The sequence below is a fragment of the Mitsuaria sp. 7 genome, assembly GCF_001653795.1.
Lineage (GTDB): Bacteria > Pseudomonadota > Gammaproteobacteria > Burkholderiales > Burkholderiaceae_C > Roseateles.
The window spans coordinates 2719253-3180625 of record NZ_CP011514.1; the positions used below are offsets into that span (position 1 = coordinate 2719253).

General features: G+C 68.6%; 379 protein-coding genes, 3 tRNA genes, 1 other RNA gene, 1 pseudogene and 1 riboswitch (2 of these 385 only partly in view). Of the genes and pseudogenes, 175 read left to right on the forward strand and 209 right to left on the reverse strand.

The features are described from left to right. Together ABE85_RS12040 and ABE85_RS12045 are read left to right on the forward strand one after the other, a co-directional pair. Positions 1-325, forward strand: partial view of a M14 family metallopeptidase gene (locus ABE85_RS12040; protein ID WP_067274505.1) — the final stretch only. Its footprint begins 812 nt before the window's first position; only the last 325 of its 1137 coding nucleotides appear in the window; its start codon lies beyond the left edge, outside the window; its stop codon occupies positions 323-325. Further along, complete coding sequence (locus ABE85_RS12045) at positions 325-1095, forward strand: ABC transporter ATP-binding protein (RefSeq protein WP_067274509.1); 771 nt, start codon at positions 325-327, stop codon at positions 1093-1095. The genes ABE85_RS12040 and ABE85_RS12045 overlap by 1 nt, the downstream gene beginning before the upstream one ends. Before the next feature lie 54 nt (positions 1096-1149). Here ABE85_RS12045 and ABE85_RS12050 read toward each other — a convergent pair whose 3' ends face one another. From ABE85_RS12050 to orn, 12 genes are all read right to left on the reverse strand, one after another. Beyond that, positions 1150-1470, reverse strand: a complete 321-nt coding sequence (locus ABE85_RS12050; protein WP_157522260.1) for a DNA-binding transcriptional regulator — start codon at positions 1468-1470, stop codon at positions 1150-1152. After that, entirely contained in the window at positions 1463-1759 is a 297-nt protein-coding gene (locus tag ABE85_RS12055) for a type II toxin-antitoxin system RelE/ParE family toxin (RefSeq protein WP_231993289.1), read from the reverse strand. The genes ABE85_RS12050 and ABE85_RS12055 overlap by 8 nt, the downstream gene beginning before the upstream one ends. 259 nt (positions 1760-2018) lie before the next feature. Then, positions 2019-2420: a hypothetical protein gene (locus tag ABE85_RS12060; protein ID WP_067274516.1), complete on the reverse strand. Its 402-nt coding sequence runs from the start codon at positions 2418-2420 to the stop codon at positions 2019-2021. 196 nt (positions 2421-2616) lie between these two features. After that, positions 2617-5436, reverse strand: a complete 2820-nt coding sequence (locus ABE85_RS12065) for an ATP-binding protein (RefSeq protein ID WP_067274519.1) — start codon at positions 5434-5436, stop codon at positions 2617-2619. Then, entirely contained in the window at positions 5436-6149 is a 714-nt protein-coding gene (locus tag ABE85_RS12070; RefSeq protein ID WP_067274522.1) for a hypothetical protein, read from the reverse strand. Before ABE85_RS12070 ends, ABE85_RS12065 begins: the two co-directional genes overlap by 1 nt. Further along, a complete protein-coding gene (locus tag ABE85_RS12075; RefSeq protein ID WP_067274526.1) occupies positions 6146-7660 on the reverse strand; it encodes a hypothetical protein in 1515 nt (504 codons plus the stop codon). The genes ABE85_RS12070 and ABE85_RS12075 overlap by 4 nt, the downstream gene beginning before the upstream one ends. Before the next feature lie 43 nt (positions 7661-7703). Next, entirely contained in the window at positions 7704-8222 is a 519-nt protein-coding gene (locus ABE85_RS12080; protein WP_067274530.1) for a GNAT family N-acetyltransferase, read from the reverse strand. Beyond that, complete coding sequence (locus tag ABE85_RS12085) at positions 8222-8977, reverse strand: cold shock and DUF1294 domain-containing protein (RefSeq protein WP_067274534.1); 756 nt, start codon at positions 8975-8977, stop codon at positions 8222-8224. Before ABE85_RS12085 ends, ABE85_RS12080 begins: the two co-directional genes overlap by 1 nt. Before the next feature lie 33 nt (positions 8978-9010). Then, entirely contained in the window at positions 9011-11002 is a 1992-nt protein-coding gene (locus ABE85_RS12090) for a DEAD/DEAH box helicase (RefSeq protein ID WP_067274537.1), read from the reverse strand. A 512-nt stretch (positions 11003-11514) separates the two neighbouring features. After that, the gene (locus tag ABE85_RS12095; protein WP_067274539.1) at positions 11515-13863 is read right to left on the reverse strand and encodes a hypothetical protein; all 2349 of its coding nucleotides are present in this window, start codon (positions 13861-13863) and stop codon (positions 11515-11517) included. Further along, positions 13808-15742, reverse strand: coding sequence for a chorismate-binding protein (locus tag ABE85_RS12100; RefSeq protein WP_067274542.1), 1935 nt, complete (start codon positions 15740-15742; stop codon positions 13808-13810). Before ABE85_RS12100 ends, ABE85_RS12095 begins: the two co-directional genes overlap by 56 nt. A gap of 10 nt (positions 15743-15752) precedes the next feature. Next, positions 15753-16355, reverse strand: a complete 603-nt coding sequence (gene orn / locus ABE85_RS12105; protein ID WP_067274546.1) for an oligoribonuclease — start codon at positions 16353-16355, stop codon at positions 15753-15755. Between the two features lie 127 nt (positions 16356-16482). Between orn and ABE85_RS12110 the strand changes: the two genes are divergently transcribed. Together ABE85_RS12110 and rsgA are read left to right on the forward strand one after the other, a co-directional pair. Next, on the forward strand, positions 16483-17784 hold the full coding sequence (locus ABE85_RS12110) for a M48 family metallopeptidase (RefSeq protein ID WP_409072586.1): 1302 nt from the start codon (positions 16483-16485) through the stop codon (positions 17782-17784). Continuing rightward, entirely contained in the window at positions 17781-18686 is a 906-nt protein-coding gene (gene rsgA / locus ABE85_RS12115; RefSeq protein ID WP_067274549.1) for a ribosome small subunit-dependent GTPase A, read from the forward strand. Before ABE85_RS12110 ends, rsgA begins: the two co-directional genes overlap by 4 nt. A gap of 2 nt (positions 18687-18688) precedes the next feature. Here rsgA and ABE85_RS12120 read toward each other — a convergent pair whose 3' ends face one another. The 4 genes from ABE85_RS12120 to ABE85_RS12135 all read right to left on the reverse strand — a co-directional run bounded on the left by ABE85_RS12120 (position 18689) and on the right by ABE85_RS12135 (position 23060). Continuing rightward, entirely contained in the window at positions 18689-18997 is a 309-nt protein-coding gene (locus tag ABE85_RS12120) for a hypothetical protein (protein WP_067274553.1), read from the reverse strand. Between the two features lie 56 nt (positions 18998-19053). After that, positions 19054-19803 carry an SDR family oxidoreductase gene (locus ABE85_RS12125; protein WP_067282557.1) on the reverse strand — a complete coding sequence of 250 codons (750 nt, stop codon included), beginning with the start codon at positions 19801-19803 and terminating at the stop codon, positions 19054-19056. A gap of 514 nt (positions 19804-20317) precedes the next feature. After that, complete coding sequence (locus ABE85_RS12130; protein WP_067274556.1) at positions 20318-22369, reverse strand: M3 family metallopeptidase; 2052 nt, start codon at positions 22367-22369, stop codon at positions 20318-20320. Positions 22370-22388: 19 nt separating this feature from the next. Continuing rightward, a complete protein-coding gene (locus tag ABE85_RS12135) occupies positions 22389-23060 on the reverse strand; it encodes a hypothetical protein (RefSeq protein ID WP_067274558.1) in 672 nt (223 codons plus the stop codon). Between the two features lie 199 nt (positions 23061-23259). Between ABE85_RS12135 and ABE85_RS12140 the strand changes: the two genes are divergently transcribed. The 3 genes from ABE85_RS12140 to ABE85_RS12150 all read left to right on the forward strand — a co-directional run bounded on the left by ABE85_RS12140 (position 23260) and on the right by ABE85_RS12150 (position 26899). Next, positions 23260-23820 carry a YaeQ family protein gene (locus ABE85_RS12140; RefSeq protein WP_067274560.1) on the forward strand — a complete coding sequence of 187 codons (561 nt, stop codon included), beginning with the start codon at positions 23260-23262 and terminating at the stop codon, positions 23818-23820. Between the two features lie 95 nt (positions 23821-23915). Further along, on the forward strand, positions 23916-26054 hold the full coding sequence (locus tag ABE85_RS12145) for a prolyl oligopeptidase family protein (RefSeq protein WP_157522263.1): 2139 nt from the start codon (positions 23916-23918) through the stop codon (positions 26052-26054). After that, complete coding sequence (locus tag ABE85_RS12150) at positions 26051-26899, forward strand: DUF924 family protein (RefSeq protein WP_197507306.1); 849 nt, start codon at positions 26051-26053, stop codon at positions 26897-26899. The genes ABE85_RS12145 and ABE85_RS12150 overlap by 4 nt, the downstream gene beginning before the upstream one ends. A gap of 193 nt (positions 26900-27092) precedes the next feature. On the opposite strand, the gene ABE85_RS12155 is transcribed toward ABE85_RS12150, so the two are convergent. Then, entirely contained in the window at positions 27093-28805 is a 1713-nt protein-coding gene (locus ABE85_RS12155; RefSeq protein ID WP_067274563.1) for a long-chain fatty acid--CoA ligase, read from the reverse strand. 341 nt (positions 28806-29146) lie between these two features. Between ABE85_RS12155 and ABE85_RS12160 the strand changes: the two genes are divergently transcribed. The 4 genes from ABE85_RS12160 to ABE85_RS12175 all read left to right on the forward strand — a co-directional run bounded on the left by ABE85_RS12160 (position 29147) and on the right by ABE85_RS12175 (position 33997). Beyond that, positions 29147-29692, forward strand: a complete 546-nt coding sequence (locus ABE85_RS12160) for a hypothetical protein (protein ID WP_231993290.1) — start codon at positions 29147-29149, stop codon at positions 29690-29692. Between the two features lie 2 nt (positions 29693-29694). After that, complete coding sequence (locus tag ABE85_RS12165) at positions 29695-31641, forward strand: ATP-binding protein (protein ID WP_067274566.1); 1947 nt, start codon at positions 29695-29697, stop codon at positions 31639-31641. A gap of 95 nt (positions 31642-31736) precedes the next feature. Next, a complete protein-coding gene (locus ABE85_RS12170; protein WP_067274567.1) occupies positions 31737-33158 on the forward strand; it encodes an AAA family ATPase in 1422 nt (473 codons plus the stop codon). Further along, positions 33155-33997, forward strand: a complete 843-nt coding sequence (locus ABE85_RS12175) for a hypothetical protein (protein ID WP_067274568.1) — start codon at positions 33155-33157, stop codon at positions 33995-33997. The genes ABE85_RS12170 and ABE85_RS12175 overlap by 4 nt, the downstream gene beginning before the upstream one ends. 6 nt (positions 33998-34003) lie before the next feature. Here ABE85_RS12175 and murB read toward each other — a convergent pair whose 3' ends face one another. Continuing rightward, positions 34004-35074, reverse strand: a complete 1071-nt coding sequence (gene murB, locus ABE85_RS12180; protein WP_067274569.1) for a UDP-N-acetylmuramate dehydrogenase — start codon at positions 35072-35074, stop codon at positions 34004-34006. 91 nt (positions 35075-35165) lie between these two features. On the opposite strand from murB, the gene ABE85_RS12185 reads away from it, so the two are divergent. From ABE85_RS12185 to xdp1, 3 genes are all read left to right on the forward strand, one after another. Next, positions 35166-35660 (forward strand): YajQ family cyclic di-GMP-binding protein, encoded by a 495-nt coding sequence (locus ABE85_RS12185; RefSeq protein ID WP_067274572.1) that lies wholly within the window; start codon positions 35166-35168, stop codon positions 35658-35660. Positions 35661-35671: 11 nt separating this feature from the next. Then, a complete protein-coding gene (gene prsT / locus ABE85_RS12190; protein ID WP_157522269.1) occupies positions 35672-38503 on the forward strand; it encodes an XrtA/PEP-CTERM system TPR-repeat protein PrsT in 2832 nt (943 codons plus the stop codon). Between the two features lie 190 nt (positions 38504-38693). Continuing rightward, positions 38694-39527: an exosortase-dependent surface protein XDP1 gene (xdp1, locus tag ABE85_RS12195; protein ID WP_082938561.1), complete on the forward strand. Its 834-nt coding sequence runs from the start codon at positions 38694-38696 to the stop codon at positions 39525-39527. Between the two features lie 239 nt (positions 39528-39766). On the opposite strand, the gene typA is transcribed toward xdp1, so the two are convergent. From typA to rimP, 6 genes are all read right to left on the reverse strand, one after another. Beyond that, entirely contained in the window at positions 39767-41590 is a 1824-nt protein-coding gene (gene typA, locus ABE85_RS12200) for a translational GTPase TypA (RefSeq protein WP_067274577.1), read from the reverse strand. Positions 41591-41675: 85 nt separating this feature from the next. After that, the gene (gene truB / locus ABE85_RS12205) at positions 41676-42635 is read right to left on the reverse strand and encodes a tRNA pseudouridine(55) synthase TruB (RefSeq protein WP_067274581.1); all 960 of its coding nucleotides are present in this window, start codon (positions 42633-42635) and stop codon (positions 41676-41678) included. Between the two features lie 49 nt (positions 42636-42684). Continuing rightward, positions 42685-43065, reverse strand: a complete 381-nt coding sequence (rbfA, locus tag ABE85_RS12210; RefSeq protein ID WP_067274584.1) for a 30S ribosome-binding factor RbfA — start codon at positions 43063-43065, stop codon at positions 42685-42687. Positions 43066-43140: 75 nt separating this feature from the next. Beyond that, entirely contained in the window at positions 43141-46104 is a 2964-nt protein-coding gene (gene infB / locus ABE85_RS12215) for a translation initiation factor IF-2 (RefSeq protein ID WP_067274587.1), read from the reverse strand. An 81-nt stretch (positions 46105-46185) separates the two neighbouring features. Continuing rightward, positions 46186-47664, reverse strand: a complete 1479-nt coding sequence (gene nusA, locus ABE85_RS12220) for a transcription termination factor NusA (RefSeq protein ID WP_067274591.1) — start codon at positions 47662-47664, stop codon at positions 46186-46188. Then, positions 47661-48425: a ribosome maturation factor RimP gene (gene rimP / locus ABE85_RS12225; RefSeq protein ID WP_310732606.1), complete on the reverse strand. Its 765-nt coding sequence runs from the start codon at positions 48423-48425 to the stop codon at positions 47661-47663. The genes nusA and rimP overlap by 4 nt, the downstream gene beginning before the upstream one ends. A gap of 128 nt (positions 48426-48553) precedes the next feature. On the opposite strand from rimP, the gene fabI reads away from it, so the two are divergent. Then, positions 48554-49336, forward strand: a complete 783-nt coding sequence (gene fabI / locus ABE85_RS12230) for an enoyl-ACP reductase FabI (protein ID WP_067274597.1) — start codon at positions 48554-48556, stop codon at positions 49334-49336. Between the two features lie 51 nt (positions 49337-49387). Here fabI and ABE85_RS12235 read toward each other — a convergent pair whose 3' ends face one another. Beyond that, the gene (locus tag ABE85_RS12235) at positions 49388-51667 is read right to left on the reverse strand and encodes an arginine/lysine/ornithine decarboxylase (RefSeq protein WP_067274599.1); all 2280 of its coding nucleotides are present in this window, start codon (positions 51665-51667) and stop codon (positions 49388-49390) included. Positions 51668-51945: 278 nt separating this feature from the next. Here ABE85_RS12235 and ABE85_RS12240 point away from each other — a divergent pair, with 278 nt between their 5' ends. The 5 genes from ABE85_RS12240 to sodC all read left to right on the forward strand — a co-directional run bounded on the left by ABE85_RS12240 (position 51946) and on the right by sodC (position 54908). After that, positions 51946-52377: an NfeD family protein gene (locus ABE85_RS12240; RefSeq protein ID WP_067274603.1), complete on the forward strand. Its 432-nt coding sequence runs from the start codon at positions 51946-51948 to the stop codon at positions 52375-52377. A gap of 47 nt (positions 52378-52424) precedes the next feature. Continuing rightward, positions 52425-53351, forward strand: coding sequence for an SPFH domain-containing protein (locus ABE85_RS12245; protein ID WP_067274606.1), 927 nt, complete (start codon positions 52425-52427; stop codon positions 53349-53351). Positions 53352-53454: 103 nt separating this feature from the next. Continuing rightward, positions 53455-53545 (forward strand) — tRNA-Ser (locus tag ABE85_RS12250). A gap of 95 nt (positions 53546-53640) precedes the next feature. After that, positions 53641-54267: a LysE family translocator gene (locus tag ABE85_RS12255; protein WP_067274607.1), complete on the forward strand. Its 627-nt coding sequence runs from the start codon at positions 53641-53643 to the stop codon at positions 54265-54267. Between the two features lie 113 nt (positions 54268-54380). Further along, the gene (gene sodC, locus ABE85_RS12260; RefSeq protein ID WP_067274610.1) at positions 54381-54908 is read left to right on the forward strand and encodes a superoxide dismutase family protein; all 528 of its coding nucleotides are present in this window, start codon (positions 54381-54383) and stop codon (positions 54906-54908) included. Between the two features lie 72 nt (positions 54909-54980). On the opposite strand, the gene ABE85_RS12265 is transcribed toward sodC, so the two are convergent. The 4 genes from ABE85_RS12265 to ABE85_RS12280 form a co-directional block, all read right to left on the reverse strand. Continuing rightward, positions 54981-56066 carry a MauE/DoxX family redox-associated membrane protein gene (locus ABE85_RS12265; protein ID WP_067274612.1) on the reverse strand — a complete coding sequence of 362 codons (1086 nt, stop codon included), beginning with the start codon at positions 56064-56066 and terminating at the stop codon, positions 54981-54983. 100 nt (positions 56067-56166) lie between these two features. Then, positions 56167-57234 (reverse strand): hypothetical protein, encoded by a 1068-nt coding sequence (locus ABE85_RS12270; RefSeq protein ID WP_067274617.1) that lies wholly within the window; start codon positions 57232-57234, stop codon positions 56167-56169. Between the two features lie 23 nt (positions 57235-57257). Next, positions 57258-58001 (reverse strand): hypothetical protein, encoded by a 744-nt coding sequence (locus ABE85_RS12275; protein WP_067274619.1) that lies wholly within the window; start codon positions 57999-58001, stop codon positions 57258-57260. 152 nt (positions 58002-58153) lie between these two features. Continuing rightward, a complete protein-coding gene (locus ABE85_RS12280) occupies positions 58154-58756 on the reverse strand; it encodes a hypothetical protein (RefSeq protein ID WP_157522272.1) in 603 nt (200 codons plus the stop codon). A gap of 495 nt (positions 58757-59251) precedes the next feature. Between ABE85_RS12280 and ABE85_RS12285 the strand changes: the two genes are divergently transcribed. The 3 genes from ABE85_RS12285 to ABE85_RS12295 all read left to right on the forward strand — a co-directional run bounded on the left by ABE85_RS12285 (position 59252) and on the right by ABE85_RS12295 (position 69116). Beyond that, entirely contained in the window at positions 59252-59491 is a 240-nt protein-coding gene (locus tag ABE85_RS12285) for a hypothetical protein (protein ID WP_067274627.1), read from the forward strand. 137 nt (positions 59492-59628) lie between these two features. Continuing rightward, positions 59629-68403: a GH36-type glycosyl hydrolase domain-containing protein gene (locus tag ABE85_RS12290; protein ID WP_157522275.1), complete on the forward strand. Its 8775-nt coding sequence runs from the start codon at positions 59629-59631 to the stop codon at positions 68401-68403. Between the two features lie 134 nt (positions 68404-68537). Continuing rightward, a complete protein-coding gene (locus tag ABE85_RS12295) occupies positions 68538-69116 on the forward strand; it encodes a nucleotidyltransferase family protein (RefSeq protein ID WP_082938563.1) in 579 nt (192 codons plus the stop codon). A gap of 31 nt (positions 69117-69147) precedes the next feature. Here the strand turns inward: ABE85_RS12295 and ABE85_RS12300 are convergent, their stop codons facing one another. From ABE85_RS12300 to ABE85_RS12325, 6 genes are all read right to left on the reverse strand, one after another. After that, positions 69148-69804, reverse strand: a complete 657-nt coding sequence (locus ABE85_RS12300; RefSeq protein WP_067274633.1) for a GAF domain-containing protein — start codon at positions 69802-69804, stop codon at positions 69148-69150. 140 nt (positions 69805-69944) lie between these two features. Further along, a complete protein-coding gene (locus ABE85_RS12305; RefSeq protein ID WP_157522278.1) occupies positions 69945-71750 on the reverse strand; it encodes a retroviral-like aspartic protease family protein in 1806 nt (601 codons plus the stop codon). Positions 71751-71950: 200 nt separating this feature from the next. Beyond that, positions 71951-72838 carry a sialate O-acetylesterase gene (locus ABE85_RS12310; RefSeq protein WP_067274639.1) on the reverse strand — a complete coding sequence of 296 codons (888 nt, stop codon included), beginning with the start codon at positions 72836-72838 and terminating at the stop codon, positions 71951-71953. A 51-nt stretch (positions 72839-72889) separates the two neighbouring features. Continuing rightward, a complete protein-coding gene (locus ABE85_RS12315; RefSeq protein WP_067274642.1) occupies positions 72890-73924 on the reverse strand; it encodes an acyltransferase in 1035 nt (344 codons plus the stop codon). Then, a complete protein-coding gene (locus tag ABE85_RS12320; RefSeq protein ID WP_067282581.1) occupies positions 73921-75126 on the reverse strand; it encodes a pyridoxal-dependent decarboxylase, exosortase A system-associated in 1206 nt (401 codons plus the stop codon). Before ABE85_RS12320 ends, ABE85_RS12315 begins: the two co-directional genes overlap by 4 nt. 141 nt (positions 75127-75267) lie before the next feature. Further along, a complete protein-coding gene (locus ABE85_RS12325) occupies positions 75268-76872 on the reverse strand; it encodes an acyl-CoA ligase (AMP-forming), exosortase A system-associated (protein WP_067274645.1) in 1605 nt (534 codons plus the stop codon). A gap of 129 nt (positions 76873-77001) precedes the next feature. Here ABE85_RS12325 and ABE85_RS12330 point away from each other — a divergent pair, with 129 nt between their 5' ends. Genes ABE85_RS12330 through ABE85_RS12370 form a run of 9 tightly spaced genes read left to right on the forward strand, consistent with a single transcriptional unit; the run spans position 77002 to position 86545 of the window. Beyond that, positions 77002-77253 (forward strand): acyl carrier protein, encoded by a 252-nt coding sequence (locus ABE85_RS12330; protein ID WP_067274648.1) that lies wholly within the window; start codon positions 77002-77004, stop codon positions 77251-77253. 40 nt (positions 77254-77293) lie between these two features. Then, a complete protein-coding gene (locus ABE85_RS12335; RefSeq protein WP_082938564.1) occupies positions 77294-78244 on the forward strand; it encodes a hydrolase 2, exosortase A system-associated in 951 nt (316 codons plus the stop codon). Continuing rightward, the gene (locus tag ABE85_RS12340; RefSeq protein ID WP_231993291.1) at positions 78241-79215 is read left to right on the forward strand and encodes a hydrolase 1, exosortase A system-associated; all 975 of its coding nucleotides are present in this window, start codon (positions 78241-78243) and stop codon (positions 79213-79215) included. The genes ABE85_RS12335 and ABE85_RS12340 overlap by 4 nt, the downstream gene beginning before the upstream one ends. Positions 79216-79254: 39 nt before the next feature. Beyond that, entirely contained in the window at positions 79255-80055 is an 801-nt protein-coding gene (locus ABE85_RS12345; protein WP_067274651.1) for a hypothetical protein, read from the forward strand. A 16-nt stretch (positions 80056-80071) separates the two neighbouring features. Next, positions 80072-81301 carry a DegT/DnrJ/EryC1/StrS family aminotransferase gene (locus tag ABE85_RS12350; RefSeq protein WP_157522281.1) on the forward strand — a complete coding sequence of 410 codons (1230 nt, stop codon included), beginning with the start codon at positions 80072-80074 and terminating at the stop codon, positions 81299-81301. Positions 81302-81311: 10 nt separating this feature from the next. Then, on the forward strand, positions 81312-82601 hold the full coding sequence (locus ABE85_RS12355) for a glycosyltransferase (protein ID WP_067274656.1): 1290 nt from the start codon (positions 81312-81314) through the stop codon (positions 82599-82601). After that, positions 82598-83758 (forward strand): GNAT family N-acetyltransferase, encoded by a 1161-nt coding sequence (locus ABE85_RS12360; RefSeq protein WP_231993292.1) that lies wholly within the window; start codon positions 82598-82600, stop codon positions 83756-83758. The genes ABE85_RS12355 and ABE85_RS12360 overlap by 4 nt, the downstream gene beginning before the upstream one ends. Continuing rightward, a complete protein-coding gene (locus ABE85_RS12365; RefSeq protein ID WP_067274660.1) occupies positions 83755-85209 on the forward strand; it encodes a lipopolysaccharide biosynthesis protein in 1455 nt (484 codons plus the stop codon). The genes ABE85_RS12360 and ABE85_RS12365 overlap by 4 nt, the downstream gene beginning before the upstream one ends. Beyond that, a complete protein-coding gene (locus tag ABE85_RS12370; protein WP_067274662.1) occupies positions 85202-86545 on the forward strand; it encodes a 3-deoxy-D-manno-octulosonic acid transferase in 1344 nt (447 codons plus the stop codon). Before ABE85_RS12365 ends, ABE85_RS12370 begins: the two co-directional genes overlap by 8 nt. A 124-nt stretch (positions 86546-86669) precedes the next feature. On the opposite strand, the gene ABE85_RS12375 is transcribed toward ABE85_RS12370, so the two are convergent. Both ABE85_RS12375 and ABE85_RS12380 read right to left on the reverse strand, forming a co-directional pair. Beyond that, positions 86670-87893 carry a glycoside hydrolase family 99-like domain-containing protein gene (locus ABE85_RS12375; RefSeq protein WP_082938566.1) on the reverse strand — a complete coding sequence of 408 codons (1224 nt, stop codon included), beginning with the start codon at positions 87891-87893 and terminating at the stop codon, positions 86670-86672. After that, a complete protein-coding gene (locus ABE85_RS12380) occupies positions 87890-89002 on the reverse strand; it encodes a hypothetical protein (protein WP_067274665.1) in 1113 nt (370 codons plus the stop codon). The genes ABE85_RS12375 and ABE85_RS12380 overlap by 4 nt, the downstream gene beginning before the upstream one ends. 225 nt (positions 89003-89227) lie before the next feature. On the opposite strand from ABE85_RS12380, the gene ABE85_RS12385 reads away from it, so the two are divergent. Beyond that, positions 89228-90892 (forward strand): asparagine synthetase B, encoded by a 1665-nt coding sequence (locus ABE85_RS12385; RefSeq protein ID WP_082938567.1) that lies wholly within the window; start codon positions 89228-89230, stop codon positions 90890-90892. 7 nt (positions 90893-90899) lie between these two features. Here the strand turns inward: ABE85_RS12385 and ABE85_RS12390 are convergent, their stop codons facing one another. From ABE85_RS12390 to ABE85_RS12475, 18 genes are all read right to left on the reverse strand, one after another. Then, positions 90900-91985 (reverse strand): hypothetical protein, encoded by a 1086-nt coding sequence (locus ABE85_RS12390; RefSeq protein WP_157522284.1) that lies wholly within the window; start codon positions 91983-91985, stop codon positions 90900-90902. Between the two features lie 196 nt (positions 91986-92181). Next, positions 92182-93447, reverse strand: a complete 1266-nt coding sequence (locus ABE85_RS12395; protein WP_157522287.1) for a hypothetical protein — start codon at positions 93445-93447, stop codon at positions 92182-92184. A 249-nt stretch (positions 93448-93696) separates the two neighbouring features. Beyond that, the gene (locus ABE85_RS12400; RefSeq protein WP_197507307.1) at positions 93697-94659 is read right to left on the reverse strand and encodes a polysaccharide deacetylase family protein; all 963 of its coding nucleotides are present in this window, start codon (positions 94657-94659) and stop codon (positions 93697-93699) included. Beyond that, positions 94659-95975 carry a putative O-glycosylation ligase, exosortase A system-associated gene (locus ABE85_RS12405; RefSeq protein ID WP_067274674.1) on the reverse strand — a complete coding sequence of 439 codons (1317 nt, stop codon included), beginning with the start codon at positions 95973-95975 and terminating at the stop codon, positions 94659-94661. The genes ABE85_RS12400 and ABE85_RS12405 overlap by 1 nt, the downstream gene beginning before the upstream one ends. Continuing rightward, on the reverse strand, positions 95968-97170 hold the full coding sequence (locus ABE85_RS12410; RefSeq protein WP_067282592.1) for a glycosyltransferase family 4 protein: 1203 nt from the start codon (positions 97168-97170) through the stop codon (positions 95968-95970). The genes ABE85_RS12405 and ABE85_RS12410 overlap by 8 nt, the downstream gene beginning before the upstream one ends. 6 nt (positions 97171-97176) lie before the next feature. Continuing rightward, positions 97177-98463 (reverse strand): glycosyltransferase family 4 protein, encoded by a 1287-nt coding sequence (locus ABE85_RS12415; protein WP_067274678.1) that lies wholly within the window; start codon positions 98461-98463, stop codon positions 97177-97179. Between the two features lie 7 nt (positions 98464-98470). After that, entirely contained in the window at positions 98471-100387 is a 1917-nt protein-coding gene (locus tag ABE85_RS12420; protein ID WP_067274681.1) for an XrtA/PEP-CTERM system amidotransferase, read from the reverse strand. 24 nt (positions 100388-100411) lie between these two features. After that, positions 100412-101605, reverse strand: a complete 1194-nt coding sequence (locus tag ABE85_RS12425; protein ID WP_067274685.1) for a TIGR03088 family PEP-CTERM/XrtA system glycosyltransferase — start codon at positions 101603-101605, stop codon at positions 100412-100414. Continuing rightward, complete coding sequence (xrtA, locus tag ABE85_RS12430; RefSeq protein ID WP_067274688.1) at positions 101602-103257, reverse strand: exosortase A; 1656 nt, start codon at positions 103255-103257, stop codon at positions 101602-101604. Before xrtA ends, ABE85_RS12425 begins: the two co-directional genes overlap by 4 nt. Continuing rightward, the gene (locus tag ABE85_RS12435; protein ID WP_067274692.1) at positions 103254-104525 is read right to left on the reverse strand and encodes a TIGR03087 family PEP-CTERM/XrtA system glycosyltransferase; all 1272 of its coding nucleotides are present in this window, start codon (positions 104523-104525) and stop codon (positions 103254-103256) included. The genes xrtA and ABE85_RS12435 overlap by 4 nt, the downstream gene beginning before the upstream one ends. A 10-nt stretch (positions 104526-104535) precedes the next feature. Further along, positions 104536-105594, reverse strand: a complete 1059-nt coding sequence (locus tag ABE85_RS12440) for a FemAB family XrtA/PEP-CTERM system-associated protein (RefSeq protein WP_067274695.1) — start codon at positions 105592-105594, stop codon at positions 104536-104538. Between the two features lie 79 nt (positions 105595-105673). Continuing rightward, entirely contained in the window at positions 105674-106531 is an 858-nt protein-coding gene (locus ABE85_RS12445) for an XrtA system polysaccharide deacetylase (protein ID WP_067274698.1), read from the reverse strand. Continuing rightward, on the reverse strand, positions 106528-107616 hold the full coding sequence (locus ABE85_RS12450; RefSeq protein ID WP_067274701.1) for an XrtA/PEP-CTERM system-associated ATPase: 1089 nt from the start codon (positions 107614-107616) through the stop codon (positions 106528-106530). Before ABE85_RS12450 ends, ABE85_RS12445 begins: the two co-directional genes overlap by 4 nt. 12 nt (positions 107617-107628) lie before the next feature. Continuing rightward, a complete protein-coding gene (locus tag ABE85_RS12455; RefSeq protein ID WP_067274705.1) occupies positions 107629-109236 on the reverse strand; it encodes a TIGR03016 family PEP-CTERM system-associated outer membrane protein in 1608 nt (535 codons plus the stop codon). A gap of 4 nt (positions 109237-109240) precedes the next feature. Then, a complete protein-coding gene (locus ABE85_RS12460; protein WP_067274708.1) occupies positions 109241-110284 on the reverse strand; it encodes an XrtA-associated tyrosine autokinase in 1044 nt (347 codons plus the stop codon). Between the two features lie 13 nt (positions 110285-110297). Then, positions 110298-111890, reverse strand: a complete 1593-nt coding sequence (locus tag ABE85_RS12465) for an XrtA system polysaccharide chain length determinant (RefSeq protein ID WP_067274712.1) — start codon at positions 111888-111890, stop codon at positions 110298-110300. 160 nt (positions 111891-112050) lie between these two features. After that, positions 112051-112689, reverse strand: a complete 639-nt coding sequence (locus ABE85_RS12470; protein WP_067274715.1) for an XrtA/PEP-CTERM system exopolysaccharide export protein — start codon at positions 112687-112689, stop codon at positions 112051-112053. A 242-nt stretch (positions 112690-112931) separates the two neighbouring features. Next, positions 112932-113813 (reverse strand): ThiF family adenylyltransferase, encoded by an 882-nt coding sequence (locus ABE85_RS12475; protein WP_067274719.1) that lies wholly within the window; start codon positions 113811-113813, stop codon positions 112932-112934. 381 nt (positions 113814-114194) lie between these two features. Here ABE85_RS12475 and ABE85_RS12480 point away from each other — a divergent pair, with 381 nt between their 5' ends. Then, positions 114195-115151, forward strand: a complete 957-nt coding sequence (locus ABE85_RS12480; protein WP_067274722.1) for a PEP-CTERM sorting domain-containing protein — start codon at positions 114195-114197, stop codon at positions 115149-115151. Positions 115152-115248: 97 nt separating this feature from the next. Here ABE85_RS12480 and ABE85_RS12485 read toward each other — a convergent pair whose 3' ends face one another. From ABE85_RS12485 to ABE85_RS12500, 4 genes are all read right to left on the reverse strand, one after another. Beyond that, complete coding sequence (locus tag ABE85_RS12485; protein ID WP_067274725.1) at positions 115249-116667, reverse strand: TolC family protein; 1419 nt, start codon at positions 116665-116667, stop codon at positions 115249-115251. Between the two features lie 166 nt (positions 116668-116833). Then, positions 116834-118042, reverse strand: a complete 1209-nt coding sequence (locus ABE85_RS12490) for an HlyD family type I secretion periplasmic adaptor subunit (protein WP_067274728.1) — start codon at positions 118040-118042, stop codon at positions 116834-116836. Positions 118043-118073: 31 nt separating this feature from the next. After that, positions 118074-120461: a type I secretion system permease/ATPase gene (locus ABE85_RS12495; protein ID WP_067274731.1), complete on the reverse strand. Its 2388-nt coding sequence runs from the start codon at positions 120459-120461 to the stop codon at positions 118074-118076. Between the two features lie 19 nt (positions 120462-120480). After that, complete coding sequence (locus ABE85_RS12500) at positions 120481-122337, reverse strand: acetylglucosamine transferase (protein WP_231993294.1); 1857 nt, start codon at positions 122335-122337, stop codon at positions 120481-120483. 438 nt (positions 122338-122775) lie between these two features. Between ABE85_RS12500 and ABE85_RS12510 the strand changes: the two genes are divergently transcribed. Continuing rightward, positions 122776-123297 carry a hypothetical protein gene (locus ABE85_RS12510; RefSeq protein ID WP_067274738.1) on the forward strand — a complete coding sequence of 174 codons (522 nt, stop codon included), beginning with the start codon at positions 122776-122778 and terminating at the stop codon, positions 123295-123297. Here ABE85_RS12510 and ABE85_RS12515 read toward each other — a convergent pair whose 3' ends face one another. After that, positions 123298-123804: a DUF1993 family protein gene (locus ABE85_RS12515; protein WP_231993295.1), complete on the reverse strand. Its 507-nt coding sequence runs from the start codon at positions 123802-123804 to the stop codon at positions 123298-123300. Between the two features lie 135 nt (positions 123805-123939). On the opposite strand from ABE85_RS12515, the gene ABE85_RS12520 reads away from it, so the two are divergent. The 3 genes from ABE85_RS12520 (at position 123940) to ABE85_RS12530 (ending at position 126220) form a co-directional block, all read left to right on the forward strand. Next, positions 123940-124947: a D-2-hydroxyacid dehydrogenase family protein gene (locus ABE85_RS12520; RefSeq protein ID WP_067274741.1), complete on the forward strand. Its 1008-nt coding sequence runs from the start codon at positions 123940-123942 to the stop codon at positions 124945-124947. 65 nt (positions 124948-125012) lie between these two features. Next, on the forward strand, positions 125013-125612 hold the full coding sequence (locus ABE85_RS12525) for a chromate transporter (protein WP_067282599.1): 600 nt from the start codon (positions 125013-125015) through the stop codon (positions 125610-125612). Further along, a complete protein-coding gene (locus tag ABE85_RS12530) occupies positions 125609-126220 on the forward strand; it encodes a chromate transporter (protein ID WP_310732607.1) in 612 nt (203 codons plus the stop codon). Before ABE85_RS12525 ends, ABE85_RS12530 begins: the two co-directional genes overlap by 4 nt. A 17-nt stretch (positions 126221-126237) precedes the next feature. Here the strand turns inward: ABE85_RS12530 and ABE85_RS12535 are convergent, their stop codons facing one another. Then, the gene (locus ABE85_RS12535) at positions 126238-127797 is read right to left on the reverse strand and encodes a hypothetical protein (protein WP_067274744.1); all 1560 of its coding nucleotides are present in this window, start codon (positions 127795-127797) and stop codon (positions 126238-126240) included. 130 nt (positions 127798-127927) lie between these two features. Between ABE85_RS12535 and ABE85_RS12540 the strand changes: the two genes are divergently transcribed. The 3 genes from ABE85_RS12540 to ABE85_RS12550 are packed head-to-tail and all read left to right on the forward strand — an operon-like array spanning position 127928 to position 129467. After that, positions 127928-128410 carry a GreA/GreB family elongation factor gene (locus tag ABE85_RS12540; RefSeq protein WP_067274748.1) on the forward strand — a complete coding sequence of 161 codons (483 nt, stop codon included), beginning with the start codon at positions 127928-127930 and terminating at the stop codon, positions 128408-128410. Beyond that, a complete protein-coding gene (locus tag ABE85_RS12545) occupies positions 128398-129051 on the forward strand; it encodes a glutathione S-transferase (RefSeq protein ID WP_082938570.1) in 654 nt (217 codons plus the stop codon). Before ABE85_RS12540 ends, ABE85_RS12545 begins: the two co-directional genes overlap by 13 nt. 47 nt (positions 129052-129098) lie before the next feature. Beyond that, entirely contained in the window at positions 129099-129467 is a 369-nt protein-coding gene (locus tag ABE85_RS12550) for a hypothetical protein (RefSeq protein ID WP_157522293.1), read from the forward strand. A 101-nt stretch (positions 129468-129568) separates the two neighbouring features. On the opposite strand, the gene ABE85_RS12555 is transcribed toward ABE85_RS12550, so the two are convergent. The 8 genes from ABE85_RS12555 to ABE85_RS12590 all read right to left on the reverse strand — a co-directional run bounded on the left by ABE85_RS12555 (position 129569) and on the right by ABE85_RS12590 (position 135690). Further along, positions 129569-130009 (reverse strand): hypothetical protein, encoded by a 441-nt coding sequence (locus tag ABE85_RS12555; RefSeq protein WP_067274752.1) that lies wholly within the window; start codon positions 130007-130009, stop codon positions 129569-129571. A gap of 140 nt (positions 130010-130149) precedes the next feature. Then, a complete protein-coding gene (locus ABE85_RS12560; RefSeq protein WP_067274756.1) occupies positions 130150-131313 on the reverse strand; it encodes a GGDEF domain-containing protein in 1164 nt (387 codons plus the stop codon). Between the two features lie 359 nt (positions 131314-131672). Continuing rightward, on the reverse strand, positions 131673-132062 hold the full coding sequence (locus ABE85_RS27545) for a hypothetical protein (protein WP_157522296.1): 390 nt from the start codon (positions 132060-132062) through the stop codon (positions 131673-131675). A 121-nt stretch (positions 132063-132183) separates the two neighbouring features. Then, entirely contained in the window at positions 132184-132660 is a 477-nt protein-coding gene (locus tag ABE85_RS12570; protein WP_157522299.1) for a hypothetical protein, read from the reverse strand. Positions 132661-132698: 38 nt separating this feature from the next. Next, the gene (locus ABE85_RS12575; RefSeq protein ID WP_157522302.1) at positions 132699-133280 is read right to left on the reverse strand and encodes a hypothetical protein; all 582 of its coding nucleotides are present in this window, start codon (positions 133278-133280) and stop codon (positions 132699-132701) included. Between the two features lie 43 nt (positions 133281-133323). After that, complete coding sequence (upp, locus tag ABE85_RS12580; protein WP_067274770.1) at positions 133324-133956, reverse strand: uracil phosphoribosyltransferase; 633 nt, start codon at positions 133954-133956, stop codon at positions 133324-133326. 121 nt (positions 133957-134077) lie between these two features. Continuing rightward, positions 134078-134839, reverse strand: coding sequence for a 23S rRNA (guanosine(2251)-2'-O)-methyltransferase RlmB (rlmB, locus tag ABE85_RS12585; RefSeq protein ID WP_067274774.1), 762 nt, complete (start codon positions 134837-134839; stop codon positions 134078-134080). Positions 134840-134904: 65 nt separating this feature from the next. Then, complete coding sequence (locus ABE85_RS12590) at positions 134905-135690, reverse strand: DUF1624 domain-containing protein (RefSeq protein ID WP_082938571.1); 786 nt, start codon at positions 135688-135690, stop codon at positions 134905-134907. Positions 135691-135913: 223 nt separating this feature from the next. Between ABE85_RS12590 and ABE85_RS12595 the strand changes: the two genes are divergently transcribed. Continuing rightward, complete coding sequence (locus ABE85_RS12595; RefSeq protein ID WP_067274777.1) at positions 135914-137569, forward strand: hypothetical protein; 1656 nt, start codon at positions 135914-135916, stop codon at positions 137567-137569. Between the two features lie 104 nt (positions 137570-137673). On the opposite strand, the gene ABE85_RS12600 is transcribed toward ABE85_RS12595, so the two are convergent. The 3 genes from ABE85_RS12600 to tauA are packed head-to-tail and all read right to left on the reverse strand — an operon-like array spanning position 137674 to position 140410. After that, entirely contained in the window at positions 137674-138552 is an 879-nt protein-coding gene (locus ABE85_RS12600) for an ABC transporter permease subunit (protein WP_082938572.1), read from the reverse strand. Further along, positions 138549-139340: a taurine ABC transporter ATP-binding protein gene (locus tag ABE85_RS12605; RefSeq protein ID WP_067274780.1), complete on the reverse strand. Its 792-nt coding sequence runs from the start codon at positions 139338-139340 to the stop codon at positions 138549-138551. The genes ABE85_RS12600 and ABE85_RS12605 overlap by 4 nt, the downstream gene beginning before the upstream one ends. Positions 139341-139384: 44 nt before the next feature. Then, a complete protein-coding gene (tauA, locus tag ABE85_RS12610; protein ID WP_067274784.1) occupies positions 139385-140410 on the reverse strand; it encodes a taurine ABC transporter substrate-binding protein in 1026 nt (341 codons plus the stop codon). Between the two features lie 268 nt (positions 140411-140678). On the opposite strand from tauA, the gene betC reads away from it, so the two are divergent. Both betC and ABE85_RS12620 read left to right on the forward strand, forming a co-directional pair. Beyond that, positions 140679-142280 carry a choline-sulfatase gene (gene betC / locus ABE85_RS12615; protein ID WP_231993296.1) on the forward strand — a complete coding sequence of 534 codons (1602 nt, stop codon included), beginning with the start codon at positions 140679-140681 and terminating at the stop codon, positions 142278-142280. A gap of 93 nt (positions 142281-142373) precedes the next feature. Next, positions 142374-144641, forward strand: a complete 2268-nt coding sequence (locus tag ABE85_RS12620; RefSeq protein ID WP_067274790.1) for a TonB-dependent receptor — start codon at positions 142374-142376, stop codon at positions 144639-144641. Here the strand turns inward: ABE85_RS12620 and ABE85_RS12625 are convergent. Both ABE85_RS12625 and ABE85_RS27550 read right to left on the reverse strand, forming a co-directional pair. Continuing rightward, positions 144619-145590, reverse strand: a complete 972-nt coding sequence (locus ABE85_RS12625) for a LysR substrate-binding domain-containing protein (protein WP_067274793.1) — start codon at positions 145588-145590, stop codon at positions 144619-144621. The two genes, ABE85_RS12620 and ABE85_RS12625, sit on opposite strands and share 23 nt — an antisense overlap. A gap of 110 nt (positions 145591-145700) precedes the next feature. Further along, complete coding sequence (locus ABE85_RS27550) at positions 145701-145895, reverse strand: hypothetical protein (protein ID WP_157522305.1); 195 nt, start codon at positions 145893-145895, stop codon at positions 145701-145703. 285 nt (positions 145896-146180) lie between these two features. On the opposite strand from ABE85_RS27550, the gene ABE85_RS12630 reads away from it, so the two are divergent. Continuing rightward, positions 146181-147827: a DUF4832 domain-containing protein gene (locus ABE85_RS12630; RefSeq protein ID WP_067274796.1), complete on the forward strand. Its 1647-nt coding sequence runs from the start codon at positions 146181-146183 to the stop codon at positions 147825-147827. 33 nt (positions 147828-147860) lie between these two features. Here ABE85_RS12630 and ABE85_RS12635 read toward each other — a convergent pair whose 3' ends face one another. The 5 genes from ABE85_RS12635 to ABE85_RS12650 form a co-directional block, all read right to left on the reverse strand. Continuing rightward, entirely contained in the window at positions 147861-149258 is a 1398-nt protein-coding gene (locus ABE85_RS12635; protein ID WP_157522308.1) for a DUF6895 family protein, read from the reverse strand. A 4-nt stretch (positions 149259-149262) separates the two neighbouring features. Further along, complete coding sequence (locus ABE85_RS12640) at positions 149263-149493, reverse strand: hypothetical protein (RefSeq protein ID WP_067274802.1); 231 nt, start codon at positions 149491-149493, stop codon at positions 149263-149265. A gap of 195 nt (positions 149494-149688) precedes the next feature. Further along, positions 149689-150150, reverse strand: a complete 462-nt coding sequence (locus ABE85_RS27555; RefSeq protein WP_157522311.1) for a hypothetical protein — start codon at positions 150148-150150, stop codon at positions 149689-149691. Further along, positions 150140-152536, reverse strand: coding sequence for an RHS repeat domain-containing protein (locus ABE85_RS12645; protein WP_157522314.1), 2397 nt, complete (start codon positions 152534-152536; stop codon positions 150140-150142). Before ABE85_RS12645 ends, ABE85_RS27555 begins: the two co-directional genes overlap by 11 nt. After that, the gene (locus tag ABE85_RS12650) at positions 152533-155187 is read right to left on the reverse strand and encodes an RHS repeat domain-containing protein (RefSeq protein ID WP_082938573.1); all 2655 of its coding nucleotides are present in this window, start codon (positions 155185-155187) and stop codon (positions 152533-152535) included. The genes ABE85_RS12645 and ABE85_RS12650 overlap by 4 nt, the downstream gene beginning before the upstream one ends. 426 nt (positions 155188-155613) lie before the next feature. On the opposite strand from ABE85_RS12650, the gene ABE85_RS12655 reads away from it, so the two are divergent. After that, complete coding sequence (locus tag ABE85_RS12655; RefSeq protein WP_067274812.1) at positions 155614-156969, forward strand: MFS transporter; 1356 nt, start codon at positions 155614-155616, stop codon at positions 156967-156969. Between the two features lie 87 nt (positions 156970-157056). Then, complete coding sequence (gene garD / locus ABE85_RS12660; RefSeq protein ID WP_197507308.1) at positions 157057-158625, forward strand: galactarate dehydratase; 1569 nt, start codon at positions 157057-157059, stop codon at positions 158623-158625. A gap of 25 nt (positions 158626-158650) precedes the next feature. On the opposite strand, the gene ABE85_RS12665 is transcribed toward garD, so the two are convergent. After that, positions 158651-159415 (reverse strand): hypothetical protein, encoded by a 765-nt coding sequence (locus ABE85_RS12665; protein ID WP_157522317.1) that lies wholly within the window; start codon positions 159413-159415, stop codon positions 158651-158653. Between the two features lie 227 nt (positions 159416-159642). Here ABE85_RS12665 and ABE85_RS12670 point away from each other — a divergent pair, with 227 nt between their 5' ends. Beyond that, positions 159643-160209: a hypothetical protein gene (locus ABE85_RS12670; RefSeq protein WP_067274818.1), complete on the forward strand. Its 567-nt coding sequence runs from the start codon at positions 159643-159645 to the stop codon at positions 160207-160209. A 57-nt stretch (positions 160210-160266) separates the two neighbouring features. Here the strand turns inward: ABE85_RS12670 and ABE85_RS12675 are convergent, their stop codons facing one another. From ABE85_RS12675 to ABE85_RS12685, 3 genes are all read right to left on the reverse strand, one after another. Continuing rightward, positions 160267-160800, reverse strand: a complete 534-nt coding sequence (locus ABE85_RS12675) for a DUF3592 domain-containing protein (RefSeq protein WP_067274820.1) — start codon at positions 160798-160800, stop codon at positions 160267-160269. 6 nt (positions 160801-160806) lie between these two features. Continuing rightward, positions 160807-161394 (reverse strand): PAS domain-containing protein, encoded by a 588-nt coding sequence (locus ABE85_RS12680; protein WP_067274823.1) that lies wholly within the window; start codon positions 161392-161394, stop codon positions 160807-160809. 281 nt (positions 161395-161675) lie between these two features. Then, entirely contained in the window at positions 161676-163016 is a 1341-nt protein-coding gene (locus ABE85_RS12685; protein ID WP_231993297.1) for a class I SAM-dependent methyltransferase, read from the reverse strand. A gap of 365 nt (positions 163017-163381) precedes the next feature. On the opposite strand from ABE85_RS12685, the gene acnA reads away from it, so the two are divergent. Both acnA and ABE85_RS12695 read left to right on the forward strand, forming a co-directional pair. Continuing rightward, on the forward strand, positions 163382-166120 hold the full coding sequence (gene acnA / locus ABE85_RS12690; protein ID WP_067274827.1) for an aconitate hydratase AcnA: 2739 nt from the start codon (positions 163382-163384) through the stop codon (positions 166118-166120). 174 nt (positions 166121-166294) lie between these two features. Then, positions 166295-166717, forward strand: coding sequence for a YciI family protein (locus tag ABE85_RS12695; RefSeq protein WP_067274829.1), 423 nt, complete (start codon positions 166295-166297; stop codon positions 166715-166717). A gap of 176 nt (positions 166718-166893) precedes the next feature. Here the strand turns inward: ABE85_RS12695 and ABE85_RS12700 are convergent, their stop codons facing one another. The 4 genes from ABE85_RS12700 to ABE85_RS12715 all read right to left on the reverse strand — a co-directional run bounded on the left by ABE85_RS12700 (position 166894) and on the right by ABE85_RS12715 (position 169893). Further along, positions 166894-167853 carry a CsgG/HfaB family protein gene (locus tag ABE85_RS12700; protein WP_067274832.1) on the reverse strand — a complete coding sequence of 320 codons (960 nt, stop codon included), beginning with the start codon at positions 167851-167853 and terminating at the stop codon, positions 166894-166896. Between the two features lie 132 nt (positions 167854-167985). Continuing rightward, positions 167986-168372 (reverse strand): hypothetical protein, encoded by a 387-nt coding sequence (locus ABE85_RS12705; RefSeq protein ID WP_157522320.1) that lies wholly within the window; start codon positions 168370-168372, stop codon positions 167986-167988. Positions 168373-168800: 428 nt separating this feature from the next. Beyond that, on the reverse strand, positions 168801-169487 hold the full coding sequence (locus tag ABE85_RS12710) for a riboflavin synthase (protein WP_067274841.1): 687 nt from the start codon (positions 169485-169487) through the stop codon (positions 168801-168803). A 13-nt stretch (positions 169488-169500) separates the two neighbouring features. Further along, the gene (locus ABE85_RS12715; protein ID WP_067274844.1) at positions 169501-169893 is read right to left on the reverse strand and encodes an ArsC family reductase; all 393 of its coding nucleotides are present in this window, start codon (positions 169891-169893) and stop codon (positions 169501-169503) included. Between the two features lie 58 nt (positions 169894-169951). Between ABE85_RS12715 and aat the strand changes: the two genes are divergently transcribed. From aat to ABE85_RS12740, 5 genes are all read left to right on the forward strand, one after another. Beyond that, positions 169952-170734, forward strand: a complete 783-nt coding sequence (gene aat, locus ABE85_RS12720) for a leucyl/phenylalanyl-tRNA--protein transferase (RefSeq protein ID WP_067282615.1) — start codon at positions 169952-169954, stop codon at positions 170732-170734. Between the two features lie 25 nt (positions 170735-170759). Further along, positions 170760-171485: an arginyltransferase gene (locus tag ABE85_RS12725; protein WP_067274847.1), complete on the forward strand. Its 726-nt coding sequence runs from the start codon at positions 170760-170762 to the stop codon at positions 171483-171485. 667 nt (positions 171486-172152) lie between these two features. Continuing rightward, complete coding sequence (locus tag ABE85_RS12730; protein WP_197507310.1) at positions 172153-174786, forward strand: chitinase C-terminal domain-containing protein; 2634 nt, start codon at positions 172153-172155, stop codon at positions 174784-174786. Positions 174787-174833: 47 nt separating this feature from the next. Then, entirely contained in the window at positions 174834-176894 is a 2061-nt protein-coding gene (locus ABE85_RS26960) for a glycosyl hydrolase family 18 protein (RefSeq protein WP_197507312.1), read from the forward strand. A gap of 250 nt (positions 176895-177144) precedes the next feature. After that, positions 177145-177621 (forward strand): hypothetical protein, encoded by a 477-nt coding sequence (locus ABE85_RS12740; RefSeq protein ID WP_157522323.1) that lies wholly within the window; start codon positions 177145-177147, stop codon positions 177619-177621. On the opposite strand, the gene ABE85_RS12745 is transcribed toward ABE85_RS12740, so the two are convergent. From ABE85_RS12745 to ABE85_RS12775, 7 genes are all read right to left on the reverse strand, one after another. Beyond that, complete coding sequence (locus tag ABE85_RS12745) at positions 177618-178019, reverse strand: VOC family protein (RefSeq protein WP_067274855.1); 402 nt, start codon at positions 178017-178019, stop codon at positions 177618-177620. The two genes, ABE85_RS12740 and ABE85_RS12745, sit on opposite strands and share 4 nt — an antisense overlap. Beyond that, complete coding sequence (locus ABE85_RS12750; protein WP_067274858.1) at positions 177976-178938, reverse strand: hypothetical protein; 963 nt, start codon at positions 178936-178938, stop codon at positions 177976-177978. The genes ABE85_RS12745 and ABE85_RS12750 overlap by 44 nt, the downstream gene beginning before the upstream one ends. A 134-nt stretch (positions 178939-179072) precedes the next feature. Continuing rightward, positions 179073-180275: a cation:proton antiporter gene (locus ABE85_RS12755; RefSeq protein ID WP_067274861.1), complete on the reverse strand. Its 1203-nt coding sequence runs from the start codon at positions 180273-180275 to the stop codon at positions 179073-179075. Positions 180276-180431: 156 nt separating this feature from the next. Then, entirely contained in the window at positions 180432-181955 is a 1524-nt protein-coding gene (gene malQ / locus ABE85_RS12760) for a 4-alpha-glucanotransferase (RefSeq protein WP_067274865.1), read from the reverse strand. A gap of 55 nt (positions 181956-182010) precedes the next feature. Then, the gene (gene glgX, locus ABE85_RS12765; protein ID WP_067274867.1) at positions 182011-184188 is read right to left on the reverse strand and encodes a glycogen debranching protein GlgX; all 2178 of its coding nucleotides are present in this window, start codon (positions 184186-184188) and stop codon (positions 182011-182013) included. 40 nt (positions 184189-184228) lie between these two features. Then, positions 184229-186181 (reverse strand): 1,4-alpha-glucan branching protein GlgB, encoded by a 1953-nt coding sequence (glgB, locus tag ABE85_RS12770; protein WP_067274872.1) that lies wholly within the window; start codon positions 186179-186181, stop codon positions 184229-184231. 36 nt (positions 186182-186217) lie between these two features. Then, complete coding sequence (locus ABE85_RS12775) at positions 186218-188719, reverse strand: glycogen/starch/alpha-glucan phosphorylase (protein WP_067274875.1); 2502 nt, start codon at positions 188717-188719, stop codon at positions 186218-186220. Positions 188720-188893: 174 nt separating this feature from the next. On the opposite strand from ABE85_RS12775, the gene ABE85_RS12780 reads away from it, so the two are divergent. The 4 genes from ABE85_RS12780 to malG all read left to right on the forward strand — a co-directional run bounded on the left by ABE85_RS12780 (position 188894) and on the right by malG (position 193863). Further along, the gene (locus ABE85_RS12780; protein WP_067274878.1) at positions 188894-189994 is read left to right on the forward strand and encodes an ABC transporter ATP-binding protein; all 1101 of its coding nucleotides are present in this window, start codon (positions 188894-188896) and stop codon (positions 189992-189994) included. Continuing rightward, positions 189991-191181: a maltose/maltodextrin ABC transporter substrate-binding protein MalE gene (gene malE / locus ABE85_RS12785; RefSeq protein WP_067274881.1), complete on the forward strand. Its 1191-nt coding sequence runs from the start codon at positions 189991-189993 to the stop codon at positions 191179-191181. Before ABE85_RS12780 ends, malE begins: the two co-directional genes overlap by 4 nt. Beyond that, complete coding sequence (gene malF, locus ABE85_RS12790; protein ID WP_082938574.1) at positions 191178-192839, forward strand: maltose ABC transporter permease MalF; 1662 nt, start codon at positions 191178-191180, stop codon at positions 192837-192839. The genes malE and malF overlap by 4 nt, the downstream gene beginning before the upstream one ends. A gap of 133 nt (positions 192840-192972) precedes the next feature. Next, the gene (gene malG, locus ABE85_RS12795) at positions 192973-193863 is read left to right on the forward strand and encodes a maltose ABC transporter permease MalG (protein WP_067274883.1); all 891 of its coding nucleotides are present in this window, start codon (positions 192973-192975) and stop codon (positions 193861-193863) included. Positions 193864-193890: 27 nt separating this feature from the next. Here the strand turns inward: malG and ABE85_RS12800 are convergent, their stop codons facing one another. The 3 genes from ABE85_RS12800 to ABE85_RS12810 are packed head-to-tail and all read right to left on the reverse strand — an operon-like array spanning position 193891 to position 199346. After that, positions 193891-194346, reverse strand: coding sequence for a hypothetical protein (locus ABE85_RS12800; protein WP_067274886.1), 456 nt, complete (start codon positions 194344-194346; stop codon positions 193891-193893). Continuing rightward, a complete protein-coding gene (locus ABE85_RS12805; RefSeq protein WP_067274889.1) occupies positions 194343-196682 on the reverse strand; it encodes an RHS repeat domain-containing protein in 2340 nt (779 codons plus the stop codon). The genes ABE85_RS12800 and ABE85_RS12805 overlap by 4 nt, the downstream gene beginning before the upstream one ends. Before the next feature lie 3 nt (positions 196683-196685). Further along, entirely contained in the window at positions 196686-199346 is a 2661-nt protein-coding gene (locus ABE85_RS12810) for an RHS repeat domain-containing protein (protein WP_067274892.1), read from the reverse strand. A gap of 450 nt (positions 199347-199796) precedes the next feature. Here ABE85_RS12810 and ABE85_RS12815 point away from each other — a divergent pair, with 450 nt between their 5' ends. The 4 genes from ABE85_RS12815 to ABE85_RS12830 are packed head-to-tail and all read left to right on the forward strand — an operon-like array spanning position 199797 to position 205078. After that, positions 199797-202091, forward strand: coding sequence for a phosphoesterase (locus ABE85_RS12815; protein WP_067274896.1), 2295 nt, complete (start codon positions 199797-199799; stop codon positions 202089-202091). After that, positions 202088-203455, forward strand: a complete 1368-nt coding sequence (locus tag ABE85_RS12820) for a cytochrome-c peroxidase (protein ID WP_231993084.1) — start codon at positions 202088-202090, stop codon at positions 203453-203455. The genes ABE85_RS12815 and ABE85_RS12820 overlap by 4 nt, the downstream gene beginning before the upstream one ends. A gap of 20 nt (positions 203456-203475) precedes the next feature. Beyond that, positions 203476-204180, forward strand: a complete 705-nt coding sequence (locus tag ABE85_RS12825) for a hypothetical protein (RefSeq protein ID WP_157522326.1) — start codon at positions 203476-203478, stop codon at positions 204178-204180. A gap of 13 nt (positions 204181-204193) precedes the next feature. After that, positions 204194-205078, forward strand: a complete 885-nt coding sequence (locus ABE85_RS12830) for a 2OG-Fe(II) oxygenase (RefSeq protein WP_067274899.1) — start codon at positions 204194-204196, stop codon at positions 205076-205078. A 21-nt stretch (positions 205079-205099) separates the two neighbouring features. Here the strand turns inward: ABE85_RS12830 and ABE85_RS12835 are convergent, their stop codons facing one another. The 3 genes from ABE85_RS12835 to ABE85_RS12845 form a co-directional block, all read right to left on the reverse strand. Further along, complete coding sequence (locus ABE85_RS12835) at positions 205100-205564, reverse strand: hypothetical protein (RefSeq protein WP_157522329.1); 465 nt, start codon at positions 205562-205564, stop codon at positions 205100-205102. 78 nt (positions 205565-205642) lie between these two features. Then, entirely contained in the window at positions 205643-208027 is a 2385-nt protein-coding gene (locus tag ABE85_RS12840) for an RHS repeat domain-containing protein (RefSeq protein WP_067274905.1), read from the reverse strand. Positions 208028-208030: 3 nt separating this feature from the next. Then, a complete protein-coding gene (locus ABE85_RS12845; RefSeq protein ID WP_067274909.1) occupies positions 208031-210172 on the reverse strand; it encodes an RHS repeat domain-containing protein in 2142 nt (713 codons plus the stop codon). On the opposite strand from ABE85_RS12845, the gene ABE85_RS27560 reads away from it, so the two are divergent. Then, complete coding sequence (locus ABE85_RS27560) at positions 210171-210440, forward strand: hypothetical protein (protein ID WP_067274912.1); 270 nt, start codon at positions 210171-210173, stop codon at positions 210438-210440. The genes ABE85_RS12845 and ABE85_RS27560 overlap by 2 nt on opposite strands. 377 nt (positions 210441-210817) lie before the next feature. Here ABE85_RS27560 and ABE85_RS12855 read toward each other — a convergent pair whose 3' ends face one another. The 4 genes from ABE85_RS12855 to ABE85_RS12870 all read right to left on the reverse strand — a co-directional run bounded on the left by ABE85_RS12855 (position 210818) and on the right by ABE85_RS12870 (position 212911). Beyond that, positions 210818-211561, reverse strand: coding sequence for a hypothetical protein (locus tag ABE85_RS12855; protein WP_067274916.1), 744 nt, complete (start codon positions 211559-211561; stop codon positions 210818-210820). Positions 211562-211660: 99 nt separating this feature from the next. Continuing rightward, a complete protein-coding gene (locus ABE85_RS12860) occupies positions 211661-211852 on the reverse strand; it encodes a hypothetical protein (RefSeq protein WP_067274919.1) in 192 nt (63 codons plus the stop codon). Positions 211853-211981: 129 nt separating this feature from the next. Beyond that, complete coding sequence (locus tag ABE85_RS12865; RefSeq protein ID WP_067274923.1) at positions 211982-212308, reverse strand: hypothetical protein; 327 nt, start codon at positions 212306-212308, stop codon at positions 211982-211984. Between the two features lie 81 nt (positions 212309-212389). After that, positions 212390-212911 (reverse strand): deaminase, encoded by a 522-nt coding sequence (locus ABE85_RS12870; RefSeq protein WP_067274926.1) that lies wholly within the window; start codon positions 212909-212911, stop codon positions 212390-212392. Between the two features lie 188 nt (positions 212912-213099). Between ABE85_RS12870 and ABE85_RS12875 the strand changes: the two genes are divergently transcribed. The 4 genes from ABE85_RS12875 (at position 213100) to ABE85_RS12890 (ending at position 216641) form a co-directional block, all read left to right on the forward strand. Continuing rightward, a complete protein-coding gene (locus ABE85_RS12875; protein ID WP_082938578.1) occupies positions 213100-214287 on the forward strand; it encodes an epoxide hydrolase family protein in 1188 nt (395 codons plus the stop codon). Further along, positions 214268-214960, forward strand: coding sequence for a helix-turn-helix domain-containing protein (locus ABE85_RS12880; protein ID WP_067274929.1), 693 nt, complete (start codon positions 214268-214270; stop codon positions 214958-214960). The genes ABE85_RS12875 and ABE85_RS12880 overlap by 20 nt, the downstream gene beginning before the upstream one ends. Before the next feature lie 176 nt (positions 214961-215136). Continuing rightward, on the forward strand, positions 215137-215793 hold the full coding sequence (locus ABE85_RS12885; RefSeq protein ID WP_231993085.1) for a type IV toxin-antitoxin system AbiEi family antitoxin domain-containing protein: 657 nt from the start codon (positions 215137-215139) through the stop codon (positions 215791-215793). Continuing rightward, positions 215790-216641, forward strand: a complete 852-nt coding sequence (locus ABE85_RS12890) for a nucleotidyl transferase AbiEii/AbiGii toxin family protein (protein ID WP_067274935.1) — start codon at positions 215790-215792, stop codon at positions 216639-216641. The genes ABE85_RS12885 and ABE85_RS12890 overlap by 4 nt, the downstream gene beginning before the upstream one ends. 29 nt (positions 216642-216670) lie before the next feature. Here the strand turns inward: ABE85_RS12890 and rnhA are convergent, their stop codons facing one another. Together rnhA and ABE85_RS12900 are read right to left on the reverse strand one after the other, a co-directional pair. Then, positions 216671-217159 (reverse strand): ribonuclease HI, encoded by a 489-nt coding sequence (gene rnhA / locus ABE85_RS12895; protein ID WP_067274938.1) that lies wholly within the window; start codon positions 217157-217159, stop codon positions 216671-216673. A 115-nt stretch (positions 217160-217274) separates the two neighbouring features. Continuing rightward, positions 217275-218225: a class I SAM-dependent methyltransferase gene (locus ABE85_RS12900; RefSeq protein ID WP_082938579.1), complete on the reverse strand. Its 951-nt coding sequence runs from the start codon at positions 218223-218225 to the stop codon at positions 217275-217277. A 26-nt stretch (positions 218226-218251) separates the two neighbouring features. Between ABE85_RS12900 and gloB the strand changes: the two genes are divergently transcribed. Together gloB and ABE85_RS12910 are read left to right on the forward strand one after the other, a co-directional pair. Then, the gene (gloB, locus tag ABE85_RS12905) at positions 218252-219037 is read left to right on the forward strand and encodes a hydroxyacylglutathione hydrolase (RefSeq protein ID WP_067274941.1); all 786 of its coding nucleotides are present in this window, start codon (positions 218252-218254) and stop codon (positions 219035-219037) included. A gap of 7 nt (positions 219038-219044) precedes the next feature. Then, positions 219045-220820: a transglycosylase SLT domain-containing protein gene (locus tag ABE85_RS12910; RefSeq protein ID WP_082938580.1), complete on the forward strand. Its 1776-nt coding sequence runs from the start codon at positions 219045-219047 to the stop codon at positions 220818-220820. Positions 220821-220893: 73 nt separating this feature from the next. On the opposite strand, the gene ABE85_RS12915 is transcribed toward ABE85_RS12910, so the two are convergent. From ABE85_RS12915 to dnaX, 4 genes are all read right to left on the reverse strand, one after another. Then, positions 220894-221283, reverse strand: a complete 390-nt coding sequence (locus ABE85_RS12915) for an MAPEG family protein (RefSeq protein WP_067274944.1) — start codon at positions 221281-221283, stop codon at positions 220894-220896. Positions 221284-221338: 55 nt separating this feature from the next. Then, the gene (gene recR, locus ABE85_RS12920; RefSeq protein WP_067274947.1) at positions 221339-221926 is read right to left on the reverse strand and encodes a recombination mediator RecR; all 588 of its coding nucleotides are present in this window, start codon (positions 221924-221926) and stop codon (positions 221339-221341) included. A 34-nt stretch (positions 221927-221960) separates the two neighbouring features. Further along, the gene (locus ABE85_RS12925) at positions 221961-222287 is read right to left on the reverse strand and encodes a YbaB/EbfC family nucleoid-associated protein (protein ID WP_067274950.1); all 327 of its coding nucleotides are present in this window, start codon (positions 222285-222287) and stop codon (positions 221961-221963) included. Between the two features lie 197 nt (positions 222288-222484). Next, positions 222485-224713, reverse strand: coding sequence for a DNA polymerase III subunit gamma/tau (gene dnaX / locus ABE85_RS12930; protein ID WP_067274954.1), 2229 nt, complete (start codon positions 224711-224713; stop codon positions 222485-222487). A gap of 119 nt (positions 224714-224832) precedes the next feature. On the opposite strand from dnaX, the gene ABE85_RS12935 reads away from it, so the two are divergent. Next, positions 224833-225957, forward strand: a complete 1125-nt coding sequence (locus ABE85_RS12935; RefSeq protein WP_067274957.1) for an AIR synthase-related protein — start codon at positions 224833-224835, stop codon at positions 225955-225957. A 267-nt stretch (positions 225958-226224) separates the two neighbouring features. On the opposite strand, the gene ABE85_RS12940 is transcribed toward ABE85_RS12935, so the two are convergent. Further along, positions 226225-226752, reverse strand: a complete 528-nt coding sequence (locus tag ABE85_RS12940; protein ID WP_067274960.1) for a hypothetical protein — start codon at positions 226750-226752, stop codon at positions 226225-226227. A gap of 220 nt (positions 226753-226972) precedes the next feature. Here ABE85_RS12940 and ABE85_RS12945 point away from each other — a divergent pair, with 220 nt between their 5' ends. Beyond that, positions 226973-227350, forward strand: coding sequence for a SirB2 family protein (locus tag ABE85_RS12945; RefSeq protein ID WP_067274963.1), 378 nt, complete (start codon positions 226973-226975; stop codon positions 227348-227350). A gap of 78 nt (positions 227351-227428) precedes the next feature. Then, positions 227429-228214 carry a class I SAM-dependent methyltransferase gene (locus ABE85_RS12950; RefSeq protein WP_067274970.1) on the forward strand — a complete coding sequence of 262 codons (786 nt, stop codon included), beginning with the start codon at positions 227429-227431 and terminating at the stop codon, positions 228212-228214. Here the strand turns inward: ABE85_RS12950 and ABE85_RS12955 are convergent. Beyond that, on the reverse strand, positions 228204-229082 hold the full coding sequence (locus ABE85_RS12955; protein ID WP_231993086.1) for an alpha/beta hydrolase: 879 nt from the start codon (positions 229080-229082) through the stop codon (positions 228204-228206). The genes ABE85_RS12950 and ABE85_RS12955 overlap by 11 nt on opposite strands. A gap of 37 nt (positions 229083-229119) precedes the next feature. Beyond that, the gene (locus tag ABE85_RS12960) at positions 229120-229551 is read right to left on the reverse strand and encodes a hypothetical protein (protein ID WP_067274976.1); all 432 of its coding nucleotides are present in this window, start codon (positions 229549-229551) and stop codon (positions 229120-229122) included. A gap of 291 nt (positions 229552-229842) precedes the next feature. Here ABE85_RS12960 and ffs point away from each other — a divergent pair. Then, an RNA gene (gene ffs, locus ABE85_RS12965) (signal recognition particle sRNA small type) lies at positions 229843-229940 on the forward strand. Positions 229941-230058: 118 nt separating this feature from the next. Continuing rightward, positions 230059-231324, forward strand: coding sequence for a site-specific integrase (locus ABE85_RS12970; RefSeq protein WP_197507001.1), 1266 nt, complete (start codon positions 230059-230061; stop codon positions 231322-231324). 98 nt (positions 231325-231422) lie between these two features. Here the strand turns inward: ABE85_RS12970 and ABE85_RS12975 are convergent, their stop codons facing one another. After that, a complete protein-coding gene (locus tag ABE85_RS12975; protein ID WP_067282637.1) occupies positions 231423-234404 on the reverse strand; it encodes a TrlF family AAA-like ATPase in 2982 nt (993 codons plus the stop codon). A gap of 278 nt (positions 234405-234682) precedes the next feature. Here ABE85_RS12975 and ABE85_RS12980 point away from each other — a divergent pair, with 278 nt between their 5' ends. Then, the gene (locus ABE85_RS12980; protein ID WP_067274983.1) at positions 234683-235279 is read left to right on the forward strand and encodes a hypothetical protein; all 597 of its coding nucleotides are present in this window, start codon (positions 234683-234685) and stop codon (positions 235277-235279) included. Between the two features lie 13 nt (positions 235280-235292). On the opposite strand, the gene ABE85_RS12985 is transcribed toward ABE85_RS12980, so the two are convergent. Then, a complete protein-coding gene (locus tag ABE85_RS12985) occupies positions 235293-235598 on the reverse strand; it encodes a hypothetical protein (RefSeq protein ID WP_157522338.1) in 306 nt (101 codons plus the stop codon). A gap of 254 nt (positions 235599-235852) precedes the next feature. Between ABE85_RS12985 and ABE85_RS12990 the strand changes: the two genes are divergently transcribed. The 8 genes and pseudogenes from ABE85_RS12990 to ABE85_RS13025 all read left to right on the forward strand — a co-directional run bounded on the left by ABE85_RS12990 (position 235853) and on the right by ABE85_RS13025 (position 242268). After that, a complete protein-coding gene (locus tag ABE85_RS12990) occupies positions 235853-236098 on the forward strand; it encodes an AlpA family transcriptional regulator (RefSeq protein ID WP_067282640.1) in 246 nt (81 codons plus the stop codon). Next, positions 236095-237675 carry a hypothetical protein gene (locus ABE85_RS12995; protein WP_067274989.1) on the forward strand — a complete coding sequence of 527 codons (1581 nt, stop codon included), beginning with the start codon at positions 236095-236097 and terminating at the stop codon, positions 237673-237675. Before ABE85_RS12990 ends, ABE85_RS12995 begins: the two co-directional genes overlap by 4 nt. Positions 237676-237804: 129 nt before the next feature. Next, positions 237805-238131, forward strand: coding sequence for a helix-turn-helix transcriptional regulator (locus ABE85_RS13000; RefSeq protein WP_067274992.1), 327 nt, complete (start codon positions 237805-237807; stop codon positions 238129-238131). A 9-nt stretch (positions 238132-238140) separates the two neighbouring features. Next, positions 238141-238635 (forward strand): arsenate reductase ArsC, encoded by a 495-nt coding sequence (locus ABE85_RS13005; protein ID WP_067274994.1) that lies wholly within the window; start codon positions 238141-238143, stop codon positions 238633-238635. 4 nt (positions 238636-238639) lie between these two features. Beyond that, entirely contained in the window at positions 238640-239128 is a 489-nt protein-coding gene (locus tag ABE85_RS13010; protein WP_067274997.1) for an arsenate reductase ArsC, read from the forward strand. Further along, positions 239128-240213, forward strand: a complete 1086-nt coding sequence (gene arsB / locus ABE85_RS13015) for an ACR3 family arsenite efflux transporter (protein ID WP_067282642.1) — start codon at positions 239128-239130, stop codon at positions 240211-240213. The genes ABE85_RS13010 and arsB overlap by 1 nt, the downstream gene beginning before the upstream one ends. Continuing rightward, positions 240206-240895, forward strand: a pseudogene (gene arsH, locus ABE85_RS13020) (arsenical resistance protein ArsH); the annotation flags it as partial. The gene arsB and the pseudogene arsH, both read left to right, overlap by 8 nt. Positions 240896-241071: 176 nt before the next feature. Beyond that, positions 241072-242268: an MFS transporter gene (locus ABE85_RS13025; RefSeq protein ID WP_067274999.1), complete on the forward strand. Its 1197-nt coding sequence runs from the start codon at positions 241072-241074 to the stop codon at positions 242266-242268. A 51-nt stretch (positions 242269-242319) separates the two neighbouring features. Here the strand turns inward: ABE85_RS13025 and ABE85_RS13030 are convergent, their stop codons facing one another. Next, positions 242320-242562: a helix-turn-helix domain-containing protein gene (locus ABE85_RS13030; protein ID WP_067275001.1), complete on the reverse strand. Its 243-nt coding sequence runs from the start codon at positions 242560-242562 to the stop codon at positions 242320-242322. A 194-nt stretch (positions 242563-242756) separates the two neighbouring features. Between ABE85_RS13030 and ABE85_RS27960 the strand changes: the two genes are divergently transcribed. The 3 genes from ABE85_RS27960 (at position 242757) to ABE85_RS13040 (ending at position 244791) form a co-directional block, all read left to right on the forward strand. Then, positions 242757-243284, forward strand: coding sequence for a hypothetical protein (locus ABE85_RS27960; protein WP_067275004.1), 528 nt, complete (start codon positions 242757-242759; stop codon positions 243282-243284). Beyond that, the gene (locus ABE85_RS27965; RefSeq protein WP_197507002.1) at positions 243281-243589 is read left to right on the forward strand and encodes a helix-turn-helix domain-containing protein; all 309 of its coding nucleotides are present in this window, start codon (positions 243281-243283) and stop codon (positions 243587-243589) included. The genes ABE85_RS27960 and ABE85_RS27965 overlap by 4 nt, the downstream gene beginning before the upstream one ends. Positions 243590-243684: 95 nt before the next feature. Beyond that, complete coding sequence (locus ABE85_RS13040) at positions 243685-244791, forward strand: hypothetical protein (RefSeq protein ID WP_067275007.1); 1107 nt, start codon at positions 243685-243687, stop codon at positions 244789-244791. Positions 244792-245357: 566 nt separating this feature from the next. Here ABE85_RS13040 and ABE85_RS26965 read toward each other — a convergent pair. Beyond that, complete coding sequence (locus tag ABE85_RS26965; RefSeq protein ID WP_082938582.1) at positions 245358-245528, reverse strand: DUF1508 domain-containing protein; 171 nt, start codon at positions 245526-245528, stop codon at positions 245358-245360. 848 nt (positions 245529-246376) lie between these two features. Between ABE85_RS26965 and ABE85_RS13045 the strand changes: the two genes are divergently transcribed. The 4 genes from ABE85_RS13045 to ABE85_RS13060 all read left to right on the forward strand — a co-directional run bounded on the left by ABE85_RS13045 (position 246377) and on the right by ABE85_RS13060 (position 249133). After that, positions 246377-246799, forward strand: coding sequence for a DUF1810 domain-containing protein (locus ABE85_RS13045; protein ID WP_067275010.1), 423 nt, complete (start codon positions 246377-246379; stop codon positions 246797-246799). Positions 246800-246835: 36 nt separating this feature from the next. Further along, entirely contained in the window at positions 246836-247540 is a 705-nt protein-coding gene (locus ABE85_RS13050; RefSeq protein ID WP_067275012.1) for an SH3 domain-containing protein, read from the forward strand. 50 nt (positions 247541-247590) lie between these two features. Beyond that, positions 247591-248397 carry an AraC family transcriptional regulator gene (locus tag ABE85_RS13055; RefSeq protein WP_067275015.1) on the forward strand — a complete coding sequence of 269 codons (807 nt, stop codon included), beginning with the start codon at positions 247591-247593 and terminating at the stop codon, positions 248395-248397. Between the two features lie 106 nt (positions 248398-248503). Then, positions 248504-249133: a LysE family translocator gene (locus tag ABE85_RS13060; RefSeq protein WP_067275017.1), complete on the forward strand. Its 630-nt coding sequence runs from the start codon at positions 248504-248506 to the stop codon at positions 249131-249133. Positions 249134-249181: 48 nt separating this feature from the next. Here ABE85_RS13060 and ABE85_RS13065 read toward each other — a convergent pair whose 3' ends face one another. After that, positions 249182-249685: a helix-turn-helix domain-containing protein gene (locus tag ABE85_RS13065; RefSeq protein WP_067275020.1), complete on the reverse strand. Its 504-nt coding sequence runs from the start codon at positions 249683-249685 to the stop codon at positions 249182-249184. A 210-nt stretch (positions 249686-249895) separates the two neighbouring features. On the opposite strand from ABE85_RS13065, the gene ABE85_RS13070 reads away from it, so the two are divergent. The 4 genes from ABE85_RS13070 to ABE85_RS13085 are packed head-to-tail and all read left to right on the forward strand — an operon-like array spanning position 249896 to position 255241. Next, on the forward strand, positions 249896-251047 hold the full coding sequence (locus ABE85_RS13070; protein WP_067275022.1) for an HlyD family secretion protein: 1152 nt from the start codon (positions 249896-249898) through the stop codon (positions 251045-251047). Continuing rightward, entirely contained in the window at positions 251044-252687 is a 1644-nt protein-coding gene (locus ABE85_RS13075; RefSeq protein ID WP_082938583.1) for a DHA2 family efflux MFS transporter permease subunit, read from the forward strand. Before ABE85_RS13070 ends, ABE85_RS13075 begins: the two co-directional genes overlap by 4 nt. A 45-nt stretch (positions 252688-252732) precedes the next feature. Beyond that, positions 252733-254277: a TolC family protein gene (locus ABE85_RS13080; RefSeq protein ID WP_067275027.1), complete on the forward strand. Its 1545-nt coding sequence runs from the start codon at positions 252733-252735 to the stop codon at positions 254275-254277. A gap of 40 nt (positions 254278-254317) precedes the next feature. After that, positions 254318-255241 carry a DMT family transporter gene (locus tag ABE85_RS13085; RefSeq protein WP_067275030.1) on the forward strand — a complete coding sequence of 308 codons (924 nt, stop codon included), beginning with the start codon at positions 254318-254320 and terminating at the stop codon, positions 255239-255241. A gap of 48 nt (positions 255242-255289) precedes the next feature. Here ABE85_RS13085 and ABE85_RS13090 read toward each other — a convergent pair whose 3' ends face one another. The 4 genes from ABE85_RS13090 to ABE85_RS13105 all read right to left on the reverse strand — a co-directional run bounded on the left by ABE85_RS13090 (position 255290) and on the right by ABE85_RS13105 (position 258506). Next, positions 255290-255718 carry a hypothetical protein gene (locus ABE85_RS13090; RefSeq protein ID WP_067275032.1) on the reverse strand — a complete coding sequence of 143 codons (429 nt, stop codon included), beginning with the start codon at positions 255716-255718 and terminating at the stop codon, positions 255290-255292. A gap of 142 nt (positions 255719-255860) precedes the next feature. Continuing rightward, positions 255861-256688, reverse strand: coding sequence for a glycosyltransferase (locus ABE85_RS13095; RefSeq protein ID WP_067275035.1), 828 nt, complete (start codon positions 256686-256688; stop codon positions 255861-255863). A gap of 104 nt (positions 256689-256792) precedes the next feature. After that, on the reverse strand, positions 256793-258190 hold the full coding sequence (locus ABE85_RS13100) for an FAD-containing oxidoreductase (RefSeq protein ID WP_067275038.1): 1398 nt from the start codon (positions 258188-258190) through the stop codon (positions 256793-256795). 64 nt (positions 258191-258254) lie between these two features. After that, positions 258255-258506 (reverse strand): hypothetical protein, encoded by a 252-nt coding sequence (locus ABE85_RS13105; protein WP_067275041.1) that lies wholly within the window; start codon positions 258504-258506, stop codon positions 258255-258257. A gap of 87 nt (positions 258507-258593) precedes the next feature. On the opposite strand from ABE85_RS13105, the gene ABE85_RS13110 reads away from it, so the two are divergent. Then, the gene (locus ABE85_RS13110) at positions 258594-259406 is read left to right on the forward strand and encodes a helix-turn-helix domain-containing protein (protein WP_082938584.1); all 813 of its coding nucleotides are present in this window, start codon (positions 258594-258596) and stop codon (positions 259404-259406) included. 30 nt (positions 259407-259436) lie between these two features. Here ABE85_RS13110 and ABE85_RS13115 read toward each other — a convergent pair whose 3' ends face one another. Next, a complete protein-coding gene (locus tag ABE85_RS13115; RefSeq protein ID WP_197507003.1) occupies positions 259437-260246 on the reverse strand; it encodes an ABC transporter substrate-binding protein in 810 nt (269 codons plus the stop codon). 204 nt (positions 260247-260450) lie between these two features. Here ABE85_RS13115 and ABE85_RS13120 point away from each other — a divergent pair, with 204 nt between their 5' ends. Further along, positions 260451-260864 (forward strand): response regulator transcription factor, encoded by a 414-nt coding sequence (locus ABE85_RS13120; protein ID WP_067275045.1) that lies wholly within the window; start codon positions 260451-260453, stop codon positions 260862-260864. A gap of 171 nt (positions 260865-261035) precedes the next feature. On the opposite strand, the gene ABE85_RS13125 is transcribed toward ABE85_RS13120, so the two are convergent. From ABE85_RS13125 to ABE85_RS13140, 4 genes are all read right to left on the reverse strand, one after another. Further along, positions 261036-261123: transfer RNA gene (locus ABE85_RS13125), tRNA-Ser, on the reverse strand. Positions 261124-261270: 147 nt separating this feature from the next. After that, complete coding sequence (gene serS / locus ABE85_RS13130; protein ID WP_067275050.1) at positions 261271-262566, reverse strand: serine--tRNA ligase; 1296 nt, start codon at positions 262564-262566, stop codon at positions 261271-261273. Between the two features lie 107 nt (positions 262567-262673). After that, entirely contained in the window at positions 262674-263645 is a 972-nt protein-coding gene (ispH, locus tag ABE85_RS13135; RefSeq protein WP_067282648.1) for a 4-hydroxy-3-methylbut-2-enyl diphosphate reductase, read from the reverse strand. 8 nt (positions 263646-263653) lie between these two features. Further along, a complete protein-coding gene (locus tag ABE85_RS13140) occupies positions 263654-264100 on the reverse strand; it encodes a peptidylprolyl isomerase (protein ID WP_067275053.1) in 447 nt (148 codons plus the stop codon). A 73-nt stretch (positions 264101-264173) separates the two neighbouring features. Between ABE85_RS13140 and radC the strand changes: the two genes are divergently transcribed. The 3 genes from radC (at position 264174) to ABE85_RS13155 (ending at position 266316) form a co-directional block, all read left to right on the forward strand. Then, on the forward strand, positions 264174-264848 hold the full coding sequence (radC, locus tag ABE85_RS13145) for a RadC family protein (protein WP_067275055.1): 675 nt from the start codon (positions 264174-264176) through the stop codon (positions 264846-264848). Then, positions 264845-265483 (forward strand): Smr/MutS family protein, encoded by a 639-nt coding sequence (locus ABE85_RS13150; protein WP_067275063.1) that lies wholly within the window; start codon positions 264845-264847, stop codon positions 265481-265483. Before radC ends, ABE85_RS13150 begins: the two co-directional genes overlap by 4 nt. A gap of 194 nt (positions 265484-265677) precedes the next feature. After that, on the forward strand, positions 265678-266316 hold the full coding sequence (locus ABE85_RS13155) for a hypothetical protein (protein ID WP_067275066.1): 639 nt from the start codon (positions 265678-265680) through the stop codon (positions 266314-266316). A 111-nt stretch (positions 266317-266427) separates the two neighbouring features. On the opposite strand, the gene ABE85_RS13160 is transcribed toward ABE85_RS13155, so the two are convergent. The 4 genes from ABE85_RS13160 to ABE85_RS13175 form a co-directional block, all read right to left on the reverse strand. Further along, positions 266428-266811, reverse strand: coding sequence for a hypothetical protein (locus ABE85_RS13160; protein WP_067275068.1), 384 nt, complete (start codon positions 266809-266811; stop codon positions 266428-266430). 152 nt (positions 266812-266963) lie between these two features. Then, on the reverse strand, positions 266964-267392 hold the full coding sequence (locus tag ABE85_RS13165; protein ID WP_067275070.1) for a group II truncated hemoglobin: 429 nt from the start codon (positions 267390-267392) through the stop codon (positions 266964-266966). Positions 267393-267426: 34 nt separating this feature from the next. Beyond that, positions 267427-268239 (reverse strand): MinD/ParA family protein, encoded by an 813-nt coding sequence (locus ABE85_RS13170; RefSeq protein WP_067275072.1) that lies wholly within the window; start codon positions 268237-268239, stop codon positions 267427-267429. Continuing rightward, entirely contained in the window at positions 268236-268955 is a 720-nt protein-coding gene (locus ABE85_RS13175) for a GGDEF domain-containing protein (protein WP_067275074.1), read from the reverse strand. The genes ABE85_RS13170 and ABE85_RS13175 overlap by 4 nt, the downstream gene beginning before the upstream one ends. Positions 268956-269138: 183 nt before the next feature. On the opposite strand from ABE85_RS13175, the gene ABE85_RS13180 reads away from it, so the two are divergent. The 4 genes from ABE85_RS13180 to ABE85_RS13195 all read left to right on the forward strand — a co-directional run bounded on the left by ABE85_RS13180 (position 269139) and on the right by ABE85_RS13195 (position 273620). Continuing rightward, on the forward strand, positions 269139-270008 hold the full coding sequence (locus ABE85_RS13180; RefSeq protein WP_067275076.1) for a CheR family methyltransferase: 870 nt from the start codon (positions 269139-269141) through the stop codon (positions 270006-270008). Between the two features lie 57 nt (positions 270009-270065). Continuing rightward, positions 270066-270737 (forward strand): chemoreceptor glutamine deamidase CheD, encoded by a 672-nt coding sequence (gene cheD / locus ABE85_RS13185; RefSeq protein ID WP_082938586.1) that lies wholly within the window; start codon positions 270066-270068, stop codon positions 270735-270737. Positions 270738-270809: 72 nt separating this feature from the next. Beyond that, the gene (locus ABE85_RS13190) at positions 270810-271925 is read left to right on the forward strand and encodes a chemotaxis response regulator protein-glutamate methylesterase (RefSeq protein WP_067275080.1); all 1116 of its coding nucleotides are present in this window, start codon (positions 270810-270812) and stop codon (positions 271923-271925) included. 192 nt (positions 271926-272117) lie between these two features. Then, positions 272118-273620 carry an ATP-dependent endonuclease gene (locus ABE85_RS13195; RefSeq protein ID WP_067275089.1) on the forward strand — a complete coding sequence of 501 codons (1503 nt, stop codon included), beginning with the start codon at positions 272118-272120 and terminating at the stop codon, positions 273618-273620. On the opposite strand, the gene ABE85_RS13200 is transcribed toward ABE85_RS13195, so the two are convergent. After that, the gene (locus ABE85_RS13200) at positions 273617-274048 is read right to left on the reverse strand and encodes a nuclear transport factor 2 family protein (RefSeq protein WP_197507004.1); all 432 of its coding nucleotides are present in this window, start codon (positions 274046-274048) and stop codon (positions 273617-273619) included. The two genes, ABE85_RS13195 and ABE85_RS13200, sit on opposite strands and share 4 nt — an antisense overlap. Beyond that, complete coding sequence (locus tag ABE85_RS13205; RefSeq protein WP_157522344.1) at positions 274045-274410, reverse strand: hypothetical protein; 366 nt, start codon at positions 274408-274410, stop codon at positions 274045-274047. Before ABE85_RS13205 ends, ABE85_RS13200 begins: the two co-directional genes overlap by 4 nt. Before the next feature lie 155 nt (positions 274411-274565). On the opposite strand from ABE85_RS13205, the gene ABE85_RS13210 reads away from it, so the two are divergent. Beyond that, positions 274566-275528 (forward strand): LysR substrate-binding domain-containing protein, encoded by a 963-nt coding sequence (locus ABE85_RS13210; RefSeq protein ID WP_067275095.1) that lies wholly within the window; start codon positions 274566-274568, stop codon positions 275526-275528. A gap of 29 nt (positions 275529-275557) precedes the next feature. On the opposite strand, the gene hemW is transcribed toward ABE85_RS13210, so the two are convergent. The 5 genes from hemW to ABE85_RS13235 all read right to left on the reverse strand — a co-directional run bounded on the left by hemW (position 275558) and on the right by ABE85_RS13235 (position 280043). Further along, entirely contained in the window at positions 275558-276742 is a 1185-nt protein-coding gene (gene hemW / locus ABE85_RS13215) for a radical SAM family heme chaperone HemW (RefSeq protein ID WP_082939030.1), read from the reverse strand. Positions 276743-276752: 10 nt separating this feature from the next. Next, positions 276753-277358, reverse strand: a complete 606-nt coding sequence (gene rdgB, locus ABE85_RS13220; RefSeq protein WP_067275101.1) for an RdgB/HAM1 family non-canonical purine NTP pyrophosphatase — start codon at positions 277356-277358, stop codon at positions 276753-276755. A gap of 65 nt (positions 277359-277423) precedes the next feature. Further along, positions 277424-278158: a ribonuclease PH gene (gene rph / locus ABE85_RS13225; RefSeq protein WP_067275104.1), complete on the reverse strand. Its 735-nt coding sequence runs from the start codon at positions 278156-278158 to the stop codon at positions 277424-277426. 20 nt (positions 278159-278178) lie between these two features. Beyond that, on the reverse strand, positions 278179-279078 hold the full coding sequence (locus ABE85_RS13230) for a PP2C family serine/threonine-protein phosphatase (RefSeq protein WP_067275106.1): 900 nt from the start codon (positions 279076-279078) through the stop codon (positions 278179-278181). After that, on the reverse strand, positions 279075-280043 hold the full coding sequence (locus ABE85_RS13235) for a serine/threonine-protein kinase (protein WP_058936168.1): 969 nt from the start codon (positions 280041-280043) through the stop codon (positions 279075-279077). Before ABE85_RS13235 ends, ABE85_RS13230 begins: the two co-directional genes overlap by 4 nt. A gap of 31 nt (positions 280044-280074) precedes the next feature. Between ABE85_RS13235 and ABE85_RS13240 the strand changes: the two genes are divergently transcribed. Continuing rightward, the gene (locus ABE85_RS13240; protein WP_067275108.1) at positions 280075-280992 is read left to right on the forward strand and encodes a YicC/YloC family endoribonuclease; all 918 of its coding nucleotides are present in this window, start codon (positions 280075-280077) and stop codon (positions 280990-280992) included. 12 nt (positions 280993-281004) lie between these two features. Here ABE85_RS13240 and ABE85_RS27570 read toward each other — a convergent pair whose 3' ends face one another. Genes ABE85_RS27570 through ABE85_RS27575 form a run of 3 tightly spaced genes read right to left on the reverse strand, consistent with a single transcriptional unit; the run spans position 281005 to position 281924 of the window. Next, the gene (locus ABE85_RS27570) at positions 281005-281154 is read right to left on the reverse strand and encodes a hypothetical protein (protein ID WP_197507005.1); all 150 of its coding nucleotides are present in this window, start codon (positions 281152-281154) and stop codon (positions 281005-281007) included. Between the two features lie 51 nt (positions 281155-281205). Beyond that, positions 281206-281775: a 3'-5' exoribonuclease domain-containing protein gene (locus tag ABE85_RS13245; protein WP_067275110.1), complete on the reverse strand. Its 570-nt coding sequence runs from the start codon at positions 281773-281775 to the stop codon at positions 281206-281208. Then, the gene (locus ABE85_RS27575) at positions 281772-281924 is read right to left on the reverse strand and encodes a hypothetical protein (protein WP_157522350.1); all 153 of its coding nucleotides are present in this window, start codon (positions 281922-281924) and stop codon (positions 281772-281774) included. Before ABE85_RS27575 ends, ABE85_RS13245 begins: the two co-directional genes overlap by 4 nt. A 274-nt stretch (positions 281925-282198) precedes the next feature. Here ABE85_RS27575 and ABE85_RS13250 point away from each other — a divergent pair, with 274 nt between their 5' ends. The 29 genes from ABE85_RS13250 to rpoZ all read left to right on the forward strand — a co-directional run bounded on the left by ABE85_RS13250 (position 282199) and on the right by rpoZ (position 322322). Then, positions 282199-283203: a sigma 54-interacting transcriptional regulator gene (locus ABE85_RS13250; RefSeq protein ID WP_067275111.1), complete on the forward strand. Its 1005-nt coding sequence runs from the start codon at positions 282199-282201 to the stop codon at positions 283201-283203. 240 nt (positions 283204-283443) lie between these two features. Next, entirely contained in the window at positions 283444-283695 is a 252-nt protein-coding gene (locus ABE85_RS13255; RefSeq protein ID WP_067275113.1) for a hypothetical protein, read from the forward strand. A 109-nt stretch (positions 283696-283804) separates the two neighbouring features. Continuing rightward, positions 283805-284428: a DUF4255 domain-containing protein gene (locus ABE85_RS13260; RefSeq protein ID WP_067275115.1), complete on the forward strand. Its 624-nt coding sequence runs from the start codon at positions 283805-283807 to the stop codon at positions 284426-284428. Beyond that, positions 284425-285267, forward strand: coding sequence for a hypothetical protein (locus ABE85_RS13265; protein ID WP_067275121.1), 843 nt, complete (start codon positions 284425-284427; stop codon positions 285265-285267). Before ABE85_RS13260 ends, ABE85_RS13265 begins: the two co-directional genes overlap by 4 nt. Before the next feature lie 92 nt (positions 285268-285359). Then, positions 285360-287156 carry a phage tail sheath subtilisin-like domain-containing protein gene (locus tag ABE85_RS13270; protein ID WP_067275123.1) on the forward strand — a complete coding sequence of 599 codons (1797 nt, stop codon included), beginning with the start codon at positions 285360-285362 and terminating at the stop codon, positions 287154-287156. An 82-nt stretch (positions 287157-287238) separates the two neighbouring features. Further along, positions 287239-287682 carry a phage tail protein gene (locus ABE85_RS13275; RefSeq protein WP_067275125.1) on the forward strand — a complete coding sequence of 148 codons (444 nt, stop codon included), beginning with the start codon at positions 287239-287241 and terminating at the stop codon, positions 287680-287682. Between the two features lie 172 nt (positions 287683-287854). Further along, a complete protein-coding gene (locus ABE85_RS13280) occupies positions 287855-289495 on the forward strand; it encodes a phage tail protein (RefSeq protein ID WP_067275127.1) in 1641 nt (546 codons plus the stop codon). Next, a complete protein-coding gene (locus ABE85_RS13285) occupies positions 289492-289971 on the forward strand; it encodes a phage tail protein (protein ID WP_067275128.1) in 480 nt (159 codons plus the stop codon). Before ABE85_RS13280 ends, ABE85_RS13285 begins: the two co-directional genes overlap by 4 nt. Next, on the forward strand, positions 289971-291122 hold the full coding sequence (locus ABE85_RS13290; protein WP_067275131.1) for an MGMT family protein: 1152 nt from the start codon (positions 289971-289973) through the stop codon (positions 291120-291122). Before ABE85_RS13285 ends, ABE85_RS13290 begins: the two co-directional genes overlap by 1 nt. Before the next feature lie 6 nt (positions 291123-291128). Next, the gene (locus ABE85_RS27580; RefSeq protein ID WP_157522353.1) at positions 291129-291296 is read left to right on the forward strand and encodes a hypothetical protein; all 168 of its coding nucleotides are present in this window, start codon (positions 291129-291131) and stop codon (positions 291294-291296) included. 43 nt (positions 291297-291339) lie between these two features. Continuing rightward, a complete protein-coding gene (locus ABE85_RS13295) occupies positions 291340-292425 on the forward strand; it encodes a phage late control D family protein (protein WP_067275134.1) in 1086 nt (361 codons plus the stop codon). Between the two features lie 50 nt (positions 292426-292475). Next, positions 292476-293177, forward strand: coding sequence for a phage baseplate assembly protein V (locus tag ABE85_RS13300; RefSeq protein ID WP_231993087.1), 702 nt, complete (start codon positions 292476-292478; stop codon positions 293175-293177). A gap of 11 nt (positions 293178-293188) precedes the next feature. Next, complete coding sequence (locus ABE85_RS13305; protein ID WP_067275135.1) at positions 293189-294793, forward strand: hypothetical protein; 1605 nt, start codon at positions 293189-293191, stop codon at positions 294791-294793. Positions 294794-294797: 4 nt separating this feature from the next. Beyond that, positions 294798-295181 carry a GPW/gp25 family protein gene (locus tag ABE85_RS13310; protein ID WP_067275137.1) on the forward strand — a complete coding sequence of 128 codons (384 nt, stop codon included), beginning with the start codon at positions 294798-294800 and terminating at the stop codon, positions 295179-295181. Between the two features lie 4 nt (positions 295182-295185). Further along, positions 295186-297540: a putative baseplate assembly protein gene (locus ABE85_RS13315; RefSeq protein WP_067275140.1), complete on the forward strand. Its 2355-nt coding sequence runs from the start codon at positions 295186-295188 to the stop codon at positions 297538-297540. After that, a complete protein-coding gene (locus tag ABE85_RS13320; protein WP_067275143.1) occupies positions 297540-300368 on the forward strand; it encodes a phage tail protein in 2829 nt (942 codons plus the stop codon). The genes ABE85_RS13315 and ABE85_RS13320 overlap by 1 nt, the downstream gene beginning before the upstream one ends. An 18-nt stretch (positions 300369-300386) precedes the next feature. Further along, a complete protein-coding gene (locus tag ABE85_RS13325) occupies positions 300387-300701 on the forward strand; it encodes a hypothetical protein (protein ID WP_067275145.1) in 315 nt (104 codons plus the stop codon). Between the two features lie 13 nt (positions 300702-300714). Beyond that, positions 300715-301161 (forward strand): hypothetical protein, encoded by a 447-nt coding sequence (locus tag ABE85_RS13330; protein WP_067275147.1) that lies wholly within the window; start codon positions 300715-300717, stop codon positions 301159-301161. Continuing rightward, on the forward strand, positions 301158-302066 hold the full coding sequence (locus ABE85_RS13335; protein ID WP_067275154.1) for a hypothetical protein: 909 nt from the start codon (positions 301158-301160) through the stop codon (positions 302064-302066). Before ABE85_RS13330 ends, ABE85_RS13335 begins: the two co-directional genes overlap by 4 nt. Before the next feature lie 14 nt (positions 302067-302080). Beyond that, on the forward strand, positions 302081-304177 hold the full coding sequence (locus ABE85_RS13340; protein WP_067275160.1) for a hypothetical protein: 2097 nt from the start codon (positions 302081-302083) through the stop codon (positions 304175-304177). Positions 304178-304201: 24 nt separating this feature from the next. Next, the gene (locus ABE85_RS13345; RefSeq protein WP_067275162.1) at positions 304202-309301 is read left to right on the forward strand and encodes a hypothetical protein; all 5100 of its coding nucleotides are present in this window, start codon (positions 304202-304204) and stop codon (positions 309299-309301) included. 4 nt (positions 309302-309305) lie between these two features. Further along, complete coding sequence (locus ABE85_RS13350) at positions 309306-310904, forward strand: hypothetical protein (RefSeq protein ID WP_067275163.1); 1599 nt, start codon at positions 309306-309308, stop codon at positions 310902-310904. Further along, positions 310901-312895, forward strand: coding sequence for an ATP-binding protein (locus ABE85_RS13355; protein WP_067275166.1), 1995 nt, complete (start codon positions 310901-310903; stop codon positions 312893-312895). Before ABE85_RS13350 ends, ABE85_RS13355 begins: the two co-directional genes overlap by 4 nt. Beyond that, positions 312895-317904 (forward strand): hypothetical protein, encoded by a 5010-nt coding sequence (locus ABE85_RS13360; protein ID WP_067275169.1) that lies wholly within the window; start codon positions 312895-312897, stop codon positions 317902-317904. Before ABE85_RS13355 ends, ABE85_RS13360 begins: the two co-directional genes overlap by 1 nt. Positions 317905-317907: 3 nt before the next feature. After that, positions 317908-318960 (forward strand): hypothetical protein, encoded by a 1053-nt coding sequence (locus tag ABE85_RS13365; RefSeq protein WP_067275173.1) that lies wholly within the window; start codon positions 317908-317910, stop codon positions 318958-318960. Between the two features lie 15 nt (positions 318961-318975). Next, positions 318976-320769 (forward strand): DUF4157 domain-containing protein, encoded by a 1794-nt coding sequence (locus ABE85_RS13370; RefSeq protein ID WP_082938587.1) that lies wholly within the window; start codon positions 318976-318978, stop codon positions 320767-320769. Between the two features lies 1 nt (position 320770). After that, a complete protein-coding gene (locus ABE85_RS13375) occupies positions 320771-321388 on the forward strand; it encodes a HEAT repeat domain-containing protein (protein WP_067275177.1) in 618 nt (205 codons plus the stop codon). 73 nt (positions 321389-321461) lie between these two features. After that, a complete protein-coding gene (gmk, locus tag ABE85_RS13380) occupies positions 321462-322097 on the forward strand; it encodes a guanylate kinase (protein ID WP_067275179.1) in 636 nt (211 codons plus the stop codon). 21 nt (positions 322098-322118) lie between these two features. Further along, positions 322119-322322, forward strand: a complete 204-nt coding sequence (gene rpoZ / locus ABE85_RS13385) for a DNA-directed RNA polymerase subunit omega (protein WP_058936171.1) — start codon at positions 322119-322121, stop codon at positions 322320-322322. Positions 322323-322404: 82 nt separating this feature from the next. Here the strand turns inward: rpoZ and ABE85_RS13390 are convergent, their stop codons facing one another. Further along, positions 322405-324333, reverse strand: coding sequence for a DEAD/DEAH box helicase (locus ABE85_RS13390; RefSeq protein ID WP_067275187.1), 1929 nt, complete (start codon positions 324331-324333; stop codon positions 322405-322407). Between the two features lie 67 nt (positions 324334-324400). After that, positions 324401-325507, reverse strand: coding sequence for a peptidoglycan-binding protein (locus ABE85_RS13395; RefSeq protein WP_067275190.1), 1107 nt, complete (start codon positions 325505-325507; stop codon positions 324401-324403). Between the two features lie 115 nt (positions 325508-325622). On the opposite strand from ABE85_RS13395, the gene ABE85_RS13400 reads away from it, so the two are divergent. From ABE85_RS13400 to ABE85_RS13410, 3 genes are all read left to right on the forward strand, one after another. Next, positions 325623-326939, forward strand: a complete 1317-nt coding sequence (locus ABE85_RS13400; protein ID WP_067275194.1) for an Nramp family divalent metal transporter — start codon at positions 325623-325625, stop codon at positions 326937-326939. Between the two features lie 114 nt (positions 326940-327053). Next, on the forward strand, positions 327054-327266 hold the full coding sequence (locus ABE85_RS13405; protein ID WP_067275196.1) for a DUF4287 domain-containing protein: 213 nt from the start codon (positions 327054-327056) through the stop codon (positions 327264-327266). Positions 327267-327358: 92 nt separating this feature from the next. After that, on the forward strand, positions 327359-327571 hold the full coding sequence (locus tag ABE85_RS13410) for a type II toxin-antitoxin system HicB family antitoxin (protein WP_067275199.1): 213 nt from the start codon (positions 327359-327361) through the stop codon (positions 327569-327571). A gap of 6 nt (positions 327572-327577) precedes the next feature. On the opposite strand, the gene ABE85_RS13415 is transcribed toward ABE85_RS13410, so the two are convergent. The 8 genes from ABE85_RS13415 to ABE85_RS13440 all read right to left on the reverse strand — a co-directional run bounded on the left by ABE85_RS13415 (position 327578) and on the right by ABE85_RS13440 (position 347862). Continuing rightward, a complete protein-coding gene (locus ABE85_RS13415) occupies positions 327578-328255 on the reverse strand; it encodes a glutathione S-transferase family protein (protein WP_067275203.1) in 678 nt (225 codons plus the stop codon). A gap of 255 nt (positions 328256-328510) precedes the next feature. Then, on the reverse strand, positions 328511-328945 hold the full coding sequence (gene imm45 / locus ABE85_RS27585; RefSeq protein WP_197507006.1) for an Imm45 family immunity protein: 435 nt from the start codon (positions 328943-328945) through the stop codon (positions 328511-328513). Positions 328946-328952: 7 nt separating this feature from the next. Then, a complete protein-coding gene (gene imm45 / locus ABE85_RS13420) occupies positions 328953-329333 on the reverse strand; it encodes an Imm45 family immunity protein (protein WP_082938588.1) in 381 nt (126 codons plus the stop codon). Positions 329334-329477: 144 nt separating this feature from the next. Beyond that, a complete protein-coding gene (locus ABE85_RS27590) occupies positions 329478-329933 on the reverse strand; it encodes a DUF6911 family protein (RefSeq protein ID WP_157522359.1) in 456 nt (151 codons plus the stop codon). Next, a complete protein-coding gene (locus ABE85_RS13425) occupies positions 329930-344737 on the reverse strand; it encodes a hemagglutinin repeat-containing protein (protein ID WP_067275214.1) in 14808 nt (4935 codons plus the stop codon). The genes ABE85_RS27590 and ABE85_RS13425 overlap by 4 nt, the downstream gene beginning before the upstream one ends. Before the next feature lie 81 nt (positions 344738-344818). Then, positions 344819-346609: a ShlB/FhaC/HecB family hemolysin secretion/activation protein gene (locus ABE85_RS13430; RefSeq protein ID WP_197507007.1), complete on the reverse strand. Its 1791-nt coding sequence runs from the start codon at positions 346607-346609 to the stop codon at positions 344819-344821. A 104-nt stretch (positions 346610-346713) separates the two neighbouring features. After that, positions 346714-346815, reverse strand: a riboswitch (cyclic di-GMP riboswitch). 163 nt (positions 346816-346978) lie between these two features. Then, positions 346979-347446, reverse strand: coding sequence for a hypothetical protein (locus ABE85_RS13435; RefSeq protein ID WP_067275217.1), 468 nt, complete (start codon positions 347444-347446; stop codon positions 346979-346981). 47 nt (positions 347447-347493) lie between these two features. Beyond that, positions 347494-347862 carry a hypothetical protein gene (locus tag ABE85_RS13440; protein ID WP_067282662.1) on the reverse strand — a complete coding sequence of 123 codons (369 nt, stop codon included), beginning with the start codon at positions 347860-347862 and terminating at the stop codon, positions 347494-347496. Between the two features lie 720 nt (positions 347863-348582). Between ABE85_RS13440 and ABE85_RS13445 the strand changes: the two genes are divergently transcribed. Next, positions 348583-349185, forward strand: a complete 603-nt coding sequence (locus tag ABE85_RS13445; RefSeq protein ID WP_067275222.1) for a 2-hydroxychromene-2-carboxylate isomerase — start codon at positions 348583-348585, stop codon at positions 349183-349185. A 115-nt stretch (positions 349186-349300) separates the two neighbouring features. After that, on the forward strand, positions 349301-349558 hold the full coding sequence (locus ABE85_RS13450; protein ID WP_067275224.1) for a hypothetical protein: 258 nt from the start codon (positions 349301-349303) through the stop codon (positions 349556-349558). A 120-nt stretch (positions 349559-349678) separates the two neighbouring features. Here the strand turns inward: ABE85_RS13450 and ABE85_RS13455 are convergent, their stop codons facing one another. The 6 genes from ABE85_RS13455 to ABE85_RS13480 all read right to left on the reverse strand — a co-directional run bounded on the left by ABE85_RS13455 (position 349679) and on the right by ABE85_RS13480 (position 361492). Then, positions 349679-350584 (reverse strand): hypothetical protein, encoded by a 906-nt coding sequence (locus ABE85_RS13455; protein WP_067275227.1) that lies wholly within the window; start codon positions 350582-350584, stop codon positions 349679-349681. A 242-nt stretch (positions 350585-350826) separates the two neighbouring features. Beyond that, a complete protein-coding gene (locus tag ABE85_RS13460; protein WP_067275234.1) occupies positions 350827-352338 on the reverse strand; it encodes a S41 family peptidase in 1512 nt (503 codons plus the stop codon). After that, a complete protein-coding gene (locus tag ABE85_RS13465; protein WP_231993088.1) occupies positions 352335-354752 on the reverse strand; it encodes a serine/threonine protein kinase in 2418 nt (805 codons plus the stop codon). Before ABE85_RS13465 ends, ABE85_RS13460 begins: the two co-directional genes overlap by 4 nt. Further along, positions 354749-356680 (reverse strand): HDOD domain-containing protein, encoded by a 1932-nt coding sequence (locus ABE85_RS13470; protein ID WP_157522362.1) that lies wholly within the window; start codon positions 356678-356680, stop codon positions 354749-354751. Before ABE85_RS13470 ends, ABE85_RS13465 begins: the two co-directional genes overlap by 4 nt. A 105-nt stretch (positions 356681-356785) precedes the next feature. After that, on the reverse strand, positions 356786-360877 hold the full coding sequence (hrpA, locus tag ABE85_RS13475; protein ID WP_082938591.1) for an ATP-dependent RNA helicase HrpA: 4092 nt from the start codon (positions 360875-360877) through the stop codon (positions 356786-356788). 201 nt (positions 360878-361078) lie between these two features. Next, positions 361079-361492: a VOC family protein gene (locus ABE85_RS13480; RefSeq protein WP_067275245.1), complete on the reverse strand. Its 414-nt coding sequence runs from the start codon at positions 361490-361492 to the stop codon at positions 361079-361081. Between the two features lie 110 nt (positions 361493-361602). Here ABE85_RS13480 and argA point away from each other — a divergent pair, with 110 nt between their 5' ends. The 8 genes from argA to hemH all read left to right on the forward strand — a co-directional run bounded on the left by argA (position 361603) and on the right by hemH (position 373846). Continuing rightward, positions 361603-362943 carry an amino-acid N-acetyltransferase gene (gene argA / locus ABE85_RS13485; RefSeq protein WP_067275247.1) on the forward strand — a complete coding sequence of 447 codons (1341 nt, stop codon included), beginning with the start codon at positions 361603-361605 and terminating at the stop codon, positions 362941-362943. Between the two features lie 103 nt (positions 362944-363046). Next, positions 363047-363319, forward strand: coding sequence for an oxidative damage protection protein (locus ABE85_RS13490; RefSeq protein ID WP_067275250.1), 273 nt, complete (start codon positions 363047-363049; stop codon positions 363317-363319). 234 nt (positions 363320-363553) lie between these two features. After that, complete coding sequence (locus tag ABE85_RS13495) at positions 363554-363856, forward strand: H-NS family nucleoid-associated regulatory protein (RefSeq protein ID WP_067275254.1); 303 nt, start codon at positions 363554-363556, stop codon at positions 363854-363856. A 312-nt stretch (positions 363857-364168) separates the two neighbouring features. Then, positions 364169-366682 (forward strand): bifunctional diguanylate cyclase/phosphodiesterase, encoded by a 2514-nt coding sequence (locus ABE85_RS13500; RefSeq protein WP_067275260.1) that lies wholly within the window; start codon positions 364169-364171, stop codon positions 366680-366682. Positions 366683-366691: 9 nt separating this feature from the next. Further along, on the forward strand, positions 366692-368758 hold the full coding sequence (dnaG, locus tag ABE85_RS13505; protein ID WP_067275263.1) for a DNA primase: 2067 nt from the start codon (positions 366692-366694) through the stop codon (positions 368756-368758). 469 nt (positions 368759-369227) lie between these two features. Then, positions 369228-371468 (forward strand): RNA polymerase sigma factor RpoD, encoded by a 2241-nt coding sequence (gene rpoD, locus ABE85_RS13510; RefSeq protein ID WP_067275279.1) that lies wholly within the window; start codon positions 369228-369230, stop codon positions 371466-371468. 292 nt (positions 371469-371760) lie between these two features. Then, positions 371761-372699 (forward strand): adenylate/guanylate cyclase domain-containing protein, encoded by a 939-nt coding sequence (locus ABE85_RS13515; RefSeq protein WP_067275282.1) that lies wholly within the window; start codon positions 371761-371763, stop codon positions 372697-372699. Between the two features lie 46 nt (positions 372700-372745). Then, the gene (gene hemH, locus ABE85_RS13520; RefSeq protein WP_067275285.1) at positions 372746-373846 is read left to right on the forward strand and encodes a ferrochelatase; all 1101 of its coding nucleotides are present in this window, start codon (positions 372746-372748) and stop codon (positions 373844-373846) included. Positions 373847-373924: 78 nt separating this feature from the next. On the opposite strand, the gene ABE85_RS13525 is transcribed toward hemH, so the two are convergent. From ABE85_RS13525 to ABE85_RS13535, 3 genes are read right to left on the reverse strand one after another with little or no spacing between them, the layout of a single operon-like run. Beyond that, positions 373925-375442: a tripartite tricarboxylate transporter permease gene (locus ABE85_RS13525; RefSeq protein ID WP_067275289.1), complete on the reverse strand. Its 1518-nt coding sequence runs from the start codon at positions 375440-375442 to the stop codon at positions 373925-373927. A gap of 19 nt (positions 375443-375461) precedes the next feature. Continuing rightward, complete coding sequence (locus ABE85_RS13530) at positions 375462-376064, reverse strand: tripartite tricarboxylate transporter TctB family protein (RefSeq protein WP_067275292.1); 603 nt, start codon at positions 376062-376064, stop codon at positions 375462-375464. Positions 376065-376079: 15 nt separating this feature from the next. After that, positions 376080-377051: a tripartite tricarboxylate transporter substrate binding protein gene (locus ABE85_RS13535; RefSeq protein WP_067275294.1), complete on the reverse strand. Its 972-nt coding sequence runs from the start codon at positions 377049-377051 to the stop codon at positions 376080-376082. Between the two features lie 161 nt (positions 377052-377212). On the opposite strand from ABE85_RS13535, the gene ABE85_RS13540 reads away from it, so the two are divergent. The 9 genes from ABE85_RS13540 to ABE85_RS13580 all read left to right on the forward strand — a co-directional run bounded on the left by ABE85_RS13540 (position 377213) and on the right by ABE85_RS13580 (position 389126). Beyond that, the gene (locus ABE85_RS13540) at positions 377213-377905 is read left to right on the forward strand and encodes a response regulator transcription factor (protein WP_067275300.1); all 693 of its coding nucleotides are present in this window, start codon (positions 377213-377215) and stop codon (positions 377903-377905) included. A gap of 9 nt (positions 377906-377914) precedes the next feature. Continuing rightward, positions 377915-379378: a sensor histidine kinase gene (locus ABE85_RS13545; RefSeq protein WP_067282671.1), complete on the forward strand. Its 1464-nt coding sequence runs from the start codon at positions 377915-377917 to the stop codon at positions 379376-379378. Between the two features lie 14 nt (positions 379379-379392). Next, entirely contained in the window at positions 379393-379839 is a 447-nt protein-coding gene (locus tag ABE85_RS13550; protein ID WP_067275302.1) for an RNA-binding S4 domain-containing protein, read from the forward strand. 93 nt (positions 379840-379932) lie between these two features. Next, positions 379933-381330: a hypothetical protein gene (locus ABE85_RS13555; protein WP_157522365.1), complete on the forward strand. Its 1398-nt coding sequence runs from the start codon at positions 379933-379935 to the stop codon at positions 381328-381330. 159 nt (positions 381331-381489) lie between these two features. Further along, positions 381490-382032 (forward strand): nucleotide exchange factor GrpE, encoded by a 543-nt coding sequence (gene grpE / locus ABE85_RS13560; protein ID WP_067275311.1) that lies wholly within the window; start codon positions 381490-381492, stop codon positions 382030-382032. Between the two features lie 189 nt (positions 382033-382221). Then, positions 382222-384204 (forward strand): molecular chaperone DnaK, encoded by a 1983-nt coding sequence (dnaK, locus tag ABE85_RS13565; RefSeq protein WP_067275313.1) that lies wholly within the window; start codon positions 382222-382224, stop codon positions 384202-384204. Between the two features lie 143 nt (positions 384205-384347). Next, on the forward strand, positions 384348-385496 hold the full coding sequence (gene dnaJ, locus ABE85_RS13570) for a molecular chaperone DnaJ (RefSeq protein WP_067275322.1): 1149 nt from the start codon (positions 384348-384350) through the stop codon (positions 385494-385496). 207 nt (positions 385497-385703) lie between these two features. Beyond that, the gene (locus ABE85_RS13575) at positions 385704-387317 is read left to right on the forward strand and encodes a response regulator (protein ID WP_067275336.1); all 1614 of its coding nucleotides are present in this window, start codon (positions 385704-385706) and stop codon (positions 387315-387317) included. A 108-nt stretch (positions 387318-387425) separates the two neighbouring features. Next, positions 387426-389126: a phosphoethanolamine transferase gene (locus tag ABE85_RS13580; protein WP_067275339.1), complete on the forward strand. Its 1701-nt coding sequence runs from the start codon at positions 387426-387428 to the stop codon at positions 389124-389126. A gap of 437 nt (positions 389127-389563) precedes the next feature. Here the strand turns inward: ABE85_RS13580 and ABE85_RS13590 are convergent, their stop codons facing one another. From ABE85_RS13590 to ABE85_RS13605, 4 genes are all read right to left on the reverse strand, one after another. Then, positions 389564-390061, reverse strand: a complete 498-nt coding sequence (locus ABE85_RS13590) for a hypothetical protein (protein WP_157522368.1) — start codon at positions 390059-390061, stop codon at positions 389564-389566. A gap of 199 nt (positions 390062-390260) precedes the next feature. Beyond that, positions 390261-391379 carry a PA0069 family radical SAM protein gene (locus tag ABE85_RS13595; protein WP_067275346.1) on the reverse strand — a complete coding sequence of 373 codons (1119 nt, stop codon included), beginning with the start codon at positions 391377-391379 and terminating at the stop codon, positions 390261-390263. A gap of 128 nt (positions 391380-391507) precedes the next feature. Further along, a complete protein-coding gene (locus ABE85_RS13600) occupies positions 391508-392764 on the reverse strand; it encodes an arabinose transporter (protein WP_067275351.1) in 1257 nt (418 codons plus the stop codon). After that, entirely contained in the window at positions 392761-394086 is a 1326-nt protein-coding gene (locus ABE85_RS13605) for an amidohydrolase family protein (protein ID WP_067275357.1), read from the reverse strand. The genes ABE85_RS13600 and ABE85_RS13605 overlap by 4 nt, the downstream gene beginning before the upstream one ends. Positions 394087-394252: 166 nt before the next feature. Between ABE85_RS13605 and ABE85_RS13610 the strand changes: the two genes are divergently transcribed. Together ABE85_RS13610 and ABE85_RS13615 are read left to right on the forward strand one after the other, a co-directional pair. Next, positions 394253-395167: a LysR family transcriptional regulator gene (locus ABE85_RS13610; protein WP_067275358.1), complete on the forward strand. Its 915-nt coding sequence runs from the start codon at positions 394253-394255 to the stop codon at positions 395165-395167. Between the two features lie 33 nt (positions 395168-395200). After that, the gene (locus ABE85_RS13615) at positions 395201-396895 is read left to right on the forward strand and encodes a hypothetical protein (protein WP_067275361.1); all 1695 of its coding nucleotides are present in this window, start codon (positions 395201-395203) and stop codon (positions 396893-396895) included. A gap of 11 nt (positions 396896-396906) precedes the next feature. Here the strand turns inward: ABE85_RS13615 and ABE85_RS13620 are convergent, their stop codons facing one another. From ABE85_RS13620 to ABE85_RS13635, 4 genes are read right to left on the reverse strand one after another with little or no spacing between them, the layout of a single operon-like run. After that, positions 396907-397671: an anti-sigma factor gene (locus ABE85_RS13620; protein WP_067275365.1), complete on the reverse strand. Its 765-nt coding sequence runs from the start codon at positions 397669-397671 to the stop codon at positions 396907-396909. 57 nt (positions 397672-397728) lie between these two features. Next, positions 397729-398292: an RNA polymerase sigma factor gene (locus tag ABE85_RS13625; protein ID WP_082938593.1), complete on the reverse strand. Its 564-nt coding sequence runs from the start codon at positions 398290-398292 to the stop codon at positions 397729-397731. A gap of 14 nt (positions 398293-398306) precedes the next feature. Next, a complete protein-coding gene (locus ABE85_RS13630; protein ID WP_067275375.1) occupies positions 398307-399827 on the reverse strand; it encodes a YncE family protein in 1521 nt (506 codons plus the stop codon). An 8-nt stretch (positions 399828-399835) separates the two neighbouring features. Next, on the reverse strand, positions 399836-400300 hold the full coding sequence (locus ABE85_RS13635; protein ID WP_082938594.1) for a DUF305 domain-containing protein: 465 nt from the start codon (positions 400298-400300) through the stop codon (positions 399836-399838). A gap of 231 nt (positions 400301-400531) precedes the next feature. Here ABE85_RS13635 and ABE85_RS13640 point away from each other — a divergent pair, with 231 nt between their 5' ends. Continuing rightward, positions 400532-401440 carry a class II glutamine amidotransferase gene (locus tag ABE85_RS13640; RefSeq protein ID WP_082938595.1) on the forward strand — a complete coding sequence of 303 codons (909 nt, stop codon included), beginning with the start codon at positions 400532-400534 and terminating at the stop codon, positions 401438-401440. 123 nt (positions 401441-401563) lie between these two features. Further along, positions 401564-405736, forward strand: a complete 4173-nt coding sequence (locus ABE85_RS13650; protein ID WP_157522371.1) for a hypothetical protein — start codon at positions 401564-401566, stop codon at positions 405734-405736. A 19-nt stretch (positions 405737-405755) separates the two neighbouring features. Here ABE85_RS13650 and ABE85_RS13655 read toward each other — a convergent pair whose 3' ends face one another. The 3 genes from ABE85_RS13655 to ABE85_RS13665 all read right to left on the reverse strand — a co-directional run bounded on the left by ABE85_RS13655 (position 405756) and on the right by ABE85_RS13665 (position 407475). Next, positions 405756-406343 (reverse strand): TetR/AcrR family transcriptional regulator, encoded by a 588-nt coding sequence (locus ABE85_RS13655; protein ID WP_067275385.1) that lies wholly within the window; start codon positions 406341-406343, stop codon positions 405756-405758. A gap of 10 nt (positions 406344-406353) precedes the next feature. Further along, entirely contained in the window at positions 406354-406932 is a 579-nt protein-coding gene (locus tag ABE85_RS13660; RefSeq protein ID WP_067275387.1) for a DUF308 domain-containing protein, read from the reverse strand. A gap of 135 nt (positions 406933-407067) precedes the next feature. Then, positions 407068-407475, reverse strand: coding sequence for a Fur family transcriptional regulator (locus tag ABE85_RS13665; protein ID WP_067275390.1), 408 nt, complete (start codon positions 407473-407475; stop codon positions 407068-407070). A 140-nt stretch (positions 407476-407615) separates the two neighbouring features. Here ABE85_RS13665 and ABE85_RS13670 point away from each other — a divergent pair, with 140 nt between their 5' ends. Genes ABE85_RS13670 through ABE85_RS13695 form a run of 6 tightly spaced genes read left to right on the forward strand, consistent with a single transcriptional unit; the run spans position 407616 to position 412594 of the window. Further along, positions 407616-408767 (forward strand): GTP-binding protein, encoded by a 1152-nt coding sequence (locus tag ABE85_RS13670; RefSeq protein WP_067275395.1) that lies wholly within the window; start codon positions 407616-407618, stop codon positions 408765-408767. Position 408768: 1 nt separating this feature from the next. Beyond that, on the forward strand, positions 408769-409356 hold the full coding sequence (locus ABE85_RS13675; protein ID WP_082938596.1) for a DUF2796 domain-containing protein: 588 nt from the start codon (positions 408769-408771) through the stop codon (positions 409354-409356). A gap of 2 nt (positions 409357-409358) precedes the next feature. Further along, positions 409359-410066, forward strand: a complete 708-nt coding sequence (locus ABE85_RS13680; protein WP_067282681.1) for an ABC transporter ATP-binding protein — start codon at positions 409359-409361, stop codon at positions 410064-410066. Continuing rightward, entirely contained in the window at positions 410063-411379 is a 1317-nt protein-coding gene (locus ABE85_RS13685; RefSeq protein ID WP_067275399.1) for an ABC transporter permease, read from the forward strand. Before ABE85_RS13680 ends, ABE85_RS13685 begins: the two co-directional genes overlap by 4 nt. 1 nt (position 411380) lies before the next feature. Beyond that, positions 411381-411962, forward strand: a complete 582-nt coding sequence (locus ABE85_RS13690; protein ID WP_067275407.1) for a DUF3299 domain-containing protein — start codon at positions 411381-411383, stop codon at positions 411960-411962. Between the two features lie 11 nt (positions 411963-411973). Further along, positions 411974-412594 (forward strand): DUF3299 domain-containing protein, encoded by a 621-nt coding sequence (locus tag ABE85_RS13695; RefSeq protein WP_067275418.1) that lies wholly within the window; start codon positions 411974-411976, stop codon positions 412592-412594. A gap of 31 nt (positions 412595-412625) precedes the next feature. Here ABE85_RS13695 and ABE85_RS13700 read toward each other — a convergent pair whose 3' ends face one another. Beyond that, on the reverse strand, positions 412626-413516 hold the full coding sequence (locus ABE85_RS13700) for an AraC family transcriptional regulator (protein WP_067275420.1): 891 nt from the start codon (positions 413514-413516) through the stop codon (positions 412626-412628). Between the two features lie 247 nt (positions 413517-413763). On the opposite strand from ABE85_RS13700, the gene ABE85_RS13705 reads away from it, so the two are divergent. Continuing rightward, a complete protein-coding gene (locus tag ABE85_RS13705; RefSeq protein ID WP_197507008.1) occupies positions 413764-414600 on the forward strand; it encodes a type 1 glutamine amidotransferase domain-containing protein in 837 nt (278 codons plus the stop codon). 85 nt (positions 414601-414685) lie between these two features. Further along, on the forward strand, positions 414686-415441 hold the full coding sequence (locus ABE85_RS13710) for an SDR family NAD(P)-dependent oxidoreductase (protein WP_067275423.1): 756 nt from the start codon (positions 414686-414688) through the stop codon (positions 415439-415441). A 66-nt stretch (positions 415442-415507) separates the two neighbouring features. On the opposite strand, the gene dnaB is transcribed toward ABE85_RS13710, so the two are convergent. The 7 genes from dnaB to ppsA form a co-directional block, all read right to left on the reverse strand. Further along, positions 415508-416929 (reverse strand): replicative DNA helicase, encoded by a 1422-nt coding sequence (gene dnaB / locus ABE85_RS13715; protein ID WP_067275424.1) that lies wholly within the window; start codon positions 416927-416929, stop codon positions 415508-415510. A gap of 199 nt (positions 416930-417128) precedes the next feature. Then, positions 417129-417581 carry a 50S ribosomal protein L9 gene (rplI, locus tag ABE85_RS13720; protein ID WP_067275428.1) on the reverse strand — a complete coding sequence of 151 codons (453 nt, stop codon included), beginning with the start codon at positions 417579-417581 and terminating at the stop codon, positions 417129-417131. A gap of 11 nt (positions 417582-417592) precedes the next feature. After that, on the reverse strand, positions 417593-417883 hold the full coding sequence (rpsR, locus tag ABE85_RS13725) for a 30S ribosomal protein S18 (protein WP_067275431.1): 291 nt from the start codon (positions 417881-417883) through the stop codon (positions 417593-417595). A 57-nt stretch (positions 417884-417940) separates the two neighbouring features. After that, on the reverse strand, positions 417941-418225 hold the full coding sequence (priB, locus tag ABE85_RS13730; RefSeq protein ID WP_067275440.1) for a primosomal replication protein N: 285 nt from the start codon (positions 418223-418225) through the stop codon (positions 417941-417943). 68 nt (positions 418226-418293) lie between these two features. Then, complete coding sequence (rpsF, locus tag ABE85_RS13735; RefSeq protein ID WP_067275442.1) at positions 418294-418656, reverse strand: 30S ribosomal protein S6; 363 nt, start codon at positions 418654-418656, stop codon at positions 418294-418296. A gap of 161 nt (positions 418657-418817) precedes the next feature. After that, positions 418818-420896 carry a sodium:solute symporter family protein gene (locus ABE85_RS13740; protein WP_067275444.1) on the reverse strand — a complete coding sequence of 693 codons (2079 nt, stop codon included), beginning with the start codon at positions 420894-420896 and terminating at the stop codon, positions 418818-418820. Between the two features lie 242 nt (positions 420897-421138). Then, positions 421139-423550 (reverse strand): phosphoenolpyruvate synthase, encoded by a 2412-nt coding sequence (gene ppsA / locus ABE85_RS13745; RefSeq protein ID WP_067275446.1) that lies wholly within the window; start codon positions 423548-423550, stop codon positions 421139-421141. A 344-nt stretch (positions 423551-423894) separates the two neighbouring features. On the opposite strand from ppsA, the gene ABE85_RS13750 reads away from it, so the two are divergent. Then, positions 423895-424716 (forward strand): pyruvate, water dikinase regulatory protein, encoded by an 822-nt coding sequence (locus ABE85_RS13750; protein WP_067275451.1) that lies wholly within the window; start codon positions 423895-423897, stop codon positions 424714-424716. 15 nt (positions 424717-424731) lie between these two features. Continuing rightward, entirely contained in the window at positions 424732-425622 is an 891-nt protein-coding gene (locus tag ABE85_RS13755; protein WP_067275454.1) for a DMT family transporter, read from the forward strand. A gap of 46 nt (positions 425623-425668) precedes the next feature. Here the strand turns inward: ABE85_RS13755 and ABE85_RS13760 are convergent, their stop codons facing one another. From ABE85_RS13760 to rpsB, 16 genes are all read right to left on the reverse strand, one after another. After that, positions 425669-426442: an RNA methyltransferase gene (locus ABE85_RS13760; RefSeq protein ID WP_067275461.1), complete on the reverse strand. Its 774-nt coding sequence runs from the start codon at positions 426440-426442 to the stop codon at positions 425669-425671. Then, entirely contained in the window at positions 426439-427083 is a 645-nt protein-coding gene (rnhB, locus tag ABE85_RS13765; protein WP_067275467.1) for a ribonuclease HII, read from the reverse strand. The genes ABE85_RS13760 and rnhB overlap by 4 nt, the downstream gene beginning before the upstream one ends. After that, positions 427055-428200, reverse strand: a complete 1146-nt coding sequence (gene lpxB / locus ABE85_RS13770; protein ID WP_067275480.1) for a lipid-A-disaccharide synthase — start codon at positions 428198-428200, stop codon at positions 427055-427057. Before lpxB ends, rnhB begins: the two co-directional genes overlap by 29 nt. Positions 428201-428218: 18 nt before the next feature. Beyond that, positions 428219-429010 (reverse strand): acyl-ACP--UDP-N-acetylglucosamine O-acyltransferase, encoded by a 792-nt coding sequence (gene lpxA / locus ABE85_RS13775; RefSeq protein ID WP_067275484.1) that lies wholly within the window; start codon positions 429008-429010, stop codon positions 428219-428221. A 62-nt stretch (positions 429011-429072) separates the two neighbouring features. Continuing rightward, a complete protein-coding gene (gene fabZ, locus ABE85_RS13780; protein WP_067275486.1) occupies positions 429073-429528 on the reverse strand; it encodes a 3-hydroxyacyl-ACP dehydratase FabZ in 456 nt (151 codons plus the stop codon). After that, positions 429525-430601 (reverse strand): UDP-3-O-(3-hydroxymyristoyl)glucosamine N-acyltransferase, encoded by a 1077-nt coding sequence (lpxD, locus tag ABE85_RS13785; RefSeq protein WP_067275488.1) that lies wholly within the window; start codon positions 430599-430601, stop codon positions 429525-429527. Before lpxD ends, fabZ begins: the two co-directional genes overlap by 4 nt. A gap of 19 nt (positions 430602-430620) precedes the next feature. Next, a complete protein-coding gene (locus tag ABE85_RS13790) occupies positions 430621-431130 on the reverse strand; it encodes an OmpH family outer membrane protein (RefSeq protein WP_067275490.1) in 510 nt (169 codons plus the stop codon). After that, a complete protein-coding gene (gene bamA, locus ABE85_RS13795) occupies positions 431130-433433 on the reverse strand; it encodes an outer membrane protein assembly factor BamA (RefSeq protein ID WP_157522377.1) in 2304 nt (767 codons plus the stop codon). Before bamA ends, ABE85_RS13790 begins: the two co-directional genes overlap by 1 nt. A 9-nt stretch (positions 433434-433442) precedes the next feature. Continuing rightward, entirely contained in the window at positions 433443-434813 is a 1371-nt protein-coding gene (rseP, locus tag ABE85_RS13800; RefSeq protein ID WP_067275492.1) for an RIP metalloprotease RseP, read from the reverse strand. Positions 434814-434864: 51 nt separating this feature from the next. After that, entirely contained in the window at positions 434865-436073 is a 1209-nt protein-coding gene (gene ispC, locus ABE85_RS13805; protein ID WP_067275495.1) for a 1-deoxy-D-xylulose-5-phosphate reductoisomerase, read from the reverse strand. A 53-nt stretch (positions 436074-436126) separates the two neighbouring features. Further along, the gene (locus tag ABE85_RS13810) at positions 436127-436960 is read right to left on the reverse strand and encodes a phosphatidate cytidylyltransferase (RefSeq protein WP_067275500.1); all 834 of its coding nucleotides are present in this window, start codon (positions 436958-436960) and stop codon (positions 436127-436129) included. 1 nt (position 436961) lies between these two features. Then, the gene (gene uppS, locus ABE85_RS13815) at positions 436962-437693 is read right to left on the reverse strand and encodes a polyprenyl diphosphate synthase (protein WP_255362421.1); all 732 of its coding nucleotides are present in this window, start codon (positions 437691-437693) and stop codon (positions 436962-436964) included. A gap of 13 nt (positions 437694-437706) precedes the next feature. Beyond that, positions 437707-438267 carry a ribosome recycling factor gene (frr, locus tag ABE85_RS13820; RefSeq protein ID WP_067275502.1) on the reverse strand — a complete coding sequence of 187 codons (561 nt, stop codon included), beginning with the start codon at positions 438265-438267 and terminating at the stop codon, positions 437707-437709. A gap of 50 nt (positions 438268-438317) precedes the next feature. Further along, positions 438318-439028 (reverse strand): UMP kinase, encoded by a 711-nt coding sequence (gene pyrH / locus ABE85_RS13825; RefSeq protein ID WP_067275503.1) that lies wholly within the window; start codon positions 439026-439028, stop codon positions 438318-438320. Positions 439029-439135: 107 nt separating this feature from the next. Continuing rightward, on the reverse strand, positions 439136-440032 hold the full coding sequence (gene tsf, locus ABE85_RS13830) for a translation elongation factor Ts (RefSeq protein WP_067275506.1): 897 nt from the start codon (positions 440030-440032) through the stop codon (positions 439136-439138). 129 nt (positions 440033-440161) lie between these two features. After that, positions 440162-440908, reverse strand: coding sequence for a 30S ribosomal protein S2 (rpsB, locus tag ABE85_RS13835; RefSeq protein WP_067275508.1), 747 nt, complete (start codon positions 440906-440908; stop codon positions 440162-440164). 214 nt (positions 440909-441122) lie between these two features. On the opposite strand from rpsB, the gene ABE85_RS13840 reads away from it, so the two are divergent. The 3 genes from ABE85_RS13840 to ABE85_RS13850 all read left to right on the forward strand — a co-directional run bounded on the left by ABE85_RS13840 (position 441123) and on the right by ABE85_RS13850 (position 445280). Further along, positions 441123-442478 carry an amidase gene (locus ABE85_RS13840; protein WP_067275510.1) on the forward strand — a complete coding sequence of 452 codons (1356 nt, stop codon included), beginning with the start codon at positions 441123-441125 and terminating at the stop codon, positions 442476-442478. A gap of 1 nt (position 442479) precedes the next feature. Then, positions 442480-443685 carry an FAD-dependent oxidoreductase gene (locus ABE85_RS13845; protein ID WP_067275514.1) on the forward strand — a complete coding sequence of 402 codons (1206 nt, stop codon included), beginning with the start codon at positions 442480-442482 and terminating at the stop codon, positions 443683-443685. 80 nt (positions 443686-443765) lie between these two features. Then, complete coding sequence (locus ABE85_RS13850; RefSeq protein ID WP_067275516.1) at positions 443766-445280, forward strand: bifunctional ADP-dependent NAD(P)H-hydrate dehydratase/NAD(P)H-hydrate epimerase; 1515 nt, start codon at positions 443766-443768, stop codon at positions 445278-445280. 133 nt (positions 445281-445413) lie between these two features. Here the strand turns inward: ABE85_RS13850 and rnr are convergent, their stop codons facing one another. After that, positions 445414-447822, reverse strand: coding sequence for a ribonuclease R (rnr, locus tag ABE85_RS13860; protein WP_157522380.1), 2409 nt, complete (start codon positions 447820-447822; stop codon positions 445414-445416). A 171-nt stretch (positions 447823-447993) separates the two neighbouring features. On the opposite strand from rnr, the gene ABE85_RS13865 reads away from it, so the two are divergent. Further along, positions 447994-448078: transfer RNA gene (locus ABE85_RS13865), tRNA-Leu, on the forward strand. 206 nt (positions 448079-448284) lie between these two features. Here the strand turns inward: ABE85_RS13865 and ABE85_RS13870 are convergent. From ABE85_RS13870 to ispG, 13 genes are all read right to left on the reverse strand, one after another. Beyond that, a complete protein-coding gene (locus ABE85_RS13870) occupies positions 448285-448806 on the reverse strand; it encodes a phosphoribosyltransferase (protein ID WP_067275520.1) in 522 nt (173 codons plus the stop codon). A gap of 72 nt (positions 448807-448878) precedes the next feature. Next, positions 448879-450216 carry an adenylosuccinate synthase gene (locus ABE85_RS13875; protein ID WP_067282692.1) on the reverse strand — a complete coding sequence of 446 codons (1338 nt, stop codon included), beginning with the start codon at positions 450214-450216 and terminating at the stop codon, positions 448879-448881. A gap of 52 nt (positions 450217-450268) precedes the next feature. Further along, positions 450269-451432 (reverse strand): ATP phosphoribosyltransferase regulatory subunit, encoded by a 1164-nt coding sequence (locus ABE85_RS13880; RefSeq protein WP_067275522.1) that lies wholly within the window; start codon positions 451430-451432, stop codon positions 450269-450271. Positions 451433-451598: 166 nt separating this feature from the next. Further along, on the reverse strand, positions 451599-451784 hold the full coding sequence (locus ABE85_RS13885; protein WP_067275525.1) for a DUF2065 domain-containing protein: 186 nt from the start codon (positions 451782-451784) through the stop codon (positions 451599-451601). A 92-nt stretch (positions 451785-451876) separates the two neighbouring features. Continuing rightward, positions 451877-452776 carry a protease modulator HflC gene (gene hflC, locus ABE85_RS13890; protein WP_067275528.1) on the reverse strand — a complete coding sequence of 300 codons (900 nt, stop codon included), beginning with the start codon at positions 452774-452776 and terminating at the stop codon, positions 451877-451879. Between the two features lie 19 nt (positions 452777-452795). Beyond that, complete coding sequence (hflK, locus tag ABE85_RS13895; protein WP_255362423.1) at positions 452796-454073, reverse strand: FtsH protease activity modulator HflK; 1278 nt, start codon at positions 454071-454073, stop codon at positions 452796-452798. Between the two features lie 53 nt (positions 454074-454126). After that, entirely contained in the window at positions 454127-455452 is a 1326-nt protein-coding gene (gene hflX, locus ABE85_RS13900) for a GTPase HflX (protein WP_082938597.1), read from the reverse strand. 6 nt (positions 455453-455458) lie between these two features. Then, complete coding sequence (gene hfq, locus ABE85_RS13905) at positions 455459-455701, reverse strand: RNA chaperone Hfq (RefSeq protein WP_067275532.1); 243 nt, start codon at positions 455699-455701, stop codon at positions 455459-455461. Positions 455702-455780: 79 nt separating this feature from the next. Beyond that, on the reverse strand, positions 455781-457127 hold the full coding sequence (der, locus tag ABE85_RS13910) for a ribosome biogenesis GTPase Der (protein ID WP_067275535.1): 1347 nt from the start codon (positions 457125-457127) through the stop codon (positions 455781-455783). Between the two features lies 1 nt (position 457128). Beyond that, positions 457129-458274: an outer membrane protein assembly factor BamB gene (bamB, locus tag ABE85_RS13915; RefSeq protein ID WP_067275539.1), complete on the reverse strand. Its 1146-nt coding sequence runs from the start codon at positions 458272-458274 to the stop codon at positions 457129-457131. Then, on the reverse strand, positions 458271-458945 hold the full coding sequence (locus ABE85_RS13920) for a tetratricopeptide repeat protein (RefSeq protein ID WP_067275542.1): 675 nt from the start codon (positions 458943-458945) through the stop codon (positions 458271-458273). Before ABE85_RS13920 ends, bamB begins: the two co-directional genes overlap by 4 nt. A 38-nt stretch (positions 458946-458983) precedes the next feature. Further along, positions 458984-460291, reverse strand: a complete 1308-nt coding sequence (hisS, locus tag ABE85_RS13925; RefSeq protein WP_067275545.1) for a histidine--tRNA ligase — start codon at positions 460289-460291, stop codon at positions 458984-458986. After that, on the reverse strand, positions 460288-461373 hold the 3' portion of the coding sequence (gene ispG / locus ABE85_RS13930; protein WP_067275549.1) for a flavodoxin-dependent (E)-4-hydroxy-3-methylbut-2-enyl-diphosphate synthase. It continues 219 nt past the right edge of the window; only the last 1086 of its 1305 coding nucleotides appear in the window; its start codon lies off the right edge, out of view — the gene reads right to left on this strand; the stop codon is at positions 460288-460290. Before ispG ends, hisS begins: the two co-directional genes overlap by 4 nt.

Consider the following 461373-nt stretch of genomic DNA (forward strand, 5'->3'; position numbering starts at 1 on the left):
CGCCTCCGATGCCCCGGACGGCGCGACGCCGCCGGTGCCGGCGCCGGTCGGCGATGCGCGTCCGCTGGCGGGCTCGATCCCGGTCCCCTCGCCGGTCGGCGGCGTGCTGACCTTCCTGCGCGAGGTCGGCGAGACGGTGAGCGAAGGCGACGTCATCGCCCAGGTCATCGATCCGATCAGCGGATCGGTGACCGACCTGAAGAGCCCCACCGACGGGCTGCTGTTTGCACGCGACACGCTGCGCCTGGTCACGGCCGGGGCGCGGGTCGCGAAAGTCGCGGGGCGCGAAGCGACCCGCACCGGAAAACTCCTGGGAGCCCGTTGATGTCCGCGGCCAGTCTTGTTGTCGACAACCTCCACAAACGCTACGGCGACCGCGAAGTGCTCAAGGGCGTGTCCCTGGCCGCGAAGCCGGGCGACGTGATCACGCTGATCGGGTCCAGCGGCTCGGGCAAGAGCACCTTCCTGCGCTGCATCAACCTGCTGGAGCAGCCTTTCGAAGGCACGCTGAAGCTGGGCACGGAGGAACTCAAGCTCGTCCGCGACCGCGACGGCAGCCTCAAGTCCGCCGACGCGGCGCAGCTGCAGCGCTGGCGCGCACGGCTGGCGATGGTGTTCCAGAACTTCAACCTGTGGGGCCACCGCACGGTGCTGGAGAACGTCATCGAGGCGCCCATCCACGTGCTGAAGCAGCCACGCGCGCAGGCCATCGAGAAGGCCGAGGCGCTGCTGGCCCGCGTGGGCGTGTCTCACCGCAAGGACGTCTATCCGGCGCAGCTCTCGGGCGGCGAGGCGCAACGCGTGGCGATCGCGCGCGCGCTGGCGGTGGATCCCGAGGTGATGCTCTTCGACGAGCCGACATCGGCGCTGGATCCGGAACTGGTCGGCGAAGTGCTGAAGGTGATGCGCGACCTGGCGGCGGAAGGTCGCACGATGATCGTCGTGACCCACGAGATGGGCTTCGCGCGCGAGGTGTCGTCGCACACGATGTTCCTGCATCAGGGGCGAGTCGAAGAACAAGGCGATCCGCGCGAAGTGCTGGCGAAGCCGCAGAGCGAGCGGCTCAAGGCGTTTCTGAGCGGCGGGCTGAAGTAGCGCGCTCTCACACGCGGCTTCACGCGACAGGCCCGGGCACGCCCGGGCCTTCGTTCATGGGAAGACGGCTTCGAGCCCGCGGTCGCGCACCATCCGGAGCAGTCGCAACTCAGGGCCTTGCGGCCCCTTGCCCAGCCCCTGCTCCCACCGTCGGAACTGGCGCGCCGACGTATTCAGAATGCGCGCCAGCGTGTACACGCTGTACGTGGACTGCTCGCGAATGGCGCGGAAATCCTCCGTCTTGAGGGGATGAGGCGGGTCCATGCCCACGCGTTCCATGGCACTCAGATCTTCATCGTTGAATGTCCCGCAGCCATGAAGCTCACGACTCAAGCGCAGCAGTCGTTCAATCGTTTCGGACTTCCGTTTACGCATCACACTTCAACTCCTTCAGATTGTTCCTCTCGACCGAATCGGACAGCTCACGGGCGGACTTTCGAGTCAAGGCTGACGCCAGTTCACGGCACGCGTCCATGGTCTCCGCGTCGACCGTCTCCCGTTTGTTCTTGGCGTAGCCCTCGATGAAGAACCAAGGTCCTCCAGGTCGGCTTGCGACGATCACGCGATAGCCGGCGCGCTTTCCGGCACCGGATCGTCCGATCCGCTTCTTGAAGAGTCCACTACCGAGATTTGCATCGATGAGGCCGCGTTCCATTTCAGCCACAGCGCGGCACAGGTCGCTGTCTTTCCAACGCCTGCTTGCGCATCCAGCGTTGAAAGCCTTCGATCAGATAGACGGCATTCGACACGCGCCAACCCTCGCATCGTGATCACACGCCCTGAGTGCCAGTCTTTGCCTGATCGCGTCTCGTCCTGAAGGCGGCCCTCCGATGGGGGTGTCAACGGCCCGGCGACCGCAAAAGAAAAGCCGCGCTATCGCGCGGCTTTGGTGGCGTCCATGGATCTACGGATAGCGCCGGGAATCAGCGCGGGGGATCCCGCTGGAACTGCAGGATCCGTGTGTCCTGGGGCTGAACGGTCCCGCCCGGACCACGGACGAACAAAATGGCACCGCGGGCTAGACGAACGCCGTACACGGCTTCTCGAGGCGACCATTCGACGTTCAAACGCTCGTTCGGGGGCAGCCGCTCGTCCATGGCCCTGGCCATGCTCTCCGTCAGGCCGTAGGCAGCGAGTGCCACCTTGCCGAGCGCCGGCACATCGTGGACGTTCAAGTGCTGGTACTGCCGCCTGAAACCCCTCAGGTCCTCGTCCTCCAGTCTGAAGCCCAATTGGGATGCGCGCTGCCATTCGTGCTGCATGTCCTCCATGTGGCGCAACAGGAGGACAGCTGGAAGTTCCCCCTGCTCAGGCAGGGCGCTCATGTCTTTCAGTCGGCGAGCCTGATCGCGTACCAGGGCACGGTAAGCGGGATCTGCGAATCGGCCTGTCGTCGACGGGCCGACGGCACCGGTGTTCGACGATTGGATCGGTGGGGGAAACATGAGAACTCCAGAAGTGGCGAGGGCGAGTGAGTCGCCTCACCCGCCCTGGAGTTCTCGGTACGGATGTCAGTCGACCTCAGTCGTAGACCGACTTCTCCGGCCGCCGCGCCAGCACCGCGATCGGCGGCGCCCAGCGTTCGCCGCGCGGCTTCTTGCTGGTGACCAGCGTGATCTCCGAGGGCTCGAACACCTCGACGTTGTGCGTGATCGGCGTCGTCAGCAGGTACTGCGCCCGCGTGCTCTTCAGGAAGTGGCCGACCAGCTGGATGTTGCGCACGTCCAGGTGGGCGAAGGGCTCGTCGATGAAGACGAAGCCGCCGGGCGCGTCGTCGTCCTTCATCAGTCCGACCAGCAGGATCAGGCTCTTGAGCACCTGCTGTCCGCCTGAGGCCTCGCCGTCGTTCATGCCGACCTCGCCCTTGCCGTCGAAGTTGAACTTCACATGCAACCCAGCCTGCGCCAGCACCGTGTCGTCGTTGTCCAGGTGCGGCAGCTCGGCCTGCGCATGCACGCCGGCGAGCTCGCCCAGCTCCTGCACGTTCTTGCGGTAGCGCCGCACCGTCGCGCGCAGCACGTCGATGTAGCGCTCGCGCGCGTTGAACGCGGCGATGCGCGCCATCTCGTTGCTCGCGCGGCGGTCGTCGAGCTGCGTGGTCTGCTCCAGCACCGCCATCTGCATCCGCGCATGGCGGTCCTGCACGCCGGGATCGGTCTCCCACACGCCGGTGTCGAGCTCCTGCTGCACGTGGCGCGAGGCGATCTCCGCCTGCTTGGCGTTCTCGAATTCATCGCGCAATGCGCTCAGGCGCATCGGATGCACCCAGGCCGCGGGGAACTTCGCCCGGGCCTCGCGCGAGGCCTTCGCCGTGGCGATCAGATCGTTGCGCCGGGTCGCCCAGTCGCGCTCGGCGCGCGACACGTTGTCCTCGCTGGCCTTCAGGCTGGCCTGCGCGCCTTCGTAGTCGCGCTCGGTGCGCGACGCCGCCGCCACCGTGCGGTCGTGCTCCTGGTCGAGCGCGCCCATGCGCGTCGCCGCCTCGATCCGCGACTGGCGCAGGCCCGGCAGGCGCGCTCGCGCCTCGGCGAATTCCTCGGAGCGTTCCACCAGTTCCTGCGCCGCCTTGTGGCCCTGCGCCGCGCGCTGCGCGTCCTTGAGCTGGCGCTCGATCTCGAGCTGCTCCTTGGCGAGCTTGGACAGCTCCAGGTCGTAGCGCGTCAGCTCCTTGTCGAGCGAGGCACGGCGCGTGTCCAGCGCGGAGTCGCCGAACTGGTACTCGCGCGGCTCGACCCACAGGCTGCGGCCGCCGCGGCCGTCTCGGTAGTAGGCCTCCGGCGTGATCCATTCGCCGCCGGACTGCGCGCCCTTGTCGGTGTCCGCGACGCAGCGGATGGACGCCAGCTGCCGAAGCAGCCAGGCCGGCGCCTTCGCGTTGAACTTGAGCACGGACATCAGGCTGTCCTTCGGGCTCACCGTCGGCGCGAACTCGCCGTCGGCCACGACGTAGTGCCGGTAGCGCTCGCGGGATGCCAGGCGGTAGGCCTGGCCCTCGTCGCTCGAATGCGCGAGCACCACGACCCAGCGCGACGGCCGCAGGAAGCCCTCGGCCGCGGCGCGCCACTGGTCGTCGGCGATGTCGATCGCGTCGGCCAGCACGTGATGCGCGATGCCCGCCTCGTCCAGCGCCTTGCGGAAGCGCGTGACCTCGACCGGCGGCGGCGGCAGCCGCTGTCCGGTCAGCTCGTCCATCGCCGCCTGCGCCTTGCGCTGCTGGTCGTTCTGGCGCGTGAAGCTCTCGCGAAGCTGGTGCTGGCGCGTGCCGAGCTCCTCCAGCTTCGCGGTCAGCGCCGCGCCGTCGGTCTCGACCGCGGCGAGCGCCTTCAGGTCCTCCTCGCGCTTGGCGAGCTGCTCCATCGGCCGCTCGCCGTCACGCGCCGCCTCGAAGGCCTGGCGTGCTTCCTTTCGCTGCGTCTCCAGATCGGACAGCTTGTCCCTGGCCGCTTCCTGCGCCTTGAACAGCGCCAGCAGATGCGCGCGCTTGTCGCTGATGCCGCGTTCGTCGGAACGCGCGAAGAGCCGCTGCCGGTGCAGCTCGCGCAGCTGCTGCGCGGTGCGCTGGCGCTGCTCGCTCCACTGCATCACGGGCACGACCTCGGTCGAGAGCCGTTCGCGCTCCTTCACGCGCAGCTGGACCTGCTGGTAGCTGTTGACGCGGTTGGCCAGGTCCGACAGCTGCGCCTGCGCGTGCGACAGCTCATGCGTCGACTGGTCGACTTCCTTGAGCAGCTGCTGCTGGTGGTTGCGCGCGAGCTCGTAGCGGTCCAGCACCTCCTGGTCGCCGAAGACCTCGAACACCAGGCGCAGCAGCTCCTTGGGCGACAGTTCGCAGAGCCGGTCCGTCTGCCCCTGCTCCAGCGCCAGCACGCGGCCGATCGCGCGCGTCAGGCCGGCGGCTTCCAGGCGCTTCTTCCAGGCCTCGATGCCCAGCCAGTCCTTGTCGGTCTTGGTGTCGAGCTCCTCGATCTCCTGCACGCCGTCGACCAGCGTGTAGCGGCGCACCCAGTCGCCGCCCTGGCGCGAGATGCGGCAGGCCAGCGTCACCTGGTCCGAATACAGCAGCGAGCTCGCGAACGGCCGGCTGCTGTTCTGGCGGTTGCGCGGACGGTTGTCCACCAGCGCGCGCAGCCAGGCGTGCTCGGCGTTGGCGTGACGGGCGTAGGTCTTGTAGGTCCGGCCGCCGGAGCACTCCAGGCCCAGCAGCGTGCGCATCGCGTCGAGCAGCGTCGTCTTGCCCGAGCCGTTGGGCCCGGCGATGGTGATGATGTTGCCGTCCAGCGGCATCGACACGCGGCGGCAGTAGTCCCAGTGCAGCAGTTCCAGGGATTGCAGGTGAAACATCAGGCGTCGCTCAGATCGGATTCTTCGTTGTGGCGGGCGGCCAGGATGGCGGTGAGCATCGGGCCGGCTTCGCCGTCGGTGCTGCGCGCGAGCACGTCGGCCAGCGCCCCGTCCAGGATGCGCGGGGCCAGCGTGTCGTAGTCGAGCAGCAGGTCCAGCAGCGGGCCTTCGCAGATGTCCTCGCCCTTGCGGGTGATGAAGCCCTGGCGCTCGAGCAGCTTGAGGTTGGAATCCAGGCGCATCTTCTTGCCCAGCTGGTTGCCGAAGTCGGCCAGCAGGCTGCGGTAGGACAGCGTGGGCGCGCTGCTCGCGGCGCTGGGCAGCGGCTTGTCCTTGGAGAACATCTCGCCCTGCCCTTCCGCGGCCTCCTCGGCGCGCGCGAGCTGGCGCTGGCGCTTGGGCAGCACGATCAGCGACCACACCACCACCAGCAGCGCCACGCCGTCGCGCGGCAGGTCGAGGTTGTTGTTGGACGCCAGGCCGGTCTCGCCGAACACGGCGACCTCGGCCGGGCGCAGCATCGCCAGCGTGATGTGGTCCGCGTAGACGTTGTCCACGACGCGCAGGCCGACGGCGGCCACGCGCTCGTTGACCGCGCGCCAGAGTTCCTGGTCGATCAGCGCGCGGCGCACCAGCGGCTGGTTGCGCGGCAGCCAGCGGCGCGCCAGCAGTTGAGCCGCCAGCTGGGCGGCGTCGTCGAGTTGATTGCTCATGCCTGGGAAGCCTGGGAAGGCGTGTCGGCATCGATCGCCGCCGGGCTCTGCGCGTCCGGAGACGGCGTCGCGTCGGCGATCGATGCGGGAGATTCGGAGGAATCGGGAGCGGCCACGGCCTTGCGGCGACCGCGCTTGGGCTCGGCCGGCTCGGGCGGGCGCCACTTGGGTTCAGGCTCGGGCTCGACCGGCGGCTCGACCCCGGTCGAGTGCAGCACGCCCTGGCTCATCCAGCGGACGTACTCGTCGTCGATCTCGCCCTGCTGCGCGGACCAGCGCACGCGCCACGGCTGGCGCGCCATGTCGCCGGTCGCGCCGGCCAGATGCTGCGCCTGCACGTCGCCGAGCAGCGGCAGCAGCTGCGCGCGGTAGGCCGCACGGGCGTAGCTGCCGCCGAGCACCGCCGGCCGCAGGTCGTTCGTCTGCACGCTGTCGCCAGTCCACAGGCCCAGCAGCGCCTGCAGCTGGTTCATCTCGGGCGGCAGGCTCATCACGGCGAGCTCGCCCTCGGGCGCGGCCAGGCCGCTGGGCAGCGGCTCGGGCGTCGGCGGCACCGGACGGTCGCGTTCGAACTCGGCCTCGCAGCCGTCCAGCAGCTCATGCTGCGCGACGAAGACCGGATGCACCGGCCGCGACAGCGCGCCCAGCGCGAGGTTTTCCAGGAAGGGGACATCCTGCAGCCAGCGCCGCACGTCCGTCGTCGTGATGCCGGTGGAACCCAGCGTGACGCGCTGGCGGTCGGCCTGCTGCAGCGCGCGGTTGAACTGGCTCGCCATCGCGAGCAGCCGCGCCTGCGCCAGGCCGAGCTCGCGCGCGAGCCGCTCCAGACGCGCGTTCCCGTCGTCCTCCGCCTGGCGGATGATCGCGGAGAGCGCCTCGCTGGCGCGCTCGACCAGCTTGAGCGCGCGCTCGAAGCGCATGCGCGCGCGGCGCAGGTGGAACTCGGAGCCGGACGCGATCGCGTCGGCGAACTCGTTGTAGAGCCGCGAGAGCTGCGCCAGCAGATGCTGCAGCTGCGCCGGCTCCAGCGTGCCGAGTTGCTGCGCGCCGGCCACGTTGGCCAGCAGGCCGGCCAGGTCGCCGTCCTCGTCCGCGGCCTGCCCTTGCGTCAGCGGCGACACCATCGCCATCAACTGCTGCGCGAGCGGCGTCACGCCGTACTGCTGGTTGGACGCATCCCAGGCCAGCAGCTGCGCGTCGCGCAGGCGCTTGAGCACGAGCTCCAGCGCCTCGTCGCGCAGCACGTGGAAGTGGCGGTTCAGGTCGTCGCGGGAAAGCCGCGACTGCGGCAGGCTCATCAGCTCGATGAACACCCACACGCGCAGCCGCACCAGCGTGGCCGGGCCGTGGAACAGCGCGCGCTGCGCGCTCAGCAGGGCCTCGTTGCGGTCCAGCTGCCACCACAGGAGCGAGTCCTGCGGGAGCTGACCTTCGCGGAAATGGTCTTCGAAAGAGGGGTCGGGGAGATCGTCGCGCAGAGCGTCGTCCACGCCTCCCGGGGTCACTGTCATGAAGGGGATTATCGCCCCTCGAAGACCCCTTCCCGGCCCGCCGTCACACGGGTGTCAGGGACCTGCGCATCAGGGTTGCCCCGGAGCCGAAGCTGGCGAGTTTCTCGATGAGCGCGGCGCTCAGCGGCGCCTCGGACGCCGCGAAGCCATGGCGCTCCCAGTACGCCCGCGAGCCCTGCACCGCGACCAGCGCGACCTGCGTCAGGCCCATGTCCTGGGCGCGATGCACCACCTGCTGCACCAGCTTGTGGCCCAGGCGCTTCGCCCGCCCCGCCGGTGAGACCGCGAGGTCATGCAGGTACAGCGTGCGAGGGGCGCGCGCCGGTGCGATCGACGGCGCGTCGAGCGCCGGCAACTGCCCGTCGTCGACCGGCAGGCTGACGACGTAGGCCAGCGGCTCGCCGGCCTCGACGGCCAGATAGGAACAGTGGAGATGGCGCGCCGCGTTCAGCTTGGCCACGAAGGCCTCGGCGCTTTCCAGGAACTCGGGCCCGTAGCACTGGGCCTGCAACGCGAGGACGTGCGGGACGTCCTCCGTGCCAATCACTTTCAACTGCAGCATCAGACGGATGAGCCGGCCGATCGCGCGTTCCAGTGGTCGGAGAAACCCGAGAAGAACGGCGTCAGCAGCGGCGTAAAGAGACAGACGAAGGCCAGGATGTTGAGCGCGACGCTCAACCAGAACACCCGCCGGAAAGCCGGCTTGGCGCTCTTGTGCCGCAGCAAGTGCTGTGCCAGCAAGGCGCCGGGCCAGCCGCACAGCAGCGCCAGGACATGCAGCGTCGATTCCTTGACGCGCCACTGGCCCAGTCGCGCCGCGCGCTTGTCCAGCGCGTAGACGATGAAGGTCGCGAAGCTCATCGCGACATAGACGCCCCACAAGCCCCGCGGCAACGGCCACGCGAGATGCGTCAACAGCACCAGCGAGGCAAAACCTGGCACCAGCCACAACGAAGCGCCGGTGTCGGCCGAAGAAGTCTTGGGGGAGGAAGAAGCGGAAGCGCCGCGCGCGGACGGCGCGGGCTTGGATCGCGTACCGGAGCGGGCCGCGTCGGCAGCACCGGACGACGGACCGCGCCGGGGCGCGGGGCCGGCGGGCGCCGGCTTGGGCTCGAGGCTCCGGACCTTCAGCGCGCGGGCTTTGCCCTGCGCATCGGTTCCGGGCTCGTAGTCGACGCGCTCGCCGACGAAGGGTCGGCGGGCGCGCAGGCCGAAGGCGCTGATGTGCGCGAAGCGTTTCGGTCCGCCGTCGGACGGCGCGATGAAGCCGTAGCCCTTCGCGTCATCCCACTGGACGATCCGACCCTCGACGCGCATCCCTCAGCGCCCCTCGTCCACCGAGCCAGAGGCTCAGAACTTGCGCGGGCCCTTGCGCGGCACGAAACCACCGCGGTCGCCGCGGTCGTCGCCGCCTTGCGGACGCGGGCCCTTGCTGAACGCCGGCTTGGCCGGACGGCCTTCGAAACGGTTGTCGTCGCCCTTGTTGAAGGCCGGACGCTCGGCACGCGGTGCGTAGCGGTCGTTGTTGTCGGCCGAACGGTCGAAACGCGGATCCGGACGACGCTGGTCGAAACCACCGCCGTTGCCGCCATGACCACCGTCGCGCGGCGCGTTGAAGTCGCGCTGCGGACGATCGCCGTAGCTGCGCGGTGCGCCGCCGAAGCCTTGACCGCCTTGCGGACGATCACCGAAACGCGGACGGTCGCCTTGCGGACGGTCGCCGAACGGACGGTCGCCTTGCGGGCGCTCGTTGCGATGCTCGAAGCGCTGGCCGCCACCGAAACCGCCGGGGCCGCCCTGACCGCCTTCACGGCGCTCGCCGAACGGGGGACGGCCTTGGCCTTCCGGACGCTCGAAGCGGGCGCTGTTGTCGAAGCGGTTGTCGTTGCCACGGTAGCCGCCGCCTTGCGGACGGTTGCCGCCGAAGCCGCCACGGTTGCCACCGTAGCCGCCGCGATTGCCGCCGAAGCCGCCACGGTCACCGCCGCGATCGCCGCGGTCGAAACCGGGACGCGACGGGTAGATCTTCGGCTCTTCGTTGCGCGGCTCCAGGCCTTCGATGCGCGAGACCGGGATCGGCTGCGTCGTGAACTGCTGGATGCGCTTGATCATCGAGATGTCGCCACGCTCGGCCAGCGTCACCGCGATGCCGGAGCGGCCGGCACGGCCGGTGCGGCCGATGCGGTGGACATAGTCCTCCGCCTTCATCGGCAGGCCGAAGTTGATGACGTGCGAGATCGTCGGCACGTCGATGCCGCGGGCGGCCACGTCGGTGGCGACCAGCACGCGCAGGTCGCGACGGCGCAGGGCCATCAGCGTGCGGGTGCGCTTGCCTTGCGGCATGCCGCCGTGCAGCGCGGCGACGCGGTGGCCGATGGCCTCCAGCTGTTCGGCCAGCCACTCGGTGTCCTGCTGGGTGCTGGTGAAGACCACGGCCTGGTCGACGTCACGCAGACCCAGGATGTGTTCCAGCAGCTTGCGCTTGTGCTGGCCGTTGTCGGCCCAGTGCAGGCGCTGCTCGATGTTCTCGTGCGAGTCGGTGTGGCCCGACACGTCGATGCGCTGCGGGTCGCGCATCAGCTGCGAGGCCAGGCGGCCGGTGTTGCCGGCGAAGGTCGCGCTGTACATCAGCGTCTGGCGCTCGGCCGGGATCTGCTGGGCGACGAAGTTGATGTCGTCGATGAAGCCCATGTCCAGCATGCGGTCGGCTTCGTCCAGGACGAACATCGTCACGTTGTCCAGCTTGCAGCGGCCGCTGTTTATGTGGTCCAGCAGGCGACCCGGGGTCGCGATCAGGACGTCCAGCGGGCCGCTCAGCGCGCGCAGCTGCTGCGCGTAGGGCATGCCGCCCAGCACGGTGGCGACGCGCAGGCCCTGGATGTGACGGCCGTAGGTCATCGCGGACTTGGCGACCTGCATCGCCAGTTCACGGGTCGGGGCCAGCACCAGCACGCGCGGGCCGACGGTCCGGGTCTTGTTGTTGGCGGCGGTGCGCTCGGCACGCGCGTTCAGCACCTGCTGCAGCGCCGGCAGGATGAACGAGGCGGTCTTGCCCGAACCGGTGCGCGACGAGACCATCAGGTCCTTGCCGTCGAGCGCCGGCGGGATCGCCTGCGCCTGCACTTCGGTGGTGTTCTCGTAGCCGGAGTCCTTGACGGCGCGCAGCAGCGCGTCGTGCAGGCCCAGGGCCGAGAACGGGGTGCCCGTGGTCGGCGCGTCGGCGCCGAGTTCGCCGGCCTCGATGGCCAGGTCGAGTTCGCCGTTCAGCGTCTCGTTGGTCTCGTTGGTCTCGTTGGTGTCCAGGGTCTGGGCGTCGGCGTTCTTGTCGTGGTCGAAACTCATCTGTCTTTGCATTCCAAAGGTGCACAGCCGGGCCGACGCCGTCGAAACGGAGTCCGCGCCGGAGCGCCTGGTCGCCGCGCAGGATCGATGTGATCGCGGCTGAACCGTGATGTCGCTGGGAGAAAGCTCGCGTCGATCACCAGGAAAGAAAGACACATGCACGGCGCGGTTGCAGAACAACCGCCGTGGTCGGCATGAAGGGCCTGGTGAGGCGCCGGGGAACAGTCAAAGCGACGGCATCGCCGCCGACCGAACCCGAGGGCATGCAGTGCGCGCTCCCCGTGGCGGGAAACAGCTTCGGCGGAGAGCCGGAGCCTGCGTGGGAGTCCGTTCGGATGCCCGGCGCAGCGGTCTGCAAGAGGTCAGAGGAGACGTACGAAGCACCGCCAGAAGCGGTGAAGCCCACGACTATAACAGCGTTCGGGGTTTTCACCTAGCAGATCATTGCAGCGCGCGCTGGAGAGGCGGCGACGGCCGTCGCCGCCGAGGTCGAGATCGAGGTCGAACGACCTTTACAGCCCTTCGAGCAGCGTCGGAAGCACCGCCATCAACGCGTCGAGTTGAGCGACGTCCAACCAGGCGGGCGCGCTGTCCAGCCAATCCGGGAACACCACCCCATCGCGCTGCGCGCGCAGCACGGCCGTGTCGAGCGAGTCCTCTATCAGCAGCAGCGCCGACGGCACGCCGCAGGCGTCGCCGCCGCAGGTCGCCTCGACGCGTCGCGCCAGGACGGCGGGCTGCCACGGCAGGTCCGCATGGACGAGGGCGAGGCGATCACCCGCGAGCTCGCCTTCGTCCAGGCTGCCGAGCGCGTCATCGCTGGCCAGCAGCACGCCGGCCTCGGCGCCACGCCAGGCCGACAGCACCGCCTCGCGGACCGCGCCCGTATCACCGGCGCGCAGCCGCTGCGGCGGCAGGCGACGCAGCTGCGGGGACATCGCCAGGCTGTCCAGCAGCGTCTCCGAGCGCGCGCAGATCACCAGGCGCGCGGCGGCCGGCACGGTGGCCTGGATCCACTCGCGACGCAGCGCGAGCACCGCCTCCGCCTTCGCGGCCAGCGCCTGGCGCGAGGTGGGGGGCAGCAGCGCGAGGGCCTCCAGCAACTGCTGCTGGTCGGCGCTCGACAGGAAACGCAGCGCCGTCCAGCGTTCGACCAGTTGGCGGAGCTGCTTCAGCGGTGCGGCCGGCAGGCTGCTGCCGCTCGAGCCCGCGCCGTCCAGCCACAGCGGCGTCAGCAGCGCCGCGGGCATCTGCTCCTCCAGCTCGCGCTTGCGACGCGACAGCAGCACCGGCTCCAGCGCATCGCGCCTGACCTTCTTGCCGGCGTCGTCGGGCAGCACCCTCAGATCGGACAGCGGGCCGCGACGCATGTCGTCGAGCCAGTCGACCCATTCGCCCAGACGGGCGTCACCGAGCGGTTCCTCGTGCGCGATCAGCAGCAGCTGGGCGGCCGGCAGCGCGCGCAGCGCGGCCAGGCGATCCGCGCCCATCAATTCGATGCCGTCGACGATCAGCAGCGCGGGCTGCGGCTTCGCCGGCGGCGTCGCCGTCACGGTCACGGACTTCGCGTCGTCGCCGAGCCAGCGCTTCAGATCGCGCTGCCAGGCGGCATGCGCCGCCTCGGGCGCGATGACGACGGCGGGCTTCACGCCGAAGAGCGTCGCCCAGAGCTGGATCGCGGCGATGGCGGCGCCGCGCTGGCCGAGCCCGAGGTCGTCCGAGATCAATGCGCGGCCGGCGCAGACGGCAAACAGCGCGGCCTCCCAGGCATGGCTCGGCAGCTCATCCCGCAGCAGCGCGCGCATCGCGGCGCCGTCGGCCATCAGCGTTTCGAGGCGCGACACGCGCGCCTGCGCATCCCGTCCGCAGGCCAGCTGCGGCCACACCGGCGCATCGACGCGCATCACGACGCCCAGCGCGCGGGCGTCGCTCAAGACCTGTTGCAGCCACGCGTGGCCGCCCTCGGCGCGGCGGCGTCGTTGATCGTCCAGACCCGCCTGATCGCGCAGACGCTGCGGCACCTCGCGGCCGCAGACCCACTGCAGCTCGCGTTCATCGCCGGGCACGAGCCAGACCTCGGCTTCGCGCGCCGGCCAGCCGGCATCGAGCGCCGCGTGCTGGTGCCCGTCGAACAGCGACAGCAACTCGCCGCCGTGCTCGCACGCGCCTTGATCGCGATAGTCCGCGCAGTCGCAGCGCCAGGTCTTGCGTCCCAGCAGGCGGACGTGGAAGGTGCCGCCGGTCTCGCCGTCGCGCAGCTCGTAGTCGCCGAACACGCCGTCGTCCTCGCGCGGGCCGAGCGTGAAACGCGGCGGCTCGGGCGGCACTTCCTCGACGACCGGCTCGGGCTTGGGGTTGCGGCGCCCCTTGCGGGCGGGCACGGAGTCGACGGAGTCCTCGTCGACCGCGATCACGGACTCCGCCGGAGGCACGGGGGCCTCCGCAAACTCGTCGACCTCGACGAGGTCCACCGCGGCCTCGGTCGCTTCGACGACCGCCGCCTTGGGCGCGGCGCCGCGTTTGCGCGACGACCGCTTCTTCGCCGGTGCGTCGGCGTCAGCTTCGATAACGATGGCGGCGGCGATGGCGGTGGCGGTGGCAGCGTCGTCGCCGGCGGGCGCATCGGCGACCGCCGTGGGCTCGACAGGGGCCGCGGCCTCAGGCGCAACGTCAGTCGCCTTGGCACGGGGGGTGCGCTTTCGCGCGGGCCTCGGTGCCGCGTCCGTCGGGGCAGCTGCAGCGTCGGCCACCGGCTCGATCACCGGGTCCACGACCACGTCGGTCGCGGCCGGCACGGCCGTGGCATCACCCGCCTTGGTCTTGCGCGCCGCGGGGCGGCGTCGTTGGGAAGTCGTCGTCATGGGAGTCCTCGTGTCGCAGCCGCACTTCACGCCAGCCGCGGACACCGTTGAAGATGGCGAGCGCATGCGCCCGCCGCAGATCGTCCAGGGTCAGCCGCGCCTCGCGCAGCCGACCCTGTTCCAGCAATTCCTCGCGCAGCGTGCCGGGCAGCAGGCCGGCCTCGGCGCGCGGCGTCAGCCACGGCCCGTCCGGCGCCCGTTGCAGCGCGAGATTGGTCAGGCAGCCCTCCGTGAGCTCCCCGTCCCGGTTGAACAGCAGCACGTCGAAACAGTCCGCCGGCTTGGCGTCCAGGAAGGCCTGGTACACCTCGCGGCGCGTCGTCTTGTGCTGGATGAATTCCGCCGCCGGACCGCGCGTGTCGATGGGCGTCCGGGCCAGGGCCACGGTCAGCGGCTCCGGCCTGTCGGTCGGTGCCGGCAGGGCCTGCACCATGTCGTTGAAGGTGCCGTCGCGGGCCAGGGTGAGCCGGACCCGCCACGCGCCCTGCGGATGGCGCCGCGCGATGTCGACGAGGCGCGCCTTCGCCGCGTCCGCCGACCACGTGAGCCCGAAGTGCCGCGCCGTGCGCTGCATGCGCGTCAGATGCCGGCCGTCCCGGGCGAACTCCCCGTCCTCCAGCCGCATCGTCTCCAGGGCCTCGACGGGCGCCAGCGCGCGTGTCAGGAAGCGGACCTTCGCGCGCCATTCATCGATCTCGTCGCGCGGCTGCGAGTCCAGGGTGATGCCGCTGCCCACGCCGCATCGCAGCGCACGCCCCGTCTGTTCGACGGTGCGGATCGGCACGTTGAAGGTCACCGCCCCGCCCGGCTGCAGCAGCCCGAGCGCGCCGCAGTACCACCCGCGCGGCCCCGGCTCCAACTCGTCGACCACTTCCATCGCGCGCTTCTTCGGCGCGCCGGTGATGGAGCCGCAGGGGAACAGCGCCGTCATCACGTCGTCCAGCGCGAGCCCGCCGCGCGTGACCGCGCCTATCGTCGACGTCATCTGCCAGACCGTCGGCAGCGCGTGCAGCTCGAACAGCCGCGGCACGCGCACCGAGCCCGGCACCGCGACGCGCGACAGGTCGTTGCGCAGCAGGTCCACGATCATGAGGTTCTCGGCGCGCTCCTTGGCGCTGGTGCGCAGGTGGGCCTGCGCGGCCTCGTCGCCGGCGCGGTCGCGGCCGCGCGGCGCCGTGCCCTTCATCGGCTGCGCCGACAGCAGCCAGGTGTGACTGGCCTGCGGCGTCTCCGGCAGCGGGCGCCAGTCGAAGAAGAGCTCCGGCGAGACACTGGCCACGGCGCTACGGGCGATGTCATCGCCGCTGCCGTCTCCGGTCCGCAGGAACATCGAGAACCCGCCCGGCTGCGACGCGTGCAACGCGAAGAAATAGGCCACCTCGTCGAAGCCGTCGAGGGCCTCGGCGCCCAGCCGCGTCGTGAGGTTGACCTGGTAGCAATCGCCCTGGCGGATGTACTCGCGGATGCGCTCGACCTGCGCCTGCTCATCGGACTCGTCCTGCGTGTCGCGCCACGCCGTCATCGGATGAGCGCGCGACGCGCCCTGCGCGGCGAGCGCTTCCGGCCACGCCTCGGGCGCGTCGTGCCAGACGTGGAATTCCGCCAGCGGCGCCTCGCCCGCCGGCCGCGTACGCAGCACCGCATCGAGCGCCCCCGCCGCCTCGTAGCGCAGGCCGCCCAGCACCCAGGCGCCCGCGCGGGCGGCGGCATGCGCCAGCCGCAGCACGGCGCGCAGGCGATCGGGATCGCGCGCGATCAGGCGCTCGGCCGGCGGCGCGAAGAAGGCGCCACGCAGACGTTCACCGTCCTCGCGCGCCAGCGGATGGCGCGGAAAGTCGAAAGCCGCCCACAGGTCCTGGGGGCGGCGCGGGGCGGTCATCGGGCCAGGCTCAATCCAGCTTCAGGAAATGCTCGCGGTAATGGAGCAGTTCATCGATGGACTCGTGGATGTCGGCCATGGCCGTGTGCTTCTGGGCCTTCTTGAAGCCCTCCATCGCGGCGGGCTTCCAGCGGCGCGCCAGTTCCTTGAGCGTGGACACGTCCAGGTTGCGGTAGTGGAAGAAGTCTTCCAGCTTGGGCATGTAGTTGGCCAGGAAGCGGCGGTCCTGGCAGATCGAGTTGCCGCACATTGGCGACTTGCCCGCCGGGATGTAGGCCTTCAGGAAATCGATGACCTGCTGTTCGGCGTCGGCTTCGGCGATGGTCGACGCCTTGACGCGGTCGATCAGGCCGCTCTTGCCGTGCGTGCCCTTGTTCCAGGCGTCCATGCCGTCGAGCATCGCGTCGGACTGGTGGACCGCGAAGACCGGGCCCTCGACGCGCACCGTCAACTGCGCGTCGGTGACGACGACGGCGATCTCGATGATGCGGTCCTTGTCCGGATACAGGCCGGTCATTTCGAGGTCGATCCAGATCAGGTTCTGGTCGTTGAGCGGCAGCACAGGATTGGCGCCGGCGCCAGCGGCTGGGGCGGCGGTGGTGTCGGTGGTCATGGGGTTGTCCTTCAGGTTGGGCGCGATTGTCGCCGAGTCGGGCCCCTCTACACTCCCGTCCATGCAGATCTCTCCCGCGGCGTTCGCCGCCGCTCCAGCGCCTTCGGTGCTGAGCCACTCCCCGTTGATGCTGACCGCGGCCTTCGTCGCCGCGGTGATGCTGTCCTTCCTGGTCCGGCTGTGGCTGTCGTCGCGGCAGATGCGCCATGTGGCGCGGCATCGCGGCGCGGTGCCGACCGCGTTCGCCGGGACGGTGCCCCTGTCGGCGCATCAGAAGGCGGCCGACTACACCGTCGCCCGCGGCCGCTTCGGCACGCTGCACCTGGCCTGGGACACCGCGCTGCTGATCGGCTGGACGCTGCTCGGCGGACTGGACCTGCTCAACCAGTGGATGCTGTCGTGGCGCCCCGTGCTCGGCGACATGGGCTACCAGCTCGGCCTGCTGGCCGCGTTCTCCCTGCTGGCCCGCGTGCTGGACCTGCCCTGGACGATCTACAACACCTTCCGGCTGGAAGAGCGCTTCGGCTTCAACCGCACGACGCTGAAGCTCTTCCTGGTCGACGGGGTGAAGGGACTGGCGGTCGGCGCGCTGCTGGGCCTGCCGATCGCGGCGCTGATCCTGTGGCTGATGGCCCAGGCCGGCAGCCTCTGGTGGCTGTGGGGCTGGGGCGCGTGGATGGGCTTCAACCTGCTGATGCTGGTGATCTATCCCACCGTCATCGCGCCGCTGTTCAACAAGTTCAAGCCGCTGGAGGACCCCGTGCTCCGCGAGCGCGTCCAGACGCTGATGGCGCGCTGCGGCTTCGCGGCCAAGGGTCTATTCGTGATGGACGGCAGCCGGCGCTCGGCGCACGGCAACGCGTACTTCACCGGCCTGGGCGCGGCCAAGCGCGTCGTCTTCTTCGACACGCTGCTGGAACGCCTGAACCCGCCGGAAGTCGAGGCCGTGCTCGCGCACGAGCTGGGCCACTTCAAGCGCCGCCACGTGACGCAGCGCCTGGTGCTGATGTTCGCGCTGAGCCTCGCCGGCTTCGCGCTGCTGGGCTGGCTCAGTGCGCAGACCGGCTTCTACCTGGGTCTGGGCGTGCGGCCCAGCCTGGAAGCGCCGAACGACGCGCTGGCGTTGCTGCTCATCATGCTGGCGCTGCCGCCGTTCGCGTTCTTCCTCACGCCGCTGATGTCGCTGTGGTCGCGCAAGCACGAGTTCGAGGCCGATGCCTACGCCTGCGCGCAGGCCAGCGGTGCCGACCTGTCCAACGCGCTGCTGAAGCTGCACGAGGACAACGCCGGCACGCTGACGCCGGACCCGGTGTTCGCACGCTTCTACTACTCGCATCCACCGGCCAGCGAGCGGCTGGCGGCGATCGCGTCGCTCGCGAGGCAGGCGATGCCGCACGCGGCGTCGACGCCGACGGGGCACGCGGCATGAGCAAGGACATCCAGACCGGTCTGGTGGTGCGCGGTCACGGGCGCCACTACGTCATCGAGGACGGCGAGGGCCAGCGCATCCACTGCCTGACCCGCGGCAAGAAGAGCGACTGCGTGGTCGGCGACCGCGTGCGCTGGCAGCGCAGCAGCGACCACGAGGGCGTCATCGAGAAGGTGGAGCCGCGCCGCAACCTGCTGTTCCGCCAGGACGAGTGGAAGACCAAGAGCTTCGCGGCCAACCTGGACCGGCTGCTGATCCTGGTGGCGGTGGACCCGCAGTTCTCCGAGTCGCAGCTCACGCGCGCGCTGATCGCGGCGCGCAGCGCCGGCATCACCGCCGACATCGTGCTGAACAAGACCGACCTGCCCGGCGCGGACGCGGCGCGCGAACGCCTCGCGCCCTACAAGGCGATGGGGCAGAACGTGCTGGAGCTCAGCTTCAAGGGCCGTCCCGAGGAGGCGAGCGACACGCTGCGGCCGATGCTGAACGGTCAGGCGACGCTGGTGCTGGGCCCCAGCGGCACCGGCAAGAGCACCCTGATCAACCTGCTGGTGCCGGATGCGAAGGCGCAGGTGGGCGAGATCTCGGTGGCGCTGAACTCGGGGCGCCACACGACGACCACGACGCAGTGGTACTGGATGGATGCAGAGCGCCAGAACGCGCTGATCGACTCACCGGGCTTCCAGGAATTCGGCCTGCGTCAGATCGTCGCGGCCGAACTCGCGAGCTACATGCCCGATTTCCAGCCGTATCTGGGCGAGTGCCGCTTCCACAACTGCAGCCACCGGCACGAGCCGGGCTGCGCGGTGCTGGTCGCCGTCGAGGCGGGGAAGATCAGCCCGTCGCGCTACCGCATCTACGACGAGCTCTGGGACGAGCTCAGCGCGCCGCCGAAGTATTAACTTCAGCGTTCCAGACGCGGATCCGCGTTGGGGACTTCGCGGACTTCCGCGTCGATCACTTCACCCTGCGGCGCACGGCCGCCCTGCATGCTGCCCATTCCGCCCGGCCGGAAGGCTTGCGAGCGGAACTGCGCCGCGCGCTGGAACGTGGCCGTGTGCAGCGTCGGTTTGCGACCGCGGATCAGACTCCACAGCAGCACGACGCCGAAGATCACCAGCCCGGCGGCGAGCACCACCAGGAACAGCAGGATGGAAGCCGCCGCCAGCACGAGGCGGGCAGCGATCGAGAAGAGCGTGGAGAGAGCGTTCATCGGTCCTTCAGATCGGGGCGATCGCGCGGTTTCAAGTGCGCGCGACACCCCGGTTATCAGCCTCGTCCAATGTAGGGCATCTTGGTGGCCATGACCGTCAGGAACGGCACGTTGGCCGACAGCGGCAATTCCGCCATGTAGCGCAGCGCGCTGGCGGCGTGGGCGACATCCATCCGTGGTTCGACCATCGTCTCCCCGTGCGCCTGCGGCACGCCGTGCACGAAGCGCTCGGTCAGGTCGGTCGCGGCGTTGCCGATGTCGAGCTGGCCGGCGGCGATGTCGTGCTTGCGGCCGTCCAGCGCCAGCGTCTTCGTGAGGCCGGTGATGGCGTGTTTGGTCGCGGTGTAGGCGATCGACCCCGGCCGCGGCGCGTGCGCCGAGATCGAGCCGTTGTTGACGATGCGTCCGCCGCGCGGCGACTGCCGCTTCATCAGCCCGAAGGCCGCGCGGGCGCACAGGAAGCTGCCCGTCAGGTTGATGTCGACGACGGCACGCCAGGTCTCGATGCTGAGCTCGTCGATGTCCGACGCGGGCGCGCCGCGACCGGCGTTGTTGAACAGGAAATCGAGCCGGCCCCAGCGGCGCTCGATCGCGTCGAAGGCGGCGGCGACCTGCGCCTCGTCGGCGACGTCGGTGGGCAGCACCAGTGCGCGCTCGGGCGCGAAGGCGGCGGTCTCGCGCAGCATGTCGTCGCGACGGCCGAGCAGCGCGACCTGCCAGCCGGACTGCATCAGCGCCTGCGCGGCGGCACGGCCGATGCCCGAGCCGGCGCCGGTCACGGCAGCGAATCGCAGCGTGGAGGGCATCGCCGTGGCGAGCGGGACGACCTCGGGCGAGGCGGTCACGTCGGCAGCGACGGTATCGAGGGCGGCGTGGGCAGAGTCCATCCCCGCATCATAGGGAGCACCGGCAGAGTCGGCTGATGCGGGGCTGAAGCCGCGGCGCGCTCTGCGCCCGCGGTCGCTGCACGCCTCGCCGCCTGGAGCGGCGTCGGCCACGACAGGCGGATGCCCGATTGGATGTCGAGCTCGCTCATCGCGCGAGCAGCCCGAGGGCGATGCCGGCCGCGACACCGACCAGCACCGCGAGGCGCTTGACGTGCGTATACCGGTCGTAGCAGCGAATGGTGTTCATCTCGTTCTCCGGGGCCGCGGGTGGCTCTTGCGGCGCGGAACGAATGATTCCCGGGGTAGCCCCTGGAAAAAAGCCGGCTGCGACCAACCCGTGCCGTGCCGCGACGAACTGCGGCGGAGCGCGATGAATGACATCCACCGGAAGGGTTAACCCCAAGAACCAGGGGCCCCTTCCGGAACCCCGGCCTCAGGCAGGGATCAGTCCCCTGCCCTTCAGCATCGGCTCCACGCTCGCATCGCGGCCACGGAAGGCGCGGTAGGTCGCGCCCGGCTCGCGGCTGTCGCCGACCGACAGGATGTTGGCCAGCACCGATTGCGCGGTCGCGGCGTCGAACGGGTCGCCCGCTTCGACGAAGGCCTCGAAGGCATCGCAGTCCAGCACTTCCGCCCACAGGTAGACGTAGTAGCCGGACGCGTAATAGCTGCCCGAGAACAGATGCTGGAAGTGCGTCAGCCGGTGGTTCATGCCGATCGCCGGCGGCAGGCCCAGGCGCTCCAGCGTTTCGCGCTCGAAGGCGACCGGGTCCGGCACCTCGGCCTGCTCCTGGCCGTGCAGCGCCAGGTCCACCAGCGCCGACGCGCAGTAGCGCACCGTCTCGTAACCCTGGTTGAAGGTCGCGGCCGCCTTCAGGCGGTCGAGCAGCGCGTCCGGCAGCGGCTCGCCGGTCTTGTAGTGGCGCGCGTGCTGCTTGAGCACCGCGGGCTCGGCCATCCAGTGCTCCATCAGCTGCGACGGGAGCTCGACGAAATCGCGCAGCACCTGCGTGCCCGACAGGCGCTCGAACGACACGTCCGACAGCAGGCCGTGCAGGCCGTGGCCGAACTCGTGGAACAGCGTGCGCACGTCGTCGAAGGACAGCAGCGTGGGCTCGCCCGGCGCGCCCTTGGCGAAGTTGTTGTTGTTCAGGATGATCGGCAGCGCGTCGATCCCGTTGCGGGCCTGCCAGCGCAGCGCGTTCATCCAGGCGCCGCTGCGCTTGGTCGGACGCGCGAAGTTGTCCTGGACGAAGATCCCGCGCAGCGAGCCGTCGGGCCGCTGCACCTCGTAGACCTTCACGTCCGGGTGATAACCGGCGACCTGCGGCTGCGCGACGAAGCGCAGGCCGTAGAGGCGGGACGCGCAGTCGAACATCGCCTGCACCATCGCGTCCAGCGGGAAGTAGGGCTTGACCTCGGCCTCGTCGAGCTGGAAGCGCTGCTGGCGGACCTTCTCCGCGTACCAGCGCCAGTCCCAGGCCTCGATCGTCAGCTCGTGGCCGAGCTGCGCGCGGACCTCGTCGAGCATCGCCCGCTCACGCGCGGCCGCGGCCTTGGCCGGTTCCCAGACCTGGTCGAGCAGCCCCTGCACGGCGGACTGCCGGCCGGCCATCGTGTCGGCGAGCGCGTAGTCCGCGAAGCTGCGATGACCGTGCAGCGCGGCCTGCTCGTGGCGCAACGCCAGCAACTCCCGCACCAGCGCGCGGTTGTCGGTCTCGCCGGCGATCTCGCCGCGGCCGACCCAGGCGCGCCAGGCCTGCTCGCGCAGGTCACGGCGTTCGCTGAAGGTCAGGAAGGGCACGATCAGCGAGCGCGACAGCGTCACGACGTGCACGCCCTCCTCCGTCTGCCCGCGGTCCAGCGCGGCCTGTCGAGCGGAGGCGCGGACGAAGTCCGGCAGGCCGACCAGCTCGGCCTCGCCGCGCAGCACCAGTTGATAGCTGCTTTCGTCCGCGAGCACGTTCTGCGCGAAGCGGGTGTTGAGCTCGGCCTGGCGCTCCATGATCGCGGCATAACGCGCGCGGGCCTCGCCCTGCAGTCGCGCGCCGGCACGGACGAAGTCCAGGTGCACGCGTTCGAGCAGGCGCAGCGACTCGGCCGGCAGGCCCAGCAACGCGCGCTGCTCATGCAGCCGCTCGACGCGCTCGAACAGCGCGGCGTTCAGGTAGATCGCATTCGTGTGCGCCGCCAGCGGCGCGGCCATGCGGCGTTGCACGGCCTGCAGCTCGGGCGAGCTGGCCGAGGCGCTCAGCGTCGAGAACAGGTGTTCCAGCGCGGTCAGCGCGCGGCCCGCGCGATCGAGCGCGGCCAGCGTGTTGTCGAAGTCCGGCGCCTGGGCCGACGACGCGATCGCGTCGAGCTCGGCGCGATGCGCGGCGAGCGCGGCCTCGAAGGCAGGTTCGAAATGCTCGGCGCGGATCGCGTCGAACGGGGGCAGTCCGTACGGACCGGTCCAGGCGGACAGCAGCGGATTGGCGTTCATCGGATCTGCCCCTTCCTCATCACTTCTTGTTCTGTTCCTTCTTGATCGCGATCTCGTCGGCCTCGTCGTACGAGCGGTTGCCGCACTTGAACTTCCAGTCGTTGCGCTTGTCGTTCAGGTCCTCGACGGCTTCGTTGAAGTCGTCGGCCATCTTCTGATGCGCCTCGATGCGGACGTTGAAGGCCTTGTTGCCTTCGACGCGGTCGTTGCGGGCCTTGTTGAAGGCGTCGATCTTGGGCTGCAGCGCGTTGGCGCGGGCCTGGTACTCGTCCTGCTTGGCCTTCAGCTCCGCCTTCTCCATCTTGGCGGCGCCGGCCTCGATCTCCGCGCCGAAGGCCTTCACGCCGTCGATCTCGGCCTTCAGGGCCGTGCTCTGCGCCTGCATGTCGGACTCGAACTTGTCGGACTCCGCCTTGGCGGCGCGCAGCTCGTCGCGCTCCTTCAGGACCTCGGCCTTCTTCTTGTCCAGCTCGGCGGCGGTGGCTTCGTTCTGCTGGTTGGTGTTCATGCAGGTGCGCAGCTCGTCGCGGGTCATCAGCTTGCCCTTGCCACCCTTGGTGGTCGTGGCGGCGGCCGGTGCGGCGGACGTGGCAGGCTTGGCGGCGGGCTTGGCCGGCGTGCTCGTCTGGGCGGAGGCCAGACCGCAGGCCAGCAGTGCCGCGACGGCGAGGGAGGTGCGAAGAATGTTCATGTCGTCTCTCAAGTCATTGCGCCGGATGGGCGCTGTCTCGTCGGTACGGACCGTCCGGCTCGCGACCGGTCCGCTCTGCGGGTCGGCATGATGCCACGACCCGGATAATGCGCCGCTTCAGATCGTTTCCGGCCCGCGTGCAGCCCGCACGGCGGGCCGTCCACCCCGAACACGACCGCTCCCCAGGCGGCACCCCACCATGGCGCTCAAGGCCACCATCCACAAAGCCCAGCTGCAGCTCTCCGACATGGATCGCCATGTCTACGGCGAGCACTCCCTGACCGTCGCCCGCCACCCGTCGGAAACCGACGAGCGGATGATGATGCGCATCCTCGCCTACGCGCTGAACGTGCCGGCCGACGACCTGCACGGCAGGCTGGAATTCAGCAAGGGCCTGTCCGACGTGGAGGAGCCGCCGCTGTGGCAGCTCGACCTCACCGGCCAGGTCGTGCATTGGATCGAGCTCGGTCAGCCGGACGAACGCCGCCTGCGTCAGGCGCACGGCAGAGCGGACCGCGTCACCGTCATCGGGTACGCGTCCAGCACGCCGGTCTGGTGGGCCGGCATCCAGAACAAGCTGCAGCGCACGCCCAAGCTGGCGGTGTGGCAGGTGCCGGCGGAGCAGGCCCAGGCGCTGGCCGCGCTGGCGGAACGCGGCATGCAGTGGCAGGTCAGCATCCAGGACGGGACGGCGTACGTCAGCACCGAGAAGGGCGCGGTGGAGATCACACCGAGCTTGCTGAAGGAACGCGAGGAGTAAGACCTGGAGTAAGGTGAGGTGCGGCGACCGCAGCCCTCACCCCCACCCTCTCCCGCCAGCGGGAGAGGGAGCAAGACATCGATCAGGAGTTCGTTGTGCCTCAATCCGTGCCCTCCGTTTCCACCGACTCGACCGCCGCCACGGACGATCCGTTCCTGTGGCTCGAGGCGCTCGAGGGCGACGAGGGCGAACGCGCGCTGCAGTGGGTGCGCGAGCGCAACGAGGGCACCCTCGCCGTCCTGAAGGCCGAACCCGAGTTCGAGCCGGTGCGCGAGGAACTGCTGCAGATCCTCAACGCCCGCGACCGCATCCCGCACGTCGCGCGACGCGGCGACTGGTTCTACAACCTGTGGCAGGACGAGGCCCATCCGCGCGGCCTGTGGCGGCGCTGCACGCTGGAGGAATACCAGCTCGCCGAGCCGCCCTGGCGTCTGGTGCTGGACCTGGACGCGCTCGGCCGCGACGAGGGCCGCAGCTGGGTCTTCCACGGCGCGACCTCGCTGGCGCCTGAGTACCGCCGTTGTCTGGTGTCGCTGTCCGACGGCGGCGCCGATGCGCACGAGCTGCGCGAATTCGATCTGGAGACGCTGCGCTTCATCGCCCCGGCCGACGGCGGCTTCTTCGTGCCCGAGGCCAAGAGCGACGTCGAGTGGCTGGACGCCGACACGCTGCTGGTCGGCAGCGACTTCGGCCCGGACTCGCTGACGGAGTCGGGCTATCCGCGGCAGGTCCGGCGCTGGGCGCGCGGCACGCCGCTGGACGTGGCGCCGGTGATCTTCGAAGGCGAGAAGGCGGACGTGTCCGTGTCCGCCTCGGTGGACCGCACGCCGGGTTACGAGCGGGTCGTGTTCAGCCGCGCGCTGGACTTCTACAACGAGTCGCGTTTCCTCTGGAAGGACGGCGCGTTCGTTCCCATCGACCTGCCCAGCGACATGAGCGTCCATCTGGAAGGCCCGTGGATGCTGCTGCGTCCGCGCACCGACTGGGCCATCCCGCACGGGCCGACCTATCCGTCGGGCTCGCTGCTGCTGATGGAGGAAGCCTCGTTCTGGAAGAACGAACGCCACGACAAGCACATCCGGGTGATGTTCTCGCCGACGGCGGGACGCTCGCTCGAGGACTACACGCTCACGCAGCACCACCTGCTGATCAACGTCAGCGAGCACGTCGCGAGCCGGCTCGAGGAGTGGGACCTCTCCCACCGCCCGCCGACGCTTCGCCAGGTCAAGGCGCCCTTCCCCGGCACGCTGAGCGTGCAGAGCCTGCATGACCCCGAGCTGCCCGGGGACACGCTGGGCGACGCCTACCTGCTGCACTACTGCGATTTCCTGACCCCGGACATCGTCTGCCTCGCGCGGGCCGGCGTCGACGCGCGGGAGACGCTGAAGCAGCGCGGTGCGCAGTTCGACGCGCACGGCATGACGGTCGAACAGCGCTTCGCCACGAGCGCCGACGGCGAGACCGTGCCCTACTTCGTCATCGGCAGACGCGGCCGCGACGCCCAGGCGCAGAAGGAGACGCCGACGCTGCTCTACGGCTACGGCGGCTTCGAGGTCTCACTGCAGCCGTGGTACTCGGGCGGCAATGGCCGCGCGTGGCTGGCACGCGGCGGGCAATTGGTCGTCGCCAACATCCGCGGCGGTGGCGAGTACGGCCCGCGCTGGCACCAGGCGGCGACGCTCGAGCACAAACAGCGCAGCTTCGACGACTTCATCGCCGTGGCCGAGGATCTGATCGCCCACGGCCTGACGCGGCCTGAACGGTTGGGCATCATGGGCGGCAGCAACGGCGGACTGCTGGTCGGCGCCTGCATGGTGCAGCGGCCGGAGCTGTTCGGCGCGGTCGTGTGCCAGGTGCCGCTGCTCGACATGAAGCGGTATCACCTGCTGCTGGCGGGCGCGTCGTGGATGGCCGAGTACGGCGACCCGGACGACGCCGACGACTGGGCGCACATCGCCGCGTACAGCCCGTACCAGCAGTTGAAAGCCGGCGTGAAGTATCCGAGGGCGCTGTTCGCCACCTCGACGCGCGACGACCGCGTGCATCCGGGCCACGCGAGGAAAATGGCGGCTCGCATGCTTGCGTTGGGGCAGGCCTGCTTCTACTTCGAAAACATCGAGGGCGGCCACGGCGGCGCTGCGGACAACCAGCAGCGGGCGTTGTTGCAAGCCCTCGAGTTCGCCTACTTGTGGCGCCAGCTCGGCAGGGAGGCCATTCGTGGAGACGCATCTTGAATTTCGTCATCCAGCATCATCCTGACGCGAGATGCTTCCTTGCGCAGCCGCAACCCGGGCTGCAATGCCGGCTCGACTACGAGCGTCATGGCGAACAGCTGATCATCACGCACACCGGCGTGCCGGCGCAGCTGACGGGACAAGGTCTTGCCGCCGCGCTGGTGGAGGCCGCGGCGCGCTGGCTGGCGGAGTTTCCGCTGCAACTGGTGCCCGGTTGCAGCTACGTGCGGCACTGGCTGCTGCGGCACCCGCGCTGGCAGCGGCTGCTGACGCCGGCGCCGGCGCAGCGCGTGCTCAACGAGTGGTTCGGCCTGCCCGGCGGCGAGCAGGACGGCCAGGTCCAGATGAAGTGGTTCAAGAAGGATGCCGCCTTTGATGCGGCGTTGCGCGAGCGCTTCGGGCCTGTCATCGATCAGGCGCTGCGTGGCGGGCTGCGGGAGTGGGATTCCACGGCCTGGGGCGCGCTGGCGCGGATCCTGGTGCTGGACCAGTTCACGCGCAACGTCCACCGCGACACGCCGACGTCCTTCGCGGGCGATGTGCTGGCGCTGGAAGCTTCACTGGCGCTGCTGCCGCGCGCTCAGGACCTGGGCACGCTGGAGCGCTGGTTCGTCGCGATGCCGCTGGAGCACGCCGAGGATCTGGCGATGCAGGATCGCAGCGTCGCCACATTCGAGGCGCTGGCTGCTGAAGATTCGCGTCTCAAGGACGCACTCGACTACGCGCACAAGCATCGCGACGTCATCGTGCGTTTCGGTCGTTTCCCGCATCGCAACGAGATCCTGGGGCGCCAGAGCACGCCCGAGGAACTGGAGTTCCTGAGCCGGCCTGGTTCGCGGTTCTGACTGCCCTCGGGCAGGGCCGGGGCAGGCGACGAAGTCGTGCCGTCAAGAACTGACCAGGCGCGTTCTGTCTGACCGCAGCGAGCCGAAGGCGAGCGAAGGGAGTTGAGCGSCCKAGGCWCGACGGKWSTCGCCTGCCCCGGCCCTGCCCGAGGGTGGTCGGCGAAGTTCTCTAAGCCTCTACGCCTCTACGCCTCTACGTCGGTTCCTTCTCCTGCAGCAGCCGCCACATGACCTTACCCGAGCCTGACTTGGGCAGCGCGTCGACGAACTCCACGATGCGAGGCGCCTTGTAGGCCGCCATGTGTTCATGGGCCCAGTCGATGATGTCCTTGTCGGTGGTCTTGCCCTTGGCGTCGGCGCGCAGCACCACGACGGCCTTCACTGTCTCGCCGCGGTACGCGTCCTTGGCCGCGATGATGCAGGCTTCCTGCACGGCGGGGTGGCGGTACAGCAGCATCTCGACTTCTGAAGGCCAGACCTTGTAGCCACTGGCGTTGATCATCCGCTTGAGGCGATCGGTGATGAAGAAGTAGCCTTCGTCGTCCATGCGTCCGAGGTCGCCGGTGCGGAAGAAGCGTTTGCCGTCGAGTTCGACGAAGGCCGCGTCGGTCGCTTCCGGTTGCCGCCAGTAGCCCTGGAACACCATGGGGCCGTTCGTGATGATCTCGCCAACTTCGCCGACCGGCAGTTCCTCGAGCGTGGTCGGATCCACGATGCGTGAATCGACGCCGAAGATCGGGATGCCCAGGCACTGCAGCTTCGCGCGTTCCGGCGGATTGCCATGGCTGGGCGCGGCGGTCTCGGTCAGGCCGTAGCCTTCCGCGAAGGTCAGGCCGAATTCCTCCTGCAGCCGCTCCGCCACTGCCTTGGGCATGGCCGCGCCGCCGCCGCTCAGGTAGCGCAGGCTGCGCAGGTCGAAGGACTTGTAGTTCGGGCTTGCGAACAGGTCGATGATCATCGTCGGGATGCAGGTCCAGTGCGTGACCTGGTAGCGCGAGATCAGGCGCCCGCACAGCTCGCGGTCCCAGCGCGGCATGATCACCAGGGTCATGCCGATGAACACCGGCCCCAGCACGCCGTAGAGCGTGCCGGTGATGTGGAACATCGGCACCACCGCCAGCCCCACCGACTCCGCGCTCGCGTAGCCCCATTGGCAACCGCCGCAGCTGTTGGACATCAGCGTCGCGTTGGTGTGCACGCAGCCCTTGGGCAGTCCGGTGGTGCCCGAGGTGTAGGGCAGCATCGCGAGGTCGTCCGGTCCCGCGGTGTGCGGCCCCGGCACGAGTCCGGCGGCGATCGCTTCGCGCCAGTCGGTCGCGCCGTGCGGGAGCTCGTGCACCGCGGTCAGCCAGGCACGCATCGCCTCGGGCGCATCGCAGGCGGGATCGGGGCCGGCGGGCGGCAGCATCTGCCAGTACTGCGTCACCAGCACTGCGCGCGGACGCTGCGACTCGGGCAGCTTCGCGGAGGCCTTCGCCACGATGCCGGCGAGCTCGCCGCTGCAGATCACGACCTTGGTCTCGGGGTCGGTCAGGTAATGGCCGAACTCGTCCTCGCGGTTCATCGGATTCACCGGCACCACGACCGCGTCGGCGCGGTTGATCGCATAGAACGCGATCAGGTACTGCGGGCAGTTCTGGAGGAACAGCGCCACGCGGTCGCCCTTGCCAACGCCCTGCGCGCGCAGCCAGCCGGCAAGCGCCTCGGCCTGGCGGCGCATCTCGCGGAAGCTCAGCGTGGCGCCGAGGAACTGCGTCGCGGCCTTGTCCGGATAGCGGTTCGCGGCGACCTCGAGGTTGAACCACAGCGAGGTCCGCGGGATCGCCAGCCGCCGCGGCAGCCGGGCCGGCCAGTGGCTGTACTGCACGTCGGCGTTCTCGGGACGGGGGGTGACCACGCGCGTCATCGGTGCTGTCTCCTGTCTATTGTTCGGACCGATCTTCAGTCCGGCTCCAGGCATCCCTTGTCACTGCAGCGACATCACCGCGACCGTCGCGGCCCCGATGTGGGATGCACCGCTAGGCGCAAACCGCAGCCATAGCCCAGCTATGGCGAGGATTTGCAACGACGCGGTGCGCCCACAGCGGGGCCGCGGCGGTCGCGGTGTGGCGGAAACCCGACTGGTCCCCGGCATTGGGGTGCTCCCGTAGATGCTCCCCCTGGGCCCCCCGCGTAGCATGCGGGCTTTCACCAATGCCCCGTACGGCATCCGCTTCCGATCCGGCAGCGTCGATGCGAGGCCGGGCCGTGCCTCCGTCCATGCTGATCGCGCGCCGTTCCGCCCTGCTGGGGCTGCTGACCTGTGTCCTCGGATCCTCCACCGCAACCACGGCGTGGGCGATCCCCGCCGAGCAGCCGCTGGACCTGCCCGCCGGCCCGGTCGTGCTGACCGTCGGCGGTGCGCTGCGCAACGCCAACCGCGACGGCCGTGCGGCCTTCGACATGGCCATGCTCGAAAAGCTGCCGCAGGTCAGCTTCAGCACGCAGACCCCCTGGTACCCGAGCCCCCGCAAGTTCACCGGCCCGCTGCTGCGCGACGTGCTCGCCGCCGCCGGCGCGCAGGGTCGCACGATCGAGGCGCGGGCGCTCAACGACTACCGCGTCAACATCCCCGTCGACGACAGCGCGCGCTACGACGTCATCGTCGCGCGGCTGATCGACGACAAGCCGATGGCCGTGCGCGACAAGGGCCCGCTGTTCCTGATCTATCCCTTCGATCGTGCGCCCGAGCTGCGCAACAGCATCTTCTACGGGCGCTCGGCGTGGCAGCTCAACCACCTGGAGCTGCGTTGACCATGCCGCGCGACGCCGCCCGTCTCGTCGCCGCCAAGCAGCGTCGCTGGCGCATCGCCGTCTCCGCGATGGGCCTGCTGCTGGTGCTCGCGCTCGCGGGCGTCGCCTGGCTGCAGGCGCGCCAGTACGAGGCGCTCAACGGCACGCGGCGCTACCAGGACGATTACCTCGTCTGGAGCCTGTTCCAGTTCGAGACCGAGTACCTGAAGCTGCGCCTGGCGCTCGAGCAGGCCGCGGGGCCGAGCGTGGCGGTCGATCCCGATCAGGTCGCGCAGCGCTACGAGATCTTCGTCAGCCGCCTGAACCTGGTGGAAAGCGAGCATGCCGCGCTCGTGCTCGCGCATCACCCGGACTACCAGCGCACGCTCACGCGCACGCAGGACTTCGTCCGCTGGGCCGACGCGCTGCCGCTGAACGGCGCGCTGATCCGCGAGCATCCGGAGCGGATCCCCGAGATCATCGACCGGCTGGACCCGCTGGCCGATCCCATCCGCGACCTCTCGCTGACCTCGACCCACCACGTCGCCGAGGACGTCACCCAGCGCAATGAGATCGTGCGCAACCAGAGCCGCGTGAGCCTGGGCCTGACGGCGGCGCTGTCGGCGATGGCGCTGCTGTTCGCGGCCATCATCTACCGCCAGTTCCGCGGCCTGGAGCGCTACGGCGACAAGCAGAAGGCTCTGGCCGCGCGCCTCATCGACGCGCAGCGCGAGGCCGACGCGGCCAACCGCGCCAAGACGGTCTTCCTCGCCAACATGAGTCACGAGCTGCGCACGCCGCTGCAGGGGCTGCTGGGCATGCTGGGCCTGATCCGGGAAGCGCCGCTGACGACCGCGCAGCAGGACCAGTTGAAGGCCGCGAACGACTGCGCGCGGCATCTGCTGGCGGTGCTGGGCGACATCCTGGACGTGACGCGCATGGAGGCCGGCGGCCTGTCCATCGCGCCGGAGCCGCTGCAGCCAGGCGCGCTGATGAAGGAACTCGAGGCGCTGAGCCGGCCGCAGGCCGCGGCGAAGCGCCTGTCGCTGCATTTCGGTGTCGACGACGACGTTCCCGGCTGGGTGCTGGCCGATCCGACGCGGCTGCGACAGATCCTGCTGAACCTGCTGAGCAACGCGTTGAAGTTCTGCGATCGCGGTCACGTCGGCTGCCAGATGCGACGCGGCGTCGGCGCGCTGGGTGAGGACCTGCTGATGGTGGAAGTCAGCGACACCGGACCCGGCATCGACGTGGAGACGCAGGCCCGGCTGTTCCAGCGCTTCAGCCAGGGCGACGCGAGCACCTCGCGGCGCCATGGGGGCGCGGGGCTGGGGCTGGAGATCTCCCGCCGGCTGGCGCGCGCGATGGGCGGCGACATCCACGTGCAGAGCGCCGTCGGCCAGGGCGCGCGCTTCACGCTCGCGCTGCCGCTGCGCGCCGGCGCGGACCTGCCGCCGGGACGCATGGTGCCAGGTGTTGCGGAGGCCTCGAACGCCTCCCACGCCTCCAACAGCTCCCACATCTCCCCTGCCTCTCACGCGGCGCAGACCGCGGCCGCTGGTGCCCAGCCGGTGACCGGCCTGCGCGTGCTCGTCAGCGAGGACAACCCGACCAACCGTATCGTCATCGAGGCGATGCTGGAGCGGCTCGGCCACCATCCCACCTTGTGCGAGAACGGCCTGCAGGCGCTGCACGCGTTGCGCCAGCAGCCGTTCGACATCGTGCTGATGGACCTGCACACGCCGCAGATGGACGGCTTCGAGGCGACGCGGCTGATGCGCGAACTGCCGGCGCCGCGCGGCCGGCTGCCGATCATCGCGTTCTCCGCGGACGCGTTCGAGGAGTCGCGCCAGAAGGCCGACGATGCGGGCATCAGCGCCTTCCTCGCCAAGCCGGTCGAGCTGGAGACGCTGCGCGTGTGCCTGCAGTCGCTGGCGCCGTCGTCGCCGGCGCGGCCTGAAGCAGCCTGAAGCGGCCCGACATCGACGACGGCCAGGCCGGTCGTCTTCGTCGAAGGACGCCTTCGGTCTCTTATAGTTCCTCTCCATCACGGAGAGCCCCGCCCATGTACCTGTCCCGCATCGCGCTGACCAATGTGCGCTCGATGGCGTCGCTGGCGATCGACTTCGGCGCCGGCCCGGACGCGCCCGCGGGCACCAACCGGCGCTGGACGCTGCTGCTCGGCGAGAACGGCTGCGGCAAGAGCACCGTGCTGCGCGCGATCGGCCTGCTGCTGGCGGGCAGCGAGGCGCTGCCGGAGCTGCTCGGCGACACGGACTCGTGGATACGCAATGGCGCGGCGAAGTGTCGCATCGAAGGCACGCTCGTGACGGCGAAGGGCGAGCCGCGCGAGATCGCGCTGGAGCTCCATCGCGGCGACGGCCTGCGCGAGATCTTCGAGCGCAATGCGAAGACGCTGGAGGCGCTGGACGCGGCGATCCGCCACGCCGACCGCAACTACTTCGTGCTGGGCTACGGCGTCTCGCGCCGCCCGCCCGAGGGCGGCAAACGCGTGAGCGGTCCGCTGGACGATTCGGCGCGTTCGTCGCGGGCGCGTGCGCTGGCCTCGATGTTCTCGCCGGACGCCTCGCTGGTGTCGCTGCAGCGCTGGGCCATGGACCTCGACTACCGGCGCGGCGATGCCGCATTAGCCCCGATCCGGGCAGCGCTCAACCAGTTGATGCGAGGCATGAACTTCTCGCGCATCGACAAGGAGTCGGGCCAGCTGATGTTCAAGACGGTCGACGGCGAAGTGCCGTTGAACCAGCTGTCCGACGGCTACCAGAACATGGCCGCGTGGTGCGGCGACCTGCTCTTCCGCATCACCGAGGCGTTTCCCGATCGCAAGGATCCGCTGGCCACGCGCGGCGTGCTGCTGATCGACGAGCTCGACCTGCATCTGCACCCGGTGTGGCGGCGGCAACTGGTGGACTTCCTGTCGACCTTGCTGCCGCATTTCCAGTTCATCGCGACGACGCACTCCGCGCTGACCGCGCAGCAGAGCGGCGAAGGCGAGCTTTTCGTCATCCGCCGCGAAGGTCCCAAGCAGCAGCCGACACTGGTGCCCTTCGTCGGCGAGCCGCGCCTGATGATGCTGCATCAGCTGCTGATGAGTCCGATGTTCGGGCTGGAGTCCATGGACTCGGTGGCGGTCGAAACCGCACGCAACACGGCGCGCAAGCTGCACACGAAGACCAAGACGCAAGGCAAGGCGCTGACCTCGCGCGAACGCACGCAGCTGCAACGCAGCACCGAGGTCCTTCGTGTCGCGCCCGAATGGGATGCGGTGCCGGACTACGCGCGTCAGCAATCGGCGCTGCTGAAGGAACTCAAGGCGACGATCGCGAAGCAGGCGGCGAAGTCCGCACCCGCGAAGAGGTCCGCGCCCGGCAAGGCAGCGGCGAAGAAGTCCGCGCCGGCACCAGCACCGGCGCTGTCGCCGACCAAGCTGAGGGCGGCGGTGAAACGGGTGGAGCGTTCGAAGTGATCCGCCTGCGGCGCGGCCGGGACGCCGCGACCTTGGGCGCGTTCACCGGCGCGAAGCTGCAGCAGCGCTTGCTCAAGCTCGAAGGCTACTTCTACGAGGATGGGGGCAAGGTCGACTTCAAGCCCAAGGCGCGGCAGATCTGGTCGACCGCCAAGACCGCGCTCAAGCTCGACTCCTCCGGCAAGTGCGCGTACTGCGAAGCCGACACGGCCGTCGTCGCGCATGGCGACGTCGAGCACTTCCGTCCCAAGGACCTGTACTGGTGGCTCGCGTACTGCGTCGACAACTACACCTTCAGCTGCCAGGTCTGCAACCAGGTCTACAAGGGCAACACCTTCCCCGTCACCGGCGCACGGTTGAAGCCGCCAAGCATGCCCGCCACGCAGCCCACCGATGCGACCAAGGCGGCAGCGCTCGCTGCAACCTTCTGCCTGGATCCGTCCAGCGCCACGGACACCTCGCTGAAGCGCTTTTTCGCGGGCGAGCAGCCGCACCTGCCCGATCCCTACCTCGTCGATCCCGAGAAGCTGTTGTCGTGGAACGCGATCGAGGCCACGCAGGAGGTCTGGCTCATCCCGCGCGGCCGTTCAGCGAAAGCCAAGGCGGCCGCGAAGGCCGCTGAAGAAGTGCTCGGTCTCAACCGCACGGAACTGCTTCGGCTGCGCTGGAATCACTACGACCTGCTACGCACCCTGGCGCTCGCGTTTCAGGAAATGGACCCGGCGTCACCGAACGCCGCGAAGGTCCTCGCCGGCATCCGCCGTCGCGCCGATGGCAATCAGCCGTTCGCGGCGATGACGCGGCATTTCCTGCGGGCGTGGGGCTTGATCTCGCCCTGACCTCGATCAGACGACCACCGGCTCCGGCTCCAGCCGGATGCCGAAGCGGCCGTAGACGCTTTCCTGGATCGCACGCGCCAGCGTGACGACCTCGGCGCCGCGGGCCTCGCCGCGGTTCACCAGTACCAGCGCCTGCTTCTCGTAGACCGCCGCGCCACCCACGCTCTTGCCCTTCCATCCGCAGGCATCGATCAGCCAGCCCGCGGCCAGCTTGAAGCTGCCGTCGGCCATCGGGTAATGCACGATGTGCGGGTCGCGGGCGATGATGTCGCGGCACTGCTCCGCGCTGACCACCGGGTTCTTGAAGAAGCTGCCCGAGTTGCCGATGCGCGCCGGATCCGGCAGCTTGGCGCGGCGGATGTCGCAGATCCAGTCGAACACCTGGCGCGCGTCGGGCGCCGTGATGCCGGTCTCGGCCATCTTGCGTTCGATGTCGAGGTAGCCCAGTTGCGGCTGCCACGGCTTCGGGCAGCGCAGGCGCACCTTGGTGATCACGCTCTTGCCCGCCAGGCCACCGTAGCCGGTCTGCTTGAACACGCTGTCGCGGTAGCCGAAGCGGCACACCGCCGCGGGCAGCGTCACGCGGCGGCCCGTGGTCAGGTCGACGACGTCCACGTTCTCGAGGCGGTCCTTCAGTTCGACGCCGTAAGCGCCGATGTTCTGCACCGGCGCGGCCCCGACGGTGCCGGGAATCAGCGCCAGGTTCTCCAGCCCGGGCACGCCCTGCGCCAGCGAGAACGCCACCGCTTCGTGCCAGGGCACGCCGGCGCCGGCCTCGACGATCCAGCAGTCCCCGCGCTCCTCGACGGCCAGGCCCATGATCTCCATCTTCAGCACCACCGCGTCGAGGTCCCGCGTCAGCACCAGGTTCGATCCGCCGCCCAGCACGAACTTCGGCGCGCGGCCCAGTTCGGGGTGGTCGACGACACGTCTCACGTCCAGTTCCTCGCGGATGCGCACCAGCCGGTGGGCCGTCGCGGGCAGGCCGAAGGTGTTGTAGGGCTTGAGGTTGACGTCGTGCTCGATCACGACGCCGTCGCGTCGCTCGGTCGAGGGGGGGTTGGCGGGAGACTGCATGGCTAGAATTCTCGCCCATATCCTCGAAGATCCCCTCGGAGGCCGCCCCGACAATCGGTCGCTGTCCTCCTCCTCTGAAAGAGCCGACCACATGCCCAGCTTTGACACCGTCCTCGAACCCGACATGGTGAAGGTCCGCAACAGCGTGGACGCCAGCGCCAAGGAAATCGCCACCCGCTTCGACTTCAAGGGCACCAGCGCCGCCATCGAGTGGAAGGACAAAGAGAAGGAAGTCCACGCCACCGGCGACGCCGAGTTCCAGCTCGAGCAGATCGAGGCCGTGCTCTATTCGAAGCTGACCAAGCAGGGCGTCGTGCTCGGCTTCGTCGACAAGCAGGAGAAGATCGAGAAGCTCGGCGGCGACCGCGTCAAGCAGGTCTACAAGATCAAGAACGGCCTGGAGGCCCCCGAGGCCAAGAAGGTCGTCGCCGCGATCAAGGAAAGCAAGCTCAAGGTCCAGGCGCAGATCGAAGGCGACATCGTGCGCATCACCGGCAAGTCGCTGGACGACCTGCAAGGCGCGCAGGCCGCGCTGCGCAAGGCGCTGCCCGACCTGCCGCTGAGCTTCGACAACTACCGCAAGTGATCCTCGACGCGATGCGCATTCCTCGCAAGTCCGGCTGGCGACGTCCCGCCGCGGCGACATTGACGGCGCTGCTGACGCTGCTGGCCCTGGGCTCTTCGACCGCGCACGCGGACAGCGTCAAGGCCGCGCGCTACTACGAGGATGCGCTCAAGCGCTTCGAGCGCCAGGACATCGACGGCGCCGTCATCCAGCTCAAGAACGCGCTGCAGCAGGACGCCCGGATGCTCACGGTGCACGTGCTGCTGGGCAAGGCCCTGCTGATGCGCAGCGAGGCCGCGGCCGCCGAGATCGAGTTCAACGAAGCGCTGTCGCAGGGCATCAACCGCGCCGAAGTCGCCGTCCCGCTGGCGCAGGCGCTGGTCGCGCAGGGCAAGCAGGCGGAGGTGTTCAAGCTGCCGGCGCTGGTGCCGGACGGTCTTCCCGACAACATCCGCAAGCCGCTGCTGCTGGTGCGCGCGGCCGCCGCATCGGACCTCGGCGATCCGACGCGGGCGCAGGCCCAGATCGGGCTGGCGCGCGCCATTCCTCCGGACAACGCCGACACCTGGCTGGCCGAGGTGCCGTTGCGCCTGCGCGCGCGCCAGTTCGAGCAGGCCACCGCCGCCGCCGACCAGGCGCTGCGGCTGGCGCCGGGCAACGGTGAGGCGCTCTACCAGCGCGCCACCGTGCCGCATGTGCAGGGCAGGCTCGATGAGGCGCTCAAGGGCTACGAGCGCGCGATCGCGTCCGATCCTCGCCACATCGAAGCGCAACTGGCGCGCGCCGGTCTGCTGATCGACCTGAACCGCGACGCCGATGCGCTGGCACAGGTCCAGTCCGCCTTGAAGCTGGCGCCCAGCGAGCCCCGCGCGCTGTACCTGAGCGCGGTGCTCGCCGAGCGCCGCAACGACGCCCCCGCAGCCAAGGCCGCGCTGAAGGCCGTCACCACCGAACTGGATCCGGTGCCGATCGAGTTCATCCGCTTCCGTCCCCAGGCGCTGATGCTCAACGGCCTGGCGCATTACGGCCTGGGCGAGATGGAGAAGGCCAAGCCCTACCTCGAATACGCCCAGCGCCAGACGCCCAACAGCCCCCTGTCCAAGCTGCTGGCGCAGGTCTACGTCGCGGAGCCCAACCTCGACCGCGCCGCCGAGGTGCTGGAGTCCTACCTCAAGGCCTACCCCGGCGACGGGCAGGCGCTGGTGATGCTGGCCACGCTGCAGATGGCGCAAGGCCGCCACGCGCGCGCCGCCACGCTGATGCAGGAAGCGCTGAAGACCCGGGACGCGCCGGAGTTCCGCACCGCGCTCGGTCTGTCGCTGCTGCGCGGCGGCCAGTCCGGCGACGCCGTCGGCGAGCTGGAGAAGGCCTTCCAGCGCGACCCGCGCCAGGTCTACGCGGGCATGGCGCTGGTCTCGCTCTACCTGCGCGGCGGGCAGACGGCCAAGGCCGTCGGCATCGCGGACAAGCTGGTCAAGCAGGACCCGAACAACCCGACGGCGTGGATCCAGCTCGGCGTGGCGCGCCGCGCGGCCAACAACGCGGCCGGCGCGCGCGAGGCCTATCAGAAGGCCAGCCAGCTCGACCCCAGCCTGATCGAGGCCCAGCTCGGGCTGGCGCGCGTGGATATCACCGAACGCCAGTTCGATGCGGCCCAGACGCGGCTGACGGCGATGCTGAAGGCGGACGAGAAGAACGTCGACGCGCTCTACGAAATGGCATTGCTGAGCGAGGCTCGCGGCCAGACGGCCGAGGTGCCGCGCTGGCTGTCCAAGGCCACCGACGTCAGCACCTCGCGCAACACGCGGGCCGATCAGGCGCTGGTCGCCTGGCTGCTGAAGCAGGAACAGCCCGCACCGGCGCTGGAAGCGGCCAGGAAGCTGCTCGGCAAGGCGCCGGACGATCCGCAGACGCTGATCACCTACGCCCGCGCGCAGCTCGCGAATCGCGACATCAAGGGCGCCACGGCGACGCTGACCAACGCGGCGCGCCGGTCGGGATTCGGCGCGGATCCGCTCGCGCAGATCGCCGGCCTCCAGTTGGATGCGCGCGACCTGGTCGGCGCCGCCTACAGCCTGGACAAGGCGCTGCAGACCGCGCCGCAGCATGTCGGCGCCCTGGCCCTGTCCTCGACGGTCGCGATGCAGCAGGGCAATCTGGCGCTGGCCGAGAAGCAGGCCAGGCAGGTCGTGCAGCTCCGGCCGCAACTGGCGCTGGGCTACTCCTTGCTGGCCGACGTGGCGCAGGCGCGCAAACAGCCCGCCCAGGCGCTGGAATCTCTGCGCAAGGCCCATGAGGTCCAGCCCACCAGCGGCAGCCTCCTGGCGCTGATGCGGGCCTTGAGCCGGCAGGACGCGGGCAACAAGGCCGCCCAGGACCTGGCGGATCGCTGGTTGAAGACCCATCCGGCCGACCTCGCCGCCTGGAAGGCCCTGGGCGACGCCCAGGCGCGCGCCGGCGCGTTCCCCGCGGCCCGGCGCAGCTACGAGGCGGCGCTGAAGCTCAGACCCAACGACGTCGAGGCGCTCAACAACCTGGCGAGCACGATGATCCGCCAGGGCGAAGCGGCGGCCGCGGTGGCGGTGGCCGAGAAGGCCCTGGCGCTGGATCCCCGCAACCCCGCCGTCATCGACACCACCGGCTGGGCGTACCACCTGTCGGGCAACGGCGACCGCGCGCTGCAGCTGCTCCGCGATGCGCGCCTGCGCGAGCCCAACAGTCCGGACATCCGTTACCACCTGGCGGCGGCGCTGGCCAAGGCCGGACGCAATGCCGAGGCGCGCGAGGAACTGGACGCCGCGTTGCGCAGCACCGCGTTCGAAAGTCACAAGGAAGCGCTCGCCTTGGGCCAGACGCTGCGCTGACAGGCGCAAAGCCCCTCCGGTGAGGGGTTCCAGCGCTTGTCGGAAGAACTTACAGTCCTGTTCCAGAGACGGACACAGGCAACGGCAAGTGCTTGTGCCGCAAGGAATTCAAGACGTTGGCCCGGGCCTTGCTAAATGAAGGGCTAGCGAATCAGACACTCCGAGCACATCGGGGCACCGAGGGGAAACCATGCAAAAAGTTCAACAACGACTGATCGGAATGGCTGCCGTGGCGCTCGCGTCACTGCTGCCGTTCAGCGCGCATGCGCTTTCCACCTGGACTGCGGGCAGCTGCGTCAGCAACTGCAGCGAGACCGGCGATGCGGCGCCCAACGTCAGCTACTCGGCCTACTCGGCGGCGATCAACACGACTGCCACCGGCGCCTACTCCAGCACCGCCGGCTTCGCGCAGAGCACGCTGGCGTACTACAGCGGCAGCGGTTTCGGCGTCACGGCGCCGGGCGGTGACTCGCAGTCGCCCAACCATGCGCTGGACAACTACGGCTACCAGGACCTGATCCTGCTGAAGTTCGACTCCGCCGTGAACCTGACCCAGGTCAAGCTCGGCTGGTGGCAGTACGACAGCGACATCACCGTGCTGGCCTACACCGGTTCCACCTCCGGCGACGTCGCCAGCACGATCAACGGCAAGACCGCGTCGACGCTGAAGTCGGCCAACGGCTGGTCGCTGGTCAACAGCTACGCCGACGTCGGCAACAACGCCAACTCGACGGTCAACCTGAACACGAGCCTGACCTCGAGCTGGTGGATCATCACCGCCTACAACTCGCAGCTGGGTGGCAGCCCGACGGGTGCCGACGGCTCGGCCAGCGGCCTGACCCGCGGCCTGGGCAGCAGCTACACGGGCTACGACTTCATCAAGCTCTTCTCCGTCTCGGGCAACAAGCCTTCCGGCGGTGGCAGCAACAACGGCAACGTGCCGGAACCGGCCTCGCTGGCCCTGGCCTCCATCGCGCTGCTGGGCCTGGTCGGCGTGCGTCGCCGCAAGCAATCCCAAAGCTGAGCCTCCCTGCTCCGCGGAAAGCGACCTACGGGTCGCTTTTCTTTTTGCCCAAAAGAAAACGCCCGGTGCAACGAATGCACCGGGCGTTTTTTCATTTCACCGGGTCCCCGGTCGCAAAACCGTTGAAGGACGGTGATGGTTGAGGGCGGTGAGGCGTGAGGTTTCGGAGCTTGACTCCGGGGCCTCATGCCTCGGCGACCAACGCCCGGACCTCAGCAGTAGTCCAGGCGCCTGTCGAATCAGCTCCGCAGCGCGCGCTTGCGCTCGTTTTCCGACAGATGGCGCTTACGCAGCCGCACCGACTTCGGCGTGATCTCGACCAGCTCGTCGTCCTCGATGAACTCGACGCCGTATTCGAGCGTCAGGTCGATAGGCGGCGTCACCTTGATGGCGTCTTCCTTGCCGCTGACGCGGAAGTTGGTCAGCTGCTTGGTGCGTGTCGCGTTGACGATCAGGTCGTTGTCGCGGTTGTGGATGCCGACGATCATGCCTTCGTAGACGGGGTCGTTCGGCTTCACGAACATGCGGCCGCGGTCGTCCAGCTTGCCCAGGGCGTAGGTGAAGATTTCACCCGCGTCCATGGAGATCAGCACGCCGTTCTTGCGGCCGGCGATGTCGCCCTTGTGGGGTTCGTAGCCGTCGAAGATGTTGGAGATCAGGCCCGAGCCGCGCGTCAGGTTCAGGAACTCGTTCGAGAAGCCGATCAGGCCACGGGCAGGGATGCGGTACTCGAGGCGCACGCGGCCACGGCCGTCCGGCTCCATGTTCACGAGTTCGCCCTTGCGCTCGCCCAGGGCTTGCATGACGCCGCCCTGGTGGGTTTCTTCCACGTCGGCGGTGACCAGCTCGATCGGCTCGCACTTCTCGCCGTTGATGTCCTGGAAGACCACGCGCGGCTTCGACACGGCCAGCTCGTAGCCTTCGCGGCGCATGTTTTCCAGCAGGATGGTCAGGTGCAGTTCGCCGCGACCCATCACTTCGAAGATGCCGTCTTCGTCGGTCTCGCTGACGCGCAGCGCGACGTTGGCTTGCAGTTCCTTCTGCAGGCGGTCCCAGATCTGGCGGCTGGTGACGAACTTGCCTTCACGGCCGGCCAGCGGCGAGGTGTTGACGCAGAAGTTCATCGTCAGCGTCGGCTCGTCGACCTTCAGCATCGGCAGCGGGGCCGGGTTGCTCGGGCTGGTGACGGTGACGCCGATGCCGATCTCCTCGATGCCGTTGATCAGCACGATGTCGCCGGGGCCGGCTTCGGTGGCCTGCACGCGGTCCAGACCCTGGAAGGTCAGCACCTGGTTGATGCGGCCCTTCACGGACTTGCCGTCCGGACCTTCCATGACGACCACGTCCATCGACGGCTTGATCGTGCCCTGGCTGATGCGGCCCACGCCGATGCGGCCGACGAAGGTCGAGAAGTCCAGCGCCGAGATCTGCAGCTGCAGCGGCGCTTCCGGATCACCCTTCTGGGCCGGCACGTGCTTGAGCACGGTGTTGAACAGGGCGGACATGTCCTCGCCCCACTTCTCGCCCGGCGCGCCTTCTTCCAGCGACGACCAGCCGTTGATGCCCGAGGCGTACACGACCGGGAAGTCCAGCTGCTCGTCGGTGGCGCCCAGCTTGTCGAACAGGTCGAACGCTGCGTTGATGACGGCGTCCGGCTTCGCGCCCGGCTTGTCGACCTTGTTCACCACGACGATGGGCTTCAGACCCAGCGCCAGCGCCTTCTTGGTCACGAAGCGCGTCTGCGGCATCGGGCCTTCCTGGGCGTCGATCAGCAGCACCACGCCGTCGACCATCGACAGCGCGCGCTCGACTTCACCGCCGAAGTCCGCGTGTCCCGGGGTGTCGACGATGTTGATGTGCGTGCCTTCCCAGCTGACCGCGCAGTTCTTGGCCAGGATGGTGATGCCCCGCTCGCGTTCGATGGCGTTGTTGTCCATCACGGTGTCGACGACCTTCTCGTGCTCGGCGAAGGTGCCGCTCTGGCGAAGGAGCTGGTCCACCATGGTGGTCTTGCCATGGTCGACGTGGGCGATGATGGCGATGTTGCGGATTTGCTTGCTCATGGGGCGGCTTTCGCTAGGGGCTTTCTCTGGATTCGGAGGAAGTCGGGAACTCGGGGATGTCTCGGATCTTTTTGGCGATGTTGGCTCAGGCGGCCTGCATCAGCATGGAAGCGATTTCGGTCGGGCTCAGCAGACGGTCGGCGATCAGCTCGCCGCCGGCCACGTGCGCACTGCCCAGGAAGGCGCGGGGCGCCTGGCCGTAGACGCGCACCTGCGGCATGTCGGTCAGGGTCACGCGGCGGCGCATGCCGGACAGGAAACGGCCGGCCTCGTCGTTGCTCAGTTCCACCTCGGGCCATTCGCCCAGCAGGCTGTCCGGCGCGGTCAGCAGGGACAGGCGGGCATCTTCGTCCAGCGCCTCGATCTGGTCGAGCGTCACCGCCCGCTCGATCGACACCGGACCGCTCGCGGTCCGGCGCAGGCCGGCCAAGTGCGCACCGCAGCCGAGTGTGGCGCCGATGTCCTCGCCCAGCGTGCGGATGTAGGTGCCCTTGGTGCAGCGCACGTCGATCACGAGCAGCAGCTCCGAAGGGTGCCACTCGACGATGTCCAGCGCATGAATCGTCACATTGCGCGGCTGGCGCTCGACGGTCACGCCTTCGCGGGCGAGCTCGTACAGCGCGCGCCCCTGGTGCTTCAGCGCCGAGTACATGGGCGGCATCTGCGAGATCGGGCCGCGGAAGCCCTCGCAGGCGGCGCGGATCGCGTCCGGATCCAGCGACTTCGCGACCTCGTCGCGCTGCTCGAGGATCTCGCCTTCGCCGTCGCCGGTCGTGGTCGTGATGCCCAGGCGCAGCGTGGCGCGATAGCCCTTGTCGGCCTCCAGCGAGACCTGGCTGAACTTGGTCGCCGCGCCGAAGGTCAGCGGCAGCAGCCCGGTGGCCAAGGGATCCAGCGTGCCGGTATGGCCGGCCTTCTCCGCACGCAGCAGGCGCTTGACCTTCTGCAATGCGTCATTGCTGGTCAGGCCAATCGGCTTGTCCAGCATCAGCACGCCGTGCACGGCGCGCTTCACGATCTTGGGGCGGGGGGCTACTGCGCTCATCACTACGCGGCGGCCCTCTCGGGACGCCGTCTTTCTGGCTCGGAGGACCTCAGTCCTCGGTGGTCTCGTCGTCCTGGGATCGGGACAGGTTCGCTTTGCTGATCAGCGCGCTCATCTCGGCGGCGCGCTCGATCGTGCGGTCGAAATGAAAATGCAGGCTGGGCACGGTGTGGATCTGCAGCCGCTTGAACAGCCCGTTGCGCAGGAATCCCGCCGCCTCGTTCAACGCCGCGCCGGTCGCTTCCGGATCCCCGACCAGCAGCGAGAAGTAGACCTTCGCGTGCGCGTAGTCGGGCGTGACCTCCACCGCATTGATCGTCACCATGCCGACACGCGGGTCCTTGAGGTCCCGGATCAGCTCGGCCAGGTCGCGCTGGATCTGGTCCGCCACGCGCAGACCGCGGTTGGGGATAGATCGCTTGTGACGCATGGCTCTTTCCTCACTCTCTCAAACAACAAAGCCCGGCGGTGCGAACCGCCGGGCATGAAGCTGCGGCAGGCTGGTTTACAGCGTGCGCGCCACTTCCTTGATTTCGAAGACTTCCAGCTGGTCGCCTTCCTTGATATCGCTGTAGTTCTTCAGCTTGATACCGCACTCGAAGCCTTCGCGGACTTCCTTGACGTCGTCCTTCAGGCGCTTGATCGACTCGATCTCGCCGGTGTAGACCACGACGTTGTCGCGCAGCAGGCGGAAGCGCGCGTTGCGCGTCACGTGACCGCTGGTGATCATCGAACCGGCGATGGTGCCGATCTTGGTCGCCACGAACACGGTGCGGATCTCGGCGGTGCCGATGATCTCCTCGCGCTGCTCCGGAGCCAGCATGCCGGCCATCGCCGCCTTCACCTCATCCACGGCGTCGTAGATGATGTTGTAGTAGCGCAGGTCGACGTCGTTGTGCTCGGCCACCTTGCGCGCGCCGGCATCGGCACGCACGTTGAAGCCGATCACGACAGCCTTGGAGGCGATCGCCAGGTTGATGTCGGACTCGCTGATGGCACCCACCGCGGCGTGCACGATCTGCACCTTGACCTCGTCGGTCGACAGCTTGAGCAGCGAGGACGCCAGCGCTTCCTGCGAGCCTTGCACGTCGGCCTTGATGATCAGCGGCAGCGTCTGCACGTCGCCGGCGGTCATGTCGGAGAACAGGTTCTCCAGCTTGGAGGCCTGCTGGCGGGCCAGCTTGACGTCACGGTACTTGCCGGCGCGGAAGGTCGCGATCTCACGGGCGCGGCGTTCGTCGCTCAGCACCATGAACTCGTCACCGGCGCGCGGCACTTCCGTCAGACCCTGGATTTCCACCGGGATCGACGGGCCGGCTTCGGACGCAGCCTTGCCGTCCTCGTCCAGCATGGCGCGGACACGACCGTAGGTCGAGCCGGCCAGCACCACGTCGCCGCGCTTGAGCGTGCCGGACTGCACCAGCACCGTCGCGACCGGGCCGCGGCCCTTGTCCAGCTTGGCTTCGATGACCAGACCCTTGGCCATCGAATCCTTCGCGGCCTTCAGTTCCAGCACTTCGGCCTGCAGCAGCACCTGCTCCAGCAGCGCGTCGATGCCCTGGCCGGTCTTGGCCGACACCGGGACGAACGGCGATTCACCGCCGAACTCTTCCGGCACGACCTGCTCGGCCACCAGCTCGCTCTTCACGCGCTCGGCGTTGGCATCGGGCTTGTCGATCTTGTTCATCGCGACCACGATCGGCACACCGGCGGCCTTCGCGTGGTGGATGGCTTCCTTGGTCTGCGGCATCACGCCGTCATCGGCGGCCACGACCAGGATGACGATGTCCGTCGCCTGCGCACCGCGGGCACGCATGGCCGTGAAGGCCTCGTGACCCGGGGTGTCGAGGAAGGTGATCATGCCGCGCGGCGTGTCGACGTGATAAGCGCCGATGTGCTGCGTGATGCCGCCGGCTTCGCCCGCCGCCACGCGGGCGCGGCGGATGCTGTCCAGCAGCGAGGTCTTGCCGTGGTCGACGTGACCCATGACGGTGACGACCGGCGCGCGGGGCAGCAGCTCGTGCTGGCCTTCGGCGGCGGCGCCCTCTTCCTCGAGGAACGCGTCCGGATCATCCAGCTTGGCGGCGAACGCCTTGTGGCCCATTTCCTCGACCAGGATCATGGCCGTCTCTTGGTCCAGCTGCTGGTTGATGGTGACCATCTGACCCAGCTTCATCAGCTGCTTGATGACTTCGGAAGCCTTCACCGACATCTTGTGCGCCAGATCGGCGACCGAGATGGTTTCGGGGACGTGGACTTCCTGGCTCACCGGCTCGTTCGGAGCCTGGAAATTCGACTGCGAGGCGCCGCGGTCATCGCGACCGCCACGGCGGCCGCCTGCGCCGCCACGGCCCGGCGCGCGCCAGCTCGTACCGCCGCCCGGACGAGCCGGACCATCGGTGCGGCCGCCACCGGGCTTGCCGGCGACGCCACGCTTCTTGGCGTCATCGGCCCAGCTGGACGACAGCTTCTCGGACTTGACCGACTTCTTGTCGCCGGGCTTCGCGCCCGCGGCAGCCGTCGTGCCGGCGGCGCCAGGAGCACCGCCCGGCTTCTTGTGGATGGTGCCTTTGATGCCGGCGGCCGGCGTGGCCTCGGGCTTGGGTTCTTCCTTCTTCGCGACGAGCACCTTCTTGGGCGCGTTCATCATCGCGCGGATGGCGGCAGCCTCGGCCTCGGCGGCCTTGCGGCGACGCTCCAGCTCACCCTGGCGAGCCTTCTCGTCGGCAGCGACGTCCGCAGCCTTCACCACGCGAAGCACGGGCTTGGCGGGTTCGACCGGAGCCGGTGCCGGCGCCGGAGCGGCGACCACCGGAGCCGGTGCGGGCGCAGCGGCGGCCGCAGCCTTCTCGGCGGCCTTGTCGGCAGCCTTCTCGGCCTTGGTCTTGGCGGCGTCGGCGATCTTGCGCGCTTCCGCATCGGCGGCAGCCTTGGCTGCGGCTTCGGCGGCGGCCAGTTCAGCCGCTTCACGCGCGGCGCGCTCTTCCTCGCGGCGCTTCTCGTCGGCTTCACGCGCGGCGCGCTCGGCGTCCTCGCGCTCACGCACCTTGCGGGCGAGTTCTTCTTCCTGCTGACGCAGCGCCTCGGCCTGCGCCTGGGCTTCTTCCTCGCGGCGCTTCAGCTCGGCTTCCTCGGCGGCGGCGGCGGTGGCGTCATCGACACCATCCTCGCGCTTGACGAAGACGCGCTTCTTGCGCACCTCGACCTGGATCGTGCGGGCCTTGCCCGAAGCATCGGCCTGCTTGATCTCGCTGGTGGACTTGCGGGTCAGCGTGATCTTCTTGCGCTCGGCGCCGCCGGCGGTCCCGTGCGCGGTGCGCAGGTGATCCAGCAGACGTTCCTTGTCGCTTTCGTTCAAGGTGTCCTCGGCGGACGCCTTCTTGACGCCCGCAGCTTGGAGCTGCTCCAGCAACGTGGTCGCAGGCCTGTTGAGCTCTGCGGCCAGCTGGGCGACGGTGGTCACGGCCATTGTTGAAATCCTTAAATCTTGTGTGGGGCGGAGCGGTCTGGTTTCGCTTGAAATCGCTTCAGAGCGTGTCTTGCTCGGGCGTTATGCGTTGAACCAGTGCTCGCGCGCCTTCATGATCAAAGCGCGTGCCGCTGCCTCGTCCAGGGACGAAATCTCGACCAATTCGTCAACGGCCAGGTCTGCCAGGTCGTCACGGGTATGGATGTCGCCGGCCGCCAGCTTGGCGATCAGCTCGGGGGTGACGCCGTCCAGGTCGCGCAGGTCCTGGGAGACCTCCTCGACCTTTTCCTCGCGGGCGATTTCCATCGTCAGCAGGGCGTCCTTGGCGCGGGTGCGCAGCTCGTTCACGGTCTCCTCGTCGAAGGACTCGATCTCGAGCATTTCCTGCATCGGAACGTAGGCGACTTCTTCCAGCGAAGCAAAACCTTCGGCGATCAGGATGTCGGCGACTTCCTCATCGACGTCCAGCTTCTCGACGAACAGCTTGCGCACCCCGTCGGATTCCTCGGCCTGCTTGGCCTGGGATTCCTCGGCGGTCATGATGTTGATCTTCCAGCCGGTCAGCTCGGACGCCAGACGCACGTTCTGGCCGCCGCGACCGATCGCGATCGCGAGGTTCTCCTCGTCGACGACGACGTCCATCGCATGGCGCTCCTCGTCCACGACGATGGACTGCACGTTCGCCGGCGCCAGCGCGCCGATGACGAACTGCGCCGGATCTTCCGACCACAGCACGATGTCCACGCGTTCGCCGGCCAGCTCGTTGGTCACGCCGTTGACGCGCGAACCCCGCACGCCGACGCAGGTGCCGATCGGGTCGACGCGCTTGTCGTACGAGACGACGGCGATCTTGGCGCGGCTGCCGGCATCACGGGCGGCGCTCTTGATCTCGAGCAGGCCCTGTTCGATCTCCGGCACTTCCTGCGCGAAGAGTTCCTTCATGAACTCGCCGGAGGAGCGCGACAGCATGATCTGCGGACCGCGCTGCGTCGGGTCGATGCCCAGGATCACCGCGCGGACGCGGTCGCCGGTGCGCAGGTTCTCCTTCGGGATCATCTCGTTGCGCTTGAGGCGGCCCTCGACGCGGCCCGACTCGGCAATGATGTCGCCCTTGTCCAGGCGCTTGACCGTGCCGACGAAGATGCGTTCGCCGCGCGACATGAAGTCGTTCAGCAGCTGTTCGCGCTCCGCATCGCGGATCTTCTGCAGGATGACCTGCTTGGCGGCCTGGGCACCGATCCGGCCGATGGGCACGGACTCGACGCCTTCCTCGATGTGGTCGTCGACTTCGATGTCGGCGATCTGCTCCTGCGCTTCGAACAGCAGGATCTCGGAATCGGCGTTCTGCAGGCCGGCCTCGTTGGGCACGACGTGCCAGCGACGGAAGGTCTCATACTCGCCGGTATCGCGATCGATGGCCACGCGGATATCGACCTCGCCGCCATACAACTTCTTGGTGGCCGAAGCCAGTGCCGCCTCAACGGCGCCGAACACCACATCGCGCTCCACGCTCTTCTCGCGCGAGATGGCGTCCACCAGCATCAACAGTTCGCGGTTCATTGATCGAGACCTCCGTCAACCTTGTCATCCGTCTGCCGGGACTTGGCATTGCTCTTCTTCTTCGACGCCTTGGGCTTCGCAGCCGCTCCGTCAGCAGATTCCGATCCGGGCGCCAAGCCCGTGTTCTTTTTCGCCGCGGTTTCCGCGGCAGCGTCGCCCGTCGACATCGACGCGCGACCCTTGAAAACGATCTCCGGCACCAGCTTGGCCGAGCGCACTTCGTCGAGCGCGAAGTCCAGCACCTGCTCGGTCTTGCCGTCCATGAAGATCACGCGCCAGGCGGTGTTCTGCGCCAGCGCGTTCCAGTCGTCCTGCGCCACGCCTTCGGCCGCGACCAGGACACCCCGGTACTTCTTGCGACCCTGGAAAGCCTCGCGCAATGTGATTTCCACTTCGTGACCGCTGAAGCGGGCGTAGTCGCCGGCATTGTTCAGCGGACGGTCCAGACCGGGGGTCGACACTTCCAGGCGCGTGTAGTCGACGGCTTCGACTTCCATCACGTAGCGCAGCTGGCGCGTGACGCGCTCGCAGTCCTCGACGTTCACCGGCGTCTCCGGTTCCTGGCCATCCACGAGCGGCTTGTCGATGTACACGCGCAGCAAGCCCCCGGCGCTGCGTTCGCAGCCCACCACCTCGTAACCGAGCCCGGTCACGGTTTTTTCAACAACGGCTTGCCAGCTCAAATTCATCGACGAAAGTATTTGCCCTGTAACAGGCTCGTAGGAACAGCCAAAAAAAATGGGCTGGATGAATCCGCCCACCGTTCACTTTTTCAGCGAAGCTAGAAGTGTACTATGCAAACAGCGTGCCGACAAGGCTGCGTCATCCGTCACGGCATGGCGTGCGAGAATCCTGGCCTTCCTCGAATCTATGAATACCAGGAGCAGACATGGGATTTCTCGCCGGCAAGCGACTGCTGATCACGGGCGTGCTGTCCAACCGTTCGATCGCCTATGGCATCGCCAAGGCCTGCCACCGCGAAGGCGCTGAACTGGCCTTCAGCTATCAAGGCGAACGGTTCAAGGATCGCATCACCGAATTCGCCGCTGAATTCGGTTCCCAACTGGTATTCGACTGCGACGTGAGCGACGACGCCCAGATCGATCGCCTGTTCGCGGACCTCGGCCAGCACTGGCCCGAATTCGACGGTTTCGTCCATTCGATCGGCTTCGCGCCGCGCGAGGCGATCGCCGGTGAATTCCTGGACGGCATGACGCGCGAGAACTTCCGCATCGCGCACGACATTTCGGCGTACAGCTTCCCGGCCATGGCCAAGGCCGCCCAGCCTCGCCTGCGCGCCGGCTCGGCGCTGCTCACCTTGTCCTATCTGGGGGCGGACCGCTTCGTTCCCAACTACAACACCATGGGTCTGGCCAAGGCCTCGCTGGAAGCCAGCGTGCGTTACCTCGCCTACGGCCTGGGCGGCAAGGGCATCCGGGTGAACGGCATCTCCGCCGGCCCGATCAAGACGCTGGCGGCCTCCGGCATCAAGGACTTCGGCAAGCTGCTCAAGCAGTTCGCCGACAGCGCCGCCATCAAGCGCAATGTCACGATCGAGGACGTCGGCAACACCGCCGCCTTCCTGCTGTCGGATCTGGCGGGCGGCATCAGCTCGGAAATCGTCTACGTGGACGGCGGCTTCAGCCACGGCGCGATGGCCGGGACGGAGTGAATCCCCCCGCCCCATGAAATCAGGCCCCGAGGGGCCTGATTTTCTTGATGCTTACTTCTTCGCGTCGATCACGCAATCCACGTAGTAACGCGTGACGCCGTCCTCGCCCTTCTCCGCCACCAGTCCGTGGACGTCGGTCGCGAAGCCCGGGAACTTGGCGTTGAAGTCTCTGGTGAACTTCAGGTAGTCGACGATGCGCTTGTTGAAGCGCTCGCCCGGGATCAGCAACGGGATGCCCGGGGGATACGGCGTCAGCAACGCGGTCGTGACGCGGCCTTCGAGCTTGTCGATCTCGACGCGCTCCGTCTTGCGATGCGCGATGTGCGCATACGCATCCGACGGCTTCATCGCCGGCTCCAGCTCGGACAGGTAGACCTCGGTCGTCAGGCGCGCGATGTCGCCCGACGCATAGGCCTCGTGCACGCTCTGGCTCAGGTCGCGCAGCCCCATGCGCTCATAGCGGGGGAAGGCCGCGACGAAGTCCGGCAGGATGCGCCAGATCGGCGCGTTGCGGTCGTAGTCGTCCTTGAACTGCTGCAGCGCGGTCAACAGCGTGTTCCAACGGCCCTTGGTGATGCCGATGGTGAACATGATGAAGAACGAGTACAGGCCCGTCTTCTCCACGACCACGCCGTGCTCGGCCAGGAACTTGGTGACGATGCTCGCCGGGATGCCGGTCTTGGCGAACTTGCCGCTCATGTCCAGCCCCGGCGTGATCACCGTGGACTTGATCGGATCCAGCATGTTGAAGCCGGCCTCGATCGGGCCGAAGCCGTGCCACTTCTCGTTGGCCTTGAGCATCCAGTCGGCGGCCTTGCCGATGCCGTCGGTGGCCAGCTTGTCCGGGCCCCAGACCTTGAACCACCAGTCCTTGCCGTAGTCCTTCTCGACCTTGCGCATCGCGCGGCGGAAGTCCAGCGCCTCGCTGATGGACTCCTCCACCAGCGCCGTGCCGCCCGGGGGCTCCATCATCGCGGCCGCGACGTCGCAGCTGGCGATGATCGAGTACTGCGGGCTGGTCGAGGTGTGCATCAGGTACGCCTCGTTGAACAGGTGCTTGTCCAGCTTCACGTTCTGCGAGTCCTGCACCAGCACCTGCGAGGCCTGCGAGATGCCCGCAAGCAGCTTGTGCGTCGACTGCGTGGCGTAGACCATCGCCGTCTTCGGACGCGGGCGGTGCTTGCCCATCGCGTGGTACGAGCCGTAGAAGTTGTGGAACGCCGCGTGCGGCAGCCACGCCTCGTCGAAGTGCAGCGTGTCGATCCAGCCGTCCAGCTTGCCCTTGATGGTCTCGGTGTTGTAGAGCACGCCGTCGTAGGTGCTCTGCGTCAGCGTCATGATCCGCGGCTTGGCCTTCTTCGCGTCCACACCCTTGAGCAGCGGGTTCTTCGCGATCTTCTTGCGGATGGTGTCGGCGGAGAACTCGCTCTCCGGGATCGGGCCGATGATGCCGTAGTGGTTGCGCGTGGGCGTCATGAAGACCGGCACCGCGCCGGTCATGATGATGCTGTGCAGGATGGACTTGTGGCAGTTGCGGTCCACGACCACGATGTCGCCCGGCGCCACCGTGTGGTGCCAGACCATCTTGTTGGACGTCGACGTGCCGTTGGTGACGAAGAAGCAGTGGTCCGCATTGAAGATGCGGGCGGCGTTCTTCTCGCTCTCGGCGACCGGGCCGGTGTGGTCCAGCAGTTGGCCGAGCTCTTCCACGGCGTTGCAGACGTCGGCGCGCAGCATGTTCTCGCCGAAGAACTGGTGGAACATCTGGCCGACCGGGCTCTTCAGGAAGGCCACGCCGCCGGAGTGCCCCGGGCAGTGCCACGAGTACGACCCGTCCTGCGCGTAGGCCATCAGCGCCTTGAAGAAAGGCGGCGCCAGGCCGTCGAGGTAGCTCCTCGACTCACGGATGATGTGACGCGCCACGAATTCCGGCGTGTCCTCGAACATGTGGATGAAGCCGTGCAGCTCGCGCAGGACGTCATTGGGCAGATGCTGCGAGGTGCGCGTCTCCCCATACACGTAGATGGGGATGTCCGCATTCTTGAAGCGGATCTCCTGGATGAACTTGCGCAGGTTCAGGACCGCCGGGTCCAGCTCCGCGCCGTCGCCGTTGCCGGAGAACTCCTCGTCGTCGATGGACAGGATGAAGGCGCTGGCGCGGCTCTGCTGCTGCGCGAACTGGCTCAGGTCGCCGTAGCTCGTGACGCCCAGGACTTCGAAGCCCTCTTTCTGTATGGCCTCCGCGAGCGCGCGGATGCCCAAACCCGAGGTGTTCTCGGAGCGATAGTCCTCGTCGATGATGACGATGGGAAAGCGGAAACGCGGCGTCATGAAGGCCTCCGGATCGGGGCAGGTCAAACAAGAAAGGCGCGAAGTGTAGGGCTAGAGCCGTGTCACGCAAGTGTTGATCGGGGGTTGTCGCAGAAACAGAACGGCCATGCCGCCCAAGCCCCGCCCACGCGGGCTCCTCCACGGATCGCCAGCCCGGAAAAGCGGAAGGCAAGCCCCCTTCGGAGCGCCCTGGCAAGCACCGACCCCGCGCGTACACTGAACGGACTCGAAGGACCGGGCGAATCACGGATCGCCCGGCAATCAGCTAGGAGGAATCGATGGACTGGAGTCTCGCCACCTGGTGGTGGGTGATCTGCGGCGTGCTGGTGGCGGCGGAGCTCGCGACCGGCACGACGTTCTATCTCTTGATGCTGGCGCTGGGTGCCGCCGCGGCGGCACTGACCGCCCATGCCGGCGGGCCGTTCTGGGTGCAGCTGGTCATCGCCGCACTCATCGGCGGCGGCGCGGTGACCTGGTGGCACCTGCGGCTGCGTCGCCATCCCAGACTGCCGGCCGCGGAGAACCCGAACGTGAACCTCGACATCGGCCAGAGCCTGGACGTCGCGCACTGGCGCGCCGACGGCACGGCCGAAGTCCGGTATCGCGGCGCCGCCTGGCAGGCGCGTTTCGTCGGCACGGGCACGCCCGCCATCGGCCGCCACGTCATCCGTGCGGTCGAGGGCAGCTGCCTGCTCGTCGAACCCGCCTGATCCGCCCGCATCCGTTTCAATTTCAATCCCGGAGGAGAGTCCCGCTCATGGAAATCATCGCCCTGGTCATCTTGATCGTCGCCATCGTCTTCGTCATCCAGTCGGTGAAGGTGGTCCCCCAGCAGAACGCCTGGGTCGTGGAACGCCTGGGCAAGTACCACGGCACGCTGACACCCGGCCTGAACATCCTGGTGCCCTTCGTGGACCGCCTGGCCTACAAGCATTCGCTCAAGGAGATCCCGCTGGACGTGCCCAGCCAGGTCTGCATCACGCGCGACAACACCCAGCTGACGGTGGACGGCATCCTGTACTTCCAGGTGACCGACGCGATGCGCGCCAGCTACGGCTCGAGCAACTACATCATCGCGATCACGCAGCTGGCGCAGACGACGCTGCGCTCGGTGATCGGCCGCATGGAGCTGGACCGGACCTTCGAGGAACGCGACGTGATCAACAGCTCCGTCGTCCAGGCGCTGGACGAGGCCGCGCTGAACTGGGGCGTGAAGGTGCTGCGCTACGAGATCAAGGACCTGACGCCGCCGGCGGAGATCCTGCGCTCGATGCAGGCGCAGATCACGGCGGAGCGCGAGAAGCGCGCGCTGATCGCGGCCTCGGAAGGCCGCCGCCAGGAGCAGATCAACATCGCGACCGGCGAGCGGGAGGCGGCGATCGCCCGCTCCGAGGGTGAGAAGCAGGCCGAGATCAACAAGGCGCAGGGCGAGGCCGCGGCCATCCTGTCGGTGGCGGAGGCCAGCGCCGAGGCGATCCGCAAGGTTGCCGCGGCGATCCAGCAGCCGGGCGGCAGCGACGCGGTGCAGCTGAAGGTCGCGGAGAAGGCGGTCGAGGCCTTCTCGCAACTGGCCCAGAAGAACAACACGATGATCGTGCCGGCCAACATGAGCGAGGTCTCGGGCCTGATCGGCACCGCGATGGCGCTGATCAAGAGCGACAAGGTGATCCAGCCCGGCCGCTGAGGGCCAGACCTGACCCTTGCCCCCTCGCCTCTGCCGGACTTCGACACGGAGTTCCCGCAAGTTTGATTTCGGACAGGAAATCTGCGCTATGATGGCGGGCTTCGGAGAGATGGATGAGCGGTTTAAGTCGCACGCCTGGAAAGCGTGTGTAGGTTAATAGCCTACCGAGGGTTCGAATCCCTCTCTCTCCGCCAGACATCCAGTACAACGGGCCTCGAGTGATCGAGGCCCGTTTGCTTTTCAGGGCCGTCTCCAGGGTCGTCCAGGGCGCGATCTATCATCCCGCCCCATGCTGACCTTCGAACAACTCTTCGGCTTCCTGCTCGCCGCCATGCTGATCACGGCGTCGCCGGGTCCTGACAACCTGATGGTGCTCGGGATGGGCGTGTCGAAGGGCCGTCGCCACGGCATGGTCTTCGGCCTCGGCTGCGCGCTCGGGTGCCTGAGCCACACGCTGCTGGCGGCGATCGGCGTCAGCGCGCTGATCGCGGCGTCGCCGGTGGCCTTCACCACGTTGAAGGTCTGCGGCGGGTTGTACCTGATCTGGCTGGGCATCAAGGCCCTGCGCAGCCGCGGCGGCGCGACGGTCGGCGATGCGTCGCAGGTCGAGGACTCGCTCTGGCGCCTGTTCTTCAAGGGTGTCCTCGCCAACGCGATCAACCCGAAGGTCGTGCTCTTCTTCCTGTCCTTCCTGCCGCAGTTCGTCGTGCCGGCACAAGGGCATGTGGCCGCGCAGACAGCGCTGCTGGGGCTGACCTTCACGCTGCAGGCGGCGGTGCTGTTCGGCCTGCTCGGCTACTTCGCCGGCGCGATCGGCCAATGGCTGCAACGCAAGCCGCGCGCCGCGCTGTGGCTGGACCGGATCGCCGGCGCGGTGTTCGTCGCGCTGGGCCTGCGGCTGATCGTCTCGCGCTGAGCCCTCCTCCCCGAGGGAATCGGATCGCGGTCGCGGTGCACTTCCGCCACGATCGCCCCGGTGCGGCGGCACACGGATTGCCGTCCGTCACCATCCCCTCTCAGGAGACTCGCATGACCCTTCGCCCCTTGCTGGCCGCCGCCCTGGTGGCCTGCCTGCCCGTGACCGCCGCGCTCGCCGCCGAAGCCACCGTGACCTTGAAGGTCGCCACCCCGCAGGGGGAAGGCGGACCGGTCGGCACCGTCGCGATGGAGGACACGAAGTACGGCCTCGTCTTCACGCCCAAGCTCACCGGCCTGCCGCCGGGGCTGCACGGCTTCCACGTGCACGCGAATCCGTCCTGCGCCGCGGCGGACAAGGACGGCAAGCCCTCCCCCGCCGAAGCGGCCGGCGGCCATTTCGATCCGAAGAAGTCCGGCAAGCACGGCGAGCCCTGGGGCGACGGCCACCTGGGCGACCTGCCCCCGATGTTCGTCAACGGGGAAGGCGAAGCCAGCCAGCCCGTGCTCGCGCCGCGCCTGAAGCTGGCGGACGTCAAGGGACATGCGCTGATGGTCCACGCGGGCGGCGACAACCATGCCGACCACCCTGCCCCGCTCGGCGGCGGCGGAGCGCGCATCGCGTGCGGCGTGATCCAGTGAGCCGGCGATCCGCCGATCAGCGGATCCTCGTGAGTTGAAGGAAGCGCCCCGGCATGTGCCGGGGCGCGCCGTTCAAGCGGAAGCCAAGGGCAGCGCGTGCCCGTCGCCGTGCGACAGCACCGGCGCGTCATACAGCGCGCGGATCGCGTCGCGTCCCACCGCCACGGTGCTCAGGATGCGGCCGTCGGCCCCCACCCACAACGCGCTCGGCGTGGCGATCACGCCGAAGAGCTGGTTGATGTCCTGCCCCGACTGCAGCACCACGCGATCCGGCGCGAGGTTGTTGAAGATCGTGCGGTTCGACTCGGCGCTGCCGCTGCTGATGGTCAGCCAGTGCACGGGTTCATTGTCCTGACGGCGCCAGGATGCCATCTCCTTCATGACCTCGTGGCATGGCGCGCACTGCGGTCCGACGAAGACCAGCAGCTGCGAGCCCGACTGCGCCACGTAGTCCGCCAGCGTGCGCGTGTTGCCCGCCACCGTCGGCGCGGCGAAGGCCGGCGCCGCCTGGCCGACGTGCAGCACCTGGTTGGACATCAACGTCTCGAGGCTGGGCACGCCGCCCGCGGGCTCGACGCCCAGCGCCTGCAGCCGCAGTTCCAGGTGGTCGATCTTCAGCAGCAGGCGGCCCTGCTGGCGCGCCAGATGCAGCACCAGCCAGCCCAGCAGACCCACCGCCAGCACCAGCACCGTCGACAGCAAGACCTGACCCCGGCCGCCGGACACCAGCGTGCCGGTCAACGATGCGGCACCTTCGACCGCCAAGGCGCTGGACAGCAGCCAGGCCGCGAGCGCGACCAGCAGGCCGTTGCGAACCACGCTGGCCCACGAGATCGGCTGCGAACGCGTCTGCCCGAAGCAGTTGCACGAGGGCTTGTTGCCCTGCGCCAGCTGCACCGCCATCGCCGCGGCGAAGACGGCCAGCAGACCCGCCGCCAGCGCGATGCCCAGCGCCGGCGCCCACGGCAGCACGACCAGCAGCGCGACCGCGAATTCCAGCAGCGGCAGCAGCCACGCGCCGGAACGCGCCAGCGTCGACGGCACGCCGAAGCTGCGCAGCGCCTGCGCGGTCGCATCCGGCTCCGCGAGCTTGGACCACGCCGCCAAGGCGAACACGCCCGCCAGGAACCAGCCCCCCAACACGATCAGGATGTCCACGATGCGTCTCCCTTCCCGTTCCGTTCCGTTCAGTTCGTCCGGTGTCGCCACCAATGGTCGCGCCCGGCCGAACGGCCGGGCGACGTGAAAGCGCGCTGCGTTACTTCGCCCGCATCTCGCCCGAGCCCTGCGCCGGACCCGCGGTCGTCATGCCGAAGCTGGGCACCGAGGCCGAGCGGCTGGCCAGACTCGACCCGACCACGAAGCAAGGTCGGATGCAGATCGGCGTCGAGCCGCAGCAGGTCACGCTGACGCAGGCCCATCCGGACGGGCAACCCGCGGACGACGAGCAGGTCGGCAATCCCGCGCACGACTGCGGCAGGTGGCAGAAGCCGCGACCTTCGATGGTCTGGAAGCAGACGCAACCGGGGTCCTGGCAACTCGGCAGCGCGCCGCAGGTGCCGCCCGGGCAGGTCGGGCAAGGCTGCGTGCCGCAGCAATCGCAACCGGCCTGCTGCGCGGCAGTGAAGGCATCGCCACCGGCCTGGTTGACCGCCTGGTAGTAGGCGCCCGCGGCCGCCTTGCAGGCGCCGCGCTTGATCTTGTTGCTGTCCACCGAGATCGGTCCGACCTGCACCATGTTGACGGGATAGGCCGCGTCGCAGGAACTGGTCATGCAGCTGTAGAAGGTGTTGTCGCAGCCGGCCTTGGCCTGGTTGCACTCGCCGTAGCAGCAGTCGTGGCCGTTGCAGCAACCCAGGAAGCTGGCCGCGCCGTATTGCGACGGGTACTGCGTGCCGCCCGCCGCGCCGCAGCCGTTGGGCGTGCAGCTGTAGCCGGGGTGGGCCACCTTGTTCGGGCAGGCCGCGAGGTCCGCCACCGGATGCTTGGGAGCGACGGCGCCGCTGGGCAGGCAGCACTGCAGCGCCGGGTCGTAGAGCTGGCGACCGCACAGGCAGTCCGCCGCCGCCTGCGCCGTCCGCGGCAGCAGGCCGCCGGCCAGCGTGGAGAACATGCCCAGCACCGACACCTTCAGCACGTCGCGGCGCGAGCCCTGGCTGCCCAGCGAGCGGGTGAAGTTGTCGAAGGCGTTGTCCGCCAGATGGCCCTGCAGATCGATGGCGTCATCCGATCGCAAGGCGGGCGAATCGCTGGCGGAGAACCCGCCCATGCCGCGCCGCAAGAGCGCGGCGACGCGTTGCCCGAAACCGAAGGTGCGTTCTGTCATGGATCACTCCTTGCTGGCGGCGCTCAGGCGCGCGACGGCGTCAGCGTGTAGTCGGCGGACACCTTGCCGGCGTCGTCGGCCGCGTGGTCCCAGGCGACCAGGCTGGCGCCGGTCGATTCGGAGCTCGTGCGCGGGCTCATCAGCTGGAAGCCGGACAGGGTCGCCCCCGGCGCCACGTGGTTCGGATACGGCGGCACCAGGTCGGAGGCGACCCAGGTCACGTAGGTCGAGCCGTCCGTGTCCGCTTCCCAGCCCGGCGGCGTGCCGGTCACCGTCACCGGCGCGTTGACCGACAGCGACAGCGTCGCGATGTACTGGCCGCTGCCCGCCGACTCGTTGTTGGTCAGCGCGTAGCTCCAGTAGTTGGGCGTGGTCGTGACCGCGAGCGAGGCGCGCAGCTCGTCGGCCGGGAAGCTCCCTGCCGCCGGCACCCGCACGTAGCGGCTCACCGTGAGGCCATAAGCCACGCCGGCGACCACGTAGGACCCGCGCACCGTCAGCAGCAGGTTGGCGTTGTCGACCAGCCCGGCGTCGGAGAAGCGACCGGCGAAGGTCGTCGACGACGAGGCCCCGAGCGTGCCCAGCACGATGGGCGCGTTGGGCGGACTCTGTCGCGTCGCGCTGCCGTAGGTGATGCTGGTGATCTGCACGCCCTGGAGCGCCGATTCACCGATGTTCATCAACGGGATGTTCAACCTCACCTGACCGGCGAAGCGCTGGATGAATGGCGCGCCGAGGGTCACGCGCGCGGAGACGACTGTGGCCATGCCTGCCCCTTGTGATGTCTCGAAGAGAGTCGATGAGGACCCGTCGTGCCGGGCGCGTCCGTGGATGCCTGAAGGCCGGTCGCTGCGGGGGGACGGGAGACGGGAGAGGAGGAAAGCGGGGGCCGGCGGCGTGATCCGCCGGCCGTCCGTGCTCAGGTGCCGGCGAGCAGCGTCGCGGACGGACCGGCGGCGCCGGACCGGCGGTGGGCCCGTCGCACGACCAGCGGCACCAGCGCGATCAGCGCCAGGGCCAGCGTGCCGGGTTCCGGCACGTCGCTGGCCGCCGCGGCGCGCACGGTCACCGCCACGGACACCTCGTCGGCGAAGTTGCCGTTGATGTCCGACAGCAGGAGGAAGAGGTTGAAGTTCAGGTCCGCGAGGAGGTCCGGCAGCGTCGCGATCATCAGCAGGTCCAGCACCGGGCTGATGGTGCGGTCCGGGATCACCACCTCGGGATCGCCCAGCAGCGGCGTCACGTCCACGAAGGGGAACGGGTAGCCGCTGAGGGACAGGAAGAAGTCGGTGGTCAGCAGCGGGCCGCCGCTGACGTTGGTGATCTGGCCGGTGATGACGAAGCTGTCGCCGGCGTCCAGCACCACGGAGGTCTGGGTGGTGCTGAGCGTGATCGGCGCGGCCGCGGCGGGTGCCGCGGCAAGACCGAGCAGGCCCGCCACGGAGGCTGCGAGGAGGGCCCCTCTTGCCAAGAGCCGGGCACCGAAGTGTCCACTTCTCTGGAACCAGCTTGTCGCGAGCATGATCACCCTCCTGTGCGCCGACGGCGCCCCTGTTGCGATGCGATTGCTGCGAAGTCTAGGAGTCGGTGGGCGGCCCGCGCACCCCCTATCCCGTAAGCGGGGACAGCCCCCCTCATTCGAGGCAGCCTGCCGTTGAAGCCCCTGTTCATCGGGCTTCCGACGCATCGCTTCTCCTCTGACGACCACCCCGCGCGCCCTCTGAAGCGCTCCCTCCGAGGCCAGTCAGGCGCGCGGGGGAAGGGACAGGGCGCGAACACCGCCTCGGTGACAGTCAAGGGACAGTCAAGGGACAGTCGACGTCCCTGGGAGGGACAAGTCAGGGACATGAAGGGTCTTCCCGCGCGATTGACATCGCGCTCGAATTCATGCCTTGGCATGGGTATGTGGATGGCCACGAAAGCGGCGCCCGACGCGATGCTTGCGCAGGCATGGTGCTTGCCGAGTTGATACGTCCGGTTTCAGACCGCTTCATCCACTTGCAGAGAGGTTCCCACCATGAACAGCCCAGTCGGCCCGCTCCGTCCGATCATCCAGGTCGGCCCGGTCGGCACCGCCGTCCCGCACCTCTACGACCAGGCGCTCCAGCGTCATCTGCTGCAGTGCGCGAAGGCCCGAGGGCGATGGTTCGGCCTCGCGTTGTTCGCTGAACGTGCGCGTTGTCTGGTGTTGCCGCGACTCGCCACCACCGCCGCCCTGAGCGCCCTCACCTTCGGTCTGTTCGCCCATTGGCTATGACAGACATCCGGAGCGCGAACGACCCCCGACCTCCGGCCGCCTCGTCGGACACGCCGTCGGACCGCTCTACCGGTCCGGGGCCGGAACGCTCCCCGGAAATTGCGGAAGAACTTGCGTTGCTGGACCCGGCGCTCGGCATGATCGAGCCGCCGGTCCGGTCGGTGCTGTTCGGCCAGGCCCGTTTCGAACAGCACGGGCGCAGCCTCGCGCAGGCGCAGGCGGTCCAGGGCACGGCCGGCGCCGGCCAGTTCTTCCCGCGGCTCGACGACAACGTCGCGATGCTGCAGCAGACGCGGCGCCTGATCGAGAAGCGCCATCGCGACTTCCGCCATCTCGGCGCCGCCGGCAAATGGCTGCTGGACAACGCCGCGCTCATCGACGAGCAGATGCACCAGGTGCGTCGCGGCCTGCCGCGCAGCTTCTTCCGGTTGCTGCCGCGCCTGCGCGACGAGCCGCTGGCCGGCCTGCCGCGCATCTACGGCGTCGCGTGGGCCTGGGTGGCGCACACCGACGGCGGCTTCGACACCGACCTGCTGGCGGCCTACCTGCGCGCCTACCAGGAGGAACGCGCGCTGTCGCTGGCGGAGCTGTGGGCCTTGCCGACCACGCTGCGCGTGGTGCTGGTCGAGAACCTGCGCCGCCTGGCCGAGCGCTTCGCGACGCTGCAGGCCGCGCGCGACGTCGTCCACCACTGGTACGACGGCCGGCCCACGGAGGTCGGCATCGACGCGATCACGCGCCTCGAGCCGCGCATGAAGGAACGCGGCGTCCTCGAAGCCTTCTGGCTGCAGCTCGATCATCGCCTCGAGGAATTGCCGCAGCCGCTGATGGGCGAACTCGCCGCCTGGCTCAGCACGCGGCTGCCCGCCCCCGCCCAGGCGCTGGTGCGACAGCAGGACGAATCGATCCGCGACCTGCAGAGCATCCGCAACGCGATCACCGCGCTGCGGCGCATCGACCAGACGGACTGGCGCCGCCTGATCCAGACCGTGAGTCCGGTGATGCAGACGCTGGGTCGATCGCCGGTGTTCGCCGCCGAGGCCGCGGACACGCAAGACATGACCCTGCACGAGATCGAGCGGCTCGCGCGCAAGTGCGAGAAGAGCGAGCTCGACATCGCCCGCCAGCTGCTGGAGCTCACGCAACGCGCCGGCCCGCCGCAGGACGGCGAGCCCGACCGTCGCAGCGCGCCGGTCTACTGGTGGCGCGGCGCCGGCCGCCCGACCCTGCTCGCGGCGATCGGCGTGCAGGAGCGCCGCTGGCCGCCGCACGACACCGCGCCCGGACAACGCTGGGCGGCGGTCGCGTATCTCGGCGGCCTCGCGCTGCTGGGACTGCTCGGCCTGTACTGGCTGATGAGCCAGGCCCGCCCCGGCGCGGCGACCTGGCTGCTGTGGACCGCCGCCGTGCTGGCCGCCGGCCCGATCAGCGAGGCCGTGGTGGCCTTGACGAACCGCTGGATCAGCGAGCTCGCCCGCCCCGCGCGCCTGCCGCGGCTGGACTTCTCCGCCGGCCTGCCCGACGCGGAACGCACCCTGGTCGTGATGCCCGTGCTGCTGCCCAACGAGGACGCCATCGCCCCGCTGATCGCGCAGCTGGAGCAGCACCACCTCGCGAATCCCGAGCGCCTGGTGCAGTTCGCGCTGCTCAGCGATCACGCCGATGCCTACGAGGAACACCATCCCGGCGACACGATGATCGTCGTGACCGCCGCGGACGCGATCTCGGCGCTGAACGAGCGCCACGGACCGCTGGCCGACGGCCAGCCGCGTTTCCTGCTGCTGCATCGCCAGCGCGAGTGGTCCTCGACCGAGCGCCGCTGGATCGGCTGGGAACGCAAGCGCGGCAAGCTCGAACTGCTGCTGCGCACGCTGGCGACGCCGGCCTTCAGCTCGCCCTTCGTGGACTTCGGCGCCCTGTCGCGGCCCGCCGACGGTGTGCGCCACCTGATCACGCTGGACGCGGACACCGACATGCCGCCCGGCCGCCTGCGCGCGCTCGTCGGCACCGCGGCCCACCCGATGAACCGTCCCCGCGTGGACGCGGCGACGCGCCGCGTCGTCGAGGGCTACGCCATCCTGCAACCGCGCGTGCTCGCGCCCATGCCCGACGACAAGGAGAGCACGCCGTACCACCGCCTGTTCGTCGGCCAGTTCGGCATCGACCCGTACAGCGCGGTCAGCTCGGAGATCTTCCAGGACCTGTTCGGCGAAGGCAGCTTCACCGGCAAGGGCCTGCTGGACGTGCACGCCTGCCATGCGGTGCTCGACGCGCGCCTGCCCGAGGGTCAGGTCTTGAGCCACGACCTGCTGGAAGGCAGCATCGCGCGCTGCGCCGGCGTCTCCGACATCACGCTGGTCGAGGACTCGCCGATGCATGCGGACGTCGCGCACGCGCGGCTGCATCGCTGGACGCGCGGCGACTGGCAGCTGCTGCCCTTCATCGCCCGCGCCGGTCGTTATGGCATTCCGCCGATCAACCGCTGGAAGCTGATCGACAACCTGCGCCGCTCGCTGGTCGCGCCCATGTCGCTGGGGCTGATGCTGCTGGTGCTGGGCTCCGACGTGCTGCCGTTCGGGCTGACGCTGGCGGTCGTCGCCGGCGCGTTCGCGGTCGGGCCGCTGGTGGGCGCGCTGGCCGGGCTGGTGCCCAGCCGCGACGGCCTGGCGCGGCGGCACTTCTACCGCGAGACCGCGCTGGACCTGCGGCGCGCGCTGGGCCTCGCGGCCTGGCATGTCGCGCTGCTGCTGCACCTGTCGCTGCTGTACCTCGACGCGATCGGCCGGGCGCTGTGGCGCCAGACCGTGTCCGGACGCCACCTCCTCGAATGGACGACGGCCGCCGCCGCGCAGGCCGCCGCGCGGCGTGAACTGCCGGCGCTCGTCCGTCAGCACCTGCGCGTGCCCATCGCCGCCGCGGTGCTCGGCGGCGTGCTGGCCGCCGCCGCCCTGTCCGGCGCGCCGGTCGACGGCACGGCGACGCTCCTGCTGCTGATCGTCTGGGCGCTCTCCCCGGTGTGGATCTGGTGGACCAGCGCGCCGCGGGCGCCGCTGCTCAACCGCGAAGCCGAACTCGACCCGCAGGGCCGGACCTACCTCTGGCAGCTCGCGCGCGACACCTGGCGCTTCTACGACACCTACGTCGGCGCCGCCGACAACCACCTGCCGCCGGACAACGTGCAGCTGACGCCGCACCTGCTCGTCGCGCACCGGACCTCGCCGACCAACATCGGCCTGTACCTGCTGGCCGTCGCCTGCGCCCGCGAGATGGGCTTCATCGGCGTCGTGACGATGACGGAGCGCCTGTCCGCGACGCTGGACACGCTCGAACGCCTGCCCCGCTGGCGCGGCCATTTCTACAACTGGTACGACACGGAGTCGCTGGTCGTGCTGGCGCCGGGCTACGTGTCGGCGGTGGACAGCGGCAACTGCTCGGCGCATCTGCTGACCGTCGCACGCGCCTGCGAACTGGCCGCGGAGATGACGCCGGACCAGCTCGCCGCCGCGCCGCGCGACGCGCTGGCGAAGACGTTGCATCGGCTGCGCGTGATGCAGCCGCCGCTGGCCAACGACGGCGTGCTGGGCGCGGGCGCCTCGCTGGTGGCCGCGCTGATCGCTCCCGAGAACGCCGACGCTGGCGCGGAGGAGCAGCAGGCCGTGCTGCGCGCGCAGGTCGCGGCAGCCCGCGCGGAACTCGACGGCCTCGCCACGGCGGAGCACTACGAGGCGACCGCGGCGCATTGGCTGCTGCGCGACCTCATCGCGCAGCTGGAATCCTTCTGGCGCGATCACGGCGCCGGCTTCGCCGAGTCGCGCCTGCGGCTGCGCGAACTGGCCCAGCGCGCGCGGCGCCTCGGCCTGGAGGCCGACTACCGCCCGCTGTTCGACCCCGAGCGCCGCCTGCTGCGCATCGGCTGGCGCGGCGACGCGCAACAGCTCGACGACAACCACTACGACCTGCTCGCCAGCGAGGCGCGGCTCACCAGCCTGATCGCGATCGCCAAGGGCGACCTGCCGCCGGAGCACTGGCGCTCGCTGGGCCGGCCGTTCTTCTCGCGCGAAGGCGCCGGCGACTCGCTGGGCCTGAAGTCGTGGACCGGCTCCATGTTCGAGTACCTCATGCCCTCGCTCGTGCTGCGCGAGCCGGCCAACAGCGCGCTGGGCCGCGCGATCCGCACGGCGGTGGCCGAGCAGCGCTTCGAGGCCGGCACCAAGGGCACGCCGTGGGGCATCTCCGAGTCGGCGATCGCCGGACAGGACCACACCCTCGCCTACCAGTACGGCCCGCAGGGCGTGCAGACGCTGGCGCTGGCGCGGCTGGCCGTCGACGAACGCGTGCTGGCGCCGTACGCGGCCGTGATGGCCGCGATCGTGGCGCCGGTGCGGGTCGTGGCCAACCTGCAGGACTTCGAGCGGCTGGGCGCGCGCGGCGCGTTCGGCTTCATCGAGGCGGTCGACTACACGCCGCAGCGGCAGACCGCCGGCGCGGGCTTCACGCTGGTGCAGACCTACATGGCGCATCACCAGGCGATGGGCTTCGTCGCCTTGACCAACCTGCTGGCCGACGACGCGCCGCGGCGCTGGCTGATGAGCGATCCGCATGTGAAGGCCGTGGCCACGCTGCTGCACGAACGCGCGCCGCGCGAGGTGGCCCCGCTCTCCGCCGACATCACGGATCCGACGCCGCGCTCGCGGCAGGTCCGCAAGACGCGGATGGTGCGCGAGAGCGCGCCGCTGGAGGAAACGCTGCCGCTGACGCACATGCTGACCAACGGGCGCTACTCGGTGGTGCTGCGCAGCCACGGCGGCGGCTACAGCAACTGGGACGGCGTCGCGGTGACGCGCTGGCGCGACGACCTGCTGCGCGACCAGCACGGCAGCTTCACGATGCTGCGCCGCGCCGGCGAGGACGACTGGTTCAGCAACACCGCCCGCCCGGCGCCCGATCCGCGCGCCCGCTACGAGGCCCGCATGCAGGCCGAACGCGTGCTCTTCGAAGCCGCCTGGCCCGATCTGCAGAGCACCACCACCGTGTGGGTGAGTCCCGAGGACGACTGCGAGCTGCGTCAGGTCGAGCTCACCAACCGCGGCACCCAGCCGCTGGCGCTGGACCTGGTGTCCGCCTTCGAGGCCACGCTCGCGCCGCAACGCGGGGACGAGGCCCACCCCGCCTTCTCCAACCTGTTCATCCAGGCCCGCTGGGACGAGGCGGAACACGCGCTGCACCTGCGTCGCCGGCCGCGGCTGTTCGACGAGGCCGCGATGCGCGCGGTGTTCTTCCTGGCCGGCGTCGACGGTGGTGCGGCGTCCGGCAAGGCGGCGCGCCGTGACGGCGCGCGAAGGATCGACGGAGTCGGTGCGCACGGCCAGCAGGACGGCCAGAAGGAAGGCCTCAACGCGCGCATGGACGGCACCGGGGAACAGACCGGGGAAGAGGTCCGCCCCGATGGCTACACGCTGCGCGAGGTGCTGCCGATCGCCGATCGCGGACGCTGGCTGGGTCGCTACGGCAGCACCACGCGACCCGTCGGCGATGCGCGGCCGGAGTTCGTCGACGACGAGGCCGACGTCACCGCCGCCGGCGAGCCAGGCAGCCTGCTCGACACCGGCCTGGATCCGATCGCCGGCCTGCGGGTCGGGCTGGACCTGGCGCCGGGCGCGACCGTGCGGTTGACCTTCTGCACGGCCGCCGCGCGCGACGGCGACCTGCTGCGCGCGCTGGTCGACAAATACCGGCAGCCGGCGCACGTGGAGCGTTCCGCGTCGATGTCGCACACGATGGGCGGCATCCGGCTGCGCGAGCTGCAGTTCGACACCGCCACCTGGGGCGCCCTGCTGCAGCTCAACACGCTGGTCACCGGCCAGGCCGTGCGCGAGCCCGCGCACGTCCGCGAGCCCCGCGGCCGCTGCGATCGTCGCGCGCTGTACCGCTTCGGCATCTCCGGGGACCGGCCGATCATCATGGTCACCGTCACCGGCGAGGAAGGCATCGACCTGATCCGCTCGCTGAAGAAGGCGCTGCGCATGTGGACCACGCACGCGGTCGGCATCGACCTGGTCGTGCTGAACGAGGAGCCCTCCTCCTACAACGCGCCGGTGCAGCAGGCGCTGCACGCCTTGCAGGCGCGACTGCAGGGCCAGGCGCAGGGTCGGCCGGGGCACCTGTGCTCGTCCCTGCACGTGTTGCGCGACAGCGACCTGCAACCCGACGAGCGCTTCACGCTGCAGACGCTGACGCGCCTGCGGCTGCAGGCCGACGGCCGTCCGCTCTCGCAGCAGCTCGAACGCTGGATCGAGGACACCGCACCGACGAACGAATCCGAGCGGCTGCCGGTGGCCCATGCGCTGGCGGAGCGTCCGCGGCCGGAGGCGACCCCGCGTCCGCCGGAAGGCCGATTCGATCCGGACCACGGCGGCTTCTCCTTCGAGGTCTCGCCGGACCGGCATCCGTCCAAGCCCTGGGTCAACGTGCTGGCGAACCGCGACTTCGGCTGCCAGGTCACCGAGATCGCGGCGGGCTATACCTGGGCCGGCAACAGCCGGATGCACCAGGTCACGCCGTGGTCCAACGATCCGCTGATCGACCCCCCCGGCGAGTGGCTGCTGCTGCACGACCTGGACAACGACCGCGTCTGGCCGCTGGGCCGGCAGCTGCGTCGCGAGGCGCCGCTGTCGATCGAGCACGGCATCGGCTACTCGCGCAGCCGGCAGCGGCTGGACGATCTCCAGGTGGAGCTGTGCTGGTGCGTCGATCGCGACGCGTCGGTGAAGCAGGTGCAGGTGCGCATCGATTCCGGCGCCCGATCACGCCGGCGACTGCGTCTGGTCGCGCTGGCCGAATGGCAACTCGGCAGCGCGCGCAGCGAGCGCCTGTCGGTGACGACTCACAACGATTGGCTCACGGTGGGAGAGCTAGGCGCCGGACTGCCGCAGCCCGAACGTGCGCTCGCGCTGCAGGCGACGCAGCTGGACCACCTCGGCGGATTCGGCGACGCGACGGCGGCGCTGTGCATCCGTCCGCGGCAGCCGGGCGACGGCGGTGCCCCCGCGCGGGGAAGCGCCGAGGTCGGCGCCGTGCGCGTGCGGCTGGACCAGCAGGACTGGACCTGCGACCGCCGGGAATTCTTCGACAGCGCCGGCCGCATGGTGCTGCCGAAGACGCTGAGCCGTCGCGCCGGCGGCGGTCTCGACGCCTGCGCCGCGTTGTCGGCGCGGCTGGAACTCGACGCCTCGCAACCGGCCGAGCTGACCGTGTTGCTCGGCCACGCGCCGTCGCCCGATGCCGCGCATGCGCTGATGGAATCCGCCTGGCAGGTCGATCCGGCCACGCGGCTGGACCGCCAGCGGCGGCAATGGCCGGAGCTGCTCGGCGGCCTGCAGGTGTCGACGCCGGACCCGCGCTTCGACGCGCTCACCAACCACTGGCTGCCGTACCAGACGCTGGTCTGCCGCATGTGGGCACGGGCCGGCTTCTACCAGGCCGGCGGCGCGTTCGGCTACCGCGACCAGTTGCAGGATGCGATGGCGCTGACGGACGTCGCGCCGCAGCTGCTGGCCGACCAGATCCGGCGCAGCGCGGCGCGCCAGTTTCCCGAGGGCGACGTGCAGCACTGGTGGCACGAACCCGGCGGCGCCGGCGTGCGCACGCATTTCTCGGACGACCGGCTGTGGCTGCCGTATGCGCTGGCGCACTACCTGGTCCGGACCGGCGACCTGACGCTGATGGAGGACATGGTGCCCTTCCTCAACGGGCAGCAGGTGCCCGAGGGCGCCGAGGACATCTACGAGAGCCCGCGCACCGACGGCCCCTTGGCCTCGGTCTACGAGCACGCGGCCCGCGCGATCGACCGCAGCCTGGACAGCGGGCAGCACGGCCTGCCGCTGTTCGGGACCGGCGACTGGAACGACGGCATGAACCGCGTCGGCCACGAGGGCAAGGGCGAATCGGTGTGGATGGCGTGGTTCCTGGCGCAGGTGATCGAGGACTTCATGCCGGTCGCCACCGCGCGCGGCGAGCACGAGCGCGTGCAACGCTGGAAGGCGGCGCGCGACGGCTGGATCGCGGCGCTGGACGGTCCGGGCTGGGACGGCCAGTGGTACCGGCGCGGCTTCTTCGACGACGGCTCGCCGCTGGGCTCGTCGGAGAACGCGGAGTGCAAGATCGACCTGATCGCGCAGAGCTGGGCGGTGCTGACCGCGGCGGCCGATCCGGCGCATGCGCGGCAGGCGATGGCGAGCGCCTGCGCGCACCTGCTGGATCCGGTGGCGAAGCTGGCGCGGCTGCTGCATCCGCCGCTGGCGATGGCGCAGCCGAGCGCGGGCTACATCCAGTCCTACGCCCCGGGCGTGCGCGAGAACGGCGGCCAGTACAACCACGCGGCCGTGTGGTCGCTGATGGCGCTGGCGCGGCTGGGACAGCGCGACACGATGTGGCAGGTCTACACGGGGTTGAGCCCGGCGCACCGCTGGGCCGATCCGCGGCTGGGTCCGACCTACGCGATCGAACCCTACGTGATGGCCGGCGACATCTACTCGCACGCGCCCTGGGTCGGGCGCGGCGGATGGAGCTGGTACAGCGGCTCGGCGGGCTGGTTGCTGCGGGCGTCGCTGGAGTCGATCTGCGGCGTCGTGGTCGAGCAGGGCCGGCTGCGTGTCACCGCCTGCCTGCCGGTGCACTGGGATCAGGCGGAGGTGCGCATCCGTCACCAGGACCGCTGGCTGCGCGTGATCGTCTGCGCCAACGAGACGGCCTGCCGCGCCGCGCAGACGCGCGAGCCCGGCGCCCGGCGCGAGAACGCGGGCGAGTCGATCGAGCTGTCCTCGCTGTCGCCGGACCAGGCGCTGGTGGTCGTCAGCGTGCCGGAGACGGTCCGCTTGCCGGAGGCGGATGCGCTTCGCACGACGGGACGTTGACGCGCAAGAGGGTTTCAGCATTTCCACGGCTGCTGGCCCTCACCCCCACCCTCTCCCGCAAGCGGGAGAGGGAGTCCGCCAGAGAGGGATTCCACTGACCGGAGCACCTCGGGCGGTCGGGCCAGAATGACACGATGTCCTTCGAACCCCAGTCGCTGAACCTGCAGGACCGCTTCGTTGCGGACCTGCTGACCAACCCCAACAACCGCGCGATCCTGGACCGCTGGGCGGCGCTCGCGCTGCCCGATGGCTGGCTGGTCGCCGGCTGCCTGTTCCAGACCGTCTGGAACCTGCGTGACGGCAAGCCGCCGGCGTCCGACATCAAGGACTACGACCTCTTCTACTTCGATCCGGACGACCTGAGCGCGCAAGCCGAGCGACGCGTCCAGGCCCGCGCGGACGAGTTGCTGGGCGACCTCGGCATCACGATCGAGGTGGCCAACCAGGCGCGTGTGCACCTCTGGTACGAGGAAGATTTCGGAGAGCCATACGAGCCTCTGCGCAGCTCGCGCGCAGGCATCGAGCGTTTCCTCGTGCCGTCGACCTGCGTCGGCGTGCGACCCGGCGAGGTCTATGCGCCCTACGGCCTGGCAGGTCTGTACCAGGGCCTGCTCGCGATGAACCCGCTGGTGCCGCATCGCAAGCTCTTCGAACGCAAGGCCGCGTCGTACCAGCGGCGCTGGCCGTGGCTGACGATCCAATCGCCGACGTAACGCCGTTCGGCCCCACCAGACAGCTAGACCGCTAGACCGCTTGACCTGCCTGGCCTGACTGGACTGGCTGCGCGAGCTGAGCCAGACGCTGGTGGTTCTCCAGATCATCGGCGCTGAAGCCGAGCGCTTCCAGCGCCCTCGCCTCGCCGAGGCCTGAACGCGCCATCGCATCGAGCAGACGGCGCGCGGAGGACTTGAGCTCGGCATGCCGGGCCTCGGAGCGCTCGACCTCGGTGCAGGCGCGGAGATCGTCCTCGATGGCGTCGCGCATCAGCGTGACCAGCATGCGCACGCCGGACGAGGTCTCGCGCGGACGCTCGTCCATCACGCAGACCGTGCCGACGACGGTGCCTTCGGCATCGCGGATCGGCTCGCCGTAGTAGTGGACCAGGCCGAGCGCCGCGGTCGGGTTGCGATCGCTGATGGCGGGCAGGCGACGGACGTCGCCGACGAGCAGGTGCTCGCCGCGGCGGATCACGTTGGCGCAGTAGCTGTTGACGGCGAGCTCGAGGCGCCCGTTGCGCGGGAAACGCTGCTGCTCGTCGCGTACGCCGAAGAAGACGAGGTCGCTGCCGTCGACCAGGTTGATCATCGCCACCGGCATGTCGAGCTGCTGCGCCAGGACTTCCAGCATGCGTTGCCAGCGGCCGTACAGGCGTTCCGAATCGGCAAGGCAATGGGTGGGCATTCAGTCCTCCGGCGCGCCGTCGCGCACGCATGAGCACCCATGATCGCGCGATCCCGAGAACCGGGCCAGCCCCCAGGACGAAGGGCGGCGTTGCAGGACGCCGACGGACCTCGCCGATCAGCGCCGGACGTGTCCGCTCATCACTCCGACCTGGTCACCGCGTCCGCGCCGACCAACGCATCGAACCCCGCCTTCTTCACCGCCTCATCGATGGTCGGCATCAGCTTGCGCGCGGCCTCCAGGTCCTGCCGGCCCTTCTCCGTCTCGTTGAGCCTGAGCTGCGCCAGCCCGCGGCCGTAAAGCGGCCAGGCCCAGGATCTCAGTTCTATCGTCTTGTCGAAGGCCTTCTTCGCGCGGGCGGCGTCGCCCAGGCGCAGGTAGGTCCAGCCCAGGCTGTCGCGATACGCCGGCGTGTCACCGTCCAGGTCAACCGCCTCCTTGCAGTCGTCCAGCCCCAGCGGCACCTCGACGTTCATCCGCGCCCGCAGCCAGCACCGGCCGTTGTAGGCCTCGGCCAGCCGCAGGTCGTTCCGGTGGCTCTTGATCCAGAGGTCGAACTGCTTCAGCGCCTCGGGCACCTGGTTGAAGCGGGCGTGGTACTCGGCCATCGTCATGCGCAGGTTCGAAGGCGGCGGCAAGGCCGCATCGAGCGCCGTCAGGTCCGCCTTCGCACCGTCGCGATCGCCCGCGGCCACGCGCAGCGGCACGCGGCGCAAACGCGCCTCGGCCAGCGAGGGATCCAGCGTCAGCGCCGTGTCCAGGTCCGCCAGCGCCAGCTTGGGTTGCTTCATCGCCTGATGCACGCGGGAACGCGCATCGAAGCAGCCCGCCACTTCGGGCTTGAGTTCGCAGGCGCGGTTCAGGTCCTCCAGCGCCCGCTTCGGGTCGCCCGCCGTCAGCGCCGCCGCGCCGCGCCGCATCAACCCATCGGCATCGTCGGCCGCGATCTCCTCGGCCTTCGCCGCATAGCGCTGGTCGTAGTTGCTCGCGTCGGCGGGGCGGCCCTGCGCGAAGATCGGCCCGCCGTTCCAGGTCGCGTACACCTTGCCCTGCAGCCGCGACACGTACACCCGGTGCGACAGGAAGTAGTCCAGCCCCAGCAGCATCCCGTGGTCATAGGTGTCCACGTCGCTGATCGGCAGCCGGTTCCGCGTGATCTTCTCGCCGGCCAGCTCGAAGGTCTCGATGTCGGCGATCCAGCGTTCGGCGTAACCGCTGCCGATCCCGCTCGTCCGGCCGAAAGGCTTCATGTCCGCGTCCTTGATCCCGGCGCGCCGCGCCGCCTTCAGCGACAGCGAGGTGCCCGGCGCCCCCGTGTCCATCAGCGCCGTGACGCGCTCGCCGTTGATCTTCGTGAGGACGCGCACCGCCGTGTCGTTGCGGCGCCCGTTGGTCTCGATGGGCACTTCGATCACCGGCGCGTCGCCGGCCCAGTAGGCCAGGTTCGCCTTCTCGCAGTCGCCCTTGGGAAAGACCAGCCGCAGCATGCCGTGCGCGAGGTCGTATTCGGTGTCCGCCGCGGACAGGAAGTTGCGGCCCAGGATGCCCATGATCCCGGCGTTGAGCTCGTTGCCGCCGACGAAGAAGTCCACCTTCTTCAGCGTCGCCAGTTGCAGGCCGACCTCGTCCACCGTCGCGACCCTCAGCGATTCGACCGAGCCCGCCTGTCCGTGGATCGTGAAGTTGGGCGGCGGGCGCCGCAGCTTCAGGTTCAGCTGCGCCGCCGTGGCCGCGCTCATCATGCTGTAGAAGGCGCCGCTGTCGACCAGCATGGGCACCTCGACCCCGTTCAACTGCACGGTGGCGACCGGCCGGTGCTCGACCAGCCGCACCGGGATGTTCATCGTCTCGATGCCGCAGCGGGCCTTGCCCGGTTCGTCCGCGGCGGCAGCCCCCGTGGCCACCAGGATCAGCGCCAGCATTGGCGCAAGTCGGCGTGAGCTCAATCGTTCCTCCCTGGAATATTGGAGGCTGACGATACCCGTCCCAAGCGTCGGAAACGCCCCTACCGAAGGGGGAATCGACGTCCCCGCGACACGATCGCCGCAGGCTCAACGATTTCCCAACGTTGCCTGCACGGGATCGCGACAACCCCTGTCGTGATCCTTGCTCGCCGTCCTACTTTCGCCGTCTTTCTTTCGCCGTCTTATTGCCCCGTCGCCGCCGGCTTCAGCGCCTGCGCCCACAACGCCGCCGCGCGCGCCGTGCCGTCCACCGTGAAGTGGCAGCCGTTGCGCAGCGGCTGGCCGAGCGTGTCCGTGTCCGGCCCCGCGCGGAAGCCGCTGTCGGGAATGACGAGCAGCTCGCGCACGGCCTCGCGCACCTGGCCGCCGTCGTGCGGCGGGCAGTAGGTCGACCGCGCGATCCACCACGGCGCGTCGACGCCCCGCAGGGCCACGCCGGCGCGCAAGGCCGCGAGCGCGTCGCGGTAGTCGGCCATCGCCGTGCGGTCGCGCGCGTCGGCTTCGCCCTGCTGCCACAGCACCGCGGCCACCGGCCAGCGCGTGCCCTTGATGCGGTCCATCTGCGTCTGCCAGTAGCTGCGCAGCGCGCTGTCGGGATCGGTCCATTCGGCGATCGTGCTGCGGTCCACCGCCACCACCGCCCACACGATCGGGTGCCCCTGCCAGCGTCCGCCCAATGCCTGGTTCACCGCAGGCCAGAGGCTGCCGCCCGTGCCGGTGGCACCCGGCACCGGCGAGCTCGCCAGACCGCATCCGCCCAGGTGCAGCACCGGCATCGGCGGCACCGGCGCGGCGGCCGGCGGGATCGGATCGGCGTGGTTGGCCGCGTTGGACTGCCCCATCACGACGATCACCACGGGCTGTTCGTTCTTGAACACCGTGCCGCAGTCGGGCGCCGTCACCGGCATGTCGTGGATGGCGGTGATCCGCTGCGCGAGGTCATCCGCGGGGGTCGACGCCTTGCCGTTGCGCAGCATCGCCACGCCCGCCGCGATCATGCCGCCGCAGGACAGCAGCGCCACCGCGACGATCGCCAGCGGGATCAGGGGATTCTTCCGTTCTTCGGTCATCAGGGAGCGTCGTCAACAGCAGGGGAAGCGCGCATTGTCTCCGCCCCGCGATCAGCCTCCGGCTGGTGCTGCCTTCGACGCGGGCGAACGCGCGCGATAGCGGTCGCGGAGCCAGCGCATCCCCGGCTGTTCCACCCAGGTCGTCAGGCCGTGCGCCAGCGCCGCCGACAGGGCCATCGTCAGCGCGATGGCGACGTGCACCTCCACGCCCCAGGCCTCGAACCGGCGCAGCACGGCCCAGCCGATGTTCTCGTGCAGCAGGTACAGCGTGTACGAGATCGCCCCCAGCCACAGCAGCACCGGATGCTCCAGCCAGGTCCAGCGTCCGCGCGCCGCGCCGAAGAGGACCGCATAGAACACCGCCGCGAGGGCCGCGAGGCCCCAGTCCTCGACGAGCCCGATCACCAGCATCGCGGCCGCCGCCAACGCCCAGTCCCAGGCGGACGCGCTGTCCTTGCGGCTCAACCGGTAGACCGTGACGCCGAGCGCGAACCAGCAGATGTAGGGCAGCAGCAGCCAGCGCTGGCCCATCCACGGCAGGTCGACGCCCCAGAAGCTCTTCGCCGCCGCATAGACCAGCCGCAGCGCCAGGCACGCGAAGAGGAAGTTCCGCAGCCCCGCCGCGCCGCCGAAGCGGAAGCTCAACAGCGCCCAGGCATAGAACAGCAGCTCCACTTCCAGCGTCCAGTACACGCCGTCGACATGCGCCACGCCGAAGAAGCCCTGCACCATCGTCACGTTGACCAGCAGCACGTCCCAGCCCACCGTCTTGCCGGGCAGGCCGATCGCGTGGGTCAGCGCGAAGGTCAGCAGGATCGCGCCCCAGTACGCCGGGTAGAGCCGGCTGAAGCGCGAGACGACGAAGTCCATCGGTCGCGCGGTCCGCTCCAGCGTCATGAAGATGACGAAGCCGCTGATCATGAAGAACAGGTTGACGCCGAGGTACCCGTACGGGAACGAAACCGCCGGCGGCTGCGCGTGACCGAAGAGCTGGTCGTAGCGCGTCGTGTAGTGGAACAGCACCACCGCCAGCGCCGCGACGCCGCGCAGGGCATCGAGCTGCGCCAGGCGCGGGGCGGAGCTCACACCAGGACCTCCGCGGCCCCCGGATGGCTCAGGAAGCCCTGCGGGCTGGCCGTGATGCCATAGGCGCCGGACTGGAAGACGACCACCAGATCGCCCGGCTCCGCGTGCGACAGCGTCATGCGCTCGCCCAGCAGGTCCAGCGGCGTGCACAGCGGCCCGACCACGGACACGCCCGCCTCCGGCTCGCCGCCGATGCGGTTGCCGATCGCGACCGGGTAGTTCTTGCGGATCACCTGGCCGAAGTTGCCCGAGGCCGCCAGGTGGTGGTGCAGACCGCCGTCGGTCACGAGAAAGACCTGACCCCGCGAGACCTTGCGGTCCACGACGCGGCACACGTAGACGCCGGCTTCGCCGACCAGGTAGCGGCCGAGCTCCACGACCAGCTTGGCCTGCGGCAGCTCGACCGCGGCGCGCTCGATCAGCGCGGCGAGGTTGGCGCCGATGGTGGTCAGATCCAGGCTTTGCTCGCCGGGGAAGTACGGGATGCCGAAGCCGCCGCCGAGGTTGAGCACCTTCACCGGCGCCGGCGCGTCCTTGGCCAGGCGCAGCGCGAGCTCGAAGCTCTTGAGCTGCGCCTCGACGATCGCTTCCGGCTTCAGGTTCTGCGAGCCGGCGAAGAGGTGGAAGCCCTCGAAACCGAGACCCGCCTCGCCGATGCGCGCCAGCAGTTCCGGCACCTGCTCGGCGTCGACGCCGAACTGCTTGGGACCGCCGCCCATCTTCATGCCCGAGGACTTCAGCTCGAAGTCCGGATTGACGCGCACCGCGACGCGCGCCGCGTAGCCGGTCTCCGCGCACAGCGTGCGCAGCAGTTCGACCTCGCGGAAGGATTCGAGGTTGATCAGGATGCCGGCGGCCAGCGCCTGCTTGAGCTCCAGCACGCTCTTGCCGGGACCGGCGAAGCTGATCTCGCGCGGATCGGCGCCGGCGTCCAGCGCGACCTGCAGCTCGCCGGCCGAAGCGACGTCGATGCCGTCCACCAGCGTCGCGAGATGCGCGACCAGCGCCGGCATCGGGTTGGCCTTCATCGCGAAGTGCAGCTCCAGCTTCGCGGGCATCGCGGCGCGGAGTTCCTCGACACGCCGCGTCAGCAGCGCGCGGTCATACGCGTAGAACGGCGTGCGGCCCACGCGGTCCGCGAGCCGCGTCAGCGGCTGGCCGCCGATCTGCAGCACGCCGTCGCGCGCGACGAACTGGTCCATGGGCGCATGTTGCGGCGCGGCCTTGGCGGGCGCGGCGGCGGGCGTCTTGATGTCGTCGTTGCTCACGGAGTCTTTACCAGTTCGTCTGCAGGGTCGCCGGGCGGGTCGTCGGCAAGGTGGTCAGCGGGTTCGCGAGCAGGATCACTGCGCTTCCTGCTTCGCCACCCACTCGGTGCTCAGCAGCTTGCGATCGATCTTGCCGTTGGGGTTGCGCGGCAGCGGGCCGGCCTTCTCCTCGATGCCGGCGGGAATCATGTACGCCGGCATGCGGGCCTTGCACAGCGCCAGCAGCGCGGCGCTGTCCAGCGCGTCGGCGCCGGCCGGCGGCGTCGCGATCACCTGGATGGTCTGGCCCAGCGTCGCGTGGTCCACGCCGAAGGCCACGCATTCGCCGACCAGCTGCGTCGCGTACAGGATCTCCTCGACTTCGGTCGGGCTCACGCGATAGCCGGAGGTCTTGATCATCTCGTCGCGGCGGCCGATGAAGTAGAGGAACCCTTCAGCGTCCCTGCGCACGTTGTCGCCGGAGAACACCGCGTACTCGGGCAGTTGAAGCCCGGCCTCGCGGCCCGCCACGCCGGGCGGCAGCAGCTTGTAGCGCTCGGCCGTCTTCTCGGCGTCGTTCCAGTAGCCCAGGCCGACCAGCGCGCCGCGGTGCACCAGCTCGCCCGGCTCATCGGGCGCGCAGGGCGTGCCGTCCTCGCGCAGCACCAGGATCTCGGCGTTGGGGATCGCCTTGCCGATCGAATCGGGCCGGCGGTCGACCTCCTCCGGCGGCAGGTAGGTCGAGCGGAAGGCCTCCGTCAGGCCGTACATCAGGAAAGGCTGCGCCGACGGCACGCGCTGGCGCAGCAGGTTCAGCGTCTCGCGCGGCATGCGCCCGCCGGTGTTGGCGAAGTAGCGCAGTTGAGCGTCGATGGCCGCCGGCCATTCCAGTTGCGCCAGCTGGATGTACAGCGGCGGCACCGCCGTCAGGCCGGTGATGCGATCGCGCTCCAGCGCCTTGAGCACGTCGCGCGGCATCAGGTAGTTGAGCAGCGACACCGACGCGCCCGCATGGAAGGCCGTCGTCAGCTGGCTGAAGCCGGCATCGAAGGACAGCGGCAGCGCGGCGAGCAGGCGGTCCTCGGGACGGTTGCCGAGGTAGCTCGCGACGCTCTTCGCCCCGGCCACCATGTTGCGGTGCGACAGCACCACGCCCTTGGGCCGGCCCGTGGAGCCGGAGGTGTAGAGGATGGCCACCATGTCGGTGTCGATGACGCGGTGCGCGGTCTGCGCCGGTGCGTCCAGCAGGTCGCTGTAGCGGACCCAGCCGTCGGGTGCCGCGTCGGGAGCGGGATCGACCACCACGACGTGCCGCACTGAGGGGCACTCCGCCAGCACGGTCCGCAGCGACGCGAAACGGTCACGAGAGGTGATCAGCACGCGAACATCGCAGTCGCGCACGATGAAGCCGACCTGCTCGGGCTTGAGGATGGGGTTGACCGGCACGAACACGCCGCCCGCGGCCGGCGCGGCGAAACTGGCGACCACCGTCTCCAGCCGCTTGTCCAGGTAGATGCCGACGCGCTCCGCCCGCTGCAGGCCCAGCGACAGCAGGCCGTTGGCCAGCGCGCGCACCTGCGCGGCCAGTTCGGCGTAGTCCAGCGCGCGGGCGCCGTCGCGCAGCGCCGGGGCCGCCGGATCACGCTCGGCGCTGTGCCAGATCAGGTGCGGAAGCAGGTGGCTGTCGATGGCGGCGGTCATCAAAAAAGTATCTCACGCGGCCCCCTGGCAATCCTGCACGAAGCCCGGCGGATCCCTCCGGATCCCCTTGGGATGAGGGGGCGCCCCAGGGGTTCCCCCAGAGGGCGACAGTTAAGATCCTCCCCGACCATGAACAGCCAACAACACCTGCTCGCCATCCTCGACGACGTCCTCAGCCTGGAAGGCCGCGCCAAGGACTTCACCGTCGACACCGCGCTGCTGGGCGCGATCCCGGAGCTCGACTCCATGGCGGTCGTCAGCCTGATCACCGCGCTCGAGGAACAGTTCGGCATCGTCGTCGACGACGACGAGATCGACGGCGCCACCTTCGCCACCGTCGGCGCGCTGCTCGACTTCGTGAACGGCAAGCTCGCCGCCTGACGGCGCCCGGGCCGCCACGATCGCCGCGCCACCTCCGCTCATGGCCGCCGCCACGACGCCTCCCCCCTCATCCACGCCGTTCTTCCTGGATGACGGCGTCGGCGGACAGCGGCTGTGCGTCCACTATCCCGCCGGGGTGCCGGCGGCTTCCGCCACGTCGGCCGCCGCATCGACCGCCGCGGTCTCCACCGCGCCTCCTCGCGGCCAGATCCTGCTCCTGCCGCCCTTCGCGGAGGAGATGAACAAGTCCCGCCGCATGACCGCCCTCGCCGCGCGTGCGTTCGCCGCCGCCGGTTTCGAGGTGCTGACGATGGACCTGCTCGGCTGCGGCGACAGCAGCGGCGACTTCGGCGACGCCTCCTGGGCGCGCTGGCAGGACGACGTGCGTCTGGCGGCCGATTGGCTGGACGCCCGCGCCCTGCCCGGCCCGGACGGCGTGAAGGCGCCGTTCTGGCTGTGGGGCCTGCGTGCCGGCGCGCTGCTCGCGCCCGCGGCCTTCGAGACACTGAATGACCGGCCGCTGCATCTGCTGCTCTGGCAACCGATGACGGCCGGCAAGCTCCAGCTCCAACAATTCATGCGCCTGCGTGTCGCGGCCGATCTCATCGGCGGCCAGGCCAAGGGTGCCGTCCAGGCCATGCGCGACCAGCTCGCGCGCGGCGAAGCCGTGGAGATCGCCGGCTACCTGCTCGCGCCCGCACTGGCCGAAGGCCTGGAATCCGCCCAGCTGAAGCCGTCGGCGCGCGTGCGCCGCGTCGCGTGGCTGGAACTCTCGCCGCGCGAGGACGCGACGCTCACGCCCGCCGCGTCGATGGCCGTCGACGCGTGGACCGCGCAAGGCGTCGACGTGCGCGCCGCCGTCAGCCAGGGCCCGTCGTTCTGGGCCGCCACCGAGATCGAGGAAGCGCCGCGCCTGATCGAGGCCAGCCTCGCCGCGCTGACCGCAGGCGCCGACTTCGCGACCCGACCGGTCGAGGCGGTGACCGCATGAACGCGATGCCCACGCCCGCGCACCGCGACAGCGTGCTGCGCATCGACTGCGACGGCCAGGCGCTGGTCGGGCTGTTGAGCGAGCCGGTCGCGGCCGCTTACGCGGGCCCCTCGGCCTCCGCATCCGCATCCGCATCCGCAGCAGCAGCCGACGTCATGGCAAGACCTGCCCCCGACACCGGCGTGCTGCTGATCGTCGGCGGCCCGCAGTACCGCGTGGGCAGCCATCGCCAGTTCACGTTGCTGGGCCGCGCGCTCGCCGGCGCCGGCGTGCCCTGCCTGCGGCTGGACTACCGCGGCATGGGCGATGCGCAAGGCGATCAGCGCGACTTCGAGCAGGTCGACGCCGACATCGCCGCCGCGATCGACGCCTGGCAGCGCGAACACCCGTCGCTCAAGCGCGTGGTGCTCTGGGGCCTGTGCGACGCCGCGTCCGCCGCGCTGCTCTACGTGCACCGCCGCCGCGACCCGCGCGTCGCGGGCCTGTGCCTGGCCAATCCCTGGGTCCGCACCGCGACCAGCCTGGCCCGCGCGCAGGTCAAGCACTACTACCTCGACCGGCTGCGCCAGCCGGCGTTCTGGCGCAAGCTGCTGAGCGGCCGCGTGGGCCTGGGTGCCGTGCGCGAGCTGCTGGGCAAGCTCGCGACCAGCCGCGCGTCGGCCGCCTCGGAGCACTCTTCGCGCCCGGCCGGCCCCGCCGACACCCGCCACTACACCGAGCAGATGGCCGACGGCCTGCGCGCCTTCGGCGGTCCGGTGCTGCTGATCCTGTCGGGCGACGACGTCTGCGCCAATGAATTCCTGGACCGCTGCCGCGACGGCGGCCCCGCCTGGCAGGGCTTGCTGAACCGGCCCGGCCTGCGCCGCGAGGACCTGCCCGACGCGGACCACACCTTCTCGACCGCCGCCTGGCGCGCCCACGTCGAACGGCTCACCGCCGCCTTCGTCCGCGGCGTGCCCGCCGCCACCTGACCGCCTGACCGGTACACCCGGCCCCACCGGAGCCCCGCCATGTCCGTTCCCGCACTCCCCCGCGCCCGCTGGCGCACCCTCGCGCTGGCGCTGGCCGGCGCCGTCGCCGCCCACGCCGCCGTCGCGCAGGGGATCGGCTGCGGCGGACTGGCCAACAACTACGGTCCGTACGACTACCGCCATTACAAGGACATGCCGGAGATCGATCCGGTGACCAAGCAGATGTCGCCGCTGCAGATGGTCGAGGGCGCCCACTTCATCGACACCTGCGAGGCGCTGGTCAAGTGCAAGCGCGGCAGCATCGGCAGCGACATCGACTACACGCTGCGCGCCTTCCCGAACCACCACCGTGCGCTGATCGCGATGATGCTTTACGGCGAGCGCACCAAGCGCGACCAGCCGCCCGAGGCGCTGTTCACCGTCGACTGCTACTTCAAGCGCGCGCTGACCTGGAAGTCGGATGACATCATCGTGCGCCTGATCTACGCCGGGTTCCTGAACGGCAAGGGCAAGGCCGCCGCCGCCAAGGAGCAGCTGGAGGCCGCGAACAAGCTGGCCGCGGCCGGCGACAACCCGTTCTCGGTCTACAACGTCGGCATGGTCGCGATGGACCTCAATGAAGTCGACGTGGCCGTCGACGCCGCGCGCCGCGCCTACGGCGCCGGCATGACGCACCCGATCCTGCGCCAGCGCCTGATGGCGATCAACCGCTGGCCCGCCGACATCCGGATGCCCGGCGAGGCCGCGTCGGCGCCGGAGGGGTCGCCCGCGCCGGGTCCCGCCGGCTCGGCCGCCTCCGCCTCCGCCCCGGAATCCGCGGCGCCGGCGACGGCCCGCTGACCCGAAGGCCGCCGACTTGAGCCCGCCGCCCACCATGCTCGCACCGCGACTGCCGGTCATCGGCTGGCGCACCTTCGCGGGCGCCGCGCACATCGACCAGCACAGCCTGCTCGACCATCCGCGCCACCTGCCGACCACCAGCGGCCGCGCGGCGATCCTGCTCGCGCTGGAGTGCCTGCACGTCGGTCCCGGCGACCTGGTGCTGCTGCCGACGTATCACTGCCCGACGATGGTCTCGCCGGTGAAGACGCTGGGCGCGGACGCGGCCTTCTATCCGATCGACGAGCACGGCGCGCCGCGGCTGGACTGGCTCTCTGCCCACGTGCCGGCCGCCACCAAGGCGCTGCTGGTGCCGCACTACTTCGGGCTACCGCAGCCGATGGAAGCGGTGCGCGCCTGGTGCGACGCGCGCGGCATCGCGCTGATCGAAGACTGCGCGCACGCGATGTTCGGTCGCGCCGGATCGCGGCCGATCGGCTCGTGGGGCGACGTCGCCATCGCCAGCCTGACCAAGTTCTTCCCGACGCCCGAGGGCGGCATCCTCGCGCTCAACCGCGCCGACCTCACGATGCCCGCGCTGACGCCGGCCTCGCGGATCGACCAGATCAAGGCGGGCTCCGACATCCTCCACATGGGCGCCGCGCACGACCGCCTGACCGGCCTGAACCGGCTGATCCGCGGCGCGTTCGCGCTCAAGAGCGCGCTGCGCCAGCTCGTGCGCGGAGGCGCCGGACAACAAGGCGGCGCTGCGATCGCGCCCAGCCGCCACGGCGAGCTCGACGAGGCCGGGGAGATCGACGCCAACATGGCGCTGATCGACCTGCCGCTGTCGCACCGCGCGCTGACGCATGCCTGCGGATGGATCTCGCGGCGCGTGCCGCGGCGTCGCATCGTCGAGGCGCGCCGGCACCACTACGCGTTCTTCACGGAGGCCTTCTCGGGCCGCGACGGCGTGCATCCGCTGCTGCCCACGCTGCCGCCGGATTGCGCGCCCTACGTGTTCCCACTGTGGGTGCGCACGCCCGATCCCGGCTACGCCGAGATGCGCAAGCTCGGCGTGCCGGTGTCGCGCTGGGACCGGCTCTGGCCCGGCGTGCCCGCGCTGCCGGGCGACGCCGGCAAGTCGTGGTCGCACCACGTACTGCAACTCGCCTGCCACCAGGATCTCAGCGATGCGGACCTGCGCCGCATCGTCGAGCAGGTCGAGCGCCTGTTCATCACCCCCGCCGCCGCGCCGCCGCGCTGAGGGTCAGGTCATGCGGCGCGTGCTCATGGTCTCCTTCCAGTTCCCGCCGATGGCGGGGACCAGCGGCGTGCAGCGCGCGCTGCGCTTCGCGCAGCAGCTGCCCGCGTCGGGCTGGACGCCGAGCCTGCTGACCGCGCATCCCCGCGTGCATGCGCAGACCGGGACGGACCTCGTCGAGGAGATCCCGGAGGACCTGATCGTGCGCCGTGCCTTCGCGCTGGACGCCGCGCGGCACCTGTCGATCGCGGGCCGCTATCCCGGTTTCCTGGCGCGCCCGGATCGCTGGCACAGCTGGCTGCTCGGCGCCGTGCCGGCCGGTCTGAAGCTGATCCGCGAGACCCGCCCCGACGCGATCTGGAGCACCTATCCGATCCCGACCGCGCACCTGATCGGCTACTGGCTGTCGAAACTCAGCGGCCTGCCCTGGGTGGCGGACTTCCGCGATCCGATGGCGCATGACGGCTACCCTGCCGATCCGGTGCTGTGGCGGAGCTTCGCCGCGGTCGAGCGCAAGGTCTTCGCACGCGCGTCGCGATTCACCTTCACGACACCCGGCGCGGCGCGACTCTATGCGAAGCGATTCCCCGCCGCCGCCGACCGCATCCGCGTGATCGAGAACGGCTACAGCGAGGACGCGTTCCGACAAGCCGAACGCTCAGTTCAGATCGACAACGAGCGCAGCGGCGCAGAGGCGCGCCGCACCGGCCCGCGCCTGCTGCTGCACAGCGGCGTCGTCTATCCCGACTGGCGCAGCCCGGTGCGGCTGTTCGAGGCGCTCGCCGCCGCGAAAGCCGCGGGCCGCATCGATGCATCGCGACTGCGGCTGCGGCTGCGCGCGACCGCGCACGACGACTTCGTCCGCGAGCTCGCGCTGCGCCTGGGCGTGGCCGACCTGGTCGAACTCGCACCGCCGGTTCCCTACGCCGACGCGCTGGCCGAGATGCTGCGCGCCGACGGCCTGCTGCTGCTGCAGTCCAACGACTGCAACGACCAGATTCCCGCCAAGGCCTACGAGTACCTGCGCGCGCGCCGGCCGGTACTGACGCTGGCCGATCCGGCCGGCGACACCGCGCAGCTGATGCGCCGCGCCGGCCTGCCGCACAACGCGGCGCTGGAGGACGGTCCCGGCGTCGCCGCCGTGCTCGACCGTTTCCTCGACGACCTGTTCCACGACCGTGCCGCGCTGCCCGCGCCGCCGGCCATCGCCGCCGCCTCGCGCGAGTCCCGCACCGGCGAACTCGCCCGCGTGCTCGACGAGGCCTGCGCCCCCCAGATGCCTACCGCCGAGGCCCGCCCATGACCCCGACGACCCCGACGACCCCGACGCCCCAGAAGCCCTTGCCTACCGTGACCTCCTCGACTTCCCTGCGTTGGACCCTGATTCCGCTGCCCGACGCGGCCGCCTTCGCGCCGCATGCCGCCGCGTGGGACGCGCTGCAGGCGCGCGTCGCCGGCCTGCCCTTCCTGGAGAGCGCCTTTCTCGCGCCGCTGCTGGGCGTCTTCGGCACCGGCCGCGAGCGGCTCGCACTGCTCGGCGATCCGAAGGCCCCTCACGCCGCGGCGATCGTGACGCCCGCCGGCACCGCGCAATGGACGACCTTCCAACCGTCGCAGCTGCCGCTGGGCGCCTGGTTGAGCGCCGGCGGCGAAGCGCTCGAGCCGCTGGCCGACGGCCTGCTGCGCGCGTTGCCCCTGCCCGCGCTCGCGCTGGGCCTGACGCAGATCGACAGCCTGTTCCATCCGCGTGCCGCCGACAACACGCGCTGGCGCGGCCAGGACTACATCGACACGGCCTGGGTCGACCTGACCGGCGACTTCGAGACCTACTGGGAGACGCGCGGCAAGAACCTGCGCACCAACCTGAAGAAGCAGCAGAAGAAGCTGGACACCGCCGGCACCGTCACGCGGCTGGAATGCCTGACGCGGCCCGAGGACGTCGCGCCCGCGCTGACGGACTACGGCCGGCTGGAAGCGAGCGGCTGGAAGGGCTCCGAAGGCACGGCGATCGCGCCGGGCCATCCGCAGTACGAGTTCTATCGCGCGATGCTGGAAGCGTTCGCGCGCGCCGGCCGCGTCCGGCTGTACCAGTACTGGTTCGACGACGCCGTCGTCGCGATGGACCTGTGCATCGAGTCGGGCGGCAAGATCGTGATCCTCAAGACCGCCTACGACGAGGCGCACAAGGCCGTGTCGCCGTCGACGCTGATGCGGCAGCTGCAGTTCCAGCAGCTGTTCGACGCGGCCGCCGCGGGCGGGCCGATCCGCCGCATCGAGTTCTACGGCAAGGTCATGGAATGGCACACGCGCTGGACCGCCGAGGCGCGTCCGGTCTATCACGCCACGCTCTACCGCTGGCGCTGGGTGCCGGCGCTCAAGCGCCTGCTGCGCCGGGGCGAAGCGGAGCCGGCCGCGAAGACCGAAGAGGCTCCGGCCAAGACGGAAGAAGCCCCGGCATGAGCAAGAGCCCGTCCGTGCGAGGCGCGCTGGCCTGGTCCTTCGCCGAGCGCTATCTGAGCCTGCTGATCACCGTGCCGACCACGATGATCCTGGCCCGGCTGCTGACGCCGACGCAGGTGGGCGTCTATTCACTGTGCGCGGTGGTCACCAACCTGGCGTCCATCCTGCGGGACTTCGGCGTCAGCGAGTACCTCATCCAGGAGCGCGAGCTCGACCGCGAGAAGCTGCGCAGCGCCTTCACCATCACGCTGATGATGGCGTGGAGCATCGCGCTGGTGATCCTGGTCGGCCGCTTCCTGCTGGCCGACTGGTACCACGAGCCGCTGCTGGCGGACCTGCTGCTGGTGCTGAGCCTCAACTTCGTGATGCTGCCGCTGGCCTCGCCGTCCTTCGCGCTGCTCAACCGCGAGATGGCCTTCCACAAGGTCTTCGTCGTGCAGGTCAGCGCCAACGCGGCCAACTCCGCCACCAGCATCGCGCTGGCCTGGAGCGGCCATGGCGCGATGAGCCTGGCCTGGGGGCCGGTGGCCGGCATCGCCGTGCAGGTGCTCATCCTCGTCTGGCTGCGGCCGCGCGACGCGCTGCTGATGCCGCGCCTGCGCGGCGCGGGCCGGCAGCTGCGTTTCGGCGCGATGTTCACCGGCTCGCGGATGGTGGAATCGGGCTCGCGCAACGGCCACGAACTGATCATCGGCAAGGTCTTCGGCTTCACGTCGCTGGGCCTGTTCAGCCGCGCGACGGGGCTGATCGACCTGCTGGGACAGACGGTGAGCTCGGCCATCCTGCGCGTCGCGACGCCCGCGCTCGCGGCGGACCATCGCGCCGGGCACAGCCTGGTCGGACCGTACGCGAAAGGCACGGCGATCTTCACCGGCATCGCCTGGCCCTTCATGGGCGGCGTGGCGCTGATGTCGGGCGACATCATCGCGCTGCTCTTCGGTCCGCAGTGGCACGAGGCCGCGCCGCTGGCCACGCTGCTCGCACTGGCCGGCCTGCCCTACGCGCTGACGATGCTCGCGCCCAATGCGCTGGCGGCGACCGGACAGATCCGCCGCCGGTTGTCGGTGGCGCTCTGGTACGGACCGACCCACCTCGCCTGCGTCGGCATCGCCGCGTTCTGGAACCTGCACGCGGTGGCGGCGGTCTTCGTCATCGGCAACCTGGTGCAGGTCGCGATGTACACGCGCCATCTGACCGAGGTGCTGAAGGCCACGCCGCGCGAGCTGTTCGCGCCCAGCTGGGTCAGCGTGCAGCTGACGGTCGGCTGTTGCGCCGGCCTCGGGCTGGCGCAGCTCGTCAGCTACGAATTGAGCCTGCCGCTGATCCCGCGCATCGCCTTGTGCGTGGTCGCGGGCGCCGGCGCGTGGCTGGCCTGCGCCGCGCTGCTGCGGCATCCGGCGATGACCGAGGTCCGCCGCGCCCTGACCCATCTGCGGAGCCGCCATGCCTGAGCTGACCCCGTCCCTGGCCGTGCCCGCCACCCCCGCGCCGATCCGCCCCGGCGAGACGCTGCGTTGGGCGATGTTCCGCGCGCTGGAGCGTCTCAGCGACCTGCGCGGCAACAACACGCTGGGCGCGTTCTCGGTGACGCCGGCGGACGCGTCGGGGCCTGCGCTGTGGTTCTACGTGACCACGATCGGCGAGCTGAACGCGGTCGCGCCGATGATCGAATGGCTGATCGCGCAACGGCCCGACCTGCGGCCCGTGCTGATCACCGAGCACCCGCATTACCGCGACGCCTACCTCGCGCGGCTGCCGCAGGCGGTGGTCTGCACCAGCCGCGGCCACAGCGCCGACGCGCTGCGGCTCGCCCGCCTGCTGCCGCCGGCGATGCTGGCGGTGGCGGAGATCCCCTGCCTGCCGTCGGAGGCGCCCTGCCGCTTCTCCTACGCCTTCCTGCGAGAGGCGCGCCGGCACAACGCCGCCACGCTGATGCTCAACGGCTGGCTGTACCACTACGACCCGCCGGCCCGGCTCGACCAGATGGAGCGACGGCTGCTGGAACGGGACTTCCTGAACGCCTTCGACGTGCTGTGCGTGCAGGATGCCGAGACCGCGCGGCAGCTCGAGGCGCGTGGCGCGCCGCGCGAGCGGCTGCAGGTGACGGGCAACATGAAGTTCGACGCGATGCGCCGCGCCGACTGGGGCGTGGAGCAGGCGACGCGAAGCCCGCGCCTGCTCGGGCACCTGCTCGCGTCGGCCCGGCCCATCGTGGTCGGCGGCTGCGTCACCGAGCTGCCCGAGCAGCAGCAGGTGCTGACGGCGTTCGCGCAGTTGCGGCGCACGCATCCCGATGCGCTGCTGATCCTGGCGCCGCGGCATCCGGAGAACCTCGAGCGCATGGGCCAGTTGCTGGGCCAGCTCGGCGAGGCGGGACTGCGCGTCACACGGCGCTCGCAGATCGAGGACGCGCCGCTCGCGGCCGACGTGCAATGCCTGGTGCTGGACACCGTCGGCGAGCTGCGGGATTTCTACGCGGCGGCGACGGTCGCGCATGTGGGCGTGGACCACAACGTGCTGGAGCCGCTGGGGTTGAACAAGCCGCTGACCATCCGCAGTGGGTGGGACACGACCTATCCCTCGTATCCGGTCTACCGGCTGCTGCGCGATCGCGGCGTGCTGCATGAGTGCGACGACGCGGGCTCGATGTGCGACTACTGGTTGGCTGCGATCGAGCACGCGCCGCGCATCGCCGACGACCTGCGGCGCACCGAAGATGCGCTGGCGTCGATGCGAGGATCGGTAGCGCGGCACCAGGCCGCCTGCGCGCCTCGGATCGGGCGCTAACTGGTCAGGTCCCTCGACTGCCAACAGCGGCGCGCTTGGCCGCCAAGGCGCAAGGCCCCGGCGTCAAGCGCCGAAACCTCGCGCCTTGCCGTCCCTGACCCACCGAGGACGTCGGGCCTGGGGGTCAGTCCTTGTGCTTCAACGCCTCACGCGTCGCTTCCAGCAGCGTGCGGCCGTTCACCGCATCAGGCTCGAGGTGGTTGCCCTCGGCCCACTCATTCCACGCGTTGATGAACACGACCTGACGCTTCGGCGGCTGGTGCTTGCGCGTCCACGCGAGCGCGGCCTCCAGCCAGCGGCGATAGCGCTGCGGCGTGCTGTTCATCAGGATCGTCGCACCGCCGGACGAGCGCCGCGCGCTGTTGTCGAAGCCGGGGCTGACGCAGCGCAGGAACGGGTAGTCCGGCACCGGCTTGGCCAGCACGCCGTCGACCATGCGGTCGTAGTCGAAGAAGTTGTGCTCGCCGTAGGCCTTGGGCAGGAAGCCCAGCTTCATCGCCAGGCGCGACTTCCAGCCGGTGAAGTGCTTGCCGCCCAGCCGCCGCCAGTCCGGCGCGAACTCGATCGACAGGTCCAGACCGACCTTGCGCGGATCGGCGCCGGAGCCGGTGCCGCTCCATTCGAACTGGGCCAGCGTCAGTTCGCCGACGCCCTCCTCGCGCGCGATGCGGCGCCACGTCGCCAGCGTGCGCTGCGGATCGGGCAGGTGGTCGACCTTGTAGACGATGAACAGCGGCTTGCCGTCGATGCGGATGTAGCGCGGATCGCGGAAGTGCGGCAGCAGCGTGCGGATGTGCGCCTCGTCGTCCTCGTCCGAATAGCGCTGCTCGATCAGCATCTCCCGGTCCTTGCCGTTCCAGGCGCGGGTCCAGTTCTCGTTGGCCCAGGCCAGGCAGTACGGGAAGTCGGGCTCGCCGCTGGCGCGGATCTCCTCGATCGGGCGCTCCATCAGGCGCTCGCCGGTGAACCAGTAGTGGTAGTAGCAGAAGCCGCCGATGCCGTGCTCGCGGGCCAGCTCGGCCTGCGCGGCGCGGGCCTCGGGCAGGCGCAGGTCGTAGAAGCCGAGCTCGCCCGGCAGGCGCGGCTGGTAGTGGCCCTCGTACAGCGGCTTGGCCTTGGCGACGTTGCGCCACTCGGTGAAGCCCTTGCCCCACCATTCGTCGTTCTGGCGGAAGGGATGGAACTGCGGCAGCACGATGGCGATGGCCAGCGGGTTCTCGGGCGAGGAGGCCGGCGTCGACGACGCTTGCGCGTGATCGTCGGCATGTTCGGCGGCTTGTCCGCCGGCGTGTTCTTCCGCCTGTGCGCCGGCCGGCGGGGCGAGGGAGTCGGGCGTCGTGCGGTTCATCGGGAAGATCGGGAAGATCGGGGATCGGGGGCTTGCAGCGCCTCGCGCCATTGGGCGGCGATGGCGCGCGTGGAGTAGTCGCGCTCGATGGCCGGCATCGCGGCGCGCGCGCGGGCGGCCAGCGGGGCCGGATCGGCGATGTGATCGGCGAGGTGCTGCCAGTCGTCCAGCGCGCAGTGCGCGCGCCAGGGCTGGTAGTCGGGCAAGGGATCGGCCATCACCGGCACGCCTTGCGCGAGCGCCAGCAGCATGCGGTTGTTGCTCTTGGCCATCGTGAAGGCGGTCATGCGGGTGGGCAGCAGCACGAGGTCCTGCTCGCCGAGCAGCGACAGGAAATGCAGCCGGTCCCAGGGCCGGTAGCGATGCGGGAAGGCGGCGCGGCCGAGCAGTTCGCGATAGCGCTGCTCGGAGTTGCTGACCACCGTCAGCCGCAGCGGATGGCGTCGCGAGGCGGCCTCCAGCAGCGGGAGCAGCGGCTCGAGTTCGGCCATGCCGCCGGTCGCGTAGGCACTGCCGTGATTGCCGAACCACACCAGTTGCCGGGCGACCCGGCGCTGGGCGCGGTGCTCACGCAACTCGCGCCAGGCACGCCAGTGCCCGCCCCATCGACCGGGATGCATGCGGTGCGGCCACGATTCGAAGTCCCGCGCGGCGGCCGGCGTCTCGACCGGATCGCCGACGACCCGCACCGGCGCGGCTTCGCGCAGGTCGGGCGCAAGCTCCGCTTCGAGCAAGGGCTTCAGACCCGGCGAGGACACGGTGAACAACGCGAACAGCGGCAGCGCCTCGCGGTAGGCGATCAGCAGCTCCGCACGGGCTGCATCGCCGGACTCGTTCAGGAAGTAGTTGTCGAAGCTGTCCAGCACCAGCCGGACGCCTCGATCGCGGGCCTCGGCCAGTCGTCTGGCGCGGTCTCGCAGGGCGGCGGGCGACCCGGCGTCGAGCAGCCATTTCGCCTGGACCACGAGCACGCCCTCGCCGGGCAGCGGCTGTGCGTCCGAGGCCGGATCCAGCACGCGCGACACCAGCCCCGAGCGGCGCAGTTCGCGGCTCGGCATCAGGCAGCGCAGGCGCACGCCGGCGTAGGCCGGGTTCAGCGCGTGAGGCATCCAGTGAATCTGCAAACCGGCTCCAGCGCCCGCCTCCGACAGCGGGCAGGCCGCGATTGTGCGGCATGGTCGGAGACCTCCCCCCGAAGGGCGGCCCTCCAAGTGGGTGGGGTCGGGGACGGGCGTGCCGACTCAATTCCACGCCAGAATCCGCCGGGGGAGTTCCGCGCCGCGGGGCCTCGCCTTTCCTTGCCTCTTGGCCGCATCGCCGGTCCGACCACAACGATGACGACGAGCACCGCCCCTTTCCTTTCCACCGGTCGACCGGTGCTGCCGGGTCTCCCCGCCGATGCGCCCGACGCGCAACGCGACGCCGCGTGGCAGACGCTGCTGTCGGCGACCGATCCGGCCCCGGCGCTGGCGCAGATCGGCGGGCGGTTCTCGGTGGCCTGGCGGCAGCCCGGCGGACGCACGCTGCTGGCGACGGACCGCTTCGGCATCGAGCCGCTGTGCTACCGCATCGTCGGCCATGAACTGCAGTTCGCGACCCGCGCGGACGACCTGGCCGGCGACGACGTCGACCTCGATCCGCAGGCGCTGTTCGACTACCTCTACTTCCATGTGATCCCGTCGCCGCGGACCGTGTTCCGCAACATCTTCCGGCTGCCGCCGGGGCACGTGGCGGTCTTCGAGCGCGGCGAGCTGCGCGTGACGCCGTACTGGACGCCGACCTTCCGCGCCGATCCGGCACCGAGGTTCGAGGACCTGAAGGTCGAGTTCAAGGAGATCCTGGAGCGCTCCGTGCAGCGCGCGATGCACGCGCCGGACGCGGCCTGCTTCCTGAGCGGCGGCACGGACAGCTCGACGGTGGCGGGCATGATGAGCCGCGTCGCGGGACGGCCGGTGGACACCTACTCGATCGGCTTCGAGGCCGAGGGCTACGACGAGATGGCCTTCGCGCGCATCGCGGCCAAACACTTCGGCGCCCGGCATCACGAGTACTACGTGACGCCCAAGGATCTGGTGGACGGCATCGCGAAGGTCGCGACGCACTACGACCAGCCGTTCGGCAACAGCTCGGCGCTGCCGGCCTACTACTGCGCCCGCCGGGCCTACGACAACGGCGTGCGGCACCTGCTGGCCGGCGACGGCGGGGACGAGCTCTTCGGCGGCAACACGCGCTATGCGAAGCAGACGGTGTTCTCCTGGTACGGCAACGTGCCGGGGCCGCTGCGGGACTTCGTGCTGCAGCCGGTGTTCGGCTCGCCGATCGGCAAGCTGCCGCTGCTGAAGAAGGGCGCGAGCTACATCGACCAGGCGCGCGTGCCGATGCCGGACCGGCTGCAGAGCTACAACCTGCTCACGAGACTGGGCATGGCCGACGTGCTGGAGACGGACTTCCTGCGACGCGTGGATCCGCTGGGCCCGCAGAAGCAGCAGCGTCAGGTGTGGAACGGGTTGAAGACCGGCAAGCTGGTCGACCGCATGCTGGCCTTCGACTGGCGCTACACGCTGGCGGACACCGACCTGCCCAAGGTCGTGGGCACGACACGGTTGGCAGGGACCTCGGTCGGTTTCCCGATGCTGGACGACGAGCTGCTGGCTTTCTCCGAGCGCCTGCCGGCGGACTACAAGCTCAAGGGGCTGCAGCTGCGCTGGTTCTTCAAGGAGGCGCTGCGCGGCTTCCTGCCCGACGAGATCATCGTCAAGAAGAAGCAGGGCTTCGGCCTGCCCTTCGGCGTCTGGGCGACGCGAGACGCCAACCTGCGCGCGCTGGCGGAGGACTCGCTGGGCAGCCTGTCCACGCGCGGCATCGTCCGCCCGGAGTTCATCCGCAGCCTGCTCAAGGAACGGCTGCCGGAGCACCCCGGGTACTACGGCGAGATGGTGTGGATCCTGATGATGCTGGAGCAGTGGCTGCGGGGGCGGCGGCCGAATTACCGCGTGTGAGCGCGCTTCAGGAGAGCAGCACGGGCACGGTCAGACCGGGTCTTTCACCCGGCATCGCCGAGGACTCGTCGAACTCCACCTGGAAGTCGGTCGCGGGATTCATCGCGAGGATCCATGGTGCATAGCGCTGTTCCTCGAACGCGAAACCCAGGCCGCGCCAGATGATCTCCTTGTTGGCCAGCCCGTCCAGCGCGACATCGATCTCCGCCGTGGACGGAGGGCTGCCCGGCGGCACGCCCTGCATCACCTCGATCAACGCGGCCGTCCTCTGCTTGCACCACATCAGGTGGGGTGCGAATCGAGGCCCGGTTTCCGCCATCACGCGCACCAGGGCCAGTTCCAGCGCGGACAGCGTTCGCATCCTGGCGATGAGCTGTTCTCGCCCTTCCGTCGCCCGTTCATCGACGAGCAACTGGTAGACCTGATCCGCGGCGGACTGCGAGCGCGCGCCGGTATCGCGCAAGGCATCGCAGACATCCATCAGTTCCAGCGGTCGATGCAGCAGGGTATCGAAGCCCCGCACCATGAGGTCCGCATCCGGGCGGCAACGCGGCGCCAGTCGTGTCCGCACCCAGTCGACGAAGTCATCCCCGAGACGGGGCAAGGCACGGACGTGGGCGCTGTAAAACGCCTCCTGCTTGTTGGCTACGAGCTTGCGCAGCTTGTGCGCATGCGATCCGGTCGCCAGGACGCGGACGACAAGGCCGTCCCGATTCAACCGGACGGCGCTCCGCGTCAGCGACGCCAGCGCGCGACGCGCCGGGTCGCTCTGCTGGCAGAGCTGCACTTCGTCCAGCACGATCACCAACGGGCGCTTGCACGCCCGCGCCAGGGTCTGGAGCAATCCGAAAGTGCGCTTCGAGTACGTGGACTGCGCCTGTTCCACCGCCATCTCCAGCCCTCCGAGCCGGATGTTGGTCAGTCCCAACCCGCGGGCCACGCGCATGACGAACCCGTCGAACACCCGGACCTCGTCGCGCAACGCCAAGGGGATAGACACGGAAGGATCCACTTCCAGGTCGACCGCGAGGTCGATGTAGACGACATGGGCGTCATGCACTTCTTCCAGGACCGGGATGAGGTCCCATTGCACGAAGGTGCTCTTTCCAATCTGACGCGGCCCGCTGAGGAGCATGCCCTTTCGGCCGACGGCGGACATCAGGGTGTCGGCGAACGACAGTGCGAGCTCGCGTCGGTGGAACAGATCGGCAGGCGCCTTGGCGCCGACACGAGCGCAAGCATGGACTCGTCGGGGTTGAGCGGCAAGCAGTGGCGACACAACTTCCTCCCTACGCGGCCTCTGCCGCCGGCCCTTGCAGCAACACCTTCGCCGGCACTGGCGCAAGGACGACCGGATCGCGTTCGAGCAACCAGTCTGCAAATTGACTCTCTTCAAGCACGTAGGGACCGTCCCCTCGCCATATCAGCTTGGCGTCGCAGAGTCGGTCCAGCGCCATCCGGATGGTGGCGTCGGAGACTTCCGGGCGGCTCTCGCCCTCCAGTACCGCCAGCATCGCGTTCAGCCGCCGCTTCGCCGGCGGAAAGAACGGCGTGAATTTCTCCCCGTCTTCGGCCAGCAGTCGCAACACGGCTTGCTCGATGGGTTCCAACGATTGAAGCCGGACGAAAAGCTGACGCTTCTCGACGTCGACCCGGCCGCGCGCGAAGCGGATCAGCGCCTCATCATCGGTCTCCTCCGCGTAGCGACCTGCAGTCACGACACCACGGCAGACCTTGTGAAAGTCCGCCGGTCGGCGCAGGCAGATCTCGAAAACCTGGGCCATGGCTGGCAGGGAGGGTTGGAAGATCGGGCCGTGCAACGCACGCTCCCAGCGGAGATAGCCCTCTTCACCCAATGTCGGCATCGTTTCCATGTTCGCGCCGAGAAAGGCCTGGTGCTTGTCCAGCACGAGTCCGACGATCTTTTCATGGTGTGAGCCCGTGGCGAGCAAACGGAACTTCAGCTTGTCACAGCCGTTCAAGTGATCCCGCGCCGACTTGAGCATGTAGAGCACATCGCGGCCCAGACTCGTCGACTGCGTCTGCTGAACTTCATCGATGATGAGCACGACCGTCTGCTTGGCCAGATCGGACAGGCGCTCCAGCGACTCGCAGAGCGATGGATCACGCACGCCCTGCTCACCTTTGAATTCCCATTCGAAACCCGGCACCTTCAGACGCGAGAGGCTGAGGCGATCGAACATTCGTCGAGCCTGATCTTCATGTGACTTCACGGCCTGGTTGATCAACTCCACGATCACCGTTCCAGGATCCTCGCTCCGTCGCCTCCAGAGATCCGCATAGAGCACCAGTGCGCCATGCTCGCGTTCGAGCGCGGGAGTGAGGTCGCGCTGGATGAACGTGGACTTTCCCGTACGACGAGGCGCCGTAAGGAAAAGTCCGGATGCATGGTCGTGGGACATCAGCGCGGACGCCATCCGGCTGGCCAGTTCCGGACGACGAAAGATCGCCGGATCTGACAGGACGTCGAAACGTGAATCGGGACGAGAGACACCGCGAAAGCGGTCGAGAACACGATCAAGCAGTTGCAGCATGGATGACACCTCCAGACCACAAATTCTTAGCCCGTCCGAACACGTCGAATTTCAACGGGGGCGGCGAAACGGGGTCAGTCGTTGCGTCGCGCCCACGAACCGGCGGCAATCTTTTGGGGGTGTTTGTCGACCGACAACCGAAGTTCCATCCCTAGAACTTTTGCGTCCGGATAGCGGCGATCCCCAGCGGCACTTCACGGCGGCATGTGCAGGCGCAACTCGCTGCGCCGCTCAAGAGCGCCGAGCGGCTCAGACCACTGCTGCCGGACCGCCCATGCGCGCGTTGCGCATCATCCGCGCCGCAAACATCGCGGTGGAGTTCCCCCACGGCGTGTAGCGCGGCAACTGGAACAGGTCGGCGCCAGGCAGCGCCACACCCGGCGACGTGCTGACCGCCGCCTCGAAGCCGAGGTCCCGCAGCATCGCTGCGTGGCCCGCGTCATAGTCGCGCACCGGACGGCCGTTCGGATACGCGAAGCTGCGCACCGGACGGCCCAGCAGCGCGGCGAGGTGATCGCGTCCCGCCTGCACCTGAGCGCGCGCGCCTTCGAGCGGCAAGGTCGTCAACACCGTGTGATCCACCGTGTGGCCGCCGATCTCATGGCCCGCGTCGGCGAGTTGCTTCAGCTGCGAGTCCGTGAGCATCAGGTCGTCCGGCATCGAACCGACCGGCTGCGCCACCAGCATCCGACGCACCTGGGCATCGCGTTCTTCGGGTGCCAGGTACTTCAGCTGCACCTGCAGCGCCGTGACGGCCTTCAGCCGTTCCTCCGTCGTCGCCACCGGATGCACGCCCATGCCCACCGCCGACAGGTCCAGCACCGGTCCCGGCACCAGGCGCACGAACTCGACCACCGTGTCGCTGAACATGCGGCCGCCGTTCAGATAGCCGGTCGCGATGAACACCGTGGCGCGGGCGCCGTGCCGTTCCAGGATCGGATGCGCCACCGTCCAGTTGTCCGCGTAGCCGTCGTCGAAGGTGATGCACGCCGCGCGTTTCGGCAGACGGCCCTCGCGCAGCGCGAGCGCCGCGTCGGTCACCGTCATCAGCGTGAAGTGCTGCGCCAGGAAGGCCACCTGCGCCTCGAAACGCGCCGCATCGATCTCGCCCGGACGCATCGCGTCGGGCTCGGGCAGCACGCGGTGGTAGATCAGGATGCTCAGCGCGGGCTCGCCGCGCGGCCAGCCGAGCAGGCTCAGCGACGCCAGCATCAGGTGCCTCCCCAGTACGGCGAGTGCACGTCTCGCGGCACCTGCCCCGCCGCGACGGCGGCGTTCCTGCGCCCCGCGACCTCCCCGGCCACGACGCGGTTCACCACCACCACGATCAGCACGAGGTAGTACGGCAGGTCGAAGTACACCAGGCTCAGGAACGCCCCGCCGGTCGCATACCCGATCAGCCCCACCTGGCACATCGCCGACAGGTCCCGCGCCCACTGCAGCTCGGGCAGGTCCTTGGCGGCGCGGATGGTCGCGCTGGCCAGCCGCCAGGTCGTGGCGAAGATGCCCACGAAGATCGCCAGTCCCAGGAAGCCGTGCTCGCCCATCGCCTGGAAGTAGATGCTGTGCGCCGTCAGCGGCACCGACGGATCGGGCGCGTACTTCGCGAACACCGCCGGCCCCGCGACCGTGAACCCCCCGCCGAACGGGAACAGGTCGATCGCCAGCCGCCACGCCATCTGCCACGCGTTGATCCGCCCCATCGCCGACGAATCCTGGTCGTAGGTCTTGATGGTCTCCATCCGGTTGGTCCAGCTGTCGGGCATGAACACGAAGATCAGCGGCAGGGCCACCAGCACCACCAGCGCCAGCGGCAGCTTGTTGCGGCTCTTCATCCACATGAAGAAGGACATGGTCACGATCGCCAGGAAGGCGCCGCGCGACTGCGAGCCCACCGCCGACGCCATGCACAGCAGCATGGCCGCGGTCGCCAGGTGGCGCTGCCAGCGCTTGGTGGCCTGCAGCTGCAGGTAGCGGATCAGCGGCACCGTCATGATGGTCGCCAGCGCCAGCGAGTTGTTGTCCTCGATGAACGAGCCCTCCGGCCCCCACACCCGCGCCGAGCCGCCCGACAGCACCGTGAACACGCCGCCCTTGATGCCGTAGTAGCCGATCGAGATCACCAGCACCAGCACCAGCCAGTCCAGGTCGCGACGCCGCTTCACCACCAGCAGCGACACCAGCACCATCAGCAGCACCTTGAAGGCGCGCGACCAGAAGTTCATCTCCTTGTCCGGATAGAAGGAGAACAGCAGCGGCGACACGCCGATCCACAGGATCCAGATCGCCAGCAGGATGGTCACCGCGTTGACCGGGAACTTCACCAGCTTGTCCCGGTGCACGATCAGGCTCGCGAACAGCGCCAGCGCGATCACCATGGACCACGGCGCGTCGTGCGCGAAACCGTAGGCCAGGCGGTGCGGGTTCATCACCCCCATCCACACCCAGCCCAGCACGCCCCACATCGGGTCCTTGAAGGTCTTGTAGATCAGGGCCATGAACAGGCCCAGCATCAGCAGGTCACGCATGGCGCAGCTCCGGCGACCGCCGCGCGGTCAGGATGCGGTGGAACAGGTCGAGCTGGCCCTGCGTCGTCGCGTCCCAGCTGAAACGCTCGGCGTAGCGCCGCGTCGCCGCGCGGTCGCGGGGCGACGCGCGCAGGCGGCGCACCGCCTCGGCCACGCCGGACGCGGTGCGCCCGGGCATCAGCTCGCCGGCCTCGGGGCTGGCCACGACCTCGGGCGTGCCCCACACGTTGGACGCCGCCACCGGCGTGCCGCAGGCCATCGCCTCCAGCAGCACGTTGGCCCAGCCTTCGCGGCTCGACGCCAGCACCAGCGCGTCGACACCGGCATAGACCGCGCGCAGCCGCGCCTGCGGCAGCGCGCCCAGGAAACGCACCCGCGACGTCACGCCCAGCGACTCGGCCAGGCGGCGCAGCGCGCCCTCCTCCGGGCCGGTGCCGGCGATGAGCAGGTCGACGTCGGGCAGTTCGGCCAGCGCGCCTATGACCAGCTCATGGCCCTTGCGCTCGATCAGGTGGCCGACCGAGGCCAGCGTGAAACGACCCGCGGCCAGGCCGAGCGTCGCGCGTGCCTCGTCGCGGCCGGCCGGATGGAAGAGCGTCAGGTCCACGCCGTTGCGCAGCGCGGTCACCTTGGCGGAATCCGCGCCGAGCACGACCAGCTCGTCCTTGAGCGCCTCGCACACGGTGATCATCGCGTCAGCCTGGTCGGCCGCGCGCAGGATCAGCTTGCGCGGGAAGGCGTGCTGGGGAATCAGGTTGATGTCGGTGCCGCGCGCAGTGATCACCACCGGCTTGTTCAGCGCCTTCGCCACCATCACCGCGGCCACGCCGTCGGGATAGAAGTAGTGCGCGTCGATCAGGTCGAAGTCGTAGCCCGTCGCCTGCAGCCGTCGCGCCGCGCGCAGGAAGGTCCAGGCCAGCATGTAGGGCGCGCTGCTCATGCCGACCTTGGGCAGCCGCACGAAGCGCGGATGCGTGATGTCCAGGCCGTGGCGCGACTCGCGCGCCGGCGTCGCGGCGAACTTGCCGTACTCGCCGAAGCGCTCGCCCTTGAGCGGGAACCACGGCACCGGCGCGATGACGCGCGACTCGGCCTGTCCCGAGGCGATCAGGTGACGCAGCCGGGTCTCCACGAAGATGCCGTGGCTGGGCATCACCGCGCTCGGGTACAGCGTCGAGAAGGTCAGCAGCTTCAGCATGGCTCAGGCCTTCGCGTCCCCGGCGCGGGGCGGCACCACCGGTGCGCGGTCGACCGCAGGCGCGCCAGCGCCAGCGCCGGGCGCGACGGCCGCATGAGCGGCCTGCTGCGCCGCGCGAGCGCCCTGCCCGCTCTTCAATGCCCGGCCCAGCGCGACCACGCGCGCGGCGTTGCCGTGCCAGGTCAACTGCAAGCGGCCGATCGTGGCGCGAGCGCCTTCGCCCAGGCGGCGGCGCAGCGCGTCGTCCGACGCCAGCTTCGCCAGCAGCGCTTCCAGCGCACCGGCCTGCGCCGGGTCGAAGAGCAGCGCATTGAGGTCGTCGTCCAGGACTTCCTCGATGTTGGGCTGGTTCGGCGCGACGATGGCCTTGCCGAGCGCCAGGTATTCGAAGAGCTTCAGCGGCGACGCGTACGCGACCACCGCCGGCTGCAGCGCGATGTCGAAGGCGGCCACGTAGGCCGGCACCGCGTCGCGCGAGACCACGCCGGTGAAGCGCACGCGCTCGCCGAGTTTCAACTCGCCGGCCAAGGCTTCGAGGTCGGCCCGCGCCGGCCCGTCGCCGACCAGCAGCAGTCGCGCATTGGCGGGCGCCGCGCCGGTCGCCATCCAGCGGATCACGCGGTCCATGCCGTGCCAGTCGCGCACGAAGCCGGTGAAGCCCAGCACCAGCGCGCCCTCCCAGCCGAGCGTGCGCTTGGCCTCGTCGGGCGACGGTGCCGCGTCGAAGTGTTCCTCGTTGATGCCGTTCGGGATCACGACGAGGTGATCCTGCGGCACGCCGCGCGCGCCCACCATCGCGCCGAGCACCTTCGTCACGGGCAGCACCGCGTCGGCGCCGCGCCAGACGGTGTCTTCGGCCCAGCGCGCGATGCGCGGCAGCGCCAGGCCGCCGAACTTCGCGCGCTCGTCGACCAGCGGCGCATTCACCTCCAGCAGCAGCGGCACGCGCAGGCGCCGCTTGAGCATCAGCCCGCTCAGCAGGAAGAGGTTGTAGCGTTCGTAGATCAGGTCGGGCTGGAAGTCCTTGGCCGCGGCCGCGAGGCGGCGGTAGGCCACCAGCGAGTACGCCAGCTCCAGCAGCTCGTAGACGAACTTGGGCAGCTTCGCGCGCAGGCGGTGCACCCAGCCGGTGTCGTCGCCCATCTTGGCCTTGTCCTCGGGCGCCGACTCGCCGCCGGGCGCGACCACGCGCACCTCGTGGCCGAGCGCGCGCAGCGAGCCGATCATCTCCTCGATGTGGACCGCCTGGCCGTCCTTGGACGCGGTGCGATGGTGGTAGAGGATCTTCATTCGGAACTCAGGCGGCCTCGCGCATCGAGGTCGCGCCCATCACGTTGCGCAGGAACGCGTCGTACATCAGCAGCGTCCAAAGCGGCGTGCTGTGATCGCGGCTGCCGTTCTCATGCTGCTCGACCATCTGGCCGACGGTCTTGAGGTCGAACATGCCCGAATCGGCGAGTGGCCCGCCCAGCAGCGAGTTGCGCACGCGCTGGCGCAGCGGTCCGCGGAACCAGCGCGACAGCGGCACGGCGAAGCCCATCTTGGGCCGGTACAGCACGTCGTTGGGCAGATGCGGTTCGAGCGTCTTCTTGAACAGGTACTTGCCCTCGCCGCCGCGCAGCTTCAGGTGGGACGGCAGCGTGGCCAGCCACTCGACCAGCGGGTGGTCCATCAGCGGCTCGCGCACTTCCAGCGAATGCGCCATCGACGCGCGGTCGACCTTGGTGTTGATGTCGCCGACCAGGTAGGTGTGCGTGTCGATGTACTGGATCATCGCCAGCGGATCGTCGGTGTTGGCGCGCTCCGCGTGCTTCAGGAACAGGTCGCGCGCGTTGTAGCCGCCCAGCTCCGACTTGAAGCGCGCGCTGTACAGCGGCATGCGCTCGTTGTCGCGGATCACGGACATGGTGTGGAAGTAGGCCTCGACCGAGTTGCGCGCCAGCGCCTGGAAGGTCGTCTTCGCGCGGAACACGCGCGGCGCCCAGTCCGCCTTCGGATAGAGCCGGCCCAGCGTGCCGAACAGCGGCTTGCGCAGGCCCAGCGGCAGGCTGGCGCGCATGCGCTCCTCCATCATGTGCAGCTTGTAGCGGCGATAGCCGCCGAAGCTCTCGTCGCCGCCGTCGCCCGACAGCGCCACCGTCACGTGCTTGCGCGCGAGCTGGCAGACGCGATAGGTCGGGATCGCGGAGCTGTCGGCGTAGGGCTCGTCGTAGAGCCGCGCCAGCGTGTCGATCAGGTCGAAGTCGTCGCTCTGGACGGTCTCGACGTGGTGCTCGGTCTGGTAGCGGTCGGCCACCATCTGCGCGAACTCGGACTCGTTGTACTGCGGGTCGTCGAAGCCGATCGAGCAGGTCTTCACCGGCCCGTTTGTCTCGCCGGCCATCATCGCGACGACCGCGCTCGAGTCCACGCCGCCCGACAGGAAGGCGCCCAGCGGCACTTCGGAGATCAGCCGCAGCTTGACCGCCTCGCGCAGGCGGCGGGTCAGTTCTTCCTGCGCCTGGACCTCGTCGATCTTGCTGTCGGTCGTGAAGCTCACGTCCCAGTAGCGGCGCGGCTGGCCCAGCGGCTCGCCGCGCTTGATGACCAGCGTGTGCCCCGGCGGCAGCTTCAGCGCCTGGCGGAAGATGGTGCGCGGCTCGGCGACGTAGCCCAGCGCGAAGTACTCCTCCACCGCCTGCGGGACGATCTCGCGCTTCATGCCCGGATGCGCGAGCAGCGCCTTCAGTTCGGAGCCGAAGACCAGCGTGCCGTCGTCCAGCAGGCCGTAGAACATCGGCTTCACGCCGAGCCGGTCGCGCGCCATGAAGAGCTGGTCGCGCGCCTTGTCCCAGATGACGAACGCGAACATGCCGCGCAGCTTCTGGACGCAGTCCTCGCCCCAGGCGGACCAGGCGTGCACGATGGCCTCGGTGTCGCTCTTGGTCTGGAACTGGTAGCCCAGCGCGGTGAGCTCGGCGGTCAGCTCGCGGTAGTTGTAGATCTCGCCGTTGAAGACGATGCCCACCGAGTGGTCCGCGTTGAACAGCGGCTGCTGGCCGGTCGCGATGTCGATGATGGACAGCCGGCGGTGGCCGAAGGCCAGGCCGGGCTGCAGGTGGATGGAGCCTTCATCGGGGCCGCGGTGGTGCAACGAGTCGTTGATGCGATGCATCAGCGCGCCGTCGAAGTCGCGCCGCCCCCGGGTATCGAAAAGTCCGCTGATTCCGCACATGGTCCTACCCCGCGTCCGTCCGTGTCAGTTCTTGTGGCTGGCGGCATTGTGGCCGCGCAGCGTGTCATACAGCCCCTGGTACCGAGCGACCATGGCGCGCATGCTGAAATCCTGCTCCACCCGGGCCCGGCCGGCTTCGCCCATCGCGGCGGCCCGCGCCGGATCGCGCGCCAGTCGCAGCAGCGCCGCGGCCATCGCGGTCGGATCCGCGGCGGGCACCAGCAGGCCGCTCACGTCGCGCGTGACCAGGTCCGCGTTGCCGCCGACCTCGGTCGCGACCACCGGCAACCCGCTGGCCATCGCCTCGAGGATGGTGTTGGAGATGCCCTCGGCCAGCGAGGGCAGCGCGAAGACGTGCAGTCCGCGCATCACCGCCGGCACGTCGGTGCGCTCGCCCGGGAGCCAGGCGATGTCGTCCAGGCCGGCCTCGTCGAGCAAGGCCTGGCACTGCGCCCGCAACGGACCGTCGCCGATCAGCACGAGCCGGGCGCGTTCCCGGAGGTCCGGCGCCTGGCCGATCAGCGCGATGAAGGCGCGCGTCAGCATCAGCTGGTCCTTCACCGGCGCCATGCGGCCGACGGTGCCGATCAGCCAGTGCGTGGCGGGATCGAAGGGGCAGCCCGGGATGGTCTCGACCTGCTGGCGCTGGAAGCGCAGCGTGTCGACGCCGTTGACGAACTGGCTCACGCGCGCCGGCGGCACGCCCACCGGACCGGTGAGGTAGTCGCCGAGATCACGCGACAGCGCGATGTAGTGCGAGACGAAGGGCTTGTAGAAGCGGCGCACGCGCTGGTAGGCGCGGTTGCGGCCGTCGAGGTCGCCGACGTCGCGGCCGTGCTCGCCGTGGATGCGCACCGGCACGCGCGCGGCCCAGGCCGGCAACTGCACTTCCAGCGCCGCCAGGTTGCGGCTGTGCACGATGGCGGGCTTGAGCGCGCGGAACAGCTTGTAGAGCTTGGGATAGAGCCAGAAGCCCTGCCCCGGCGGCTTGTCGAGCGCGAAACACTCGACGTCGTCGCGCTGCAGCCGCTTGCGGAAATCGGTGACCTCGGTCAACGCGACGATCGCATGCCGGTAGCGGTCCGCCGGCATGTGGTTGATCAGGTTCACCACGCCGTTCTCGAGACCGCCCGTGTCGAAGCGGTACATCACGTGCAGCACCAGGGGCCGCTCGTCGGCGGCCGCGATGGCTCGCTCGGCGCTCAGGTCGGCGCTCATGTCGGCGCCCCTGGCGATGAGGATGATGCGGGTGATGCGGGCGTCAGGGTCGTCGCAGGCGTGGCACGCCCGCCGCCGTCACGCACGCGGCGGAGCTCGGCGTCGATCGTGCCCCAGTGCTGGCGCAGGAAGAGGTCGAGCCGCTGCGGGGCGAGCTCGTCGGCCTCGGTATAGACGAGCACCAGCGCCGCATCGTCGCCGCGGCCCTGGAGCCGCCCCAGCGCGCCTTGCACTCGCGCCTGCAAGGCGCTCGTCATCGGCTGGCCGTTGATCCAGTACACATGCCACACCAGCATCCGCGGCGCGGTCACCGCGTCCAGCGACGAGGCACGGACCTGCGTGGTCAGCACGGGAACCGGCGCGCCCGGGCTGCCGGTGACCGGCGCGAACGTCGCCTGGCCGCGGCCGGTGACGGCCCAGTGCTTGTCCTCCGCGGACACGACGGCGTTGCTGGAACTGACCAGCTTGCGCTCGTAGTCCTGGTCGCGGAAGTACTGCAGATGCAGCCCGACGCGCGACGTTGCGGCGCCGACCTGGGCCGGGCCGGTGAACTCCTGGTGCAGCGCGGCATTGGCGCCTTCGAAGTCGGGAATCCAGGCATCCGACGGCACGGTCTGGTCCACCCAGCCCGGCTCCACGGACACCGCGGGCAATGCGGCGATCGGAGCCGAGTGCCCCTGGCGCAGCAGGACGCCAGCGGTGACCGGCAGCGAGATCGCGAGCAGCACCGCCACGGTGGCCGCCCAGCCGGCACCGGCGCCCGCCGCGACCGGATCGCGCGGCGGCGGCACCAGCGGCAGCTCGGGCTGCGCCCAGCGCGCGCCGATCAGGAACATCGCCAGCATCACGATGCCGAAGAACAGCCAGCCGTAGATCAGGTGGTCGACGCCGACCGCGAGCGTGTTGCCCGACAGGTGGCCGATCATCACGATCAGGTAGGCGCGCGCCCAGTTCGCCACCAGCGGCAGCGCCAGCGCGAAGGCGATGAAGCCCAGCCGACGGCGCGTCGAGTGGTAGCTGAGGTAGGCGTACAGGGTGCCCACCATCGCCGACGCGATCAGGTAGCGCACGCCGGAGCAGGCCTCGACGACGGACCACTGGCCGCTCGGGATGATGAACTGCAGGCCTTCCTGATAGACCGGCAGGCCGCTGAGCCGCAGCGCGACGACGGTGAACTTCGCGGTCCAGTCCATCAGCTGCGGTAGCAGGAACTCGCCGACCGGCACGCAGAAGAAGAGAAAGCCCAGCGGGAAGACCATCTCGCGCGCGACGCGCCAGCCCAGCACCGCGGGCACCAGCAGCACCAGCATCGCGACCAGCGTGAACTGCGTGACCGCGTTGATCGCGGCGAAGTCGGCGAACAGCCAGACCGCGCCCAGCGCCACGATGGGCAGCGCCAGCCACGGCACCGGCCGGGGCGTCAGCGGCGCCACCATGACGCGGCGGTGCCAGGCGAGCCACAGCACGATAGGCGGCACCAGGAAGGCATGGGTGAAGGTGCCGGAGCGCCACCAGATCGTCACCATGCCGAGCGCCGTCTGCCGGTACAGCAGCAGCAAGGCGACGACGAGCAGCACCAGCATCGCCAGCGGGCGGCGCCAGGCGTCGGGAATGCCGCGCTGCTGGAGCGCGGAGGGCGTGGTGGCACTCATGCCGCTTGTCCTTGCACTTGCCCTGGCAGGCTCCCCGGCACGCTTCTCTGCGAGGTCCCTTGCGGCAGGTAGCCGTCCAGCTTGGCCAGGTGGGCCTGCCAACTGAAATGGCGCAGCACGCGTTCGCGCGCCTGCTGGCCGATCGCCTGCGCGCGGGTCGGCGCGCTCAGCAAGGCGTGGACCAGTTCGAGGTAGTCGGCCGCGCTGTCGGCCGACAGCAGGTCCTGGCCGGCGATCACGCCGTCGGCGCCCAACGCCTCGACGCAGCTGCGCGCCGCCACGACCGGACGGCCCACGGCCATCGCCTCGAGGATCTTGTTCTGCACGCCGCGCGCCAGGCGCAGCGGCGCGACGACGGCCGCCGCGTGCTGCAGGTAGGGCCGCACATCCGGCACCGTGCCGGTCACACGCACGGCGTCGCCGGCCAGCGCCAGCACCGCGGGCGTGGGCGCGCGGCCGACGATGGTGAAGCGCAGCGTCGGCCAGCGCTCGCGCAGCTGCGGCAGCACCTCGGCGGCAAACCACTGCACGGCATCCACGTTCGGCCAGTAGTCCATGGCGCCGGTGAAGACCAGCGGCAGTTCATCGGCCGCGAAGGGACTCGCCTGCAGCGGCAGCGGGGCGAAATAGCCGCTGTCGACGCCGTTGCCCAGCGCCTCGACCGGCGCGCCGGTGGACGACAGGCGCTGGAACAGCGCCTTCTCGCCCTCGGTGACGAAGAACGAGCAGCGCGCCTGCTCGGCGACGCGGCGCTCGTAGGCCAGCAGTTCGCGGCCCTCGCGGCGGTAGAGCCAGGACATCGGCCAGCGGTTGGCCTTGGCGTAGTCGGTCCACTTGGCCGAGTCCACGTCGACGAAGTCGACCAGCATCGGCACCGGGCCGGCGATGGCACGCAGCTGCTCGGCGTACTGCGCCATCGTCGAGGAGAACACGACGATCGCGTCGAAGCGCTGCGTCTTGGCGATGCGCGCGATCCAGTCGCGCATCGCGCGGTGGCGGTAGTACGGCAGGCTCAAGGCCTCGCCGGTGGCCAGGCCGCGCAGGCTGGCCACGCGCGCCAGCAGCGGGTTCAGGTCGGCGGCGAAGAGCTGCTCGCACTGCGCCTGCAGCGCGGGCACGTGCGCCCAGTCCTCGGCGTCGTCGACGAAGGTGCCCAGCCAGACCTTGTGATGCGCGGTCAGGTGCTTGAGCAGGTGGTAGGACCGCAGCTTGTCGCCCTTGTTGGGCGGGTACGGCAGCCGGTGGACCAGGTAGAGGATGTTGGCCATCGCGCCGTCCTCAGCCCAGGCTGCGCACGATGTGCGGGCCCAGCCAGTTGGCGACGGAGATCGGCAGCTTGCGCCAGGCCTTGATCATGAGCTGGTACTTGGCGTTGCTGGGATTGTTCTGCGGCACGGCCTCGCGCTTGTAGAGGCAGTACTCGTAGTTCAGCGGCGTGGGCTCGAAGCCCCAGTTCTTCTTGAACGCATAGCTGCCGGTGTCCTGCTTGCTGCGGCCGTAGTCGAAGACCTTGAGCCCGCGGCCGCAGGCGCGGCGCATCAGTTCCCAGTACTTGAAGTCGTTGGCGGCCAGGTCGCGCGCGGCGACCGCGTCGCCGGCGTAGTACGGCAGCACCTCGTCGCGGAAGTAGAAGCTCAGCACGCCCGACAGCGGCTCGCCCTGCGGGCTGCTGACGATCAGCACTTCGGCCGCGTCGCCGAACTCGTCCAGCAGCGCCTGGAAGTAGCGCCTGGGCATCGCCGGCGTGCCGTGACGATGGACGTTGTCCGCGTACAGCGCGAAGAAGCGCGACACGTCGCGATCGATTTCCGCCTTCAGCTCGTTCTTGATGCCCTTGCGCACCATCGCGCGCTGCTTGCGCGGGATGGCCAGCATGTTGGCCTCCTCGTCCTCGAGGATCTCCTTGCGGAAGGTCACGTAGAGGTCCTGGTGCGGCCAGTCGAGGTGACGGCGCTCGACGTTGCGCAGCTCCAGGTGCTCGACGCCGAGCTGGCGAGCGAGCGCCTGCGCCTCGTCCTCGAGCGCGCGGGCCGCTTCGTCGCTGGTCGCGGCGACGCCGCCGTAGACCGCGAACGGCAGGCCGACCAGCGCATGACCGAAGAGCCGGCTCTTGTTCTCGGCCAGCGGCAGCACGCCCTCGATGACGCCGTCGCGTTCCGCGTAGAGGAAGTAGCCCGCATGGCCGAACTGCTTGCGGATGATCCGCTGCCAGGCCGCCAGGTGGAAGAAGCTGGCCGACGGACAGGCCTGCACGAACGCGTCCCAGCGCTTCGCGCCCTCCGCGTCCTTCAGCGCCAGGCGCTTGACCTGGACCGCCGACGTCGAGGTGAGGGTCATGCCTGCCCCTCGTCTGCGGCAAGCCGCAGCCGGTCCCCCAAGGGGACGCGAGCTGGCTTGGGACGGCCCTGCGCTGCGCTCATGCCGCCAACCGCTCGGCGCCTTCGGGCGCGAGGAAGATCTCGTCCATCCGCGCCCACGCGAAGTCGCCGAGCAACTGCTCGATGCGCGATTCGGTGCGGCCGATGTTGACGTAGTGGCGGAAGCGCGTCTTCGCGTCGATGCCGGGAATGCGCGGCTGTTCCGGATCGATCTCCCACGGGTGGAAGTAGAAGACCGCGCTGCGGCCCTCGACGCGGTTGAAGCGTTCGATCATCCAGCGCGACACGCCGTAGGGCAGCAGACGGAACCAGCCGCCGCCGCTGCTCGGATAGTTCTTGCCGCGCCAGCGCAGCGTCGTCACCGGCACTTCGATCAGGCCCGGACGGACTTCGTAGGCGAAGCGCGGCGAATCCGGCATGCCGTAATGGTCGTGCTGGATCGGGTAGACGCTGGAGCTGTAGCGGTAGCCGCATTCGGCCAGCACGTCGAAGGCCCAGAGGTTGTCCTTGCCGATCGAGAAGCTAGGCGCGCGGTAACCCTTGACCTCGACGCCGCCCAGGTCCTCCAGCAGCGCCTTGGCGTCGCCGACGTCCTTCAGGAACGAGAGGCGGTCCAGGTCGCTGGCGCGTTCGTGTCCGAAGCCGTGGCTGGCGAGTTCGTGACCGCGCGAGACGATCTCGCGGACGATCTGCGGATAGCGCTGCGCGATCCAGCCCAGCGTGAAGAAGGTGGCCTTGACGCCCTTCGCGTCGAGCAGATCCAGGATGCGGGCGATGTTGCGCTCGACGCGGCATTCGCGCGCGTCCCAGTCGCCGCGGGCGATGTAGGGCGCGAAGGCGGACACCTGGAAGTAGTCCTCGACGTCGATGCTCATCGCGTTGCGGATCTTGTTCATCGCATCGCTCCCACGAGTTTCTGCAGCAGCGCCAGCGTCTGCTGATTGATCCGTTCCAGACGCGTCAGGCTGTCCTCGATGCGCTGCAGGCGCGCATCCTGGTCGCTCAGGTTCAGGCCCGCGAGGCCGTCGGCCAGCGCGCCCAGTTCCCCGTTCAGTCCCCCGCCCGCCACGCGCGAGCGCAGCCGCGTCAGGTCCAGGTCGACCGCGAGGTCGCCCTCCGACGCATCGCCGTTGATCGCCAGGCCATGCACCGCCGGTGCCGGCGCGGACGCCGACTCGGCGGCCAGGTCCTGCACGACCTCTTCCACGTCGGCCGCGGTCAGGTGCGGGTTCTCGTGCATGAAGCCCAGCAGCAGCAGGCGGTCGCACAGCGTGTTGATGCGGCGCGGGATGCCGTGGCTGGCGCGGTGCAGCGCAGTGAAGGCGTCGGCATCGAAGCTGGGCTTGCCGCCCGCCCCGGCGCACTTGAGCCGGTGCTCGATGTAGCGCTGGGTGTCCTCCTCGTCGAGCGGACCGATGTGGCAGCTCGCCGCGATGCGCTGGCGGAACTGCTCCATCTCGGGCCGCTGCAGGATGCCGCGGAACTCCGGCTGCCCGACCAGGAAGGTCTGCACCAGCGACTGGTTGCCGAACTGGAAGTTGGACAGCATGCGCAGTTCCTCGACCGCGCGCGCGCTCAGGTTCTGCGCCTCGTCGACGATCAGCAGGCAGCGCTTGCCGCGGCTGGCCTCGCTGACGAAGAAGGCCTCCAGCGCCATCAGCACTTCGCTCTTGGGCAGGTCCTTGACCCGCACGCCGAAGGCGGCGCCGACCAGGCGCAGCGTGTCCTCGGCGTCCAGCTGCGTCGTGACGATGTTGCCGATGACGACGTTGCTGCGGTTCAGGCTGTCCAGCAGCCCGCGCACCAGCGTCGTCTTGCCGGCGCCGATCTCGCCCGTGATGACGATGAAACCGTCGCTGCGCAGGACCCCGTAGTCGAGGTAGGCCTTGGCACGGCGGTGCTGCTTGCTGCCGAAGTAGAAGCTGGGGTCGGGACTGAGCTGGAACGGCTTGCTGGCCAGCCCGTAGAAGGCCTCGTACATGTCGGTGACTGCTTAAAAACGCTGGGTCAGCGATGCGTAGATCGCGTTTTCCTGATAGCTGGTGGCGAACAGGCTGGTGTCGTCGAACTTGGTCTGGCGCAGGCCGAAGGCCGCGTCGGTGCGGGGGCCCAGGCGGTAGGTGGCGTTGGCCGTCAGCGTGCGCATGTCGTTGCCGCCCACGCCGCCGTCGCCGCGGGAGTTCTGCCGCGAGTAGCTCACGTTGGCGTTGGCCAGCGGCGTGAGCCGGTAGCCGACCGACACCGTCGCGCCGCGCTGGCGCACGCGGTCCGTCAGCGCCAGGTCGCCGCTGCCCACGCCAGTCGGGGAGTTGATGAGGCGGCGGCTGTTGTTGTCGTTGCCGCTGAGCGTGACCGTCACCCGCGGGCCGGTCCAGATCAGCGACAGGTCGCTGCGACGTTGCAGCGACGCGGTGTTGCTCAGGAAGCCGGTACCGCTGAACGAATTCGGATCGAGGCCCAGCGCGGCCAGCAGCCCGCGCACGAACGCATCGCGCTTGACCGGATCGGGCTCCAGGCTGCCGAACTGCAGGTCGAGCAGCTGGTAGTTGGTCGCGGCCGTCGGCGTCTCGCCGGTGCTGACGCTCTGGCTGCTGTTGGCCCGCATCGAGAACTGCGCCATGCGGTGCTCGAAGCTCAGGTTGTGGCTGTTGCCGTAGCTGTGGTGCTGCCACTCGGCGGAGAACTTGGTCCGCGGGCCGGGCGACCAGCGCAGGTTGGCGCCGTAGACGGACGTGGCCTCGGGACCGAAGTAGTCGCTGCGTTCGCGGCCGCCGGTGAGGCCGAGGCCCCAGTCGACGTCGGGCACCCAGTTCAGCGACCCGATCACGCTGGTGGTGCGGTAGTCGATGCCGGTCTGCTCGAAGTGCATGCGCGACGTGGACGTGTTCAAGCCCCAGTTGAGTTCGCGGCCGGCGGGACCGAAGAGGTTCAGCGACAGCGAGCCTTCCTTGGTGTTGCCGCTGCCGCTGGTCGCCCCGGCGCCGCCCTCGCTGGAATTGCGCATCTGGCCCATCGCCCGCAGCTCGAAGCCCGCGAAGCTGCCCAGCCGGCCGCGCCAGTACGGCGAGACCTGCAGCGTGCGCGTCTCCGTGCGGTTGGGGCTGTCCAGCTTGCCGTCCGGCGACTGCTGGCCGAAGGCCGAGATCGACTGCTGGCTGATGTTGCCGGTCACGTCGATGAACAGCGCCGACTGCACCAGTTCCGCCGTGAGGCGGGTGCTCAGCTGGTTCTGGAGCCGCGCGTCGCGGTCGCTCTTCGTGTAGACGATGCCGTCGAGCGTGTAGTCGAAACTGCCGCGTATCGCGCCGGTGTTGCTGGAGATCGTCAGGCCCGGCGACACCGTCGTGATGAAGGCACGGTCGCGCGAGTTGTCGGGCGACAGCGCGAGGTTGTCGGTCCAGGTCTCGGAGACGCTGACCCGCGGCGTGAAGACGATGCCCTTGCGCGAGCCCGCGGCGGCGGTGCCGTCATCCTGGGCGGCGGCCGGCGTCTGCGCCAGGGCCGCGGCCAGACCCAGCGCCACGAGACAGGCGGCGCGGACCGGGGAGCCCGGAGCGCCGCAGGGAAGCGGCCGGCGGCGGAGGACGTTGGCCCGCATCATCGTGTCAGGCCCGGTCCGGGCTGGCGGCCGGGTTGGACGCGGCGTCCGGCGCATGGCCCTGCCCGTCCGCGGCGCCGTAGCCGTAGCCATACCCGTAGCCATACCCGTAGCCGTAGCCGTAGCCGCTGCTGCGCTTGTTGCTGGCCTGGTTGAGCAGCAGCATCTTCAGCGGGCAGTGCTCGATCGCGGCGACCGCCTGCTGCACCGCGCTCTGCGGCGTGCGTTCGGCCTGCACGACGATGACGATCTGGCCCATGTGCGTGGCCAGCACCCGGGACTCGGTGGTCAGCAGCAGCGGCGGGCTGTCGAAGATGATGATCCGGTCCGGATAGCGCTTGGCCATGTCGTCCAGCAGCGCGGTCATCGCATCGCTGGCCAGCAGTTCGGTGGCGCGCGCGTGGGGACGGCCGCTGGGCAGCAGCGTCAGCTTGTCGACGTTGGTCTTGAGCAGGACGCTGGCCATGTCGGCCTCCTTCTCCAGCACGTCGAGCAGGCCGGGACCGGGCGGCAGGCCCAGCATGCGCAGCATCGACGGGCGGGCGACGTCGGCGTCCACCAGCATCACGGTGCTGTCGAACTCGGCCGCGATCGACATGGCCAGGTTCAAGGAGGTGAAGCTCTTGCCCTCGCCGGGCAGCGCGCTGGTCACCATGATCAGGTTGGCGTGATTGAGCGACGCGGCGCCCCGGTTCATCGCGTTGCGGATCAGCGGGCGCTTGATGTTGCGGTACTGGTCCGCCATCACGGTGCGCGGCGCGTTGGGCGTCAGGAAGCCCTGCGCGGCCAGCGCCTCGAGGTCCAGGTCCACGCGCTTGGAGGTCGCGTCGCCGGGGGAGCGGAACACCGCCGGCGCCGCCACCGGGACCGGCTGGACCGACGGTGCGACCGTCGCCGCCAAGGCGGGTGCCGCGGGTGCCGCGGGTGCTGCGGGTGCGGCAGTCGCCGCCGGCGCGGTCACCGGCGCGGCGGCCGTGGCCGGGCCGACGTCGACGCCGGCCTGTTTCAGTTGTTCCAGCCGCGCGGCGGCTTGTTCGATCAGGCTCGTCATGTGAAAGCTCCCCTCACCCGGCCTGGCGGCTGATCCAGATGGCCATGCCGATCAGGCCGACCGCATACAGGCTCACCAGGCTTCCCGATGCGACGCCGAAGCGCAGCAGGTCCACCTTCTGGCGACGGCGGTCCTCGCGCGTCTCCTGGCGCGACACGGCGCCCAGGATCGGCAGTTCCAGACGGTGGCGCAGTTCGTTGAGGTCGTGGAAGACCGGGCGGATCTGGCTCGCGGCGAAGGCCGTGACCAGACCGGCCAGCACCGCCACGACGAGGCCGCCGGCCAGCAGCATCAGCCGGTTCGGCGACACCGGCTTGGGCGACGCGCGCGGCGGGTCGATGATGCGGAAATCGGCGACGCCCGAGGTGTTGTCCAGGTCGGTCGACAGCGAGGCCGACTCGCGGCGCTCGACCATCTCCTGGTAGTTCTTCTTGATGATGTCGTAGTCGCGGTTCAGCTGCGCGAACTCGGCCTCGAGCTGCGGCGCCAGCTTGATCGCGCCTTGCGCGGAGGTGTAGCGCGAGCTGTACTCGTCGACGCGGGCGCGGATCTGCGCGACCTCGACTTCCTTGCCCGCCAGGATGCGGGCCAGTTCCTGGTTGGCCAGGCTGTCGTTGGGGCCGCCGGTCGGCGACGGATTGGCCAGCGCGGCCTTCTGGAGCTCGGCGACTTCCTTGCGGCGCTGGTCTTCCAGGTCGCGGATCTGGCGCTTCACGTTGACGATGTCCGGGTGCGCGTCGGTGTAGCGCTGCTGCATCTGGTCCAGGTTGCGCTTGAGCTCGACGATGCGGTTGTCCAGCTCCGGCGTCGCGAACTTCTGCGCGCTCTCCTGCATCAGGCTCTGCAGGCTGGTACCGGGCTGGTTGCGCTTGCGTTCGGCCTCGATCTGCTGACGTGCGGCGTCGCGGGCGTTGACGGCCTCGCGCAGCTGCAGGCGGGCGGCTTCGAGCTGGTTGCTCGCCTCGGCCAGGCGCGCGGCGGCGTCCTTGCCGTCGGCCTGCGTCAGCTGCAGGTTGCGCAGGCGGAATTCCTTGCGGCGTCCCTCGGCCTCCTCGAGCTTGGTCTCGTAGGTCTTGATCTGCTCGTTCAGGAAAGTCGCGGCGGTGGTGCTGTCCTTGCGGCTGGCGCCCAGGCTGGACTCCATGAAGATCGACAGCAGCGAGGCCACGACCTTCTTGGAGATCTCCGGCGACGAGTCGCGGTAGGACAGCAGGTACAGGTTGTTGGCCGTGTTGCCGGCGGTCTGGATCGACAGGTTGCGGGTGACGCGGTCGATCAGCGCTTCCTGGTCCGACTTGCTGGTGGCCTTCAGGTCCAGGTCGGCCATGCGCACCAGCTTCTCGACGTTGGGCCGGCTGATCAACGTGCGGCTGAGCATGTTGACCTGCTGCTCGGTGTTGGAGAGCACGGCCATGCCCGACATCAGCGGCTTGAGGATGGACTGCGTGTCGACGTACACGCGCGCGCTGGCCTCATAGCGGTCGGGCACGACGAACACGACGATGGCCGCGCCGATGGCGGCCAGCCAGGATGCGATCAGCCCCGGCCAGCGGTAGCGCCACATCCGCTTGAACACGGCCATCAGTTGCGCGATGAGGGAATCCATGCGGCGATCTCGGTTGCACCGGCTGTAGCGCCGGCGGGGCCCGGTTCGGGACGGGCCTGTACTGCTGGAAATGCTGGAAGCGCGGGGGACGATCCGGGGTAGGCCCTCCGGCCGCCCCCGCCGACCCGCAGGTCCGCGCGCGCGGCCGTCCGGGCGCCGGTCAGAAGAAGCTCTGCGGAATGATCAGGATGTCGCCCGGGCGCATCTCGACGTTAGCGGACACGTCGCCGCGACGGATCAGGTCCTTGAGGCGCACCGAGTACTGCTTGTTGCCTTCCGCGGTCCGCAGGATGGAGGCCGAGTTGCCGGCCGCGAAGTCGGTCAGGCCGCCCACGGCGATCATCACGTCCAGCAGCGTCATCTTCTGCTTGTAGGGCAGGAACATCGGCTTGGCGGCTTCGCCGACGACGCGGATCTGCTCGCTGTACGGGCCCACGAAGCTGGTCACGATCACGGTCACCACCGGATCGCGCACGTACTTGCCGAGCTGCTTTTCGATGTCGCGGGCGACCTCGACGGAGTTCTTGCCCTGCACCGGCAGCTCGTCGATCAGCGGGGCGGCGATCTTGCCGTCGGGGCGGACCGGCACCGTCAGCGACAGCTCCGGATTGCGCCAGACGATGATGTTGAGCTGGTCGCCGGCACCGACGACGTAGCTGTAGTCCGCCTGCGAGGCGGCGACCGGCGCGGGCGGCAGACCGCCCGTGGTCGAGCAGCCGGCGAGCGCCGCGGCGACGGCCAGCAACGCAGCGTGTGCCGCCTTGACGGAAACGATCTTCAATCCAGTGTTCTTCACCATATCCACCCCTCTGGAAGCTGACCGGATTGCACCTCAGCGCGCACGGGTGTGGAACCCCCTGGACTGAGGGCGATCCCTCCCTGGCGTGACGTGTTTCCGTGCTAGCGGACCCGCCCCGGGAACCGTCCGGATACAACCCCGAAACAACTCGGCATCCGCCCGGTTCAAAAACCTCGCGGAAAACCTCGTCAAACATCACGGCAAAGCCTCGTGGAAAACCCGCGAACCGGCGACGCCGCCGTCTATTTTCCGCGCAGCACCGGCTTGATCAGCGCAATCAGGAGGCGCTGCAGCGGATGGGCATTTCCCCAGGGCCGCCAGGTGTGCTTGAGACGGCCGCGATAGGCGTCGAAATGCATGCCCCACGGTGCCGCGCGCAACGCGCCGCGATTCAGCAGCAGCTTCAGCACGCTGGTGCCCATGAGACCCGCGCACAACTCGCAGGCCATTCCCGTCGAGGGGCCACGCTTTTCCTTGAAGTTCACCGCCTCGGGCGCGACCAGATACTGGCGACTGAGCATCGCCGGAGATACCCCGGCGATGAAGCGCGCATACTGCTCCTCGTGGTCGCGGCCATCGACCTGGAAATAGTCTTCAAACGTCATCCCGATCGGGCTGAAGTACAGGAAGGCCGTGCCCATTCCCAGAGGAGCGGCCGTCATCGCCGGGATGCCCAGCTCGCGGCAGCGGCGGAAAACCTTGCGGCGCACCTCGAGGACGAAGAAGTCGAGGCTGTCGACATACACGTCGACGCCCTTCAGGAACTCGTCGAGGTTGGCGTCGGTCACGCCCTCGCGGAAAAGGCGGATGTCGCTTTCCGGGTTGATGTCGCGGGCCATTTCCGAGACCACGTCGATCTTGGGGCGGCCCATCGACGACATGAATGCCGCCGCCTGGCGATTCATGTTGTGGACATCGAACTCATCGAAGTCGGCGATATTGAAGTTGGAGATTCCCAGGCGCGACAGGGTCAGCACGTGCGCGCCACCGACGCCGCCCAATCCGGCCACCGCCACGCGGGCCCGGCGCAGGCGCTGCTGCTCGTCCTTCGTGACCCAGCCGATATTGCGCGAGAACGCGCGGTCGTAATCGAAGACAAAACCGGAAGGGGTGTCTCGCGTCATGGGCTCTCCCTTTATTCGAATCGCGCCGCCGCCGGATCGCGTGGAACCGATCCCGCAGCGCAGGCGGCGAGTATGCGCCGACGGCATGACGGCAAACGATGGAAAAGCCGGGCGAGACCCCCTTGAGGGTGATGCGGCGCGAGCAGTGAAGACCCCGTCGCCAACCCCTCACCCCCTCAACACCCCCCCTGATATGCGGGCCGGACCGCTGTCGAAAAACTTGACAGGACCCGTCGAAGATTCCCGCATCTGAATGTTAAGTCATTGATTTTCAATGAGGAAAGTATGCTGGCACGGTACTCGCTTTGGTGTCCGCCAAGAAGCCGGCACGTGCCGCTTCCTAACGTGCTTCTGGCAAGACGCATCCTCAAGGAGAGACACATGTTCAAGCAAGCAAAGCTCGCAATGGCCGCGATGACGCTGGCCGCCGCGACGTTGCCGGCGATGGCAGCACCGCTGTACATCAACACCGGGCAAGACTTCGTTCCCGAACCCAACGGTTCGACGAACACCACGACGTTCGACCAACTGGGTTACAGCGGCACGCTGGCGACCTCGATCTACCTGGGCTCGCCGGCTACGCCCGGCACCACGGTGATCGACACCAACATCCCGTCGGTGATGAACTTCTACGGCTTCTCGGCCGGCACCCACACCACGCTGTCGGGCGGTTCCGCTTCGTTCAACTACCCGAACGCGCCGGCACAGACCAACATCGACTCGCTGAACAACCCGACCAACCCGTCCGATCTGAACGGTTTCGTCGGCGGCGTGGGCTTCCCGGCCTACGGCTTCGGCAACGTCGGCGGCCTGGGCGGCGCCTGGGGCCTGACCTACTCGTACCAGATCGTCGGCAAGACCGTTGACTCCAACGGCGACGGCGTGTCCGACTACGTGGCGTACAACAGCGGCGTGTTCAGCGTGTTCTACCAGAGCGCTGCGACCGATCCGAACAACGGCAAGGAAGTCCTGCGCCTGATCGTCACGGGTTCGGAAATCGAGCTGACCAACCTGAACGTCAAGGGCTACGTCGACTACAGCTACGCTGGCGGCGACACCTTCGTCCAGAACTTCTTCAACTCCGGTGACGGCCTGGGCTCGCTGTACAGCAACTGGCTGAACAACAACATCTCGGTCAGCTGGGTGCTCGACACCAACGTCGATCCTCCGATCCCGACCGCGAACCAGCTGTACAACGCCGGTGGCGGCCTGATCCGTCAGTCGACCCTGGACGGCTCGCTGGTGATCAACGTGCCGGAACCTGGCACGCTGGCTCTGGTCGGCCTGGCCCTGGCCGGTGTGGGCTTCGCCCAACGCCGCCGCGCCCTGCGCAAGTAATTCGGTTCTCCCGAATGCAGAAGCCGCCCCTCGGGGCGGCTTTTCTCATTGTTCAACGGGTTTCTGCGAAGCGCAGGGGACCCGCTCCCGGCGGCTCTCAGCGTAGCGGCGTCACTACGCCGCGTCCTTGCGACCAGATGATCGCCACGACCTGCTGGGCGTCGTAGAGCGCGTTCACATGCGCGATGCGGTTCGAGTAGTAGTCGCTCTCCGCGCCCATCACGTCGAAGAGCGACCGCTTGCCGAGTTGCTGCCACTGCTGCAGCGTGAAGCCGCGGACGCGCTCGCTGCTGCGCAGGATGTCGACCAGCCGGCGCGAACGGTCGAGCGACGAGGACGCCGCCTCGTACATCTCCTGCACGCGATAGCGCTTGGCTTCGATCGTTTCATCGCGCTGCAGCGACGCTGCCTGCGCGCGTCGCCGCGCCGAGGTCAGCGCGGAGTCGGCCCCCGGCTGCACGATCGGGATATTGACCGTCACGCCGCCTATCCAGTCGGTCTGCCGTGCCTGGCCGATCGTCGAATTGCCGCTGACCAGCAGGCTCACGCTGGGCTGCTGCCCGGCGCGCACGGATTCCGCATAACTGCGCTGCGCCTGCGCCTGCGCGGCGGCGGCCGACACGTCGGGCGAGACCATGACGTCGGCCAGCATTTCGTTGAGGTCCGGCAGGCGCGCGAGGACGGAACTCATCGCCGCGCCGCGCGGCAGCTCGTCGCCGACGAAGCGCTTCAGGCGCACCTCGGTCTGGCGCAGCGCCGAGGTCGTCTGCTCGTATGACAGGTCGGCCTGCTGCAGGCTCTTCTGCGCCTGCACCAGCTCGCTGGCGCGGCCGCGGTCGGCCTTGGTGATGATCTCCAGGGCTTCGACCAGGCACGACATCTTGCGCACGTACTGGCTGTAGACCTGCGCCTGCAATTGATAACGGCCGCGATCGAGCGCCAGCGACACGGTCTGGAGCGCCACCTGCTCCTCGGCGCTCGACTGTCCGTAACGCGCGGCCTCGAGCAGCTGGGAACGCCATTCGGTGAGCTTGGTGATGCGGCCGGAGTCGTAGATCGGCGCGGTCACGCTCAGCGAGCCGCGCCCCTGCAGGCCGCTGGAATTGTCGATCGAGCCGTTGCCCGGCACGACGGTGCCGGTGTGACCGGCCGTGATGCCCATGGTCACCGTCGGCAGACGCTGCGACTTGGCTTCCTCGAAGTCCGCCTCCGCCGCCTGTGTGAGCAGCCGCGTCGCGCCCAGCGCCTTGCTGCGGGCAAGCGAGCGGTTGATCAGCTCCTGCAGTTGCGAGCGCGGATCTGAGTCGCCCACGTCCAGCAGCGCGGTGTCCCTGGCGGATAGCTGCGCGGGGGGCAGCGTGCGCTCATCGGAACAGCGGCTCGGCGGCGGATCCTGCGCCCAGGCGGACGCGCTGAACGCGCAGAGCGCGGTCAGGACGACGGTCGCGCCAGCGGTCAGTCGGAAGGAGGAGAGGGAGGCGCGCCGCAGGCTGCGGCGCCGGGAGGTGTCGGTCATGGTCACGCGTACTGCAAGCAATTTCCCATGCCTCTACTGGACCATTCCAGCGGGAAAGCGAAGCGCCGATAAGCGGCGCACAACCGGACTGTTCGTGACCTCAAGACGGGGCTTACAAATGAAACCGCCCGCGCAGGGCGGGCGGCGGCATGGACGCGATGCGGACTCAACGCTCGCGCAGCGCTTCCTTGGACTTCAGCATCGGACGCAGCAGGTAGCTCAGCACGGAGCGCTCGCCGGTACGGATGTCCACCATCGCCGTCATGCCGGGGATGACCGGCAGCGGCTCGCCCTTGGCGCGCAGCGTGTTGCGCTCGGCCGTGATCAGGACGCGGTAGTAGGTGCCTTCGTTGTTCTTCTCGGTCTCGCCGAGCGCGTCGGGACTCACGTACTCGATCTTGCCGTGCAGGCCGCCGTTGACGTTGAAGTCGTAGCCGTTGAGCTTGACGACGGCCGTCTGACCCACCTGGATGTAGCCGATCTCCTTGGGCTTGATGCGCGCCTCGATCAGGATGCGCGGGCCGATGGGGACGATCTCCATGATCGGCGTGCCCGAGGTGATGACACCGCCGACGGTGTTCATCTTGATGTTCTTCACCAGGCCCTTGACCGGCGACTTCAGCACCGAGCGCGTAACCGCGTCGCGGCGTACGACGAGCTGTTCATCCAGCTGCGCGAGGTCGGTCTGCGCCTTCGACAGCTCGGTGCTCGAGTCCTGGCGGAAGCGGCTGATGCGCTCGTTGCGCTGCTGCTGCAGTTCGTTGACCTGGCGCGTGACGCGCATCACCTCGACGTTGGACATCAAGCCCTTCGACGCCATGTCCTGCGCCATCTTCTGCTCGGTGGCGAGCAGGCCGATGCTGCGGTTGATGCTGGCCGTGGCCTCTTCCAGGACGCGGCGACGGGTCTCGAAGACCTCGGTCTCGCTGTCGACCAGGCGTTGCACGCCCTTGACCTCGTCGGCGAACTTCAGCGGCACGCCCAGCGCCTCGGCGCGCAACCGGGAGACCTGCGCCATCAGGCCCAGGCGCTTGGCCTGGCTTTCGTTCTCGGCGGCCTCGGCGCGGGTCGGATCCAGCTCGGCCAGCGCCTCGCCGGCCTCCACTTCCTCGCCTTCATGGACCAGCAGCTTGCCCAGCGTGCCGGACTCCAGGCTGGCGATGACCTGCTCCTTGCCGTCCGGCACGATGCGCGCATCGCTGCGGGTGACCTCGTCGACCGTGGCGATCGACGACCAGGCCAACCCGACGAGCAACACCGCCGCCATCAGGTAGAGCGCCCAGACGGCGCGCGGCAACGGCTCGTCGATCAGCGCCGACTGGACGCTGCCGACGAACAGGCCTTCTTCGCGGCTGAGGGTGCGGGACTGCGACATGGGGGAGTTCAGAAGGGATATCGGACGGCCATCACACCGACGCGGCGCGATTCACCGCCTGAGCGGCCGGATGGACGTGGACCGGCGCGGCTTGCGGCTGCTGGCCCGGTTGAGGCTGCTGCTGTTGCGGCTGGCCGGGCGGGCGGGCGCCGGAGAGCGCTGCCAGGACCTGGTCGCGGGGACCGTCCATGACGAGGCGTCCGGTGTCGACGACGACGATGCGCGACACCAGCTCGAGCACCGCCGGACGGTGCGTGACCATGATCAGCGTGCACGCGCCGGCGGCGTCGCGGAGCTGACGGAGGAAGGCGATCTCGGACTGCGCGTCCATCGAGCTGGTCGGCTCGTCCATCAACAGGATCTGCGGCTTGGTGACCAGACTGCGCGCGAGCGCGACCAGTTGACGCTGGCCGCCGGACAGCAGCGATCCCATTTCACCCACCGGCAGGTCCCAGCCCATCGGATGACCGGCGACGACGCGGTCCAGGCCGGTGAGCTTGGCAACCTCGACGAGCCGCTGCGCATCGACGTGGCGCCCCATCAGGACGTTGTCGCGCAGCGTGCCATGGAACAGCCGCGGCTCCTGCGACACGAAACCGACCTTGCTGCGGAACTCCGCCGGGTCGACCTGGCGCAGATCGATGCCGTCGATCTCGACGTGGCCCTCGGTCGGCTGATACAGGCCGGCCAGCATGCGCAGCACCGTCGACTTGCCGCTGCCGATGCGGCCCAGGATCGCGAGGCGTTCGCCCGGTTGCACGCGCATGGTCACATTGCGCAGCACCTTCGGCGACTGCGCGTCACCTTGCGCCGGGTACGAGAACCCGATGTCGTTCAGGCCGATGCGGCCGGTGATCTGGTTCAGCGGGACGTAGTTGCGGGCGGAGTCGCGCTCCACCGGCGCGCTCATCACCGAGTTCAGCGACAGCATCGCCGCCCGCGCGCCCTGGTAGCGGGTCGCCAGACTCACCAGGCTGTTCAGCGGCACCGTGGCGCGGCCGGCGAACATGACCGCGCCGATCAGCGCGCCGGCGCTGATCACGCTCTCGTTGATCAGGTAGACGCCCCAGACCAGCATCACCAGGTTGATCGCCTGCTGCATGGTCATCGAGATGTTCATGCTCCAGCTGGCCATCGTGCGGGCCTTGAGGGCGGACTCGGCGACGATGGCGGTGCTGTGTTCGTAGCGGCGCAGGAAGCGGCCTTCGGCGCCGGTGGTCTTGAGGTCCTCGAGGCCTTCCAGCGCCTCGACCAGCGTGCCGTGCAGGTCGGCCGCCTCGGTCATGTTGGTGCGCATCGCGCGGCGCAGGTAGCCCTGGATGCCGAAGCTCATCAGCAGCATCAGCGGGATCGCCGCCATCAGCACCCAGCCCAGCGGGCCGCCGATGATGAAGGTCATCGCGACGAAGAGCACCACGAACGGCAGGTCCGTCAGCACCGACATCGTGGCCGAGGTGAAGAAGTCGCGCACGACCTCCACCTGCGCGAGGTAATGCGCATAGGAGCCCGCCGATGCGGGCCGATGTTCCATCCGCACGCCCAGCGTCTGGCGGAACAGCTTGGCGCCGACGATCAGGTCGGTCTTGCGGCCGGCGAGATCGATCAAGTGCGCCCGCAGTTGCCGCGCGAAGAGGTCGAAGATCAGCGCCAGACCGGCGCCGACGGCCAGCGTCCACAGCGTGACGAAGGCCTGGTGCGGGATGACCTTGTCGTAGATGACCGAGGTCACCAGGCCGGACACCATCATGAGCACGTTGCTCAGCAGCGCGGCGAGCATCGCCGAGCGGTAGTACGGGATGAAGCGCTTCAGCGTGCCGAACAGCCAGTGCGAGTCGGCCTGCAGCAGCGGCGTGTCGTCCTTCGCGCCGGCGATCGGCTTGGCCTGCGAGACCTCCTGCGGCGCGATCGCAAGGATGAAGCCGCTGTACTCCTGGTCCAGCTCGGAGGCGGGGGCGACGCAGCTCGCGGCCTCGGGGCCGGGGAACACGACCTCGTAGCGCACGGCGCCCGAGCCGTCGTCGTCCAGGCGGCGCACCAGCACGCAGGCGTCGCCGCCGTTGAGCAGCAGCACCGCCGGCAGCAGCAGCTGATTGATCTCTTCGATGCCCTTGCGCAGCAGGCCGGCGTTGTAGCCGGCTTCGCGCATCAGGCGGATGGCCTGATCCGGGCTGAGCGCGCCTTCGACGGGCGCGCCGGCGCGCAGCGATTCCACCGAGCGGGCGCGGCCATGATGCTGCGTCAGCCAGGACAGGCATTGCAGCAGCGGATCGACCGCCGGCTGCTGCGCCAGATCCGCGAGCGGATCATGCGGCGCGTCGGGGATACCGGGCGCACGCTGGCCGTCTTCCGCGGCCAGGCGCAGGCCAGGGCCGCGGGCGCGCTGGTCACCGTCGAAGAAGGGGTCGTGCGGCCGGTTCATTTATCGGATGTTGTCAAGTTCAGTCGCGATGGGCGAGTGCCAATTGCTCGAATTCGCGCTCGATGTCACGAACGATGGCCGGCATGTCGAAAAGTGCGCTGTTGCGCCCTTCGTCCCGCAGATAGCGCTTGTAGGACTTCGCCCGGCCAGGATTCAGCCCGATCTGGATGGCGCGCTGAACGTATTCCTCGACCGAGAAGGTGATCAGGTCCGGCAGGCCGACGGCCGTCAGCAGGCTGCCGCACATGCGGGAGATATAGCTGCGGCCAGAGCGGGTGAGGATGGGCGTGCCCATCCAGAGACAGTCGCTGGCGGTCGTGCCGGCGTTGTAGGGGAAGGTATCCAGCACGAGGTCCGGCAGCTGGAAGCGCGCCAGGTAGTCCGGCGGCGCCACACGCGGGGCGAAGATCAGCCGCGACGCATCGATGCCTGCGGCCTCGGCCTCGCGCCGGAGGTTGGTCTTGGCCCACTCGTTGTCCGCCAGCAGCCACAGCACCGAGTTCGGCACCCCCTGCAGGATGCGCATCCAGGCGCCGAACATCTCGGCGTTCATCTTGTGGTTGTTGTTGAACGAACAGAAGACGAAGGCGTCCTCGGGAAGCTCGTACTGGGCTCGCGTCGGATCGGCGCCGATCTCGCGCTTGCGATCGCTGACCTGATAGCAATGCGGCAGGAAAATGGGCTTTTCGCTGCAGTACGGCAGGTATTCGGGCGGCATCGTGAAGTGATCCGCCAGGATCCAATCCACGCCGGGCAGCAACGAAGTCGCCGGCAAGCCCAGGTAACTGACCTGCACCGGTGCCGGCCGATGGGCCAGGATGTTCGGGCGGGCGCCGCTGGTCAGCCCCTGCAGGTCGACCAGCACGTCGATCCCCGCCTGCGCGATCAGCTTGGCGGCGGTGGCGTCGTCCATCGCGCCCAGTCGCCAGACCTTGTCCATCGACATCAGGATCCGCTTGCGCAGTGCCGTGCCGTCCTCGCGGCTCCAGTCGAAGGCGTGGATCTCGAATTTTTCGCGATCGTGCAGCTCGTACAGCTCGGCGGTCAGCAGACCGACGGCATGCATGCACAGGTCACCGGACAGGTAGCCGATCTTGATCTTGCCGCCCTGCTGGCGCGCCGCCACAGAGACCGGGTGGCGCCAGAGCGCCTCCTTCTGCTTCGTCACCTTCTCGTGGACGAAGCGCTGCGCGGCGCCCATCTGAAGCGCAGGATCATCGGTGGCGCTCAGCGTTGCCAGCAATGAGGTGGCAATGAGCAGCTTGTTGTGCGTAACTTCTCCGAACGCCTCGTAAACCGGCCACTTGCACTGCTTCTGGCGGATGTGCACGTAATGCTGCATCACGTCCGTCTGCTCGGGATTGAGCGTGAGGCTGCGCACCATCAGCGCTTCCGACTCGTCGTAACGACGCTGCAGTTCCAGCAGCCGCGCGGCGTTGTTGAACGCATGGGTACGCAGACCGGTCTGATCGGCGCCGAGGGCCTCCATCGGCCCCGACCCTTCATAGACCTCGCGCCAGGCGACGAGCGCCTCGTCGATCCGCTTCAGATGCTCCAGCTGATGACCGAGATTCAGACGCGCCTGGGCAAAGCTGGGGCTGATCGCCAGCGCCTGCAGGTAGACCTGCTCGGCGCGCTCGTGCTGCTGGATGTTGCCCAGCACGGTGCCCCAGTTGTAGAGCGCCACCAGACGCGCGGCGGGCGGCTGCCCCACCTGCGAGAGCCACGTCTCATACAGATGGGCGGCGGCATCGCCGAGATTCTGGCCTTGGAAGAAATTGCCCCGGTCCATCAGCTCCGGCAACGGGAGCGAGCCCTCGCGGGCGCGGGTCAGCAGTTGCTCCCATTCCTGGGCCAGCGGGGCGGGAACGCTCAAGTTCGGCATGCTGGGGCGGGCGATGTCCATGTGGTCGGGCTTTCGGGGCACGGTGGAGCGGTCCGGCGGGCACGGCCGGACGAGCCGGCTCAGGCCCATGGGCCGCCTGTACGGGATTGTGTCCGTGCGTTCCCGGAGGCATCCCGGCAAATGGACGGTGCCAACCGCCTATTTCCCTGCCTGGAATCTCCGCCCTGGGCGTGCCGCGGACACCGGCGACCCGCCCATTCAGCCCGTTATCGGCCGCCGGAGCGAGAACTTGAGCACGAATTGAGGCCGCCGTCACCGCCTTATCCGAGCATCTTGTTACAAGGCCGACTTCCACAATCGTCTCGCGATCCAGGCCTCCGAGAGCCCGGACGCCGCGCGATAGAGCAAGCCCGCAAAGGGACGTCGAGGGACGCGCGTTCATCAACCAGGACAAGAAGAACGCAGCCCATGAAAGCGATTCCAGGTCTGTCCCGATGGGATGAGATCGTCGAAGCGGCCGAAGCGGTGGAAGCCCTCGAGCCAGACGATTTCGAAACGCGCGCGGTGGACACCCAGTCCTGGGTGGAACCGGCAGGCCGCCTCGGCAGTGCCGGCGGCGCGGCGATGAACGATGCGCCGACGCGGCGGCGCAGCGGGGATTCCATCTTCCAGAGCCTGATGCGGCTGTGGCCCGGCGAAGGTCGCCGGCCGCAGGCGAGCGCCCGCACGATGGCGAGACTGCGGGCGGCGTTCCGCGCCAGCGTCGCCGACCTGGCCGTCGACGCGGGCGCCGACACGCAGGAGCGCGTCACCGCCCTGCTCCGCCACATCGTCCATGCGCGGCATCCGCAGGACCTGTGGCACCTGCGGACGGCGATCTACACGGAAGTGGCCCGGAGCTTCGACCAGGCGGAAGCAGAAGCCCGCCTGATCGCGCTCAACCGGCAGCTCGAGCAGGGCAAGAGCCTGCTGCGTCGCCTGCTCGGCTGATTACTTGGGCTGGCCCAGGAAATCCATCTTGCCCAGCGGCACGCCGGCGTTGCGCAGCAGCGCATACAGCGTGGTGGCGTGGAAGAAGAAGTTGGGCAGGTTGTAGAACCGGGCGAAGTCCTGGCCTTCGAACTTCAGCGGCTCCTTGTCGCGGCGCGGCACGCTGACCGCACGGGTTTCGGAGCCGTTGATCTGCTCGGGCGTGACCGTCTTGATGAAGTCGCGGGTCTTCTGGATGCGCTGGATCAGCTCTTCCAGGCTCGCTTCGCTGTCGGGCCAGCTCGGCACCTCGATGCTGGCCAGGCGCGCGGTGCCGCTCTTGGCGGCATCGCTGGCGATCTGCACCTGGCGCGGCAGCGGCAGCATGTCCGGCGCCAGGCGCAGCGTCAGGTAGACCGATTCGTCGAAGCCCTTGGCGATGGCGTGATCGCGCGCGGTGCGGATCCAGGTCTGCATGTTGCTTAGCATGCGGTCGAACACCGGCACGGTGGCGGCGTACATGTCCATGGGGATCTCCTTGTCTGGGATTGGGGGATGCGATGCGGGCGCGATGCTAGTGCCTGTTCCGATCTGTTGCACGCCGCTCGCCCAATGGCCTTGGGGTGACCGATCCAGGCGAGTAGGATCGGAGCCCGCACGCCTATGAACATCATCATCCTCGACGACTACCAGGACGCCGTGCGCAAGCTGCCTTGCGCCGCCAAGCTGGACGCGCTGAACGCCAAGGTCTTCACCAACACCGTCAAGGGCATCGGACAGCTGTCGGTCCGGCTGCGTGACGCCGAAGTGCTGGTGACGATCCGCGAACGCACCCACTTCCCCCGCCAACTGCTGGAGAAGCTGCCCAAGCTCAAACTGATCTCGCAGACCGGACGCGTCGGCAAGCACATCGATGTCGACGCCTGCACCCGGCTCGGGATCGCCGTGGCCGAGGGTGGAGGTTCGCCGATCGCCCCCGCGGAGCTGACCTGGGCGCTGATCATGGCCGCGATGCGGCGGCTGCCGCAGTACATCTCGACGCTCAAGCACGGCGTGTGGCAGCAGTCGGGCCTGAAGTCCGGCTCGATGCCGCCGAACTTCGGCCTGGGCATGGTGCTGCGCGGCAAGACGCTGGGCATCTGGGGCTACGGCAAGATCGGCCAGCTGATCGCCGGCTACGGCAAGGCCTTCGGCATGCAGGTGCTGGTCTGGGGCAGCGAGGCCTCGCGGCTGCGCGCGCAGGCCGACGGCCACCAGGCCGCGGACACCCGCGAAGCCTTCTTCGAGCAGTCGGACGTGCTGACCCTGCACCTGCGGCTGTCGGACGAGACCACCGGCATCGTGAGCCCCGAGGACCTGGCGCGGATGAAACCGACCTCGCTCTTCGTGAACACCTCGCGCGCCGAACTGGTCGCCGACGGCGCGCTGGTCTCCGGCCTGAACCGCGGCAGACCCGGCATGGCGGCGGTGGACGTGTTCGAGTCCGAGCCCATCCTCCAGGGCCATCCGCTGCTGCGCCTCGAGAACGCCGTGTGCACGCCGCACATCGGCTACGTCGAGCAGGACAGCTACCAGATGTACTTCGACGCGGCGTTCGACAACGTCCTCAACTACATGGCCGGCAAGCCGTCCAACATCGTCAATCCGGATGTGCTGAAGGGACAACGGTGAGCGCGGAGGCCTCCTCCGGACCGCCCTCCTCCCCTGAAGGCGCCGAGCCGGGCGCCGCGCCAGTCCTGCCCGACCCTGCGCCCGCACCCGCGCTCGCGCAACCCGAGTCCCTCTCCCAGCTGTTCTGGGCTTTCACCTGGCTGGCGCTGCAGGGCTTCGGCGGCGTGCTGGCGGTGGCGCAGCGGGAACTGGTCGAGCGTCTGAACTGGATGACGCGCGAGGAGTTCGTCGAGACGCTCGCCGTCGCGCAGGTGCTGCCCGGGCCGAACATCGTGAACATCTCGCTGATGATCGGCGACCGCTTCTTCGGTCTGCGCGGCGCGCTGGTCGCGCTGGCCGGGATGATGCTGTTCCCCGCCGTGATCGTGCTGATCCTGGCGGCCTTGTCGACGACCTGGCTGGCTTCGCCGCGCATGACCGGCGCGCTGCGCGGCATGGGTGCGGTGTCGGCCGGGCTGATCCTGGCGACGGGCTTCAAGCTGCTGCCCTCGCTGAAGAAGAACCCCATCGGCCTGGCGCCCGGACTGGCGCTCGCGGCGCTGGTGTTCGGCGCGACGGTCTGGCTCAAGCTGCCCCTGTTCTGGATCGTGCTGAGCGTGGGAGGCCAGGGCATGACGCTGGCGCTGATCGCGCTCAAGCGCAGCCGCGCGGGAGTCCGCCCATGAGCGCCGCCGCGCAGGTCGGCGCGCAGGTCGGTGCTCACGCCGGATGGACCCAGATGCTGGTCGGCACGCTGAGCTGGCCCGAACTCGGCGCGCTGATGCTGCATTTCCTGATGCTGTCGCTGCTGTCGATCGGCGGCGCGATCACGACGGCGCCGGACATGCACCGCTACCTGGTCGACGAACGCCACTGGCTGACGGACCAGAGCTTCACCAGTTCGATCGCGCTGGCGCAGGCGGCGCCGGGCCCGAACATCCTCTTCGTCGCGGTGCTGGGCTTCAACGTGTCGGGGCTGCTGGGCGCGGCCGCGGCGATGGCCGGCATCCTGCTGCCGTCGACCACGCTGGTCGTGGCGGCGACGCGATGGGCGCGCAACAACCGCGAGCACCTCGGGGTGCGTGCGTTCACCGTCGGCATGGCCCCGCTGACGCTCGGCCTGATGATCGCGACGGGCTGGTTGCTGGCGGCTCCTTACCTCGTCGATCCCGGTCACCGCTGGGCGACGCTCGCGATGATCGTCGCGACCGTGGTGCTCACGATGCGGACCAAGATCGGCATCGTCTGGATGGTGCTGGCGGGTGGCGTGCTGGGGGCGCTAGGCGTGGTGTGAGCCGCGGGCGCGGATCCTCAGCCCGAGAACAGCACCCGCAGGCCCCGTCCCCGCTCCGCCAGCGGGATGTCGCCCAGTCCCTTGAAGAACACCAGCGTCGCGCCGCACACCGCCGCCGGGCTCGCCTTCGCGCGGGACGTCTCGTCGGCGAAGATGTCCCGCTGCTGATCGGTCATCTTCCTCGCCGCGCGTCCCGCCACCAGGGCCAGTTCCGACTGGGCCGGCCGCTTCACCCGCTTCGGATCCGCCTCCCGGATCACCTGGGCCAGGAGCCGCAGTTCCTCCGCCACCATCTCCTTGGGCAACAGGCTCATGAGGTTGACCGGCTTGCCCGTCGGGAAGGCCGCTTCCACGCACACCGCCGGATCCTTCTCCAGCAGCACCTCGAACTCCTTGACCAGCAGCTGGTGATACGCGATGAGCGTGGCATCGCTGGTCTGCGGCAGCAGTCGGGAGACGATCGGCGTCACCTGCGCGCGCGCCGCCATGCTCACTTCCGTGTCCGTCGCCCCCGCCTGCGCCTTCGCCCAGGCGGCATCCAGGATGCGCGCGAAGTCCTGGGGCGCCCGCTCCTCCAGCGCGGCGAACGCTTCGGTCTGCTTCAGCGTCGCGGCCCAGGCCTCCCGGGACTTGAACGCCGTGGCCATCGCCGCCGTTTCTCCGCCGATGCTGCGGCGCGTGAGCACCTTCGCGGCCAGCATCTCGTCCACCGTCGGGAACCACATGCCCTCGTACGGCGTGCTCAGGACCCGGGTGACGAAGGCCCCTTCCACGCCGGCTCTCCGGTAGACCGCCCGCAGCTCGTCGGCGTCGCGCGCGGACGCCGAAGGACCGCCGCCGCCCACGCGCCGGCCGGCATGGAAGCCGATGCGGGCATTGGGCGCCGCGGCGCGGTCCTTCCCTGCCAGGAACGCGATCGTGCACGCCGACGCGCACCCGCCTTCGACGTAGGTGTTCAGCCCGCGGCTGCGGACGACGTCGGCCAGGCGCTCGCCCTCGCGGATCCAGCCTCCGGGCGAGGAGAACACGACCGTGCGCACGCCCGGGTTCGCGCGCAGGGCCGCCTCCAGCTGCTCGGCGCTGCCTTCATGGATGCCGCCCGCCAACAGCAGCGACTGGCCGCCGGCCCGCAGCTCGATCCTCGCGTTCGAGCCGAACACCTCACCGGTGGCGATCTGCCAATGCTCCTTCATCTGGGGCCACAGCTGGCGCACGTCGACGGCGGCCTTCACCAGCCCGAGGCAGAGCATCACCTGGGCCGTGATGGCCCAGCCGCGATGACCGCCTCGCGAGGTGTGCTTGGACGCGGACATCCAGGTGCCGCGCATGGCCCAGAGCGAGCAGGTGTAGGCCAGGACCATCGTCGCCATGATGGCGATCGAGGAGTAGCGGTACTGCGCGCGGTCGGACAGCCAGCGCACGACCATCAAGCCCAGGAGCACCGCGCCCAGCGACAGGAGGACGTTGTTGACCCAGTACGAGCGTCCGAGCGGGTAGTCGCCGTTCCAATGGCGTCGGAAAAAGGCGAACGGACCGGTGTACGCCGGCGCCGGGAGCGATTGCTCGATCGAATCCATGTTTATCCTCCCTCTGTCGATGTTGTTGCCGGCGCGTCGAGGCGTCCGACGGCCGGCAGCATAGAGGGCTTGCACGCCCGGCCTTCACAATCGAGGCGAGTCCGCCCGTTCGAAATGCCAAACTTTCATCATGGATAAATTCTTGCTGCAGCAGCAGGTGCTGGCACGGCTCGCCGAAGACCTGCTGCAAGTCGAACAGGCCGCGCGCGCGGCGCATGAAACGGCGACTCACGAAGAGAACATCGCCGAGAACAAGTACGACACCCTGGGTCTGGAAGCCGCCTACCTGGCCACCGGCCAGGCTCGTCGCGCCGAAGCCATCCACCAGGCGATGACCCATTGGCGCCAGTTCCGCCCGCGCCCCTACGACACCAGCAAAGGCATACAGCTCGGCGCGCTGGTCTGCCTGGTCGATGCCGACGACAGGCAGCAACAGCTCTTTCTCGGCCCGGACGGGGGCAGCATGCAACTGGTGAACGGCGCTCAACTCGTCCAGGTCATCAGCGGCGAAGCCCCGTTGGGCAGGGCCCTGCTGGGCAAATGCGAAGGCGATGAGGTGTCGATACAGGTCGCTTCCATCCGACAGCAGTTCGAGGTCCTGTGGGTGCGTTGAGCCCGTTGCCGCGGCTCTACACCTTCCGCCGCTGCCCCTACGCGATGCGCGCGCGGATGGCACTGCTGCAAGCCGGGCGGGACTTCGACGCGGTGGAGGTCAGCCTGCGCGACAAGCCGGCCAGCTTGCTGGCCTTGTCGCCCAAGGCGACGGTACCGGTGCTGCAGCTGCCCGATGGCAGCGTGATCGAGGAGAGCTGGGACATCATGCGCTGGGCGCTGGCTGAGCCCGATACGCAGGGCTGGTGGGCGCGGGCGCAGTCGCCTGCGAACCTTGACCTGCTGCAGCGCAATGACGGCGACTTCAAGCATCACCTGGACCGCTGGAAGTACCCCCAGCGCTACGCGGGTGAGACCCTCGCGCCGGACGCACACCGCGACCAGGCAGTGGATGTGCTGCTGCGACAGCTGGAGGCACGACTGCGCGACGCGCGCTGCCTCGGCGGCGCAACGTCATGCGCCACCGATCTGGCAGTGATGCCCTTCGTCCGCCAGTTCGCCTCGGTGGACCCGGAATGGTTTGCAACGCTGGACGTCCCGTCCGTGCGGACATGGCTGAACGGCTGGCTCGTCCATCCGCTGTTCACGGCTTGCATGCACAAGCTGCCCGCAGAGGGTGTGAATCGCTTTCCACCGGTCTGACCCCGTTCGCTCCGTTATTCTCCTCGCCTCAATTTGGGAGGAACCAGATGAAACGTTCGAAGCTCGGCGCCATGTGCGCTGCGGCCGGTCTGCTGACCGCCATGTCCACCCTGCCTGCTCATGCGGCCGAAGAGACGATCGAAGGGTTGAAGATCGCCAAGATCCGGTCCGTCGGCAACTACTCCAACGATCTCTACGACAACACCGTTGAACTCTGGTTCACGACGCCGCTGAACGTCCCCAGCAACCTGACATGCCGAGAAACACAGCGCGTCATCATCGATGCCAAGTTCAAGCATCTCATTGCTGCAGCGCACGCCGCTCTCGCCTCCGGAAGGCTCGTCAATGTCCATATTGACGACACGCTCCCGCAGCGGGCCGGCAGCTGTGAGGTCTCCTGGATGGACATCCTCTGATTCCATTGCGGAAGCAGCACGGGACGCCTCGGCGTCCCGTTTTTCATTCCACGCGAGACGATCTCGGCGGCTGCGTCGTACTCAGGTCGACGACGTCATGCTCAGACCTTGGCAAGGAAAGCCGCCGCATCGCCTGCTTCGCACTTCCAGTCCGCGAAGACCCCGACCAGGTTGCATTCCACGCAGTGGCAGGCGATGTAGTACCAGCGCACGTCATGGGTGCCTTCGTACACGGAGACGCCGGACACCAGCTCGAACACCTCGTTCTCGCACACGCACTCGTGCGTCTCAGGCGCGGCTTCTTCGACGTGGTCCGCACTGTCGCCCATCAGGTGTTCCAGCCCGCAGTCGGTGCAGGTGCGGATGGCCACGCCGGCCTCTTCATCCGTCTGCAGCGCGAAGGTCCGGCATCCGCAATCGCATTTGGACGTGGCAAACCTGGTGGCCTCATGGCGATTCGCCACGCTGTAGCTGCGCAGTTCGGCCTGGGTATCGCCGGATGTGGTCCCGTACCAGAACTCGCCCTTCTTCGTCAGTGCCATTGATGCTGCTCCATTCCTCAAGAGGCGCTTCCCGGCAGGCCTGACGCCGGCCTCGCCCCGTACGTCCGGATTCTGCCTGTTGTCCGGATGACTTCTTCTGGGGGCCAGGTCTTGCTTGTCGCCGGCATCGACCAGGCAGGTCAGCGCGGCGGTCCGGGCACGAACGGGATCAGTTCCATCCGGTCGCGTCCCTTGCGCTTGGAGGCGTAGAGGGCCTCGTCCGCCTGCTTGAGCCAGTGCGAGAGTTCCGCGTCGGGCTGGCCGGACAAGGTCGCGCCTATGCTCAGCGACACCGGTTCCGGCGTCACGAACATCTCGCGCGCCTGCCGCGAGAACGTTTCGCGCAAGTCCTGGCCCAACGCCTGCGCGGCGACGTCGGAGACGCCTCGCAGCAGGATCACGAATTCGTCCCCGCCCAGCCGGGCCGCGATCGCGTCCGGGGGCAGTGCGCCGCGGATGAGGTCGCTCAGCGTCATCAGCAAACGATCCCCGGCGGCGTGGCCGTGAAGGTCGTTGACCTGCTTGAAGTGGTCGATGTCGATGAGCAGCAGGGCGCAGGGGCTAGCCGGGGATGCCTGCCCCAGCAGCGCCGGGGCGCGCAGATAGAGCGCGCGCCGGTTGTCCAGATTGGTCAGCGGGTCGCGTGCGGCGATCTCCGCGATGCGTTCCTCGCGGCGATGCCGCTCGGTGCCGGTCATGGACATCGCGAGCAGCATGATCGCCATCGCGCCTTCCACCAGGGACACGAGGATCACCGTGCCGCGGAAACCGGCGAGGTTGACGACAGCCTCCGGCGCCAGGGTCGTGGCGGCCTTGGCGAGGTAGAACAGGCCGTGGGCCACCAGGACGAAGCGCAGCTGCGCCGCGCCCGGGCTCAACACGCCGCCGTGAGGACGCAGCAGCAGACCGGCGCGCAGGGTGATGACGGCGATCATCAGGGACTGGATGCCCAGCATCGCCTTGGACCACCAGGGCCTGTCGGGAAGCAGCAGCATGGCGAGCCACACGACGACCAGCAGCCACCAGGCGCGTGGCAGCCGCGTGCGCGTGAATCGCGCGACGCCGGCCAGGAACATCCAGTGGGCGCCGATCAGCAGGCCATTGGGAAACCAGATGCCGAACAGCACATGCCCGCTGGAACGCAGCAGGGCCAGCACGCTGCCCACGGCGATGATGGCGAAGCCCGTGCTCCAGAGCAGCAGCGACCGTTCGCGCACGCTGCCCCATTCCGCGGCCAGGTACAGCGCCGAGGCCGCGGCCATGGCCGCGGTGAGGACGAGCAAGGTGAAGGGGTCGAGAACCATGGAGACGGATGAGCGGGTGCGTGCAGACGCCCATTGTTGGCCATGGGACGCAGCGTTGGACTTCAGCCTGAAGCAGACAACACCCCCTCTCGATGTCGGCGCCTCGGTCAGTGCTGCCTCATTTCCGGGCAATCGAAGCGGATGCCATAGGAATCAACGCGTTGCAGTGCTCGCCCTAGGTCTGCCAACAGAGTTGTCCACAGAGGCCGGGGAAAGAAGAAGGGGCCTCGTGCGGACGTTGCAAGCTGTAGTAGCAAGAACGGTCAGGACAACGCATCGTTCCACGGCAGTGATGCTCACATGGAGCAGCGCTCCGCGCGGTCGGTCACATGGATCCGAGGCGCGGCGCTTCGAGCGTTTCATTGCACCTTTTGATTGAAGACGCGCTCGAATACACAGGCCTGATAAAAGTCATGCAATGGCCCTGCATCCGGCGAGTTCAGCCGCTCGGCGCCAGTCGGGCCTACAGCCAGCAAATGCAGTTCAGCTCTCGTCGGACTGTCTTCGACAGCACGCACGCCATCCAGCACGCATAAGGTGCCAAAGAGCGCGGAATGGACTGCCAATTCGATGACCTGGGTCAAACGCAATTGATCCGCCTCAGACAGGCCCTTAAACCATTCGCTGAGTTCGGTCACACGCACCGCAGGTCGCCGTCCGCTCGGTGATCTGAGCGTCGCGACTACTCCTGCGATGCTGGATTCGTGGACGCTTCGGACGAGACCTTGAACGAATTCTTTGGAGTTCATGGGAAGAGCTTGGTGTGCTGCATGCGGACCGTGGCCGATTCGTGTCCCAACATTTCCTGAAGCAGAAGCTGGCTGTGCAGCGGAAGCGGAAATATCCCTACGGTCACGTTCCGGACTCTGCTCAACTGGCCTTGGCCGTTTCGAGTAGTCGCAGTAGCCGCGCACCGATGGCCTCCGCAGACTGAAGCGGATTGAAAGAGGTCGACAGCTCGACTTCAGACTTGCGCGCGTGCGGCGTACTCGCACGAACAATGGCATTGCCTGGATTGAGGCTGTAGCAGCTGACAGGGCGGAATTCGTCCTCAAACTGCTTGACCGAGCGCGCGCCCGAAGCCTTGAACGCCGGCCAGTCGGACCTCTTCGCACCACGGAGGTCAGCATCCACCATCGAGAAGCTTTGGAAGGCGGACTGAAAGGCCCGACCCAGCTCGTGCGCCGACGGGACGCCAGCCAATCGAACCGTCGCGTCCGCTTGCTCGAAGTAGATGCCTTCGAGATTTCGATGCATTGCAGCCACGATGACAGCCGCATCAGAAAAGTAGAGATGCACTGCGCTCGCAGCTACGGGCGCTGCAGGCTTTCGAGCAAGGCCGAACATTCAAATTCACCTGACCTGTTGTGTGCCTCAATTCTTACCTAGGCGTCGATCGCCTCATACCCCACCACGCTCATCCCGAGCGTGCCTCGATACCCCATGTCCGTGAGCCCAGTGACCCGCGCCACCGCTGTTCGAACTGCCTCTGCCTCTTCCGTTTCAGCGGGTATCGGCGCGTGCCAGAAGGACTTGGTTCTATACCCGCCGCTGCCGTTCAGCAGCACCAACGAGCGCAGACCGGTCGTGACCAGGGACACCCGGCACCTCAGCGAGCGACCGGCACTGGCCGAATGCGATTCGACGGCGGCGAAGTCTGACAGCGCATACCTGCGCTGCTTCGCGGGGAGCCCGAACCAAGGCAGGCGCTCGATCAGCACCAGATCGCGCGCCCGATCGATGGTCGTGACGGAGATGCGCGCATCGATGAACTCCAGCGCTGCGCCCATCAGTGCCAGCGAGGGAAACAGCAGGAGCCAGAGCGCCTTCCAGCTGACCTCGTAGAAGCCGAACTTCCAGAACATCCAGCTCAAGGCGGTCGCGAAGGCGAACGCCCACAACGGCATCATCGACGGCGTGGGCCGGATGACGACGGTGGTGTCGGTGACTTCGAGGGAACGGGACATGACCGCGACTGAGACCCCGCCGCTCATCTGGCGGGCAGGAAGCTCAGACGTCCTTCGTCCCGAAGATCTTGTCCCCGGCGTCGCCCAGGCCCGGGATGATGTAGCCGTTCTCGTTGAGGTGCGAATCGATCGCCGCGGTCCAGCAGCGGATGTCCGGATGCGCCTTGTTCAGCGCCGCCACGCCTTCCGGCGCCGCCACCAGCACCAGCGCGCGGATGTCCTTGCAGCCGCGCTGCTTCAACAGGTCCACCGTCGCGATCATCGAGCCCGCCGTCGCCAGCATCGGATCGACGATCAGCGCGGTGCGCTCGTCCAGCTTGCCGACGAACTTCTCGAAGTAGTTCACCGGCTGCAGCGTCTCGTGGTCGCGCGCCAGGCCCACCACGCTCACCTTGGCGTTGGGCATCATGTCCAGCACGCCGTCCAGCATGCCCAGGCCCGCGCGCAGGATGGGCACCACCGTGACCTTGCGGCCGGCGATCTGGTCGATCTCGACCTGGCCGCACCAGCCCTCGATCGTCGTCTTCTCGAGCGGGAAGTCCGCCGTCGCCTCGTAGGCCAGCAGCCGCGCGACCTCGCCGGTCAGCTCGCGGAACTTCTTGGTGGACATGTCGCCCTCCCGCATCAGGCCGATCTTGTGCTTGACGAGGGGATGCGTGACTTCGATGACTGGCATGGCGATACCCGGGGGATGGGGGAATGGGAGGCGGAGTTTGGAACGGCGCCTCGTGGGCGCCGGAATGGGCGCGATTATCTCGCGTCGCTGTTCAGGCCTTCTCAGGCCCTTTCAGGCCCTTTCAAGCCTTCTTCTGACGCTGACGCAGCGCCTCGTACAGGCACACGCCGGCCGCGACCGAGACGTTCAGGCTCTCCACCGCGCCCTGCATCGGGATGCGCACGAGCTCGTCGCAGGTCTTCGCCGTCAGCTGGCGCATGCCGTCGCCTTCCGCGCCGAGCACCAGCGCCACCGGCCCCGTCAGGTCCAGGTCGTACAGGGTCTTCTCCGCCTGGTCCGAGGTGCCGATCACCCAGATGTCGCGCTCCTTGAGCTCATTGAGCGAGCGCGCCAGGTTGGTGACCATCAGGTAGGGCACGGTCTCCGCGGCGCCGCTGGCGACCTTGGCCACCGTCGCGTTGAGCCCCACCGCATGGTCCTTGGGCGCAACCACCGCATGCGCGCCGGCCCCGTCGGCCACGCGCAGGCAGGCGCCCAGGTTGTGCGGATCGGTCACGCCGTCCAGCACCAGCACCAGCGGCGGGCCCTCGACCTGCTCCAGCACCTCGTCCAGCGAATGCGACTGCGCCACCGCCTTCACCCGCGCCACCACGCCCTGGTGGCGGTGCGTGCCGCACAGCGCCTTGAGGCGGTCGTCGTCGCTCTCGACGAGCTTCGCACCCGCCGCCTCGGCCTTCTCGAGGAAGCCGCGCATGCGCTGGTCCTTGCGCGTGGCGTCGAACAGGATCTCCTGCACCGAGGCAGGCGCCGTCTTCAGCCGCACGGTGACGGCGTGGAAGCCGAACAGGATCTGGGTCTTGGAGGAGGAAGGGGAGGAACTCATGGACGCGATTGTCGCGCACCCTCGACCGCCTGCCGCCCTACGGCCGCCCCGTCAGAGCCGGCCCCTCACAACCAGCCCAGCTTCCGAGCCGCCATCAGGGCGCCGATCATCACCGGCTGGTGGAGCATGTAGTACGACAGCGACCACCGCCCCATCACCGCCAGCGGACGCACCGCCGGCAGCAGCGGGCGCTGCATCCACGTGCGCACCGCCCCGACGCGCATCAGCGCGCAGCCCCACAGCATCGGGCCCAGCCACGGCAGGATGGGGACGAAGTCCTCGGTCAGCGGCTTGCGCGTGACCAGGCCGACCCAGTTGGTGGTGCGGGTGTCGAAGAAGGGATCGGCGACGAGGAACGGCAGCGCGACCGCGACCACGCCCAGCAGCCACAGCGCGGCCGTGGGCAGTCTGGAGAAGCCGAAGCGCACCAGGATCAGCATCAGCGCCATGCCGTGCAGCACGCCGAAGCTGATGAAGGAGCGCGGGAACATCCACCACGAGCCGATCGACACCAGCAGCGCGCAGGCCATGACCTGACCCCAGCGGCGCCAGAAGCGGTCGGCCGTCTGGCCCTGCGCCAGCGCCACCGCCTGGCCCATGCCCGCGCACAGCAGGAACAGGCTGACGATGCCGCTGCGCTGCCAGGTCCAGAACGGGTCGCGGTAGAAGTCCTCGACCACGACCTTGAAGTAGCTCAGGTCGAAGCAGAAGTGGAAGACGGTCATCCAGACCATGGCCAGCCCCCGCAACGCGTCGAGGCGGTCGAAGCGCGGGGTCGTCGGGAGGTCGCGGGACGCGGCGTCGAGGCCGGGGTCAGGCGTTGCGATCGGGAAGCGGGCCGGCGGATTCATCGGAGAAGCAGTCTACATAAGCCGCCGCGCGCCGCGATGACGCGCGGCCGGCAATCGATCACCGGCCCCGTGCACCCCCTCATTCGAGTGGGTCAACCCTCTTGATGAGCCGGTCGGACTCGCCTCGTTCCTCCCATGCGCCGCATTGAGCCGGAGCAGCCGCGCATCGACGATCCCTGCTTCGACTCACGCCCCCTCCCCGCCCACGCCCGCCCCCACTGCCATGCGCTTCTCCCCGCCGTCACCCCCCTCCCTGTTCACCGCGCTCAGCCTGTCCCTCCTGCTCGCCGCCTGCGGCGGCAACAAGGGCGACCCGGGCGGCAAGAGCCCGGACATCGTCGCGCCCGCCTGCAAGGTCCTGCGCGTCACCCCGGAAGCCTCCGTCACGGCCGGCTTCCTCGATCCGCTGATGACCATCGACTACACCGCCGCCACCCCGGGCGCGTGCGACGACTTCAAGCTGGTCGACAAGGCACGGGCCACGGTGCCGACCGGCGTCGTCGCCGCCAGCGAGTGGGCGAACCCGAACGGCGGCATCGCCGGCTCGCGCACGATCGAGCCCTTGCTGACGCTGCTGCCCGACACGCCTTACGGCCTCCAGTTGAACGGCACGGCCGTTTCCTCCTTCAACACCGGCCAGCAACGCCGCGGGGCGCTGGACGGTGAGGTCACGGACCTCCCGGTGGAGTTCGGGGAACTGAAGGGCGCCTCGCGGATCGCCAGCGCGCAGATCAACGGCTTGATCGATGTGCTCGCGCACGACTATGCCGGCGGAAACCCCATTGCAACAGGCGCGCTCAAGCTGTTGCTTCGCCATGAACTGCCCCACCTCGCCTCGCCCAACGCCAGCTTCGACGCCCAGGTCAAGCGGGTGCGCTACCGCAGCCTCGACGCGTCCGGCGCACCGATCACGCTCAGCGGCCTGCTCGTCTATCCGGTGCAGGCGCCGGGCGGTCCCGCCGTCGACTACAACGGCAAGCCGCTGGTGATCGGCCAGCGCGGCGCCGAGTCCAACGACGCCGATGCACCGTCGTCCGGCAGGAACGCCATGGTGCTGATCGGGCTCGCCGCGGCCGGCAAGGGGCATGTCTACTTCACGCCCGACCTGATCGGCCGGGGCGACACGGCCGCCTCGCCGCAGGCCTTCCTGATCGCGGCCGACACCGCCGCGCAGACCGTCGACATGCTGACCGCCGTCAACGCGTACTTCGTGCAGAACCATCAGGCGCAGCTCGGCAAGGATCTGCGCATGCTCGGTCCGTCGCAGGGCGCGTTCTCGGCGATGGCGTCGGTGCCGCACCTGGCGCGCCACACGACGATCCGGCTCGTCTCGACCGGCGACGGTCCCTTCGACAACCGCCACACGACGGACTCGGTGCTGCGCGCCGCCGCCGGTGCGCCGCTCGACGAGTATTCCGACAAGGCCGACTTCAGCCGCATCCCCGACTACCTGGGCCGCGTGCTGGCCGCGCTGCGCGACTACCAGCACCTGGACTACGACCCGAAGGACGTCTTCGACGCGGGGGGTCAGGTGCTGCCCTCGTTCCTCGCGGACTACCGGGCCGGCAAGCATGACGACATGACGCCTCACCTGCTGGTGAACAGCCCCGCCTCGGGATCCCAGCGCTACGACCTGCCGCTGGCCGAGTTCAGGATGTTCCATTACAGCGACGACACGCTGGTCCCGGCGCGCAACACCGTGGACATGATGGCGCGGCTGCAGACGGCGGGGCAGCGCGTCGCCAGCGTCACGCGCGGCGACTGCCGCGAGAAGTCGCTGCTGGTCAAGACGCTGCGCGAGTTCAGCCACAGCAAGTCGCTGCCGCACACGATCTGCCTGCCCTTCCAGATCGACGACTTCGTCGGACGACTGCCCTGAGCGGCAGGATCGTCGCGCATTGGGACGTCGTGCAGGACGTGCCCGAGAAAGCGGCGAACAAGAACACGATGTTCTGACTCGCCGTTCGCTCCGAGCGCTGCGCGCTACTGCCGCCCCTTCCACGGCACCAGCCGGCGTTCCACCGCCCGCATGGCTGCCGAGAAGGCGAAGGCGCACAGCGCGATGACGCCGATGCCGAAGAACACGGCGTCCGTCGACAGGAAGTGCGAGGCCGACATCACCATGAACCCGATCCCGCGCGTGGCGGCGATCAGCTCGGCCGCCATCAAGGTGCCCCAGCCCACGCCGAGCGCGATGCGGATGCCCGTCAGGATCTCGGGCAGCGCCGACGGCAGCACGATGTCCTTGAAGAGCTGCCAGCGCGTCGCGCCCAGCGACAGCGCCGCGTTCACGCGCTCCTGCGACAGGGAGCGCACCCCCGCCTGCGCCGACATCACGACCGGCGCGAACATCGCCAGCGTGAGCAGCGCGATCTTCGAGGTCTCGCCGATGCCCAGCCAGATGATCATCAGCGGCAGGTAGGCCAGCGGCGGCAGCGGCCAGTAGAACTCGATCGGGGCGTCCAGGATGCCCTTGCCCCAGCGGTTCATGCCCATGGCCAGACCCGCGGGAATGCCCAGCACGATCGCGATGAGGGCGGCCGCGAGGATGCGGCCCAGGCTGGCCGAGACATGCGCCCACAGCGACGCGTTGGCGTAGCCCTCCGCCACGATGCTGCGCGCGGCTTCCAGTACTTCGCCCGGCGGGGGCAGGAACAGCGGCTCGACCCAGCCGGCCCGCGTCACCACATACCAGGCGAGCAGGATCGCGGCGCCGGTGCCAAGACTGATGGGCACGGTCGACCGCTCGCCGATGCCGAAGCTTCGCGACTTGACGAGGCGCGGCGCGGCGCGGGGCACGATCGCGACGGCCGGCTGAATCGGCGGCGCCCGGGACACCAGCCCTGGATCGATCGCGCTCATGCCGGGGCCTCCGCGCGCTCATCGCTGCGATGGACGATGGCGCGGATCTCTTCGCGCAGCGCGGCGAAGCGCGGCAGCGTCTTGACCGCGCGGGCGTCGCGATCCCGCGCGAACTGGTGGACGAAGTCGAGCTCGTAGCGCGCCACGATGCGGCCCGGCCGCGGAGACATCACGATCAGCGTGGTGCCCAGGAACAGCGCCTCCTCGATCGAGTGCGTGATGAAGAAGACCTGCTTGCGCGTGCGCGCCCAGACGTCCACCAGCAGCTCCTGCATCTGCTCGCGCGTCATGCTGTCCAGCGCGGCGAAGGGCTCGTCCATCAGCAGGAGATCGGGATCGGTCGCGAGCGCGCGTGCCAGACCCACGCGCTGGCGCATGCCGCCTGACAGCTCGTGCGGCGCGGCCTTGGCGAAGTCCTGCAAGCCGACAAGACGCAGGAGCGCCCGCGCCCGGTCGTGACGCTCCGATCGCGCGACACCGGCGAACTTCAGGCCCAGCGCCACGTTGTCCACCACGTTCGCCCAGGGCAGCAGCGTGTCCTTCTGGAACACCACGCCCCGATCAGCGCCGGGGCCGTCCACGGGCCGGCCGTTGAGCGTGATGTGCCCTTCCGACAGCGGCAGGAAGCCAGCCATCGCGTTGAGCAAGGTCGACTTGCCGCAGCCCGAGGTGCCGAGCGCGACGACGAAGCCGGCCTCGGGGATGTCGAGCGAGACACGGTCGAGGGCGTGGATGGGCTGGCCGTCGCGGCCCTCGAACCACACGCTGGCCTGGTCGACGCGAAGCATGCCGGATCTCCCTGCGCTTGCTGTGTCTGCGGCGCCTACTGCGCTCACGGATTCAGGCCAGCCACGACGGTCGGCGTGACGAAGGACGCGTAGCTCGGCAGCACGCGCGGGATCTTGCGCTGCGACTGGAGGAACACCGCCGTCTCTTTCAGGATGCGCGCCACGCCGGACTTCTCCCCACCGGCCAGCCAGGCATCGGTGGCCTGCGTCTGCGCCGGCAGCAAGGACAGGTTGCGCAACGCCGACGCCTGCGTGGCGGGCGTGCCGCCGAGCAGCTTCGCCAGCGCGCGCGCGTTGTCGCTGTCCGGACCCCAGGCCGCCGGGTCCTTCAGGAACGAGCCCGTGTACTTGTCGGCGGTGGCCGCGAAGGCCTTCAGGAAGGCGGGATTCGCCTTGGCGAACGAGGCGGACGCGACCCACGCCGAGAAGGTCGGCGCACCCTTGTCGGCGACGTCCTTCGAGGTCACGAGCACCTTGCCGTTCTTCTTCAGCTCCGTCAGCGCGGGATCCCACACGAAGCCGCCGTCGAGGTCGCCGCGGTTGAAGCCGGCCACGATCTCGGGCTGCGGGATGGCGAAGACCTGCACGTCCTTCTCGCTGAGCCCCTGGCTCTTGATCAGCGCAAGCAACTGGTAGTGGTCGGTCGAGACCGGCGCGGCCGCGAGCCGCTTGCCCTTGAGGTCGGCGACGGTGTTGATGCCTGAGCCGTTGCGCACGACGAGCGCCTCGTCGATGCCCGAGATCGAGGCGAGGTAGAACGCCTTGACGTCGAGTCCGCGCGAGACGGCCGCAGCGTACGGGCTGGAGCCGACGTAGCCGACCTGGACGTCGCCGGAGGCGATGGCGGCGAAGACATCGGCGCCGGAGTCGAATCGGCGGAAGTCGATCTTCACGCCGGTCGCCCGCGCGAATTCACCGTTCGCGATCGCCACCGAAGACGGCAGCGCATCGGTCTGATAACCGACGACGACCGCCGGCGCGTCGGCCGCGATGGCGTGCCCCGCCTGCAGCAGCAGCGCGGAAGCGATGAGGACCGCAGCGCGGCGGTTGATGGCGTCGAGGAATGTCATGGGTCGGAGTCCTTGTGGATCAGACGGGCCGCATGCCGGGCCGGCAGCGACTCTGCTTTCTTCATGCTAGCCAGCGCGGGGTCGGCGGGCTTAGCCGCATTCCGACTAAGCTCATGCGCGATCGCGGATCCGTGTCGCTGTCAGAGGAGAAAACGGCCTGGCATAAGGAGCGCTGATCGCTGCATCAGCCGGCGACGCCTTCACGGTAGGAAGAGCGCGTGCAGACAATCGTTCGTCCCATTCGATCGTCTGCTCCGCGACGCCACCCGTGCCTCAATCCGTGCCCCACCTCGCGTCTCAACGCGCTCCCAACTTCCTGCTGCTCATCGCCGATCAGCTCACGCCCGGCGCCCTCCCCGCCTACGGCAATCGCATCGTGCAGGCGCCGCGTCTGCGGCAGCTCGCGGAAGAAGGCGTCGTGTTCGATTCGGCCTACTGCGCCAGTCCGCTGTGCGCGCCCGCGCGTCACGGCCTGCTGACGGGCCGACTGCCCTCTTCCTTCGGTGCCTTCGACAACGCGAGCGAGCTGCCGTCCGAGGTACCCACCATCGCGCATCACCTGCGCCGGCGGGGCTACCTGAGCATCCTCGCGGGGAAGATGCACTTCACCGGCGCGGACCAGCTCCACGGCTACGAGGAGCGCCTGACCACCGACATCTACCCGGCCGACTTCGGCTGGACGCCGGACTGGAGCCGGCCCGGCGAGCGCCTGCCCTGGTATCACAACATGGACTCGGTGCTGCAGGCCGGACGCTGCGTGCGCAGCAACCAGCTGGACTTCGACGACGAGGTCGTGTTCGCGGCGCAGCGCCGGCTGTTCGACTTGGCGCGGCAGCCCGACGGGCGGCCCTTCTTCATGACGGTGTCGCTGACCCATCCGCATGATCCCTACGCCATCGCCGACCCGTGGTGGAGCCGGCACCGCGAGGAAGACATCGACCTGCCCCTCCTGCGCGCCGCGGACGTGCGGGACGATCCGCACACGGCGCGGCTGCGGCGCGCTAGCCTGGCCGACGTGCAGCCGGCGAGCGAGGCCCAGGTGCGCAACGCGCGTCGCGGCTACTACGGCGCCATCTCCTATGTCGACGATCAGTTCGGCCGGTTGCTGGACACGCTGGAGGCGACCGGTCAGCGCGAGGACACCATCGTCGTGGTCATCAGCGACCACGGCGACATGCTCGGTGAGCGGGGCCTCTGGTACAAGATGTCGTTCTTCGAGCAGAGCGCGCGGGTGCCGCTGATCGTGCACGCGCCGCGTCGCTTCCGCGCGGGGCGCGTCGCCCACAGCGTGTCGCTCGTCGATCTGCTGCCGACGCTGCTCGATCTGGCCGATGGCGGCGCAGACGACGCAAGAGGCGCAGACGGCGCAAACGGCGCAGTAGGCGCGCCGACGCCGGACATCCAGGGATGCTCGCTGCTGCCGCATCTGCTGCGCCGCGGCGGCCACGACGAGGCCTTCGCCGAATACCTCGGCGAGATCGCGCTGGCGCCCATCGTCATGATCCGGCGCGGCGGCCGCAAGTTCATCCACTCGCCGGCCGATCCCGACCAGCTCTACGACCTGGTCGCTGATCCGCAGGAGCTGCACAACCTCGCCGACATCCCCGCGCACGCGGACGAGGTGCGAGCCTTCCGCGACGAGGCCGCACGTCGCTGGGACCTGCCGGCGCTCGACGAGCAGGTGCGTCGCAGCCAACGTCAGCGGCGCTTCGTGTTCGAGGCCGACGGCCACGGACGCCGTCCCGCCTGGGACTTCCAGCCCCGCGTCGACGCGAGCCGGCAGTACGTGCGCAGCCACCTCACGCTCGACCAGATCGAGGCGATGGCGCGCTTCCCCGCGCCGCCGCCCGTCGCCGCCACGCTCGCCTGACGACGCGCCGCGCCACGTCTCCTCACGCCACGCCCCGCCACGTCCTCCCCTCCAGTCCCGCTTCACGTCTCACGACGCCTTCAGCCACACGCCATGACTCGTTCCTTCAAGCGCACGCCCCTCTGCCTGGTCCTTGCCGCATTGCCATGGGCCGCGCTCGCCCAGGACAAGGCGGCGCCACCCTCGCCCGCCGCATCCGCATCCGCATCCGCATCCGCATCCGCATCCACGATCGACGCGGTGACCGTGTTCGGCAGCGGTCAGTCGCGCCAGGTCAACTCGCTGCGGGCGAGCGACCTGAGCGAGGCCATCCCCGGCAGCAGCCCGCTGGCGGTGCTGAACAAGCTGCCCGGCGTGAACTTCCAATCTGCCGACGCATTCGGCGCCTACGAGTGGTCGACCAAGCTCACCATCCGCGGCTTCGGCCAGAACCAGCTGGGCTACACGCTGGACGACGTGCCGCTGGGCGACATGAGCTACCGCAACCACAACGGCCTGCACATCAGCCGCGCCATCGCCTCTGAAAACATCGGCAACGTACTGGTGTCGCAGGGCGCGGGTTCGCTGCAGACGGCGTCCAGCAGCAACCTGGGCGGCACGATCGAGTTCCGCTCGCTCGATCCGTCGGCGCAGCGCGGCGCCCACGCCGAGACGACGCTGGGCGAGAACGCCTTGCGCCGCACGTTCATCCGGCTGGAATCGGGCGCGTTCGCGGGCGACACGCGCCTGGCGATCAGCGTGGTCGACCAGAGCTCGGACAAGTGGAAAGGCGACGGGCAGCAGCGCCAGAAGCAGTTCAACGGCAAGCTAGTGAGCACGCTCGGCGACGTGAAGCTGAGCGCGTTCCTGAACTACTCGCGCCGCGAGGAGGTCGACTACCAGGACCTGTCCAAGGAGATGATCGGCCGGCTCGGCACGCGCTGGGACAACTACTACCGGGACTGGAACGCGGCGCTGCAGTCCGCCCGCGGCCAGTGGTCGCGCGGCGAGACCTCGATCGACGATGCGTACTACGCGGGCTCGGGCCAGCGCCGGGACGTGCTCAGCGGCGCGACGCTGGACTGGAGCATCACCGACAGGATCGGCCTGAAGACGACGGTCTACCACCACCGCGACGAAGGTCCGAGCCTGTGGTTCACGCCCTACGCGCCATCCTCCGACACGGTGCCGGTGTCGCTGCGCACGGTGGAGTACGGCATCCGTCGCTCCGGCGTGCTGTCCACGCTGGAGGTGTCGGCGGGCGCGCATGACTTGCGCGCGGGGTTCTGGTTCGAGGACAACCAGTTCGACCAGGCCATGCGCTTCTACTCCCAGGCGGGGGGACCGAACTCGCCGTACGACGCTCCCAGGAATCCGACGTCCACGCGCTGGGACTACCGATTCGACACGCGGACCCTGCAGCTCCACGTCGCGGATTCGATCCGCCTGTCGTCGCAGCTGCGGGCCGATGTCGGCTTCAAGTCGCTCGTCAGCTCCGACAGCGTGCACACGCGCTCGGGCCCCACGAAGACCGGCAGCATCGATGCACGCGGCCGCTTCCTCCCGCAGTTGGGCTTGAACTGGAAGCTCGACGCGGCGCAGGAGCTGTTCGGCTCGGCCTCGCGCAACCTGCGCGCCTACAAGGCCGCGGCGATGGAGGACTCGCCGTTCGCGTCGACCGACGCTGGCTTCCAGGCCACGCGGGGTCAGCTCCGCCCCGAGGGCTCGACGACCTTCGAAGGCGGCTGGCGTTATCGCGCTCTCGGAAGCGCCGCGCTCGAGGCCTCCGTCACCGCGTACCACGTCGATTTCAAGAACCGCCTGCTCGCGATCCAGCAAGGCGCCGCCATCGAAGGCAACCCGTCGGTGCTGGCCAACGTCGGCCGCGTGCGGACGAACGGCGTCGAGGCGGGTCTGTCCTGGTCGCCGCTCAAGCACTGGCGCTGGTGGAACACCGTGAGCTTCAACGACGCCGAGTACCGCGACGACTTCGTCGACAACGGCAACACCGTCGCCACGAAGGGCAAGCAGGTGGTGGACGCGCCGCGCTGGCTCGCCAACACCAGCCTGCGATACGACGACGGCCAGTGGTTCGGCCAGCTCGGGGCGCACTATGCGAGCCGGCGTTACTACACCTACCTCAACGACAACAGCGTCTCGGGCGCCGCGCGATGGGACCTGAGCGCCGGCGTGAAGCGCCCGGGTGGCGGCTTCGTCAAGACCTGGCGCCTGCAGGTGAGCGTGAGCAACCTGTTCGACAAGGAGAGCGTCGCGGCCATCGGCACCAACGGCTTCGTGACGAGCGATCCGAACGGGACGGCGCAGACGCTGTTGATGGCGGCGCCGCGCACCGCGGCGATCACTGTGGCTGGAGACTTCTGATCGCCCGAGGCAGCAATGCCTCGCGGGCGGCGGTGGTGCGCGCGCATTCGGCGACCAGCCAATCGCAGAACCGGCCTTGCAGGCCGTGCGACTGCCAGGGTCGCAAGGTCGACAGGAAGTAGCCGCGTGACGTGCGCAGCGGCTGCCCATCGCCATCGGCGGGCACGAGCTCGCCGCTCGCCAGCAGGTCGTCGACCAGCGGCGCCCAGCCGAGCGCCACACCCAGGCCGGAGACAGCGGCCTGAACGACCAGCGAGTAATCGTTGAACGTGATCGCGTTCGACGCGGCCGGCGCGCGCAGACCGCGATCGCGGAACCAGTCGGTCCAGTTCATCCATCGGGCCGTCTGCCCATGCTGCTCAAGCTGGAGCAGTGGGAGTGTCGACAGCTCGCGCGGCGTGGGGCGGCTGTTGCGCAGCAATGCGGGACTGCACACCGGCACCACGGATTCGACGAACAGCAGTCGGCTCGACGCGGTATCCGGCCGCTCGCCGAAGATCACGCTGAGGTCGGGCACGCCTTCGCGGGCATCGGGTTCGCTCTGTGAGGTCCGGATCCGCAGCTGCAGCTCGGGGATGGCCTCGCGCAATGCCGCCATCCGCGGCAGCAGCCACAGCCTGGCGAAACCGAAGTCCGTGGACAGCGTCAAGGTGCGGCGCGACTGCTGCGTCCGCATGTCGGCGGTGACCAGGCGCAGCGCTTCCAGCGTCTGCTGTACCGTCTCGAACAGTCGTTCGCCTTCGTGGGTCAGGCGCACGCCGCGATGCAGGCGGTCGAACAGCGGCAGGCCCAGCTCGTCTTCCAGCTTGCGGATGCGCAGGCTGACGGCGGGCTGCGTCGCCCCGAGTTCCTCGGCCGCCGAGGTGAAGTTGAGATGCCTCGCGGCGGATTCGAAATGGATCAGCGACTGCAGCGCGGGCAGCTGCTGCGGCAAGGCCTTGTGGGACATCGAGGGCTCCGGGAGGGGTTCCCCAATGCAGGAAACGCCAGGAAGCTAACAGCCGACGGGGTGGCGGCCAAATGACTTTGGCGGATATGCATATCGCATCCTGATCCGCTTCAACGGGTCGGGTCTTTGCGCGCCGCGTCGGCTTTCTCGCGCTCGACCTCTTCTATGGTCTCTCGGAACAAGGCCTCGATCTCCGGGTCGATGTCACCGAACTCCCGAAATCCGTGTTTCTCCGCCGACAGTCGAAGTGCTTCCTCGGTCGACATCGGTCGACACACACGTGCGGCAATCTCCCAGGGTTTCATGACGTCACCTCAATGTTTGGCCTGTTCAAGGAGGAGAGTCTGCGACTGCAGGTTTCTCGGAAGAACGAGTGAAAGCGTTTTGGTGAACTCGCTTTGACCAAACACAGATGACAACCCACCTTCGGGTGTGCCGGCACTCGGTCGCCGTCATCGCGCTTTCGCCCCTTGAAACCTCGAAAGACTTTTTCCAACGGTCGCCCGCGAAGCACTCTGTTGCGCGGTGCAACGGAGATTGCCGCTTCTGCAGAAATACATTGGCAACAAATCCGTCAATGAGCCGCATCCATGCAGAAGCAACGCCTCCTCCGCCGTCCGTTCATGGGCATGCGCCCGATCGCCGCGATGTTCTCGCTGGCGGTCCTCACGGCCTGCGGGGGCGGATCGGGATCGAGCGAAGCGTCGCCGCCGCCGGTGGCAACCACTCCGCCACCAACCGGCGCGAGTTCGCCCACCACGCCGACGACGCCGACGACGCCGGAAACTCCCACCACAACTCCGACGACGCCCACGACACCGACGACACCGACCACGCCGCAGAATCCGGAGACGCCGACGACAACGCCGACGCCCACGCCCGCGCCGGTCCCGCCCTCCGGGACTGACGAGCCCCAGACGGTCGCCACCTTCACCGCGACCGATGTCGAACTCCCCAACCCCGAGCGCGGCTTCTACCGCTGGACCTGGGCCAACCTCGACACCTTCACGCGCGCGGATGCCGACGACGCGTACAAGGCCGGCTATCGCCTGCTCTTCTCGAAACTGGATCTGTCGGCCTACCGCGGTTCAGACCTGACCCCTACGCTGCTCGCGCAAGTGGAGACGGCGTTCGGTCACGCGCGCGCCGCCGGCGTGAAGCTCGTGATCCGCGTCGTCTACAACTATCCGGAATCGGAAGTCGACTACCAGAACGCCAAGGACGCGCCGCTGTCCCGCGTGCTCGCCCACATCACGCAGTTCAAGCCGGTCCTGCAGCGCAACGCCGATGTCATCGCCTTCATGCAGGCGGGCTTCATCGGCGCGTGGGGCGAGTGGCACACCTCCTCCAACAACCTGACCGCCACGGCCAGCCGCAACCAGATCCGCGACGCCCTGCTCGCCGCGCTGCCGACGAGCCGGTTCATCCAGCTGCGTTATCCGCCCTACGTGATGGACGGGACGCCGACGCTGCCGGCCTTGAGCGCCGTGCTTGCCGGCGGGCTGCGCGTCGGGGTGCACAACGACTGCTTCCTCGCCAGCAAGACCGACGTCGGTACCTATGACGACAACACGACCACCGCGACGAAGCAGCGCGACTACGTCGACCGGCTCGGCGATCTCGCGCCGTTCGGCGGCGAGACCTGCAATCCCGCCGACGAAGCCGGCGCCGTGCCGCGCTCGCAATGCGCGGACATCCTCGCCGAGGGCGCCCGCTACAACCTGACCTACCTCAACGACGAGTACTACCGCACCGCCTTCCACGACAAGTGGGTGCAAGGCGGCTGCATGGCCGAAGTGCGCCGGAAGATGGGCTATCGACTGGCGCTGGTGAAGGCGTCTCACGCGACGTCGATCGCTCGGGGTCAGGCCTTGACCGTGCGACTGGACCTGCGCAACGACGGCTGGGCGCGGGTGTTCAATCCTCGCGGCGTGCAGCTCGTGCTCAAGAACGCCACGACCGGCGAGGTGCGCCGTATCGCGGCCTCCGGCGCAGACCCGCGCACCTGGCTGCCCGGCAGCACCGATCAAGCCGCGACGCTCACCGCGTCCGTGCCCTCCGATCTGCCGATCGGCCAGTATCAGGTCAGCGTGGCCTTGCCCGACGGCGAGGCCAGTCTGGCCGGCGACGCACGCTTCTCCGTCCGTTGGGCCAATGCGGACAACGCCGCGTCGGGTCAGCGATGGGATGCGACGCTGGGTGCGTTCTCGCTCGGCACCGTGGTCGATGTGAAGTGACGGGATCCTGTTGACTGCCGAGTCCGCTGGCCCTCACCCCTGCCCTCTCCCGCAAGCGGGAGAGGGAGCCATGCAGCGCGAAGCCATCGTCTCCGCCTGCAGACGACCGATGGCCGTGATGCGCTGAAGACGTCGCAACGCCTGATGCGCCGACGGCCCGTCGCTGTCGTCGTGTTCGAGCGTGGCGGCCAGGGCGTCGCGCAGTCGCGCGATGTCGTTGGCCGCCGCCGCCCTGCGGAACCAGACGCTGAAGCACAAGGACGACAACGCCGCGCGCTCGCGTGCCTCTAGCACCAGGAGGTCCCGCTGCCAGCGCGGCACGAGCGCCCGGGGCGGCAAGCGGTCGAGCAGGTCGACACCGGCGCCATGCCCCATGGAATGGGGCCGCGCCGCCAACGGCAGCGCCGAGGGCAACGCCATGCCCGACTGCAGCGCCACAGCGCACAACATGCCCATCACGAGCGTCGCGTGATACGAGGTGCGCATCACCACGTCCTCATGTGCGAGGCCATGCCCGACCTGTTCCGCCCACTGCGCGTAGTCCGGACCCGGCAGGAACGCCTGCTCGTCCTGCACCCTCGCCAGCACGTCGAAGGCGAAGGCCGCCACAGGACTCCAAGGCTGTCTCAACATCGGCCAGGTCCACAGCAGTTCCGCCGCGAGGTCGAAGTTGTCCGCGTCGAGCGCCGCGGCCAATCCCGCCTCCGCTTCGGCCAGGATCTCCGCCACCGGACGCGGCAGGTGCACCGGTCGACGCCCCATGTCCGAGGCGTACATCACCACGTGCGTGAACAGGTAGAGGTCCAGCGTCGAGCACCCCAGCACGTCGAGCGGCCAGGCGATGCAGGTGCTCATCAGCAGTTCCTCGTCGATGGGTTCGACGTCGACACGACCGCGCCGGATCTGGTCGAGCCAGGCGCATTCGAGCTGATGATTCGGCAGCCGCTCGGGCCCGCAGGCCTCGTTGCCATCGAGGAACTCGCGGAGCAGTCGATCGAACGCCCCGTCCGGATACCCCGCATCGCCGAGGAACAGATGCGCCGACGCATGCTCCAGCGCGCAACCCGCGTCGTTGCAGAGGCGCTCCCGCACCCTCGGCCCCCGCGCCTGCGCCACGAGCTGCACCGCGAGCAGACGCGCCTCGACATCGAGCGTCTCGTCCTCCCCTCGCAAGGGGGCGGTCGTGCGCAGCAGCATGGCGGCCTCGCCCACGACCTTGCCCAGCACGAGCGCGGCCGGTCGATCCGGACCGTTCGTCGCGGATCTCTCCTCTGCGGACTCCTCCTCCGCGGCCACGGCCGCCTTCAAGCTCCGCCGGGTCAGGCGCACCGCGAGGTGCACACGGCCCAGCAGGTCGTCCCGACGCCGGGCCGCGACCGACCGCCTGCCCACCATCGGCCGGACTGCCGGCATCGGGACCACCGCGTTCACGACGTCACTCGCGCAGCTGGGCGGCGTTGCGCAGGATGTCCAGCTCCGGGCCTGGCCAGCCGCAGTTCCAGATGGCGTGGCGGTTGATGATGGTCACCAGCGGCTCGCCCTGCAGCAGGGCGCGCTCGCCGAACTTGGCGAAGGTCGCGCCGACCGCGTCGATGTTGATGGCCTTGCTCTCGACGAGCGCTTCGATGACTTGCTGCTGGAACGCGGTTCTGGCTTCGGATCTCATGGCTGACTCCTTTGAGGGATTCGCGTCGGAGATGAAGCGGACTGCCTACCCCGCGATCGCCTACCGGTTGTAGATGTCGCTCCCGCGATGAACTACCCCTAGGTCGATCGGTTCCTACTTCAAGGGGAAGGATCCCTCTTTAAGGGGAGACCCCCCTTTTGGAGGCCTCCCCGTCCCTGAAGGGGAATGGCACGCCTATAGATATTGCTGACCGCAATATTTCACCTTATGAAGGCCATTGAAGATCAATGGCTTCGCATCTGCACCGAGCAAGTCGACCCTCAAACGGCATTCATTGACATCGAACTCAATTTCGATATAGCCACCCGTCACTCCCCCCGGGGGAACAACATGTTCATTAACTGAAAACTGCAGAATATCCTCAGCCCGAACCATCAATCCACCCTTGGGAATCAGAAAACTATATCTGTCAGAGTTTCCGCCATGAATATTTCCATGCAACACAGTTTTTGGCATATAAATATTCAACTGCAACCGATCGCCCATCGGTATCACGCTGAACTCAGCCGCACGAGATACGCCGGCACAGGCCACGATTGCAAGGCCGAGCAGTCCAATCGTGCCAAAACGAAAAGCTGCGTCTAAAAATGCCGATGGGCGGCGAGAAACAGACGCATTACCGCTGTTACTGAGCACAAGTGCAGTCCTTTCCTGTCATGCGCGTCCACCGCGCCCGAGTTTGCGCCACCGCGTCCGCGAGTCGCGCTGCATTCTTGGGATTGAGCAGATCAGAAAGTGTTTCACCATGCAATGGAGAATCACCATGGAATGGCGCATTCCAAGGCGTTGGCCACACATAGGGCTTCCCCTGATCACTCATGTGTTCGGGGCTCGTTGAATCCTGGGAGGTGTGCGCGGCGCGAGCAAAGAAAATGGCATAGGCGTCGTCACCATTTGAATAGGCAAACTGAGCAACAGTCACCTGCGAATCAATGAATCTATCGCGGCCGGCCAAAGCGTTGTCGATACTTTGAAACGGCTTCGTCATCGAATGGAGATTGGCACCAGAGATACCCAATCCAGTCCTACGATCGAAGACATCGCTCTCGTGTTGCATGGCGGATATATCCGCCGCACTTGCCCCGCATGGTCCTAGAGCTGTTTGAAAAATGTAGTCGTGAGCAGCCTTTGCCCAGAGCCCAAGGGCATCGGTTGCGGAAACCGGATTTCCTTCGACGTAGGCGTAAGTGTTGACACCCGCCCCCAGGCCAACGGGGTCACTTTGCGCGTATCGCCCCGTCGTCCCGTCATAGTCCCGGAAGTAGTTGTAGTTCAGCCCGGACTCGCTGTCGAAATACTGACCCGGCAACCGCAGGTTGAACGTGATCGGCGAGAGCCCCGTCGGCGCCTGCTCCGGCTGCGTCGTGCCGAAGGGCTCGCTGATCCAGCGCCAGCGCACAGCCTCGGTCTTGTCGATGAGCACGCGCGGCGCGTTCAGGTGATCGGCGTAGGCGAGCAGAGGCAACGGCGATGCGACTGATCCCACGATCACTGCCACCGGCATGTCGCCCAACCATACGAACTCCTGCACGACACCGGACGCGTTGTACTCGCCAAGCAGGCGCCCTTGTTTGTCGTAGGCGAAGTCTCGCAGCCCTGCGCTGTGTTCCTTGTGCACTCGCTGACCGCCAGCGTCGTACTGGTAGGTCGTCGTCAGGCTGTTCTTGGTGAGCGTGCCCAGCCGGTTATCCAGTCGAATCGTCGTCGTGTACGCGAGACCGGTGTCGCTCAGCGTGTTGCCTGCTGCGTCGTAACCGAAATTGCGCGTGGGATTGGCGACGGTCGTGAGCCGATTGCTGGTGCTTGCCGTTGTATAGGCCCGCGTCGTGGCATTGAGCTTGACGCTGGTGCGGTTGCCATTGGCGTCGTAGCCGATGGTCCAGGTATTGGCCGGCGTGACGATGCTGGTCAGGCGACCCACCTCGTCATAGCCGAAGCTCTGGTTCATCGCCTGCGCGGCTGCGGTGGTTTCGCCCGTGATCGCATCGAGGTGCGTGTAGCTGACGATGCGATCGGCTGCGTCATAGGTGATGTCGCGGACGATTGCGCCCAGCGGATAACGGACCACACGGCCGTAGATGTCGTACACCCGCTCCTGCAGTTTCGTCCCGCTGTTCATCTGCATCTGCCAGCTGCGGACGCCACCGACGGGCTCGAACTGGATATCGCTGATCAACAGCTGCGCGGCGCTCGAGGCGTCCTTGGCCAGGCTCATGCTGACCGGCAGGCCGGCGTTGTACTGGATGGTCAGCACGCGGCCCGATGGATACGTGATGCGCGTGACGTGACCTGCAAGGTCGTATCCGTAGCGCGTGGTGAGGACCGCAGTACCCACCGTCTGGATGGCCGTCGTCAGTCGTCCTAACGCGTCGTACCCGTACTTCGTGTTTCCTGAGGGGTTCGTGGCCGTCGTGAGCCGACCGATGCCGTTGGTGAACTCCCCGCCTGCCTGGTCATAAGTCCAAGCGTAGTTCTGCGTCGTCTGACCACTTTGCGTGTAGATCGCCGAAGTCATCCGGTTGAGCGCGTCGTAGGCATGGGTGGTCAGCACGCCCCGACTGTCCAGGCGCGTGAGCTGATTGCCGATGCCGTCGTAGGTGTTGGCGGCGACACCCGTGTCCGGACTCACCCGTTGAATGAGGTCGCCCAACCCATTGCGCTGATAGCTCGTCACCAGATTGCGGGGATCAATCACCTGCTTCAGTTGATCGATGCCGTCGTAGCCGAGCTGGATCACGCCATTGCGGGCGTCCGTGTTGGTCTTGACCCGGTCCAGAGGGTCGTACGCGTTCGTGGTCGTGAAGCCGAAGCCGCTCACGCCCTTTGCCTTGATGACCTTGGTCGGATTGCCTTTGGCGTCGTGCTCGTAGTCGGTGACTGGTGCCGGTGACACCGGTGGAGGCGGCAGCGTCGCCGCATGAGCAATCGCCCCACGGTGCCGATCACGCCGATGAACACGGCCACCGCGGACGCGATCGAGTTCCAGCGTTTCGCGCGCTTGTTGATTCCAGTCATGGCTCACTCCCTCCCCGTTGTCTGTTGCGCGCGCCCCAGCGCGTCGAACGCGCGGCTCATCGTCCGCTTGAGCGCTCCCTGCGGATCCTTCGCGTCTTCCCTGGTCCGTTTTCCTTCCGCGTCGAGCGTGTACTCGACCCGGTTGCCGCGCGAATCCGCCACCGCGGTCAGCCGCCGCGCGTCGTCGTACTCGTAGTTCACGGTGCTGCCGTCGGCTTGCGAGGTGCGCTTGAGTTCCCCGGTCGGCCAGTAGTCGAACGTCGTGGTCGAGCCGGCCGTCGTCGTCGTCTTCACGCGCTGACGCGCGTCGTAGGTGTAGATCGTGCTGGCCGCATTCGCATCCACGACCTCGAGCGGCTGCCCATACGCGTTGTAGCGAAGGAAGCTCGTCTTGTGCCCGACCGCGTTGGTCGTCGACTTCAGATCGTTCTTCGTGTAGTCCGCAGTCGTCGTCGCGTAGTACTCGTTGGTGACTGTCGTCGTGCCGAGCGGGCCTTTCTCTGTCAACACCTGACCCGTCGGCGTGTAGGTCCAGCTCCACGTGCGCGTGGCCACACCGGCCTGCAGCGTCGCGTTGAAGCCCTGCTCACCGGTCGAGTCCGTCGTCGCCTGCTCGACGCGCTTGCACAGCAGCACCAGCCGGCTGCCATCGGGCAGCGTCATGCCGGAGGCTTCGCAATTCGCCACCGCATTGCCGTTGAACGGATCGGGCTGGCCGTTGTAGACCAGCGTCGTGAGACGCGCCGGTTCAGCGGTCTTCGTTGCAAGACGCCAGACCGGATGCCACTGCGTGCTCACCTTGCGCGAGCCGGCAGGCAGCGCGCCGGACGACACCGTCGTGCAATCGACCGACGTGTTCAGGCCTTCGACCCGCGTCGACTCCAGACTGCGCGCAGCCTCGTAATTCATGCAGCTGCGATTGCCGTTGTAGTCGTCCAGCCGCGTGACGTTGCTGCGGCTGTCGAATTGCCGAGTGGTGGTCGCGACGGGTGATCCGGCGCCCGACTGCTGGGTCTTGCTCGACCATTGCACCGCATCCAGCGTCGAGGTCGCGTTGATGACTTCAGTGCGTCCGTTCGGATATGTCACCACCGCGCCCACCGCCGGCAACAGCTGATGCAGCCTGAGGATCTTGCCGGTGGCAGGGTCGTAGACCTCGGTCCAGGACCACTTCGCCGGCTGCGTCCACGTGACCGTATAAGCGTCGAGTCCGCCCGCGCGCGCCGTGGAGATGGCCCGGCCCATTGCGTCGTAGCCATAAGTGCCCGCGCGCACGGCGTTCTCGTTCCGGTAGCCCGTCAGCGCCCAGGGGGAGACCGGGTCCTCGTAGAGCAGTTGCGTCGATGTGGTATCGCTGTTGACGATTTCGGCGGGCCGCGGACTGACAGCGGGGTAACGCAACTCCGTGACGCCACCGGCCGGATCGATGACCTGCGACAGCACCGGGGCGCCGTTGGCATCCGGTCGCAGATACCTCAGCTTCACGACACGCCCGTCCTGATCGGTCAACTCGATCGGCAGACCCGGTTGTGGCGCAATCGCCGGCGCCGTGTTGCTGTCGCTGCGCAGGATGGACATCGTCTTTCCGCCGATCTGCGTCTGCGATTGCAGAACCCCGTCGAAGTCGTAGACCTCCAGCACGCCCGCCACGGTGTCGCGATAGAACCAGCCCCCAAAGGGTTTAGCCCAGATCGCATCGTTGGACTGCGGCTGCATCGACGAAAAGATGGACACGTTCCATTTGAAGACCGCGGAGAAGCCGTCGCCCCGCGAGGCCGTCATCCGCTCGAACATGACGTCCGGATTGCTGCGCGTCACCCGCTTGTCGAGGTTGGTCGTCCAGGCGCCGCCCAAGGTCGTGGGGTCTGCCGCCGCCATCGAAGGGGCCAGGTCGGGGTCGTAAGGAATCCTGCGGATCGAGTTGAAGGTGGCACGCATGCCATACCAGGGCTGCCAGCCGAGCGGGAACTGCTGCACCTTCGCGCCGATCGCCGGGTAGATCGGATTACCGACGCAGGTGTCGCACTTCGGGATCGACAGCACGTCCTTGGTCTCGACGCATCGCCCTTGCTCTGGGGCGAAGAGCCGACCCTGGCCGCAATAGCACTGGCGGGTGTCCGCGTCGAAAAGCCCATAGGAATCGGCCGCCTGACAGCGTTTGGTGGCCGTGATCGCACGGTTCTCACCCCAAGGCTGCTCCTTCTCCAGCGCACCGCACCCCGCCCCCTCGATCTTGTAGGTGCTCAGCGTCACGTCGATCGGACACGAGACGCTGCCTGAGCTCGTCCCGCCCCCGCTGACCCGGCAGGCCCCCGTGCTGCGCCAGTCCTTGAGCTCCTGGCAGGCACCGACGCCGTTGCCTCGACCCACGCAATACGAGCCGGCGTAGCCCAGCAAATTCGCCTGCGCCGTCTCGGGGAACGAATAGCTGCGATTTCCCCCGGACGTCTCCTGGAAGAAGTTCTTCGTCGGCATGTAGCCGCTGTCGCAGCGAGACGGCGTCAGCCACGCGCCGGCGTCATCCCAAAAGTCCTTGGTGATCCATTTGTCGTAAGCCGCCGCCGGCCCCGACAACCCCAGCCACAGCAACATCACAGCGACTAAGGCGGACCAGATCCGCCGCCACGGCGACGCGATCGAACGATGAGAACCTGACATGGCGCGAGCGCTCCCTGAAAGCCATCAGGAAGCCGCGCGCACCCCCGCGGTCCGCGCTGCGTCGCCCTGCCCGTCGGGCGTCTGTGCGCCCGGTCGCCGGTCAGTTCTCTCTCCCTGATTGACAGCGCGCGATTCTCTACAGTCCCCTCTCCAGAAGCCAGCGATGTGACCGACGGATACGAACGCAGACCGCCCGCCGACCGCCCTGCCGACGCGCGATCCATGGTTAGGTGATTACCCTCGGAATCGCGACATCACGCTTGAACCGACCTGCCCCGCTCGTTACCATCCGGTGAAAATGGTACCGGTACCAATCCGAGTGCCTGGAGGGCTGCAGACGGTGAGGGCCGTCGGCGTCCAGACATCCCACACGACCCCGACAGGCCAGCCGGCGCAGACCGGCCCTCGACACGATCCGGAGACAACATGCAGTTATCCCTCTCCTCCTCGGCCACGAGCGGCATCGGCCGCGCGCGCTTCGGCGTGCTGGCGATGATCTTCGCCGTGACCGTCCTGAACTACGCGGACCGCGCCACCGTCGGCGTCGCCGGCCCCGTCCTGTCCAAGGAACTGGGCATCGACGCCGTCCAGATGGGCTTCATCTTCTCGGCCTTCAGCTGGTCCTACGTGCTGGGCCAACTGCCCGGCGGCTGGCTGCTCGACAAGTTCGGCGCCAAGCAGGTCTACGCGTGGAGCATCCTGCTCTGGTCGCTGTTCACCATGCTCCAGGGCAGCGTGCATCACATGGGCATGGACTCGATGCTCTTCGGCCTGCCGCTGGCGGTGTCGGCGCTGTTCCTGATGCGCCTCATGGTCGGCCTGGCGGAGTCGCCCTCCTTCCCCGCCAACGGCCGCATGGTCGCCGCCTGGTTCCCGGTGAAGGAACGCGGCACCGCGTCGGCGATCTTCAACTCCGCGCAGTACTTCGCCACCGTGCTGTTCGCGCCCATCATGGCGTGGATCGTGCACGCGATCGGCTGGTCCGAGGTCTTCTACTTCATGGGCGCGCTGGGCATCGTGATGAGCGTCGTGTGGATGCGCACCATGCACAACAGCCCGGCCGACCACCCGACCATCACGGCCGCGGAGCGCGAGCACATCGAGTCCGGCGGCGCGCTGCTGTCGGGCGACGGCAAGGCCAAGGCCGCGTCAGGCCCCAAGCTCGGCTACCTGAAGCAGCTGCTGGGCAACCGCATGCTGATGGGCGTCTACATCGCGCAGTACTGCGTGAACGTGCTGACCTATTTCTTCCTGACCTGGTTCCCGATCTATCTGGTCAAGGAACGCGGCATGTCGCTGCTCAACGCCGGCATCGTCGCGGCGCTGCCCGCGATCTGCGGCTTCGCCGGCGGTGTGCTGGGCGGCGTGATCTCGGACTGGCTGCTGCGCCGCGGGCACTCGCTGACCTTCGCGCGCAAGGTGCCGATCGTGGTCGGCATGCTGCTGTCGACGTCGATGATCGCCTGCAACTACGTGGGCATCGAGGCCGTCGTCGTCGGCATCATGGCGCTGGCTTTCTTCGGCAAGGGCCTGGGCGCGCTGGGATGGGCCGTGGTGTCGGACACCTCGCCCAAGGAGATCGCCGGCCTGTCAGGCGCGCTCTTCAACACCTTCGGCAACGTCGCCGGCATCGTGACGCCGATCGTGATCGGCTACATCGTGCAGACGACGAAGTCCTTCAACGGCGCGCTGGTGTTCGTCGGCGCGCATGCACTGATCGCGGTGGCGAGCTACCTGCTCATCGTCGGCGAGATCAAGCGCGTCGAGTTGAAGCCGGTCTGAGCGGCCCGACCCGTCGTCGACGCGCAGCCCCACGTTCCGATTTCCGAATTTCGATTCCCCCAGGTTGACCCGACCCAGGAACTCGCCATGATCACCTCCCCGCTGACCATCCAGATCCACGAGGCCGACAACGTCGCCATCGTCGCCAACGACGGCGGACTGCCCGAGGGCACGGTGCTGTCCTCCGGGCTGGTGCTGCGCAACGCCGTGCCGCAGGGCCACAAGGTCGCGCTGGTCGACCTGCCCGCCGACACGGCGGTGCTGCGCTACAACGTGCCGATCGGCTACGCGCTGCAGGACATCCCGGCCGGCAGCTGGGTGCACGAGCGCCTGCTGCGCATGCCGCCCGCGCGCGAGCTCGAAGGCCTGCCGATGGCCACGGTGAAGGCGCCCGCTCAAGAGCCGCTCGAGGGCTACACCTTCGAGGGCTACCGCAACGCGGACGGCTCGGTGGGCACGCGCAACATCCTGGCGATCACGCAGACGGTGCAATGCGTGTCGGGGGTGGTCGAGTTCGCGGTGGAGCGCATCAAGCGCGAGCTGCTGCCGAGCTTCCCCAACGTCGACGACGTCGTCGGGCTGGAGCACACCTACGGCTGCGGCGTCGCGATCGATGCGCCGGACGCGGTGATTCCCATCCGCACGGTGCGCAACATCAGCCTCAACCCGAATTTCGGCGGCGAGGTGATGGTCGTCAGCCTGGGCTGCGAGAAGCTGCAGCCCGAGCGGCTGATGCCGCCGGGCGTGATCCCGATCGCGGATCAGCGTGGGGAGTCTGTCGCGCCGGAAGCGCTCGACGTTGTCTGCCTGCAGGACGCGAAGCACGTCGGCTTCATGTCGATGATCGATTCGGTGATGACGCAGGCGGCCTTCCACCTGGAGCGCCTCAACAGGCGCCGCCGCGTGACGGTGCCGGCGTCGGAGCTGGTGGTCGGCGTGCAATGCGGCGGCAGCGACGCGTTCTCGGGCGTGACCGCGAATCCGACGGTGGGCTTCTGCGCCGACCTGCTGGTGCGCGCGGGCGCGACGGTGATGTTCAGCGAGAACACCGAGGTCCGCGACGGCATCGCGCAGCTGACCTCGCGCGCGAGCTCGCCCGAAGTGGCCGAGGCGATGGTGCGCGAGATGGCCTGGTACGACGCGTACCTCGAGCGCGGCAGCGTCGACCGCAGCGCCAACACGACGCCGGGCAACAAGAAGGGCGGGCTGTCCAACATCGTCGAGAAGGCGATGGGCTCGATCGTGAAGAGCGGCAGCTCGGCGATCTCGGGCGTGCTGTCGCCGGGCAACAAGCTCGCGCGCGAGCAGCGCGGCCTGATCTACGCGGCCACGCCGGCCAGCGACTTCATCTGCGGCACGCTGCAGTTGGCCGCGGGCATGAACCTGCACGTCTTCACGACGGGCCGCGGCACGCCTTACGGTCTCGCGGAATGCCCGGTGATCAAGGTCGCGACGCGCAGCGATCTGGCGCGCCGCTGGCACGACCTGATGGACATCAACGCCGGGCAGATCGCCGATGGCGAGAAGTCCATCCAGGAGATGGGCTGGGAGATGTTCCGGCTGATGCTCGACGTGGCCTCGGGCCGCAAGACCTGGGCGGAACACCACAAGCTGCACAACGCGCTGGTGCTGTTCAATCCGGCGCCGGTGACTTGAGAGGCCGGTTCAGCGGCCCCTCGGCTCAACGGCTCGTCGGCGTCTCTGCATCGGACGGGGGATCGGTCCACTGCACCGGCACATCGCGGATCTCGGTGTCGTTGTAGACGGTGACCATCGCCCAATACGTCGACTTCCCGCCGACGTGGTTCATTGCGACTCGGGTGGTCTGGTAGCGATAGGTGTCACCGAAGCGCTCACGGGCCACCTGCTCCGCATGCTGCGCCGACTCACCGTTCAGGCCCGATGCGACGCCGCCAGCCAGCACCGCGCAGAACAGCACGCCGATGACGGCAGGCACACGCATGTCGCGTCGTTTCAATCCCGCCGAATCGCGAGCCGCCAGCACTTCCGGCCGCCCCAGGCGCGACCCGACCCAGGCCAGCAGGACCAGCCCCGCGACAGTGAAAGCCGCCTGACTCAGCATCGTCGACCAAGGCGTCAGCCTGATCTTCACGCGCGTGAGGTCCCATGGCGTGATACAGGGCATCACCAGCGTCGCGGCGAGCACGGCACTCAAGCCCAGGACGGCGATCCACCGCACGATGCCCGCCGTCTTGAGGCTCCCCTTCATCAGGAACCAGCCGGCCACGACGGCGAAGACGTTCACCGATGACGAGTAGGCCGTGCCCATCACGATGCAGGCCACCATCACCGCGATGTCGAGCAGACCCACGATGAACAGCACGCGCCCCGACTTGAAAAGGATGTCGCGCCAGGCTTGATCGCCGTCGTCTGCCGGCGTGTTGCCGTTGGCGGCCATCGCGGGGCCGCCCGTCGTCGTATCCATCTCTCGCTCCCTCACCCCTCTGCCGGGGGCGGCGAAACGATATCACCGGTGAGAGGGTCGACCGCCACCGGCATGGCCGCGAGGACCTCCGGGTCCTCTCTTCCTTGTCATGGCTACACTTCAGCTCCGCTGTTGGAAGGCCGGGTGCATCTCGGCTTTCCAGGAACGGACAACCTTAATGGCAGGCGATGGGACTCGAAAATCATCAACCAAGTTAAGGCGTTTTCATGAAGAAGATCATTTCGCTGTTCCAGCGCAATTACGAAGGCAACCGCAAGGTCCGCGACGAAGTCACGCCGGGCGCCCAGTGGGTGCTCGACGGTGAAGGCCTGGCCACCCGCAAGTGGGACGGCCTGGCCGTGATGGTCAAGGACGGAGCGGTGTTCAAGCGGTACGACGCCAAGACCGGTCGCACGCCGCCCGCGGGGTTCATCCCGGCGCAGCCGGATCCGGACCCGGTGAGCGGCCACTGGCCGGGCTGGGTGGCCGCCGAGGGACCGGACTCACGCTACATCCACGAGGCGGTGCAGGCGGCTGCCGCGCGATACCCGCAAGGCATTCCGGACGGCACCTACGAGGTCTGCGGACCGCGCATCGGCACCCGCCACGGCGCGAATCCGGAGAACCTCACCGAGCACGTGCTCATACCGCACGGCGAGGATGTGCTGGCGGACGCGCCGCGGACCTTTGCCGGTCTGATGGCGTACCTGCGAGACAAGCCGATCGAAGGCATCGTGTGGCATCACGACGATGGCCGGAGGGTGAAGATCAAGAAGGCGGACTTCCCCTTCTGATCCCGTCCTGATCGTGTGTTCAAGGAGGAGCTTTGGCTCCTCCTTTTTTATGGCGGGTCATCGCGGCTTGTCGAGGCGGCGGCCGAGCCGCTTTCTGCTTCTCGTCAAATACGCGCCGATCATTCCGACAAGCGTCAGTCCCCACAGTGTCAGCACGCCGATCCAACCCGGCCACCCACCGCTGCTGGCGTCGTCGAGTTCCACCTTGGCGCGCGACGGGTCGTAGGGCAGATACCTCACGGTGACCGCGGAACCCACCGGCAGGCGTTTGACCGTGGCACCGATGCCAGACACCAGGATGAGCCTCGTACGCCCGTTCGCGTCATAGCGAATGATCGCTTCGAATCGATCCGAGGAGCCGCGGCGGCTCTGACGGTGCGACTCGACCGTCCCCCGGGTGTCGAGTCCGATGCGCGCGAGCTTGTTCTGCTCCATGGCGTCCATCACCATCACCGGCGACCACAGGAGCGAAGCGGGCAGCCCCCCTACCCACAGAAAGGTGCATATCGCGCGAATGCCCTCCAACTTCGAGTCGCCGGTCAGCGGGGTCCGCGTGCCTCTGGGCAAGGAATACCTGTCAAGTTCCGTCATCGTCTTTCATGGCACCGCCGTCGCTTGCTTGAACGACGCCGCGAGTATCTCCGCGAGCTGATCGAGCAGTTTCCCCGTGTCATCGTCCGGCAACGATTCATCGGCCTGCACCTCCGCGCGGCTCAACCCGAGCAGCGCATGGAACGGCGTGCATCCCAGCGAGCCGATCGGATGATGTCCCCCCATGAATCGATCCTGGTACGGCGTCGCCGGCCGGACCGTCAGATCCACCATCGTGCCCAGCATCCGCTGCACATCACCGCGATGGTCGCGCTGCACGACCCGCCCCCGCGACAGCACGTTGCGGTAGCCGGAGCCGTTGCTGCGCAGGCGGAAACGCTGCTCGTAGGTGTCGGTGAAGCCGTCGAAGTGCGCACGCAGCGTGAGCATCATCGTGTCGAGGTCCGCGGGATGGACGCGGCAGCGCCAGAACGCGGTGCTGTCGGGCTGGTCCGGATGCGGAAAGCCCAGATGCTCCTTCCAGCGCGGCGAGTAATGCACCAGCTCCAGCGGCGGATTCAAGTCCCAGACGCCGAAGGCGCCCTGCTCGACCGCTGTCCGCCAGCTCCTGACTTCGTCATGACGGATCCCCATGAAGAGGTATCTTGCGCGCCGCCCCGGAGGCGGTCAACGCGCGTTCCCCCTGAGGACGGGTAAAGCAGCCGAGGCGCCACACCTCCCCACCGCCCCCACCTCCCATAAGAGGTGTTCTGGGGAGTTAAATCGGCTCTGGAAAAAACTTCGGATGGCCTGGCGCGGGGACTCCACGGGGCATGGGGCACCCCTCCTGAAGTGACCCCAAGCCCCATTCCGGCCCCACAAGCGCCCGCTGACCTCGGGCCTTGGGAATGCGATTGGCGGTTAGCGGTCAGCGGTCAGCGGGCGTCGTACATGTAGCGGCGCGTGAGCGGCACCGGGGCGGGACCGCCATCCCGCTTGCTGGCGAGGATCTGGTACAGGCCCAGTTCGCCGGTCTCGAACTCCAGCGCGGAGGCCGCCATGTACAGGCGCCAGATCCGGTAATGCGCTTCGTCCACGTACTGCAGCGCCTGGTCGTGGCCCTCCTCCAGCTTCGCGACCCAGGCGCGCAGCGTCTTGGCGTAATGCATGCGCAAGGCCTCGACGTCATGGAGCTCGAACTGCTCCTGCTCCATCACCCGCATCACGTTGCTCGCCCGGTCCAGCTCACCGTCCGGAAACACGTAACGGTTGATGAACTTCGAGGACAAGGCCTGCCCCCATCCGTCCTCCTCATGGGTGATGCCATGGTTGAGGAACAGCCCCGCCGGCTTGAGCAGCCGGTTCACGCTCGCGAAATAGGTGGGCAGGTTCCTGAGCCCGACATGCTCGAACATGCCGACGCTGGAGATCTTGTCGAACTGGCCCGTCATGTCCCGGTAGTCGCACAGCCGGACTTCCACCTGTCCCTGCAGCCCGGCCGCGGCGATGCGCTCCTGGGCGAGCGCCAGCTGGCGCTCGGACAGCGTGATGCCGGTGGCCTTCACGCCGTAGTGACGCGCCGCATGCATCACCAGCGCGCCCCAGCCGCAACCGATGTCCAGCAGTTCCTCGCCCGGCTGCAGCCGCAGCTTGCGGCAGATGTGGTCCAGCTTGGACCACTGGGCCTGGGTCAGCGTCGTGTCGTCGGTCTCGTAGTAGGCGCAGGAATAGACCATCGCCGGATCCAGCCACAGCGCGTAGAAGTCGTTGGACAGGTCGTAATGGAACGCGATCGCCGCCTTGTTCTCGGCGCGCGTGTGGCGGCGCACGCCGCCGGCGCGCAGCTCCGCATCCGTCGCGGGCGGCACGGGCGCCAGCAGCCGCACGGCCAGGCGCAGCCGGTCGCTCCAGGAGAGCGTCAGCGCCGGCAGATGGTCCTTGAGCTGCAGCGCGGCGAAGAAGTCCCCCTCGACGTCGATCTGGCCGGTGAAGTAGGCCTCGGCGAAACGCAGCGGGTCGCGGCCGAGCAGCAGGCGCCGCAGCGCCGTGGGGTCGTTCAGCACCAGGGTGAATTCGGCCGGCTGGTGCGCCTGCCGGCCCAGCCGCGTGGCCCAGTGCCCGAGCCGCAGTCCCATGCTGCCGGGATAGGCGGAGAACAGCCGCTGCAGCAGCGTGAGCCCGGCGGGGGGCAGCGGCGGCGCGCCGGCGGCCTCTGGGGTCACCTCGGCCGCGCGGGGAGCGGCACTCGACGTGGGCGACAACAGTTCCTGATCCATGGATTCCTCGTCCAAGAAGCTACGAAAGAATATTGGTCGGAAGCGCCCGAGGGTCAGTTCTTGTCGGCCCCGGGTGCTGGCGGCCTGGAAGTCGTCCAGGAATATTAGCGATTGCCTCCACGCCTCGCCCGGACTGGGGACATTGCTGCAAACCGCGTGCCCGTCGCCCCTCCGGAAGGGGGGTCCCCGAACGCGGAACGGGGTCCCGTTGCGCCCTCGCACACGCTCGCCCGAAGGAGTCATCACAAGCCCGCCGCCCGAGGCCACAATCAGCCCCAGTCGCCTTCAGATACCCCGAAGAGAAACCGTCCGGCCTCCGCGTTTCGCCAGGAGCGCCCCAGGACCCCAAAGCCAAGGAGTCAGCCATGCCCCATGCATTCGCCAACACCGTCGCCAGCTTCAAGACTGCGTCCGGCAGGAACGGCAAGTACTACTCGCTGCCCAAGCTGGCCGAGCGCTTCCCCAACGTGAGCCAGCTGCCGGTCTCGATCCGGCTGGTGCTGGAATCGGTGCTGCGCAACTGCGACGGCAAGCGCGTGACCGCGGAGCATGTCGAGCAGCTCGCCAACTGGCAGCCCAATGCGCCCCGCAACGAGGAGATCCCCTTCGTGGTCGCCCGCGTGGTGCTGCAGGACTTCACCGGCGTGCCGCTGCTGGCCGACCTGGCCGCGATGCGCAACGTCGCCGAGGCCCAGGGCAAGGATCCCAAGACGATCGAGCCGCTGGTGCCGGTCGACCTGGTCGTCGACCACTCGATCATGATCGACCACTTCGGCAGCCCCAAGGCGCTGGACCTGAACATGAAGCTCGAGTTCGAGCGCAACCGTGAACGCTACGAGTTCATGAAGTGGGGCATGCAGGCCTTCGACACCTTCGGCGTCGTCCCGCCCGGCTTCGGCATCGTCCACCAGGTCAACCTCGAATACCTGGCGCGCGGCGTCCACAAGACCGCCGGAAAGACCGCCGACAAGGACACCGTCTACTACCCCGACACCCTGGTCGGCACCGACAGCCACACGACCATGATCAACGGCGTGGGCGTGGTGGGCTGGGGTGTCGGCGGCATCGAGGCCGAGGCCGGCATGCTCGGCCAGCCGGTCTACTTCCTGACGCCGGACGTGGTGGGCTTCGAGCTGAGCGGCCGCCTGCGCGAGGGCGTCACCGCCACCGACCTGGTGCTGACCGTCACCGAGATCCTGCGCAAGGCCAAGGTGGTCGGCAAGTTCGTGGAGTTCTTCGGCGAAGGCACGGCCTCGCTGAGCGTCCCGGACCGCGCCACCATCGGCAACATGGCGCCCGAGTACGGCGCGACCATGGGCTTCTTCCCCGTCGACGAGCGCACCATCGACTACTTCAAGGGCACCGGCCGCACCACCGACGAGATCGAGGCCTTCGAGGCCTACTTCCGCGCCCAGGGCCTGTTCGGCGTCCCCAAGGCGGGTGACATCCGCTTCAGCCAGGTGGTCTCGCTGGACCTGGGCACGGTCGTGCCCTCGCTGGCCGGCCCGAAGCGCCCGCAGGACCGCATCGTCATCACCGACCTGGCCAAGACCTTCGCCTCGCTGTACACCAAGCCGGTCGCGGAGAACGGCTTCAATCAGCCCGTCGAGAAGCTGCCGAAGTCCTTCCCGCTAGGCGGCACCCAGAAGGGCCTGGACATCTTCAACGGCGACGTGCTGATCGCGGCCATCACGTCCTGCACCAACACGTCCAACCCGAGCGTGATGCTCGCCGCCGGCCTGCTGGCCAAGAAGGCGGTCGAGGCGGGGCTGAAGGTCCAGCCGCACATCAAGACCTCGCTGGCGCCGGGCTCGCGCATCGTCACCGAGTACCTGCAGAACGCCGGCCTGCTGCCCTACCTGGAGAAGCTGGGCTTCTCCGTCGCCGCCTACGGCTGCACGACCTGCATCGGCAACGCCGGCGACCTGACCCCGGAGATCAACGAGGCCATCACCGCCAACGACCTGGTCTGCGCCGCGGTGCTCTCGGGCAACCGCAACTTCGAGGCGCGCATCCACCCCAACATCAAGGCCAACTTCCTGGCCAGCCCGCCGCTGGTGGTCGCGTATGCCATCGCCGGCAACGTGACGCGCGACCTGATGACCGAGCCGGTCGGCCTGGGCACGGGCGGCAAGCCGGTGTACCTGGGCGACATCTGGCCGACCAGCGACGAGATCCACGCGCTGCTCAAGCTGGCGCTCAACCCCGACGCGTTCCGCGCCAACTACGGCAAGGTCAAGGCCGAGCCCGGCAAGCTGTGGGAGAAGATCAAGGGCGGCACCGGCCAGGTCTACGGCTGGCCCAAGAGCACCTACATCGCGCAGCCGCCCTTCTTCGGCAACTTCACGCAGATCCCCGAGGCGCAGGAAGCCGGCGTCAAGGGCGCGCGCATCATGGCGCTGTTCGGCGACTCGATCACCACCGACCACATCTCCCCGGCCGGCGCCATCAAGGAGGTCTCGCCCGCCGGCGCCTACCTCAAGGACAAGGGCGTGCTCAAGGCCGACTTCAACAGCTACGGCTCGCGCCGCGGCAACCATGAAGTGATGATGCGCGGCACCTTCGCCAACGTCCGGATCAAGAACCTGATGATCCCGGCCAAGCCCGACGGCGCGCGCGAGGAAGGCGGCCTGACGCTGTTCCAGCCGGGCGGCGAGAAGCTCTTCATCTACGACGCCGCGATGCGCTACATCGCCGCCGGCACGCCGACGGTGATCTTCGCCGGCGAGGAGTACGGCACCGGCTCCAGCCGCGACTGGGCGGCCAAGGGCACGCAGCTGCTGGGAATCGGCGCGGTCGTGGCCAAGAGCTTCGAGCGCATCCACCGCTCCAACCTGGTCGGCATGGGCGTGCTGCCGCTGCAGTTCCGTCCGGGCGACTCGTGGGAGTCGCTGGGCCTGAAGGGCGACGAGGTCATCGACATCCAACTCGGCGACGAGATCAAGCCGCAGTCCGAGGCGACGCTGGTGATCCGCGCGGCCGACGGCGTCGCGCCGGAACGCCGTGTCCCGCTGATCCTGCGCATCGACACGCCGATCGAGGTCGAGTACTACCGCCACGGCGGCATCCTGCCTTACGTGCTGCGCCAGCTGCTGGCCGCGTGATCGGAGCCTGCTGATCGGAGCTTGCTGATCGGCGTCTGGGAAAAGCTGACGCCGCTGTCGAAAGCGGAGATCGCTGAACGTCATGAGGGTGAGACGAGCCCATCGTCGATTCGTCGAATCGTCGGATGGGTCGTCCACCCTCTTCCATTTTCAGGACTGCATCAGGAGACCGACATGCGATTCATGGTCATCGTCAAGGCGGACGAGCACAGCGAAGCGGGCGAGATGCCCGGCACCGAACTGCTCGCCGCCATGGGCGCGTACAACGAGGAACTGGTGAAGGCTGGCGTGATGCTGGCCGGTGAAGGACTGCATCCGACGAGCAAGGGCGCACGGGTGCGCTTCTCCGGCAAGGATCGCAAGCTCATCGACGGCCCTTTCGCCGAAACGAAGGAGCTGATCGCCGGTTTCTGGATCTGGCAGTGCGCCTCGCTGCAGGAGGCGGTCGAATGGGTCAAGAAGTGCCCCAACCCGCAGATGACCGACTCCGACATCGAGATCCGTCAGATCTTTGAAGCCGAGGATTTCGGAGAGGCGTTCACGCCCGAACTGCGCGAGCAGGAAGAGCGTCTGCGCGCACAGATCGAGAAGCCATAAAGCAGAGGCCCCACCCCGCCCACCACGACCTCAAAACCGAGGCCGTCAGCAGCTGCGAGTGGGGCCGGAATGGGGCTGGGGGTTCGCGGACGCGATGCCCCCTGCCCCGTGGAGAGCCCGCGCTTGGCGAAGCGCAGTTGGGCGGTCTCCCGACACGCCCCCTCTCCCTCACCGCATCACTTCGTCGTCGGCGGCGTCGTGTTGGTGGTCGTGGCGGGCTTCTTCGCCGCCGGCTTCGCGGCCGCCTTCGGTGCTGCCTTGGCCGGCGCGGCGGCCTGGTCGACTTCCTTGGACGCTGCGGTCGAACCACCGGACACGCCCAGACGGCCGCCGGCCCCCAGACCGCCCTTCACCTGCTGCGCCTTGTAGTTGCGCAGCGCCTTGACCATCTGGTTGTACGAGTCCGCGAACGCGGTGACGATCACCTTGCCCGCGGGCGTCTTGCCGTACGCACCGCCGGCGATCGCCGCGTTGCCGAAGAAGCTTGCGCCGCCGAAGCCGAAGTCGAAGTTCTTGGCCGTGCCTTCCGCGGCCGAGATCTGCACGCCGGAGCGGTTGTCCACCAGCAGCAGCGTCGTGGCTGCCTCGTTCTGGTTGATGTTGGCTGCCACCGCGGTCAGCAGGCCGATCGCGCCGGTCCCGATGCCGCCGCCGCCGCCGCCGGTCTTGCCGGAGAACTGGATCTCGGGGCTCATGGTGTAGTCGGCCGCGACCATCTGGCCCTGGCCGAAATTGCTGCCCGCACGGGTTTCGCCGGACTGCATCAGCGCGCGTTCACGCTCCATGTTGGCGAAGGCGCGGCCGCGTTCCACGATCACGAAGCAGTTGGACTGCTGGACCATCAGGCGCAGCACCGGCGTGGTCGAACCCAGCTGGCGGTCGCGCAGCTGCGACCACCACGGAGCGTTCGTGTCTTCGAAGATGGTCAGCGTGCCCAGCGTCTCGTCGCAATGCTCGAGCTTGCTGTTCTGGTTCTCGGCGGTCGCGCCGCCGGCGGCGCCGGAGACGGTGCCCTTGTTCTCGCCCATCGTCGGCGCGGTGGCCAGGCAGCCGGCCAGCAGCAGCGGCGACAGGATCAGGGCGGACTTCAGCACGAGGCTGGACGACGACGAAACAAGGCGAGAAGTGGCAAGCATGGGAATCCTCCAGGTTTTCTAACGACGTCTCGACGACGTCTCACAACGAGCGACTACGGGGACGCGGGCAACGAGCGCAACGAGCGCAATGCCCCGGCCGGACCCGACCGGACGGAGCCGGGAACTCAAGGGTCAATCGAGGGGCGTGGCCGGCGCGACGCCGTAATAACCGCCGACCGGCTGGCCGTGCGGATTGCCGACCCAGATGCTGGTGCCGAACACGTCGCTGCACCCGCCCCAGGCGATCTCGAACCCGCGCGGTTCTTCATTGCGCGTCTGCGCATAGACCGACACGGTGCTGTCCGACGGGCCTATCGTGTAGCAGACCCGCGCCCACACGGGACGCGGCGAGGACGAGACCACCGAGGCCGCGCCTTCGGCGTTGCCGTCGGAGGCCTTGGCCACCCACTTCGTGCCCCGGGTCGGACCCGGGTTGTAGCTGAACACGTAAGGCACCTGGGCGACCGCCGCGAGCGAGGCGGCAAGCAATCCGGCGACCATCAGGCCTCTGGCCAACATTCGTTTCCCCTTGCGAGAGTGTTCCGAAATCAAACGATTTCAAAAGGAATGTCGCGGATTGTTAGGCGCCTCCCGGCGAAAAAGCGAGGCCCCCATCGTGGTGGTACGGGAAGCTCCCACGTTGATGGGATGGCGGATTGCGCAATCCGCCACGCCGGCGTTCCACACGTCGCACGGGCCGCTGTCGACGGACAGCGCACGGCAAGGCCTGCCCCCGGCAGAACGAGCAACGGCGCGGGTTGGCGGGGAGCGGCGCGAGGGCCGATGGCTACGGGGGAAAGTCGACGGCGTCCGTCGCGCGGACCGCAGCACGTGCGCCGCCGGGGGGCTCACGGGGACTTTCGATCCCCCCTCGCGCGGGCGCTCAGCGCCACGCGCATGACTTAGGTCATCTGGTGTTGTAGGGATGGCGAATGCGGGGGCTTGGACTATGCGTCGAGGTCCAGGCCCCGCTCCTGCGCGAACAGCTTCAGCGCCGGCATCAGCGCGCCGATCTTCTCGGCCACGGCCTCGCGGACGGTGTCCACCATCACCTGGGTCTGGCGTTCGATCTCGATGTGCAACGGCGCGCCCTCGCCCTTGTCGGCGAAGGTGGTCATGCGCAGCGTTTCGGGGATGAGCCAGACCTCGAACCAGCCCGAGCCGTCGACGTTGCGGCCGGCTTCGGCCACCGTCAGGCTGGCGCCGTTCACCGCGATGTAGCCCTTGGCGAAGATGTAGCGCATCCACGGCGCCGGCACCGCGATGCGGATCACGTGGTTGTTGGCCGGGCGGCGGATAGCTTCGACCTTCGCCATGAAGTCGACGTGACCCGACAGCGGATGGCCGCCGATCTCGGCGCCCTCCTTCGCGGCCCGCTCGACGTTGAGCCGGCCGCCGACGCCGAGCTGCCCCAGCGCCGTGAGGTTCAGGCTCTGGAGCATCACGTCGAAGTCCGCTTCGTGATCCCCCTTCAGCGCGGTGACCGTCAGGCAGACGCCGTCGCAGGCGACGGACGCGCCGATCTCCAGTTCTTCGCAGAAGCCCTCGGGGAAGTCCAGCGTGAAGCTGCGCAGGCCTTCCTTGTCGGTGATGGCCGCGACCTTCGCGATGCCTTGAACGATGCCGGTGAACATGGCGGGGCTCCGGTCAGCGCTTGGCCGACTGAGCGGCGTTGGCGACATTGGCGGCGTTGGCGGCATGCGCCGCGAACAGCTCGGGCGAGAAACCCAGGCTCAGCGTGCCGTCATCCCACTCGACGACGGGGCGCTTGATCACGCTCGGCTGCTCGACCATCAGCGCCGCGGCGCTGGCCGCGTCGGTCACGCCGGCCTTGGCGCCGTCGTCCAGCTTGCGCCAGGTCGTGCCGGCGCGGTTCAGTACCTTGTCCCAGCCGAGTTCCTTCATCCACCGCGGCAGTTCCGCCGCCGGCACGCCCTGCTTCTTGTAGTCGTGGAACTGGTACGCGAGGCCCTGTCCGTCGAGCCAGACGCGGGCGCGCTTGACGGTGTCGCAGTTGGGGATGCCGTAGAGGGTGATCATGGAAACGAGGGGGTCGCCGGCGGGCGTTGAACGAAGGCGGCACGCTACCATGAAGCGGATGATCCCCTGGCTCGACGATGACTCTCTGGACTTCCCGCCGACCCGCCGCGCGCTGGGGCCGCGCAGCGATGCGCCGGGGCTGCTCGCGGCCGGCGGCGACCTGAGACCCGCCCGCCTCCGGGCGGCCTACGCGCGGGGGATCTTCCCCTGGTACGGGGAAGGCCAGCCCATCCTCTGGTGGACCACCGACCCGCGCATGGTCCTGCGGACGGCGGACTTCAAGCTCTCCCGTTCGCTGCGCAAGACGGTGGCGAAATTCATCCGCAGGCCGGGCTGCGAGATCCGCGTCGACCACGCCGCCGAGACCGTGCTCAAGGCCTGCGCCAGCACCTCGCGCGACGGCCAGGACGGTACCTGGATCGTGCCGGAGATGCAGCAGGCCTACCTGCGGCTGGCGCGCGAGGGCACGGTGCATTCGGTCGAGACCTGGGTGGACGGGGAACTCGCCGGCGGGCTGTACGGCGTCAACCTCGGCCGGATGTTCTTCGGCGAGTCCATGTTCATGCGCAGGACCGACGCGTCCAAGATCGCGCTGGCCGCGCTGGTCTGCCTGTGCCGGGAGTTCGACATCCCCTGGATCGACTGCCAGCAGCAGACCTCGCACCTGGCCTCGCTGGGAGCGGCTCCTGTCGACCGCGAGGTGTTCGAGGCGCATCTCGCCGCGCACACCGGCCTGCCTCCGCCCGGCGATTGGTCCTATCATCCGCGGCTGTGGGCCCACCTGGGCCTGAATGACGCCCTGAATGACGCCCTGAGCGATTCCCAGAACGACCCGCCCTGAGCCCGTGAGCCGCTGAGCCCCGCCCGTGACGCACCCCAAGGAACTCCCGCTGGCCGAGCTGCAGTTCTATGCGACTGCGCCCTACCCCTGCAGCTACCTGAGCGACCGCCAGGCGCGCTCGCAGGTCGCCACGCCCAGCCATCTGATCCACGCCGACGCGTATTCGAGCCTGGTCGCCGCCGGCTTCCGTCGCAGCGGCATGTTCACTTACCGCCCCTACTGCGACGGCTGCAAGGCCTGCGTGCCGATGCGCATCCCGGTGGCGGACTTCCATCCCAACCGCAGCCAGCGCCGCGCCTGGACGCAGCATCAGGCGCTGCAGGCGCGCGTCATGCGGCTGGGCTACAGCGACGAGCACTACCAGCTCTACCTGCGCTACCAGGCCGGCAGACACAGCGGCGGCGGCATGGACCACGACAGCGTCGACCAGTACACGCAGTTCCTGCTGCAGAGCCGCGTGAACTCGCGGCTGGTGGAGTTCCGCGAGCCCGACGGCGCGCTGAAGATGGTCTCCATCCTGGACATCCTGGGCGACGGGCTGTCGGCGGTCTACACCTTCTACGAGCCCGAGGCCAACGTCAGCTACGGCACCTACAACGTGCTGTGGCAGCTGCGCCAGACGCGTGACCTGAGCCTGCCGCATCTCTACCTCGGCTACTGGATCGCCCAGAGCGACAAGATGGCCTACAAGGCCCGCTTCCTCCCGCACGAGCTGCTGCGGGACGGGCAGTGGTCGCGCGTCCAGCGCTGATCCAGCGTCCGCCCCTCTCGCCCCTGCCCTGTCCTGCCATTGACGCCCGGTCGGGAGACCGCGCGCGGCAAGAATTGGTCCCACACTGGTTTTTACGCAACCGCTCACCGGTCGTACCGGTTTTCCCTTCCCTTTGCATCAATTGACGTCCATACACGTCATTGACGACATCATTACGACACGTTACCCACTCCCTGAGGGTTAACCTGAATGATATGGACGCTAGTGGTATCTACATTGCATACCACTATGAGATCAGCAGCGGTATTGGTCTCCTAGACGCCGCGGTTGCAAACCGCACGCCGTCCGCCGGGCACCCGCCCGCGGGCCGCACGTCGACAAGCAAGGGAGTGACTGCCATGTCTGCACGCGCCTTTCTCCGTACCGCTGACCGCGTCGCCGGGCCCATTGCGGCCCCGACGCCCCTGATCCGCCCGGCTGCGCCCGAGTGGCCGGCATGACCCGGGTCTCCGGTGGCCGTGCCCGAGCGGCCACCCCCTTCGCCGGTTGAACGACCGGCGCTTTTTCTGCCCGAGCCCTGACCGTTCCCGCCGCGCTGCTTCCGCAGTCGCCCGGCGCGGCGGCGCTCATCCCGAAGTTCTCCGAAGTTCTCCGAAGTTTTCCGAAGTTTTCCGACGACAACGACAACACGTTCAGGAGCCCCCCGATGAGACATCGTCCCTGCGCCCGTCCCCACCCGATGCTGCCGTGGCTGATGCCGATGGTGCTGGCCTTCGCCGGCAGCTCGGCGATGGCCTACGACTGCACCGGCGTCGCCGACTGGAATGCCGCCACCGCGTACAACGGCAATGCGATCGTGAAGCAGACCAGCACCGCCTACCAGGCGAAGTGGTGGACGCAGAACAACCCGCCGGCGACGAACTCGGGGCAATGGGACGTGTGGAAGGTGCTGGGCGCCTGCGACGGCGGCGGCGGAGGCGGCGGCACGAACAAGCCGCCGACGGTCGCGCTGAGCGCGCCCACCGCGGGCACCTCGCCCACCGCGGGCGACACGGTGACGCTGGCCGCGACGGCCGCGGACAGCGACGGCACCGTCGCCAAGGTCGGCTTCTACGTCAACGGCGCGCTGGTCGCCGAGGACACCACCGCGCCGTTCAGCGTGAGCTGGACCGCGCGCGCCGGCGTCGCCGACATCACCGCCCGCGCCACCGACGACAAGGGGGCGACGACTGACACCACCGCCCTGCGCATCACCGTGCGGGGACAGGTCACCGGCGACGAGCGCTGCCGGCCTGAAGGCCTGGCCACCACCGCCGGCACCGCGCCCGCCTACTGCAAGGTCTACGACGACCAGGGCCGCGAGAAGATGGGCGCCGACAAGCCGCGCCGCATCATCGGCTACTTCACCAGCTGGCGCACCGGCAAGACCGGCCAGCCCGCGTTCCTCGCGCACCAGATCCCGTGGGGTCAGGTCACGCACATCAACTACGCGTTCGCGCATGTGGACGCGGCCAACAAGCTCTCGGTCGGCAACACCGCCGACGCGACCAACCCCGCCACCGGCCTGACCTGGCCCGGCATCGCGGGCGCGGAGATGGACCCCGCGTATGCGTACAAGGGCCACTTCAACCTGCTCAACAAGTTCAAGAAGCAGTACCCCAACGTCAAGACGCTGATCTCGGTCGGCGGCTGGGCCGAGACGGGCGGCTTCTACACGATGACCACGAACGCGGACGGCTCGACCAACACGGCCGGCATCAACGCGTTCGCGGACTCGGCGGTGGTCTTCCTGCGGCAGTACGGGTTCGACGGCGTCGACATCGACTACGAGTACCCCACCAGCATGAACAACGCCGGCAACCCGGTGGACTTCGCCATCAGCAACGCCCGCCGCGGCGCGTTGATGAAGAACTACGTCGTGCTGATGCGCACCCTGCGCGCCAAGCTCGACGCGGCGAGCCAGTCCGACGCCCGCCACTACATGCTCACGATCGCGGCGCCCTCCTCCGCCTACCTGCTGCGCGGGATGGAAGCCTTCCAGGTCACGCAGTACCTGGACTACGTGAACATCATGAGCTACGACCTGCACGGGGCGTGGAACCAGTTCGTCGGCCCGAACGCGGCGCTGTACGACGACGGCAAGGACGGCGAGCTCACCGCGTGGAGCTACTACACCGCCACGCAGTACGCGCGCATCGGCTACCTCAACACCGACTGGGCGTACCACTACTTCCGCGGCGCGATGCCGGCGGGCCGCATCAACATCGGCGTGCCGTACTACACCCGCGGCTGGCAGGGCGTGACGGGCGGCACCAACGGCCTGTGGGGCCAGGCGGCGCTGCCCGACCAGAGCAAGTGCCCGGCCGGCACCGGCGGCGGCACCGTGCAGAAGTGCGGCAACGGCGCGGTCGGCATCGACAACCTCTGGCACGACCTCGACGTCTCCGACAAGGAAGTGCCGGCGGGCTCCAACCCGATGTGGCACGCGATGAACCTGGCCTCGGGCCGCGCGGGCAGCTACCTCGCCGCCTACGGCCTGAATCCGGCGACCAACCCGGCTGATCAACTGACCGGCACCTACGTCCGCAACTACGACGCGACGCTGGTGGCGCCGTGGCTGTGGAACGCGCAGAAGAAGGTCTTCATCAGCACCGAGGACGAGCAGTCGCTGGGCGTGAAGGCGCAGTACGTGGCCGACCGCGGCATCGGCGGCGTGATGTTCTGGGAGTTCGCCGGCGACTACGCCTTCGACACCACGCGCAACGAGTACTTCATCGGCAACACGCTGACGAACACGCTCTACAACAAGCTGAAGACGGCGCCCGCCTACGGCAACCGCCTGACCTCGGCGGCGCTGCCGGCGGAGACGCTGGACATCGGGTACGCGCTCGGCGGCTTCGCGCTGGGCGACAGCAACTACCCGATCACGCCCAAGCTCACGCTGACCAACAACAGCACGACCACGCTGCCCGGCGGCACGGAGTTCCAGTTCGACGTCCCCACCGCGATCCCCTCGACGGTGACGGACCAGAGCGGCTTCGGGCTGACGGTGATCAGCAACGGCTCGAACCCGGCGGGCAACAACGTCGGCGGGCTGAAGAACGACTTCCACCGCGCCAGCTTCAAGCTGCCGTCGTGGCAAAGCCTGGCCCCCGGCGCCAGCGTGACGCTGACGATCAACTATTTCCTGCCGTCGACGATGCCCAGCAACTGGACGGTCACCGTCAACGGCCGCAGTTACGCCTTGGCACAGGAAGCACGCCGCGGCGCCGTGCCCGCCGCCGCCGTGAGCGCCACCAAAGCCATCCCATCCAGCGCGACAACCGCCGTTCGCCAGTGATCCCGTTTACCTCCCCACCCACCCAACCTCGAACACAGGAGCTCGACATGAAGAATCGACTGGTCCGCATGGGCCGATTCGGCAGCCTCAGCGGCATCGCGATGGCTGCGGCCATGGCCGCCGGCAGCGCCCACGCCTACGACTGCACGAACGTGCCCGAATGGACGTCCGCCGGCATCTACACCGGCACCTCCAACAGCTTCGCCAAGCAGGGCAACGTCGCCTACCAGGCCAAGTGGTGGACGCAGAACGAAGCGCCCGCCACCCACTCCGGCCAGTGGGACGTGTGGAAGTCGCTGGGCGCCTGCACCGGCGGCGGCACCGACACCACGCCGCCCACCGTGCCGTCGGGCCTGACCTCCAGCGGCAACACCAGCAGCAGCATCTCGCTGAGCTGGGGCGCCTCCACCGACGCCGGCAGCGGCGTCAACAACTACGAGCTGCTGCGCGGCGGCTCGCTGATCGCATCGCCCACGGCGACCAGCTACACGGACTCCGGCCTGTCGGCGGGGACCTCCTACAGCTACCAGGTCCGCGCGAAGGACAAGGCGGGCAACGTCTCCGGCCTGAGCAGCACGCTGCTGACCAGCACCGCCAGCAACGGCACCTGCGCCGCGGCGCCGGCCACGCCCTCGGGCCTGAGCTCGCCGTCCAAGAGCGCCACCAGCGTCAACCTGGCCTGGAACGCCGTCGCCGCCGGCCCGAACTGCACGGTGCAGTACCGCGTGAACCAGGGCGCGACGCAGGTCGCGCAGGGCGCGGCCACCAGCGCCAGCGTCACCAACCTGACGGCCAACACGAACTACACGTTCACGGTCTCGGCCTTCAACCAGGCCGGCTCGTCGCAGCCGTCGGCGCCTATCACGGTGAAGACCGACACGCAGTCCACCGGCGACAAGGTCGTGCTGGGCTACTTCGCGCAGTGGGGCATCTACGGCCGCAACTACCACGTGAAGAACATCGACACCAGCGGCTCGGCGGCCAACCTGACGCACATCAACTATGCGTTCGGCAACCTCCGCAACAACGTCTGCGAAGTCGGCAAGATCATCCCGAGCAACGAGTCCACCGGTGAAGGCGGCGACGCCTTCGCCGACTACGGCAAGTCCTACGGCGCCGACCTCAGCGTCGACGGCGTGGCCGACACCTGGGACCAGCCGCTGCGCGGCAGCTGGAACCAGCTGAAGAAGCTCAAGGCCAAGTACCCGAAGCTCAAGGTGCTGATCTCGCTGGGCGGCTGGACCTGGTCGCGCAACTTCTCCAGCGCGGCGCGTCCGGAGAACCGCGTCAACTTCGTCAAGAGCTGCGTGGACGCCTACATCAAGGGCAACGTGCCGGTGACGGACGGCGCGGGCGGCGCGGGCGCGGCGGCGGGCGTGTTCGACGGCATCGACATCGACTGGGAGTACCCGAACGCCTGCGGCCTGGCCTGCGGCACGGCCGAGGACCGCGCGAACTTCACCGGCCTGCTGGCCGAGTTCCGCAAGCAGCTGGACGCGGTGAAGCCGGGCCTGCTGCTGTCGATCGCCTCGGGCGCGGGCGTGGACAAGGTGCGGGCCTATGACCCGGACCAGGTCCATCCGTACCTGAACTTCATCAACGTGATGACGTACGACTTCCACGGCGGCTGGGACACGATCACCGGGTTCCACTCGCCGCTGTACGCGCCGGCGAACGACCCGTCCACGGGTGACGTGAAGAAGTACAACACCAACGACGCGATGCAGGCCTTCCTGGACAAGGGCGTCCCGGCCTCCAAGCTGAACGTGGGCATCGGCTTCTACGGCCGCGGCTGGACCAACGTCCCCAACGTCAACAACGGCCTGTTCCAGAGCGGCACGCCGGCGCCGGGCACCTACGAGGCGGGCAACGAGGACTACAAGGTCCTGAAGAACCTGCAGGGGTACACCAGCCGGACCGACGACGTCAGCAAGGCGCAGTGGATCTACAACGGCTCGACCTTCTGGAGCTTCGATACGCCGGCCACGATCGCCGTGAAGATGGCCTACGTGAAGTCCAAGGGCTTCGGCGGCGCGTTCTTCTGGGAGTTCTCGGGTGACGATGCGACCGCCTCGCTGTCCAAGGCGATCGGCGCCGGCCTGAAGTAAGTCAGCACGACCTGACACCCCTCCCGGAGCCGCTTCGGCCGTTCCCCCGGAAGGGTGCCCAGAGCCCCCGCGCGGTCCACCGCGCGGGGGCTTTTTCCATGCGGCATCCCCTCCTGCCAGCGCGTGGCAGCTACCCCCAGGATCGCGATTGAATACTGTACGTTCATCCAGTATTCTCATCTTCCCATTCAGTCGCCGAGCCACCGAGGAACCCGTCATGCGCCGCTATGAAGTCATCCTGGAACGAGTCATGGTCCCCTACCACCAGCGCGAGCTGGCCTGCGTCATCGCCATGCAGGTGCTCGACGCCCGCCTGGGCGGTCCCGCGGGCGTGGTGGACGCGTTCAACGCCGCGAGCGCGGTGACGGGCGGCGACACGCGCTGGGCGGTCCCGGAGTCCGCGTCACGCGCCGACGTCGCCGCGGTGAAGCGCTGGCGCCGGGCCACGGAGGCGGCGCTCGATGCCATCGAGCAGGGCTTCGCGCATGTGTTCGTGGGCATGTCGGCGCAAGAGATCGAACTCGCCCGCGCGGACGAATCGCTGAGCATCGTCCCCCACCTGATGGAGGTGCCGGCCCGCCTGCTGTCCGAGGCCCGCGTCGGGCTGCCGTGGTCGGCGACGGCCGCGGTGGTCGTCAGCGCCGCGGCGCAGGCCGCGATGGTGCCGCCGACCTCGATGCTGTCGCACATGCCGACGCTGGCGCACGCGGCGATGCTGGCGCGCTAGGACGCTGGCGCGAGTTCCGAGATCTCGATGAGATTGAGGTCGGGATCCCGCACGTAGACCGAGCGGATCTTCCCGGTCGCACCGGTGCGCATCACCGGTCCCTCGATGATGGACACCTGCTGCGCAGCCAGGCGGTCGATCACCTGCTCAAGCGGCACGGACGCGATGAAGCAGAGGTCCAGCGCGCCGGGCACCGGCGTATGCGCCTTGGGCTCGAACTCCCGGCCCTTCACATGCAGGTTGATCTTCTGCTGGCCGAATAGGAAGGCCTGACGCGTGACCGGCGGCGTGCCGCCCACGAAACTTTCCAGCCGCATGCCCAGCACCTCGGTGTAGAAGCGGATGCAGGCCGCCTCATCGGCGGTGGTCAGGACCAGGTGGTCGAGGTGATCGATCAAGGCAGCTCCCGTCAGTCGACAACGCCGCGATTCTGCGCGATCGTCCGGACAGTTCGCCCAGCATCGCCGCCAGGCGATCGGACATGGCCGCCAGGCGATCGGACATGGCCGTGAACGACAGCGTCGGACGGGCCGGCGGCGGCCAGTGCGGCCGCTGTCGCAGGTCCTTGCACAGCTGGACGAAGCGCTCCTGCTTCTCCCATCGCCTGCGCGAACCCCAGTGCGAGCGCCAATGCACCACCTGGCCGCGATCCGGCAGCAGACGCTCGTCGTCCAGCCGGCCGATGGCGTAGACCGCGCCGTCGGCGACGCCCTCTCCCACGCCGTCGCCGATCAGCAGTCCCAGGAAGCTGGTGTACTTGGCCCTCATCCCCGTCGGACTGTCGAGCGTGAGCAGCGCCTCGATCAACGCGGCCCGCCCAACCGCATGGCTGAACTCCGTCAGCAGCTCGCACATCGCCACCGACAGAGGAAGGTCGTGCACGGCCGCTGACGCCAGACGCAGCAGGAACGGCGCGCGGCCGCCGTGGTGCGTCGTCAACGCCGTCAACACCTCCTGGGAGCTCCTGAATCCCTGGGACAGTACATGGGTGAACAACAGCACCACATCGCAGCCGATGCGGGGGCTGCGCTCATGGCCTTCGCTCCACGTCAGCGGGCACTGTGCGTCGTGCCGGCTCTCCAGCAGGTCGCCCAGGTGGGCGAGCATGTCCGGCGCGAAGAGCCGGCCGGGCGAGGCCATGGAGGGACGTGTCGCCAACGTCTCGACGATGTCGCTCAAGAGGTGCAGCGCCTCCCTCCGCGTCAACGCGCCCCCGGTGTTGTCCGGACGTGCGCCGTCGGCGTGGGCGTGGGCGTGGGCGTGGGAGCGCCCGCTGAACGTTTCGCCCAGATGAAGCGAACCAAGGAAGGAGAGCATGGCGGGCGACCTCATGACGCATCGCGACACCGTGCCGCGCGCGCCGCCCTAGTCGACGCGCGACCTTCCCCCTGCCTTCGGTCCTTCCGGCTCCGCCGACAGGACCTCCCGGCCCGGACGACGTGAACCGCCGATCAACTCGCGCGGAACACCAGCTCCTTGATCCGCGCCAGGCGCGGCGCCACCACGGGCACCGTCAGCATCGTCGAGCCCACCGCCATCAGCAGCAGCGCGGTGAAGGTCTCGTGGGTGATGATCTGTTTGTCCAGCAGCACGTTGGCGAAGATGATCATGATCAGCGCCTTGGTCTGCAGCAGCCAGCCGATGATGCCGGCCTCGCCGGGCGCCCATCGCAGGATGCGACCGGCCAGGTGGGTGCCCAGCAGCTTGCCGCTGACCGAGGCCGCCAGCAGCAGCGCCGCCGCGGCGAACACCACGCCGCCCTCCAGCCCCCATTGCGTGCGCAGGCCCGTGCTGAGGAAGAAGACCGGCATGACCACCAGCAGCACGTGATGGCGCAGCGCGTCCATCTGCTGCTGCTCGAACCACTCGGCATCCATCACGACCCCGGCCAGGAAAGCACCGACCATGTAATGCAGTCCCGACCAGTCCGCGCCGAACGCGATGACCGCGAGCCAGATCAGGCCCACGTACCAGCGATCCCGCGCCGGGATGGCGCGCATCAGCCGCCGGAACAGCACCGTCGCCACAGCGAACGCGGCCAGGAACAGCACCTGCTTGCCGACGCGCGACCAGTCCATCAGGATCACCGCCAGCACGCCCCAGATCAGGATGTCGTCCAGGCTGGCGTAGCGCAGGATGCGCTGGCCGATCGGCTGGCGCAGGATCTCCAGCTTTTCCATCAGCAGGATCAGGATGGGCAGCGCCGTCACCGCGCAGGCCATGCCGACGCCGACGACGAACTGCCAGGTGTGCGCCTGCGGCCCCATCCATTGCGATCCCATGCCCAGCAGCACCACCGCCGCGGCCGAGCCGAACACCATGGGCACGCCCAAGGCCAGTCCCGCCGTGATGCCGCTCTCGACGCGATGCGCCCAGGCCTTCTTCAGGTCAAGCTCGATGCCAGCGATCCACACGAAGATCATCACCGCCCACCAGGCCACGCCGTTGAGCGACTGCACGACCGCCGGGTTGAAGACGAACTGGTAGTAGTCGGGGAAGGCCCGGCCGAGCACGCCGGGACCGAGCAGGATGCCGGTGATGATCTGCACCACGACCAGCGGGGCGAAGTAGTCCGTGCCCCCCAGCCGCCACACCAGGTAGGGGACGGTGAAGATGATCGCCATGGCGATCAGGAAGATCTCGGTCGTGCTCATGGTCGGCTCCTCTGCGTTGTCCGCCTTCCGGTGCGCAAGCGCGCCCGGCCGATCGATGACAACGTTGTCTCTTTGGAATCTCATTGTGGGGGGCGAGCCCCCGCAAGCACCGCTCTCGCTTTCCCTAGGCAGTCATGAAAGCGGTTTCAGAGCATTTCACTCCGGCAGTCCGGCTCCGGCAATAGGGGCTCTCCCGCTGGTAGCGGCGATCAGGCCGAGCACGCGACCCGGCTCGGCGCCGACCATGTCCCAGGTGAAGCGCCATTCCCAGTTGCCGCCGAGCACGCCGGGGATGTTCATCCGGTGCTCGCTGCCCAGCCCGAGCACGTCCTGCAGCGGATAGACCGCGACGTTGGCCACCGAGTTCGCGCAGGCGCGGATCATGGCCCAGTGGATGTCGTGGTCGCCGGCGGGCAGATAGGCGGCGGCGTAGGCGCGCTCATGGGCGCTGGCCTGGTTCCACCAGCCGCGCACCGTGTCGTTGTCGTGCGTGCCGGTGTAGCAGACCGCTGCGCGCGGCCAGTTGTGCGGCAGGAACTCGTGTCCGCCGTCACCGCCGAAGCCGAACTGCAGGATCTTCATGCCGGGGTAGTCCAGCGCGTTGCGCAGCTCGTGGACGTCGGGCGTGATGAAGCCCAGGTCCTCCGCCACGATGGGCAGCGTGCCCAGCGACTTCGCGATCGCATCGAACAGCGACTTGCCCGGACCGGTCTTCCAGACGCCGCGGGTGGCGTCGGGGCTGTCGGCGGGGATCTCGTAGTAGGCCGCGAAGCCGCGGAAGTGGTCGATGCGGAACACGTCGGCCGAGCTGAGCATGCGCTTCACGCGCGCGGTCCACCACGCGAAGTGCTCGTGGGCCATCTTGTCCCAGCGGTACATCGGGTTGCCCCAGCGCTGGCCGGTGGCGGCCATCGCGTCGGGCGGCACGCCGGCGACGACCGTGGTCTGGAAGTTCTCGTCGAACTCGTACAGGTCGGGGCGCGCCCAGCAGTCGGCGCTGTCGTGCGCGACGAAGATCGGCAGGTCGCCCATGATGTGCACGCCGCGCGCGTTCGCGTAGGTCTTCAGCGCGCCGACCTGGACGTCGAAGCTCCACTGCACGAACTGCCAGAAGGCGACCTCGTCGGCGTACTGCTCGCGGGCGGTGTCCAGCGCGCGCGGTTCACGCGACGCCAGATCGCGCGGCCATTCCCACCACGCCTGCCCGTTGCGCGACGAGCGGACCGCCATGAAGAGCGCGTAGTCCTGCAGCCAGTCGCGCTGGGACTCGCACCAGAGTTCGTAGCTGGCGCGGTCCGTCGCCGAGGCCTTCGCGAAGAAGCCGGCCGCGGCGGCGCGCAGCTGCTGCTCGCGCCACGGGAGGACCTTCGCGTACTCGACGCGCTTCGCATCGAAACCGCCTTGCGGCAGCGCGGGCAGCGCGAGCCAGCCCTTCTCCACCAGCGGCTCGAAGGCCACCATCCACGGGTTGCCCGCGAAGGCCGACACGCCTTGATAGGGGCTCTCGCCGGGGCCGATCGGCGTGCTCGGCAGCCATTGCCAGATCGCCTGGCCGGCCGACTGCAGCCAGTCGACGAAATGGAAGGCCTCGGGGCCGAAGTCGCCGGCGCCGTTGGGGCCGGGCAGCGAGGTGATGTGCAGCAGCACGCCGGATTGGCGCTTGTTGAGATCGATCGTCATGGTGTCGCTCGAGGGGTCGGTATTGGGGTCGGTGTTGGGGTCGGTGTTCGAAGTATCAGGAAAGAGAGGACGGCGCGGCGCACAGCAGCAGCGAACGCGCCGGCGCGATGAGCGCATCGTCGCTCAATGGCATCGGGGTGAGTTCACCGCTGCTGTCGATCAGCAACCGCCAGGGCGGAGCGCCCTCGCCCCTGCCCTCGCCCGCCGCGGGCAAGGCGAAGCGCACGGCCTGCGCATCGGGATTGGCGAGCAGCAGCAGGCGCTCGCGGCCGTCGCCCAGCAGCGCGGCCACGGTGGATTGGCAGCCGTCGTTCCACTCGTGCTCGCGCATCTCATGGCCATCGGGATGGAACCATCGCAAGGTAGCGGCGCCCTGCGCAGGAGGAGGTTCGGGAACGCAGCCCGGCGCTGTAAACCACTGGGCATGACGCAGCAGCGGATGCGCGCGTCGCAGCCGCGTCAGTTCGGCGGTGAAGGCGATCAGCGCCTCGTCGGCCTGCGGCCAGTCGAGCCAGCCGATCTCGTTGTCCTGGCAGTACGCGTTGTTGTTGCCGCCCTGCCCGTTGCCGAACTCGTCGCCCGAGTACAGCATCGGCGTGCCCTGCGACAGCAGCAGCGTCGCGAGCATCCCGCGGCGGGCGCGCTCGCGGGCCTCGCGGATGGCGGGGTCGTCGGTCGGCCCCTCGACGCCGAAGTTGCCGCAGAGCTCGCCGTCGCGGCCGTCGCGGTTGTCCTCGCCGTTGGCCTCGTTGTGCTTGCGGCTGTAGCTGACGAGGTCGTTCAGCGTGTAGCCGTCGTGCACGGCCAGGAAGTTGACCGCCGCGAGCGGCGAGCGCTGCCGCCACTCGTCGCCCCGCCCTTGCGGATGGAAGACGTCGCTCGAGGCGGTGAAGCGCCGCGCGAACTCACCGCGGGTGACCGCCTGGCCGTCCGGACCGTGACCGAGCCAGAAGCCGCGCGCCGCATCGCGGAACTTGTCGTTCCACTCCATGAAGCGGCCCGGGAAGCGCCCGAGCTGATAGCCGTCCGGACCGGCGTCCCAGGGCTCGGCGATCAGGTGGACCTGCGAGAGCAGCGGGTCCTGCCGCAGCGCCGTGTAGAACGCCGCCTGCGGATCGTGTCCCGCGGCCGTGCGCCCGAGCACCGGCGCGAGGTCGAAGCGGAAGCCGTCGACGCCCATCTCGCCGACCCAGAAGCGCAGCGAGTCCAGCACCAGCTGCGCCACGCGCGGATGCTCGACGTTGACGGTGTTGCCGCAGGCGGTGAGGTTCTCCATCCGCGAGGGATCGTCGGCCTGCAGCCGGTAGTAGCTCTTCTGGTCGAGCCCGCGCAGCGAGAGCGTCGGGCCCCATTCGTTGCCTTCGGGGGTGTGGTTGTAGACGACGTCGAGCACCACTTCGAGCTCGGCCTCGTGCAGCGCCTGGACCATCGCGCGGAACTCGGCGACGACGGCGGTGGGGTCGTGGCGCACCGCGGCGGAGGCCAGCCGCGGATCGGGCGCGAAGAAGCCCAGCGTGTTGTAGCCCCAGTAGTTGCGCAGGCCGGTGCCGAAGAGATGCGGCTCGTCGACGGCAAACTGCACCGGCAGCAGCGACAGCGTGGTCACGCCGAGCCGCTTGAAATGCGCGATCGCGGCCGGATGCGCGAGCGCGGCGTAGCTCCCGCGCAGCGCCTCCGGGATCTCCGGATGGCGCATCGAGAAGCCCTTCACGTGGACTTCGTAGAGCACGACGTCCTGCGGCGCATGACGCGGCGCACTCGCACGCGGGCTCGGGCCGGCGAGCGGCGCGGCGACACGCGCCTTCAGCGCGGTCGCGCCGTTGTCGCGCTCGTCCAGCGCGAAAGGGCCGTCGGCGTGACCGAAGGGATAACCGTGGTCTTCGGGCAGGTTGCGGAACTCGCCGACGATCTCGCGCGCATACGGATCCAGCAGCAACTTGCCGGCATTGAAGCGATGGCCCTCGCGCGGCGCGTGCGGGCCGTACGCGCGCAGGCCATAGCGCTGACCTGCCTGCACGCCCGAGAGGAAGCCGGTCCACACGCCGTCGACCGGACCGTGCAGCGCATGGCGCGCCAGTTCTGTCGTGCCGGCTTCGTCGTAGAGGCACACCTCGACGCGCGACGCATGCGCGGAGAACACGGCGAAGTTGACTCCGCCGTCGCGGACGGTGGCGCCCAGCGGTTCATGGCGGCCAGGCGCCGGCGATGCGGACAGGACGGAAGGAGCGCTCATTCGAAACGTCGCGGGAAGAGGTGGAGAGGTCGTCGCCGGCTCAGGCCGGCACCAGGAAGATCGTCGCCAGCGGCGGCAGCGTCAAGGTGATGGTGGGGTCGTCGTCTGGCGCGGTGAACGGATGCGACGGATCCGTTGCGCCGACGGTGCCGTCGACGGCGGCATCGCTGCCGCCATAGATCGCCGCATCGGTGTTCAGCACCACGCGCCAGCGGCCGCCGTGCGGCAATGGCAGCCGGTAGTCGACGCGCGTGATCGGCGTGAAGTGGCTGACTGCGACGACGCCGGCCCGTTCCGCTCCCTCGCCGCCGCGCCGGACCCACGCAAAGACCGAATGCTGCAGATCGTCCTTGACCAACCACTCGAAGCCATCGCGCTCGCCGTCGAGGCGATGCAGCGCGGGCCAGTCGCGATAGAGCCGGTTGAGGTCCCCGATCAGCCGCTGCACGCCGGCATGGCGCGGATCGCCGAGCAGGTCCCAGGGCAACGCGCGTTCGAAGTTCCACTCGTCGCGCTGCGCGAACTCCTGGCCCATGAACAGCAGCTTCTTGCCGGGGTGCGCCCACATGAAGCCGAAGTACGCACGCAGCTGTGCGAAGCGCTGCGCGTCGGCGTGGACGGCGGGATCGCCGCCCTCGCCCGGCATCTTGCACAGCAGCGATCCCTTCCCATGCACCACCTCGTCGTGAGACAGCGGCAGCTGGAAGTTCTCGCTGAACGCGTAGACCAGGCCGAAGCTCATCTTCTCGTGATGCCACGAGCGGTGGATGGGCTGCTCGCGCATGTAGTGCAGCGTGTCGTTCATCCAGCCCATGTTCCACTTGTAGTGGAAGCCCAGGCCGCCGACCGAGGTCGGCGCGGACACGAGCGGGAACGCGGTCGACTCCTCGGCGATCGTGATCACGCCGGGCGCCTCGCGGCCGAGCACCTCGTTGAGGCGCTTGAACAGCGCGATGGCCTCGAGGTTCTCCGTGCCGCCGTGGATGTTGGGGATCCACTCGCCCTGAGGGCGCGAGTAGTCGCGGTACAGCATCGACGCGACCGCGTCGACGCGCAGGCCGTCGACGCCGTAGCGCTCGGCCCAGAACAGCGCGGCGCCGCACAGGAACTGCTGCACCTGCGGCTTGCCGAAGTCGTAGATCAGCGTGTGCCAGTCGCGGTGCCAGCCCTCGCGCGGGTCGGCGTATTCGTAGAGCGGCGTGCCGTCGAACTTCGCCAGGCCGTGCGGGTCCTCGGGGAAATGCGCCGGGACGAAATCGAGCAGTACGCCGAGTCCGGCCGCATGGCAGGCGTCGACGAAGCGGTGCAGGCCGTCGGGTGCGCCCAGCCGCGCGGTCGGCGCATGCAGGCCCAGCGTCTGGTAGCCCCATGAGCCGTCGAAAGGGAACTCGGTGATCGGCATCAGCTCCACATGCGTGAAGCCGAGCCCGGCCACGTACGGCGGGAGCTCGCGCGCAAGGAAGTCCCAATCAGGAAACGCGCCATTGCCGCCATCGCCTGCGCCCTCGCGGAGGTCGTCCCGACGCCACGACATCGCGTGGACCTCGTACACGCTCACCGGCGCGTCGCGACGATTGAGCGCGGCGCGCCCTGGCGGCAACGGATGCGCCGCGGGCAGTCCTTCGATGATGCTCGCGTTGTCCGGCCTCAGCTGCGCGCGGAACGCGTAGGGATCGGCCTTCAGCGGCAGCACGGTGCCGTCCGGCCCGGTGATCTCGTACTTGTAGAACTGGCCCTGCGATGCGGCCGGCACGAAGACTTCCCAGATGCCGGCGTCATGCTCATCGCGACGGCGCATCGGATGCGCGGCGCCCGACCAGCCGTTGAAGTCGCCGACGACGGCGACGCGCGACGCCCGCGGCGCCCACACGGCGAAACGCACGCCGGACTCGCCCGCCACGACGACGGGATGCGCGCCCAGCCACAGCCAGGGACGCGGATGCCCGCCGCGCGCGAGCAGCGCGAGATCGGCGTCGGGCAGCAGCGTCGTCATCGAAGGCGGCCTCTCGTTCGTGGTTCAGTCCAGGCCTCAGCCCAGCCTCTTCACCGACCAGACGCGATCGACGTACTCCTCGATCGTGCGGTCCGACGAGAACATCCCCATGCCGGCGATGTTCAGCGCCACGCGCTGGTGCCAGGCCGCCGGGTCGCGGAACAGCGCGTCGACCTCACGCTGCGCGCGCAGGTAGTCGGCGAAGTCCGCCATCAGCAGGTACTGGTCTTCGCCGAGCAGCTTGTCGATCAGCGTGCGGTAGCGGCCGGGATCGCCTTGCGAGAACTCGCCGCGCGCGATCGCGTCGATGACGTCGAACAGCGCGGGGTTCTGCTCGACGACGCGGCGCGGCTCGTAGCCCGCGCGCTTGAGCGCCTCGACCTTCTCCGTCTTCAGGCCGAAGGTGAACATGTTGCGCTCGCCGAAAGCCTGCGCCATCTCGATGTTGGCGCCGTCCCAGGTGCCTATCGTCAGCGCGCCGTTGAGCGCGAACTTCATGTTCCCCGTGCCCGACGCCTCGGTGCCGGCGGTGGAGATCTGCTCGGACAGGTCGGCGGCGGGGATGATGACCTCGGCCAGCGACACGCCGTAGTTGGGCAGGAAGACCAGCTTGAGCTTGTCACCCACGCGAGGATCGTTGTCGATGACGCGCGCGACGTCATGCGCCAGCTCGATGATGGCCTTCGCCGTCACGTAGGCCGACGCGGCCTTGCCCGCGATCACCACGGTGCGCGGCACCCAGTCCGCCGTCGGGTTGGCGACGATCGCCTGATAGCGGCTGATCACGTGGAGCAGGTTCAGCAGCTGGCGCTTGTACTCGTGGATGCGCTTGATCTGGACGTCGAACAGGCTGTCGACGTTGATCGTCACACCGAGTTCGCGCTGGACGCGTGCGGCCAGGCGCTGCTTGTTGACGCGCTTGACGGCGAGCAGCGCCTCGCCGAGCCCGACGTCGGCGGCCAGCGGACGGAGCTGTTCCAGCTCGTCCAGGCGCCGGCGCCAGCCGGTGCCGATGCGCTCGTCCAGCAGCGCCGACAGGCCCGGGTTCGCCTGCTGCAGCCAGCGGCGCGGCGTCACGCCGTTGGTGACGTTGTGGAAGCGGCCCGGGAAGAGGCGCGCGTAGTCCGCGAAGATGGTCTTGACCATCAGGTCCGAATGCAGCGCGGCCACGCCGTTCACGCGGTGCGAGGCGACGATGCTCAGCGCGGCCATGCGCACGCGGCGCTCGTTGCCGCGGTCGTCGCCCTCGTCGATCAGCGAGACGCGGCGCAGCAGGTCGACGTCGCCGGGGAAGCGCGCCTTCACGGTCTCCAGGAAGCGGTGGTTGATCTCGTAGACGATCTCGAGGTGGCGCGGCAGCAGCTGCTCGAACAGGCGGACCGGCCAGGTCTCCAGCGCCTCCGGCATCAGCGTGTGGTTGGTGTAGCTGACCGCCTCGCGCGTGATGACCCAGGCCTCGTCCCAGCCCAGGCCGTGGTCGTCCAGCAGCAGCCGCATCAGCTCCGCCGGCGCGAGCGCCGGGTGCGTGTCGTTCAGGTGGATCGCGTTGGCGCGTCCCAGGCCCGCGAGCGTGCCGGTCTCGCGCAGGTGGCGCGCGATCAGGTCCTGCATGGAAGCGCTCACCAGGAAGAACTCCTGCTTCAGGCGCAGTCGGCGGCCGGCCTCGGTGCTGTCGTCGGGATAGAGCACCCAGTTGAGCGAATCCGCCGCGACCCGATGCGCGGCCGCGCCGTGGTGGTCGCCGCGGCAGAAGGCGGCGAAGTCGATGGGGGCCGCGGCCTGCGCGTGCCATTGGCGCAGCGTCGACACGCGCTCGCTGTGGTGCGCCGGCACGATGAAGTCGTAGGCCTGCGCGATCAGGTGCTCGGTCGGCCACCAGCGGCGAGCGCCGCTGGGGTCGACCTCGACATGGCCGCCGAAGCCCACCGGATAGCGGCACTCGGGACGCGGCACTTCCCAGGGATTGCCCAGCGCCATCCAGTCGTCGGGCGACTCGACCTGGCGGCCGTCCCGGATGCCCTGCGCGAACATCCCGTATTGATACCGCAGCCCGTAGCCGAAGGACGGCAGGCCCAGTTCCGCGAAGGAATCGAGGAAGCAGGCCGCCAACCGGCCCAGCCCGCCGTTGCCCAGCGCGGCATCGCTCTCGCGCTCCAGCACGTCGGGCAAGGACTGACCCTCGCCGGCTTGCGCGGAGAATGCCGCACGCACGGGCTCCTCCAGCTTCAGCGCCGCGAGCGCGTTGCCGAGCGCGCGCCCCATCAGGAATTCCATCGACAGGTAGTGGACGCGGCGCACCTCGGCTGTCGCGCCGCGCGCGGCGTCGGCGGCCTGGGTCGACGCCCAGCGCCGGTCCAGCAACTCGCGGCAGGCGCCGGCGGCGGCGCGCATCATCGCGTGCAGGTCGGCACCCGTGGCGCCCACGGACGCGACGGCGGCGACCGCAGCGGCCGCCACAGCGGCGGGACTGGCCAGGGGGGATTCGCGTCGCAGCGCCTGCTCGAAGGCGGCGACCCGGTCAGGGGAGTCGGTGGTCATGGCGCCAAGTATCCATCAAGCCCTCAAAAATCCTGTAGTTTCACTACATCGGGTTATCCCGAATTTGATTGCAAGTCGTTGATTCAACGAGATTCACTGCATTCAGATCGGGTGTAGCCGCGTTGTGGATCGACGACCTGCCATGTATATTCTCTACAAACAAGGAGACATCCAGTGGCGGACGTGAAGCTGCAAGCCGTGGCCAAGGCCTATGGCGAGACCAAGATCCTGCATGGCATCGACCTGGAGATCCGGGACGGTGAATTCATGGTCTTCGTGGGCCCGTCGGGCTGCGGCAAGTCGACGCTGCTGCGCACGATCGCGGGGCTGGAAGACATCACCGGCGGCGAGCTGCGCATCGGCGGCCGGCTGGTCAACGACGTGCCGCCGGCCGAGCGCGGCATCGCGATGGTGTTCCAGAGCTATGCGCTCTACCCCCACATGAACCTGTACGACAACATGGCGTTCGGGTTGAAGCTGGCGAAGGTGCCCAAGGACGAGATCGACCGCTCGGTGCGCTACGCCGCGCGCATCCTGCACATCGAGCATCTGCTGGAGCGCAAGCCCAAGGACCTGTCGGGCGGGCAGCGCCAGCGCGTGGCGATCGGCCGCGCGATCGTGCGCAAGCCCGAGGTCTTCCTCTTCGACGAGCCGCTGTCCAACCTGGACGCCGCGCTGCGCGTGCGCATGCGCTACGAGTTCGCGAAGCTGCACGAGGACCTCAAGACCACGATGGTCTACGTCACCCACGACCAGGTCGAGGCGATGACGCTGGCGGACCGCATCGTCGTGCTGAGCGCCGGCACGATCGAACAGGTCGGCACGCCGCTGGAGCTGTACGAGCATCCGGACAACCTCTTCGTGGCCGGCTTCATCGGCAGCCCGAAGATGAACTTCATCGAGGCCGAGGTCGTGAGCGCCGGCGCTGATCACGCGACGCTGCGGCTGAGCGACGGCGCGACGATCCGCACGCGGGTCGATGCCTCGCGCGCCAAGGCCGGCGACAAGGTGACGCTGGGCGTGCGACCGGAGCACTTCGAGGTCGGCGGCGACGCCAACCTGATCGCCAGCACGGTGACCTTCGTCGAATCGCTGGGCGGCGTGACGCATGCGTACTGCGCCTACCCCGGCGTCGAGGACGCGCTGACCTGCGAATTCGACGGCAGGACGCGCGTGCGCGCCGGCGACACGCTGCAGCTGCATCTGCCGCCCGACCTCTGCTATCTCTTCGACGCCCAGGGCCTGGCATTCAAGCGGCTCGGAGCGGCGGCATGACGCGCAGCGCACTCGCCATCCTGGCGGCGATCGCGCTGCTGGTCGGCTGCGAGAAGGTCGCGGCGCAGGCGCAGCCCAAGCTGCTCGTCTGGATCAACGGCGACAAGGCCTACAACGGGCTGCAGAAGGTCGGCGACGCGTTCGAGCGCGAGTCCGGCGTGAAGGTCGTCGTCGAGCATCCGGTCGACGCGCCCGAGAAGTACACGCAGGCCGCCGGCGCCGGCAAGGGACCGGACGTCTTCTGCTGGCCGCACGACCGCGTCGGCGAATGGGCCAAGGCCGGACTGCTGACGCCGGTGCAGCCGCGCAAGGCGCTCTACGACGAGGTCGAGCCCGCCGCGTGGCAGGCCTTCCGCTACCAGGGCCGCCTCTGGGGCTACCCGATCGCGATCGAGACCACGGGCCTGATCTACAACAAGGCGCTGGTGAGCAAGCCGCCCGCGACCTGGGACGAGGTGATCGCCGTCGACAAGCAGCTGCGCCAGCGCGGCAAGCACGCGATCCTGTGGGACTACAACAAGAGCTTCTTCACCTGGCCGATGTTCGCGGGCGCCGGGGGCGTGATCTTCGGACGTGACGCGCAGGGCGAGTTCGACGCGCGGCAGGTCGACGTCAACAACGACGGCGCGCTGGCCGCGGGCAAGCTGCTGGAGCGCCTGATCACCGACGGCGTGATGCCGCGCGGCGCGCGTTACTCCGAGATGGAATCGGGCTTTGCGCGCGGCGAGGTGGCGATGATGATCTCCGGCCCGTGGGCGTGGGAGAACGCGCGCAAGGCCGGCATCGACATCGGTGTCGCGGCGATCCCGGCGGTGGTGGCGGGCAAGCCGTCCAAGCCTTTCGTCGGGGTGCTGGGCTGCATGATCTCGGCACCCTCGAAGAACAAGGACCTCGCGCGCGAGTTCATCGAACGCCACCTGATGCGGCGCGCGTCGCTGCAGGTGCTCGACGCCGACGTGCCCATCGGCGTGCCGGCCAACAAGGCCTTCTACCTGCAGCTGTCGGTGAATCCGCTGATCCGCGCCAGCATGGAGAACGCCCGCGCCGGCGAGGCCATTCCCAACATCCCCGAGGTGGGACGTTTCTGGACCGCGATGGACGCGGCGCTGGAGGCGATCACCAACGGTCTGCAAAGCCCCAAGGACGCGCTGGACGGCGCGTCGGGCCGGATGCTGCTCAAGCAATGAACGCCACGACCGCATCGACTTCGACGCTGGCCGCCACGCTGCCAGGGTCGCCGCTCTCCGAGGCCTACACGCGCCAGCCGCCCGGCGCGCTGGACCGGCTCGCCAAGGCGCTGTACTGGCCGACGATGGCCGTGGTCGCGCTGGCCGCGCTGTACCTCGTCTTCATGCTGTATGCGGCCGGGCTCACGAGCTGGGCGCTCGGCGTGCTGCTGCTCTTCGGCACCGGCTTCGCGGTCTACCTCTCGAAGGCCGGCTTCGCGTATCGCTACCTCTTCCCCGGCGTGGCCGGGATGCTGCTGTTCATCGCGTTCCCGCTCGCGTACACGACGCAGATCGGCTTCACGAACTACTCGTCGGCCCACCTGCTGAGCCAGGAGCGCGTGCGCGAGTTCCTGCTCGACCAGCACGACACGGTGCTCGAAGACGTGCGCGACTACAGCGTGCACGGCGTCGGCAACGACTTCCGCGTCGTGCTGCGTGATCCCGCGAACGGCAGCGCGCAGTTCGTGTCGCCGCCGCTGGCGCTGCGCCAGGGCGACAAGCCGCTCGACGTCGCGATGCAGCCGACCCGCCCGTCCGATGCGACGCTGGGCACGGCGCTGACGCTCAAGGAGCTGGTGGCCCATCGTCAGGCCCTCGCGCAACTGCGCCTGCGGCTGCCGGGCGAAGGCGGCGGCACCGCGGCCACCGGCGGCGCGGGCGACGCCTCGCTGCACTACCTCGGCCTGCGCGAGTTCGGCCCGATCCGGCCGCACTTCGAAGAGCAGCCCGACGGCGCGCTGAAGCGTGTCGCCGACGGCGTCCTCTTCCGTCCCGACGCAACCACCGGCTACTACGAAGGCCAGGGCGCGGCGGCGGGCACGCACCTCGCGCCGGGCTACAAGGTCATGGTCGGCGCGCAGAACTACAAGCGCATGCTGTTCGACGCGGAGTTCCGCGGCCCCTTCCTGTCGATCTTCGGCTGGACGGTAATGTTCTCGCTGCTGACGGTGCTCTTCGCGACCGCGATCGGCATGAGCCTGGCGGTGCTGCTGAACTGGGAGGACCTGCGCTACCGCACGGCCTACCGCACGCTGCTGTTCCTGCCCTACGCGGTGCCGGGCTTCATCTCGATCCTCGTGTTCAAGGGCCTGTTCAACCAGAACTTCGGCGAGATCAACGCGATCCTGGACGCGCTCTTCGGCGTGCGGCCCGCGTGGTTCGCGGACCCGTCGCTGGCGCGGACGATGCTGCTCATCGTCAACGTGTGGCTGGGCTATCCGTACATCCTGATCCTGTGCACGGGGCTGCTGAAAGCGATCCCCTCGGACCTGTACGAGGCCTCGGCGCTCGCGGGCGCGGGACCGCTGACCAACTTCTTCAAGATCACGGCGCCGCTGATCATCAAGCCGCTGTCGCCGCTGCTGGTCTCGGCCTTCGCGTTCAATTTCAACAACTTCGTGCTGATCGCGCTGCTGACCGACGGGCGGCCGGACTACCTGTCCACCAAGATTCCGGCGGGGCAGACCGACATCCTGGTGAGCTACACGTACCGCATCGCCTTCCGTGACTCGGGCACCGACTTCGGCCTCGCGGCCGCGATCTCGACGCTGATCTTCGTGCTGGTGGCCGGCATGTCGCTGCTCAACCTGCGCCTGATGCGCAACGCAGACAAATGATCCCCCCTACACGCTTCGCGTGCCCCCCAGGGGGCGAGCCGGGCGGCCCGGCAAAGCCGGTTCCTCCGGCTCCGCTGGGTCAAAGAGCAGAATACGCAACGCCTCTCAACGCAGACTTCACAGGACGGCTCAAATGGCGATCGTGAGAGGCAAACAGGCGCGCTGGCGCGTCTTCGCGGCGCATGTGCTGCTGTGGGTGTTCCTGGCGATCACGCTGTTCCCGCTGCTGGCGGTGGTGTCGATCTCGCTGCGGCCGGGCAACTTCGCCACCGGCAGCCTGATCCCGACGACGATCAGCCTGGAGCACTGGCAACTCGCACTGGGCATCCCCTACCAGGCGGCGGACGGCTCGCTGGTGCAGCCGCCCTTCCCGGTGCTGACGTGGCTGTGGAACTCGATCAAGGTGGCGACGATCTCGGCGCTGCTGATCGTGGCGATCTCGACGACGGCGGCCTACGGCTTCGCGCGGCTGCGTTTCCCGTTCAAGGCGAGCATCCTGAACAGCATGCTGCTGCTGCAGATGTTCCCGGCGGTGCTGGCGCTGGTGGCGATCTACGCGATCTTCGAGACCATCGGCACCTTCGTGCCGTGGCTGGGCATCGAGACGCACGCGGGCGTGATCGTGGCCTACCTGGGCGGCGTGGCGACGCACATCTGGACGATCAAAGGCTACTTCGAGACCATCCCCGTGGAGATCGAGGAGAACGCCAAGGTCGACGGCGCGTCGCACTGGCAGGCGTTCCGGCTGGTGCTGCTGCCGATGGCGGTGCCCATCCTGATGGTGGTGTTCGTGCTGGCCTTCATCGGCTGCATCATCGAGTACCCGGTGGCGTCCGTGCTGCTGCGCGAGGAGTCCAACCTCACGCTGGCGGTGGGGTCCAAGTACTTCCTGCACGACCAGCGCTTCCTGTGGGGCGATTTCGCCGCGGCGGCGGTGCTGTCGGGACTGCCGATCACGGCGGTGTTCCTGCTGGCGCAGCGGTGGATCGTGTCGGGGTTGACGGCGGGTGGGGTGAAGGGCTGAAGACCGGCCCCGCCCTGGTCTTAGCCTTCAACGAAGTGCTGCGCTGACGACGGAGATGTCTTCCATCAACTCCTGAGCCGTCTCCGCATTGATCCGACCTCGGCGGACCCGGGCGACGAAGGTGTCGAGCAACCCAGGCCAACGCATCCAAGCGGCCCGCCACACATCCGGAGATGCTTGCCTACGCCGCTCCATCACCGACAGGAAGACGCCAAGCTCGACGCCGAGGTCCTCGTCGTCCGGCATGCCGTTCGCAAGATGGGCGAAGAAGCCATCGACGTAATACGCAAACACGGGCTCCGGAAAGTCGGCGAGATCGTCGATGCATCGCATCGAAAAGTTGCGCTCCAGGAGCGGCATGATCTCGGCGATCGACTTCCCGAAGAACAGATCCATCGAGTAGTAGCGATCGGGGGGAAAGGCGCACAGCTCCGGATCGCCCCAGTCGTCTGCCGTGGGGGGACCGGCAGGTCGGTCGCTCATGGGTTGCATTCTCGGCAGCTCCAGGAATTCTTCAGTCTTCGCTCGAGATCCTTGATCTGACGGGTCAGGTCGCGGATAGGGCCCGCATGCATTCCGGGCTCATATCGGTCGTCCCATTGCTGACGCATGTCTCTGCACTGCTTCTTCCGGGCGATTTCATTGCGTTGGTCTTGGCAGGGATCTCCCGTCGGCGGCGGCGGGGTGTCGCAGGCGTTCTTGTAGCGCAAATATTCGCTCTGTTTCGCAAACTCATCCTTGCCGGGAATCGATTCGGAAAAGAGCACGGAATTGAGCCACTCGCCAGCAGCTCGCCCGGCCCAGGAGCCGGCCCGGCCAACGACGATGGCGCCGATCACGCCGCCGCCTGGGGGGAAGATGGCCTCGCCACCAATCGCGCCGACCGATCTGCCGCCCCAACCTCCGATGAACGACCCAACATCCCCCAGCGCACTGAGCCCGTTCGGATCGATGAGTGCCACGGGGTTGGCAAGCACGTATGAATACGTGTTGATGCCACCCGCGAGGCCGATCCGGTCACTCTGCGAATAACGACCGGAGGTGGGGTCGTAGTCGCGAATGAAGTTGTAGAAGAGACCGGATTCCTTGTCGAAGTACTGGCCGGGAAAGCGCAGGTTGAGCGTCACCGGCGCGAGACCGCCGGGCGCTTCTTCGGGAGCGGTCGTCCCGAACGGCTCGCTCATCCAGCGCCAGCGTCCGCCGTCGTTCTTGTCCACGAGGACGCGCGGCGCGCCGAGGTGGTCCGGGAACACGTAAAGCACCTCCGGATCCTGCGACGTACCGTTCAGCACGGCGACCGGCAAGCCGCCCAGCCACACGTATTCCTGCGACGGCGTGGTGCCCGAGTACTGGCCCAGCATCTGTCCGCCCTGGTCGTACGCGAAGTGCATCGCCGTCGCGCCGGTGACCTTGCGCACGCGCTGCCCGTCGGCGTCGTAGCTGTAGGTCGTCGTCACGCCGCCCTTGGTGATCGTCCCCATGCGGCCGTCGAGCCGGTAGGTCGTCGTGTACGCGATGCCGGTGTCGCTCACCGTGTTGCCTGCGGCGTCGTAGCCGAAGCTGCGCGTGAAGCTGTTCGCCGAACTGGTGATCGTATTCAACCGGTTGCTGTCGGCGGCCACTGCGTAGGTCCGCGTCACGCCGTTGAGCTTGTCAAGGATACGGTTGCCGTTGGCGTCGTAGCCGAAGGTCCAGTTGCTCGACGGCGTTGTCACGCTGGTCAGTCGTCCCAGGCCGTCGTAGCCGAAGCTCTGGTTGTAGACCTGGGCGTCCGCAGTGGCCTGACCGGTTGCCGCGTCCAGATGCTTGTAGCTGACGATGCGGTCCGCTGCGTCGTAGGTCAGATCGCGCACGCGCGCGTTCAACGAATAGCGCACGATGCGACCGTACGAATCGAAGACGCGTTCGACCGGCTTCGGACCGGCGGTCATCTGGATATTCCAGCTGCGCACCGCACCGAACGGCTCGAACTGGATGCCGGTGATCAGCGGCTGGGCGACGCTGGATGCGTCCTTGGCGAGACTCATGCTCACAGGCAGGCCGTCCTGATAAAGGATGGTCAGTACACGCCCCGAGGGGTAAGTGATCCGGTTGACGTTCCCCGCGGCGTCGTAGCCATAACGCGTGGTGAAAACCGCCGTGCCCACGGTCTGGATCACCGTACTGAGAAGTCCGTCAGCGTCGTAACCAGATTTCGTGCTTCCCGCCGTGCCCGTGGCCGTCGTGCGGTGGCCAACGCCGTAGCCGAAGTCGCCGCCGGTCTGGTCGTAGGTCCATGAATAGTTCTGCGTCGCCTGTCCGTTCTGCGTGTAGACCGCGGAGGTCATACGGTTGAGTCCGTCGTAGGCGTAGGTCGCCACCACGCCGCGACTGTCGGTGCGGGTGATCACGTTCCCTGCGGCGTCGTACGTGTTGGTCGCCGTCCCGGTGTCGGGACTGGCGAGCTGCGTGAGATCACCCAGGCCGTTGCGCTGATAACTGGTGACGAGGTTGCGAGGATCGTTGACCTGTTTCAACTGGTCCATGCCGTCGTAGGCGAAAGTCGTCTGTCCGTTGCGGGCATCGGTGCTTGTCTTGACACGATCCAGCGGGTCGTATGTGTTGGTGGTCGCGAAGCCGAAGCCGCTCACACCCTTGGCCTTGATGACCTTGGTCGGATTGCCCTTGGCGTCGTACTCGTAATCGGTGACTGGCGCCGGCGAGACCGGCGGAGGCGGCAGCGTCACGGCATGCGCGCTGAGTCCGATCAGGCCGATGAGCGCGGCCGCGATGGGCGCGAGCGTGCTCCGGCACTTCCCGTGCTTCTTGATTCCGTTCATGTCTCATTCCCTCCCTGTCGTCTGTTGTGCGCGCCCCAGCGCATCGAACGCGCGGCTCATGGTCCGCTTGAGCGCTCCACTCGGGTCCTTGGCGACTTCACCGGTCTTGTTGCCGCTCGCATCGAGCGTGTACTCGACGCGATTGCCCCGCGTGTCCGAGGCCGCGACGAGCCGGTGCGCGTCGTCGTACTCGTAGCTCACGGCGCTGCCGTCCTGCTGGGAGGACTTCTTGAGCAGTCCGGTGGGCCAGTACTCGTAGCTCGTGGTTCCACCCGCCGACGTCACCGTCGTCACCCGCTGACGCAGGTCGTAGGTGTAGGTCGTCGAGCTCGTGTTGGCGTCCACCACTTCGAGCGGATTTCCCGCCGCGTCGTAGCGCGGGAAGCGCGTGACATGGCCCATCGCGTTGGTCGACGACTTCAGATCACCCTTCGTGTGATCGACCGTCGTGTCGGCGTAATACTCGTTGGTGACCACGACCCGGTTGAGGGCGTCGGTCTCGGTCAAGACCTGACCCGAGGCGTTGTAGGTCCAGCTTGCCGTGCGGGCGGACACGCCGGACTGCAGCGTCGCGCTGAAACCGAGCGCCCCCGTCTCATCGGTCGTCGCCTGTTCGACGCGCTTGCACAGCACGACGATGGGCTTGTTGTCCGGCAGCTTGGCATCCACCGGCGCACAAGTGGCCACGGCGTTGCCGTTGAAAGGATCCGGCTGGCCGTTGAAGACCAGCGTGGTGAGTCGGCGCGGCTCCGCCGTCCTCGTTGCCAGGCGCCAGTCCGGATGCCATTGCGACGAGACCTTCCGTGCACCCGCCGGCACGGTCCCGGCGAGCACCGTCGCGCAGACACTCGACGCGCCCAGCCCTTCAACACGGACCGTCTCCAGATTGCGCGAGAGGTCGAAGCTGGCGCAGCTCCGGTTGCCGTTGGGATCGTCGTACTGGACGACGTTCTGGTTCTGGTCGAGGACGCGTCGCTCGGTCGACGGCGTTCCGCCGGCGCTGCCGCCTCGCGTCTTCGCGCTCCACTTGACGCTGCCGTAGGCGCCGCCGGCCTCGAGCGACTCGACGTCGCCGTTCGGGTAGGTCACGCGGACATCGTGCGGCAGCTCGATGTAGTGGTCCCGCCAGAGCTTCTGGTTGACGTTGTCGTAATAGGTCGCGACGTTCCACTTCGGCGGCGTTCCCCAGGTGACGGCATACGCGTCGAGCCCCTGGGCCCGGGCCGTCGAGACCGCTCGCCCCTCGGCGTCGTAGCCGTAGGTGCCGGCGCGCACCTGGTTCTCATCCAGGTAACCCGTCAACGCCCACGCATGCGCCGCGTCCTCATAGAGGAAGGTCTTGGAGACGCCATCCGCGAATGTCGCCCCCGACAAACGGGCCTGCGCGTCATAGCTGAACTGGACATCGGTCCCCGGTCCCTGGATCCGCGACAGACGGAATCCGCCGTCCGCCAGCTTGATGTACTTGAGCTGATGCGTGCGCCCCGTCTGATCGGTGAGCGTGAGCGGCAAGCCATCGGCATCCGGGTCGCCTGCGGCGACCTGCGCGCCGCCGCTGCGCGTGACGTCGATGGTGGACCCGTTCAGCGTCGACAGGCGCGTGAGCCGGCCGATGGCGTCGTAGCGCTCGATGGTGCCGGCTTCTGCGTCGAAGTACAGGTAGCCGCCGGTCACCACCGTCAGACGATCGTTGAGCGCGGGCGACGCCGGCGCGAACGTCGAGCCGGTCGATTGGAAACTGGTCCAGTTGCCGTCGGCGCGCTGGACGTTGATGAGCTTCGCGGGCTGGCTCATGTCCTTGTGGACATCGGTGTAGAGCCGGCGCTCGAAGCTGGGTTTCCAGTCGTCTCCCAGCAGCGAGACATCCGAGCGCATGAAGGGCTGGACGCCACCCGCATACGGCACGCGGCGCGACGAGTTGAAGGTCACCTTCAGCGGCAGCCACGACAGCCGGCCGAGCTCGATCGGCTGCAGCTTGGCCCCCGTCAGCGCGACGATGGGATTGCCGTGGCAGGTGTCGCAGTGGGTCTGGAAGTAGCGGTCCGTGATCGGCAGGCAGGAGTTCTTCTCGGGGACGTAGAGCCCCTCGTTGCAGGTGCACTCGCCACTCTCCGCTTCGTAGTGGGCATTCGATACCTTGGCGCAGGATTTCAGATACTGCTGGGCGAAGTCCTTGGTGATCTCGATCGGCGTGCCTCCGCACACGGGCTGTCCATCCTTGTACGAGACATCAGGCGACACCGTGCGCGTGCTGTGCGTGTAGCACAGGGCCGACGGCTCGAACCACTCCGGCTTGATGGTGCATGATCCCGCCGAGTAGACGACTGGCGTGCTGCAGGCCGCCGGCAGGGGGCACGACGCATTCGCGAACGCGATCACGCGCGCCTGGATGGCGGCAGGCTCGCTGGGCCGCCCGCTCTTTCCACTCACGAACCAGAACCCGAAGTTGTTGGGATTCGGCGTGATGCCGTCACCGGACACACCGCCGCAGGTTGCAGGCAGGAAGGTCGTCGATCCCGGCGCGTTGGGCGGCGACCAGATCGCGGGAAAAGTCCGCTCGTAGGCATGCGTCACAGAGGAACCCAGCAGCAGCGGGCCGATCAGCAGGAGCGCGCCAAAGCAAGAGAGAACCCGGTTCCGCAACGCAGGCGACAGTAAGGACATGGAAGACTCCCTGAGATGAAAACACATCGAGATCAGGAATCCCTGCATGCCTGAATGGCCGCACGGTGTCGCCCTGCCCGGCGCGGCATCTGAATGCGCCGCGTCCGGACAGTTCCTCCCTGATCGAACGGCGCCGATTCTGCCTCGCAGGGTCAGGCGTTGCCACCACCGCCAAGGAGGGAAGCGGGCCGCGCCGCCGACCCGGAAGCCCCATTCCAAGGCGTTTCCGCCCCGACAAGCCCCGTGCGAGCTACAACTCGTTTCACCTGTGCGCGCGGCTTCACCAAACTTTGCGCAACACGCCAGCCCTTGCGCCGCCAGGGCCCTCACGCGGCCTTGACGCGCGGAGTCACGGATCCGTCATGCGTGATTTCTAGAGTGCGCGGCGTTTCGAACGGCCTCTCTTCCGAGTCCCACGAACACAGCCATCGCCACCACTCCAGGACTCCCATGCGACACAGCAAATCCACCGCGCTGAACGCCTCGCTCACCCTCGTTGCCGCGGCCATCCTGGCCGCCTGCGGCTCCGACAGCGACACCCAGTCGACGAGCGTCACGATCAACGGCGTCGTCACCGCCACCAGCTTCACCGCCGGCAGCGCGACCGATCCCACGATCGCCCCCGCGTACTACGTCGGCGCCAAGGTCTGCGCCGACGCCAACGGCAACGGCGTCTGCGACACCACCGAGACCTCGGCCGTCACCGACGCCAAGGGCCACTTCTCGCTGACGATGCCGGCCAACGCCGCGCTGATCGCCGACATCGGCACCGACGCCACCCTGTCCACCACCGGCGCCAAGATCGCCAGCCGCGACGTGCTGCGCGCCTCGCTGGACCAGGTCATGGAGCAGGCCGGCAACGTCGTCATCAGCCCGCTGTCGTCGGAAGTGCAGCGCCTGGTCGAAGCCAACGGCACCAGCTACGCCGTCGAGAAGCAGACCGTCGCCACGCGCATCGGCGTGTCGCTGGCCAACGTGCTGGCCGACGCGAGCACCGTCACCGGCGCCGAGCAGGCCGCCCTGCTGGCCGAGGCCAAGGCCCTGGACAACCGCTTCACCTACGCGATCACCAAGCTGGACCGCGGCGACCTGTATCCCGACGCGCTGGCCACCCCCGGCGGCGATCCGCGCCTGGCCGGCGCCGCCAACGTGAGCACCGCCACCGCGCCCACCGGCACCGACGCGCGCACGAAGATCACCTTCGCGCAATCGCAGCAGGCCGCGTTCGCGCTCGAAGGCGTGCCGCGCTACGACCACATCTTCATCGTGATGCTGGAGAACAAGGCCACGCTGTCGATCAAGGGCTCGCCGTGGGCGCCCAAGATCAACGCGCTGCTCGCCGCCGGCAACCAACTGACCAGCTACTACGCCACCGGCAACCCGTCCGAGCCGAACTACACGGCCCTGGGCGGCGCCGACGACTTCGGCATCACCGACGACAGCCAGTGGAACTGCGACGCCACCGGCGCCAATGCGGTCCAGGACCTGCCCGTGCCCGACAAGACCCAGCCGGGCCTGGCGAGCTCGCCCTTCGCGGCCAGCTGCACGCAGACCGCCGCGGTCAACCACAACATCGTCGGCAAGCCCAACCTGTTCAACGCGATCACGGCCGCCGGCATGACCTGGCGCACCTACAGCGAGTCGATGAACCCGGGCCAGGACTTCCGCACCGACTCCGTCGCCGACGCCGCCGTCACGGCCGCCGACAACGTCTACGCGCCGGGCACGATCAACAACAACACCGCGGCGGTCGGCACTTCCGGCCTGACGCTGCCCATGCCCGCCGGCCTGTACAAGACCAAGCACCACCCGGGCATGGCCTACCAGAACGTCCGCAGCGCGCCGGAGTTCAAGTACAGCAACCGCACCATGGGCGGCGGCCAGTGGGACGCCAACATGAAGGCCGGCACCGCCTACGCCGTGCCGGCCAGCTACGACGTCGACCAGCTCGGCACCGACCTGGCCAGCGGCAAGGTCGGCACGCTGAACTTCCTGGTCCCGGACCAGTGCGACGACATGCACGGCATCAGCGTCATCGGCAAGCTGGCCAACGGCACCACCGCCACGGCCAGCGACTGCGGCAGCGTCGCCAACAACGTGGCGCAGAGCTCGGCGGCCAACATCATCACGCGCGGCGACAACTACGTCGACGCGCTGGTGAAGAAGATCCAGGCCTCCGCGCTGTGGAAGAACCCGGCCAAGCGCGTCGCCATCGTGCTGATGTTCGACGAAGGCAACGCCACCTCGGGCTTCAACTCCTGCTGCGGCTGGAACGTGTCCAACAGCGCGGTGTCCAAGCCGGTGGTCGTCGATGCGAAGACCGGCGCGGTCACGGTCGACGCCAGCGTCAACAACTACACCAAGGGCAACCGCGGCCACGGCGAAAGCATCTTCGGCATCCTGACCAACCAGGCCGACGCGCCCAAGGGCGTGTCGGACGGCGACGCCTACAGCCACTTCTCGTTCGTGCGCACGCTGCAGGACATGTTCCAGCTGGCCGACCCGGCGGTGGACGCGTCGTACATGAACCGCTCGAAGTACACCGAGAAGTTCATCGCGGCCAACATCCTCAACCTGCCTGAGTACGCCGGCAGCGCCGACACCCACTTCGACTCGGTGCGCGCGATCAACCATGCGTGGAAGGCCCCGGCCAACTACACGCAGAAGCAGTCGGCCGACGTGAACACGGCCGCGCAGATCGGCGCCGACACGGTGCAGACCAGCGTCTGGGCGTTGAAGAAGTGAGCGCCGTCCTCCGCGCCGGCGTGACCATCGGACTCGGCCTGCTGCTGGCCGCTTGCGGCCCGTCCGGCAAGGCCGACCTCGATGCCGCCACGTCCGGCGCGGAGGCGGCCTCCTCCGCCGGCACCGCGCTGAATCCCGTCACGCCGCTGAGTCCCGTCGCGCAGCTCGGCCGGAAGATGTTCTTCGACACCACGCTGTCGGGCTCCGGCCGCATGGCCTGCGCCACCTGCCACGATCCGAAGAACGCCTACGGCCCGCCCAACGATCTGTCGGTGCAGCTCGGCGGTCCCGACCTGCAGAGCGCCGGCGTGCGCGCCGTGCCGTCGCTGCGCTACAAGGACGCGACGCCGCCGTATGCGGACCTGCTCGACAACCCCGATGGCGTCAGCGTTCCGGGACCCGGTGGCGGTTTCGCCTGGGACGGCCGCGCGGCGACGCTCGCCGAGCAGGCGGCCCTACCGCTGCTGGACCCGAACGAGATGGCCAACGCGAGCGCTGCCGACGTGGTGAAGAAGCTCCAGGCCGGCTCGTACGCCGAGCAGTTCCGGCAGGCCTTCGGCGCCACGATCTTCGACAACGCGGACCAGGCCTTCGCCGCGGCCGGCAAGGCGCTGCAGGCCTTCCAGCTGGAGGACGTCAGCTTCCATCCGTACTCGAGCAAGTTCGATCTCTACATCGGCAACAAGATAGGCGGCGTGCTGACGGCGGCCGAGGCGCGCGGCCTGAAAGTCTTCGCCGATCCCAACGGCGGCAACTGCGCGTCGTGCCACTACCAGGGCGCCGGCCTGAACGGCAGCACGGCGATCTTCACGGACTTCTCCTACGAGGCCATCGGCGTGCCGCGCAACGCGGCGATCCCGGCCAACGCGGACGCGAACTACGCCGACATCGGCCTGTGCGGCCCGCTGCGCACCGACCACGCGCCGGTGAAGGGCAACACCTTCTGCGGCATGTTCAAGTCGCCCACGCTGCGCAACGTGGCCACGCGCGGCAGCTTCTTCCACAACGGGATCTTCCATTCGCTCGAGCAGACGATCCGCTTCTACAACACGCGCGACACGATGCCCGAGCTCTGGTATCCGACGGTGGGCGGCACGCCCAAGGCGACGCCGGATCCCGACTTCCCGGCCTACGGCCTGATCACTACGCAGTACGTCGGCGGCAAGGTGCGCAAGTTCGACGATCTGCCCAAGGCCTTCGTCGGCAACATCGACACGCAGATGCCGCTGGACGGCCGCGCGGCGCACAGCAAGCCGCCGATGTCGGAGCAGGACATCGCCGACCTGCTCTGCTTCCTGAACACGCTCAACGACAAGGACACCCAGCCGGCGAAAGCGCCCGCCGCGGGCGCCTGCACGTCGTGAGGCCCTCATCCGAATTTCCCATGCCCCTCTTCCGCATGACGTCCGTTTCCACTTCTCATCGCGCCGTGCGCGCGGCCGGCCTCGTGGTCTCCCTGCTCGCGCTGGCCGCGCTCTCCGCCTGCTCGCGGCCCGGCGATCCGTCGGCCTCGACCGCGTCGGCCGAGCCGACTGCCGATCACTTCGTCGCGGGCATGCAGGCCTATCTCGCCAAGCGCGGCGACCTGTGCCTGGCCAAGACCGAGTGGCCCATCGACCTGACCCAGCGCGAGATCGACGCCGGCGCGCGCAACGCACTGCAGATGCCGGTGCTGGAGCGATTGGGGCTGGCGAGTTCAACCGTGGCCGAGGTCGACGTGAAGGACGACAACGAGGTCTCGCATCACATGAAGGTCCGGCGCTATGCGTTGACCGAGACCGGCAGGCAGTTCTACGTGACGCGCGAGCAACCCAGGCCCGACGGCGGCAAGGAGGCGCGCGGCGACTTCTGCGCAGCCAAGCTCAGCCTGGACAAGGTGGTGCATTGGGAGCTGGGCGGCGAAGGCAAGGACCGGCACGCGGTGGTGAGCTACACCTACCAGGTGAAGGCCGCGCCATGGACCGGCGATGCCGAGCTGCAGAAGGTGTTCCCCGTCGTGGCGCAGGTGATCCGCGGCGCGGGCAGCGCGCAACTGCAGGAGACGTTCAAGAAGACGGAGACCGGGTGGGTCGCCGTGGACCTGCTCTGAGACGCGCGCCGTCATGACGACCGTGGTGCGTTTTCCTCCCGCGCTCGGGGACTGGGTCCGCCAGCATCTGGACAACGGCGTGGCGCCGGGCGACCTGCGCGGCGCGCTGCAGGAGCGCGACATCGCGGCCGAGGCGGCGCAGGCGATCGTCGACGCGTTCGTGCGTGCTCGTCGTGGCGAGCGCGCGATGCCGGTGGATCAGGTCGAGCTGTCGCCAGAGCCCGTACAGCCCTACCGGTACGAGACGCCGCGCTTTCGCGACGGCACGTCGCTGGTGACGGACAACCGCCTCGTGCGCGTGGCCGCGCGTGCGGAGCGTCCGATGCTGGCGGTGCTCAACGGCGTCTTCAGCGCCGAGGAGTGCGAGGAGGTCATCGCCCTCGCGCGAGGCCGGCTGCGGCCTTCGACGCTCGTCGATCCACGCACCGGGCGCGACGTGGTGAGCGGTCTGCGGAGCAGCTTCGGCATGTTCTTCCGCCCGGCCGAGACACCGCTGATCGCGCGCCTGGACCGGCGCATCGCGGAGATCATGAACCTGCCGGTCTCGCACGGCGAAGGGCTGCAGATCCTGCACTACCCCGAAGGGGCTGGCAGCGCGCCGCACTACGACTTCCTGGTGCCGTCGAATCCGGCGAATCAGGCGTCAATCGCGCGCAGCGGGCAGCGGGTGAGCACGCTGGTCACCTACCTGAACGATGTGCCCGCCGGCGGTGAGACGGTGTTCCCCGCAGCGGGTTGGGCGGTCTCGCCGCAGCGCGGCAACGCCGTCTACTTCGAGTACGCCAACTCGCGCGGCGAACTGGACCACGCCTCGCTGCACGCCAGCAGCGCGGTCACGCGCGGCGAGAAATGGGTGGCGACGAAGTGGATGCGGGAGCGGGTGTTCGTGAGCGCGTGAATCGACTGCTTGAAGCCACAACTACTCCGAGATGGAGTTGGCAAGGTCCCGTCGGACTTCCTCATAGCCTTCGAGGCAGATCTTGCCCTTCTCGGAGTTCGCTACGGCACCTCGGGATCGGAGGGATCGAGTTCGCCGGTCGATTTCCCTGATCAACTGTGCCGGGTTCGCCCCGCCCGGCTGGTTGTCCGCGAAAGCTTCGACGGCGCACAGGCCCTTGACGCGAGTCGTCGGAACCATGGGAAGCAGACGCTCCGGACATCGCCCCATTGCGATTTCGAGCATCGCTGCATTGCCCTGCGTGGCGCTGGCATTGGTGCTGTTCAACAGCTTGATCGTTAAGGCGAGCGCGTCCGGATCGCAGCGCCGGACCAACTCCCGAAGACGCGGCACCATCTTCTCGAAGTTGTCGTCGATATAGCTGTTGACGGCATCTGCGCCCGTCCGCTCCAGGCGCGAATTCAATTGATGGATGAACGGGTCCATGGCCATCGCCTGACTGGACGTTCCCCACACCCAAGCGCAGAGAAGCAACTTCCAACCTGAAATCATTCCGATGCTCCGTCAGTTTCTAATCACATGAACGATCACGTTCCTGTTGCACTGATTTTTCAGTAGATCAAAGAGCTTCGCACAATAGTCTCCCTTGACAGTGATACACCCCTCAGAGCCGCGACTGGCAGCACTGGCATCGCTAGGGGTTTGCTGGAAATTCTGGCAATGGAGATGAATTGCCGTCGCGATGGGCAACCCCCCTTGATTGGGATTGGGGCCCAAGGTCGGAATTGCCGAATTTTGATTCAGGACAACACCCGGCCCGCGCTTACCCACACTATGAAATCCGTGTGCCGTATCTCCATAGACCCCTGCGTAGGTGCCATCGACGATTCCAGGACTCCCGTTATTCTTGTTTGGGAAGGAGTTCGCCGGAAAGGACATGAAAGCCGAGGATTCCGGAGACTCATTGGTTGCGGAGCCAGCGGCGCCAAAGTTTGGGCCACTTTTATCATTGCCGGTGCTTTGGACAATAAAGACATGCGTGGGTAGACACATCGAATCACCCCAACGATCAAGCCCGAACGGGTCGGAAAAATCGACAGGGTCGCCTTGAACGTATGTATAGCTGTTAATGCCCCCTTCAAGTCCAATTGGGTCACTCTGAACATAACGCCCTGTCGTCCCGTCATAGTCCCGGAAGTAGTTGTAGCTCAGCCCCGACTCCTTGTCGAAGTACTGGCCGGGGAAGCGCAGGTTGACGACGAGGTTCTCGAGCGAGTTCGGGATCGTCTCCGCCGGCGTGGTGCCGAACGGCTCGGCGATCCAGCGCCAGCGAACGTCGCCCGCCGAGTTCACGATCACGCGGGGCGTGTTGAGGTGATCCGAGTAGACGTAGTAGACCCGCGGCTCCGTCGTCGACGAGTTGGTCAGTACCGCGATCAGCGTGTTGCCCAGCCACACGAACTCCTGCAGTGCGCCGCCTGAGCTGTTGTACTCGCCGAGCAGTTGTCCGTCCTGGTCGTAAGCAAAGTGGGGTCGGGACGTGCCTGTCACCTTGCGCACGCGCTGGCCGCCAGCGTCGTAGTTGTAGGTCGTGGTGACGCCAGCGCTCGTGAGCGTGGCCAGACGGTTATCGAGCCCGTACGTGGTCGTGTAGCCGAGCCCGGTGTCTGTGAGCGTGTTGCCTGCGGCGTCGTGGGTGAAGCTGCGTGTCGGGTTGTCGATGCCGGTGAGCCGGTTGCTCGTCGTCGCCGTCGTGTAGTTGCGCGCCGCGCCATTGAGCGTCATCCCCGTCCGGTTGCCGTTGGCGTCGTAGCCGAAGGTCCAGGAATTGGCGGGCGTGACGATGCTGGTCAGGCGCCCCAACTCGTCGTACCCGAAGCTCTGGTTCATCGCCTGCGCTTCAGCCGTTACCGCGCCGGTGGTGGCGTCCAGATGCGTGTAGCTGACGATGCGGTCTGCCGCGTCGTAGGTGATGTCGCGCACCACACCGTTCAGCGGGTAGCGGACCAGGCGTCCGTAGGTGTCGAAGACTCGCTCGATCGTCTTCGGTCCTGCCGTCAGCTGGATCTGCCAGCTGCTCATCGGACCGAACGGATCCCACTGGACGTTGGTGATCAGCGGCTTGGCGGTGCTGACCGCATCCTTGGCCAGCGTCATGCCGGTCATGAAACCGTCTTCGTACTGGATCGTCAGCAGCCGACCCGACGGATATGTGATGGAGGTGACGTGGTCCGCGCGGTCGTAGCCGTAGCGCGTGGTGAGCACCACGCCGCCCACGCTTTGAACCACGGTGATGAGCCGACCCTTGATGTCGTAGCCGTATTTCGTCGTTGTCGAGGGGCTGACTGCCGTGGTCAGACGTTTGGTGCCTATGCCGAAGTCACCGCCCGTCTGGTCGTAGGTCCAGGAGTAGTTCTGCGCCGCCTGTCCGGTCTTCGTGTAGATCGCCGATGTCATTCGGTTGAGACCGTCATAGACGTAGGTCGCCTGGACGCCTCGGCTGTCGATGCGGGTGAGCAGATTCCCGTTCGGGTCGTAGGTGCTGTTGGCGGTGCCGGTGTCCGGGCTCACGAGCTGGTTCAGATCTCCCAGGCCGTTGCGCTGATAGGTCGTCACCAGACTGCGAGGATCAGTGACCTGCTTCAGCTGATCGATGCCGTCGTAGCCCAGCTGCGTCACGCCGTTGCGCGCGTCAGTGCTGGTCTTGACCCGGTCCAGTGGGTCGTAGGCATTGGTCGTCGCGAAGCCGAAGCCGCTCACACCCTTGGCCTTGATCACCTTGGTCGGATTGCCTTTGGCGTCGTACTCGTAGTCGGTCACCGGTGCCGGCGAGACCGGAGGGGGCGGCAGCGTCACGGCATGCGCGCCGGATCCGATCAGGCCGATGAACGCGGCCGCGATGGGCGCGACTGTGTTCCAGCACTTCTCGTGCTTCTTGATTCCGTTCATGTCTCATTCCCTCCCTGTCGTCTGTTGTGCGCGCCCCAGCGCATCGAACGCGCGGCTCATGGTCCGCTTGAGCGCTCCACTCGGGTCTTTGGCGACTTCACCGGTCTTGTTGCCGCTCGCGTCGAGCACGTACTCGATGCGGTTGCCTCGCGTGTCCGAGACGGCGACGAGTCGATGCGCGTCGTCGTACTCGTAGTTCACGGCGCTGCCGTCCGACTGTGATGACTTCTTGAGCAGACCCGTGGGCCAGTATTCGTAGCTCGTGACCGCACCGCCCGTCGTCACCGATGTGAGTCGCTGGCGCGCGTCGTACGCGTAGGTCGTTGCGGCGCCGTTGGGATCCAGCCTCTCCAGCGGATTGCCGTAGGCGTCGTATCGCGGGAAGCGGGTGACGTGCTGCACGGCGTTGGTCGACGACTTCAGGTCGCCCTGGGTGTGGTCGGGGGTGGTGTCGGCGTAGTACTCGTTCGTGAGGACGACCCGGCCGGCCGGGTCCTTCTCGGTCAACACCTGACCCGTGGCGTTGTAGGTCCAGCTCGTCGCCCGTGCCGCCACGCCCGACTGCGGTGTGGCATTGAAGCCCGACGCCCCGGTCTCATCGGTCGTCGCCTGCGTCACGCGCTTGCACAGCACGACGATGGGCTTGCCGTCGGGCAGCAGCGCATCGGCCGGCGCGCAGGCCGCCACCGCGTTGCCGTTGAACGGGTCGGGCTGGCCGTTGTAGACCAGCGTCGTGATGCGGCGCGGTTCCGCGGTCTTCACTGCCAGCGCCCAGTCCGGATGCCATTGCGTGCCGACCTTGCGCGCGCCAGCCGGCACCGAACCCTGTGCCGCCGCGCAATCGACCGACGTCGCCAGCCCCTCCACGCGCGAGGTCTCGAGGTTGCGCGCCGTGTCGTAGCTCATGCAGCTGCGATTGCCGTTGAAGTCGTCACTGCGCGTCACGTTCAGGTTGGCGTCGACCACCCGCTGCGCCGTGACGGCGGGGCTACCCGCACCAGCGGCCTGCGACTTGGTCGTCCACATCGATGCCCCGAAAGACGCCGTCGACGTCAGCCCCTGCTTCTGCCCGTTCGGCAGCGTCACCTCGACCTGATCCGGCGGCTGCAGCACGTGATCCCGCCAGACGATGCCCGTGGTCGGGTCGTACCACTCAAGCGACTTCAGCGAGGGTGCCTTGGTCCAGGTGATCGAGTACGCATCCAGGCCCATCGCGCGCTGCGTTGAATTCGCCCGTCCCTCGGCGTCGTAGCCGTAGGTCCCGGCACGCACGTTCTGCTCGTCCAGGTAGCCGGTCAGCGCCCACGGCAGGTCGGCGCGCTCGTACACCATCTGCTGCGAGGTCCCGTCCGGCCATGTCACGCCGCCGACCTGCTCATTGGCGCCGTACGCAATGGCCACACGCTGGAGCCCCGGATCCACGATCGCGGCAATGCGTGAGCGCGGCATCGCGCCCAGGACGACGTACTCGAAGCCCCAGCGCCGGCCCGCATGGTCGGTCAGCGACAGGGGCAGCCCCTCATCCAGGATGGTGTCCGACAGGGTCTCCAGGCCGCTGCGCGCCACCGTCAGGCTGCGGCCGTCGATCGCCGTGGTCTTGAGCAGCTGACCCCGCGCGGTGTACTCCTCCATCGTCGCGTGATCGACGTCGACATAGAGGAAGCCCTGCGCCGTGCGCACCAGTCGATCGTTGGTCTGGCCGCTGACCGCGGCGAGGCCTGCGGGTGAGGAGACGAAACTCGTCCAGTCACCGCCGCCCCGCGCCGCGTTGATCAGCGTCGCACCGCCCTGCGTGGCCACGTACAGGACCTTGTCGACACTCGCCGTCCACATCGGCCCGAGAGCCGGCGGATCCGAGCGCAGGAAAGGCGTCGCCTCCGCCGCATAGGGCAGCTTGCTGGTCGAGTTGTAGGTCAGGCGAAGTCCCGTCCAGGGCTGCCAGCCTGCATCGAAGGTCTGGACCTTGATGCCTTGTTCCGGATAGATCGGATTGCCGTAGCAGGTCTTGCAGGGCTTGAAAATGACGCGATCACGAACGGGTGAACAGATGCCCTGGGAGGGAACGTAGACGTCGCCGTTGGGGCAGACGCATTGACGGCTTTCCGTCTCGTACACACCGACGTTGCAGACCTTCGATATCTGCATGATTCCCTCTCCGTTGGACGTCACCGGCGAGTTCCAGGCGCAGTACTGCGTGAAGGTGCTCGCCAGCCGGCAACTCCCTATGCCCGCGCTTGAGCCCTGCGCCGTCACCTGGCACCCCTGCGTGACGGACCAGGAGACGGCGCTCGAGCATGGGCCCGCGGCCGAGCAGGCGTTGCCCTGGATCAGAGAGATGTATCGCGCGAAGTACTGTTCCGGTCGCGAGAACCCGCCATCCGACGTCGCGTGGTGGTTCACACCCCCCGTGTAGATCCAACCGCCAGACGATTCCGCACAGCCGAAACCATAGGCGCTGGCGTTGAACTGCCAAGGCGTCGGAACCACCCTGTCGAACGCCAGCGCAGGACCGCCGATCAGTCCACCTGCCAGCGCAAGCAGCCACGCTGCGAAGATTTTCGAAAGGAACTTCATGCCTCTCCCCGAGATTCAAACCAATGAATTCAGGCGGAGGCCGACGATCGTGGACAGATGTCCTGAACGCGATGCGATGCGCAACGACCGGCGAGCGTCTGACGCGCTCGGTGCCGGTTCCCTCCCCTGATGAACGGCGGCGATTCTGCCGCGATCACGAGTGCCGCGCCAGGACCTCCGAAGAGGGATGGCGGGCGTCAGCGCAGCTTCACGGGGTCAGGGCTTGCGCGCCGCCCGAAGTCGCCGCATCACCGGCTCGTTGAGCTGCTTCGTCAACGCATTCCACTTCGCGCTGACCTTGTCGATCTTCGCCAGCAGCGGCCCGGCGGTCGCCTCGTCGCCGCGGGACAGCGCCCAGATCGCGTATTCCGCCCAGGCCTCGACGCTGCCGAAGCGCTCCGACGCGGATTCGAATTCGGCCCGCGCCTCCACGGCACGATCCAGCGCCGCCAGCGCCCGGGCGGTCAGCAGCGACACCGCCTCGGCGCGGAAGTCGGCCTTCTCCGCACGCATCGAGGCGAGGTGTTCCAACGCCTGGGCGGCTTGGCCCGCAGCGAGGAAAGCACGCGCGGCGCCAAGCCGGATCTCCAGGTCCTTCGCGAAAGGGCCGCGCAGGCAGGCCTGGAACTGCTCGGCGGACTGCGCCGCCTCGCCGGCATCGAGCAGCGCGGTGGCCAGACGCATCTGGTTCTGCGCGGTCGGGGTGTCGTCGAAGGCGACACGCGCCTCCCGCAGTTCCCGGCCAGGATCCATCGCCCGGCCCGCCGCGCGCACGGCGCGCTTTGCGCTGCGCTCGACCCGCGAATGCGGCACCACGAACACCAGCAGGTAGACGAGGCTGCCCAGCAGCGGGAACGAGAACAGGATGATCAGCCAGTACAGCTGCCCCCCGTTGCGCACGACGTGAACGGCGCAGAACAGCGCCAGCAGAACGTGAACACCCAATCCGACGAATGGCATCGCCTTTCCCTCCCGAGTTCGATCGCCTTGTTGGCTTTTTTGCGATCGCGGATTCTGCACTCGGGAGATGAAGGCGCCAAGACGCCGGGAGGTAACGGTTCAGCGCCTGGGCGTTCGGGCGCGGTCGTCCCGACTGTCGCGGTCCTGCTGCTCGTGGTGCGCGCGATCGACGTCGCCATCACCTTCCGGGCCTTTCTGGCCCGTCTCGCCGACGCGGTGGTCCTCGTCGTCGTGCTCGAGCCCGCCGTACAGGCCGGGCGGGAAGTCCCGGGGAGCGCGTGGTGCGTTCATGCCGTCCTCCTGAAGTGGTCGGGCCATCTTAGACACACCGCCAATCCCACGATGCCGAAAACGACAAAGGCGCCTCGCGGGCGCCTTCGGTTCGGAACCGGGAGCGGATTCGAGGGACGGAACGTCGGCTCAGTGCACCAGGCCGATCCATTCGCCGCGACGCTGGTAGGCGTCGAACAGGTCCCGCGCCGCCGCCTGCAGCCGCGCGTCGCCTCGGGCATGCGCGGTGTTCAGGCGCTCCAGCGCGTAGAGGCGGTCGTACAGCATGCGGGTCGGTTGCAGGGTCAGGCCTTGTCCGGCCATCAGGTCCTGCAGCGCGAACAGCTCGTCCATGCCGTCCGTGCCGGCCACCGTCAGGCCGAGATCCGGCACCAGTCCCCAGGGAGCCTGGGCGGTTTCGGGCATCAGGTGCGGCGGGATGGCGGTGGTGTGCATGGCGGCCTCGGAACGATTCATGTCGGCGTGGGAGGGATCATGAATCGAGCCGAAAAAAACTTGAGCGGGAAAAGCGGGGCATTTCCCGGCCAGTTCGCCGGATCAGGTTCGAGGCTTGGCGATGAAGCCCGACAGGTCCGTGCACCAGACCGCCGCCGGCACGTCGAGCTCGTTGAGCGCCAGGACGTTGATCCGGGCGTCCGTCAGCATCTTGGCCGAGGCCGCGTTCAGGCCGATCTGGTGGTCCTTCTTCTCCAGATAGACCACACGCTGGATGCCGACCTGGATGATGGACTGCACGCAGCGCGGGCACGGGTACTGCGTCGTGTAGATGGTGCTGCCGGTGAGCGGCAGCACGACGCAGTTGAGGATCGCGTTGACCTCGGCGTGGACGATGTAGCTGTGGCGCGAGTTGGCCGGATCGGCGTCGTCGTCGGACCAGTAGGCGGGGTCGTTGTCGTCGCAGCCGCGCGGCAGGCCGTTGTAGCCCACGCCGACGATCTTGTAGTCGGAGCTCGCGATGCAGGCGCCGTTGCGCTTGCGGCTGTCCTTGGAACGGGCGCCGGCCAGCAGGGCCACGCCCATGAACATCGAATGCCAGTCGATCAGCGGTTGGTTGTCCATGACGAGGGGGAACGCGAGGGTCCAGGAAGGCGGAGAAGTGTAGTGGAGCGCCCGGGCCGTCGCAGCGTGCGGGCTGTCGACCCGCGAAGCGATGGCGGCGCCCGCGAACCGCCGCGTCGGTTTTCTACAAGACCCGGCGGCGCCCTTGTCCGACAGTGAGGCCATCCCCACCCCGCCAAGGAGCTGCCATGAACACCGCCATCCATCCGTTCCGGATCGAGATCCCCCAGTCGCAGATCGACGACCTGCGCGCCCGGCTCGCCACCACGCGCTGGCCGCAGCCGGTCGTGCGCGACTTCAGCCACGGTCAGGCCGTGTCGCTGGTGCAGGAACTGGCCGACTACTGGCGCGACGGCTTCGACTGGCGCGCCCAGGAAGCCTGCCTGAACGCGCTGCCGCAGTTCACGACCGAGATCGACGGCCAGACGATCCATTTCATCCACGTGAAGTCGCCGGAGGCGGACGCGTTTCCGCTGATCCTCACGCATGGCTGGCCGAGCTCGCCGGCGGAGTACCTGGGCCTCATCGGCCCGTTGACCGACCCGCGTCGCCACGGACGCGATGACGCGCCGGCTTTCCACCTGGTCATCCCGTCGGTGCCGGGCATGGGCCTGTCGTCGCCGCTGGCGTCGGCCGGCTGGGACGCGGCGCACACCGCAGCCGCCTGGGACACCTTGATGAAGCGCCTCGGCTACGAGCACTACGGCGCGCAAGGCGGCGACGTCGGCGCCCTGGTCGCCCGCGAGCTGGGCATCCTAGCGCCGGAAGGCCTGGCCGGGGTCCACGTCCAGCAGATCTTCGCGTTCCCCTCTGGCGCGCCCGACGAGATGCAAGGCCTGACCCCGTTCGAGATGGCGGGCTTCGAGCGCCTGGACTACTTCCGCAAGTACGCGGGTTATGTCGACATCCAGTCCAAGCGGCCCGGCACCCTCGCCTTCGGCCTGGTGGACTCGCCGGCCGCACTGCTGGCCTGGAACGCCGAGCTCTTCTTCGGCTTCGAAGGGGAGCGCGCCGCCGAGGTCGACCGCGACCGTTTCCTCACGCACCTGTCGCTCTACTGGTTCACCGGCACCGGCGGGCAGGCGGCGGAGATGTACTTCGCCAACGCCGCGAGCGGCGCGGGCTATCGCGAGCTGCCCAATCACACGCCGACGGCGGTGGCCGTCTTCCCCGACGATTTCCGCTCGGTCCGCGGCTTCGCGGCGCGCTCGCATACCCGGCTGCTACAGTGGACCGAGATGCCGCGCGGCGGCCACTTCGCCAACGAAACGGAGCCGCAGCTCGTCGTCGACGACCTGCGCCGGTTCTTCGGCGCGCTGCAGGCATCCGCGTCCCAATCACCCCGAGAGGGTCTGGATGGAAGGACCGATCGCTGAAGAGGAACGTCCGGCGGATTCGCCCCTGGTGGCGAAGATCCGCCGCGTCCGCCATCTCGCGGACAGCCGGGAGACGGCGCTTCCTGACGGCTCCTGGGACCTGCTGTTCGTGCGCCGCGGCGACGGTCCGGTGACCGTGGTCCAGACCGGCCAGATCACCGCGCCGCTCGCCATCGACAACCGCGCGGGCGACGAGATCCTGAGCATCGCCTTCAAGACCGACGTCTACATGCCGCGCCTGCCGGGTCGGCTGATGGTCGGCCAGGGCGTGGTCTGTCCGGTGGACCGGCAGGGTCGCTTCCACATCGGCGAAGCGCACTTCGAGATCCCCCGCTTCGACAACGCCGAGCAGCTGGTGGCGGCGCTGGCGCGCCAGGGCGTGCTGGAGCGGGATCCCGTTGTCCTGCGGGCGCTGCAGGGCGCGCGGCAGAGGCTCGATGAGCGCAGCATCCAGCGGCACTTCGCGGAGGTCGCGGGTCTCGGCCTCAAGACGCTGCAGCAGATCGCCCGGGCCCATCAGGCGGCCGCGCTGCTGCGCCAGGGAACCACCGCCTCCCAGGTCGCCGCCGAGCTCGGGTTCTCCGATCAGGCGCACATGAGCCACTCGCTGAAACGGCTCCTCGGGCGGACGCCGCGCGAGATCGCGCAGGGGCTGTTGCCAGCGGTGCGCTGAACGGCCGCGATTGTTCGGATTTGCGCATACGCAGTCGGCGATTCACTTGAATTGCTGGAAGGCGTCAGCGCATCCCCATGGAATGAGTCATAGGCGACGAACCGGTCGACAAGTACGGTCACGGGGTCCGCAACGTCCTCTTCGGCATGTTGCATTTCCTAGGTACTTGTAGACTTATGCATAGCTTTTCCAACACACTCACCGGGATGCCTCGCCGTCCACCGCGCCCTCCACCTTCTTACGAGCAGGCCGTTCTCGCCCTTGCGCAGCGACGGTCGCTGCTGCGTGCGCGGGATGTGGTCGAGGAAGGGATTCCGTCGATGGTGCTGAGCCGGATGGTTCGGGCTGACAAGCTCGAACGAGTCGGCCACGGCATCTACTCGCTCCCGGATCGCGACGTCACCGAGCATGTCTCGCTCGCCGAGGTGTGCATCAGGGTTCCCCAGGCGGTGGTCTGCCTGGTGTCCGCACTTCGGTTCCACGAAGTGGGTTCCCAACAGCCTTTCGAAGTCTGGATTGCCCTCCCGTCCAACGCGCCAGCGCCGCGCATCGCGTCACCGGCAGTGCGCGTGACGCGCATGTCCGCCGATGCGCTGTCCCAAGGGGTCATCGAATACGACGTCGACGGGGTGCGTGTTCCTGTCTTTTCGGTGGCGAAGACGATCGCCGACTGCTTCAAGTTCCGCAACAAGGTAGGGCTCGACGTCGGCATCGAAGCGCTGCGGGACGGATGGACGCAGAAAGCGTTTACCGCCGACGACCTGTGGAACTGCGCAGTTGTTGATCGGGTGAGCAATGTGATGCGCCCGTACATGGAGAGTCTGATCGTATGAGCCGCAACATCGCCGCTTCGGTGCGCGCGCGGCTCAAGAACATGATCAGCCCCGCCGCCGATTTCAACCTGCTCACCACCCGCTTCGGACTTGAGCGTCTGCTGTATCGCCTGTCAATCTCCAGGCACGGACAGTCCTTCCTTCTGAAAGGCGCACTGCTCTTCACGCTCTGGTACCAGGACCGCCAGCGCCCCACCCGCGACGTCGACTTGCTCGCCTGCAGTCCAACCGATGTCGATCATCTGGTGGCGCTATTCCGCGAGGTCTGCGAAATGGACGTCGATGACGGCGTGAGCTTCGATCCGGAGTCCGTTCGCGGCGTCGGACTCAACACGGCCAAAGCTGGCGTTGTCCGGATCACGTTGCTGGGCGATCTCGCGCGAGCGAGGCTGCCGATCCAGATCGATATCGGTCATGGAGACGCGGTGACGCCTGGCCCCATGTCGGTGACCTTCCCCTGCCTACTGGATGACCTGCCGCCGCCGAGGTTGATGGCCTACCCCAAACCGACGGTGATCGCAGAGAAGCTTCACGCCATCTGGTCCCACGGCATGACGAACACCCGGATGAAGGACTTCTACGACCTGGACATCCTGCTTCACGACGAGGAGATCGATGTGGCGGAGCTCCATCCGGCCATCGAAGCGACATTCGCCAATCGAGGAACATCTCCCCCGAGTGCGTTGGGCGGGGCGCTGCCCGTCGGACTCACGGAGGCCTTCGGGCAACACCCGATCAAGGCATCGATGTGGGCGGCCTTCCTGAAGAAGAACCACGTGCCGCCGACCCCGTTCGTCGAGGTCATCGAGCGCCTGGTTGTTTCGCTTCGGAGGCTGTCCGTCCTGTGAAGGCATCGCGCGCCGTCCCGGCGCGTGGCTCACTTCGCGACCGTCACACCCTTGTTCGCCAACGCATCCGCACGCTCGTTCCCCGGATCGCCGGCGTGGCCCTTGACCCAGCGCCAGTCCACCGTGTGCAGCTTGCGCAGCGCATCCAGGCGCTGCCACAGGTCGGCGTTCTTCACCGGCTTGCCGTCGGCCGTCTTCCAGCCGCGGCGTTGCCAGCCCGAGATCCACTCGGTCATGCCCTTGCGCACGTACTCGCTGTCCGTGTAGATCACGATGTTGCAGCTGCGCTTGAGCGAGGTCAGCGCCTCTATCACCGCCGTCAGCTCCATGCGGTTGTTCGTGGTGTTGCGCTCGCCGCCGAACAGCTCCTTCTCGTGGTCGCCGCTCTTGAGCCACGCGCCCCAGCCGCCCGGGCCCGGATTGCCCTTGCAGGCGCCGTCGGTGTAGATGACGACGGGCGGCTTGGCGATCTTCGGCGCGGCGGGAGCGGGGGAAGCAGAGGAGTCGGTATCGGTCATGAACAGGTCGCAGAGGAACGGGTCAGGGAAGAACGGGTCAGGGAAGAACGGGGCGGAGAAGAACGGTGCGGAGACGAACAGGGAACGTCGGGGTCAGGTCGACACCGTGTCGACGTCAATCGACCTCGGCATCGTCGCGATGATGATGGTGATGGTGGACCGCCGCGACCGCCGGCGCGGTCTTGGCGGCGCGCTTCTTGCCGCGCGCCATCCCGATCAGCCGCATGCCGTGCACGCGCTTGACCGCGATGACGCCGTACAGCGCGCCCAGCACCGTCCACCACTTGCCGCCGGGCTTCTCGATCCACTGCCAGCGCGCGAGCCACGCATCGCTCAGCAGCGGCGGCCGGTAGCAGCCGAACTGCGCGCGTTCGACATCGAACGACAGCAGCCGCAGCCAGTCCCGCAGGCGCCAGTAGCCGAGGTATTCGCGCTCCTCGGGCAGATAGAGCCGCGGCGGCCGGCCCAGCATGCGGCCGTTGACGCGGGCGAGATTCTGCCTCACCGCCCACAGGCTGGCCGGGTTCATGCCGAGGATCACGACGCGCCCCTCGGGACGCAGCACGCGCTCGACCTCGCGCAGGCAGCGGTGCGGATCGGCGGCCTGCTCCAGCGTGTGCGGGAGCAGCACCAGGTCCAGGCTGTTGGACTCGAACGGCAGCGCGTCGAACTCGCAGTAGACCGCCGCGCGGCCGGCGCCGTTCAGGCCCGGCGCGGACTCGGCCTGGGGCTCGGGCTGGTATTCCAGCGGATGCGCGCTCAGCGACTGCCGCGGCGGACCGGCGACGCCGTCCTCGAACGGTTGATGGTTCAGCGCCAGCCAGCGGTTGGTCATCCGGTTGGTTCGCAGGCCGTGCAATTGCGGGAAGCCGAGCTGCAGCGCGTGATATCCGAACCAGTCGATCACGGCCGCGTCGATGAAGCGCTGTTCCCATGCGAGCAGGTAGCGCCCGGCGGGCGTGCGCAACCAATGCGCGAACTCCGCCGCGGCGGTGTCCGGCCGGAAGTGCGCCTCTACAATCGGCGGCTTCTCGTCGCTGTCGTCGTCCTGGCCCGGAGTCTTCATCGCTGGGACCTGATCCCCTTGCCTGCATGAACCTGGTCGCCGTTCCCGCCTTCACAGACAACTATCTCTGGCTGCTGCATGACGGCCGGTCGGCGCTCGTGGTCGACCCGGGCGACGCCGCACCGGTGAAGGAGGCGCTGCGCTCGCTGGGACTGGACCTGCAAGGCATTCTAGTGACCCATCACCATGCCGATCACGTCGGCGGCGTGCGTGAGTTGATGCCCTTGCTGGCCGAGGGCGCAAAGATCTGGGGGCCCGCTGGTGAATCCATGCCGGTGCCCGTCGAACCCCTGCGCGAAGGCGACCGGTTCGAGGTCCTCGGCCAGGTCGTCGACGTGCTCGACGTCCCCGGCCACACCGCCGGTCACATCGCTTTCGTGCTGAAGCAACCGACCGACGGCGGCACGCCCCTCCTGTTCTGCGGCGACACGCTCTTCTCCGCCGGCTGCGGCCGCCTCTTCGAAGGCACGCCCGCGCAGATGCACGCGTCGCTGTCCAAACTCGCCGCACTCCCCGGGGAAACCCGTGTCTGCTGTGCGCACGAGTACACCTTGTCGAATCTGCGTTTTGCTCGCACAGTCGAGCCCCAGAACGAGGCGGTCGCGCGTCACGAGGCCTGGTGTCTGGCCCGGCGCGAGCAGTTGCTGCCTACCCTGCCCTCCACCATCGACGTGGAGCTCCAGATCAACCCCTTCCTGCGCTGCGACGTCGCCGCCGTCCGCGAAGCCGCCCAGCGCCGCGACCCGGGCGTCACGTCGCAGCCGGTCTCGGTCCTGGCCGGGCTGCGTCAATGGAAGAACGAATTTCGCTGAGCCTCCGATGCAACGACACCTGACCCCGCCCCGCACGATCTCCCGTTCCCACCGCGCCACCACCGGCGCGGATGCCACCTCCCCCACCACTCCAGCCGCGTCGACGACGAGGCGCCCCGCGCTGACCTTGATCGCCGCGCTGCTGCCGCTGGTGCTGGCCGCGTGCGCGACGAACCGTCCGCAAGCCGACAACCAGGAGGCCCAGGCCGTCGCGCAGCAGACGGTGGCCGCGGTCGAGGCCGCGGCCTCCGCCGTGCCCTCGCCGGCCACGCCGGTGGCGCGCGTCGCGACGGCCCCGGAAGAGAAGCTGGACGTCCTGCTCGAGGACAACCTGAACCCCGGCGAGAAGGTCGACCTCGACGCCCCGAAGACGCACGTCGACCTGTGGGCGCGGATGCGCGCCGGCATGGCGATGCCCGAGCTCGACAACGACCTGGTCCGCAAGGCCGAGGACTGGTACAGCAGCCGGCCGGACTACGTCGGCCGCATGACCGGCCGGGGCAGCCTCTACCTCTATCACGTGGTCGAGGAAGTGCAGAAGCGCGGCATGCCGATGGAGCTGGCGCTGCTGCCCTTCGTCGAGAGCGCGTTCCGCAACGACGCGCAGTCCAGTGCGAAGGCCGTGGGCATGTGGCAGTTCATGCCCGCCACGGGCCGCGATTTCGACCTGAAGCAGAACATCTTCCGCGACGACCGCCGCGACGTGCTGGCCTCGACCAAGGCGGCGCTGGACTACCTGCAGCGCCTGAACAAGATGTTCGACGGCGACTGGCAGCTCGCGCTGGCCGCGTACAACTGGGGCCAGGGCAACGTCAGCAAGGCGGTCGCGCGCAACCAGAAGGCCGGCCTGCCGATCGACTACGACAGCCTGCGCATGCCCGACGAGACGCGCTACTACCTGCCCAAGCTGCAGGCGGTGAAGAACATCCTGATGCGCCCGGAGGCCTTCGGCATCCAGCTGCCGGCGGTGGCGAACCACCCGTACTTCCTGTCGGTCAACATCGACCGCGACATGGACGTCACGCGCGCGGCGCAACTGGCCGAGCTGGACGAGGAGACCTTCCGCCAGTTCAACCCGTCGATGAACAAGCCGGTGATCCTGGCGGCCAGCAGCGGGCAACTGCTGCTGCCCTACGACAACGCCAGCACCTTCGTCGCCAACCTCGAGAAGCATCGCGGCCCGCTGGCCTCGTGGACGGCGTGGGTCGTGCCCAGGACGATGAAGCCGGCCGACGCCGCCCAGCAGGTCGGCATGAGCGAGACCGGCCTGCGCGAGATCAACCGCATCCCGGCGCGCATGCTGGTGACCAAGGGCTCGACGCTGCTGGTGCCGCGCACGGCGTCGCGCGACCAGGACGTGTCCGAGCATCTGGCCGACAACGCCCGCATCGGCTTCGCGCCCGACGTGCCGCCGATGCGCCGCGTCACGCTGAAGGCCAACAAGGGCGACACGGTGGCGAGCCTGGCGCGCCGCTATCGCCTGGGCACGACGCAGCTGGCGCAGTGGAACCGGGTGAGCACGAAGGCGACGTTCAAGCCGGGGCAGCAGGTCGTCGCGTATGTGCGTGAAGGCCAGCAGCTCGCGGAGGCGGGACCGTCGGCGGCGTCGTCGAAGTCCTCGACCCCGGCGAGCAAGGCCTCGAAGTCGGGCAAGGTCACCAAGGTCGCGTCGAGCGCGGCGAACAAGCCCGCCAAGGGCGGCGCGAAGACGCGCAGCGCCAAGGTCGCCGCCAGCGAGGGCAAGGGCGCTCGTACCGTCGCGACGAAGACGGCGCTGCGCTGATCGCTCGCGCTCCTTCAGCCCGGAATGACAACGGCCGCTCGATGAGCGGCCGTTGTCGTCTGGAGCGGCGAAGTCAACCGAAGAAGAGCGCCACGGAGAGCGCCGTACCGACACCCCACGCCAAGCTGCGCAGACTCGGCTGATCCGCGATGTAGAGCGCGACGTAGACCACCCGCGTCACGATGAACGCGATCGCCAGCAGATCGATGCGCGACTGCGCATGCTGCATCTGCTGCGCCGCCAGCACGCCGGCGATGAACAGCGGCAGCGATTCGAAGCTGTTGGCCTGCGCCGCATTGGCGCGGGCCTGCCAGCCGCTCTGCCGCGTCAGCCAGCCGCGCGGGTCGTGGTTGTCGAAGCCGCCGTCGCGGCGGCGTTTGCCGAAGCCTCGGGACTTCGCCAGCGCGGCGCACAGCACCGGCATCAGGCAGGCGACGATCAGGCAGTAGTTAGCGATGGTCATGGCGGACTCCCGCTTCTCGTCGAATCGCGATCGGAGGCCGACGGCAGCCGGCGGATCAGGTCGACCGCCTATCCACCAGCGCATGCGCGATGGTGCCGAGGTCGACGTATTCCAGCTCGCTGCCCACCGGCACGCCCCGCGCCAGCCGCGTGCTGCGCAGGCCACGCGCGCGCAGTGCCTCGGCCAGCACGTGCGCGGTCGCCTCGCCTTCGGCGGTGAAGCTGGTGGCGAGGATCACCTCCTCCACCTGCCCGTCGGTCGCCCGCGCCAGCAGCTGATCGACGCCGATCTCGCGCGTCGACACACCGTCCAGCGGACTGATACGCCCCTGCAGCACGAAGTAGTAGCCGAAGTAGGAGGCCGTGCGCTCCATCGCGGCCTGATCGGCCGGCGACTCCACCACGCACAGCAGCCGCGCGTCGCGATGCCGGTCCGAGCAGATCGAGCACAGCGGCGCCTCGCTGAAGGTATGGCAACGCTCGCAATGGCGCACGTTGCTCGCCGCGCCCTGCAGCGCACGGGCCAGCGCGTCGATGCCGGCGCGGTCGTGCTGCAGCAGGTGGTAGGCCATGCGCTGGGCCGACTTCTGGCCCACGCCGGGCAGGCGCCGCAGGGCCTCGATCAGTTGGTCGAGCGCGGTCACCGCAGTCCGATCCGATCGATGATCAGAACGGCGATCAGAACGGGAACTTCATGCCCGGGGGCATGGGCATGCCGGCGCTCAGCTTGGCCATCTTCTCGGAGCTGACCTGTTCGGCGCGGCGCACGGCGTCGTTGAACGCGGCGGCCACGAGGTCCTCCAGCATGTCCTTGTCATCGGCCAGCAGGCTGGGGTCGATGGCGACACGCTTGACGTCGTGCTTGCAGGTCATCGTGACCTTCACCAGGCCGGCGCCGGACTGGCCTTCGACCTCGATGTTGCCGAGCTCGTCCTGCGCCTTCTTCAGGTTGTCCTGCATCGCCTGCGCCTGCTTCATCAGGCCTGCGAGTTGACCCTTCATCATGATCGTGATTCCTTGTTCAGAGATTCAATGGGCCGGTGGAGGGCCGACCCGGTGATGACCCGGAGGTCGATGCGATGGACAGATTGTCGCCCACGGCGCGCCCCTGCGCTGACGACGCCGTCCTGTCAGCCCGCCAGACGTTCGGGCGGCCGGACGAGCGGACGTCCAGGCGGTCGGACGGTCGGACGGTCGGGCGGTCAGACGGGCTTGATCGAGCCGGGCAGGATCCGCGCCGTCTTGAACTGCGCGAGCAGCTGCTGGACTTCCGGATCTTCCAGGATGATGGATTCGGCCAGGCGTTGACGGGCGCGCGTCGACTGCGTGTCGCGCAGCGCGGGCGAATCGGAGGCGCGACCCGCCTCGATGTCGACCCGCACCGACTTGCCGGCGAAGGTGGCCAGCACCGACTGGAGCTTCTCCAGCAGACCGGGCTGGCGCAGCGATTCACGCTCGACGCGGAAGCGCCAGCGTTGCGGCTCGGCGCTCTCGTCGATCTCCAGGCATTCGGCCTGCAGCGCCAGCTCGCGCGCCAGCGCGTTCAGACCCAGTTGAGGGACGATCGCGTACCAGCGCTCGCCCAGCGGCGTCGGCACGAGATCGACTTCTTCAATCGCGGTCGAGACATAGATGCCGCCGCCACCGCCGCTGCCGGACTCGGCGGACGCCGGGCTCGGATCGTCCATGTCGGGCATCGACAGGCCGACCGAGGCTTCCTCGTCGGTCGGCGGCGGCACGTCCATCCAGGGCGGCGGGCCGTTGTCGTCGTGCGGCGGGGACAGGTCCTCGGGCTCCTCGGCGTCGGACTCGACCTTCACCGCAGGCGGCGGTCCCGCACGCGGGCGCAGACGTTCGCTGAAGCGGGTCGCGGGCGCACCCGCCTGCGCGGCGCGCAGCGGGCCGGACGGGGCACGCGGCGCTGGCGCCTCCACCGGCGCAGGCGCGGCGCGGGGCGGCTCAGCAGCCACGACGGGCGCAGGTGCTGGCGCAAGAGCCGGCGCTGATGCCCGTATCGGCACTGGCTCAGGCTCAGGTTCCGCTTCAACAGCGGCTTCGACGATCGCCGGCGGCACCTTGGCCGGCGCCACTTCGGGCGCTGCGACTACCGGCGCCGCTACAGGCGCTTGCGCAGGCTCTGGTTCGGGTTCAGGCGCGGCCGCCTCGGCGACACGCGGCACGGCGGGCGCCGGAGCGGGCGCGGCCGGCATCGGCACAGGCGCTTGTGCCGCAGACGCGGGCTGCGGACGAGTCACCGGCGCGGCACTCACCGCAGGCGCCGGGGCCGGGCGCGCGGCGCCTTCCGGCACCGACGGCTGACGTGCGCCCGGCCCGTTCGGCCGGAACGCCATCATGCGCAGCAGGACCATCGTCAGGCCGGCGTATTCATCCGGCGCCAGCGGCAGTTCCTGCCGTCCGTGCAGCGCCATGCTGTACATCAGCTGGACCTCGTCCGCCGGCAACTGGCTCGCCAGCGGCAGCAGTTCGGCCAGATCGGGATCGCCCGCGTCGAGCGCGCCCGGCGCCGCCTGCGCGACCGCCAGATGCTGCAGCGACACCGCCAGGTCTTCCAGCGTGCCGCCCGCCGACAGGCCCATGTCGCGCAGCCGGTCCGAGGCACCGACCAGCGAGGCGCCGTCGCCCGCGATCAGCGCGTTCAGGATGCCCAGCACATGGCCGCGATCGACGCTGCCCAGCATCTGGCGCACGCCGGCTTCCTTCAGCTCGCCCGAGCCGAAGGCGATCGCCTGGTCGGTCAGCGACAGCGCGTCGCGCATGGAGCCCCGCGCCGCGCGCGCCAGCAGACGCAGCGCGCCGGGCTCGTTCGGGACGCTCTCGTTGGAGAGCACGCGCGTCAGGTGTTCCAGCACCGTCTGCGGCGCCATCGGCCGCAGGTTGAACTGCAGGCAGCGCGACAGCACCGTCACCGGCACCTTCTGCGGATCGGTGGTGGCCAGCACGAACTTCAGGTACTCGGGCGGCTCCTCCAGCGTCTTCAGCATCGCGTTGAAGGCGGTGTTCGAGAGCATGTGCACTTCGTCGATCATGTAGACCTTGAAGCGCCCGATGACCGGCTTGTAGACGGCCTGGTCCAGCAGCTGGGAGATCTCCTCCACGCCGCGGTTGGAGGCGGCGTCCAGCTCGACGTAGTCGACGAAGCGGCCGGCGTCGATGTCGCGGCAGGCGTCGCAGACGTTGCACGGCTGGGCGGTGATGCCGCCGGTGCCGTCCGGGCCGACGCAGTTCAGCGACTTGGCCAGGATGCGCGACACCGAGGTCTTGCCGACACCGCGGGTGCCGGTGAACAGGTAGGCGTGGTGCAGGCGCTGCTGCGTCAGCGCGTTGGCCAGGGCCTGGACGACGTGTTCCTGACCCATCAGCTCCTCGAACGTGCGGGAGCGGTACTTGCGTGCGAGGACCTGGTAGCTCATGGCGAGGCATTCTACGGGGGCGGTCTCCTCCGACCGGACGGCCCGAGGGCGAGGCACGTCCGGGTTTGTCAGGAGAGTCCTTCCGGGAGTCAGTCAGCGCTGACGGATAATCCGCGCCCATGAGCACCCCGCACGACCCCTCCTCCGGCACGCTGAGCTACGAACAGGCCGGCGTCAACTACGACCTGATCGACCCGCTGAAGATCAGCGCCCAGCGCGCCGCGGCCGCGACCGCCGGCCACCTGAGCGCCCATGGCTTCACCGAAGTGAAGGCCTCGCGCGGCGAGTCGGCGTACGTCGTCGACGTGGGTCCGTTCTACATCGCGTCCATCGTCGAGTGCCTGGGCACGAAGACGCTGGTGGCCGACGAGATGGCCACGCTGACCGGCAAGAGCTACTACGACGGCATCGCGCAGGACACGATCGCGATGGCGGTGAACGACCTGATCACCGTCGGCGCGACGCCGCTGGTGGTGCAGGCCTACTGGGCCGCGGGCGGCTCGGACTGGTTCGGCGACGCGCAGCGCGCGCAGTCGCTGGTGGCGGGCTGGAAGAAGGCCTGCGACGTCTGCCAGGTCGCCTGGGGCGGCGGCGAGACGCCGGCGCTGGCGGGCATCGTCGAGGGCGGCCGCATCGACCTGGCGGCGTCCTGCACCGGCCTGATCAATCCGAAGGAACGTCTGTCGGTCGGCGACAAGCTGGGCGCGGGCGACGCGATCGTGCTGCTGGCCTCGTCCGGCATCCACGCCAACGGCCTGAGCCTGGCGCGCAAGCTGACGGAGCGTCTGCCTCAGGGCTACCTGACCGAAGTGCAACCGGGCCTGACCTACGGCGACGCGCTGCTGGCGCCGACGGCGCTGTACTCGCCGGTGACCGAGGCGCTGTACAAGGCCGGCATCACGCCGCACTACTGCGCCAACATCACGGGCCACGGCTGGCGCAAGCTGCTGCGGCACCCGGGCAAGTTCACGTACCGCATCCACACGGTGCCGCCGGTGACGCCGGTGCTGAAGTTCATCCAGGACCACGCGCAGCAGGACGACCGCGAGGCCTATTCGACGCTGAACATGGGCGCGGGTTTCGCGATCTTCGTGAAGGCGGACCAGGCGGCCAAGGTGGTGGAGATCGCCAAGGCCTGCGGCATCGATGCGTGGGACGCGGGCCGCGTCGAGGACGGCGAGAAGCAGCTGCTGATCGAGCCGTTGGACATCCGTTTCGGGGATGACGATCTGCAGCTGCGCTGAGCGGGGTCAGGTCTGAAGGAATGAAGGGCGCTGCGGCGCCCTTCGTTGTTTCCGAGGCTTCAACTCGTCACGACATCTGTGGAAACCAGTGCCCGATAGTTGGCGCGTCCCTCAATCACCTTCAACGCCATACGAAGGCGGCGGGAGATCGCCATGGCCTGCAGACACCTTGCCGGGGTCACGCGGATGCGCGTCTCGTAATCCGCCCGATTCCTTTCGTCTCGCAGCGTCCAAAGATCATCGGCGATGTCTTTCTCGCCGAGTGCATCACTCCTTATCCGATACGTGCCGGTCCTCGAATGCACACCATTCCATCGACACGCCGACGCGGCAGAACAGATGATCAAGCGCGGGAACCGCATTGCGCGCTCGCTTGAAGCCCAACATCCGGCCGTCGTCCTCGTCCGCATCGTTCCGATCAAACCCCCAGGCGGTAAACCATGGATAACGGTCTTGCGTATCGATGTCGTGATGGATCTGGACACTGATCTGGCGATCTCCGACGTACTGGAGCAACAGCTCCAGATACAGATTCAGATCCTCGCGAGTCACGTCGGGATACTTCCCGCAGTGCCATGCAAGGATGTCCTCAAAGTCCTCCGTGCCGCGCAGGGCCTCGAGGTTGTACGGCCACTCGTTCGGCGAACACGGACTTACCCAGGGCAAGAACTGGTACGGCGCCTGACCCTTGCTGTAGACCCAAACCCCTTTTTGCTCCGGCCACGAAGTACCCACCTCGGTCGCCACAGTCGCCCTGGGTGGCTTCACTTCTTCAAACTCGACTCGATTCAACATCGTCACTGCCTTTCGACCACCGACCCACGTCGATGCAATGCGCTCATTTTCGAAATCGGAACGCGTTCTGCCATGACTCAAACTTGTGGGCGGCGGGGGATGTGAAGGGGGCCCTCTTCCGAGGGGAATCGAGGGGAATCGGGGTGATCGCCCGGAGCCCTGCCCCGCCTCGCGTTCCCCAGGTTGACATCCCTCCGCCGGGTGACGAAGCTCCCCGGTCATGGACTGGTTCTACGGCCCGATGGTCAAGATGCATGCGCTGCTGGCGTGGTGCAGCATCGGGCTGTTCCTGGTCCGCGGGCTTGCGCATCAGTTCGGCGCCGCGTGGGTGACGGACGAGCGGCTGCGCACGCTGGTGTTCAGCAGCCACGTGCTGATCGTCGTGTCCGGCCTCAGCCTGTGGGGAGCGTTGCACCTCGACCCGCGCTACGAGACCTGGATGACGGCGAAATTCATCGCGCTGGGAATCTACTTCGCGACCGGACACTGGGCCTTCGGACGCGGGGAGTTCCGACTCCTCGGCTACGTGCTCGCGCTCTTGGCGCTGGCGTATGTGATGGCGGTGTCGATGACGCGTCAGGTCTTGCTCGGACTCTGATGAACGGACGCCGACGCGCGATCGAGCCGATGACGCGGGCTTGACGCCTCCTCGGCCGGCCCGGCGTAGGATCGTCCGATGCCTGCGAACACCCCCATCCACGACGCCGCCCAGCGCGGCTACACGAGCGCCTCCGACAACTACCAGCGCGGCCGCCCCGAGTACCCCGACGCCCTCACCGGCTGGCTGGGCGAGGCGCTCGGCGTCCGGGCGGGTGCGCGGGTCGTCGATCTCGGCGCGGGCACCGGCAAGTTCACGAAACTGCTGGCGCGTACCGGCGCGACGGTGACGGCGGTGGAGCCGGTCGATGCGATGCGCGCGCGACTGTCGGAAAGCCTGCCGGACGTGCGCGCGCTCGCGGGCACCGCGGAGGCGATCCCGCTGGCCGACGGCGACGCCGACGTGCTCGTCTGCGCGCAGGCCTTCCACTGGTTCGCGAACGCGCAGGCGCTGCGCGAGATGCACCGCGTGCTGCGCGCGGGCGGGCGGCTGGGTCTGATCTGGAACGTCCGCGACGAATCGCGCGACTGGGTCGCCGAGATCACCGACATCGTCACCCCCTACGAGGGCGATGCGCCGCGCTTCTACAAAGGCACGTGGAAGCAGCCTTTCGAGGGACAGACGCTCTTCGGTCCGCTGCAGCGGACGGTGTTCCCGCACAGCCACGTGGGATCGTTCGAGCAGGTGGTGCTCGACCGCATCCTGTCGGTGAGCTTCATCGCGTCGCTGCCGGAGTCGGAACAAGCCGTCGTCGCGGATCGGCTGCGCGCCTTGAAGGACCGCTACGCGGAGCTGCGCGAGCCGACGATCGCCTTCCCCTACGCCACCGAGGCGTGGCTCGCGGAGCGGCTCGTCACGGCGTGAACGCGGCCGCGAGGTCGGGGACGCACGTCGGCCTGTCCAGGCGACTCGCGAAGAAGGCGGAGACCCGCCTCGCGTAGTCCTCCGGCGCGAAGTCGAACAGGTCCACATGGGCGGCGCCCGGGACCATCCACAGCGACTTGGGTTCGGCCGCGGCGGCGAAGAGCCGCTGCGTTTCCGCGGCGCTGGTATGGCGGTCGCTGCTGCCCGAGATCACCAGCAGCGGCGCATGCAGTTCGGCCATGTGATCGATGGGGCGCAACTGCTGCGCGGTGATGTCGAGCTGGAGCGGCAACTGCGACAGCAGCAGCGGCGACAGGCCGCCGGCCCACTCGCCGAGATGCAGCTTGAGGCGGTCGGAGACGGCGTCCTCGATCGTCGGGTACATCGACTCCAGCACCACGGCGTCGATCCGGGGCAGGCCGCGTGCGAGCACGGTCGACGCGGCGCCCAGCGAGACGCCGATGACGGCGCGCCGCTCGCAGGGCGCCTCCTTGGCGAGGAACTCGAGCGCGGCGACGACGGCCTCGGACTCACGCCATCCGAAGGTGATGGCGGTGCCGCCGCTCTCCCCGTGGCCGGGCAGATCGATCAGCAGCGCGCCGCGTCCCTGACGATGCAGCAGTTGCGCGCGATGCAGCATCTGGCGGCGGTCGCCGCGCACGCCATGCAGCAGCAGGACGGTGCCGAGGCCGGGACGGCCGGGGCTCCACCAGCCCGACACGAGCACGTCGGAGGAAGTGACCAGCTGGATCTGTCGCGCCTGCAACGCAGGCGGCGGCGCGCCGATCGCGCGGAAGGCCGGCGCCGCGAGTTCGCGGCCCGCGGACCAGAGCGCCCCGGCACCGAGGACGGCGAGCGCAGCGATCACCAGGAGGATCCGCGCCAACCGCCTCATCGTGATCCGATCAGGCCAGCTTCCAGCCGGCCAGCCAGAGCTGTTGGACAGCCGCGGCGTGCAACTCGCGGCGCAGGGCGGCGGGCCTTTCGCCGGGGCGGGCGACGCGCGGCGAGCTGAGCCACTGCGGGCCGACATCACGCGAATAGCGGGCGCGTCCATGGCGATCGGCACGCAGCAGCGCGAGGCGCCAGGCGGCGTTCAGTCGATGGGACTGGCCATCGTCGGCGAGCGGGCCGATCCAGTCGTCCGCCTGGAGGCGGAACGCGGCCTTGAGCAGCGCAAGGTCGGACGGGAAGCGGGAGAACTCGGCGACCGGTTCGCCCCAGGGGTCGCGCAGGGTGCGCGGGGGCTGGACGGGCGAAGTGTTGGTCGTGGTGGTGGTGCGAGCGGCGCGGCGGCGCGACAGCAGCGAGTCGAACTGGGCCAGACGAGCGGACATGAAAAAACTCCGAGCCCACAGAGATCACCGGCGTTTGCCGGCCCGGGGGCAGTCGGAGCCGCAACGCTTTAGCCGCATTTGTTGATCGCCCGCAAGTAGTTGGTAAATCGGCGATGGCACTGGAGGGCTGGCGCCCACGAGATCCGGAACGGATTTAACCACAGGCGCCGGGCTTGAGTCGACGGCGGGCCGGCGTTGTTCGCACGCGGGTCGCACGGCCAAGCGCACGAGGAGGCGCGGTCGAAGGCGGCTCGGTCGGAGCCCCTCGAAAGCTCGGATAGAATGCGAAGTGACGGGCCTCCTCGCATGGAAGCGCGGCCAACCGGGTCAGATGGGGAACCAAGCAGCCCTAACCGTTGTGACCAGTGCCGAGGGTAAGGCTCGTCAACCTCATCTAACAAAAGGCTTAAGAATCAAGCATTTAGCGTCGCGATGACGTCGGATGCGGGCCTTTTGTATCACTTGCTGTGTCACTTCTGGGTCTCAGGTCTTCACCTGGAGATCCCGATGTCGACCCTGACCGGCCTGTTTTCTCGCGGCCCCAGCTTCTACCTACGCGTCGTGTTGCCCCTGGACCATCCGGGGCGGTCGCGCTATCGCAGCGGACGCGTCGTGCTGTCCCTCGGGGCCTGCAGCCGCCGCGAAGCGATCAGCAAGGGCATCATGCTGCGCGCTGAAGTCCTTCGCGGGGAACTGCCTCCAACGGCATCAGCGGGCCATCCCACTGCCACTGGGCAACTCCTGCCCCTCCCGGCAGCTTCGGGCAACTACGCGACCACCCTGCCTCCCACTGCGCCCCCTCCGGCATACCTGCGGGAAGTCTTCGGCAAATGGACTGAAGCCAAGTCCCGCAACAAGGACACCGTCGCAGCCTGCAAACGGGCCTTGGCGCTCTTCGAACAGCAGACAGGCAACCCTCCCCTTGCCGCGCTCTCGCGGGCCCATGGCGTCGAGTTCCGGGCTTGGCTACAGCACCCCGATCGCGGCACCACGACCAAGACGGCGCACGACCGCATGACCTGGGTGAAGTCGCTGCTGAAGTTCGCCCATGTCGACCTGGAGCTGATCCATCGCCAGCCCTGGGAGGGGCTGGACATCGACTCGTCGACGACACACCGACGGCGTCCTTGGTCTACGGAAGAACTGCAGACCCTGCTGAACGCGCCGCTCCATGCGCAATACGCCTTGCCAGCGGACATCAAGAGCGGCGGCGCAGCGGCGTACTGGGTCCCGTTGCTGGGCATGTTCAGCGGCGCCCGCATCAGCGAGTTGATCCAGCTGCGGCGGCGGGACATCGAGTTGATCAATGGCACGCTGGTCCTGAACATCACCGACGACGGTGACGACCTGCGACTGAAAACCAGCGCTGCAGTTCGGAAAGTACCGGTGCACAGCGAACTGATCCGGCTGGGCTTCGGCGACTACGTCAATGGCATTGCGAGCCCAGACCTGTCGATGTGGCCTGACGTGCCGCGTCGCGACGGCAAGACCGGCGGGTACTTCAGTCATTGGTTTGGTCTACATCGCCGCGCGCTGGGTCTGGGCCGATATCCGGACTTCCACTGCTTCCGACACACGGTCCGCAGCGCGCTCGCGAACGGCGAAGTCGCGGAGACCTTGATCGACGCGTTACTGGGGCATGAGGCGAAGGGCAGCACGGGCGCCCGCGTCTACACGCACCGCGCGCTGGCGGACCTGCGAACAGCTATAGAGAAGATCGAGTACCCGGGGGTCACCGCTTCCGTTGCCTACCTTCGGCATCTTCTACTTTGATCGACATTTGAGGCGCCCGAACGTCTTCGCCTACGCCACCACGCAGCGGCTGAGCATTCCAGCGAATCCGCACGCTCGGTGCACGTGCGCTGTTGCACTTACACGGCAACACGCAGCCGCTTCGCACGTTCCTGGAAAGCACGCTTACCACCCTCCAGGATGGCGCACACTGCTTCCCGGATCGCCGGCTCCTCCAGCCCCCCAGAGACATAGGTCATTTGAGGCAAGCGGCCCGGCTCGTGGCTACCGCAGCGAGCAACGATCACCTGATCCGCATCGGTGTTGACGACCAAGTTCGCGTTATGGGTCACGATGATCACTTGGCGGCGCAGCTTCGCACGCTGGAACTCGACCACAAGTTCATCGTAGATCGACTGCGGGTCCAGGTTCTCCTCAGGCTGGTCGACGATCAGAGGACGGTCGTCCTGGGCATCCACAGCCAAGTACAGCAGCAGCAGCACGATGCCGCGCGTTCCCGGGGACAGTCGTTCGATAGATACACCGTCGAACTCCAGACCGTACCCGACCGAGATGTGATGTGTACTGAACAACCACGCCGAAACGCGCCGCGACCATTCCTTGATCTCCATTTGCTCTGGACGATGACCGCGCAGGTCGGCGGAATGCGCAGCGATGAACTGCTGCAGCGCTTCTCCAGCCTGCGCGGCATCGCCCGTTCGCCAAGCATCGAGCAATGCCAATGACGCTATGCTGCGCAGGCTTCCTTTGCCCTTGAAGGCTCCCGCCGAACGCAAGTCCAGCAGCGACTCGCCCTCCTCGCACCACGCGTCGAGGTCCACATCGCGCCGCACGGTGAATGCGAGCTTGGCAAGCGATCCTTGCGCCTGAGCGATCTGCGCTTTCAGCGGCTGATACAGCGCTTGCAGGGCCTTCTCTTCCTCCAACACAGCCTGGAAGACACCGACATAGTCCGAACGCCTTTGCTGGCGCAACGTGTCAATGCGCTCGTTCGCGCCCTGGCCCTTCGTGATCTCGGCGTCCAGCTTGGTCAGCGCAATCTTGGCCGTCGCAACGCGGTCGCTCATCTGCTTGAAGCGTCTTGCGTTCTGCGCATCCATGCCCACCAGCGTGCGCAACCGCGCAAGCTCGCGCTCCAGCAACTTCAGTGGCTGCCTGGTCAGATCATCGGTGTCAGCCAGCAAGGGAACACTGGAATCAGTCGCGACGGCTGGCGCAGTCGGCGCCGTCAAATCTCCTTCGAGCATGCGCAGCTGGCGCTTTGTCTCTTGCAGTCGCTGCGTGAGCACCGCGTCCACATCTCCCGCAAAGACCAACTTGAACTTATCCCAGTCCGCTGCCGGCAGCGCCGCGTCTGCTCGCTCAAGCCTCAAGACTTCGAGCATTTCCGGCAGCTCGCGCTCGCGCAGGTTTTTGACGTCGGCCACGAGGTGCTGCAGTGCTTCAAGCCTGACCTTGACTGCGATCACCTCGCCCCGTTTGGCCTCCACGGCATCGGCGACCTGGTCGTGACGCTGCGCTCGTGCGGCATCGCCTTTGGGCATCAACGCCTTCATGCCAGCCTCGTCGGTCTGGATGGCCGTCTGCTTAGCCGTACGCTCATTGACCAGGGCAGGCAGCCCGTCTTTGCGCGCCTGCTCGGAGGTCATCATCTCTGAAGTGCGTGAAATGGCCTGGACATGCCGGTTACGGCTGGTTCGAGCCCCCTCCAGGCGTATGTTCAGAAGTTCGTCGAACGAAGTAGCGTCCAGTCGGTCACCCTCCGAGTGCGCATCGAACACGACGCGTTCGATCTCACGTACCAGCGGATCCTCCAGCCCCTCCGCCGAACACAATTGATCGACGAACTGCTGGGACAGGTACTGCACGTGCGGCGCGTCAACGAGGTCCTCCATCTCTAGCCCGGCGAAGGAATTGGAGGTGGTGTCACCGGATTCCCACTGCAGCTGGACCTCGGACTGCTGCAGGTGCTCGCCTGCCCTCCGCAGGAAGGACTTGTCACTCAGGTGTTGGAAAACCGCGCAGCCGCCCATGGCGATGAAATCCGCCAACGCGGTCTTGCCAGATCCACGGGCTCCGATGATGGCAATAAGTCCAGCGTTCAGCTCGATCCTCGCCGGCTTCATCCACGGCGCGTGGCTGACTTCTACAGATCGGATGGCGCTATTGGGTAGCGCGCCACGCGGCGGTTCCTTGCCGATGAAGGCGCGCCCATCGGGGTTCATGCAGGTCTGACGCAGGGCTTCGAAGGTCACCGCGCCTTTGAGCCAGCAATAACGATCCATCAGCGGATTGCCGACCCTGCTGTGATCATGAGCATCCGACCCGTGTAAACAAGGCTTGACGCCACCCCACTTGGCGTTGAGTTCGTCTAGCGTCGCTTGCCCTTTTCCCGCATAGAAGGCCGCCTGCTTGGGATTACCGCTGAAAATGATGTGTGCAAAGGCCTCGATGTTGGTGCGCGTCGCGGCAAAAGATCCAGTCGGATCCCGCAGCCCCGATGTTCCGTCGCGCTCGCCGGCAGCCATAGCGACCAAGCAATTGGCGCGGAACCAGTCGTTGGTCTCCCAGGTCTTGCGCAGGTCCTCGAAGTCGATCTTGAACTGGTTCACCCCAGCCGTGAGTGCCACGCCGTCGTCGACAATTGCGACGTCATGCGCACGCCCTAGGCGCATAAGTTCTGAACGCTCGCAGCGAAACTCATCCTTCATGTAGCGGAACTTGAAGCCCGACAGCAGGCGGCGAATACGCTCGACGTGGTCCTTCTCGTCCGGTGAGAACAGCAGATGCGCGTTGATCGCCGAGTTGGTCCCCGTGCCTAGCGACAGGCGGATTTCAACGTTGGGGAACAGGAGTTCGACGCCCGGCAAGCGCCCGGCGGCCTTCGCCTCGCAGGCCTTCTCGTAGGTGTCAACGAGGAAGTAGTCCGTGATGCCCAGGGCGCGAATGGCCGGCTGCTGCTGGTCGACACGAGTGAAGAATTCGGACCAGGGATCGGCACCGCCATACTGGTCGTTCATCGCCGTACCAGGCGCATGGATGTGGGGGTCCCAGCGATGCCACAACGAACCCCGCGAGGTATCGACCGCGCTTTTGCTCATCTTGTTGTCCCTCTCCCTGTCGCGCAAGTCTACCGGCACGATCCGGGCGTCCGCTAGGGCCAAGGGGGCAACGGGTCAACGGGTCAAGGCCAGGATCTCCAGGGCTTCGGGCATCACGATTTCAGGCGCGCCCTCGGGGCAACTACAGTAGCGACGCCGCGCTGGGCTGCGCTATGTGACGAGCGAGGTTGCGCGCCCGAGATGGATTAACTATGCCGGTTGGCAGTCGTCATGGATCGACGGACCGAGCCGCGACGCATTACTGCGGGAGAGCCTCAATGGCATCGGACGATCTCAGGGAAACCTTCTTGGCATTGCGCGAACAGTGCATCTGGATCCGGACCTGCTTCAACACGTTTATCGGGTTGTTCGAGTCCGGGGGAGTACGCCATCAGCTGATGGACAAGACGGCGCCGCTGTTCTTCCAAGAAATCAATCGGATCCTTTACGAGAACTACATCCTCCAGGTCTGCAAGCTGACAGACAAGGCCAGCACCCCTGTCAAGGGCGGCAAGCGCCTGAACTTGACCGTCGCCCACGTGAACGAGCTGCTAAACGCGGAGGGGATGATGAACCAGGCGATTCAGGACGCGACGGTCGGCCTAGATCGATTTAGGACCCTGATCGAAGAAGCCCGCAACAGGCTGGTGGGCCACAGTGACAAAGTGGCCGTCCTCTCATTCGTTCCGCTTGGCACCCACACTCAGCAGGAGTCGCTGGCCTTCTTCGGGTACATGTTCAACTATGTGGACGCTGTCGGGAATGCGATCGGCGTAGGTCCGCTGGACTTCGGCACCACCTCCTCAAGCGGAGACGTGCACGATCTGTTTAAGGCTCTCAACGGCGGACAGTATCCGCACGAAGACGGCGGCTGAAGTCAGATGCCGTTCATAGGACAGATGCGCCTGAAATGGTGTGAGTCCCATCGGTTTGCTGCTTGACTGGGATTCCAAGGCGGATCGTCACAGGCGCCGTAGACGGTGCGTCCATGTCGAGGGCGCGGCGCTTCGGGGCCACGTACTGCGCTAGCTCCGAAAACATGCGCCCGCGCAGCTCCGGCGGGTTCGACTCGTCCATCGCGATCAGGGCCATGCCCTCGATGGGATCGCAGCCCAGTTCTTCGAGCCGCTCGATGACATCCGCAGTCCTCCGATTCGGAGTTCCCGCTACGCGTCCGCCGGTCTTTCGTCCCATCGCCATCCAAGAATTTTAGGGAGCGTTGGATCAGTTCGACGCATGGTCAACGCGGACGTTGACGATCTGTGACTTCGAGGATGTACCACCCAGGGCTGACCGATGTCTCCCACGATCAGGCCTTCCCCCAACCAGCGAATCAGGGGTCTGTTGCGCATGCGCCAAGGCCCCAAAAAAGGACGGCCTGAGATCGATTGAATCAATGTGGCATGCCGTGAAATTGCTGTTCCTTTCACTCCCGGACCCGCATGTCCATGTCCTTCAAGATCCTTCGACTCCCCTCGGTCTGCGCCCTCATGGGATGCTCCCGATCGACCATCTATCGCCTCGTCGCTGACGGCCTGTGGACGAAACCTGTGAGCCTCTCCTCGGGCTGCATTGGCTGGCCCGAAGACGAAGTCCAGACCATCCTCGGCGCGCGTGTCGCGGGCATGGCCGACGGCGAGATCCGCCGTTTGACTACAGCGCTGCAGGCGCAGCGGGAGGCGTTCAGCGCATGACCCCGTCGAACCTGTCCGCCAACATCGCCAGCCGCGTACCCCACTTCCGTACTTTGGCGGAGACCGAGCAGTGGGCGATCACGCGCATGGCGTGGGCCTGGGCATCGGGCCCATCCCACGATGTGTACGCCGGTTACTGCGCGTTCCCCAAGCAGCGCTTGCGCACCCTGTGGAAGTCGGATCAACGGGCCCGCGATCGCCTGCAGTACCACTACTTCCACGTCCTGCCCGGGATTCGCGGCCAGAGGGTGGCGCACGCGTGGAGGCCCAAGGCCGAGCTGTTGGAAGCCATCCAAGCGTCCTGCGACGACCCGCAGCCCTGTGACCTGCTCGACGACAAAGGAAGGCCGATCAGGCGCTTGCAGACGGCTTTACCAGCCCGGCGGGGACCGTCGAAAAGCTCCTATGTCGGCCTCGCCTGCACCAACGCTGTAGAGATCAACGTCGCGGCCCTGCAGTACTGCAGCGCAGTCGCGCCACGGGAACAGGATCGAAAATTCGCCAAGGCACTGCTGCGCTTGGCCAACAACAAGCTCGCGCCGGGCCGCGTGCCAATCAGGTACGAGGAGAAGGACACGGGCCGCCTGTTCGCGCGCGGTGGCGTCCTGCAGGGATACAGCCGGGAAGCTCGGAAAGCCGCGTTGTCGGGCGCTTGGGACTACGACATCTCCAATTGCCACTTCGCGGTCCTGCGCCACTTTGCGATCCGCCTGGGGATCGAGACCCCGACCGTCGCCGCATACCTGGTCAGCAAACGCGAAACACGTGAAAGGCTCAGCCGGACATGCAATGCGGATGTCGATGCGGTGAAGCAGGCACTGATCGCGCTGGTCTACGGGATGTCCCTGTCCCCTCGCCTGCACGGCTCCCTCGCTCGAACCCTCGGGTCGCAGGACGCAGCGAAGCGCTTCGGACAGGACAAGTTCGTCCGCAGCCTCCTGACCGAGATCAAGACGCTGATCGCCCCATTGATCGAACTCCATGCGAAGCCCTTTGGCCGCGTGGTCAACGCGATTGGCCGGGCGGCGCCCATGAGTCGCGGCAAATGGCGCTTGCTAGCCCACCTCCTCCAGGGGGTCGAGGCATCGGCACTCAGGGCCGTCCTAGATGCGCATGGGGGCGACGTATTGCTCGCAGTGCACGACGGCTGGATCTTCAAGCGTCACGTCGAGCCAGCCGCCGTGGAAGCGTTGATCGAGCGGGCGACCGGCGTGCGACTTTCGCTGGAATGCCAACCCCTACAAACCCCGGTGAATGATCAGACGATATCCAGCATTTCCCATTCAAATCAACAAGTTACAGAACACAGCCTTCAGATCTGTGCCAGTACTGAAGGAAGCCTCCAAACACAAGGACAAGATCCCCTCCAGGCCCAGCCCCTCCCCCAACCCCCTCTCGTCCCTGACATCTTCTACAACACTGATCCCGTCAAGGACCGACCCCGGGGACTGGTTCTGTCAGGCTGTGTGTCCTGGTCGGTTCCGACGCACGTCACCGGCGTCGAGTGGAGCAGCGGGCGGCGCAGAAGAACGGCAGCGCCCGCCGTTGAAGCCGTCGCCATGAACCAGACCGACTAAAGACGCCAAGCAGACGGTCCGGTGATGCGGCACCGGATCCATCGGCGCACGGGCGCGCGATCGTCGCCCTACTCCCCAGATGATCCGGGGATTTGACTATTCATTCCATCTTTCGAGTAAAGTCGAATAATGGAAGAAAACGAAGTCGTCAAAGCCCTCGGTGCTCTCGCCCAACCGCTGCGGCTCCAGGTGTTCCGCGCCCTGGTCGTGGTCGGCCAGAGCGGCCTGACCCCCGGTGCAATCCAGGAAGCCCTCGGCGTACCTGCCGCCACCCTGTCGTTCCACTTGAAGGAACTGGTCGCGTCGGGGCTGGTAACGCAGGAACGCGCCAGCCGCAACCTGATCTACCGCGCCGCGTACGACCAGATGAACGCCCTGCTTGGATACCTGACCAAGAACTGCTGCCAGGGTGATGCCTGCGCGGTGGACAACGACCCGGCCAAGTGCGGCTGCTGAAAGGCCCCCGTGAAGACACCCACCTACAACGTCCTGTTCATCTGCACCCGGAACTCAGCCCGGTCCATCCTCGCGGAAGGCCTGTTGAATCACATGGGCGGCGGACGCTTCAAGGCGTTCTCCGCAGGCAGCGCGCCCAGCGGGCAAGTTCACCTGATGGCCATGGAGGAACTGCAGCAGCTGGGCATCGCGACGGATGGCCTTCGCTCCAAGGGCTGGGATGAATTTGCAGTCGCCGATGCGCCCGTGATGGACTTCGTCTTCACCGTCTGCGATCAGGCTGCTGGCGAGACTTGCCCCGTATGGCCGGGTCAGCCCCTGACCGCTCACTGGGGCATGCCCGATCCGGGGACGGTCGAGGGCCCGGAGGCCACACGTCGGCTGGCCTTCCGCAATGCAGCAATCACCTTGAAGCGGCGCCTGGAATTGATGATGGCGCTGCCCCTGCCAGCGCTCGACCGCATGGCGATCCGCCAGGAAATCACCACCATCGGCAATCGCTGACGCCATGGCCACCAACGTCCTCATCCTGTGCACCCACAACTCGGCGCGAAGCGTGCTGAGTGAAGGCATGCTGAATCACTGGGCATCACGGCTGGGCAAAGACCTGCGCGGATTCAGCGCCGGCAGCGCGCCCAGCGGACGGATCAACCCGCACGCCCTGCACGCGCTTGCGGCTGCTGGTGTCGACGTTGCCGGATTCCGCAGCAAGAGCTGGGACGAATTCATCGGCCCCGAAGCGCCGCAGATGCGCATCGTCATTACCGTCTGCGACAGCGCCGCCGCCGAGCAATGTCCTTACTGGCCGGGCAGCCCCGTGAAGGTGCATTGGGGTTACGCCGATCCGTCCGCTGCCCCCGAGGCCGATCGGGCGGCCGCCTTCGAACTGACCCGGGAAGCCATTGCCTATCGCATGCTTCAACTCACCCTGCTCCCCGTCGCGACGATGACCGACGCGGCGTTGCAGGATGCCTTGATCCGCATTGGCCGCTCATGATGGACAAGGTCACGGCTCTCCCATCGGCCAAGGTCACCGCCCCACCGGCTCGCATCGGCTTCTTCGAGAAGTACCTGAGCGTATGGGTGATGGCGTGCATCGCCATCGGGGTCGGACTCGGACAGGTCGCCCCCGGCCTCGCTCATTCCGTAGCCTCGCTGGAGGTCGCACAAGTCAATGTGCCGGTCGGCGTGCTGATCTGGATCATGATCATCCCGATGCTGCTGAAGGTCGACTTCGCCGCACTGGGTCAAGTGAAGACGCATGCGAGGGGCATCGGGGTCACGCTGTTCATCAACTGGGGCGTCAAGCCATTTTCGATGGCCGTCCTTGCATGGATGTTCATCCGTCATCTGTTCGCGTCCTGGCTGCCCGCCGAGCAGCTCGACAGCTACGTCGCGGGTCTGATTCTCCTGGCGGCAGCACCGTGCACGGCCATGGTCTTCGTCTGGAGTCAGCTGTGCAAAGGTGATCCACTTTTCACGCTGTCGCAGGTCGCGCTGAACGACGCGATCATGGTGATCGCCTTCGCGCCCATCGTCGCGCTTCTCCTCGGGTTGTCCTCGGTCACCGTGCCGTGGGACACGTTGATGACCTCGGTCGGGCTCTACATCGTCCTCCCGGTCGTCATGTCCCAGCTCTGGCGCAGATGGCTCCTGCAGCGCGGCCAAGCCCGCCTGCAGGCAACGCTCGCGAAGCTATCGCCCTTCTCCATCAGCGCGCTGTTGTTGACACTGGTACTGCTCTTCGCCTTCCAGGGCGGCCAGATCATTGAACAACCGCTGGTCATCGCTCTGCTCGCCGTACCCATCCTGATTCAGGTCATCTTGAACTCGGGGCTGGCGTACATCCTCAACCGCAGGTTTGGTGTCCAGCACTGCGTCGCCGGTCCATCCGCACTCATCGGTGCCAGCAACTTCTTCGAGTTGGCGGTCGCGACTGCCATCAGCCTCTTCGGGTTCCAGTCCGGCGCCGCTTTGGCGACCGTGGTTGGTGTTCTGGTCGAGGTCCCCATCATGCTGGCCATCGTCAGCATCGTTAATCGCAGCCAATCCTGGTACGAGCAAGGAAGCCGAAATGCCTGAACTGGACCTGACCTTCCCCGCCCTCGACACAGGCGTCTTTGAAGTGCCTGACCCCGAGCGACTCAAGCCCATTGACCCATCCCGGCACAAGCCGCGGTTCCTGTTGCTTTATGGTTCGCTCCGCGTCAGGTCCTACAGCCGACTGCTGGTATTTGAGGCCGCGCGACTGCTTGAGGCCATGGGCGGGGAGGTCCGTGTCTTCGACCCGTCCGGCCTGCCGCTGCCGGACGACGCCGCTGACACCCATCCCAAGGTCCAGGAACTGCGCCAGTTGGCCGCTTGGTCCGAAGGCATGGTGTGGTGCTCGCCGGAGCGCCACGGCGCCATGACGGGCGTGATGAAGGCACAGATCGACTGGATTCCGCTGACCTCGGGCGCGATCCGTCCGACGCAGGGCAAGACGCTTGCGGTCATGCAGGTATCCGGTGGGTCGCAGAGCTTCAACGCGGTGAACCAGATGCGGGTGCTGGGCCGCTGGATGCGCATGCTCACGATCCCGAATCAGTCATCCGTCGCCAAGGCCTACGACGAGTTCACCGAAGAAGGCCGGATGAAGTCTTCGGCCTACTACGAACGCGTCGTCGACGTGGTCGAAGAGCTGTTCAAGTTCACGTTGCTGACGCGAGACCTGTCCCCCTACCTGGTCGATCGCTACAGCGAGCGGAAGGAAGCATCGAAGAAGGCCCCGCAGGCGACCATCAAGCCGGTCGACAACGGCGTTCCTGTCCAGGGTGACAGCTGTTGCAGCCCAGCTGCAACACAGCCGATCGCCGTCACGCGGAAGAGCGGTTGCGCCCCAGCAGGCAAGACAGCGGGCGATCCAGCCACCGCATCTACAAGCTGCTGCAGCTGACTCGAATGCCGTTGGCCCGGGCCGGAACCACTGCCGCCCTGGGCGTGGCCCAGACACTGGCGTGGGCGTCGACGTACTACCTGCCTGCGATGCTGGCAGCGCCGATGGCGATCGACCTTGGTGTCAGTACTTCGACCGTGTTCGGCGCGTTCTCGATGGCGCTGGTGGTCTCCGCCTGTGTCGGTCCTGCTGCCGGGCGGGCCATAGACCGGCACGGCGGGCGTCCCGTGTTGATGATCAGCAGTCTGGTGTTCTTCGCTGGTCTGGCGCTGCTGGGAAGCGCGCGCAGCACTGCCGGCATGGTCGCTGCCTGGATCGTCTTGGGTGTCGGCATGGGAGGCGGCCTCTATGAAGCAGCGTTCGCGGCCTTGGTCCGCTTGTGGGGTCAAGACTCCAGGGCGGCAATAACTGGAGTGACGCTGCTTGCAGGATTCGCGAGCACCGTCGGGTGGCCGCTGACCAGTCATCTCGAAACCACACTCGGCTGGCGATCGACTTGCTTTGTCTGGGCCGCACTTCACCTGTGCCTCGGCCTGCCGCTCAATGCATTGATCGCCGGGGTAGAGAAGCCCCTCAGCGCCATCGGCGCGCCGCCCATGGACGTGATCGCCCATGTCGCGGCCTCCAAGCCCTCGCGGTACACCACGGCCTTGCTGGCATGGGTCTTCGCCGCCACACTGTTCATCAGTACGGCGATGGCCGCGCATCTTCCGCGACTCCTGCAGGCACAAGGCGCGTCGCTTGAAGGCGCTGTCATGGTCGGCGCACTTATCGGTCCGGCTCAAGTCGCCGCAAGACTGACGGAGTTCGGCCTGATGCGGCATCTACACCCATTGATCGCAGCACGCCTTGCCGCAGCCCTACATCCGTTCGGTGCGATTCTTCTGGGAGTCTTGGGCGCCCCTGCAGCCGCAGTCTTCGGACTGCTACACGGGGCTGGCAACGGGATTCTTACCATCGCCAAGGGAACGCTTCCCCTGTCGATCTTCGGCGCCCAAGGATATGGCAGACGTCAGGGCGTCCTGATGATTCCTGCCCGGTTGGCTCAGGCGATTGCGCCTTGGTCCTTCGGTCTCGCGCTCGATGCGTCCGGTCGCGGGGCACTTGCGATTTCCGGTGCCATCGGTGCACTCGCGTTCGCCAGCCTGTTCGCCCTGACACCCCCGGCGCCTGAAAAGTCATTGCGGGGCATCAAACCTTGAGCGAAGGATCTCAACGCAACCGCGTCGCAGTCAGCCCCTTCGACTGGAGCGCTACAACCCTGCCTGCGCCACCAAGTCTGCGACCGACACGTCCATAGCCCCCGCAAGCTTCACCAGCGTCAACACCGCTGGATTGTTCTTCCCGGTCTCGATGTGGCTGACATAGGACCGGTCCACCTGGGCTTCCAGCGCCAGCCGTTCCTGCGAGATCCCCTTGGCTTCGCGGATACGACGCACTGCAGCCCCCAGCGCAAGAAGCGCCGGGTCGCCTGCAAGCGGGGACCGATGAGCCATCGCTCGATCTTTCCCGGGACGTGAGGCACAATCCACGGGACTTGTCCAACAGACAAGCCGGCCCATGCGGCCAACGCTTTATGCCTGAGCGCTCCCCAGGCACGTGTCCACGGCACCACCCGTGAAGCATCGCTCCCGTCGCGCGTGGGAGCGTCTTCAACCTATTTCGCCATCGGCGGGAAAGGACGTGGGCCATGAAGACCGCCCCGTTCCAGCAGATCAAGATCGAACCCTCGGGCAGCTTCCCGGTGAAGTTCAGGGGTCGCCAGATCGCACACCATCTGGACATGAACGCGGCTGAGCGACGCGGCGTGAAACTCACTATCTTCGAGACCGACGGCAGCGCGCTGATCGCCCAGCTCGACTTCGTCACCGAAGATCCGACGGAGCGTCCGGCAACCTACTGCAGCGGCCTGAAGCAGAAGCGGGACACGTCCCTGCCTGCGCATAAGTCCGGTGCCCCGCGCCCGTCGCAGGTCTGGCCGGTGTTCGAGGAGAACCGCCGCGAGCAGGAAGAACGAGTCGCTGAATGGGTTCGGATGCAGGCCGACGACGTCCTGCCGCCCGGCGCAGGCCACCCCGTGACAACCGTATGGCCCTTGGCGCAAGAGAAGCTCAAGGGGATTCTGAAAAGCAGTGCACTGCACTGCCTGACCCGGGTGCTGGGTCAGTTAGACGATCTCGAAGGCAAGGCCAAGGCCTCGCGCGGGAGCGCAGCATGACCACCGGAACGACGACAGAGCAGGATCATCCGCATCTGATCGCGTTCACGGAAATCTGTGGCCTTTTCAACTGCACGGAATCCAGTTTGATCTCGATGTTGCGTTCAGGTGAACTGCCAGGTGTCAAGTTGGGCAGAGACTGGCGCATCCCCCGCCAGGCGTTCTGGCAACGCCTGAACGAGATGGCGCTGGAGAAGGCCGCCGAGCGGCGTCAGGTCATGGCAGATCTGGATCACACCCCATCCCCGACTTCCGAAGTACCGGTTTATCCGCGTACGCGTGGCCGACCGCGACTTCCCCGCTGAGCGCGCGCACTGATCAATCAGAACCTTCCCTGAAGTGACCAGCGGTGGTCGGATCTGCGACCATTCCCGTCAAAACGAAACTGGCGGGGGACGGCATGGCCGACGATGTTTACAGCGACTCCATTCGAAAATCTGGCTTCGTACTCGAACATCAGGTTGCCCAAGACCTGAAGATCGCGGGCTGGACTGTCATAAGCAACAAGTACTACGTCGACGACCAGTCAGACGCAGTTCGTGAAGTTGATCTTGTGGCCTACCGCACTCGGAAGGTCCAGCACTTCGACGTCTGCACTGTGTTGATCGTCAGCTGCAAGAAGAGCGCAGACAACGCCTGGGCGTTCCTCGCTCGGCCCATAAATCTCAATGACAAGAACTCGGATTGGTGGCCGGTCCACATCTGGTCGAATGACCCTGCCCTTCAATACGTGCTTGGTCAGCCCGGGGTCGGCAAGCAGTTTCACGGCGACGCTCTGCAACACGGAGTGACCGAAGTACTAGAGACGCCGACGGTCGAGGTGTTCGCGTTTCAGGAGATGAAGAAGGGATCCGGTGCAGTCCAGAACGACAAGGCAATCTTCTCGTCCATTACGGGACTGATGAAAGCGCAAGCTTATGAAATGCAGTCACTGCCGGGCAGGAAGAAGGACCCCTGCGTCTATCAGTTCAATCTTGTTTCCGTCGTCGACACCGACCTAGTTCGGATTCACTTTGACGGCGACGGGATCACAAGCGCCCAAGTGCATGGCGAACACTACATCGGGCGCTACATCATCAACAAGGCGGAGACCTTCGCGCGCATCCGACTCGTCGCTGCGACGGCCTTCCAGGATCTGCTTGAAGACTTCGCACGTTTGCATCGATCAAACTGCGACTGGTTTGCCTCCGAATGCACTTCGTTCTATCAAGACATCGTCAAGGATCCGAAGCGCGTCGACGCCCTTGCCGATCTCTTCAACCGCAAAACCTTGCCGATGGTCAACTTCTTTGTACGGCGCAAGTTCGGATCCGAAAAGAAGGTAGGTCCCGCGTTCCTATATTTTGATGAAGCTGATGACATGGTGCGCATCGGCTACGAAGCCGACGACGACGTTACCGATTTCATGGACTCGAACGATGGCGTTCGCGGGACGGTGCAGGCAGGCCTGAAAGCGATTTACCGGTATGAAGGGGATTTCAGCCTTCTTTTCGACATCCCCTTCTAGGCCGTGCGAAAACTGAAAATCCAGCTCGATATTCACCGACCAACTGCGTCAGACATCAATCTTGAGCGCAAGGAACATCCTTCATGAGACTCTAGGCCCCGGGGCCTGTTTGCCTTGGTCCGCATGGGGGGGGGGGCGGGGTAGCGCGCAGTGGGTTGCGTCAACTGCACCCGGCGTTGCATCTGATCGCCTTCAGGCATACGATCCGCGCCTTGTTGTGTATCACCTCCTGTGTCACCCAGGCAGTGAATTGCAGCTCGTGAAGAATGACGATGACGGCTTCAAGCTCTTGCTCGCATGGGGCGCGCCCTCCAACCGGGTCAGATGGGGAACCAAGCAGCCCTAACCGTTGTGACCAGTGCCGAGGGTAAGGCTCGTCAACCTCATTCAAGTGAAAACCGCCGGGAGGCGGTTTTTTCGCTTGGGCAGTTCAGGACGCTAGAACGCCACTTCAGCCGCGCGCGCCGTCTCGTGCTCTCTCAAGTTCGGAACACCCGCGTCGCGACGATCAAGAAAAAGAGCGTCGAGGACTTCCGCCCATCGACGCTCTCAGACCTCAGAGGTCTCTAGACTCCGTACACGGGCGTGTTGCCCGTACCTTTCACCAGATTGATTGCCGACAGGCAATCTGCCTTGTTGTTGTAGCCCTCTCCGCTGTCGGCAATCTTGCGATTGTTCCCAGCAAGAAGGTACCAGCGCCACTGACTGAGGTTGTCGCGATAAACATGGAATGCCATGTTGCCCCCTCAGCGACCGCTCTTGTGCTTGGTCGGATCCACGAGCGTATAGCTCTGTCCCGGCTTCGGCGTAGGCGGCAGGGGATTGCCACGAGTACCGGTCACTTCGTTACCGGTATTGTTGTTCCGGTATTGGCCGGAACGCGGTGTCGGAGTTCCCGGCGTCAATTTTCCTGGCATTTTTGTGCCTTTCAAATCTGCGATTTCGGTTCTCGGAAAACGAGAGGCGCATTGTGCGCAGGCTCACTAAGGGTTTACCGAGGAATGCGTAGACAAGAAAATGTTGCACTGCCACACTTCAAGACCGCGCCTAGGCAACGCTAAGCGCGGCGAGAAGGTCAGGCTGTTTTCATAGGCTTTACTTTCTCGTTGCTCAAGTCCACAACGTTGGACGCTTTCGGGGCATCAGTTGCACAAGAAAGGCTGGTAGCTGGCAGGCTCCAGCCTTTCGCGTTTTGGCACTCTTGGTTCGAGAGTGCTACTCCCAACATTACCGAATTATCCGGTCGAGTGCAAGTCTCTCACGAAGAACTATCCACAGGAAAGTTCAGATCTAGATCGCACCTAGAAGAGAGTTTTCCATTGCCAGCATTGGAGTTTTTTAGCATTCGCTAAATTTCGATGGAAATCGACGCCCACTTGTAAACAGCTTAACAACAGCCGTCCAGCCCTCTTAGAGCCTAGCATTGATGCTGTACTAATCCACAGGCATGCTGACCGCTGTTGAGATACGTAAGGCGTCTGGCGTTGAAGCGGACACAGGTGATAAGAACCACAGCGCTGGACATCGGTCGCGCCAAAATTCCAAGCTATCCCTGCCAGCGCAGCTTGGTCAACACTTCTCCGCTATGCCCAGTCTGTCTGCCCTTGACCGATTCAGCACTGCGCAAGCTCCGCAGGTCGCCGACGTCCTCGCCGAGCTCAAGCGCGGCCGCAAGCTCAGCCATTGGATGTGGTACTTCTTCCCCCAGCTCCGTGGGCTGGGCGTGAGCAGCACGGCGCAGTTCTACGGGATCGAGTCACTGGACGAGGCGATCGCCTACCTCGACCACGACGTCCTCGGCCCGCGCCTGCGCGAGTGCGTCGCGCTGATGAACACCCACCGCAACAAGACCGCCGAGCAGATCCTGGGCTCCGTGGACGCAATGAAGTTCCGCTCATCGCTGACGCTCTTCGCGAAGGCGTCGGGCGACGAGGCCGTGTTCATCGAAGCGCTCGATCGCTACTTCAGCGGCCAGCCGGATCCGCGCACGCTGGATCTCCTGCGCTGACTGCGTTCCGCTGCCTCCGGCATCACGTCTCTTTCCATGACCACACACCGCCCCTCGCGCAACGGCGCCCTGCTGCTCGCAGCCTCCTGCTTCGCCACCCTCGTGCACAGCGCCCCGACGACGGCTGTCGAGCGGCCCACCAGCATCTGCAACTTCGGCGCCTTCGTCGCCGAGACCGACCCCGCCGGACTCAAGGTCCGCGCCGCGCCGGACCCGCGCGCCAAGGTCCTCGGCACGCTGCCGCCCACCTTCATCGAGCCGTCGGCCGGCTATGGCGTGCGCGTCGAGGTCGACGTCGCCGGCGCGCGCAACGGCTGGTTCCTGATCCGCAACGCCAGCGACAACGAGGCATTGACCGACCGCCCCGCACGGCCGATGTTCTCGGGCGAAGGCTGGGTCAGCGGCAGCAGGTTGACCGTGAAGTCGCAGGCCGATGTCGGACGCGCAGGACCGAGCCCGAAGGCCGTCGCCGTGCTGCGCATCGGCGACAACGAGACCTTCGACAACGACATCGTCATCGAGGCTGGACGCCTCGCGGACTGCAACGGGAAGTGGGCGCAGGTGGAGTTCGCCGACCAGCGCTTCCCGGCCAAGGATCGACGCTCGCTGAAGATCGACGCCGCCGCCCGCGCAGGCCTGCCGCCGGGCCGGTTCCGGGCCTGGGTGAACCGGATCTGCGCGATCCAGGAAACCAGCTGCGATGGCCTCGCCGGCGACGAGGCCGCCGACGCCACGCCCTGAGCACGTAACGCGCAGGGGTTGTTAGAGTCGCAGCATCCCCCGCGCCGCCCATGCCCGCCTTCACCCGCCTCCCCTGCCCACTCCCCGGCGTCGACATCGTCAGCGCCGACAGCGCGAAGGCGTTCCCTCGTCACATCCACGATGAATTCGGCATCGGCCGCATCGATCGCGGCGCGCAGAAGACCGCGAGCGGCCGCGGCATGGTCCAGTCCGTCGCCGGCGACGTCATCACCGTCAACCCTGGCGAGGTCCACGATGGCCTCCCGCTCGGCGATCACGGCCGCGCCTGGCGCATGCTGTACCTGTCGCCCGATCTCGTCGGTGATCTCGTCGCCGACATCGCCGAGGGCCGCGCCGTCGGCGACGTCGAGTTCCATCGACCCACACTGCACGACGATCGCATCGCCGGTCGCTTCGAATCGCTCTTCCACGCGATGGCCAGCACGCCGACCGCGTCCACCGACACACTCCGCGTCGACGGCGCGCTGCTCCTGCTGTTGCAGTCGCTGCTCCAGCCGCGCGCCGTCGCGCTGCCCGCGATCCCAGCAGGCATCGCGATCGCCCGCTCGCGGCTCGACGACGACCTCACCGCCGCGGTCAGCCTCGCAGACCTCGCTCGCGAGGCCGGGTTGAGCCGATTCCAGTTCCTGCGCGGGTTCACCCGCGCGACGGGACTTCCGCCTCACGCCTACCTCGTGCAACGCCGCTTGCAGCAGGCACGCCGACTGATCGCGCTCGGCACGCCGCTCGCGGATGTCGCCGCCGCCAGCGGCTTCTTCGACCAGAGCCACCTGACACGCCACTTCGTCCGATGCTTCGGCATCGCGCCGGGCGCGTACGCCGCCGCGCTTCGTTGAGTCGGCTGAGCGTGAGTCAGCCGAGATCGCCTGCAATTTCGTCCAAGACGCGCCGCCGGCGCGCCTCGACCATGACCTCCCCGCCTTCAACGCCCCGAGGTCCGTCGTGCCCTTCTCTTCGCTCTCGAATCCCGAGTTCCTGATCACCTCGCTGATCGTCGTGGCCTCGCCCGGCACCGGCGCGCTGGTCACCCTTGCCGCCGGGCTGTCGGGCGGCGCGCGGGCCTCGATCCACGCCGCCCTCGGCTGCACGATCGGCATCGTCCCCCACATGCTGGCCGCGATCACCGGCCTGGCCGCCCTGCTACACGCCAGCGCCGTCGCCTTCGACGCGGTGAAGTACGTCGGCGTCGTCTACCTGCTCTACATGGCCTGGATGTCGCTGAAGGACAGCGGACCGCTCGCCGTCGACACTGACAGCCCGCCGCGCTCCGCGCGCGAGGTCGTGGCCAACGCGGCCCTCGTGAACCTGCTCAACCCGAAGCTCTCGATCTTCTTCCTCGCCTTCCTGCCGCAGTTCATCGCCCGCGACGAGCCGCACCCGACGCCGTTGATGGTCGAGCTCTCCCTCGTCTTCATGGCCATGACCTTCGCCGTGTTCGCGGTCTACGGCGTCTTCGCCGCCGCGATGCGCGACCGCGTGCTCACGCGCCCTCCCGTCCTGCGCTGGATGCGCCGCGGCTTCGCGGCCGCCTTTGTCGGACTGGGCGTGAAGCTCGCGCTGGTCCAGCGTTGAAGGGCGCCCCCAGCGGACCCGGTCGACGCGTGTCGGCCCTGGTCGATCCTAGTCGGCCGCGCCCGCCGCCGGCATCACGCCGTCGAAGTCGAACAGCTCCACCTTCTTGGGCTGCCCCGACCGCCGCTCCACCTTGTGCTGCGGCCCGATCGCCTTGCCGGTGCGGGCGTCGATGAGCTTGAGCTCCACCGGCTCCCCCGTCTCGGTGTCGACCAGCCGCACCGGCTTGTTCTTCAAGGCCGCGTGCTTGTTGCCCCAGGTCAGCAGCGCCAGCATCACCGGTCGCAAGTCCCGACCCTTGGGCGTCAGCACGTACTCGTAGCGCGGCGGCTTGTCGCTGTAGAGCCGCTTCTTGAGCAGCTCCCGCTCCACCAGTTCCGCCAGCCGGCGCGTCAGCGTGTTGGAGGCGATGCCCAGTTCGGTCGCGAACTCGTCGAAGCGGTGGTGACCGTAGAACACCTCGCGCAGGATCAGCACGCTCCAGCTGTCGCCCAGCATGTCCGTCGCCCTCGCCACCGGACAGGCCATGTCTTCGAAGCTCGTGCGGCGCATCGGGGATCTCCTTGTGGGTGACCAGCCCCGCCGCACCCGATCGGCGCGACGGCGGTCCGGCCGTCCCGCGATTCTCACTGACTTTCATCATGGAAGTTAGTTGACGAATCAGCAACAGTGCATTCCCAAGCCAGTGACTTCCATGATGCAAGTGACGTTCCTATAGTCCGCTCCATCGCTCGCCACCCGGCGGGCCTTCGGAGTCCTTCCATGACCGCTTCAACGCCTTCCGCTTCCTCTTCAGCCGCCACGCCGCCGCGCCGCGCCCTCGGACGCGCCTCGCTGAAATGGGCCGTGCTGACGGCCGTCGTGCTCGGGATCGCCGCCTACGGCGCGCACTGGTGGACGGTGGGCCGATTCCATGAGGAGACCGACGACGCCTACGTCGGCGGCGACGTGACCGTGATCGGCGCGAAGGTCACGGGCTACATCACCGAGCTGCCGGTCACCGACAACCAGTTCGTCCACGCCGGCGACCTGCTCGCCCGCATCGACAGCCGCGACTACCAGGCCGCGCTGCAACGTACCATCGCCGCGGTCGAGGCGCAGGACGCCGCGATCGCCAACCTCGGCGCCTCCGCCGCACTGCAGCAGGCGGTGATCGCGAAGGCCCGCGCCGGCATCGACGCCGCTTCGGCTGAAGAGCAGCGCGCGCGCGACGATTTCGCGCGCTACAAGGACCTCGTCGGCCGCGCGGCCGTGTCGGTCGAAAGCAGCCAGCGCGCCGAAGCGAGCTTCAAGACCGCGCAGGCCGGCTCCGCACGCGCCCGCGCCGAGCAGCAGGCCGCGGAGCGCCAGCTCGACGTCATCGCCACGCAGAAGCGCCAGGCGCAGGCCGCGCTCGCCCAGGCCCGCGCCGAACGCGACATCGCCCAGCTCAACCTGGGCTACACCGAGCTGCGCGCACCGCGCGACGGCTACATCGGCAACCGCAAGGCGCGGCTCGGCACCTACGTCGGCGTCGGCACGCCGCTGCTGTCGGTGGTCCCGGCACAGGGCCTGTGGATCGACGCGAACTTCAAGGAGGACCAGCTCGCGCGCATGACCACCGGCCAGCCGGTGAACATCCGCGCGGACGCCTGGCCCGGCGTCGTGCTGCACGGCACGCTCGGCAGCCTCGCGCCGGCAACGGGCGCGCAGTTCAGCGTGCTGCCCGCGGAGAACGCGACCGGCAACTTCACCAAGATCGTCCAGCGCGTGCCGGTGCGCATCCAGCTCGATCCGGCCGATGAGCGCCTGGGCCGGCTGCGTCCGGGCCTGTCCGTCGTCGTCGAGGTCGACACCAACCACGCTGGCGCCGGCACCAAGAGCGCCAGCGCGGACGCCACCAAGACCGCGACGACCACCGCGAGCGTGCAATGAGCACCGCCCTTGCCACGGCGGACGACGGGTCGGCGCCACCCCCACCGGCGCGCAAGCGCCCGCCCTTCTGGTCCGACATCGTCGTCCCCATCGACCAGCTCACCACGCGCGACAAGGTGCTGGCCTTCGCCACCATGTGCGTGGGCATGTTCATCGCGCTGCTGGACATCCAGATCGTGTCGGCGTCGCTGCGCGACATCGGCGGCGGCCTCTCGGCCGGCGCGGACGACACCACCTGGGTGCAGACCAGCTACCTGATCGCCGAGATCATCGTGATCCCGCTCTCGGGCTGGCTCGCGAGCGTGGTCTCGACGCGATGGCTGTTCGCCGTCTCGGCGCTGGGCTTCACGCTGACCAGCCTGCTGTGCGGCCTGGCCTGGAACATCCAGAGCATGATCGCCTTCCGCGCGCTGCAGGGCTTCCTGGGCGGCTCCATGATCCCGATGGTCTTCACCACCGCGTTCATGTATTTCAGCGGCAAGCAGCGCGTGATCGCGGCGTCCACCATCGGCGCGATCGCCTCGCTGGCGCCCACGCTCGGTCCCGTCGTCGGCGGCTACATCACCGACGTGCTGTCCTGGCAGTGGCTCTTCTACATCAACCTGCTGCCGGGCCTGGTCGTGACCGTCGTCGTGCCGCTGATGGTGCGCGTCGACAAGCCCAATCTCTCGCTGCTCAAGGGCGCGGACTACCTGTCGATGGTGCTGCTCGCGGTGTTCCTCGGCTGTCTGGAATACACGCTCGAAGAGGGGCCGCGCTGGAACTGGTTCAGCGACTCGACCATCGTCGCCACCGCGTGGATCGCCGGCGTGACGGGCATCGCGTTCATCGCGCGCAGCCTCACGCACGCGCATCCCATCGTCGACCTGCGCGCGCTCAAGGACCGCAACTTCGCGCTGGGCAGCCTGTTCTCGTTCATCACCGGCATCGGGATCTTCGCCACCATCTACCTGACGCCGCTGTTCCTCGGCCGCGTGCGCGGCTACGGCGCGCTCGACATCGGCTTGGCCGTGTTCTCCACCGGCGTGTTCCAGGTGATGTCGATCCCGCTGTACGCCTTCCTCGCCAGCCGCTTCGACCTGCGCTGGATCCTCTTCGCGGGGCTCTCGCTCTTCGCGCTGTCGATGTGGGAGTTCGCGCCGATCACGCATGACTGGGGCTCGCATCAGCTGCTGCTGCCGCAGGCGCTGCGCGGCATGGGCCAGCAGCTCAGCGTGCCGCCGGTGGTGACGCTGGCGCTCGGGGCGCTGCCGCCGGCCCGGCTGAAGCTGGCCTCGGGGCTGTTCAACCTGATGCGCAACCTCGGCGGCGCCATCGGCATCGCGGCCTGCGCGACCATCCTCAACGACCGGACCAACCTGCACTTCCAGCGCCTGTCCGAGCACCTGACCACCCGCAACGAGGCGATGACCCAACTGCTGGCATCGACCGGCGCATCGCTGTCGGCCTCGATGCCATCGGGCGACGCCGCCACCGCCGCGCTGCGCCAGCTCTGGTCGCTGACCTACCGCGAGGCGCTGACGATGACCTTCGCCGACGCCTTCCTGATCGTGATGGGCTGCTTCATCGTCGCGCTGGTCTTCGTACCGATGCTGCGCAAGATCGCGCCGCCCGCCGCGCCCTCCGCCGATGCGCATTGATGCCCTCGCCTGTTCCGAATCCTTCGACTTTCTAGGAGACCCGCCATGACGCTCCTGCATTCCGTCTCTCTCCGCCCGCTGATCCGGCTCGCGCCGCTGGCCCTCGCCGCCTTTCTCGTCGCCTGCGCGCAGATGCCCGGGCCCGGTGAACGCCCCCGCGCGCTCGACGACCGCTTCGCCGGCCAGTCCCTGATCGCGCAGCACCAGGACGGCGTCGCGCCGGCCACGCTGGGCACCTGGTGGCAGGACTTCGACGATCCGGCGCTGACCGCGATCGTCCAGCGCGCGCTGGACCAGAACCTGGACCTCGCCATCGCGCTGGCACGGGTCGACCAGGCGCGCGCCGCGGCGCAAGGCGCCGGCGCGCAGCGCCTGCCGCAGGGCGCGGTGCAAGGACAGCTGCTCACTCAGCGCCAGTCGCTGAAGAGCCCCGAGGGTTCGCTCGCCCATGGCTTCCCGGGCTACGACCGGAATCAGACCTTGCAGACGCTCGGCGTGGGTGCGAGCTGGGAGGCCGATCTCGCCGGCGGTTTGCGACAAGGCGAGACCGCCGCGGTCGCCGAGTGGCAGGCCGCGGAAGCCGCGCGGCTGGGTGCGCGCGTGACCGTGGCCGCCGAAGCCGCCGATGCCTACTTCCGTGTGCGCGGCGCGCAGGCCCGCATCGAGGTCGCCAAGGCCCATCTGCGCACGCAGTCGCAATTGCTGCAATTGATCCAGGACCGGTTCAAGGGCGGGCTCGCCGCGCAGCGCGAAGTCGCGGAGGCCCAGGCGTTGCAGCTGCAGGCGCGTGGCACGCTGCCGCCGCTGAGGACCGAGCTCGCGCAGCAGCAGCATCGCCTCGACGTGCTGATGGGCGAGCAGGCCGGGACCTATGCGGCGAAGCTGATGTCGGCATCGCAGGCGCAATCGCAATCGCAATCGCAATCGCAAGCCTCATCGCTGACAGCCTCGCAGGCGACCTCGCGGTCATCGACGTACCGCGTCCCCACGCTGCCCGGCGACCTGACGCCCGCCACGCTGATGCGTCGTCGTCCCGACGTCATCGCCGCCGAGCGCCAGCTCGACGCCAGCCAGGCCCGCATCGGCGTGGCGACGGCCGAGTACTACCCGCGCCTGACGCTGGGCGGGGTGCTGGGCGCGTCCAGCCTGCACGGCGGGCTGTTCAGCTCGCAGGCGTTCCAGCCGCAGGCGCTACTCGGCCTGCACTGGCGGCTGTTCGACTTCGGCCGCGTCGATGCCGAAGTCGCGCAGGCGCGTGGCGCGCGGGCCGAGGCGCTCGCGCAGGTGCGGCAGCGGATGCTACGGGCGACCGAGGATGTCGAGAACGCCCTCGTCACGCTGTCCGAGCTGGAGCAGCAACGCGGCGACCTCGCGAAGGAAGTCCGCGCGCATCAGGTCGCGCGCGACGCGGCCGAGGACGCCTACAAGGGCGGCGCCGCCAGCCTGATCGAAGTGCTGCAGGAAGATCGTCTGCTGCTCGGCGCGCGCGACCAGCTCGCGCAACTGGACGCGAACCATGCACGGGCCGCCGTGTCGGCGTTCCGCGCCTTCGGCGGCGGTTGGGACGCTGCGGAAAACCCGACGCGCTAGCCGCCCGGTCGACGACCCGGCCTCGTTAGCATCGGGCCCCATGAGCCCGCCGCCTGCCTCGTCATCACCGTCGTCCAAGCTTCCCGCCCCACCCGCGCGCGGCGCCGGCGGCCTGCTGCCGCTGCTCTTCGTCGCCGTCTGGAGCACCGGCTTCATCGGCGCGAAGTTCGGCCTGCCGGACGCGGAGCCGCTGACCTTCCTCTCGTGGCGCTACGCCGCGGTGATCGCGCTGATGTTGCCGGTGGTGCTGGTGTTGCGCGCGCCCTGGCCTCGCTCGATGGCCGCGTGCGGGCACATCGCGGTGACCGGCCTGCTGGTGCACGGCGTGTATCTGGGCGGCGTGTTCACGGCGATCTCGCATGGATTGCCGGCGGGCATCACCGCCCTGGTCGTCGGCTTGCAGCCGCTGGTCACGGCGCTCGGCGCGCGCGCGTTCCTCGGCGAGCGCATCGACCGCATGCAGTGGCTGGGCCTGGCGCTGGGCTTCCTCGGCGTCGGCCTCGTCGTCGCGCAGAAGATCGCGGCCGTTCCGGGCAACGCGTTGCTGACGATGCTGCTGCCCGCCGTCATCGCCTTGATCGGCATTACCGCCGGCACGCTCTACCAGAAGAAGTTCTGTCCTTCCTTCGACCTGCGCACCGGCTCGATCATCCAGTTCGTGCCGAGCCTGCTCGTCACCGCCGCGATCGCCGCGATGACCGAGACCATGGACGTCCACTGGACCGGTCAGTTCGTCTTCGCGCTGGCGTGGCTGGTGCTGGTGTTGTCGCTGGGCGCGGTCAGCCTGCTGAATGTGCTGATCCGCCGCGGCAGCGCCGTGAACGTCGCCAGCCTGTTCTACCTGACGCCGCCGACGACCGCGTTGATCGCCTGGGCGCTGTTCGGCGAGACGCTCAGCGGCCTCGCGATGGCCGGCATGGCGCTGGTCGCGATCGGCGTGTGGCTGGCGCGCAGGACGCGCTGACGAAAAAGGCGGCCACGCGGGCCGCCTTCCTCAGTGATGACAGCGGGATCAGTTGCGGTCAGCGCGAGCCGGCAGCGTGGTGTCCGTGCTCTCGGTGCTCATCGTCGACGAGTCCGTCGACGACGTGCCGGCGCTCGGCGCGCTCATCGGCATCGGATCGGTCTGCGTGCGGACGTTCGGGTCCTGACGCTGTTCCGTCGTCTGGTTGTTGCCGTTGTTCTGGCTGCTGGTGGCCGGTTGGCTGTTCTGCCAATCGTTCGTCGTCGCGGGCTGGCCCGTGCTCGGATTGGCGGCCGGCGTCGCAGGTGGCGCCTTGCCCTGGTCGTTGTTGTTGGACAGCGGATCACTGGTCTGATCGCGCGCGCCGACGGAGCCGGAGCTGCCGCCCTGGCCGCCGCTCTGGGCGTGAAGGAAGCCGACGCCGGAAGCCAGCGCAATCGCCATTGCCGCGGTGGTGATCTTGGAACGTGGGTTCATGGTGGATCTCCTGGGAACTGTGGATTGAAAGGTCTTGCCGGGGGCCGCCGCGCGGTTCGCATCGCGTCCTGTCGCATCGCGAACCGTCGCAGCACCCTTGCAAGGAAAGACCGGCAATCCCGATGCCCGCGCGATGTGCCGATCACCCGTTGAATACGGCAGGCCGTGCGGGCGAAGGCTGGAGTTCATCGAGGACCGCGCGGATCGCGACCGGCGCGATGGGCGTGGCCGGCGAGACGGCCTCCTGCGCCAGGGGCTGAACGAGCGCACGCGCCTGCGCCGCACCGCGCGACTCCATCGGCGCCGCGAGACCTCGCAGCCGTTGCCCGATGGCATCGAGACTGTCCACGCCCGTGTCGTCGTCGGCCTCCGCATCGAAGGGATCGAGGCTGATCCGGTCCGGCGACAGTCCCAGACCCAGCGCGTGGAAATAGCTCGCTTCCGTGACGACGCTGAGCTGGCTTGCGATCAGGCGATGCACTTCCAGATCCGGCATGTCCAGCTGCACGCCCTGCACCGTGGCCAGCACCGGCGTGCGCGTGATGCCGCCGGCCAGCCCCGCGAGGCGATGCGCGTTCGGCAGATGTGCGTGCAGCACGGCGGCCTGCTTGTTGCGGATCAGGCCGATGAGCACCTGGATCGCGTGCCACGGCGGATCGTCAGGCATCGCGACGATCACCGTCTCCGCGCCGAGTTCACGCAACCGTTCCGCGTACGGTCCGTCAGCGGGACAGACGACGGTGAAACGCACGTTGCCGCCGTTCCCGTGCCGTTGCACGAGCCGCTCGACCAGCCGCGTGGCGCCGAGTCGGTCGGATGCGGACACGAGCGGGCATGCCTCCTCCGGCGTCTCGTCCGACGGCACGGCGCCGACGATCTCGACGACATGCAGCGAGGGCACGGGGTTCCCCGCCGTCACGGCGGAGAGCGTCGGCGTCGCGCCGGGGCGTCGTTGTGCAGGGCGGTCCATCGCGTGCCTCTTGAAACCGCACCATGCGGTGAACACGCATGGCAAGGGCCATACCCGCCGGTCCCGCCATGCCCGGGCGGCCTCACGGAGGCCTCAGCAGCGGCTCACAAGGGCTTCAAGGACTGCAGCACCGTCGGCAGGAGTTCGCTCACCGTCGGGTGGATGCGCACGCCGCCGGCGGTGACATCGGTGTACGGCCGCTTCGAGGCGATGACGTCGAGCAGCGATTGCACCGCCTCGTCGCCATCGACGCCGAGCACCATCGCGCCGAGGATCGCCTTCGACTCCGCATCGACGAGGATCTTGATGAAGCCTTCGGTCTCGCCCTTCTCGATCGCCCGGCCCACGCGCGCCATCGGCCGCGTGCCGATCAACGCGGGACGACCGCTGGCGCGCACCTCCTGCTCGCCCAGGCCGATGCGCGCGAGCGGCGGATCGGTGTACAGCGCGTAGGTCACGACGCGATCGCCCACGCCACGATCCGCGCCGTCGAAGAGATTCGCCGCGGTGACCTCGAAGTCGTTCCACGACGTGTGCGTGAACGCGCCGCGGCCGTTGCAGTCGCCGAGCGCCCAGATGTGCGGCACGCTGCTGCGCAGCTGGTCGTCCACGACGATGTTGCCGCGTTCGTCCAGACGCACGCCGGCCAGGTCCAGGCCCAGGTCGTCGGTATTGGGTTTGCGGCCGGTGGCGATCAGCACGTGGCTGCCGCGGACTTCGGGCTCGCCGGTCTGGCAGTTGACCTGCACGGCGACGCCCTCTTCCGCCGGCGCCAGCTTCACGCATTCGGCGCCGGTGCGGATGGTGAGGCCTTCGCGCTCCAGGATCCCGCGCAGGGCTTCGGAGACGTCGGCGTCCTCGCGCGGCACGAGCCGCGGACCGCGCTGAACGACGGTCACCTCGGAGCCGAAGCGCCGGAACATCTGCGCGAACTCCAGTCCGATGTAGCTGCCGCCCACGACGACCAGGTGCCGGGGCAGTTCTTCGAGCTTCATGATGGACGCGTTGGTCAGCCAGGGCACGCTGTCCAGGCCCTCGACGCCGGGCTGCGCCGGGCGACCGCCGACGTTGATGAAGAAGCGCTCGGCGCGCAGGCGTCGTCCGCCGACGCTGACGGTGTGCGGGTCTTCGAAGCGGGCGTGGCCCATGATGAGCTCGACATGGGGCATGCCGCGCAGCCACTTCTCGACGTTCTCGCGGGACTGGCCGGAGATGCGCTCCTTGCGTGCGACAACGGCGGGGAGGTCGACGCCGACTTGCGCCGGCACCCGCACGCCCCAGCGCGCCGCTTCGCGCACGACCCAGGCCGCATGGGCGCTGGCGACCATCGCCTTGGTCGGGATGCAGCCGGTGTTGACGCAGGTGCCACCGACGCGCGAGCGCTCGATGACCGCGACGCGCCAGCCGGCCTGGGACATGCGCTCGGCCAGCGCGGGGCCGGCCTGGCCGGCCCCGATGACGATGGCGTCGAAAGAGTCGGGGGACCCGAGGGATTCACTCACGGCAACACTCCTGGAGAAGGATCGTCGCGGAGTCTGCCACCGTCGGGCGGCGCGTCAATGTGCGTCAATGCGCCTCGAGCAACGCGCGCAGGCGGTCGTCGCGGACGTCGAGGACGTCGAACAACCCCAGTTCGCGCAGCGCGGGCAACGCTTCCACGATGTCGTGCTCCGCATCGGCGCGCTGACCAGCTTCAGCGGTCGCATCGCTCCATGTCTTCACGTTGACGAGGAAAGCGCCGACGGTGCCCTTGCGGATCACGGTGCCGTTGCGTTCGATCTGGTTCTGCCCGTCGGGCAACATGTCTTGGGCCTTCATGCGTCTGCTCCTGGTGATGAATGGATGAATGCATCGTAGGCAGCCATCCTTGGCCTGGGTACGGCATTGAGGACATAAGATAGTCCGATGACGCCACGACGAGCCATCGCGGCTGGAAGCTCGAAGTCCTTCGAGACTGCCGCCCATGCTGAAACGCTGCTGCTGCGCGCGGTCGAGCAGACCGCCATCGAAGGCCGTTCGACGCGACGTCATCGGCACGCGAGCGGGCAGATGCTCGGTGCGATCGAGGGTCTGCTGACGGTCGAGGTGAGCGACGGCCGCTGGGTCGTGCCCGCCACGCATGCGCTGTGGATTCCGCCCGACATCCCGCATGGTCTGCGCTCCCACGGGCCCTTCGCCGGATGGAGCGTCTATGTCAGCCCCGAGGGCAGCGAGGCGTTGCCGGCGGCGCCGCAGATCGTGGCTGTCTCCGGTCTTCTGCGCGAAGCGGTCGCACGGGCCGCCCTGTGGCCGGAGACCGCTACTGCACTCGATGCGGCGCAGACGCGGCTTGCGGGCGTGATCCTCGATGAGATCGCTGCGGCTGAGCCCGTGGCGCTCGGGCTGCCGATGCCTTCGGACGCGCGGCTGCTCAAGATCGCCCGCGCGCTGTCGGCCAGGCCCGACGACGAGCGCCGACTCGACGAATGGGCCGGCTGGGCAGGCATCGCGCCGCGCACGTTGACGCGCCGCTTCGCCGACGAGACCGGCTTCAGCTTCACCGAATGGCGCCAGCGTGTGCGGCTGTTGCGCGGGCTCGAACTGCTCGCCGCGGGCAAGCCGGTGACGACGATCGCGCTGGAACTCGGCTACGACAACGTCAGCGCCTTCATCGCGCTGTTCAAGCGGACCTTCGGTGTGACGCCGGGCAGGTACGGCGTCGACCGGCCCGACCTCTGAGGCGCCTGCGGCTGCGGGAGCCGCATCCGTTCAAGTCGCTCCGTGGCGACGTCGGATCGCGGCCAGCGCGCCCCGTTGCTCCAGCACCTGGATCGCCTGGTCGATGCGCGTGAGATCGCGCTCGTCGAGCCGACGGCGGCTCAGCATCAGGCACACGGGCTGCACGCTGTGGCCGAAGGGCTGCCGCAGCAGCCGCACACCGGACACGCGCGCCTGCGCCTGGACATCCAGATCGTCACCGAGGATCAGCGGGGCGCGGCCAAGCCTCAGCATGTCGACGCCCTGGCGCGTGGTCTGGTACGGGAGCAGCAGGCCGGCCTCGGCGAGGCGCGGTCGCCAGTCCTCGAAGTCGGCACCGAGGCTGAGCGCATCGACGTGCAGCAGCGGAACGCGGCGTTGCAGTACCTGCTCGAATCCCGACAGCCCGTCGAGCCGAGGATCGCGGCGATCCGTGGCGGCGACCATGAACGTCTCGTTGCGGTAGTTCCGGCTGTACATGACCGTCCGTTCGCGACCCGGCACCGGCGTCGCCGAGAAGATCACGTCGAACTGGTCGTTCAGCAGTTCGCGGTATCGCCGCTTGCGCCACTGCGCCGATCCGTGGATCCAGTTCAGTTCGAAACCAGCCTGCGTGCAGATCGCCTGCAGCAGCTCGGCATCGAGGCCGCGCACGCTGCCATCCGCGCCGGGCACCAGGTAAGGCGGCCAGGACTCCACCAGCGCCCGCAGCACGCGGGGCCGCGGACTTCCCCACACGGAGGGCCCCCAGGCGAGCGCCAGGCCGCCCACGACGGAGCGACGACGGGGTCCTCGATCGACGGACGGGCCGGATGGATTCATTGCCTCTTTGAGAGCCATCTCGGTAGGGGTTCGGACCAGTGTGCGCCTGGCTCCTCGGAGCCACAAGGCGGGGGAGGCATGTCCTCCGGCGACGCCCCCCGGATGGGGGCTGGTGGGCGCCCGCCTCCAGAGAAAGTCACGTGATAGCGCAACCGTTCGGTTTTCCACATGGTTTTGTCAATTTTAAAAGTGCAAAATTGATACATGAAAGTCGTTCTCGTCGAAGACTCGCCGCTGGTCCGCAAACACCTGTTGGCGGCCCTGAAGGACCAGCCCTTCCTGTCGGTCGTCGGCCTCGCCGCCACCGAGGCCGAGGCGCTGTGCACCGTCGGGCTGACGCGTCCGCACGTCGTCGTGCTGGACCTGGCGCTGGCGTCGGGCTCCGGGCTGGAGGTGCTGCGCAAGTTGCGCCTGGCCGGCTACGGCGGAACCATCCTGGTCCTCAGCAACCGCGAGTCGGAGATCTACGGGCCGCTGTGCGTGCGCAACGGCGCCAACGCCTTCTACGACAAGGGCCGCGAGTTCGAGCAGTTCCTCGCCGACCTGAACGTGCTGGCCGAGGCCCCGCGGCTGGCAGCGAGCCAACCGATGAGCTTGAGTTCGCTGCATATGCGATGAGGCGGTATTCCCCGGCCATTCCCCGGCCATTCCCCGGCCATTCCCCGCGAATCGCGAGCAGGCCGCTGAAGTAACCCCGGTCGCTTCGGTCGATCTCTTGCGGAAAAAAGAAAACCCGCTCTAGGCGGGTTTTCTAATCGCTCGCCGAATACTTGATTCGACGCGCTTTTCTGGAGGAGAGGGGGGGATTCGAACCCCCGAGACGTTTCCGTCCGCCTGATTTCGAGTCAGGTACATTCAACCACTCTGCCACCTCTCCGGAATTCGGTGATCGCTGTGGTTGTTAGCGACTAAGCCTAAGAGTATAGCGAGGTTTTTGAGGCCTTGGCAAGAACCCGCGCGAGTTTGTGCGAAAACCGCGTCGGTGACGGTTGCAGCCACCGCCCTGCCCTTGCTCGCCGCCGGCTCAGGCCTTCAGCACGTCCTTGCCGCCGAGGTACGGACGCAGCGCTTCCGGCACCGTGATGCTGCCGTCGGCCTGCTGGTAGTTCTCCAACACCGCGACCAGCGTCCGGCCCACCGCCAGACCCGAGCCGTTCAACGTGTGCACCAGCTCGTTCTTGCCTTGCGCGGTCTTGAATCGCGCCTGCATGCGTCGGGCCTGGAACGCGCCCATGTTCGAGCACGAGCTGATCTCGCGGTAGGTGTTCTGCGCCGGCAGCCACACCTCCAGGTCGTAGGTCTTGACCGCGCCGAAGCCCATGTCGCCGGCACACAGCAGCACGGTGCGGTACGGCAGGCCGAGCTTCTGCAGCACGGCTTCGGCGTGGCCGGTCATCTCTTCGAGCGCGGCCATGCTGTGCTCGGGCTGTTCGATGCGCACCATCTCGACCTTGTCGAACTGGTGCTGGCGGATCATGCCGCGCGTGTCGCGGCCCGCCGAGCCGGCTTCCGAGCGGAAGCACGGGCTGTGCGCCGTGAGCTTGACCGGCAGTTCGTCGACCGTGAGGACGCTCTCGCGGACCGAGTTGGTCAACGAGATCTCCGAGGTCGAGATCAGGTACTGCTCGCTCTGCTCGTCGTCACCGCCGCGCAGGACCCAGAACATGTCTTCCTTGAACTTGGGCAACTGGCCCGTTCCCTCGAGGATCTCGCGGTTGACGATGTAGGGCGTGTAGCACTCGGTGTAGCCGTGGTCCTGCGTCTGCATGTCGAGCATGAACTGTGCGAGCGCGCGGTGCAGGCGAGCCACTGGTCCCTTCAGGAAGGCGAAGCGCGAGCCCGACAGCTTGGCGCCGAGTTCGAAGTCCAGGCCCAGCGGAGCACCGAGGTCGACGTGGTCCTTGACCGCGAAGTCGAACTCGCGCGGCTGGCCCCAGCGGCGCACCTCGACGTTGCCGGTCTCGTCCGCACCCGCCGGCACGCTCGTGTCGGGCAGGTTGGGGACGCTCATCAGCATCGTGTTGAGCTCGACCTGAATCGCGTCCAGCTTCTCGGCGCCGGCCTTCAGCTCGTCGGCGATGCCGCCGACCTCCGCCATCACGGCGCTGGCGTCCTCGCCCTTGCCCTTCAACATGCCGACCTGCTTGGACAGCTGGTTGCGCTTGGCCTGCAGTTCCTCGGTGCGGATCTGAACCTGCTTGCGGTCGGTCTCCAGCGCCTTGAAGCGCTCGACGTCCAGGAACGGTTGGGGGCTCTTGCGCTGTTGGAGGCGCTCGATGACGGCGTCCAGATCCTTGCGCAGCAGGGTGATGTCCAGCATGGTGTTTCTTTCGTGTTCTGCGCCGACGGCGGCCCGCTCAGGGGACGTCGGCGATGGCATGGGGGATGTCGATCAGCGGGCGCCCCTCCGAAGAGGGAGCGCGACGATCAAGATCGGCCGCTGGTGACCTCGGCCATCGACTTGTCGCCCAGCCCCATCGGCAACGGGAAGCGCACGTGCTCCTCGACGCCCGGCAGCGTGCGGACCGTCGTCGCGCCCAGCTCGCGCAGACGCGAGATCACGGCCTGGACCAGCACGTCCGGCGCCGAGGCCCCCGCCGTGAGACCCACCTTCGAGCGACCGTCCAGCCATTCGGCCTGGACGTCCTCGGCCGCGTCGACCATGTAGGCCGGCGTGCCCAGGCGCTCGGCCAGCTCGCGCAGGCGGTTGCTGTTGGAGCTGGTCGGGCTGCCGACCACCACCACCACGTCCACCTGCGGCGCCATCACCTTGACGGCGTCCTGGCGGTTCTGCGTGGCGTAGCAGATGTCCTGCTTCTTCGGCTCGCGGACTTCGGGGAAGTGCTTCTTCACGGCGCGCAGGATCTCGGCCGCGTCATCGACGCTCAGCGTCGTCTGCGTGACGACCGCCAACCGGCTCGGGTCCTTGACCCGCACGTGCGGCACGTCCGAGGCTTCCTCGACGAGGTAGATCCCGTCGCTGAGCTGGCCCATCGTGCCTTCGACCTCGGGATGCCCCTTGTGGCCGATCATGATGAATTCGTAGCCTTCGCGGTGCAGCTTGGCGACCTCGACGTGGACCTTGGTCACCAGCGGGCAGGTCGCGTCGAAGATCTGGAAGCCGCGCGCCTGCGCTTCCTTGCGCACGGCCTGGCTGACCCCGTGAGCCGAGAACACCAGCGTCGCGCCGGCCGGCACGTCGGCCAGGTCCTCGATGAAGATCGCGCCCTTGGCCTTCAGGTCATTGACGACGTAGGTGTTGTGCACGATCTCGTGCCGCACGTAGATCGGCGCGCCGAACTTCTTCAGCGCGCGCTCGACGATCTCGATCGCCCGGTCCACGCCGGCGCAGAAGCCGCGCGGCTCGGCCAGCACGATGTCCTTCATGTTCACGTCCATCGCCGTCATCACAGCACCCCGATCAGCTGCACCTCGAAGCTGACGGGCTGTCCCGCCAACGGGTGATTGAAGTCGAACAGCAACCAGTCCTCCCCCAGCTCACGCACCACGCCGGCGTACTGGCCCTGGCCGTCCGGCGTCGGGAACTGCACGACGTCACCGACGTGGTACTCCTCGTCCGGATCGCCCAGCTGGCGCATCAGCGCGCGCTTCACGCGCTGCAGCAGCTCAGGGTTGCGCTCGCCGAAGGCCTCGCCCGGCGCCAGTTCGACGCGGGTGTGCGTGCCCTCGGCCAGGCCGACCAGGCGCGCCTCGATCGCGGGCGCCAGCTCGCCGGCGCCCAGCGTCAGCGTGGCCGGCAGCTTGTCGGCGAAAGTGTTGATCAGGTCCTGGCCGTCCGGCCCGCTCAGCCGGTAATGCAGGGTCAGGAAGGATCCTGGTTGAACGAGGGTCACTAGTCAGGGGGATTTTGGGAATCGAAGCGTGATTTTAGGCTGGAGCGCCAAGGTCCTTCCGCCAAGAGCTGTCATGCCCCTTTCAGACCTGCCTCCCGAACTCCGTCCGCGCGAGCGGATGCTTTCCCTGGGGCCCGCCGCGCTGACCGACTGCGAGCTGCTTGCCATCGTCTTGCGCACCGGACTTCCAGGCGAATCCGTCCTTGATCTGGCGGTCAGGGTCCTCAAGCATTCCGGCGGATTCGATGGGCTGATGAGGGCGGACGACGCGGCGCTGAAACGCATCAAGGGCCTGGGGCCAAGCAAGCGCAGCCTGTTGCTCGTCATCATGGAAGCGGCACGCCGCTCTCTGCGTAAGCCCCTGGAGGACAAGCCCGTCTTCGAATCCGCGGAATCCGTTCGCACCTACCTGCGACTGCAGTTCGACGACATGCAGCATGAATGCTTCGCCGTCATGTTCCTGGACATCCAAAATCGGCTGATCGCCCTGGAGACCCTGTTCCATGGCACCCTTTCCCATACCATTGCCTATCCCCGCGAGGTGGTGAAGCGCGCGATGGCGTTGAACGCCGCCGCAGTCATCCTGGTCCACAACCATCCGTCCGGCAGTACCAAGCCGTCCCCCGAGGACGTCAAGCTCACCCACGTGATGCTGCAATCGTTGGCGCTGGTGGATGTCAAAGTACTGGATCACTTCATCGTCGGCGCGGGCGACGCCGTACCGTTGACCGACCTGGGCCTGCTGTGACCGACCGACTGCGCAGCCTGCAAGACCTGCAGACGCTGCACCGAGAACTGAAGCTCCGCCAACGCGCGGAGGAAGAGCGCCGCGAGCGCGAGGCCGCGCTTGCGCGGCTGCGCGACGAGGAAGCCCGCATTTTCGAGCGCACCGTCGGCAAGGTCGTGCCGCTGCCCGAGACCAACCGCGTGATCCTGAATCTCGGCAGACCCGAGCCCGAGCCGCGCCAGCGCGAACTCGACGAGCAGATGGCCTGGAAGCAGGCGCTGTCAGACGATTTCGACGTCGACTCGCTGCTGGAGACGGACGAGACGCTGTCCTTCCGCAGACCCGAGGTCTCGGCCGAATCGGTGCGCAAGCTCAGACGCGGCCACTGGTCGCTTCAAGCGCAGATCGACCTGCACGGCCTTCGCCGCGATCAGGCGCGCGAGGCGCTGGGTACCTTCATCCACGACAGCGCCCGCCGCGGCCTGCGCTGCGTGCGCGTGGTCCACGGCAAGGGCAACGGCTCGCCGGGGCGCGAGCCCGTGCTCAAGGCGCGCGTGCGCCGATGGCTCGTTCAGAAACAAGAAGTCCTGGCCTTCGTCCAGGCCCGCGCCAGCGATGGCGGCAGCGGCGCGTTGATGGTCCTGCTCAACTCCTGAGCGTCGCCGCGCTCCCCCGTCCTCGCCCACGCGGGCTTTCCCCTCCCCCGAAGCGCGTTGTTTTCCGGAACACGCGATTGCGTCGCCCCGCCCGCGTGGCTAGTCTGCGGACATGCCGGCGTAGTCGAGAACCGTTCTCAACAAATTGAGTTTCGCAACCACGCAGCCATCGTTTCGATGGGGAGGGAATACGCATGTCGATGCACGCTCCGAACGCCCGCACCACGGGGCTTGTCCTCGTCGGGCTCGTCCACCTCCTGATGGTGGGCGCACTGGTCAAGGGCTTCCAGCGCCACGCCGTCGAGGCACCGCCGCTCATCAAGATGAAGACGATCGTCGAACCCGAGGACAAGCCCAAGCCTGTCGAGCCGCCGCGCATCCCCGAGCCGGCGATCCAGACCCCTCGCATGGTCGAAGTGCCGATTCCTCCCGTGGAGATCACCCAGACGAAGGAGCCGGTCATCGTTGCCACTGGGGTAACCGACGGACGGACAAACACCCCTTTCGAGGTGACGGAAGCCGGATCGAAGCAAGACGTGACCCCCAACAGGGCGCCACCGGACACCGCCATCAAAACACCTGGCGCCGTCTGCACGCAGATGGCGGCGCCGGAGATGCCTGCGGTGAGTTGGACCGGCGAGGCGTTGTTCCGCGCCGTGGCTGACGTGCAGGGCGGCCGCGTCGTCTCGGTGCAGCTCCAGGCCCTCGGCGGCTCGATGGACGCCCGCACCCGCCGAGCGTTCTCCAACGCCATCGAGGGCACGTTGAAGTCGCGCTACGTCTGCCCGGGCGACCACCGCTTCCAGCAGGATTTCGCCTTCCGCATGGACTGACCCCAAGCCGGCCTCGCGCAGAGGCCGAAATGACAAAAACGCCGGCACGCGCATCGCGTGGCCGGCGTCTTTCTTCGTGCCGTTGGTGCATCGCCCTTCCGGGCGACCTCGTCAGTGCAGCATCAGGCTGCCGTAGGGCGAAACGGGGGTCGTGAAGGCCATCAGCAGCCGTTCGGGGCGGAATTCACCGACCGACTCCGCGCCTTGCCAGTGCGTTTCGATCGCGTGCTCCAGGCCCTTGAGCACGCAGAACGACATGAAGGCGTGCTCCGCCTCCTCGCCGTCCATGTCCACATGCTGCAGCCGCACGCAGGCCGCGCGCAGGAAGTTCAGCATCTGGATGGGGCTGTCGGTGTCCGGACAATAACCAGCGCAGACCTCGATGTCTTCCCGGGCATCTTCGGACAGCCACAGTCGGCCGTCGTCGATCCGGACATGCATCAGGTCGGGATTGGCTTCGATGCCGACCTCATCGTCGTGGAGCAGCGTGTACATGATGGTTCCGACGGTAGACGAAGCCGGCAGGGCCGTGTTCATCGGTGCCCTGACGCGGCCCGCGTCAGTGTCAGATATGCACGGCGAAAGCGCCGTTTACATCATTTCCAGTCATTGCAGTCGATGCCCGGAGGTGACCGGAACCCCGCAAATCAAACGTTGCGCATCCAGTCCGCCGTGTTGGCGAAGGAGGCCGCCAGACGCCGCTGCAGCTCGACGTCGAGCTCGCACTCCGCCATCGCCTGCGTCATCGCCGTCATCCATTGGTCGCGCTCGGCGATGCCGATGCGGTAGGGCATGTGGCGCGCGCGCAGGCGCGGATGGCCGAAGCGCTCGACGAAGTGGTCCGGGCCGCCCAGCCAGCCGCACAGGAACCAGAACAGCTTGTCCCGCGAGCCGTCCAGCGTCGTCGGATGGATCGCCCGCAGCTGCGCGAAGCGCGGCTCCAGGTCCATCAGGTCGTAGAAGCGGTCGACGAGTCGTCGGACGGCGTCCTCGCCGCCGACCCACTCGAAAGGGGTGGCGGGGGCGGCCCCCGTCTGAGTGCCTTCGGCGGCACCGGTCTCGGTGGAATCGGTCATCAGCGAGCGGGAACGGAAATCGGGAAGCGGAGGGTCAGGCGTATCCGGCGGAATATTCCAGCACCTTGGATGCGAGCCCGCGGATCCCCTGCGCCGCGTCGCAGCCGGGGTAATGCTCCAGTAGCAGTTGCCGCTTGAGCACGGCCTGCCGGACCATCGGATCATTCTTGACCTCGCCGAGCAGTTCCAGCTTGAAGGTCTGTCCCGACGTCGGTCCGACGAAACGCTGCAGCACCTGCTGCAGTTGGCCGCAGATGAGCTTGCCCTCGCCTGGCCGGTTGGCCTGGTTGACGACCAGGCGCACCAGGCGGCGCTCCTGCTGCGTCGCCAGCACCTTTATCGTGGCGTACGCGTCCGTCAGCGAGGTCGGCTCCGGCGTCGCGACGACGAGCACGTCGTGCGCCATCGACACCGAGAACAGCACCACGTCCGAGATGCCCGCACCCGTGTCGAGCAGCACGTAGTCGAAGCGCGGCCGCACGACCTCCAGGATATGCAGCAGCTTGTCGCGGACGTCGGGCGTCAGCCGCGAGTACTCGACCATGCCCGAGCCGGCCAGCAGCACGTGGAAGCCACCCGGGGCCGGCAGGATCGCCTGCTCCAGGGTGCATTGCTCGGTGAAGACGTCGTGCAGCGTGAGCTTGGGGTGCAGGTTCAGCACCACGTCCAGGTTGGCCAGGCCGAGGTCGGCATCCAGCACCAGCACGCGCTCGCCGCGCGCGGCCAGGGCCGCCGCCAGATTGGCGGTGACGAAAGTCTTGCCCACGCCGCCCTTGCCGCTCGTGACGGCCAAGGTGCGCGCGCCTCCGCGGGCATTCGATGCAGCAGGAGCTGTTGTATTGCTCATTCACTATCCTGTTGCGTTACGGCGAACAACATGCCCTTTTCCTCGGCGCTGACCAGCGAGTCCACATGGCTCTCGAGGCAAGCGCGGTTCCGGCCTTCGGCCTTGGCACGGTAAAGCTGACGGTCCGCCCGTTCCGTCCAGATCAGTGTCGACGACCGCACCCACTGCGGCGCGAACGCCCCGCCGATGCTGATCGTGCAGGTCAACGGCGGCTGTCCGCCGCCCGCGCTGATGGCCAGGGCCTGCACCCGGGCCCGGATCCGTTCCGCGACCGTCACCCCGAACGACGTCGGGCAGTTGGGCAGGATGATGGCGAACTCTTCGCCGCCGATCCGCGCCACCGTGTCCATCGGCCGCACCGTCTGCGCGATCGACTGGGCGACCGCGCGGATCACCAGGTCGCCGGCCGCATGGCCGTGCTGGTCGTTGACCGCCTTGAAGTGGTCGATGTCCAACATCAGCAGCAGCGCCGGTTCCCCGGAGCGCGCCACACGATCGACCTCGCGCGCCAGCGCCATCTCGAAGCTGCGGCGGTTGACCAGTCCGGTCAACGCGTCCTTGCTGGAGAGATCGCACAAGGCGTCGAGGATGCCCTGCAGCCACGGCTCCGAATACGGCTCCGCGTCGGGCAGCATCGCACCGGCCTGCTGCAGCAGCTGCAGGGCCAGGTCCAGGCGCAGCTTGTGGGCTGCAATGAGACTTTGCGGAGCGTCCAAGATCGAATCAGGCAATTTCGAGGGCAGTCTAGCGGCTTCCCCCCCAAATGAGCGCGCAGAAAAGAGGGGTTCCCCCCACCTCTTTCACACATCAAATGGACCAAACACAATCAAACTAGCTATTGTCGACAATGGTGATCACCCGGTGCTACGGCATCTCATCGAAGAAAACCAAACAGCCCCATGCGCCAAGGTCAACCGGCCCCGTCTGCCGCCCCCTCGCCAGTGGAGGCGATCGATCATGAGTTCAGCTTCAGCAAAGCCGACTTCGAACGCGTCCGCCAGCTGATCTACCAGCACGCCGGCATCTCGCTGCACGACGGCAAGCATGCGATGGTCTACAGCCGGCTGTCGCGCCGCCTGCGCGACACCGGCCACAAGAGCTTTGCCGACTACCTCCAATGGCTGGAGGGCGTCACCGGTCCGCAAGGCGACCAGGAGTGGCAGGAGTTCGTGAACTGCCTGACCACCAACCTGACCTCGTTCTTCCGCGAGGACCACCACTTCCTGTCGCTCACCGACGACCTCAAGACGCTGACCGGCAAGCCGATCCGCATCTGGTGCTGCGCGGCGTCGACCGGCGAAGAGCCCTACTCCATCGCGATGACCTGCCAGGAGTCCCTGGGCGCCAGCAGCGGTGTGCAGATCGTCTCCAGCGACATCGACACCAACGTGCTGAACACGGCGCGCAAGGGCGTCTACGCGGCGGAGTCGCGCGGCCTGTCGCCGCAGCGGCTCAAGCAGTTCTTCCTGCGCGGTACCGGCGCCAACGAGGGCCGCATCCGCGTCCGCCCTGAGCTGGCGAAGATGATCGACTTCCGCCCCCTGAACCTGATGCACGCCTCGTGGTCGCTGGGGGATCCCTTCCACGTCGTGTTCTGCCGCAACGTCATGATCTATTTCGACGCCCCGACGCAGCGCAAGGTGCTGGAGCGCATCCACAAGGTGATGCGTCCGGGCGGGCTGCTGTTCGTCGGGCATTCCGAGAACTTCACCGATTCCCGCGATCTCTTCCGCCTGCGCGGCAAGACGATCTACGAGCGCGTCGGCTGATCGCCACGAACGATCCGCCGCACGACGATCCGAAGAACCTTCATTCAGCGACACCCCATGACCCTGCCCTCCGCCTCCTCCGCGATGCAGCAAAGCGCGGCGCTGGCCAGCGCCGGCGCGGCCCGCGTGGCCCAGCTCAAGACGGTGACGCGCAAGAACGGCGAGGCGTCGTTCTTCTTCTACGAAGCGCACTTCAAGAACGCCGCGGTCAAGGTGCTGCCCGGCGAGTATTTCGTCGACAACGACGATCTGCTGGTCATGACCACGCTGGGCTCGTGCATCGCGGCCTGCCTGTGGGACCGCCACGCGCAGATCGGCGGCATGAACCACTTCATGCTGCCCGAGGGCCACGGCGACTCCGGCCGCTACGGCTCGTACGCGATGGAACTGCTGATCAACGAGATGATGAAGCGCGGCGCGTCCAAGAGCCGCATGGAAGCGAAGATCTTCGGCGGCGGCGCGGTGATCGCCGGCATGAACACGATCAACGTCGGCGAGCGCAACACCAACTTCGTCATCGATTTCCTGAAGCTCGAACGCATCCCCATCGTGTCCAAGGACGTGATGGACGTCTATCCGCGCAAGGTGTGCTTCCTGCCCAAGAGCGGCAAGGCGATGGTCAAGCGACTGGCGCCGACCAACACCGACGCGCTGGTGCAGCAGGACCGGACCGCGGCGCAGCAGGCACAGCCGGTGGCGAGCACGGGCGGTTCGATCGATCTGTTCTGATTCAACACTGAGGCCGCACTGAGGCCACACTGAGGCAGCCGCGAGCCTGGCAGTACCGAGGAGTAAAAAGACATGGCCAAGACCACCGTCGTCGTTGTCGACGATTCCGCGCTGGTGCGGAGCATCCTGACCGAGATCATCAACCGCCAGCCCGACATGCAATGCGTCGGGGCCGCCAGCGACCCGCTGGTCGCGCGGGAGATGATCCGCAACCTCAACCCCGACGTGATCACGCTCGACGTCGAGATGCCGAAGATGGACGGCCTCGACTTCCTGCAGCGCCTGATGCGATTGCGGCCGATGCCGGTCGTGATGGTGTCGACGCTGACGGAGCGCGGCGCGGAGGTCACGCTCAAGGCGCTGGAGCTGGGCGCGGTGGACTTCGTCGCCAAGCCCAAGATCGGCGTGGCCGACGGCATCCGCGCGCTGGCGCAGGACATCACGGACAAGGTCCGCATCGCCGCGAAGGCGCAGATCCGGCGCCTGCACGCACCGGGGCCGGCCGCCGCGCCGGGCGCGCCCGCGGCGAGCGGCGGCGCCACGCCGCCGCTCAAGCCGGCCTCGCCGATCGCGAGCCTGGGGCGGCTGTCGACCGAGAAGATCATCTTCATCGGCGCGTCGACCGGCGGCACCGAAGCGACCAAGGACGTGCTGATCAACCTGCCGGCCGACTGCCCGGCGGTCTGCATCACGCAGCACATGCCGGCGGGCTTCACCCGCAGCTACGCGGCGCGGCTGGACGGCCTGTGCAAGATCCGCGTGAAGGAAGCGCAGGACGGTGAACGGATCCTGCCCGGCCACGGCTACATCGCGCCGGGCGGCATGCACTTCAGCGTGGAGCGCTCCGGCGCCAACTACATCGCCCGCGTGCAGGACGGCGAAGCGGTGAACCGGCACAAGCCGTCGGTGGAGGTGCTGTTCAACTCCGCCGCGCGCGTGGTGGGCCAGAACGCGCTGGGCATCATGCTCACCGGCATGGGCGCCGACGGGGCCAAGGCGATGAAGACGATGAAGGACGCCGGCGCCTACAACCTCGTGCAGGACGAGGCGACCTGCGTCGTCTTCGGCATGCCGCGCGAGGCGATCAATGCCGGCGCCGCCGACGAGGTCCTGCCGCTGCACCAGATCGCCACGCGCCTGATCGAACGCCTGCGCAGCACCGCCGGCATGTCCATGAACCGCGTCTGATGCTGGTCCGATCCGGTTCGACCTCGCGTCGGGCCTCCCGCGTCGCGCACGCCTGATCGCGCACCGGCGCGGCCGCCTGACGGGTGGCCGCCGCCTCGACTTCGAACCAACCGCCCAGAACACCTCCACGGAGAAGCGCTTCGAACAGCACCCGCTGCTCGCAAGCGTCCATCAACCGTAGGAGGAGCGCTCATGCGCCTGGCCGGATTCCACGTCGAGAACTTCAAGAGCATCGGCCCGTCGGGCTGCCTGATCCGGATCGACGAGATCGTCGTCCTGATCGGCCGCAACAAGGTCGGACTGTCCACCATCCTGGACGCGTACGAGGCGCTCGCCTCGGGCGGGAAGGCGCTGAGCCTCAGCCACTTCCACAACCAGGACCCGGGCGTCCCGATCGCCATCACCGGCTACTTCGACCAGGTCTCGACCGGCGACGAAGCGCGTATCGGCCAAGGCTGGCAGTTCGACCATCCCGACTTCGGCGCCTGCGTGGCCTTCCGCTATGTCTGGAGAGCCCAGGACGACCAGGCCCGTCTGCAAGCTTTCGATCCGGACAGCGATGACTTCGTGGAAGGCGCACCCGGGATGCCTGACGGCTTTCATTCGATAGTCACCGGCCGCATCCCGCAACCGGTGCGCATCCGTCCGACAGACCCGAAGGACACGACCCGGACCAGGCTGCTGACCATGCGCCAGGATCACCTCAAGCAGCACCTGATGGCCAACGAGAGCCAGACGCTGGCGGCGCTGCTGTGGTCGACGCTGTCGATGATGTGCGTCAGCGAGGAGAAAACAGAGACGGCGAAGAAGACGGACGCGGACGTCGGATCGCCGCGCATCCTGCTGATCGACGAACCGGAGGCCTTCCTGCATCCGCCGACGATCCGCGGGGCGCGAGAGACGCTCTACGACTTTGCGGTGCAGAACCCGCACTGGCGGGTGATCGCGACGACACGCTCGCCGTTCTTCATCGACCTGACGAAGGACCACACGACGCTCATCCGCATCGGCGACGCACCGGGCGAATGCCACCACGTCCTCTCGACCGACCGGGTCGCCTTCGACGAACGGGAACGCGAGCGGCTGCGGATGATCCGGGCCTGCAACCCGCTGGTGAACGAATTCTTCTTCCACGACGACATCGTGCTCGTCGACGGCGTGACCGAGCAGATCGCCATGCTGCACATGGCCCGCAACATGGGCCGCGCGGTGCACGTCATCAACTGCCTGGGCAAGGCGAACCTCCCGATGTTCGCGCGCCTGCTCAACGACTTCCAGGTTCCCTATACCGTCATCCACGATGCCGACACCCGATTCGTGAAGCGCGCGCACGGCTACCGGCGCAACGGCCTGTGGGCGACGAACGATCACATCCGTGCCACCGTCGAGGCCGGCGGCATCGGCCGCATCCACACGCAGTTCCCGCACTTCGAGGGCGAGTGCTTCGGCGAGACGATGAAATCGGGCAAGGTGGACCGCGTGCTGCGCGCGCTGGAGGATCCGGACTCGGAGGACTTCCGGCGCATCGTCGAAGCCTACGCCCCCATCATCAACCGCGACCCGAGCGGTTCCACCACCACCCGCGCCGCCTTCGATCGCAAGCTGGACGCCTACCTGACGCATCGCGTGTCGCTGGGCGATCCGCTCTGGTACCAGCTGCATCTTCCGCCCGCGGACCAGGGCGTCGACGACTAGGCGGGACGCTCGTCGCCGAACACGAATCGGGCGCTGACGATGCGGCCGACGGCGGTGGCGCCCCCGGTGCCGACCGACGGCGTTCCGTCGATCTCGTAGATCGCGATCAGCTCGCGGACGACGGGGCCGTCGGGCGTCTGGTTCACGATGCGCTCATGGTCGATGACGGTGTTTCCAAGCGCGATGCGGTGCAGCAACTGCGCGTGCGGACGCGAGGTGTCGAAGCGCGTCGCCATCCGCTCGCGCAAGGCCTGCACGCCCTTCGCGAGCAGCCGATCCGGATACTCGTATTGGCGAGCATCCGTCGCATAGGTGGCGATCAGCGCCTCGACGTCATGCGCGTTGTAGGCGTCGAGTTGCGCCTGGACCAGATCGGCTGCCAGCGAGGTCGCCTCGGGAGTGGCCGATGCCATCGTTGCGGTGCTCATTGGGCGCGGCCCTTCTTCTCTTCGTTGCTGCGGTTCACGACCGGCTGCGCGCGCGGCGTCGCGGCCCCTTGCCGGTCGTTGGCCGTCGCGACGAGCGTCGCCTGACGCGCGGCCTGCTCGCGGGCGACGCGTTGCGCCTCGACCCGCGCGACGCGCTGCTCGCGGGCGGCGATCTGCAGCTCGGCATTGACGTCGTTGAACGCGTTGGCGTTCGAGACCAGCGCCAGCGCCGAGAGGATGGCGATCAGCACGGTCAGCGCCGGGCCGATCACCGGAAAGCGCGCCCACGGCGAGTAGGCGTAGCACGGCACCTGCGGGGTCACCCGGGCGCGGAGGCAGGAGGTGATGTCGGGCTCGTTCATGGTCGTTCCTTCGTTCATCGGGAGGGAGTTCTGGATCAGTGCTGGTAATGCTAGATGCCCAACAATCGGTCTCCAAACGCTATATCCTTGCCTCCTTGTGCAGTCTGGCTACTCGATCGCAGCCATTCCTGATCCAGAACGAGGACGAACGACCGATGCGCATCCCCCGCCTCCCGCTCCAGTACCTGGCCGCTTTCCGGGCCGCCGCGCTGCACCAGAACCTGCGCGCCGCGTCCGAGGAGCTCAATCTCACGCACAGCGCCGTGAGCCAGCAGATCCGCGCTCTGGAGCTGCAACTCGGCTTTCCCGTCTTCGACCGCCAGGGACGGCGGGTCGTGCTCAACGCGGCGGGCGGCGCGTTGCTGCGCGGCGTGGAGCGCGCCTATCAGGAGCTCGACCAGGGCCTGCGCGCCGCGACGGCCGCGCACGGCGTGGAGCAGCGCAGCCTGCGCGTGACGGTACTGCCCTCCTTCGCGCAGCGCTGGCTGCTCCCGCGGCTGGGCCGGTGGCACGCGCGGCATCCGGAGGTGACCATCGAGATCGAGGCCTCTCCGCGCCTCGTCGACCTGGAGCGCGAGAACTTCGACATCGCCTTGCGCCAGGGACTGGGCCCGTGGCCGGGCCTCGACAGCGAGCCGCTCTTCGACCTGTCGATGCTGCCCGTGGCCTCGCCCGCGCTCGCGCATCAGCTGATCGGGGAACCGCTGGAAGCCCTCGCGCAAGCGCCGCTACTCGGCGACGCCGCGCAATGGGAGGACTGGTTCTCGCAGGCCGGGCTGCGGCGTCAGGTCGTGCCGGTGGCGATCTTCAACGACTTCGGCATCCTGCTGCAGGCGGCGGAGCAAGGCATGGGCGTCGGACTGACGCGCGAGCTGCTGGCGGCGGATGCCCTGCTCGACGGCCGCCTCGTGCGCGTCGCGCCGCGGCAGGCGATGCTCAAGGAGCCGCAGCGGTATCACATCGTCTATCGGCCGAAGTCGCGCGAGGAGCCCGCCGTCTGCGCGTTCGTCGAGTGGCTGCATGAGGAGACCGCGCAGTCGCGTGCGGCGCTGGACGGCGCGAAGACCTGCCTGGCGACCGGCAAGGTCACGCCGGGATCGACGCCGGTCACGACCTGAGCATCACGCGCTCAGGTCACCTGCTCAGATCACGCGCTCAGGAAGAGTTCCTGCAGATCGCTGAGGAAGTCGAAGCCACGCGGCGTCGCGCGGATCACGGCAGGATCGAGGTCGAGCAAGCCCTTCGCGCGCCCTTGCTCCATCGCCTTCGCGATCGCCGACGGCGGCAGGCCGGTGCGTTCGAGGAAGCTCTGCATCGTCACGCCCTCGCGCAGGCGAAGCGCGTTCAGCATGAACTCGAACGGGAGCTCGTTGCGGGCGACCTCGTTCTCGTTGGACACGGCCTGACCCTCGGCGGCCTTCTGCATGTAGGTCGCGGGATCGCGCCAGCGCACCTGACGCAACAGCCGGTGCGCGAAGCTGAGCTTCGTGTGCGCGCCCGCGCCGATGCCGAGGTAGTCGCCGAACTGCCAGTAGTTGGTGTTGTGCGTGCAGCGATGGCCGTCGCGCGCATAGGCCGAGACCTCGTAGCGCGACATGCCCTTCGCGCCGGTGCGCGCAGTGATCAGGTCCAGCATCTCGCTGGCGAGATCCGGATCGGGCAGGTGTTCCGGCGGCGAGTTCGCGAAGCGCGTGTTGGGCTCGATCGTCAGGTGATAGACGGACAGATGCGGCGGCTCGAACGCCAGCGCGATGTCCAGGTCCTGGTCGAGCTGCTCCAGCGTCTGTTCCGGCAGCGCGTACATCAGGTCGATGTTGAAGGTCCCGAACGAACGGGCCGCCTCCTCGATCGCCGCGCGCGCCTGCGTGCCGCTGTGGATGCGGCCGAGCGCCTGCAGCTTGGCGTCGTCGAAGGTCTGCACGCCGATCGACAGCCGCGTCACGCCCGCCTGCGCGAAGCCCGCGAAGCGGTCCTTCTCGAAGGTGCCGGGATTGGCTTCCATCGTGATCTCGCAGCCCGGCTCCAGCGGCAGCCGTGCGCGCAGATCCGAGATCAGCTCGGCGATCTGCTCCGGCGCGAACAGGCTGGGCGTGCCGCCGCCGATGAAGATCGACACGACGGAACGTCCCCAGATCAACGGCAGCGCCGCTTCCAGATCCGATCGCAGCGCGGCGAGATAGGCCCGCGCCGTCTCCACGTCGAGCTCGCGCCCGTCGCGGTATTCATGCGAGTTGAAATCGCAGTACGGGCACTTGCGGATGCACCACGGCAGGTGCACGTACAGCGACAGCGGCGGCAGCGCCGACAGCGTCAGCGTGCCGGGCCGCATCATGCGGATGATGTCAGCCAAGGTGCCAGCTCTCGCGCATCTGGCGCAGCAGGTCTTGCGACGCGAGCGCGCGATGGCTCAAGCGGTTCTTCACCTCGGCGCCGAGCGCCGCCACGCTCTTCCCGAGCTCGGGAATGAACAGCAGCGGGTCGTAGCCGAAGCCGCCCTCGCCTTCCTCGGCGAGCATGATCTTCCCCTGCCAGCGGCCCATCGCGATGAGCGGTTCCGGGTCGTCGGCCGAGCGCACCGCGACCAGCGCGCAGACGAAGCGTGCGCGTCGATCCTCGATGCCTTCGAGCTTCTCGAGCAGCACGCGGTTGTTCTCGGCGTCGCTCTTCTCGCGGCCGAACAACGTCGCGTAGCGCGCCGACAGCACGCCCGGCATGCCGCCTAGCGCTTCGACCGCCAGGCCCGAGTCATCCGCGAGCGCCGGCAGACCGCTGGCCTTCGCCGCATGGCGCGCCTTGGTCAAGCCGTTCTCGACGAAGGTGTGGAAAGGCTCTTCCGCCTCCGGGATGCCGAGGCTGCCCTGCGTCACGAGTTCGATGCCGAGCGGCTCGAACAGCGCCTGCAGTTCCTTCAGCTTCTTCGCATTGTTGGAGGCCAGGACCAACTTCATCGCTTGCTCCAATCGACGGGGAGAACGGGGGGACATTCGAACGGGGGCGACCGCCCCCGGAAAAATCACTTCAGGCCGAGCGCCTCGCGCTGCGCGACGAGCAGCTCGCGGATGCCCTTCTCGGCGAGGTTCAGCAGCACGTCGACCTCGGCGCGCGTGAACGCGACGCCTTCGGCCGTGCCCTGCAGCTCGACGAAGTGTCCCGCACCGGTCATGACCACGTTCATGTCGGTGTCGCAGGCGGAGTCCTCGACGTACTCGAGGTCCAGCAGCGCCTGCCCGTCCAGGATGCCGACGGAGATCGCTGCGACCGCGTCCTTCAGCGGCGACACGGCGATCTTGCCTTCCGCGATCAGCCAGCTCACCGCGTCATGCGCCGCCACATAGGCGCCGGTGATCGCCGCGGTGCGCGTGCCGCCGTCGGCCTGCAGCACGTCGCAGTCGATCTGGATGGTGCGCTCGCCGAGCTTGGACAGGTCGAACACGGCGCGTAGCGCGCGGCCGATCAGGCGCTGGATCTCCTGCGTGCGGCCGGTCTGCTTGCCGCGCGCGGCTTCGCGGTCGCTGCGGGTGTGCGTGGCGCGGGGCAGCATGCCGTATTCGGCGGTGACCCAGCCTTCGCCGCTGCCGCGCTTGTGCGGCGGCACCTTCTCTTCGACGGACGCGGTGCACAGCACCTTGGTGTCGCCGAACTCGATCAGCACCGCGCCTTCGGCGTGGCGCGTGTAGTGGCGGGTGATGCGGACCGGACGCAAGGCGTCCGCCGCGCGCCCTTGCGGGCGGCTGGCGTTGCTACTCATGAGGAAATCCTTTGGTGCCTTCAGTGGGGCTTCTTGCCGGCCTTGCGGATCGCGTCCTGGATCTCGCGCACGGCGGAATCGATCTCGGCCTCGTCGAGCTGCACGTCCTGGGTCGCCCCGTGGATCGTGGAGGCGAAGCCTTCCTGGTCGAGGTCCTGCGTGGAGATGGAGTCCGGGGCATCGCCCTCGCCTTCCCACTCCACGGCCAGGGCCGTCACATTGTCGCTGCGCGCGCCGGCCTGGCGCAGCGCCTGCTCGACGAGCTCCGGCACCGCGTCGCCGACCGAGCGGCTGTCGGACATGTGGCGCAGGATGTCCACGTCGCTGACCGAGCTCCACAGCCCGTCCGAGCACAGCAGCATCCGGTCGCCGTTCTGCAGCAGCACCGGGCCGTTGACGTCGATCATCGGCTTGCCGGGGCTGCCGAGACACGTGAACAGCACATGGCGGTTGAAGCGTTCGGCGCCGGTCGCATGGCGGCCCAGCGCTTCCTGCAGCTCGCTGTAGGAATGGTCGCGCGTGCGGGCGATCAGCTCGGTCTCGCGCAGCAGGTACATGCGGGAGTCACCGCAGTGCGCCCACCAGATCTGGCCCTGTTGCATCAGCCCGACGACGATGGTCGTGCGCGGCGTGTCGTTCATGCCGCGCTGCTGCGCGTAGGTCAGCAGCTGCTGGTGCGCGAGCAGCACCGCCGTCTCCAGGAACTGCGAGGGCTCCTTGATCACCGGCTGCGCATCGCGCTGGAACAGCGCCGCGACGTTCTGGAGCGCCAGATGGGCGGCGACTTCGCCGTCCGGATGGCCGCCCATGCCGTCGGCGAGGGCGAAGAGACCGGCCTCGCGGGTATAGCAATACCCCATGCGGTCCTCGTTCTTCTCGCGCCCGCCCCGGCGACTCACCTGGTAGACGGAGAACTTCACGCCTTGGCCCCGGTCTTCAGGTTCTCCAGCTGCAGCTTGAGGCGCTCGCTGAAGCTGAGCTTGGTGTAGCGGCGCTCGGTCTCGCGCGACAGTTCCTTCTGCAGCGCGAAGACGCTCTGCGGACGGGTCAGCGGATCGAGCGACATGCACCACTCGGTCACTTCGAGCAGGTTGTCGGAATACACGTTGCGCAGGCGCGAGAGCGACAGGCCCAGCCGGTCCTTCTCCAGGCGCTGCGGCGCGTCGTTGGGCGGATAGCCCTGCATGCAGGCGTAGATGCAGGCGCCGATCGCGTAGATGTCGGTCCACGGGCCCAGCGAGCCGTCGCGTCGGTACATCTCGGGTGCGGCGAAGCCGGGCGTGTACATCGGCCGGATGAAGTTGCCTTCCTTGGACAGCACTTCCCGGGCCGCGCCGAAATCGAGCAGCACCGCCTTGTTGTCGTTGGTGATGAAGATATTGGCCGGCTTGATGTCCAGATGCAGCATCTTGTGCTGGTGCACGATGCGCAAGCCCTTGAGGATTTCGTCGAAGAGCGACCGGATGGTCGATTCGCGGAACACCTTGTCACGCTTCAAATCGCGGGCGGTCACGATGAAATCCTGCAAGGTATCGCCTTGCAGGTAATTCATGACCATATAGACGGTCTCGTTCTCCCGCAGGAAATTCAGCACCGAGACGACGCTCGGATGCGAAATTTGCGCGAGTGAACGGCCTTCTTCAAAAAAGCTGCGCAACCCCAGGCGGTATAGGGGCTGCTTTTCCGGTTTCACGCGAGGCGTGAGTTCTCCGGGAGATCGTTCTGCAAGGGACGAGGGGAGGTATTCCTTCAGAGCGACCAAGTGATGGTCGGGGTCTTCGGCGAGATAAACCACGCCGAATCCACCCGCAGCCAATTTCTTGATGATCTGATAGCCCCCCACCACCGTGCCTGCGGGCAAGGGCGCCGGTTTCGGCTTTGACATAATCGCGGTTCGATTGTTCTACCGATAGCTGATGCCAGTTTACAGCATGACCGGTTATGCCAGCGCCACGGCACAACCCGCGAACTCCGGCGAAACCCCTAGCCCGGCCACCCAACCCGCGGTCACGGTGGAGGCGCGCTCGGTGAACGGACGCTTCCTCGACCTGAGTTTCCGCATGCCCGACGAGCTCCGCTCGCTCGAGGCAGCGCTGCGCGAGCTCGTCTCGGGCAGCGTCAAGCGAGGCAAGATCGAACTGAGGATCAACACCCACAAAGACACCGACACGTCCTGGCCGAACCCGCAGCCAGAGCAGCTCAGCCGGCTTTCGCGGCTGGAATCGCAGGTGCAATCCTGGCTGCCGAAGGCGCAGGGATTGAGCGTCCAGGAGGCCTTGAACTGGTGCAAGACCGGCGCGACGGGCGCGTCGGCGAACGACGAGACGGTGCTCGACGCCGCGCGTCAATGCATCAAGGGATTCCTGGAAGCGCGGGAGCGCGAAGGCGCCAAATTGGTAACGATGCTCAAGCAGCGCGTCGCCACTTTGCGGGACCTCGCCACACAGGCCGAGCCGCTGGTCCCGGCGGCGGTCCAACGTCAGCGCGAGCGCTTCCTCGAGCGCTGGCAGGAGGCGTTGAGCGCGACCGGCGCGACGCAGACGATCTCCGAGCAGTCGCTGCAGGAGCGCGCCATCAACGAGGCGGCGGCCTACGCGCTGCGCATCGACGTGGCCGAGGAGCTCACGCGGCTGCGCGCCCACCTGGACGAGATCGACCGCCTGCTCAAGAAGGGCGGCGAGGTCGGCAAGCGGCTGGACTTCCTGATGCAGGAGCTGCACCGCGAAGCCAACACGCTGGGCTCGAAAGCCGCGGCGATCGAACTGACCAACATCTCGGTCGAGATGAAGGTCGCCATCGAGCAGATGAAGGAACAGGTGCAGAACATCGAGTGAGCGGCGTGGCCGTCAGGCGACGGCCACTCGCTTCCTCAGCACCACGGGCCCGGGGATCACGGCGATCACCGTGTCCAGCGCCTCGCTCGCCCGCTCCAGCACCACGCGGCCGTCGGCCTCGACGACCGGGAGCGGCTGCGACGCGAAGTCGAGCCATCTCACATCGAGACGCCCCAGCAAGACCTGACGCTTGCGCCTTCGCGCCGGCGCGTCTCAGCGCTGGCGACTCTCCGCGAGCATGTTGCAGAAGAGTGCGCCCTGCTCGATCGCGTCGTCAAGCGCGACGTGGGAATGCGGCAGGTCGTCGAACCAGCGCTTGGGCATGGCGCTCTTGGTGCTGCGGCGGTAGTCGCGGCGCAGCATCACCATGGCCATCGTCTTGACGTCGAGGGCGGAGAAGCTGAACGGGCTGCGACCGGCGAAGCGGATCAGGTACCAGTAGACGAACATGAAATCGAAGGACGCCGGATAGCCGACGAACACGGGCTGTCCGGGCAAGCCGTCGAGCCAGGCGACGTAGTCGGCCATCGCGGCCTGCGGCGATCGCAGGTCGGTGCGCGAGGCCGCCAAGGCCTCGGGCTGCTGCGCCCACCACGCCATCGTGTCGGGATGACCGGCGGCGTCGGGCAGCGTCTCCAGGTTCGCGGAGAAGGTCGCCACCAGCGTCTTGTCCGCGAGGTACGCGGCCGAGCCGAAGCTCAGCATCGAATGCGGACCGGGGATCGGGCCGTCGACCTCGACATCGGTGCTGACGTAGATCTCGGTGCGGGTTTTCTCGTTCATGAGGATGCAGTATCTGCCAGCGGAATGCCGCGACCTTCGACGTAGTCCTGCCCTGGTGTTCCGGCCAGCGGCAGCGCCCGCGCGATGCGCTCGGCCGGCGACTCGCCGGACCGGGGCATGCAGACGGGGTCGCGGGTGAAGGGGACCATCCCTCGATCTTCCTCCTCGCGGCGCCGTCTTTCACGAAGCGATCCCCCCAGTTCCGCAATTGACCTGCCCGGGGTGGTGGCCTAGCTTGGCGACTAGAACTGCGGCAACAACGCCCAGCACCATGACCATGGGAGGAGTGATGGCCGAGCGACGAACGCGGGCTGGACGAATGCATCTCGAACCATCCGTTCGAACCGCCAACCAAGGCGCCTTTCCACGTTCGAAAGGCGCTCCGATGCAAGTCTTCCTGCGACAGACCCTGGGAGCGCGCTCATGCTGAGCGAACGCTCGCCCCAGCTCGTCGGTCGCGCGCCGGCCTTCCTGCAGGCGCTCACGCTGATCGAGCGCATGGCGCGCTACGACGCGCCCGTGCTGATCGTCGGCGAGACGGGCACCGGCAAGGAGCTGGCCGCGCGCGCGATCCATTACGAGTCGGAGCGGCGCGACGCGCCCTTCGTGCCGCTGAACTGCGGCGCCGTGCCGGAGACGCTGATCGAGAGCGAGCTCTTCGGCTGCGAGCGCGGCGCGTTCACCGACGCCCGCCAGGCCCGCAGCGGCCTCATCGCGGCGGCCGAGGGCGGCACGCTCTTCCTCGACGAACTGGACTCGCTGCCGCTTCGCGCGCAGGTGTCGCTGCTGCGCTTCCTGCAGGACTTCCGCTACCGGCCGGTCGGCGGCACGCGCGAATGCTGCGGCGACGTGCGCGTCGTGGCCGCGGCCAGCCCACGCCTGCATGAACTGCTAGAGACCGGCGCCTTCCGCGACGACCTCGCCTTCCGGCTCAACGTGCTGCTGCTGGAGATGCCGCCGCTGCGCGACCGGCCCGGCGATGCGCGCGTGCTCGCCGAGTACTTCATCGCGAGACACGCACGGCAGCACGCGCTGCCGCCGCGCGCGCTCGCGCCGGGCTGCGTCGACTGGATCGCGCGCTACGCGTGGCCGGGCAACGTGCGCGAGCTCGACAACCGCGTGCAGCGCGCGCTGATGCTGTCGGACGGCGATGAGCTTGACCTGCGCCCGTGTGCGACGAATTCGATCAGCGCGACCGGCGCACCACGCAGCGACGGAGCGGTTTCTGCCGGCGACCTGCGCGCCTTCAACGACGCGCGCGACGAGGCCATGCTGCACTTCGAGCGCAGCTACCTCGAACAGCTGATGCACTCCGCGCACGGCAACGTGACGCACGCCGCGCGCCTCGCCGGCAAGGAGCGCCGCGCCCTCGGCAAGCTGCTGAAGAAGCACGGCCTCGAGCGCGACGCGTTCGACTCGCCCAACTGACTCCCTTCCTCTGCGACGTCCATGCCGCCGCGCACCTCGCGGCGGCTTCGTCGCGTCCGCCGGGCGATGCTCCATCCACTGGGTCGCCACAGACCCGGCGGGTCGCGACAGACGGGTCCACGGTCACCCGCCTGACGACGTCTGCCGCCCTCCTCTCCTCTGACGACCGCCGTCGACACCGTGGCGCAACACCTGGCACGTTCCTCGCATTGATCGAGGACAACGTTGCTGGAGACGCCGTTGTGCGAAGACGCAGGCACGAGAAGACGGCGAGCGGAGTCGGCCATCCTGGCCCACCTCGCCCGCCATCCGCTCGCCGCCGATACCGAACAGGGGATCGCGCAATGGTGGTTGGGCTCGAAGGGCGTGGACGTTCCGCTGGACGACGTGCGGCAGGCGCTGGAGGCGCTGCTGCACGACGGCCGCATCGAGCGCGCCACGCTGCCGGACGGGCGCGCGATCTACCGCGCGCCGCGGTCCGGCGGCCCGTGATCTGGCGACGTCCGCCGGCAGCAACGAAGACGACGCCGGCGACGGCGACGGCGACGGCGACGGCAAGCAATTCGAATCCATCCCGAGGTTTTCAGAGGACTTCAGCCGCATGGCCAACATCCAGGCGATCCACTCGGTGGGCCACTCGATCGTGACCTACCTGCGCAACACCTACCCGGCGACGTCCGGCGGGTCGGCGATGCCGGAGTGCGACGTCGTGCTGGTGTCGTCGGGGGAACTCGCGGGCCCGCAGGAGGACACGACGCGCCTCTCGCTGTACCTGTACCGCGTGACGGTCAACGAGCACCTGCGCCAGCACCGCCCCGACCGCATGTCCGGCGAGCAGCAGGCGCCGCTGGGGCTGGACCTGCACTTCCTGCTCAGCGCCTGGGCGAACAACCCGCAGGACGAGCTGGTGCCCTTCGCGTGGGCGATGCGGCAGCTCTACGAGCACCCGATCCTCGACGCCTCCGCGCTGTCGCCCGAGGCCGGCTGGGGCCCCGACGAGGTGATCCAGATCATCCCGTCCGAGCTGCCCACCGAAGACATGATGCGCATCTGGGACGCGCTGGAACCGGCGTACCGGCTCTCGGTCTCCTACATCGCGCGCCGCGTGCGCATCGACCCGGACACCCTCCTCGACGCCGGTCCGGTCGTGGCCACGCGCTTCGGCTACGGCACCGCCGTGCCTGCAGGGAACGCATCGCCGGGCGTGCCTGGAGGTGCGCCATGACGCTGCTGATCCGTGAACTGGAGCGCATCGACACCCGCGTGCTGGGCGCGCTGCGCTGCATCGACGCGACCACCCGTGTGCAGGTCGGCACGCCGCTGGAGGTGCGCGTCGAAGGCGCGACCGTGCGGCGCAATCGCAGCGGGCTGTATGTGATCGTCCGAGCGGAAGCACCGCTCGCGCTCGCGGCCCACGAGGCTGCCTTCGACAACGCGCCCGCCACGCCGACCGTCGGCGACGTGACGCTCTTCGTCACTGTCTCCGATCCCGCCGGCCGCTACCTGCCGCGCCGTGCGTCGCTGGCCTTGCCGCGCGATCCGCAACCCGGCAATGCGGCGTCGCCTGAATCACTGTTCCGCCCCGTCGAGCTGCCGCTCTATCCCTCCGCCATCGCGCCGACCGGGATGAACTGGTCGGTGCTGCGCCTGAGCGTGCATGAGACCGGCACCCTCGACGCGCTCGGCGGCGCGCTGCTGCTCGTGCGCGCGGGCGGCAACGTGCTGGCGCGCGCGCTCACCGACTGGCGCGGCGAAGCCCTGCTGCCGGTGCCCGGCGTGCCGGTGACGACCTGGTCCGACGATCCCGACGAGGTCGTGGTGACCGAGCTCGCCGCCCGCATCGAATGGTGTTTCGACCCCGCGCCCGCCGCGGCCGGCACCCGCACTTCGGCGGCCCAGGTGCGCGCCGGCCGCGCGCCGGCGGTGCTGCCGCTGGTCGATCCCGACGAGCTCGAATCCCGCGCCGCCGCGCTGCCTGTTCCCGCGGTGCCCTTGGCCACGCTGGACGTGGCGCTGGCGGCGGGGCGCACGCAGTCGTTTTCCCTTCCCCTCGCACTGCCATGAAGGACATCCTGAAGGCCCCGCGAGTTGTTCGTCACGGCGATTCCCACCGCGGCCCGGTCCGCGGATGCGCCTTCAGGCAAAGGAGATAGGCCATGCCCGAATACCTGGCACCCGGCGTCTACGTCGAAGAGACCAGCTTCCGCGCCAAGTCCATCGAGGGCGTGGGCACCAGCACCACCGCCTTCGTCGGCCCGACGCGACGCGGCCCCGTCGACGGCGTGCCGGAGATGGTGACCAGCCTCACCGATTTCGAGCACGTCTACGGCAGCCTCGAGAACCTCGGGCTGAGCGACGTCACCGACGCGCGACGGCGCCTGAACTTCGTGGCGCACGCGGTGCGGGCCTACTTCGACAACGGCGGATCACGGCTCTATGTCGTGCGCACCTTCAACACGGCCGGCACGGCGGCGGGACGGCTGCGCGATCCGGGCGGCACGCCGGCCGAAGGCGCCTTCATCCGCGCGCGTTTCCCCGGCGCGGCGTACAACGGCCGCGTGCTGTTCCGCGAATCGCGCCGCCCCGCGACGCTGCGCACGATGGGCACGGCGCCGGCGGGCAGCGTGCTGGCGGTCACGCCGAACGGCGGTGCCGAGACGCTCTACACCGGCAGCGGCGCGACCTGGACCGACTCGGCCGCGGGGGCGCTGTCGCTGGCGGGCCTCGGTCCGGACGACATCCCCGGCGGCGTGGGTGCGACAGCCAACCTGGTGACGCTGGCGCTGGACGTCATCGACGCCGACGGCGGCGCGCAGACCTGGGAAGACATCGGCGTGGCGCGCGGGCATCCGCGCTGGCTGGGCGCGGTGCTGGCGAGGGCGCCGGCCAGCCGCGCCGACGCGCTCATCAACACGGTGTGGGCCGACATCGGCGATGCGGTCGACGGCTTCGAGCTCATGGCCGCGATCCGCGCGTTGCCGCTCGTGCCCGGCGACGCCGACGGCCGACGCGTGCTCGCGCTGGGCAGCGGCGTCGGCAGCGAAGCCGGCAGCGACGGCGTCGCGCCGGTCCTCGGCGCGGAGACCACGCCGGGCAGCTATGCCGCGGCGCTCGCGACCCTGTCGGGCATCGAGGACGTCTCCATCGTCGCCGCGCCCGGCAGCAGCGCGTACGCCGAAGCGCAGGCCGTGCAGAACGCGCTGATCGCGCATGCCGAACGCCGGCGCGCCTACCGCATCGCGGTGCTGGACAGCGCCCCGGCGCAGACGCCCGGCGACATGCGCGTCGCGCGCGGCCGCGTCGACTCGAAGTACGCGGCGCTCTACTACCCGTGGGTCGTCGTCGCCAACCCGCTCTCGCGTCCGGGGCGCGACGACATCCCGAAGGAGATCGCGCTGCCGCCGTCGGGCTTCGTGACCGGCATCTACGCGCGCAACGACATCCAGCGCGGGGTCTACAAGGCGCCGGCCAACGAGGTCGTCACCGGCGCCTTGCGCTTCGAGTCCGACGTCAACTTCGCGCAGCAGGAGCTGCTCAATCCGCTGGGCGTGAACTGCCTGCGCTACCTGAGCGGGCGCGGCTACCGCGTTTGGGGCGCGCGGCTGGTCTCCAGCGATCCGGAGTGGAAGTACGTCTCCGACCGGCGCTACTTCAACTACCTCGAGGCCAGCATCGACCGCGGCACGCAGTGGGCCGTGTTCGAGCCCAACGGCGAGCGGCTCTGGGCCAACGTGCGCCAGACCATTTCGGACTTCCTCTACAACGAGTGGCGCAACGGCGCGCTGCTGGGCAGCACGGTGGAGCAGGCCTTCTTCGTGCGCTGCGACCGCAGCACGATGACCCAGAACGACCTCGACAACGGCCGCCTGGTCTGCCTGATCGGCGTGGCCCTCATCAAGCCGGCCGAGTTCGTCATCTTCCGCATCGGCCAGAAGACGGCCGACGCGGCATGACGCCGACCGTCGCCGCACCCGCGCAGTCCGCACGACCTGCACGACCTGCATCAAAGGCCCTGACGCTTAGGAGCACCCCACCATGGCCAACCGCACCACGCCCTACGGCGCCTTCAACTTCCTCGTCAACTTCGACGGCGGCGAGGTCTTCGGCGGCTTCTCGGACGTCTCCGGGCTGGGCACCGAGCTCACCGTGGCCGAGTACCGCTTCGGCAACGACAAGGAGAACCACGTCCGCAAGGTCGCCGGCGTGCACAAGGTCTCGGACGTCACGCTCAAGCGCGGCATCCTGAACTCGAAGACGCTGTTCGACTGGATCGGCGAGGCGCGGGTCAACGGACCCGCGGCGCAGAAGAGCGTGACGGTCACGCTGCTCGACGAGGCGCAGAAGCCCGTGCAGTCCTGGGTGCTGCGCGGCGTGATCCCGATGAAGTACACGGGGCCGACGCTGGCCGGCAAGGGCGGCGGGGACGTGGCGATCGAGGAAGTCGTGCTGTCGGCGGAAGCGCTGGAGCTGACGGTGTGATCTGCCGTACTGCCACCGCCGCTGGCCCTCACCCCTGCCCTCTCCCGCAAGCGGGAGAGGGGGTAAGAGGAGCAGTGCCGGACTCCCTCTCCCGCTTGCGGGAGAGGGCTGGGGGTGAGGGCCAGCGGCCTGTGCCGACCACCACTGCCAACCGCATGACCGGACGCCGTCCATGAGCCTCGTCTTCGAACCCGCCGCCCCCGCCGCGCCACCTGATGCGCAGCGCGCCGACGTCGCCTGCTTCGTAGGCTTCGTCGGCCGCCGCGCGGGACGACCGCTGCCCGACGCGCTGCGCACGCAGCTCGATGCCGGCGGCTGGGTGACGGGTCCGTGGGCGCGACCGGCGGCGCAGGTCGAAGCGCTGCTCAACCTCCCGCTCGTGCTGGACAGCTGGCACCTGTTCGACCGCTTCTACGCGTGGGATGAACGGCCGGTCGACACGCCGGCAACGCCTGACCCTCTCGACCCGATCACGCTGTCCGAAGCGACGCCTCGCCGCTGCGCCACCTACCTCGGCGCCGCGGTGCGCAGCTTCTTCGCACGAGGCGGCAAGCGCGCGATCGTGATCCGCGTCGGCGACCCCTGGCCTTACCTGGAAGACGCCGCGCAGCGCGCCGCCGCACGGCCGGCGCGCCTGGCATTGCTGCTGCCCGGCATGGTCTCGACGTCCTCGCCTTTCGCGCCGCACGACCCCGCCACCTGGCAAGGCGTGCAGCACCTCTACGGCCTGCCGGACGACAGCCTGCTGGTCCTGCCCGACCTGCCGGACGCCTTCGCCGTCGTGCCGCCGCCGCCCGATCCCGATCGTCCCCTGGCGCCGCAGCCCGAAGGCTTCGCACCGTGCGACGTGGAAGCGCCGGAGCCGCGCGACACCTCGCTGCTGCGCATCCCCGCGCCGCGGCTCGACGACGCCGGCTACACGCGCTGGCGCCAGGCGATCCGCGACACGCGCGACTTCCTCGACCGCCGCCAACGGGCTGCGGTGCTGCTGGCCGCGCTTCCACTGCCGATCGCCGGCAGCCTCGCCGCCAATGGCCTGCACGCGCAGGCCGATCCGCGCACATGGCTGGAACAGACACAGATCTTGCGCAGCGCCTTCGACGAAGACACGCCGCAAGGCCGCCCCGCCGAAGCGCTCTCTCAACTCGCGTGGCCGTGGCTGCGCACGCGCGCTGCGCGCACCGATCTTCCGCAAGGTCTCGAGCCACCGGACGGCGTGCTCGCCGGCCTGATCGCGTACGGCGCCGTCGCGCGCGGCACCTTCCGCTCCGTGGCCGGCGACAACTCGCTGCCGCTGCTGCGCGACCTCGGCGGCGCGGAACCGATGCCCGCCTGGGGTCTGGGCGACGACAGCCCGGCCGGCCGCCTCGCGCAGCGCGTGTGCGTCTTCGCGCCGGGCGCCGACGGCTGGGCCTTGCAATCCGACGTCACGACCTCCGCGATGGACCCGTGGCGCTTCGGCGGCGCAAGCCGCCTCATCGGCACCATCCTGCGCGCTGCGCGCCGCGCCGGCGACGGCGCCGTCTTCGAGCCCAACGGCCCGAAGCTCTGGGCCCATCTGCGCGGCACGCTGGAAGATTTGCTCGCCGGGTTCTGGCGCGAAGGCGCCTTCAACGGCGGCTCCATGTCCGAGGCCTTCGAAGTCCTCTGCGACCGATCGACGATGACGCAGAACGACCTCGACGCCGGCCGACTCGTCGCCTACGTGCGCGTGCGCCCGGCGATGTCGATCGAGCGCATCACCGTCGTGCTCCAGCTCGGCCAGGCCGCCGGCGCGGTCACCGCCTCCGTCACCCAACGGGAGGCCGCATGAGCGCCGACGACCTCTTCATCGGCCTGCACGTCTTCCGCTTCGAAGTGACGTTCAAGCGGGTCGGCACCGGCAGCGGCCCGGTCGAGGTCTGCGGCGGCGCGTTCTCCGACTGCACCGGTCTGGAAGCCACGATGGAGCCCAAGCTCATCAAGGCCGGCGGCGCCAACTACGGCGCCACGCAACGCGCGGGTACCGTGAGCTTCGCGACGGTCGTGCTCAAGCGCGGCTTCACGCGCAGCCGCGACCTGTTCCGCTGGTTCCAGACCGTGGGCGGCGGCGGTTATGCCTACCGCCTGGCGGCCGAGATCGCCGTGCAGGACACGCAGGGTCAGACCGTGCTGACCTGGGGACTGGACCGCTGCCTGCCGGTCAAGTTCAAGGCCGCCGACCTCAACGCCAAGGGCAGCGACATCGGCATCGAGGAACTGCACCTCGCGCACGAAGGCCTGCGCCTGCTCGATCCGGGAGGTGCGTGATGCCCTGGCTGCCCGACGCTCCGACGGTGGCCGCGGCCACGTTCAAGGTGCTGGAAGGGACCGGCGCCGGCGGGCCCGCGTTCGACGTGCAGTTCAACCCTGCATCGCTCGAATACACGATCAGCAATGAGTTCGACGACCGCAACGGCAACAACGGCGCGCGCCAGTTCGTCAAGAAGAGCAGCGCCAAGCTGACGATGACGCTGATCTTCGACACGACCGAGACCGGCGCGTCGGTGCGCGACGTCACGGCCAACATCGCCGGGCTGCTGGAGCCCGCCAAGGATGGCTCGAAGAAGTTCGCGCCCAAGGTCGAGTTCGGGTGGGGCACCTATGCCTTCAAGGGCGTGGTCGAGCAGTTCAAGGAGACGCTGGACTTCTTCTCGCCCGAGGGCGTGCCGCTGCGCTCCAGCATCAGCCTGACGCTGGGCAGCCAGGAGGTCGAGTTCCAGAGCAGCAAGAGCCCCGCGCCCGCGGTCGATCGCAACGCGCAGCCGGAGCCCGTCAGCGCGGCGCCCGGCGCCGGCGCGGCCGATGTCGCCAACGCGCTCGGCGATCCGCGCGCGGCCCGCGCCATCGCCGGCGCCAACGGCGCGGCGAGCCTGCGCTTCGGCGCGGAGGCCAGCCTGTCGGTGGGCGGCAGCATCTCGCTGTCGGCGGCGGCGGACTTCTCGGTCGGTGCGAGCGCCGGTGCGGGCATCGGCATCGGTGGCGGTGCCGGTATCAGCGGTGGCATCGGTGCTGGCATCAGCGGCGGAATCGGTGGCGGGATCGGCGTTGGCATCAGCGGTGGGGCCGGCGCTGGCATCGGCATCAGCGGTGGCATCAGTGGCGGCGTCAGCGCCGGGGCCGGTGTCGGCATCGGCGCGGGCGTCTCCATCGGTGGCGGCGTTTCCGCGAACGCCGGCTTCAGCGTCGGTGCCGCGTTGACGGCCACCGCCGGCCCGGCATTCGCCGACCTGCGCCTCTCGCCGCCCAGCATCAACGTCGACGTCCTCGACGCCCGCGCGGCCCTGCTGCCCGCGCCGCGCGTGGCCGGGTCCGCGAGCTTCGGTCCCGGCGGTCGCGCCGTGGCGCAGGCCGGCGGCAGTCTCAGCGCCAACGTCGGCGCGAACGCGGACCTACACGGCCGCATCCGTTTCGGGAGTTGATCCGCCATGCCCATCACCTTCGAGGAAGTCACCGCCGACATCGAGCGCGAACCGCAGGAACGCGGCGCAAGTCCGCAGGCGCCCGCCGCCGACGCCGCGCCCGACATCGGCGAGCAGATCGAACAGGCGCTGCGGCTGAGAGCCGAGCGCGACTCGCGTCTGCGAGACCTCTGACCACGATCTCCGATCACGAGCCTTCTCCACCGAACTGCCCGTCATGACCGAAACCAGCGTTAGCCGTTCCGCCATCTTCAGCGCCCGCCCCACGTTGCGCATTGCCGGGCAGGCCGACGAACGCCTGTCGACGCTGATGACGGCGATGAAGATGGAGGAACACGAAGGCGGCATGAGCACGCTGGAACTGCACATCACCAACTGGGTCGCGACCGGCGACGGTCGTGCCGAACTCGCGTTCAACAGCAGCTCATCGCTGAAGCTCGGCGCCGAGCTCGGCGTCTATGCGGGCGATGAAGCCACGCCGCGCGAGATCTTCAAGGGCAAGGTCAGCGCGCTGGAGATGGTCTGCAACTACGGTGCGCCGCCGGAGCTGGTCGTGCTCGCCGAGGACGGCCTGACCGCCGCGCGCCGCGCGCGTCGCAGCAAGGTCTACACCGACATGACGCCGGCGGACGTGGTGAACGCGATCGCCGGCGATCTCAGCCTCACGCCCTCCGTGACCGGCCTCACCTCGCCGCAAGGCACCTGGGCGCAACTCGACGAAACCGACCTCGGTTTCCTGCGCCGCCTGCTCGCGCGTTTCGACGCCGACCTGCAGGTCGTCGGCACGGCGCTGCAGGTCTCGCCGCGCAAGGACGTGCAGCGCGGCACCATCGACCTGACGCTCTACAGCCAGCTCGCCCGTGTGCGCATCACCGCCGACCTCGCCGATCAGCCGACCGCCGTGAGCGTGGCGGGCTGGAACGCGAAGGACGGCTCCGCGGTGAAGGGCGAGGCGAGCGCCGTCGCCAACGCGGGACCGGGCCAGGGACGCACCGGCATCGCCTGGGCGGGCGAAGTCTTCAGCGATCGCAACGAGCACCTCGCCGCGCCGGCCGTCTACAGCAGCGATGAAGCCCGCGCGGTCGCCGAAGCGGCGCTCGACCAGCGCGCCCGCCGCTTCGTCCGCGCCGAGGGCGTGGCCGAAGGCAACGCGCAGCTGCGCGTCGGCGCCTGCGTGAAGCTGGCCGGCATTTCACCGCAGTTCGACAACACCTACTACGTGGTGCGCGCCTGCCACCTCTTCGACATGAAGCAAGGCTATCGCACCGAGTTCGGCGCCGAGTGCGCCTACCTCGGGAACTGACACCGAACGCCGCACGCCAGACACCACACACGGCCACACGAGACCCCGTCATGCAACGCGACCTGCCCTCCCCCCTGCCCTTCGGCGTCCCGCTGCCCTGGGCCGCGGGTGCGCAACTGGCCAAGGTCAGCTCGATCGATGACCCCGAGCGGCTCAACCGCGTGCAGGTGCGGCTGCTCGCCTTCGACGACACCACCGGCCAGGACGCCGCGATGTGGGCGCGCGTGGTCGCGCCCTTCGCCGGCGACGACCGCGGCACCTTCTTCGTGCCCGACGTGGACGACGAGGTCCTGGTCGTCTTCGCGCAGGGCGACCCGCGCCATCCGCTGGTCCTCGGCGGGCTGTGGAACGGCAGCGCCGCCGCGCCGGCCGACATCGAGAGCGGCGGGCTCAACCGCTACAAGCGCATCAAGTCGAAGAACGGCATCGTGATCACGCTCGACGACCAGAGCGGCCAGGAGACCCTGAAGCTGGAGACCCCCGGCGGCTGCAGCCTGACGCTCAAGGACGGGCCCGGCACGGTGACGCTCGAGGACAGCAACGGCAACAGCATCAAGCTGGAGACCTCCGGCATTACGGTGCAGGCGGCCGCCAAGGTCACGGTGCAGGCCAGCCAGGTCAACGTCACCGCCGGCATGGTCAAGGTGGATGCGGCGATGTCGGACTTCTCCGGCATCGTGAAGTGCGCGGTGCTGCAGACCAACGCCGTCATCAGCAGCAGCTACACGCCGGGCGCCGGCAACGTCTGGTGAGGGAACGGACCATGAACCACCCACACCACCCCGTCGTCGTCAGCGCCCCGCGCGGCCTCGCCCGCAGCCTGCAGCCGTGGCTGCTGCAACGCAGCGACGACGACTTCATCCCCGCCACGCTGGACGACCTGCGCGGCGTCGGCGGCACGAATGGATCGAGCGGAGCTAGCGGTACGAACGGACTCACGCGGCTGCGCGACCTGCGCGCACGGGCCACCAACAAGAACGGCACGCTCAAGCTCTTCCAGCCGATCCAGCGCCAGTTCCACCTCGCGCTGGTCGAGGCCTGGTGCGACATGCCGGGCGAGCCGCGCGTCGATCCCGCGAAGATCGAAGCTGCGGGCCTGGTGCTGCGGCGACTCGGCGCCGGCGGACAGCCGGAAGGCTGGATGAAATCCAACGGCCGCATCCGAGGCTGGGTGCCGATGACGCGCGTGGGCGGCGTCGATGCCGACCCCGCGCCCGTGCAACGCGCGCAGCGCGATCTCACCGGCGTGGCGGACATCGATCGCCAGCTCGTCGCGTTCTCGCGCGAGCGTCCCGACACCGCGCTGGAAGAGCAATCGATCCCGCTGTACCTCGCCCCACCGGACGTCTGCGCCGAAACCGGCCAGACGCTGTACTACGGCCTCGTTCCGACGGTGAGCGGCGAGATCAGCGAGACGGAGGCGACCTTCGGCGCGGCGGAGGGCTTCGACTTCGGCCCGTCGTCATCGGCCTTCCGGGGGCATCTGGTGCAGGCGCTGCGCGGCGAGGAGATGGCGCTGCCCAAGGTCGGCGCCGATGTGAGCCGCAGCTGGCTCGAAGAGAGCGAGCAACCTGGCGCCAACACCACGCTGGTCCGCTTCGTGCTGATGCTGCGGCAACTCGCCGGCGAGTTCGACGCGTTCGGCCCGACCGGCGGCGCGATCCTCCAGGCGCTGCATCCCCTCGAACTCACGCTCGTGCGCCGCAACGGCGAATGGCCGCGGCGCACCGTGCGGGCCGACGATTTCCTGACGAAGGCACACACGCTGATCCTGGCGCAGGGTAGCGTGCCTGGCACGGTGGAGATGCCCGAGGTGTGGCCCGCGATGAGCGCCGGCCAGACCCAGCAGCTGCACACCGCTATGCACGCCGCGATGCGCGCGCGCTTTGCCGCCATGAAGGCCAAGACCGGCCGCTTCGACGAACCCGACGCGCGCTACCAGTTGCGCGCCTTCGTGCGCCTGAAGGCCGACGGCCCCTGCCCGGCGCGCGTCGTCTGGAGCGCGCCCAGCGACCCCTTCGTGATCGCCGCCTGGTACGAGGGCGCGGGCGCGCCGCCGGTGCAGATCGCCCTGCCCGATCCGGCCGACAAGCAGCTGCTGGCCGCGCTCAAGCCCAACGTGGCCTTCGTGGTGCCGCCGTCGTTGCAGAGCCTGCTGATGGGTTCGGCCAAGGACCTGATCGACGGCAAGAAGCCGCCGCCCGCGAGCCCCGCGCTCACATGGATCTGCGGCTTCAACATCCCGATCATCACGATCTGCGCCTTCCTGGTGTTGAACATCTTCCTGTCGCTGTTCAACCTGTTCTTCGGCTGGCTCTTCGCGATGAAGATCTGCCTGCCGTTCCCCAAGATCCCGCCGCAGGAGTGACGCGATGACCTCCGCACTCATCGGCTGGCCGCTACTGCCGCTCCCGGGCGACGACGGCGGCCTCGCCTGGCCCGACCTGGCGCGCAGCGTGCGCGACGGGCTGCGCCTGATCCTCAGCACCCGCCCCGGCGAACAGCTGATGCGGCCCGAGTTCGGCGGCGGCCTCGACCGCCTGCTGCACCAGCCCAACACGATCGCGACGCGGCGCGAGATGCGCGACCTGGTGCGGGATTCGCTCGCGCGCTGGGAGCGCCGCATCCTGCTCGACGCGGTCGAGGTCTGGGAGGTGCCGGGCGAGCCCGGCCAGGTGCGGGTGGAGATCGCCTACCGCCTCGCGCGCACCGGCGAACCCGGCGCGATGAACGTCACCGTGGACCTGGAGGGCTGACGCCATGGCTATCCTGCCCCCCTCGCTCGACGACCGCCGCTTCGATGACCTGGTGGAGGAGCTGCTCGCGCGCATCCCCGCCCACACGCCGGAGTGGACCAACCCGCGCCTGGGCGATCCCGGGCGCACGTTGATCGAGCTGTTCGCGTGGCTCGGCGACGCGCTGCTGTACCGCGCCAACCTGATCCCGGAGCGCCAGCGGCTGGTCTTCCTGAAGCTGCTCGGCCTGGGCCTGAAGCCCGCGCTGCCGGCGCGCGGCATCGTGAGCCTGGCCTTCGCGAAGGAGACCGAACGCGGTGCGCACACGCTGGCCCCGGGCGGCACGCTGAAGGCGACCATGCCGTTCGAGACGCTGTCCGAAACGACGGTGCTGCCCATCACCGGCGAGGCCTACATCAAGCGTCGTCTGAGCAGCGCCGAGACCGCGCGTCGCAGCGACGTGCTGCAAGGATTGGCCCGTATCCATCGGATCAGCGGCACGCTGAAGGCGTACGAGACGACGCCGGTGTTCGCGCAGGGCCGCGCGGTGCCGGACGGCATCGACGTCTTCGCGCAGAGCGCCGACCGCGCGCTGTGGATCGCGCTGCTCGCGCCCAAGGCGCCGCAGGCCGACCAGCAGGAGGCCGTCAACGAGGCGGTGAAGTCCGCGCTCGGCGGCGGCGACGCGGCGCTGCCGCCGCTGCTGTCAATGGGCGTGGTGCCGGCGCTGAAAGCCCCGGCGCTCTTCGAGGACGTCACCGCGCCCACGCCCGTCCCGGTGCTATGGGAGATCACGACCCGCGGCCGGACTGACTTCGACACCGACTACCTCACGCTGCCGGTGCAGCCCGGCACCGACACCAGCAACGGCCTGTCGCGCGCCGGCACGCTGCGCCTGCAGATGCCCGACGAGCGCCAGATCTGGGCGCCCAAGAACGACGTCGGCTTGAATCCGCAGGCGGGCGTCGGCGATGCGCCGCCGCGGCTGGACGATCCGGAGCGAGCCGATCGCCTCGTGGCGTGGCTGCGATTGCGTCCGCAACCGGGACCTGCTTCGAACGCCGCGGCCGCCGCCAGCGCCGCCACCTTCGCGGCCACAGCGGCGGCGGCTGCAGGTGCGCGCGCCCTGGCGGCGGCGACGGTCCAACATCTGCCGCTTGCGTGGATCGGCGTGAATGCCATCGAGATCGACCAGCGCGCCACGGTGACCGGTCGCGTGCTCGGCGTGTCGACCGGCGCGGCGGACCAGCAGTTCCCACTGCCGATGACCGCGGTCGACCCGACGACCTTGCAGATCGAAGTGGAAGCCCCCGGCCGGGGTTATCAACCGTGGACACGCGTCGACGACCTGGGCGCGCTCAGCGCCGATCCCGACGCCGCGCGCGATGCGACGGCCTACGAGCTCGACGCCGAGGCGGGCACGCTGCGGCTGGGCGACGGGATGCGCGGCAAGGTGCCGGAGTCCGGCATGCGCGTGCGGCTCGCGCTGGGCCGCTTCGGCGGCGGCCGCGCGGGCAACCTGCCGCCGGAGTCCCTGGCCGAACTGAGCGCGCGCCGCATCGACGGCCAGCCCGCACCGCCGATCAAGGTGCTGCAGCCGCTCGCGCTGAGTGGCGGCGAGGACGCGGAGACGCTGGCCATCGCCGAGCGCCGCATCCCCGCGCGCCTGCGCCACCGCGACCGCGCGGTCACCGAGGAGGACTACCGCCGCCTCGCGCTCGAAGCGCCCGCTGTCGACGTCGGCCGCGTCGAGGTGCTGCCGCGCTTCAAGCCGCGCGACCGGCGCTTCCATGTGCCGGGTGTCGTCAGCGTGATGGCGCTGCCGGCCGCGACGCTGGCGCCCGCGCCGAACCCGCGGCCCGATCGTCCCTTCATCGAACGCCTGCATGCCTATCTCTCGGTGCGCACCCCGCTGGCCACCGAGCTCTACGTGATCGGCTGCGACTACGTGGCCGTGGGCGTGTCCGTGGCGGTCGCGATCCGCGACGGCCATGCGCGGGACCAGGTCCTGCTCGAAGTCCGCGAGTCGCTGCGCCGCCTGCTGTGGCCGCTGGCGCCGGGCGGACTCGACGGCCAGGGCTGGCCGCTCGGCCGCGCGGTGCGCAGCCGCGAGCTGGAAGTCGAGGTCTCGCGCGTGCCGGGCGTCGACGAACTGCGCGGTCTGCGCCTGTTCCGCCAGGCGGGCACTGAGTGGCAGCCGCTGCCCGCGATCGCCGCCGACGGTGCGCAGATCCTTGCGTTGCAACCGTGGCAGTTGCCCGAGCTGCTGTCCGTGGTCGCGATCGAAGGCAGCGCGGCGCCGACCGACCTGCGCGCCCTGCCCAACCCCTTCGCCGAGGCCGACGCCGTCGCGGTGCCGGTCGTGCCGGAGCTGTGCTGATGGACGCCAACGGCCTGCGCTTCTGGCTGCTCGGCGATGCCGCGCACTTCCCCGCCGTGGAACACGCGGTGTGGGACGGCGGCTGCCGGCGGCTGCGGCTCGCGTCGGAACGCACGCTGGTGCCGGCGATGTCGCCCGCCGACGCGTTCGCCGCCGCGCAGTCGGCGCTGGAGCGCGTGCCGCGCGCGATCGATTCGCTCGAATGCGTCGCCCGGTGGGATGCGGCGACGACCAGCGTGCTTGTGAAGAGCGTGCTGCCCGATGAAGCCACACTGCTCGTGCTCGATGAATCGCCCACCGACCTCTGCGCGGGGCCGGATGGCGTGCTCTACCTCGCGCTGCCGAATGCCGCGACCCCTGCCGTGCGTATGCATGACCTGCGCGGTCGTTGGAACGATGTGAACGTCTCGCTCGCCGGCTTCGTGCCCTGGCGGCTGGCGCCTGCGGCAGACGGCGGCGTGTGGGCGCTGGAACGCTCCACCGGCCGCATCGCGCGGCTCACCGGCCGGCCGATGCGCACGGAGACCCCGCAGCCCGACGACTACGACCCGCGCGTGTTCAGGCCTGACCCCGAGAACGCCTGCGCACCGCGACTCGCGCTGATGGCGTCGACGCCGCTGGAGGCCGCCGAGACGCCAGTCGCCATCGCGGGCGGCCCCGATGGCGCCTTCGCATTGCTGAGCTGGACCGGCGGCATCGGCACCGCGCGCGTGCGCCGTTGGTCGGCCGACGAGCGCCGCTTCGTACCGCCGCAGACGCTGATCGGCGCAACGTATGCGTATGCGGTTGCATGGCTCGCGCCGGACCGCGTCGCGGTGCGCGTGCCCGGCCGTCGCGATGCGCCGGCCTTCGACCTGGGAGCGGCCTGGGCAAGCGGTGCTGGCGGAGAGGCAACGGTCCCACTCCGCGAGTTGATGCCGCTCGGCGACGTGTACCCGCTGGCCGTCGACGCGATCGAAGGACCGTTCGCCAACGGCGCAGCGCTGCCACCGCACTATCCCGCCGGACCGGCGAGCGCGGAGCCGCTCCACGCGCTGTCGCTGCGCCAGCTCGCGCGGCGCGGCGAAGCCCGCCACTACGCCGATAGTCCCTCCGGCCTTGTCGCCCGCATGATCGACAGCGGCGACGGCGGTACCGTCTGGCACCGGCTCTTCGCCGAGGCCGCCCTGCCCGCCCACACCGGCTTCGTCGCCTGGCTCGCCGCCACCGACGATCCCGTGCCGCCGGTCGACGACGACCTGCTGGCCTGGCATCCGCATGGCTTCGGCGAAGACATCAGCCAACTCGACGACGCCATGCGCGCGCCGCAGGTGCCGACCGCCGTATGGGAGCCCACCGCCAGCGAACTGCCGCACCACCCCGGCCTGCTCGGCGGCGAGCGCGAGGGCGGCGTGCGCGGCCTGTTCTCGGTGCTGGTGCAGAACGCGCGGCAGCGCGTGCGCACGCTGTCCGGCCGCTACCTCTGGCTGCGGCTGGTGCTGCACGGCGACACCCGCGCCACGCCGGAGATCGCCGCGCTGCGCGTGTGGGGCAGCCGCTTCTCCTACGCCGACCGCTACCTGCCGCGGCTCTATCGCGAGTCCTTGTTCGGCGCCGCGGCGCAGGCACCGGGCGAACGCGTCGGCCAGATCGACAGGACCTTCGCCGCGGCGCTCGATACCGGCGACGCCCCCGACGATGCGCTGCGCGCCCGGCTGCGGCTGGAGCAGGTGACGCTGGGCGACCGCGCGGCGGTCGAGGTCGAGCATGCGGGCGACGCCTGGCTGCTGAGCGACGCCGGCCGCGCCTGGCGGCTCCGGCTGGAGCCCAACGCCATCGGGGTCTACCGTCCGCGCGCCACGCCGGCCGACTTCAACGCGCGGATGCTCGCCAGCTTCGAAGGCGTGCTCACGCGCCTCGAGGACCAGGTCGCCGCCGCCCATCTGCTGACCGATCCCAACGTCGTCGCCGACGGGCAGCTCGACTGGCTGGGCAGCTGGATCGGCATCGCCTTCGATCCCGTCCTGCCCGCCGCACGGCGGCGCGACTGGCTGCGCGCGGCGCCCGACCTCGCACGCTGGCACGGCACGCGCATGGGCCTGCGGCTGGCGCTCGACATCGCCACCGACGGCGGGGTGCGCGGCGGCGAGGTGCTCGTCATCGAGGACTTCCGGCTGCGGCGCATCCTCGCCACGCTGCTCGGCGTGGACCTGAGCGACGAACACGATCCGCTGCTGCCCGGACTGCAGGTCAGCGGCAACTCGGTCGTCGGCGACACGCTGGTCATCGGCGACCGCGAGCGCGTCGAACTCATCGCGCTCTTCAACGCCGACGCCGACGTCACCGCCGCCACCGCTGCGGCCGAGAACCAGGCCGCCATCGACTTCGACGCCCGTCTCGCCTTCCGCGCGACGGTGCTGGTGCACCAGGCGGTGGAGCCGCAAGACCTGGCCCTGATCCGGCGCATCGCGCAGCTCGAAGCGCCGGCGCACGTGGAGATGCGGGTCGTGTCCGCGACCTGGCCGCTGCTGGTGGGCATCGCCGCGCTGGTCGGCGTGGACACCTACCTCGGTCCGCCGCGCCTGCCGCGACCGGTGCAGGTCGAGCGCAGCGGTCTCGGACTGGGCGACTACCTGATCGGCGCCGCCGTGCTCGATCCGCGCCTGTCCGGCGCGCCGCCGGTCGGCGCGCCGCCGGTCGGCGCGCCGCCACCGGAGGCCGATGCCGGCCTCGACGCCGTGGCCGCGCCCGGCGCCAGTTTCATTCTCGACGCCCGCGGTTCGCGCGCGGCCTCGGGCCGACAGATCACCGAGTACCGCTGGCGCCTGTTGCCGCCGACGGATGTTTGACCTTGCAGGAGAGTGGCCATGGCCGAATTCATTCCCGGCACCGACATCAGCACCGACGTCCCGACCATCGAGGTCACCGTCAACCCCGACAAGCCGCTGCCGCTGGGCCGGCAGACCTTCCGGCTGGTCGTCATCGACGACGCGGGCAACGCCTCCAAGCCCGATGAAGTGACCATCATCGTCGCCGACCAGGACGCGCCGACCGCGGTCATCCGCGGGCCTCGCATCGCCGCCTTCGCCAAGAGCTTCGAGCTGGACGGGTCCGCGTCCTTCGACGTCGGCGGCGGCAAGGTCGTCAAGTACGTCTGGACCTACCTGGGCCCGGTGACCTGACCGGAGCAGCGCGATGGCGAAGTTCCCGCTCGGCAAGCCCGTGACGACGGAGACCGCGACGGTCGAAGTCGACGCGGGCCTGGCCGTCGGCGCGCACCGCTTCAGCCTGTCCGTCGTCAACGCGGCCGGGCTGCCCAGCCGCACGGCCGACACGGTGGTCGTGCAGGTCACGCAGACGCGCATCGTGCTGCCGCCTCTCGGCCCCGTGGCGCCCACCCCGCCGGTGCGGCCGTCGGATCCCAGACTGCCGATTGGACCGGCACCGGCGCCACCGCTTGAACCGATGCGGCCCTCGCTGCCTGCCCGACCGGCACAGCCGGTCAGGCCCGCGCCGCCGGTGATTCCCGCGGCGTCGACGACGCCGGAAAAACCGGCGGATCCAGCGAAGCCCGCTGAATCGAAGAAGTCGGCGCAGGCCAAACGTCCCCCGTCCCCACGCACGTCGAGGAGACCCTCATGAGCATCCAGGCGACCAACGCCGATCCGCTGGTGGCGCAGCCGCGCGCGGATCGCCTCGCCTACGCCACCGGCATGCTGCTGGACGCGCAGGATTTCAGCGACGAGCAGACCTATCACCGCGGCCGGCTCGCGCGCGCGCTGGCCTTCGTGGCCGGGCCGGGCACGCTGGCGGGACTCGAAGTGCGGCACGTGCCGGAGTCGCCCACGCAGGTCGAGGAGATCAGCGTGCAACCCGGTGTCGCCGTGGACCGGCTCGGCCGGCTGGTGGAGCTGCCGCGCGACGCCTGCCTGCGCCTGGAGCGCTGGTTCAACGCCGTGCGCGACACCGACGGCGGCGACACGCTGCGCCAGGCGTCGTATGACGATCTCGGACGCTTCGCGTCGCAGCGCTTGATCGACGACGGCACCGCGCTGCCGGCGCTGGCCGTCGTCGCCGACGTGTACCTGCGTTTCGCGGCCTGCGCGCGCGGGCTGACGCCGAGCTTCGCGCAAGGGCCGTTCGACGCGCTCAATGCGGTGTCGATCTCGCGGCTGCGCGATGCCTACGAGCTGCTGATGATCCCCCGCGCCGGGCTGGACGATGCCTACAGCGGCCTGCCGCTGCCGCCGGCCGATCCGGTCGCGGGCGATCCGACCGCGACGCCGCAGGCGCGCCGCGACGCGCTGCAGGACGCCGTGCTGCACGGCTGGGCCGGCAGCGGCCACGCGGGCGGCGATGGCGGGCTGGAACCCTCGCCCGAGCAGCCGCGCGACCTGGACCCGAGCGCGGTCTTCCTCGCCCGCGTCTTCATTCCCGTCGACAACGCGACGCCGCCCGCGCGCGTCGTCGGCGCCCCCCTGGTGGACAACTGGGGCCGGCGATTCCTGCCGCCTTCGGCGCTCTTCGCTCAATGGGCCGGGTTGTAGAAAAGGAGAACGACATGGCGATCAACCTCACCCTCGGCGCCGCCCGCGAGCGCATCGATCCCGTCGAGGCGCCGACGCTGCGCAACCGCGGCGTGCTGGTCGAGGACCCGCGGCGCCAGCGCCCGCGCTACTTCGACGGCCGCTTCCTCGCCGCGCGCGACCTGATCCGCGACCAGCAGTACTTCCTGACGCGCGAGGCCGACCTCGGCCGCGCCGCCGGCAGCGGCGTCGCGCACGGGCTGTCGGTGTCCGAGGGCGCGACGCCGCAGACGGTCAGCATCACCGCCGGTGAAGGCCTGACCGGCGCCGGCGAGCTGGTGCTGCTCCCGCGTTCCCTGACGATCGATCTGGCCGACATCCCGCAGACGGAGCAGCTGTCCGCGCGCTTCGGCCTGTCGCGCCTGCCGGTGGCGCCGCTGCGCAGCCGCACCGGGCTGTTCGTGCTGGGCCTGCGGCCGGTGGAGTTCACCGCCAATCCGATCGGCGCGTATCCGACCACGCTCACCGGCGCGCGCACCGTCGAGGACGGCGATGTCATCGAGGCCACCGCCGTCGTGCTCATCCCCTGGCAGGACGACGGCGCGGCCGATGCGCTCGACGCGCGCCGCGGCACAGCGGCGCGGACCATCTTCACGCAGCCGAGCGCGCCGGGCTGGTCGGCGAACGTACTGCCGGTCGCGATGCTCGCGCTGCAGTCCAACACGCTGGCCTGGATCGACGAGGCGATGGTGCGGCGCGAACTCGGCGCCGATCGCGGCGACCTGCCCGGCCTGGGCTTCGCGCCGCGCGGATTGCGGCTCGCGCACCTGATGCAGCATCAGAACCACCTCGCCGACGTCGTCGCGCAGTTCCACGGCCGCAGCTTCCCGGCGGCCACGCAGTTCCCCGCGCTGCCGCCCGCCGGTCCTCTGCCGGCGGGCATCATCGACACGGCCGACTTCACGCAGCGCTACTTCCCGTCCGAGGTCGACGTCGACTTCTCGATCATTCCCGAGGACGAGCTGCCCGCGCTGGTCGAGGAAGCGCTCGCGCTGCCGCCGATCGACTTCCTCGCCCCGCAGGCGGCGCTGGACCTGACGGCGGTGCTGGTGCTCGCGCCGGTGCCGCGCGCCGAGTTCGCCGCCGTGCGCGCGAAACTCACCACGGTGTCGCGGCCACTCAAGGCCGCGGCGCCCAACCTTGTCGCGCAACGCAAGCCGCTGGAGATCCTGACCCGCCTGCGCATTCCGCTGCCGCTGCGTCCGGTCGATGTCTCCAACCCATCCGACGCCGAATGGGCGCGGCTTGCGAAGCTCGACTCGCTGTGGTTCGTGCGGCGGCGCAACCTCGCGTACCGCGACGACCTGGTCGGCAAGCCGATCGCCGTCGCAGGCGGCTCGGACGTGATCGTCGAACGCGCCATCACCGCGCGCATCGCCGAACTCGGGCTGAAGCCCGCGCTCGACAAGGTGCTGGCCGCGTCCAGCGCGCGCGCCGCATCGAGCGTGATCTCGCTGCTGGCCTCGCCGCGCATCGCGGCGTCGCCCGCGCTCACGGCCGCGGCGCTGGGCGCGCTCAACGCGAAGCCCGCCGGAGAACGCGAGGCTGGGCGCGAGACAGGGCGTGACGCGGGACTGGACCACGCCCGCGTGCTGCAGGTCGGCGCCGAGCTCGCGGACGGTGCGGTCGGCAACGGGCTCGAGAAGCTCGAACGCCACGCGGGCGACGCCGTCACTCGCACCGCGCTGGTGAGCCTGGCGAGCAACGACAACTGGCGCAAGCTCGACACCGCCGCCAGCAGCGCCGAGGGGACGAAGCTCGATCAGTTGAGCGCGCGCCTCACGCGCGTGCCGGGAGCGTCGGCCACGCCGACGCCGGAGCGGGAGCCGGTCGTGACCGACCCCGCCTCGAAGGTCAGCCCTGCGGCGAAGAAGCCGGCCAGCGCGTCGACTGCGCCCGCGACGGCTTCCGCGGCGTCGACGGTGGGAAAGCCGCCGTCTGCCAGGACAAGCGCTGCAAAAACGACCGCTGCAAAGCCCACCGCAGCGAAGACGACGGCGGCGAAGAAGAGCCCCGTCAAGAAGGCTGCGGCCAAGAAGACCGCCGCGACCAAGCGCCCGCCGCAACCCTGATTCCAGGCTCCGAGGAGACCCATCGTGAGCACCACTCCCATCCGCGATCCGCTGGCCGGTGAGCGCGTCGTCGGGCTCTCTCCCGGCAGCGCGATCGAGGCCACCGGCGACTGGCGCCGACGTCCTCACGTCTTCCCCGGTCGCGCGCTCACCGCGGGCGCACTGACCCAATGGCAGGCCTGGCAGGCCGGCCACCTCGCCACGCGCGGCCAGGACTGGACGGCGGGCATCGTCAGCGGGCTTGAGGTCCAGGCAGGTCCGGTGATCCCACCGCCACCTCCGCCAGCCCCTGCCCCAGTACCTCCGCCACCGACCGGTTTCAACGCCGTGGAGCTGGAGATCACGCGCGGCCTCGGCCTGGCCTGCAGTGGCGAGGATCTGGTCCTGAACCAGCCGCTGCGCTGCGTGCTGGCAGATGTGCCCGTCGTCGCACCGCCGGGATTCTTCGTCGACGGCAGCGGCGTCGAGCCAGGCACCGAGGGGGCGCCGTCCACGCTGCGCGCGCGCAAGATCGGCGCGGCGCTGGGCGCGTTGGAAGCCGCGTCGCTGGCGACCTTGCCGGCGATCGGCGTGCTGGTGCTGCAGCCGGTGACGGCGGACCGCTCCAGCGCGGACCCGATGGATCCCTGCGAGCGCAGCGCCTGCGACGAAGGCACCTACGGCGACGCCGCCGCCTTCGAGGACTGGCGGTTGGGCGACGGCGCACGGCTGCTCTGGTACGTGTGGCCGGGCGAGTGGCGCGGCCTGCCCGCGGTGCCCGCCGTGCAACTGCGCAATGCGCTCGCATGGACGGTGTTCCAGGCCGAGGACGCATTGCCCGAGGGCCAGGTATTGCCCTGGGAGGAATTCGGACTCCCGATCGCGCTCGTCGCGCTGGACGGCGTCACGCGCGCGCCGCTGTGGCTGGACCGAGCGAGCGTCGTGCGGCGCGGCGGCAACGGCCGCGATTCGCGACTCGCGTACACGGACGGCGCGCTGATCGCCGGTTCCCGCAAGCCCGCGCTGTGGCAGGCGCGCATCGAGCAACTGGCCGAGCAGGTCGCCGCCGCCGGCGAACCCGCGCCGCTGCCCGAGACGCTCAACGACGGCTACGGCCGCTTCCTGCCGCCGGTCGGGCTGCTGCCGCGCAACGCCTTCGATCCGGCGACGCTCAAGAGCGGCTTCTTCCCCGTCGGCTTCGACATCGACGCGGTGCCGGTGCCGGTGGAGCAGCTCGACCTCGCCGTGCGCGCGAGCGCGTCGCTGGCGCCGCTCTCGATCTCGGCGCCGGAGGCGGTGCGGCTGCTCGTGCCGGTGCCGCTCGGCTCCTGGGAACCGCGCCTGCTGCACAAGGAGATCGTCGATCCGCTGTTCCAGCAGACGCTCGACGAGAACCTGCTCCGTCGCGCCCGCACGCTGGGCCTGCGCCAGGGGCTGCGCAACAAGGCGGCGATGCTGTCGCACGCGCTCGACGGCAAGTCGCCGGTCGTTCCGCCGTTCAAGAACGATCCCGACGCGGTCGAGACCGAGTCCCTCAGCCCTTGGGGCGAGCCTCCGCCCGGCGGCGGCCATCGCAGCGACCTGCGCGCCGGCCTGCATCAGCACTTCTTCGACGGCGCCAATCCTCCCTTCGCCGTGCAGACGGGCGAGTCGCTGTTCTGCTGGGTCTGCCTGGACCCAGACCATCCGCCGCGCACGCTGATGCTGCAGTGGCACACCGACGGCAACTGGGAACACCGCGCCTACTGGGGCGAGGACCTGATCGGCTGGGGATCGCCGGCCGGCTCGGCCGCGCACTTCCGCGCCGGCGACCTGCCGACACCGGGCCAGTGGGTGATGCTCACCGTGCCCGCGTCCGCGCTGGGCCTGGCGGCGAAGAACCTCGACGGCATGGCCTTCGCGCTCTTCGACGGCCGCGCGGCCTACGGCCTGACCGGCGCGCGCACGCCGCAGGTGTGGCGCAAGTGGTTCTGCAACTTCCTTCCGCCCGGCGCGCGCGTCCAGGGCGAGGAGCCCTGGGACCTGCTCACCGCCAACGACCTGTGGACGCCGTTCGAGCCGCACGACGGCGTCGTGCCCAGCCTGCCGCAGCTGCAGTCGCAGGACGGCGGCGACATCTTCAATCCCGGCGCGGGATCGGCGTCCGCGCTCGCCGTGCCGACCAGCGGCTTCAACCTCGCCTATCCGCCGGCCTCGGGCTGGCGCGGCCACACGCTGATGAACCGGGACGGCACGCCGATCACGGTCATCGAGAAAGGCGCCGCCGACACGGTCACGACCTGGCTCTACCTGGACGAGTTGAACCCGCCGCGCTCGCTGTGGATCGGCGTCTACGGACGCGGCCTGCGGGCCGACAACACGCCGACGTCCAGCATCCAGATCAAGTTCTCCTACTGGGGCGAGAACCGATTCGCCGAACTGCGCAAGGCCATCCCCGGCCTCGAGACCCTGCAGGCGATGACGGTGCGCGGCGGCGCGCTGCCGCGCTCGGGCAGTTGGGTGGAGCTGCCGCTGGCGATCCCCGACAGCAACGTCGTCGGCGAAGGCGGCGCGCGGATGTCGGTGTTCGGCATCGTCATCATGGCCTTCGATGGCACGCTGGCCTTCAGCGACCTGCGGCGCAAGCCGGCCGCGGCCGGCGCGCTGCCGGAGCTGATGTGGCCCAAGCAGGTCAGCGACGATCCGCGGCCGACGACGATCCCGACCTACACCCCGCTGCTCAACGCGCCGCTGCAGCCGCAGCACAACCTCGGCGTGCTGACGCCGACGCCGTCCTCGCGCATCGGCACCGTGCGCGTCTACACCGAGCTGGTCGCCGATCCGCTGATCCAGCGGCTCTCGGGCCACGAGCAGTCGCAACTGCTGCTGCGCGGGCTGGAGGGCTTCGCCGACTATCTGCGCACGCGCATCGACCGCGCCGACGACATCACCGACTTCGGCTTCGCGCACATGCAGGTGGACATGCACCGCATCCGCCAGCTGACGATGAGCGCCAGCGACGCGGGCCGGCTCGCCGTGTCGCCGACGCTCGCCGCGCTCGCGACCAGCGAGAGCGCGCTGGTCGTTCAGCAGCAGATCCAGGAGTACATCGGCAAGGTGAAGGCCACGGCGAGCGCGCCCACCCCGGCCGGAGTGCCGAAGGGCACGGCGGGCATCGCGGCGGCGGCGGGCTTCGGCGCCACCGCGGCAGCGAACGCGGCGGCGATCAATGCCGCAGCCAACGAACGCGTTGCAACGCTCGCGCAGTCGAACGCCAACCTCAACGCCGGCCTCCGTGCCGAGGTCAACGCACAGCTGAGCGCGCAGTCGAATGTCCAGCTCAACGCCCGCATCGACGCGCGTGCGCAGGTCGAGTCCGTGCTCATCCGACCGCCCAAGGCGCCGCCGCCCATCATCTATGCCAACCCGGTGGTGGGGCTGTCGGAGATCCGCACCACGGCGATCGCAGAGCGCTTGAAGAACCCGCCCTCGCCCGAAGCGCGCAACTACGCGCTGGCCAACCGGCAGCGCACGGTGATGTCGCTGCTCGGTTTGCTGGAGGCCTTCGCCGCGGAGGACAGCGGCGAGCTCCCCGCGCTCTTTCAGGACTTCCAGATCCCGGGACTGGCGAACGATCCCTTCCTCGTCAATGCCACCGGGCAGCAGCGCCCGCTGACGGACTTCCGCGGTAACGCCGCGCTGCAGGCCGCGCTGGCCAAGCCGCCGACGGGGTCGGACGCGGCGCTGGACGAGGCCACGCTGTTCACACAGGCGGTGAGCCTGTCCGACATCACCATCTCGATCCTGCGGCAGCTGGAAGCGCGGCTGACCGTGTACCGCGACGCGCTCAACCGCTGCGACAGCGCGCTGGAATCGCTGCGCGGCGAGATCGACACGATGACGGCGCGGCTGTCGCAGGTCGGCGACGCGCTGGCCGAGGCGCGGCACGACGTCAGCGTGGCGCGCGCGCTGCTGGAAGAGGAGACCGAGCGCATCACCGCGATCAACACGCGCCGCGCGAAGGTGCTGGCGGAGGAGGTGAAGTTCATCGCCTTCATCCGGCCGCGCGAGGCCGACAACCTGCTGTCCGCGCCGACGCGCGCGGTCGATCCGGGACTGGTCGATCCCGCCGTGCCGTCCTGCCTGCGCGAGCACCCCGACGCGCCGGACGAGTTGCTGGACATGCTGCGCGTGGTGCGCGAGGCGCCGGCCAACTGGTTCGTGCGCGCGCCGCCGCTGCTGCATCGTCTGGACAAGGTCGATCACCTGGTGCGACTGGTCGGCAGCGCGCAGGCGCGCGCGGTGGCCGGGCTCGCCGTGCCGATGCTGGCGGTGCAGACGCTCGCGGCCAGCACCAAGGTCGCGACGGGGATCTTCCAGGTCGCCACGCGGCAGGCGGAAGCGCTGGCGCCGCGCATCGCGACGCTGCGCACGCTCGACCTCGGGCTGCTGAAGGTCGCGACCTGGCAGGGCGTGCGGCAGCAGGCCGAGCAGGTGGTGAGCTTCGGCGATCTGGCCGAAGGCGGCCACGGCCGCGCGGACGTGTCGCGCGAGGCCGCGGCGGAACTGGACCGCATCCGTTCCGTGACCGCCTGCCTGCATGCGGAGTTCAGCGGCGTGCTGCCGGTGATCCGGCTGCAATGGGCGGAGATGCTGTCGGAGTTCGACGCCGCGCCCAACCTGCGCAACCTCGCGAGCCTGCCGCGCTGGGGCGAGATCGCCTACCTCGACCGCCGGCGGATGCAGTCCTACGTGGACTGGCTGTTCGCACAGATCGAGCCCGGCCAGCCCAAGGCGGCGGCGCTGGTCAACGACGTGGTGCGCATGGCGCTGCTGCTGGCCAGCCACGCACCGGTGGACCGCATCGTGCAAGGCCGGATGGCGCGGCCCACGCCGGGCGTGATCCCGGGCACGCGCATCCCGCTGACGGTGCTGGACACGACCAGGCTGCGCGTCGGCATGCAGGCGCTGATGTACCGGGGGGACGCGCTGGTGGCGCGCGCGACGGTCGAGGACCTCGGTCAGCAGGAGGTCGCCGCCCGCGTGATCCACACGACGCAGGCCAAGGTCGACCTGGGCGACGACGTGCGGGTGCACTTCGACACGACGGCCATGGTCAGCCTGTCGGCGGGTGCGGCGAAGCGCACGCTGTTCAAGGCGAGGTGACCGCATGGCCGCGCCTGAACGCACCGTCCGCCGTCTGCGGCTGCGCGCGCCCGGCGAGGCGGCCGTGCGCCGCATCCTGCCGACGCTGGAGGATGCCTTGCGCTGCGCGAGCCTGGGCGACGACGGCGGACGACTGATCGTCGTGAGGAAGCTGGCGCTGGGGCGCGTGACGGCCGGCGCCACGTCGCAGGCGCTGTCCAGAGTGATCGAGGAGAAGGCGGCCGCGGTCTCACGGCAATGGGTGGCGGCGGCTGGGGATGCCTCGGGACTCGCCGTGACGGACGGCGACGATGGCGCCGCGGACTATGCGGGCTGCGTCGTCTTCGCCGGCGTGCTGGAGGCGCGCCTGCAGTTGGCGGGACAGTTGCTGCGGGGGCGACGCGCCGATGCGTGGTACTGGCCGCTTGCGGTGCCGGAGTTCGACGTGACGCTACCGGCGCGGCGCAACCTCGCGCGGATCGCCTTCGCGATCGCACACACGCCCGAGGGCCGCGTCGCGCTGCCGCAATGGACGGCAGCGCTCGTCCGTGGGGTCGGCACCGCGCGCGTCGCCCTCTGCTTCGACGACGACGTGGCCGATCGCCTGCTGGACCTCGTCGGTCTGGCGCCAGGGTCAGGTCATGCGTCCGCCGAGGGGTCGTCCCGCCGGGCGCGGACAGCGTCGGACGACGCGGCGGGCAAGATGAGGATGCGGGCGGATCCATCGGCGTCCGCCTCGACTTCCAACTCGACCTCCGCATCGACGTCCGCAGCGCCATCCGATGCGGCGGATGGCGACGACGCGCTCGTTCCGCGCTGGCTTCGTCGCTTGCTGGAGGCCGCCGGCTCGTTGCCTCCCGCGAACCACGGTCGCGAAGCGGAGTTCCGGGCGCCGAGCACCGATCTTCCGCCTGGATCGACCGCCGCAAGCGCGCGATGGAATCAGTGCCTCCCCGTCATTGACCGTCGCGATGACGGCACGGCTTCCCGGGAAGGCTCCGTCGACCGGTCCGATCCCGCGCTACGATCAACGACACCGCACGAGTCGGCCTCGATGCCAATCGGTGCTCGTCGTGATGCGCCGTCCGCCTCGCGCTTGCAAGAGGCCGACGAGACGGACGACGCACGCGATGCGTGCGCTCCGCTGAGCTCGGACGCGTGGCCGTGGCTGCAGCCGACGCGCTGCGGCGGGTTGCTGTTCCTGCTGCCCGTGCTGGTGCGACTCGGCGTCCCGCAACGCGCGCCGGACGACGAAGCGGCCTGCCGCCTCGTGGCGGCGGTGCTCCGGCTGGCGCTGCAACGTTCGCACGCACCGCGTGACGATCCGATGTGGCAGGTCGCGACGGCCGCCGGCGCCGACGCGATGCCGGAAGCGGAGGCAGCGGACGCTGCGGGCATCCTGGCCGACGCACGACGCTGGCTGCACCGCGCCGGACGCATCGGACTGGTTCGGCTCGTGCGCCGCCGCGGCCAGGTGTGCGCGACGGCCACGCACGTCGACCTGCACTTCACGCTCGACCAATGCGATCTGCGGCTGCGCCGGCTGGGGCTCGACCTCGATCCCGGCTGGGTGCCGTGGTTCGGACGGGTGGTCGCCTTCCACTACGGAGCGAGCGACGCATGAACGCCCCGCAAGCCACCGTCACCTTGCAGGTGCCCGCGTTGCATCTGCTGGCGCTGTCCGCGCTGCAGTCCGGCGATGAATCCGCCGGGCCCGAGGCGGCTTGGCTTGCCACGGCAGCCTCGGTGGCTTCGTTTGATCTGAATGGACCGGATGCCACGAACGACGCCATACCCGATCGCACGCTGCTTCAAGCCTGGCTCGACGAGCCCCCGGCCGAGGATCAACTGCTGCACGCGCTCGCTCGCGCGATGCCGCTCCGACCGCCGGAGCTAATCGCCGTCGCGCTGGCGATGGCCGTGGAAGTCGACGCCATGGCCGCGCGCGTGGTCGCGTGGCTGCAGGCGCCCGCGGGCGGATCGCGCCCCACCGTCGGCCTCGTGCTGGCGGCGGCGCGGGCGCTCGGCCTCGACGCGCCGCCGGCCGCGCTGCTCGACGGCGCCGCGCGCGAGGTTGGCCTGCTGCAGTTCGACGCCGAGGCCGCCACGCTCCGGCCGCTGCCCGAGCAGTCGCTGCGCGTGCCGCTGCCGCTCGTGCTCGCGCTGCGCGACGGCGCCTCGCGGTGGCCGGGCGTCGAGATGGCGGCGCCGGCCTTCGACGTCGCGCCCTCGCTGTTGGAGGCAGCGCGCCAGCAGGCGCTCGCGCTGCGCGTGGATGCAGGACATCTGGTCGTGCGCAGCGGGCATCCGCGCGAGGCGCGCAGCGCCGCGGCCTGGATCGCGCGCTCCCTCGGCGCGAAGCCCGCGTTCTTCGAGCAGGACCCGGCCCCGGGCGCCGGCCTGTGGCTCGCGCTGTGCGGTCTCGTGCCCGTGCTGTGCATGGAGCTGGGGCCCGGTGAGTCGCGTCGTCTGCCCGCCCTGCCCGGCTATCAAGGACCGCTGCTGGTGGCGAGCGGGCCTGAGGGCAGCTTCTCGCGCGACGGGGACACCGTCGGCAGCTGGCGCGTGCCGCTGCCGCAACCCGACGAGCGCGCGGCGCTGTGGCAGCCGCTGCTCGGCGACGAGGCGCTGTCACGACGCGCGGGCCGCCAGTACCGCTACGACGCCGCACGCATCGCGCAGATCGGCCGCGCGGCGAGGTATCAGGCCGGCTTGGCGAGGGCGGGAGAAGGCCCGGGCGACGAGGCTTCCACGCCTTCGCTCCGGCACATCGCCGCGGCCGCGCGCAGCGGCCTGGCCGCCGAGCTAGGCGCGCTGGCGGAGCTGATGTCCGAGCCGATCGCCGACGACGTGCTCATCGTGCCGCCTTCGTTGCGCGAGTCGTTGGCCGCGCTGCGCCAGCGCTGCGAGCTGCGCGAGGACCTGTCCGACGGCCTGGGCGCCTCCACCCGTGCGCGTTACCGGCCCGGCGTGCGCGCGCTGTTCGTCGGCCCGTCGGGCACGGGCAAGACGCTGGCGGCGGGCTGGCTCGCGACGCAGCTGGGACTGCCGCTGTACCGCGTCGACGTCGCCGCCATCTGCAGCAAGTACATCGGCGAGACCGAGAAGAACCTCGCCCAGCTGTTCGCGCGCGCCGAGCACGCCGAGGTCGTGCTGCTGTTCGACGAGGCCGACTCGCTCTTCGGCAAGCGCACCGACGTGAAGGAGTCCAACGACCGCTTCGCCAACGCGCAGACCAACTACCTGCTGCAGCGCGTCGAGTCCTTCGAGGGCATCGCGCTGCTGACCAGCAACAGCCGCGGGCGCTTCGACAGCGCGTTCACGCGCCGGCTGGACGTGATCCTCGACTTCCCGCAGCCCACGCCGCAGGAGCGCCGCGCGCTGTGGGTAGGCCATCTCGGCACTGGACACGCGTTGAGCGACGGCGAACTCAACCGCCTGGCCACCAGCTGCGACCTGTGCGGCGGCCACATCCGCAACATCGTGCTCGCCGCCACGGCGCGCGCGCGCCATGCGGGGCGTGTCATGCAATACGGCGACGCGCTGCAGGCGGTCGCGGCCGAGTGCCGCAAGCTGGGCCGGCAGACGCCCGCCGGCCTGGCCCCGGAGGCGTGATGGGCGCGGCGGTGGCCAGCCCGCGCCCGGCGCGCGCGCCGCCGGAACGCGGTCAGGAAACCGGCACGGGCGCGAGCGCCGCGCCCGAGCAGGAAGCCTCCGTTGAACCGGTCCCGGAGGCCGGCACGCCGCGTTATCTGTCGCCGGGAGGCGCCGGCGGTGTGGGCGTCGGTAGCGGTGGTGGAGGCGGCGCGGGCGACAGCCCGGGGACTGCCGTCGATCCCGTGCAGGCCGCGCGGGACCTGCACGGCGAGCAAGGCCCCGTCGAAGAGTCGGTCGCCTCGGAGACCTCCGCGGCGCCCGTGACGCGTTCCGTCGACGAGGCCAGCGAACTGGTGAGCCGCGCTACCGAGCCGCCAGCGTTGGTGGAACGTCCGGTCGAATCCGCGACGCTCGATCCGACGACCGCGCGCGACGGCGGCGGCGATGGTGGAAGCGGAGGCAGCGACGGCACTGGAGACGGCGCGGGCGGCAATGACATCGAAGGCGAAGGCGCGGTCTCGTCGGAAGCCGAGGCCGCTGTCGAGGCAGCGGACGGCGGCACTGGCGGAGAAGGCGGCGCTGCGGGCGATGGCACCGGGGGCGATGGCGATGCAGGCGGGAGTGGCGACTACGGCGGCAGCACCGAAGGCGGCGCGGGCGCGGGCGCTGACGGCAGCAGCGGCGGCGAAACGACAGGCGCTGGAGGCGCGCGAGGCAGCGCGGGCGGCGGCCCGACTTCGGACGCGGGCGACGGCGGCGGCGCCTCGCCCGACGGCCTGGACGCGCTCGCCACGGGCGACCTCGCGCTGATCGACGCGGAACTCGCCGAGCACCAGCGCTGGGGCGCCGCTGCCGCCCACGTCGGCGCGGCGGGCTCGTCCACGCGCGCGGACTTCGTCGTCCAGCAGGCGGGCGCCGGCGCGCTCGGCGGCTTCGGCCATGCGCTGGGCACGGGCTTCGTCGTGGGCGCGGGCACGCGGCTGGCCGAGGTCGGCGTCGGGCGCCTGGTCGCGCGACTGGCCGGACCGGCACTGGCACGCAGCTTCCCGCTGCCCGCCATCGGCGCGGTCATCGGCGGCGTGATGTCGGCCTACGACCTCGCCACCCGCGACTGGAGCCGCACCGGCGAGACCATCGGCCGCTTCGGCGAAGGCGCCTCGGTCTATGAACAGCTCGCCAACAGCATCGCGGCGGTGAGCGAGATCATCGGCATCGCGACCGCGGTGCTCAACGTGATCGCCGGCGTGATCGGTGCCATCTCGATCGCCATGTGGGTCATCACCGTGCTGACGGTGGGCGTGGCCACGCCGCTGGCCGCGACGCTGTCGACGATCGCCGGCGCGATCGGCCTGGGGACCATGGTCCTCGACGGCATCAACGCGATGGTGCTGCAGCGCCTGGTCACGATGTTCCGCGCGCTGCACACCTTCACGAGCAACTCCGACCCGATGGATGTCGAGGCGCAAGGCGGCCGCATCGGCGAGGCCGCGGGCGCGAGCGCCGGATTCATCGGCGGCATGGCCGGCGGTCTGGCCGGCGCGGGCGTCGCGGGCGCCGGCGCTCGGCGTCTGGGCCTGAGCCATGAACCGACGCCGCATCTGCCCGACCACGAGACGCCGCCCGCCGCGTCAGGCGACGGGCCGACGATCACCGCCGACCCGCCGCCCGCCGTGGAAGGCGCACCGGCCCCCGGCGCCGACGCGGTGACGCCGGCGGTCGATGGTCCGGCGACGCCCGCAGCGCCGGCCGTGGACTCGCCCGTGACGCCCGCAGTGGACGGTCCGATCGCGCCCGCGATCGATGGCCCGTCGGTGGCGCCCATCGAGGGGCCTGTCGTGCCGGCCCTCGATGCCCCGGGCGCGCCGGTCGTCGACGGCCCGGCCGTACCCGGCGTCGACGCGCCGATGGCGTCGCCCGACTCGCCGGGCCAGATCCTGCCGCCGGCCGATCCCAGCGTCCCGATTCCCGAGATCCCGAAAGCCCCCGGCGTGCCGGACATCGGCACCCTGCCCGACTACGGACCGGAACTGCCCGGCCATCCCGACGCCCCCGCGCTGCCCGTCGATCCGGCGATTCCGGTGGATCCACCGGGTCCGAATGAGCGGCCTGTCGATCCGCTCGGTCCCACTGAACGGCCGGTGGATCCGCTGGGCCCGACCGAGCGCCCCGTCGAGCCGGCGATTCCGGAGGGCCGCCGGATCACCGACGACCAGCGCGCGGCACCGGAGCAACGTGCGCCGACGCCGGAGGAGATCCGTTCCGCCGAGATCGAGCAGGCCCGCCTGGAGGAGATCGGCGAGAAGCGCCGCATGGCCGAAGGCGGCGGGCTGGTGGACCCCGAGTTCCAGAACCTGCCCGAGGAGCCGGGACGCGCGAAACGGCGCGGCGATCCGCGCGCGCCGGACCAGTCGGTGGTCCCCGAGCGCGTGAAGGCCGACCTGCGCGCCCGGGCCCGCGCCGCGGCCGGGCTGGAGCTGCAGCAGGCGCTCAACGGCGGCGAACACAACGCCCGCACGATGGCGGCGCTCGAGTACCTCAGCGACGCCCAGCTCGACTACGTCAGCCGGACCGGCGAGCTGCCGCCCGGCGTGGAGTTCCACCACATGCTGTCGGTGGCGGATTTCCCCGAGTTCGCCCACATGCCCGAGGCCGGCATCCCGCTGCCCGAGGGTCTGCACAAGGAGATGGGCCACGGCGGCGACACCACGGCGCCGCTGGAGACCGCGACCTTCCGTGACCCGGACGCGCCGGACCGTCCCGGCTTCCATGAAGATCCGCAGGCGCAGAAGTTCAACCGCGCGAATCAGGCCGATGTGGCGGACGGCGTGTCCAGCAGCGGCGACGTCAGCCGGGACATCATCACCGAGCGTCGGGCCCGGATGCGGGACATGGAGAGCCGGGCGCGCTCGGAGAGAGATCCGGCCCGTGCCGCCGAGTTCCAGCGCCGGGCCGATCGGCTGCGCGGCGAGATCGACACGATCAACCAGCTGCTGGCCGCCGAGGAGGCAAGGAACGCGCCGCCGCCGCTCGAGTCCACCTCGCCGGCCGCCTCCGTGCCGGACGCACTCCCGGAGACGACCGCTTCGCCGACGGGGGACGCCGCGCCCGCCGTCGTTCCGGACGTCGCGCCGACCGCCACGCCCGACGCGACCGCCACGCCCGACGCGGCCCCCACGCCGTCGGAGCCCGCGCCGCGCCGTGCGGGCGAAGGCGAGACCCGCAGCACCGAGCCGCTGTCCGACGCGGAGTTCGAGGCCCATGCCGCGATGGCCGAAAGCATGGGCATGCCGCGCGACCAGATCCAGCGCGGCTCCCGCAACACCGCCTACATTCCCGGCGCCTTCGACACGCTGCTGATCGGCCCCGACATCAACCCGCTGCCCGAGGGCGAGCGCCCCACCGGCCTGGCCAATCCGGCGAACGCGGCGCTGGAGCCGCGCGCGGTCCTGGGCCACGAGATCATCGGCCACCGCGAGGCCGAGCTGATGGGCCAGGCCCGCGACGATCCCTGGCACGAGGAGCTGCAGGCCAGCGCGCGCGCCGGGCTGCACACGCCGGAGCTGTCGCCGGCGCAGCGATGGCTGCTGATCCAGGACGCCGCGGCCCGCCGCCGCTTCCAGACCCGCGAGGGCGAGATCTACATCAACACCGAGCGCCCCGGCGACACCGGCGGCGGCACCAGCCGCGGCGAGCCCCGGCCCGACAGCGCGTTCCGGCCGCAGGACCAGCTGCCATCGGTGATCGTCAACCTCGACGCCGCCGGACCAGGATCGTCACGGTCGAGCACCGGCTCACCGGCACTGACCGGCGCCGCAGGCACGCCGCCAGTCGCGAGCCCGCGGGGCCCGGCGCCCCCTCGCGTCCCGCCCGCGGCGCCGGCCAGCGCGTGGTCCCACATCCCGGGCAGCGGCGTCGTGCGTGGCGTCGGCGACGCGTACTCCCAATGGTTCGGCGCCGAGCGGATGACGGCGCCCGCGGGCGTCCGCTACGACGCCGCGGCGCGTGCCCGCATCGCGCGCGGCGGATCGATAGGCGCCGCGGTGGGATCGGTCCTCGGCGGCGGTCCGGTCGGCGCCGCGGTGGGCGGCTTCGTCGGCCGGCGCGTCGGCGAAGGCGTCGCCCGTCGCGCCGAGGACTTCTCCGCCGGCCGGGCCCGCGGCAACGACCCCATCGTCGAACACGTCACCCCCGGCTACCCGCCGCCGCCCGGTTCGCCGCAGGAGGTCGTCCAGCTGCAGAACCGCCTGATCGACCTGCTCGACGCGCGCGCCCGCGCCGAGGCGCTCGAACGCACCACGGGCGCGGACGCCTCGCACCACGAGGCCAATGCCGCGCCCCTGGACCAGTTCCAGCAACGGACACAGGCGACGATCACCGCCACGCAGGCGCACGAGCAGGCCGTCGCCAACCGCGAGGCGGCCAACCAGCAGCGGCAGTCCGAGGAAGGCAATGTCGGCAACACGCTCGGCAGCTTCGCCGACCGCGCCGCGGGGCTGGCGATGATCACCGAGCCGCTGCGCGCCTTCACGTCCTTCACCTACCTCGCGCATGCGCTGCCCGACAGCCCGGACGTGCTCAAGGGCGCCAAACGCGGGATCCTGAAGATGAACTCGGACGGCCAGCAGTTCCTGGAGGCGCTCGACGGTGCCGGCAGTGCGGTGCAGGCGCAGCAGACGGCTCAACCCGCGCGCCAGGCCGAGGCCGACGCGAACGGCGCGCGCATCGCCGCCGTGTCCAGCGGCGCGACGGCATCGCAGTCGCAATTGAGCCAGTCGTCGTCCGACGGCGCGGCGCTCGCGCAGCGGAATCAGTCCCGCGCGCAGGAGTCGCGCGGCTTCGAGCAGCGCGCCGGTGCGGCGCGCGCGCAGGCCGGCGGCGAGGCCGAGGAGACGCAGACGCAGATCCAGACGCTGTCCGCGCAATGGCAGACCTGGGCGAGCGCCCATCGGCAGGCCCGGGAGACCGCCGTGGCGCAGACGCGCGAGCGCATGATCGCGGCTGGGTACCGGCCTCGCGAAGGAGCATGAGGAATGGCGTCGATCCAGGATCCGCATCAGCCGCCGTCGGGGCAGTCCCATCCCGGGACCTATCCGCAGCCGACGCAGCAGCAGCAGCAACAACTGTCGGCCGCGCAACGCGCGGTCGCGGCGGGCGACTGGCTGTCCGCCGCGCGCCAGCTGCAGCAGGCGGCGCAACGCGCATCATCCGATGGACGCGCGCGCCAGGCCGCGCACTGCGAGCAGATGGCCGCGTCGCTGCTGCGCGCGGGCGGCTCGCTGGACGAAGCGCTGGCCGCCGCCGACCGCGTGGTCGCACGCGATCCCGCATCGCCCGCCGCGCGCTTCGCAGCCGAGGCCGAACGCGCGCAGACGCTGCAGGCGCAGGGCGACGACAGCGGCGCGAGCCAGGCGTGGCGTCAGTCGTTGGACGCTGCCGAAATGCTCTCGTTGCCGGATTGGGCGCGAGCCACCGTGCTGCGCTCGCTCGCGGGAAGTGAGGTGCGAGGAGGCGCGTTCGACAGCGCCTGGATCCACTTCGACGAAGCAGCGACCTTGATGAGCGACGACCTTGCCGCCCCGGCGTGGGTCGACGTGGAGCAGGCCCAGGCCGCGCGCGGGATCGGGCAACTCGCCCATGCGCGCGACGTACTCGGCCGTGCCCGCGTGCAGGCGCGGCTGGACATCGACCCGCATCTGCGCGCGGAGGTCCAGCGCACGCTGGCCGAATGTGTGCTGGACGAGTGCGCGCTGGACGACGGCGACGCAGACCAGGCGCGCGAAGCCGCCCGGCTCGCCCACCTCGCGCGCGAGGCAGCGTTGGAGGCCGTGGCCCCGCTGAGCTACTTCGCCGCGGCGGTGGCGCTGGCCCGCGCCGCCGATCTGAGGGGCGATCGCACCGAGGCATACCGCGTGACGGCGTCGGCCTGGGTGACGCTGGCCGACCTGCTGGGGCAAGACCTGGCCCGTTCCTGGATGGAACCGGTGCTGCTGGGATTCAAGCTGCGATGGGGCGACGACGCGTTCGCCGAAGCGCGCGCGGCGCACGAGCGCCAGCGCCGCGACGCGCTGCGACGCACCGACTGACAAGGAGACCGCGACATGCGATTCACTGCTCCCCACCAGCACACCGGTGCGCGACGCACCGGCGGCGACGGCGCGCGCGGTTCGGGCCCGGCCGGGCTGCCGCGCTTCCTGCAATCGCGCACGGCGACGGCGTCGTCGACCGCTTCAACTCCAACTTCAACTTCAACTTCAACTTCAACTTCGACACCATCGACGTCGCCTACGTCAACGCCATCGATCGCCACAGCAGCGGCTACCGCCGCGCCGACCGGCGCGCGCCTGCAGGTCAATGCGCCGAACGACAGCCACGAGCAGGAAGCCGATCGCGTCGCATCGACCTGCCTCGCGGCGTCGCCGCCGCCGACCAGCGCGGGCCCCTCCCCTCTGGCAAGACCTGGCCCCTCACCGACCTCCAGCCTCACGCGGACCCTCGGCAGCAGCGGCCGGCCGATGGACGACGCCACCCGTCGCGCGATGGAGCCGTACTTCGGCATGGACCTGGGCCACGTGCGCCTGCACAGCGGCAGCCAGGCCGCGTCGCTGAACCGCGACCTCGGCTCACGCGCCTTCACGCTGGGCGGCGACATCTACTTCGGCGCCGGCCAGGGCCCGCAGGACCGCGACCTGATGGCGCACGAGCTGACGCACACGGTGCAGCAGGGCGGCGGCGCGGCCGGCGCGGGCGTCCCCGGAGGCATCAGCGCGCGCGGCGGTCCGCCCGTCATCCAGCGCGACCTGATGCAGAGCATGCCCGTGCCGCTGGGCGGCTTCGAGATCGGCATGACGGCCTCCAGCGGCGGCGCCAACACGCCGCCGACCTTCAGCGGCCTCAGCGGCACCATCCGCTTCATCCCCGACGTCGATTCGCCGAACTCCAACACCATCGCGCTGGTGCAGATCGTGCGTCTCACCGATCGCGGCGTCGACGTCGATCCGCAGTCGATGGGGGCGCCGCAAGCGCCTCGCGGCGCGCTGGGCGACCCGGGCGTGCGCACCCAGGACGACGCGGCCCGCGGCGTCGAGGGCGGCTTCTCCACCGACGTGCTGCACAAACCCCTGGGCGCCGGCGGCACGCCCGCCGCGCCGGGCAGCGCCCTGTCGCCCAACTATCCCTTCGCCCCGGGCGGCGGCGCGCAGGTGCCGGGCTTCAAGCGCTCCAGCGATCCGGCCGACATCCGCTCCGCCAGCCTGTTCGACGCGCCCGGCATCGCCGCGCCCCGCAACCTGGACTACAGCTTCGAGACCGTCGCGCGCAGCGAGGACACCGGCGTCACCTACGGCGCGCTGAGCTGGGGCTTCAGCCTGAACGCCGGTGTCGTCCAGGGGGAATTCGCCAGCGCGGCCGGCGGCCAGTCCGCCACCTTCGACGAGGCGCTGGAGCGCCACCGCGACTTCTACGTGCACGAGCCGGTCTCGTTCTACTTCGACTTCGACAGCGCCGCGCTCTCCGCCGGCGAGGCCGCCAAGATCGACGAGTTCCTGCCCTACCTGACCCGCAATCCGACGGTGCACCTGGCGCTGGAGGGCTTCGCCGACCAGGTCGGCGGTGCCAGCGCCTACAACGCGGACCTGTCGTTGCGACGGGCCTCGTCGGTGGAGGCCGGTCTGCTGGCGCGGGGCATCTCCGCAGGGCGCATCGACGGCATCCTCCTCGGCCACGGCGCGTCCACCGCGGCGACCACCAACGCCGGCACCGGCGACCAGGGCGGCGACCCGGCGGTCGGCGCGGACCAGTCGCGCGACGCGAACCGGCAGATGAACCGTCGCGTGCTGCTCACGTTCACCGACACGGCGCCGCCGGCCGCCACGCCCGCTCCCGCAGGACCCTGACATGACGACATCGACCCCCTCGCCGGCGCCCGGCGATCTCGTGGCGCAACTGGGCACCGCCGCCCCCAACGATCAGGCCCGGGCGCTGGCGGCGCTGGTGACGATGGGCGCGGCCGCGACGCCGGCGCTGCTCGCCGCGCTCCCGGGTGCGGTGGCACAGTCGCGTGCGCAGATCGCCCAGGCGTTGGCCGAGATCGCCGACCCGGCGACGGTCGACACATTGGCCCTCCTGCTGGGCGAGTCGGATCCGCAAGTCCGCGGGCGTGGCGCGGAGGGCCTGGCGCTGCTGGACGATCCACGCGCGCTGGATGCGCTGGCGCTCACCCTGGACGACCTGCCGGACCTGCTGCGCTGGCCGTACACGGTGGCGGTCTACCTCCTGATCGAGCGCGGCACGGCGGCGCTGCCCACCGTGGCGACGCTGCTCGGCGCCCCGGATCCGATCACGCGGACGCGGGCGTTCCAGGTCTTGCGCGACGTGCTGCTGCGGGAGCGCGGCGAGGCCGCCTGGCAGGCGCTCATCGCCAATCTGGGGGCGCTGGACTCCTACGGCGCCGACCCTGGCAACCTCGCGGTGACGGCCCGCTGGCAGGCCTGGCTGGCCGCCGGAGGCCGCTGAAGCCCGGGGGGACGGGCCCGCAGAAGCGGGTTGAAGCGGATTGAAGCGGGCCGAAGCCCCCTAAAATCTAGGGATGGAATATCCGGGCAATCTCTTCGTCGTCGCCGCGCCGAGCGGCGCGGGCAAATCCAGCCTCGTGAAGGCGCTGCTGGAACTGGACGCCAAGCTGAGCGTCTCCGTCTCCCACACCTCGCGGGATCCCCGCGGGCAGGAGCAGCATGGGCGCGAATACCTGTTCGTCTCGGTGGAAGAGTTCCGCGGAATGATCGACCGGGGCGAGTTCTTCGAGTGGGCGCATGTCCACGACAACCTGTACGGCACCTCGCGCGCGGCCATCGAGGCCCGGCTGGCGCACGGCGACGACGTCGTGCTGGAGATCGACTACCAAGGGGCGCTGCAGATCAAGCAGCTGTTCCCGCACGCGGTGCTGATCTTCATCCTGCCGCCGAGCTGGGATGAACTCAAGCAGCGCCTGATCCGCCGCGGCGACACCGCCGACGAGGTGATCGCCAAGCGGATGCAGACGGCGCGGGAAGAGGTCGCGCAGGCGAAACACTTCGATTTCGTCGTCATCAATGCCGTGTTCGAGACGGCAATTTTCGACCTGAAGTCGATTGTCCAGGCGCAGCGGCTAAAATACGCGACCCAACGCCGCAACCGGTCGACTGTCTTCCGCGCGCTCGACCTCATTGCCGACGTTACCGAATAACCCCGACTCTCAGGAACCAGCATGGCCCGCATCACTGTCGAAGACTGCCTGACCAAGATCCCGAACCGTTTCCAGCTGGTGCTTGCCGCGACCTACCGCGCCCGCATGCTGAGCCAAGGCCACGCGCCCAAGCTGGAGTCGAAGAACAAGCCCGGCGTGACCGCGCTGCGCGAAGTCGCCAACGGCGACGTCGGCGTGGAAATGCTGCGCCGCGTGCCGGTCTGATCGCAGGCTGAACGGCGGCGCCCACCGGCTCCGCCCTCGCCCAGGAACGCCCCGCTCCGCGGGGCGTTTGCTTTTGTGGCGCTCATTTCTGACGCCAGAACTCGGCGTCGATCACGACCTCGTTGCCGCTGCGCTCGTTGATGATCCAGAACCGCGCGCCGTCGGGCGCGATGCGATCGACCTCGCCGACCAGCCGCCCGGCCGCCACGCGCAGCCCGCGCGTGTTGAAGGGAAAGTCCGGCGCCTTCGCCAGCGTCAGCAACGGCACCGCCTCGCGCGGATCGCCGGCCAGGCGCATGCGATGCACGATGGGCGCGAGGACCTCGTTGGTCAGGTCGGCCGACGAGAGACAGATCACCACCTTCGCCTGCGCGCGGCTCAGCGCGACGTTGAGCAGCCGCCGCGCTTCCTCTGTCTTCAGGAAGGGCTGCGTGCCGTCGGCCGGGTCGAAGAACACCACCGGGGCCTCGCTGCCCTGCGCGCGGTGGACGGTGCTGACCTTGACGCCGTCGTCGACGCCGAGCGCGTCCAGCCGCTGCCGGATCAGTGCCCGCTGCGCGCGGAACGGCGTCAGCACGATGAACTCGTGCGGTGCCCAGTCGCCGCTCGCGAGCGCCTCGGCGATGAGCGCGGCGATCGCATCCGCGGACTCGCGCCGGATCGGGCCGCGGTCCTTCGCGGACCAGAAGCCCTCGCGCGTGATGCGATGCACCTTCACGTGGACATCCGCCGGAATGTCGCCGAGCGCGCGGGCACGCGCGCGCTGCCAGTCCTCCGACGCCAGCGCCTCTGCGGCGACGCGCAGCGCGCCGTCGTAGAACAGATCGCTGACGAGCGCCCCGATCGGCGCGGCCATGCGGGACTGCTCGTCGAGCATCGCCACCGCCGCTGCGGCGCTGCCCTGTCCGCTCTGCCCACCTTGCCCGCCCTGCCCGCCTCGCGGCATCGCCGCGAAGGGTGAACGCCCCAGCCACTGTCGCGCGAGGCGGTCCTCGCTGCGCAGCACCGGCGAGAGCTGCTGCGGATCGCCGGCGAAGAGCCGCGCTCGACCCAGCGGCATCAACGCCAGCGCATGGGCCAGGCTGACCTGGCTGGCTTCGTCGAAGACGACGAGGTCGAACGGCGGCTCGCCCTCGGGCGCGAGCTCGCGCAGCGTCTTCAGCGTGAAGGCGGCGCGGGTCGTCGTCATCGTGGCGAGGCGGCATTGCGCCAGCACCTGCGGCGACGGCGTGGCCGACGAGGGGATCAGATGCCCGCGTCCCGCGTAGGCCTCGGCATCGAAGCGCGAGCCGAGCCGCTGGACTGCGGAGCGCAGGTGCTCGCGACGCCCCTTCTGCAAGGCTTTGTCGACCGCGATCGTCGCGAGGTCGACGGCATGGTTGGTCGTCGAGAGCAGCAGCACGCGTGCTCCGGGTCGACGGTCGAGGTACTCCGCGAGCAGCACGCCGAGCGTCGTCGTCTTGCCCGTGCCGGGCGGCCCCCAGAGGAAGGCGTCGTGGAAGCCGACAAGCTTCAGCGCCTCGCGCTGCGCCGGCCGCAGCCAGCGGAACGGCGAGCCGTCGAGCGATGGCGCGTCGGGCCTCGCTCTCGGCGTCGAGAGTCCCGGCCAGCAGTCGGCGGCGCGACACGCCCAGGGGTCGTCGCGCCAGGCATCGGCGATGGCGTTGAGGAAACGCGGCGGGTAGAGGCGCAAGAGATGACCCTCGCCGGGCGGCGGAGCGCTGGCGTTCTGCAGCACGAGCTGGTCGTCCTCGACGACGACGGCGCGCACGCTCGCGCTGCCCTTGGTCGGCGCGCCCCACCATGCGGACGCGCCTTCGAGGCGCTCGTCGAGCAGCGTGTGCGCGGACGCCTGCCCCGGCCGCTGGCCTTCGGCGTAGACGTAGTCGGGCTCCAGCGTCACGCGCCAGAGCGCGCCGTCGGCCGTGCTGCGCAGCACGCGGAAATCGTAGAACTCGGGCGTCGCGGCCAGTTCGGCGGCTATCGCCGCGCGGATGTCGGCCAGGGGCATGGGTCGCGACGCAAAGGCGGCAACAGCGAGGGAGGCGGGACTATAGCGGGCCCCGCCCGCGACGCCGTCAGCCCACCAGCGCGCCGATGAGCGCCACGTCGGCCACGCCGGTGACCGGCAGGCCGCGGGCGATCTGGGTCTCCTTGACGCATCGCGCCGAGGCGCCGCCGAAGACGCCGTCCGCCTTGATGTCGGCGCCGAGGTCGGACAGCGCCAGCTGGACCAGGCGCGCATCGAGGCCGCGCAGCAGCGGCGCCTGCACCGACAACGCCCGCGTGCCCGGCGCCGGGCCGTCGTAGCAGCCGGGCGGCGTGCCGTTGAGCGCGGTCATCGAGATCTCGGCGCCGCGCACCACGAGGGGCAAGGCCAGGCCCCACTGGTTCAGGTCGATGAGGCGGCGGAACGCGTCCATGCGATAGACGGTGCTGCGCAGGATCGCGATGCTGTGGGTCGCCAGCCATCGGCGGCGCGTGCTCACGTAGCCGCTGATCCACGCCTGCTCGCCGAGCTGGGCCAGCGTGCCGACCTGGCTGTCGGTGTCCTTGCGGAGCTTGTCCCAGGACCCGTGCACCGTGCTGTCGTAGACGACGGCGATGCCGAGCGCCGAGCGGATGCCGAGCGTCGTCGCCTTGCGGACCGCCGGCTGCCAGAAGCCCACGTCGAAGAAGCGGTCCTGGGTCTCGCGCATCACCGGGTCGTCGGCGCAGGCGCGCAGCAGGTTGTGGAGTCGGCTGTTGGTGTCGAGGTCCTCGCCCTGCGCGGCGATGGCGGGCAGCCAGGCGCTGATGGCGGCGCCGAAGCGCGCACCGGGATTGCCGGCGTACTGCTGGAGCAGCTCCGCGAGCTTGCCGGAGGTGAGCGTCGTCTGCGACCGCCCGTAGGTCAGGCGGCCGGGATCGTCCGTCAGCACGGTCACCTGGCCGTAGTCGCCGAGCACGTGTCCCGTCTCGAACAGGTTGACGATGGACTTGGCGGTGCGGACCTGGGTGTCGGTCAAGGGAATGTCGCCGGCGGCGACGGGCAGCGCCGCCTGGCTCGACGGCCGGTCGAACCGGATCACGCACATGCCGGTCAGGGTGGGATGCGGATCGCATCCGTGCACCGTGAATCCGGCCTTCCGGAAGTCGGCCGAGGCGGCCTCGCAGCGATCGCAAGGGATGATGTTTTCAGGCATCGACGGCTCCTTGAGGTCCAGGAAGTCTGGCCCTCGCGTCGCGACGCGGCATCCACATTCCGGAGGATGCCCTGACACCTGAACCGGCGTCGTTCCTGGGCCGAGAATGCGCCCCATGCTCGGCCTGCCCACCACCGCCACCGCCCCGTTCTGTCCCTCCGAGGTCCACGGCTCCATCGATCTGCGCGAAGGCGCGCCGTTGTGGAAGCGGCTGCTGCGCGTGGCGGGTCCGGGCCTGCTGGTTTCGGTCGGCTACATGGACCCGGGCAACTGGGCCACGGACATCGAGGCCGGCTCGCGCTTCGGCCATGCGCTGCTGTGGGTGGTGCTGGCGTCCAGCCTGGCGGCGATGCTGCTGCAGACCTTGTCGCTGCGGCTGGGCCTGGTGTCGGGTCTTGACCTCGCGCAGGCCTGCCGCGAGCGTTACCGGCCGGCGGTGCGCCTGCCGCTGTGGGTGATGGCCGAACTCGCCATCGTCGCCTGCGACGTGGCCGAGGTGCTGGGCACGGCGCTGGCGCTGCACCTGCTGTTCGGGATGTCGCTGCTGGCGGGCGTGGGCATCGCGGCGCTGGACACGGTGATCGTGCTCGGGCTGAAGGGCCGGGGCTTCCGGCAGGTGGAGGCGATCATCCTCGGCCTGGTGATGACGATCGGCGTCTGCTACGCGGTGCAGCTGTTCCTGATCGGGCCGGACTGGGTGGCGGTGGCGAAGGGCTTCGTGCCCAACGGCGTCGCGGTGCAGGATCCGAAGGCGCTGCTGCTGGCCATCGGCATCCTGGGCGCGACGGTGATGCCGCACAACCTCTACCTGCACTCGTCCATCGTGCAGACGCGGCGCGTGGGGAGCACGGCGTCGGCCAGGCGCGATGCGATCAGGCTGTCGACGATCGACACGCTGGTGTCGCTGACGCTGGCCCTGATGGTGAACGCGGCGATCCTGATCCTCGCGGCGACGGCCTTCCACGCGCACGGTCACACCGAGGTGACGGAGATCCAGGACGCGTACCACCTGCTGGATCCGCTGGTGGGCGGCTCCATCGCGTCCATCCTGTTCGGGGTGGCGCTGCTGGCGGCGGGCCAGAGCTCGACCTTCACCGGCACGATCGCGGGTCAGGTCTTGATGGAGGGCTTCCTCCGGCTGAAGATCCCATGCTGGCAGCGTCGGCTGGCGACGCGCTTCCTGGCGCTGGTGCCGGCGTTCATCGGACTGATGTGGTTCGGAGAAGCGGCGGTCGGACAGCTGCTGGTCGCGAGCCAGGTGGTGCTGAGCCTGCAACTGCCCTTCGCGATGTGGCCGCTGATCCGGCTGACGGGCGACCGCGCGGTGATGGGCGAGTTCGCCAACGGGCCGGTGGTGCGGGTGCTGAGCTGGGGGCTCTTCGCGCTGGTGACCGGGGCGAACGCGGCCTTGCTGTGGTCGCTGCTCAGCTGATCAGCTCATCAGGTGATGCCCAGGACCGTGTCGAAAACGGCGCGGGTCGATCGTCGTGGGGATGAGGTCAGGACACTGACCCGCAGCCTTCCCCTAACCACCACGGAGCACGTCATGACCACCGAAGAGAAAGTCAAAGGACCCGCGTCCTACTTCCCGTCCATCGAGAAGAAGTACGGCCAGCCGATCGCTCACTGGATGGGCGTGCTGAAGAAGGCGGGGCCGATGAAGCACATGGAGCTGGTCGCGCTGCTGAAGACGGAACACGAGATGGGCCACGGGCATGCGAATGCGTTGGTGGCGGTGTTCCTGGCGAAGCAGGGTTGAAGGCAGGCGCGCTGAAACCTCGACTGCGAGATGTCGGTTCCGCGCGTCACCCCTCGCGGCCGAAGGATTTGCGCCGCCCTATCCTGCTCTGCATGAATCTGACCGTCTTGATCGAACGTGACGAGCACAGCGAGATGCTCGTCGGCAGCGTGCCCGCCATCCGCAGCGCCTACACGCAAGGCACGAGTACCGCTGAGGTGCTGGCGAACATGCGCGAGGTGCTGGAGATGCTCGCCGAAGAAGGAATGTTCGACGCCGAGTGCGGCTTCACATTGAGCGTCGAGTCCGCAGCAACTGCCGCGTAGCGCCGGTCACTTGGACGGCACAAGCGCGTAGGGACCGCCTCGTTCCAGCGCCCGCTGGTAAGCAGGCCGCGCGTGGATGCGCTGCAGGAACTCGGTGATACGCGGCTGACGCGCCGCGGCACCACCTCGCTGCACGGCGGCTTCGAGCGGGAAGCTCATCTGCACGTCTGCCGCGCTGAACTCTGACCCGGCGAACCACGGGCTCTTGCCGAGTTCGCCTTCCAGATAGTTCATGTGGTTGTCGATCTGCGGCTGCACGAAGGTCGCCTTGGCCTTCGCGGCGATGCCCTTGGCGATCGGCTTGACGAAGAACGGCACCGGCGCGCGCTCGATGCGGTCGAAGACCAGCTTGAGCAGCAGCGGCGGCATGGCCGAGCCCTCGGCGTAGTGCATCCAGTAGCGATAGCGCAGCGCGTCGGGCGTGCCGACGGCGGGCTTGAAGCGGCCCTCGCCGTAGCGGTCGACGAGGTACTCGAGGATCGCGCCGGATTCGGCGATCACGAGGCCGTCGTCGCTGATCACCGGGGACTTGCCGAGCGGGTGCACTGCGCGCAACTCGGGCGGCGCGAGCATCGTCTTCGGGTCGCGCTGGTAGTGCTTGATCTCGTACGGGAGCCCGAGTTCTTCAAGCAGCCACAGGACCCGCTGCGAGCGGGAATTGTTGAGGTGGTGGACGGTGAGCATCGGGGGAGTCTATGCGGGCGCACCCAGCGGGACGTGTCGCGCATGCGTACGAACGTAGTCGCCCAACTCCACTTCAGACGTCGATGCTCCGCGGAGTCTCTTGAAGCGAAGCGCGGAGACGAGCCAATTGCGCCGTACTACTGATCGCTGTATCCCCAATCGGTCTCGGATACGTCCGGCGCCAGACGCTCCACCGGATATCCATCACTATCTGCGCCAACACTATTCGCTCGCTTCACATCCAACACCTCGAAGCTACTCAGGAATTTTCCACAATGTGCCATCCGGCAAAGCATCAACTGAATCCGATTCAGCGATCCAAACCTGCGTCGGGGCTCCATCCGCGTAGACATATTTCGTCCAATTCTCCATCAACCAACTCTTGCTTAAGGCATAAGTTCCGGGAGAAAAGGACGACTCTGGGAAAATCACATTCATCTTCCCAGCCTTTGGTCCAGACAAAACCATCAGACCAAGACCAGCATTGTCGCAAATGGTGAACGCTTCGAATACCATGAAATCAACCACCGCATCAGGATACCAATCCCCGGTATAACATTTCATTGTGGGAACACGGATAATTCGACCCGAAAATATATTCGGATCGGCAAAATCTTCGAGTTTTATCCAATTCATTATTCCCGCATATCCTGAGGCTTGAGGGGCATCGACTGAAACGGTGGTTCCCATCGTTCCTTTAGTCAATCGGGACCGGAACGCTTCCGTCTGGCATTTCGAGCACTTGAGATTCCAATCGAATCCAAACGTCTTGAACATTGCCGGCCGGATAGACCCACTCCGTCCATTTATCGATCAGCCATTGCTTGCTCAATCCGAATTGCTGAGCAGGCTTCGAGGCCAACGGGAAGATCACGTTAATGAGACCGGCTTTATATCCGGTGATCGCAATCATCCCGGTCGCCGACTCCTTCGAGAAGCCCTGAGCATTGAACACCAGCAAATCCACAATCGCCTCTGGATACCAATCTCCTCGGTAGGTATAGACCGTGGGAACTCGCATAATCGATCCGATTTGTACGACATTGCCAGGCAAATCGATCAACTTGATCCACTCCATGGCGCCACCTCAAGTTCACGTCTCTTGACATTCTTATTCAGAATGCGCAAATGAAATCATAGCTTCAATTTATGCATTCCCTCTATTCAGTCGAGCAATCCGAACTTTCGAATGGGATCGAAGTTCACGGAAGCAGACACAAAATCAAGGAAGCCATGGCGATTTAAATTCACTGACATCCTCGAATATCAAGTCGGGATTATCAAATACACGGCGAAACGCGCTCAAAGCGGCATCAAATTCATAGCAAATGGTCTGGGACTTCCAAGGATGATCAAGCAGGACCACCGGCTCTAAGTCGGGCGTCCCATTCGCCCACTCTAGGAATCGGAATTTTCGATCTGCATCATTTGTCGAAAGCGTCAGGCGGCAATATCCAGGCGCTGCGTCCATCGCGAGAACGATCAACCATCCTCCATCAGGCGGGTCGATATTCAACCGAGCAAACCCTCCTGCATGGAATGTATTGCTGACGGCTACCTCGACCGCAGTCCAGTCAGGTTCAAATTCAGCAATGGCGGAAGGATCATTTGAATCTTTGGCGCGCCAAAGCAGTTCAAGGCTCCTTTTTCGATCGTTTCGAGAATCTTCGTCCATCATTTCTTCTTCTCCACCAAAGCGTTTACACCCTTGTCGCTACGAGTCCAGATATAAGTTTTTCCGGCAATGGTATCAACCAATTCCAGCCGCGCCAAGCCAGCCCGTTGAGCGGCCGTCGCAATATTGTCAGTGGTCATACAGAACGTACAGACCGGCTCGCCTCGTACCACGATCGTCATTGTCCGACCCTGCGTCATATTTGCGTCATATGCCTGTTGAATAACGCCAATTTCTGCGTGGGCATTTGCCATATTTGAATTTGGATTTCCCGGCGCGATGAGATCTGCAATCAACGTAGGCTTTGAAGAACTAGCCGACTTCGATGGGCGCGCCATTTGATTTGTGTCGAAGAGCGAAATCCCGTCCACGTAGGCATCGGCAGTAACGGTGATTGGAGCCTTGGCCCCGGGCAGCGTAGTGCCAATTCGAGGGTCCTGCTTTTGCTCCATCTTGAGGTCTTCGCTCAACCTTAAACCATTCAAAGGATTTTTTGCATTTACCTCACAACACTTCGCATTATGAACCCAGATCGCAAGCTGTCCAACATGGTAAGTATGGAACTCTTCAACTTCAATATTGAACACTGCAGCCCGGCTTTTCAGTTTTTCGACCTCGAATACACTTGCGGTACCGCCATGGATATCAGTTAGCAATGCTGACGACGTCAGGTCCGAAGCTTGGATCCAACCTGCTCCGCCCTCCTTGTTGGTAACCCAGAAGGGATGCTCGCCCGTTGCGACAATTTCTTCGATGACATTGTTGGACATCACTCGAATAGCGTAAACGGTTTGATCCGGCGTCGCCTTCGTCGCGACCACTCGGCGAACGCTGACAGCGCCCGACTTCTCGTCCCGGGAAACAACGGCATCGCCGATTCGTAAGGTCTCAATAGATTTGGGGCCTTCAGGAGTCCAGACCGGTGTACCAGCGACAAAGCACTCTGTGCCTGTTGCGCACGCTGCTACCGATTCAGACTTATCTGCAGATTTGCTCGGGACCTTTGCTTGGTAATAGCCTTCCGGCAGGTCTTCCATTGCACCTCCGGAACCTGCTGCCTTGTTGCCTGATGGCGCCGCAGCGTTGGTTGAAGTGCCCCCCGTTGCTTTCAGGCCCATGGCGACGCCACCGGCCAAGGCAATGCCTGAGCAACCAGTATTCTTCAAGCATTCACCAAACGCCTGCATCCGCCCATAGAGGAACCCAATCTCCAGTTGAATGGCTACGGCGTCATTCCCCGTGACTTTTCCTTTCAACGACCTCAAAGCATCGTATTGAGTTTGGACGCAGGCTGACGATGTACAGGCAGTTCCATATTCAATTGCTTTCAACACGTTCGGCGAAAGGTTCATGTTGGAGTAGGTTTCCACGCGCTTCTTCGCCGCCACATTGAATTCAACCTGGTTCTGCAGCCTAAACTTGTCGCCGATCTGAGTATTGAGAATATCCTGCTTCTTATCGTTGAACCAGCCTGCAAACTCGCCAATCTCGCGCGCGTTGTCCTGTAACGCCTTTTGACCTTTCGCAATATCTCTCGAGATATCGTCACAGGCTTTGTCTCGACAATTAGCGATCTCAGCGCTCTGCCGCTGACTTAGTTCTGCGTACTCCTTGAAGACCTTCTCGCGCTCATTTCGATTCTTGGCGTTCCGTAGTTCTTCAAGCATCTTGCCTACTTGCAGATGGCTGAGGTAATTGTTCGTCACCTCATTGAATGCAGCACCCACACCGGCCGAGCCACCCGCCATTCCACCTACAGCAGTACTGGCCAATGCGGTCAGTCCCCGTGCAAGGTTGTCGTCAAGTCCAGCGCGCTCCAGGACATCCTTTACCTGAGGGGCTGTGAGCGTGCCGGTCACAGCTCCAATGGCACCATCGAGATTTCCCGTCAGGCCGCCGACTACCGCATGAGCCGCCACGCGTAGCGTGCCCTCCGGTCCCCATTGCTTTTCGAACGACTCAGCTTGAGCGATCAACTGCTTCTCTTCCCTCTCGTCGACCGCCACATGTGCTTGCGCGCGTAGGTCTGCCGCCTTGATGAGTTGCTTGTCCGCGAACTCACCAATCTGCTTGCTGGCCTCCTTCCCGAACGTCTGCGTGATCGCCACCTGCGCCGCCAGGTCCTGCTGAACCTTCTCCTTGTCAAAGATCTGCTTGATGCCGGACTCCGCGTCGCCGGTGCGGGCAGCCGTGTTCCCTGCGACACCGCTGATGCCCGCCTTCGTCGTGCTGCCCGCGCTGTCGCTCGTGTAGCCCATGCCAGCCGACTGTCCGGGGTCGCCCGGCTTCATCGTCATCAGCTGGTACGAGCCGTCCTTCGGCTTCTCACCACCCTCGTTCTTGTCGCTGCCGTCCTTCTTCCCGAACCCTGCCGAGACCGAGAAGCTCGACCCCTTGTAGTCCGCCTTGTTCTCGATGTCGCTCAACGTCAGGCTGCCCGACTTGAAGGCGTTGGCCCCCGCATCGATCGCGGCCTGGGTGCTGGTGATCGAGCCGCCCTTCAGATCCGTGTTGCCCTTGACCTCGACCTGGAAGCCGCCGTCGCCGGCCCGGATGCCGCTCTGCTCCGTCACGCTCGCGAAGTCGCTCTTGACCTTGCTCTGCCCGAAGCTGGCGCTGCCGCTGAAGCCCGCGCCCACCGTGACGCTGCCGCCGGCCTGCATGCTCTCGCTGCGGAAGCGGCTGGTGTCCTGCAGGCTTTCGATGTTGAGATCGCCGCCGACCTTGGCCGTCACCTTGTCGCCGCTCACGACCGCGCCCTTGAGCGTCGTGTCGCCGCCGGACTCGATGCTGACCTGCTGGCCCTGCACATGCGTGTTGCGCTGGATGACGTCCTCGCCGTCGGACTTGCCACGCGCGATGCTGGCACTCGCGGTGAAGCCCATGGACGCCCCACCGGACCCGACGCTGATGGCGACACCCACGGCGGCACTGCTCGACGAGTTCTCGCTCTTCTGCTTGATCAGGTCCTGCGACGAGGTCAGCGACACGTCGCCGTCCGCCTTGAGCGCGAGGCGCTGCGCGGCCGCCAGGTCCGAGCCCTGCACGCTGATGCTGCTGTCCTTCCCGGCGCCCTGAGCCGTCAGGCGGATGTCTCCGCCAGCAGTGATCTCGCTGCCCTGCTGCGTCGTGGTCGTCGTCTCCGTGCGGCTCTTGGATTGAGTCGACCCGACCGTGATGCTGATCGACAGGCCGCCCCCGGCCTGCGGATCGGCCTGCATCGCCTGCGCCGCCTCCTTCGCCTTGATCGCCGTGGACGCCGCGCCCAAGGCCTGCATGCGCGCGTCGCCGACCTTGCCGATGTTGTCGGCCATGTCCATCGTGCCCTGCAGCGCGCTCAGCACCGGAGCGCTTACCGACACGGAGAGCCCGCTCTGCCGGAAGGCGGTAGTCTGGACGTCCTTGCCCTCCTGCGCCGCGCTCTGGATCGAGATCTTCTGCGCCGTCACGTCCACGTCGCCCTTGGGCGTCTGGATCACCGAGCCCACTTGCGAGAACTTGCGCCCGGCCACGATGGTGACGTCGCCATTGACGCTGCCCACCGTGGAACCCACGACCGTCTCGCTGTCCTTCTGATTGCCGCTGCGTTGGTCGCGCGTGCCGATGGTGAAGCCGATGCCGCCGCTCAGCAGGCCCTTCGTGACCTGCTGTCGATCGTCGTACTGCTTCGAGGTGTCGAGTGCGTTCTCGATCTTCACGTCCCGAAGCGCGTGCAGCGTCGTACCCTCGTCGGAGACCAGGTTCGAGCCCTTCAGCAACAGATCCTGACCGGCTTGTGCCGATACCGTCTGGCCCGAGATCGTCGTGCCCAACGCCATCGTGCGTTCGATCTGAGTCTGGCTGGAGGTCGTCGTCGACTTCAGGAAGCCCTTGACCGTGTGCTTGCTCGCCTCGTCCAGCGACTCCGTCGCCTGCGCAGCCAGCAACTGGATATCGCGTCCCGCCGTGAGTTGCACGGCACCGTCGCTCGAGACGGCGGCCCCCTTCGCCACGAGGTCCTGCCCAGCGTTGAGCAGCACCGGTCCCTTCGACTGGATCGACGTCCTCACGTCCTGCGAACTCCCTTGGTACAGGTGATTGTTCGCATCGAACGTCGCCCGATCGCTGCTCGCCGTCTTCACCGCCCCCAGCTTCAGGTCCCGTCCGGCATCCACCAGGATGCCGCCGTCGGCGCCGCCGGTCTGGCGCAGCTGCGCCGCGTCCAGCACCACATCCTGCCCCGCCTGCAGCACCATCACGCCGCCGGCGTTCAGGCTCGCGACGCGGCTCAGCACCGTGCGCTGGCTCGTGTCCGTCGTGCCGCTCGCCGTCGTGCTCGCGACCACCAGGTCGCGCCCCGCCGACAGGCTCAGCGTGTCCGTCGCCGTCAGCTCGCCGCCGATGTTGCGCAGGTCCTCCTTCGCGCTCAGCGCCACGCTGGCGCCGCGCATGCTGCCGCTGTTGACGATGTTCTGCGCGGTCGCGCTCAGCCCGCCCGTCGCGCGCAGATCGCCGCTGTTGTCCAGCGTCCCGCTCAGCGCCAGGTTCACCCGGTCGCCCGCGATCAGCGCGCCCGTGCCCTGCAGGTCGCCGTCGCGCGGCAGCAGGTAGACCTGCGGCACCAGCACGCGCTGCGTCGAGCCGTCGGCCAACGTGACCTGCTGCTCCACCAGCCAGACCAGATCGGTCGTCAGCAGCGACATCTGCTCCGCCGTGAGCGCCACGCCCGGCCGCAGCTGGTGCGACTGGCCGAAGCTCGCGCCGTTGGCCATCAGCGCGCGGTACATCTCCTCGTCGCTCGCGTAGCCCTGCAGGAAGGTCGAGCCGGTCAGCTGTCCGATCTGCTCGCGCACCAGGCGCTGCTCGTAGAAGCCGTCGCCCAGCCGCTTCTGCGCCGTCGCCGGATCCACCGACATCGCCTGCAGCAGGAAGTCGCTCGACAGCCAGTCGCGGTAGTTCGCGAAGCGCGGATCGGTCTCGATCAGGTAGCCCGTGCGCGTGTCCGTCCGCAGCTTGAAGAGGCTGTTGCCCGGCAGCGCCAGCGACGCCGGCACCGCGCGCAGACGCCCGTTGGCATCCTTGCCCGGAACGACCTGCGCGGCCCCCAGTCCGCCGGTCGTGATCCTGCCCGGACCGCTGACGCCAGCGCCTCCGCTCGACGGCTGCAGCGCCACGAGCCGGATGTCCTGCGCGCTCACGCCCAGCGCCTGCGCGTCGGTGCGCACCACGGCACCGTCGGCGCCGCGCACGATCTGCGCGCCGGTCTCCGCGGCATGACGCACGCGGAGGTCCGCCGCGACGGCGCCGTTGGACGCGTCCTGCGCGTCGACCGCCACCGCCTGCTGCTGACCGCCGCTGCGCCAGGCCGCCGTCGCGCGTCCGGCGCTGGCGTCACCGCCACCGACGATGGACTGCAGCGTCGACGCGTTCAGCGCGCCGGTCGAGCCCGCCGAGCCGGCACCCAGGAGGGTGGTCACGGAGGCCTGCTGGGTCTGCGCGCCGCCCGCGCCGCCCACCGCGCCGGCCTGCTGACGGCCGGCCAGCGTCGGGTCCGCCCCGACCGCGCCGCCACCCAGCGCCGGCAGCTTCAGATCGACCTGGTCGTTGATGGCCGAGTTCGTCGTCGTGTAGCCGATGCCCGTGTTCGGCACGCTGGAGCCGTCGTTCCAGGTCCGGTACACGTCGACCTGCTCGGTCCCCGTGACGTTGACCCGGATGGTCCGGTTGTCGATGTCGGTGGACTGGATGTCCACACCGGTGCGGCCGATCACGCGGCTCATCTCGTTGACGATCTTGCCGCCTTCCACGCGCAGCGTGCCGCCGACGATGATCTGCCCCGCCGAGCTCTGCGTCACCGCCGCCGACTGCGTCGTCCGCGTGTAGTTGAACGCGGTGAAGTCGCCGCGCAGACGGCTGTTGGCATCGGCGTAGAACGCGCCCAGCGCGGCGTCCAGGCCCGCGTCGTCACCCGGCGTCACACCGAAGTCCGACCAGATCCGATCACCGGCCGCGTAGTGCGCGCCGACCGCCAGCTCGTCCGTGCAGCCGTCGATGGTGCAGACCTGGTACATGTGGTCGCCGCTCGCCCGGACCTGGAAGCCGCGGTTGGCGGAGCCGTCCGCGTCGCCGCCCAGTCCGCCCAGATAGCGCCCGAAGACCTCATTCGGATAACGCACCGACGGCAGCAGCATCTTGCGGTTGTACGTGTCCTGCGACCACGTCGACTGCTTCGGATGGAACTCCCAGACGAAGGGCTCCAGCGATCCCTGCGCCGGGCTGCCCCATTCGCTGCCCCAGGCGCCGGCGTCGAAGCCGACGGCCCACAGCACGCGGATCTCCTCCGGCTTGTAGCGCACCGTGCTGCCCGGCGCCTGGAACTCCCAGCCCGTCGTGGACTGGCCGTTGACCAGCTGCCACTTCAGGTAGGGATTCAGGTTCTGGATGTCGGCCGACTGCAGCAGCAGGTTGCCGCGCGCCTCGATGGTCGCGCCGCTGTTGATCACCTGGCCGGCGGTGATGCGCATGTCGCCGCCGCTGCTGATGAAGGCCTTGCTGTCGAGCACGCGCGGCGCCGCCGGATCCTGCGGCAACGCGTTCGCGCCGTCGTGGATGCTGCGGTTGGCGATGCCGCCGCTCACGTCCAGCTGCAGCAGGCGGCTGGCCTCGATGGTGGCGTTCTCGTTGAGCAGGCTGGCCGCGCGCAGCGACAGGTCGCCGTCCGCATAGATCAGCGACTGCGTCGTGTTGGACACCGCGCCCGTCATCGCCACCGTCAACGCACCGCGCGAGGCGATCACCGCCGACTGGCCGTTCTCAGCACCGTTCACCAGCTGTCCGCCGGCGATCGTCAGGTCGCTGCCGTAGATCCGGCCGCTGCCGACGTTGAGCACCTGGTCCGCCTCGATGCGGACGCGGTCGCCGTCGATCAGGCCGCGGTTGGTCAGCGTGCCCGAGGCCGTCAGCCGCGTGTCCGCGCTGCTGAGTTCGCCGGTGGCCTGGTTGTCGATGTTGCTCGCGGCCACGCTCAGCGCGCCGCCGGCGCGCAACACGCCCTGGTTGGTGAAGTTGCCGCCCAGCGTCAGCGCCATGTCGCCGCGCGACTGCAGCAAGGTGCCGGCGCCGTTGGTCAGGTCGCCGCCCAGCGTCAGGCTCAGGCCCGCGCCGCTGGAGATCTCGCCGCCGCCCGACAGGCCCGCCGCGGCCACGGTCACGCCCGTGGCGCCCCAGACCTTGCCGCTGCCGTTGCGCAGGTCCAGCGCGGACGCGCGCGGATCCGCGCCGCCGTCGCCGATGACCGCCTGGCCGAGCGCGCTCAGCACGCCGCCGCCGTTGTCCAGCCGCTGCGACGCGGTCGCGCGCAGGTCGCCGTCCGCGCGCAGCTGCCCGTTGCGGTTGTCGATCGTGGCCGCGCGCAGCGTCACGGCACCGCCTTGCAGTCCGAGGTTGGCGCCGCTCGTGTCACGGTTGTCGATCAGTCCGCCCGCGCGCAGGTCCAGCGTCTGGCCGCCGAAGATCAGGCCGCTCTGGTTGAGCACCTGCCCGACCGTCGCCGTCGTGGTCTGCGCGCCCATCACCTGGCCGCCGCGGTTGTCCAGCGTGCCGGTGATGCCCAGGTTCACGGTCTGACCCGAGATCGCGTTGCGGTTCACCAGCGACGCGGCATTGATCGTCACCGCGTTGCCGGCCATGCCCGCGCCGTTGTCGACGCTGCCCGCGTCCACGCGCAGGGCGCCCTGGGCGCGAAGGCCGGTCACCGTGGTGACCGCGGCATCGAAGGTGTTGGTGAGCGCGGCACCGGCCGTGTCCACCGACAGCGCCCCCAGCGACTGCAGCAGGCCACCGTGGTTGTCCAGCGCGCCGCTGCGCACCGTCATCGCATCGCTGGCCAGCACGCGGCCGCCGCGGTTGTCCAGCGACTGGCCGCGCGCGTCCACGGTCACGGTGGAGCCGGAGAGTTCACCGCCCTGGTTGCCCAGGCCGGTCGAGGTGAGCGTCAGGCCGCCGGCGGCGAGCACCGAGCCCTGCGCGTTGTCCAGCAGGCCGGACGTGGTGACGCCGATGGCGCCCTGCACGCTGGCGATGCGACCGCCCTGGTTGCTCAGCGAGCCGCCCTCCAGCGAGATCGCGCGCTGCGCAAGCAGCGTGCCCTGCTGGTTCAGCAGCGCACCGGGGGCGCGCACGGTCAGTTGCCCGTCGCTGCCGGCCCATCCGCCGCGGTTGTCGAGCGCGGCGGCGGTGATCGTCATGTCACCGCCGCTGCGCAGCCGTCCGCCCTGGTTGTCCAGTGCGTCGGCGCCGGTCACGCCGACCTGCAGCGCGCCACCGGCCTGCATCAGACCGCCGGCCGCGTTGCTCAGACGCCCCGCTTCGACGCTCAGGCCTGTGCCGGCCACGATGCTGCCGCCACGATTGCCCAGGGTGCCGTCGACATCGAGCGTCGCCGCCTGCGCCGCCGTCATCCGGCCGCCGTCATGGGCGAGGCTGCCCGCGACGAGGCGGAGGCTGTCCGCCTGCGTCGTCGCGCCGGTCGCGGTCAAGGCGCCGGTGACCTGCCAGTCGAGCGCGCCCGAGGTCAAGACCTGGCCCTGCGCGCCGTCCCACTGCGCGGCACGCAGCGTCAGATTGCCACCGGCCTGCGCGATGCGGCCCGCGCCGTTGTCGACGGTGCCTGCGGCCAGCGTCAGCTGCGCGCCGGCGGACTCGATGGTGCCGCCGTGGTTGTCGAGGTTGCCGCCGAGCACCGCCTGCAGCGTTCCCGCCGACGAGGTCTGCGTGAGCCGCCCGCCGGCATTGAGCCAGTCGCCGGCCGTCAGCCGGACATCACCGGCGCTCACCTGCGCAGCGGAGGTCACGAGGCGAGCCGTCGCCGCCATCTCCAACCGCTGTGCCGCGGCCACCGCCGCATGGTCCAGTGACAGGTCCCCGGCGGTCGCCCGCAGCGCCATCGTGGCGGCCTGCAGCTGCGCACCCTGCAATTGCAGCGAAGGCGCGGTGACGCCCAGATCGCCGGCCGCCGTCGCCGCGCCGCCGAACTGCAGCGATCGCGTCGCGCTGAGCGACAGATCGCCGACCGTCGACCAGGTGTTGTCGGGACGAAGACCCGCAGCGAAGACGCCGTTGCCGCTCAGTTGTCCCGTGGAGGCGCTCAGCGAGCCCTGCGCGGCGATCGTGCCGGGGTTGCGCAGTTCGTCCGCCTGCACCGTGACGCGGCCCTGGCTGTAGACCATGCCGCTGTTGTCGAGCAGGCCGGTGACGGTCAGCGTCGTGTCGCCCACGCCTTGCACCGTGCCGGCGTTGGTCAGCCGGCCTGCATCGATCGTCAGCACGCCGCCCGCACCGATCACGCCTTGCGCGCCGTTGTCCAGGCGGTCCGCGCGCAGCGCCACCGTCTGGCCGGACAACTGCCCGGCTGTGTTGTTCATGCCCGCCGACGCGATATCGAGGGTCGACGCGGCCTGCATCAGGCCGCCACGGTTGTCCAGCTCTCCGCCCACGCGCAGCACCGCGTTGCCGGCGCTGAGCAGGCGACCGTTCACATGGCTCAGGCTGCCCGCGTCGACGCGGACGCTGGCGCCCTGCGTCGTCGCGCCATCGAGCGTGAGTGCGCCGCTGGCGTTCAACGTCAGCGCGCCGGTGGCGAGCACCTGCCCTTGCGCACCGTCGAACTGGCGCACGCGGAAGTCCAGCGCGCCGCCCGCCTGGGCGATCCGTCCCGCGCCGTTGTCGACGCGGTCGGCAGCCAGCGTCGTCGACGCGCCATTCATGCCGAGCTCACCCTGACGGTTGTCCAGCAGGCCGCTCACCGTCGCGGTGAAAGCGCCCGTCGCATCCGTCTGCAGCCAGCGGCCCGCGAGGTTGCTCCAGCGCCCGGCGGTCAGGTCGATGGCCCCGGCTTCCACCGAGGCGTGGTCGCTGACGACCGCACCGGCCGCGTTCAGCGACAGGGCCCCGCGCACGGACCAGACCGCGCGGTCCAGGCCGATCGTTCCCGCCCCATCGGTCGCGATCAGCGTCGCCGCCTTCGCCTGCGCCTGGCTGTCGTCGAGATCGAGGTGCGCCGCGGTCGCGCTCAGTGCACCGGCCGTCAGCAGGTGACCGCTCTGCTGCAGCGTGCCGTCGACCGTCAGCCGCAGGTCGCCGGCGGCGGCCAGCGTGTTGTCGCCCTTCAGTCCCGCCGCGAGCGTGCCGGCGCTGGCGATGCTGCCGGCGGCGATGGTCAGTCCGCCCTGGGCGGCCACGATGGCGGACGCGGTCTGCGTCAGCGCCCCGACGGTCAGCGCCGCGTCGCCCTGCGCGTGGATCGTGCCGGCGTTCGCGAGCGTGCCGGTGACCGTCAGGTCCGCACGCCCCTGCGCCTGCGCGCTGCCGCCGTTGGTCCAATGGTCGGCGTTCACCGTCAAGTCGCCGCGCGCGGCGATCAGCCCCTGAGCGCCGTTGTCGAGCGTCGTCGCGGTCAGCGTCACACGCTGGCCGTCCAGTTGCCCGGCAGCGTTCGCCATCGTCGCCGCGGCGGCGCTCAACGCGCCCGTCGCGCTGATCTGTCCGCCCTGGTTCTGCAACGCGCCGGTCACCGTCAACGCAGCGTCGCCTTGCACCAGCAGGTGGCCGTTGCGGTGATCCAGGCTCGCACCGGTCAGCGTCAACGCCGAGGCCTGCGTCGTCGCGCCGTTCAGGTCGATCGCGCCGGTCGACTCGATCGTCAGCCGGCCGTCGGTCAGCACCTGCCCCGACGCGCCATCCACGCGGTCCCCGCGCAGGACCAGGTCGCCGCCGCCGGCTTGCACCAGGCGGCCGTTGGCGTTGTCCAGGCGGCCGGCCTGCAGCGACATCGCGCGACCCTGCGCGCTGATGACGCCCTGGGCGTTGAGGAGGCCCTCCGCGACGGTCGCCTGCAGTGCCCCCGTGCCGCCGGTCTGGGCGAGCACGCCGCCCGTGTTGTTCCATTGCCGCGCGGCGATCGTCACGTCGTGGCCGCTGAGCGTGGCGCCGGTCGTCAGCAGCGCGTCGGAGGTCGAGATCGACAGCGCATCGGCAGCCGCCGCCTGCGCGCCGTTCAGCGACAGGTCGCCGCGGGTCGCGGTGAACGCCATGCTCGCGGCCTGCGAGCGGCTGCCCCCCAGGTCCAGCGTGCCGCCGCTCGCGGACAGCGCGCCCGCCGCGAAGAGGCTGCCGCCTTGCCGGAGCGCGCCGGTCGTGCGCAGCGCGAGATCACCGCTCGCTGCCGAGCCGCCGTTGCCGAGCAGCCCGGCCGCGAAGGTGCCGCTGCTGTCGATGGACGTCGCGTCGACGCTCAGATGTCCCTGCGCCGCGATCGTGCCCGTCGATTGCTGGATCAGGCGTCCGACGTTCAACGCCAGATCGCCCCGTCCCTGCACCGTGCCGCTGTTGGCGAAGGTATCGAGGACGTTCAGCGACATCCCGCCTTGCGACTGCAGATGGCCGATGTTGTCCAGGGTGTTCGCGCGCACGGTCAGGCGATCCGCGCCGGTGATCAGCCCTCGCCCGGCGTTCGTCAACGTGCCGGCATCGACCGCCACGGTCCTGCCGCTGATCTCGCCGTCGAGATTCGTGACGGCATCGCCGCTCAGCGACAAGGCGCCGCCGGCCTGCAGCGCGCCGGCTGCGTTGTCGATCGCCCGCGCCGCGACGACCAGTCCTTCGGATGCGGCCATCTCGCCGCCCCGGTGCGTCAGGTGTCCTGCCTGCAGATCGATCGCTCGCGCCTGCGTCAACGCGTCGGTGAGATCCGCGTCGCCGCTCGCGCGCACCTGCAGCGCGCCTCGTGCCAGCAACTCGCCGCGCGCCCCGTCGATGCGACCGGCGCTCAACGTCAGCGCATCGCCCGCCTGCGCGACGCGGCCCGCCGTGTTGTCGAACGAGCCGGCCGTGATTGCCAGCGATACGCCATTGGCGCCGATCTGACCGCCCGCGTTGTCCAGGTGTCCCGCGACCTGCAGCGTCATCGCGCCCGCGGCGCCGGTCTGGAGGACTTCGCCGCCCGCGTTGCGCCAAGCGTCCGCCTTGATCGCCACCTGGGCGCCGGCAATGCGTGCGCCTTCCGTGGAGAGCTGGCCGGCACCGTCCAGCGCCAGGCTGCCCGACGTCGACACCGTCGCGCGGTCCAGCGTCATGCCGCCCTGACGGGCGGTCATCGCGACGCTGGCCGCCTGCGAGGCGCTGTCCTGCAGGGCCAGCGACTCCGCAGTCGCCGTCAATGCGCCGCCGGCCAGCAGCGTGCCGCCGTGACGCAGCGTCCCGGTGGCATCGATGCTCAGGTCGCCCGCGTTGCCGACGGTGCCGTCGACGCGCAGACCCGCGGCCAGCAGGCCGGTGGTCGACACCTGGTCGGCCCGCACGGACAAGGTGCCTCCCGCCGCGAGGACACCCGTCGTTTCGAGTCGCGTGGCCGCGATGGTCGCGTCGCCGCGCGCGTAGACGCTGCCCGCGCCCCGCAGGCGATCGGCGTTCAGCGCCAGGGTGCCGGCCTCGATACGGCCGCTGCCGTTGTCCCATTCGCCCGCTTGCAGCGCGGCGCGTCCGCTCGCCGCGACGACGCCGCCCGCATTGACCAGTTGCTGCGCGTTCAGCGACAGCACGTCCGCGACGATCTGGCCGCCGGTGTTGTCGATCGCGACGATCCGCTGCCCGGCGCCGGCTTCCAGCGTTCCGGCGGACTGCATCACGCCGCTCCGGTTGCCGAGGCTGCCCGTCTCGACGCGCAGCACGCGGCCGCTGGTTGAGAGCACCCCGTCGTTGTTCTCCAAGACGGCGGCGCGCAGCGCGAGCGTGTCGCTGTTCGTCTGCAGGACGCCGCCGGTGTTGTCGAGTCGTCCATCGACGTCGACGGAGGAATCGGCCGCAGACGCGACCCGCGTGTGGGCGCCGCGATGCGACAACTCGGTCGCATGCCATTGGATCGTCGGCGCCGACACCTCGGCGCGGTCCAGCGTTGCCGCGATGGCGTCGATGCGGAAGACGCCGTTGGACAGCACCTGCGCGGACGCCAGGCCCAGCGAGCCCGTGCTCATCGACAACACGCCCGAACCGTAGTGTTCCACCCGGGCGCGTTGCGCGCTGACGGTATCGGCCGCGATCAGCAGATCCGTCCCGTTGGTGGCGATGCGCGCGTCGTCGGCGACGATCGCGCCCAGGACGCGCACGGACAACACGTCGGTGCCCAGGCTCAGCCACTCGGACTTGCGCAGGTCGATGTCATGCGCGGCGACGGACAGCGTCTTTCCCGCGAGGCTCGCCGCCTGCGTGCTCAGCGTGCCGTCCGCCTTCAGGCTCAGCGTGCCGTCGGCCGACAGCTGCGCGCCGTCGGCGGTCAGCGTCGGCGCGGTGGCGGCGATGGTGCCCGCCTGCGCTTGCGCGCGCGTCAGGTCGACCGACGCCGTGCCGGTGACTTCGATGCCGTTGCCTGCGATGAGCAGCGCCTCGCGCGCCGCCACGGTGTCGCCGCCTAGCGCGATCGAGCCGGCCTGCGCCTGCGCGCCGCCGAGATTGATCGTCGGCGCCTGCACCGTCAGCCGGTCCGCGGCCAGCAACTGGCCGGCCTGCTTCGCCGACTGCGTCGCGGTGAGCGCGAGGCTGCCGCCGCCCGCCACGATCGCGCCGTCGGCCGCCAGACCCGCCGCGGTCACGCTGCCGGCTTCGCCCGCCAGTTGCGGCGCGCGCACGTCCGCCGAGCCGCGCGACGCCATCCAGCCGGCATTGCGAACACCGGCGTTGGATTGCACCGTCAGCGACGGCGCGCCGTTGACATCCGCCTCCTGCGCGTAGACGGTGCCGCTGTTGTCCAGCCAGCCGTCCGCACGCAGCGTCAGTTGTCCGCCCACGACCTGCCCGGCCTGGCGCACGCCCAGGCCCGCCTCGGTGCCCACCAGCCTGATGCGCTGCGCGTAGATGCCGCCGAGCGCCGTGCTGTCCAGCGCGTAGCGCGGACGCTCGCCCGTGGGCGCGAGCGACTCGCCGCCGGCGACACCGTTCTCGTCCACCGTCATCAGCTGCGTGCCCGTCTGGATGCGGGCGTCCTTGGCCCAGATCCCGGCGTTGATCTCGACCGCGCGCGCGAGCAGCGCCGTGTAGTCGGTCGACGCGCCGTCCAGGCCCTGCCCGTCCACGCGGATCAGCCCGCCCTGCACGCCGTAACCGGCGATGCTGCCGTCGGCGTTGAAGCGCGGCGTGCCGGTGGTCAGCACGGCCGCGCTGGCGTTGATGAAGCCGGCCCCGTCGACCTGGATGCCGGACGGGTTGGCGATAACGACCTCGGCGCGCTGGCCCGCCACCTCGACGTAGCCCTTCAACTGGCTGGGCGCGCTGCTGTTGACCTCGTTGAGGATCACGCGCGCGCCGCCCTTGGCCAGCCACGGATTGCCCTGCACGAAGCCGCCGAGCTGCGTGCTGACGTCGGTGCGCGAGTTGTTCAGGATCACGCCGCGCTTGTCGACGTCGAACTGGCTGTAGCTGTTGCGCGAGACGCCGGCGGCGCTCGGCGTCTGGATGTTGACCTGCACCGTGCCGTTGGCGCTGTTCACCACCGTCGGCTGCTGGCCCTTGGGCGCGTTCGGGTCGGCCTTCACCTGCGCGAGCGCGTCCGGTGCCAGCGTGATCGCCGCGCCCATCGCGAACGCGGCCGCCAGCGCGAGCAGCGCGGGCGGGCCGCGCGAGACCGCCGGCAGGACTTCGGCGGCGCTCAGCGCGCGCGCGGCGGGCCCCTGGCTCTCCCCGGCGCTGCCGCCCTTGACGTGGCTCAGCGCAGTCTCGGCCACGGCCATCATCTGGCCGCGTTGCTTGTTGAAGACGATTCGGTACTGGAGACGGTTCATCGCGATATCACCGGGAAGAAGTCGGCATGGACGATCGCCGGGCTGCCCGGGCGGGTCAGCCGGATCGTCCAGGGCCACAGGTCAGCGGGAGTAGGTCAGGTTGAAGCCCGCGACGACGCGGGCATCCGGGAAGCGGGACGGCTGCCACAGCGGCGCGCCGGCGAACACCTCGAGCGAGAAGCCCTGCGTGCGCACGCGCGAGCCGATGACGGCGCCGGTCAGGTGACGTCCGGCGAGGCGTTCGGCGCCGTAGCCGCCGACCAGGCCGGCATCGACGCCGAGGTACATCGACACGGCCGGGGACTGCTGCGCCGCGGACAGCGGCAGCTCGGCCTCGTTGCGCCAGAGCAGGCCGTTGTCGCCGGACAGCGAGGCGTCGCTGCCGAAACCGCGCACGGTGTAGCGGCCGCCGATCGAGAAACGGTCCTGCGGCGTGAGCCGGTTCAGCGCGTACTGGCCACGCAGCGAGCTGCTCAGCTGCAGTTGGCGACTGCCCAGCGTCAATGCGCCGTTGATGCTGTAGCTGCCCTGCAGCAGGCGCACGCGTGACTCGCCCTCGCCGAAGCTCTCTTCGGGCGCCTGCAGCGCGTGGAAGGCACCGGTGCCGCGCTTCAGGCTGAGTTCGGCCTCGCTGCCGATGCCGCCCGCATTGCGCTTCAGGTTGATGCCGGCCTCCCAGCCGCCGGTGCGGCGGCGCTGGACTTCGACCTCGGCATCGTCGATGTAGTTGCGCGAGCCGCGGCCGAACAGCTTCACGTAGCCGCTGAACTTGTACTGGCCGTCGCGCCAGAGCATGCGGGTCAGCTTCAGTTCGCCGTTGCTGCTGGCGCCGCGGTAGACGTAGGTCTGGCTGGCGCCGATGACGACCTGGCGGTAGCCGCTGCGGCTGACCGTGACGCTGACGAGCGAATGCCCCCACGGCAGCGAGTAGTGCAGCACGTGGCCGCCGGTGCCCTTGTGCGGACCGTCGCGGTGGTCGACGCGGCGCGCGAGCCAGTCGGCATCGCGGTTCAGCGTCACGTAGAACAGGTCGTTGAGCGTCAGCGCGTGGTCCAGCGATGCGGTCAGCGCGAGCGGGTAGCGGCCCGTGGCCTCGCTGCCGCTGTCGTCGAGCGAGACCTGCCAGCGCCACTGGCGGCCGCCCTGGTAGCTGACGGCGAGGTCGCTGTAGCCGGGTTCGCTGGTGCCTTGCGCGGGCTCGACCTGGATGTCGGCCTGTGCGCCGGGGACGCGCTGCAGGTTCTCCAGCGCCTGCTCCATGTCGCGCAGGTTCAACACGTCGCCGGGCTTCACGGGCAAGGCGTTGACGAGCCGCACCTGAGGCGACGTGCCCTCGCGCAGGCGGATCGCATGGACGCGGCCCGGCACGACGGTCAGCACGAGCCGCCCCGTGGACAGGTCCTGCGGCGCCGCGAGCACGCGGGTGGTGATGAAGCCTTCCTCGATGAGCGCGTCCTGCAGGCGCGTCACGAGCGTGGCGATGCTGCCGGCGCCGAGGCAGCGGCCGAGGGGTGCGTCATCGCCCTGGGGGCCGTCGAGCGCGCCGATCTGGCGCGCCATGCGCGGTTGACCTTCGACGCCGCTCAGGTCGATCTGCGTGATCTGGAAACACGGGGACTCGTCGTCGCGCAGGCGGGGACGCGCCTGCGGCGCGCTGGCGCGCAGGCGGACGTCCGGTTCGCGTTCCAGCGACTGGCGTTGCTGCGTCTCGCGCTGCTGCTGGAGCTGGCGCTGCGCATCGGGGTCGACGGTGCCGGGAGGCAAGGTCTGACCCCGGGCGGTTTCGTAGCCGGCGCACAAGGCGGCAGCGATCGCGATCGTGGCGACCGTCGGCACGCCGACGGCCGGACGCCGCCGCGTGGGCGTCCGCATTTCATACTTCTCTTGCATCCCTGCCTGCCGTTGGTCTGGCGTTGTTTTTTCAACCCAGGACGGGCCAGGCGAGCGGCGATGCGTCACGAACCGGTCGAGTCCGGTCCGGCAACCCCGCTATCTCGAGTCGTGACATCCGTCGGATGCCGTCGCTGAGACCGGAGGCTTTGCGTCGCCGGCTCGCGCCGGTTTTGCCCTGATCAGCCCCTGGGTCGTGACATCCCTCACGGAATGCACGCCCTCATGGGGAACTGAGGTAAACGACTGTATCGGAAGGCAACAGCACCGACACATCGCCACCCGGGGGTGGTTGACGGGCGGTAGGCGGATGCGGTAGCCGGAAGGGATGAGGGCCAAGATGGCCGCTCTTCACTCCCGATCGAGATCGATCCAGTCCTCGGTGCGCCGCTTGCTGCCCAGGCCCAGGGTGTCGAACGCGTCGCGGGCCGGTGCCTGAACGGTCACCCCGAGCAACGCGAGCGCCTCATTGATCGGGCCGATGCGTTCGGACGAACGCGGTCCATAGGCCAGCCGACCGCCATCAAAGAGCACCGTTCCTTGCGTACCGGCGCCGCCGAAATAGTCAGTCTCGAAGTACATCACGCGACCTCCGCGAGACAGCTCGGCGAGGACGGCCAGCAGTTGGTCGCACAGATAAACAAAGCCGTCGGTCGACCCGGATAGCGGCAGCGGCAGAAAGGCGTCGAGGTCGTCGTCTCGCGTTGGCAGGAGGGCCAGTCCTTGCGACAGCGTCACCGGAGGTGCCAGGCCTTGCCGTTTGGAGAAGTCGCTCAGCAGGTCGGTGCGGGCGATGAGTCCGGTGACGATGTGGGTCATGGGAGTCAGAGAAGTGGCGTGAGGCCCTTGGGTCCATGCGCATCAGTTCAGATGCTCGTCAGAGCCTTCATCACGCGCGACCAGTCATCACGTGTGCTTGCAGTCCAACGTCGAATCGACAACCGTTGCCAGAGCGTGGGTGTCGCGTTCCGAATGCGATGCTGCCGGATGGCCTCGTCCAGCGATTGCCCGTCGAAGCCGGTCCACACGCCACCCGGTAAGGCGTGGAGATTTCGCCAGCAGGCCGGCGCGACTTCGGTTTCGTAGATCCGCTGCAGTTCCTCAACAGGAAGTCCCGTCGCTGCCAGTTCACGCGCGATCGATTTCAGATCGAGCTCATCCAATTCCGTATCCAGGTACAACTGCGAGATCGCCTGCCGCGCGGAGCGATGGGCCTCGTCGTCGATGAAACGCATTTCGCTCATTCGCCCAGCCAGTTCACGACATCACGTTGGTCAAGCACCTGGTCGGCGGCAGCTCGCTGCAATCGCGCCCACGATGCCGCCGACGATGAACAACGCCGTCACGCACACAGGTGCGCCTGGTCCGCAGAAGAACCCTGCAGAGGCCGTTCCAGCGGCGCCGCCGAGAACGCCGCCCGCCAAAGTCGCACCTTCCTTGACGCTCTGCCGCGGCTTGTTCTTGGCTTCCCAGATGTTGTAGATCGAGATGGCCCCCGTCCGCCGCGTTCATTTTTCCTGCGAGGACATCAGCGCGAATCGTGCGCGCGGCCTCGGCGATGCGCTGGACATATGTGGCTCGCGCCTTTGCGTCTTGGATGTATCGCAGCGCGAAGTTCTGGGCCGTCGCTTGAAGAGCGTCCAGCGCTTCATCAAGTCCGCGAAGGTCTTGCGTCTGCCGACCCATCGATGCGGGCGACGGTGAGTGGGACAGGCAGTTGGTGCCCCTGTCCACGATCTGAGGATTGCTGATCTGGCACAGCGGGCCTGGCGTTCTCGCGCTCATCGCCTCTCCCGGAAATCTCGCTTGATGATAGCCATCGTCCTTCTGCAGCGACGCCCGATCCCGAGCTCAGGTGACCATGGTCATTCCCTCCACGTCATCCATCCGGCGCAGGCATCACGAGCCGGTCCAGGACACCCTCCTACAATCCGCGCGCCTTGTCAGGAGCCCGCATGTCCGCACCGATCGATTTCTATTTCGACTTCGCCTCGCCCTACGGCTACATCGCCGCGCAGAGCGTCGACGCGCTCGCCGCCAAGTACGGCCGCACCGTCAACTGGCACGCCATCGTGCTGGACGCCAACTTCCAGTCGCTCGAACGCATCCGCGTGCCCAACAGCGTCATGCGCAGCGACTACGTGCGCCGCGACGTCACCCGGCTCGCCGCCTTCATGAAGGTGCCCTACAACACGCCGACCTCGCTGGGCCTGCACACCGAGATGGCCGCTCGCCTGTTCCACTGGTTCAACGACCGCGATCCCGAGCAGGGCCGCAAGCTCGCCCAGGCCGTCTACAAGGCCTACTTCGTCGACGACCGCAACATCGCCCAGGCCGAGGTGCTCCAGGACCTCTGCGCGACGCAGCATGTCTCGCCCGATCAGCTCCAGGCCATCGCCAACGACACGGCCGCGCGCGCCCGCCTGAAGGCGGAGATCGACCTCGCGGAAGCGCGCGGCGTGTTCGGCTCGCCGTTCTTCATCGTCGAGGGCGAACGCTTCTGGGGCAACGACCGCCTGCCGCAACTCGAACACTGGCTGGCGAACGGCCCGTATTGATCGGACTCACCGGCCGTTACTCCTTGTCGGCCGGGTAATGTCCGGCGCGAGCGGTCATCGGCGACCGCCAGGACCGCGTTGTCCACGCATGTTGTCCCTTTCCTGGAGGTCCCACATGCGAACGTTTCGTCCCCTGCTGCTCGCGCTCGTCGCGGCCCCGCTGGTTGCGACATTGACCGGCTGCGTCGTGGTCCCCGCCCATCGCTATCACGGCTATGACCGCGGCTACGGCGATGGCGGCGGTGGCGGCTACGGCGCCGGTTATTCGGAAGGCGGCCCGGTCGTCACCGGCACCATCTGGATCGACGGCTACTGGGACGGCCGCGGCGGCGGCCGCCGCTGGATCCCGGGCCACTACGGCCCGCGTCGCTGAGCGGCGTCCTCGCCCTCACTCGCGCTTCACCTTCGATCCGCAAAGGACAAAGCCGGCACTCGGCCGGCTTTGTCGGTGACTGCGTGACGCCTGACCGTCACGCCGCCTGGGCGTTGTCGATCACTGTCCGCAGGTGAACGAAGCGAAGCCGCGGTACTTCGAACCGTTGATGACCGCCATGAAGCCCACCACCACACGGTGCTTCCCGCCGGCGGCCTGGGCCGTCGTGAGCATCAGGCCGTCGCCGTCGTTCAGGTAGTTGCCGGTGTACAGCGAGGCCGTGGGGCTCGGGAGCGTGTGACCCGTCGTCGACACCGTCTTCACCTGACCCGCCACCGTGACCGTGATCGACGCGTCCACCGCCGCGCCGTTCGCGCCGAAGGTCAAGGCCGCCGACCCCATGGCCTGGCCCATGTCGGCGCCCAGGCCCGAGGTGCGCGTCGGCGTCGTGAACTTGCCGGCGTCGCAGACTTCCACGCCGCTGGCAGGGAACGCGTCCAGGGCGTTGTAGACGACGTAATGGAACATCGACGGCACCTGGTCGACGGTGCTGTCCATGCCGCCGAACATCGCATCGCCCTTGGCCCAGCGGCCCATGGCGAAGGTCTCGTCGCCGGTCACGTCTTCGACGGCGCGAGCCGTTCCGGTCAGCGTGTTGGCGTTGATCGCCACGATGCCGCCCACCGGCAGTTGCTCGATGCTGCGGACCTGCCCCGAGCCCTGCTGCGACGCGCCGACGACGGCGAAACGCGGCGTCGTGGCCTGGACGAACGCGCCCGTCACGAGCGGCGTGACCGTACCGCCGGTCGTCGAGCCGCCCGTGGCGCCGCCACCGGTCGTGGTGCCGCCCGCGGCGCCGCCGGTGCTGCCACCCGTGGTGGTGCCCGTGTTGCCACCGGTCGTGGTGTTGCCCGTCCCCACGTTGGCGTTGACCGCGGTGTCGCCGTCACTGCCCCCGCCACCGCACGCCGCCAGCGCCGCGATCAGCGGCAGGAACACGAACACCTTCTTGACTTCGAACTTCATGACATTCCCTGGATTGAAACTTTTGTTGCCAATTGATTCCATTGGCGGGGCCGGAGTCTGTTGGGACTCCCGGCGGTCCGCACGGGACTTTTTGGCGCTTCAAAAGGGAATCGACGCCGGCGCGCGCTATGCGCCCGGCCTCCCTGAGGGTGTGGGGTGACGGTCACCCCCCAAGGGGTGTAAGGCTTGACCAGGAATTCGAGCCTGCGATATCCGCGCGGAGGCCTGGACGGATCACGGCGTCACTGGGTGTCGATCCTCTGAGCGTGCGGCAGCACCGTGTCTCTCACCCAGGCCTGGACCGCCGCCGTGTCGCCGACATCGCCTGCGTAGGGAAAGCGCGGGACCAGCGGCTCGTTGTCGCCGCGCGGCCGACCGCGCCAGACCTTGAGTGGCAGGGCCAGTCGCGCACCGCTCGGCAAGGGCCGGACGACGATGTCCATGTAACACGTATCGCCCGACGTGGGATGTCCCGCATGCACCACCCGCGGGACGCGCAGCACAAGATCTGCGAAATCCAGGCAGGCACTCGCGCAGTGGCTGTCCGTCACCAGGATCAGCTGTCCACCGAATGCCCGGCCCGGCGGCATCACGTCCTGCGCCAGCGAGCCGTCCGGCTGCAACAAGGTCGCATCGCCCCGCGCGAGTGCCGTCTCCATGCCGCGAGACAACTCGTCAACCAAGCGCAGGGTGGGTCCGTCGGATCCCTCCAACTGTCTGGCCATCGCAAGCCGCTCGGCGAGGGCTTCACGTGCGACTTCCGATACCCGCCATGCCGCCTGTGGCATGGCGTCATCCGCCGGCATCCGATCCTTCAACAGCGCGCGTAGCACCCGGAAGCCGATGATCGCGTTTCCACCGTTGTTCCCACGGGTGTCCAGCACGACGGTGCGAACCTCTTCCGCAGCGCCGATGGTCGCGACCTCGGCGAGAAACGCCGAGAGCCGTGCGCCGTCTTCGACCATGAAATCGGACGCATGGACCCAGCGGATCGACGGCGACATCGCGATGACGGCTTGAGGCGGCGCCTCCGCACGCCATCGGGTCAGCCCTCCAAACGAGTCCTGCCAAAACAGCGACACCTGCCGCAGGGTCCCCTTGGCCGTGCGGAAGGTGCAGTGCCGCACAGGCGCATCGCGCCACGGCTGTTCAGCGTCCCACTCGTTCGTGAGGTGAAGGGCGACGTGGCTCCTCGCTGCATCGAGCTCGCGGCGGTCCACGTACGGTGCCACCTGCGTGTCCAGCCATTCGCGCGCAGGCACGCCGTCGCAGGACAACAGTTCATCCCCGACCCGGGGCAGCGCGGCGGGCCATGCCTTCGCAGTCCGCGTCACCACAGGGTTCCCGAAGCGGGACTGGACGTTCCAGCCCGCCCAGCGGGCGCCTCCGGTGGCGGGCCGCTCGCGCCAGACGGCCAGATGACCGTCCCGATAGCCTGCGGCATAGAAGCGCAACGCCGTCCAGGCGCGCGCTTCCGTATCCGCCTGCCGCGCCAGATCCATCGCCTGGCGGAATCCCAGGGTCCGCCAGGCGTGGAAAGCCGGGTCGGCTTCGAGCATGCCGGGGTGGGCCTGCTCAATCAACTGGTGTGCCGCGCGAATGTCGGCCTCGGCCTGCGTGCGCCATACAGCCTCCGGCACCGATCGGTCCTGGGGACGCATCGGGGCGCTTGCCCCGGCCGAGGTCACGGCGGTCGGAAACACGCTGAACAGGACGCCAGCGGCCCACGCCTTCGCGATGGCGATAGCGTTCAACTCGCCTGCTTGAACGCCATCACGGCCTGGTTGCGCAGCGTGCGCAGCAGCGAGAGCTGCTTCTCGTCGAGCACGACGCTGCCCGGCTCCGCCTTGTCCGCGTAGATCATCGCGAACGGCGCGCCGCGCAGCGCCATCGGCAGGATCAGGAAGCTGTGCGCCTTGGCCCCGCTGAGGAACCACGGCGGCAGCCGCTCGGCGATCTTGGGCTGCGAGGCGTCGGCGATCAGCGTGTCCACGCCCTTCGTGCAGATCGCCGTGAAGAGGTCCGCCGGCAGGCCCGGCATCACCCGCAGCGGCACGCGGAACAGCGGCACCACCGCCTCCACCCCGTCGCCCAGGCCGAAGCGGCCGGTGAGCGTCTCGGTCTTCGCGTCGCGCAGGCAGAAGATCACCCGGCGGAAGCCCAGCCCGCGGTACATCGTCTCCAGGATCATCCGCAGGATCTCGTTGAGCTTGAAGCTCTCGACCATCGCGTTGGTGATGTCCTGGATGCCGGCGGCCAGCGTCGCCGCCGCCTGCTCGGACGGGATCACGCCGGCCGGCGCCTGCCCTTCCACCACCGTCGCCTGCAGCTGGTGCGGCGAGAGGGTGTCCTCCGCCGACGGCGTCAGCGGCGCCAGCAGGCGCTGCGCCGGCGAGTTCTTCGCCAGCTTGATGTCCATCGCCTGCGCGAGCTGCGTCAGCCGCTGCCGCGCCTGGTCCGCCGCGGCCTCGAAGGCCTTGGCCTCGACGCCCAGCGCGCGCGCGTAGCGCTGCGCCATCGCGCGTACCTTGGCATGCGCCTCGGCGGGGTCGCTGTTCAGGATGACGTCCGCGACGTCGTTGCTCGCGCGGCCCAACCAGCGCATGCGGTCGGTCGAATGCTCCACCAGCCGCGTCGGCGCATCGCCGTCGGGCCGCTGCATGCTGCGCTGCAGGCTGTCCGGGAAGCCCCACTGCCGCGCCACGCCCAGGCCGAGGCTCTCGTAGCTCAGCCCCAGCACCTGCGCGGAGGCCGCGGCCTCGCTCAGCGGCGGCGCGGCCTGCTCGCCCATGCCGCGCTCGGGCCGCACGACGCGGCGCACCTGCTGCGCCTCCTCGGGCAGGTAGAACTCGGCCAGCAGCCGGCCCAGTCCCTGGAACATCGTGGCGAGGAAGGACTCCTCGTTCTCGCGCGGCACCAGGCACAGCTCGCGCGCCAGCGAGCCCGCCATCAGCGAGCGGAGGAACTCCTCCTTCAGGCGCTGCGCGTGGCTCTTGTTCTCCATGCGCTCCAGCAGCACCAGCGACAGCGCCAGGTTGCGGATGCCGCCGAAGCCCACCAGCGCCACCGCCCGCGACACCGTGCTGATGTGCCCGCCGCCGGCATGGCTGAACTGCACCGTGTTGACCAGCCGCAGCAGCTTGTTGGTGAGCGCGACGTCCTTGAGGATCTCGTTGGAGAGCGAGGTCAGGCTCTCGTTCTCGGACTGCGTCATCCGCTGGATGCGCGTCACCGAATCGGCCATCGCCGGGAAGTCGCTGCGGTGCCGCATGCGGCGCAGCAGGAACTCCAGCGTCGCGTTGCCGCCCTCGCCGCCTTCCGTGGCTTCGCTGGCGGCCGGATGCAGCCACGCGGCGAGCGCGTCGTGGAAAGCCTTGGCATCGGCCCAGCGCTGCGAGGACTCTCGCGAGAGGCCGCGCAGCAGCACGGCGCGCAGCGCGTCGTCGCTGTCGGGGCCGAGGTCGGCCGGCGGATCCAGCGTCTGCTCCATCGCGCGGCGCACCGCGCGCCACGGATCGGGGTCGTAGTTGAGCCGCTGGCCGGACAGCATCTCGCTCAGCATCACCGAGGCGGCGAAGACGTCCATCACCGGCGATGCCGGATCGCCCCTGGCCGCTTCCGGCGAGATGTAGCCCGGCGTGCCGACGATGCGGTTCGGGCGGGCCGCCGCGCCGACCACGCTGGCCGCGCCGGACTGGATGCGTCCCGCGATGCCGAAGTCCATCACCTTGGGCCGGCCCGTCGAGTCGATCAGGATGTTGGACGGCTTCAGGTCGCGATGCACGACACCCGCCTGGTGCGCCGCGTGCAGGCCGTCGAGGATGCCCAGCATCATCGCGACGGCCTCGCGCGCCGGCAGCCGGCCGCGCTGGCGCAGCCGCTCGGTCAACGTGCCGCCGGGCACGTACTCGAAGACCATGTAGGCCTGGCCGGCCTCGATGTCGGCCTCGAAGACCGGCACGATGTTGGGATGCGTCAGCCGGCTGACCGCGCGCGCCTCATGCAGCCAGGCGTCCACGCTCGCGCGGTCCACCGCCTGCGTCAGCACCTTCAGCGCGACCTCGCGGTCCAGCCGCGGATCGTGGGCCAGCCACACCACCGCCTGGGCACCCTGCCCAAGACTGCGCAGCGGCTTGAATCGCCCGACGGCGGGCGGCATGGCGGTCATGGTCGGTCCTTGCCGGGCTGGGATGGGCCGGACGGGCGCGTGCCGGTCGGCGATCCTGGCTGGGCGGTGCTGTTCGTGTTGTTCGTGGGCGTGGGCGTGTTGGTGGCGGTGGCCGGAGCCGGCGCGCCGGACTCGGCGCGCTCGCGCAGCCGGGAGCGCGGCGCCGCGGTCGCGGCCGCGCCGACGGCCGGGTCGCTCATCGCGCCCAGGCCGCTTTCGCCGGCATCGGCGATCGCGCCGCTGTTGCCGAGCGCGTCGTAGATCTCGCGCAGACCGAGGCCGAGCGCGCGCGCATAACGCCGCGTCGCCAGCTCGATCGCCGCCTGGCGCTTGCGCTCCGGCTGGGCCAGCGCGTCCACCAGTTCATTGGCCAGGCTGCAGGTCAGCCGCAGCAGTTCGGTGTCGCCGTCGGCATGGCGCACCGGCGCCTCCTGCGGCTGGCGGCGCATCATGTGCTGCAGCTCGTCGCCCAGGCCCCAGTACTTCGCCACGGCCAGGCCCAGGCTCTCGAGGTCGCAACCCAGCACCGCGTAGGCGGCGGACTGCTCGTTCATGCCGCGCGGATTGGGGTTGTCCTCGGTCGCCTCCGGCGCGACCTGCAGCTGGCGGATCTGCTGCGCGTCGTCCGGGAAGTGGTACTGCACCAGCAGCCGCCCCAGGTTCTGCATCAGCGAGATCAGGTAGATCACCTCGCCGTCGTACCCGGCCGGCCGCAGCGCCTGCGCCACCTGGCCGGCGCGCTGCACGCGGCGCATCACGCTCTGCATGAACTGCGCCTGGCCTTCGTTCATCGGGCCGGGCCAGGGCTTGAGCGCCCGCGCCGCGTCCTCCAGCCCGTTCAGGCCCAGCATCGCGATCGCGCGCTGCAGGTTGAGCACCGTGCCGCCGCTGGTCGGTCCCTGCTGGCGCAGCGCGTTGTTGACGCGCCGGATCAGCTCCAGCGCCAGCGCCATGTCCTTCAGCGCCATCGAGGCCAGCTGGCTGCCGTGCTGCCCCGCCATCGCCGACGACGACACCGTCGTCACCAGCCGGGTCGAGGTGCTCGGCAGGTGGCCGAAGCGCTGCATCTTGTCCTTCAGCAGCGCGATCGGGCCGCCGTCGTCCTGCTCGGCCGACAGCCGCCAGCCGTCGAGCGCGCGCCAGAAGCTGCGCGCCAGGTGATACCGCTGGCGCGTCTGCCGGTCGCTGGCGCGGTTGACGATGGCGCGCAGCGGCTCGGGGATCGCATACGGGGTTTCCCAGCCCAGGCGCACGAGGTCGTGCCCCTGCGGCTGCATGCGCTGCAGCACCACCTGCAGGTCGGACTCCTCCAGCACCGGCTTGCCGCTGAGCAGGCGATGCAGCACCAGGCCGATGCAGACGACGTCCTCCTCGGCGGCCTCGCGCGCGGCGCGGCGGGTGGTGGTGTTGAAGTCGACGTTGGGCGGCACGACCTCCTGCGCGACTTCCAGCCCCAGCACGCGGACGTGGTTGGCGCCGTCGACGACGATGTGGGCGAGCTGGATGTCGCGGTGCGCGTGGCCGGCCTCGTGCGCGAAGGCCAGGCCCTCGAGCGCCTGCGCGGCCCAGCCGGCGGCGTCCAGCGGCAGCGGCGGCGCGCCGCGGGCGAGGCGCTCCTCCAGGGTCTCGCCGAGCGCCCGGTCGTAGGCGACGTAGGGCCAGGGATCGACGCGGCCGGTCTCGATGACGTGCGCCAGGTTCGGATGATGGATGCGCGACGCGCCGTCCACCGTCTTCAGCCAGTGCAGCATCGCCGCCTCGCTGTTGGGCTTCTCGCGCGGCATCATCAGGAACATCTCCTGGCCGCTCTGCGGGTCGAAGACCACCCACAGCATCGAACGCAGGCTCTTGTGCAGCAGCGCGCGCAGCTCGAAGCGGCCGAAACGCTTCATCGGGGCGGCGGTGGATGTTGTGGTGTTGTCAGACACGAGCGATGTGCGACTCCCGCCGGTGCGGGGTCACGGACCTTTTGTAATGTCGATTGGACCGGAACCCCGAAGTCCTCGCCTGAAGAACTGAGGGGGATTCTCCGCTCAGTTCTGTAACTGCGCCCACACCTTTTCCAGGCGCTTGACGCTGACCGGCTGCGGGGTCCGCAGTTCCTGCGCGAAGAGACTCACCCGCAATTCCTCGAGTTGCCAGCGGAAATCATCGATGCGCGCGTCGGCCGTGCCCTTGAGTTCGGCGACGCGGCGCGACCAGCGCTGGTCCAGGGGGCGGAGTTCCGACATGAGCTTGGCGTCGCGCGGTGCGTCGGCGCGCAGCTTGTCCAGGCGCAGCGTGATCGCCTTGAGGTAGCGCGGGAAATGCTGCAGCTGGCTCCACGGCGTCTGCAGGACGAAGCGCTTGGGCATCAGGCGTTGAAGCTGCGCCTGGAGGTCGTCGATGACGTCCTTGGGGGCCGTGCGCGCGTCCTTGAGCTTGCGCAGCGCGGCCTGGTATTCGATCAGGACGTTGAAGGTCAGGCGGGCCACTTCCTGCGCGATGAGGTTGAGGCGCGCGCGGCCTTCCTCGAGGCGGGCCTTGAAGCTGAATTCGTCGACCGGCAAGGGGTCGGACAGGAAGGCGCGCTCCAGAGCGACCGCGATGATCTGGTCGCGCAGCTCCTCGGCCGTGCCCAGGCTCATGTAGTACACCGACATCTGCGTCAGGTCGGGGATGTTCTTCTCGAGGTACTTGAGCGGCTCCTTGAGCTGCAGCGCGATCAGGCGGCGCAGGCCGGCGCGGTGTTTCGCGGCGGCTAGCTCGGGCTCGTCGAAGACTTCGATCTCGACGTGCTGGCCCTTGTCGATCAGCGCGGGGAAACCGATCAGGGTCTGCGGGCCGCGCTTGATCTCCATGAGCTCGGGGAGCTCGCCGAAGGTCCAGGCGGTGTAGGTCTTCGTGGCTTCGCCCGCGGGTCTGGACGGCGGCGTCACCGTCGCCTTGATGCTGCGGGAGGGCTTGCCGTCGCTTGACGTCGGCCGTCCTTCGTCGACCGCAGCCCTCACCCCTGCCCTCTCCCGCGAGCGGGAGAGGGAGTCGTCCGAGTGCTGCCCTGCGGGAGCGTCACCCGAGCCTTGCGGCTTCCGGGCGTCGTCCGAACCTTGCAGCTTCAACGCGGCCAGCGCCTGGAAGGCGGAGCGCGCCTGCGTGCCAAGTTCTGCCTTCAGCGTCGCGAGGTTGCGGCCCTGGCCCAGTTGGCGGCCATGTTCGTCCACGACGCGGATGTTCATGAAGAGGTGCGGGGGCAGCTGTTCAAGCTTGAAGTCGTTGCGCTGCACGGCGACCTGCGAGCGCTCCTTCACCGCCTTGAGCAGCACGTCGACCAGGCCGCCTTGCGCGAACGGGTTCAGCTCGACGAACTCCGCGACGAACTCGGGCAGCGGCGTCAACCGGTTGCGCGGCTTCTGGTGCAGGCTCTTGAGCAGCGCCGTCACCTTGGCCTCCAGCATGCCGGGCACCAGCCAGTCGACGCGCTCGTCGTTGACCTGGTTGAGCGCGTAGATCGGCACCGTCACCGTCAGGCCGTCGCGCGCGTCGCCGGGCTGGTGAAGGTAGGTCGCCGTGCAGTCGACGCCGCCCAGGCGGATCGTCTTCGGGAAGGCGTTGCTGGTGACGCCGGCGGCCTCGTGGCGCATCAGCTCGTCGCGGCTGAGCTGCAGCAGTTTCGGGTCGGCCTTGCTGGCCTCGCGGAACCACTTCTCCAGCGTCACGCCGGAGTACACGTCGGCCGGCAGCTGCTGGTCGTAGAAGGCGTAGATCAGCTCGTCGTCGACCAGCACGTCCTGGCGGCGCGACTTGTGTTCGAGCTCCTCGACCTTGGCGATCTGCTTCTGGTTGTGGGCCAGGAACGGGAGCCGCGTCTCCCAGTCGCCGTTGACCAGCGCCTCGCGGATGAAGATGTCGCGCGCGGCGACCGCGTCGACGCGACCGAAGTTCACGCGCTTGTTGTTGTAGAGCACGATGCCGTAGAGCGTCGCACGCTCCAGCGCGATGACCTCGGCGGCCTTCTTCTCCCAGTGCGGTTCCAGCAGCTGGGTCTTGATCAGGTGGCCGGCGATGCCGGGCAGCCATTGCGGCTCGATCGCCGCGATGCCGCGGCCGAACAGGCGCGTCGTGTCGACCAGTTCCGCCGCGACGATCCAGCGTCCCGGCTTCTTGCTCAGGTGCGCGCCCGGATGGCGCCAGAACTTGATGCCGCGAGCGCCGAGGTACCAGTCGTCGTCATCGGCCTTCACGCCGATGTTGCCCAGCAGGCCCGCCAGCATCGACAGGTGGACCTGCTCGTAGGTCGCGGGCGCGCCGTTCAGGCGCCAGCCGTGCTCGGCGATCACCGTGTGCAGCTGCGAGTAGATGTCGCGCCACTCGCGCACGCGGCGCGGATTGACGAAGTTGTCGCGCAGCAGCTGTTCCTGCTTTCGGTTGGAGAGCTTGTGTTCGCGCGGCGCCGCCGGGCCGCCCCTAGGCGCCGCAGCCCCCTCGGGGGGCGACGGCTGCGCAGCGGCCGTCTGGGGGTCAACAGGTCCCCCGCCTTTCGATTCGCCGAGCCACTTCCAGAGCTTCAGGTAGCCCATGAACTCCGACTTCTCGTCGTCGAACTTCTTGTGCTTCTCGTCGGCCTGCTGTTGCTGCTCCATCGGACGGTCGCGCACGTCCTGACCCGATAGCGCGCTGGCGATGATCAGCACCTCGCTGAGCGCGTCGCGCTGGCGGGCCTCCAGGATCATCCGGCCGACGCGCGGATCGAGCGGCAGCTTCGACAGCTCGTGGCCCATCGGCGTGAGCTCGTTGCGCTCGTCGACGGCGCCCAGCTCGTTGAGCAGCTGGTAGCCGTCGGCCACCGCCTTGCGCGGCGGCGGCTCGATGAAGGGGAAGTCCTCGACCTGCCCCAGGTGCAGCGACTTCATCCGCAGGATCACGCCCGCGAGCGAGCTGCGCAGGATCTCGGGGTCGGTGAAGCGCGGACGGGAGAGGTAGTCCTTCTCGTCGTAGAGCCGGATGCAGGTGCCGTTGCTGACGCGGCCGCAGCGGCCGGCGCGCTGGTTGGCGGCGGCCTGGCTGATGTTCTCGATCTGAAGCTGCTCGACCTTGTTGCGGTAGCTGTAGCGCTTGACGCGCGCCAGGCCCGGGTCGATCACGTAGCGGATGCCGGGCACCGTCAGCGAGGTCTCGGCGACGTTGGTCGCCAGCACGATGCGCGGCTGGCCGTGCGGCTGGAAGACGCGGTTCTGCTCCTGCTCGGACAGTCTCGCGAACAGCGGCAGCACCTCGACGCCGGGCGGGTGATGCTTGCGCAGCGCCTCGGCGGCTTCGCGGATCTCGCGTTCGCCGGGCAGGAAGACCAGCACGTCGCCGCGACCGTGGCGCCAGAGCTCGTCGACGGCGTCGCAGATGGCGTTGTTGACGTCGTACTCGCGCGATTCCTCGAAGGGGCGGTAGAGCTGTTCGACCGGGAAGAGACGGCCCGACACCATCAGCACCGGCGCGGGACCCTTCGCTGAAGCGAAGTGCTGCGCGAAGCGGTCGGCATCGATGGTCGCCGAGGTCACGACGACCTTCAGGTCCGGACGGCGCGGCAGGATCTCGCGCAGGTAGCCGAGCAGGAAGTCGATGTTGAGGCTGCGTTCGTGGGCCTCGTCGATGATCAGCGTATCGTAGGCGCTGAGCAGCGGATCGGTCTGGGTCTCGGCCAGCAGGATGCCGTCGGTCATCAGCTTGACCGAGGCGCCCGGCTGCAGCCGGTCCTGGAAGCGGACCTTGTAGCCGACGACGTCGCCCAGGGGCGATTTGAGTTCCTCGGCGATGCGCTTGGCGACGCTGGACGCGGCGATCCGGCGCGGCTGCGTGTGGCCGATCAGGCCGCCGCCGTTGCCGCGACCCCGGCCCATGGCCAGTGCGATCTTGGGCAGCTGCGTGGTCTTGCCGGAGCCGGTCTCGCCGCAGACGATCACCACCTGGTGCTCGGCCATGGCCCGCATGATCTCCTCGCGTCGGCCGGAGACCGGCAGCGATTCGGGGAACTCGATAGGCGGGATCGGGGTGGCGGGCGCCGCGGGGCGGCGAGGTCCGGCCTGGCGCGGTGGGCGCGGAGGGCGGGGAGGACGCGAAGGCGGCGCGGCGGGGGCGTTGGAATCTTGACTCACGGGGCGCGGATTATCTCGCGCTTCGCCAGAGGGGGCTGATCGTCAGGCTGCAGGCTGGCTGCCACGCACAGGCCGCTGGCCCTCACCCCTACCCTCTCCCGCAAGCGGGAGAGGGGGTAAGAAGGGCGCCGGTCGACTCCCTCTCCCGCTTGCGGGAGAGGGCGGGGGTGAGGGCCCGCGGCCGTGGAAGTACTGAAGCCCTTACTTCTTCTCGTCCGGCATCTCGGCGTAGGTGATCACGTTGATCACCGCGCCCTGCGGGTCCTGGATCGTCGCCATGCGGCCGACGGTGGGCACTTCCATGATCTCCATCAGGACCTTGCCGCCCATGGCCTTGGCCTGGGCCACCGTCTCGTCCACGTTGTCCACCGTGACGTAGATCCCCCAGGCGGGCGGCATGCCCTGCTGCGGGCAGGCCATCATGCCGCCGATGGCGTCGTCCGCGCCGCGGGTCTTGATCACGTGATAGGGCGGCGCGTCCGCCGGACCGCCCGGCATCGGCATGACCTCGACCTTCCAGCCGAACAGCTTGCCGTAGAACTCGGTGGCCTTCTTCGGGTCCGTCGTCATCAGCTCCGACCAGCTGAAGGCACCATGCGTCTTGAAGACTTCCATGTCTCGCTCCGGGGGGTGTTGCGAAGGCGCCATGCTCCATCGCCGCACAGCGTCCCGCAAGTGACCTTGCCGCCGCGTTGCGGGGACAGGCTGTTGCACAATCCGCGCCCATGAGCTTGGTCTTCCCCCATACCTTCGTGCCGTGGTTTCGCGCGGTGGCCCCTTATATCCATGCGTACCGCGGAGAAACCTTCGTCGTCGGCATGACCGGGGAAATGATCGCCGCCGGCAAGCTCAACAGCTTCGTCCAGGATCTGGCCATCATGCATGCGATGGGCATCAAGATCGTGCTGGTCCACGGTTTCCGCCCACAGGTCAACGAGCAGCTCGCGCTCAAGGGCCACCAGCCGCAATACAGCCACGGCATGCGCATCACCGACGGCATCGCGCTGGACAGCGCCCAGGAAGCCGCCGGTCAATTGCGCTTCGAAATCGAGGCCGCGTTTTCCCAGGGCCTGCCCAACACGCCGATGGCCAATTCCACGGTGCGCGTGGTGTCGGGCAATTTCCTGACCGCGCGGCCGGTCGGCATCGTCGACGGCGTCGATTTCAAGCACTCCGGCATCGTGCGCCGCGTCGACGCCGCCGCGATCCAGCGCGCCATCGATATCGGCGCCATCGTGCTGATGTCGCCCTTCGGTTTCTCGCCCACCGGCGACGCCTTCAATCTGATGATGGAAGACGTCGCGACGGAAACCGCCATCGCGCTGCAGGCCGACAAGCTGCTGTTCATGACCGAGGTCGAGGGCGTGCGCGAAAACCCCGAGGACCCGGAAAGCGCGATCGACACGGAACTGGCGCTGGCCGATGCGAAACGGCTGATCGCCAAACTCCCGCCGCCGACGCAACCGACCGATGTCGGTTTTTATCTGAAGTACTGCGTGACGGCCTGCGAATCGGGGGTCGAGCGCTCGCACATCCTGCCTTTCGCCGTCGACGGCGCGATCCTGCAGGAGGTCTATACCCACGACGGCATCGGCACGATGGTCGTGGACGAAAAACTCGAAAGCCTGCGCGAAGCCACCCACGACGATATCGGCAGCCTGATCGCGCTGATCGAACCGTTCGAGCGCGACGGCACGCTGGTCAAACGCGAGCGCAGCGAAATCGAACGCGACATCGAGTCCTATACCGTCATCGAGCATGACGGCGTGATATTCGGCTGCGCCGCGCTTCACCCGTATCAGGAAGCGCGCACCGCCGAAATGGCCGCACTCACCGTGTCCAGCGCCGTGCAGGGCCAGGGCGACGGCGAACGCATCCTCAAGCGCATCGAACAGCGCGCCAAGGCCATGGGCCTGACCAGCGTCTTCGTGCTGACCACGCGCACCATGCACTGGTTCATCAAGCGCGGTTTCCAGCCGGTCGACCCCAACTGGCTGCCCGAGGAACGCAAGCGCAAATACAACTGGGACCGGCGTTCGCAGGTCCTCGTCAAGAAACTCACCTGATCCCCGATCCCCTCATTCCACTGAGCCGGGATCGATCCCGTGGCGGCGGCCAGGCATGGGCCGGCCGCCGCACTCCCCACACTTTTGAGCACCGAGGTTTGATATGGCCCGCACCGTCCAATGCGTTTATCTGAAGAAGGAAGCCGAAGGGATGGACTTTCCCATCTATCCCGGCGAACTCGGCAAGCGCATCTATGAGAACGTGTCCAAGGAAGCCTGGGCCGCGTGGATGAAGCACCAGACCATGCTGGTCAATGAAAACCGCCTGAATCTGGCCGACCAGCGCGCACGCCAATACCTCGCACGGCAGATGGAGCAGTTCTTCTTCGGCGACGGCGCGGAGCAGCCCGCGGGATATGTTCCGCCGACGGAGTGATTTCCCCATCCCGGTGCGCGCCGTCCACGGATGCATCGTCAATTCTTGTCAGCGCAGACACGATTTCTGACAGTTGATCCGGCAAAACCTCCAGGAAATGCTGTTCAGGCGCCGCCCGGTGGCCGTTTCAACGCCGGCCCGGGGATTTACCCCTTGCCGTGATACTCGATTCCCTGCCTATAATGCGGCATTCCCTTTCGAGGGAGCCGTCGAACTACGCGAGGAATTGCATATATGGCATCGCTCAAAGACCTCCTGGCCCAGCGGGCCGCCCTCGAAGCGCAAATCGCCGAAACCCAGGACCGTGAACGGTCCGACGCGATCGGCAAGGTCAAGTCGCTGATGCAGGAATACGGCCTGACGGTCGCCGACCTGACCGCCCGCGCCGCCAAAACCGGCACGCCGAAGTCTTCCAAGGTGGCCGCGAAGTATCGCAACCAGGCCACCGGCGAAACCTGGAGCGGCCGCGGCCTGCAACCGAAATGGCTGAAGGCGGCCATTTCCGGCGGCGCCAAGCTGGAAGATTTCGTCATCTGATACCCGTGTTTCGAAGGCCGCGTGCCTTCCTGCACCGGTCTTGATACCGTGAAAGCCACCTTCGGGTGGCTTTCTGCATTGTCGGCGTCACCTTTCGTCACCCCTGTTGCGGAACTACCTCCCGCGAGGGACCCCCATTCCGGGGGGAGTTCCACCTGCAGCAGGGATAGCGCTGACCGGCCGCTTCCGGCACGCAGCTAGCATCCGCGCCGGTCCCCTCCGTGCCTTGCGCGGAGCCGCTCTTTTCCTCCTACGCCCCTCCCCACCTTGAAGTCCGAGTTGTCCGCCCCCGCCGGCTGGGCTCCGCCCGCCATGCCCAGCCGCCTGCCCGCGGCGGCCCCCGCCGCCTTGCTGGTCGGCGCCACGGCCCTGCTGCTGGTGGCCGGTGCGCTGTGGCCGGCCTGGCGCACGGTGGCCTGGTGGCTGCTGCCGCTGCTCGGACTCGGCGCAGTCCTGTACGCCCGCTCGCTGCGCCAGCGCGCGCTCGATGAGCGCCGCGAATGGCGCACCAAGATCGACGACGCCGGCCTGTCCCTGGCGCAATGGATCCCCGGGGAGTCGGTCGCGATGTCGCCCGGCTGGCAGTCGCGGCTGGGGCCGCTCGACGCGGCCGATCCGCTGGCGTGGCTCACGCAGGTGCACGCGGTCGACCGGATGAAGCTGGAGGAGCGTCTGCCCGCGCTGCTGCAGGGCGGACCGCTGCCGACCGGATCGCCGGACGCCGACGGCCAGGAAGCCTCGGCGCCCGATGCCGACACGCTTCGCCACGCACTGCGCCTGCCCGACGAGGACGGCGGCTGGGTCTGGCACGAACTGCGGCTGCGCGTGGCGCGTCGCGATCCCCGCGGCCGCGCCCGCCAGGTGCTGGCCAGCCTGCAGGACATCCAGTGGCGCCGTACCGCCGAGGAACGCCAGCGCATGAGCAGCGGGCTGTTCCAGCACCTGCACGAGGGCCTGGCGATCACCGACCTCGAGCACCGGCTGCTCGACGCCAACCCGGCCTACTGGACGCTGATGGCCCTGCTGCTCGAGCCGCCTGCGGGCCTGGTCCTCGAGAACGACGGCCAGACACCGGACACCGCCGAGGCGCTGCGCCGCCGGATGCTGGGACATCCGGCGCTGCCGATGGACGAGGCGCAGCTGCGCCGTGCCGGTCACGATCCCGAAGCGATCGCCGAGGCGCTGGCCGACCCCGCCGGCCACTGGCACGGCCTCGTCAAGGTGCGCGCCGCCGGGGGGCAGCCGCGCACGCTGCGACTCACGGTGTCCTCGATCCCCGAACCCGACGGCCCGCCCCGCTATCGCGTCCTCGCGCTCAGCGACCTGACGCAGGAACTGCAGCGCCAGCAGGCGCTGGAGCGGCTGGGCCGCTTCGACCTGCTGACCGGCCTGCCCAACGAGCAGGAGTTCCAGCGCCGGCTGCAGGCCGCGCTCCACACCAGCCGCCAGGTCGGACCGGGTTTCATGCTCTGCGTCGCACGCGTGGACCTGGACGGCTTCGCCGCGTTCAACCGCCGCCATGGCATCGTCCGCGCGGACCAGGCGATGCGGGAACTCGCGCGCCGTCTGACGCTCGCGCTGCGACAGGCGCCGCAATGGTCGGACGAGGTCGCCCGGCTCGGCGGCGATGAGTTCGGGCTGCTGCTGCGCGTGCAGAGCGTCGAGGAAGCGCAGCAGGCGCTGGATCGCCTCGTGCAGGTGCTGCGCCGGCCGATCGATCCGGAAGACGAGAGCGGCGAAGGCAGCACGGACGGCACCGGCACCGCGAACAACGCGCGCCATACAGGCAACGCGGACAAAGACATTGAAGCGGAAGAAGCGCCCGGCGGCGCGCTGCGCTTGAGCGCCAGCGTCGGCGCGACGCTGTACCCGCAGGACGGTGGCGAGGCCGAGACGCTGATGCGCCACGCCGCGCACGCGCTGTATCGCGTCAAGCGCAGCGGCCGCGATGGCGTGCAGTTCTTCGACGTCGAGAAACGCCGCAGCCGCGAGGCGCAGGCTCAGGCCGCGCTGCGCGTGCAGCAGGCCTTGGAAGCGGGCGAGCTCTGCCTCTACTACCAGCCGAAGCTGGACCTCGTCAGCGGCGAACTGCTAGGCGCCGAGGCGCTGCTGCGCTGGCGCCATCCGCAGCGCGGGCTGCTGGCGCCGGCCACCTTCCTGCCGACCGTCGAGCACAGCGGCATGGCCGCGCAGCTCGGCCACTGGGTGCTGGAGCAGGCGCTGGAGCAGAACCGGCTCTGGCGCGCCCAGGGGCTGGACCTGGAACTCAGCGTCAACATCAGCCCGCGCCACCTGGCGGCGCCGGCCTTCGTGCCGCGGCTGGAAGCCCTCCTCGCCCGCCATCCGGACGTGCCGCCGAACCGGCTGGTGCTGGAACTGCTGGAGTCCAGCGCGCTCGACGACGTCGCGCACGCGCGCCGCCTGCTGACCGACTGCAAGCGCCTGGGCCTGCGCCTGGCGATGGACGACTTCGGCACCGGCTACGCGACGCTGTCGGTGCTCAAGCAACTCCCGCTGGACCAGCTCAAGATCGACCGCTCGTTCGTGCAGACCATGCTCGTCGATCCCCAGGACCGCGCGCTCGTGCAGGGCGTGATCGCCTTGGCCGGGCAGTTCGGCTGCGAACTGGTGGCCGAGGGTGTCGAGTCGCCCGCCCACGCGCAGGCGCTGATCGCGCTGGGGTGCAGCGTCGGCCAGGGCAGCGGCCTGTGCGAACCGCTGCCGCCGCAGGCGCTGCTCGACTGGGCGCTGCGGCGCACGCCGCCGCCCTCGCCGGCCAGGCAGCGCGCGACGCTGCCGGACGCCCCCGCCCAGGCCATCCCTTAAAATCCCGAGGTGATCCCACCCGGCTTTATTCAGGACCTCCTGGCCCGCGTCGACATCGTCGACATCGTGGGCCGCCATGTCGACCTCAAGAAGGCCGGCATCAACCACAAGGGGCTGTGTCCGTTCCACGGCGAGAAGTCGCCGAGCTTCACGGTCAGCCCCTCGCGCCAGACCTACCACTGCTTCGGCTGCGGCCAGCACGGCAACGCAGTGGGTTTCCTGATGGAGCACCTGGGCATCGGCTTCATCGACGCGGTGCGCGACCTTGCCCAGCAGGCCGGCATGCAGGTGCCCGAGGACGACCGCAGCCCGCAGGAGCGCGAACGCGAGAAGGCGCAGAAGCAGCGCCAGGCCACGCTCACCGAGGTCCTCGCCAAGGCCGGCCAGCACTACCGCCAGCAGCTCAAGGGCAACCAGCGCGCGATCGAATACCTCAAGGGCCGCGGCCTGACCGGCCAGATCGCGCTGCAGTTCGGGCTGGGCTACGCGCCCGACGGCTGGCGCTCGCTGGCCAACGCCTTCCCGTCCTACGACGACCCGCTGCTGGTCGAGACCGGCATGGTCATCCTGCAGGACGACCCCGGCAAGAGCGAGGCCGAGCAGCGCCGCTACGACCGCTTCCGCGACCGCGTGATGTTCCCCATCCGCAACGTGCTGGGCGAAGTCATCGGCTTCGGCGGCCGCGTGCTGGACAAGGGCGAGCCCAAGTACCTGAACTCGCCGGAGACGCCGGTCTTCCACAAGGGCCGCGAACTCTACGGCCTCTACGAGGCCCGCCCCCAGATGCGCCGGCGCGGCTACGCGCTGGTCGTCGAGGGCTACATGGACGTGGTGGCGCTGGCGCAGCACGGCTTCGGCAACGCGGTCGCGACGCTGGGCACGGCCTGCACGGCGGAACACGTGCAGAAGCTGTTCCGCTTCACCGAGTCGGTCGTGTTCAGCTTCGACGGCGACGCCGCCGGGCGCCGCGCGGCCGGACGCGCGCTCGAGGCCGCCCTGCCCCACGCCAACGAGACGCGCACGATCAAGTTCCTGTTCCTGCCGACCGAGCACGATCCGGATTCGTATGTGAGAGAGCTGGGCGCCGATGCGTTCGAACGCTGCGTCGAAGGCGCCGTGCCGCTGTCGCGCCAGCTGATGGAGACCGCCGCCGACGGCTGCGATCTGGGCACCCCGGAAGGCCGCGCGAAGATGCTGAGCGTCGCCAAGCCGCTGTGGGCCGCGCTGCCGGACGGGCTGCTGAAGCGGCAGCTGCTGGGCGAACTCGCGCGCCGCGCTCAACTGCCGGACGCCGAGCTGCAGGCCCTGTGGGCCAATGCGCAGCCCCCGGCGGCCCCGGGTTCGCGCCCTCGCGCGGAACGGCCGGCCGCCCCTCCGAAGGCGGCTCCGCGGCCCCCTTCCCCCTCTTCCGACGGCCCCCACGACGAGCCGTATTTCGACATCCCCGCCTCCGCCTACGGCGACGAGGCCCACGTCGGCGCGGACGACGTCCACATTCCCCCGGATGCTTACGGAGCGGGCGCTGGCGCCGCTCCGGCGCCCCAGGCGCAAGTCCAGGGCGAGCGCAAGAAATGGGTGCCCAAGGGCGAATACAAAGGCAAGGGCGGCAAAGGCGACTGGCGCAAGCGCGACCAGGATCCGACCATCGGCATGCCGCTCGAACTGCCGCCGGCGCCGATGAACCTGGCGGTCCGGATGCTGGTGCTGCACAGCGAGCTCTGGCAGCAGATCGGCGAGCAGGACCTGCAGCTGCTGCACGAACTGCCCGGCGAACACGGCCAGTTGATCGCCTGGCTCGAACGTTCGCTGGTCGACAACGGCCCCGCGCCGTGGGCGGTGCTGCAGATCGCCTTGCAGGAGGCCGACCTGATGGACCTCGCCCAGCGCGTCAGCGGCGGTCCGCTGACCGCGCCGCCGCCGGATGAGCACGTGGAGGTCGAGTTCCGCGTCGTGATGCGCAAGCTGTGGGTCGGCAAGCTCCGTGCGGAGGCCGACCGCATCGCGCGCAGCAAGCAGCCGGACATGACCCGGTTCCAGGCCTTGCTGCGCCAGATCCGCGATCTGGAAGCCGCCTGAGCCCACTCAAGGATGCGCTGCGGAACGTGGCGCCGAACGTGCCGCGGAAGGCGCCGAAGAATGGCTGCAGAACGGGCTGCAGAACGCACGTCAAACGCGCTTTTTGACCGGATGGGAAAATTCGCAGATAATCTACGGTTTTCGCGCGTCAAGAGTGACCGCAGCGCCAACCGGTCCCCGGCCCCCCACTGACCCTGGGTTCATACACAAAGTGGCCAACTTACACCGCCTGGGCTGCAACAACAAAGGTTCACGCTAACCTTCACGCGCAAAGCCTTGAATGGCAGCCGGTTTGCCCCGATCTGCCGCACAAGGCCTGAGTTCGAGCCGCCTGGCTCGCTCGCGCCGCATAGCCCGCAAGTGTCGGGAGTTTGCGGGCGCCAGCGGACCAGGTGGCTGTTTGCATTGCCTGCACCCACTGCGATTTCCCCGCATTCACCTACTGGCCCACGAGCCACCGAGGAACTGCATGACCGCCAAAAAGACCGCGTCCAAGGCCGCCGCCGCAGAAACCGAAGAAGTCAAGAAGCCGGCCGTCAAGGCCGCCGCGAAGACCGCCAAAGCCGCCACCGCTGTCGCGTCCGACGATGACGCGAAGCCCAAGCGCGGCCGCAAGCCCAAGGCCGAGACCGAGTCGAAGAAGCCGGCCGCCAAGGCCAAGGTCGAAGAGGAAGAAGAGGACTTCAGCGACGTCGACGCCGAAGGCGAGACCGAGGGCGAGACCGAAGGCGAAGTCGAGACCGTCGAGGCCGTCGAGGTCGAGGAAGTGGGCGAGGACAAGCCCAAGGCCAAGCCGCTGCGCATGAAGGTCAGCCGCGCCAAGGAGCGCGCGCTGATGCGCGAGTTCGGCCTGGACGAGACGGCGCTGACCGAAGAGGAAGTCGCCAAGCGCCGCCACGAGCTCAAGACCCTCATCAAGATGGGCAAGACGCGCGGTTTCCTGACGCATCAGGAAATCAACGACCACTTGCCCGAGAAGCTGATCAACGAGGAAATCCTCGAGGCGATCGTGTCGATGCTCAACGACATGGGCATCGCCGTGTACGAGCAGGCGCCCGACGCCGCCACGCTGCTGATCCAGGGCTCGACCTCGCCGACCGCCACCGAAGAGGAAGCGGAAGAAGCGGCCGAGGCCGCGCTGTCGACCGTCGACTCCGAGTTCGGCCGCACGACCGACCCGGTGCGCATGTACATGCGCGAGATGGGCACCGTCGAGCTGCTGACCCGCGAGGGCGAGATCGAGATCGCCAAGCGCATCGAAGGCGGCCTGCAGGCCATGATGCTGGCCATCTCGGCCTCCCCCACGACCATCGCCGAGATCCTGGCCATCGCCGCCAAGATCCGCGCCGGCGAGATGCAGATTTCCGAATCGGTGGACGGCTTCGTCTCCGATGACGAGGCGGACGACTACGTCGCGGAAGAAGACTTCGACGAGTTCGACGAAGAGGACGACGACGACGGCGCCGGCGGCTCCAAGGCCCTGACCAAGAAGCTCGAAGAGCTGAAGAACGCCGCGCTGGTGAAGCTGGACTCGCTCGCGATCAACTTCGACAAGATGCGCAAGGCCTTCGAGAAGGACGGCTACAAGTCGGCCAACTACAACAAGGCCCAGTCGGCGATCAGCCAGGAGCTGATGACCATCCGCTTCACGGTCAAGACCATCGAGAAGCTGTGCGACATCCTGCGCTCGCAGGTGGACGACGTGCGCCGCTTCGAACGCGAGATCCGCAAGATCGTCGTGGACAAGTGCGGCATGCCGCAGGAACACTTCATCAAGACCTTCCCGCCCAACGTGCTGAACCTGCAGTGGGCGGAGAAGGAAGTGGCCTCGGGCAAGCCGTACGCCAACATCATGTCGCGCAACCTGCCCGCGGTGCAGGAACTGCAGCAGAAGCTGATCGACATCCAGGGCAAGGCCGTGGTGCCGCTGGACGACCTCAAGGGCATCAACAAGCGGATGAACGAGGGCGAAAAGGCCTCGCGCGACGCGAAGAAGGAAATGATCGAGGCCAACCTGCGCCTGGTCATCTCCATCGCCAAGAAGTACACCAACCGCGGCCTGCAGTTCCTGGACCTGATCCAGGAAGGCAACATCGGTCTGATGAAGGCGGTGGACAAGTTCGAGTACCGTCGCGGCTACAAGTTCTCGACCTACGCGACGTGGTGGATCCGTCAGGCCATCACCCGCTCGATCGCGGACCAGGCCCGCACCATCCGCATCCCGGTTCACATGATCGAGACGATCAACAAGATGAACCGGATCTCGCGTCAGCATCTGCAGGAGTTCGGCTTCGAGCCGGACGCGCCGACGCTGGCCGAGAAGATGGAGATGCCCGAGGACAAGATCCGCAAGATCATGAAGATCGCCAAGGAGCCGATCTCCATGGAAACGCCGATCGGGGACGACGACGACAGCCACCTGGGCGACTTCATCGAGGACACCAACAACACCGCGCCGATCGAGGCCGCCATGCAGGCCGGCCTGCGTGAAGTGGTAAAGGACATCCTCGACAGCCTGACCCCGCGCGAAGCCAAGGTGCTGCGCATGCGCTTCGGCATCGAGATGAGCACGGACCACACGCTGGAGGAAGTCGGCAAGCAGTTCGACGTCACCCGCGAACGGATCCGCCAGATCGAAGCCAAGGCGATCCGCAAGCTGAAGCATCCGTCGCGCTCCGACAAGCTGCGCACCTACCTGGACAACCTCTGATCCAGACCGCCAACCCGAGGCCCGGCGATGGGCATCGGGTTTGCCAGAAACCGGCCACCCGTCTTCGGACGCTGGCCGGTTTTTCTTTGGCGCGGCGGTGACCCGGACCTCTCCCTCAAGCGCCCCCGCCGGCACCCACCGCCGGGGGTGCGTACGACATTCGCCCGCCCGTTGGGGGGAGGTGTCGTACAGGGGCCGACAGGCCCCCGAGGCGAGGGCTAATCACCACGTGACGCCCGGGATGCGGCGGCTACACTGAGACTTCCATCACATCTTGTCCCCTGTCAGGCCGATGACCCAGATCCGTGAGCGCACCGTCCTGTTTGCCGACTTGCGCGGCAGCACGGCGCTGTTCGAGACGCTGGGGAACGCGGAAGCCTCGGGGCTGGTGACGCAGACGGTGGCCCTCACCGGCCAGGCGGTCGAAGAGAACCGCGGCAACATCATCAAGACGCTGGGCGACGGCCTGATGGCCGCCTTCGACAATCCGCGCGACGGCATCAAGGCCGCGATGCGGATGCAGGAGCTGCTGCTGAAGTCCTCGGCGCGCAGCGAGCGTCTGCGCCACACCCATCTGCAGATCGCGCTGGCGCGCGGCGAGGTCGTCGAGATCCACGGCGACTGCTTCGGCGATGCGGTCAACGTCGCGGCGCGGCTGCTCGACCATGCGGGCGACGGGGAGACCGTCGTGACCGCCGAGGTCGTGCAGGGGCTGACCGGCGCGCAGAAGGCGCGCTTCCGCAGCCTCGACCACATCAGCGTGCGCGGCCGCGCCGAGCCCGTCCACATCTACGTGCTTGACCAGGGCACCGGCGACCCGGGCGCGACGCAGTTCGGCGAGATCGCCCGCAGCGTCGCACCGGAAGGCATCCGGCTGGTCTGGCAAGACCTGGACCGCGTGTTCGACATCGAACAGATGCCGGTCGTGCTCGGACGCAGCACGCAGGCCACCTACTGCATCACCGACGTGCGGGTCAGCAGATCGCATGCGCGCATCGACTGGCAGGGCAGCAGCTTCAGCCTGACCGACCTCAGCTACAACGGCACCTTCGTGCGCTTCGGCGCCGGCGGCCAGACGCTGAGCCTGCGTCGCGGCTCCTGCACGCTGCACGGCGCGGGCGCCATCGGCCTGGGCGGTGCGGCCTCGGAGTCGCAGGCGCCGACCGTGCGCTTCGAAATCCTGCATCTGGCCGAGGCGGCCTCGCCCGCCCTGCTGCGTCGCGGGCTCTGAGCCCTCCCCCTCCCTCCTCTTTCGCGGCCCCTGGGCCCAATGCCGGATGAGCTTCCGCCCTGAACCCGACCATGTGCACGGGCGCGCGCCGACGATCGGCGTGCTGCTGGTCAACCTCGGCACGCCCGACGCACCGACGCCCGAGGCCACGCGCCGCTACCTGGCGCAGTTCCTGTCCGATCCCCGCGTCATCGAGATCCCCAAGGCCGCCTGGTGGCCGATCCTGCACGGCGTGATCCTGCGCACGCGTCCCGCGAAGTCGGCGAAGAAGTACGCCAGCATCTGGACCAAGGACGGCTCGCCGCTGATGGTCTGGACGACGAAGCAGGCCAAGCTGCTGCAGGGCCAGCTCGGCGAGCAGGGCCATCGCGTCAAGGTGCTGCACGCGATGCGCTACGGCAATCCGTCGATCGCGTCGCAGCTCGACGTGCTGCGCGCCGAGGGCGCCACCCGCGTGCTGGTGCTGCCGGCGTATCCGCAGTATTCGGGCGCGACGACCGCGAGCGTCGTCGACGACGTGGCGCGGTGGTCGCTGGAACACCGGCATGTGCCGGAGTTCCGCTTCGTCAACCGGTACCACGACGACAAACGCTACATCGCCGCGCTCGCCGAGAGCGTGCGCGCCCACTGGAAGACCGAAGGCCGCGGCGAGCTGCTGGTGATGAGCTTCCACGGCATGCCCGCGCGCACGCTGGCGCTGGGCGACCCGTACCACTGCGAATGCCTGAAGACCGGCCGGCTGCTGGCCGAGGCGCTGGGCCTGTCCGACGCGCAGTACAAGGTGACCTTCCAGAGCCGCTTCGGCAAGGCGCGCTGGCTGGAGCCCTACACCGAGCCCACGCTGCGCGAGCTGGCCGGACGCGGGCTGAAGTCGGTCGACCTGATCTGCCCGGGCTTCTCGTCCGACTGCATCGAGACGCTGGAAGAGATCGACATGGAAGCGCGCGAGGCCTTCCTGCACAGCGGCGGGCAGCGCTTCAGCTACATCCCCTGCCTGAACGACCGCCCCGGCCACATCCGCGCACTGGCGGCGATCGCCGAGCAGCACCTGCAAGGCTGGCCGACGACCGCCGTGCCCGACGAGGCACAGGCCGCCGCCCTCGCCCGTCAGCGCGACGCGGCACTCACTGCCGGCGCGACGCGCTGATCCACGCGGTGCCGCGCGCACCATGACAAAGGGCCCCTCAACGGGGCCCTTGTCGTTCGTCGCTGCGCGAGGGCTCGATCAGCCGATCGCCGCCGCGTGCTCACGCGCCTTGCGCGCGCTCATCCACTTCATCACCCGCGGCAGCAGCAGCACGATCACCACGATCGCCAGCAGCGAGGCCGACAGCGGACGCTGCAGGAACACGCTCCAGCTCCCGCCGCCGATGGCGACGCCGTTGCGCAGGTGCGCCTCGGCGAGCGGGCCCAGGATCATGCCGACGACGACCGGCGCGGTCGGGAAGTCGAAACGCCGCATCACCACGCCCAGCAGGCCGATGGCCAGCATCACGTAGAGGTCGAAGGCGCTCTGGCGCATGCCGTAGACGCCGACCGTGGCGAAGATCAGGATGCCGGCGTACAGCGGCGCGCGCGGGATGCGCAGCAGCTTCACCCACAGCCCCACCATCGGCAGGTTCAGCACCAGCAGCATCACGTTGCCGATGTACAGCGACGCGATCAGCGCCCACACCAGCGTCGACGAGGTCTCGAACAGCTGCGGGCCCGCCTGGATGCCGTAGTTCTGCAGCGCCGACAGCAGGATGGCCGCGGTGACCGAGGTCGGGATGCCCAGCGTCAGCAGCGGCACCAGCGTGCCGGTCACGGCCGCGTTGTTGGCCGCTTCCGGCCCGGCCACGCCCTCGATGGCGCCGACGGTGCCGAACTCCTCCTTGTGCTTGGACAGCTTGCGCTCGGTCGCGTAGCTCAGGAAGGTCGGGATCTCGGTGCCGCCCGCAGGGATCACGCCGAACGGGAAACCCAGCGCGGTGCCGCGCAGCCACGCGGGGATCGAGCGCTTCCACTCCTGGCGCGTCATGTGCACCCGGCCCATGGTGTTCATCGTCAGGTTGCTGCGGCCCTCGTAGAGCGCCACGTAGAGCGTCTCGCCGACCGCGAACAGCCCCACCGCGACCAGCACCGTCTCGATGCCGTCCATGAACTCGGGCACGCCGCCGGTGTAGCGGATCTGGCCGGTGATCTGGTCCATGCCGACCAGCCCCATGGCCAGGCCGATGAACAGCGCCGTCATGCCGCGCAGCGTGCTCTGCCCCAGCACCGCGGAGACGGTGGTGAAGGCGATCAGCATCAGGCAGAAGTACTCCGGCGGGCCCAGCGTGACGGCGAAGTCCGCCAGCACCGGCGCGAACAACGTGACCAGCACGGTCGCGATCGTGCCGGCGAAGAACGAGCCGATCGCCGCCGTGGCCAGCGCCGCGCCGGCGCGGCCGTGGCGGGCCATCTTGAAGCCCTCGAGCGCGGTCACCATGGTGCCGGTCTCGCCCGGGGTGTTGAGCAGGATGGAGGTGGTCGAGCCGCCGTACATCGCGCCGTAGTAGATGCCGGCGAAGAAGATCATCGACGCGGTCGGGTCGACCTGCGCGGTGATCGGCAGCAGCATCGCGACGGTCACGGCCGGGCCGAGGCCGGGCAGCACGCCGATCGCCGTCCCGAGCGCGCAGCCGATGAAGGCCCACATCAGGTTGGCGCCGGAGGCGGCCGTGGCGAAGCCGCCCATCAAATGGGTCCAGAGGTCTTGCATGTCGGAACTCCGGTGAGGATTACAGCCAGCCGCCGGCCGTGATGGCGGGCAGGTTGAGCGCGAGCAGCTTGTTGAACAGCCAGAACACCGGCGCCGCGATCAGCAGGCCGGTGACGGCGTCGATGACGATCTGGCGCACGCCGCCGTGGGCCTTGCCCTCGGCGCGGCGCAGGCCGCGCACCGCCAGCACGAAACACAGCGTGCAGGCGAGGACGAAGCCGATCGTCGTGATCAGCGACGCGTTGGCGACGACGGCGGCCGCCACCCAGGCGCCCGACAGCCAGTCGGCCTTGGGCGCGCCCGACGGCGGCTCCATCGAGCGGAAGCCGCCGCTGCGCGATTCCCAGATCAGCCACGCGCCGCAGATCAGCAGCACCGCGGCGACGAACCACGGCAGCGCGTTCGGACCGATGCCGGAGTAACCGGCGTCGGACGGGATCGCCGAGGCCCCGAAGGCCATCACGCCGCCGACGACCATGGCCGCGGCGCCGACCAGGGTCTGGTACAGCGGCGCTGGCGTGGCGTCGTCGAATTCAGGCGGAATGCCTGGCGGTGTAGGCGCGACCGGCTTGACGGTCGCGGACGGATGGCCGGCCACGGCCGGCGCGGAAGATTCGGACATGGCGGCCTCCCGGGGTCAGACCATGCCGGACTTGTGCATGATGGCGCGCAGGGACGCGAACTCGTTGTCGACGAAGCTCTCGAAGTCCTTGCCGGTCAGCACGGCCGGCGTCCAGCCGTTCTTCTCCAGCGCTTCGGCCCAGGCCTTGGACTTCGTCGCCTTCACGACGAGGTCGATCAGCACCTGGCGCTGCGCCGGCGTGATGCCGGGTGCGCCGTACACGCCGCGCCAGTTGCCGATCTCGACGTTGTAGCCGAGCTCCTTCATCGTCGGGATGTCCAGGCCCTTGATGCGCTGCGGCGCGGTGATGGCGATCGGGCGCATCTTGCCGCTCTCGATGTAGGCCTGGAACTCGCTGTAGCCGCTGCCGCCGATGCTGACGTTGCCGCCCAGGATCGCGGCCACGGCCTCGCCGCCGCCCCGGAAGGCGACGTAGTTGATCTTGGTCGCGTCGACGCCCACTTCACGCGCGAGCATCGCCGCGGCGATGTGCTCCGTGGCGCCGCGCGAACCGCCGCCCCACTTCACCGAACCCGGGTCCTTCTTCAGCGCCTCGACCACGTCCTTCATGGTCTTGAACGGCGAGTTGGCCGGCAGCACGAAGACGTTGTACTCGCTGGTCAGGCGGGCGATCGGCGTGGCCTGCGTCAGCGTGACGGGCTGCTTGCTGGTGATCAGGCCGCCCAGCATCACGGCGCCCATGACCATCAGCGCGTTCGGGTCGCCCTTGGCGGCGTTGACGAACTGCGCCAGGCCGATGGCGCCGGCCGCGCCGCCCTTGTTCTCGAAGGTCACCGCGCCCGCGGCGCCGGCGTCCTGCAGGGCCTTGCCCAGCGCGCGGCCGGTGATGTCCCAGCCGCCGCCCGGATTGGCGGGCACCAGGATCTTCAGGGCCGCCGCGGCGGCTTGCGCGCCCAGCGGCAGCGTGCCGGTGGCGCCCAGTGCGGCGAAGGCGGCCGCGGACTTCAGGAATTGATCTCGACGCATGCTCATGTCTCCTGTTGTAGATCTGGTCGTCGGGGCAGAGCGCGCACCCGACGTTCGTTGTAGGCGTGCATCCTGCACACGCGGGCTTTCATTCGGCTGTCGGGAAGCTCAGGGTTGACCCTGAGCGGCGGCTGATCAGTGCGTGGCGGACACTGCCGGGCATGAGGCTGTTTTTCGTCGAGGACAACGCCGCGCTGCAGACCACGGTGGCACGGTCGTTCGAGCGCCGCGGCATCCAGGTGCACGGGTTCGCCGAGGGCCGCGTGGCGCTCGAACGCTGGCGCGCGCTGCCGCCGGACGTCGTGCTGCTGGACCTGTCGCTGCCCGACATCGACGGGCTGGAACTGCTGTCGGCCGCGCGCGCCGAGCAGCTCACCACGCCGGTGATCATCCTGACCGCGCGCGGCACGGTGGGCGACCGCATCCTGGGCCTGAACATCGGCGCCGACGACTACCTGCCCAAACCCTTCGACCTCGATGAACTCGAGGCCCGCGTGCGCGCCCTCGCCCGCCGCAGCCGCGGTGCGCCGGGCTCGGCGGGCGGCGCGGGCACGCAGGAGGACGAGTCCTTCCACGGCCTGCGCGTGGACGCCGACAGCGGGGCGATCTACCACCTCGGACTGCCGCTGGACCTGCCGCCGCGAGAGGCCGCGCTGCTGCGCGCGCTGCTCGCGCGACCGGGCCAGGCGGTGGCGAAGGAACGGCTGACGGAGATCGTCTTCGCCGACGACCTCGACGTGCAGCCCGACGCGGTCGAGGTCGTCGCGTACCGGCTGCGCAAGCGGCTGCCCGCGGACGGCGCCCGGCTGGTGACGCTGCGCGGCCTGGGCTACCTGCTCAAGGCGCCGGACTGAGTGGGCCGGGTGATCAGGCTGTCCTCGATGCGCAGCCGGCTGCTGGCCGGCATCCTGGTGCCGGTCGGCCTGCTGATCGCGGCCAACGCGCACCGGCTCTACGAAGACGCGCTCAAGGCCATCGACACGGCCTACGACCGCACGCTGCTCGCCTCCGCGAAGACCATCGGCGAACAGCTCGACGTGCACGGCACGCGCGAGAACCCGCAGCTCGTCTCCGAGGTCCCCTACGCGGCGCTGGAAGCCTTCGAGGCGGACAACCGCAGCCGCATGTTCTACCGGGTCACCGGCTTCCAGGGGGAATGGGTGTCGGGCTTCGACGACCTGCCCGCGTGGCACGGCAAGCTGCCGGCGCGCGGCGCCTACGCGGCGCTCGTCGATTTCTACGACGACGTCTACCAGGGCGAGGAAGTGCGCGTCGCGGTGCTGAAGCAACCGGTCTCGGGCGAGGCGGGCCTGGGCGTGGCGACGATCCAGGTCGCCGAGACGCTGGAGATCCGGCGCACGCTGGCGCGCCAGGTGCTGATCTCGACCTTGTGGCGGCAGGCGGCGCTGCTCGCGGTGATCGCCATCGTGGTCTGGGGCGTGGTGCTCTTCGCGACCTGGCCGGTGCGCGAACTGAGCCGCTCCATAGGCGCGCGCGCGGACGACGACCTCAGCCCCGTGCCCATGCCGGGCGTGCCTGCGGAACTCGCGCCGCTGGTGGTCGCGATCAACGAGGCCTGGCATCGGCAGGCCGGCCTGTTCGCGCACCAGCAGCGCTTCGTGCGCGACACCTCGCATCAACTGCGCACGCCGCTGGCGGTGCTCAAGGCGCAGGTGCAGTCGGCGCGTCGCGGCGACCTGCCGCTGTCGCAGGCGATCGACGAGATCGGCGCCACCGTCGACGGCGCCACCGCGCTCGCCAACCAGATGCTCGCGCTGGCCAAGGTCGAGCAGTTGCGCCAGCAAGGCGATCCGCCGCGGCTGGACCTGGCGGAGGCGGTGCGCGAGGTCGCGCTCGACCTCGCCCCGCTGATCGCCGACGCGGAACTCGACTTCGAACTCTTCACCGAGCCCGCGCCGGTACGCGGTCATGCGTGGGCGCTGCGCGAGCTCGTGCGCAACCTGCTGCACAACGCGCTGCGCCACTGCCCGCGCGGCAGCCGGCTGGAGCTGCGGGTGACGAGAAGCGCGGGGTTCGACGGCGGTGTCGAGCTGCGCATCGCCGACAGCGGCCCCGGCATCGCGGCGGCGCTGCGGCCCAAGCTCGGCCAGCCGTTCGCGGCCGGTGCCGGCGGAGGCTCGGGCCTGGGGCTTGCCATCTGCCGGGAGATCGTCGGCTCGCTGGGCGGCTCGCTGGCGCTGGACAACCGCGAACGGGATGGGGTCATCACGGGCCTCGACGCCGTGGTCCGGCTGCCGGCGGCACCATCGTCCGAGACCCCCTTGCCATCATCTCCGCCATCGCCCGCGCCATCGCTTTCGCCATAGGACAATCGACACTGATGTCTTCCTCCCACCGCTCCCCTTCCGCCGGCTCCGCCGCGCCTTCCGGACCTGCCGGCGTGCGCCTCGACAAATGGCTCTGGGCCGCGCGCTTCTTCAAGACGCGCTCGATCGCCGTCGACGAGATCGGCAAGGGTCGCGTGACCATCAACGGACAGGCGGCGAAAGCCTCGCGCGACGTGCGCATCGGCGACCTCATCCAGCTGCGCCAGGGTCAGGTCGATCGCGAGGTGAAGGTGGCCGGGCTCAGCCACGTGCGCGGCCCGGCGCCGGTCGCACAGGCGCTGTACGAGGAGACGCCCGACAGCATCGCCGCGCGCGAGCGCGCCGCCGAGGCGCGCCGCCTCGCGCCCGAGCCGGCCGACGCCATCGAGCAGGGCCGCCCCACCAAGCAGGATCGCCGCCGCCTCGCGGACTGGAACCGCTGGTCCGCCAGCCTGGACTGACGCCCCCGTTCCGCCGATCTCCCGCGGCCCGCGCCGCCCGGTGGACACCGGCGCGGCCGACCGGCCCGCCGTGACGTGATCAGCGGGGGCGACATGATCGGTGTCCAGATGCAGCAGGCCTATCGCGGCCTATCGTCGTCGGATGACGACGATGTCGAAGACGACTTCGACGACGCTGGCGACGCCGCCGGATTCGGGGTCCCGGCATCGCCGCGGATGCCCGACCCGAACCCTCGCGAAGCGCTGGCGCTCGACACCCGCCCGGGACTTCGCGGTTTCGTCCCCGCGGGCGGCAGGTCACGCATCCTGGATCTGGCGCGCCGCCCCGATCCCGTGTCGCGCTTCAACGCGATCCGCCTCGGCGACACCACCCTGTGGTCCGGCAACCCCGAGGTGCTGAAGGCCATCGTCGCCCTCGCGGTGTCCATCGGCGGCGCCGCCGCTTTCGGCTTCGGACTGGGCCGGGGCATGGGCGGCGCGCTGGCCGAGCTCGGCGTGCGCCACCTCTTCGGCACCGAGCAGCCGCTGGGCATCGGCGAGGACCGCAACTACTTCGACCAGGACACCGACCACAACCTGGCGCAGATCGCCGCCATCGCCACCGGCCGATGGTTAGGCGCCACGATCTGCGGCGGTCTCTGCGCGACGCTGGCCAGCGTGGTCGCACCCAGGATCGCGGCGCTGACCGGCCGGCAACTGGCGCCCATCCCGCCGGAGGAACTCGTCCCGGACCGGGTGGCCGAGTTGCGGGATGCGACCGGCACGCCGTACGGCAGGGACGGCGTGGACCGGCTCCGTCAGGAGATTCGATGCGCCCAGGTGGCGACCGGCCACATCGAAGGGACCACGCACGTGCGAAGCGGTGCCGCGGCCTTCGGCGTGCTGAATGCCGTCCGGGGCACGGCGCTCGGGATGTCGCCGATCGGCGTGCTGCCGGACATCGGCATCTCCGCCGCGGTATCGCTGACGGCCGGCGCCAGCACGGGACTGGCCGCCGGCACGCTCATGGTCCACCAGCGTCATCGGGTCCCGGACGCCGCGCACGTCGGCGACGGTCCGGCTCCCCTCGTGCGGGTGCCCCTGTTCGAAGTGAGGAAGACCGCGCCGGTGCCACCCCGATTCACCGGGACGGGCGTGCGCCACGGTCTGGCCAACGTGACGTGGGGGGCTGCGGACCGCATCCGGCTCTTCATCGCGTCGACCTGGCTGCTGGGTCTGCTGGGCCTGCTGGTCAACCTCGCGGGCGCCGGCACACGACGCGAGCCCCTGAACTGGGTCCACCGCGCCGGCAAGGCGATCGAGCTGGGCGTGGGCGTGGGCGTGGCCGTCGGCCCGTACTTCCGCGGACTGCCGCCCATCAATGCACGGGATCACGCCCGGCTGGCGAGCCAGCGGGGGGCGCACCTCGAAGAGGCCCGGCAAGGGCGCCGCGAGCCCCGCGCCGACGCCCCCCTGCCTGTCGAAACGCTCGCCCTTCGCCGGCTCGGGTAGCAGGCTCGGGGTTTGCCCGTCCCCGGATGCGAAAATCACCCTCTTGAAGTTCCGGCCATGGGCCTCAGATGCGGCGGGTCGCCCGACGCACGCTGGCTCCCAGAGGCCGGCCGCGCTTCCGAAGAGAAGCCCGGGCATCCGCATTGGGGCATTCCAACCATGACGACCGACCACCAACAACCTGATCCGACGCTGGACGAACTGACCCAGCAAGCCGCCGCCGCAGCCGCCGCTTCGGTGCCCGAGACCCTCGAAGCCAGACTGGCCGACACCGAGCGCCGCCTGGCCGAGATGTCCGACGCCTACCTGCGCGCCAAGGCCGAGGTCGAGAACACCCGCCGCCGCGGCGAGGAGGACACGACCAAGGCCCGCAAGTTCGCCGTCGAGGGCTTCGCCGAGGCGATGCTCCCGGTGATGGACAGCCTCTCCGCCGCCATCGCCCTGCCCGACGCCACCGTCGAACAGGTGCTGCAGGGCGTGCACGCCACGCTGCGCCAGCTGCAGTCGGCGCTGGAGCGCAACAAGGTGGTGGAGATCAATCCCGCCTCCGGCACGAAGTTCGACCCGCACCAGCACCAGGCCATCTCGGTGGTCCCGGCCGAGCAGGACCCGAACACGGTCGTGACCGTGCTGCAGAAGGGCTTCCTGATCGCCGACCGCGTGCTGCGCCCGGCGCTGGTCACGGTGACCGCCCCGAAGTGAGCGCGCCCTGAGCGCACAGACCGGCGCGCCCAAAAAAGCACGCTGAAAAAAGATCCGGGCCCTTGAACCCGGACAAGTTATCCACAGATCAGAAGCATCCCGGAACGTTGTTTCAGCCGCTCGACGAATGAGCCGCCAGGGGCCTCCCCCGCTGACCGTTCCGCCAGTTTTCAAATTCAGGAGCACCACATGGCTAAGAAGAAGATCATCGGCATCGACCTGGGCACGACCAACTCGTGCGTCGCGGTCATGGAAGGCAACACCACCCGCGTCATCGAGAACGCGGAAGGTGCCCGCACCACCCCGTCCATCATTGCGTACCAGGAAGACGGCGAAGTGCTGGTCGGCGCCTCGGCCAAGCGCCAGGCCGTGACCAACCCGCGCAACACGCTGTACGCGGTGAAGCGCCTGATCGGCCGCAAGTTCCAGGAGAAGGAAGTCCAGAAGGACATCGACCTGATGCCCTACACCATCGCCGCGGCCGACAACGGCGACGCGTGGGTGGAAGTGCGCGGCAAGAAGCTAGCGCCGCCGCAGGTGTCGGCTGAAGTCCTGCGCAAGATGAAGAAGACGGCCGAGGACTACCTCGGCGAGGAAGTGACCGAGGCCGTCATCACGGTGCCGGCCTACTTCAACGACGCGCAGCGTCAGGCGACCAAGGACGCCGGCCGCATCGCGGGCCTGGACGTCAAGCGCATCATCAACGAGCCCACCGCCGCGGCCCTGGCCTTCGGCCTGGACAAGCACGGCGCGGGTGACCGCAAGATCGCGGTCTTCGACCTGGGCGGCGGCACCTTCGACATCTCGATCATCGAGATCGCGGACGTGGACGGCGAGAAGCAGTTCGAAGTGCTGTCGACCAACGGCGACACCTTCCTGGGCGGCGAGGACTTCGACCAGCGCATCATCGACTACATCATCGCCGAGTTCAAAAAGGAACAGGGCGTCGACCTGACCAAGGACGTGCTCGCCCTGCAGCGCCTGAAGGAAGCCGCTGAAAAGGCCAAGATCGAGCTGTCGAACTCGTCGCAGACCGACGTCAACCTGCCGTACATCACGGCCGACGCCACCGGTCCGAAGCACCTGAACATCAAGCTGACCCGCGCCAAGCTGGAGTCGCTGGTGGACGAGCTGATCGAGCGCACGATGGCCCCCTGCCGCACGGCGATCAAGGACGCCGGCGTGTCGGTCGGCGAGATCGACGACGTCATCCTGGTCGGCGGCATGTCGCGCATGCCCAAGGTGCAGGAGAAGGTCAAGGAGTTCTTCGGCAAGGACCCGCGCAAGGACGTGAACCCCGATGAGGCCGTGGCCGTCGGCGCCGCGATCCAGGGCCAGGTCCTGGGCGGCGAACGCACCGACGTGCTGCTGCTGGACGTCACCCCGCTGAGCCTGGGCATCGAGACCCTGGGCGGCGTGATGACGAAGATGATCAAGAAGAACACGACCATCCCGACCAAGTTCAGCCAGACCTTCTCGACCGCCGAGGACAGCCAGCCCGCCGTGACCATCAAGGTCTACCAGGGCGAGCGTGAACTGGCGCAGGCCAACAAGAGCCTGGGCGAGTTCAACCTCGAAGGCATCCCGCCGGCGCCGCGCGGCCTGCCGCAGATCGAGGTGAGCTTCGACATCGACGCCAACGGCATCCTGCACGTCGGCGCCAAGGACAAGGGCACCGGCAAGGAAAACAAGATCACCATCAAGGCGAACTCCGGCCTCTCCGAGGGCGAGATCGAGAAGATGGTCAAGGACGCCGAAGCCAACGCGGCCGAGGACAAGAAGAAGGTCGAGCTGGTGCAGGCGAAGAACCAGGCCGACGGCCTGGTGCATTCGGTGCAGAAGTCGCTGACCGAGCATGGCGACAAGCTGGACGCCGGCGAGAAGGAAAAGATCGAAGCCTCGATCAAGGACCTGGAAGAAGCCATCAAGGGCGAGGACAAGGCCGACATCGACGCCAAGACCGAAGCGCTGATGACCGCCAGCCAGAAGCTGGGCGAGAAGGTGTACGCCGAGGCGCAGGCCGCTCAGGCGGCGGCTGGCGCGGGCGCGGCCGGTGCTGCGGGTGCGGCCGGTGCCGAGCACGCGGAAGCGGCGGGCGCGCAGGCCTCGGCCAAGCCGGCCGACGACAACGTCGTCGACGCGGAGTTCAAGGAAGTCAAGGACTCGAAGTAATCGCCGAAGTAAGCGCCGAAGTAAGCGCCTTGCATGCCGACTCCCCGTCGGCATCGCAAACGGCTCATGCTGTCGATTGACAGCCGCCGCGCGGGGCCGCCAGCCTCGCGCGGCGTTTTGGTTTGAGGCCCGCAGGAAGATCCATGGCAAAGCGTGACTATTACGAAGTCCTGGGCGTCGCGAAGAACGCCAGCGAAGAGGACATCAAGAAGGCCTATCGCAAGCTCGCGATGAAGCACCACCCTGACCGCAACCAGGGCGAGGGTGCCAAGGAGGCCGAGGACAAGTTCAAGGAGACCAAGGAAGCCTACGAGATGCTCTCGGACGGCCAGAAGCGGGCCGCCTACGACCAGTACGGCCACGCGGGCGTGGATCCGAACCAGGGCTTCCGCGGCGGCCAGGGCGGGGAAGGTTTCGGCGGGTTCGCGGAGGCCTTCGGCGACATCTTCGGCGACCTCTTCGGCCAGCAGGGCGGCGGCGGCCGGCGCCAGGGCGGCGGCCAGCAGGTCTACCGCGGCAGCGACCTGAGCTACGCGATGGAGATCACGCTGGAGGAAGCCGCGCGCGGCAAGGAGACGCAGATCCGCATCCCGTCGTGGGAAGGCTGCGAGACCTGCCATGGCAGCGGGGCAAAACCTGGCACCAGCGCCAAGACCTGCGGCTCCTGCGGCGGCAGCGGCACGGTGCACATGCGCCAGGGTTTCTTCAGCATCCAGCAGACCTGCCCGCACTGCCACGGCACGGGCAAGATCATTCCGGAGCCCTGCACCACCTGCAACGGCGCCGGCAAGATCAAGAAGACCAAGACGCTGGAAGTCAAGATCCCGGCCGGCATCAACGAAGGCATGCGCATCCGCTCGGCCGGCAATGGTGAACCGGGCGTCAACGGCGGGCCGTCGGGCGATCTCTACATCGAGATCCGCATCAAGCAGCACGACATCTTCGAGCGCGACGGCGACGACCTGCACTGCACGATGCCGGTGTCGATCACGACCTCCGCGCTGGGCGGCACGATCGAGGTGCCGACGCTGGGCGGCAAGGCCGAGATCGAGCTCCCCGAGGGCACGCAGCACGGCAAGACCTTCCGCCTGCGCGGCAAGGGCATCAAGGGCGTGCGCTCGAGCTATCCGGGCGACCTGTACTGCCACATCAGCATCGAGACGCCGGTCAAGCTCACCGAGCATCAGCGCAAGCTGCTGAAGGAGCTCGACAAGAGCCTGAAGGACGGCGGCGAGCGTCACTCGCCGAACGCGAAGAGCTGGACCGACCGGGTCAAGGACCTCTTCAAGTAAATCGCCAACAGCGACACGCAAACCCCCGTCACGATTCACGAATCAGGCCGGTCCACCCACGCAAACCCGGGGGACCGGCGGTAGTCGCCGGGCGGACAATCGGTCCGTGGTTGACGACATTCGCACAATTCGTTGGGGTGCTGCCGGCCCGCTCTCTTCGGAGGCGGGCTTTTTCATTGGCGCGCGCGCCGTGGCGGGGCGGCGGCCATGACGCTCGCCGGCACGCTCGGGAAGACGCAGGCGCTGGTCATCGACAGCAACGCCAACTCACGCAGCCTGATGACGGCGCAATTGCGCGAACTCGGCGTCGGCCATGTGCGGCAGACCACGCGGGTGCGAGACGCCCGCGTGATCCTGGAAACGCAGCCCTACGACATCGTCATCTGCGACTACTACTTCGACGGCTCCGAGATGTCCGGCCAAGACCTGCTCGACGAGCTGCGGCGCGAGCAGTTGCTGCCCTACTCCACCGTCTTCGTCATGGTCACCGGCGAGGCCTCGTACGCGAAGGTCGCCGAGGCCGCCGAGGCGGCGCTGGACGCCTACCTCGTCAAGCCCTACACGACCACGGCGCTCGCCGACCGGCTGGCCAATGCGCGACATCGCAAGGTGGAGCTCAAGGGCATCTTCGACGCGATCGACGCGAAGGATTTCGGTCGCGCGGCGGACCTCTGCCTGGAGCGCTTCCAGCGCAAGGCGACCTACTGGCTGTACGCCGCGCGCATCGGCGCTGAACTGCTGCTGCGCCTGGAGCGCCACACCGAGGCCCGCGAGCTGTACGAGGCCATCATCGCCGCGCGCACCGTGCCCTGGGCGCGGCTGGGCGTGGCGCGGACCGAGGTCGCCGGCGGCAACCTGAGCGCCGCGCGCCGCACGCTGGAGACGCTGATCGGCGACATGCCCGACCAGGCCGACAGCTACGATCTGATGGGCCGCGTGCAGATGGAGCAGGGCGAGATCGATGCCGCGCTCGCGACCTACCGCACCGCCGCGACGCTGACGCCCGGTTGCCTGCTGCGGCAGCAGCATTGCGGCACCTTGGCCTTCTACGCGGGGCAGCGCGACGAGGCGCTCAAGATGCTCGAACGCAGCGTGGCGCAGGGTCTGCGGTCCAAGCTGTTCGATGCGCACAGCCTGGCCCTGATCGCGCTGATGCGCTTCGATGCGAAGGACAGCAAGGGCCTGAAGTACACGATGGACGCGCTGATGCAGGCCATGGAGCGCGCGCCGCGCGATCAGCGCCTGCAGGGCTTCGACGTGCTGATGCAGGGCCTGCGCCTGTTGATGGACCGCAAGCTGGCGGATGCGCTGCTGCTCGCGCGCAAGTTCGCGCGACGCGTCACCGACGAGGACCTGGACCTCGAGGCCGCCAGCCTGCTGGTCGCGCTGTGGGTGCGCATGGCGCGGCAGGACATCGAGCTCAGCGAGATGGACACGCTGATGAGCCAGCTCGGCCTGCGCTTCTGCAGTTCGAAGTCGGCGACCGAGGTGATGATCAGCATGGCCGAAGGCCACGAACCCAGCGCGCAGCTGCTGCGCGACGCGAATGCGCGGGTGTTCGCGATCTCCGAGACGGCAATGCGCCATGCGATGCGGGGCGATGCGCAGACCGGCGTGCAGTTGCTGGTCGAGCAAGGCACGCTGACGCTGAACGCCAAGCTGATCGACATGGCGGCGCTGGTGCTCAAGCGCTACCGGGAACGGATGACCGATCCCGGGGCGCTGGAGCCGCGGATCGAGGATCTGCAGCGTCGCTATGTGCAGGCCAGCGGCCAGGGGCTGAAGGCGGCCCGGGGAGGCGGCATGGCCTTGCGGGGATGAAGGGGCGTCCCTGGTCAAGCCGCGGCGAGGCCATGGACTGCTTCAGGGGAGCTTCAGGTACGACTACTACAAGGGCAGGTTGATTTTCTGCCGGCCTGACACAACAAGATGGCGTTTTCCGATTCCTCGACCTCGCCGGCACGCGAGGCCGGCACCGCGCGCACCGTGCGCGCCCGTTCACCGCTGGTTCTGACGTGGCTGACCGCACTGTGGATCGGTGTGCTCGGCAACTGGCCGCTCTGGCAGCGCATGTGGGGCATGCCGGATTACGCCGGCGCGTCGGGCAAGCTGTTCATCATCGTCTTCGCCGGCATCGTGATCATGGTGCTGGCCGCCGTCTTCAGCCTGCTGGCCTGGCGCGTGGCGGTGAAGCCGCTGCTGACCGCGATGCTGCTGATGACGGCACCGCTGGCCTACTTCATCGGCAGCTACGGCGTGATCATCGACAGCACGATGATCACCAACGCACTGCAGACCGATGTGCGCGAGACGCGCGACCTGATCGGCTGGGGACTGGCGGCGCATGTCGTCGTGATCGCGCTGATCCCGCTGATCTGGATCTGGCGCCAGCGCCTGACCGACAAGCGCTGGTTCAAGCGGCTGGGGTGGAACCTCGCGAGCGTGGCGCTCGCGCTGGTGCTGGGCGTCGGGCTCGCGGCCACGCGGACCGCGGACCTGGCCTCCACGCTGCGCAACAACAAGACCTTGACCAAGATGGTCAGCCCGATCAACGCGATCTGGGCGAGCGCCGCGTTGGCGGCTCAGAAGCAGAAGAAACCCAGAGGCCCGCTCGAGGTCGTCGCCGCCGATGCGAAGCTCACGCCGCGCGTTGCAGGCGCCCGGCCGCCGCTGGTGCTGCTGGTGGTCGGCGAGACCGCGCGTTCGGAGAATTTCCAGCTCAACGGTTATGGCAAGCCGACCAATCCGGCGTTGTCGACGAAGCCGGTGCTGAGCTATCGCGAAGTCGCATCCTGCGGCACGTCGACGGCGGCGTCGCTGCCGTGCATGTTCTCGCAGCTGGGCCGCGAGGTGTACGTGGATCACCCCGGCAACCAGCAGACGCTGATGGACGTGCTGCAGCGCGCCGGGCTGGCGGTGCTGTGGCTGGACAACCAGTCGGGCTGCAAGGGCATCTGCGACCGCGTGCCCAATGCGCAGGCCATCAATCCCGCCCGGCCCGATCACCCGATTCCCACCGGCCTGTGCCGCGCGGACGGGGAGTGCCTTGACGAGGTGATGCTGCACGACCTGGACGCGCGCATCGCGGCACTGGATCCGCAGCGCGTCGCACGCGGCGTCGTGCTGGTGCTGCACCAGATGGGCAGCCACGGCCCCGCCTACTACCTGCGCACGCCCGACGACCGGAAGCCCTTCCAGCCCGAGTGCCGCAGCAATGCGCTGCAGCAGTGCGAGCTGGAACAGGTCCGCAATGCCTACGACAACACGATCGTCTACACCGACCACGTGCTGGCGAAGGCGATCGATTGGCTGGGGACGCAGGAACAGCGATTCGATCCGAGCCTGCTCTACGTGTCGGACCACGGCGAGTCGCTGGGCGAGAACAACCTCTTCCTGCACGGCATGCCCTACGCGCTGGCGCCCAAGCAGCAGAAGCACGTACCGCTGATCCTGTGGCTGCCGGAGCAGACACGGCAATCGCAGAAGCTCGACAGCGCGTGCCTGACGCAGCGTCGCGACACGCCGATGTCGCACGACGGGCTGTATCACACGGTGCTGAGTCTCAGCGGCGTGGAGACCTCGGTCTATCGCAAGGATTGGGATTGGGTGGGCGCTTGCCGGCGCAACTAAGGCACTGAGCGGGGCAAAGCTGCATCACATCGCTCCAGGACCTGCCTGACTTGTCCCAACTGGTCGTGCATCTCAGCAGCTGTCACAGTATCGTCCAATGCGTAGTCGGCTTGCACTCGGCGGTGTCGTTGGGCTTCGAGCTGAGCCCCGTTCCTCCGCGACCGTTCCTTCACTATCTCGCCGCACCGCTCGGCAGGGTGTTTCAAGCGATTGATGAGCTCCTGATGCGCACCCCCTTCCGGCCCTTCATTGCGACCCAGCATCGGCAGGGTCTGCTCCCATTCTTTGCAACGATGGAATGCGGCGTAGTAGGCACGACTGATGGCACTCCGGAACGCCACCTCTGAATCCTGCTGCCCCAGCAAGCGCGCGAAGGCGAGAAAGTCTTTGCACTCAATGGCCATATGCGTCTCTGACAGTTGGATCACCCGGCAGCCTCAGGCCGATGCCTCGGCTACAAACGAGAGCAGAAAATTGGGCTGCAGCAGATCAACGTAAGCGAGTTCGCCCCAGAATTCGGAAGTCCATTCCAGGGCCGCGTCGCGGCTAACGCCGACCGGAACTTCGTAGCGGATGCTCGTGATGCCTTCATGTTCGAAGAGGGTCAACGTCACCGTTCCTTCTCGCCGCAAGCCGTGACGCTGTGCGAAGTGCGCAGCCAGATGCAGAAGATGTCGGACGTAGGTCACTGAGACATTGCGACGCTCCAGCAGCGAGAGTGCGTTGTCGACCCGGTCCCAGCTCGTGTACTGGCAGCGTGCATCGACTGTCCCTTCAGGACGAGCCACCCCGAACAACACAGCCGGATAACGCAGCAACTCGACCACCGCCGTCAGTTCTGACATCCCCTCCGCGGTCGGCACAGGCATCACCATGATCGCCACCAACCTGTCGGTCCGACTCACGGGCCTGATGTAGTTCACTTGCAGAGACATCACTGATCTTTCATTGCGAGTCCTCGACTCAATGGCAACCAGTCTCTGCGTGATGCGCTCGAAAGACATTCCCTCCGAAGGGCGTTTCGACGGGGGATATTGATATCGGTAGGTCACTCCCCCTGCGCATACTGAGGAAAGTCATTGCCGACTCGGCTCGCAAAGGATCGGCTCGCGAGGGGTCAGGTCTTGCCGTCGTTCAGAACAGGGACTGCTGCCCCACCACCTTGGACGGCGGGCGGAACTCGCTGAAGTCGAACTGGTGCCGCTCGCGGCCCAGGCCCAAGCGCTTCGAGGCCTTGCGCAGGCGCTGCTGGAGCAGCTCGGCCCAGATCCCCTCGCCGGTGAAGCGCGTGCCGAAGCGCGGATCGTTGTCTTTGCCGCCGCGCATGTCGTGCAGCCGCGCCATGATGCGCGCCGCCTTGTCCGGCTGATGCAGCCGCAGCCAGTCGTGGAAGAGCGGCGCCACCTCCCACGGCAGCCTCAGGGGAATGCTGAAGGCCTTGGTCGCGCCCGCCTCCGCGGCGGCTTCGAGGATGCGCTCCAGCTCCGGTTCATTGAGGAACGGGATCACCGGTGACACGCTCACGCCCACCGGCACGCCCGCCTCGGCCAGCGTCCTGATCGTCTGCAGCCGCCGCTGCGGCGAGGCCGCGCGCGGCTCCAGGATCCGCGACAGCGCCGGATCCAGCGAGGTCACCGACAGGTAGACCGACACCTGCCGCTTGAGCGCCATCGGCACGATCAGGTCCAGGTCGCGCTCGATGCCGCTGGACTTCGTCACCACCGAGAACGGATGCCGCGCCTCGGTCAGCACTTCCACGACCGCGCGCGTGATGCCCAGCTTGCGCTCGATCGGCTGGTAGGCGTCGGTGGCGGTCCCGAGCACCAGCGGCGCGGGCTTGTAGGCCGAGGAGGCCAGCGTCTCGCGCAGCCGCTCGGCGGCGTTGACCTTCGCGATGATCTTGGTCTCGAAGTCCAGGCCCGGCGACAGGTTCAGGTAGCTGTGCGTCGGGCGCGCGAAGCAGTAGATGCAGCCGTGCTCGCAGCCCCGGTACGGATTGATCGACAGGTCGAAGCCGATGTCGGGCGACTGGTTGCCGCTGACGATCTTCTTCGCGTGCTCCTCGATGATCTGGGTCTTCGGGGCGACGTGCTCCTCCAGCGCCTCCTGGTCCAGCGTGCCCCAGCCGTCGTCGTACTGCTCGCGCCCGCGCGATTCGAAACGGTGCGGCATCGCCCAGGCGCTGCCCCGGCCCTTCAGCGCGTCGGCCTGGATGTACAGCGGCGGGGGAGCGATCTTGGTGTCTTGCGGCATACTGTCAATTTATACAGTATCGCTGATGAATGCCAGTGCCCATCGGCATCCCAGGCATTCACCCGCTGCGCCGCCTTCTCCGGAACCCGTCTCCGGAACCCGTCTCCGGAAGTCGTCTCCGCGCACAGTCATTCCGACACGGGGCGCGGAGGCACCGCTGCGCCCGTCGGTCCCGTGACGATCAGCACGACCCCCAGCAGCGCCGCGATGGCCCCCAGCGCATAGACCGCGGCGAAGCCGAAGCGCCCTGCCACCAGCCCCGCCGTGGGGCCGGCCAGACCGTAGGCGATGTCGAGGAAGGCCGCGAAGGCGCCGATCGCGCTGCCTCGGCTGGCGGGCGGCACGCGCTTGAGCGCCTCGACCCCGAGCGCCGGATAGATCAACGCGCAGCCCAGTCCGGTCACGAAGGCGCCCGCCAGCGCGACCGCTTCGTGCGGCGCGCCCCAGACCAGCGCCTGCCCGATCGCCTCGACCCCCAGCGACCACAGCGCCACGCGCCGGCCACCGATCCTGTCGGGCAGGTGTCCGAGCAGCAGCCGCACGGCGATGAAGCCGACGCCGAAGCAGGTCATCACCACGCCCGCATGCGACCACCCACGCGCCGCGAAGTACAGCGAGGCAAAGGCGGTCAGGCCGGCGAGCCCGACGCCCTGCAACGTCAGTCCGAGACCCTGGCGCCAGATCTGCCTCACCACGCGCCGGAACGGCAGGCGCGGGCCGCCGGCCATGCGCCAGGTCGGCGTCGCCAGCGCGATCGCCCAAGCGGCGAGCGGCGCCGCGATGCACGCGACCATGACGGCGGCCAGGCCATACGCGCCTTCATGGAAGCGATACAGCCACATGCCCATAGGCGCACCGATGGAAAGCGCGCCGAACATCGCGATGCCGGTCCACGACATCGACAAGCCGGCGCGCTGCGGGCCCACCGACGCGATGGACCACGAGACGCAGCCGGTGACGAACTGGCTCTCCCCGAAGCCGGCCACCAGCCGGCCCGCGACGACGATCGCCAGCACCGCTGCCGGCGACATCGCGGACGCCCCGTGCGACGACCCCAGCGCCGCGACCAGGTACAGCAGGCCCGCCGCGGCGCAGCCGAGCGCCCCCTGCAGCGCCGAGCGACGACCGCCCTGTCCGTCGACGAGACGACCCGCGTAGCCGCGCGTCAGGACCGTGGCGAGGAACTGGAGACCGATGACCAGTCCGACGGTCAGCGTGTCGAAGCCGAGCTGTTCATGGATGAACAGCGGCAGCACCGGCAGCGGCAGGCCGACGGCGAGGTAGCCGCAGAACAGCGCCGCGATGACGCCAGGTGCCGGAAGATTCAAGGTCGCGGTCGCGGTCGCGGTGGCGGTCGAACCCGGTGTCGAGGTCGCCGCGCTCATGCCGCGCTCTTGAACAGGTCGACGCGATGCCCGCTGGCATCGAGGAGGAAGTCGCGCGAGGCGGTCGCGTCAGCCGCGAGCCTGGCCAGATCGACGTCGAGCAGCCGACCGCCGCGCTTGCGCAGTCGCCCGCCGACCACGACGGTGTCGACGTCGGCGCGCTCCACCGCCTGCACGATCGTGGCGATCGCGTTCGTCACCGGGAACACGCCCGCGCCGTGCGTGCGCACCATGATCAGGTCGGCCGCCTTGCCCGGCGTCAGCGTACCGACACGCTTCTCCAGGCCCGCGGCCCGCGCACCGTTGACGGTGGCGGCGCGCAGCACCTCCTCGACGCCGATCGGCGCGGGAACATCGGCCTCACCGCGGAAGCGGCGATACCGCATCGCCGCGCGCTGCTGGTGGAACAGCGCATGCATTTCGCCGAAGAGATCGCTGCCGAAGGCCGTGTCGAGGTCGATGCCCAGCGCCGGCGACAGACCGTGGTCGACGGCCACCTGATAGGCGAAGGTCTCGTCGTCGAAGCCGAAGAGCGCATCCGAGCGCGGGTTCACGGTGATGTTCACGCCGGCGTCGGCGAAGAGCTTCCATGTCGCCGCAGGCACGCGCGTGCAGTGGTTGAAGAGGTTGTGCGGGCCGAGCACGCCGGGCTTGGCGAACTCCGGTCCGAGCTGCGCGAGGTCGCCGATGAACTCGGTCAGGATCCGCATGTCCAGGCCGCGCGCGACTTCCCACCAGTCCAGCTTCAACTGGCCGAAGAGTCCGACCTGCACGCGGCTGTCGCTCACGTTCCATCGCGCGGCCAGGCGCGCCAGATCGCCCGGCAGATGCGCCGACGACGCGCCCTTGTCCATCGCCGGACCGACCATGTGCAAGGCGCGGATGCCGGACGCGTTCAAGGCGTCGAGCGCGGCATCGGTGTGCTCCGGGCTGCGCGAGCTGTGGCACGCGTCGACGATCGTCGTGATGCCGGCGTCCAGCGAGGCAGCCGCCGTCAGCATCGTGCTCGTGTACATGTCCTGCGGACGGAAGTGCGCACCGAGCTGGCTCGCGACCACGTCGATGTAGGCGAACAGGTCGTCGACGTCGGGCATCAGCCGGCGCATCACGCCCAGCCACGCGTGGTGGTGGGCGTCGACCAGGCCGGGCATCACGATGCTGCCGGCAGCGTCGACGACCTCCGCGTCGCCGGCGGGCAGGTCCGCGCCGACGGCGGCGATGCGGCCGTCGCGCACCAGCACATCGCCGACGGGCAGGTTGGGCAGCGCGGGATCCATCGTGATGACGGTGCCGGCCTTGAAGAGGATGTCGCGATCGGTCATGGGGAACTCCGTTGGGGAATCTTCGGGAAATCGACTCGGGATTGAGGCAACGGAGCGGATGATGCGGAGCTGTCGATCTTTGATAAAGGTAGAGTCGATCAAATGATCTTTGCTGAAATTCAAAGATGAGGAACGACGACGAAAGGCACGCGATGAGGAGCGGGACATGAGCATCGACGGACGCCTGCTGGCCGGCATGAGCGTGCTGGCCGCGGTGGTGGAGTCGGGCAGCTTCAGCAAGGCCGGCGAGGTGTTGGGAATGTCGGCCTCGGGCGTGAGCCGGGCGGTGTCGCGGCTGGAGGAGCGGCTGGGCGTGCGGCTGCTCGACCGCACGACGCGCTCGCTGCACCTCACCGGCGAGGGCGCTCGGCTGTACGAGCACGCCGTGCCGCATCTGGAAGGCATCGAGGAGGCGGCCAACGTCGTCTCGGGGGCGGCGGTCAGCGTGCGGGGCGCGCTGCGGGTGAGCCTGAACCCGCTGTTCGCGCGCTACGTGCTCGCGCCCGCCCTGCCCCGGCTGCAGGCGCTCTACCCGGACCTGATGCTGACGATGGTGCAGTTCCCGGGCAGCGGCGATCTCGTCGCGGAGGGCGTCGACGTGGCGGTGCGCTTCGGGCCGCAGCCGGCGTCGACGATGACCTCGCGCAAGCTGCTGGAGAACCGCGTGTTGACAGTCGCGGCGCCGTCCTACCTCGAACGGCGCGGGCGCCCGCGCAAGCCCGCCGAGCTGGTGAAGCACGATTGCCTTCAGTACATCGATCCGCAACGCGGCAAGCCCTTCGAATGGATCTTCGTCCGCGGCAAGGGCCGCGCGAAGGAACAGCTGACGGTGGCCACGTCAGGCTCGCTGACGATGACCGACGCCGACGCGATGGTGCAGGCCTGCGTGGCGGGCGCCGGCGTGGCGCAGGTGCTGGCGCTCAGCGTCGAACACCTCGTCGCCGACGGCACGCTGGTGGAGCTGTTCCCGGATTGGCCGGGCGAGACCTTCCCGCTCCACATCGTGCGCCCGTCGCGGCGGCTGCCGCCGGCCTCGGTGGAGGCCTTCATGGCGTTCTGCATCGAGCTCTGCGCCACGTGAGCAAGCGCTGAGGAGCTTCCATAATCGCCACCCATGGACGCCCTCAAAGACCTGCTGCGCAACGCCCTCCTCGAGATGGGCCGCGGCCGCTACGCCGAAGCGGTCGCGTTGCTGGAGCCGCATGCGCAGGTCGCGTCCAACGAGCTCCAACGCTACCTCGGCGAATCGCTGCGGCGCAGCGGCTGCGTGCAGGAAGCGATCGCCCCGCTGATGCAGGCGCTCGCGTTGAAGATCGACGATGTCGACGCCTACCTGCAGTTGGCCTTCGCGCTGCAGTCGCTGCAGATGAAAGCCGAGGCGGCCGAGTGTTTCCGCACCGTCGCCGCGCTGCGGCCCGACAGCGTCATGGCGCAGGCCTATCAGGCCCACGGCGATCAACAGTGCGCGCGCTGGTTGGACTTCGATGAGAACCTGCGGGCGCTGCACGCGGTCATCCGTGCGAAGCCCGACGACGCCGCCGACGAATTCGGCGTGCCCTTCGCGCTGGCCACGCTGCCGCATTCAGCGGCGGACCTGCTGAAGGTCGCGCGACTGAGCACGCGTTTCCTCAGCCGCGGCATCGCGACCTTGCCGCCGGTGACCGCCGTCGACAAGCCGAAGCTGCGCATCGGCTACCTGTCTTCCGACTTCCATGCGCATGCGACCGCTGCGTTGATGGTCGAAGTCCTGGAGCGCCGTGATCGCGAGCGCTTCGAGGTGCTGCTGTTCTCGCACGGACCGGACGACGGATCGCCGCTGCAGCAGCGCATCCGCGCCGCGTGCGAGCGCTTCATCGATGTCGGCGATCTCGATCCCGCCGGGATCGCCGCGCGCATGCGCGCCGAGGGCGTCGACATCGCCGTCGACCTGAAGGGCCACACGGCCGGGAGCCGTTTCACCGCGCTGGCCGCGCGACCGGCGCCGGTGCAGGTGGCGTGGCTCGGCTTCCCGGGCACCTGCGGCGCCGACTTCATCGACTACGTCATCGGCGATGCAGTCGTGACTCCGCTTGGCGATGCGCCGTTCTACTCCGAGCGGATCGCGCAGTTGCCGCGCTGCTATCAACCCGGCGATTCGACGCGGCGCATCGTGCCCCCACCGCGCGCCGGGCTCGGTCTGCCGGACGATGCCCTCGTGCTGCTCTCCGCGAACGTGGTGCTGAAGATCACGCCCGCGGTCTTCGACGCGTGGATGGCGATCCTGCATCGCCTGCCGCAGGCGCTGCTGTGGCAGCTCAGCGGCGGCGAGCAGGCCGACGCGCAGCTGCGCGCCGAAGCCGCTTCCCGAGGCATCGCGCCGGAGCGGCTCGTGTTCATGCCGCCGGTGCCGATGACCGAGCACTGGAACCGGCTCGCCGCCGCGGACGTGGCCCTCGACACCTGGCCCTGCAACGGGCACACGACGACCAGCGATGCCCTCGCGGCCGGCGTGCCGGTGGTGACGCTGCGCGGCGATGGCTTCGCGTCACGCGTGGCGGAGAGCCTCCTCACGCAAGCTCGCTTGTCCGAGCTGGTCTGCGAGACACCCGAGGCGTACGTCGACCTGGTCTACGCGCTCGCCGATCGGGCGGGTCAAGCGGGTCAAGCAGGTCGCGCCGAACGAGCGCCACCCACGATCCCCGCATGGATCGATTCACCGGCCTTCGCGCGGGATCTGGAGGCGCTCTACGAGCGGATGTGGGCGCGCGCAGCGGCGGGCCTGCCGCCGGAGGCGCTGCCGGCGCGCACGCCGGACAACACGAGCGACTGATCAGACTCTTGTCAGATCGAGGCGCTCTCGCGCGCCTGCCGTCGCACCTCGTCGGCGACGGGATGAAGCGTCGTCGGACTCTCGGTGCCGACCACGCTGTAGCCCAGCCCGCGCATGGCCCAGCTGTAGCCGCCGACCGCGCCCGTGGTCTGCGCCATCATCGGCGCCTCCTTCTCGACCGCCATCGGCCGCAGCATCACGGCCATCCGGGTGCCGTCCGTGCGGTCGTAGAAGAACATGCCGGCAGGACCGTGGACCGTGGCGACCAGCCGGCCGCCCGCGAATCGGTAGCCGGCCGCGCTGAGATCCGGGATCTCCACCGGACGCTGCAGCTTGTCCGAGACCAGGCGCAGGAGCCGTTCGCGATCGAGGTCTTCCGGCGCGTCCGCCGCATAGGCGAGGTAGCTGCTGCGGGCCTCGCCCGCGAGCGCCGCGATGCCGCTCGACGGCTCCCATCGATCGCGCACCTGCCAGCCGCCGACGCTGCCGACGCCGAGCGCGATGAGCACAGCCGCCGCCAGCCGCCACTGCCAGGTCGGCGGCTCCCGCCGCTGCGCGAGCAGCGTCTTGAGCTGCAGACGTTCGGGCACAGGCTCATCGACGATCGGCGAGAACGCGGATCTCAGCAACTGTCGCTGGGCGATCAGCCGCGTCACGGCCGTCGCCGCATCCGGATCCCGGTCGAGGTGGTCCTGCACCTCCTTGCGACGGGCGGCATCCAGGGCTCCGTCGACGAAGGCATGGAGATCCTCTTCGACGACAGGTGCCGGTTTCATGTGGCCCTTGGGCCCGGTTGGCCCGGTTGGCCCGGTGGGTCGGGTAGGTCTGTCCATTTACTTCATCCTCCGCAGATGCGATCCAGCGCCCGCCGTGCTCGTCGTGCCCGCCGTGCTCGCCGTGCCCGTCATCGCGGTCGCTTCGCCGTCGAGCGCGCGCTGCAACCGCTCGCGTCCTCGTGCCAGGCGCGACATCACCGTTCCGATCGGAATGTCGAGCGCCCGCGCCGCCTCCGCATAGGACAGGTCCTCGACGGACACCAGCAGCACCACGCTGCGTTGATCCGGTGGCAGCGCGTCCAGCGCCACCATCAACTCGCCGACCTGCACCCGATGTTCCTGCGAGGCCGGCACCATCAGGGCGGACTCGGCGACGTCCGCGATGTCCACGTGCTCGCCGCGCCGGGACTGCTGCCGCAAGCGGTTGACGATCAGGTTGTGCGCGATCGCGAACACCCACTGGCGGGTGTTCTCCTTCTGCCGACGTGACGCCCATTGGGCGATGGCGCGCTCCAGGCAATCCTGGACCAGGTCGTCCGCGAGGTGGCGATCGCGCAGCATCGCGCTGGCATAGCGGCGCAGGGCCGGGATCAAGGGCTCCAGCTCCGCGATCAATGCCATGCCAGCGCTCCGGCTCATCGCGTCGATGTCGGCGCCGGGGCCTGCGCGGCAGCCTGCGGCGGGGCCTGCACCTGCACAGGCGCGCCGGGCTTGCCGTCGACCACGGGCGCGACGACCAGGTAACGCCGGGTCGCCGGCGCCTCGGCCTGCACGATCTGGCGGATCGGTCCGATGGCATTGACGATCGCCGAGCCGGCGGGATTCGTCATGAAGTTGGCCAGCGGCTGCAGGGCACCGGAACCGTCCGCCTGCTCCGCCAGCGCCACGACATAGGGCTGCTTCGGCTTCAACCCGGTCACGGACGCCTGGAACACCTGCAGCAGGCCCTGGTCGAAGAGCGCGACGCTGGTGGGCGTCCCCGCCGTCGTTCCCACCGCTGCGGCGCTCGAACTCGCGCCCACCTCCCGCAAGGTCAACGAGGCCACCTGCCCCGCCACGCCGAGCGGCTGCAGGCCCTGCAGTCCGTCGCCCTCCGGCACGGCATCGGGCACGTAGGCGATGGCCTGCGGTGCCTGCCCGACGGGCACGTGGCCGACGACGGTGTTCGAGGCCGTGTCGATCACCGCCAGCGCATCGGCGTTCTCCAGGCCCACGTAGATCCGGCTGCCGTCGCCCGACGGCCAGACGCCGTGCGGCAGCTTGCCCACCGGGATGGTGGTCACGGCGGAGAAGTCGTCGGTGCGGAACACCTTCACCTGGTTCAGGCCGCCCACGGTCACGTAGGCGAAGGTGCCCTTGGCGGTCTTGGCGAAGTTCACGTGGTTCGTGATCGGGCCGGTGTCGAAGGACGTGATGATGCCGAACGGCGGGCGCGCGTCAAAGACCGTCGTACGGCCGATGTCCTTGAGCGTGAACCAGACCTGGCGGCCGTCGGGCGACGCGGCGATGTTGGGGCAGAACGGGCTGTCCTGCTTCACCGTCGCAATGATCTTGTGGCTGGCGACCTCGACGATCGCCGTCTCCGGATTGAAGGACGAGCAGACGTAGCCGTACTTGCCGTCCGGCGAGAAGATCTGCATGCCCGGGCCCGCCGCGGTGACAATGCGGGTCTTCTCCTGATACGTCGCGGCATCGATCACCGACACGTAGTTCTCGCCGCGGACGGTGACCCAGACCTCCTGGCCGTCGGGCGTGAAGAAGGCTTCATGCGGCGAGCGGCCGACGTAGGTCGTGTGCTTGACCGCGTTGGTCCGCGTGTCGATGAAGCTCACCGAGTTCGAACCGATGGACACGACCGCCAGCGTGCGGTGGTCCGGCGAGAAGCCCAGTCCGTGCACCAGCACCTGTCCGCGATAGAGCGGGCTGAAGTTGCCCGGCGACGGGTCGCCCAGGCGGATGACGCCGAGCAGGCGGTGATCCACCGGATCGGTGACGGAGAGCGTGTTGGAGAACTGCTCGGCGGCGTAGATGCGGTCGCGGTGGCTGACGGGGATGTCGGCGTCCGAGGCCCGGCCCGGCGCCTGACCGGCCATGGCGGCGGCGGCGGCGCAAGTGGCCAGGAGCAGCAGTGACGAACGCAAGAGAGGCTTCAGCATGAGAGGTCCTACTTCGAATGGTGATGGACGGAGGCGGGCGCGGATGCCGCCCCCCCGACCTGCGTGGGCGCGGGCGCCGAGGGCGGCAGCGCGCCGCCGACCGCGAGCTGCATCGCCGCGATCTCCTGCTGCTGCTCGATGATGATTTCCTGCGCGATGCGTCTCAGCTGCTCGTTGGAGCCGTGGCGCAGTTCCGCCAGCGCCATGTCGATGGCGCCCTGGTGATGCGGAATCATCATGGCCGCGAAGTCGCGGTCGATGTCGCCCGAGGGCTTGATGTCCATCGCGGCCATCATGCGATCCATCGCGACGGCGTTCTCCGCGTGGAAGGCGTCCGTCGACGTGGCGGCGCCCGCCCAGGCGGCGGCCGAAGCCACGGCGATCCACGGCAAGGCGCGCAGCGATACCCGCAGCGATATCCGCAGCGGTCGGCGCAGCCGCGGCCCTCCGGGTCGCGTTCGGTGTGAGGTCATGTCGGCTCCAGATTGAAAGGCAACGGCCTTCCCTTCCGTAGACACCCGGGAGCGCCGCTTATTCCCGACGTGCGGGCGAATGGCGCCCAACGAGGCCATCGACGGCCGGACCGGACGACGACCAGCGCCCGCCCCTCAACGCCTGACCCCGTGGCATCGCCCCCGAAACCGCATGAGCCCATGCGGGTTCCGCATTTGTCCGGTCCCTCCCCGCACGCGATAGTGGCCGCCATGTGCCAACTGCTGGGAATGAACTGCAACAGCGATGCAGCGATCACCTTCTCCTTCACCGGGTTCGCTGCCCGAGGCGGTCGCACCGCGGAGCACATCGACGGCTGGGGCATGGCCTTCTACGAGCGCTCCGGCTGCCGCGTCTTCCATGACGACCAGCCGGCGAGCGAGTCGCCGCTCGCGGAGTTCCTGAGCCGCTACCCCATCAAGTCGCGGATCGTGATCGCGCATCTGCGCCGCGCGACGCAGGGCGAGGTGACGCTCTCCAACTGCCATCCCTTCCAGCGCGAATGGCTGGGGCAGACCTGGGTGTTCGCCAACAACGGCGACCTGAAGGACTTCCAGCCGGTGCTCGACGGCCCGTACCGGCCTGTCGGCAGCACCGACAGTGAGCGGGCCTTCTGTTGGCTACTGCAGGAGCTGCGCAAGCGCTTCGCGGACCGCGCTCACGACCGCGATCCGCCGCCGTCCTGGCGCGAGCTCGCGCCCCACGTCGCGCAGCTCAGCGAGGTGATCGCGCGCCACGGCAACTTCAACTTCCTGCTGACCAACGGCGCGGCGCTCTACACCCACTGTTCCAGCCGGCTGCAGGTGCTGCAGCGGCGCCATCCGTTCCCGATGGCGCGACTGGTCGACTGCGACATGTCGCTCGACCTGAGCGCGATGAACGGCGCCGACGACCGCATCGTGATCGTCGCCACCGATCCGCTCACCGCCGACGAGGCGTGGCAACCGTTGACCACCGGCGAATGCCGCGTGTTCGTCGACGGCGCGGAGGTCTGGCGCGACGTGAATCCCGCCACCCGCGCGTTCCCGATCGCCACCGCCACGGTGGGCCGGCCCTGGCAGAAACCGCGATGGCCAGGGAGCACCGCGTGGCCCCTGCTGCTGCGCGACATCGCGGTATGAGCCGCATGTCCTAACGCGATTCGATTCGTTGGGCGCCGATAGGCGCGCTTCTAGAGTGACTCGACCCGGTGGCAGACAACCCGCCGCGGGATTACCGATCGCACTCAGGACGCGGCGCCGACCATGGTTTCTTCCAAGCTCACGACCGGTGGACCGGTCGTCCCCACGGATGCCAGCACTACTGGCACATCGACGGGCCCATCGACCGGCGCGACCGGATCGGTCACGGCCAATCCCAGCGCGGCCGGCGGGCCGGGCGACACGACGACGCCCGCATCGACCGCTGCGGGCAAGAGCCCTTCGACCTCCGGCGCCTTGCAGGGGCTGCCCGCTCGCGCAAAGCGCGCGATCTTCGGTCGCGAGGTGGCCTTCAACGCCATCGTGCCCGGCGTCGGCGGCACCGTGGAGCGCCCGGTGCGCGCCTCGCTGCCCACGCCGCAGGCGGCAGCCCCGACTGACGAGGCCAGCCAGCTCGCGGCCCTATCCACCCAGGCGCAAGGACTGAACGCGCGCCTGCCGCCGCGCACGCCGTCCCCCTGGGACGCGCCGAAGCGCACGACGGGGAACCGGCTCGCCACGACCGTCGTACCTTGGCTGAAGCCGCGTCCGCTGACTGAGAAGGCCAGCACGCACGCCGGCAAGCCTCATCCGGAGAACGCCTCCACCACGCCCGCCTCGGGCGACGCGATCTCCCACGCGCTCGACCAGCGTCTGAGTGCCGAAGTTGTGGTCGACCAGGCGAAGCAGCAGTTGACCGCGGCACAGGCTGCGAGCGCGGCAGTCGCGACTTCGGCGACGGCGAACGCATCGGCGACCGCGACGCCTTCGACGTCAGCGACAACCTCCGCCACGACGTCGACATCGGGCGCGACTGCTGCGGAGACCGCGTCGATCGCGAAGGCCACGGCGGGGGCCGGCATCCAAGAACACAGCGCGCGGCAGGCGGTGCAGGCCGCCGAGGCGCGCCTGGCCGACGCCACGCGCCTCCAGCAGGCGCAGGCCGGTGCCGGCGGTCTCCAACCCTTGGCCGCCGAGGTGCAGGCGCTGCAGCAGCTCGTGGACAAGGACCGCTTCGTCCGGCAACGGCTGGACGACACTAAGGACGCGCTCTATGGCGCGCGGTCGACAGCGATCGATCAGGTGCGACAGCTCGGCGATGCGGAGCGCGGTCTGGCGGTCGCCAAGAGCACCGCGCAGACGGCGCAGATCACGCATGACGAGGCAGAACGCCACCACGCCAGTCTGACGACCGCCGTGGACCGCGCCCAGTCGCAATTGACGGCGGCCCAGGCGGGGACCGGCACGGTGACGCCCGACGCGCTGCCCCGCCTGATGCGCTTGAAGACGATGCTGGCGGAGGCCGACGGGGCGCGGCAATCGACAGCCGGCGCGTTGGCGCGGGCACGATCGGACGTCGATGCGGCAGCGGCCCGGGTCACGACGCTGAAGCCCGACGCCACGGCGGCACGCGGGCGACTGCACGCCACCGACGCAGGCGTGTCGGCCGTGCTGCAGGCCTCGATCACGCTGGCGTCGACGGTCGACACGCCGCCCGACCCGGCCGCCGCCAAGGCCGTCTTCGACGCACGCGAGGCGCAGGCCCTGCAGGTGCAGGCGACACGGCCGCGCGGCTTCGCGGGCGGCGTCGAGAGCGAACGATTCGGCGCGCGCCTGCTACAGGCGGTGAACGGGCGTCCCGCGAATCCATCAGCGGATGCGCTGCCCTCGATCGGGGTCATGGAGATCGCCTCCGAGCTGCTGTCCGTCGTCTGCAAAGGCGACGCCGCCCGTGCGCAGAAGGCGCTGGAAGCGCTGCAGTCGCGCCCGACGCGCGACTGGATGCAAGGCGTGGCGAATCTGCCGGACAACGGCGCCGACCGCGAGCCCACCGAGGCGGAGTCGGACGTCCGCAACCTGCTGCGCCAGGCCAGCGTGCTGCCGCGCGGCGCGGAGGTGGTGCACCTGCTCGGCGATCCGCAGGGCAGCATGCCCGACAGCGAGACGCTGCAGGCGATGCGCAGCTTCTGGTCGGCCGACGCCGCGCAGCGCGTGGAGCCGGACGCCGCCGTGCGCCAATGGCTGGCGGGCGCGAAGCGGGTCGCGCGACAGCCACCGACGGATCCGGGCGCCGCGTCGTCATCGACGACGCCGACCTTCACCGGCGCCGAACGCGCGGCGTATCACGCGGTGCGCAATGGCTGCGTCTCCAACGCAGCGGGCTCGCCCTTCGCCCGCCACGACGGCCGGATGAAGAAAGCGATCGGCGAATGGCTGGAACGTGAGCAGCCATCGGCCTCCTGGGTGCAACGTGCCGTGACGCCGCATCAGCACAAGACGCCGTTCACGCCTGCAGGGCTCAAGCGCGCGACGGCGATCGCCGAGAGCTTCGGCATGACGACCAATCGCAGCCAGGCCGACAGTGGCGTGCGACAGTCCGCGGGAGCACTCGCCGACTGGGCGAAGTCGGACCTCGCGCGCGACCTGACCGCGGCCGGCGTCGCCGCGCCCGAAGCGCAGGCCTTCGCCGCCGCGACGCAGGCGCTCGCGGAGCGGGCCACGCGCCCAGGACATCCGTCGCAATGGCAGTTCAAAGGCAGCGAAGCCGGCGAGCTGCGTGCAGCGGTCTACACGCTGCAGAACCCCGTGAGCGCGGACAAGTCCGGTCGCCTGCACAAGCCCAACCGCGAGCACGCCCTGCCCCCGCTGTTCGAGGAGCTCGCGAAGGACGGCGCGTCGGCGCCGGACGCGCTGCGTGCCGTCATCGACCATGTGAAGCTGACGCTGGCCGAGGCCGCGCCCGCGGAGCGCCAGGGCGCGCTCACGCACGACGAGACGATGCATGCATCGGCCGACGCGGCGCGCCAGAAGCGTTTCCAGAGCAAGGAGGACGTGGTGCGCTACTTCGAGCCCATCCTGCTGTCGATGCAGCTGCGCGACAAGGTCAAGCTGTCCGGTGGCGGCGTCGTCGGCGGCGGCCTGCCCTCGCTGCCCTACAGCGTCCCCTCGCCGGTCGTGTCCCCGGTGTTCTCCGCCGGCTGGTCGCGCAAGGAAGAGGCCTTCTTCCAGGCCTTCATGCCGATCCTCGGCATGGAGCTCTCGCTCGGCAGCACGCGCGCGAGCGGCCCCGAAGCCACCGTCGGCGTGGCCGCCGGACCGGATCTGCCCGGCATCGTGAAGGCGCAGGTCAGCGCCACCGAGAAGATGAGCCGCACGCACCAGGAGACCGAGGGCACCATCCTCCGGCTGTTCCGCCAGCGCGGCAAGGACGACGAGCTGCGCAAGGAGATGCTGGGCGTGCTGGACACCTGGGTGCGCTGGGACCAGGTGCATGCGAAGGACGCCCCGCACTACGCCGGTCCGCTGGAGGCGGTGCTCGCCCGCCATCCCAAGGTCAGCCTGGGCGAGATCCACGGCCAGAGCCTGACGCGCAGCTTCGTCACCAAGGTCAGCGCCGGCGCCAACCTCAAGCTGGCGGGCGGCGACGGCAACACCTACCGCGTCGGCGTCAGCGCCGGCGCGTCCCTGAAGGCGGAGCGCATCGCCGAATCACGCACCGAGCACGGCGGCCACATCCAGGTGACGGCGGACAAGGGCGACACCGCGCAGCAGAAGCTGTCGGTGGGCGTCCAGGTGAACACGCTGACGCCGGCCAATCCGTCCGAAGTGAAGCTCGGGAGCGACGGGAAGGATGGGTCCATCGCCGGCGGCGGCGCGCCGGGCCTGATCGACGTCAACCGGGACCTGTTCTGGAACCTGGAGAAGAACGCGGTGTCGCCGTTCACGATAGGCGGCAAGCAGGACGCCGACCTGGACCGTCACTTCAGCACGCCCAGGCAGATGCTGGACAAGTTCCAGGAGACCCGCGACGACTGGATCGCGCGCTGCGTGGAGACGCTCGAACCCGACGCCAGCGGCGAGAAGAACACGCGCGCCAACCGCGACAAGGCGGAGGCGCTGCTGAGCGACTTCGAAAGCAAGCTGAAGAGCCTGCCCAAGGACAGCCTCTGCCAGTACAACATCAACTTCTCGATGCGTCCGCAGGCCTCGGCGTGGATCGACACCTTCCGCGCGCTGGAAGGACTCGCCCGGTTGCGCGGCGATGCGCAAGGCGCCGCCGAGGCGCGCGCGAATGCGGACCGCACGATGGCGCAGGACTCGACGTGGCGGCCGCTGATGCTGATCGTGCGCGAGAAGGGCAAGGATCAGCGCACGCTGGGATGGAACTTCGGCGTGCGGCTGCAGCGCAGCGTCGGGGTGGAGGGACAGCGCACGGCGGCGCAGTATCCGCCGCCGTGAAAACGGAGGTCTGCCGATTTCAGGCAGGCAGCGTGAGCCTCGCGATCGCCGGCGTCACGACCGCCTCGAATGCCGTCGCATCGTCCGTGGCGCGCGCCACGAGCATCGCGCCATGCACGATGGCCATGAAGGCGCGCGCCGACACGAGGGGATCGCCGTCGACGTGGAACTGCCCCGATGCCATGCCTCGTCGCAGCACGGACGCCAGCCATTCGCCCAGGTCCTGGAAATGCCCGCGCACTTCGGCGGCGAGCCCCTCCGGGATGATTGGCATCTCGGTGGCCAGCATGGCGCAGGGGCAGAACGGCGAATCCCCGCTGCGGATGCACTGGGCCCAATGGCCCGTGTAGACCTTGAGCTCCGCCAGCGGATCGTTGACGTGGCGGACCAGTTGGGCCAGTTCCTCCCGGGCCTCCTGGCGGAACAGGATCAGCAGCGTCGTCACCAGCATCTCCTTGCTGGGGAAATGATGATGGATGGCGGCCTTCGAAAGGTTGAGGCGTTCAGCGAGGTCCGCGTAGCTGAAGCTGTTGTACCCACCGAAGGCCAGGATCCGGCGCGTGTGGGCCAGGATCTCGGCCGCCTTCGGGGTCAGTGCTTCCTTCATGGCAGGCCGCTCAGGCGGAGGCCTTCTTCCGGCGCGACAGGCTCACCGTCAGCCAGATGGCGGAGATGAGGAAGTACAGCGCGCCCACGCCCGCGTAGCCCGCGACGTTCACGATGGAGGGCACGTCGGCCTTCTGCGCCTGCGCGATGAAGAAGCCGCCGGCCAGCGCGGACTGGGCGCCGCTCAGCACCATGACCCACTGCGCGCCGTGCGACTTCCAGCGACGCAGCGCCGTGCCGAGCTGGAGCAGACCCGAGGCGATCGCCCAGGCACCGAACACGCCGAGCACGGCGTTCATGCCCGCGGTCAGCGCCAGGCACACGGCCAGCGTCGTGAGGCCGCTCGCCCACACGTTGATGCGCTGCGTGCGATTGGCCTGCAGGCCGCCGCTGGCGTTGGCGTCCACCCAGTTCGCGGCGGCGTCCCACGCCGGATACAGGACCAGGAGCACCGCGGCGATGACCGGAGACTTGCTGCCGATCACGATCGCGGCCGCGACCCAGACGATGGAGAACAGCGCACGGGTGAAGTAGTAGCGCTTGAGCCAGTGGTCTTGTTTGAGGGCGGAGGAGTCGGTGGGGTGGGTCATGATGAGGTGAGGTCCGGTTGTGCCAGGGGCGGTCGAAGTGCTTCGCAGTTTACCTACTAGTTGGTAGGCGTCAATGCCGAAGACTTAGGCGCGCCTGAAAGGCGGTCGGTTTTCACGCGGGAGGTCGGGGGGCGCTCAGGCGCTCACGGCGCGCTTGCGCGGCGAGCGCTTCGGCGTCGCGCAGTCGGCGCAACGCCCGTACAGCGTCAGTTCGTGACGCGCCACGGTGAAGCCGGCCGGCACGAGCTGCGCCATGTCGCCGGGGCAGGCGTGCACGTCGAAGACGCGGCCGCACTCCGTGCACTGGAAGTGGTGGTGGTGGTCGTGATGCGCCGATTCGTAGCGGGGGCTGTCCCCCGGCAGCGAGACCGCCTGGATCTCGCCGGCCTCCAGCAATTGCTTCAGGTTGCGGTAGACGGTCGCCAGCGACAGGCCCGGCACCTCGCCTTGCGCGGCGTCCAGCACCTCCTGCGGCGAGAGCGGACGACCGGCATCGTCGATCACGGTCCGGATGGCACTGCGCTGTCGGGTCGAACGTTCCATGGGTGTGAAGCAGCGGGCGATCAGAGCACCGCGAAAGCAGGTCGGGAGGGCGTCCGCATTCTGTCATGCTGCTATATTGCAAATGCGTTCGCATTAGCATCAAAGCCCGCGAACGGAAATCCTTCGCCCTGGAGACGCCCATGTCCAATGCCGCCGCCCTTCCCCTGCGACTACCCGCCACGGTGCTGTCCGGCTTCCTCGGCGCCGGCAAGACGACGCTGCTCAACCAGGTGCTGCGCCACCGCGGGCCGCTGCGTGTCGCGGTGATCGTCAACGACATGAGCGAGCTCAACATCGATGCCGATCTGGTCCGCGACGGCGCCGAACGCGCCGGCGTGGGCCTGTCCCGCACCGACGAGGCGATGGTCGAGATGAGCAACGGCTGCATCTGCTGCACCTTGCGCGACGACCTGCTGCAGGAGGTCGGCCGACTGGCCCGCGAGGGCCGCTTCGACTACCTGCTGATCGAGTCGACCGGCATCTCGGAGCCGATGCCGATCGCGGCGACCTTCGATTTCGTCGATGAACACGGGCAGGGACTGCGCGAGCTCGCGCACATCGACACCATGGTCACGGTCGTCGATGCGCTGAATCTGCTGAACGACTACGCGAGCGGGGACTTCCTGGCGCAGCGCGACAGCGGCGTCGACGCGCAGGACGGGCGCCGGCTCGTCGAGCTGCTCGTGGAACAGATCGAGTTCGCCAACGTCGTCGTCGTGAGCAAGACGGACCTGGTCGATGCCGAGCAGCTTGCGCAGGTCCATGCGGTGATCAAGGCGCTCAACCCAGGCGCGCGCATCGTCGATGCCCGCCACGGCGACGTGCCGATCAGGGAGTTGCTCGGCACCGGTCTCTTCGACATGGAACAGGCCGAGTCACAACCCCGATGGATCCAGGCCCTGGAGGGGCATGACCATTCCGAAGCCGATGCCTACGGACTTTCCAGCTTCGTCTACCGCGCCGACCGGCCCTTCGATGCCGATCGCCTGCACGCGCTGATCGCGCATCCGTGGCCGGGGCTGCTGCGCTTCAAGGGCTATGTGTGGCTGGCGAGCCGGCTGGAGTGGCTCGCCTGCCTGTCCGGCGCGGGCCGTGGCCATCAGCTCGATCCGGTCGGTCGATGGAGCGTCCCGCTGGGGGAGCGCGGCCAGGAGCTGGTGCTCATCGGGCAGGACCTCGACATCCCCGCCCTCACCCGCGCGCTCGACGCCTGCCTGACCTCGCCCGCCTCGATCGGCACCGATCCCTGGCCGACGTGGGACATCGCCTCCCCTGAAGAAGGAACCCATTGAGATGAACACGAACAAGGACACGAACAAGAGCACGAAGAAGAACTCGCGCCTGTTCTTGAGCGCGGCCGCGGCCGCCGTGCTCGCCGCCGGACTGACGATGACCGGCGCCGCGCACGCCCATGGCGACAAGCACGAACACGGCGTCGTGCATCTGGACGTCGCGATCGAGGGCGACACGCTGGCGATCCAGCTGGAGTCGCCGCTCGACAGCGTGCTCGGTTTCGAGCGCCAGCCCCGCACGCCGGCGGAACGTCAATCCGTCGATCGGATGCTGGCGACGCTGCGCGGCGGCGCGGTGCTGTTCACGCCGGATGCGCGCGGGCAATGCCGTTTCGAGGATGCGCAGCTGGAGTCCGGACTGATCCCGACGTCGTCGACCGACAGCGTTCCGCCCAAGTCGGAGCACCTCGACGTCGACGTCGCTTATCGATTCCGCTGCACCGCGCCGGCCGCGCTGACGACGCTGTCGCATCAGCTGTTCGCGCTCTTCCCGCGCATCCAGCGCATCGACGCCCAGGTCGCGACGCCCAAGGGGCAGTCCCGCCAGGTGCTCCAGCGCCCGGCCGCGGCCTTGTCGCTCGGCGGCTGATGATGGCGGTGCCTGTTCTCGAAGCGCGGGACCTGAACTTCCGATGGCCGCGCGCCACACGGGACTGCCTGGACATCGCCGCGCTGCGCATCGACCCGGGCGAGGCGGTGTTCCTGCGCGGTCCCAGCGGATCGGGCAAGAGCACGCTGCTGTCGCTGATCGCCGGGGTGCTCACGCCGCGCGCGGGACGGTTGAAGCTGCTCGGCCATGAATTGTCGGAATGCTCCGGCCGCCAGCGCGACCGGCTGCGCGCCGACCATGTCGGCTTCATCTTCCAACAATTCAATCTGCTGCCCTACCGCTCGGCGCTGGACAACGTGCTGCTCACCTGCGAGTTCTCGAGCCGCCGCGCCACGCTGGCGGGCCGGCCGCGGGAACGCGCGCAGGCGTTGCTCCAGCGCATGGGCCTGGGATCCGAGCTGATCGCGCGACGGGCGAGCGAACTGTCCGTCGGCCAGCAGCAGCGCGTGGCCGCGGCACGCGCGCTCGTCGGACATCCGGACCTGGTGATCGCCGACGAGCCGACCTCCGCGCTCGACGACGCGCATCGGGACGCCTTCATGCGCATCCTGCGTGAGGTCTGCGCGGAGTCCGGCAGCGCCCTGCTCTTCGTCAGCCACGACACGCGGCTCGCCGCGGGATTCCAGCGCAGCCTGGATCTGCCGACGCTGCAGCGCGGCTCGGCGCGCGTCGAGGAGCCCGTCGCATGAAGGCCCTCATCCGCCTCGCGGCGCAGAGCGCCTGGAACCGGCGCTTCGTGCTGTCGCTCGTCGTGCTGTCGATCGCGCTGTCGACGCTGCTGCTGCTCGGCATCGCCCGGCTGCGCGACGACGTCCGCAAGAACTTCGCGCAATCGGTCTCAGGCACCGACCTCATCGTCGGCGCCCGCACGGGCTCGGTCCAGTTGCTGCTGTACTCGGTCTTCCGCATCGGCGGCGCGACCAACAACATCCAATGGTCCAGCGTGCAGTCGCTGGCCAGACTGCCCGGCGTCGAGTGGGTCGTGCCGATCTCGCTCGGGGACTCGCATCGCGGGTTCCCGGTCGTCGCGACGACGGGGGACTACTTCCGCCGCTTCCGGTACGGGGAGGCGCAGCCGCTGGCGCTGGCGGAAGGGCGCGCCTTCGATGAGGCGCCCGTCAATGAGTCCTCCAGCCAGAATGGACCGCCAGGGCTGCCGACCGATCTTTTCGGCGTGGTGCTCGGCGCCGACGTGGCGGCTTCCCTGGACTACCGGATCGGCGACAAGGTCGTGCTGAGCCATGGGGACGGCGCACTCGCGGCCAACGATCACGCGGACAAGCCCTTCCGCGTCATCGGCGTGCTGAAGCGCACCGGCACGCCGGTGGATCGCTCGCTCCACATCAGCCTCGCGGCGATGGAAGCGATCCACCTCGACTGGGTCGCCGGCGCGCCGATTCCCGGCCAGGCCGTCAGCCTCGATGCGTCGTCCGGGCAAGACCTGACACCTCATCAGGTGACGGCGGCGCTGGTCGGTCTGAAGCGGCGCACGGCGGTGTTCTCGACGCAGCGTCGCATCAACGACTTCGCGGCCGAGCCGCTGATGGCCATCCTGCCCGGCGTCGCGCTGGACGAGCTGTGGGACGTGGTCGCGCTCGGCGAGCGCAGCCTGACGCTGATGAGCGCGCTGGTCGCAGCGGTGAGCCTGTGCGGGCTGGTCGCGGTCATCCTCGCCGGACTCAACGAACGCCGCCGCGAACTGGCCATCCTGCGCGCCGTCGGCGCCAATCCCGCGCGCCTCTTCAGCCTGCTGGCGGTCGAGGGCATGCTGGTCACCGTCTGCGGCGTCGTGCTCGGCGCCGCGCTGTGCCTGCTGCTGATCGCGGGGCTCGGGCCGTGGGTACAGCTGCGCTTCGGCATCGGTCTCAGCGCGGGGCTGCCTTCGGCGGCCGAATGGCAGTTGCTCGGCGTCGTCACCGCGCTGGGGTGGGCGGCGAGCCTGCTGCCCGGATTGCGCGCCTATGCGCTGTCGCTCAGCGACGGCCTCTCTCCGAAGGTCTGACATGACATCCCTTGCGCTTCATGCTGTCGCCATCGCGCTCGCGGCCGCGCTTCCGATCGCCACCGCCCGCGCCGCACCGGCCGCGCAGTCCGTCGCCCAGGCGGCCAGCGCGCCGGCCTCGGGCTACCGCGAGCTCACCTGGATCCAGCTCGTCCCGCCGGGCTGGGATCCGATGAAGCGCTTCCGCGACGTCGGCATCGGACGCCTGAGCGACAACAGCCCTCGCACCGCGGCGCTGATGGCGGACCTGCGCGACGAGCTGGACAACGCGCCGCTCGTGGAAACGCTGCAGGACGCGCCGGTGCGGCTGCCCGGCTACGTCGTGCCCTTGCAGACCGATCGCGACGGCGTGCGCGAGTTCCTGCTCGTGCCCTACTTCGGCGCCTGCATCCACATGCCGCCGCCACCGGCGAACCAGATCATCCTGGTGAAGCTCGCCCAGCCGGCCAAGCAGCTGCGGTCCATGGACACGGTCTGGGCCAGCGGCGTGATGCGGCTGGACCGTCAGCCCAGCGACATGGGCGTGAGCGGATATCGCCTCGACGCCGCGAGCGTCGAGCCCTACCGGAACAAGCCGCGTTGATCGCACGGACCATGCGTTCCTGGAGGCTTCCGCCCGCCCTGCTCGCGCTGCTCGCCCTGGTGGCGGTCGTCGCGATCGGCGTCCCCGCGGGGATCGTGCTGAATCGGACCGACCCCTCGCAGGCGATCGCCTCCGCGCCGCTCACGGGCGATCCGCCGGCCGCGGACGTGAAGGCGCTCGAATGGGCCGAGTTGATGCCGCCGGGCTGGGATCCGCGGCCACACGCCGGCCTGACGAAAGGGCCGGACGCGACGGACATCGCCACGCTCGCGGACGACGACCCGGTCGCGCGCCGGATGATGAGCGAGATGCGGGACGCCTTCGAACACGCACCGGTGCGGCCCGAACTCGACGGTCGCCGAGTGCGGTTGCGCGGCTATGCGGTACCGGTGGGCGTCGGCTGGGGCGGCACCGACGAGTTCCTGCTGGTGCCGTCCTTCGGCGCCTGCATCCACGCCCCGCCGCCGCCGCCGAACCAGATCGTCTACGTGAAGGCGCCCGCGAAGATCGACGGACTGCGCGCCATGTCGGTCGTGACGGTCACCGGCACGCTGGAGGTCCAGGCGATCAACTCAGCGCTCGCGACGAGCGGCTACCGCCTCGCTCCGGAGTCGATCCGCGTGGAGCGCTGAGCTCACAACGCCGAGCTGCAGCGCTGGGCCCTCAGACGGCCCTGATCTTCGCCCTCGTCCCCTTCACGTCACGCACGGGGGACGCACCGAACATGCGGCCGTACTCCCGGGTGAACTGGGGAACGCTCTCGTAGCCCACCGCATAGGCGGCATCGCTGGCCCCGGCGTTCTCGGACATCATCATCCGGCGCGCCTCGATCAGGCGGAGCTGCTTCTGGAACTGCAGCGGCGACAGCGAGGTCACCGCCTTGAAGTGCTCATGCAAGGTGGACGGGCTCATCGCCGCGGCCTCGGCCAGACGTTCGATGCGCAACGGCCTCGCGAACTCCGACCGGATGAGGGCCACGGCTTTCGACACCTGCCGGGACCGGCTGTCCGACACGCCCAGATTCCGAATCGCCGGACCATGGCGGCCCGCCATCAGCCAGTAGTGCATCTCGCGCACCAGCTGCCGCTTGAGCACCGGCACGGCCGTCGGCCGGTCCAGCAGTTCCAGCATCCGCAGCGCGGTGGCGCTCACCTCGGGCTCCGTCGGGTCGACGCGCACCGGCGTGCCGCGATCGCCCTCGGCCACGCTCATCTCGACGGCCAGTTCCTGGATGAGGGAGGGGTCCAGGTCCAGCACGAGCGAGTAGTACGGCTCGACCAGGCTCGCGCCGGTGATCTGGCTGATGGTGGGCACGTCGGCGGTGATCAACAGCGAGTCTCCGGCGCCGAAGTCGAAGGTCCGCGCGCCCATCATGACGCGCTTGGTGCCCTGCACCACGATCGCGACCAGCGGTCGCGAGATCGCATACAGCAGCTCGCTCGGGCTCGTGGCGCGCAACACGGTGAACCCGGGCAGCGGCGTCGCCGCCACGCCTTGCGCATCGGCATAGAAATCGGCGTAGCGCCGGACGACGGGAAGCAGTGGCGTGGACATGCACGCACGGTAGCGACCGCGCGCGTCGTCCGCAACGGGGGCCGGAGCATCGGGCAAGAAACGCCGAACTTCGAGCAAGCCGCGCCACGACGCGCTTGCGCCGCCGCCCGGCGGGCCGCCGGCCACCCCGGATCAGGCAAGAAATGGGCGGGGAACTGGCAACTGCGCGATGGGGTCGGCAAGCACATTGGATCCCGTTCCAGCGCTTTGCCGGAACCGAGTTCCAACCCCACCACGAGACATTGCCATGACCAAGACCAGCCCCCTCCAAACGAGCCGTCGAGGCTTTTCACAACTCGCCCTGGCGGCGGCCGTCGCGCTCACGGCGATGTCCGGCGCCTTCGTCCAGGCCCACGGCGCCACGCCGGCGAAGCCGGCTGCGATCGCCCAGCGCCACGTGCTGATCGTGCTCTCCGCCGCCGACAAGTGGACCCGCGCCGACGGCTCGAAGTACGACAGCGGCGTGTGGGCCGAAGAGTTCATCGTGATGGACGAGAAGTTCCGCAAGGCGGGCTATCAGGTCGACATCGCGACCCCCGGTGGCGTCGCGCCCACGATCGATCAGCGAAGCCTCGACACCAAGCTGGTCGGCGAGGAGCCGGTGAAGCACTTCAAGCGCTACCTGGCCGACAACGCCGCGCGCGTCGCTCATCCGCTGGCGTTGAAGGACGTCGGCGCGAGCCGCTACGACGCGGTCGTCATCCCCGGCGGACATGGCCCGGTCGAGGACCTGTACAAGGACGCCGACATGGGACGGCTGCTGGTCGAGGCCGATGGCGCCGCGAAGATCATCGCGCCGGTGTGCCACGGACAGGCCGCGCTGCTCGCAGCCAAGGACGCACAGGGGCGCTGGCCTTTCGCCGGACGCCGCATGACCTCGTTCAGCGACGAGGAGGAGCGTGAATTCGGCACCGCGGACAACGCGCCCTGGCTGCTCGCAGCGACGCTGCGCAAGGCCGGCGCCAGGTACGAGAAGGGCCCGAACTGGGGCGCCTACGTGGTCAGGGACGGCAATCTGCTGACCGGCCAGAACCCGGCCTCCTCCGCGCCGCTGGCCGACGCCGTCATCGAGGCGCTGCGCTGATCCGCGCGCCCCTCACCCGCCCTCCCCGGAGAGCCCTGACGGCTTTCCGTCATCGATCCCTTCCTTCATCCTCTCGGAGACACACATGACTTCCATCGCTCTCGTGACCGGTTCCAGCCGCGGCCTGGGCCGCAACACCGCCCTCAGCATCGCGCGCCGCGGCGGCGACGTGATCCTCACCTATCGCAGCGGCGCCGCCGAGGCGCAACGCGTCGTCCAGGAGATCCAGGCGCTGGGCCGCCTGGCCGTGGCGATCCCGCTGGACGTCGCCGACGTCGGGACCTTCGCCGGCTTCGCCGCGCAGGTCCGTGCCGCGCTGCAGGACACGTGGGGTCGCGACACCTTCGACCACCTCGTCAACAACGCCGGACACGGCGCGATGGCCTCGTTCGCCGACACCACCGTGGCGGACTTCGACGCGCTGTTCAACGTCCACGTGAAAGGCGTCTTCTTCCTGACGCAGGCGCTGCTGCCGCTGATCGCCGACGGCGGACGCATCGTCAACCTCTCGTCGGGACTGACGCGCGTGAGCTTCCCGGGCTTCTCGGCGTACTCGGCCGCCAAGGGTGCGGTGGAGATCCTGTCGGTGTACCTGGCCAAGGAACTGGGCAGCCGCGGCATCGCGGTCAACACGGTGGCGCCGGGCGCCATCGAGACCGACTTCCTCGGCGGCGCGGTGCGCGACATGCCCGACCTCAACCAGCAGTTCGCGTCGATGACGGCCTTGGGCCGCGTGGGCGTGCCCGACGACATCGGTCCGATGATCGCCAGCCTGCTCACCGCCGAACACCGCTGGGTCACCGCGCAGCGGATCGAGGTGTCCGGCGGCCAGGTGATCTGACGGCCAGCCCTCGGGCGGCCATCGGCTCGCTGTCGATCCGGCCGGTGACGATCCGGCCGGTGGCGATCAATACTCGTCGCCGCCCGGGCTGACGTAGCCCGGCGCCAGGTTCTCGAACTTGGTGTTCTGTCTCACGAAGGCCAGCTTCACCGTGCCCACCGGGCCGTTACGCTGCTTGGCGATGATGATCTCCGCGACCCCCGGCTCCTTGCACTCGTCCTTGGTGTAGTACTCGTCGCGGTAGATGAACATGATGATGTCCGCATCCTGCTCGATGGCGCCCGACTCGCGCAGGTCGGACATCATCGGCCGCTTGTCCGGCCGCGTTTCCACCGAGCGGTTCAGCTGCGACAGCGCGATCACCGGGCAGCGCAGCTCCTTGGCCAGGGCCTTCAGGCCCCGCGAGATTTCGCCGACCACGGTCGCGCGGTTCTCTTCGCTGCCGCCGCCGTTGCCGCTCATCAGCTGCAGGTAGTCGATGATGATCAGGCCGATCTGGCCCGAGATGCGCGCCTGGCGCCGCGCTCTGGAGCGCACCTCGCTGGGCGACAGGCCCGGGCTCTCGTCGATGTAGATCGGCGCGTTGCCGAGCTTGTCGACGGCCTCGGCCAGCCGGCCCCATTCGTCGTCCTTCAGGCGGCCGGTGCGCAGGTTGCTCTGGTCGATGCGGCCGATCGAACCGACCATCCGCAAGGCCAGCTGCGCCGCGCCCATTTCCATCGAGTAGATGATGACGGGCAGGCCTTCGTTGATCGCCACGGCCTCGCCGATGTTGATCGCGAACGCGGTCTTGCCCATCGACGGGCGCGCCGCCAGCACGATCAGGTCGCCGCGCTGCAGGCCCGCCGTCATGCGGTCCAGGTCGAAGAAGCCGGTGCGCACGCCGGTGACGTCCTCGGCGCCCTGCTCGGCCAGCTCGTTGACGCGGTCCATCAGCTCGACCATCAACCGGTCCATGCTCTGGAACCCGGTGCCGCCGCGCGAGCCTTCCTCGTTGATGCGGAAGATCTTGCCTTCGGCCTCGTCCAGGATCTCGTTGACCGCGCGGCCGGCGGGATTCAGCGCGGCGGTCGCGATCTCGTCCGAGGTCGCCACCAGCTTGCGCAGGATCGCGCGCTCACGGACGATCTCGGCGTAGCGGCGCAGGTTGGCCGCGCTCGGCACGCCCTGCGCCAACGCGTTCAGGTAGGCCAGCCCGCCGCACTCCTCGGCCTTGCCGAGCGAGGTCAGCTCCTCGAACACCGTCACCACGTCCGCCGGCTTGCCGCCGTTGATCAGTTTGCCGATCGCGGCGTAGACCTGCTTGTGCTCGTAGCGGTAGAAATCGGAGTCGCTGAGCGTGTCCGCCGCCTTGTCCCAGGCGGTGTTGTCGATCAGCAGGCCGCCGAGCACGCTCTGCTCGGCTTCCACCGAGTTGGGCGGCACGCGCAGTCGCGCGATCTCGCTGTCGCTGGCACTGGATCCGGGCGTGGTGAAGATCGCGGACATTGTGGACAAGCCTGTGGATGAGCGATGGATAGCTTGTGGAGCGAGCGGGATAACTCAAGCCCCGGAAAAGCAGAAAGCCGACGGCTTCTCAGCTGTCGGCTTTCTTTTGTTCTGCCTTGATCATGTCAGGCCCGCAGGCCTGACGGGGTCAGGGCATGTCCGGAGGGCGCGCGGAGCGCCCAGCCGGACGGTCGAGACATTACTCGACTTCGGCGACGACCTTCACGGTCACTTCCACCACCACGTCGGTGTGCGGAGCAACGTTGATCGGGAATTCGCCGACGGTCTTCAGCGGACCGTTGGGCAGACGCACTTGCGACTTGACGATGGCCGTACCGGCCTTCGTCAGCGCTTCAGCGATGTCGGCGTTGGTCACGGAACCGAACAGACGGCCGTCGACGCCAGCCTTCTGCGAGATCGTCACGGTGTTGCCGTTGATCTTCTCGCCCAGGGCTTGTGCGGCGGCCAGCTTCTCGGCGGCGACCTTCTCGAGTTCGGCGCGCTTGGCTTCGAATTCCTTGATGGCCGATTCCGTGGCGCGGCGCGCCTGGCGGGTCGGGATCAGGAAGTTGCGTGCGTAACCGTCCTTGACCTTGACGACATCGCCCAGGTTACCCAGGTTGGCCACTTTTTCCAGCAGGATGACTTGCATGGGTGGACTCCTTAGACCTTGTGCTGGTCGCTGTACGGCAGCAGGGCCAGGAAGCGGGCGCGCTTGATGCACACCGACAGCTGACGCTGGAAGAAGGCGCGCGTGCCGGTCAGGCGGGCGGGCACGATCTTGCCGTTTTCACCGACGAAGTCGCGCAGGACGTCGACGTCCTTGTAGTCGATCTGCTCAACACCGGCGACGGTGAAGCGGCAGAAACGCTTGCGACGGAACAGCAGCGATTGTTGATTGCGCTTGGGCTTGCGGTCCTTAGAGAACCGACCTTTACCACGTGGCGGGGGCATAGTGAACTCCTGCTATCTATCCAGATTTAAACGATCTGCGCGACCTGTCCGTCCCGTTCAGTCCGCGAAGCCGGTGATGTGAAACACCGTGCCTCGCCCCTGCCGCTGTGCCGAGAGAAATCCGGTGAACACCGTCTTCTCCGTCAGGCCCAGCGCCTGGACCCGCTTCACGACTTCACCGATCGCCACCGCCTTGATCTCCATCGCGACTTTGCGCGTGGAGCCGGCTTCATCGACCATGGACTCATGCTTGAGCATCAGGTCCAGGGCCGGGAGCCCGGCGGGGGTGTATCGGATCGCCGCGATCTCGAGGATCTGCGCCTGCAGTACCAGCCGGTTCATGCGAGCGGAGAAGATCGTCGAGTCAGCGGATCAGAAATTCGGGAACGTCAGTGGCCGCGCTTGTCAGCTCAGGCGGACGCTTCTTGCGGGGCCTTGCGGGCTTCTTCGCGCTCGACGGCCTTCATCATCACCGACGGGTTCGTCTCGGCCTTGTCCTTGACGACGGTCAGGTGACGCAGCACGGCGTCGTTGAAGCGGAAACCGGTCTCGATTTCAGCCAGGATTTCCTTGCTGCACTCGATGTTCAGGCACAGGTAATGCGCCTTGGCCAGTTTCTGGATCTGATAGGCCAGCTGACGACGGCCCCAGTCTTCCACGCGATGAACCTTGCCACCACCGTTGGTGACCAGGCCCTTGTAGCGCTCCAGCATCGCCGGAACTTGTTCGCTTTGATCCGGATGGATCAGCAGAACGATTTCGTAATGACGCATACGAACTCCTTATGGATTTCGACGACCTCCGGCGCAGCTCCGAAAAGGAGACTGGCCCTTGGCCTGAAAGCCGGACCCCAGCGTCTACTCGTGGGCCCGGCAAGGGGAATCGAGCATTCTAGCCCAGTTTGGGCGACCCGTCCATCCGGCGTGAACTTGGCTCAGGGCGTGGCGCCCGTGACCCGGGCCTGCAGCGCGCGGGCCGTCGCCGACGGTGGCGGGGTCAGCAGGCTCACCACGACCAGCGCGGCGATGCCCGCCGGCAGCCCGAACAGTGCCGCCGCCATCGGCTGGATGCCCCACCACAGCTGCGGGTCGCCGCCTATGCCCAGCGCCTGGCGCAGGCCCGCATGCGCGTTCACCATGTAGTAGAGCGTCATGCCGAGTCCGGCGAGCATGCCGGCCGCCGCGCCCTGCTTGTTGGCCCGTTTCCAGAAGATGCCTGCGACCAGCGCCGGCACCAGCGTCGAGCCCGACAGCGAGAACGCCGACGACACCAGCAGCAGGATGTCCGCCGGCTTCTGCGCGGCCACCGCGGCGGCGGTGAGCGCGGTCGCCAGCAGCAGCGCCTTGGAGATGGTCACCCGCTGCGTCATCGAGGCGCGTGGATTCATGACGCGGTAGTAGACGTCGTGGGAGAGCGCGCTGGAGATCGTCAGCAACAGCCCGTCCGCCGTCGACAACGCCGCGGCCAGAGCGCCTGCGGCCACCATCGCGGAGAGCACATACGGCAGGCCTGCGAGCTCAGGCGTCATCAGCATGACGATGTCGCCACCCAGCCGCAGCTCGCCGAGCTGAAGGATGCCGTCGTGGTTGATGTCCTGGATGTTCAGCAGACTAGGATCGACGCGCATCCACTGCTTCATCCATCCGGGGAGCTCCGCGATCGGCGAGCCGACCAGGTGATGCAGCACCTCGTGCTTGAGCATCACCGCGAGTGCCGGCGCGAACAGGTAGAGCAGCGCGATGAAGAACAGCGTCCACGCGACCGAGGTGCGCGCCTCCGCCACCGTCGGCACCGTGTAGTAGCGGGTCAGGATGTGCGGCAGCCCCGCGGTGCCCACCATCAGCACCAGGACCAGCGCCAGGAAGTTGCGCCGCGCCAGCGTGTAGGCCTCCTGCTCGGCCGACGTGCCGTCGGGATCGCCGGCGAAGGGCTGCGCATGCAGCGGCATGCCGGCGAGCGGCTCGGCGCGCTGGCGATTGGCGGCGACGGCGCGCTGCCACAGGTCGCGGGCCTCCGCCTCCGTGCGCGGCAGCGCGGCGCGCACCTTCTCCGCCGCCTGGATCTGCGCGAGCGGCGCCTCCTCGAACTTCAACTTCGCGATCACCTGCGAGACGCGCTGACGCTCGGCATCGAGCGAGTGCGGCAGTTCGGCGATGAGATGCTCGAAGTCCTTCGCGCGCTGTTCATAGAGCCCGCGGACCTCCAGCTCCTTCGGGTCGTGCAGCAGTTGCTGCTCGCGGACGGTGATCTCGCGGATCTCGGTGCCCGCGGTGAACTGCGGCAGCGGCGAGCCCGTCTGTATCGTCGACAGCCACATCACCGGCACCACGTAGGCCACGATCATGATGATGTACTGCGCGACCTGGGTCCACGTGACGGCCCGCATGCCGCCGAGGAAGGAACACACCAGCACGCCGCCGAGGCCGACGAACAGGCCGATCTCGAAGGTCAGTCCCGTGAGCCGCGTCGTGATCAGGCCGATCGCGTAGATCTGCGCGACGAGGTAGATGAAGGACACCAGCACCGCCGCCGCCGCGCCCATCACACGCAGGCCGCGGCTCTCGAAGCGGGCCCCGAGAAAGTCCGGCACGGTGAAGCCGCCGAAACGGCGCAGGTACGGCGCCAGCAGCAGCGCCACGAGGCAGAAGCCCCCCGTCCATCCGAGCACGAACGCCAATCCGCCGTACCCCGCGAGGTACAAACTGCCCGCCATGCCGAGGAAACTCGCCGCGCTCATCCAGTCGGCACCCGCAGCCATGCCGTTATAGAACGCGGGGACGCGCCGGCCAGCGACGTAATACTCGACCGGATCCGTCGTCCGACTGAACACGCCAATCCCCGCGTAGATCAGCACCGTCAGCAGCAGGAACGAGAACCCCAGCCACTGCTTGGGCATCCCCATCCGCTCCAGCACGCCCAGCAGGCCCACCAGCAGCACGAAGCCGATCGTGTAGGCACCGTAGATGCGATGGAGACGGCGGCGGAAGACAGCGTCTGGCGAGGAAGTCGACATGGGGGCGGATCATCGCCCGCTTGCGGTGCAGGCGCATCCACAACTTCCCCCGGGGAATGCGGCGACCGCCTGCCTGCGCACGCCGGGGCGTTGGCCGCCAGGTCGCAGGGCCCTGGCGTCAAGCGCCAGAACCCCGCGACCAGCCGTCCCCAACCACTGCCGTCCTTCATCGGTTTTGCCACCGAGGACGGCAATGGAAAACGGCCCCGAAGGGCCGTTGGTGTGGTGGCGTGCGGAGAGGCTCAGCGCTTCGCGAGACGCTGCCAGGTCTCGATGACCGAGTCCGGGTTCAGGGACAGCGAGGCAATGCCCTCGGCAGCCAGCCATTCGGCGAAGTCCGGATGGTCGCTGGGGCCCTGGCCGCAGATGCCGATGTACTTGCCCGTGGCGCGGCACGCAGCGATCGCACGCGAGATCAGCGCCTTGACCGCCGGATCACGTTCGTCGAAGTCGCCCGAGAGCAGCTCCAGGCCGGAGTCGCGGTCCAGACCCAGCGTCAGCTGCGTCAGGTCGTTGGAGCCGATCGACATGCCGTCGAAATGCTCCAGGAACTGCTCGGCCAGGATGGCGTTGCTCGGAACCTCGCACATCATGATGACGCGCAGGCCGTCCTGGCCGCCGTTGGCCGCACGCTTCAGGCCACGCTCCGCCAGCATCTCCACGACCTTCTGCGCCTGCTTCACCGTGCGCACGAAGGGCACCATGATCTCGACGTTGGTCAGGCCCATGTCGTTGCGCACGCGCTTGAGCGCTTCGCACTCCATCGCGAACGCGTCCTGGAACTCGCCCGAGATGTAGCGCGACGCGCCACGGAAGCCCAGCATCGGGTTCTCTTCGTCCGGCTCGTAGCGCGAGCCGCCGATCAGCTTGCGGTACTCGTTGCTCTTGAAGTCGGACAGACGCACGATGACCGGCTGCGGCCAGAAGGCGGCGGCGATCGTCGCGATGCCTTCAGCCAGCTTGTCGACGTAGAAGGCGCGCGGCGACGCGTGTCCGCGGGCCACCGACTCGACCGCCTTCTTCAGGTCGTTGTCGATGTTCGGATAGTCCAGGATCGCCTTCGGGTGGACGCCGATGTTGTTGTTGATGATGAACTCGAGCCGCGCCAGGCCGACACCGCTGTTGGGCATCTGCGAGAAGTTGAAGGCCAGCTGCGGGTTGCCGACGTTCATCATGATCTTCACCGGGCTGTAAGGCATCTCGCCGCGGTGGACTTCGCTGACTTCGGTCTCGAGCAGACCGTCGTAGATGAAGCCGGTGTCGCCCTCGGAACAGACCACCGTCACCAGCTGGCCGTCCTTGAGCTTGTCGGTGGCGTCGCCGCAACCGACCACCGCCGGGATGCCGAGCTCACGCGCGATGATCGCCGCGTGGCAGGTGCGGCCGCCGCGGTTGGTCACGATGGCGCTGGCGCGCTTCATGACCGGCTCCCAGTTCGGGTCGGTCATGTCGGTGACCAGCACGTCGCCGGGCTGCACACGTTCCATCTCGGCCACGCTGTCGACCAGGCGCACCGGGCCCGTGCCGATCTTCTGGCCGATCGCGCGGCCTTCGGCCAGCACGGTGCCGGAACCCTTGAGCTTGAAGCGCTGCTCGACCTGACCCTCGGCCTGGCTCTTCACCGTCTCGGGACGCGCCTGCAGGATGTAGAGCTGGCCGTCGTTGCCGTCCTTGCCCCACTCGATGTCCATCGGGCGGCCGTAATGCTGCTCGATGATCACGGCGTACCTGGCCAGCTGCACGACGTCCTCGTCGGTCAGCGAGTAGCGGTTGCGCTGCTCGACCTCGACGTCGACGGTCTTGACCAGCTTGCCGCTCGCCGCCTTTTCTTCAGGCGTCGAGAAGGTCATCTGGATCAGCTTGGAACCCAGGTTGCGGCGGATGAGCGCGAACTTGCCGCGCTGCAGCGCCGGCTTGTGGACGTAGAACTCGTCAGGGTTCACGGCGCCCTGCACCACCGTCTCGCCCAGGCCGTAGCTGGAGGTGATGAAGACGACGTCCTTGAAGCCGGACTCGGTGTCGATGGTGAACATGACGCCGGCGGCGCCGAGGTCGGAGCGCACCATGCGCTGCACGCCCGCGGACAGGGCCACCTCGCTGTGCGCGAAGCCCTTGTGCACGCGGTAGCTGATCGCGCGGTCGTTGTAGAGCGACGCGAAGACTTCCTTCATCTTGTGCAGCACGTCCTCGATGCCGACGACGTTCAGGAAGGTCTCCTGCTGGCCGGCGAAGGAGGCGTCGGGCAGGTCTTCCGCGGTCGCGGAGGAACGCACGGCGAAGGACGCGTCCGGGCTGTCGGCGGTCAGGGCGGCGAAGGAGGCGCGGATCGCCGCCTCCAGATCGGCCGGGAAAGGCTGCGCTTCCAGCCAGCCGCGGATCTCGGCACCGGCCACGGCCAGCGCGCGGACGTCATCGGTATTGAGGTCGGACAGGCGATTCTGGATGCGGGCATCCAGGCCTTCATGCTTGAGGAATTCGCGGAAGGCGTGAGCCGTGGTGGCGAAGCCGCCGGGCACGCGCACGCCGGTTTCGGCCAGCTGCGAGATCATTTCGCCGAGCGAGGCGTTCTTGCCGCCCACCGACTCGACGTCGGTCATCCTCAGTTTTTCGAAGGGTACGACCAGGGCGGTCGCCTCGAGGCGTGCATCAGACATGGGAAAACTCCGTGATGTTGAGAAACCGGGGCTCCCCGCGCACTCCCGAGCAGGCCGATCGCATCGGCGGCTTCGAGGGAGACAGGCATGACGCGGCGCACGACAGGTGTTGTCGATTCTTGTGGGCGGCGCGAAGCAGCGTTCATGCGGCGTTCAATGCGATGGGCAGGGGCAAGTTGCGGACGATTCTAGTGGGTCGCCGATCTATGATGTAAGCCCCCGTTCGGGGCTGGGCCGAGGCGGAACAACGGCCGAACTTCCCCCTTCGGCATGCGGCATGCCCGATCCGGCGAAGGCTCGCGCACCCCGCCCGGTCCGGTTCCGGCACGACTCAAAGGCCCTCCATGTCCCAGCACACCGTCTTCTTCGTCTCGGATGGCACCGGCATCACCGCCGAAACCTTCGGCAACTCCATCCTGGCGCAGTTCCCGGTGAAGGCCCGTCACGTGCGCCGCCCCTTCATCGACAGCGGCGAGAAGGCCCGCCAGCTGGTCCAGGAGATCAACGAGACCGGCGAACGCGAAGGCGTGCGCCCCATCGTGTTCGCGACGCTGGTGAACCGCGAGGTGCTCAACGTGGTGCGCCAGGAGTGTCAAGGCCTCGTGATGGACATGTTCGGCACCTTCATCGCGCCGCTGGAGGACGAGTTCCGGATCAAGTCCAGCCACCGCGTCGGCCGTTTCTCCGACGTCGCCAAGAGCCAGGAGTACCACGACCGGATCGAGGCGATCAACTTCTCGCTGGCGCACGACGACGGCCAGTCCGCGCGCAACCTCGACTCGGCGGACGTGATCCTCGTGGGGGTCAGTCGTTGCGGCAAGACGCCGACCTCGCTGTACCTGGCGATGCAGCACGGCATCAAGGCCGCCAACTACCCGCTGATCCCCGAGGACTTCGATCGCGGCCACCTGCCCTCGCTGCTGATCCCGCACAAGAAGAAATGCTTCGGGCTGACGATCGATCCGGAGCGCCTGGCGCAGGTCCGCAACGAGCGCCGCCCGGGCAGCAAGTACGCCGACCTCATGAACTGCCACTACGAGGTGCGCGAGGCCGAGACGATGATGAAGAAGGCCGGCATCAACTGGCTGTCGTCGACGCACAAGTCGATCGAGGAAATCGCGACCACCATCCTGCGCGACATCCGACCCGACCGCCTGATGTACTGAGCCCCTCCGCGACCGATGCCAGCAAGCGCGCTCGCCCTGGTCGTCGCGGCCGCGCTGATCCACGCGCTGTGGAACTTCGCGGCCAAGAAGGCGCAGGGCAACCATCACTTCTCCTGCATGACCGCGCTGGGCATCAGCCTGCTGTGGCTGCCCGCGGCGCTCATCGCCGGCTTCGACGAGCTGCCCGACTGGCGCTGGCAGGCCTGGACCGCGACGATCGCCAGCGCCGTCGTGCACCTGGCCTACTTCAACGCGCTGCTCGCCGGCTATCGCGCCGCGGACATGACGGTGGTCTATCCGGTCGCGCGCGGCAGTGGACCGCTGCTGTCGTCGCTGGTCGCGGTGGTGCTGCTGGGGGAGCACCTCGGCGTGGGCGGCGGGCTCGGTCTTGCGGGCGTGGTCGGCGGGATCCTGCTGATGGCGGCGGGACCGACCTTCTTCGCCAAGGGCGCGAACCGCGATCCCGAACTGCATCGCAAGCGCAAGCTGGGCATCGCCTGGGGCGCGCTGACCGGCGCCACGATCGCGACCTACAGCGTGATCGACGGCTATGCGGTGAAGGTGCTGGCCCTGTCGCCCATCCTCTACGAGTACTTCTGCAATGCGCTGCGCCTGCCCATGATCCTGCCGGCGGTGCTGCGCGACCGCACCGGGTTCGCGACCGCACTGCGCCGGCAGTGGAAACACGCGCTGGTCGTCATCGTCGGTGCGCCGACGGCCTACATCCTGGTGCTGTACGCGATGAAGCTGGCGCCGCTCTCGCGCGTCGCGCCGGCGCGGGAACTGTCGATGCTGTTCGCCGCGCTGATCGGCGGTCAGTTGCTCGGTGAAGGCGAGCGCGGATGGCGCATCGCGGGCGCGGTGTTCATTGCGCTGGGGGTCGCGGCGCTTGCGATGGCGAAGTGATCCGCGGCTGACGCGCCGGACGCATCAAACACCTAGTCAGACCCACTCAGACCAGCCTGCGTCGCGTCGATTCGTAGAGGCAGATCGAGGCGGCGCTCGCCACGTTGAGCGACTCCTCGCCGCCCGGCTGAGGAATGCCGACACGCAACGCGCAGCGCTGCATCAGGGCCTCGGCAACGCCCTGCCCTTCGTGGCCCATGACCCAGGCGCAGGGATTCGGGAGATCGGCTTCGTGCAGCAGCGCATCGGCATGCGAGCTCGTCGCCAGCAGCGGGACCTTCAGCGCGTCGAGGTCCTCGACGCTGAGTCCTTCCACCAGATTCAAGCCGAAGTGCGCGCCCATGCCGGCGCGCAGCACCTTCGGCGACCACAGCGCCGCGGTGCCCTTCAGCGCCAGCACCTGCCGGAAGCCCAGCGCCCCTGCGCTGCGCAGGATCGTGCCGACATTGCCCGCATCCTGCAGGCGGTCCAGCACGACGGAATCGGCGTTCGCTTCGATGCGAGGCTGCGTCGGCAGCGCCAGCTCGAAGCCGATCTGCGCCGGCGACTCCAGACCGGACACGGTCTTGAACAGCTCCGGTGAAACGACCAGCACCTTGGGCGCGACGTCGGCCAGCGCATGCAGCGCTTCATCCGCCGCGGCCACGTCGGTGATCAGCGCCAGCGACGGCTTCACGCCGCGTTGCACCGCCGCGCGCACGAGGTGATCGCCTTCCAGCCAGACGCCGCCCAGCTTGCGATAGGCACCGCCGTCCTGCGCCAGTTTGCGCAGGCGCTGCAGGTTCGCGTTGTCACGCGCGGTGATGGACAACCAGCTCATGCGATGCGTGCTTCAGAAAGATCCAGCGTGCGCACCGGCGCGAAGCTCTGGCGATGCCAGGCGGTCGCGCCGTGCACGCGCAGCGCGTCCAGGTGCTCGCGCGTGCCGTAGCCCTTGTGGTTGTCGAAGCCGTACTCCGGATGCTGCGCATGCATCTGCAGGCAGAAGCGGTCGCGGTGCACCTTGGCCAGGATGGACGCGGCGGAGATCGCCGGCACCAGCGCATCGCCCTTGACGATGGCCTCGGCGGGGATGCGCAGCACCGGCAGCCGGTTGCCGTCGACCTGCACGTGCGCGGGCTTGAGCCGCAGGCCCTCGACCGCACGGCGCATCGCCAGCATCGTCGCCTGCAGGATGTTGATGCGGTCGATCTCCTCGACCGTGGCCTCCGCGATGCAGAAGCACAGCGCCTTGGCGCGGATCTCGTCGAAGAGCTGCTCGCGCTTCTTCTCGCTGAGCACCTTCGAATCGTTCAGCCCCTTGATCGGGTTCTGGTCGTCGAGGATCACCGCCGCCGCGACCACGGGTCCCGCCAGCGGGCCGCGGCCCGCTTCGTCCACACCGCACAGCAGACCCTCGCGGACCCATTCGAGGCCCAGTTGCGTCGGAAGCTCAGGCGCCGAGGATTTTCGCGATCGCATCGCCGGCCCTTTGCGCGGTGTTGCAGCGCAGCTGTTGGTGGATCTCGAGGAAGCGCTCGCGCAGCCGCTCCCGACGCGGCGCGTCGTCCAGCCACGCCAGGCCCTCGCGGGCGATGCGCTCGCCGGTGCACTCGTCCTGCAGGCACTCGGGCACCAGCGTCTCGCGCGCCAGCACGTTCGGCAGCCCGACCCACGGCAGCAGCGCCTTGCCCTTCATCCGCCACGCGTTGAACCAGTGCAGCTTGTAGGCGATCACCATGGGCCGCTTCAGCAGCGCCGCTTCCAGCGTCGCGGTGCCGCTCGCGACCAGCGTCAGGTCGCAGGCGGCCAGCGCGTCCTGCGCGCGGCCGTCGACCAGGGTCATCGGCAGGCCCTGGCCGTGCTGCGCCATCAGCGCCTCGACCATGGGCCGCAGCCCCGGCGCGATCGGGATGACGAAACGCAGCGCGGGCCGGGCCTGATGCATGCGCCGCGCCGCGTCGAGCAGCGGCGGGCCGATGTAGTCCAGTTCGCTGCGACGGCTGCCGGGCAGGATCGCCACGATCGTGTCGTGCTCCCCGAAGCCCAGGTCGCGTCGCGCGTCCTCGCGCGGCGGCTCGAACGGGATCTGGTCGGCCAGCGGGTGGCCGACGTAGGTCGACGGGATGCCCGCCTTTTCCAGGATCGCGGGCTCGAACGGGAACAGGCACAGCACGTGGTCCGCGCTGCGCTTGATCGTCTGCACGCGCTCCGGGCGCCAGGCCCAGATCGACGGGCAGACGAAGTGGACCGTCTTGATGCCGGACTCGCGCAGGCGCTGTTCCAGGCCGAAGTTGAAGTCGGGCGCGTCGACGCCGACGAAGATCGACGGCCGCTCGGCGATCAGGCGGTCTCCGAGTTGCCGGCGGATCGCGAGCAGCTCGCGGATGTTCTTGATCGCGTCCCAGTAGCCGAAGATCGACAGCTTGTGGCTGGGCCACCAGGCGTCGAAGCCCTGCACCTGCATCTTCGGGCCGCCGATGCCGGCCGAGCTCAGCTCAGGCCAGCGCGCCTTCAGGCCCTGCAGCAGCAGGCTGGCGAGCAGATCTCCGGAGGCCTCGCCGGCCACCAGGCCCAGTCGAGGATCCGTGGAACTCATGTCGGTCGTCCGGGGCTGTCAGCGGACCAGGCCGCGCTTGGCGCCCGCCAGGAAGTCCAGCATCGCCTGGATGTCGCGCATCGACTCGGCGTCCTGGCCCTGCTTGAGCGCCTCGATGTTCGCGACGGACTGTTCCAGCGTCGTGCCGTCGCGGAACAGCAGCTTGTGGATCTGGCGGATCACGCCGATGCGGTCGTTGCTGAAGCCGCGGCGACGCAGGCCGGTCAGGTTGACCGCGCGCACTTCCAGCGGGTTGCCGTCGACCGTCATGTAGGGCGCGACGTCCTGCGCCACATGGCCCTGGAAACCGATCATCGCGTGCGCGCCGACGTGCACGAACTGATGCACGCCCGTGAGGCCGCCGATGGTCGCCCAGTCGCCGACATGCACGTGGCCGGCCAGCGTCGCGTTGTTGGCCAGCACGCAGTGGTCGCCGACGATCACGTCATGCGCCAGGTGCACGTAGGCCATGATCCAGTTGTCGGAGCCGACGCGCGTGACGCCCTGCTCCTTGAACGTGCCGGTGTTGAAGGTGCAGAACTCGCGGATCGTGTTGCGGTCGCCGATGACCAGCTCCGTCACCTCGCCGCCATGGCTCATGTCCTGCGGCATCGCGCCGATGGACGCGAACTGGAAGATGGCGTTGTCGCGACCGATGGTGGTCCGGCCTTCGATCACCGTGTGCGGACCGACGCGCGTGCCGGCGCCGATGCGCACCTCGGGGCCGATCACCGCGTACGGGCCGACCTGGACGGTGTCGTCGAGCTGGGCCTGCGGGTCGATGATCGCGGTGGGATGGATACGGGCCATGGGCGTCCGGATTCAGCGTCTGTTCAGCAGGGGAGTCGGAGGGCGGGGCGCCAGTGCCTGCCTCAGCAGTCGAGCTTGCGCATGGTGCACATCAGGCCGGCCTCGGCCACGATGTCCGTCCCCACGAAGGCCTTGGCGCCGAACTTGTAGATGCCGGCCTTGGCGCGGTCCAGCGTGACCTCGAGGATCAGCTGGTCGCCCGGCTCGACCGGACGCTTGAAGCGCGCGTTGTCGATGCCGGCGAAGTAGACGACGTGGTTCTCGTCCAGCGTGAAGTTGTAGCTCTCGACCGCCAGCAGCGTGGCGGCCTGCGCCAGCGCTTCGAGGATCAGCACGCCCGGCATCACCGGACGGTGCGGGAAGTGACCGTTGAAGAACGGCTCGTTGATGCTGACGTTCTTGATCGCGCGGATGCGCACGCCCTTCTCCACTTCCAGGACGCGGTCGACCAGCAGGATGGGGTAACGGTGCGGCAGCTTCTCGAGGATGCCGTGGATGTCGATGCGGGTCTCAGTCATGTCGTCTTCTTTTCCAGGGCACGAACGCGCTGGCGCAGCTCATAGAGCCCGCGCAGGGCGGCGGCATTCTTCTGCCACGATGCGGCGTCCTCGAAGGGCCACATGCCGGCGTAGGCGCCGGGCTTGTCGATGCTGTTGCTGATGTTGGCCGTCGGGCCGATCTGCACGCCGTCAGTGATGCGGATGTGGCCGTTGATCCGCGCCGCGCCGGCCACGATGCAGTTGGCGCCGATCTCCGCGCTGCCGGCGATGGCCGTCGCGCCGGCGATCGCCGTGCCCTTGCCGATCTTCACGTTGTGCGCGATCTGGACCAGGTTGTCGATGATGACGCCGTCGGCGATCACCGTGTCGCCCAGCGCGCCGCGGTCCACGCAGGTGTTGGCGCCGATCTCGACACCGTCGCCGATGCGCACCGCGCCGAGCTGCTCGATCTTGACCCACTCGACGCCGGGCGTGCCGTCGGCATGCTTGGTCGGTGCGAAGCCGAAACCGTCCGCGCCGATGACGACGCCGCTGTGCAGCATGGAGCGCTCACCGATCACGCAGTCATGGCCGAACACCACGTGCGGCGCGAACCGCGTGTGCGCGCCGACGCGGGCGTCCTGCTCGACGATCGTGTGCGCGCCGATGCGCACACCGTCGCCCAGCACCGCGCCGGACTCGATCACCGCATGCGGACCCACTTCCACGTCCTTGCCGATCACCGCGTCCGGGGCGACGGTCGCCGTCGGATGGATGGCGGGCGTGGCGCGCGGCTTGCGCATGTTCGCGGCCCACCACTGGGTCAGGCGTGCGAAGTAGAGGTAGGGATCCGGCGCCACGATGCAGCACGCGGTCGTGCCGGCGCCCTGGCGGGCCGCGGCGGCTTCCGCCAGCTTGGGCGACACGATCACGCAGGCGGCCTGCGTGGTCGTGAGCTGCGCTTCATACTTCGGATTCGAGAGGAAGGAGATCGCGTCCGCGCCCGCGTCTTCCAGCGGCGCGATCGCGCGGATCGCCGTGCTGGAGGCACCAACAAGATCGCCGCCCAAGGCGGCGATCAGATCCGAGACCAGAACCTGCTTCGTGGTCACTTGGGGGTCGCTTCCGGCGTCATTTCTGACTGTTGAGCGCGTCGATCACCTTCTTCGTGATGTCCACGCGGGGGCTGGCATGAATCGCGTCCTGAACGATCAGATCGTACTTCTCCTGCTCGAAGATCTGCTTGATGACCTTGTTGGCCTTCTCGACCACGGCGGAGAGTTCCTCGTTCTTGCGCTGGGAGACGTCCTCGTTGAACTCGCGGCGCTTGCGCTGCAGGTCGCGGTCCTGCTCGATCAGCTCGCGCTGGCGGCGACCGCGCTCGGCCTCGCCCAGCGCCGGGCCGTCCTTGTCGAGCTTCTCGGCGGCGCCGCGCAGCTTGGTCTCCAGGTCGACCAGCGCCTTCTCGCGACGGCTGAACTCGGCCTGCAGCTTCGTTTCCGCCGCCTTGGCCAGGTTGGTCTCGCGCAGGATCCGCTCGCTGTTGACGTAGCCGATCTTGACTTCCTGGGCTTGCGCGCCCAGCGTCGCCGCGCCCGTCAGGAGGACGGTGGCGACGATCTGCGACAGCTTGCTCTTCATCAGAATGCAGTCCCGATCTGGAATTGGAATCGCTCGATTCTATCCGTGGGCTTCTTGCGGATCGGCGAGCCGTAGCTGAGCCGCAGCGGACCCATCGGCGACAGCCAGCTGATCCCCGCGCCGGCCGAGGCACGCACGTCACCGAACGTGAGCTTCTCGTCCTGGCCCCACACGTTGCCCGCGTCGAGGAACGCGAACAGACGGAAGCTCTTGTCGTTGCCCGATCCCGGCACCGGCACGTAGAACTCGGTGTTCAGGTTGAACTTGCGGTTGCCGCCGGTGTACGAACCGGTCACGTCGACCGGGCCCAGCGTGCCGGGCTCGAACACCCGCACCGAACCCAGGCCACCGCCGTAGAAGTTCTTGAAGATCGGATACGGCCGGCCGCTCAGGCCCTTGCCGTAGGCGAACTCGCCGTTGACCATCAGCGAGAACTTGCGGCCCAGCGGGAAGAACTCCTGGTACTGCAGGTTGGCGATGGTGTAGCGCGAATCGCCGACCGGGCTCAGTTCCAGGTTCACCCGCTTCATCGCGCCGGCAGTCGGCGTGATCACGGAGTCGCGGTTGTCCTTCTTCCAGCCGATCGTCAGCGGGATCGAGATCGCCGACGAGCCGAACTGCTCGCGGAACAGCCAGTAGCTGTTGGGCAGGCCGGTGCGCGTCGTGATGCGCGTGGTTTCGTAGCCGATGCCGAAGAACACGGTGTCGTCCTCGGAGAACGGCACGCCGAACTTGACCGAGCCGCCGTACGAGGCGAACTCGTATTCCTCGCCGAGGTTGTTGATCGGCTTGACGGTCCGGTAGAACACGTCGATCGCGCGGGACACGCCGTCGACCGTGAAGTACGGGTCCACCGTCGTCACGCCCAGCGAGCGGCCGGTGCTGGCGGTGTTCACCTGGATGCCCAGGTAGTTGCCGGAGCCGAACACGTTCTCCTGCGAGATCGACCCCGACAGCGACAGCTTGCTCGCGCTCGAGTAGCCGGCGCCGATCTGGATGTTGCCGGTCGGGCGCTCGGTCACCGTCAGCGTCACGTCGACCTGGTCGGGCGAACCCGGGACCTCGTTGGTGTCGATCGTGACGTCCTTGAAGTAGCCCAGGCGCTCGACGCGGTCGCGCGAGGCCTTGATGCGGGCGCCGTCGTACCAGGACGATTCGAACTGCCGGAACTCGCGGCGGATCACTTCGTCCCGCGTGCGGGTGTTGCCCGAGATCAGCACGCGCCGCACGTAGACGCGGCGCTGCGGTTCGCCGACCAGCGTCACCGACACCTGGCCGGTCGCGCGGTCGATCTCCGGGCGGCTTTCGACGCGCGCGAAGGCGTAGCCGAAGGTGCCGTAGAGGTCCTGGAAGTTGCGCGTCGTCTGCGCCACCGCCTCGCCGTTGTACGGCTGGCCGGGCTTGAGCGCGATCAGGCGGCGGAACTCGTCGTCGCGGCCCATGAAGTCACCTTCGAGCTTGATCGCGTTGACCGTGTAGGGCTGGCCTTCGTTGATCGTGATCGCGATGCTGATGCTCTGCTTGTCCGGCGAGATCGTGACCTGCGTCGACTCGACGTTGAACTCGAGGTAGCCGCGGTTCAGGTAGTACGAGCGGATCGTTTCCAGGTCCGCGTTCAGCTTGGCGCGGGAGTAGCGGTCGGTCTTCGTGTACCAGGTCAGCCAGCCGGAGGTGGTCTGCTCGAGCAGCCCCGTCAGCGTGCCTTCGCTGAAGACCTTGTTGCCCAGGATGCGGATCTCCGCGATCTTGGCCGGCTCGCCTTCGGTCACCGAGAAGCTGACGTTGACGCGGTTGCGCTCGATCGGGGTGATGGTCGTCGTGACCTCGGCGCCGTACAGCGAGCGGGTCAGGTATTGACGCTTCAGTTCCTGCTCGGCGCGGTCGGCCAGGGCCTTGTCGAAGGGCTTGCCTTCGCCGATGCCCACGTCCTTCAGCGACTTGGTCAGCGCTTCGGTGTCGAACTCCTTCAGGCCGACGAAGCCGACGTTGGCGATGATGGGACGTTCCTCGATCACGATGACGACGGCATCGGTGTCGAGGTTGATGCGCACGTCCTTGAACAGGCCGGTCGCGAACAGCGCGCGCAGCGCGGCGGCGCCCTTCTCATCGTTGTAGGTGTCGCCGATGCGGAACGGCAGCGCCGCGAACACCGTGCCCGGATCGGTCCGTTGCAGACCTTCGACGCGGATGTCCTTGAGGACGAAGGGTTCGGCCGCCCAGGCGGAACCCGCTTGCAGCGCGGTGGCCAGCACCGCCAGTTGGATCACGTGGGGGCGCAGGGCGTCGGGCAGGAATCGGGGCATGCGGAAGCTTCAGTGCAGACCCAGCGTGCGGGTCAGATCGTTGAAAAGGGCCAGGCTCATCATCAGCAGCACGACGGCAATGCCTGCGCGTTGCAGCTGCTTGTGCCACCACTCAGAGACAGGGCGGCCGCTCAAACCCTCGAAAAGATAATACATCAGGTGTCCGCCATCGAGCATCGGCAGCGGCAGCAGGTTCAGCACGCCGAGGCTCACGCTGACGGCCGCGAGGAAGCTCAGGAAAGCAGTCAAGCCGAGGCTCGCCGACTGGTCCGCCGCCTTGGCGATCGTGAGGGGTCCGCTCAGGTTCTTTACCGAAGCTTCACCGATCAACATCCGGCCCAGCGTCTTCACCGTGAGCGCGCTGAGTTCCCAGGTGCGGGTCAGGCCTTGCCGTACCGATTCGATGGGACCGTAGTGCACCATGACGCTCGCCGGACGGGCGTCGAAGCCCGCGCCGATGCGGGCCACGCGCTGCTCGCCGTTGATCTCGACGCGCGGCGTGACCACGCGTTCCAGCTGCTGGCCGTCGCGACGCACGACCACGCGCAGCGGCTCCGGCTGGCCGTCGACGATGGCGCGGCGCACGCGCTGGATGAACCAGGAGACGTCCGGCACCGCCTCGTCGTTGACGCGCAGCACGCGATCGCCGGGCAGCAGCCCCGCGGCCTGCGCGGGCTCGCCGTCGACCATGCGGCCCAGCACCGGTTCGACGAACACGCCGCCCAGGCCGATGCGGCCCATCGTCTTCTCGTCGAAGTCGCGACTCTCCAGCGTGTCGGTGTCCAGGCGCACGGTGCGGCGACCATGGCCCGCCGCGTCGCTGACGCTGATCAGCAGCGGCTGCCGGTCCGCGACGGCCTGCGCCAACTGCCATCCGAAGTCAGGCATCGAGCGGACGTCGTCCCACTCCTGCCCGTCGTTGGACCAGGCCTGCACCCAGTCGCCGGCGCGCAGGCCGGCGCGTTCAGCGAGGCCGCCCGCCGTCGGGGAACCGAGCAGCGCCTTCGGCTCCTCGCGGCCGATCCAGCCGACGACCGCGAACAGCAGCACCGCCAGGATCAGGTTGGCCGCGGGCCCCGCCGCGACGATCGCCGCGCGCTGCCAGAGCGTCTTGCGGTTGAAGGCCTGCGATTGCTGGTCGGGCGCCACCGGGCCGTCGCTCTCGTCGAGCATGCGGACGTAGCCGCCCAGCGGAATCGCGCTGAGCGTGAACTCGGTGCTGTCGGGCGACTTGCGGCGACGAAGCAGCACGCGGCCGAAGCCCACCGAGAAACGCAGCACCTTGACCCCGCAGGCACGCGCCACGCGGTAGTGGCCCCACTCGTGGATGACGATGAGGATGCCCAGCGTGACGAGGAAATAGAGGACTTGGGAAAGCATCGCGGGCGTCCTGGATCGCAGTCTGGGGCGGAGCGGTCGTCGACCGGAGGATCAGACCGCCGCGGCCAGCGCCGCGATCTGCTGTCGCGCCTGCCGGCGGGCGCGTCCGTCGAGCGCCAGCAGGCCCTCGACGCTGTCGACCTCGCCGGCCTCGGGATTCACGGATTCGAGCACCTCGCGGTTGACACGGCAGATGTGATCGAAGCGCAGTCGGCGGTCGAGGAAGGCGGCGACCGCCTCCTCGTTCGCGGCGTTCAGCACCGCGGTGCTGCCCTCGGCCGCGCGCAGCGCCTGCCACGACAGATGCAGGCCGGGGAAGCGGCGCGCGTCGGCCTCCTCGAAGGCGAGGCTGGGCGTCTTCAGCAGGTCCAGCACCTCGGCGCCGGTCGCGATGCGTTCGGGGAAGGCCAGCGCGTACGCGATGGGCACGCGCATGTCGGGCGTGCCCAGCTGGGCCAGGACCGAGTGGTCGCGGCAGACCACCATCGAATGCACGATGCTCTGCGGGTGGATCAGCACCTTGATCTGCTCGGGCTTCAGGTCGAAGAGCCAGCGCGCCTCGATGACCTCGAGCGCCTTGTTCATCATGGTCGCGGAGTCGACCGAGATCTTGCGGCCCATCACCCAGTTCGGATGGGCGCAGGCCTGCTCAGGCGTGACGTCGGCGAGCGAGGCCGGATCGCGTTGGCGGAACGGACCGCCGGACGCGGTCAGCACGATGTGATCGATGCGTTGCGCCCAGGTCGAGCGGTCCTCCGGCAGGCACTGGAAGATCGCCGAGTGTTCCGAGTCCACCGGCAGCAGCGTCGCGCCGCCCTCCGCGACCGCGCGCATGAACAGCGCGCCGCCGAGCACGATGGCTTCCTTGTTCGCGAGCAGCAGCCGCTTGCCCGCGCGCGCCGCGGCCATCGCCGGCGGCAGGCCGGCGGCGCCGACGATCGCGGCCATGACGGCATCGACGTCGGGATGCGCGGCGACCTCGCTCAGCGCGGCCATGCCGTCGAGCACTTCAGTGCGGGACCCGGCGTCACGCAGCTTCGCGCGCAGTTGCGCGGCGAGCGCCGCATCCGGCAGCACGGCGAAGCGCGGCTGGAACTGCACGCACTGCGCGGCGAGTTCGTCGACGCGGCTCATCGCCGACAGGGCGAAGACACGGTAACGGTCCGGGTGGCGTGCGATCACGTCCAGCGTGCTGGTGCCGATGGATCCGGTGGAACCCAGCACGCAGACCTGCTGCGGGCGGTGGAAGTGGTCGGTCATCGCAGGAGGTCTCGCGGCGGTCCCGGGATCAAGGGAAGGATCAGGGGAAAGGATCAGAGGGAAGTCAGCGCCAGGGCCAGCGGCAGCACGGGCAGCAGCGCGTCGACGCGGTCCAGGACGCCGCCGTGGCCGGGCAGCAGCTGGCTGCTGTCCTTGGCGCCGGCGGCCCGTTTGACCAGGGATTCGAAGAGATCGCCGACGACGCTCATCGCCGACAGGAAGACCAGCGCCAGCAGCGACACGACACCGACGCGCTTCACCAGCACCGTGTACAGCGACGCCGAGTCGACAGGCACGCGCACATCGATCACATGGACCCAGATGAAGCCCAGCACGATCACGCCGACCAGGCCGCCGATCGCACCTTCCCAGCTCTTGCCCGGGCTGATCGCCGGCGCGAGCTTGCGCTTGCCGAAGGCCTTGCCGGAGAAATACGCGGCGATGTCGGCCATCCAGACCAGGCACATCGCCGACAGCAGGAAATTGATGCCGCGCTGCCGCGCGACGATCAGCGCGAGCCAGGCGGCCCACAGCAGCACCGCGCCGAGCACCAGTCTCAGCACCGGCGACAGCTTCGGCCAGCCGGCGACGCCGACCGCGAGCGCGCGTACGCCACCCAGCACCCAGATGCCACCGGCCAGCCACCAGCACCAGGACGGCACGTTGAAGCCGACGAGCCAGAACGTCGCCGCGCAGGCGGCCGCGAGCACGGCGCCGAACGCGAGCGCCGCCACGCCGGGCTTGCCGTTCAGCCGGGACCATTCCCAACCGGCCGCCGCGATCATCACCAGCGTCAGCAGCGCGAACCACATCGGATTCGACGCGAACAGCGCCGGCAGCAGGATCGCCAACAGCACCAGGGCCGTGATCACGCGCTGGATCAGCATCTCAAGCCTCCTGGGCGACGCCCGGAACGTTCACCCCGCCGAAGCGGCGGTCGCGCGCCCGGAACGCGGCGATCGCCTCGTCCAGTTGCGCCTCGCCGAACTCGGGCCACAGGCAGTCGGAGAACACGAACTCGGTGTACGCGGTCTGCCACAGCATGAAGTTGCTGATGCGCAGTTCGCCGCCGGTGCGGATGAAGAGGTCGGGGTCCGGCGCATAGCTCATCGCCATGAACTCGGACAGCCGGGCCTCGGTCAGCTCGGCCGGCGGCACGCCCGCTTCCATCGCCTTGCGGCAGGCCTGGACGATGTCCCAGCGGCCGCCGTAGTTGAACGCGACGTTCAGCGTCAGCTTGGAATTGTGGGCGGTGGAGCCCTCGGCTTCGGCCCAGGCGGCCCGCAGCTTGTCGGACACCGCCTCGCGGTCGCCGACGATGCGGATGCGCACGCCCATCGCGCCCATGCGGGCCAGGTAACGCGACACCGCCGCCAGCACCAGGCCCATCAGGCCGGACACCTCGTCGCTGGGACGCTTCCAGTTCTCGCTGGAGAAGGCGAAGACGGTGAGGTACTCGATCTCGCGATCGATGCAGGCCTGGACCACCCGCACCAGGGCGTCCACGCCCTGCTTGTGGCCGAAGAAGCGCGGGAGGAAGCGCTTCTTCGCCCAACGACCGTTGCCATCCATGACGATGGCCACATGGCGGGGCACTCCCGCCTTGCTGTCGGCGCTCACGAGGATGCGACGGTCAGACGGCCATGATCTCGGCTTCCTTGGCCGAGAGCAGCTTGTCGATGTCCTGGACGACGCGGTCCGTCAGCTTCTGGACCTCGTCCTGGCTGCGACGCTCGTCGTCCTCGGTGATGACCTTGTCCTTGGCCATCTTCTTCGCCTGTTCGTTGGCGTCGCGGCGCAGGTTGCGCACGGCCACCTTCGCGTCTTCGGCGGCGCCCTTGGAGACCTTCACCAGGTCGCGGCGGCGCTCTTCCGACAGCGGCGGCATCGGCACGCGGATCAGGTCGCCCATGGACGACGGGTTCAGGCCCAGGTCCGATTCGCGGATGGCCTTCTCGATCTTCTGGCTCATGCCCTTCTCCCAGGGCTGCACGCTGACCGTGCGGGCGTCCAGCAGCGTGACGTTGGCCACCTGGGAGATGGGGACCATGGAGCCGTAGTAATCCACGTGCACCTGGTCCAGCAGGCCCGGGTGGGCGCGGCCGGTGCGGATCTTCTGCAGCTCGTTCTTGAACGCCTCGACGGACTTGGCCATCTTGGCTTCGACGTTCTTCTTGATGTCGGCGATGCTCATGTTCTTTTCCTCGATCAGGGGTCGGCGTGGTCTCTAACGCGCGAACCCGGTCAGACGTGCACCAGCGTGCCCTCGTCCTCACCCATCACGACGCGCTTGAGCGCGCCCTGCTTGAAGATCGAGAACACGCGGATCGGCAGCTTCTGGTCGCGGCACAGCGCGAACGCGGTGGCGTCCAGCACCTGCAGGTTCTTGCCGATGGCCTCGTCGAAGCTGATGCGCGCATAACGCGTGGCCGTCGGGTCCTTCTTGGGGTCGGCGGTGTAGACGCCGTCGACCTTGGTCGCCTTCAGCACGATCTCGGCGCCGATCTCCGCGCCACGCAGCGCGGCGGCCGTGTCGGTCGTGAAGAAGGGGTTGCCGGTGCCGGCGGCGAAGACGACGACCTTGCCCTCCTCCAGGTACTGCAGCGCCTTCGGGCGCACGTAGGGCTCGACGACCTGTTCGATCGCGATCGCCGACATCACGCGCGCGGTGATGCCTTCCTGGCGCATCGTGTCGGCCAGGGCCAGCGAGTTCATCACCGTGGCCAGCATGCCCATGTAGTCGGCCGTCGCGCGGTCCATGCCGACCGCGCCACCCGCCACGCCGCGGAAGATGTTGCCGCCGCCGATGACGACCGCGACCTCGACGCCGAGCTTCGTCACTTCCTGGATCTCTTGGACCATGCGCACGATGGTGGCGCGGTTGATCCCGTAGGAGTCTTCGCCCATCAGGGCTTCACCGGAAAGCTTGAGCAGGATGCGTTTGTGGGCGGGCATTGTTACCTCTTCAATACAGCCGATGGAGGGAGTGTCGTGCGTGCGCCTGCATGCGCAAGCGCACAAGTGTAAAGGGCGCCAGAGGCGCCCTTTTTGAGTCGTGACGCTTATTGCTGCTTGCTTGCAGCCGCCACCTGGGCAGCCACTTCGGCAGCGAAGTCGTCGACCTTCTTCTCGATGCCTTCGCCCACCACGTACAGGGTGAACGACTTCACCGTCGTGGCCTTGTCCTTGAGCATCTGGGCGACGGTCTGCTTGCCGTCGGCGGCCTTCACGAAGACCTGGTCCTGCAGCGAGACTTCCTTCAGGAACTTCTGCACCGAGCCTTCGACCATCTTGGCGACGATCTCGGCCGGCTTGCCGGACTCGGCGGCCTTCTCGGCGGCGATCTTGCGTTCCTTCTCGACCAGCTCGGCCGGGACTTCGGCGGACGACAGCGCGGCCGGCTTCATCGCGGCGACGTGCATCGCGACGTCCTTGGCGGCGACTTCGTCACCGTCGAACTCGACCATCACGCCGATGCGGGTGCCGTGCAGGTAGGAGGCCAGCTTGGTGCCTTCATAGCGCTTGAAGCGGCGGATCGTCATGTTCTCGCCGATCTTGCCGATCAGGCCGGCGCGTACGTCTTCCACCGTCGGGCCGAAGCCTTCCTGCGACAGCGGCAGGGCGGACAGGGCGGCGATGTCGGCGGGGTTGCTGTCGACGATCAGACCGGCCAGCGCGTTCACGAACGCCAGGAAGGCGTCGTTCTTCGACACGAAGTCGGTTTCGCAGTTGACTTCGATCAGCGCGCCGGCATTGCCCTTCACGGCCGCGGCGACGACGCCTTCGGCGGTGACGCGCGAGGCGGCCTTGCCGGCCTTGCTGCCCAGCTTGACGCGCAGGATCTCTTCAGCGCGGGTCATGTCGCCGTCGGCTTCGGTCAGCGCCTTCTTGCACTCCATCATCGGGGAGTCGGTGCGGGCGCGCAGCTCGGCGACCATGCTTGCGGTAATTGCTGCCATTTCAATCTCCGTATGTCGCGGCCCGGAACGCTCCGGCGCCGCTGAAATCTGAATCTGCTTAGACTTTACTTGGACGAAGGGGGCTGAATCAGCCCCCTTGTCAGAACCCGTCGTGGGTCAGGGCCTGGATCAGGCGCCTTCGTTCACTTCGACGAATTCGTCGCCTTCAGCGGCGACGGCCGTGACGACTTCGTTCGACGAGTTGGCGCGGCCTTCCAGCACGGCGTCGGCGACAGCCTTGGCGTACAGGGCGACAGCCTTGGCCGAGTCGTCGTTGCCGGGGATGACGTAGTCGATGCCTTCGGGCGAGTGGTTGGTGTCCACGATGCCGATGACCGGGATGCCCAGCTTCTTGGCTTCCAGGACGGCGATCTTGTGGTAGCCGACGTCGATGACGAACAGGGCGTCCGGCAGCGCGACCATGTCCTGGATGCCGCCGATGTTCTTGTCGAGCTTGTTGATGTCGCGCGTGAACATCAGGGCTTCCTTCTTGATCGCGGGCTGGGTGCCAGCCTCGATCTGTGCCTGCATGTCCTTGAGCTTCTTCAGCGAGGTCTTGACCGTCTTGAAGTTGGTCAGCGTGCCGCCCAGCCAACGCTGGTTGACGCTCGGGACGCCGGCGCGCTCAGCTTCGGCGGCGACGATGTCGCGGGCCTGGCGCTTGGTGCCGACCATCAGGATCGTGCCGCGCTTGGCAGCCAGCTGGCGCACGAACTTCAGGGCTTCCTCGAACGCGGGCAGCGTCTTCTCGAGGTTGATGATGTGGATCTTGTTGCGATGGCCGTAGATATACGGGGCCATCTTGGGATTCCAGAAGCGGGTTTGGTGGCCGAAATGGACGCCGGCTTCCAGCATCTCACGCATCGTGACGGACATAAGTAACTCCGAAGGTTGGTTCTAGAATCCGGCACGAATTGCGACGTCTGATGGACGTTGCAACACCTTGATTCGCCGGATTCGCGAATTTGCGATGAGCGACAAAGGCACGACATCACTGTCCGACCCCTGCCTGCACACCGCGTTCCCACCGGACTCCAGCCCCATTGGCTGGCGTATCCGGGAAAACCCATCGAGTATAACCCGTTTTCGCATGCCGATCGACCTGACCGAGGCGCTCGCCTCGCTGCGCCTGGGCCGCCACTCGGCGCGCTCGCTGTTGTCCGACGCCCTGTCACGCGCAGACGACGAAGCGTGCCGGCATGTCTTCCTGCGCTGCTTCGACGAGGAGGCCCGTGCGGCCGCCGAGGCCTCGGACGTCGCGCATGCACGCGGTGAGCCCCGTCCGACGCTCGGCGGTCTGGCGGTATCCGTCAAGGACCTGTTCGACGTCGCCGGGCATCCGACGACCGCCGCGTCCGCCGCCATGGACGATGCACCACCCGCCAGGCACGACGCGCCCGCCGTCGCCCGGCTGCGCGCCGCCGGCGCCGCGCTGGTCGGCCACACCAACCTCAGTGAGTTCGCCTTCTCCGGCGTCGGCATCAATCCACATCACGGCACGCCCCGGAATCCGGTGACACGCGCGATCGACGGCGTGGATCGCATTCCCGGCGGATCGACCTCAGGCGGCGCGGTCAGCGTCGCCACCGGCGCGGCGTGGGCAGCACTCGGCTCGGACACCGGCGGGTCGCTGCGCATCCCGGCCGCGCTGCAGGGACTGGTCGGCTTCAAGAGCACGGCGCGGCAGGTGCCGCTCGATGGCTGCGTGCCCTTGTCGCCCTCGCTGGACACGGCCGGCGCGATCACGCGCTCGGCGCGGGATGCCGCGCTGCTGCATGCGGTGCTGAGCGGCGAACCCGTCGAGCTCGACACGCGGCCTTTGAGCGCATGGCGCTTCGCGATCACGCCGGACTTCATGCAGGACGAACTCGAGCCTGCGGTGGCTGCTGCGTTCGAACGCGCCCTCACGACGCTGCGCGCCGCTGGCGCCGCCATCGAGGAACGCGCGCTGCCCGCCCTGCCCCGTGTGGCGGAACTGCAAACACAAGGCGGCATCACCGCGGCAGAGGCCTGGGCATGGCACCATGCGCGCCTCGCCGAACGCGGCGACCGCTACGACCCGCGCGTCGCGCAGCGCATCCGCCGCGGCGAGGCCATCCTGCCCGCCGCCTACCAGGCACTGCTCGATGCCCGCCGCCGCTGGATCCAGGACATGACGGCCGCGATGGCCGGCATCGACGCCTTCCTCAGCCCCACTGTTCCGCTCCAAGCCCCGGAGATCGCCCCCTTGCTGCACAGCGACGACCTGTTCTTTGCCACCAACGCGCGCCTGCTGCGCAATACCGCCGTCGTGAACCTGCTCGACGGCTGCGCGATCTCGATCCCGTGCGAGCACCCCGGCGAACTGCCGGTCGGCCTGATGCTGTGGGCGCCCGCGCTGCGCGATCACGCGGTGCTGAGCGCTGCATCGGGCGTCGAAGCGGCACTCGCCGCGAGGACGCGCTGAGATGCGGGTCGCCATCATCGGAGCCGGCCTGGCCGGCGTCACGAGCGCTTACGAACTCGCGCTGCAGGGCCACGAGGTCCACGTCTTCGAACGCGACACCAGCGTCGCCACGGGCGCGAGCTTCGCACCGCCGGGGCTGATCGCGCCCGGCCTGATGGCCGCACGGCCGGATGTGCCGCTGGCATGGCGCGGCAAGCCGGGTCAGCTCGGCTGGAAATTCGCGAATTGGCGCGCCGGTCGCGCGCGCGGCGCCCAGGCCATGCCGGAGGCGCTGCATGCGCTCGCGCAGCGCGGGCAGGCCGTGATGGCCGTGTGGCGACGCGAGTTGAAGATGGACGTCGAACGTGAAGCCGGTGTACTGCTGCTGTGGCGCACTGCCAAGGACTACAAGAGCGCGGCGCCGCTGCTCGCGCGGCTGCAGGAACGGCAGGTGCCGCACCGCGAGCTCGACGCCGAAGGCTGTCGCGCGCAGGAGCCCGGACTCAATGCCGAAACCACGCTGCACGGCGGCATCCTGTTGACGCAGGACGAGGCGGCCAACGCCCGCCAGTTCAGCCAGGCGCTGAAGCTGGAAGCGCAGCGGCTCGGCGTCCAGTGGAACTTCAACACCGACGTGCTACGCATCGAGCCGGGCAGCCAGCCGGCCGTGCACGTGGCCGCCGGTGAACCGCTGCGGGTGGACGCGGTGCTGGTCTGTGCCGGCAAGGGGGCGGTGCCGCTGCTCGCCGCGCAGGGACTGAAGCTGCCGTGGGGAACGGTCCACACGCACACGCTGACGGCGCCGCTGCGCATGCTGGAGGCCCACCCGGACCTGGGACCTCGCGCGACCGTCATCGACGTGTCGCTGGGCGTGAGCCTCACCCGCCTCGGTCAGCGCGTGCGCGTCGGCGGTGCGAACGAGTTGGGCGGCTACTCATCCCAGCCGGATGGTCAGTCGATGGGCGCGTTGCATCAGGCCGCGCACGACTGGTTCCCCGGCGCCCTGCTGGCCGGCGGTCAGCAGCGCTGGAAGACCTCGCGCCTGCTGCTGCCCGACGAGTTGCCGCTGATCGGCGAATCCGGCCTGCCCGGCGTGTGGCTGAACATCGGTCACGGCGAGCATGGCTGGACCATGGCCGGCGCCGCCGCGCAACTGCTGGCCGCACGACTGGCGAAGAAGGACCCTGGCATCGACGCCGCACTGCTGGAGCCGGGACGGCTCAAGTGAGCCGAGTCGCCGGAGCGGCTCGATCGACCCGAGCAACCCGAGCGATCTGAGCGATCCGGGACGGGGATAGAGTCGGCGGCATGCTGCCCGTGCTCCCCACATCCCACGATCAATCCCTGCATGACGCGCCGTCGAGCCGGCGCATCGAGTCGGCGGCGCTGTCGCTGCATCCGCCGCACACGCTGATCGAGCGCGCCGGCCTGGCGGTGGCGCGACTCGCCCTGGCGCTCAAGCCCTTCGGCCGATACGCCGCGGTGTTCGCCGGTCCGGGCAACAACGGCGGCGACGGCCTCATCGCGGCGCGCCACCTGGCCGCGCGCGGATGGACGGTGGACGCGCTGCTGGTCGGGCCGGAGCCCCAGCCGGGCAGCGACGCCGCGCACGCGCTGGACACCGCCAGGCAAGCCGGCCTGAGCCTGCACACCGACCCCCAGCGGATGCCCCGGTGGGCCGATGTCGCCATCGACGCCCTCCTCGGCCTTGGTGCCAGCCGAGCCCCCGAGGGCGCGTTCGCTTCAGCCATCCAGGCCATCGACTCACTGCGAGATGCGGGCACCACAGTGCTGGCCGTCGATGTCCCCAGCGGCATCGATGCGCGCACCGGTCAGCCGCTGGGCGCGGACGCTGTTCGCGCGCATCACACGCTGACCTTCCTGACCTTGAAGTCCGGCCTGTTCACCGGGGAAGGCCGTGCGCTCGCGGGGCGCGTGTGGTTCGACGATCTCGGCGTGCCGGTCGGCGAGAAGGGGGTGGGCGTGCTCTTCGGCGCCAGCCGCATCACGCGCTGGCAAGGCGAGTTCGCGCGCTCGGCGTCGAGTCACAAGGGAAGGCAGGGCGACGTCGTCGTCCTGGGCGGCGCGCCGACGATGCGCGGCGCCGCGTGGCTGGCCGCCACGTCGGCGTTGGCGGCTGGCGCGGGTCGCGTGTACGCGGCGCTGCCGGACGACGACGGCCAGCCATGGCCCGCCCGGCCGGAGCTGATGCATTGGGATGCCGCGCGCTGGAGCACTCCGACCGACACCTGGCGGGACATCGTGGCCGTGTGCGGATGCGGCGGCGGTACGGCCATCGCGCCGGCGCTGTCCACGGTGTTGCACGGCGCGACGCGCGTTGTGCTCGATGCCGATGCGCTGAACCTCGTGGCCGCCGATGAGACGCTGCAGCACGCGCTGCGTCGTCGCGCAACGCACGGCTGGCCGACGATCCTCACGCCGCATCCGCTGGAAGCGGCGCGGTTGCTTGGACTGCCCTCCGCCGCAGGCGTGCAGGCCGATCGCCTGGACGCCGCGACGCAGTTGGCCATGCGCTTCTCGGCGACGGTCGTGCTCAAAGGATCGGGCAGCGTCGTGGTGACGCCGAAGCGGCGTCTGTCGGTCAACGCCACGGGCTCATCGGCGCTGGCAACCGCAGGCACCGGCGATGTGCTGGCCGGCTGGATCGGCGGACTCTGGGCGCAGTCGCCGGGCATCGCCCCGCACGACCTCGCCTGCGCCGCCGTGGCGTGGCATGGGGCGGCCGCCGAGGGCCATTCCGGCCCGCTGCTCGCCGCTGACCTGATCGACGCGATGGCCGCACTGCACAGCCCCTCCGCCTGAACACCGTCAACGCCTCGCCAGAAGTACGAAGGGCCTGGCATGACCAGACCCTTCTTGATCGGAGCCTCGATCGGCAGCGATCGATACCCTCGGGCACCGCGCAGGCACTGCGCAGGCACCATTCAGGCAGTACTCATGCCCCGCGCTTGCGTCGCGTCGTCTTGGCTGCCGGCGCGCCGCTGCCCTTCGCAGCGACGGACTTCGCGGCGCTGCGCGCCGTGCGCTTGACCGCCTGGACCGGATGCGTCGACGAGCCCTTCGTCGCGCGCTCCGATTTCCGGCGCTCGGCCTTCAACACGCGATCGGCCTGCTCGATGCGCTCCAGCGCGTCGACCGCCGTCGGCGGATCAGGCGGCGGCAGCGGCATCGGCTCCACCGTCGCGGCCGGAGCCGCGGCGGCCTCACGGCGCGCGCGGTGCTCGGCCCGCTTGTCCTGCTTCCTCGCGGGGCCCTTGCCCTCGCCGCCGCGCCGGTCGCCGAACTTGTCGCGATGACCGCCGCGCAGCAGGCGCTGCTCCTCGCCCTCACGCACCAGGCGGAAGTCGATCTTGCGGCCGTCCAGGTCGACACGGCTGACCTGCACCTGCACGCGCGCGCCCGTGGCGTAGCGGATGCCGGTGCGTTCGCCGCGGAGCTCCTGGCGGACCTCGTCGAAACGGAAGTACTCGCCGCCGAGTTCGGTGATGTGGATCAGTCCCTCGACATACAAGGCATCGAGCTGCACGAACAGGCCGAAGCTCGTCACCGCGCTCACCGTGCCGGCGAATTCCTCGCCGAGGTGGTCGCGCATGAAGCGGCACTTCAGCCAGGCCTCGACGTCGCGCGAGGCTTCATCCGCGCGGCGCTCGTTGGCGCTGCAATGCGCGCCGACGACTTCCCAGCGCTCCGCCTCCGTCGATGCGGAGGCCGGGCTCGGCGCCTTCGAGGCCGGCTTGCCCGGCCGCTTGGGCATCGGGTTCGCGGCTTCCATCTTGTGCGCGTCGAGCGCGTACTTCTTCGATCCGAGCAGCGCCTTGATCACGCGATGCACCAGCAGGTCCGGGTAGCGCCGGATCGGGCTGGTGAAGTGCGTGTAGGCCTGGTACGCGAGACCGAAGTGGCCCGCATTGGCCGGCGTGTAGATCGCCTGCTGCATCGAACGCAGCAGCATGGTGTGGATCTGCTGCGCGTCGGGCCGGTCCTTGGTCGCTTGCGCGATCGCCTGGTACTCGCCCGGCGAGGGGTCGTCGCTGATGCCCATACCGATGCCCAGCGCGCGCAGGTAGGCCTGCAGCGTGCCGCGCTTCTCGGGCGTCGGACCTTCATGGACCCGGTACAGCGATGCATGCTTGCCGCCCGCGATGAAGTCCGCCGCGCAGACGTTGGCGGCGAGCATCGCCTCCTCGATCAGGCGATGGGCCTCGTTGCGGGTACGCGGCACGATCTTCTCGATGCGGCCGTTGTCGTCGCAGACGATCTGGGTCTCGGTGGTCTCGAAGTCGATCGCGCCGCGCTTGGCACGTTGCGACAGCAGCGCGCGGTAGACCTCGTGCAGGTGCAGCAGGTGCGGCACCAGCGTCTTGCGCTTGTGGGCCTCGGGGCCATGCGTGTTGCCGAGAATGGCCGCCACTTCCGTGTAGGTGAAGCGCGCATGCGAGTTGATGACCGCCGGATAGAACTGGTACGCGTGCAGCTCGCCAGACTCGCTGACCAGCATGTCGCAGACCATGGACAGACGATCCTGCTCCGGGTTCAGCGAGCACAAGCCGTTCGACAGCTTCTCCGGCAGCATCGGGATGACGCGTCTGGGGAAGTAGACCGAGGTCGCGCGCTCGTAGGCATCGCGATCCAGCGGCTCGCCGGGCTTCACGTAGTGACTGACGTCGGCGATCGCGACCAGCAGACGCCAGCCCTGGAACGCCGTCTTGCCCCGGCCCTGCTTGTGGGGCTCGCAGTAGACCGCATCGTCGAAGTCGCGCGCGTCCTCGCCGTCGATGGTCACCAGCGCCACGTCGCGCAGGTCGATGCGGTGCTTCATGTCGACCGCGCGGACCTTGTCGGGCAGCTTCGCCGCCTGCGCCAGCGTGTCGGCGCTGAAGGCGTGCGGGACCTCGTACTTGCGCACGGCGATCTCGATCTCCATGCCGGGGTCGTCGATCTCGCCCAGCACTTCGGTCACGCGGCCCACCGGCTGCGAATACAGCGACGGCGGCTCCGTCAGTTCGACAGCGACGATCTGACCCGCGGTCGCGTTGGCGATCGCGTTCTTCGGCACCAGGATGTCCTGGCCGTAGCGTTTGTCTTCAGGCGCGACGAGCCAGATGCCGGACTCGAGCAGCAGGCGGCCGATGATCGGCTTCTTGCGTCGCTCGAGGATTTCCAGCACGCGGCCTTCGGGACGGTTGCGCTTGTCGTGGCGCACGATGCGCACCCGCAGGCGGTCGCCGTGCATGACGGCGTGCATCTCCTGCGAGGACAGATAAACGTCCGATTGACCATCGTCGGGCATCAGGAAACCGTGCCCGTCGCGGTGACCCTGCACCGTGCCTTCGATCTCCCCCATCGGTTGAGCGCTCTGGGCGCCCTGGGGGCTTGCATTCTTGAAGTTTTTGATAGTAGAATCCTTGTCTTTCCTGAAACGCAGAAGCACTTCTGTGTTCCGAGAAACCGAGGGCTCAAGAATACTTCAAGAAGTGGCTTGAGATGGTTTTCCGGGAGACTGGCTTCTGACCTTGCCCAGGTGGCGGAATTGGTAGACGCACTAGTTTCAGGTACTAGCGGGTAACTCCGTGGAGGTTCGAGTCCTCTCCTGGGCACCATATTCGAAAAGCCGGCCATGAGCCGGCTTTTCTCATTCTGACGCCCAGGAAGTGATGTCCAGTGGACATCACGGGAGGACTCGAATGGTTGGGACCACAGGTCCCAACCGGGGTCGCGCTTGCGTGACCGAGTCCTCTCCTGCGAAGGCAGCGAGCTTCCAGCACATACAAACAAAAAGGGCTGACAGTTGTCAGCCCTTCGTTCATCAGATCGCGAACTTCTTCGCCAGCGCATCGGGGCGCAACGCGTCGTAGTCTTCGAACGGCTGATGGATCCACGGGCTGGTTTCCAGCATCTCGACGTAATAGTCCGGGGTGTATTCCGAGACGCTCTTCGTCCAGATCACGGCCGACCGCAGCTCGCTGATCGACGGCATGCCGCGCAGCCGCTCCACCACCGCCTTCAGCGTCACGCCCGAATCCGCCAGATCGTCCACCAGCAGCACGCGACCGGCGAGTTCGCCCTTGGGCATGGTGATGTACTTGGCGATGTCCAGACGCCCCTGGATCGTGCCCGCTTCCGCGCGGTAAGAGCTGGTCGACATGATGCCCAGCGGCTTGTCGAACACGCGCGACAGCACGTCGCCGGGACGCATCCCGCCGCGGGCCAGGCACAGGATCTGGTCGAACTCCCAGCCGGAGGCATGCACCTTCAGCGCCAGGCGTTCGATCAACAGGTGGTATTCATCCCACGACACGTACAGATGTTTGCCGTCGTCGGTCAACATGGGGGAGGCTCCTCAGCGATGGATGGGGTCAGGTCTGGATAAGACGGAAAACGACAGGGCGCGAGCGGTCGCTCAGCCCTGGAACGGATGCTGCAGCAGGATGGTGTGCTCGCGGTCGGGACCGGTGGACACCATGGCGATCGGCGCGCCGATCACTTCTTCCACACGCTTCAGGTAGGCGCGCGCATTGGCCGGCAGGCGGTCCCACTCGGTGATGCCGAAGGTCGATTCGGTCCAGCCCGGGAAGACTTCGTACACCGGCTTGCAGGCGACGATCTCGTCGGCGTCCAGCGGCAGGATGTCGATCTGCTTGCCGTCGAGTTCATAGCCCACGCACATGCTGATCTCGGCCAGGCCGTCCAGGACGTCGAGCTTGGTCAGGCACAGGCCGGTGATGCCGTTGATGATGATCGAGCGCTTCAGCGCGGCGGCGTCGATCCAACCGCAACGACGGGCGCGGCCGGTGACCGTGCCGCGCTCCTGGCCGACCGTCGACAGGTGATGCCCCACCGTGCCTTCGGTTTCCCAGTCCAGTTCGGTCGGGAACGGACCCGAGCCCACGCGCGTCGCATAGGCCTTCGTGATGCCCAGCATGTAATGCAGCATCTGCGGACCCACGCCCGCGCCCGCGGCGGCGTTGCCCGCCACGCAGTTGCTCGACGTCACGTACGGATAGGTGCCGTGGTCGATGTCCAGCAGCGTGCCTTGCGCGCCTTCGAACAGGATGTTCTGACCCGCCTGATGCGCCTTGTGCAGCATGTAGCCGACGTCGGCCATCATCGGCTTGATCTGCTCGGCCAGCGACATCGCGTGGTCGAAGATCGGCTGGAACTCCAGCGCCTTCGAATTCAGGTAGCCGGTCAGCGCGACGTTGTGCAGGTCGATCAGTTCCTTGAGCTTCTTCGCGAAACGCTCCGGATGCTTCAGGTCCTGCACGCGCAGCGCACGGCGGGCGACCTTATCCTCGTACGCCGGGCCGATGCCCTTGCCGGTCGTGCCGATCTTGCCGCTGCCGCTGCTCTCGCGCAGCGCCTCGCGGGCGCGGTCGACCTCGACGTGGAAAGGCATGATCAGCGGGCAGGACTCGCTGATGTACAGGCGCGAACGCACCTCCACACCGGCCTTCTCCAGGCGCTCGATCTCCGACAGCAGATGGGTCGGGTCCAGCACCACGCCGTTGCCGATGTAGCAGGCGACGCCGTCGCGCATGATGCCCGACGGGATCAGCTGCAGCGCCGTCTTCACCCCCTTGATCACCAGCGTGTGGCCGGCGTTGTGGCCGCCCTGGAAGCGCACCACGCCTTGCGCGTGGGGCGTCAGCCAGTCGACGACCTTGCCCTTGCCTTCGTCACCCCATTGGGTGCCGACCACCACCACGTTGCGCCCGCGCGCGATCTCACTGCTTTGCATGTCGTTCATCCGATGATTGGGAGGTTGAGGGTGGAGGGGCGAATCGCGTCGCTCACAGCGATCGCAGCACCCATTGACCGCCGGCGTGCACCAGCTCGCGGTCGCATTCGAATTCGTCGTTCTCTTGCTCGTGGCCCGGGAGGACGCAGACGACGGTCTCGCCCTGTTCGCGCAGACGGCGGACCGCCGCGCGCAGGTCGGGATCCTCGCCCCACGGCGCGCGCACCGCAGCCCGCAGCGACGTGGCCGGGATCAGGCCCACCAGCGATTTCAAGTCCAGGCTGAAACCGACGGCGGGACGACGCCGGCCGAAGACCGCGCCCACCTCGTCGTAGCGGCCGCCGCGCAGGACCGCATCCGTGCCGCCCTCCGCGTACAGCGCGAAGCGCACGCCGCTGTAGTAGCCGAAGCCCGGCAGATCCGCCAGATCGACACCGATGCGCACGTCGGGATACGCCGCGCGCAGGTGATGGATCAGCCACTCCAGATCGTCCAGCGCGGCGGTGACCAGCGCATTGGCCGGCAACGCGCGACGCGCGTCGGCCAGCACCTCGACGCCACCGTACAGACGCAACAGCGTCTGCAGCTCGGCGACGACGTCGTCCGGCAATTCGTTCGAGAACGCGGCCACCCCGGCCGCATCCTTGGCGGCCATCGCGGCCACCAGGGCATTCAGACGGTCCTCTTCCAGCGCGTGATCGCCGAGCACGCCGCGCACCAGTCGCGCGTCGCCGAGATCCAGCACCAGGCGCGTCACCCCCGCGCGCTGCATCGCATCAATGGCGAGTTCCTGCGCTTCGAGATCCGCCTCGAGACCGGCATGGCCATAGATCTCGACGCCGAACTGCAGCGGTTCGCGCGTCGCGGTCAGGCCTTCGGCGCGCGTGTGGAGCACCGGCCCGCAGTAGCACAGTCGCGTCACGCCGGCGCGGTTCAGAAGGTGGGCGTCGATGCGGGCGACCTGCGGGGTCGTGTCCGCGCGCAGGCCCAGGCTGCGACCGGAGAGCTGGTCGACGAGCTTGAAGGTCTTGAGGTCCAGCGCCTGACCGGTGCCGGAAAGCAGCGAGTCGAGATGCTCCAGCAGGGGAGGCATCACCAGCTCGCAACCGTAGGTCCGCGCCATGTCCAGGAGTTCGCGTCGAAGTTCTTCGATGCGGCGAGCCTGGGAGGGGAGGACGTCAGCAATGTGCTCGGGCAGCAGCCAAGCAGAGGCCATGGACGTTCAGGGAGGGGGTTAAAAACGGCATTGTACCGGGGTCGCGACGCGCTCCGACCACCGAGACCCCCACGCGGGGGTCTGGAGCGAATTCGCCAACGGTTCAGGGAGGCTTCGTGACGGGCTGCGCAGCCCGCCCTGCCCTGCAGCGCTCAGCGCAGCCCGCTCAGAGCAGCCACAGCAGCAAGCCCCCGCACGCCAGGCTCGCCAGACCCAGGAATCGCAGTTGGCCGTCGCTCATCGCCAACAGCTTGGAGAACAGCTGTCGCCAGGTGCCGGGGCTCAGGAAGGGCAACAGCCCTTCCATGATCAGCAGCAGCGCCAGCGCCGCCAGCCATTGGTCGCCGCTCATGAAGAGGCCGCCCTTTCCGGCTGCTGCCGGTCAACCTGATGACGAGGGCCGGAGAAGGACCCGGAGGTCGCTTCGTCCGGCCCTTCCCGGGTTCACTTCTTTGGCGCGGGACCCGCCGGGGCGCCAGGGCCGCCGTTGCGCATCGCGTTGAAGAAGGGGCTCGAGGGGTCGAGCACCATCACATCGTTCTTGCCCTTGAACGAGCGCTGATAGGCATCCAGCGACCGGTAGAACTGGGCGAACTGCGGATCGCGGCCGAAGGCCTCCGAGTACAGGACCGACGCCTTCGCATCGCCCTCACCCATGATCTTCTGCGCGTCGCTGTAGGCCTCGGCGGTGATCACATCGCGCTGCTTGTCGGCATCGGCCTTGATCTTCTCGCCTTCGGCCGCGCCGGTGGAGCGCTGCTCGTTGGCGGCGCGGGCGCGTTCGGTCTTCATCCGGTTGTAGACGGCCTCGGTGATGTTGGCCGCGAAGTCCACGCGCTTGACCCGCACGTCGACGATCTCGATGCCCAGCTCCTTGGCGGTGCTCTCCAGACGCTTGCGCACGTCCTGCATGACCTTCTCGCGCTCGGTCGCCAGCACGGCGGCCACGGTGCGCTTGGTCACCTCCTCGTTCATCGCGGAATTGACCACCGGGCTCAGTCTCGATTCGAGATTGCGCAGCTGGCTGCCGTTGTTGCGGATGAACTGCTTGGGATCGACGATGCGCCACTTGACCAGCCAGTCGACGACCAGGCTCTTCTTCTCGGCGGTGAAGATCGCGCGGGGCTCGGACGAGTCCAGCGTCTGCACGCGGCGGTCCAGGAAGACCACGTTCTGCAGCGGCGGCGGCAGCTTGAATTTCAGGCCGGGTTCGGCGATCACGTCCTTGATCTCGCCCAGCGAGTACACGACGGCGTACTGACGCTGGTCGACGACGAACAGGGTCGAGCTGGCGATCATGAACAGGATCAGCAGACCGACGACGACGGAGACGATGCGATTCATTGTTGTGGGCTCCTGTCGATCAACGGCCGTCGCGGTCGCGGCTGCGCATGCTGTCGCGCGAGCGCGGATCGGTGCTCAGCGAAGGGCTGGCCGTCGATGAATCGGTCGGTGCGACCGGGGTCGGCACGGTGGTCGTGACGGTGCCCGTCTGCTGTTGCTGCATCAGCTTGTCCAGCGGCAGGTACAGCAGGTTGGAACCGCCGCCCTTGGCGTCGACCATCACCTTGGTGACCCGCGAATAGACCTGCTGCATCGCATCGATGTAGAGGCGGTCGCGCGTCACGGCCGGGGCCTTCTGGTATTCGGCCAGCACGGACTTGAAGCGCTGGGCATCACCCTCGGCGTACGACACGACCTTGGCGCGGTAGGCCTCGGCATCCTCGCGCAGACGGGCTGCCTGGCCCTGGGCGCGCGGGATCACGTCGTTGGCGTAGGCCTCGCCCTCGTTCTTCAGGCGCTCGCGGTCCGCGTTCGCGCGGAAGGCGTCCTCGAAGGCGGCCTGCACCTGTTCCGGCGGCTGCACGCTGTTCAGGTTGACGGCGGAGATCTGGATCCCCGTCTTCAGCCGGTCCAGCTGCTGCTGGATCGACGTCTGCAGTTCGTTGGCGATCTGGTCGCGCTTCTCGTAGAGGACCGCGTTGGCCTCGTTGCGGCCGACGATCTCGCGCACCGCCGACTCCGACGCCAGCGTGACGGCCTCGTCGGTGTTGACGTTCTCAAACAGATAGTCGCGCGAGTCCTTCAACCGGAACTGCACGGTGAAGCGCACGTCGATGATGTTCTCGTCCTGCGTCAGCATCGACGAGTCGCGCAGGCCCGTGGCCTGACCGACCGTGTTGCGACCGATCTCGACCGAGCGCAGCTGCGTGACCGACACGACCTCGTGCGCCTGGAACGGGTACGGGAAGCGGTACTGGATGCCGGCGTCCACCGTGCGGCTGTACTTGCCGAACGAGGTGACCACGCCCTGCTGGCCTTCCTGCACGATGAACACGCCGCTGGCCAGCCAGCCGAGCAGCACCACGCCGACCACGAGGCCGGCACCGATGCCGGCGCCGCGCATGTCGGGCTGGGGATTGCCGCCGCCGCCCGTGGGGCCGTTGCCGTCATTGCCGCCGCGGCCGCCGAACAGGCGAGAAAGCTTGCGGTTGAAGTCGCGCCACAGCTCGTCGAGGTCAGGCGGGCCTTCATTGCGGCCGTTGCTCATCCAGAGCCCGAACCGGCGGCGCAGGCTGCCGGCTCCACCCCGCGGGTCACGTCCGCCACCGGCGACGGACATGCGATCGTCTTGATTCATACGCATCCTGATGAGGAAGTCTTGTTGCAAGTATCGGGCATTGGCGAACGGCCTCAGCCTGTGCGTCCCTGCGGATGTTCCTGCGGGTCCGACGGATCTTGGGGCAGGTCTTGCGGGTTCAAGTCGACATCGTCGACATCGACACCGTCCGCCTCCTCGGACCCATGGACGGACTCATCGCCGGCATCGCCCTCGGCATCCGTCATGCCACCGTATTCGGGCACCGGCGCGGCCTGCATCAGCGACGCGATCATCGCGCGCAGTTCGTCCAGGCCCTCGCCCTTGACCGCGCTGACGAAGATCCGCGGCAGACGCTGTCCGCCGTGCTCGCCGCCGACACGCGTCAGCCAGTCCTGCAACTGGCGCGGACGCTGGTTGTCTTCCAGCAGGTCGAGCTTGTTGTAGACGAGGATCTGCGGGATGTGCTGCGCGCCGATCTCGGCGAGCACCCGCTCGACCTCCTCCATCTGCTCGGTCAGCACCGGGCTGGCGGCGTCGACCACGTGCAGCAGCAGGTCGGCGTCGGCCGCCTCCTGCAGCGTGGCCTTGAACGCCTCGACCAGCTTGTGGGGCAGATCGCGGATGAAGCCGACGGTGTCGGACAGCGACACGCTGGTGCCCGCCTCCTCGAGGTACAGCGAGCGGGTCGTCGTATCGAGCGTCGCGAACAGCTGGTTCGCCGCGTAGGCCTTCGCCTTCGTCAACGCATTGAACAGCGTGCTCTTGCCGGCGTTGGTGTAGCCCACCAGCGAGACGCGGAACACCCCGTTGCGCGCGCGGGCGCGGCGTTGCGTGGCGCGCTGCTTCTGGACCTTCTTGAGCCGTTCCTTGATCGACTTGATGCGGTCGTCGATCATGCGGCGGTCCAGCTCGATCTGGCGCTCGCCCGGGCCGCCGCGCATGCCGATGCCGCCGCTCTGACGTTCCAGATGGCTCCAGCGGCGCACCAGGCGCGTGGAGAGGTACTGCAGCCGCGCGAGTTCCACCTGCAGCTTGCCCTCGAAGCTCTGCGCGCGGGCCGCGAAGATCTCCAGGATGAGCGCGGTGCGGTCGGCCACGGGCACGCCGATGTGGCGTTCCAGGTTGCGTTGCTGGGCGGGGGAGATGGCCTGGTCGAACAGCACGGTGTGGGCGCCGAGCGCCTCCACCATCAGCTTGATCTCGTCGGCCTTGCCGGAACCGATGAACAGTGCCGCGTCGGGCGCCTTGCGTCGGGCGACGACCCGGGCGACCGGGGTGTCACCGGCCGACTCGGCCAGCAGTGCGAGTTCGTCGAGGGTGGGGTCGAAGGCCTCGCCGCGGCCCAGATCGACCCCCACCAGAATGGCGCGCGCCGCCTCGGGGGGCGGCGTCGAATGGGTGGGGTCTTGTGTGGTCAATCAGCTTCAGCTGGCGTCGTTGCTCTCGCCGGTGTGGAAGTTCACCGCACGGCCCGGAACCACCGTCGAGATGGCGTGCTTGTAGACCATCTGCGTCACCGTATTGCGCAGCAGCACCACGTACTGGTCAAAGGACTCGATATGGCCTTGCAGCTTGATGCCGTTCACGAGGTAGATGCTCACAGGAACATGCTCCTTGCGCAGCAGGTTCAGGAAAGGGTCTTGCAAGAGTTGTCCTTTGTTGCTCACGATATTCTCCGTGTTGGAAGTGAGGTGTTGGAATGCCACACCTTATCACAGCACCGGGTTTCCCCGGACCGCGCTGTCGTCAGGTGTCGGCGAACGGATTCTTCGAGGAACGCAGCTCGATCTTCATCGGCGTGCCCACCAGCTTGTAGTGGTCGCGGATGCGTCCTTCCAGATAACGCTTGTAGACGTCGCTGACGCCTTCGAGCGCATTGCCGTGGATGACGACGATCGGCGGGTTCATGCCGCCCTGGTGCGCGTAGCGCAGCTTGGGACGCGAGACGCCCGCGCGCTGCGGCTGCTGATGCTGGACCGCTTCCATGATCAGGCGGGTCAGCACCGGCGTCGTCATCTTGCGATAGGCCGATGAATAGGCGTCCGCCAGCGCCTTCCACAGCGGGCCCAGGCCCTGCCGCTTCAGCGCGGAGATCTTGAGGATCGGTGCGAAGCGCAGGAAGCCCAGCCGCGTCTGGATCTGGCGCTCGATGGTCTCGCGCTGGTAGCTGTCGATCGCGTCCCACTTGTTGATCGCGATGACCACCGCGCGGCCGCTGTCCAGCGCGTAGCCGGCGATGTGCGCGTCCTGGTCGGTGACGCCTTGCGTCGCGTCGATCAGCAGCAGCACGACGTTGGCGTCGGCGATCGCCTGCAGGGTCTTCACGACCGAGAACTTCTCGATCGCCTCGAAGACCTTGCCCTTGCGGCGCAGGCCGGCGGTGTCGATGAGCTTGAACTTCTGACCGTTGTGCTCGAAGTCGACGCTGATCGCGTCGCGCGTCGTGCCGGGCATGTCGAAGGCGACCAGCCGCTCCTCGCCGAGCCAGGTGTTGATCAGCGTGCTCTTGCCGACGTTGGGACGGCCGGCGACCGCCAGGCGGATCGCACGCTCATCGTCGGGACCGGCACCCTCCGCGGGCTCCTCGTCCTCGACCGGCGCCTCGAAGCTGTCCAGCACCGCCTCGAGCAGCGAGCGGATGCCCTGCCCGTGCGCCGCGGAGACCGGATGCGGCTCGCCCATGCCGAGTTCATGGAACTCGGCCAGCAGCGGGCTGTCGCTCATGCCTTCGGCCTTGTTGACGGCGACGAAGACGCGCTTGTTGCATTGGCGCAGGTAGCGGCCGATGTCCATGTCCTGCCCAGCCAGGCCGGTGCGCACGTCCAGCACGAAGATGACGGCATCCGCTTCGGCCACGGCCTGGCGGGTCTGCTTGGCCATCTCCTTGACGATGCCGGTGGTGCTGTCCGGCTCGAAGCCGCCGGTGTCGATGACGATGAACTCGCGATCGCCCAGGCGACCGTCGCCGTAATGGCGGTCGCGCGTGAGGCCGGCGAAGTCCGCGACGATGGCGTCGCGGCTCTTCGTCATCCGGTTGAACAGCGTGGACTTGCCCACGTTGGGGCGGCCCACCAGGGCGATCACAGGTTTCATATCAGTCTTGGCGCAGCGCGAACAGGCGTCCGCTGCGAGTGGCGATCAGCACCGTGCCGCCGAGCTGCACCGGCGCCGCGGCGATGCCGGAGCTGTCGGTCTGCAGGCGCTGCACGGTCAGACCCTTGTCCTTGGACAGGAAATGCACGTAGCCCTCGCTGTCGCCGACGATGACCGACTTGTCGGTCACCACCGGCGCGCTGAGCTTGCGGTTCTGGAACTGGTCGGCGGTCCAGACGACGTCGCCGGTGCGCGTGCCCCAGGCGGTCAGCCGGTCGGAGGCATCGCCGCCGACGACGATCGTCGAGTCGGCACCGACGCCGCGCAGGCCGGCGTTGTTGCGGGTCCAGACCGTGTTGCCACGCTCACCATTGACGCAGGCGACCGCCGACTGGAAGGCGCGGGCGCAGAAGATGTCGTTGTCGCGGGCCAGCGGACCGACCAGGTCGGCCAAGCGCTCGACCTCGTTGGTGCCGCGCGGGTTGGCGATGGTCGCTTCCCACATCAGCAGGCCGCGGGTGGGATCGATGCCCGCCAGGCGCGAGCCCTGCCCCACCAGCAGCGTGTTCTGGTAGGCGCCGATCACGCCGGCCTGCTGCAGCGTCAGCGGCTCGCCCGGACGGCGCAGCTCCCACAGACGGCGACCGTCGACCGCATCGAAGGCCAGCACCGCGCGATCCAGCGTCAGCACGAACACGCGTTCACCCGCGACGAACGGCGAGGTCACGACCGGGGTCGTCATCGTCTTGCGCCACAGGATCTTGTCGCCTTCGGTCACGACCAGCTCGTTGTCGCGCGTCACCGCCGCGGCGAAACGGCCATCGCTGCCGACACCCGCCGTCAGACCCTTGCCGATATCGGCGCGCCACAGCGTGGTGCCGTCATTCGCGGAGATGGCGCTGATGACGCCGTCCGAGCCGCCGACGATGAAGCGGTCGTTGACCGCCGTGATCGTGAGCGGGAACTTGACGCTGTCCACACGCGCTTCCCAGGCCACGCGGGCCTGCAGGGACGGCGTGATGTTCTCCAGCGCGGCCGGCTTGGGCGCGGTGGAGCTGCTGAACAGCGAGCAGGCGCCCAGCGTCGCGGCGACGCCGCCCAGCAGCAGCGCTCGGGCCAGCCGACCGAGGGTCAGGCCGGCGTTCACTGGGGAGCTCCCGCGGCGGGCTCGTCGCCGCCGACAGCCACGCCCAGGCTGGCCAGCTTCACTTCGAGCAGGCGGCGATAGTCGAGCTGCTTGTCCAGGCCGTCGTAGGCCTTCTTGAATTCGGTCTTGGCGACGTCGGGCTTGTTCTGCAGCAGCGCCAGATCGCCGCGCCGATCGGCCACCAGCGCCGCGAAGTCCGCGCTCTTGACGGCGTCCAGCGTCTTGCCGGCTTCGTCGAGCTGCTTGGCGTCCATCTGCAGCGCAGCCAGGCGCAGGCGGGCCAGATCGCGGTAGGCATCGCCCTTCGCATTGGCGGCGGCCCAGGTCAGCGTGGCACGCGCGTCGTCGGGCTTTTCCTTGTCCAGCTGCAGCTTGGCGGTCACCAGCGCGGCCTGCGCGGCGTAGCCGGTGCCGGCGTAGTCCTGCTTGAGGTTGCCGAACACGGCGACGCTCTTGCCCAGATCGGCAGCCTGCGCCGCACGTTGCAGCTCACCGTACATCGCGGCGGCCTTGGCGGCCTCGGTGCGCTGCCAGTAGTTCCAGCCGGTCCAGCCGGCGTAGGCGACCAGCGCCAGCGTCAGCAGCCAGGTGATCGGATTGCCCCAGCGCTTCCAGAACGCCTTGAGCTGCTCCAACTGTTCCTGTTCTTCGAGATCGAGATGAGCCGCCATGTTCGAGTGAGGGTCCGGGTTGAAATTCGAGGTCGCGATTATGCGGTGCGCAGGTCGGCCGCCCATGCGGCGACCGTGTTAAGCGGGCGTGTCACTTGCTCGCCCTCGCCGCGCAGCGGCTTGACGGCGACTTCGCCGCGGGCGAGTTCGTCAGGACCGAACACCAGCGCGAAGCGGGCGCCCGACGCGTCGGCCTTCTTGAACTGCGACTTGAACGAGCCACCGCCCGCATGCATCTGCACCGCGACGCCTTCGGCGCGCAGCACTTCCAGCACGGGGATCGCCTGCGGCAGCACGGCCGCGTCCGGCAGGATCGCGTACACGTCCGGGGCAGACGACGGCACCGGCAGGCCCAGTTCGTCGATCAGCAGCAGCAGGCGCTCGATGCCGAGGCCGAAGCCCACCGCCGGCGTCGGCTTGCCGCCGAGCTGTTCGAACAGTCCGTCGTAACGACCGCCGCCGCAGACCGTGCCCTGGGAGCCGAGCTGGTCGGTCACCCATTCGAAGACGGTCAGGTTGTAGTAGTCCATGCCGCGCACCAGGCGCGTGTTGATGCGGTACTCGACGCCCGCGGCGTCCAGGATCGCGCGCACGGCATTGAAGTGGGCCAGGCTTTCCTCGCCGAGGAAATCCATCAGGTGCGGCGCCGCCTCGACGACGGCCTGCATGGCCGGATTCTTCGTGTCGAGGATGCGCAGCGGATTGGTGTGCAGGCGGCGCTTGCCGTCCTCGTCGAGCTTGTCGGCGTGGGCTTCGAAGTGGGTGATCAGCGCGGCGCGGTGCGCGGCGCGCTCCTCCGGCTGGCCCAGCGAGTTCAGCTCCAGGCGCACATGCTCGCCGACGACCAGACCCAGCTGCTGCCACAGGCGCCGGACCATCAGGATGATCTCGGCATCCACGTCCGGACCGGCGAAGCCCAGCGCCTCGACGTCCAGCTGGTTGAACTGGCGGTAGCGGCCCTTCTGCGGCTTCTCGTGGCGGAACATCGGGCCCATCGTCCACAGACGCAGCGGGCCGTTGTAGAGCGCGTTGTGCTCGACCATCGCGCGGACGATGCCGGCGGTGGCTTCCGGGCGCAGCGTCAGCTTGTCGCCGTTCATGCTGTCGGTGAAGGAGTACATCTCCTTCTCGACGATGTCGGTGACCTCGCCCAGGCCGCGCACGAACAGCGCGGTCGGCTCGACGACCGGGGTCAGCATGTACTGGTAGCCGTAGCGCTGCAGCACGTCGCGCAGCGTGGTCTCGAACCAGCTCCACAGCTGGCTGCTCGGCAGCTTGTCCTTGCGGTCGACACTGGCCGGGAGGATGTCGTTCATCCCCTTGACGGCCTGGAGGTTCTTGCTCATGCGGTGGTGGTGCTCGCGCCGAAGCGCTTTTCAATGTAGGTCTCGACCAGGGCGTGGAACTCGCCGGCGATGTTGTCGCCGCGCAGGGTCAGCGCCTTCTCGCCGTCGATGAAGACGGGCGCCGCCGGCGCCTCGCCGTTGCCCGGCAGGCTGATGCCGATGTCGGCATGCTTGCTCTCGCCGGGGCCGTTGACGATGCAGCCCATCACCGCGACCTTCATGGTCTCGACGCCGGGGTACTTCTCGCGCCAGACCGGCATCTGCGCGCGCAGGAAGTCGTCGATCTGCTTGGCCAGTTCCTGGAAGGTCGTGCTGGTGGTGCGACCGCAGCCGGGGCAGGCGGTGACGCTCGGGTTGAACGCGCGCAGACCCAGCGACTGCAGGATCTCCAGCGCGACCACCACTTCCTGCGTGCGCGACTCGCCGGGTTGCGGCGTCAGCGAGACGCGGATGGTGTCGCCGATGCCTTCCTGCAGCAACACCGCCAGCGCCGCGGCCGAGGCCACCGTGCCCTTGGTGCCCATGCCGGCCTCGGTCAGGCCCAGGTGCAGCGCGTAGTCGCAGCGCCTGCTCAGCGCGCGGTAGACCGAGATCAGGTCCTGCACGCCGCTGACCTTGCAGCTGATGATGATGTTGTCGGGGTTCATGCCCAACTCGCGGGCGTACGACGCCGACGACAGCGCCGACTGGATCAGCGCCTGGTACATGACCTGCTTGCCGTCCCAGGGATCGGCGCGCTTCGCGTTGTCGTCCATCATCTGGGCGAGCAGTTCCTGGTCCAGGCTGCCCCAGTTGACGCCGATGCGCACGACCTTGTCGTACTGCATCGCGGCCTCGATCATCTGGGCGAACTGGCGGTCCTTCTTGTCGCCCTTGCCGACGTTGCCCGGGTTGATCCGGTACTTCGACAGCGCCTGCGCCATGGCCGGGTGCTCGGTCAGCAGCCGGTGGCCGTTGTAGTGGAAGTCGCCGACCAGCGGCACGTCGATGCCCATGCGGTCGAGCTGCTCGCGGATGTGCGGGACGGCGTCGGCGGCCTCGGCGTTGTTGACGGTGATGCGGACCATTTCGGAGCCGGCCTG

What these genes read in the sequence shown, in the direction of transcription:
- ABE85_RS12335 (WP_082938564.1), top strand. Translation starts at nt 77,294, where the DNA reads ATGGCCGCCGCCACGACGCCTCCCCCCTCATCCACGCCGTTCTTCCTG.
- ABE85_RS13710 (WP_067275423.1), top strand. Translation starts at nt 414,686, where the DNA reads ATGACTTCCATCGCTCTCGTGACCGGTTCCAGCCGCGGCCTGGGCCGC.
- ABE85_RS13450 (WP_067275224.1), top strand. Translation starts at nt 349,301, where the DNA reads ATGCGAACGTTTCGTCCCCTGCTGCTCGCGCTCGTCGCGGCCCCGCTG.
- ABE85_RS12080 (WP_067274530.1), bottom strand. Translation starts at nt 8,222, where the DNA reads ATGCTGCAGTTGAAAGTGATTGGCACGGAGGACGTCCCGCACGTCCTC.
- ABE85_RS27545 (WP_157522296.1), bottom strand. Translation starts at nt 132,062, where the DNA reads ATGAACTCCAAAGAATTCGTTCAAGGTCTCGTCCGAAGCGTCCACGAA.
- ABE85_RS13350 (WP_067275163.1), top strand. Translation starts at nt 309,306, where the DNA reads ATGGCCGCGCCTGAACGCACCGTCCGCCGTCTGCGGCTGCGCGCGCCC.
- ABE85_RS13085 (WP_067275030.1), top strand. Translation starts at nt 254,318, where the DNA reads ATGAGCCCGCCGCCTGCCTCGTCATCACCGTCGTCCAAGCTTCCCGCC.
- ABE85_RS12375 (WP_082938566.1), bottom strand. Translation starts at nt 87,893, where the DNA reads ATGAACCGCACGACGCCCGACTCCCTCGCCCCGCCGGCCGGCGCACAG.
- ABE85_RS13435 (WP_067275217.1), bottom strand. Translation starts at nt 347,446, where the DNA reads ATGACCCACATCGTCACCGGACTCATCGCCCGCACCGACCTGCTGAGC.
- ABE85_RS13075 (WP_082938583.1), top strand. Translation starts at nt 251,044, where the DNA reads ATGAGCACCGCCCTTGCCACGGCGGACGACGGGTCGGCGCCACCCCCA.
- ABE85_RS12130 (WP_067274556.1), bottom strand. Translation starts at nt 22,369, where the DNA reads ATGAACGCCAATCCGCTGCTGTCCGCCTGGACCGGTCCGTACGGACTG.
- ABE85_RS12650 (WP_082938573.1), bottom strand. Translation starts at nt 155,187, where the DNA reads ATGTCAGGTTCTCATCGTTCGATCGCGTCGCCGTGGCGGCGGATCTGG.
- ABE85_RS12495 (WP_067274731.1), bottom strand. Translation starts at nt 120,461, where the DNA reads ATGAACCGGCCGCACGACCCCTTCTTCGACGGTGACCAGCGCGCCCGC.
- ABE85_RS12110 (WP_409072586.1), top strand. Translation starts at nt 16,483, where the DNA reads ATGCTGACCGCGGCCTTCGTCGCCGCGGTGATGCTGTCCTTCCTGGTC.
- ABE85_RS12460 (WP_067274708.1), bottom strand. Translation starts at nt 110,284, where the DNA reads ATGACGAGCCTGATCGAACAAGCCGCCGCGCGGCTGGAACAACTGAAA.
- ABE85_RS12385 (WP_082938567.1), top strand. Translation starts at nt 89,228, where the DNA reads ATGACGACGAGCACCGCCCCTTTCCTTTCCACCGGTCGACCGGTGCTG.
- ABE85_RS12340 (WP_231993291.1), top strand. Translation starts at nt 78,241, where the DNA reads ATGAACGCGATGCCCACGCCCGCGCACCGCGACAGCGTGCTGCGCATC.
- ABE85_RS13065 (WP_067275020.1), bottom strand. Translation starts at nt 249,685, where the DNA reads ATGCGCCGCACGAGCTTCGAAGACATGGCCTGTCCGGTGGCGAGGGCG.
- ABE85_RS12700 (WP_067274832.1), bottom strand. Translation starts at nt 167,853, where the DNA reads ATGCTTGCCACTTCTCGCCTTGTTTCGTCGTCGTCCAGCCTCGTGCTG.
- ABE85_RS13430 (WP_197507007.1), bottom strand. Translation starts at nt 346,609, where the DNA reads ATGCGGACGCCCACGCGGCGGCGTCCGGCCGTCGGCGTGCCGACGGTC.
- ABE85_RS13090 (WP_067275032.1), bottom strand. Translation starts at nt 255,718, where the DNA reads ATGAACCCACGTTCCAAGATCACCACCGCGGCAATGGCGATTGCGCTG.
- ABE85_RS12540 (WP_067274748.1), top strand. Translation starts at nt 127,928, where the DNA reads ATGGATAAATTCTTGCTGCAGCAGCAGGTGCTGGCACGGCTCGCCGAA.
- ABE85_RS13620 (WP_067275365.1), bottom strand. Translation starts at nt 397,671, where the DNA reads ATGAAACCGGCACCTGTCGTCGAAGAGGATCTCCATGCCTTCGTCGAC.
- ABE85_RS13355 (WP_067275166.1), top strand. Translation starts at nt 310,901, where the DNA reads ATGAACGCCCCGCAAGCCACCGTCACCTTGCAGGTGCCCGCGTTGCAT.
- ABE85_RS13675 (WP_082938596.1), top strand. Translation starts at nt 408,769, where the DNA reads ATGAACACGAACAAGGACACGAACAAGAGCACGAAGAAGAACTCGCGC.
- ABE85_RS12470 (WP_067274715.1), bottom strand. Translation starts at nt 112,689, where the DNA reads ATGGTGAAGAACACTGGATTGAAGATCGTTTCCGTCAAGGCGGCACAC.
- ABE85_RS12345 (WP_067274651.1), top strand. Translation starts at nt 79,255, where the DNA reads ATGTCCGTTCCCGCACTCCCCCGCGCCCGCTGGCGCACCCTCGCGCTG.
- ABE85_RS13050 (WP_067275012.1), top strand. Translation starts at nt 246,836, where the DNA reads ATGACCACACACCGCCCCTCGCGCAACGGCGCCCTGCTGCTCGCAGCC.
- ABE85_RS13280 (WP_067275127.1), top strand. Translation starts at nt 287,855, where the DNA reads ATGAGCCTCGTCTTCGAACCCGCCGCCCCCGCCGCGCCACCTGATGCG.
- ABE85_RS13300 (WP_231993087.1), top strand. Translation starts at nt 292,476, where the DNA reads ATGCAACGCGACCTGCCCTCCCCCCTGCCCTTCGGCGTCCCGCTGCCC.
- ABE85_RS12285 (WP_067274627.1), top strand. Translation starts at nt 59,252, where the DNA reads ATGAACAGCCCAGTCGGCCCGCTCCGTCCGATCATCCAGGTCGGCCCG.
- ABE85_RS12300 (WP_067274633.1), bottom strand. Translation starts at nt 69,804, where the DNA reads ATGCCCACCCATTGCCTTGCCGATTCGGAACGCCTGTACGGCCGCTGG.
- ABE85_RS12845 (WP_067274909.1), bottom strand. Translation starts at nt 210,172, where the DNA reads ATGCAGATATCGAAGGTCTGCAACGTCGGTGTGTACGAGACGGAAAGC.
- ABE85_RS13635 (WP_082938594.1), bottom strand. Translation starts at nt 400,300, where the DNA reads ATGACCTCACACCGAACGCGACCCGGAGGGCCGCGGCTGCGCCGACCG.
- rpoD (WP_067275279.1), top strand. Translation starts at nt 369,228, where the DNA reads ATGACCGCCAAAAAGACCGCGTCCAAGGCCGCCGCCGCAGAAACCGAA.
- ABE85_RS12750 (WP_067274858.1), bottom strand. Translation starts at nt 178,938, where the DNA reads ATGCTCTCCTTCCTTGGTTCGCTTCATCTGGGCGAAACGTTCAGCGGG.
- ppsA (WP_067275446.1), bottom strand. Translation starts at nt 423,550, where the DNA reads ATGTCTGATGCACGCCTCGAGGCGACCGCCCTGGTCGTACCCTTCGAA.
- ispH (WP_067282648.1), bottom strand. Translation starts at nt 263,645, where the DNA reads ATGGACGTGAACATGAAGGACATCGTGCTGGCCGAGCCGCGCGGCTTC.
- ABE85_RS12255 (WP_067274607.1), top strand. Translation starts at nt 53,641, where the DNA reads ATGCTGACCTTCGAACAACTCTTCGGCTTCCTGCTCGCCGCCATGCTG.
- malQ (WP_067274865.1), bottom strand. Translation starts at nt 181,955, where the DNA reads ATGACGATCGATCTCAACAAGCGCCAATCCGGCGTGCTGCTGCACATC.
- ABE85_RS13495 (WP_067275254.1), top strand. Translation starts at nt 363,554, where the DNA reads ATGGCATCGCTCAAAGACCTCCTGGCCCAGCGGGCCGCCCTCGAAGCG.
- ABE85_RS12555 (WP_067274752.1), bottom strand. Translation starts at nt 130,009, where the DNA reads ATGGCACTGACGAAGAAGGGCGAGTTCTGGTACGGGACCACATCCGGC.
- ABE85_RS12245 (WP_067274606.1), top strand. Translation starts at nt 52,425, where the DNA reads ATGGAAATCATCGCCCTGGTCATCTTGATCGTCGCCATCGTCTTCGTC.
- ABE85_RS12940 (WP_067274960.1), bottom strand. Translation starts at nt 226,752, where the DNA reads ATGTTGAATCGAGTCGAGTTTGAAGAAGTGAAGCCACCCAGGGCGACT.
- ABE85_RS13390 (WP_067275187.1), bottom strand. Translation starts at nt 324,333, where the DNA reads ATGCCCCTGGCCGACATCCGCGCGGCGATAGCCGCCGAACTGGCCGCG.
- ABE85_RS13265 (WP_067275121.1), top strand. Translation starts at nt 284,425, where the DNA reads ATGACGCTGCTGATCCGTGAACTGGAGCGCATCGACACCCGCGTGCTG.
- ABE85_RS12365 (WP_067274660.1), top strand. Translation starts at nt 83,755, where the DNA reads ATGAGCAAGAGCCCGTCCGTGCGAGGCGCGCTGGCCTGGTCCTTCGCC.
- ABE85_RS12900 (WP_082938579.1), bottom strand. Translation starts at nt 218,225, where the DNA reads ATGAAGACTCCGGGCCAGGACGACGACAGCGACGAGAAGCCGCCGATT.
- ABE85_RS13180 (WP_067275076.1), top strand. Translation starts at nt 269,139, where the DNA reads ATGCGCCAAGGTCAACCGGCCCCGTCTGCCGCCCCCTCGCCAGTGGAG.
- ABE85_RS13250 (WP_067275111.1), top strand. Translation starts at nt 282,199, where the DNA reads ATGCTGAGCGAACGCTCGCCCCAGCTCGTCGGTCGCGCGCCGGCCTTC.
- ABE85_RS12415 (WP_067274678.1), bottom strand. Translation starts at nt 98,463, where the DNA reads ATGAAGATCCTCTACCACCATCGCACCGCGTCCAAGGACGGCCAGGCG.
- ABE85_RS13515 (WP_067275282.1), top strand. Translation starts at nt 371,761, where the DNA reads ATGACCCAGATCCGTGAGCGCACCGTCCTGTTTGCCGACTTGCGCGGC.
- ABE85_RS13160 (WP_067275068.1), bottom strand. Translation starts at nt 266,811, where the DNA reads ATGTACACGCTGCTCCACGACGATGAGGTCGGCATCGAAGCCAATCCC.
- ABE85_RS13410 (WP_067275199.1), top strand. Translation starts at nt 327,359, where the DNA reads ATGAATCTGACCGTCTTGATCGAACGTGACGAGCACAGCGAGATGCTC.
- ABE85_RS13305 (WP_067275135.1), top strand. Translation starts at nt 293,189, where the DNA reads ATGAACCACCCACACCACCCCGTCGTCGTCAGCGCCCCGCGCGGCCTC.
- ABE85_RS13665 (WP_067275390.1), bottom strand. Translation starts at nt 407,475, where the DNA reads ATGGAACGTTCGACCCGACAGCGCAGTGCCATCCGGACCGTGATCGAC.
- rnhB (WP_067275467.1), bottom strand. Translation starts at nt 427,083, where the DNA reads ATGCGATCGCGAAAATCCTCGGCGCCTGAGCTTCCGACGCAACTGGGC.
- ABE85_RS12140 (WP_067274560.1), top strand. Translation starts at nt 23,260, where the DNA reads ATGGCGCTCAAGGCCACCATCCACAAAGCCCAGCTGCAGCTCTCCGAC.
- ABE85_RS13210 (WP_067275095.1), top strand. Translation starts at nt 274,566, where the DNA reads ATGCGCATCCCCCGCCTCCCGCTCCAGTACCTGGCCGCTTTCCGGGCC.
- ABE85_RS13705 (WP_197507008.1), top strand. Translation starts at nt 413,764, where the DNA reads ATGACCAAGACCAGCCCCCTCCAAACGAGCCGTCGAGGCTTTTCACAA.
- ABE85_RS13650 (WP_157522371.1), top strand. Translation starts at nt 401,564, where the DNA reads ATGGTTTCTTCCAAGCTCACGACCGGTGGACCGGTCGTCCCCACGGAT.
- ABE85_RS12755 (WP_067274861.1), bottom strand. Translation starts at nt 180,275, where the DNA reads ATGAGCACGACCGAGATCTTCCTGATCGCCATGGCGATCATCTTCACC.
- ABE85_RS13275 (WP_067275125.1), top strand. Translation starts at nt 287,239, where the DNA reads ATGGCCAACCGCACCACGCCCTACGGCGCCTTCAACTTCCTCGTCAAC.
- ABE85_RS12155 (WP_067274563.1), bottom strand. Translation starts at nt 28,805, where the DNA reads ATGACGCGCGTGGTCACCCCCCGTCCCGAGAACGCCGACGTGCAGTAC.
- ABE85_RS13595 (WP_067275346.1), bottom strand. Translation starts at nt 391,379, where the DNA reads ATGCCGCAAGACACCAAGATCGCTCCCCCGCCGCTGTACATCCAGGCC.
- ABE85_RS13600 (WP_067275351.1), bottom strand. Translation starts at nt 392,764, where the DNA reads ATGAGCGCGGCGACCTCGACACCGGGTTCGACCGCCACCGCGACCGCG.
- gloB (WP_067274941.1), top strand. Translation starts at nt 218,252, where the DNA reads ATGAACCTGGTCGCCGTTCCCGCCTTCACAGACAACTATCTCTGGCTG.
- acnA (WP_067274827.1), top strand. Translation starts at nt 163,382, where the DNA reads ATGCCCCATGCATTCGCCAACACCGTCGCCAGCTTCAAGACTGCGTCC.
- ABE85_RS27560 (WP_067274912.1), top strand. Translation starts at nt 210,171, where the DNA reads ATGATTCCCTCTCCGTTGGACGTCACCGGCGAGTTCCAGGCGCAGTAC.
- ABE85_RS12950 (WP_067274970.1), top strand. Translation starts at nt 227,429, where the DNA reads ATGCCTGCGAACACCCCCATCCACGACGCCGCCCAGCGCGGCTACACG.
- ABE85_RS12995 (WP_067274989.1), top strand. Translation starts at nt 236,095, where the DNA reads ATGACCCCGTCGAACCTGTCCGCCAACATCGCCAGCCGCGTACCCCAC.
- ABE85_RS12665 (WP_157522317.1), bottom strand. Translation starts at nt 159,415, where the DNA reads ATGGATACGACGACGGGCGGCCCCGCGATGGCCGCCAACGGCAACACG.
- ABE85_RS13155 (WP_067275066.1), top strand. Translation starts at nt 265,678, where the DNA reads ATGTCGATGCACGCTCCGAACGCCCGCACCACGGGGCTTGTCCTCGTC.
- ABE85_RS12840 (WP_067274905.1), bottom strand. Translation starts at nt 208,027, where the DNA reads ATGAACGGAATCAAGAAGCACGAGAAGTGCTGGAACACAGTCGCGCCC.
- hflC (WP_067275528.1), bottom strand. Translation starts at nt 452,776, where the DNA reads ATGAATCGCATCGTCTCCGTCGTCGTCGGTCTGCTGATCCTGTTCATG.
- ABE85_RS12715 (WP_067274844.1), bottom strand. Translation starts at nt 169,893, where the DNA reads ATGATCACCCTCTACGGCATCCCCAACTGCGACACCGTCAAGCGCGCC.
- ABE85_RS12855 (WP_067274916.1), bottom strand. Translation starts at nt 211,561, where the DNA reads ATGCCATTCGTCGGATTGGGTGTTCACGTTCTGCTGGCGCTGTTCTGC.
- ABE85_RS13840 (WP_067275510.1), top strand. Translation starts at nt 441,123, where the DNA reads ATGCCGATCGACCTGACCGAGGCGCTCGCCTCGCTGCGCCTGGGCCGC.
- ABE85_RS12465 (WP_067274712.1), bottom strand. Translation starts at nt 111,890, where the DNA reads ATGGATTCCCTCATCGCGCAACTGATGGCCGTGTTCAAGCGGATGTGG.
- ABE85_RS13685 (WP_067275399.1), top strand. Translation starts at nt 410,063, where the DNA reads ATGAAGGCCCTCATCCGCCTCGCGGCGCAGAGCGCCTGGAACCGGCGC.
- ABE85_RS12050 (WP_157522260.1), bottom strand. Translation starts at nt 1,470, where the DNA reads ATGCGTAAACGGAAGTCCGAAACGATTGAACGACTGCTGCGCTTGAGT.
- ABE85_RS13360 (WP_067275169.1), top strand. Translation starts at nt 312,895, where the DNA reads ATGGGCGCGGCGGTGGCCAGCCCGCGCCCGGCGCGCGCGCCGCCGGAA.
- ABE85_RS12360 (WP_231993292.1), top strand. Translation starts at nt 82,598, where the DNA reads ATGACCCCGACGACCCCGACGACCCCGACGCCCCAGAAGCCCTTGCCT.
- ABE85_RS13480 (WP_067275245.1), bottom strand. Translation starts at nt 361,492, where the DNA reads ATGGAAGTCTTCAAGACGCATGGTGCCTTCAGCTGGTCGGAGCTGATG.
- ABE85_RS12165 (WP_067274566.1), top strand. Translation starts at nt 29,695, where the DNA reads ATGCCGCGCGACGCCGCCCGTCTCGTCGCCGCCAAGCAGCGTCGCTGG.
- ABE85_RS12915 (WP_067274944.1), bottom strand. Translation starts at nt 221,283, where the DNA reads ATGACCATCGCTAACTACTGCCTGATCGTCGCCTGCCTGATGCCGGTG.
- malE (WP_067274881.1), top strand. Translation starts at nt 189,991, where the DNA reads ATGACGCGCAGCGCACTCGCCATCCTGGCGGCGATCGCGCTGCTGGTC.
- ABE85_RS12490 (WP_067274728.1), bottom strand. Translation starts at nt 118,042, where the DNA reads ATGTCGCAGTCCCGCACCCTCAGCCGCGAAGAAGGCCTGTTCGTCGGC.
- ABE85_RS13200 (WP_197507004.1), bottom strand. Translation starts at nt 274,048, where the DNA reads ATGAGCACCGCAACGATGGCATCGGCCACTCCCGAGGCGACCTCGCTG.
- ABE85_RS12710 (WP_067274841.1), bottom strand. Translation starts at nt 169,487, where the DNA reads ATGTTCACCGGCATCGTTCAAGGCATCGCGAAGGTCGCGGCCATCACC.
- ABE85_RS12800 (WP_067274886.1), bottom strand. Translation starts at nt 194,346, where the DNA reads ATGAGCGACCGACCTGCCGGTCCCCCCACGGCAGACGACTGGGGCGAT.
- ABE85_RS12990 (WP_067282640.1), top strand. Translation starts at nt 235,853, where the DNA reads ATGTCCTTCAAGATCCTTCGACTCCCCTCGGTCTGCGCCCTCATGGGA.
- hemW (WP_082939030.1), bottom strand. Translation starts at nt 276,742, where the DNA reads ATGATGCGGCCCGGCACGCTGACGCTGTCGGCGCTGCCGCCGCTGTCG.
- upp (WP_067274770.1), bottom strand. Translation starts at nt 133,956, where the DNA reads ATGCCAGTCATCGAAGTCACGCATCCCCTCGTCAAGCACAAGATCGGC.
- ABE85_RS12600 (WP_082938572.1), bottom strand. Translation starts at nt 138,552, where the DNA reads ATGAGCGCGATCGATCCAGGGCTGGTGTCCCGGGCGCCGCCGATTCAG.
- ABE85_RS13400 (WP_067275194.1), top strand. Translation starts at nt 325,623, where the DNA reads ATGCTCGGCCTGCCCACCACCGCCACCGCCCCGTTCTGTCCCTCCGAG.
- ABE85_RS12885 (WP_231993085.1), top strand. Translation starts at nt 215,137, where the DNA reads ATGCATAGCTTTTCCAACACACTCACCGGGATGCCTCGCCGTCCACCG.
- typA (WP_067274577.1), bottom strand. Translation starts at nt 41,590, where the DNA reads ATGAGCAAGCAAATCCGCAACATCGCCATCATCGCCCACGTCGACCAT.
- lpxB (WP_067275480.1), bottom strand. Translation starts at nt 428,200, where the DNA reads ATGAGTTCCACGGATCCTCGACTGGGCCTGGTGGCCGGCGAGGCCTCC.
- rplI (WP_067275428.1), bottom strand. Translation starts at nt 417,581, where the DNA reads ATGCAAGTCATCCTGCTGGAAAAAGTGGCCAACCTGGGTAACCTGGGC.
- orn (WP_067274546.1), bottom strand. Translation starts at nt 16,355, where the DNA reads ATGACCACCGACACCACCGCCGCCCCAGCCGCTGGCGCCGGCGCCAAT.
- ABE85_RS13790 (WP_067275490.1), bottom strand. Translation starts at nt 431,130, where the DNA reads ATGAAGAGCAAGCTGTCGCAGATCGTCGCCACCGTCCTCCTGACGGGC.
- rlmB (WP_067274774.1), bottom strand. Translation starts at nt 134,839, where the DNA reads ATGAGTTCCTCCCCTTCCTCCTCCAAGACCCAGATCCTGTTCGGCTTC.
- ABE85_RS12550 (WP_157522293.1), top strand. Translation starts at nt 129,099, where the DNA reads ATGAAACGTTCGAAGCTCGGCGCCATGTGCGCTGCGGCCGGTCTGCTG.
- dnaX (WP_067274954.1), bottom strand. Translation starts at nt 224,713, where the DNA reads ATGAGCTACCAGGTCCTCGCACGCAAGTACCGCTCCCGCACGTTCGAG.
- ABE85_RS12395 (WP_157522287.1), bottom strand. Translation starts at nt 93,447, where the DNA reads ATGCTGCAACTGCTTGATCGTGTTCTCGACCGCTTTCGCGGTGTCTCT.
- ABE85_RS12240 (WP_067274603.1), top strand. Translation starts at nt 51,946, where the DNA reads ATGGACTGGAGTCTCGCCACCTGGTGGTGGGTGATCTGCGGCGTGCTG.
- ABE85_RS12485 (WP_067274725.1), bottom strand. Translation starts at nt 116,667, where the DNA reads ATGACCGACACCTCCCGGCGCCGCAGCCTGCGGCGCGCCTCCCTCTCC.
- ABE85_RS13655 (WP_067275385.1), bottom strand. Translation starts at nt 406,343, where the DNA reads ATGAAGGAAGCACTGACCCCGAAGGCGGCCGAGATCCTGGCCCACACG.
- ABE85_RS12620 (WP_067274790.1), top strand. Translation starts at nt 142,374, where the DNA reads ATGACTCGTTCCTTCAAGCGCACGCCCCTCTGCCTGGTCCTTGCCGCA.
- ABE85_RS13440 (WP_067282662.1), bottom strand. Translation starts at nt 347,862, where the DNA reads ATGCGTTTCATCGACGACGAGGCCCATCGCTCCGCGCGGCAGGCGATC.
- tsf (WP_067275506.1), bottom strand. Translation starts at nt 440,032, where the DNA reads ATGGCAGCAATTACCGCAAGCATGGTCGCCGAGCTGCGCGCCCGCACC.
- arsB (WP_067282642.1), top strand. Translation starts at nt 239,128, where the DNA reads ATGGACAAGGTCACGGCTCTCCCATCGGCCAAGGTCACCGCCCCACCG.
- ABE85_RS13530 (WP_067275292.1), bottom strand. Translation starts at nt 376,064, where the DNA reads ATGTCCGAATCTTCCGCGCCGGCCGTGGCCGGCCATCCGTCCGCGACC.
- ABE85_RS12290 (WP_157522275.1), top strand. Translation starts at nt 59,629, where the DNA reads ATGATCGAGCCGCCGGTCCGGTCGGTGCTGTTCGGCCAGGCCCGTTTC.
- ABE85_RS13695 (WP_067275418.1), top strand. Translation starts at nt 411,974, where the DNA reads ATGCGTTCCTGGAGGCTTCCGCCCGCCCTGCTCGCGCTGCTCGCCCTG.
- tauA (WP_067274784.1), bottom strand. Translation starts at nt 140,410, where the DNA reads ATGACATTCCTCGACGCCATCAACCGCCGCGCTGCGGTCCTCATCGCT.
- ABE85_RS12775 (WP_067274875.1), bottom strand. Translation starts at nt 188,719, where the DNA reads ATGACCACCGACTCCCCTGACCGGGTCGCCGCCTTCGAGCAGGCGCTG.
- ABE85_RS13370 (WP_082938587.1), top strand. Translation starts at nt 318,976, where the DNA reads ATGCGATTCACTGCTCCCCACCAGCACACCGGTGCGCGACGCACCGGC.
- ABE85_RS13885 (WP_067275525.1), bottom strand. Translation starts at nt 451,784, where the DNA reads ATGAGCGGCGACCAATGGCTGGCGGCGCTGGCGCTGCTGCTGATCATG.
- lpxA (WP_067275484.1), bottom strand. Translation starts at nt 429,010, where the DNA reads ATGGCCCGTATCCATCCCACCGCGATCATCGACCCGCAGGCCCAGCTC.
- ABE85_RS13190 (WP_067275080.1), top strand. Translation starts at nt 270,810, where the DNA reads ATGGCCAAGACCACCGTCGTCGTTGTCGACGATTCCGCGCTGGTGCGG.
- ABE85_RS12515 (WP_231993295.1), bottom strand. Translation starts at nt 123,804, where the DNA reads ATGGACATGTACGCCGCCACCGTGCCGGTGTTCGACCGCATGCTAAGC.
- ABE85_RS27575 (WP_157522350.1), bottom strand. Translation starts at nt 281,924, where the DNA reads ATGGTCCCCTTCACCCGCGACCCCGTCTGCATGCCCCGGTCCGGCGAG.
- ABE85_RS26965 (WP_082938582.1), bottom strand. Translation starts at nt 245,528, where the DNA reads ATGGCATTCCATGTTTATCGCGACAACCTCAGTCAGTGGCGCTGGTAC.
- radC (WP_067275055.1), top strand. Translation starts at nt 264,174, where the DNA reads ATGCCCCTTTCAGACCTGCCTCCCGAACTCCGTCCGCGCGAGCGGATG.
- ABE85_RS13010 (WP_067274997.1), top strand. Translation starts at nt 238,640, where the DNA reads ATGGCCACCAACGTCCTCATCCTGTGCACCCACAACTCGGCGCGAAGC.
- ABE85_RS12835 (WP_157522329.1), bottom strand. Translation starts at nt 205,564, where the DNA reads ATGGACCCGTTCATCCATCAATTGAATTCGCGCCTGGAGCGGACGGGC.
- ABE85_RS13615 (WP_067275361.1), top strand. Translation starts at nt 395,201, where the DNA reads ATGGACGCCCTCAAAGACCTGCTGCGCAACGCCCTCCTCGAGATGGGC.
- cheD (WP_082938586.1), top strand. Translation starts at nt 270,066, where the DNA reads ATGACCCTGCCCTCCGCCTCCTCCGCGATGCAGCAAAGCGCGGCGCTG.
- ABE85_RS12455 (WP_067274705.1), bottom strand. Translation starts at nt 109,236, where the DNA reads ATGATGCGGGCCAACGTCCTCCGCCGCCGGCCGCTTCCCTGCGGCGCT.
- ABE85_RS12925 (WP_067274950.1), bottom strand. Translation starts at nt 222,287, where the DNA reads ATGATGAAGGGTCAACTCGCAGGCCTGATGAAGCAGGCGCAGGCGATG.
- ABE85_RS13260 (WP_067275115.1), top strand. Translation starts at nt 283,805, where the DNA reads ATGGCCAACATCCAGGCGATCCACTCGGTGGGCCACTCGATCGTGACC.
- ABE85_RS12605 (WP_067274780.1), bottom strand. Translation starts at nt 139,340, where the DNA reads ATGCTTCGCGTCGACCAGGCCAGCGTGTGGTTCGAGGGCCGCGACGGC.
- ABE85_RS27580 (WP_157522353.1), top strand. Translation starts at nt 291,129, where the DNA reads ATGCCCATCACCTTCGAGGAAGTCACCGCCGACATCGAGCGCGAACCG.
- ABE85_RS13810 (WP_067275500.1), bottom strand. Translation starts at nt 436,960, where the DNA reads ATGCTGATCCAGCGCGTGATCACGGCCCTGGTGCTGTTGGCGATCCTG.
- aat (WP_067282615.1), top strand. Translation starts at nt 169,952, where the DNA reads ATGATCCCCTGGCTCGACGATGACTCTCTGGACTTCCCGCCGACCCGC.
- ABE85_RS13365 (WP_067275173.1), top strand. Translation starts at nt 317,908, where the DNA reads ATGGCGTCGATCCAGGATCCGCATCAGCCGCCGTCGGGGCAGTCCCAT.
- der (WP_067275535.1), bottom strand. Translation starts at nt 457,127, where the DNA reads ATGAAACCTGTGATCGCCCTGGTGGGCCGCCCCAACGTGGGCAAGTCC.
- ABE85_RS13580 (WP_067275339.1), top strand. Translation starts at nt 387,426, where the DNA reads ATGGCGTTTTCCGATTCCTCGACCTCGCCGGCACGCGAGGCCGGCACC.
- ABE85_RS12630 (WP_067274796.1), top strand. Translation starts at nt 146,181, where the DNA reads ATGCAGAAGCAACGCCTCCTCCGCCGTCCGTTCATGGGCATGCGCCCG.
- ABE85_RS12685 (WP_231993297.1), bottom strand. Translation starts at nt 163,016, where the DNA reads ATGGATCAGGAACTGTTGTCGCCCACGTCGAGTGCCGCTCCCCGCGCG.
- ABE85_RS13045 (WP_067275010.1), top strand. Translation starts at nt 246,377, where the DNA reads ATGCCCAGTCTGTCTGCCCTTGACCGATTCAGCACTGCGCAAGCTCCG.
- ABE85_RS12125 (WP_067282557.1), bottom strand. Translation starts at nt 19,803, where the DNA reads ATGCCCTCCACGCTGCGATTCGCTGCCGTGACCGGCGCCGGCTCGGGC.
- ABE85_RS13605 (WP_067275357.1), bottom strand. Translation starts at nt 394,086, where the DNA reads ATGACCGATCGCGACATCCTCTTCAAGGCCGGCACCGTCATCACGATG.
- ABE85_RS12070 (WP_067274522.1), bottom strand. Translation starts at nt 6,149, where the DNA reads ATGAGCAATCAACTCGACGACGCCGCCCAGCTGGCGGCTCAACTGCTG.
- ABE85_RS13630 (WP_067275375.1), bottom strand. Translation starts at nt 399,827, where the DNA reads ATGCTGAAGCCTCTCTTGCGTTCGTCACTGCTGCTCCTGGCCACTTGC.
- ABE85_RS13870 (WP_067275520.1), bottom strand. Translation starts at nt 448,806, where the DNA reads ATGTTGACCGACGACGGCAAACATCTGTACGTGTCGTGGGATGAATAC.
- sodC (WP_067274610.1), top strand. Translation starts at nt 54,381, where the DNA reads ATGACCCTTCGCCCCTTGCTGGCCGCCGCCCTGGTGGCCTGCCTGCCC.
- ABE85_RS13880 (WP_067275522.1), bottom strand. Translation starts at nt 451,432, where the DNA reads ATGGCCTCTGCTTGGCTGCTGCCCGAGCACATTGCTGACGTCCTCCCC.
- ABE85_RS12100 (WP_067274542.1), bottom strand. Translation starts at nt 15,742, where the DNA reads ATGACCGCCCCGCGCCGCCCCCAGGACCTGTGGGCGGCTTTCGACTTT.
- ABE85_RS12235 (WP_067274599.1), bottom strand. Translation starts at nt 51,667, where the DNA reads ATGACGCCGCGTTTCCGCTTTCCCATCGTCATCATCGACGAGGACTAT.
- ABE85_RS27590 (WP_157522359.1), bottom strand. Translation starts at nt 329,933, where the DNA reads ATGATGGACGAAGATTCTCGAAACGATCGAAAAAGGAGCCTTGAACTG.
- ABE85_RS13525 (WP_067275289.1), bottom strand. Translation starts at nt 375,442, where the DNA reads ATGCAAGACCTCTGGACCCATTTGATGGGCGGCTTCGCCACGGCCGCC.
- ABE85_RS27965 (WP_197507002.1), top strand. Translation starts at nt 243,281, where the DNA reads ATGACCACCGGAACGACGACAGAGCAGGATCATCCGCATCTGATCGCG.
- dnaJ (WP_067275322.1), top strand. Translation starts at nt 384,348, where the DNA reads ATGGCAAAGCGTGACTATTACGAAGTCCTGGGCGTCGCGAAGAACGCC.
- ABE85_RS12675 (WP_067274820.1), bottom strand. Translation starts at nt 160,800, where the DNA reads ATGACGGAACTTGACAGGTATTCCTTGCCCAGAGGCACGCGGACCCCG.
- ABE85_RS13660 (WP_067275387.1), bottom strand. Translation starts at nt 406,932, where the DNA reads ATGACCCACCCCACCGACTCCTCCGCCCTCAAACAAGACCACTGGCTC.
- ABE85_RS12560 (WP_067274756.1), bottom strand. Translation starts at nt 131,313, where the DNA reads ATGGTTCTCGACCCCTTCACCTTGCTCGTCCTCACCGCGGCCATGGCC.
- ABE85_RS12510 (WP_067274738.1), top strand. Translation starts at nt 122,776, where the DNA reads ATGAAAGCGATTCCAGGTCTGTCCCGATGGGATGAGATCGTCGAAGCG.
- ABE85_RS13270 (WP_067275123.1), top strand. Translation starts at nt 285,360, where the DNA reads ATGCCCGAATACCTGGCACCCGGCGTCTACGTCGAAGAGACCAGCTTC.
- ABE85_RS13240 (WP_067275108.1), top strand. Translation starts at nt 280,075, where the DNA reads ATGCCAGTTTACAGCATGACCGGTTATGCCAGCGCCACGGCACAACCC.
- ABE85_RS12425 (WP_067274685.1), bottom strand. Translation starts at nt 101,605, where the DNA reads ATGAGCGCCGACCTGAGCGCCGAGCGAGCCATCGCGGCCGCCGACGAG.
- ABE85_RS12815 (WP_067274896.1), top strand. Translation starts at nt 199,797, where the DNA reads ATGCGACACAGCAAATCCACCGCGCTGAACGCCTCGCTCACCCTCGTT.
- ABE85_RS13575 (WP_067275336.1), top strand. Translation starts at nt 385,704, where the DNA reads ATGACGCTCGCCGGCACGCTCGGGAAGACGCAGGCGCTGGTCATCGAC.
- ABE85_RS13445 (WP_067275222.1), top strand. Translation starts at nt 348,583, where the DNA reads ATGTCCGCACCGATCGATTTCTATTTCGACTTCGCCTCGCCCTACGGC.
- ABE85_RS13315 (WP_067275140.1), top strand. Translation starts at nt 295,186, where the DNA reads ATGGCTATCCTGCCCCCCTCGCTCGACGACCGCCGCTTCGATGACCTG.
- hisS (WP_067275545.1), bottom strand. Translation starts at nt 460,291, where the DNA reads ATGAGCAAGAACCTCCAGGCCGTCAAGGGGATGAACGACATCCTCCCG.
- ABE85_RS12670 (WP_067274818.1), top strand. Translation starts at nt 159,643, where the DNA reads ATGAAGAAGATCATTTCGCTGTTCCAGCGCAATTACGAAGGCAACCGC.
- ABE85_RS12475 (WP_067274719.1), bottom strand. Translation starts at nt 113,813, where the DNA reads ATGACGCGAGACACCCCTTCCGGTTTTGTCTTCGATTACGACCGCGCG.
- ABE85_RS12440 (WP_067274695.1), bottom strand. Translation starts at nt 105,594, where the DNA reads ATGACCCTCACCTCGACGTCGGCGGTCCAGGTCAAGCGCCTGGCGCTG.
- rnr (WP_157522380.1), bottom strand. Translation starts at nt 447,822, where the DNA reads ATGGGGGAGATCGAAGGCACGGTGCAGGGTCACCGCGACGGGCACGGT.
- ABE85_RS12575 (WP_157522302.1), bottom strand. Translation starts at nt 133,280, where the DNA reads ATGTCCCGTTCCCTCGAAGTCACCGACACCACCGTCGTCATCCGGCCC.
- grpE (WP_067275311.1), top strand. Translation starts at nt 381,490, where the DNA reads ATGACGACCGACCACCAACAACCTGATCCGACGCTGGACGAACTGACC.
- ABE85_RS27960 (WP_067275004.1), top strand. Translation starts at nt 242,757, where the DNA reads ATGAAGACCGCCCCGTTCCAGCAGATCAAGATCGAACCCTCGGGCAGC.
- ABE85_RS13850 (WP_067275516.1), top strand. Translation starts at nt 443,766, where the DNA reads ATGCTGCCCGTGCTCCCCACATCCCACGATCAATCCCTGCATGACGCG.
- ABE85_RS26960 (WP_197507312.1), top strand. Translation starts at nt 174,834, where the DNA reads ATGAAGAATCGACTGGTCCGCATGGGCCGATTCGGCAGCCTCAGCGGC.
- ABE85_RS13055 (WP_067275015.1), top strand. Translation starts at nt 247,591, where the DNA reads ATGCCCGCCTTCACCCGCCTCCCCTGCCCACTCCCCGGCGTCGACATC.
- glgB (WP_067274872.1), bottom strand. Translation starts at nt 186,181, where the DNA reads ATGACGACGCTGCTGCCCGACGCCGATCTCGCGCTGCTCGCGCGCGGC.
- ABE85_RS12075 (WP_067274526.1), bottom strand. Translation starts at nt 7,660, where the DNA reads ATGACAGTGACCCCGGGAGGCGTGGACGACGCTCTGCGCGACGATCTC.
- ABE85_RS12960 (WP_067274976.1), bottom strand. Translation starts at nt 229,551, where the DNA reads ATGTCCGCTCGTCTGGCCCAGTTCGACTCGCTGCTGTCGCGCCGCCGC.
- ABE85_RS13245 (WP_067275110.1), bottom strand. Translation starts at nt 281,775, where the DNA reads ATGAACGAGAAAACCCGCACCGAGATCTACGTCAGCACCGATGTCGAG.
- rseP (WP_067275492.1), bottom strand. Translation starts at nt 434,813, where the DNA reads ATGCTTTCCCAAGTCCTCTATTTCCTCGTCACGCTGGGCATCCTCATC.
- ABE85_RS13375 (WP_067275177.1), top strand. Translation starts at nt 320,771, where the DNA reads ATGACGACATCGACCCCCTCGCCGGCGCCCGGCGATCTCGTGGCGCAA.
- xrtA (WP_067274688.1), bottom strand. Translation starts at nt 103,257, where the DNA reads ATGAGTGCCACCACGCCCTCCGCGCTCCAGCAGCGCGGCATTCCCGAC.
- ABE85_RS13920 (WP_067275542.1), bottom strand. Translation starts at nt 458,945, where the DNA reads ATGGCGGCTCATCTCGATCTCGAAGAACAGGAACAGTTGGAGCAGCTC.
- ABE85_RS13425 (WP_067275214.1), bottom strand. Translation starts at nt 344,737, where the DNA reads ATGAACCGTCTCCAGTACCGAATCGTCTTCAACAAGCAACGCGGCCAG.
- ABE85_RS13500 (WP_067275260.1), top strand. Translation starts at nt 364,169, where the DNA reads ATGCCCAGCCGCCTGCCCGCGGCGGCCCCCGCCGCCTTGCTGGTCGGC.
- truB (WP_067274581.1), bottom strand. Translation starts at nt 42,635, where the DNA reads ATGAGCGCAGTAGCCCCCCGCCCCAAGATCGTGAAGCGCGCCGTGCAC.
- ABE85_RS12310 (WP_067274639.1), bottom strand. Translation starts at nt 72,838, where the DNA reads ATGACCGAAGAACGGAAGAATCCCCTGATCCCGCTGGCGATCGTCGCG.
- ABE85_RS12980 (WP_067274983.1), top strand. Translation starts at nt 234,683, where the DNA reads ATGGCATCGGACGATCTCAGGGAAACCTTCTTGGCATTGCGCGAACAG.
- rbfA (WP_067274584.1), bottom strand. Translation starts at nt 43,065, where the DNA reads ATGCGTCACAAGCGATCTATCCCCAACCGCGGTCTGCGCGTGGCGGAC.
- ABE85_RS12450 (WP_067274701.1), bottom strand. Translation starts at nt 107,616, where the DNA reads ATGTACGAGGCCTTCTACGGGCTGGCCAGCAAGCCGTTCCAGCTCAGT.
- ispC (WP_067275495.1), bottom strand. Translation starts at nt 436,073, where the DNA reads ATGACCGACCACTTCCACCGCCCGCAGCAGGTCTGCGTGCTGGGTTCC.
- imm45 (WP_197507006.1), bottom strand. Translation starts at nt 328,945, where the DNA reads ATGGGAACCACCGTTTCAGTCGATGCCCCTCAAGCCTCAGGATATGCG.
- ABE85_RS12535 (WP_067274744.1), bottom strand. Translation starts at nt 127,797, where the DNA reads ATGGATTCGATCGAGCAATCGCTCCCGGCGCCGGCGTACACCGGTCCG.
- ABE85_RS13105 (WP_067275041.1), bottom strand. Translation starts at nt 258,506, where the DNA reads ATGAAGGCCCAAGACATGTTGCCCGACGGGCAGAACCAGATCGAACGC.
- ABE85_RS13195 (WP_067275089.1), top strand. Translation starts at nt 272,118, where the DNA reads ATGCGCCTGGCCGGATTCCACGTCGAGAACTTCAAGAGCATCGGCCCG.
- infB (WP_067274587.1), bottom strand. Translation starts at nt 46,104, where the DNA reads ATGGCCGTGACCACCGTCGCCCAGCTGGCCGCAGAGCTCAACAGGCCT.
- argA (WP_067275247.1), top strand. Translation starts at nt 361,603, where the DNA reads ATGAGCTTGGTCTTCCCCCATACCTTCGTGCCGTGGTTTCGCGCGGTG.
- dnaB (WP_067275424.1), bottom strand. Translation starts at nt 416,929, where the DNA reads ATGTCCGCGATCTTCACCACGCCCGGATCCAGTGCCAGCGACAGCGAG.
- ABE85_RS12625 (WP_067274793.1), bottom strand. Translation starts at nt 145,590, where the DNA reads ATGTCCCACAAGGCCTTGCCGCAGCAGCTGCCCGCGCTGCAGTCGCTG.
- ABE85_RS13285 (WP_067275128.1), top strand. Translation starts at nt 289,492, where the DNA reads ATGAGCGCCGACGACCTCTTCATCGGCCTGCACGTCTTCCGCTTCGAA.
- malG (WP_067274883.1), top strand. Translation starts at nt 192,973, where the DNA reads ATGGCGATCGTGAGAGGCAAACAGGCGCGCTGGCGCGTCTTCGCGGCG.
- ABE85_RS12705 (WP_157522320.1), bottom strand. Translation starts at nt 168,372, where the DNA reads ATGTTGGCCAGAGGCCTGATGGTCGCCGGATTGCTTGCCGCCTCGCTC.
- ABE85_RS12400 (WP_197507307.1), bottom strand. Translation starts at nt 94,659, where the DNA reads ATGCTGGCGTCGCTGAGCCTGCTCGGCTGGCCGCGCGGCGAGCCCGCG.
- ABE85_RS12095 (WP_067274539.1), bottom strand. Translation starts at nt 13,863, where the DNA reads ATGACGACGACTTCCCAACGACGCCGCCCCGCGGCGCGCAAGACCAAG.
- ABE85_RS13025 (WP_067274999.1), top strand. Translation starts at nt 241,072, where the DNA reads ATGCCGTTGGCCCGGGCCGGAACCACTGCCGCCCTGGGCGTGGCCCAG.
- rph (WP_067275104.1), bottom strand. Translation starts at nt 278,158, where the DNA reads ATGAGTAGCAACGCCAGCCGCCCGCAAGGGCGCGCGGCGGACGCCTTG.
- dnaK (WP_067275313.1), top strand. Translation starts at nt 382,222, where the DNA reads ATGGCTAAGAAGAAGATCATCGGCATCGACCTGGGCACGACCAACTCG.
- ABE85_RS13670 (WP_067275395.1), top strand. Translation starts at nt 407,616, where the DNA reads ATGTCCAATGCCGCCGCCCTTCCCCTGCGACTACCCGCCACGGTGCTG.
- ABE85_RS13165 (WP_067275070.1), bottom strand. Translation starts at nt 267,392, where the DNA reads ATGACCGATTCCACCGAGACCGGTGCCGCCGAAGGCACTCAGACGGGG.
- fabZ (WP_067275486.1), bottom strand. Translation starts at nt 429,528, where the DNA reads ATGACTGAGACCCGCATCGACATCCACGGCATCCTCGAGAAGCTGCCG.
- ABE85_RS12380 (WP_067274665.1), bottom strand. Translation starts at nt 89,002, where the DNA reads ATGCCTCACGCGCTGAACCCGGCCTACGCCGGCGTGCGCCTGCGCTGC.
- ABE85_RS13170 (WP_067275072.1), bottom strand. Translation starts at nt 268,239, where the DNA reads ATGAGCAATACAACAGCTCCTGCTGCATCGAATGCCCGCGGAGGCGCG.
- ABE85_RS13690 (WP_067275407.1), top strand. Translation starts at nt 411,381, where the DNA reads ATGACATCCCTTGCGCTTCATGCTGTCGCCATCGCGCTCGCGGCCGCG.
- ABE85_RS12280 (WP_157522272.1), bottom strand. Translation starts at nt 58,756, where the DNA reads ATGCTCGCGACAAGCTGGTTCCAGAGAAGTGGACACTTCGGTGCCCGG.
- ABE85_RS13030 (WP_067275001.1), bottom strand. Translation starts at nt 242,562, where the DNA reads ATGGCTCATCGGTCCCCGCTTGCAGGCGACCCGGCGCTTCTTGCGCTG.
- ABE85_RS13080 (WP_067275027.1), top strand. Translation starts at nt 252,733, where the DNA reads ATGACGCTCCTGCATTCCGTCTCTCTCCGCCCGCTGATCCGGCTCGCG.
- ABE85_RS12325 (WP_067274645.1), bottom strand. Translation starts at nt 76,872, where the DNA reads ATGACCGCCGCCATCGACAGCCACCTGCTTCCGCACCTGATCTGGCAC.
- ABE85_RS12135 (WP_067274558.1), bottom strand. Translation starts at nt 23,060, where the DNA reads ATGAACATTCTTCGCACCTCCCTCGCCGTCGCGGCACTGCTGGCCTGC.
- ABE85_RS12320 (WP_067282581.1), bottom strand. Translation starts at nt 75,126, where the DNA reads ATGGACCAGTTCGTCGCGCGCGACGGCGTGCTGCAGATCGGCGGCCAG.
- ABE85_RS12445 (WP_067274698.1), bottom strand. Translation starts at nt 106,531, where the DNA reads ATGAACAAGATCCGCAACGCGATGAGCATCGACGTCGAGGACTACTTC.
- ABE85_RS13320 (WP_067275143.1), top strand. Translation starts at nt 297,540, where the DNA reads ATGGACGCCAACGGCCTGCGCTTCTGGCTGCTCGGCGATGCCGCGCAC.
- serS (WP_067275050.1), bottom strand. Translation starts at nt 262,566, where the DNA reads ATGCTGGACATCACCCTGCTGCGCAAGGATCTGGACGCCGTCATCGAG.
- rpsR (WP_067275431.1), bottom strand. Translation starts at nt 417,883, where the DNA reads ATGCCCCCGCCACGTGGTAAAGGTCGGTTCTCTAAGGACCGCAAGCCC.
- ABE85_RS13120 (WP_067275045.1), top strand. Translation starts at nt 260,451, where the DNA reads ATGAAAGTCGTTCTCGTCGAAGACTCGCCGCTGGTCCGCAAACACCTG.
- ABE85_RS12570 (WP_157522299.1), bottom strand. Translation starts at nt 132,660, where the DNA reads ATGTTCGGCCTTGCTCGAAAGCCTGCAGCGCCCGTAGCTGCGAGCGCA.
- ABE85_RS13625 (WP_082938593.1), bottom strand. Translation starts at nt 398,292, where the DNA reads ATGGCATTGATCGCGGAGCTGGAGCCCTTGATCCCGGCCCTGCGCCGC.
- ABE85_RS12805 (WP_067274889.1), bottom strand. Translation starts at nt 196,682, where the DNA reads ATGAACGGAATCAAGAAGCACGGGAAGTGCCGGAGCACGCTCGCGCCC.
- ABE85_RS13680 (WP_067282681.1), top strand. Translation starts at nt 409,359, where the DNA reads ATGGCGGTGCCTGTTCTCGAAGCGCGGGACCTGAACTTCCGATGGCCG.
- ABE85_RS12295 (WP_082938563.1), top strand. Translation starts at nt 68,538, where the DNA reads ATGTCCTTCGAACCCCAGTCGCTGAACCTGCAGGACCGCTTCGTTGCG.
- hflK (WP_255362423.1), bottom strand. Translation starts at nt 454,073, where the DNA reads ATGAATCAAGACGATCGCATGTCCGTCGCCGGTGGCGGACGTGACCCG.
- ABE85_RS13415 (WP_067275203.1), bottom strand. Translation starts at nt 328,255, where the DNA reads ATGCTCACCGTCCACCACCTCAACAATTCCCGCTCGCAGCGGGTCCTG.
- priB (WP_067275440.1), bottom strand. Translation starts at nt 418,225, where the DNA reads ATGAACCGGCTGGTACTGCAGGCGCAGATCCTCGAGATCGCGGCGATC.
- ABE85_RS13540 (WP_067275300.1), top strand. Translation starts at nt 377,213, where the DNA reads ATGAGGCTGTTTTTCGTCGAGGACAACGCCGCGCTGCAGACCACGGTG.
- ABE85_RS13490 (WP_067275250.1), top strand. Translation starts at nt 363,047, where the DNA reads ATGGCCCGCACCGTCCAATGCGTTTATCTGAAGAAGGAAGCCGAAGGG.
- ABE85_RS13095 (WP_067275035.1), bottom strand. Translation starts at nt 256,688, where the DNA reads ATGGACCGCCCTGCACAACGACGCCCCGGCGCGACGCCGACGCTCTCC.
- prsT (WP_157522269.1), top strand. Translation starts at nt 35,672, where the DNA reads ATGCGCATTCCTCGCAAGTCCGGCTGGCGACGTCCCGCCGCGGCGACA.
- ABE85_RS12530 (WP_310732607.1), top strand. Translation starts at nt 125,609, where the DNA reads ATGAGCGCCGCCGCGCAGGTCGGCGCGCAGGTCGGTGCTCACGCCGGA.
- rnhA (WP_067274938.1), bottom strand. Translation starts at nt 217,159, where the DNA reads ATGACCGATACCGACTCCTCTGCTTCCCCCGCTCCCGCCGCGCCGAAG.
- ABE85_RS12595 (WP_067274777.1), top strand. Translation starts at nt 135,914, where the DNA reads ATGCGCTTCTCCCCGCCGTCACCCCCCTCCCTGTTCACCGCGCTCAGC.
- ABE85_RS12060 (WP_067274516.1), bottom strand. Translation starts at nt 2,420, where the DNA reads ATGAGCGCCCTGCCTGAGCAGGGGGAACTTCCAGCTGTCCTCCTGTTG.
- ABE85_RS12655 (WP_067274812.1), top strand. Translation starts at nt 155,614, where the DNA reads ATGCAGTTATCCCTCTCCTCCTCGGCCACGAGCGGCATCGGCCGCGCG.
- ABE85_RS27550 (WP_157522305.1), bottom strand. Translation starts at nt 145,895, where the DNA reads ATGAAACCCTGGGAGATTGCCGCACGTGTGTGTCGACCGATGTCGACC.
- ABE85_RS13000 (WP_067274992.1), top strand. Translation starts at nt 237,805, where the DNA reads ATGGAAGAAAACGAAGTCGTCAAAGCCCTCGGTGCTCTCGCCCAACCG.
- ABE85_RS13750 (WP_067275451.1), top strand. Translation starts at nt 423,895, where the DNA reads ATGTCCCAGCACACCGTCTTCTTCGTCTCGGATGGCACCGGCATCACC.
- ABE85_RS13340 (WP_067275160.1), top strand. Translation starts at nt 302,081, where the DNA reads ATGGCGATCAACCTCACCCTCGGCGCCGCCCGCGAGCGCATCGATCCC.
- ABE85_RS12480 (WP_067274722.1), top strand. Translation starts at nt 114,195, where the DNA reads ATGTTCAAGCAAGCAAAGCTCGCAATGGCCGCGATGACGCTGGCCGCC.
- ABE85_RS12730 (WP_197507310.1), top strand. Translation starts at nt 172,153, where the DNA reads ATGAGACATCGTCCCTGCGCCCGTCCCCACCCGATGCTGCCGTGGCTG.
- ABE85_RS13535 (WP_067275294.1), bottom strand. Translation starts at nt 377,051, where the DNA reads ATGCGTCGAGATCAATTCCTGAAGTCCGCGGCCGCCTTCGCCGCACTG.
- ABE85_RS12640 (WP_067274802.1), bottom strand. Translation starts at nt 149,493, where the DNA reads ATGAGATCCGAAGCCAGAACCGCGTTCCAGCAGCAAGTCATCGAAGCG.
- ABE85_RS13700 (WP_067275420.1), bottom strand. Translation starts at nt 413,516, where the DNA reads ATGTCCACGCCACTGCTTCCCGTCGTCCGGCGCTACGCCGATTTCTAT.
- ABE85_RS12330 (WP_067274648.1), top strand. Translation starts at nt 77,002, where the DNA reads ATGAACAGCCAACAACACCTGCTCGCCATCCTCGACGACGTCCTCAGC.
- ABE85_RS12270 (WP_067274617.1), bottom strand. Translation starts at nt 57,234, where the DNA reads ATGACAGAACGCACCTTCGGTTTCGGGCAACGCGTCGCCGCGCTCTTG.
- rsgA (WP_067274549.1), top strand. Translation starts at nt 17,781, where the DNA reads ATGAGCAAGGACATCCAGACCGGTCTGGTGGTGCGCGGTCACGGGCGC.
- ABE85_RS13640 (WP_082938595.1), top strand. Translation starts at nt 400,532, where the DNA reads ATGTGCCAACTGCTGGGAATGAACTGCAACAGCGATGCAGCGATCACC.
- ABE85_RS12865 (WP_067274923.1), bottom strand. Translation starts at nt 212,308, where the DNA reads ATGAATCGTTCCGAGGCCGCCATGCACACCACCGCCATCCCGCCGCAC.
- ABE85_RS12945 (WP_067274963.1), top strand. Translation starts at nt 226,973, where the DNA reads ATGGACTGGTTCTACGGCCCGATGGTCAAGATGCATGCGCTGCTGGCG.
- bamA (WP_157522377.1), bottom strand. Translation starts at nt 433,433, where the DNA reads ATGCCCCGATTCCTGCCCGACGCCCTGCGCCCCCACGTGATCCAACTG.
- ABE85_RS12520 (WP_067274741.1), top strand. Translation starts at nt 123,940, where the DNA reads ATGAACATCATCATCCTCGACGACTACCAGGACGCCGTGCGCAAGCTG.
- rpsB (WP_067275508.1), bottom strand. Translation starts at nt 440,908, where the DNA reads ATGTCCGTCACGATGCGTGAGATGCTGGAAGCCGGCGTCCATTTCGGC.
- ABE85_RS13070 (WP_067275022.1), top strand. Translation starts at nt 249,896, where the DNA reads ATGACCGCTTCAACGCCTTCCGCTTCCTCTTCAGCCGCCACGCCGCCG.
- ABE85_RS12590 (WP_082938571.1), bottom strand. Translation starts at nt 135,690, where the DNA reads ATGAATCCGCCGGCCCGCTTCCCGATCGCAACGCCTGACCCCGGCCTC.
- ABE85_RS13325 (WP_067275145.1), top strand. Translation starts at nt 300,387, where the DNA reads ATGGCCGAATTCATTCCCGGCACCGACATCAGCACCGACGTCCCGACC.
- ABE85_RS12880 (WP_067274929.1), top strand. Translation starts at nt 214,268, where the DNA reads ATGGAAGGACCGATCGCTGAAGAGGAACGTCCGGCGGATTCGCCCCTG.
- ABE85_RS12065 (WP_067274519.1), bottom strand. Translation starts at nt 5,436, where the DNA reads ATGTTTCACCTGCAATCCCTGGAACTGCTGCACTGGGACTACTGCCGC.
- ABE85_RS13845 (WP_067275514.1), top strand. Translation starts at nt 442,480, where the DNA reads ATGCGGGTCGCCATCATCGGAGCCGGCCTGGCCGGCGTCACGAGCGCT.
- gmk (WP_067275179.1), top strand. Translation starts at nt 321,462, where the DNA reads ATGGAATATCCGGGCAATCTCTTCGTCGTCGCCGCGCCGAGCGGCGCG.
- murB (WP_067274569.1), bottom strand. Translation starts at nt 35,074, where the DNA reads ATGCAGTCTCCCGCCAACCCCCCCTCGACCGAGCGACGCGACGGCGTC.
- ABE85_RS13740 (WP_067275444.1), bottom strand. Translation starts at nt 420,896, where the DNA reads ATGTCGACTTCCTCGCCAGACGCTGTCTTCCGCCGCCGTCTCCATCGC.
- ABE85_RS12435 (WP_067274692.1), bottom strand. Translation starts at nt 104,525, where the DNA reads ATGGCCAACATCCTCTACCTGGTCCACCGGCTGCCGTACCCGCCCAAC.
- ABE85_RS12185 (WP_067274572.1), top strand. Translation starts at nt 35,166, where the DNA reads ATGCCCAGCTTTGACACCGTCCTCGAACCCGACATGGTGAAGGTCCGC.
- ABE85_RS13330 (WP_067275147.1), top strand. Translation starts at nt 300,715, where the DNA reads ATGGCGAAGTTCCCGCTCGGCAAGCCCGTGACGACGGAGACCGCGACG.
- garD (WP_197507308.1), top strand. Translation starts at nt 157,057, where the DNA reads ATGATCACCTCCCCGCTGACCATCCAGATCCACGAGGCCGACAACGTC.
- ABE85_RS13760 (WP_067275461.1), bottom strand. Translation starts at nt 426,442, where the DNA reads ATGAGCTGGTTGTCCATCACCGCGCGTGACAACGCGAACCTGCAGCGC.
- fabI (WP_067274597.1), top strand. Translation starts at nt 48,554, where the DNA reads ATGGGATTTCTCGCCGGCAAGCGACTGCTGATCACGGGCGTGCTGTCC.
- ABE85_RS12975 (WP_067282637.1), bottom strand. Translation starts at nt 234,404, where the DNA reads ATGAGCAAAAGCGCGGTCGATACCTCGCGGGGTTCGTTGTGGCATCGC.
- xdp1 (WP_082938561.1), top strand. Translation starts at nt 38,694, where the DNA reads ATGCAAAAAGTTCAACAACGACTGATCGGAATGGCTGCCGTGGCGCTC.
- imm45 (WP_082938588.1), bottom strand. Translation starts at nt 329,333, where the DNA reads ATGGAGTGGATCAAGTTGATCGATTTGCCTGGCAATGTCGTACAAATC.
- ABE85_RS13555 (WP_157522365.1), top strand. Translation starts at nt 379,933, where the DNA reads ATGATCGGTGTCCAGATGCAGCAGGCCTATCGCGGCCTATCGTCGTCG.
- ABE85_RS13465 (WP_231993088.1), bottom strand. Translation starts at nt 354,752, where the DNA reads ATGACCGCCATGCCGCCCGCCGTCGGGCGATTCAAGCCGCTGCGCAGT.
- ABE85_RS13310 (WP_067275137.1), top strand. Translation starts at nt 294,798, where the DNA reads ATGACCTCCGCACTCATCGGCTGGCCGCTACTGCCGCTCCCGGGCGAC.
- ABE85_RS13875 (WP_067282692.1), bottom strand. Translation starts at nt 450,216, where the DNA reads ATGCAAAGCAGTGAGATCGCGCGCGGGCGCAACGTGGTGGTGGTCGGC.
- ABE85_RS12970 (WP_197507001.1), top strand. Translation starts at nt 230,059, where the DNA reads ATGTCGACCCTGACCGGCCTGTTTTCTCGCGGCCCCAGCTTCTACCTA.
- ABE85_RS13040 (WP_067275007.1), top strand. Translation starts at nt 243,685, where the DNA reads ATGGCCGACGATGTTTACAGCGACTCCATTCGAAAATCTGGCTTCGTA.
- ABE85_RS13335 (WP_067275154.1), top strand. Translation starts at nt 301,158, where the DNA reads ATGAGCATCCAGGCGACCAACGCCGATCCGCTGGTGGCGCAGCCGCGC.
- ABE85_RS12085 (WP_067274534.1), bottom strand. Translation starts at nt 8,977, where the DNA reads ATGCGCGTCGAGGGTCGGATCGTCCAGTGGGATGACGCGAAGGGCTAC.
- ABE85_RS12405 (WP_067274674.1), bottom strand. Translation starts at nt 95,975, where the DNA reads ATGCGTGACCTGCTGATGCTGGGCCTGTTCATGGCCCTGATCTACAAG.
- ABE85_RS13610 (WP_067275358.1), top strand. Translation starts at nt 394,253, where the DNA reads ATGAGCATCGACGGACGCCTGCTGGCCGGCATGAGCGTGCTGGCCGCG.
- ABE85_RS13235 (WP_058936168.1), bottom strand. Translation starts at nt 280,043, where the DNA reads ATGTCAAAGCCGAAACCGGCGCCCTTGCCCGCAGGCACGGTGGTGGGG.
- ABE85_RS13395 (WP_067275190.1), bottom strand. Translation starts at nt 325,507, where the DNA reads ATGCCTGAAAACATCATCCCTTGCGATCGCTGCGAGGCCGCCTCGGCC.
- ABE85_RS12120 (WP_067274553.1), bottom strand. Translation starts at nt 18,997, where the DNA reads ATGAACGCTCTCTCCACGCTCTTCTCGATCGCTGCCCGCCTCGTGCTG.
- ABE85_RS12860 (WP_067274919.1), bottom strand. Translation starts at nt 211,852, where the DNA reads ATGAACGCACCACGCGCTCCCCGGGACTTCCCGCCCGGCCTGTACGGC.
- ABE85_RS12810 (WP_067274892.1), bottom strand. Translation starts at nt 199,346, where the DNA reads ATGTCCTTACTGTCGCCTGCGTTGCGGAACCGGGTTCTCTCTTGCTTT.
- pyrH (WP_067275503.1), bottom strand. Translation starts at nt 439,028, where the DNA reads ATGCCCGCCCACAAACGCATCCTGCTCAAGCTTTCCGGTGAAGCCCTG.
- rpsF (WP_067275442.1), bottom strand. Translation starts at nt 418,656, where the DNA reads ATGCGTCATTACGAAATCGTTCTGCTGATCCATCCGGATCAAAGCGAA.
- hemH (WP_067275285.1), top strand. Translation starts at nt 372,746, where the DNA reads ATGAGCTTCCGCCCTGAACCCGACCATGTGCACGGGCGCGCGCCGACG.
- ABE85_RS12090 (WP_067274537.1), bottom strand. Translation starts at nt 11,002, where the DNA reads ATGAGTTTCGACCACGACAAGAACGCCGACGCCCAGACCCTGGACACC.
- glgX (WP_067274867.1), bottom strand. Translation starts at nt 184,188, where the DNA reads ATGAGCGCTCCTTCCGTCCTGTCCGCATCGCCGGCGCCTGGCCGCCAT.
- nusA (WP_067274591.1), bottom strand. Translation starts at nt 47,664, where the DNA reads ATGAACCGCGAACTGTTGATGCTGGTGGACGCCATCTCGCGCGAGAAG.
- ABE85_RS13550 (WP_067275302.1), top strand. Translation starts at nt 379,393, where the DNA reads ATGTCTTCCTCCCACCGCTCCCCTTCCGCCGGCTCCGCCGCGCCTTCC.
- ABE85_RS12830 (WP_067274899.1), top strand. Translation starts at nt 204,194, where the DNA reads ATGACGACCGTGGTGCGTTTTCCTCCCGCGCTCGGGGACTGGGTCCGC.
- frr (WP_067275502.1), bottom strand. Translation starts at nt 438,267, where the DNA reads ATGAGCATCGCCGACATCAAGAAGAACGTCGAAGCCAAGATGGCCAAG.
- ABE85_RS13590 (WP_157522368.1), bottom strand. Translation starts at nt 390,061, where the DNA reads ATGTCTCTGCAAGTGAACTACATCAGGCCCGTGAGTCGGACCGACAGG.
- ABE85_RS12985 (WP_157522338.1), bottom strand. Translation starts at nt 235,598, where the DNA reads ATGGGACGAAAGACCGGCGGACGCGTAGCGGGAACTCCGAATCGGAGG.
- ABE85_RS12355 (WP_067274656.1), top strand. Translation starts at nt 81,312, where the DNA reads ATGCGGCGCGTGCTCATGGTCTCCTTCCAGTTCCCGCCGATGGCGGGG.
- ABE85_RS12870 (WP_067274926.1), bottom strand. Translation starts at nt 212,911, where the DNA reads ATGGACAACCAACCGCTGATCGACTGGCATTCGATGTTCATGGGCGTG.
- ABE85_RS13115 (WP_197507003.1), bottom strand. Translation starts at nt 260,246, where the DNA reads ATGAATCCATCCGGCCCGTCCGTCGATCGAGGACCCCGTCGTCGCTCC.
- ABE85_RS12275 (WP_067274619.1), bottom strand. Translation starts at nt 58,001, where the DNA reads ATGGCCACAGTCGTCTCCGCGCGCGTGACCCTCGGCGCGCCATTCATC.
- ABE85_RS12695 (WP_067274829.1), top strand. Translation starts at nt 166,295, where the DNA reads ATGCGATTCATGGTCATCGTCAAGGCGGACGAGCACAGCGAAGCGGGC.
- ABE85_RS12910 (WP_082938580.1), top strand. Translation starts at nt 219,045, where the DNA reads ATGCAACGACACCTGACCCCGCCCCGCACGATCTCCCGTTCCCACCGC.
- ABE85_RS12890 (WP_067274935.1), top strand. Translation starts at nt 215,790, where the DNA reads ATGAGCCGCAACATCGCCGCTTCGGTGCGCGCGCGGCTCAAGAACATG.
- ABE85_RS12825 (WP_157522326.1), top strand. Translation starts at nt 203,476, where the DNA reads ATGCCCCTCTTCCGCATGACGTCCGTTTCCACTTCTCATCGCGCCGTG.
- ABE85_RS12420 (WP_067274681.1), bottom strand. Translation starts at nt 100,387, where the DNA reads ATGTGCGGAATCAGCGGACTTTTCGATACCCGGGGGCGGCGCGACTTC.
- ABE85_RS12370 (WP_067274662.1), top strand. Translation starts at nt 85,202, where the DNA reads ATGCCTGAGCTGACCCCGTCCCTGGCCGTGCCCGCCACCCCCGCGCCG.
- ABE85_RS13755 (WP_067275454.1), top strand. Translation starts at nt 424,732, where the DNA reads ATGCCAGCAAGCGCGCTCGCCCTGGTCGTCGCGGCCGCGCTGATCCAC.
- ABE85_RS12740 (WP_157522323.1), top strand. Translation starts at nt 177,145, where the DNA reads ATGGTCCCCTACCACCAGCGCGAGCTGGCCTGCGTCATCGCCATGCAG.
- ABE85_RS12935 (WP_067274957.1), top strand. Translation starts at nt 224,833, where the DNA reads ATGAGCACCCCGCACGACCCCTCCTCCGGCACGCTGAGCTACGAACAG.
- ABE85_RS12875 (WP_082938578.1), top strand. Translation starts at nt 213,100, where the DNA reads ATGAACACCGCCATCCATCCGTTCCGGATCGAGATCCCCCAGTCGCAG.
- rdgB (WP_067275101.1), bottom strand. Translation starts at nt 277,358, where the DNA reads ATGAAGTTGGTCCTGGCCTCCAACAATGCGAAGAAGCTGAAGGAACTG.
- ABE85_RS13295 (WP_067275134.1), top strand. Translation starts at nt 291,340, where the DNA reads ATGACCGAAACCAGCGTTAGCCGTTCCGCCATCTTCAGCGCCCGCCCC.
- ABE85_RS12170 (WP_067274567.1), top strand. Translation starts at nt 31,737, where the DNA reads ATGTACCTGTCCCGCATCGCGCTGACCAATGTGCGCTCGATGGCGTCG.
- ABE85_RS13455 (WP_067275227.1), bottom strand. Translation starts at nt 350,584, where the DNA reads ATGAAGTTCGAAGTCAAGAAGGTGTTCGTGTTCCTGCCGCTGATCGCG.
- ABE85_RS13290 (WP_067275131.1), top strand. Translation starts at nt 289,971, where the DNA reads ATGCCCTGGCTGCCCGACGCTCCGACGGTGGCCGCGGCCACGTTCAAG.
- ABE85_RS12045 (WP_067274509.1), top strand. Translation starts at nt 325, where the DNA reads ATGTCCGCGGCCAGTCTTGTTGTCGACAACCTCCACAAACGCTACGGC.
- ABE85_RS13405 (WP_067275196.1), top strand. Translation starts at nt 327,054, where the DNA reads ATGACCACCGAAGAGAAAGTCAAAGGACCCGCGTCCTACTTCCCGTCC.
- ABE85_RS13110 (WP_082938584.1), top strand. Translation starts at nt 258,594, where the DNA reads ATGACGCCACGACGAGCCATCGCGGCTGGAAGCTCGAAGTCCTTCGAG.
- ABE85_RS13205 (WP_157522344.1), bottom strand. Translation starts at nt 274,410, where the DNA reads ATGAACGAGCCCGACATCACCTCCTGCCTCCGCGCCCGGGTGACCCCG.
- ABE85_RS12680 (WP_067274823.1), bottom strand. Translation starts at nt 161,394, where the DNA reads ATGGGGATCCGTCATGACGAAGTCAGGAGCTGGCGGACAGCGGTCGAG.
- malF (WP_082938574.1), top strand. Translation starts at nt 191,178, where the DNA reads ATGAACGCCACGACCGCATCGACTTCGACGCTGGCCGCCACGCTGCCA.
- rpoZ (WP_058936171.1), top strand. Translation starts at nt 322,119, where the DNA reads ATGGCCCGCATCACTGTCGAAGACTGCCTGACCAAGATCCCGAACCGT.